Below are 457809 nucleotides of genomic sequence, written 5' to 3' on the forward strand. Positions count from 1 at the left end.
GCCGGCAAGCAGGGCGATGTACTGACCGTGGAGTTCACGGTCATGGGCATCCCGTGCCTGGGCCTCAATGGCGGCTCGGCCTTCCATCACAGCGAGGCGTTCTCGTTCCAGGTGGCCACCGACGACCAGGCCGAGACCGACCGCCTGTGGCAGGCGATCATCGGCAACGGCGGCCAGGCCAGCGTGTGCGGCTGGTGCAAGGACAAGTGGGGGCTGTCGTGGCAGATCACCCCGCGCGCGCTGACCGCCGCGATCACTCACCCCGACCCGGCTGCGGCCAAGCGTGCCTTCGACGCGATGATGCAGATGGACAAGATAGACATCGCCGCCATCGAGGCCGCCTTGCGCCCCCAGGCACCGACGCGAGAGTAAATTCTCGGACAACTGCACAACAGGCTTTGTGACGCGCGTGTGTACGGGCATAGTAGCGCCCGCACGCCAGCGCGCGCGTGCGTCACTATAAAACGAGCGGTTCGGCATGCGCCCCTTCGGGCCGGTGCATGACAAGATCGCCACACGAAGGAGGCTGTGCCTTGTCAACCGTAGAGAAGCATCTATCCAGGCTTGCGTGGAGCGACGTCTGGGCTGGCTTCAAGCAACTCTTGCCGATTTCCCTGTTCGTCGTGGTGTTCGGTGTGGCCTTCGGCCTCGCTGCAGCCCAGACCGGGCTGGGGGACGCGGCGACCCTGCTGATGAGCGCACTGGTGTTCGCCGGCGCCTCGCAGTTCGCCGCGCTGGAACTGTGGGGCGAGCAGGTACCGCTGGTGCCGCTGATTATCACCGTGTTCGCCATCAATGCCCGTCACCTGCTGATGGGCGCCACGCTGTACCCCTGGCTGCGCGAGCTGCCCACCGCTCGGCGCTACGGCGTGATGCTGGTGGTGTCCGACGCCAACTGGGCGATGGCCATGCAGGCATTGAACGCCGGCAAGCCGGGCCTGGGCCTGGTGCTGGGCGGCGGTATCGCGCTGTGGTCGGCGTGGTGCCTGGGCAGTTGGCTGGGGCTGCATTTCGGCAATGCGATCCACGACCCGGTCAGCCTGGGCCTGGACATGGTGATGGGCTGCTTTCTGCTGGCGATGGTGCTGGGCGGGCACAAGAGCCTGCGCATGCTGATGATCTGGATCGTGGCGGCCGGTTCGTCGCTGCTGGCCTACTGGTACCTGCCGGAGAACAGCCACGTGGTGGTGGGCGCGCTGGCGGGCGGCATTCTGGGTGTGGTGTGGATGGAGAACAAGCATGAACGTTGAAACTGCAGGCGCCGGCACGCTGCTGCTGGTGGTGATCATGGGCCTGGTGACCCTGGCCACCCGTTGGGGGGGTGTGTTCGTGATGTCGTTCGTGCCCATCAACTACCGCGTGCAGCAGTTCATCAGCGCGATGTCCGGCTCGGTGCTGGTGGCGGTGCTGACGCCGTTGGCGGTGAACGGCGACAACGGCGCACGCCTGGCGCTGCTGAGCACGGCGGTGGTGATGCTGCTGGTGAAAAAGCCGCTGCCGGCGATTGCGGCAGGCATTGTGGCAGCGGCGCTGGTGCGGGCGCTGTAGGGGGCGAAGGGCACCTGGCATTGCTGCATCAGGTGCACATATGTTCGGCAATGGCGCTGTATTGTCGTTTGCGGGTGCGCTAATTAGCCTTTGCAGACCTTCAACCACTGCAAGAGGCAACATCATGGTGACTTCAATCACGCTCCAGGCGGTAGGCGCCCCCGAGGTGATGCAGCTTCAGGCCGGCGCCGTGCAAGCGCCAGGCCCGGGCCAGGTGTGGCTTGAACAGGCCGCGATCGGCGTCAACCCGCTGGACATCAACCAGCGCAAGGGCACCGTGCCGATTGCCTTGCCGTCCGCGCTGGGCCTGGAAGGTGCCGGCACCGTGCGGGCGCTGGGGGCGGGCGTGACCGAGGTGGCCGTGGGCGACCGTGTGGCCTATGCCACCGGGCCGCTGGGTAGCTATGCCAGTGCACGCCTGTACCCGGCCGAGCGCCTGGTCAGGCTGCCCGCTGCCGTGTCGTTCGAAGACGCGGCTGCCGTGCTGTTCAAGGGCATCACCGCCCAGTATCTGCTCAAGGCGAGCTACCCGGTAGGCCCCGGCACGCGTGTGCTGATCTACGGTGCGGCGGGGGCGGTAGGGCAGATCATGGTGCCGTGGGCCAGGCACCTGGGCGCCCATGTGATTGGTGTGGTGTCCAGGGCGCAAAGCGTCGAGCGCGCCAAGGCGGCCGGCTGCAATGCGGTGCTGGTGTTTGACGCGGCCACGTTGGCGGCCCAGGTGAGCGAGCTGACCCAGGGCCACAAGGTCGATGTGGTTTACGACTCGGTCGGCCGGGTGAGCTGGGAGGCGTCGCTGGACAGCCTGCGCCCGCGCGGCACGCTGGTGTCGTTCGGCGCCACCAGCGGCGCGCCCCCTGCGGTCGAGGTGGGCACGCTGAACGCCAAGGGCTCGCTGTTCCTCACCCGGCCGTCACTGGCGGCACATACCGCCAGCCCCCAGGAGTACCAGCAGCGCGCGCAGGATGTGCTGGATGCACTGGCGGCGGGTATCATCCAGCCGCACATATGGCAACGCTACCCCCTGGCCGACGTGGCCAGCGCCCATGCTGCCATCGAGCAAGGCCGGTCCCAGGGGGCGGTCGTGCTGATCCCCTGACCGACCCGCACGAGGCCGACCTCACCGATGGACCCTTTCGACAGCCGTCAGGCCGATGAATTTGCCACCTTGCTGGCGCTGCACGAGCACGGCTCGTTCGCTGCCGCCGGCCGGGTGCTGCAACGCCATGCCTCGGTGCTGTCCAAGCGCCTGGCGGCTCTGGAGCAGCGCCTGGGTATCCGCCTGGTGGAGCGAACCACCCGGCAACTGCGCTTCACCGACGAGGGCACGCGGCTGGTGGAGCGCCTGCAGCATGCCGCCAGCCTGATCAGCACGGCCGAACTCGAGGCCTGCAACGGTGCGGCGCAGGTGCGCGGGCGGCTACGCGTGGCGCTGCCGGGGGCGATGGGCCGGCGCTGGCTGAGCCCGCTGGTGGCCGGGTTTTCCCTGGCCTACCCCGAGGTGACCGTCGACGTCGACTATGCCGACCGCTTCGTCGATATCGTGGGCGAAGGCTTCGACGTGGCCGTGCGCGTCGGCGAGCTGGCCGACAACCGGCTGGTGGCGCGCAAGCTGTGCGAGCACACGCGCATCCTGTGTGCTGCGCCGGCCTACCTGCATCGTCACGGCGCACCGCAACGGCCATCCGACCTGGCCGGGCACAATTGCCTGGGCTTCAGCGGCTTGCGTTCGTTCCCCGACTGGCGCCTGAACGGGCAGGGCGGGCAGCAGACGGTGCGGGTGCAGGGCAGCCTGATCAGCAATGACAATGAAGCACTGCTGGTGGCAGCGCGCAGCGGCGTGGGGATTCTGGCCGGTGGCGACTGGATGATGCACCAGGACCTGGCCGAGGGGCGCCTGGTGCGCGTGCTGCCCCAGTGGCAGCTGGACACGGCGTCGGGCATCTACCTGATGCGGCCTTCGGCGCGCTTCACCACGGCCACTACCCTGGCGTTCAAGCACTGGATGGAGGCGGCCTTCGCCAAGGGGGCGCCATGGCAGCGCGCTGGGGCGTCTGCCGCATAGCACTCAGGCCAGCCCCGCCATGCGCGCCGCGCGCAAGGCGAACCACAGCGTGGCCACGTCCTCGGTACTGTCCAGCGAGCGGCCGGTGATCTCTTCGATGCGGCGCATGCGGTACACCAGCGTCTGCTTGTGCACGTGCAGCTGCGCGGCCGCCGCCAGCCACGAGCGGTTGTGTTGCAGAAACACCTGCAGGGTGTGCAGCAGCTGGGTGTTCTGCTGGCTGTCGTAGTCGGCCAGCGGGCCCAGTACGTTGCGGAAAGTACGTTCGGCTTCATCCAGGCTCTGCGCCAGCCACGGTACGCTGGCGCCGGCCTGGGCGTAGGTCACCAGCGGTTGCGCGGCGCTGGTGTGGGCCAGTGCCAGGCGCGCCTCGCGCAGCGCCTCGACACTGCGCCCGGCGTGGCCCAGCGGGTTGCTCACCCCCAGCGGCGCCTGCAGTTGCGCCTGCAGCTGCGGGATGCTTTCGGCGGCGCCGAGCACGATCAGGTCATCGCCCTGAACCCGAATCAGCACGCGACGACCCTGGCGTTGCAGGGCTTCGTCGCAGGCCGCCGGTGACACCCCGGCGGCGCGGCCGAGCAGCAGGCAGGCCTGTTCGGCGCCGATGTCGAAGGCGGCCAGGCGCTGTTGTGCCTGATGCGCCGGCAGACGCTGCTGCAACAGGTCGTCCAGCAGCTCGGAGCCCAGGCGCAGGTTGCGCTCGTTGTCGACCCGCAGGCGCTCCAGCTCGATGCCCAGCACCGCCACCACGTGGTGCAACAGGCCGTAGTCGAGCAGCCCGTCACCTTCGGCCACCAGCAGGCAGTCGGCCTGGGACGGCAGCGCCATCACCAGCAGCTCGCCCGCCTCCAGCGCATGGCGCTGCACCACCGGTCGGTTGCCCGAGGTGTCGCGCTGGCGGGCTGCCAGCCATTGGCGCTGGCTTGCCGGCAGGCCGCCCAGTGCGTCGCGCCAGGGCGCGAGCGACGCGGCGTCGAGCAGGGTCAGGCGCGCCTGCACGTCCTTTTCCAGGCGCTTGAGCAGTGCGCCCAGGCCCAGCCCCTGGATGCTCATGCGGGCACTTTCGTAGACCCGGGTGATGGCATTGCGGCGCGCCTGCTCCTCCTGCTGGCCGGCATCGACGATGGCCCGCGTGACGGCGGCGAAGGGCACGCCGTAGTGGGTGAACATCACCGCAAAATCCAGGGCGTCGGCCCGCTCCATCAAGGCCTCGAGGTTGGCCGGGGCCTGCATGTTCTCGCCGATCATCATGCCCGCCAGGCCAGCGGCCGCGAGGTTTTCCACGTACGCGCGCTGGGCATCGGCATCGGCGGGTATGCCGATGCCGGTGGTCATCAGCAGGTCGGCGTCGCCCAGCCATTCGCTGGGGTCGGCCAGTTCGCACACGTGGGCCCAGCGTACCGGCTTGCCCAGCCCTCCGGCACCGCTGATGACGCGGGTGCGCAGTTCGGGCAGGGCGATGATGTCGCTGACAGACAGGGCCATGGGGCAGCTTCCGGGGCAGGGTGACGGCCAGTGTAACCGGGCATGGCACGCCTTTGAACGGCTTTGTACGAACGTATGAAGGTGCGCGGCTGAATCTTGTTTGCGTCTGATTGTGGCGACCCGGCTGCGGCTCGACACTTGGCCTACTGAGCCATCCCGACCCGGAGAACATAACAATGCACAAGAATCTGGCCTTTTCGCTCACCCTGATCGCTGCCGCTGCGTGCAGCACATCGGCGCTGGCCGACCTCACCGTGGTGTCCCACGGCGGGGCCAACAAGGCCGCACAGGTGGCGGCCTTCTATGACACCTACCAGGCACAGACCGGCACCCGTATCGTGGCCGGCGAGTTCAATGGCGAGATGGCCAAGGTCAAGGTGATGGTCGATACCGGCAGCGTCTCGTGGGACGTGGTCGAGATGGAGATGCCCGAGCTGGCACGCGCCTGTGAAGAAGGCCTGCTCGAAGAGTTCGCCCCCGACCCGGCCGTGGCCGCGCAACTGCTGCCCGGTGCGGTACAGCCGTGCGGCGTGGGCTTTTTCGTGTGGTCGACGGTGATCGCCTACAACGCCGACAAGCTCAAGGTGGCCCCCACCAGCTGGGACGACTTCTGGAACCTGGAGAAATTCCCCGGCAAACGCGGGCTGCGCAAGGGCGCCATGTATACCCTGGAATTCGCCCTGCTGGCCGATGGCGTGCCAGCGGCCGATGTCTACACCCTGCTGGCCACCCGTGAAGGCCAGGACCGCGCCTTCGCCAAGCTCGACCAGATCAAGTCGAGCATCCAGTGGTGGGAGGCCGGCGCCCAGCCGCCGCAATACCTGGCCTCGGGCGACGTGGTGATGAGCTCGGCCTACAGCGGCCGGATCAGCGCGGTGCAGAGCCAGACTCCGCTGCGCATCGTGTGGAATGGCGGCATCTATGACATGGACGCCTGGGCCATCCCGCGTGGGGCCAAGAAGCGCGACGAAGCACTGAAGTTCATCAACCACACCCTCAAGGCCGAGCAGCAGAAGGGCTACGCCGAACAGATCGCCTACGGGCCGGTCAACCGCGAGGCCCTGGGGCTGCTGAGCGAGCAGCGGGTCAGCGAGCTGCCCACCGGCAGCCCCAACCTGCAAGGCCAGTTGCCGATGAACGCAAGCTTCTGGGCCGACCACGGCGAACTGCTCGAACAGCGCTTCAACGCCTGGGCGGCACGCTCATGAAACTGACCCCCAGCGCACCGCTCAAACGCAGCTACTGGCTGGAAAGCGCCGAGCCCAGCCTCAAACCCGGCCCGGCGCTGCAGGGTGAGCACGACGCCGATGTGGTGATCGTCGGTGGCGGCTTCGTCGGCCTGTGGACCGCCCTGACCCTCAAGGAACATGAGCCGGATATCCGTGTGATGGTGCTGGAACAGGACGTGTGCGGCGGGGGCGCCTCGGGGCGCAACGGCGGCTTCGTGATGTCGTGGTGGCCCAAGGTCGGCACCCTGGCGAGCTTCTGCACCCCGGAGCAGGCGCTGTTTCTGGGGCACAGCGCCGAGCGCGCGATCAGCGAGCTGGGCGAGTTCTGCCAGCAGCACCAGATCGACGCGCACTTTCGCCAGAAGGGCTGGCTGTGGACGGCCACCAGCCCCGCGCACATCGACACCTGGAACGCCACGCTGGCCGCCTGTGCCCGCCTTGGGGTGACGCCGTTCGAGCGGGTGCCGGCTGCCGAGGTGGCGCGCCGTTGTGGCTCGAAGGTGCACCTGGCCGGCGTGTTCGAACGCAGCAACGCCACCGTGCAACCCGGCGCCCTGGTGCGCGGCATGCGCCGGGTGGCGCTGGAGGCGGGGGTGGTGATTGCCGAGGGTACCGCGGTCAGCGATATCCAGCCCGGCACACCGGTGCAGGTGGTGACCCCGCAGGCGCGCATCCGTGCCGGCTCGGTGGTGCTGGCCACCAATGCCTGGGCGGCTGCCTTGCCGCAACTGGCGCGCCTGATCACCCCGGTCAACAGTTCCATCGTGCTCACCGAGCCGGTGGCGACCCGCCTGGAACAGATGGGCTGGACCGGCGCCGAGTCGATCACCGATTCGCAACTGATGGTCGACTACTACCGCACCACCGTGGATGGCCGTATCGCCTTCGGCAAGGGCACCGGGGCGATAGCCTACGGCGGCAGGATCGGGCCGGTGTTCAGCCACGACCCGGGCAGCATCGCGCTGACCGAGGCCGACCTGCGCCGTACCTACCCGATGCTCGATGACGTGCGCATCACCCATACCTGGTCGGGGCCCATCGACCGCACCTACGACAGCCTGCCGACCTTCGGCGGCCTGGGCGAGCAGGGCAACATCCACTACGGCATCGGCTGGAGCGGCAACGGCGTGGGCCCCAGCCGCCTGGGCGGGCGCATTCTGGCCAGCCTGGCCCTGGGGCGCAAGGATGCCTGGAGCACCTGTGCGCTGGTGGGGCGCAACTGCAAGGCCTTCCCGCCGGAGCCGCTGCGTTATGTGGGCGGTTCGCTGGTGCGCAACGCCGTGATACGCAAGGAGCGCGCCGAAATGGCCGGCCACACCGCCGGCCGTCTCGATTGCATGCTGGCCCGCCTGGCCCCGGCCGGGCTTGAAGACAAATCCTGAGGACTGCACATGAACCCTGTACTGATTCACCTTGAAGACGACACCGCCTTCGGCCCCAGCGCGGCAGTCGGCGCCCCCCTGGGCGAGCCGGTAGCCATGGCGCGTACCGCGTTGCACCAGGAGCTGGCCGGGCAGGGCGCCAGCACCGGCTTGTGGGAATGTACGCCGGGGCGCTTCCGGCGCCAGGTGGTGCAGGCCGAGTACAGCTATATCATCAGCGGCGAGGGCAGCTTCACCCCCGAGGGTGGCGAACCTATCCCGTTCGGTGCCGGCGATGCGCTGTACTTTGCCGCCAACAGCCAGGGCACCTGGGACGTGCGCCAGACGGTACGCAAGACCTACCTGATCCTGGGTTAATGCTCCGATAGTCATGCCTGATCCTCCGGGATCGGGCGTGCGGTAGTGGCGGTGGGCAGCGAATCTGCGATGATGCGCGTGTCTGATCCTCTGATGCGGTACCCCATGCAGCTCACCTGCCACGCCGATGCCAATGCCACGCTTTGCGCCCTGATCCAACCCCTTGCCACCCGCCCGGGCCCGGTCGACACCCACCTGCCGCAGGTGCAGGTGTTGTCCTGGAGCCACTACGTGGCGAGCAGCCCGCAGATCTACGAACCGAGCCTGATGATCCTGGCCCAGGGCAGCAAACTGGCCCGGCTGGGGCCGCGCACCCTGGAATATGGGGCTGGCCACTACCTGGTGCAGGCACTGTCGGTGCCGTTCATGTGCGAAACCTTCGCCACCGAAGATGAACCCCTGCTGGGCGTGTCGGTGGCGATCGACCGCACGGTGCTGAGCGAACTGGTGCAGAGCATGGGGCTGGGGGCTGGCCAGGTGGTGGCGGCGCAGACGCCCGAGTCCATGACATCAGCGGCGCTGGATGCGCCGATGCGCGAGAGCGTGGAGCGGCTGCTGCGATGCCTGCACGACCCGCTGGAAAGCCGGGTGATGGGGGCGGCGCGAGTGCGCGAGGTGTTGTACGTGGCCTTGCGCGGGCCGCAGGCCGGGGTGCTGCGGGCGCTGGTGGAGCAGCAGGGGCATTTTGCGCGCATCGCTGCAGCCCTCAGCCATTTGCGCGAGCATTACGCCGAGCCGTTGAGCGTGGAGGCGTTGGCGGGGCGGGCGAACATGAGTACCTCGACGTTTCATGAGCACTTCAAGCGCTGCACGTTGCTGTCGCCGATCCAGTACCTCAAGCGGTTGCGTTTGCTCAAGGCGCAGCAGATGTTGATAGGCGAGGGGTTGGGTGTGGCGCAGGTGGCGCATCGGGTGGGGTATCAGAGCACGTCGCAGTTCAGCCGCGAGTACAAGCGGCATTTCGAGCGCAGCCCGGGGCGGGAGCAGGCTTATCTCTAGGGAGGCGAGCGCGTGGCGCTCGTTCGCCGGCAAGGCCGGCTCCTACAATAGAGGTGGGCCACTCCTCATTCGGTGTAGTAGTAGCTCTTCAAGAACCGGAACTCATGCGCCTGCGCCTCGCAACACTGGGCAAACCCCACCGCCCGATCACCCGCCTGATACTGCGCCCAGGCCTCGAGCATTTCACGCAGGCTGCACACTTCACCATCAATGTAACTGCGGGTCGTCTCGGCCTCGATCAACCGCGCCAGCGCACTGGCACGCGCAAGCTTCGTCGCCGCAACGGTAACGTCACCCAGAAACACCGACTCATGCAGGTGATGAACCATGAAATCAACCTCGCCCAGCTCATCCAGCGCCAACTGCCGCAACGCCACCTGATCCTGCGGGTCGTGCGCCAGTGCCGCCTGGAGCCACGCCGACTCGCCCGTCAGCTTGCCCATCCAGCGATAAGGCTCGGCCAACGCCGGGCCCTCGTCGCACCAGGCTCGCAGCACCTGCCTGAGGTAGCGGGTCAAGGCATGCGACAACAACTGATGCGCGCCACTGTTGCTGAAGGCAAGGTCGGCAATCTCGCAGACAATCGCCCGCTGCTGGCCCACCTCCCGCTGACGCGCACCGTCGAGAAACTCGTCCAGCGCCTTGAGCGCCGGCTTTTTCAGGCCCTGTTCGCGCAGCAGGCAATACCGCGAGAAACCGGCAAAGCCTTCACGGGAGGCATAGACCTCGCCAATGCGCCTGAGGCCTTCGAAATTGTCCTTGTTCCAGTAATACATGCTCTTCCTTGCCAGTCAGCGCCGACACCACGGTCGGCAGGGGTTCACGCCAGCGGCCACTGCGCTATCGGCTTGTAGCGGCCGCCACTGGACTCGAACAACACGAAATCGTCGATGTTCAATCTGAACGCCGGTGGCTCCGGCGTCTCCGGTACATCACCCGGGTAGTCGCGCACCAGCGTCAGGTGCGCACGAAACTCACGCACGCTGTCTTCCACGCCCAGCGGCAGCAACGCCTGCTGCAGGGCATACACCCATTGACGCAAGGCCACCGGCGTCTGCGTGGGCTCCAGCACCAGTGCATCGGCGCGGTGCCATGCGACCAGCCGGTCCAGCTCCAGGCGCAGCGGGCCTTCGGGGCGCTGCACCGCCGCCATGGCGTCGCACAGCGCAGGCAGGCGCGAGACGCCGACTTCCCCAAGGAACATCAGCGTCAGGTGAAAATTGGCCGCAGGCACCGGACGACCACGGGTGATCCCCAGTGTGCTGCGCCATTTGCCGATGGCCCGGCATTGCTGCTCGGTACAGGGCAGGGCGATGAACAGGCGCTTGAACGGCTCGCCCGGGGTTCGCAGTTCACCTCGCATGGAAGCTCCCTTGAATGTGTGCAGGTGCCGACAGGGTACCGAGCAGCGCCGACCAAGGCCAGCCGTGGTTCCCGCGCCGCTCGCTATACTCCAGGCAAGCGCTTCACTGCACCGGGGGGCCGACCTTGAACCAGCGCATCCTGCTCGCCCTCTGCACCCTTGCACTGTTGCTGGCCATCGGCGGTTGCGCCCGGTCCCGGCCGACACCAGCGCCGCAACCCCCGGTGGTGCTGTCCCAGGCCGCCTGGCAACGTGTCGACTGGGACATCATCGATGCCTCCGAGGGCGCCAGCCGTTCCGCCCAGGACTATGCGCGACGCTCCATGAAGGTATGGAAAGACGCGGTGCACGCGCGCACCGAGGCGGACTTCATTCCGTGGTTCACCGGTTACTGGACCCAGCAGTGGCTGACCCTCAAGGTGGCCTGGTACAAGGTCAGCAAGAACCAGCAGACCGCGCCCGGCGAGGACCGCCTGGCGCTCTACCTGCAGGAGCAGTACCGCGAACGGGTGCTGGAGCCGGTGGCCAGGGAAATCAACCCGCAGCTGATCCGCGAGCGCGCCACCCAACTGTACGTGCAACTGCTCGGCCAGCAGCTGCAAGGTATCGGCCAGCGCTACCGCGCCGCCCCCGACCAGTTCGCCCTGCACCTGAACCGCATTCCCGCCATCGCCCTCGGCCCGCCGGCCGCACGCGACGCCTCGGTGCATCAGCTGATCACGGCCCAGCCACTGCTGACCCTGCCGGCCTACCTGGCGTTGAACGAGCAGATCCAGAAGGCTGCGGTGGCGGCAGGCCAGGCGCCGTCCGACACGGGCCTGTCGTCGGTGGCCAAGCGCGCCAGCGCCCAGCTCGAAGCAACGCTGGTGCCGCGCGGCGCGGCCAGCGCGGTGGCGGCTGCGGTGGGCAAGGCGGTGGGGGCGCTGATCTCGGTGGCCTCGGCGGGCATCGGCGCGATGATGCACGAAAGCGAGCGCCCGGCCATGGTCGAGCAGCTGCGGGTAATCCTCAATGTGGCGCTCAACGAGGAATGGCAGGGCCTGATGCAGAACCCCGCCACCGGGGTGATGGCGGGGGTCAATGCGCTGTCGGGGCAGATCCGCGACAGCCTGGTGCTCAGCAGCGGCTTGCCGGCGATGCAGCCCTGATGGCGGTGCTCATGGAGTGATCGCGACTTTCATCACGCCGTCGCGCTGGTGCGCGAACAGTTCGTAGGCCGCCTCGATGTCGTCGAGCTTGTAGCGGTGGGTCACCAGCGGCTTGAGGTCGACGCTGCCGCTGGCCACCACCTCCATCAGGCGGCGCATGCGCTCCTTGCCGCCGGGGCACAGGGTGCTGACGATGCTGTAGTCGCCAAGCCCGGCGCCAAAGGCCGACAGCGGGATGGTCAGGTCCGAGGAATACACCCCCAGGCTCGACAGCGTGCCGCCCGGGCGCAGGATGCGCAGCGCCGACTCGAAGGTCGACTGGGTGCCCAGCGCCTCGATGCTCACGTCTACGCCACGGCCGTGGGTGAGGGCCATGATCTGGTCCACCACGTTGCCCTGCTTGAAGTCCACCACATGGGTGGCGCCCAGCTGGCGGGCTACCGAAAGACGCGCGGGCACGGTGTCGACGCCGATGATGGTGGTGGCGCCCATCAGCTTGGCCCCGGCCACCGCGCACAGGCCGATCGGCCCCAGGGCGAACACTGCCACCGTGTCGCCGATACGCACGCCGCCGCGCTCGGCCCCGGAGAACCCGGTAGACATGATGTCGGGGCACATCAGTACCTGTTCGTCACTCAGCCCGTCCGGGATCGGCGAGAGGTTGGCCATGGCGTCCGGCACCAGCACGTATTCGGCCTGGCAGCCGTCGATGGTGTTGCCGAACTTCCAGCCGCCGGCCGGCTTGAAACCGTGCGGCGTGCCGGGGCCGTCCTGAGACGAACAGCCACACAGGCAGGCATAGCTGTGGCCGCTGGGGGTGATGGCGCCGGCGATGACGCGCTGGCCCTCGGTGAAGCCCTTAACCTGGGCGCCGAGCTTTTCGATGATGCCGACCGGTTCATGGCCGATGGTCAGGCCCTTTTCCACCGGGTACTCGCCGCGCAGGATATGCACGTCGGTGCCGCACAGGGTGGTGGTGGTGATGCGGATCAGGGCGTCCGAGGGGCCGACCTCGGGGATCGGTTTTTCATCGAGCACGATGCGGTTCTTCTCGACAAAGATTGCAGCTTTCATGCGGGCCATGGTCGTTTCTCCTCAAGGGGGTACACGCGCAACTTCATGGGGCAGGGTGCGCCTGCACGGGCGGCGGGCTGTTGATCCGGGTCAAGCTGATGAGCATAGGCCATGGCGGGGCTCATCTGCGTAGAAAACAAATCACCGGGTTCCCAGGCTATTTTCATCATCATTTGTTTTAAAACAGATAGTTATTCAAATAATCTAAAGTTGTTTGTGAGGTGAACTTAAATTGTAGGACAGGGTCATAGGTTGCTCATGCTGGCAGGTTGATATGAAAGTGCCAGCGTGCAACCCACAAGACAGATACGTGCTAAGGACTCGGTTAATGAAAATCATCAAGACGCTGGTGCTCACCTCGCTGTTCGCCGCCCTGGCCGGCTGCGGCAGCGATGCCATCGAAGGCAAGTTCAACGTGCAGGCCAGCGTGATGGGCTTCAAGAGCAACGTGGGTACCGCAGAGCTGGACGAGGACTACATCACCCTGCTGGGCGACAAGTACGAGATCGACGAGTGGAAGCGTGACGGTGACACCGTCGTCGCCCGCGACAAGAACGGCACCGCGGTGATGAACGCGCGCGTCGAAGACAACGGCAACCGCCTGGTGGTGCTGGACGGCGGTGAGCTGGTCAGCATGACCCTGACCCGCATCAAGTAACTCCCCACGCCACATTCAACTCCAAGGACGTTCTGTGAAAAAAGTACTGGCTGTATCAGGCATTGCCGCGTTGCTGGCTGGCTGCGGGTCGAGTTACCAGTGGGACGAGGTCACCACCTCCAAGGGCAGCAAGGGCAAGCCCACTGCCATCTATGTGGACAAGAAGACCAAGGAGCCGGTGTCCGGCACCATCATCTGGAAGGAAGGCGACACGCTGATCTCCGAGTTCAAGGTCAAGAACGGCAAGGTCCAGGGCGACTGGGTTACCCACAATGCCGACGGCTCGGTGGCCATCGAGGCGCAACTCGATGACGGCCAGCTGACCGGCACCACGACCGTGTATTGCAGCGGCGGCGAGAAAAAGCCGCAGCAGCGCATCGTCATCGCCGGCAAGAAGCAGACCGATAGCCAGTTCGACTGCGCCAGCGGCCTGCAGACCCGCGAACAGGTCACGGTGCACGAAGAGGGCAGCAAGCAGAACGGTCGCACCCTGGCCCAATCGGCCTGGCGCGTGGTCAATGGCGAGCAGGTGCCGGCCGTGGTCGCCAACTATGACAAGGACGGCAGCGGCCAGCTCGATGGCGTGCAGGAAACCTTCTACCCGACCGGCCAGGTGCAGGAGCGCAAGCACTACAACCAGGGCAAGCTGGAGGGCCTGCAGGAGGAGTTCGTGCTGCTCGACGACGGCACCTACCGTCTGCGTAAGGTCACTGCCTACAAGGATGGCCAGCGCGATGGCGATTCGATCCAGTACTTCGCCTCGCCCGACTGGCCGGAAAAGACCGTCGAAAAACGCGAAACCTACGCGGCGGGGCAGGACACCGGCAAGACCGTGATCTACCGCGAGCTGGATGTACAGGTGCTGGTGCCGTACCAGGACGTGCCGCCCAACCACTACAAGCTCAAGGAAGCGCTGGCCGGCAAGTCTACCCGTGACGGCTACGTGGCCGATGTGGAGTCGCTCAAGTACCTGCTGCAGGCCTCTGACATCGACCTGAACAAGCCGCTGGTCGCCGAAGCCGAGCTGCCGGTCCACTATGTGGCCGAGAATGCCTACGACATGCTGGTGAGCCTGGGCGCCGACCCGCTCAAGACCACCGCAGAGGGCAATACCCGGCTGATGATGTGCCTGAAGAACGCGTGGCGCGATTGCTCGGACGCGCACTTCGACCAACTGCTGGCCTTGTCCAATGCCAAGACGGCCAACCTGTTCGGCAACACGCCGCTGCACGAGCTGTGCAAGAGCAACAGCCTGACCAAGGAGCGCCCGGAACTGGGCCAGCGCCTGATCGCCAGCCAGGACATCAACGCGGTGAACTACGCGGGCCAGACTGCCTTGCACTACTGCATCACGCAGCGTGACAAGACCGTGGCCAATGCGCTGATCGCGGCCGGTGCCGATCTGGACAAGGCGGACTATTCGGGCGTTACCCCGGTGCAACTGGTGTTCCTGCGCGACCCGCGCCTGGGCCGTCAGAAGCAGGTGAGCTGGGACGCGGCGCGTATCCAGTACGTGGGCGGGCTGCTGGGCAAGTCCACGTTCAACTTCGAAGCGCCGTTCCCGGGCTTCGACAAGAGCCTGAAGCAGCTGATGATCGAAGCCAGCGATGCGCAGAGCGCAATGCTGGTTGACAGCCTGGCTGCCAACAAGGGTTGACCCCAGTCGCCGGGAAGGCTGGCCCCTGCAGGTGCAGGAGCCGGCCTTGCCGGCGAAGGCGCCCGCATCAGGCGCCGACAGCCTCGCGGCTCATGACGCCATCGACCAGCCGCTGGATTCCCAGCGGATTGGCATTCTGCAACGCTTCGGGCAGCAGTGCATCGGGGTAGTTCTGCAAGCACACCGGGCGCAGGAACCGATCGATCGCCAGTGAACCCACCGAGGTGCCCCGGGCATCGGACGTGGCCGGGTACGGTCCGCCATGCACCATCGCATCGCACACCTCGACCCCCGTCGGATAGCCATTGAGCAGAACCCGCCCGACCTTTTCCACCAGCAACTCACCCAGCCAGCGGTATTCGAGCAACTCGGCCTGCTCGCCGATCAGGGTGGCGGTCAGTTGTCCGCGCAGCCCTTGCAATGCCAGCGCCAGCTGCGCATCGTCCTCTACCTCGATAACGACGGTGGCTGGGCCGAACACTTCTTCCTGAAGCAAATCATCACCTTGCAGCAACAAGTTAACATCGGCCTTGAACAGCTGGGGTTGCGCCTGGCGCCCGTTCTGCGCGGCCCCTGCCAGGTGCGTGAGGCCAGGATGGCGGTGCAGGTGCTCCAGCCCCTTGGCATAACTGGCCAGTGCCCCGGCATTGAGCATGGTCTGTGCAGGCTGTTCGGCCATCTGTGCGACGAAGGCGTGCACAAAGTCACTGAACGCCGGCGAGCGCACGCCGATGATCAGGCCGGGGTTGGTGCAGAACTGCCCGCAGCCCAGGGTCACCGAACCGGTCAGCTCGCGGGCGATGGCCGCCCCACGCACCTGTAGCGCCTGTGGCAGCAGGATGACGGGGTTGATGCTCGACATCTCGGCGAACACCGGGATCGGCTGCGGGCGCTCGGCGGCCATTTTGCACAGGGCGTTGCCGCCCTTGAGCGAGCCGGTGAAGCCCACCGCCTGGATCGCCGGGTGGCGCACCAGCCATTCCCCCACGCCTGCGCCATAGATCATGTTGAATACCCCCGCCGGCATGCCGGTGCGCTGTGCAGCGCGCAGGATCGCATCGGCCACCCATTCGGCGGTGGCCATGTGCCCGCTGTGAGCCTTGAACACTACCGGGCAGCCGGCGGCCAGCGCCGAGGCGGTATCGCCGCCGGCCGTGGAGAAGGCCAGCGGAAAGTTGCTGGCGCCGAACACCGCCACCGGCCCCAGGCCGATACGGTACTGGCGCAGGTCCGGGCGCGGCAGTGGCTGGCGCTCGGGCAGCGCGCGGTCGATGCGTGCCCCGTGGAAGTCGCCACGGCGCAGCACGTTGGCGAACAGGCGCAGCTGCCCGCTGGTGCGCCCGCGTTCGCCCTGGATGCGTGCAGCGGGCAGGGCGGTTTCGCGGCATACCGTGGCGATGAAGTCATCGCCCAGTCCGTCCAGCTCGTCGGCGATGGCATCAAGAAATTCGGCGCGCCGCGTCGCAGGCAGCGTACGGAACTGCGGGTAGGCGCTGGCGGCAGCCTTGGCGGCGGCGTCCACTTCTTCGGCAGTGGCCTGGATGAAGGTGCACGCCAGCGCTTCGCCGGTGCTCGCATCCAGGCTCTGCAATACGGTGGTGCCGGCAGCGCTGCGCTGGCCGGCGATGTAGTTGTGGCCGAGAACAGAGGTCATTGCGGGGTCCTTGTCGGTTGAGGGCAGGGGCTCAGGTGATGGCGCCGATCTGCCAGGGCACGAATTCGTTCTGGCCGTAGCCATGTTGTTCGCTCTTGCTGCGCTCGCCCGAGGCAATGCGCAGCATCAGGCGGTAGATGTGTTCGCCGCGTTCCTCGATGGTGGTGCTGGCGTCGGCGATGCCGCCGCAGTTCACGTCCATGTCGTCTTCCTGGGTTTCCCACAGGCGGGTGTTGGTGGCCAGCTTGATCGAGGGCGACGGTGCGCAGCCGTAGGCCGACCCGCGCCCGGTGGTAAAGGCGATCAGGTTGGCGCCGCCGGCGACCTGGCCGGTGGCCGAGATCGGGTCGTAGCCGGGGGTGTCCATGAACACCAGGCCGTGGGCACGCACCGGTTCGGCGTATTCGTAGACGTCCATCAGGTCGCTGGAGCCGGCCTTGGCCACGGCGCCCAGGGATTTTTCGAGAATGGTGGTGAGCCCGCCGGCCTTGTTGCCGGCCGAGGGGTTGTTGTTCAGTTCGGCGCCCATGCGCTCGCAGTAGGCTTCCCACCAGTGGATGCGCGCGATCAGCTTTTCGCCCACTTCGCGGCTGACCGCACGGCGCGTGAGCAGGTGCTCGGCGCCGTAGATTTCCGGGGTTTCGGACAGTATCGCGGTGCCACCGGCCGCCACCAGGCGATCCACCGCATTGCCCAGTGCCGGGTTGGCGGTGATGCCCGAATAGCCGTCGGAGCCGCCACATTGCAGGCCGACGGTCAGGTGCCTGACGCTGACCGGCTCGCGACGCACCTGATCGGCTTCGGCCAGTAGCGACTTGACCTGGGCGATGCCGCTGGCAATGGTGCGCGTGGTGCCGCCGGTGCCCTGGATGGTGAAGGTGCGCAGGGTGTGGCTGCTGCTCAGGCCCTGGGCGGCCAGCAGGTCGGGGATCTGGTTGGTCTCGCAGCCCAGGCCGATCATCAGCACCGAGGCGAAGTTGGCATGCACCGCGTACCCGCCCAGGGTGCGCTGCAGCATCGCCAGCGCCTCGCCGCCGGGGTCGACCGCGCAGCCCACGCCGTGGGTCAGGGCCACCACGCCATCCACGTTGGGGTAGGGCGCGAGCGCCTCGGGGTGGATGTCGCGGCGAAAATGGTCGGCGATGGCGCGTGCCACGGTGGCCGAGCAGTTCACCGAGGTGAGGATGCCGATGTAGTTGCGCGTGGCCACCCGGCCGTCGGCGCGCACGATGCCCATGAAGGTATCGTCGGTGGTGGCCGGTGTGCCCCTGGCGTCCACGCCGAAGGCGTAGTCGCGGGCAAAGTCGCCCATGGCCAGGTTGTGCACGTGCACATGCTCGCCGGCGGCGATGGGCTGGCTGGCAAAGCCGATGATCTGCCCGTAGCGGCGCAGCGGCTGGCCGGGGGCGATGGCGCGCACCGCCACCTTGTGCCCGGCCGGGATGGCCTGCAGCACCTCGATGTGCTCGGCCTGCAGGTGCAGGCCCTTGGGCAGGGGCTGGCGGGCGATCAGCACGTCGTCCAGCGGGTTGAGGCGGATCACGGCATTGGCGGCGCTGTCGCTGCCTGTTGTTGTAATGAGTTGCATCTCAGTCATCTCCAGAGGCGTGGGCCGGGCTTACGCCAGGCCGCGCTCGCGATAGTCGATCAGGCCGGAGAACAGCATCAGGCCGAAGGCCATGACCACGAAGAAGATCAGGGCCAGGAAGTAGGAGCCGGTGAACTGCACGATCAGGCCGATCAGGATCGGCACCAGTACGCCGACCATGTTGCCGCAGAAGTTCATGCTGCCGCCCAGGATGCCGGCCTTGGACTTGCCGCCCAGGATCGCCGGCAGGCACCAGTACATGCCGCACCAGCGGATGAAGAACAGCGCGACGCAGAGCAGGGCGATGACCCGCGCGGCATCCGGGGTGTAGGCCACCAGCAGGATGCACAGGGCAGCCACGGCGGCGGAGCCTGCGAACATGCTGCGCATCACGGTGTTGGGCTGGCCGCCGCTGGCTTTCCACTTGTCGGCGATCCAGCCGCCGATCAGCTCGCCGACGAATCCGCACATGAAGATCAGGAAGGTGGCGCCGCCCATGGCCTTGATGTCCAGGTTGTGGGCCTGGTGCAGGTAGCTCGGCATCCAGGTCAGCAGGCCGTAGAACACGCTGTTGTAGCAGGCGTAGCCGGCGAACATGGCCAGTACCGAGCGGCTCTTGAGCAGCTCCTTGAGGATCGCCTTGCGCCCGTTGCCGTCGCTGGCCACCGCGTTGGCCTGGTTGATGTAGTCCAGCTCGGCGGCGTTGACCTTGGGGTGCTCGGAAGGGTGGTTGCGGATGTACCACCAGGCCCAGATGCCGACCACGATGGTGCCCACCCCGGCGATCACGAAGGCGATGCGCCAGGAGTCGAACCAGGTGATCAGGCCGGCGATGATGATCGCGCCGAATGCGGTGCCCAGCGGTGCGCCGCCGTCCACCAGGGTGGCGCCACGCCCACGCTCGTTGGGGGTCAGCCAGGCGCCGTTGAGCTTGGCTCCGGCCGGCATGATCGGCGATTCGGCCACACCCAGGCCGACGCGGGTGATCAGCAGGGTGATCCAGTTGTGCGCGCCGCCGGCCAGTGCCTGGAAGGCGCCCCAGCCGATGGTGGCGGCACCGATGATGTTGCGCACCTGGAAACGGTCCAGCAGCATGCCGCTGGGGATCTGCATCAGTGCGTACGACCAGAAGAACGCGCTGAGAATCAGGCCTTCCATGGCCGGGGTCAGTTCGAATTCCGCCGAGATCAGCGGCAGCGCCACCGACAGCGAGGCGCGGTCGATGTAGTTGATCGCGGCCAGCAACAGCAGGATCAGGAAGATGCGCCAGCGCACGGTGGTGGGCCGCTGGGCATCGGTGGCAGCCAGGGCAGGTGCCGGGGCGGCCTGCAAGGAGGTGTCTTTCATGCTCATCTCACTCTTATGGTTGTTATGAAATGCCGCGGCGGCGCGCGGGGCGCCGCCTGCGGTTCAGAGCGCTTTCACCTCGCCGGGTGAGATGGCCGAAGGCGTCACGCTGATGCCATTGCGCAGCGGGGCGCCGAACTCGGGCAGGCTGATTTCGAACACGTCGCCGGGCGCGGCCTTGACCTGGTCGGCGAACGACAGGGTCGCGGTGCCGAAGAAGTGCACGTGCACATCGCCCGGACGCAGGAATTGGGTGTACTTGAAGTGGTGGTACTCCAGGTTCTCCAGCGAATGGCACATGTTGTCCTCGCCGCTGAGGAATTCCTTTTCCCACAGCAGGTTATCACCGCGGTGGATACGGCTGACGCCGCCCAGGTGAGCGGGCAGCTCGCCGACCCGCAACTCGGGGCCGTAGGAGCAGTTGCGCAGCTTGGAGTGGGCCAGGTACAGGTAGTTGCGCCGCTCCATCACATGGTCGGAGAACTCGTTGCCGATGGCGAAGCCTACCCGGTAGGGCTGACCGTCATCGCCGATCACGTACAGGCCGGCCAGCTCGGGCTCTTCGCCGCTGTCTTCGGCAAAGGCGGGGCTCTGGAACGGCTGGCCGGGGCGTACCACGATCGAGCCGTCGCCCTTGTAGAACCATTCCGGCTGCACACCGGCGGTGCCGGAGGGCGGGCGGCCGCCTTCGATGCCCCACTGGAAGATGCGGGCGGTGTCGGTCAGGGCGGTGCTGTCGTCGATTTTCTGCTGGTGCATCTTGTCGCGGGTCGAGGCGCTGCCCAGGTGGGTCAGGCCGGTGCCGCTGATCAGGCAGTGGGCGGGGTCATCGTGGTCCAGCGGCGGCAGCACCCGGCAGTCGGCCAGGGCCTGGGCGTAACTGTGGGCGGTGGCGTCCAGGCCGCGGGCGAGCACTTCGTCGCACAGGCTGCGGGCGTTGCGAATCGCGGCCAGGGCCAGTTCACGCATGGTGCGGGTATTGCGTACCACCTGGATCAGGTCGCCTTCGATGACGCCGACGTGACGCGCGGCTGCAGGGGTTTCGAATTGGATCAGACGCATGCTGACTCCTGATTGTTCTTGTGGGGAGGGCTGTTGTCCGACACTTTAAATTTGCGTGGCTTTGCTGCCTAATGACAGCTGTTGACCGAGGGATAACCAAAAGTAATCACCTATGCTGCCACCCCTGACTACCATGGCTTCGCGCCTGCGCATGCGCCAGTTGCGCCTGTTGATCAGCCTCGACGAGCTGGGCTCGATCCACAAGGCCGCCCAGGCCCTGTCGATTACCCAGCCGGGCGCGACCAAGGCCCTCAATGAAATCGAATCGACCCTGGGCGCGGTGCTGTTCGAGCGCACCAGCAAGGGGCTGGAGGCCAATGACCTGGGGCGCTGCGTGGTGCGTTATGCGCGCCTTATCAATACCGACCTGGCGCACCTGCGCGAAGAGATGATCGGTATTCTGCAGGGCCACGGCGGGCGGCTGTCGGTGGGGTCGATCATGGGGGCGGTACCGATGCTGGTGGAGGGCCTGGCGCGTCTGCGCGAGAGCCAGCCGGACCTGTCGGTATCGATCGTCGAGGACACCAGCGACCGCCTGCTCAGCTTGCTCGATCAGGGCCGTCTGGATGTGGTGATCTGCCGAACCAGCGTGAGCCCGCGACCGGGCGCCTATGTGAGCCGGGCCAGGCATCAGGAGCAGTTGGTGGTGGTGGCCAATCTGCAGCACCCGCTGGTGGGGTGTGCCGAGTTGAGGCTCGAGGCGTTGGCCGATTCACGCTGGGTGGTGTTCCCGGTGAACATGCCGATGCGCTTGACGCTGGAGCGTGAATTTCGTGAGGCGGGTTTGAGCTTTCCGCTGTATCCCATTGAAACTTCATCAACTTTTACCACGCTCACGTTGCTGTTGCAGGACCGTGGGCTGGTGGCGGTGATGCCGTGGGACTCGGCCAGGATCGCGCTCGAGCATGGGATGCTGGCGCAACTGCCGCTGGAATTGAACTCGCGCAGCGAGCCCTATGAGGTGGTCACGCGCAAGGGGGTGGAACTGCCGGTGCCGGCGCAGTTGCTGATCGAGGCGCTGGGGGTGTGAGGTGACAGGCCGGGCCCGTCGCCGGCAAGGCCGGCTCCTGCGGCAGGAGCCGGCCTTGCCGGCGAAACGGTTGGCGCGAATCAGGCCGTAGAGCCGACCTTCTTTGCCGCCTGACCTTTGGCTGCCTGCTGGCGGCAGGCCAGGCCGAAGGCTTCGAACATCTTCACCGAGTCCGGGTTCTGCGCCGCCTGCCATTCCGGGTGCCATTGCACCGCGAACAGGAACGGCGACAGGCTTGGTGCATGGATCGCTTCCACCAGCCCGTCTTCGGCACGTGCCAGTGGCTCGAGGCCTTCACCCAGGGTCTTCAGGCCCTGGCCATGCAGCGAGTTGACGCGGATTTCATCGCTCTGCAGCAGTTCGCGCAGCCAACTGCCGGCTTCCAGGCGCACGCTGTGAACCTGGCTGTACTGCAAATCAACCGGATCGTCGGGGTTCTCCCGGTGATCGTTAAAGCCTGGCTCGGCATAGACCTTCTGGTAGATGTCGCCGCCCAGTGCCACGTTGATTTCCTGCATGCCGCGGCAGATACCGAAGATCGGCAGGCCACGGGCGATGGCCAGTTGCACCAGCGGCAGGTCGAACAGGTCGCGGTCGCGGTCCTGGGCCTTGCCCGGGGTTTCGTTCTCCTGGCCATACAGCGCCGGGTCGATGTTGCTGCCGGCACCGGTCAGGTACACGCCGTCGGCCATGTCCAGGTACTGCTCGAGGTCTTCGGTACCGCAGCAGGTCGGAACCAGAACCGGCACGCATCCGGCATGGTCGACCAGGGGTTGGATGTATTTGTGGGTCATTACCTGGTAGGCATGGCCCTTGCGTTCCTGGGCACCCATGGTCATGAGTACGACAGGCTTGCGCAGGGTCTGATTCTTATTGCCAATGTTGCTGTTGGGCATATGTCACCTTGGGACAGGCTCGGCCTGTCATTGTTGTGCAGGCGCATCGGGAACCGCTGACGCTACCTGAGGTTTCGAGCACTGCCGAGAGCGCCTGGAAGGACGACTCCCGGTCGAAACCTGTGACATAGCTTGCCAGAGCCGTTAAATATGTCAAACGGCTTTACCCTGTGGCAGGCTAATTTCCTTATGTTGTTTCTAGAAATACAACCCAATACCTTGTTTTATAAGGATTAATGTCAATTGTTAGCGTGCTTGGTAGTTCATTATATTTAACGTACGACTTTCGGCGTAGGCAACCAGGCCTCAGCTGGCCGGCTGGCCCTTGCGCCAGCGCCGCATGCCGGTGGTGATTGCGTACAGCAGCCAGACAGCCCAGCCGACCAGCACGAACCAGCCGAACACGAAGGGTATGCCGATGACGCCCACCCCCAGCAGCAACAGGCCGATCCAGAACATGCGGATCTGGAAGGTGTAGTGGCTGCGGTCCAGGTCATTGGCGCCAGCGCGGCTCTGGTAGGCGTAGACCAGCCCGGCAGGCGCGGTGACCACCACCAGCAGGCTGATGAGGTACAGCACGTAGACCAGCATCGGGCCGTTGTCGCTGCTGCGGGTGTAGTTGCTCTGGTTCTGCTGCGCCTGGCGGTGGCGGGGCTTGTAGTAGGCCGTGTGGTCGGTGCTGTCGGGCTGCTGCGGTTGGCTTTGCGGCTTGCTCTGCGGCTTTGCGCGGCCATCCGGGTCGGGGCGTTGAATCTTGAAATCCTGCATGCTTGCTGTTCTCCACTGGAGTTGGAAGGCTTAAGCCTGGGCGTCGTGCATGACCTGAATCGCCGACTGGGTGCCGCGGGTCTGCTCGCGGTACTGGTAGGTGACCTTGTCGGTGGCGACCTTGCCGTTGTAGCCGCTCTTGATGGTTCTGACGATGTAGTTGAAGTCGCCCTTGCTGCGGGTGGTGACCACCACATTGGCCTTGCTGCGGGCACCGGACACGTAGCTGCCGACACGGCCCAGGGGCTCCTTGAGGCGCTTGTCGCGCTTGTTGACCAGGGCCTGGGGCACGTTCACCTGCATGGAGTCGACGGCATCGATGCTGGCGGCGCCCACCGCATTGCGCTCGTCGGCCGGCACCGCGACCTGGCGGGTACTGACCTGCACGGCGGCTACGTCGGCAGACTGGCGCTCGATGTCGGCCTGCACCTGCCGGGCCTGCTGCAGGTCTTTCTGGCGGCCGATGTAGTAGCCACTGGGGGCGCCCAGCGCGGCACCAATGGCGCAGCCCACACCGGGCTTGCCGCCGGTGCCGACCGCAATGATTGCGCCGCCCAGGCAGCCGGCAGCACCGCCCAGTGCGGTGCTGCCCATCTGCGAGTTCTGGCAGCCGCCGAGCAGCACGCTGCCAGCCAGTAGTACAAGGGTAAGGGTGGTCGAGCGGGTCAAGGTGGGGCTCCTTTCAGGCCGTGGCGGGGCGCTGTCATCAGTCGTTGTCGTGGTAGCCGTAGCTCAGGCCTTGCAGCAGGTGCAGGCGAATCGCTTCGTTGAGCGGGTAGAACAGCGGCTGCACCTGGGCGGTCCACTGCGCACCGTGGGCGATCACCCAGCCCATGGCGCCCAGGGTGCTGGCGCCTCGCTGCTTGAGGGTGAGAAACAGCGGCTGTTCGGTGACCTTGTTGCTGAACGGCATCGGCAGCGCCAGCACCACCACCGCGTACACCGCCAGCGCACCCCAGTAGGCGCGGCGCGGCACCGGGCGCACGGCGCGCAGGGCGAACAGGGTGCACTTGAACAGGTGGGTGAAGGCCCCCAGCAACGAGAACAGCAGGGCGATCATCGGCACGATCAGGGCGCGGTAGCTGTCTCGGCCGATGTCGGCCTTGTCGTTGCGCTCGCCATAGCGGGCCGGCTCGACCAGGCGTTCTTCGAGCAGTTGCTGGGCATCCAGGCGCAGGGTCGGGCGGTAGATCGCCTGTTCATAGGCGTCGAGCGACCAGTCGGGCTTGAGTGACAGGCTGTCGGGCAGGTACAGCGCGCTACGCCAGCGCTGCTGGATCGCCGGGTCGGCGAAGAACCCCTGGCGCGACAGGCCGGGTTTGATCCAGTCGCCCTGGATATGCTTGAACAGCTCGGTGCCGTAGGCGCCGCTGGCATGGCCCTGCACGCGCTTGGCCACGGCCAGGTTGAAGCCGGCGCGGTCGCCGGGTTGCCAGTTGTCACTCACCTGAATGCCCTTGTCATCCAGCATGCGGCGCACCTGCGGCCAGTGCCGGCGCGGCACGTTGCCTGGGGTCAGGCGGCGATTGCGCTGCTTGAGGGTCTGCACGTAATCGTCCCAGGCCTGCTGCTGATGCCGGGCGATGGCGGCCGGGCTGGTGGCGTCCAGGTAGCGCTGGCTGCCCTGGCGGTAGTTGCCGTACAGCTCGTCCAGCTCGGCCAGGGCCTCGCGGTAACGCTGGTAGTTGTCGGCCAGCGGGCCGCGGCGGGTTTCGGCGAACAGTTCGAAGAAGGCCAGGCCCTGCTGGCGCACCCGCTCTTCGAGGCGATCGACCGACTGCAGCAGGATCGGCAGGGTGGCCAGCAGGGTCTTGCCCTCGGGGCGCTTGTAGTCGTCGGTGCCCAGCTCCAGCCCCTTCAGGCCGAACTCGCGATGCACCAACAGGTAGCTGATGGGCACGCCCAGCACGGCGCGGGCACGCTCCTGCGGGGTGGAGGTGGCGACCAGGTGGTTGATCAGGGCCAGTTGCGCATAAAACACCACCAGCAGGCAGCTGCCCACCGTCAGCGCAGACCAGGCCAGCGTGCGGCCCAGGCTCCAGTACTGGCTGCAGGCCTTTTTCAGTACCCAGCCCAGGCCCAGCAGGGCCACGGCGGTGCCGGCGATCAGGCGTCCGTAGACTTCGATCGACTCGACCTGCGCGGGGCTGGCCAGCCCGCCCACCACATCCAGCAGGCGTGCGTTGAAGCCCATCTCGACGAGCAGGTAACACAGCGTCAGCCCCAGCATCAGGCGGGCCACGAAGCGTTGCTGCTGGCGGGGCGTTGACGCACGTGCCACGACAGGCCGGCGCAGCCACCCGCGCCATGGCCGGCCCGTCAGGTCGGGCGACAGGCGGCTGTTCACGGCTAGTGTTCCAGCTCGGAGGTCAGGTCGAGCGTCACCCGGCGCTGGGCCGGCGCTGCGGTTTTGGCGCGGTCGACCACTTCAGTGGCGACCTGGGGCGTGACCTGCGGCGCGGCCGATGGCGCTGCTGCCGGGGCAGGCTTTGGCTGCTTGGCTTCGACCCTGGCCACCGCGGGCGCGGGCCTGGGTTGCGGCGGGGGCGTCGGGGCCACGGCGTGCTGGACGGGTGCAGGGCGTGGCGCTGCGGCCTTGGCAGGGGCTGGCGTCGCCTTGGCCAGGCCCTTGAGCAGGTTCGGCAGGTCGACCCGCAGCGGGCCGCGGAACTGCCGGTCGAGCGACGAGTAGGTCCAGGCCGCCGACTGCGTGCCGTTGAGCTGCATCGCCACCAGGCTTTTGCCGTCTTCGGCGCGCTGCAAGGCCAGCATGTCGGAACAGCCGCCCAGGCGGTAAGGCCCCCACGCCGAGGTGCCGGACAACACCACCAGCGCGCTTTGCGAGTCGCATTGCGGCGTGCGGTAGCTGAGCACCACGGCGGTTTCGCCCTGCAGGTCGTAGGTGCCCTCCACATTGGTTTCGCGCCACTGCGCTGGCAGCTGCAATTGCAGCTTGCGCTGGGGCAGCGTGAGGTAGGCGTGCCCCTGCGGGGTTTCCATGTGGTTGATCGGGCCGGCAGCCGAGGGGTGGGTGCCGATCAACTGGTCGGCCAGCGCGCCGGATGCCTGGAAGGCGAGCCCGGCCATTAGCCAGCAGGCCAGGGCGAGTGCGCTGAAACGTGAGGGGGTGTGGTGTTTCAAAGAGTGCTTCCCTGTACTGATGGCGCGCGTGACCCGCTGCGCGGGATGGTAGCACAGGGCTACATATTGGGCAGTTTCATACAAGAATTGCTGATAACCGAAACGTGACGCGTAGCGCACGCCAGGGGCGGCGTGGCATTCTGTGGCGTTACGCCAGCAGGCGAAAACAGGACGCGCGCATTGAGACGGAGTAGACGATGACCCAGGCATTCACCCGCACCGTGGAGCAAGCACTGCGCAGCCGCCTGCAGGGATGCGGCTATGACACCTCCGATCTCGAGCTGACCGTGCAGCAGGGCGAGGACAAGGGGCGCGCGGTGAGCGTGAGCCGGCGCTGGAGCCTGGTGACCGAAGTGCGCCGCGAGTCGGCTTCGGTGGGGCTGCGGATCAATTCGGTGAGCGAACACCAGCTCGAGCAGTCGATGGCCGAGCAGCGTCAAGTGCTGCTGGGCAGGGGCGCGGCGCATTACAAGAACCGTGTGCTCAAGGGGCTGGGCAGCAATCCCGCGCATTTTCTGCGCAGCCAGCAGGTGAAGCTGTTTGCCCTGGACCCGCTCTACACCAGCCATACCTGCGGCACCTGCAGCGGTTACGGCAAGCAGCGCTGCACCGTGTGCAACGGCAGTTGCAAGCTAAGATGCAGCAGTTGCAGCGGCAAGGGCCGCACGCAGTGCTGGGGCTGTGGCGGCTCCGGCCGCACCGGCAGTGGCAGTTGTGCCTACTGCATGGGCGCAGGCGGCGACAACTGCCCCAGTTGTGTGGGCGGCTCTGTGGCGTGCGGCTGCATGGGGGGGCAGGTGACCTGCGGCGGCTGTTTGGGCGACAAGTTCATCTGCACCCGCTACACCCTGGAGGTGTCGGCCAAGGCAGTCGGCAATTCGGTACACCTGAAGTCCAACGATACCTGGCTCAAGCCTTACGTCGACGAGTGGGGGGATGAGCCCGAAACCATCGAGCGGGCTGCCGAAGGGTTCGCCGCGCCCTATTACCCGGACAACACACCCGAGAAGGGCGACCTGGTACTGAGCGTGGACGGCACCTGCTATTACAGCCAGGCCCAGGTGCGTGCCGGACGGCGCAGCATCCGTTGCAACATGCTTGGCCGCTACCGGCATGTGGTGTTCGATGACGGGCTGGCCGCCAGCTACTTCGACAGGGTGATCGAGCAGTTGGAAAACCCGGCAGACATCGAACAGGTGGCCCTGGCCAGTGAGCGTTCGGTGGCCCGGCGCATGATCGAGGAGTCTGGACACGTGAATTACGTCAGCCAGCTGTCGGACGTGAAAAACGGCACGGTCAGCCCCGAGCAGGCCAATCGCTTCTTCGCGTTGCGCAAGAACGCCTCGGACCAGCAGACGGCCCTGCGCAGCAAATTGGAGCCCAGGCTGGTGCTGCGCCGCGCGCTGGGTTACTTCTGGCGGCTGAGCCTGCTGATGCTGGTGCTGTTCTTTTTCAGCGCGGGCAAGCTTCTGGAGGTGAAGTTCGGCGGGCCGCAGGTGCTGTTCAGGGCCGATGGCCCGGCCACGGTGTGGGCCATGTTCAAGCATTACCTGGTGCTGCCGTTCACCAGCCCGATCAACGGGGTGATGCTGGTGGGCGTGGGGCTGCTGTGCACCTGGCTGTTCAAGGACATGCTGTGGCACCGCATGAACCGCTTCATGGGCAAGGGTCCGGGCAATCGGCTGCTGGCCGCCGTGCTGCTGGCCTTCTGCCTGATGCCGCTGCTGGCGTTGTTCCCGGACACGCCGATCGCCCTGCTGCGGGACGGGCCACGCCTGCAGCACATGCTGCCCAATGCGCTGGTCGGCATGCTGGGGGCCTTGCCCACGCTGGTGCCGCTGTCGCTGCTGCTGGCCCTGCTGTTCAACCGCGCGCTCAACGCGCCGGCCATCGATGCGCGGCTGCGGCGCATGAACTTCGACGTGTGAGGGGGCAAGGGCAGGGCGTGTACCTGTCCTATACTTCGCGTATCCGCAACAGCTGGCTGTCGTTGATCGGATCGAGACGTCTCGATGCCGCCGGTAGTGCCTGTAGTCGTAGTCGCAGCTGAGCCGTCACTCAATCAGCGCTGCGCAGGGGTATAGCCATGGACATCGTGAGTCTGGTCATTCAGGTCATCAGTGGTGTGGTAGGCGGCAATGCCGCCGGCATGAGCAAGCAGAGCATGGGGCCGTTGCTCAATTCGATCTTCGGCGGGGTGGGCGGGGTGATCGTGGGCCAGATACTGGCCGCGATCACCGGTGAGCCCGGGGCCGCCATGGGGGCTGGCGGGTCGCTGGACATGGCGGCGATCATCAGCAGCATCGTCGGCGGTGGTGCCGGCGGCGCGGTGCTGACGTTCGTGGCCGGGTTCATCAAGTCGAAGATGCAGGCGCGCTAGGCGTAGTACGTGGTGGGCCTTTCGCGGGGTAAACCCGCTCCCTCAAGGCCGGCGTGAGCCTCTGTGGGAGCGGGCGTGACCCGCGAAAGGGCAGCGGCTTCAGTGCAGAATCTGCGCCAGGAAGCCCTTGGCCCGATCACTCTGCGGGTTGTTGAAGAACGCCTCGGGCGGGGCATCCTCGATGATCTGCCCGCCGTCCAGAAACAGCACGCGCTCGGCCACCTGTCGCGCAAAGCCCATTTCGTGGGTCACACACAGCATGGTCATGCCGGTGTCGGCAAGCTTGACCAGCACATCCAGCACTTCGGCGACCATCTCCGGGTCCAGTGCCGAGGTCGGCTCGTCGAACAGCATGATCTTTGGCTTCATGCACAGCGCCCGGGCGATTGCCACCCGCTGCTGCTGCCCGCCCGACAGCTGGCTGGGGTACTTGCCCGCCTGGCTCTCGATGCCCACCTTGTTCAGGTAGAACCGTGCCCGCTCCTCGGCCTCCTTGCGCGACAGGCCGCGCACGCTCATCGGCGCCAGGGTGCAATTGTCGAGCACGCTCATGTGCGGGAACAGGTTGAAGTGCTGGAACACCATGCCGATCTCGCTGCGCACCTCGGCGGCCTGGCGCGTGGTCAGCGCCAGGTCGGTGTCGTTGACCAGCAGGGTGCCTTTTTCGGCGATCTCCAGGCGGTTGATGCAGCGGATCAGCGTCGACTTGCCCGAGCCGGACGGCCCGCACAGCACGATGCGCTCACCTTCACGCACCTTGAGGTCGACGTCGCGCAGTACGTGAAAGTCGCCATAGAACTTGTTCAGCCCGTCGATGCTCACCACGACCTTGCGCGGGTCGGGGTGCGTGTCGGGGCGTGCAGCGGCAAGGCTCAGTGGTGCGGTCATGTTGTTGTTCTCCGCGATCTCAGTGTTCGAAGCGGTCGGCGCCATAGGGCGTCGGGTCGGTAAAGGTGTTTTCGCCGGTGATCATTTCTGCCAGCAGGCGCCCGCATACCGGGCCCAGGGTGAGGCCGTGGTGGGCGTGGCCGAAGTTGAACCACAGGCCCTTGTGCCGCGGCGCCGGGCCGATCACCGGGCGCATGTCCGGCAGGCAGGGGCGTCGGCCCAGCCACGGCGCGTCCTGGGTGCGCTCGCCCAGCGGGAACAGCTGGCGGGCGATGGCTTCGCAGCGCTGCAACTGGACCTCGTTGGCCGCATCGTCGCTGGCGGCGAACTCGATGCCGGTGGTCAGGCGAATGCCCTGGGCCATCGGTGCCAGCACGAAGCCGCCCTGCACGTCGCACAGTGAATGCTTGAGCGCAGCACCGGCCTTGGCATGGAAATGTACGTGATAGCCGCGCTTGACCTCCAGCGGGATGTCGTAGCCCAGCGGGCGGAACAGCTCGCCGGCCTGCGGGCCCAGCGCGATCACTGCCTCCGGTGCAGTGACCGGGCCCTGGCGGGTGTCGACCTGCCATTCGCTGGCCACCTGGCGCAGGGTGCGCGCATCGCCCTGGATGAACTGCCCGCCGCGCTTGACGAACAGCGCCGCGTAACCGCGGGTGAGGCCGCCGGGGTTGCTCACGGTCTTGGGGTCGAGCCAGTGGATGCCGCCCACGGCGTTGGCGCTCAGGTCCGGTTCGCGATCGTGCAGTTGCTGCTTGTCGAGAATCTCGAACTGCAGGCCGTAGGGCTTGAGCGCCTGGGCATCGGCCACGGCCTGGGCCAGGGCAGGCTGGGTGCGGTACACCTCGATCCAGCCCTTGGCCTGCACCATGGCGCCCAGTTCGGCGGCCTCGATCAGTGCGTCGTGTTCCTCGACGCAGCGCTGCACCAGCGGCAGCATGGCGCGGGTGGCCTCGGCCAGGGGCGCCGGGGCGGAGTTCTTCCAGTACTGCAGCAACCAGGGCGCGGCCTTGGGCAGGTAGCTGAAGCTGTAGCGCACGTCGGGCTGGCGGTTGAGGCCGTAGCGCAGCAGCTTGGACAGCTCGCGCGGGAAGGCATAGGGGATCACGCTGGAGCGCTCGATCAGGCCGGCATTGCCGTGGCTGGTGCCGCTGCCCGGTTCGTCACGGTCGATCAGGATCACCTTGCGCCCGCGTGCTTGCAGGTGCAGGGCCGTGGAAACACCGACGATACCGGCGCCCAGAACGATGGTTTGGCAATGCATGAAAAAATCCTCTACGGCTACGGTTCAGCGCAGGTGGCGGCCCAGTCGGGCTTCTATGTGTTTGAGGCTGCGGCGCACGATCTCCACGATCAGCAGGTAGAGCACCGCGGCCCACAGGTAGATCTGGAAGTCGAAACTGCGCGAGAAGGCCAGCTTGGTCACGCCCATCAGGTCGTAGATGGTCACCAGCGAGGCGATTGCACTGGCCTTGATCATCAGAATCAGCTCGTTGCCCAGCGGGCCGATGGCCACGATCAGCGACTGCGGCAGGATCACCTTGAAGAAGGTGGTCGAGCGCTTCAGGCTCAGTGCCCTGGCCGCCTCGTATTGCCCGGGGGCCACGGCCATCAGGCTGCCGCGAAAGATCTCGGCCTGGTAGGCGGCGGTGTTCAGGGTGAAGGCCAGCAGGGTGCAGTACCAGGCTTCGCGGAAGAACCACCACATGCCGACGTCCTGCCAGAAGCTCTTGAGCGAGCCCAGCCCGTAGTACAGCAGAAACAGCTGCGCCAGCAGCGGCGAGCCCCGGAAGAAGTAGATGTAGCCGGCGCTCAGGCGTTGCAGCAGCACGTTGTTCGACAGCCGCGCCAGCGCCAGCAGCAGGCCCAGCAGGGCGCCCAGGGTGAAGGAGATGGCCACCAGTTTGCCGGTGACCAGCAGCCCGTCGATAAAGCGCGGGCCGTAGCGTTCGAGCAGGTCGGGGTCGACGAAGAACGCCAGCAGGGCATCGAGATTCATGTGCGTGCACTCCGCAGGTGACGGCTGGTGTGGCGTTCGATATAGGCGAAGACCCGGCCCGACAGCGCCGAGAACAGCAGGTAGCCCAGGCAGGCGACGGTGTAGAAGAACATCGGCTCCTTGGTCACGCTGACGGCCAGGTTGGTCTGGCGCATCAGGTCGACCAGCGAGATGGTCGACACCAGCGAGGTGTCCTTGAGCAGCGACAGCCAGTTGTTCGACAGGCCCGGCAGGGCGATGCGCACCAGCTGCGGGAACACCACCTTGCGGAAGGTGGTGGTTTTGCTCAGGCCCAGCGCGGCCGAGGCCTCGTACTGGCCCTTGGGAATGGTCTTGAACGCGCCCAGCCAGATTTCACTGGAGAACGCGGCGAACACCAGGCTGAAGGCGATCATGGCGGCGAGGAAGGTATTGATCATCACCTCGCCCTCGTAGCCCATGGCGGTGAGGATCTTCTGCGCGGCGATCTGGCAGCCGTAATAGATGATCAACAGCGTGAGCAGTTCGGGCAGGCCGCGAAATACCGTGGAGAACACGGTGGCCCAGGCGCGCGGAAAGCGTTTTTTCGAGCGGGCGGCCAGCGCCACGCCCAGGCCCAGCGGCAGGCCGATGGGCAGGCAGGCCAGGGCCAGGGAAATGGTCACCAGGGCGCCGGCCAGCAGGGCCTGGCCCCAGCCGCCGCTGGCGAAGGATAACAGGGACAGTTGTTCGATCATGCGCGAACCCTCGGCAAGACAACAGGGCCTCTTCGCCGGCAAGCCGGCTCCCACAGGGTCGCGGTTGACGCAAAACCCTGTGGGAGCTGGCTTGCCAGCGAATGCGGTCTTACTGGTAGATATCGAAGTCGAAGTATTTGCTGGAGATCTTCTGGTAAGTCCCGTTGGCGACGATCTCGTCCAGGGCCTTGTTCAGGCGCTCGCGCAGCGCCTCGTCTTCCTTGCGCACGGCGATAGAGGCATCGGCGGTGGTGCCCTTGACGTCACCCAGGATCTTGCAGCAGTCCTTGCCTGCCTTGCCCAGCCATTCGAGCAGCGGAAACTTGTCGGCAATCACCCCGTCCAGGCGCCCGGCGGCGAGGTCCGCGTTGGCTTCGTCCAGGGTCGGGTACAGCTTGACGTCGGCACCGGCCTTGCCATACACGTCTTCGGCGTAGATCGCCTGGGTGGAGGAGGACTGCGCGCCCACCGTGTAGCCCTTGAAGTCGGTCTGCGCGTCGGTGATCTCGCTGTCCTTGGGCACTGCGACCGACAGCGGCGTCTTGTAGTAGTGGTTGGTGAAGGCGATTTTCTTGCGGCGTTCTTCGGTGTTGATCATCGAGGCCACCACGGCGTCGTACTTCTTGGCCATCAGCGCCGGGATGATGCCTTCCCAGTCCTGGGCCACCACGGTGCACTCGACCTTCATCTGTTCGCACAGGGCCTTGGCGATGTCCACGTCAAAGCCGTGCAGCTGGTTCTTGGAGTCGACGTAGTTGAACGGCGGGTAGGCGCCTTCGGTGGCGATCTTCAGGGTTTCGGCCTGGGCCGAGGTGATGCCGGCGAACAGCAGCGCGCATGCGCCTGCAAAGCGGAGGACGGGTTTCATGAAACACCTCGTGGTTGATTGCACTCTTGCTATTGTTTGCTCGTTGACGTGTAGCCAACGAATTCGTTGTGTAGAGCGGCAGTTGCTTCCAAGCGTTTTTCAACATCCGGCCCGAGCTTCTTGCAGACCTCGTTGACCATCAGGTGTACCCACGACAGCATCGTCGCGGTGGACTCCCAGAACAGATTGAATTCGGTGGGGATGCGAAACACCTCGTCGGCGTTGGCATCGGCCCAGTCACAGAAGGTGTCGGTAACCAGTGTTACCGGGATGCCCGCTTCGCGTGCCTTGCGACACAGCACCAGGGCGTGGCGCGAGTAGCGGCGCGCCTCGAACACCACCAGCGCGCAGTCGTGCGAGGCGCTGAGCAGCACTTCGCCGAAGTGCCCGGCGCTGCCGTCCACCACCTGCACGCCATCGCGCAGGTATTGCAGCAGGTGGCTCATGCACTGGGCGATACCGCGCTCGGTCTGGAACCCGGCAATGAATACCCGGCGCCGTTCGGCCAGGCGCCGGGCCACGGTGTGCCAGGCCTCGGTGCGGCTGTACTCGTAGACCCGCACCAGGGCGGCGACCTCCAGCTCGAGGCTGCGCGCGCGGTCGATGTCGTCCTTGCCCTGTTGTTGGCGAAATTCTTGCAACCGATCACCGACCAGCCATGGGCCATCGCCCAGGTCGTCCTTGAGATCGTGCTTGAGGGCCTTGAGGTGTTCGTAGCCGAGCGAGCGGCAGAAACGCCCGACACTCGATTCGCTGACGCCGATTTTTGCCGCCAGGCTGGCCGAGGTCTCGAAGGGCAGGTCGGTGAAATGGGCGAGCATGTACGTGGCGATCTTGCGACCCGAGGCCGCCGCATGTTGCAGGCTGTTTTCCAGGCGTTGCTTGATCGGTTGGCTCACGGACGATTCTCGACGGCGGTTGCGCTGGGAATAGAAAATGAATGTTTTCTGTCATCAAGTCAACATTTGACAGTTTGCTGTCAATCGGAGGAAAGTCCGCTATCGCTCACTGCTGTCGCCCATACCAATTCCAACAAGGGAGCTTCAGATGTCCGCAGCTGTTCACCACTTGCCCCAGGCCGATCTCGAGCGCCTGTTGCAGCAGATTTTCGTGCGCCACGGCACCAGCGAATCGGTTGCCCGCACGCTGGCCGCCAACTGCGCCAGCGCCCAGCGCGACGGCGCCCATAGCCACGGGGTATTCCGGATCCCCGCCTATGTGTCGACCCTGGCCAGTGGCTGGGTCAACGGCACGGCGGTGCCCCAGGTGCAGGACGTGGCCAGCGGCTACGTACGGGTCGATGCCGGGGGCGGTTTTGCCCAGCCGGCGCTCGAGGCGGCGCGGGCGCTGCTGGTGGAAAAGGCCCGCAGTGCCGGCATTGCGGTGCTGGCGATACACAACTCGCATCACTTCGCGGCCCTGTGGCCGGATGTCGAGCCCTTTGCCGAAGAAGGCCTGGTGGCCCTGAGCGTGGTCAACAGCATGACCTGCGTGGTGCCGCACGGCGCGCGCAAGCCACTGTTCGGTACCAACCCCATCGCGTTCGCCGCACCCTGTGCCGGGCATGCGCCGATCGTGTTCGACATGGCCACCAGCGCCATGGCCCATGGTGACGTGCAGATTGCCGCGCGCAAGGGCGAGCAGTTGCCCGAAGGCATGGGCGTGGACCGCGACGGGCAGCCGACCTGCGACCCGCAGGCGATTCTCGACGGCGGTGCCTTGCTGCCCTTTGGCGGGCACAAGGGCTCGGCGCTGTCGATGATGGTCGAGTTGCTGGCCGCGGCGCTGACCGGCGGCAACTTCTCGTTCGAGTTCGACTGGTCGCAGCACCCGGGCGCCAAGACCCCGTGGACCGGGCAACTGGTGATCGTGATCGACCCGACCAAGGCCGAAGGCAGCCGTTTTGCCGAGCGCAGCCGTGAACTGGTGGAACAGATGCAGGCGGTAGGCCTGACCCGCATGCCCGGCGAGCGGCGCTTGCGTGAGCGCGAGGCGTCGGCGCGGGACGGGGTGAGCGTGACGGCGCAGGAGTTCGAGCAGTTGCAGGTGTTGGCCAAGGGGTGACCCGCGGCCTTTTCGCCGGCGGATGCATGCGCAGCTGCACTGATCAGTTGCATCCAGGGTCATGTCACAAATCGGCGGCTACAGGTATCCTCGGCAGCGTCTTTCACGATTTGCCCAGACCCAAGGAGCTGCACGCTGTGTTCAAACATGTCGATGCCTATGCCGGCGATCCGATTCTCTCCCTGATGGAGACCTTCAAGGCCGATCCGCGTGCCAACAAGGTCAACCTGAGCATCGGCCTGTATTACGACGCCGCCGGTGTGGTGCCACAGCTGGCGGCAGTGGGCGAGGCGGAAAAACGCCTGGCCGACCAGCCCCACGAAGCCTCGCTGTACCTGCCGATGGAAGGCCTGGGCAGCTACCGCCAGGCGATCCAGGCGCTGCTGTTCGGCGCCGATCACCCGGCCGTGGGTGGCGCACGTGTGGCCACCGTGCAGACCGTGGGCGGCTCGGGTGCGCTGAAGGTCGGTGCCGACTTCCTCAAGCGCTATTTCGCCGACTCGCAGGTATGGGTCAGCGACCCGACCTGGGACAACCACCGCGCGATCTTCGAAGGCGCCGGGTTCAAGGTCAACACCTACCCGTACTTCGACCCGGCCACCCGTGGCCTGGACTTCGACGGCATGCTCGCCACCCTGCAGACCCTGCCGGCCAACAGCATCGTGCTGCTGCACCCGTGCTGCCACAACCCGACCGGGGTCGACCTGAACCAGGCGCAATGGCAGCAGGTGATCGAGGTGGTCAAGGCGCGCGAGCTGATTCCGTTCCTCGATATCGCCTACCAGGGCTTCGGTGAAGGCCTGGACGCCGACGCCTACGCCATTCGCGAGTTTGCCCGCGCTGGCGTGCCGTGCCTGGTCAGCAACTCGTTCTCCAAGATCTTCTCGCTGTATGGCGAGCGGGTTGGCGGCCTGTCGGTGGTCTGTGACGACAGCGCCACCGCGCAGAGCGTGCTGGGCCAGCTCAAGGCGACCGTGCGCCGCAACTACTCCAGCCCGCCCAACTTCGGTGCGCAACTGGTTGCGACGGTGCTTGGCGATGCCGGCCTGAATGCCCAGTGGCAGGCTGAAGTGGAGGGGATGCGCCTGCGTATCCTGGACATGCGCCAGGCGCTGGTGGATGCACTGGCGGTGCTGCTGCCGGGTCAGAACTTCGACTTCTTCCTGAGCCAGCGCGGCATGTTCAGCTACACCGGCTTCAGCGTGGAGCAGGTACGCCGGCTGCGTGACGAGTTCGGCGTGTACCTGATCGACAGCGGCCGGGTGTGCATGTCGGGCGTGCGCCCGGACAACCTGCAGCAGGTGGCCGAAGCGTTCGCGGCGGTGCACAAGACCGCATAACGGCCAGTTGCGGCTCAAGCCCGCTCCCACACGTACAGTGATGGCCTTGTGGGGGCGGGCTTGACCGGCGCTGCGCTGCCGGCAGGTGCAACCACTCCTCGGCAAGGGCTTTGCAAGTGCAACCAAAGCGCGCACAATCGCGCCCCTCTTTTACAGCTGGGGTGCGCCGATGCGTCTGTTTGGCCACTCCCAGCGATGTTGCAGTCTTGCGAGCGGAGTTGCACCCGGATGAATGAGCAGGCCCCGAGCGTTGATCAACGCTTCGAATCGACCCCCGCCGCCCTAGGTAGCTGGGCCCGGCAGGACACCACCTGGATGCTGGGCCTGTTCGGTACCGCCATCGGTGCCGGCACGCTGTTCCTGCCAATCAACGCCGGCCTCGGCGGCTTCTGGGCGCTGCTGATCCTCGCGCTGCTGGCCTTCCCGATGACCTACTACGCACACCGTGGCCTGACCCGCTTCGTGCTCTCGGGGCGTGACGGTGCCGACATCACCGAAGTGGTGGAGGAGCATTTCGGCCTCAGCGCCGGCGCCTGCATCACCTTGCTGTACTTCCTGGCCATCTTCCCCATCCTGCTGATCTACAGCGTGGCCCTGACCAACACGGTCAGCAGCTTCATGGAGCATCAACTGCACATGGCGCCGCCGCCGCGGGTGCTGCTGTCGTTCGTGCTGATCCTGGGCCTGCTGGTCATCGTGCGCTGCGGCGAGCAGGCCACCGTCAAGGTCATGAGCCTGCTGGTGTACCCCTTCATCGTGGCCCTGGCATTGCTGGCGGTGTTCCTGATACCGCACTGGAACGGCGGCATCCTCACGACCGCCACCGAGCTGCCATCGGGGTCGGCATTCGTGCACACCCTGTGGCTGGCGATTCCGGTGATGGTGTTCTCGTTCAACCACTCGCCGATCATTTCGGCCTTTGCCGTGGACCAGAAACGCCGCTACGGCGAGCACGCCGACGAGCGCAGCGGGCAGATCCTGCGGCGCGCGCACCTGTTGATGGTGGCGATGGTGATGTTCTTCGTGTTCAGCTGCGTGCTCACCCTGAACCCGGCGCAACTGGCCGAGGCCAAGGCGCAGAACCTGTCGATCCTGTCGTACCTGGCCAACCACTTCAGCAACCCGACCATCGAGTTCGCCGCACCGCTGATTGCCTTCATCGCCATCGCCAAGTCGTTCCTGGGCCACTACATCGGTGCCAGCGAAGGCCTCAAGGGCCTGGTGCTCAAGACGGGCAAGCGGCCGGGTGCCAAGGCCCTGGACCGGTTCACCGCAGCCTTCATGCTGGTGATCTGCTGGGTGGTGGCCACGCTCAACCCCAGCATCCTGAGCATGATCGAGTCGTTCGGCGGCCCGGTGATCGCGGCGATCCTGTTCCTGATGCCGATGTACGCCATCCGCCGCGTGCCGGCGATGCGCAAGTACAGTGGCGCGCTGTCCAACGTGTTCGTGGTCGTGGTGGGCCTGGTGGCCATCAGCGCCATCGTCTACTCGCTGGTCGGCTGAGGCCGGGGGCGGGGGCGGGCAGGGGTGCACACCCTTGCTCGCTCTTTGTCCACAAAAACTCTCTGGATATTCAACAATTTATCGCTGCCCCCATAGGTGTCGGGGCACTTTCATGCTTAACTCTGGTCCTTTACTCACCCCCGCATAAGGACTTCTTTCATGGCTCAAGTGACTCTCAAAGGCAACCCGGTTCAGGTCAACGGCGAACTGCCGAAAGTCGGTGCCCAGGCACCTGCGTTTTCCCTGGTGGCGGGCGACCTGTCCGACGTGACCCTGGCTTCCTTCGCCGGCAAGCGTAAAGTGCTGAACATCTTCCCCAGCGTCGACACCCCGACCTGCGCCACCTCGGTGCGCCAGTTCAACGCCAAGGCCAACGAACTGGCCAACACCGTGGTACTGTGCATCTCGGCCGACCTGCCGTTCGCCCAGGCACGCTTCTGCGGCGCCGAAGGCCTGGAGAACGTCAAGAACCTGTCCACCCTGCGTGGTGCCGAATTCATCCAGAACTACGGCGTGGCCATCGCCGACGGCCCGCTCAAGGGCCTGACTGCCCGTGCAGTCGTGGTACTGGACGAAAACGACAAGGTGCTGCACGCCGAACTGGTCAAGGAAATCGCCGAAGAGCCGAACTACGACGCGGCGCTGGCGGTACTGAAGTAACGTATTCAGGCACCGCGAGTTTTCATGCACCGCATGGATGCCTTCGCTGGCAAGCCAGCTCCCACAGGGGGGCGGTGTTGAAATAGAAAGGTTATTTGAAAAAAGTTGTAACGGCCTGGCCTTAGCCCAGGCCGTTTTTATTTATAGTTCAGCACTTTGCCAACGTCAGCTCTAGGTAAATAGCCGGTAAAGGCGCTTTGCTAAAACCGCTCTACTGCTTATCGTTCAGCCTCCTCAAGAGAAGTCTTTCCGCACAATGGCCGATCAACCGATGCAAACCGCCCGTCCTCGTCACTCCCGTCGCTGGCTGCTGAGCCTGCTGGTCCTGCTGCTGATTGCCGGCCTGTGCTGGGTATTCTGGCCTTCATCGCCGGCGACCAAGGCCCCGGGCGCAGGCAAGCCGGGGGGCGGGCGGCCAGGTTTCGGCGCGTTCGGCGGGCCGGTACCGGTGCGTGTGGCGCCGGCCACCGTGGGCGACTTCCCGCTGTACTACAAGGCCCTGGGCACCGTGACCGCGACCAACACGGTCAACGTGCGCAGCCGCGTGGGCGGCGAACTGGTCAAGATCAACTTCAAGGAAGGCCAGCGGGTCAAGGCCGGCGACCTGCTGGCAGAGATCGACCCGCGCAGCTACCAGATCGCCCTGCAGCAGGCCGAAGGCACCCTGGCACAGAACCAGGCGCAGCTGAAAAACGCCCAGATCGACCTTGAGCGCTACAAGGGCCTGTTCGCCGAAGACAGCATCGCCAAGCAGACCCTCGATACCCAGGCCGCGCTGGTGGCCCAGTACCAGGGCACCATCAAGACCAACCAGGCGGCGGTGGGCGATGCCAGGCTCAACCTCGACTTCACCAGGATTCGCGCCCCCATCAGCGGGCGCCTGGGCCTGCGCCAGCTGGACGTCGGCAACCTGGTGGCGGCCAACGACACCACGGCACTGGTGGTGATCACCCAGACCCAGCCGATCACCGTGGTCTTCACCCTGCCGGAAACCGAGCTGAGCACCGTGCTGTCGCGCTACCGCAGCGGGGCCCAGCTGCCGGTGCAGGCGTGGGACCGCGGCGACACCCAGCAGCTCTCGGTGGGCGTGCTGAGCAGCCTGGACAACCAGATCGACACCACCACCGGCACCCTGAAGTTCAAGGCCGGGTTCGAAAACCAGGATGAAATGCTGTTCCCCAACCAGTTCGTCAACGTGCGCCTGCTGGCCGATACCTTGAAGGACGTGGTGCTGGCGCCATCGGCCGCGATGCAGTTCGGCACCAACGGCACCTTCGCCTACGTGATGGACGGCGACAACAAGGTGACCATCCGCAGCCTCAAGCTCGGCGCCAGCGACGGCGACCTCACGGTGGTCAAGGAAGGCCTGGCCAAAGGCGAGCGCGTGGTGCTCGAAGGCACCGACCGCCTGCGTGACGGCAGCGAGGTGGAAGTGGTCAACGACAGCAGCGACGTGCCCGCCACCCCAGGCCAGCACCTGCAGGGCCAGGACAAGAAAGACCTCTCGGCCACGCCGGGCGAGCAGGGCAAGGCTGGCGCATGAACCTTTCGCGGCTGTTCATCCTGCGCCCGGTCGCCACCACGCTGAGCATGCTTGCCATCGTGCTGGCCGGCCTGATCGCCTACACGTTGCTGCCCGTGGCGGCCTTGCCCCAGGTCGATTACCCGACCATCCGGGTCATCACTCTGTACCCCGGTGCCAGCCCGCAGGTGATGACCAGCGCGGTCACCGCGCCGCTGGAGCGCCAGTTCGGGCAGATGCCCGGGCTTACCCAGATGGCCTCGACCAGTTCGGGCGGTGCCTCGGTACTGACCCTGCGCTTCAGCCTCGAAATGAACATGGACGTCGCCGAGCAGCAGGTGCAGGCGGCGATCAACGCGGCCAGCAACCTGTTGCCCAGCGACCTGCCGGCGCCGCCGGTGTACAACAAGGTCAACCCGGCCGATACCCCGGTACTGACCCTGGCCATCACCAGCAAGACCATGCTGCTGCCCAAGCTCAACGACCTGGTCGACACGCGCATGGCGCAGAAGATCGCACAGATCAGCGGTGTGGGCATGGTCAGCATCGCCGGTGGCCAGCGCCAGGCGGTACGCATCAAGGTCAACCCTGACGCGCTGGCCTCGGCCGGGCTGAACCTGGCCGACGTGCGCACCCTGATCGGCGCCTCCAACGTCAACCAGCCCAAGGGCAACTTCGACGGCCCCACGCGGGTCTCGATGCTCGACGCCAACGACCAGCTGCGCTCCCCCGAGGAATACGCCAACCTGATCCTGGCCTACAAGAACGGTGCGCCGCTGCGCCTGAAGGACGTTGCCGAGATCGTCGACGGCGCCGAGAACGAGCGCCTGGCGGCCTGGGCCAACCAGAGTCAGGCAGTGCTGCTGAACATCCAGCGCCAGCCTGGGGCCAACGTCATCGAGGTGGTCGACCGGATCAAGGCGCTGCTGCCGTCGATCACCGACAACCTGCCGGCGGGGCTGGACGTGGTGGTGCTCACCGACCGCACCCAGACCATCCGTGCTTCGGTCAAGGATGTGCAGCACGAGCTGCTGATCGCCATCGTGCTGGTGGTGCTGGTGACCTTCCTGTTCCTGCGCCGGGCCAGCGCCACCCTCATCCCGTCGATCGCCGTGCCACTGTCGCTGATCGGCACCTTCGGCGTGATGTACCTGGCCGGGTTCTCGATCAACAATCTCACGCTGATGGCCCTGACCATTGCCACCGGCTTCGTGGTGGACGATGCCATCGTGATGCTGGAGAACATCTCGCGGCATATCGAGGAGGGCGAGACGCCGATGCAGGCCGCGCTCAAGGGCGCCCGGCAGATCGGCTTCACCCTGATCTCGCTGACCTTCTCGCTGATCGCGGTACTGATCCCGCTGCTGTTCATGGCCGACGTGGTGGGGCGGTTGTTCCGCGAGTTCGCCATCACCCTGGCGGTGGCGATCCTGATCTCGCTGGTGGTGTCGCTGACCCTCACGCCGATGATGTGCGCGCGCCTGCTCAAGCGCGAACCCAGGGAAGAGGAACAGGGGCGCTTCTACCGCGCCAGCGGTGCCTGGATCGACTGGATGATCGCCCACTATGGTCGCGGCCTGCAGTGGGTGCTGCGCCACCAGCCGCTGACCCTGCTGGTGGCGGTGGCGACCCTGGGCCTGACCGTGCTGCTGTACCTGGCGGTGCCCAAGGGCTTTTTCCCGGTGCAGGACACCGGGGTGATCCAGGGTATTTCCGAAGCCCCGCAGTCGATCTCGTTCGCCGCCATGAGCCAGCGCCAGCAGGAACTGAGCGCGGTGATCCTGCAGGACCCGGCCGTGCAGAGCCTGTCGTCGTACATCGGCGTCGACGGCGACAACGCCACGCTCAACAGCGGCCGGTTGCTGATCAACCTCAAGCCCCACGGCGAGCGCGACATCACTGCCTCGCAGGTCATCACCCGTTTGCAACCGCAACTGGACAAGCTGGTGGGCATTCGCCTGTTCATGCAGCCGGTGCAGGACCTGAGCATCGAAGACCGCGTCAGCCGCACCCAGTACCAGTTCAGCCTGTCGTCGCCGGATGCCGACCTGCTCGCGCAGTGGAGCGGCAAGCTGGTGGATGCGTTGCATGATCGCCCCGAGCTGACCGATGTGGCCAGCGACCTGCAGGACAAGGGCCTGCAGGTGTTTCTGGTGATCGACCGCGACGCCGCCAGCCGTCTGGGCATCAACGTGTCGGAAATCACCAACGCGCTGTACGACGCCTTCGGCCAGCGCCAGATCTCCACCATCTATACCCAGGCCAGCCAGTACCGCGTGGTGCTGCAGGCCGCTGCGGCGGCCGACCTTGGGCCCAGGGTGCTCGACCAGATCTACGTCAAGACCACCGATGGCGCGCAGGTGCGCCTGTCGAGCCTGGCCCATGTGGAGCAGCGCCAGGCGCAACTGGCCATTGCCCACATCGGCCAGTTCCCGGCGGTGATGATGTCGTTCAACCTGGCCGAAGGCGTGTCGCTGGGCGAGGGCGTCAAGGTCATCGAACAGGTGCAGCAGCAGATCGGCATGCCGCTGGGCGTGCAGACCCGCTTCCAGGGCGCGGCCGAAGCCTTCCAGGCGTCGCTGTCGAGCACCCTGCTGCTGATTCTGGCGGCGGTGGTGACCATGTACATCGTGCTCGGCGTGCTCTACGAGAGCTACATCCACCCGGTGACCATCCTTTCGACCCTGCCCTCGGCTGCAGTGGGCGCGCTGCTGGCCTTGATGATCAGTGGCAACGACCTGGGCATGATCGCGATCATCGGCATCATCCTGCTGATCGGTATCGTCAAGAAGAACGCGATCATGATGATCGACTTTGCCCTGGAGGCCGAACGCAACCAGGGCATGGACCCGCAGACGGCGATCTACCAGGCGGCGCTGCTGCGCTTCCGGCCGATCCTGATGACCACCCTGGCGGCGCTGTTCGGGGCCATCCCGCTGATGCTCGCCACCGGCTCGGGCGCCGAGCTGCGCCAGCCGCTGGGGCTGGTGATGGTGGGCGGGCTGCTGGTGAGCCAGGTGCTGACGCTGTTCACCACGCCGGTGATCTACCTGTACTTCGACCGCCTGGCGCGTCGCTGGCGCCGTCAGCCTGACCCGCAACAGGCCGACGCATGAACCTCTCCGGCCCGTTTATCCGTCGCCCGGTGGCGACCATGCTGCTGAGCCTGGCCATCATGCTGCTGGGCGGGGTCAGCTTCGGCCTGCTGCCGGTGGCGCCGCTGCCGCAGATGGACTTCCCGGTGATCGTGGTGTCGGCCAGCCTGCCCGGGGCCAGCCCCGAGGTGATGGCCTCCACCGTGGCAACCCCGCTGGAACGCTCGCTGGGCAGCATCGCCGGGGTCAACACCCTGACCAGCCGCTCCAGCCAGGGCTCCACGCGGGTGATCCTGGGCTTCGACATGGGGCGCGACATCGATGGCGCCGCACGCGAGGTGCAGGCGGCCATCAATGCCACGCGCAACCTGCTGCCCAGCGGCATGAAGAGCATGCCCACCTACAACAAGTTCAACCCGGCCCAGGCACCGATCATGGTGCTGTCGCTGACCTCCGATGTGCTGCAGAAGGGCCAGCTCTACGACCTGGCCTCCACCATCCTGTCCCAGAGCCTGTCCCAGGTGCCGGGTGTGGGCGAGGTGCAGATCGGCGGCAGTTCGCTGCCGGCGGTGCGCATCGAGCTGGAGCCGCAACTGCTCAACCAGTACGGCGTGAGCCTGGACGATGTGCGCCAGACCATCGCCAACGCCAACGTGCGCCGGCCCAAGGGCTTCATCGAGGACACCCAGCGCAGCTGGCAGGTACAGGCCAACGATCAACTGGAGAAAGCCAAGGACTACGGCCCGCTGGTGATTCGCTACCAGGACGGCTCGGTGCTGCGCCTGAGCCACGTGGCCAAGGTCACCGATGGCGTGGAGAACCGCTACAACAGCGGTTTCTTCAACGACAAGGACGCGGTGCTGCTGGTGATCAACCGCCAGACCGGCGCCAACATCATCAAGACCATCGAGAGCATCAAGGAGCAGTTGCCGGCGTTGCAGGACCTGATGCCGGCCAGCGTGCAACTGAACGTGGCCATGGACCGCTCGCCGGTGATCAAGGCCACCCTCAAGGAGGCCGAACACACGCTGCTGATCGCCGTGGCGCTGGTGATCCTGGTGGTGTTCCTGTTCCTGGGCAACCTGCGCGCCTCGCTGATCCCGACCCTGGCGGTGCCGGTTTCGCTGGTGGGCACCTTCGCGGTGATGTACCTGTGCGGGTTCTCGCTCAACAACCTGTCGCTGATGGCGCTGATTCTCGCCACCGGGCTGGTGGTGGACGACGCCATCGTGGTGCTGGAGAACATCTCGCGGCATATCGACGAAGGCGTCGCGCCGCTGGCCGCGGCCTTCCTCGGCGCCAAGGAGGTGGGCTTCACGCTGCTGGCGATGAACGCCTCGCTGGTGGCGGTGTTCGTCTCGATCCTGTTCATGGGCGGCATCGTCGAGTCGTTGTTCCGCGAGTTCTCCATCACCCTGGCGGCGGCCATCCTGGTGTCGCTGGTGGTGTCGCTGACGCTCACGCCGATGCTCTGCGCGCGCTGGCTCAAACCTCACGCCCCCGGCGAGCAGACCCGCCTGCAGCGCTGGAGCGAGCGTCTCAACCAGCGCATGATGGCCGGCTACGACCGCAGCCTGGGCTGGGCGCTGCGCCATCGCCGCCTGACCCTGCTGAGCCTGCTGGTGACCATCGTGGTCAACGTGGCGCTGTACGTTGTGGTGCCCAAGACCCTGATGCCGCAGCAGGACACCGGCCAGCTGATGGGCTTTGTGCGGGGTGACGACGGGCTGTCGTTCGCGGTGATGCAGCCGAAGATGGAAATCTACCGGCGCGCCTTGCTCAAGGACCCGGCCGTGCAGAGCGTGGCCGGTTTCATCGGCGGCAACAGCGGCATCAACAACGCCATGGTGCTGGTGCGCCTCAAGCCGATCAAGGAGCGCAAGGAGTCGGCGCAGAAGATCATCGAGCGCCTGCGCAAGGAGATGCCCAAGGTACCCGGCGGGCGGCTGTTCCTGATGGCCGACCAGGACCTGCAGTTTGGCGGTGGCCGCGAGCAGAGCAGCTCGCAGTTTCTCTACACCCTGCAAAGTGGCGAGCTGACGGCGTTGCGCGAGTGGTACCCGAAGGTGGTGGCGGCGTTCAAGGCGCTGCCGGAGCTGACGGCCATCGACGCCCGCGAAGGCAGCGGCACCCAGCAGGTGACCCTGGTGGTCGATCGCGAGCAGGCCAAACGCCTGGGCATCGACATGAACATGGTCACCGCCGTGCTCAACAACGCCTACAGCCAGCGCCAGATCTCGACCATCTACGACAGCCTCAACCAGTACCAGGTGGTGATGGAGGTCAACCCCAAGTATGCGCAGGACCCGCGCACCCTGGAGCAGGTCCAGGTGATCACCGCCGACGGCGCGCGCGTGCCGCTGTCGACCTTTGCCCATTACGAGAACAGCCTGGCCGAGGACCGTGTCAGCCACGAGGGGCAGTTCGCCTCCGAGGACATCTCGTTCGACCTCGCAGAAGGCGTCAGCCAGGACGTGGCGCTGGCCGCGGTGGAGCGCGCGGTGGCCAAGGTCGGCCTGCCCGAGGACGTGATCGCCAAGCTTGGCGGTACCGGCGATGCCTTCACCAAGAGCCAGGAGGGCCAGCCCTGGATGATCCTCGGCGCCTTGCTGGCGGTGTACCTGGTGCTGGGGATTCTGTATGAAAGCTACATTCACCCGCTGACCATCCTCTCGACCCTGCCGTCGGCCGGGGTAGGGGCGCTGCTGACGCTGTACGTGGTCGGCAGCGAATTCAGCCTGATCTCGCTGCTGGGGCTGTTCCTGCTGATCGGGGTGGTGAAGAAGAACGCGATTCTGATGATCGACCTGGCCCTGCAGCTGGAGCGCCATGAAGGGCTGAGCCCGCAGGAGTCGATTCGTCGGGCCTGCCTGCTGCGTCTGCGGCCGATCCTGATGACCACCCTGGCGGCGATCCTGGGCGCCTTGCCGTTGCTGCTGAGCACCGCCGAGGGCGCCGAGATGCGCCAGCCGCTGGGCCTGACCATCATTGGCGGGCTGGTGTTCAGCCAGATCCTCACGCTTTACACCACCCCGGTGGTCTACCTCTATCTGGACCGCCTGCGCCATCGCTTCAATCACTGGCGTGGCGTGCGTACCGACGCTGCTTTGGAAACCCCGCTATGACCCGACCTGCCGATGTTTGTCCACCTTCCCTGCAGCGCGTGCTGGCGGCCCGTGGTTCGCGCCTGCTGACCTCGGCCCTGTGCCTGGCGATGCTCAGCGCCTGTACCCTGAGCCCCGACTACCACCGGCCGCAGGCGCCGGAGCCGGTGGCGTTCAAGTACGCCGAGGGCTGGACCCAGGCCAACCCGTCCGACGCCCTGGCGCGCGGCGCCTGGTGGGAGCTGTACGGCGATGCGCAGCTCAACGGTCTGGTCGAGCAGCTCAATGCCAACAACCAGACGGTGGCCCAGTACGAGGCGCAATACCGCCAGGCCCAGACCCTGGTGCGCAGCGCCCGGGCTTCGCTGTTTCCCAGCCTCGACCTGAGCGCCGGCAAGACCCGCTCCAGCCAGGGCACCGGCAGCAGCAGTTCGAGCCTGAGCAACAACAGCAGCGGTATTCGCGACACGTACAGCGCCCAGCTGGGCGTGAGCTGGGAAGCCGACCTGTGGGGCAAGCTGCGTGAGGGCCTGAACGCCAACGAGGCGAGTGCCGAGGCGAGCCTGGCGGACCTGGCGGCGATACGCCTGAGCCTGCAGTCGGAGCTGGTGCAGAACTACCTGCAGCTGCGTGTGATCGACGAGCAGAAACGCCTGCTCGAGGCCACGCTGGCGGCCTATCAGCGTTCGCTGACCATGACCCAGAACCAGTACCGCGCCGGGGTTTCGGGCAAGGACGCGGTGGCCCAGGCACAGACCCAGCTCAAGAGCACCCAGGCCGACCTGATCGACCTGATCTGGCAGCGGGCGCAGTTCGAGAATGCGATTGCCGTGCTGATGGGCAAGGCGCCGGCCGAATTTGCCCTGGCGCCGAGCACCACCATACCGGCCTTGCCGCAGATCCCGCTGGCGCTGCCGTCGCAGCTGCTGGAGCGCCGCCCCGACATTGCCTCGGCCGAGCGCAAGGTGATGGCGGCCAACGCCAATATCGGCGTGGCGCGAGCGGCGTACTTCCCGGACCTGACCCTGAGCATGAGCGGTGGCTACAGCAGTAGCAGCTTCAGCGACTGGATCAGCTTGCCGAACCGATTCTGGTCGGTGGGGCCGCAGTTGGCCGTGACCCTGTTCGATGCCGGCAAGCGCTCGGCCGAGGTCGACCGTACCAAGGCCGTGTATGACCAGACTGTGGCGCAGTACCGTCAGAGCGTGCTGGATGGCTTCCAGGAGGTGGAAAACTACCTGGTGCAGCTGAAGGTGTATGCCGATGAGGCGCAGGTGCGCGATGAGGCGCTGGCGTCGGCGCGCGAGTCGCTGCGCCTGACCGAGAACCAGTACAAGGCGGGCCTGATCGGGTACCTGGACGTGGTGAACGTGCAGACCACCGCGTTGAGCAATGAACGCAGCGTGCTGAACCTGCTGCAGGGCCGGCTGGTGGCCAGCGTGCAGTTGATTGCGGCGTTGGGGGGCGGCTGGGAGGCAGCCAGCCTTGCGGCTGAAGACCGTACCGCGACCGACAGGTAGTGTGCGTCGAGGCGTTCGCCGGCAACGCCGGCGCCTACAGGCCGCGGTGTGATTGTAGGAGCCAGCCTTGCTGGCGAAGGCCGCGACGCGGTTCCAAAGCCTGATGGCCATTCGCCAAAAACATCCCGCCATCCCTCGGAAACTCCGTGCGTTTCGCTAAAGGTTGAGTACAATCATCGGTTTTTCACCGGGCCGGGACAGCGCCCGTCAACCGGGCCTTGGAACCTTCATGCTCAACGGTAGTTATTCCTCCTCGCTGGTCCTGATTTCGCTGTGCGTGGCGATTCTGGCGTCCTACACGGCGCTGGACCTGACCGGGCGCATCGCCACCGCCAAGGGCCGTGCCGCGTACCTGTGGATGGTCGGCGGTGCTCTGGCCCTGGGCACCGGGATCTGGTCGATGCACTTCATCGGCATGCTTGCCTTCAGCCTGCCCATCGAGCTGGGCTACGACCTGAGCCTCACCGCGCTGTCGCTGGTGATCTCGGTGCTTTCGTCGGGCTTCGCACTGTGGCTGGTGAGCCAGCCGAGCCTGCCGGGCCGCGTGCTGGCGCTGGGGGCGCTGATCATGGGCGCGGGCATCAGCAGCATGCATTACACCGGCATGGCTGCCATGCAGATGCAACCGGGCATCGACTACGACCCGCTGCTGTTCGCCGCCTCGCTGTTGATTGCAGTAGGCGCGTCGGTGGCCGCACTGTGGATCGCCTTCCGCCTGCGCCGCAATACCCCGTATGTACGCCAGATTCGCGGCGGCGCCGCCGTGGTGATGGGCATTGCCATCGTCGGTATGCACTACACCGGCATGGCAGCGGCCAATTTTGCCGACGGCAGCTTCTGTGGCGCGCTGGACGGTGGGCTCAGCGGCAGTGGCCTGGACTACCTGGTGCTGATCACCACCCTGGCGGTGCTGGCGGTGGCGCTGCTGACCTCGGTGCTGGATGCACGCCTGGAGGCGCGCACTGCGGAGCTGGCGCAATCGCTGACCCTGGCCAACCAGGAGCTGACCCAGCTGGCGCTGCACGACACCCTCACCGGGCTGCCCAACCGCAGTCTGCTGACCGACCGCATCGAGCAGGCCATCGCCAAGGTGGCCGAGCAGGGCGGCTGCTTTGCGCTGATGTTCATCGACCTGGACGGGTTCAAGCCGGTCAACGACGCGTTCGGCCATCACACCGGCGACCAGTTGCTCAAGGAGGTGGCGATGCGCCTGCGTGGCCACCTGCACAGCCAGGACACCCTGGCGCGCATCGGCGGTGACGAATTCGTGCTGCTGGTGGAGCTGGACGAGCCTGAAGACGCGGTGGGGGTGGCCGCCAAGCAGGTCAACCTGGTGTCGCGCCCGTTCCGGGTGGCCGAGCAGAGCCTGCAGATCTCCGCCAGCGTCGGCATCGTGTTGTACCCCGGCAACGGCGCCGACCAGATGGAGCTGCTGCGCAATGCCGACGCGGCCATGTACCACGCCAAGAGCGCCGGCAAGAACGCCTACAGCTTTTTCGATGTGTCGATGAACAGCAACGCGCGCCTGCAGCTGCAGTTGCTGCAGGACCTGCGCATGGCGCTGGAGCAGCGCCAGTTGCGCCTGTTCTACCAGCCCAAGTTCGATGCGGTGGGGCGCCAGCCTATCGGTGCCGAGGCCCTGCTGCGCTGGGAGCACCCGCAGCACGGCATGTTGCTGCCCGATCGCTTCATCCAGCTGGCGGAAAAAACCGGCTTGATCATCCCGATCGGCGAGTGGGTGCTGGACGAGGCCTGCCGCCAGATGCGCAGCTGGATGGACCAGGGCTATGAAAACTGGCGGGTTGCAGTGAACCTGTCGGCCATCCAGTTCTGCCATGCCGGGCTGGTTGACAGCGTGGCGTCGGCCTTGCAGCGTCATCGCCTGCCGGCCAACAGCCTGACCCTGGAGATCACCGAAACCACCGCCATGCATGACGCCGACGCGAGCCTGATGGTGTTGCAGCGCCTGTCGGACATGGGCGTGGACCTGTCCATCGACGATTTCGGTACCGGCTACTCAAGCCTGATGTACTTGAAGCGCCTGCCGGCCAACGAGCTGAAGATAGACCGTGGCTTCGTGCGCGACCTGGAGCAGGACAGCGACGATGCCGCGATCGTGTCGGCCATCGTGGCGCTGGGGCAGGCACTGGGGTTGAGGATTGTTGCCGAAGGGGTGGAAACCGACCGCCAGCAGGACTTCCTGACCCGTCTGGGGTGTGATTCGCTGCAAGGGTACCTGCTCGGTCAGCCGCTGCCGGCCGAGCGTTTCATGGCTGATATCGAGAGACTGGCGGTGGGGCAGGCCTGAGCGCCAGCGTCAGGCCGAGCGCAGCGCACACGAGGGCTGGAACGCTTCAAGCTCGTCTTCCACCGCTTCGATGATGCGCTCCACATCCGACGCCGCCATCAGTGTGGCGCACGGAATGCCGGCAATCGCCAGCAGGGTTTCGCCGGTGGCGCGGTCGAACACGCGCGCCACCATGCTGCGCGGTGCATCCATGCTGGCTTCAAAGCCCAGGGGATGGAAGTGCCAGCGCATCATCTGGCAGGCGTTGGGAAACGTGAGCTTGTTCATGCCGGCCTCCTTTTACAGCTGACCCCGATTCGCTGAGCATGCCTGTACCCGGGACACGCTGCCCAGGGAAGGCCAAGACCTTAACCATAGCACCGATGCGGCCGCTGTCCGCCGCTTGTTTGCGCCCCGTTGCAGGATGTTTGACCTGCGTCACAATGGCTTTTTGCTATGTGTGGGTTGCGCAAGCGTTTGCGTGGTCCGCATTGCGGCGGGTGAGGCTGTCCTGGCCGCTGAAGCGGGCAGGGTGGGGCCGCGGGTATTTCAGACCAGCGGCGGGCTCAGCTGAGCAGGCCGGCGGCGATGTTGATGGTGAAACCCAGAATCGCGGTGTTGAACACGAAACCGATCACCGAGTGGGCCAGCACCACGCGGCGCAGTTCACGCCCGGCGACGCCCACATCGGAGGTTTGCACCGCGACGCTGAGGGTGAACGAGAAGTAGTGGAAGTCCCAGTAATCGGGGTTGCGCTCCTCGTCTGGAAAGCGCAGCAGCGGCTGCTTAGCGGTGCTGGTGTAGAACAGGCGTGCATAGTGCAGGCTGAAGATGGTGCCGATCAGCAGCCACGAGCCGGCCACGGTGAGGCCGGTGTACAGGTAGTGCAGGGCCTGGGTGCTGCCGGTCAGGCCCTTGCTGCTGGCCAGTTGCAGGGTGACTGCGGCAAGGCTGGCGATGGCAGCGATACTCACGGTAAACAGCACCAGCCCGGCATTTTCGTCCTCGATGCAGGCCACCTTGCGCACCTGGCCCGGTTTTGCCCGCAAGGTCAGCCAGAACACCAGCAGCAGGTACAGCCAGACCCCGAGGTTCCAGCCCGCCAGGATGTGTTGCACCAGGTTGTCTGCCGGGATGAACACGCCGCCCAGGCAGCCGACCAGTGCGGCGGCGCTGAGGCGCGGGTGGGTATGGGCCAGTTTGTGGAATGCCATGTTGCCTCACGTCGATGGATGCACCGCCAACTGTAGCCTATACCTAGGAAGCCTTTCTTCAGGCGCCACTGGAGCGACCGCATGAAACACGCATTGATCATCGGCACCTTGTGCCTGGCCGGGCTGGGCCTGGCCGGTTGTTCGAGCAGCACCGTGCAGCCCGACGAGTACTCCGGGTTCCTCAAGGACTACAGCCGTCTCAAGCAGACCACCTCGCCCTCCGGTGCCACGGTGATGCGCTGGATCGACCCGAACCTCAAGCTCGACCGCTACACCAGCGTATACATCGAGCCCAGCCAGCTGTATCCCAAGCCGCAACCTACCGCGCGGATTCCGCAGAGCACCCTGCAAGGCATCACCCACTACTACGACCAGGCGCTCAAGCGCGAGCTGGGCAAGTCGTTGCCGCTGGCCACCGGCCCTGGCCCGGGGGTGATCGTGGTACGCCCGGCGATCACGGCCGTCAGCAGCAAGACCGAGGGCCTGAAGGCATACGAAGTGATTCCGGTGGCGCTGGTAGCCGCGGCGGTAAGCACTGCATCGGGCATCCGCGACCAGGAGACCGATATCGCCACCGAGGCGCAGTTTCTGGATGGCGGCAACAACAAGGTGCTCGCCCAGGTGGTGCGCAAGGGCAGTGGCAAGCCGCTGGAAAACGACAGCCAGGTGATGAAGGCCGACGATGTGAAGGCAGTGCTCGATGGCTGGGCGTCCGACCTGCACCAGTCCTACCTCAAGCTCAAGGGCCATTGAGCCCTGTGCCAGGCCATTCGGGGAGCCCCGCAATGGCCTGGCAGCGTGTTGGCCGGTCTGCCGGCCCCTGCGGCCGACGACAGTTGACCGCTTCAGCATTGAAACCCGGCTTCAATCAGCCTAGCCTGCGCGGCATACCGTTGAAAGGAGCCCGTCATGCAAGGCGTTACCCGCAAGATCACCCAGGCCATTCTGTACGAAGTCATCGCGGTGGCCTGTGTCGCACCGGCCCTGGCGTTGGCCTTCGATGAGGGCATGGCCCATTCCACCGTGCTGTCGGTGATCATGTCGGGCATGGCCCTGGGCTGGAACATGCTCTACAACTACCTGTTCGAGTTCTGGGAGGCACGTCAGGCCCGACGCAGCCGCACCTTCGTACGGCGCCTGCTGCATGCCATCGGCTTCGAGGGCGGGCTGGTGCTGATCCTGCTGCCGGTGGTGGCCTGGTGGCTGGACATCAGCCTGTGGGCGGCACTGGGCACCAACCTTGCGCTGTTTGTGTTCTTCTTCGTGTACGCCTTCGTGTTCCAGTGGGGCTTCGACCGGGTGTTCGGCGTGCCCGAATCGGCGCACGAACGCGGCGTGCAAGCCTGCACGAGCGCAAAATGAATGATTGACTTGAAAAAGGCCCTGGGCTAGTTTCGCTGCCATGACCTTATTCGCAGCGTTGCCTTCGCACAGCATTATTACCGCCATTATCAGATTGGCGGGCTAGCGAGCACCTTGCACCTAACCCGCCCTGGAGGCGGGTTTTTCCTTTCTGACTCCTGGGCACTTCAAAAAAAACCAGGAGTCACCGATGACCAGCCTTACCGTCTGCCCCAGCACCTCGACCAGCGCCACCAGCCTGCTGTCGGACTACGTGCGAAGGATTCTTGCCGCACCGGTATATGACCTGGCCATCGAGACGCCCCTGCAGCCCGCCCGGGCGCTGTCCGAGGCCCTGGGCAACAACGTGCTGCTCAAGCGCGAAGACCTGCAGCCGACCTTTTCCTTCAAGATCCGCGGGGCCTACACCCGCCTCAGTCGCCTGAGCACCGAGCAGCGCGAGCGCGGGGTGATCACCGCGTCCGCCGGCAACCATGCCCAGGGCGTGGCGCTGGCCGCCCGTGAACTGGGCATGCGCGCCACCATCGTGATGCCCACCACCACTCCGGCGCTGAAGATCGAAGGGGTGCGCTCGCGTGGCGGCAATGTGGTGCTGCACGGTGACAGCTTCCCGCGGGCGCTGGCCCATGCGCTGCAACTGGCCCAGAGCGAAGGCGCCACGTTCGTGCCACCGTTCGACGACCCGGACGTGATTGCAGGGCAGGGCACCGTGGCCATGGAGATCCTGCGTCAGCAACCGGGCGAGCTGGACGCGATCTTCGTGCCGGTGGGCGGCGGCGGCCTGATCGCCGGCATCGCCGCCTACGTCAAGTACCTGCGCCCGCAGGTAAAGGTGATCGGCGTCGAGCCGCATGACTCTAACTGCCTGCAGGCCGCGCTGGCCGCTGGCGAGAGGGTGGTGCTGCCCCAGGTCGGCACCTTCGCCGACGGCGTGGCGGTTGCGCAGATCGGCGCGCATTGCTTCGAGGTGTGCCGGCATTACGTGGACGAAGTGGTCACGGTCAGCAGCGACGAGCTGTGCGCGGCCATCAAGGACATCTACGACGACACCCGCTCGATCACCGAGCCTTCCGGTGCGCTGGCGGTGGCCGGGATCAAGAAGTACGTGGCCAGCCGCGGTGTGACAGGCCAGACCCTGGTGGCAATCGACTCCGGTGCCAACGTCAACTTCGACCGCCTGCGCCATGTGGCCGAACGCGCCGAACTGGGCGAGCAGCGCGAGGCGGTCATCGCGGTGACCATCCCCGAGCAGCCGGGCAGCTTCCGCGCCTTTTGCCAGGCCCTGGGCCAGCGCCAGATCACCGAGTTCAACTACCGCTACCAGCCCGGCAAGGAGGCCCGCCTGTTCGTCGGCGTGCAGACCCACCCGCACACCGACCCGCGCGCGCAGTTGCTGGCCAGCCTGGCCGGGCAGGGCTATGAGGTGCTGGACCTGACCGAGAACGAGCTGGCCAAGTTGCATATCCGCCACACCGTGGGCGGCCACTCGGCCCCCTCGCTCGACGAGCGGGTGCTGCGCTTCGAGTTCCCGGAGCGTCCTGGCGCCTTGCTGGGCTTTCTGGAGCGCCTGGGCAAGCGCTGGAACATCAGCCTGTTCCACTACCGCAACCACGGGGCTGCCGAGGCGCGGGTGTTCGTGGCGCTGCAGGTGCCGGACGATGAGCTGGCGCAGTTGCCAGGCACCCTAGACGGCATGGGCTATCGCTACTGGGACGAGACCGACAACCCGGCCTATCGGCTGTTTCTTGGCTGACTTTGCGCTGGATCAACATGCCCTGCGGCCCACGGGCGGATCCTTGAGGCAGAGATATAAAGCCTGAGGAATACCGCCATGAGCAGCACGTTTTTCATCCCAGCCGTCAACATCATGGGCATCGACTGCCTGGACGAAGCCATGACCGCCATTGTCGGCTATGGCTTTGCCAAGGCGTTGATCGTCACCGATACCGGGCTGGCCAAGGCCGGCGTGGCACAGCGAATCGCCGAGCAGCTGGCGATGCGTGACATCGACTCGGTGGTGTTCGACGGCGCCAAGCCCAACCCGAGCATCGCCAACGTGGAGCAGGGCCTGGCGATGCTCAAGCGCGAGCACTGCGACTGCGTGATTTCGCTGGGCGGGGGTTCACCCCACGACTGCGCCAAGGGCATTGCCCTGTGTGCCACCAATGGCGGGCACATCGGCGACTACGAAGGGGTCGACCGCTCCGCCAAGCCGCAATTGCCGCTGATCGCGATCAATACCACGGCCGGTACGGCCAGCGAGATGACGCGCTTCTGCATCATCACCGACGAGGCACGCCACGTGAAAATGGCCATCGTCGACCGCAACGTCACCCCGTTACTGTCGGTGAACGACCCGGCGCTGATGGTCGGCATGCCCAGGTCGCTGACGGCGGCCACCGGTATGGATGCACTGACCCACGCCATCGAGGCCTATGTATCCACGGCGGCCACGCCGATCACCGACGCCTGCGCACTCAAGGCCATCGAGCTGATCAGCCGCAACCTGCGCCAGGCGGTGATCGACGGGCAGGACCTGACCGCGCGGGAGAACATGGCCTATGCGCAGTTCCTCGCCGGCATGGCGTTCAACAATGCTTCGCTGGGGTTCGTGCATGCGATGGCGCATCAGCTCGGTGGCTTCTACGACCTGCCGCACGGGGTGTGCAACGCGGTGCTGCTGCCCCATGTGCAGCGGTTCAATGCGGCGGTGAGCGCGGCGCGCCTGCGTGATGTGGCACAGGCGATGGGCGTGGCGGTGGAGGGGCTGAACGCGGCGCAGGGTGCCGATGCGGCGATCCAGGCCATCGTGCAACTGAGCGACGATATCGAGATCCCGCCAGGGCTGGAGGTGCTGGGTGCGCGGGTGGCGGATGTGCCGACCCTGGCGGCCAACGCGCTCAAGGATGCCTGCGGCCTGACCAACCCGCGGCGGGCCAGCCAGGCCGAGATCGCGGCGATCTTCAAGGCAGCCTTCTAGCGCATCTTCGCTGGCAAGCCAGCTTCCACAGGGTTCTGCGGTACAGCCAGAACCTGTGGGCTGGCTTTGCGGCGAAGCCGTCAGACCACCAGCGACAACAGCATGATGAAGATGATGCCCACCACCGACAGGATGGTTTCCATCATGCTCCAGGTCTTGAAGGTTTCGGCCACGGTCATGTTGAAGTACTGCTTGACCAGCCAGAAGCCCGCATCGTTGACATGCGACAGGATCAGCGAGCCGGCCCCCGTGGCCAGCACCAGCAGCTCGCGGTTCACGCCCGGTATCATGCCGATCACCGGGGCCACGATACCCGCACCGGTAATGGTCGCCACCGTCGCCGAGCCCGTGGCGATGCGAATCACCGCCGCCACCAGCCAGGCCAGCATGATCGGCGAGATCTGCGCCTGCACCGCCATCTGACCGATCACGTTGCCCACACCGGTATCCACCAGCATCTGCTTGAAGCCGCCCCCAGCCCCCACGATCAGCACGATTGCCGCCGTAGGCGCCAGGCTCTGGTCGAGCATCTTCATGATCTGCTGGCGGCTGAAGCCCTGGGCCGAGCCGAAGGTGTAGAAGGCCAGCAGCAGGGCGGCCAGCAGCGCCGTGATCGGGTGCCCGATCAGGTCCATCCACTGGCGAAAGATGTGCTCGGCCGGCAGTACCACGTCGGCGAAGGTCTTGAGCAGCATAAGGAACACCGGCAGCAGGATGGTTACCAGCGTGATGGCGAAGCTGGGCAGTTGCGTGCGCTCGGCTTCGCGGGCGATCTGGTCCATCAGCTCCTGGGACGGCGAGCCGGGGATGTACCGCGAAATGAACGTGCCGTACAGCGGCCCGGCGATGATCGCCGTGGGCAGCGCCACGATCAGCCCGTAGAAGATGGTCTTGCCGATGTCGGCGCCGAACACGCCGATGGCCAGCAGCGGGCCCGGGTGCGGCGGCACCAGTCCGTGCACCACCGACAGCCCGGCCAGCAGCGGAATGCCGATCTTGATCAGCGATACCCCGGTGCGCCGGGCCACGATGAACACCAGGGGTATCAGCAGCACGAAGCCGATTTCGAAGAACAGCGGGATGCCCACCAGGAAGGCGGCGAACATCATGGCCCAGTGCACCTTCTGCTTGCCGAAGGCGCGAATCAGGGTTTGCGCGATCTGGTCGGCGCCGCCGGAATCGGCCATCAGCTTGCCGAGCATGGTGCCCAGTGCCAGCACGATCCCGACAAAGCCGAGTACGCCCCCGAAGCCGTCCTGGAACGACTTCATCACTTTGGCTACCGGCATGCCGGAGGTCAGGCCCAGAAAGCCCGCGGCCAGGGTCAGCGCCACGAAAGGGTGCACCTTGAAGTGGGTGATCAGCAGCACCAGGCCGATGATGGTCACCAGTGCATCGAGCAAGAGGTAGGTATCAGTTGCCAGACCGAACATGGTTCAGTGCCTCGTATTGTCATTGTTGTGGGCGGAACTTTTACAGCGTGCAGCAGTCGAGACAGCGCTATCTTTGGTGAGCCGGAAAACTGCCGGAAAATCAGGCAGTTCGCGCCAGCGCCGACTCACCGCAGGGCTTTATCCAGGTGTCTACCTGACGGGCCAGCTGGGCGATGGGTTGGGTGGCGTCCAGGGTCAGGGTCAGGGTTTCGCCGCGCGGCGACTCCAGGGCGGCGAACTGGCTGTCGATCAGGCTTGCCGGCATGAAGTGGCCGGGGCGTGCCAGCACGCGGCGTTCGGCTTCCTGGGGCGTCAGTTCGAGGAACACGAAGCCCAGGTCGGGTACGGCGTGGCGCAGGGCGTCGCGGTAGCGCTTTTTCAGCGCCGAGCAGGTGAGGATCGGCCGTTCGCCGGCCTTGAGGGTGGCCTGCAGCTCTTCGCCCAGGCGGATCAGCCAGCCAGCGCGGTCGTCATCGTCAAGGGGAATGCCGGCGCTCATCTTCTGGATGTTGGCGGCAGGGTGAAAGGCATCGCCTTCGATCAGGCGGCCGCCGCTGCAATCGGCGATGGCAGAACCGACGCAGCTCTTGCCGCAGCCAGCCACGCCCATCACCACAATAGCGGACAGGGGAGAGTTCATCGGTACCTCCTGCGGGGCGAGATAGCGCTATCTTTGGCCGAGGCTGACAACGCCTCGGCGGCTTCCCACCCGGTTGTTATTGGTTTTGTAAAAGCAGTCTGGGCGCTCATCGCCGTGCACCTGCAGTTATGCATTGCCTGACGTCTGAGACAGCGCTACCTTAGTGCCCGTTCCCTTCTCTTTGCAAGCCGAAAAATAAAAGCCCCCATGACCCGCATTGGCTCCCGTACTACCGGTCGTCCCACCCTGGCTGAAGTGGCCAGGCTTTCCGGGGTTTCCCCGATCACCGCCTCGCGCGCCCTGCGCGGCATCAGCACGGTTGCCCCGGAACTGGTGCAGAAGGTCAAGGATGCTGCCGCAGCGCTGGGCTATGTCGCCAACCCGGCAGCCCGCGCGCTGGCGTCGGCACAGAGCCAGTCGGTGGTGGTGCTGATTCCGTCGCTGTCCAACCAGCTGTTCATCGAAACCCTCGAAGCCATCCACGACGTGATGCGCCCGCGCGGCCTTGAAGTGCTGATCGGCAACTTCCACTACGACGTGGCCGAAGAGGAGAACCTGATTCGCAACTACCTGGCCTACCAGCCGTGCGGCATGCTGCTCACCGGTTTTGACCGCACCGAGGCGTCGCAGCAGATGCTGGCCGCCAGTGGTGTGCCCTGCGTGCACATGATGGAGCTGGGTGGGCCGGACACGGCCACTTCGGTCGGGTTTTCCCAGCAGCAGGCCGGGCGCGCGGCTGCCCGGCACCTGATCGAACGCGGGCGGCGGCGTCTGGGCTTCATTGCCGCGCAGCTCGATCCGCGGGTGATGCAACGCGCCGACGGGTTCCGCCAGGCGCTCGACGATGCAGGGCTGTATGACCCGGCGCTGGAAATGCTCGCACCGCAGCCGTCATCCATCGGCCTGGGCGGCGAGCTGTTCAGCCAGTTGCTCGAGCGTCACCCGGAGGTGGACGGGCTGTTCTTCTGCAACGACGACCTGGCCCAGGGCGCGATTCTGCAGGCCTTGCGCCAGGGCATCGAGGTGCCGGGGCAGGTGGCGATGGTGGGCTTCAACGACCTGCCGGCATCGGCTCACCTGGTACCGCGCCTGACCTCCATTCGCACCCCGCGCGCTGCCGTGGGGCGGCAGGCTGCGCAGGCGCTGCTGGCGTTGCTCGACGGCAAGGGCGGGCAGCCGCGCACCCAGGACCTGGGCTTCGAACTGATGGTGCGCGAAAGCAGTTGACGTGGGGTGATAAACGGTGATGGCAGTTGGCTTGCAGGGTACAGAAGTGCATCTATGCTGAGCAAAAACCGCCAATGGAGTGGTAACCAATGTTTAACGCCCATCGCAAGTCTGACCTGGCTGAAATCGAGCGTTGCACCCAAGCGTTACACCACTCCAATGCCAAGCTTGCGGCCATAGGTCGCTCGATGGCCATGATCGAGTTCAGCCCCGACGGGGTGATTCTCGAAGCCAACGAGCGTTTCTGCTCCACCCTGGGCTATGCCGCCGAGGAGATCATCGGCAAGCACCACCGCATTTTCTGCGAGCCCGACTACGTCAAGAGCGATGCGTACCGCACCCTGTGGCGCGACCTGGCGCGGGGCGAGGCCCACAGCGGTACCTTTCTGCGGCGCGACAAGGCCGGGCACGATGTGTGGCTGGAGGCCAGCTACATGCCGGTGTTCGGCGCCAACCAGCAGGTCACCAGCGTGATCAAGGTCGCCTCCGACATCACCCGGCGGGTGGTCGAGGAGCATGAGAGCGACAGCCTGATCAATGCCATCAGCCGTTCCATGGCGATGGTCGAGTTCACCCCCGAAGGCAATGTGATCCGTGCCAACGAGAACTTCCTCAAGACCATGCATTACCGGGCCGAGGAGGTCATTGGCCAGCACCACAGCCTGTTCTGCCACCGCAGCGAAAGCGAGTCGAGCGCCTACAAGGCATTCTGGGCCTCGCTCAATCGCGGCGAGTACCATTCCCATCGTTTCGAGCGCAAGAACAAACTCGGGCAGATGGTGTACCTGGAAGCTTCCTACAACCCGATCTTCGATACCCGTGGCCGCCTGTACAAGGTGGTCAAGTTTGCCAGCGACATCACCCACCAGGTGTGTACCCAGCAGACGGCAGCCGAAGCGGCCCACGCCACCTCGGTGCAGAACGATGCCTGTGCGCGCAAGGGCTCGGAGGTGGTGCAGCATACGGTGCAGGTGATCGAGGAGATCTCCCGCGAGCTCAATGCCGCAGCCCGCAGCATCGATGCGGTGAGCAAGCAGTCGGAACTGATCGGGCAGATCGTGCAGACCATCCGCAGCATTGCCGACCAGACCAACCTGCTGGCCCTGAACGCCGCCATCGAGGCGGCGCGGGCAGGTGAGCACGGCCGCGGCTTTGCCGTGGTGGCCGACGAGGTGCGCAGCCTGGCGGCACGCACCAGCAAGGCGACCCTGGAGATCGTCGATGTGGTGCGCCAGAACCACGACCTTTCACTCAATGCGGTGGCCAGCATGCAGTCGAGCCTCAGCCGCACCGGGCTGGGGGTGGAACTGGCCAATGAGGCGGGGGAAGTGATCCTGGAAATCCAGCAGGGTTCGCAGCACGTGGTGGACGCCATCAGCCAGATCAACTCGACCCTGCAGCTGCACTGAGCCTCATCTCAACCGGCGGCGATGGATCGCTGCAGGTGTTCATGCAGATCCTTCAGGCTCTGTTCCAGCGCCGCCAGCAACGCCTCGATGGCCTTGTCCGGGGCCTTGCCGGTACAGGCCTGCTCCAGCGCATCGCAGTGCCCCACCAGGCCATGGGCCTTGAGCATCTTGGCGCCGCCCTTGATGCGGTGCGACAGGCTGCGCAGTTGCTGTCGACTCGCGCCTGAGCCCAGGGCACGCAACGCCTCGAGGTCTTCGGCGCTGCTGCGCTCCAGCTCCGTCAGCAGACGCTTGATCAGCCGTGGGTCACCCAGGGTCAGGTGCTTGAGGTTGTCGATGTTGAAACCGCTGTTGTCCTCGGCGCGGGGCTCGGGTGGCGCCTGCGGCTCGGGGGTATCCACCCCCGACAGGTGACGGCTCAAGGCGCCCAGGCCGATCGGCTTGAACAGGCAGTCATCCATGCCCGACGCCAGGCAGCGCTCGCGTTCGTCGGCCTGGGCGTTGGCGGTCAGGCCCAGGATCAGGCAGGGCGGGCGATTCGCCTGGGCTTCCTGGGCGCGAATCTCGCGCGCCAGCTGGTGGCCGTCCATGCCGGGCATGTTGCAGTCGGTGATCACGGCGTCGAAGCGCCCGGCCTGCCAGGCCTGCAGGCCGCCCGCGCCGTCGCTGGCCTGGGTCACCCGATGGCCCAGCACGCTCAGCTGCTTTTCCAGCAGCATGAGGTTGGCGGGGTAGTCGTCGACCACCAGGATGTTCAGCCGCTGGCTGGCCTGGGCCGTTGGCTCCTGGGCCGGTTCCTCGGGTTGACTGGCGGTGCTGGCCAGCATCAGCGGCAGGCTGACCGTGACCTGGGTGCCATGGCCCGGGGTGCTGTGCAGCTCCAGGCTGCCCTGCATCAGTTCGCACAGGGTCCGGCTGATCACCAGGCCCAGGCCGGTGCCCTGGCGAGCCGGCTGGCTGCCGGCCTGGATGAAGGGGTGGAACAGGCGCTGCTGGTCCGGCTGGCTGATGCCGATGCCGCTGTCCTCGACGGCCAGGTGCATGTGCACCTGCTTGCCGCACGGCGTGGGCTGGCACTGCAGGCGCACGCTGACGCCACCGCGCTCGGTGAACTTGATGGCATTGCCCAGCAGGTTGGACAGGATCTGGCGAAAACGCAGCGGGTCGATCTCCACCAGGGCGGCGGGGGGCTGCAGGTCCTGGGTCAGGCTGATGTCCTTGAGACGGGCGCTGCTTTCGAACACCTGCACGGTGCTGCGTACCAGCGCACCCAGGTCGGTGGGTTGTGGCGCCAGGCTCATGTGTCCGGATTCGATGCGGGCGATGTCCAGCACGTCGCCGATCAGCTCCAGCAGGCTGCTGGCCGAATCGAATGCCACCTGCAGGGAGTGCTCGTCGGTGCGGCCCTGTGCGGCATCCTTCAGGGCAAGCTCGAGCAGGCCGATCACCGCGTTCATGGGGGTGCGGATCTCGTGGCTCATGGTGGTCAGGAAGGTGCTCTTGGCGTGGTTGGCGCTGTCGGCCTGTTCCTTGGCCACATGCAGCTCTTCGAGCAGGTGTTCGCTGATGCGCAGCTGCAGTTGCAGGGCCTGCTCGGCCTCGGCGCGTTGCTGCATCAGCTTGCGCAGGTAACGGTTCCACAACGCTATGGCAAGCACCAGCGCCACCGCGATGCCCAGAATCTGCAGCACCAGCGAGCGGTAGTTGCGCCAGGGCGTGTCGCTGATCAGGGCGTTGATGCGCCAGCGATTGACCAGCTGGGTCATCTGCTCGGGCGGGATGCTGAGCAGGGATTTTTCCAATATCGCATGCAGTGGCGAAGAACGTTCGGTGGCGAAGGCGGCGAGGGCCGGGGTGTCGTCCAGCAGGGTGGCGATGCGCAGGCGGTCCTTGAACATGCGGCTGATGAAGTAGGCGGCGTTGATCTGCGAACTGAGCGCCGCGTCCGCGCGGCCCTGGGCCACGTACTCCATCAGTGCCAGCGGGTCGTCGACTTCGATCAGGCTGATGGCGGGATAGCGCTGGCGCAGTTCGGCGCTCACCGGTGTACCGCGAATGATCGCCAGGCGCTTGCCGTCGAGCTGGTCGGGGTGGCGGATCGATGTATCGCGCACGCTGGTCACCAGCACCCGCGGGTTGGCCAGGTAGGGCCGGGTGAAGGCCAGGGTTCTGGCGCGCTGCTCACCATAGTTGAGCGCGCCGACGACCTCGGCTTCGCCCTGTTCGACCATGCTGATCATGGTGGGCACCGAGTCGGTCTCGATGATCTGGAACTTCAGCCCGCTGCGCAGGCTGATCTGCGCCAGCACGTCGGCGGTGATGCCGCGAAAGTGCTGGTTTTCGTCGAAGAAGCTCAGGGGCGCGAAGTACTTGTTGATGACCACGCGCACGCTGGGGTGCTGCGCGATCCAGTGTCGCTCTTCGTCGGTCAGCGCGATGTCCGCCCGGTTGAGCAGGATGCTGCTCACGCCGCTGGTCCAGCGGCGCATCACGTTCAGCCGGTCGCTGTCGGTGATGCTGCCCAATGCCTTGTTCACCAGGTCCAGCAACGCGGTGTTCTCGCGCACCAGGGCAAAGCCGAAGGAAGAGCGCTGGGGTTTGACGTAGTGGGAGATCTGCAGGCTTTCGCGGTAGTTCTTGCCGATCAGGTAGTCGGAACTGATCGCGTCGCCGATGAATGCATCGGCCTGGCCCAGTGCCACCGCCGACAGGGCCGACATGGTCGAGGCGTACAGTTGCAGGTTCGCCCGGGGGTAGAGCTGGCGTACCAGCGACGGTGACAGGTAGTGTTCGACCATCGACAGCGTCAGCCCGTCGAGCGGGTCGTCTGGGTCATGGGTCACGCCGACGGGGGTCGCGATGATCGGCTGGTCGTCGGCGTAGGGCTGGCTCATCACCAGTGCGCTGTCGGCGGCTTCGTAGCCGTTGGCGCTGCCCAGCAGGTCGATCTGGCCACTGTGCAGGGCGGCGATGGCCTGGATACGGTTCGAGAACTGCAGCACCTGCACCGGGATCTTCAACTGCTCGCCGATCAGGCCGGCGAAGTCGGCGCTGACCCCTTCATAGTCGTGCTGGCTCACATTGATGTCGAAGGGCGGGTAGTCCGGCGCCGAGGTGCCCAGGCGCAGCACCTGCTTGTGCTTGAGCCACCGACGTTCGGCGAGGGTCAGCGGGGGTGGCGCACTGCTGCTGACCGAGCGCCCGAGCAGTTGCCGGGCAACCCCCGGCTCCTGTGCCATGGCGCTTATCGCCAGCCACTGCACCAGGCAGGCGAGCAGCAGGGCAGGCAGGCAACGCTTGGTCATGGGCGGCTCAGGTCAGTGCGTTGCGGTTGGCCACATCGATCAACTCAACCAGCGATACCACCCCGAGCTTTTCCATGATGCGGGTCTTGTAGGTGCTGATGGTCTTGGCGCTGAGGATCATCGCCGTAGCGATTTCGCCGTTGCTGGCGCCCTTGGCCAACTGGCGCAGCACCTCGAACTCACGGTTGGACAGCTTGTCCAGGCGCTGGAGTTCCGAGCTTGACCGGTCATTGAAGCGTGACGCATCGGGCAGGTAGGAGTAGCCGTTGAGCACGGCCTTGAGGGCGGCGCTCAGGATATCGAGGTCTTCGTCCTTGCGCACGAATGCCGAAGCACCGGACTCGATGCAACGGCGGGCGAACAGCCGGGGTGGGCGGCCGGTCAGTACCAGGATACGTGGCGGGTTGGTCAACTGGCTGAGCCGCTCCAGCACGCTCAGGCCATCCAGGCGTGGCAGCCCCAGATCGAGGATCACCACGTCAGGCTGCAGCTTGCGCGCCAGTTCGACGGCACTGGCGCCGTCTCGGGCTTCACCGACGATGTTGTAGCCATCGCGCTCCAGCAGGGTGCGGATGGCGAAGAGGATGGTGGTGTGGTCATCAACGATCAAGACTTTGGGCATCGCGCAACTCCTTGTCAGAGAGGTGATCCAGGCCCCGAACCGTTCGGGGCGACGCCTGCCCAGGCTCTGGCAAGGCGGCCAAGATACGTGGAAACGCTCAGCAGGAGTACGTCCAGTATAGAAGTGAGGAAGAAATCAGTTCGATTAGAGGATTTTTCTTACAAGGCGCTCGAAAGTTCTGTAGCCGATTTCCTATCGTCTGGGCCGGTTATCGCTAGCAGAGGCGGTTGAATTGGCAGGCGCGCCCATGGGAACGCGCCGGGCATCGGGCCGGGAGGGCCGCCGTCAATGGCCGTCAAGGTCGGTACAGGTGCGCATGCCCGGCGCGGTAGAGCGCCGACTCGCTGAAGGTATCGCTGCCCAATACCCGGCCCACCAGGATCAGTGCGGTGCGTCGAAAGCCCTTGGCCTGCACCCGTTGCACGATGTCGTCCAGGCTGCCCAGCACCCAGTCCTGATCTGGCCAGGTGGCGCGGTGCACCACGGCGATCGGGCAATCGCTGCCGTAATGCGGGCGCAGTTCCTCGACGATTCTGGCCAGGTGCTTGACCCCCAGGTGAATGGCCAGGGTTGCCTGGTGGCTGGCCAGGCTCCCCAGCGATTCGCCCGGCGGCATCGGTGAGGTGTCGCCGTAGCGCGTCAGGATCACGCTCTGGGCGATGTCCGGCAGGGTCAGCTCGCATTCGAGCAGGGCGGCACTGGCAGCCACGGCGGTCACGCCGGGGATGATCTGGAACGGGATACCCAGTTCACGCAGGTGGCGGATCTGTTCGCCGATCGCACCGTACAGCCCCGGGTCGCCGCTGTGTACGCGGGCCACATCCTGGCCGTTGGCGTGGGCCGTGCGCATCAGCTCGATGATCTGCCCCAGGTGCAGTTCGGCGCTGTTGATCACGGTTTCGGCGCGGTGGCCTTCGAGCACGGCGGCGGGCACCAGCGAGCCGGCATAGATGATCACCGGGCAGCTGTGGATCAGGCGCTGGCCCTTGACGGTGATCAGCTCGGGGTCGCCCGGGCCGGCACCGATGAAATAGACGGTCATGATGAATCCTTGGAAAGATTGCGCGGCATTATCCGTCAAACGGCGGGGCCCAGGCCAATGCCAGGGTGGCGGCGCCTTGCACGGTGCGTGGCAGGCGCAGTGCGGCATTGGCGCCGCCGCGTTGCTCGGCCAGGGCCAGCGCGGCGCTTTCGGCCACCCCATGGCAGCCGCTGAGGGCGAACGCCGTGGGCGAACGGTGGCTCAGGCGGCTTTCGAAGGGGGCCAGTTGCGCGGCCGAAAAGAACACCAGCGGCAACCCCAGTTGCCTTGCCAGTTCATGCAGGCCGGGTTCGTCGGCCTTGAGGTCGATGCTGGCCAGCCCGGCGAGGGCAGAGGCGGGCAGGTGATGGGCGAACAGGGTCTGCTGGAGCAGGGCGGCCAGTTCGCGGGCCGGGCAGCCGCGACGACAGCCCAGCCCGGCATACAACTGCATCAGGCTGGCTGGCGACGGTACAGCCAGGCACTGAGCAGGCCCAGGGCCAGCCAGAACGCGGCATTGGTCAACAGCGACGCCACCTTGAACTGCGCCTCCAGTGCTTGCGGCGCCAGGCTCTCGTGCACCTCCGGCTGCGGCGCACCGATCACGTGCGGAACAACCAGCAATGCCACACCCAGCGCCTTGAGCAGCCAGTTGTGCGCAAACACGATCAGGGCCAGGCCGGCAGCGGTGGCAGCCGCGGCGCCCACCCACCACAGTTGACGCTGCGCCAGGTCGGCGGCGGCAGTGCCCGGCAGCTCTGGCGGCAGCCCGAGGGTGGGCGCCAGGCAGAATACCGCGAACCCGGCAAGCCCCCAGGCTGCGCCGGTGGCGGTACGGCCCGGCGCACGCAGGGTGTACAGCGCAGCCAGGATCAGGGCAAAGCCGACCGCCACCACCAGGTTGCCACCGGTGGTCGACAGCACGCGCTGCCAGCCGTCTTCAGGCGACCAGGCCTCGGCATCGTGGTGGTGGCCTTCACCCGCGGCGTCGGCATGCTCATGGGTTTGGGCGGCCGGTGCCGGGTTCTCGTAGGTTTCGGCCTGCAGAATCAGCGGTGCGACCCAGAAGCTTTGCAGCAGGGTCAGCAGCAGGGCGGCGAGCAGGCCGGTAAAGCCTGCGGTGCGGGCAATGCGCTTGATCATCGGGGCAGGTCTCAGTGGCAAGGGAACGCGGCGCTGTGGCGGGTATCGTGGGCAGCGTTGTGCACCGCCTCGATGTGCGAGAAGCCGGCGAAGTAGACCAGGCAAAGGCCCAGCAGCGAGGCACCGATGGCGACGGCCAGGCGCTGGCTGAGGGTAGTGGGGGTGACGAGGGGCTGGCTGGCGGTACTGATGGGCATGGCGCGTTCCTTTTGCTGTTGTCGTGTCGTCGGGGCTATCGGCAACAGGCAAGCGCGGCCAACCCCTGCGCGAGGCTCGCCCAGGGGTTCAACAGCGCCCGCCCACCGCGGGTTTGTCATGACTGTATCGGGCCGGTCTCCGGGCTTGCGAGGGCTGGCAGCATGCTCAGCCTGAGGGCGTCACCTTCCCATGCCGCACAGCTGGCACAGTGGTAAAGACGCTTTCCTCGCTTACCGTTGCGGGGGCAGCACCGGATTTGTCGCTGCTTCTTTGCAGAAGCGGCTGACGCACCGGTTTCCCGTTTCACCTTGTAAAAAGGCACCCGAACGAATGCGGCTAGCAAATCATGCGCGCCGGCATCCGTCAATACAGCGGTTGACCTGCCCCGGACCACTGCGTAGCCTAGCCGCTTCGAGGTTCTGCGGCCCTGGCTGCAGCTAAGACGGGAATACGGTTCAAGCCGTGGCTGCCCCCGCAACTGTAAGCGTTGAACGGCATCGGCCGTGCCACTGCCCCGGGCGGGAAGGCGTCGATGCAGCCGGCAGGCGTGCCGGCACAGCGCGAGCCAGGAGACCTGCCTCGAACAGTTTCCGACTTTCAACCGGGCGGGGTGATCCGGTGGCGAATGCGCTCAGGCAGCAAGGCTCCTGCGGCTCTCGTCCTGCATGCCCGCCATCCTGCCAAGGGCACCCCCATGAAAACACTGGCCAAACTCCCCGTCACCATCGTTACCGGCTTCCTCGGCTCGGGCAAGACCACCTTGCTGCGGCACATGCTCGACAACGCCCAGAGCCGCCGCATCGCGGTGATCGTCAACGAGTTCGGCGAGCTGGGCATCGATGGCGAGATCCTCAAGCAGTGCAGCATCGGCTGCACCGAGGAAGAAGCCAGCGGGCGCGTCTACGAACTGGCCAACGGCTGCCTGTGCTGCACCGTGCAGGAAGAGTTCTTCCCGGTGATGCGCGAGCTGGTGGCGCGCCGTGGCGACCTGGACCATATCCTCATCGAAACCAGCGGCCTGGCGCTGCCCAAGCCGCTGGTGCAAGCCTTCCAGTGGCCGGAAATCCGCAACGCCTGCACGGTCGATGCGGTGATCACCGTGGTCGACAGCCCGGCCGTGGCTGCCGGCACCTTCGCTGCCTACCCCGACCAGGTGGACGCCCAGCGCAAGCTCGACCCGAACCTGGACCACGAGTCCCCACTGCACGAACTGTTTGCCGACCAACTGGCCAGCGCCGACCTGGTGGTGCTGAACAAGGCTGACCTGATCGCTGCCGACGACCTGGCCAGGGTGCGCGCCGAGGTGGCCGAGGAACTGCCGCCTGCGGTCAAGGTGGTGGAGGCCAGCAGCGGCCGCCTGCCGTTGGACGTATTGCTGGGGCTGGGCGCCGAATCCGAGCAGCACATCGACGCGCGCCGTACCCACCACGATTCGCACCATGACGGCGATGACGACCACGACGATCACGACCATGATGCTTTCGACTCCATCTCCATCGAGTTGCCCCAGGCCGACGAAAGCCTGCTGCTCGATGCCCTGACCCAACTGGTGGTGCAGCACGGCATCCTGCGCGTGAAGGGCTTCGCGGCCATTCCGGGCAAGCCGATGCGTCTGCTGGTGCAGGGCGTGGGTACGCGCTTCGACAAGCACTTCGACCGCGCCTGGCGCAGCGACGAGCCACGTACCACGCGCCTGGTGCTGATCGGCCAGGACCTAGACGCCGTGCAACTCGAAGCCAGCCTGCGCGCCGCACTGGGCGCCTGACCCATGCACCTGCTGCGGACCCAGCCCGGCGGCTTTGTGCCGGACGACAGCATCGCCGACCTCGGCCAGACCCCCGCCGACCTGGTGATTCTCTGCAGCGGTGATTCGCACCTGGCACTGCTGGCCGAAACCGCCCAGCAGTTGCCGGACGACTACCCCAGCCTGCGCCTGGCCAACCCGATGCAGGTGCAGAACCATGCTTCGGTCGACCTGTATGTGGACGAAGTGCTGCGCCATGCCAAGGTCATCCTGGTGTCGCTGCACGGCGGCATCGGTTACTGGCGCTATGGCGTGGAGCAACTGGTGGCGCTGGCGGGGCGGGGCGTGCAACTGATCCTGGTGCCGGGCGACGACCGCCCGGACCCTGAGCTGACCAGCCTGAGCACGGTGCCCCCTGCCCAGGCCGAACGGTTGTGGCACTACCTGCGCCAGGGCGGCAAGGCCAATGCGCTGAACCTGTTCCAGTGCCTGGCCAGCCAATGGCTGGGCCGCGACTACCGTTGGGACGAGCCGCAGCAGTTGCCGCGCACCAGTGTCTATCACCCGCAACACCCCCAGGCGAGCGTGGACAGCTGGCGTGCCCTGTGGCAGCCCGGCCAGCCCGTGACGCCGATCATCTTCTACCGCTCGCACCTGCAGGCCGCCAACACGGGGTTCATCGATGCGTTCTGCGAGCGTCTGCAAGGCGCGGGGCTCAACCCGCTGCCGATTGCCGTGGCCAGCCTCAAGGAGGCAGCCTGCCTGGACCAGGTCGAGCAATGGCTGGACCAGGTCGACGCGGCCCTGATCATCAACACCACAGGCTTCGCCCAGTCCAGCCCGCAGCAGCCGCATTTGCGCCCGTTCCGGCGCGACATCCCGGTGCTGCAGGCCATCTGCGCACAGGACAACCAGCCGGCCTGGGAGGCCAGCGAACAGGGCCTGGGGGCCCGCGACCTGGCCATGCACATTGCCCTGCCGGAACTGGACGGGCGCATCATCAGCCGGCCGATCAGCTTCAAGGACCTGGCCTGGCGCAGCGAACGCAGCCAGTCGGACGTGGTGTGCTACAAGCCGCACCTGGAGCGCATGGATTTTGTTGCGGAACTGGCCCGGCGCTGGTGCGAGCTGGCGCGCCTGGACAACCCGCAAAAACGCGTGGCGCTGATTCTGGCCAACTACCCGACCCGCGACGGGCGCATCGGCAACGGTGTGGGGCTGGACACCCCGGCGGCGGCGCTCAACATACTGCGCGCCATGCAGGCCCAAGGCTACCCGGTAGGGCCGTTGCCAGACAGTGGCACGGCGCTGATCCAGGCCCTGCTCGGCGGGGTCAGCAACGACCTCGACACGCTCGACCAGCGCCCCTGTGCGCAGAGCATGGCGCTGGACGATTACCGCGCCGCCTTCGCCCTGTTGCCCCAGGCCAACCAGCAGGCGGTGCGCGAGCGCTGGGGCGAGCCGGAGCAGGACCCGATGTTCCGCAGCGGGCGCATGATGGTCGCCGGCCTGCGCCTTGGCCTGACCTTCGTCGGTATCCAGCCGGCGCGCGGTTATCAGGTCGACCCCAGTGCGGTGTACCACGATCCCGACCTGGTGCCGCCGCATGGCTACCTGGCGTTCTACTTCTGGCTGCGCCACGCCTATGCCGCCGATGCGCTGATCCACGTGGGCAAGCACGGCAACCTGGAGTGGCTGCCGGGCAAGGGCGTCGGCCTGTCAGCCGGGTGCTGGCCGGACGCGTTGCTGGGGCCGCTGCCGAACATCTACCCGTTCATCGTCAACGACCCGGGCGAGGGCGCCCAGGCCAAGCGCCGCACCCAGGCGGTGATCATCGACCACCTGATGCCGCCGTTGACCCGCGCCGAAACCTACGGGCCGTTGCGCGACCTGGAACTGCTGGCCGACGAGTACTACGAGGCGCAACTGCTGGACCCGCGCCGGGCCCGTGAACTGCAGCGCGACATCCTCAACCTGGTGCGCGACAACCACATCGACCGCGAGCTGCAGCTGGAAGGCGCGCTGGACGATGCGGCGGTGTGGCTGCCGCGCCTGGACACCTACCTGTGCGACCTCAAGGAGTCGCAGATTCGCGACGGCCTGCATGTGTTCGGCCAATCGCCGGACGGTCGCCTGCGGATCGACACGCTGCTGGCCCTGCTGCGGGTGGAACGTGGTGATGGGCGCGGCCCCAATGCCAGCCTGCTGCGCGCCCTGGCCCGCGGCCTGGGGCTGGGCTTCGACCCGCTGGACTGCGACCTGGGCCTTGCCTGGGAAGGGCCACGGCCGCCGAGCCTGGCACAGGTGAGCAGCGAGGCCTGGCGGACCAACGGCGACACCCGCGAGCGGCTTGAACTGTATGCCGCCCGCCTGATCGAGCAGACCCTCGACGGGGCGCCGGCCAGCCACCAGCACAGCGCCGACGTCGAGGCCGTGCTGCAGGCGCTGCGGGCCCAGGTGGCGCCGCAGCTGGATGCCTGCGGCCCGGCCGAAATGCAGGGCCTGCTGGCGGCGCTGGACGGGCGTTTCGTGCCGGCGGGGCCGAGCGGGGCGCCCAGCCGCGGGCGCCTGGACGTGCTGCCCACCGGCCGCAACTTCTACACCGTGGATGTGCGCAACCTGCCCACCGCCACGGCATGGCGCATCGGTTTCGCCTCGGCCAACCTGATTCTGGAACGCCACCTGCAGGACCACGGCGACCACCTGCGCCAGCTCGGCCTGTCGGTATGGGGCACGGCCACCATGCGCACCGGCGGCGACGACATCGCCCAGGCCATGGCCCTGCTCGGCGTACGCCCGGTATGGGCCAGCGGCAGCCAGCGGGTGGACGACTTCGAGATCCTGCCGGTGAGCCTGCTGGATCGCCCACGGGTAGACGTGACCCTGCGCGTTTCGGGGTTCTTCCGCGATGCGTTCGGCAACCTGATCAAGCTGTTCGACGCGGCGGTGCAGGCCGTGGCGGCACTGGATGAGCCGGATGACCTCAACCCCCTGGCGGCCAAGGTGCGCAGCGAGCGTGCCGAACTGCTGGCCGCTGGCCTGAGCCCCGAGCAGGCCGAGCGCCAGGCGGGCTGGCGGGTGTTCGGCTCCAAGCCCGGTGCCTACGGCGCCGGGGTGCAGAACGCCATTGACGGCCGTCTGTGGCACAGCCGTGAAGACCTTGCCGAGGTCTACCTCAACCATGGCGCGTATGCCTATGGCGCCTCGGACGACGGCACCGCCGCGCGCGAACCCTTTGCCCGGCGCCTGAGCCAGGTGCAGGCGGTGCTGCAGAACCAGGACAACCATGAGCACGACCTGCTCGATTCCAACGACTACTACCAGTTCCAGGGCGGCATGCTCGCGGCGGCAGAAAGTCTGGCCGGTGCCGGCGTTGCCAGTTACCACGGCGATCACAGCCAGCCGGATCGCCCGCGCATTCGCACCCTCAAGGAAGAACTGAACCGGGTGATCCGTGCGCGTGCGCTCAACCCCAAGTGGATCGACGGGGTCAAGCGCCATGGCTACAAGGGCGCGTTCGAGATGGCCGCGACGGTCGACAACCTGTTCGCCTTCGATGCCACCACGCACCTGATCGATGATCATCATTACCAGTCGCTGGCCGAGGCCTATGTGCTCGATGCCGCGACCCGTGAGTTTATCCGCCAGCACAACCCCGAGGCCCTGCGCGACATCACCGAACGTTTGCTGGAGGCCCAGCAGCGCGGGCTGTGGCAGGCACCGGGCGAGTACCGCCAGGCCCTGGAAGAGCAACTGCTGGACGCAGAGGAATAAGCCAGACATGAGCGAACCCATACATTTTCCGCTGGCCGCCGTGGTCGGCGCCCACGACCTGAAGCTGGCGCTGTGCCTGACGGCCATCGACCCCAGGATCGGCGGCGTGCTGATCGAAGGCCCGCGCGGCATGGCCAAGAGCACCCTGGCCCGGGGCCTGGCCGACCTGCTGGGCGAGGGGCCCTTCGTGACCTTGCCGCTGGGCGCGACCGAGGAGCGCCTGGTCGGCACCCTGGACCTGGATGCTGCGCTTGGGCAGGGCCGCGCCCAGTTCTCGCCGGGTGTGCTGGCCAAGGCTGATGGCGGCGTGCTGTACGTCGACGAGGTCAACCTGCTGCCCGATCACCTGGTCGACCTGCTGCTGGATGTGGCTGCCAGCGGCACCAACCGGGTAGAGCGCGATGGCATTTCCCATCGGCACAGTGCGCGCTTCGTGCTGATCGGCACCATGAACCCGGAGGAGGGCGAGCTGCGTCCGCAGTTGCTCGACCGTTTCGGCCTGAATGTAGCCCTGCAGGGCCAGCCGCTGCCCGAGGCGCGAGGCCAGATCATCCGCCGCCGGTTGGACTTCGACAGCGACCCGCAGGCGTTCTGCGCGCAGTGGGCCGATGCCCAGGCCGAGCTGCGCCAGCGCTGCCAGCAGGCACGCGAGCGCCTGGAACAGATTGCCCTGGATGACCAGGCCCTGGCGCAGATCACCCAGCGCTGCTTCGAGGCCGGGGTCGACGGCCTGCGCGCCGACCTGGTCTGGTTGCGTGCCGCCCGTGCCCATGCGGCCTGGCGCAGTGCACCGGGCATCGAGGCCGAGGATATCGAGGCGGTGGCAGAGTTTGCCTTGCGCCATCGGCGCCATGACCGGCCCGCCGAGCAACCGCCTCGCCCCGACGCTCAGCCCCAGGGGCAATCGAGCCCGTCGAGCGAGCCCCAGGGCAGTGGCCAGTGGGGTGAGCTGCCAGGCCAGCCGGTGGCTGTGGGCGCTCGGCGCGAGGTACCGCGCTGGCCAAAAAAGCCTTGAGCATCCGCCCGCGCTCGCACCCAGCGGCGGATGCCAGGCCCCGTGCAGGCAAGCTCGACCGGGGCCCGCGCGGGCGTGCCCGGGCAGCCGGGCAGGGCAGCGTGGCCTGGCCTGCCACCCTGCTCAAGGGCCGCCCGCGCCAGCGCGACGAGCTGTGCTGGGCGCAGCGCACCGCAGCGCCGGCGCAGCTCTGGCTGGTGATTGTGGATGCGTCGGCGTCTACCCGGCGTTACCAGGCACTGAGCAAGGCCAAGGGTTTGCTGGCCGAGCTGTTCGACCAGGCGTACCGGGCCCGCGCCAGGCTCGCCCTGCTCACGGCCAGCGGCCGCGAACCGCGCTGGCAGCGCCACGGCCTGAAGGCCTCTGCTGCGCTGCAGCCCTGGCTGGCGGAGCTTGGCGCCGGCGGAGGCACGCCACTGCTTGAGGCACTGCAGCAGGCCCGGCAATGGCTGACCCAACGCCAGCGGCGCTACCCCATTGAGGTGCAGCACTGCCTGATCCTCACCGATGGCCGGCTCAAGGCCTGGCCGGCGCTGGAGGCACTGCCGTGCAGCAGCCTGCTGGTGGACATGGAAAGCGCACCGGTTCGCCTGGGCCGCGCCAGGCAAATGGCGCTGGAACTGGGTGCGCAATACCAACACCTGGAACAGTTCAACTTGCGTTGAAACAAGTACTTGGGCCGTAAACTGCGGCCAACTGCCGCAGCCGCCGGCGCACACTTCACAAACAAAAAAAGTGCACCCAGTGGGTGCACTTTTGCATGAACGGGGCAGGCCGGAAAGTTACTTCGGCATGCTCCACGGCTGCAAGTCATAACCTTTCTGGCTCAACTCGGCGCGCACTTCCTCGATCAGGTGTGCCAATTGCTGCGGGTCGGAATAGGTGCTGCTTGGAACTTGCTTGCTGCCGATACGGGTGCTGGTCCGGTCGATTACCGCCAGGCTGAGTTCGCCAGTGCCGTTAGGCACATCCCAGGCGACGCACTGGAAAGGTTCGAAGGCGTGGTCGGCAATCAGCAGTGCTTCGTTGACACGGAGCGGGGCGTTCATGGGTTCGGTCTCTCTGTGGTCCCAAACATTGAAAAAGTTGCGGCAAGGTGTGTTCCCTGCGGCAGGTTACTTGTACTGATGCACGCAGTAGTGGGTCAGGTCACACTGCAAGTAATGTTTTTTTAATCGGTGCTGACAATCTGCATTCATTGGCAACATCTGGGACGTTGAATTAACAGGAAAATTCTACCGAGCCGAAAGCAAGGCCGTATTTGCAGACGGACGGTAGTGGGCATTCTGACGTTGGTTGCTACTGTTACAGACGGGCCATACAACATGCTGTTTCTACTAACATTTCCAATAATTGGCGCCAAGGAAAGGTCATGCTGGAACCGGTACCGAACCGCCGCTTGCTGATCGTTGACCCTTGTGACGATTGCCACCGCTTGTTGCCAGGCCTGCGCAGCGTAGGTTGGGACGTGCGCACCTGCACCCTTGCCACTGCCCTGGAGCACCCTTGCGATGTGGGGTTGCTGCGCCTGCACGCCAGCCACCTGCAGCACCCCGATGCGGTCAAGGACCTGATCAGCCGCAGCGGCACCGAGTGGATCGCGGTGCTCAGCGCCGAGGAGCTGCGCGCGCAGAACGTGGGTGATTTTGTGTGCGAGTGGTTTTTTGACTTCCATACGTTGCCATTCGATGTCTCCCGCGTGCAGGTGACCCTGGGTCGCGCATTCGGCATGGCACGCCTGCGCGGCAAGGGCAACCTGCATGTGGATGAGCCCGAGCACGAACTGCTGGGTGACAGCCGCCCGATCCGCGAACTGCGCAAGTTGCTGAGCAAGCTGGCGCCCACCGAGTCACCGGTGCTGATTCGAGGCGAGAGCGGTACCGGCAAGGAGCTGGTGGCGCGCACCCTGCACCGGCAGTCGCAACGCCACGACAAACCGTTCGTGGCGATCAACTGCGGGGCGATTCCCGAACACCTGATCCAGTCCGAGTTGTTCGGCCACGAAAAGGGCGCCTTCACCGGCGCGCACCAGCGCAAGGTCGGGCGCATCGAGGCTGCCAACGGCGGCACGCTGTTTCTCGACGAGATCGGCGACCTGCCGCTGGAACTGCAGGCCAACCTGCTGCGCTTTCTGCAGGAAAAGCATATCGAACGGGTGGGCGGCAGCCAGCCGATTGCGGTGGACGTGCGCGTGCTGGCTGCGACCCATGTCGACCTGGAGAGCGCGATCACCAGCGGGCGTTTTCGCGAAGACCTGTATTACCGGCTCAACGTGCTGCAGGTGGTGACGGCACCGCTGCGTGACCGGCATGGCGACCTGTCGATGCTGGCCAGCCACTTTTCGCGTTTCTACAGCCAGGAAACCGGCCGGCGCCCGCGCACCTTCAGCGAAGACGCGCTGATGGCGATGGGCAAGCATGATTGGCCGGGTAATGTGCGCGAACTGGCCAACCGCGTGCGTCGCGGCCTGGTGCTGGCCGAAGGGCGGCAGATCGAGGCCCAGGACCTCGGGTTGCAGGGCGCGCAGGTCGAGATGACGCCGATGGGTACCCTGGAAGACTACAAGCACCGCGCCGAGCGCCAGGCGCTGTGTGACGTGCTCAATCGTCACAGTGACAACCTCAGCATTGCGGCCAAGGTGCTTGGGGTGTCGCGGCCTACGTTCTACCGGTTGCTGCACAAGCATCAGATTCGCTGAAGATCCCACGCTACGTCCATTCGCCAGCAAGGCTGGCTCCTACCCGAAGGTAGGAGCCAGCCTTGCTGGCGAATGGCGTCGGCGCAGATCAGAAGTAGTAAGGGAATTTGAGGCTGAAGGTGAAGTCCGGCGCATCGTCGGTCAGGCCGATCGACAGGTTGGGCACTATGGTCAGGTTGTCGGTGGCGGCCAGGGTCATGCCCACGTTGAAATAGGCGGCGTTGGCATCACTGCTGGGCACCGAGGTCCAGCTGTCGCCGGTTTCGGCCGACTTGATCTTGGATTTGCGCGCGATCAGGTCGGACACCGAGAACGACATGCTCATCTTCTCGTTCAGCGCAAAGGCGATACCGGCGCCGATCTGGAAGCTGTCGCCCAGCTTGACCTTGCCCGGCACCTTGACCCCGGACGTGGAGCTGACGTCACTGAACGACTCTTCCAGGGTATGGGTATAGGACAGGCTGCCGAACAGTACTGCCGGGTCGAACGTCTTGACCAGCGAGATGCCCGGGCTGATGGACCATACGCCGTTGCCGGTGGGCAGGTCTTCGGGGTAGGCGAGGCTGTCGTTGTTCGGGTCCTGGATCAGCTTGATGCCGAACGGGTCCTTGCCGGTGGGCGCCTTGACCCGCAGGGTGAGCACCGCATCGGGGCTGTTTTCCGATTCGTCGAGGAACTTGTAGGCCACCCCGAAGTTGACATCCCCCAGGGTCGGGTCGCGGGTGACGGTCTGTTCGGTCACGCCCTGGGCGTTGTTGCCGGCGCCCCCGGACTGGTAGGTGGACTCGCGGTAGACGATGGGGGCGTTGATATCGAACTGCCAACGCTGGTCGAGGTTGTAGCGGGCAGTCAGGTCCAGGGTCCAGTTGTCGGCCTTGATGCGGTCCAGGTTGATGTTGCCCAGGAAAATCGAGTCCAGTGCGAGGAAACCGTTGAGGATCAGTTGGCGGGTGTCGTAGCGGGCGTAGGTGATGCCGGTCTCGACGCTGAACTTGCCGCCACCGAAGAAGCCGCTGGCCTCGTCGTACAGGTTGGACACGCTCTGCGCAGGTTCCGAATCGCCCTTGAGCGCTTCGCCGTAGGAACTGCCGGTGCCGGGGGCCGCCCCGGATGCGGTAGCCACCTGGCCTGACCGGGTGGGGGCCGCTGGCGAGCGGGTCAGGCGCTGAGGGGGTGCCGGGGGTTGATCTTCAACCTGACGGACCCGCTGCTCGAGCACCATCAGTGCCTGCTGCTGGGATTCATAACGTTGCTTGAGTGCCTGCAACTCCTGTTTCAGGGCCTCAACTTGCGGATCTGGCGCCGCTTGCAGCAGCGCTGAAGACGCCAGAGTGCTCACACAGACCACTGCCTTCAACGAAAACGATCGATGCATGGGTTAGCCGTCCCTTCCAACTGCGGTGAATTGAGACAGAGCGTAGATCAATATCCGGAAATACGAAGGCCCTTTAGTTGATCCAGGTTGCAGTTCAAGGCCCCGGCAGTAGGCAGGTTGTTGCGCAGTACCACATTGAGCTGGGTGATGTTGTTGACGGCGTTGTTGCCGCCCAGGAGCGTGGTGGCCTGCAGCAGCCCGCCCTGGGCCAGGCGCTGCACCGTATTGCCCTGGTTGTTGTTGGCCTGGATACCCAGCTGGATGCCCTTGCCGGTGGAGGAAACGCTCAGCGTGCCGGCGCCATTGCTGCCGGTGATGGTCTGCCCGCTACCCAGCAACTGACCCTGTGGCTTGCCCGCCGCCGGGGCACTGTTGGCTTCCTTCACGTTGATCGAGACATTGTTGTAGGCCGTGTTGTAGTCGCCCGCCGCGCGTACCGACTGGGTAACGCCCTGGGTCGTGCCAAGGCCGGCCCCGCCGGTGACGGTACCGTTGCCCTGGGTTACCGGGGCGCCGTTGCCATCGCGCGTGTCGAGCGAGACATAGAACTGCGGCTTGAACGAGGACTGCTGCACTTGCATGCTGGCGGTGGCGCCGATGCTGTCGCCGCGGGCGTTCTGCCAGGTGCTGCTCATCACCACGCCAAAGCTGATGATGCGCCCTGGCATCACATAGCGTCCGCGCAGCTCGGACAGTTCCTGGTCCTTGATCTCGATGGGCTTGAACTGCGCATGGGCAGGCAAGCTGGCGGCCAGGCAGGCGGCAACCAGCCAGGTTGAAGTCTTCATCGGGTGCTCCCCGGAGCTTCATGCCCCTTCTGATTAGAAGAAATCACTTTGTATGAAACCAAAATCCATCAACTGCGCATCGTCTACCGGGCTGAACCCGTTGATCTTGTTTTTTGCAGTCAAGGGTTGTGGCGGGTCGAGCAATGCGTTGGCCTTGTCATAGCCAGGGCCGATGACGGCAAAGATGATGCCGTTCCAGCCTTTGACGAAATCATCGAACTTGTAGCGTTTGTGGCCCAGAACCGGGTCACCGATGTACACCCAGTCCTTTTCGGTGCGTTGCAGCACCACGAAGTGCTTGTAGCCGCGAATGTCCATCAGCACCACCACCGGAATGGTGACGCTTTGCAGGCTCTCGGGCGGGATCCGATAGCCCCGGGCACGCATGCCGATGCTTTCCACGTACTTCTTCATGTCCAGCATGGAGAAGCCCTGGGTCTTGACCACTTGCTGGTCGGCGTGGGCGAGCATGCCGTCGATGATGTGTTCTTCGTCGACGTCCAGCCAGTAGGCTTGCTTGAGGACGGTGGCCAGGGCGGCGGCGCCGCAACTGAAGTCGGTTTTCTGTTGTACAAGGTCGGCGAAGCGTCGTTCGCGAATGCTCTGGATGGGCTTGTAAATGACATTGCCGCCCGGCAGGGCAGCGATGGGCATCTGTGCGGCCTCGGCCAGGCTGGCCAGAAACAGCAATGCGGCAAGCAGGGCAATGCGCATGGTCTTCGCACCGTGTAGATGGCAGGAAAGGGGCCCCTGGGGGCCCCGTCCTTTTTCAGCTTACAGGCAGGCGCGGCAGCCTGCTGCGATGGACAGCGAGTTGCTCTGCTGGTTGCCCGAGCCGGCCGACACGTTGGCGCCCACGTTGCCCGACACGCCATTGAGCGAGTTGCTCATGTTGGCGTTGTTGACCACAGGGTTGGCCCAGCCGGTAGGTTTGAGCACCTGGTAGGTGTAGACGCCACCGAGTACGAAGCTGCCTTCTTCGGTGAAGGTAAGCTTGTCTTTCTGTGGTTTGTTGCCGCCACGATCATCCCAGCCACCGTTGTGCCCGGGTTTGTCGTCTTTGCGTTCCACGTAGCCGTGGCCTTCGCCTTCGTACTGGCCATAGGCGGCAAAGGCGCCACCGAGGGTTTCCTTGGTGTAGGTACGGTCGGCCTTGTTGTTGACGCTCAGGCCGGAGGTGGACTGGTTGGCGGCTGCGCTGGCCACGGCCACACGGCCGCCGGACACGGCGATTGCCAGGTTGTTTTTCTGTTGGTTGAAGTCGCCGGCGGTCACGTTGACACCGATGTTGCCGGAGCTGTTGTTCGCCGAATTGGTGAGATTGGCGTTGTTCTGGGTAGAGAAGTTGTTGACGATGTTGCTGGTGTTGGTCTGGGTGGCGCTGGAAACAGCAACCGCACTGCCGAAGATGAAGCGTTCGTCGGCGGTGGCGATGGCGGCAACGTTGTCTTGCTGGTTGCCGTCACCGGCTGCCACGTTGGCGCCCAGGTTGCCTTGAGAGCCGTTTGCCGAGTTGTCCATGGTGCCGTTGTTGCGGGTGTTCTCGTTGAGCACACCGTTACCACCATTGCCCTGGGTGTCGATCACGGTGGCGCCAGCGCCGGCGTTTACCAGCAGGGCGAGCAGCGCGCTGGAATTGTTGTTGCCGCCGTTATTGCCGCCATTGTGTCCGCCGTTGTGACCACCGTTGTTTCCGCCCGCTTGTGCAGCAACTGCCATGACCGCTGCGAGTGCGAATACCAGAGGCTTGAGTGCCATTGTGGGTTTCATGGTGTTTCTCCGCATTGTTTTTAGTTGTTAAGTGTTGTGTTGTGCTGCGTTGTGAACTGCTCGGGTCAATCTGCAACCCGTACGCTCAGGGTGTTGGCCATTCGGTTCCCGACCCCGGCGCTCTGGTTCAACTGGATCACCCCACGGCTGCCGGTGAAGGCCTGATCGCTGGTAGCGACCTGGCGACTGCCGGGGGTTTGACCTGTCGAGCCTGAGCCGTTTGACAGCGCCACGTTCTGCTGGTCGAGGACGCTGTCGTCGATGCTCTGCGCGGTGGCACTGATGCTTACCCGCACGGCATTGACTTGTTGTGTGTTGGCACCGGCCGACTGGTTGATCCCAATCATCCCGTTACCGTTGGTGAAGGCGTTGCCACCGATGCTGGCGCGGGCATTGATCGCGCTGCTGGCAGGGGTGTCGATGCGCTGGCGCACCTGGGTGGTGGCGGTGGCATCGGGGTTGATGGCGATGGCGCGGCTGTTGTTCTGTTGCTGCTGGTCGCCAGCCGCCTGGTTGATGGTCACGTTGCCCTTGTAGCCCTGGCCGCTGGCGTTGATGGTGGCGTTGTCATTGACCGGTTGGGCGGCCAGGGCCGACGCGCTGCAGGCCAGCGCGAGAAACAGCAGTGAGTGGTTCATCTCAACGGCCCCCGGTCAGGATCTGCAGCGGCGCAAGACCACGCTGCACGTTCTGGTTGACCGAATTGGAGATGCTGTTGGCGCCCCCTGCGCCAGGGCCGGCGCCGCCACGCAGGCCCGGCAGGCTGGTGGGCACGGCCCCCATGCCGCGGATGTTGCCGGACGCGTCGGGCATCAACACCCGGTTTACACTGGCACCGCTGGCCACACCGGCAAAGTCGCCATCGCTGAGCTCGTTGGTCTGGCTCAGGATGCGTGGCGACTGATTGGCATTGACGGTCATGGGGCGGGGGTCGGGGGTGCCGGTCGGGCGAACGGCCGAACGGGGCTGAACCTGGCGCTGGATGATGATGGTGCCGTCGCCGGCGGCCAGTATCGGCAGGCTCAGGGTGCTGGCGCCCAGCGCACAGCCCATGACGAAAAGACTCAGCAGCTTGTTGGTGTGATTCCCCACGGCAGCGATTCCTTCTTCGGTGCGCTGGCCCTATCAGCGTTGCGAGAAGGAGAGCAGAAGCTGTGCCGCTTTTGCTTTGTGCCAGCGAATCAAGGGCATAGCGCACGGGGCAGGGGCTGGTCGGAAAACCTGTATCACCGGTGATACAACCGCTGGTCCTTTTTACAGGCCTTGCAGCAGCGCAGATGCCCGGCGTGCCCAAGGGTGGGTGTATCACTGGCTTAACACGTCACCGCGTGTTGGTCGCAAGTGCTCTGGATCGGCGGTTGAGGTGGCCGGGTGTGTAACGCCGGGTTAACACTCGGTGGCGCAGGCCGGGGGCTTGCCTTCCAGCAGTGCCTGTACGGCCGCCAGTACCGTCGATTGGCGGTATGCCCAGTCGCCCTCGATGACCTGCATGGGTTGGCCATGCCGTTGCAGCCATTGGCGGCTGGCCTCGAAGAACGCCTGGCGCTCCTCCAGCCGTGGCTGACAGCGCTGGCCGTCGCCGACCCAGGGCACGCCTGCGGGGCTGAGCAACAGGTGCAGGTCGTAGCGCCGTGCGAGCAGCGCCTGTTCCAGCCACGCCGGGCAGTCGTTGAACAGTACGCGGCTCCACAGCATGTTGCTCAGCAGGTGCGTATCGAGTATCAGCAGCTCGGGCTGGCGCGCGCGGGCCGTATCCTCCCACACCAGCTGCCCGCGGGCGATGGGGTCGATGTCGGCGTAGCAGGTGTCGCGTCGCTGCTCGTCGATGAAGTGGCGCACGTACTCGCCCACCAGTTCGCCACCGAAATGCGCCTGGATTTCGCCGCCCAGCCAGCTCTTGCCACTGGATTCCGGGCCCGCCAGTACCAGGACCTTCATGGGCTGGCCAATGCCGGGTCACGTCGCCAGCTACGCCAGCCCTGCACGGCGATCAGGGTGAACAGCGCATACAGCGCGGCGGTGATGTACATGCCTTTGTAGAGGAACAGGCCGACGAAGATCACGTCCAGCACCATCCACAACGGCCAGCATTGCACGCGCTTTTGCGCCATCCAGAACTGCGCCACCAGGCTGAAGGCGGTGAGGGTGGCGTCCAGCCAGGGCTCTGCAGCATCGGTCCAGGTGGCCATGGCCGCACCGAGGGCCAGGCTGGCCAGCAGGCCCACGCCCAGGCCCGACAGCAGCGGCGCGGTACCCAGGTAGGTCACCTGCCGGATCGGGCGATCCTCGCCGGGGCGTGTCCACTGCCACCACCCATAGAGCTGGAACACGGCAAACGCCAGTTGCAGCAGCATGTTCGAATACAGCTTGAAGTCGAAGAAGATCCAGCTGTAGAGCAGCACCACCAGCAGGCCGATGGGCCAGCACCAGGGGTTCTGGCGGGTCGTGAGCCATACAGCGATGACGCCCAGCACGGCAGCGTACAGTTCCAGGCCGGACATCGGCGTTCCTTGAAGGGGGGCAGGGCGGCGATTGTACCTTGTGGCACGTCAGGTGCCAGCCTTGGGTGAGCACTTCGCCGCCAAGGCCGGCTCCTGCTGAGGCAATGTCGAGCCTTGCAGAAGCCGGCCGCCGGCGAGGTGCAGGCTGCGGTCAGACCCGGAACTGCCTCAGCAACTGCCCCAGCTGTTCGCTCAACTGGTTCAATGCGGCCCCGGCACTGCTCGACTGGTGCGCCGCCACGGCCGTCTGACGCGATAGCTCGGCCGTCTGGGTGACGTTGTGGTTGATCTCTTCGACCACATGCGACTGCTGCAGCGTGGCACTGGCAATCGAGGCATTCAGCGCGCTGAGGTTGTGCAGTGCCTGGCTGATGGCATCCAGGCTGGCACCGGCCTCGCTGGCCTGTTCGACCGTCTCGCGCGAGGCCAGGCTGCTGGCATCGATCGCCTTGACCGCAGCCTCGGACTGGCCCTGAAGGTGCTCGATCATCTGCTGGATCTCGGCCGTCGACTGCTGGGTGCGTTGCGCCAGCAGGCGCACTTCGTCGGCCACCACGGCGAACCCGCGACCCTGTTCACCCGCCCGCGCGGCCTCGATGGCGGCGTTGAGTGCCAGCAGGTTGGTCTGCTCGGCAATCGAACGGATCACCTCCAGCACGCTGCCGATACGCGTGCTCTGGCCCGCCAGGGCCTGGATCACCTGCACCGCCTGGTCGATGGTGCCCGACAGCTCGTCGATTTTCAGCAGGCTGCCATGAATGCTTTGCCGGCCCTGTTCGGCCCGCTGCTGGGCGTCCTGCATCTCGCTGGAGGCGTGCTCGGCGTTCCTGGCCACGTCCTGCACCGCATAACTGACCTCGTTGATTGCGGTGGCCACCTGTTCCATCTGCTGCGACTGCTGTTCGCTGCGCTGGTGCGCCTGGCCGGCGTTGCTGCCTACGTCCCCGGCCGAATGGCCCAGGGCCTGGGCGGCGCCCTGCAACTGGGTCACCACCTGCTGCAGCTTGGCGGTGAAGGTGTTGAAGTGCAGGCCCAGCTGGGTGACTTCATCCTGCCCATGGGTGTCGAGGCGACGGGTCAGGTCGCTTTCGCCGCTGGCGATGTTGCCCATGGCATCCACGGCTTCCTGCAAGGGGCGGGTGATGCTGCGGGCGATCAGCATGACCACCAGTGCCATTATCAGCGCGATGACCACCCCCAGCAGCGATGCGTCGCGAAGCTGGCGCACGAACTCGGCGTGCATGTCGTCGATGTACACGCCAGAGCCGATCACCCAGCCCCAGGGTTTGAACAGCTGGATGTACGAGGTTTTTTCCACCGGCTCGCTGGCACCGGGCTTGGGCCAGCGGTAGTCGATGCTGCCGGCGCCCTGGGCCTTGGCCAACGCGACCATTTCGTTGAACAGCGCATAGCCGTCCGGGTCGCGAATGCCGGAGAGGTCCTGGCCTTCGAGCTTGAGGTTCATGGGGTGCATGATCATCTTCGGGCCCAGGTCGTTGATCCAGAAGTAGTCGTCCTGGTCATAACGCAACCCGCGCACCGCACTCAGCGCCTGTTGCTGGGCGGCCTCGCGGGTAAGGGTACCGCTGGCTTCCAGCCCCTGGTAATAGGCCAGTACGCCGGCTGCGGTTTCGACCACGTGCCGGGTCTTTTCGGCCTTTGCCTGGTACAGGTCACCGTGGATCTGACGCAGCATCAGCAGCCCCAGGGTCACCAGCATCAGTACCGCCACCACCAGGATGAGCCACAGCCGACGGCTGATCGACATACTGCGTAAAGTCTTCATGAAGGTCACCCTATGTTCTTGTTATTGTCCGCATCCAACCACGCTTTACCGAAACAACCTACTCGACCAAGGGCTAAGTGATTGATTAGTAGAGCGCTGTCGCGTCGAGCGGCAGCGTTTGCACGAGCGCTCTGTTAGGATTTCGGCCTTCACGGGGCAGTTCTGAAGGCCGGGGTAGCATTTCCTTCGGTTTTGCGACGGAGTGTCGCCGTAATATGCCCGGTTTCGGGCAATCAAATAACGAATGATGAGACCTGCCAGCGGCAATGTCTTACGGGGGAATGATGGATTTTTGGACCGCCATGCAGGCTGTGATTCTCGGCATCGTCGAGGGTCTGACGGAATTTTTGCCCATTTCGAGTACCGGTCACCAGATCGTGGTCGCCGACCTGATCGACTTTGGCGGCGAACGCGCGATGGCGTTCAACATCATCATCCAGCTGGGCGCGATCCTGGCGGTGGTGTGGGAATTTCGCCGCAAGATCCTGGACGTGGTGGTGGGCCTGCCCCGCCAGGCCCGGGCCCAGCGCTTTACCCTCAACCTGCTGATCGCCTTCATGCCCGCCGTGGTGCTGGGCGTGCTGTTCGCCGACCTGATCCATGAGTACCTGTTCAACCCGATCACGGTGGCGGTGGCCCTGGTGGTGGGCGGGGTGATCATGCTGTGGGCCGAGCGCCGCCAGCACGTGGTGCGTGCCGAGGAGGTCGATGACATGCGCTGGACCGATGCGCTGAAGATCGGCTGCGCGCAGTGCCTGGCAATGATTCCGGGGACTTCGCGGTCGGGCTCGACGATCATCGGCGGGCTGTTGTTCGGCCTGTCGCGCAAGGCCGCCACCGAGTTCTCGTTCTTTCTGGCGATGCCGACCATGGTCGGGGCGGCGGTGTTCTCGGGCTACAAGTACCGCGACCTGTTCCAGCCGGATGACTTCCCGGTGTTCGCCATCGGCTTTGTGGTGTCGTTCATCTTCGCGATGATTGCGGTGCGCGGCTTGCTCAAGTTCATCGCCAGCCACAGCTACGCGGTGTTTGCCTGGTACCGTATCGCATTTGGCCTGGTGATCCTGGCGACCTGGCAGTTCGGCTGGGTCGACTGGGCCGTGGCGCACGGCTGAGATGGCCCGCATCGAAACGCGCCCGCCCATGCGCCACCTGCGCCTCAAGTTGCTGGCATTCGTGGCCCTGTGCCTGCTGCCGGTGCTGGGCGCACTGAAGCTGGGTGTGGGCACAGGCAACTGGTTGTGGCTGGCGGCCTATGGGCTGGCGAGCCTTGGCTGTTTCGGGCTGTATGGCTACGACAAGCGTCAGGCGCGCGGCCAGGGGCAGCGTACCCCCGAGAAGGTGCTGCATGCCTGCGAACTGGCCGGTGGCTGGCCAGGGGCGCTGCTGGCGCAGCAGGTGTTCCGGCACAAGACACGCAAGTTGTCCTATCAGCTGGTGTTCTGGGTGATCGTGCTGGGGCATCAGGTGTTCTGGGCCGACTACCTGTTTCTTGCCGGGCGATTGTTCGGGTTCTAGAGCGCTTTCGCCGGCAAGGTCGGCGCCTTCAGGGGCCGGCCTTGCCGGCGAAAGCCATCGGCCTCAGAGCAGCAACCCGACCTGTACGCGCTTGGGCAATCGCCGCACCACCAGTTGATGCGAGCGGCGCAGCAACTCTTCCAGTTCCCCACGCCCCATCGCATAAGGCTGCGCCACACTGATCCAGTGTGCCCGCGCCAGGTACGGCGCCGGTCGCACCCCGGGGCGGTCCACGTAGCCCAGGAACAGCTCGGTGTCGACCTTGAACGACAAGCCTGCACCCGCCAGGTCCATCACCGCGAACATCTTGTTGCCGGCCACCGAGAACACGCGCACGCCACCCCATTTGTAGTCTTCCTGCACACCGGGCAGGCCCAGGCAGAATGCCGCCACCTGTGCCTCGGTCATTTTTCGCTCAGACATAACGCTCTCCACATTCCTCGAACGAGGCTACCAGGTGATCGATCCACGCCCTGACCGCCGGCAGCACGCCGCGCCGGTGCGGGTACACCGCCTGCAGGTAACCGCCCGGCAGTGACCAGCCCGGCAGCAGGCGTACCAGTTCGCCGCGCTGCAGTTCGGCCTCGCAGTGCATGATCGGCAGCGTGGTGAAGCCCAGGCCCGCCAGGGTGGCGGCCTTGCGCACCACGAAGTCGTCGATGGCCAGGCGCGCTTCCAGGGTCAGGTCCTGCTTGTGGCCCTGCTCGTCGAGCAGGCGCAGGTGCACCAGGCGGTCGGCCTCGACCGCGCCCAGTACCGGCACCCTGGCCAGGTCGGCAGGGGAGCTGACAGGGTGCCGGGCGGCAAACTCAGGTGCGGCCACCAGCAGCATCTGCGCCTGGCGCAGGCGGCGGGTGACCAGTGCCGGGTCTTCGTCGCCCAGGTCGCGCACACGCAGGGCCACGTCGATGCCCTCGGTGATCAGGTCGACCCGGCGGTTGAGCAGCACCATGTCCAGCTGTACCTGCGGGTACTGCTGCAAAAATGCGCTGATCACGCCGGGCAGGAACTCATGGGCCAGGCCCACCGGGCACGACACCCGCAAGCGCCCGCGCGGTTCGCTGGTCATGCTGGCCACCGCTTCGTCGGCCATCTCGGCCTCCAGCAGCATGGCCTGGCAATGGCGCAGGTAGCGCTCGCCCACGGCGGTGAGCTTGAGTTGCCGAGTGGTGCGCTGCAGCAGACGCGTGCCCAGGCGCTCCTCCAGTTCGGCAATGCGCCGCGACAGCCTGGATTTGGGCACACCGAGCAGACGCCCGGCCGCCGCGAAACCACCGGCCTCCACCACGCGTGCGAAATAGAACAGATCGTTGAGGTCTTGCATGCCGGTCATGGGCATTGTCCTGCCAGTGGGACGAAGAAGTGCGAATTTGCGATCTTATCAGCTATTGGCTATCCCGGTAGCATCCTCCCCATCGTGATCGCCAGCCGATCCTCATTCAGGAGAGCCCCATGAAACTGTTGCACATCGATTCCAGCATCCTCGGCGACAACTCCGCTTCTCGTCAGCTCAGCCAGCGCGTGGTCGCCGCCTGGCAAGCGGCAGAACCTTCGGCGCAGGTGGTCTACCGGGACCTGGCCGCCGATGCCATCAGCCATTTCTCGGCCGCGACCCTGGTTGCCGCCGGCACGCCTGACGAACTGCGCGATGCGGCGCAGCAACATGAAGCCAGGCTCAGCAGTGAAACCCTGCAGGAGTTTCTGGCGGCCGATGCGGTGGTGATCGCCGCGCCCATGTACAACTTCACCGTGCCGACCCAGCTCAAGGCCTGGATCGACCGCATTGCCGTCGCCGGCCAGACCTTCCGCTACACCGAAGCCGGGCCTGAAGGCCTGTGCGGCAACAAGAAGGTGATCGTGGTGTCGACCTCCGGCGGCCTGCACGTCGGCCAGCCGACCGGTGTGGCCCACGAGGAATTCCTCAAGGTGTTCCTGGGCTTTATCGGCATCACCGACGTCGAGTTCGTGCGCGCCCATGGCCTGGCCTACGGCGACGAGCACCGCAGCAATGCCATGCAGGCCGCCCAGGCGCAGATCGACAGCGAGCTGTTCGCGGCTGCCTGAGCCCCTGTCGAAAAGCCGACTTGCGGTCACCCCGCAAGTCGGCTTTTTCATGCACCTTTCATCCAGCCCGGCCTGGCCCGCTCTATGCTTGCCAGTACCGGTCACAGGTGCGGGCCGGGCAGGGTGAGCAACGATGCGGTGGGTTCGAACATTTTTGATGCTGGTGCTGTGGAGCTGCTGCCTGCTGGTGCAGGCCGAGCCCGCGCAGCACTGGAGTGTCGGCCTGCATCGCATGGCTGTGACCGACCCGGTGGACGGCCAGCCGATGCAGGCCCTGGCGTTCTACCCATCCAGCGACATCGCCCGGTGGCATCAGGTCGACGGCTATCGGGTCCACGTGGCCGAAGAAGGCGCGGTGGTAATGGGCCGCTTCCCGTTGCTGATGCTGTCCCATGGCAATACCGGCACGCCACTGGCGCTGCATGACCTGGCCAGCGCCCTGGCACGCCGGGGCTTCGTGGTGGTGGCGGTGGTGCACCCGGGAGACAACGCCCGCGATCACAGCCGGCTTGGCACCCTGAGCAACCTCTATGGCCGGCCCCTGCAGATCAGTGCCGCCTTGACCGCGACCCTTGCCGATCCGTTGCTTGCACCTTACGTCAGCGACAGGCAGGTGGGCATGATCGGTTACTCGGCCGGTGGCGAGACGGCGTTGATCCTGTCCGGTGCCCGACCAGACCTGCAACGCCTGCGCCGCTACTGCCAGCAGAACCCGCTGGACGCCGATGCCTGCAAGGCCCATGGGGTGCTGGTGGCAGACCGTGACGACCTGCTGCCCCACGCCGACCCCAGGGTGCGTTCATTGCTGCTGATGGCGCCGTTGAGCCTGATGTTCGGACGCCACGCGCTGGCCGATGTGAAGGTGCCCGCGCTGATCTACAGCGGCGACCGCGACCAGTTGCTGGCCATCGACAAGAATGCCCAGGCACTGGCGCACAAACTGCCGATCACCCCCAACTACCGCCTGCTGGCGGGTGCCGGGCACTTCGTGTTCATGGCCCCGTGCGACGCATCCCAACTGCAGCATATGGCCACGCTGTGCACCGATGCCGAAGGGGTGGACCGCGCCGGCATACACCTGTCGTTACAGGCCGAAGCCACGCGCTTCTTCACCCGCACCCTGGGGGGCGCCGAGCGTGTCGGCCTGAGTGCGGTCGATCACTGAGCCGTGGCGCGGCGCAACAGCACCAGGGTCAGGCCCACGCCGGCCAGTGACAGCAGCGCGGCCACACAGAAGATCGAGGCGTAGCCCAGGTGCGCAGCGATGGCGCCCATCACCGGGCCGGCAATCGCCAGGGCCAGGTCGAAGAACACCGCGTAGGCCCCCAGCCCGGCGCCGCGGCTGGAACTGGGCACCTGCTTGATCGCCTCGACCCCCAGTGCCGGGTACACCAGTGACAGGCCGAAGCCGCTCAGCCCCGCGCCGACCAACGCCAGCAGCGGTGACGGCGCCAGCCACAACAATGCCAGCCCCAGGGCCTCGACGCCCATGCAGGCAATTGCCACGCGGTAGCCGCCCCACTGGTTGACCGCGTTCACGAACAGCAGCCGCGACAGGATGAAGCACACGCCAAAGGCGCTCAGGCACAGGGCGGCGCCGCTCCAGCCGCGTTCTATATAGAAGAGCGTGACGAAGGTGGTCAGCGTGCCATAGCCGATGGAGGCCAGGGTAAGGCCCACACCGCACGGTGCCACCCGCGCGAAGGCGGCCCAGAACGGCAGGCGCACGCCACGCACCACCGGCACCGAGGGCTTGTTGCGTATCACCAGTAGCGCCGCTGCTGCCAGCGCGGTCAGGCTCAGGCCCAGGGTGGCGAAGTTCAGTTCGCTGGCCACGATCACCCCCAGCGGTGCTCCGATGGCGATGGCGCCATAGGAGGCGATACCGTTCCAGGAAATCACCCGCGCGGTGTGTTCGGCGCCCACCTGGCCGATGCCCCAGCTCAGGGTGCCCACGCCAATCAGGCCCTGCGCGATGCCCAGGGCCACCCGTGCAGCCAGCAGCACCGCCAGGCTCATCACTGGCAGGTGCACGGCCAATGCCGATGCCCAGGTCAGCACGCCGCTCAGCGCGATGCCCAGCAGCCCGTAGATGATCGCGCGCTTGGTCCCCAGGCTGTCGGCCAGGCGTCCGGCCATGGGGCGGCTGAGCAGGGTGGACAGGTATTGCAGGCCGATGGTGATGCCGGCGATGACCGCGCTGAACCCCAGGGTGTCATGCACGTGGCTGGGCAGCACCGCGATCGGCAGGCCGATGCAGAGGAAGGCGATGAAGGTGTAGAAGACGATCGACAGTATCTGTCGGGTAACCGACTCGTTACTGAGTGCAGCAGAAGGGGGCGGGGCAGACATGGGGCTCGTTCGCAGGCAAGCGGTTGGAGGCGACCATGATGGCGGGAGCGGGCAGGAAAAGAAAGCAGGCTAACGAACAAGCTGTGGCCAGCAAGGCCGGCCCCCACCCGGGTCGCGAAAACCACGCACCCTGCAGGAGCCGGCCTTGCCGGCGAAGCTTGTGTACGACGTTTAGATCAACACACCCTGGCTGCGCAGGTAGTCGTCATAGGTACCGCTGAAGTCGATCACGCCGCTGGGGCTCAGCTCGATGATGCGGGTGGCCAGCGAGGACACGAACTCGCGGTCGTGGCTGACGAACAGCAGCGTGCCCGGGTAGTTTTCCAGCGCCAGGTTGAGCGCCTCGATCGATTCCATGTCCAGGTGGTTGGTCGGTTCGTCCATCACCAGTACGTTGGGCTTTTGCAGAATCAGCTTGCCGAACAGCATGCGGCCTTGCTCGCCACCGGAGATCACCTTCACCGACTTGAGGATCTCGTCGTTGGAGAACAGCATGCGCCCCAGGGTGCCGCGGATGATCTGCTCGCCCTGCGTCCACTGGCCCATCCAGTCGAACAGGCTCAGGTCCTCTTCGAAATCGTGGGCGTGGTCCTGGGCGTAGTAGCCCACTTCGGCGCTTTCGGTCCATTTCACCTCGCCGGCATCCGGGGTCAGCTCGCCGACCAGGGTGCGCAGCAGGGTGGTCTTGCCGATACCGTTGGGGCCGATGATCGCCACACGCTCGCCGGCTTCGACGGTGAAGCTGAAGTTCTTGAACAGGGTCTTGCCGTCGAAGCCCTTGGACATCTTCTCGATGGTCACGGCCTGGCGGTGTAGCTTCTTGGTCTGTTCGAAGCGGATGAACGGGCTGACGCGGCTCGATGGCTTGACCTCGGCCAGCTGGATCTTGTCGATCTGCTTGGCGCGCGAGGTGGCCTGCTTGGCCTTGGAGGCGTTGGCCGAGAAGCGGCTGACGAAGGTCTGCAGCTCGGCGATCTGGGCCTTCTTCTTGGCGTTGTCCGACAGCAGTTGCTCGCGCGACTGGGTGGCGGCGGTCATGTACTCGTCGTAGTTGCCCGGGAACAGACGCAGCTCGCCGTAGTCCAGGTCAGCCATGTGGGTGCACACGCTGTTGAGGAAGTGACGGTCGTGGGAAATGATGATCATGGTGCTGTTACGCGCCGTGAGGATGCTTTCCAGCCAGCGGATGGTGTTGATGTCCAGGTGGTTGGTAGGCTCGTCGAGCAGCAGCACTTCAGGGTCGGAGAACAGTGCCTGGGCCAGCAGCACACGCAGTTTCCAGCCTGGGGCGACTTCGGTCATGGGGCCGAAATGCTGTTCGAGGGGAATACCCAGGCCCAGCAGCAGTTCACCGGCGCGGGATTCGGCGGTGTAGCCGTCCATCTCGGCGAATTCGGTTTCCAGCTCGGCGACGGCCATGCCGTCGTCTTCGGTCATTTCCGGCAGCGAGTAGATACGATCGCGCTCGGCCTTGACCCGCCACAGTTCCTCGTGGCCCATGATCACGGTATCGATCACGGTGAATTCTTCGTAGGCGAACTGGTCCTGGCGCAGCTTGCCCAGGCGCACGTTCGGCTCGAGCATCACCTGGCCGGCCGACGGCTCCAGGTCGCCGCCGAGGATTTTCATGAAGGTCGACTTGCCACAGCCGTTGGCGCCGATCAGGCCGTAGCGGTTGCCATTATTGAACTTGACCGAGACGTTCTCGAACAAGGGCTTGGCGCCAAACTGCATGGTGATGTTAGCGGTGGAGATCAAAGGGCTTACCTATCAATAACTTATGAGGCGTCTTCGCAGCTGCGGACCAATTTCGGACCAATCTTGAGCTTTTCGAGCTCCTGCCAATCATTGGCCGAATTGATCCAACGTGCATACGTCGATAAGAGCATCTGCACGCTGTGCCCGAGCTGTTGGGCGATAAATGCGGGGTTGAGACCAGACATTAAGCATATTGTCGCATACGTGTGACGGCAGTTATATGGCCTCCTGTAGCGGATACCCAGCTCTTTAAGTACTGGTCGCCACTGATGATGCAGGTCAGACGTCTGTTTTACGTACTCGCCGTTCTTCGACGGCGGGAATATATAGGGCGTTTCCGTGACACGGCCCTTGCCTGTTTTGCGCCGCTCGGCGTACTGCCGAGCAAACTCCAAGGCATGCAGCGCCCGTTCATTCAACAACACGAAGCGGTCACCGCCGACTTTCAGGCGCTCGACCACTTCGCCCAGGGCGACGGTGCGCTTGATGTGCGCAACCTTCTTGTTCAGGTCCACGGCATCCCAGCGCAGGGCCAGGGCCTCGGAAAGGCGCACTCCAGTGAAAAAAACGAACTCGAAGAACGCCGCATAGATAGAGCTGGGCCAAAAGGTACCGGCGTACATCCGATCGAGGATGGTGTTTGCCTCGTCCAGCGTGAAGGGGTCGACCTCCTTTTTGCTCCGCTTCGGCAGCTGGATGGGGTCGGCCGGGTTCTTCTGGGTCAGGCCATCCTCGACGGCCGACCGCATGATGGTCGACAGCTTCACCAGTGCGTTGCGCTTCACTGCTGGGCTGGTCCACTGGGTACCGGCGACGATCTGCCGCAGGCGGGTGGTGGTGATCAGGTCGATCCTGATCAAGGCAAGGTGCGGCACCCAGTACAGGTTCAACGCGCTTTTGTACCCGTTGCGAGTCCCTTTCACGATCTCCCGGCTATCCAGCCAAAGCTGGGCATACTCGCCAAAGCTTGGAATCCCGCCGACGGCATTGGCAGAGCTGGGAAACAGCTCTGCATATTTGTCCTGGTCCAGCAGGCCGAGCTTGATCAGGCCAGCTACCTGATCGCGAAGCTTGGATGCAGCTTTGATGCCTTGCGATGTCGGGGGATAGGGAAGCGTCTCGCTGCGTCGGGTTCCTTCGAACATGAACCGGAGACGAAGCGATCCGTAGTGGACGTCGATTCCTGGGGGTAAATCCATTGGCTTTCGAGCCATGCGTCGTACCTTCTCTTGCTGTAGATAATTCGGCCGTGGTGTTTCATCCAGACGCTTTCGGGGAATATCCCGCGTCGGCGTCGACCTTCCAGGGCGCGTTGCGTACAGCCCAGCAGCTCGGCCATGCGTTTTTCGGTGACCTTGTCGACGTCACCTTCAGATTGCGTAGACAACAGGGGCTCCTTGCCGCCACCTGGGCGGCAGTAGGCGAGGGCTGAAGTGCTTACTCCATCCCCTTGCAAAGGCGGCAGTCGATAGTTGGGGGCTCGTCCATGCCACTGGTCTCTAAGCCAGTGCCATCGCAGACGCCACATAGATCGGGACGTTCGAGAAACTCCACGGATGGCTCCCATGGCTCGCCCTGCCATGTGTTGGTTCGGGGTGAGCTCGGATAGGCATACGTTTGTTTGCCAGTCATGCAGTTTTTGACGCGCAGTTGGTGGCCATCGCTGCTGTAACTGAGCACGCGTGCGTTGAACGCCCCACGGGAGTGATGGATCTTTACCAGGCAACCTTTGGGATAGACTTCCTGGGTGAACTTGAGTTGGGCGTCTGTTGCCAGCTTTGCGGCAAGATCCAGCTCCAGCATTTTTGTTCTCTGGTGAGGGTTCATACTGTCGACTCCAATTGAGAGACGCTCAGCCCAACAGCCACCGGCCGCACCCATATCGGCATGCTGCTGAGTATGAAGGTCTCGCCTTGCGCTGCCAGGAGCAGGGTGGTCCCCATCACATCGGCTATCGCCTCGGCCGCGTCTGGTGGTACTGCATTGCCAATCCGTTCACGCCACGCCTGGTCACTGAGGCCGTCCAGCTCGAACTGCTCTTCTGGCTCAACGAGGCTTTGAATGGCAGCCAGCTCAAGCGTGGTGAACGGCCGGTGCCAGGTGCCGTCGAGGCTGGTGATGATGCAGGTCAGGCGATCATTGGCGGCAGGAATCCGTGGGTCGGCCACGCTCCAGCGGCCGTTGTCCTGCCGGGCACTCGCCGACACAGCGCCGGCCTGGCCGTTCCAGTCGACCACCCCGTAATGCCCGCCATGCAGGTAGGCGTCACCTTTGACTCGACGCATACCTGGTCGTGGGTCTTGTACCGCGAACGCGCCTTGTCCCGTGGTGCTGCCGGCAATCACCGTGCCTGCAGCGTTGTCATAGGGTGTCACCAGGTACTTGCCGAATCCGCCGCCAGCGCGCCGAGGGTCGGCCACGCTGAACGTGCCTTGCCCGGGCGACTTCACCCCGATCACCGCACCACTGGTGTCGCCCCAGCGGCGCACGCCGTATTGGTGGTACTGCAGGGCGTCGGCTTTCGAGCGCGGGTCTGCGATCGAGAACGCGCCGTTGGTGGGACTGGATCGGCCTGCGACTGTCCCGATCGATTTACTCCACTGGTTCACCCCCAGGTAGCCTGAATAGGCTTCCGGCACGATGATGAGGTCACGCAGGTATCCGTCCTCGATCGCCAGGTCATTGAGGCTGCGCCAGTCCTTGCCGGCTTCGACCAGGGCGAGGCGCACCCACGTCTTCCACTGCAGTGCCGGCACTCGATGCATCGGCCCAGCGGCTTCGACATCACCGGCCAGCGGCATGCGGCCGAGAATGTCGCCCACTGCGCGCAGGCTCTTGTGCTCAGGCTCGTACAGGAAGGGCGGCACCTTCTCGACGTGGCGGGCGACCAGCAGGAAGCGCTTGCGGCTCTGTGCCAGCCCGCCGATCACGCCGCAATCGTGGGTGGTCTCGGCCACGGCATAACCGAAGCCGGAGAGCAGGCTGTTGATCTGGTCGAGCAGGTGCCTGCCGCGTGAAGCAAGGCGCGGCACGTTCTCGAACACCAGCAGCGGCACGGGATCGTCGGCCCACGCCTCACCGAAGAGCCAAATGCAGCGCAGCGTCAACTCGTTGAGCGCCTGGTACTTGGGGGTAAGGCTCATTTTCTCCGACAGCAGGCCGCTGGCACCTTTGCACGGCGAGCTGATGAACACGGCGTCGGGTCGCTGGCCACCTGCAGCACGGCGGATGTCTTCCGGCGTTGCTTCTCGCCAGCCTGGTGGCGGCTCTTTTCCATGAAAGCGGGTGTACTGGTCGCGGGTGAAGAGGTCCAGCAAAGTGCCCGTCACGCCGCTCAATTGTTTGAAGTCCGCCAGTCCGGCGGGGTCAACGTCTACGCCGCCAATGCACTGCCACTCGGCCTGCAGGTTGCCCACGATGGGCTTGGACTTGTTGAAGCCCTTGGCGCCGCCGCCCAGGCCGCAGCACATATGGAAGTGCTTCAGTACGTGTTTACGCATGGGCACCTCCCGGCTGCTTATACCCCTTGGCAGGCTGCGCGTGCGGGCGATATGAAGCGATCAGCGTTGTTTCAGCAGGCGCTGCCCGGCGCAGCCTCTCGTGGGGTACAAGCGCCTCTTCGGTGCGGCTGAGAGGGTCAATAATGCCTGCTGCTTTGCAGCAGAAACTCTTTGTTTTCTGTGCGTCGATGCTGGGATTGCCACGGAGCAAAGCGGGCTGAGCATTGTGGTCAGCCACGACCAGCGCGGTGCCGCTTTGCACCGAGGTTTTGATCTGCATCGATCCCTTGGCGGCGGTGTGACCGTGTTCTGTGCATGGCGTGGGTTTGAACAGCAAGCCGGGGTGTTGGTGGGTTCGAGTCATGCGGCTTGCTCCTGGTCCAGAGGCTTGATCAGTGCTGCCATGGACAGGGCCTGCTCGCGAAGGGCGCGAGCATCCCGCTCGAGCTTTTTGCCGGTCTTGAATGCACTGAAAGTCTCTGCAGCAATGCGCAGCTTCTCTGCGATCTGCAACAGCGTCTGGTGATGCTGATCTTTCAATGCGCACGCTTCAGTCAGCTTCTTGCACCGTTTCGCGAACTGCTCATTCTGTTCCCGAAGTGAAGACAGCTGTATCTGGAGAGCTCTTACGGTTTGTTGGTAGGACGCGCGCCTTTCTGTGTTGATATCCAGGCGCCCTTTGCGCATGCCCATATAGAAGGTAAGTGCAGACAGGCCTGCGATGAAAATGACGATGATGAACAGCGCAATGACTTGATCTTGAGACATGAGGGTATTGCTCCTTGTGGTGTGCGGGCCGGTGGTGGCGGCCCGTGCTGGGGTTACTGCTGTTGCTCTTGCTCAGCCCGCATACGCGCTTGCTCTTCGTCGGCCTTGTGGGCTCGGATGTCGATCAGGGCGGCCACGTGGCGGATGTGAGCGAACTTTTGCGCTTTCCGGCTGGTGTCCAGTGTGGTGACTGGTAGCTGGATTCGTCCGCTGTTCAGCTGTTCCGTGAATGACTGCTCATTGAGGTTGCGAAAGTACTGCACGCGCACCTTGTCCAGCGGTATCAGCACATCACCGAAGGTTCGATAGAGCAGTTCAACGGTGATGGGCTCAGGTGCGGGCAGCAAATGCAGATTTGCTTGGGTGCTATTGCTCATCAGGCTTGGGGCTCTCCATGAGCTTGTGGCGTGACGGATGGTTCCAGGTGATCTCGCAATGTTTACGCACCAGGTCCTGAAAGTGAGCAGGCACCTCTAGGAGCGCAGCGTTGCGCTCCTCGCGGGTCCTGAGCGCCAGTATCTGGCGTGCATATTGTCTAGGCCGCATTTTGGGTACCCTTCGTTAACGGGGGGTATTGCAGGGCAAGCTGGTCTGCAAGCCACTCGATGCCTTCAGGTTTCACCCGAGTTGACTTGCTGTACTGCATCCCCGCGACGGGGTGGTACCAGCTCCCTTCTTTCACGCGCAGGTACTGGCGATCCCTGTTTGGGTACCGAGGCAGGTTGTGGTCATCGAGGAGCTGCTTTGTGCCCATCAGCTCAATGAGTTTTGGGCGGGTGATGCCGAGCACTTTGGCCGTTTGGGCGAGGGTGCGATCCATGACAGCCTCCTACGCAGCTTGCTCGTTTGGGGTTGCAGATCGAATGAATGCGTCCAGCTTCTTGCCCATCACTTCCATGGCGTGGGCCTCGCTACCTCGTGTAGTGAAAGTGCTTGTATGAGGCCGGCGGGTGCCGATCGACAGGATTGAAGTCACCAGATTGTCGGGAGATCGGCTGCGATGGACAGCCAACTGCACCGGTGCCTGCAGCCCTACGTCGAGGGTCAGGACGCCGCCTTTACGCAGCAGTTCGCGCACCTGCTCGATGCGTCCAGCCGCAACGCTCTCCTCAACTGACAGAGAGGGCGATTCAACCCACGAGGGCAGTCCATCAGCGGTTTCGGTCTTGCCGTTGGCGATTCCTTCAACGAGCTCGGCAATACGGTGATGGATCTTCGGGTGGTTCTGCGAAAGGGTCACCGAGTGGCGCGCATCGAGCATGTCGACGGTAAAAGTCGTGCTGCTTGCGCCGCGTTCCACATGCAGGCGAAAGGAAAGACGCTGCCGGTGCAGGGGAGAGCTGCAGGTGTGATTGAATGAGCCGTTCAGGTTGGCCTGGGCGGCGAACAGTTGCAGGGTGCGGTAGTCGATCTTGAAGTCGCTCATGCTGCACGGCCCCCGTCGTTCGGATCGAAAGGGCGGACAGGGGAGAGAATCGGGCGACGTTTGGTGGTGACAAATGCACAGCCGCTTAGCGCGGCAAGGCGACGAACCTCAAAGATCAGGACAGTGGTAGCGGCGGCGGGGTGGACGTGCAGGGTTGCTGTGGTGTGCATGGTGATGCCTCACTCTGTGGTGGAAGAGTGAGGCGAATATCACGCAGCGTGCTTTTTAAGTCAATACGCTGTGTGATTATTTTTCCGGTGCGCTGTGTAGAAAACGTGATGACTTCAAGATGCCGCCTACAAGATGTATTTCCGTGACGTCCTTTTCAGCGATGTGAATGGGAGGATGCCCCGCATTCACGCTGTCGAGGCGATACATGCCGTCGCGAAGGTAAATGAACTCTCTGATCATAGTCTTGCCGGCCAGGGTGCGGACTACTACCTCATCCCCACTGTAGAAATCCTTGTTCGGCTCGATCAGAACGAACTCTCCATTTTTGATGCGGGGCAGCAGGCTATCGCCCGTTACTCGAAGTCCGTAGGCATCTGGATCATCGCTATGGATATTAAGGTATCCGTCACCTTGGTCCGAGGGTAGGTGAAGGGCTTCAAAGTAACCCTCATCGGCCAACTGCGCGTTGCCTATGACACGGACGCTGCCATCTTTGGCCCACCCGACATTGCTACTGACTGGCTGTCCTTGGTCTTTGGTCCGCCCGTACTCGCGAGCAAGGTGATCCTCCGAGCGCACTCGCCCTTGGATTGCGTCCGGCAGTGAGTTGATCTCTGAACGATCTTTTCCCGCGACCAAGTCTGGTAGCGAAATACCCAATGCCCCGGCCAATTTCTCCAGGTCCTGAAGGTTTGGCTGTCGAGTCCCTTTTTCGTAATTGCCAATCCGCGATTGGGATTCCCAGCCGCAGGCCAAGGCCAAAGCCTGCTGGCTCATGCCTTTGGCTTTACGTAGATGCTTGATGCGATTGCCTAGTGTGTTCATGTGTTTTTTTTACCACGCAACGGTATCTGTTTATCGCACTTTACGTGTTGAAATGTTCACGTTACGTGCTTAATATGGCGGCGACTGAACGGAGGACCTTGGAATGAACTGTATCGCTGTGCATCGAGAAAGGGCCGGCATCAAGCAGCGGGATCTAGTGGCTGCACTGGGCTGGACGCAAACGCGTCTAAGCAATTACGAAGCGGGGCGCCGATTACCAGGACTCACTGAGTGCCGAGCCATCATTTCGGCGCTGAACAAGCTTGGGGCTCTTTGTTCGCTTGATGACGTGTTTCCGCCTGAGCCAGACGTACCTCAGGCTGCTTAGAAAAAAGGCGACCCGAAGGTCGCCCAGTTTCCCCCGGCAGTACCACCACAGTGCTACCGGGCCGCGTGAGAGGCAAGCGAGCACACCACATGCATCCGCTTACCTTGATCGCGTTACCCAGGCACGGATGCTTGGGTTTTGCCGCCTTTCTCCACCACAGATTGGGCGGCTGTTGCGCCAGAGGTGGTCGACGGATCGACGCCTCGGCACGGTGCCGGTTTGGTCTGTAGGACCGTTCCGGCGTTTGGGCCCTTACAAGCCACGCGGCAAATGTATCACCACTACATGCCGCTGGCACTGGCAACCTATAAGGATTAATGCCATGAGCCGAACTGCTCTGAGTTGTGTCGAGCGCGCCAAGAGGGAAGTCTTGCCGCTTGATTTGGCGCTGTACCACGCTGTTCGGGACTATCCGGGCGGTGCTGCGGCAATTGCCGGTGCGACCGGCCGAAACGCCACCACCATGCAGCACAAGCTGTCTCCAACCCATCCCACCCATGTGGTCAACATTCAGGAGTTCTGCGAGATCCTGGAGATGACCAAGGATCGCCGCATTCTTGATGCTGTACACGCGATGGTTGGCGACACGATATGGCAAGAGCTTTCAGACGCCTACACAGAAGACATGCCTGAGACCCTGACCATGGGTATTGCAATGTTTTTCAGGCAGGTGGCCGACCTGTCAGAAAGTTGGGCACGCAACATCGGCGACGGGATGGTTGACGATCGGGAGTTGGCTGAAATACAGCAGCTGGTGTTTCGAGGGATTCAAGGGCTTCTGGGGATGTACAACCGTGCCCGCTATGTGAATCAGACTACTCGGGGGACTAGCCGTGGCTGATATCGCGGATTTTGCCAATGATCTGGTTCAGGAGCGTATCGACCTTGCGCTCGCAGCGCGTAACGCTTTCAAGCAAACCGCCTTAGCGCCTTCCTCTATGTTCTGCGACGCCTGCGAAGAGCCCATACCAGAGGCCCGCCGCTTGGCCAGCCCAGGCTGCACGCAGTGCACAGGATGCCAAACATTAGCGGAGCAGCTGGAGGCGCGCCATGCTCGATGAAGTATTGAATCAGTTTGCCGATTACGGTCTTGAACCCTTGCAACCGCTGACCTACGGAAAGCTCACACGCTGCAAGACCTCGCAAGACAAGGGCAAGGAAAAGAACGGTTGGTATGTGGTGCATGAGCATCGCACCGAGAAGGGTGAAACGCTGATATTCGGCAGCTTCGGCGACTGGCGCTCAGGCGAGTCTCTAAAGATCAAGGTCAAGGCCGGTCGCATGACTCAAGAAGAACGCGAAGTCATGCGCGCGCGGCAAGAGGATGCTAAGCGCAGGGCGGTGGAGATTGCCGCCAATGCGGCACGGCGAGCAGCCAGTCGGGCGTCAGCTATGTTTGGACGCATGCCAGCTAAGGGACGCAGTGCCTATCTCGATCGAAAACAGATCGTGGGCTTCGGCTTGCGATACGCTCCCCGATCGGGGGCTGTGCTGATTCCGATGCACAACGTACGTGACCAGATCGTGGGCCTGCAGGTGATCTATCCCGAAAAGCAGGCCGACACGGGCCGAGACAAGACGTACTGGCCCTATGGCATGTCGAAAGAGGGAGCTTTCCACCTGGTCGGTCCGCACCCTGAACCAGGAGAGCCGATCCTGATCTGTGAGGGATATGCGACGGGGGCAAGCCTTCACATGGCGACTTCTTTGACTGTCTCCATCGCATTTGATGCCGGCAATCTCATGGCGGTCGCAAAAACGATGCGTGAGCGTTTCCCTGGTCGCCCCGTAATCATCTGCAGGGACGATGACTGGAAAACCACGCGGCCGGGTGGTGAGCCTTGGAATCCTGGTAAGGAGCGAGCAGATAACGCGGCCACTGTCGTAGGTGGCCAGGTGGTGTGGCCTATCTTCTCGGTCGAGCGCGAGGTCAAGTGGACAGACTTCAACGATTTACACTGTGCCGAGGGATTGGATGCTGTCCGCCGCCAGGTGCTCGCGGTTGTAAAGCCTCCTGCAGCTGGAGGGTGGCGGGACCAGCTTGCGCGAACTGAAAACGGCATGCTGATCGCTCACATGCAAAATGTTGAACTGATCTTGGCCAACGATGAGCGATGGCTCGGTGTGATTGGTTTCAGCTCATTCAGCTCGAAAATCATCAAGCTGAGGGTGCCGCCGTATGGCGGTGGCGTTGGCGACTGGGCAGACATCGACGACATGCTGGTGATGAAGTGGCTGGCCCAGCAGTACAACCTGAGGGTCAAGGTAAGTCATGTGATCGAGGCGGTCAGTGTCGTAGCGCACGATCACGCCTTTCATCCTGTCCGCGACTACTTGAACAGCCTCGAATGGGATCGCGTTCTGCGCCTTGATAGTTGGCTCACCGAGATTATGGGGGTCGAGCCGACTGAGTACAGTTCAAAGGTCGGCAAGCGTTGGATGGTTTCTGCAGTGGGGCGTGTCATGCATCCAGGGTGTAAAGCTGACTCTGTCATGATCCTTGAGGGCGCCCAGGGCGCTGGTAAGTCAACCGCTATGAGTGTGCTCGGTGGTGACTGGTTCATGGATACGCCATTTGCCTTGGGCGACAAGGATGGCTTCCAGGCTATTCGGGGTAAGTGGATTGTTGAGTTGGGTGAGTTGGACAGTTTCAACAAAGCCGAGTCGACGAAGGCCAAGCAATTCTTTTCGGCCTCCACGGATACCTATCGGGAGAGCTACGGCCGCAGAACGATGGACGTGCCACGCCAGTGTGTTTTCGTGGGTACGACCAACCAGGATGAGTATCTGAAGGACGCTACCGGTAACCGCCGCTACTGGCCTGTGGCATGTACCAAGGTTGACCTGGAGCAACTGCGGGAGATCCGCGACCAGCTATGGGCTGAGGCGATGTTCTGCTACCAGTCGGGGGATATCTGGTGGGTCAATCGTGATGAGGCGCCGTTGTTCGCTGAGGCGCAGGAGGAGCGGTTTGTAGTCGATGAATGGGAAGGCCCAATCCTGACGTGGTTGGAAGAGTCTCAGATCGGCGAAACGGCCACCGGTAGTGAGATTCTGTCCGGCGCGTTGAAGTTGGATTTTGGGCATTGGGGTAAGCCTGAACAGATGCGCGTCGGCGCCATCATGCATCGCCTTGGATGGCGCAAGGTGCGGCAACCAGCACTGGCCAAAAGCGGCGTTCGGCCTTGGGCATACAAAAAACCAGCTGGCTGGGGCAGTTCTTCAGCCCTACTTGTGGCGCCAGTCGAGGAGCCTTGCTTTGATTAAGGCTATCGATTCCCTACTACAAGTTTGGGCCCAGGAGCTGCATAGCGATCTCTCCAGCGGTGGCATGGCTGGGGGCAACATGGTTGCAATGATGATGGAGAGCAACGGCCAATTAATCCGTGGCAAACGCGCAAGCAAAGCTCCCCTGGAGAGTTCCCTCGACATAGAGTTGATAGTGACCAAGCACCTTGATGCCCACTTGGCGATGGTCGTGCGTGAGCATTACTGCAGCTTCGATTCCAACATGATGCTGCGGTACGCGCATTGCGGTTGTGGGCGAGACACGTATTATCAGCGCCTGCACGAGGCGCACCTGGTCATCTTCAGTGCCTTGGCTGGGGTCGCGGCGTGAGCCATGCTTTGGCGTGCCCGCGTCGGTCCAACCGTCCGGCCTTGTCCGACTATTAATTGTTGTGGTCGGACGCGCGAAGGCATTGCAGTTATTGGGCTGTCCAACTGTCCGACCTCTCGCCAGACCATGCGTGCATGTGAGCGATGCGCGAATATATGCGCGCAGGGGCGCGCAGGCGTGCCTTTAGGTTTTCTCTCTTTATGCGAGAAAGAATCAAAGAAGGTAGGACAGCAGGACAGCCCTCGTTTCTAGGCGCCTAGAGTTGTCCTGCCTGACTCAAGAAAGGCGAGACAGGCAGGACAGCGCAGAGGAGCTTAAGCCGAGTGTGGGATATTCATCGACATTCGCCAGATCAAACGCAGACATTCACCGGGTGGCAGTAAAGTGGTATTGCTGCCACCGGAATCGACCTGTAAAAAGTACCCATCTTCGATAGGTGCGGACGTAGCAAGCGTTACGCACACCACACCAAACCCGGCCATCGCGCCGGGTTTTTGCATTTTGGGGGAAGTGATGACGAGCGAGCAGCAAACGTTGATTGATATGCCGATCTGGATGGTCATCGTACTGTCCCTGGTCGGTGGCGTATCGGGCGAGATGTGGCGAGCTGACAAGGCCGGTGTGCGGGGATGGGGACTGGTACGGCGGATTGCACTGAGGTCGGGCGCCTGCATCGTCTGCGGCCTTTCGACCATGATGCTCTTGTACTCGATGGGAGTGTCGATCTGGGCGGCTGGAGCATTCGGTTGTTTGACCGCAATGGCCGGTGCTGACGTAGCCATTGGGTTGTACGAACGCTGGGCAGCCAAGCGGCTGGGCGTCTGCGACATCCCGCCCTCGAGCGGCAATGCAGGCCAGTGAAATCTGGCCGGCAACCCAGACCCGCCGGGGACCCTGGCGGTTTTCGCTCAGTACGGGGTCGGAAACCCGCGGGACTTTGTTAGTGGGAGGTTCACCAGCTTAGTGAACTGCGGTGAACTGGTGAACATCCCGTATTCATTGGGTGAACTGGACATTTCGACATGACGATAATCAGCAAGTCGGAGTTCGCCACACGGCGCGGCTGGGCCAAGTCGTACGTTTCCAAGCTGGCCAAACAGGACCGGCTGGTGTTGACCGAGGATGGCAAGGTCGACCTGGAAGCAACCGAAGCCCTGCTGGCCGATTCGGCAGACCCCAGCAAAGCGGCCGTCACGGCTCGGCATGAAGAGGCGCGGATTGATCGCGACGTTCGCAGCCAACTGGTACCGGCCGCCGAAATACCTGCGGTGCAGGCCACAGGTAAAGGCCCGGATTTTCAGAGGGCCCGCGCACACCGTGAGTACTACCTCGCCCAGTTGGCCGAGGCCGAATTCCACAAGGTCCAGGGCAACCTGGTTGAGCGCAAGGCGGTGGCCGATGCAGCATACGGTGCCGGGCGGATGGTTCGTGACCTTGTGCTAGGCCTGCCGTCTCAACTGGCACCAGAGTTGGTTGCAATGACCGATCCCTGGCAAATCGAAAAGCACCTGGCGGGCGCCTTCCGCCGAGTCTTTGAGGACGCTGCGCGCATGAGCACGTCGGACCTTGAACAAGCTATAACCCAGAGCTGAGCCTATGCCCACCGGATACGCAGACGGTGCCGAGGTGTACCGCGAAGCGTATTGCCGTGGGCTGAAGCCCGACCCCGAGCTGTGGGTGGATGAATGGGCGGACGAGTACATGCGGATTCCGCGTGATACCGGCGCCGCCGAGCCTGGCAAATACCGCACAGAGCGCACACCGTACGCACGTGAACCCATGCGCTGCCTGTCACCGAGCCACCCCTGCAAGCGGGTGGTTACCATGGTGGCCTCGCAGCTGATGAAAACCCAGATCGCATTGAACTGGATCGGCGCACTGATCCACATGTCGCCGTCGAATATTCTGACCTTGCTGCCCAGTTTGAGCCTTGCCAAGCGGGTGTCAGCGCGAATCGGCAAGACGATCAAGGCCACCCCGGTGCTCAGCGAGCGTGTTGCATCGCCGCGCTCACGGGACTCACGCAACACCATGGATACCAAGGAATTCGAGGGCGGCTCGCTGTACGCGACTACGGCTGGCTCGGCCGCCAACTTGGCCGAGCTGTCGGCGCGGTTCGTCTACGGCGACGAGATCGATCGTTGGGATGTGGACGTAGACGAGGAGGGCGACCCGATCGAACTGGCCGAGACCAGGGGTAGCACCTTTGGCCGCAATGCCAAGTTCTATTTCTCCAGCTCCCCGACAATCAAGGGTGCCTCCCGCATCGCCGACCTGTACGAGTCCAGCGACCAGCGTCACTACTACGTGCCGTGCCCGACCTGCGGACACATGCAGATCCTTGAATGGGAGCGCCTGCTGTACTCGCAGGACTTGAGCACGGTGCATTACCAGTGCGCTGGGCCGACCTGCGACGTGCTGATCGAGGAGCATCACAAGGGCGAGATGCTTGCCCGAGGTGAGTGGCGATCGCATGCCGAGGGCGATGGCGAGACGGTGGGGTTTCACCTCAATGCGCTGTATGCCCCGCTGGGTTGGCAGGACTGGGCATCGCTGGCCAAGCAGTATGAAAAGGCCAAGAAAGCCCAGGAACGTGGCGACCTTGAACCCATGCAGGTGTTCTACAACACCCGTCTTGCCAAGGTGTGGGACAGTGCGCAAGAGCAGACCAAAGCCGAAGCGCTGCAAGCCCGTGCTCTGCAGGAAGACTTCGTGCTCGGCACCCTGGCGGTGGGCGTGCTTTCGTTGACCGCTGCCGTAGACGTTCAGGCCAACCGGCTTGAAATGATCACCATTGGCTGGGGCGTCGGCATGGAGCGCTGGGTGGTCGATCACCAGGTGATCATGGGCGACCCCTCGGACGACCGCACCTGGGCGGCCCTCGACGAGAAACTCAAGGAGCGCTACAGGCATCCCTGTGGCGTCAGCTTGGCGATCCTCGCCACCGCGATCGACTCTGGTGGTCACCACACCCATGAGGTGTACCAGTTTTGCCGCATCCGGCGCTGGCGAAATGTCTTTGCGGTGAAGGGCGCGAGCAAGTCCGGCAAGCCGGTAATCGCTCAGCGCCCCTCCCTGGTCGACGTTACCTGGAAAGGTCAGACCGAACGCAACGGCGCTGAGCTGTGGATCGTCGGTACCGACACCGCCAAGGACTGGATCTACAACCGCTACCCCGTCGAGACCGGCCCTGGCGCCTTGCACTTCGCCAAGGACTTGCCTGCGGACTTCTTCGAGCAGTGCGTGGCTGAGCGCAAGGTTGCGCGGTACGTGAAGGGCTACAAGCGGATCGAGTGGGTCAAGGGCAAGGCGGATCGCAACGAAGCACTCGATCTGATGGTGTACAGCTTGGCGATGGCCCATTACCTGGGGTTGCACCGTTACGGCGAGCACGACTGGGCCCGGATGCGCCAAGCCCTGGCCCAGGCGAACCTGTTCGACGATTCCGCCCAGGCTGCCCCCGCAGCCGCGACGCGAGATCGGCAGGCAGAACCCGATGTTGTCCAGCCCGCTCCGCAACTTCAGCCAGCGGCCGTTGCGCCAAGCCCGCCACCGCGACAAACCGCCCAACCTATGCAACGCCGCAGCTCCCCTAGCGGCTACCTGAAGAGACGCTGATATGGCCTACACCCAAAAGCACCTCGACGCTGTTGAGGCGGCTATCGCTCGCGGTGAGAAAACCGTGCGCTACACCGACCGCACCGTGGAGTACCGCTCGGTCGACGAGCTTCTCAAGGCCCGCGATGTGATCCGTACAAGCTTGGCAAATACCGCCGGGCCTCGTTCACGTGTCGTGCGATTGAGTCACGGAGGGAAGGGCTTGTGAGTACTCGTTATCCGACGCTGACACGGTCAGGGTTCCTGCTGCCGGAAAGGCTCAAGGCCAGCTACGAGGGCGCGGCCGAGGGGCGGCGATCGTCGAGCTGGGACGCACCCGATACCGGGGTCAACAGCCTGATCATGCCGGCCCTGCGCAACTTGCGCTCGCGGTCGCGGGCAGCTGTTCGCAATGATCCGTACGCGGCAAACGCGATCGATCGCCGGGTCAGCAACCTGATCGGGACCGGCATCACCCCACAGCCGCGCCTCAAGGACAAGGACCTGCGCTCGCAACTGCAAGAGCTGTGGGAAGACTGGGTTGACGAGTCGGACGCGGATCAGCTGACCGACTTCTACGGGCAGCAGTCGCTGGTGGCGCGCACAGTCGAGCAGTCTGGCGAGTGCTTCGTGCGCATCCGACCGCGCCGGCTGGAGGGGGGGCTGGCAGTGCCTTTGCAGTTGCAGTGCCTGGCGCCAGAGTTCGTGCCGCACGACAAATTCGAGCTCACAAAGGACGGCAACATCATCCGCGCCGGTATTGAATTCAACAGCCAGGGGCAGCGTGTTGCGTACTGGTGCTACCGGTCGCACCCCAGCGACATGGCGGCCCTGAACGCGGGCTACAACATTCTGGTGCGAGTCCCTGCCAGCCAGATGCTGCACATCTTCGAGCCCGTTGAGCCCGGCCAGCTTCGTGGCGTCCCACGTCTCGCGCCGGTGCTCAAGCGACTGCGCAGCCTGGACAACTACGACGACGCGGTGTTGTTCCGGCAGGAGGTGGCCAACCTGTTCGCCGGCTTTATTCGCAAGCCTGCCAGCGACGGGCCGCCAATGCTTGACCCGGTGACCGGGGCGCCAATCAAGACCGGTTCAGATGGATTCACGCCGATGGTGGCGCTGGAGCCCGGAACGATGCAGGAGCTGCTACCGGGCGAAGAGGTTGAGTTCTCGAAACCGCCCGATGGCGGCAACAACTACCCCGACTTCATGCGGCAGCAACTGATGGCTGCAGCGGCCGGTGCAAGCCTGCCGTACGAGCTGATGACGGGCGATATGCGCGGCGTCAACGACCGGACGATTCGCGTCGTGCTCAACGAGTTTCGTCGGCGGCTGGAGCAGCTGCAGTTCGCCGTCTACGTCCACCAGTTGTGCCGGCCTGTACGTGCGGCGTGGTTGGACATGGCAGTGCTGTCCGGTGCGCTGGATCTGACGGACTACGGCCAACGCCGTCGTGAGTATCTGCGCACCCGCTGGGTACCCCAGGGCTGGGCCTACATTCAGCCGGTGCAGGACGTGCAGTCCCGGGCAATGGAGATCAACGCGGGCCTGACCTCTCGCAGTGAGATGTGCTTACGCTCCGGTACCGACGCCGAGATCGTCGACCAGGAGAATGCCGCCGATGCTGCCCGCGCTAGAGCGTTGGGCCTGAACTACAGCACCTTGTCGCCCAGCGATGAGGAACCCGACGAGAAGGAGAAACCATGAAACCGCTGTTGCCGTTTCGCATTTTCAACAAGGCCAAAACCGTTTTGCCGGTCGAGGATGAGCACTGGTACAGCATCAAGGCTGAGGCCCGGCCCGAACAGACTGTCATCGAAATCTACATCTATGGTGAGATTGGTGGGTGGGGCATCACGGCCAGCCAGTTCATTCGCGACCTCAGGGCGCTCGACGATGGTGTATCGCCTGTGGTCGTCGCCTTCAACACCATCGGCGGCGACCTGTTCGATGGCTTGGCGATTCACAATGCTTTGAGCCGCCTGGGTGAGCGCTGCACGGCGCGCATCGATGCGTTGGCAGCCAGTGCCGGCGGCATTGCGGCTTGCGGCGCGCACCGTGTAGTGATGGCATCCAATTCCATTCTCATGGTGCACAACCCCTGGACCTATACGGAGGGGGATGCTGAGGACCTGCGAAAGGTCGCCGATGTGCTCGACCAGACGCTGGAAGCCATCATCGCGGCATACAAGGCCAAGGCGCCGGACATTGATGACGCCGAGCTGCGCCGCCTGGTGAATGATGAAACCTGGCTGACGGCACAGGAAGCCTTGGCTCTGGGCCTAGCCGATGAGGTGAGTAGCGGGGTCGAGGTCAAGGCGTGCCTCGGCCAGGGCGCTGCCATGCAGCGGTATCGACAGACGCCCAAGGCCCTGATCGAGCAGCTTAACGAGTCGGCTGCTGATCCAGAGACGCCTCCGGCTAAGCCGGACGATCCTGCCCCCGGTGATCCTCCTGAGCCTGTAGCGGGCGATTCAGCCGCGCTAGCCCTGATGATCACCCAGGCCTGCACCAAGGCTGGGATCAGCAACCTGGTCGAGCCCTTGATTGCTTCCACCAACCTGGCCGACACCGCCACGGTGCAGGCCGCACTGACGCGTGCAAAAGCGGTGCGCGATCTGTGCGTGGCCGCACGACTGCCCGAGCTGACGGGAGAGTTCGTGAAGGCTGGTCTGGATGCCCAGGCAGTGCGTGCCCGGCTGTTCGACAGGCTGGTTGGGTCCGGCAAGGGCTTCGAGATCGACAACAGCCTCCCACCTGCCGACGACCTGCCGGAAAAGGTCAAGGCGCAACTCCCCAACCCTAACGCTATCTGGGCTGCCCGCCGGCAGGCCACCAACAAAGGAGCACGACCATGAGCAACATCCATCGCGAAACGGTGCACGCCGGTGAGTTCCTGCTGAGCGAAGGCGCGGGCAAGATTTCCCGCGAGGCGATCAGCGTCGTGGCCGGACCGGCCCTCATTGCCGGTCAGGTGCTCGGCCTGGTTACCGCGACAGGTGAGTTTGCACCATACGATCCGGAGGCCGAAGACGGTCGCGAGAACGCGGCCTGCATCCTGTTCGCCTCCATTGGTGAGTCAGAGGTGGCACGGCGTGCGCGAGCGGTGGTTCGGCTGGCAGAGGTGACCGAAAGCCTGCTCACTGGCCTGGACCTCGACGCCGAAAAGGCCCTGGCAACGCATTACATCATCGTTCGCTGAAGCGATCGCAACTTTCCCCAAACCCCGCCCTGAGCGGGGCTTATGCTTTCTGGAGTATTCCCATGGCTGATATCGCCATTTTTGAAGACGACGCATTCGGCGTCGCTGCGTTGACCGCTGCGATCAACGAGCAGGAGCTGGTGCCGGGCCGACTGGCCGCGCTTGGCCTGTTCGAGGAGGAGGGTGTCACGACCCTGACCGTGCAGATCGAGAAAGACGGCGACAAGCTGGCCCTGGTGCCGGCAGGTGAGCGCGGCACCTCGGGGTTGGTGGTCAATGCCAGCAAGCGCATCCTGCTGCCGTTCAACACCGTGCACCTGCCCCAGCGCTTCGCCATCAAGGCCGACGAGATTCAGGGTATCCGCGCTTTCGGTACTCAAACCGAGCTGCAGGCGGTTCAAGACGTAGTGAACAAACGGCTGGACAAGGCGCGCCGCCAGTTGGATGCGACCCACGAATTTCATCGTATGGGGGCGCTGAACGGTAAAGTGCTCGACGCTGATGGTAGCTCGGTGTTGCTGGATATTTATGACCGCTTCGGTGTTAAGCGCCAGAGCATGTCGATGGGGCTCAACGATCCTGAGGCGAACGTCCAGGTGCAGTGTGTTGAAGCGCTGGACATGCAGGAAGATGCGCTCGGCAGCGTGACTACGACGTCCTCGCGAGCTTTCTGCGGCAAGACCTTCTGGAAAAAGCTCATCTCTCACCCGTCGGTGGTCGACACATACAAAGGCAGCGAGCAGGCCGCTTCGTTGCGCGGTGATGGCCGTATGTCCTTCGAGTTCGGCGGCATCAGTTGGGAGCGCTACCGGGGCAAGGTTGCGGGTGTCGCTTTCATCGCGGACGATGAGGCGCGCCTGGTGCCCGAGGGTGTGCCAGAAATGTTCCTCTCGGTATACGCCCCAGCCGATTACATGGAAACGGTCAACACCCAGGGCCTGCCTTACTACAGCAAGCTCGAGCCAATGCCGTTCGGTAAAGGCGTCGCGGGCGAGGCCCAGTCCAACCCGCTGCACATCTGCACCCGGCCGCGTGCAGTCATCAATCTGAAGCTCTGATCATGAGTTTCCGCGACCTGATTGATTCAGTGGATGACGCGGTATTCGAGCTGCTCGGTGATACAGCCTTCATCGAGGAGCGCGAAGTGCTTGGCATGTTCTCGGTGCCCTGGCTGCAGCCCAAGTTGGGCAAGATCATCACCGCGCTGCGTGAGCCGCACCTGGTTGTGCGGGTTAGTGATTCTGACGGTGTGGTGCCCGGGCAGGTCGTGCGAATCGAGTTGCCCGAGTACGACGGCGGTGGGTCGTACACACTGGTTCGGGTCGAGCCGGGTGGTGATGGCCTGGTCGCTCTGGTGCTGAGGCTCAAACCATGAGCGTCGGCAGCTACACCCAGCAGTCGCGAGATGCCGGGATGATCACGCTGCAGCCCTCGCTTACTGACTTTCAGGCGTTCAAGGAGTTTGCCGCGATCATGCCGAAGGCCGCCGCTGCGGCGAAGCGGCGTGCGATCAACAAGACCCTGCGCTGGTTGGTTACTCATATCGGACGTGCCGTCAGCCGCAAGGAGCGTATTGCCGTTGCTGCTGTGCGGCAGCGCTTGCGTGCGTTCCCCGTGACCAACAACGGCTCGGGCAAGCTCTGGTTCGGTATCAACCCGATCGAGGCGAGTCGGATCGGTCGGGCTCGACAGGGCCGTTCGGGTGTCTCGGTCGCTGGGCGACAATACCAGGGAGCGTTCTTCAAGAAGGTCTACGGTGGCAAAGCCGATATCTGGATCCGCACAGGCAGCAAGCACTTTCGAGCTTCCGACTATCCGAACAGCGATGTGTCGGGGGGAGGTGGCTACCGTACCGGATGGGTCTCTGAAAACGATAACCGCTTTCCACTGGCCAAGGCCAAGGTCTCACTTGATGAGGTGAGGCCGTTGTTCGAACAGTGGGTGCGCAAGGCTGATGCGCGGCTGATGGAGGTGCTGCAACAGGAGCTCAACTTTGAAATTCAGAAGGTTCTGAAAGGAGGTGCACGTGGACGATGAGCCGCTGACGCTTGATCGGCTGTATGCCGCGATCGAGAGCGGCATACATGCAGCGGTACCCGGTCTTGCGATGGTTGTGACGATGCCTCATATGCTCCAGCAGTTGCCTGTACCGGCTGTTGTGATCGAGGTGGCAGAGTTTGAGCCGGGCGTAGACCGAGGCACTGGTGAGGTGGCTCTGGTCGTTCGGTTCGAGGCGCGAGTCATTGTTGCCCCAGAGCAGCCGGACTGTCAGCAGCAGGCAGCCTTCGTCGCTGCACAGCTGACCGGCCTCCTGCGCATGCAGTCGTGGGGGCTGGGCGTCGAGCTTGCAGAGTTCGTGCGAGCGGCACAGGACTGGACTCGTCCTGAGCTGGATGGGTATGCGGTGTGGGTTGTTGAGTGGACTCAGCAGATTTATCTCGGCGACCAGGAATGGCCATGGCCCAACCAGCCGCCGGGCACGCTGGTGTTCCGGGTTGGGCCAGATGCCGAAAGCATCGAGCCGGAGGAACTGCAATGAGCTACGCAAGCGCACAGCATGACCGCATGCTGGCCGGCCTGGTCATGCCCTGCAGCGTTGTCGGGGTCGACCTGGCGTCTGCGATGGTGCGTGTGTCAGACGGTGCCGGCTGGACCAGCGCCTGGGTACGCTGGCACAGCCAGGCGGCGGGCAAGGCGCGGCACTGGCGGGCGCCGAGCCTGGGCGAGCAGGGCGCGCTGATCAGCCCCAGTGGCGAGCCGGCGCAGGGCACGTTCGTGCCGGGGCTGTACGGTAACGCCGGTGCACAGCCGGACAACCGCGATCACGTCGAGGTGTGGCGCTTCGACGACGGCGGTTCGCTGGTCTACGACTGGCAGGCCAAGACCTACACCATCGACCTGCCCAGCGGCAGCGTGACCACCAAGGTCGGCGGCAGTGTGGTCGTCGTCACGGATGATGCGATAACAGCACTGACCGGCAGCGTCACGGTCACCGGGACTATCACCCTGGTCGGTGACGTGCAGATCAACGGCGCGTTACGCGTAACGGGCGATATCAACGGCGGCGGCAAGATCATCGACACCGGCGGCAACACCGCCAATCACAAGCACTGACACCAGCCCGCCCCGCGCGGGCTTTTTTGAACCTGGAGAAGACTATGGCCGTAGCAAAGAAAACCGCCCCGGAGGCGCTGCCCGGCGCGTCTGTGGCGTTTCGCGATACTCGCTTTACCTCGCGCACGTTGATCCTGCCGGACGGGCGGGAGCTGCCTGTGGCGCAGGCCCGTGTGGTGATCGGCACCGATGACACGGTTGCCCTGGAGTACCTGATGGGCCACCCGGACCTGCAGCAGGAGTAATCCCGTGATCGGACTGGATCGCCGCACCGGGCTGGCACTGTCGGGCATCGAGCACCTTCGCCAGTCCATAGAAGACATTCTGACCACACCGCTTGGCAGCCGGCGCATGCGGCCTGACTACGGCAGCAAGCTGCGCCGCTTTGTCGATCTGCCGGTCAACGACGGGTGGAAAAGTGCGGTACAGGCCGAGGTGGCCCGTTCGCTGAGCCGCTGGGAGCCGCGCTTGAAGCTTGAGCGCGTGCGTGTGGTGGCTGTGCTGGGCGGCCAGATCACGCTGCAACTGACCGGGCAGTACCTGGGCGACAGCCAATTGCTGGAGGTGACGGCATGAGTATCGTGGATTTGTCGGTGCTGCCCGCGCCGCAGGTGCTGGAAGACCTCGACTTTGAGCAAGTTTTCCAAGACGACCTTGCGGCGTTCAGGCTGCACATGGGGGACAACTGGGACGCGCTGCTGGAGAGTGACCCGGTGACCAAGCTGCTGGAGGTCGGCGCGTATCGCAAGCTGGGCAACCGGGCGCGGGTGAACGACGCGGCCAAGGCGCTGCTGCTGGCCTTCGCCAGGGGGGCCGACCTTGACCACCTTGCGGCCAACGTACGGCTCAAGCGGCTGGTGGTGCAGGCCGAGGATCTGGTGGCGGTACCGCCAGTGGCCGAAGTGCTCGAGGAGGACGACGCCCTGCGCGAGCGGGTCCAGTTGGTGTACGAGGGGCTGACCACGGCCGGCCCGCGCAACAGCTACATCCTGCACGCGCGCAACGCCTCGGGGCTGGTGGCTGACGCCACGGCCGAAAGCCCGGCCCCGGCGGTGGTGGATGTGACGGTGCTGAGCCTGGAGGGCACTGGGGTGGCCAGCCCCGAGCTGCTGGCCGAGGTGGCCGCGCACTTGAATGACGACGACGTGCGACCGGTGGCGGATCGGCTGAACGTGCGCAGCGCCGAGGTGATCCCGTATCGGATCGATGCGGTGTTGTACCTGGCCGGTACCGGGCCGGAAAACGAGGCGACCCTGGCCGAGTGTCAGCGGCGCCTGCAGGCATGGGTCAACCCACGGCGCCGCCTCGGCGTGGAGGTTTCTCGCTCGGCCGTCGATGCGCAGTTGCACATCAGTGGGGTGGGGCGGGTGGAGTTGCTGGACTGGACGGATATTCGCCCGACGAAGGCCCAGGCGGCCTGGTGCACGGGTTTCGAACTGACGCGGGGAGGCTGACATGCAAAGCCTCCTGCCGCTCAACAGCACGCCGCTGGAGCGGGCTGTTGAGGCTGCATCCGTCGAAGACCTGCAGATTGCCCTGCGCACGCTCTACAACCCCGACACCTGCCCGGCCCACCTGCTGTACCAGCTGGCCTGGGCCTGGTCGGTCGACCGCTGGGATGAAACATGGTCCGAGGCGGTCAAGCGCTCGGTGATCCGCTCTGCGTTCTACATCCATGCCCACAAGGGCACCATCGGCGCGCTGCGCCGGGTGGTCGAGCCGTTCGGCTACCTGATTGATGTGGTCGAGTGGTTCCAGACGGTGCCCGAGGGCGTGCCCGGCACGTTCGCGCTCAAGGTCGGCGTGTCCGACGAGGGAATCAGCGAAGAGACCTACCGCGAGCTGAGTGCGCTGATCGACGACGCCCGGCCAGTCAGCCGGCACATGACCGGCCTGGCCATCAGCCTGGAAACGGCCGGGGCCGTGTGCATCGGCGCTGCGCTCTATGACGGTGACGAGCTTGATATCTACCCGCCTGCGCCGCGTGACATTGAGGTCACGGGCTCGATAGGCCGTGGCGGACGCGAGCACACCATTGACTACCTGGACATTTACTAATGGTTGACCAGACTTCCCAGTTTTACGCGATCCTGACCAAGGTCGGCGCCGCGAAGCAGGCCAATGCGGATGCCCTGGGCATTCCGTGGAAAATCACGCAAATGGCGGTCGGTGACGCCAACCCGGGCGGGCTCGACAATCCGCCGCTGCCGATGCCCGATGCAAGCTGGACCAGCTTGCTTGGCGAATGGCGCCGGGCACCGCTGAACCAGCTCAAGGTCGACGAGCGCGACAGTGCGGTCATCGTCGCCGAGCAGGTGATTCCGGCCGAGATCGGTGGGCGCTGGATTCGTGAGGTTGGGCTGTACGACGCCGACGGAGACCTGGTGGCGGTGGCCAACTGCGCGCCTACCTACAAGCCGCTGCTCAGCCAGGGCTCGGGCCGTACCCAGGTGGTGCGCATGAACCTGGTAGTCAGCAGCTCCAGCAACGTGGTGCTCAAGATTGATCCGAGCGTGGTGCTGGCCACGCGGGAATGGGTCGCCGAGGAGCTGGCCCGGCAGGACTTCAAGCACTCGGTGCTGGCCGCGACGACCGCCGCCATCACCTTGAGCGGCCTGCAGACGGTGGACGGCGTTGCGCTGGCGGCCGGGGCGCGGGTGCTGGTGAAGAATCAGGCCGCTGCCAAGGACAATGGGCTGTACCTGGTTGTCGCCGGGGGCGCCTGGACGCGCTGCCCGGATGCCGACACCAGCGCCAAGGTCACGCCCGGCCTGCTGGTCCTGGTGGAGCGGGGCACGGCCAACGGTGACAGCTGCTGGCAGTTGATCACGGATGCAACCATTACCCTGGGCGTCACGGCGCTGGCCTTCGAAATGGCCTTCGGGCGCAGTGGGGTCGCCGCCGGTACCTATCGCAGCGTCAAGGTGGATACCTACGGCCGCGTCGTCGCTGCGACGAATCCGACCACATTGACCGGCTATGGCATCACGGACGCCTACACCAAGACCCAGGTCGAGGCGATGATCGCTGAGGCTTCGGCGATGCCGGTGGGGTTCATGGCGGCGTTACCGGTAAACAAGATCCCACCGGGCTGGCTGGAGGTCGACGGCAGCGCCAAGAGCATTGCGGCCTACCCTGACCTGGCCGCGTTCCTCGGTGGGGCCTTCAACAACGGCACCGAGCCGGCGGGCTACTTCCGTTTGCCGGAGTCGCGCGGCGAGTTCCTGCGCGGCTGGGATCATGGACGTGGGATTGATGCCGGTCGCGAGTTGGGCAGCTGGCAAAAAGGTTCTGTGCACAGCTTCGACATTGGTCCTGCCGTTGGCTCGGTTGCTGACCGTTCGGGTGCTACGACAGCAACTGATGCGCGCAGCGGCCTTGGGTATGACGCTGGCGAGCGCGCCGACTACACGTTGGCTCAGACGGTTTCAGTAGCTGGCAGCAACGTAACCGGAATTACCGATACCAGTGAAATTGCATGGGGGGCTACACGGCCGCGCAACGTCGCAGTCATGTTGTGCATCAAGGCCTGGAACGCGCCGATCAATCAGGGAAACATCGACATAGCGGCGCTTGCCGTATTGGCGGGGCAGGCGACTGAGGCCAACCTGGGGACGGCGAGAATCGCAACCCAGGTGCAGGTCAATACCGGTACCGATGATGCAACGATCGTCACGCCCAAAAAAATGCGCAACGGGTTCTCGGTCTTGCTGGAGGCGACAGGGTATATCGCGTTACCGTCTTGGCTGGGCGGATGGATTTTGCAGTGGGTCAATGGCGGTTCCATGTCTAGCATCGCCTCGGGCGGAAGCTCGGCCAAGACCTTGACCTGGCCCTTGGCATGGCCAGCCGGCCCGCTCGTGCCATGGGTGACATGTACGGGGGCGACTTCGAACGAAGTCGGCATGGTCGCAACCACCAGCGGTATGACCGCATCAAGCATCGTAGCCAGCGTCTACAACTCGACAGCTAGCGCAAAAAGCGTGCAGAGCGTTATTGCATTCTGCATAGGGAGGTAGCTGGTAATGCTCTATTTTGCCCCGAAAGCAGCGACCTTCTATGACACCGACGTGCATGGCGAGAACATCCCCGCTGGCAGTATCGAGGTGACCTCGGATCAGCGGCGCGAACTGATCGCGGCTATCGCGAATGGCCACCCGATAGCCTGCATCGACGGTTGTATACAGATCGGGGAAGCCCCTGCGCAGAGCCCTGCTGAACTGGCCGTGCTTGAGCGCATCTGGCGGGATGCTGAGATGCAGTCCAACGAATGGCTAGTAGCACGTCACCGCGACGAACAGGACATGCAGCTGCCCACCACGCTGCAGGCTGAGCAGTTCGCCGAGCTGCTGCAGTACCGCCAGGCCCTGCGCGACTGGCCACAGTCGGAGATGTTCCCCGCCATCGAGCATCGCCCTGAGCCCCCAGCCTGGCTGGCCGACCTGACCCCATAAAGCCCCGCACTGTCGGGGTTTTTTCATTCTGGTTTCACCCTTCAAGGCCCTGCACTGCGGGGCCTTCTCGTTTCTGGAGCATTCCCATGAGTGGTTTCTTTCACGGCGTTACCGTAACGAACGTCGACACCGGTGCGCGCACCATCGCGCTGCCGTCGTCCTCGATCATCGGCCTGGTCGACACCTTCACCGAAGGCCCGACCGCCACGGCCAAGGCCAACGACCTGGTGATGATCACCAGCGAGCGTGAGGCGGTGGCGGCGTTCGGTGCTGACTCAGCGATCACCAAAGCGTGCCAGGCCATCTACATGCGCGCCAAGGCCGTCATCGTGGCGTGTGGCGTGGCCAAGGTGGCCGACGCGGCCGAACAGACCTCGGCGATCATCGGCGGCGTACTGGCCGACGGCAAGCGGACCGGCCTGCAGGCGCTGCTCGACGGCAAAAGCCGCTTCAACGCGCAGCCGCGGCTGCTGGTCACGCCCAAGCACAGCGCGACCCAGGCGGTCGGTACCGCGCTGGTGGCCCTGGCCGACAAGCTGCGCGGCATCGCGATCATCGACGGCCCGAACACCACCGACGAGGCCGCGCTGGCCTATGCCGAGAACTACGGCGCCAAGCGCGCGTTCCTGGTCGACCCCGGCGTGCAGCAGTGGGACACGATCACCAGCGCGACGGTCGACAGCCCGGCCTCGGCCTGGGTCGCCGGCCTGTTCGCCTGGACCGACAACGAGTATGGCTTTTGGGCCTCGCCGTCGAACAAGGAGTTCGTCGGCATCACCGGTACATCGCGGCCGGTGGAGTTTCTGGACGGCGACGAAACCTGCCGGGCCAACCTGCTCAACAACGCCAACGTCACCACCATCATTCGTGACGACGGCTACCGCCTGTGGGGCAACCGCACCCTGAGCAGTGACCCGAAGTGGGCGTTCGTCACCCGCGTGCGCACGATGGATATCGTGATGGACGCCATCCTGTACGGGCACAAATGGGCGGTCGACCGCTCAATCACCGCGACCTACGTCAAGGACGTGACCGAGGGCCTGCAGGCGTTCATGCGCGACCTCAAGAATCAGGGCGCGATCATCAATTTCGAGGTGTTCGCCGACACCGAACTGAACACGGCCAGCCAGCTGGAGCAGGGCAAGGTGTACTGGAACATCCGTTTCACCGACGTGCCCCCGGCCGAAAACCCCAACTTCCGCGTGGAAGTCACCAACCAGTGGCTGACCGAAGTCCTCGACGGCGCTGCTTAAGGAGCTGCAAGCATGGCAATGATTCCCGAAACCCTGGCCAACCTGAACCTGTTCGTCGATGGCGTCAGCTTCCAGGGCGATGTGCCCAGCCTGACCCTGCCCAAGCTCACCCTGAAGATGGAAGAGCACCGCGCCGGGGGGATGGATGCGCCCATCGAGCTGGATATGGGCATGGAAAAGCAGGAGGCCGGTTTTACCACGACCGGGGTGCGCCGCGAGTCGCTGAAGTTCTTCGGCCTGGCCGACGGCACCGCGTTCAACGGCACGTTCCGGGGCGCGTTCAAGGGCCTCAAGGGCAAGATCGTCCCGGTCGTCGTGACCCTGCGCGGTGCGCTCAAAGAGGTCGACATGGGCGACTGGAAGCCCGGCGACAAGGCCGAGATCAAGCACAACGTGGCCGTCACTTACTACAAGCTGGAAGTCGAAGGCCGGTTGATCTACGAGATCGATCCGCTCGGCATGAAACGCGTCATCAACGGTGTCGACCAGCTCGCCGCCCAACGTTCGGCCCTGGGCCTTTAAGGAGTACACCGCATGACCAAGAAAACCCCGAGCTGGATGGCCCTTCAAGCTGACCGCGTTACCGTAACGCTGACCGCTCCAGCCCAGGCAAACAATATCCAAGTGGACCGCCTGACCCTGCGTGCGCCGACTGTGCGTGACATTCGCGCCGCCCAGGCCGGTGCCGGCGACGAGGAGCAGCGCGAGCTGAACCTGTTCGCCAGCCTCGCCGAGGTCGGCGTACAGGACCTGGAGGGCCTGGCACTCAAGGACTACACCCGCCTGCAGGCCGGCTATTTTCGCCTGGTGCGCGACGACGAGCTTTGACCCTGCAGTCCAGAAGATGGCGGCAAAGCGGCTCGCAAGTGAGCTGAATTTTTCCGCCGCCGAAATCATGGCCATGTCGTTTGCCGACATGGTCTGGTGGCTCACGGATTGAGCCCATTGCTGCGGCACGGGGGGGTAGATGGCCAGCAAATTTGCTTTGGGCCTGGTGATCGGCGGCGCCGTCAGCTCCACGGTGGGTTCGTCGTTCAAGTCGGTTGAAAACCGCATCAAGCAACTGGAGGAAAAGGGCAACAAGGCCAAGGTACTCAAGAACAGCATCGGCGAAACCATCCGCCTGCGCGAAGAATGGAACAAGGCGCATCAAAGCGGTGCGGCCGGTGCTGACAAACTGCTGCAAAAGCTGGAGGGCAACTACAAGAGCCTGAAAGAGCAGGGCGTTCAGTTGCACAAGCTGCGTGCTGAGTATCAGGCCCTGGAGCGTGTCGCCCAGGGCGTCGATTTGCGCATGAAGGGGCGTCAGCAGATCGGCGAGGGCGCCGAGGGCCTGAAAAGCAGCGTGGGCTCGGCCCTCAAGCTGTCGGCCTCGCTCGCAATTCCCACCAAAATCTCGGGCGACTACCAGGCTCAGATCCGGCAGATGGCCCTGTGGGCCCACGTTGCTGGCGAGAACGGCGAGCAGCAGATGGCGGACAAAATCGCCGACGTGGCGGCCAAGGTCGGCATGAGCCAGCAAGCGCTGGCCAGCGCGGTTGGCGGGCTGATCGAAAAGGGGATCGACTGGGAAGAGTCGGTGGACTATGCGCCGCTGATCGCCGACCTGGTCGACGGGCAGGGCATGGAAGCCGACACGATTGCCACGCTGTTCAGTGCCTTCAAGGAAGCCGGGGTCAAGAAGGAAGACATGGGCGCGATGCTGGGTCAGGTCGCGGCCGCCGGTGACATTGGTGCGTTCGGGCCCAAAGACATGGCGCGGTACATGCCCAGCCTGCTGGGCACGATCAAGAAGCTGGGCATGGAAGGCCCCGAGGCGGTTCGCTTTCTTGGGGCCAGCCTGCAATCGCAATATAAGCAGACGCAGGACTCTGCAGCAGCGGCGACGAACATGAACAACCTGCTCAATGCAGTGATCAGCGGCACGAGCCAGGAGCGCTTTGCCAAGCAGGGGATCGACCTGGCCGGGTCTATCGCCGCAGCGGTCAAGAGCGGCAAAGCAGAAAACCCGGTCGATGCGTTCATCAAGCTGAGTGACGTGCTGCTCAAGCGGCAGGACCCATCGAAAGCAAAGGAAGTCGAAGCACTCAAGAAGCGCATTCAGGAGAGCGCGGACGGCAGCGCCGAGGAAGCCCAGGCGATGGCCTCGCTGCTTGAGTCGGCGGGCCTCGCCGGCATCGTCAGCGATCAGAGCGCAAGTGCCGGCTTGCTTGCGCAGATCAAATACGGCAACTCGATCAAGGATGACATGGCGTCGATCAAGGAGACCGACGGCCGGGTCAAGATCGAGGAGGACGCGGCCAAGGCGCGAGAAACGTCCAACGCGAAGTGGGGGACCGCCACGGCAGCAATGGAAACGGCGATGGTTCGGCTCGGCGATGCTATTCGGCCGATCACCGACCGGGTTGCTGACGGGCTGGCGACGGTGACTTATTCAGTCGCCGACCTGACGCAAAAAGTGCCAGGTGTGGTCGCTGGAATCGTCGGGATTGGCGCCGCGCTGATCGCCGCTCGGGCAGCGTTCAGTGCGTTCAAGATTGCGAAGGGTGTAACCAACATCGCGAAGGGCTCGATGATGGGCGACCCGAAGCTGGTGCAGCGGGTGTTCGTCACCAACGCGCCGGCCGCCGGCGGCGATGCGGCAGGGGGCGGCGACGCTGGCCGCAAGAGCACCAAAGGCGGGAAGGGTAAGCGGGGTGGGGTGCGCGGCAATGGTGGCGGCATCGGCCTGGGCGGTGTGATGAAGGGGGCGGCAGCGTTCGCGGTGATCGATGCCGGCATGAAAGTGGCTGACACGTATCAGAACGCGGAAACGCGCAATGAGAAAGCCGAGGGCTACGGTGAGGCCGCCGGCGGCATGGCGGGCACCCTGGCCGGTGCTGCAGCAGGTGCGGCCCTGGGGTCGATCGTACCGGGCATCGGCACGGCGGTCGGCGGCATCATCGGCGGCATCCTCGGTTCGATGGGTGGCACCGCCGCCGGCGGCGCCTTGGGGCTCTCGCTGTTCGGTGAGAGTGAAAAGCCTGCTGCCGCAGGCAAGCCATCACCGTTGCTGCCGACAGCGATGCCTGGGCCGTCTGTGCCGTCGCTGGCCACGCAGGCGCAGGCGTTCCAGCCGGGCGCCGGGGTAAAGCCCGCTGGCATCCTCGCGGGACCGGAGGGCGCTGGAGGTCCGCCGATGGGGCAGGTGGTGCGCTCGATGGCGGTTGCAGCGCCGGCCGCTGCAGCAGCGATCAAGCCGCCTGAGCCGCCCAAGGCCGCGCCGCCGAAGGTCGAACAGTCATTCACCTATGCGCCTCACATGCCCATCGCCGTACAGGGCGATGTAAAAGACCCGGCTCAACTGGCCCGCGAACTGGAGCCGCACATGCGCCGCCAGTTCGAGGAAATGAGACGGCAGGCCGCCGCTCGTCAACTCTACGACACACCAGACGTTTAGGAGGGCCTATGGCCTACATGGATCAACTGCAATCGGGTATGCGGTCGCTGGTGGCCGCTGGGGAGGCCGGACGGCGCAGCGCCGACGATATGCTGGGGCCGCTCAACGGCGCGATCAGCGATATCAGCGGGGCCGCGTCGGAGCTGGAAGGCATCCCCTTTGTGGGGCCCGCCCTGGGCGCAAAGCTGCAGCGCACGATGCGCGGCATCACAGCGGCGCAGGCCAAGGTTGGCCAGGTGGCGGCGGTGTACAGCCAGGCGGTCAGTGCCGCCGCCCAGGTGCAGGAACGCCTCGGTACGCTCAAGGAGCAGGCGAGCAAGGCCAGCGCGGCGATCAACCGCGTGGCCGGCAAGGTGAGTCCGTCAATGGGCAACATCCTGCCAACAGGGGCACTGGCCCCGGACGCAACGCCGGAGCCAGAAGCAGTGAAGCCGTTCCCGCATCTGCTGATCATCCAACCCCTGCGGCCCGAAGCACAGCCGTACTACTTCAACCTCGACACGGCTGCCTTCGACGAGCTGCGACGACAGACCGGCTTCCGCTGGGCTGGCCAGGAACGCCTCACACGCAGCATTGCGCAGCAGGCGGTGGGCCTGGGCGACGACAAGATCACGCTCAAGGGCGCGATCTTTCCGACGTTTCGGGGCGGCCTCGGTCAACTGCAGGCGCTGCGCAGCATCGGCAGGCAGTTGCAGCCATTGAACCTGACCACGGGCTATGGCGAAGTGCTGGGCACCTGGTGCTTGACCAGCATCGAGGAAGACCAGAGCAACTTGCTGGCCGGCGGCATCCCGCGCAAACAAGGCTTTTCACTGGAGTTTGTGAGCTATGGCAACGACCTGCAGAACGTCTGACGGGGATCTGCTCGATACGCTGTGCCAGCACTACTACGGGCATCTGAACGGCAGCGTCGAGGCCGTGCTGGACGTCAATCAGGGCCTGGCCGACGAGCCTCAACCGTTCCGCGCGGGCGTGCTGATCCGTTTGCCCGACCTGCCGGCGCCGGCCGAGGCGGTGGTGCAGCTTTGGGATTGACCAAGCCGCGTTACGCGTAACGAACCACACCCCGCCGAGCGCGGGGTTTTTCTTTTCTGGAGGTTCAGCCATGCAACCGATGTTTCGCATCGTCGCGGACGGCAAGGACATTACCGCGCTGATCAATGATCGTCTGACCACGCTGCGCACGACCGACAAGCCGGGCATGGAGTCGGACGAATTCGAACTGCGTATCGATGACCGCGCCGGCGCTGTGGCGCTGCCCAGTCGCGGCGCGCATATCGAGGTGTACATGGGGTATGCCGGCCAGGCGCTGGCCCGCCTGGGACGTTACACGGTCGATGAAGTGGTGTTCACCGGGCCACCCGACTCTATCGAGATTCGCGGCAAGGCCAGCGACATGCGCGGTACCGGCAAGACCACGCGCAGCGGCAGCTGGGAGAACGTCCCGCTGCAGCAGATCGTGCGCGACATTGCCGCGCGCAACGGCTGGCAGCCGGTGTGCCCGGTGACGACGAAAGTGCCGCGCGTCGATCAGCTCAACGAATCCGACTTCAACTTCATCACGCGCCTGGCCAAGCAGTACGACTGCACAGCCAAGGTGGGGGACGGCAAGCTGCTGGTGCTGCCGCGTCAAGCGGGCAAGAGCGCGAGCGGCAAGGCCCTGGGCGTGGTCACGATCAGTCGCGCTGAGGTGAGCCGCTTCCAGTTCCGCCTGGGTGACAAGAGCACGCAGAAGGCAGTGCAGACCAAGCATCAGGACAAGAAGACCGGAAAACTGCAGGTGGTCGAGCTGGGCAACGACGACGCCCCAGCCGGGCTGCCGCCCGTGCATACCGACCGGCATATCTATCCCAACAAGACGGCCGCCCAGCAGGCCGCCAAGGCACGCCTGACGGCGTTCAACCGCAGCACCGCCGGCGTTCGCCTTGACATGGCCGGGCGCACTGATCTGATCGCCGAAATCACGATCAACGCCCAGGGCTTCAAGACGGGGCTCGATGGTGAGTACCTGGTGGAGTCGGTCGAGCAGACATTCACCCAGGCCGGCTGGACAACATCCGTCGAATGCAACGGCGGCAAGAAGGGCAAGGCCAAGGCCAAGGGCAAAACAACGAAGAAAGCCAAGCAACCCGTGAAGGTCGTAGAGCTGTGACCTTCCACCAGCCCCGGCACTGGCCGGGCCTTTCAACATGGAGCAAAGCATGTCACCACTGACCGAGCAGCAGTTGCTGCAGATCCTCCCCAAGGCCCGCCCAGTCGCGGGCATTTTTGTGCCTGCGCTGAACCGCGCAATGGCTCGTTTCGGCATCGACAACCGCCTGCGCGCGGCCGCGTTCATCGCCCAGGTAGGGCATGAATCGGGGCATTTGCGTGTCTTGGCTGAAAATCTGAACTACAAGCCCGATGCGCTTCTTGCGCTGTTCAGTCGGAGCCGCATCAGCGAAGCGTCGGCCCGTGCCTTCGGCCGTATCGATGGCCGCCCGGCCAATCAGCCGGCGATTGCAAACAGCATCTACGGCGGTGCCTGGGGCGCGACGAACCTGGGCAACAAGGTCGAGGGGGACGGATGGCGGTACCGGGGGCGCGGGCTGATCCAACTCACGGGCCTTTCGAACTACCGCGCCGCTGCAGTCGCCCTGGGCCAGCCGCTGGTCGACAAGCCCGAACTGCTTGAACAGCCGGAGGTGGCCGCGCAGACGGCGGCCTGGTGGTGGTCACAGCGCGGCCTGAACAAGCTGGCTGACGCCGGCAGCATTCAGGATATCGGCAGCATCATCAACACCGGGCAGCCCGGCCGGGTGCTGCACGGCGCAGATGAGCGCAGGGCGCTCTATAAGCGCGCTCTTGAGGTTTTACAGTGACGGCCATGAACTGGCGCCTTGCGGCGCTTGCGCTGCTGCTGGGGCTCGCTGTGGGCGGCCGTGTCGCCTGGCTTTGGCAAGACAATGCCTACGGCGAGCGGCTGGCCAAGCAGGCCGAGGCTTATGGTACCGAGCGCGAGGCGGCGGTGGTCGCTGTGCTCGATCAGTTACAGCAGGATCAGGAACGCCGCCGGGCCCTGGAGAACCGCCTGCAGGCAGATGAACAAAACAAACACAAGGAATTACGGGATGCACAACAAGCTCAGGCGCGCCTGCGTGATCGGCTGGCTACTGCTGATTTGCGGTTGTCAGTCCTACTTGCCGGCACCGCCCAGGGTAGTGGCGGTGGGATGCGAGCCACCACCAGCGCCTGCAGCATGGTTCATGGAGGCGCGCGAGCCGAACTTGACCCAGCGCATGCTCAACGAATTGTCGACATCACCGGTGACGGTGACGAAGGAATCAGGGCGCTACAGGCATGTCAAGGATACGTGCGGGAGTTGACACGCCATAGCTCCGTTGAAAAACCCTGAATACGCATAGGTAAATTAAACAGCCATGCAAAATTTTAAAGAATAAATGGTGAGCTGTTACTGATTTATGTTTTGTCTCTCTGAAAATACAAAATGCAGAACAGTAAGCCGACAAAAGCCCCCCAAGGGTACAGGTAATTTACTATCCAAGGGCTGTCAGTACTAGGGAGGTTGTACCCGACAATAATAAATGGAGCGGCGATTAGTGAGATGCCTCCAAGTGCTGAGCTTTTCCCTTCGGTTACAAATAAAGCTGCGAGGATAAACATAAATCCCCAGGGTAGGGCCTGATAAAATATACGTTCAAATTTGTGCGATGGGAAGTTGTGCTGGATATTTAAATTGAAAGGTTTTTTTTCTGCTTCGAGAGTTAGACGCTCAAAATATTTTTTGCTAACGGATTCAGCAGGAAGGAGGGCCACTTTCTGCTCAAGTTCAACCATGACTTGAATTACCTTCAATTCACTGTTCATGCGGCTAAGCTTAAAGTGGCTAGTGTATATTTCGTATGCGATAAGTCCTCCAACGGATATTGCAATAACAACAATTAGGAAGGTGAGCTTGCTCCATGTAAAATCCCTGAGAAAGCTTTGGAAAAAATTAAATATCGTTTCCATGATGTAAGAGTCTTGTTGTAAGGTTGATAGAGAGTTATTTTATGGATAGATCGTGAATTTCTTGGCAGCGCGTTGCTAAGTTTACCTGATCAGAGTTGCCTTTTTTGTTTTACTCGTCGCCTCTGTGGTGTCCAATCTAAAAAAATCAGAATATATTTGACGTCTCGTCAATGCTCATTCGTTTGTTCGCCATGCTTCTTTTGGTGTCACTGGGTCGAGACATAACTGAAAAAGTTTACACAAAGAATAGAGGTCACCGACAACGGCCACAGTCCGTCAGCAGTGACAACGACGAATCCTTCATGCTCGGTGGGTTCGACGCTATGTGACCGACTTGGGCGCGAAAGACGGGTGGCCATCATAGTATCTGATTAACTACGCCTGTATCTTCGATCCGCTTTCATCCAGCAATTCTAACCAGTTGTCGATCCTTGGCCCAGTGCTGCCGCCACCCCAGCGTACGAGGTCCGCGCGCAGTTTCTCCTCTTCCAGCCGCAGCACTGCAACGCGCGTCGTTGGCGCGACGTTGTAGCGCTCCAGTGGCTGGTCGCCAATGCTATTCAGCAGCGGATAGGGCATGCTCAGTGCATCCACGAAGTCGTGGATACCGTGTTACTGGCTCAATCTTCCGCACATTTTGACTCCCGCCTATCAGAAATCCCCTACAGAGAAATTGACCGCAAGGCTCGCAGAACGTTAACTGTACATTCGTACAGTATTTTCGGAAGTCGTGCGTCATGAGCTATTCAATCCTAGGCCCAATCGCCGAGGGCGGCCTGCAGTTGCCCCTGTGCCTGTTCCATGTACCGGCCGGGTTTCCTTCGCCGGCGGCCGATCACATCGAGGCGCACATCTCCCTGGACGAGGTGCTCAATATCCGGGCGCCCCACGTCTACCTGGTCTCCATCACTGGTGAAAGCATGCAGGGCGCCGGCATCTTCGACGGTGACCTCGCTGTGGTCGATCGCTCGCTCGAGCCGGTGCACGGGCACATCGTTGTGGCCCTGCTGAACAATGACCCGGTGTGCAAGCGCCTGTGCATTCGCGGCAAGGACGTGATCCTGCTGTCCGAGAACCCCAAATACCCACCGCGTTACGTGCTGGAAGGGGACGAGCTGTCGATCTGGGGCGTGATCATCGGTAGCGTGCGCAGCCATGTCTAGAGCACCTGTCTTCGCCCTGGTCGATTGCAACTCGTTCTACGCATCGTGTGAGCGCGTGTTCCGCCCGGACCTGGCCAAGGTGCCCATCGTCGTGCTGAGCAACAATGATGGCTGCGTAATTGCGCGCAGCTACGATGCCAAGCCGTTCGTGAAGATGGGCGAGCCGTACTTCCAGATCAAGCACAAGCTCAAGCAGCATGGCATCGTGGCGTTCTCGTCCAACTATGCGCTGTATGGAGACATGAGCGAGCGGGTCATGACGCTGATCGAGTCGATGGTGCCGGCAGTCGAGGTGTACAGCATCGACGAGGCCTTCGCCGATCTGACGGGGATGGCTGACCTGGACCAGCTCGGCCGGCGCATCCGCGCCCAAGTGCTGCGCTGCACCGGTATACCGGTCGGCGTTGGTATCGCCGGCACCAAGACCCTGGCCAAGCTGGCCAACCACACGGCCAAGCGCTTGCAGGTGCAGACCGGTGGCGTGGTCAACATCTGCGACCCGTTCAAGCGCGACTGGGTACTCAGGAATACGGCGGTAAGCGAGGTGTGGGGCGTCGGCCGGCGGATGAATGCTCATTTCGAAGGGATGGGTATCAAGACCGCGATGGATCTGGCCAAGGCCGACTCATGGATGCTACGCAAGAAGTTCAGTGTGGTGGTCGAGAAGACTGCCCGCGAGCTGACCGGGACCCCTTGCCTGGAGCTCGATGAGCCAGATCCCCCGAAGCAGGAGATCTGCTGCAGCCGGATGTTCGGCAAGCGCCTGCAGGAGCTGCCGCCGATCAAGGAAGCGGTGGCCACCTATATGATGCGTGCCTCGGAGAAGCTGCGCGCCCAGGGTTCAGTGTGCAAGAAGGTGCGCGTCAGCATCCGCACCGGCATGTTCAATCCCGACGAAGCCAAGTACGCCAACGGTGTGATCATTGATCTGCCGTACCCAACGGATGATGTGCGCGTGCTGACGAAGGCGGCAGTTGCTGCGCTCGATCGCGTGTTTCGACCAGGGTTCAAGTACAGCAAGGCCGAGGTGCTGCTGATGGGGCTCTGTCAGCGGGGCGAGTTCACGGATGATCTCTTCGCCGATGCCCAGCCGGCTGAAGCTACCCGGGTAATGACGGTACTGGATGAGATCAATAGTCGATGGGGGAAGGGCACATTGCGATCGGCAAGTGTACCCTCAACCCCGGACTGGGGGATGCGGCACGCGATGATAAGTCAGAGCTACACCACTCGGCTCGACCAGCTATGGATAGTGAGTTGCGCTTAAAGTTAAAACAATAGGGAATCTAGGCTGAGAAGGAAGACTCCTTGAACTTAATAAATTATTTTGTGAAGGGCGTTTTGTATTGTTTCGGGAAAATAGGTGATGACCTAAACGGCGATCTGTTAACGTTCTATCGGGTGGGGCAGAATCACTTGGAAGAGATCATCAGTCAGTTAAAATGGCCCATCAACTCGAGAGACAGATTTCCGAATGGCAGAAGATGACCCGACCCGAAACCCACACTGATATTCAGCGTGCTGTCCGGTTTTTCTACTTACAACTGCATCCCTTTGGCGGCAGAGCTACGGGCTGGAAATTCGGTACTGTGACAACCCGTCCGGCCTGTTGCAAATCGAGGAGAAACTCTTCTGGCTGGAATGCGCCGAATGCTACGATCGAGAGTACATCTTTCACAACATGGACTCGCCGTATGGCAGACCTTGTACGAGGTCGACTTTCAGTTCGATAACTACGAGAAAATGGCTAAGTTAATGCTGTGCTGCAAGAGCAGGGTGATGGTCACCATGAACTCGACGCCATGGAGGTGAGGGCCAGCTTTAACCTCGCTATTCTCTGGATCATTTCCAATTTCCGAGCAAAAGAGTGAGGGTAATTATGTTTATTACGCCAAGCCCAAATTCCGGGCTTGGCGCGCTAAAATTGCTATGCTGGAGTCATCGTTCTAAACTGCTCGACTTATTGCGCGTTTTGCTTGCTTCAATTGCTGGATCATCCTGGTCATAGTGCGATCTCCGATGCGTAATGCTAGTTCGGCTTCAAGCCACTCTCGTGCTTGATCTAAATACTGGATGCTTTCTGGCTGATTAGGTAGGCGGTTCGAGAATTTAACCGCTTGGTCTGCAAAGACCTTCGCATGATAAGCTTTGCGAATGTCGCTGTTATAGCAGGTTACTAGGATCTCCATGCTTTCAATAAGTGTGGCAATGACGTCGGCGTCGAGTGGTTTGTCGCTATTTGCTGAGAATAGAATAACGGCATATGTGTTTTTGACAGGCGCGTTCCTTCTGCCGATCATTGTCAGCGCTTCATCAATCCAGCTGAAAGCTAAGTGATACTGTTTTCGATGTGCTAAATAAATTGCCCCTTGCTGTTTCAGAGAGTGGGAATGATCTCTTGTTGAAGCCAGTTCATAAAAATCTAAGCCTTCTTGCCAGCTAGGAAATGCTTTGCCCACTAGCCCGGCCTCATATGCTCCTCTGCGAAAAATATCGTATCTGCTGATTTTCGTTGGAGAAACTTCACGGTGGAATGTAAGCAATAAATGCTTAAGGTCCTCGGAGGGGATTTTACGCATTACAGCGTCAGCAACCGAGCGGGAACGAGGTACGAAATATGCCTGCGTAGAGTCTGAGAGGGAACCTTCGTATGCTGAAAGGAAACTACCCATTGAAACAAGAGTGTCGAGTATTTCTTGAGGGTCGGTGGTATGGTTGCGAGAATAAGCTATAGCCACATCCATCGATGTCGGTACGCGGCAAGAGTACAGGTAGCAGCACAATATCAGAAGGTCGTGCTTAAAAGGGGACTCTATTTTTAGGCTTTTGAGTGCATCTATAAATCGCTCTGTTAGAGAGTGGTCAGCAATGGCACTGTCAATGACTTCAAAGAAAGTAGGGGGGGTGTCAACGTCTAGTTCTCTAGGAAGAGGTTTAATTACCTCTCGACGTTTAAGTCCGGCGGGAATCTTGTCTCGAACTGCTTGTACATCTAATGCAGTCAGGCCTGTAACGTCGATAGGATCAAATTTGCGGCGTGGAAATCTATGTGCCACACTGTCGTATATGTAATCACGTTCTGCAGCGACAACTGTAATGTTTGGGCTGTCGGCAAGCAGGTTAATCGCTTCCCAAGCATCTGCGGCGTTGTCTACAAATAGAAGCACTCTTCTGCCTTCTGAGTCGATCTCTCGCTTTAACAGGCTAGCTTTTTCAGGAGTGATTTCTTCAATATAGAACGGCCATCCAAAATCGGCTGAGGTAATTGTCAATAACTTTAGGAGCGTCGTCTTGCCGGTTAGCGCACCTCCAGTCAGGATGATGTTTTTCTCGGCGGCAATACTGTTGCTAATTTGGTGGAAGTGCTCGTTCTTATGAAGGTTTCCATAAAAAACGTCATACCAAATTGGTTCTGCACCTAGGTAAAATTCACCTAGTGTCCGAACTGGCATTTGTGCTTTTTCTGGCACTCTATATTCTTTGAATGAAGACGCTGCTCGAATTTGCTTCTTATCGGGCTTTTGGGTTGCTTTTAGTTGCTTGAAGTAATTTAGTAATTGTTGGGTTTCGCCGATAATTATCTGAAATCCAAGAGCGCTGTAATATTCTCTAGCTTCGCTGTCGTCCGTTCTTAATACTATCCAAGAAGGGGCTCGATCTTTTCCGTTCGTTGTGTCTTTTGCTAGTGATTGCAGTACTCCTGCGTCTGACACACTATAGCCCCAGTATAGTGTTGGGGTGTTTTTTATTCTATTTATGTATCCAAACCATTTGTCCTTGTCTCGCTCGAAGCTTGATGAGAGTTCTACTGGAGAGAAGTCAAAGCTCTCATCTTCGTAACGAACGCATCCATGCAGCGCAATGTAATCGATTGCGTTTCTTTCGTTAATTGATGGGCCGCGTATAGCTATGTCGTTCAAATAGTAGTTTTGACTATTTTCGTAGATTCGGTAGGTTAGGTCGTCAATGTTAGTTGTGAATATTGACTTAATATTTACTCGCTCTAGGCCTTCATACTCATTATTGTAGTTTATTGTTGTGAATCTGGTTTTGAGGAATTCAATTAGTTCTTGCTTTCTTGTTGCGCTAAGTATTTGGCAAAGCTGTGATAATGAAAGATTTGATTTGGAATCTCTTTCGAATACATCGAGAAGCTCTTTACGCAGACCGTCGCCAACAGGCATGGTCTTGGGAGTATCTCTCATTAGGCCGCTAGCTAGTACTGAGAAGCCCGACCCTGTAAAGAGATTGATTCCATTCAGTAGGTGATGCTTGAAAAGGGCTTCATTCTGAATTTGCATTTTCACGTCCTTACTGTAATGCATGAAAGTGGCTGGTTTTTGTGGTTCGAAAGGCTAGCGTTTACGATGGGTTCCTAGACCCTGGTTCGGATGACCGAGGCTACGGCTTCAGTCGGAGTGATTCGAACAGGGAGGGACCGTAAAGGGATTTTCAGCATGTCAGATCATGTACCGGTTTGCGACGATTTTGAAGTGCTGGTAGGCCGTTTCAGATCCTTAGAGTGGCCGAATCGCGCAAAAATGGTAAGACGTGGTTTCCTTTTTGCGCTGCCTCTCAAAAAGGCTATAAGACCAAAGGATGCCCATTCCATAATCGCCACGGCCCAGAATGGTCTAGTCTGGCTCTAGGTGTGAGAGAGGTTGGCCGGTGAAAAGGACTCTAGCGGGGATGATTGAGGCGGGTGAGCCACTCATGAAGCAGGCTATCGAGGCTATGCGTCAGTATCATGCCGCTGAAGCCGCTGGAGCTTCGGGCGAAGAGGTTGAGCGACTTCGGCTGCTTGCTGAGTCTCTATTTCAAGCCATTTCGGACTATCAACTTCGGGACTTAGGTGGTCCACCAGCGACGCGCCATTAGCCCTGAGCGTAGGTAAAACTGGGGAAATCCCCATGCTAATTATGTGATTTTTGCAAAAAGGCGCTCGCCCACACTGGTGCGTTGGGGGCAGCGCCCTTTCTTACTGTTACTCCAGCTTAAACTAAGGAATTACTCAATCACTAGCGTTAATTTCCTGAAAAATCTCTTAGCAAACGCAAACGTTGAGTGCAGGTGCCGCTGAAGAATTTATGCTTACATTTACACTCTCTTCAAATGAGCTTGTTAAATTAGTGCAATCAACTCTAATTTCCAGAACTCCGCGAATCTGCTCTGGTTATGGAGATATATATAATGTGGCTGTAACATTCTTCGTCGGTCTGATGTCGCCATTGCGTGCACTTTAAAACCACTGACTTCGAAGTGTTTGTGGTCTCGAAGGTTTCCAATAGAAATCATATCGCCCGTGCCTCGGAGTTCAGTTGAAGTACGCATTACTCAGAGGCTGAGTAAGGACGGGCGAGAAGACTAGATTGCGGGTACAGGACTGGTACATGTTTTCAGTCGGCTGCCATTCAGACCCTGTTGAGAAATGGGCTCGTAAGCAGAACGGATCCGATCCTTCATTGGCCAGGGAATGCGGTGCGTTGCGGTCATTGGGGAGCGTTGCTCGTATGCCGAACCGGTATTAAGAACTCGAAACACTCTCGAACCAATTTCCGGCCCAAGAGGTGCGTTTCTGAGAGAGCCAGTGGGGGATTCGGTCCAGCAAACACTACGCTCCAACCCCCGCTAACTCCCATGCCTTAGCGCATGGTGATGTTAGCGGTAGAAATCAAGTGCTTATCCTGCGGGGTGTCCAGAGGTGTGTTTAGGTGCCGCCGACCTTTTGGGGCCGATTTTGGGCCCGTCAGATACGGGACGGCAGCTTCTCCAGCTCCTTCCAATCCGAGGAGGAGCTGATCCATTTTGCGTAGGTAGAGAGCAACATCTCGACGCTGTGGCCGAGTTGGTTCGCGATGAACGCGGGTTCATCCCAGCCATTAGGCACATAGTTGCGTAGGTGTGGCGCGTGTCGTACTGCCGACGTTCACGGATGCCCAGCGCCTTGAGCGCGAGCTTGAAGTGCCTGATTGTAACACCTGCCTGCCTGATCTACATCCCGCCTTTACCCGGCTGGAACACAAAAGGACTGGTGGGAGTGGCTGATTTCGATGCCATTTTGCGCAAACCCGGTACCACGGCCTGTTGCTCCCCAGCGTGCTCATCCCCGGGTTTCTTCCTTTTTGCCCGCATGCTTGTCTGCGGGCCGCTACTGCGGTCGTGCTTGCGCGCCGCCGCAGCGGCCCGGCCAGTTCTTCGTTTGCCACGGCAACAGCTCTCCAGGCCCGCGCCTTTCGGCGGACTGATGTGTTATAAAAAAGTATGTCAAACAGGAGGTTAGATATGGCCAATAAAGCCAAACCGTTCTACTACGCTGCGGCGCCACTGATTGCAATCGGCGCTGCGTTCGCCGCAGTCGGCGCCTCTGGGCAAGCTGCTTTTGGCTACACCGCGGTCGGCTTTCTGGTGCCTGGTGTAGTGTTGCTCATTACCGGATATCGCCAGCGGGCTTGACGTGTGCGGTGGGGTCAAGCTGCAGGCACAGGCATACACATAGGTGCCTGAGTGAAAATACTCAACGCGGACTATCGAGCGAGCCTTGAATAGGGAGGCCCTGCCTGAAGCGAAAACTCTTGTTCCAGGCATCTACCCCAGACAATAGGGGGGCGTGATTCCAAGAGAGCCCTTACGGAACTGCCTCGCAATGCCTGTCTCGGCCAAATTGTTAATTTTTTTCGCGTAATACTGGCTTAATTTTTAAAAGGCTTGATTGCCTGCTTTGGAGGTTGACGACATTTTTTTGATGATCAGTGCCCAATTGTAAGAGCCATTTTCAGCGAATACACTCCAGACCATGAAACGCTACCTGCGGTTTTGTCTCATCTTCTTGATCAGCCTGGCGCTTCCCCTCAGTGGGATGGCGGGGGTTCAGGCACCGACAGAACCTTGCCCGATGAAGACCATGGGTATGGCTATGATGGACGACATGGGCATGGATTGTTGCAACGACATGAAAAGCCCTGTCGAACACGGCAAACCTTGCAAGCCGGGCCAGGAGTGCAAGTCGGGCGGTATGTTGCAAGTCTCAATCTTCAAGCCTCCTGTGACCGTGTTCAGCCCCGTAGTGCTTTCCCTCATCAGCGATTCTCTGCCTGTACAGACCCCGTCCGGGGTATGGCGACCGCCACGCGTTTGATTCCTTTCCAACATTGAGCCTCATTCCGCATTAGCGGGATGGACTAGCTGCGCGCGTTCCATTTTTTCGCCTGCAGTGGATGATCACAGGAATCGTAAACATGAACTCCAAGTGCAATTGCACAGGCTGGTCTCTTATGGCCGGCTTGGCGGCAAGCGTGCTGGCATTGCCGAGCTTCGCTGCGCCATTGACGCTCGATGAAGCTCTGCGTCTGGCCGAAAACAATGCGCCGTCGCTGACCGCACAAGATGCCAAAATTCAAGCTGCCAGCAGTGCAGCTATTCCAGCCGGTGAATTACCTGATCCCAAGCTGCTGATGGGCGTGCAGAACTACCCCATTGGGGGCCCGGATCGCTGGAGCATCGACCAAGACTTCATGACCATGCAAATGGTCGGGGTCAGACAGGAGATGCCCAACAGCGACAAGCGCAAAGCGCGGATTGAGGTCGCCGATGCAGCTATTGATCGCGCCTCTGCGGAGCGTCGAGTCGAACGTCTGAAGGTACGCCAGTCCACGGCATTGGCCTGGATCAGTAGTTACTCGGTTGAGCGCAAAGATGCACTGTTTCAGGACTTCTACAAAGAAAATCTCCTGCTAGCCGATACTGTACGGGCTCAGATTGCCGGTGGCCGCGCTCAACCTGCTGACGCGGTGACACCCAAACAAGAAGCAGCCAAACTGGCAGAACAACAGGACGATCTGACTCTCCAAAGAGCGCAAGCACAAGCGGCTCTCAAACGCTGGATTGGTTCTGCCGCTAACGACAAGCCTGTGGGTAGTTTTCCTGAATGGCCGGTCGACACCTCAGGCTACTCCCATAGGCTGCAACACCATCCCGAGTTGGCTGCGTTTGCACCGATGACCCGCGAAGCGCAGGCCAAGGTTCGGGAAGCCGTATCAGAGAAGCGGTCGGACTGGAGCTGGGAAGTGGATTACCAGCATCGTGGCCGTGAGTTCGGCGATATGGTCAGCGTGCAATTTTCTTGGGATTTACCTCTGTTTCCTGACTCGCGCCAAACCCCCAAAATCGCTGCCAAGCAGGCTGAACTCAGCCAGCTCGAGGCCGAGCGCGAAGCCCTGTCACGCGAGCACACTCAGCAATTGGAGAGCGAACTGGCCGACTATGAGCGCCTGAATCGTGCGGTGCGTCGAAATCAGGAAAGCCTGTTGCCTCTGGCCAAGGAAAAGGTCGAACTCAGTATGGCGAGTTATCGGTCGGGCAAAGGCGATTTGAGCGCCGTGGTTGCCGCCCGACGTGAACTCGTCGAAGCGCGCCTCAAACAGATCGACGTGGAGGAGCAACGAGCGCTGACCAGTGCGCGCCTGTATTTCGCTTATGGGGAGACCAGCCAATGAGCCTAAAAAAATGGAGTGGGTCATTGGTGATAGGCATCTCGTTGGCATTGGGTGTAGCCGGTGGGTACTGGTTCGCTCATCTGCGCATGAGCGAAGTGCCAAGTACCGTTCCAGAGCAGAGCCTCAATTCTCCAAACGAGCGGAAAGCCCTGTATTGGTACGATCCCATGTACCCGCAACAAAAATTCGACAAGCCGGGTAAATCCCCCTTCATGGACATGCAGTTGGTTCCCCAGTACGCCAGCGGTGCAGGGGATCGGGCAACTGTGAGTATTGATCCGAGCTTGACTCAAAATCTCGGGCTGCGTTTTGCGACCGTCACCCGTGGTGTCCTGGATTCCAGCCTCAATGTGACAGGCATCCTGGCGTTCAACGAGCGTGATGTCGCGGTGATTCAGGCTCGCACCAGTGGTTTTGTGGAGCGGGTCTACGCCCATGCTCCCGGTGACGTGCTCAAGGCCAACGCGGCATTGGCGGATATCCTAGTGCCAGAGTGGGCAGCCGCCCAGACGGAGTTCCTTGCCCTGAAACGCAGCGGGGATGCTGAGCTACTGGCTGCGGCCCGCCAACGATTACTGCTCACGGGAATGCCAGCGGCACTGATCACTCAGGTCGGGCGTAGTGGCAAGGTTCAGCCTTACTTGACGCTCACCAGCCCTATAGGTGGTGTGCTGCAAGAATTGAATGTTCGTGCAGGCATGACCGTGGCGATTGGCGATACTCTGGCACGTGTGAACGGCTTGAGCAGTATCTGGCTGGCCGTGGCCATTCCAGAATCGGAAGCCGGAACTCTCACCTTAGGACAGACCGTCGAAGCGCGCTTGCCTGCCTTTCCGGGAACAACACTCAATGGCAAGGTCAGCGCGATTTTGCCCGAGACCAACTCGGACAGTCGCACAATTCGTGTGCGGGTGGAGCTGCCCAATCCTGACGGTCACCTGAGACCAGGTCTGTCGGCGGAGGTACGTCTGAACCGCTCGACCGAGCAGAGTGTCCTGTGGGTGCCAAGCGAGGCCGTCATTCGCACTGGTCGACGTGCTCTGGTGATGCTCGCCGCAGGCGCGGGTCGCTACCGTCCTGTGGAGATCCAACTTGGGCAGGAAAGCGATGGTAGAACGGCGATCCTGAAGGGCTTGGAAGAAGGTCAGAAGGTGGTTACGTCTGGCCAATTCCTGCTCGACTCGGAGGCCAGCCTTAAGGGCGTTGTCATAGGGGCGGAGGACGAGTCACCACCAGGTGCAGCAGGCTCCAGCTTACATGAAGCGGATGGGCAGATTGTTGAGATCAACGACAAAGAGGTCACTCTTGCCCATGGCCCTTTCAAGACGTTGGGCATGCCTGGTATGACGATGACTTTCCCGCTTGCCAAACCGACACTGATGCAGGGACTTGAAACGGGTGACAAGGTTCGTATCGGAGTTACTCAAACCGATGATGGTTTGCGTGTGGATCGCTTGGATAAATCGGGGAGCCAGCCATGATCGCGGCCCTGATTCGTTGGTCAGTGGCCAACCGTATCCTAGTGCTACTGGCGACATTGTTCGTTACGGCTTGGGGCATTTGGTCGGTGCAGAGCACCCCTATAGACGCGCTGCCCGATCTCTCTGATGTACAGGTAATCATCCGTACACCTTACGCAGGCCAGGCGCCGCAGATTGTCGAGAACCAGGTCACCTATCCGTTAGCCACCACCATGCTCTCGGTGCCGGGTGCCAAGACGGTACGTGGTTACTCCTTCTTTGGTGATAGCTTCGTTTACGTGTTGTTCGAAGACGGCACTGACTTGTATTGGGCCCGTTCGCGGGTGCTGGAATACCTGAGCCAAATACAAAGTCGATTGCCTGCCAGTGCCAAGCCGGCGTTGGGGCCGGATGCGACAGGGGTGGGGTGGATCTATCAATATGCACTGGTAGATCGAAGTGGCGGACACGACCTGGCACAGCTTCGCGCTCTTCAGGACTGGTTCCTCAAGTTCGAACTCAAGACTTTGCCCAACGTTGCGGAAGTGGCTACCGTGGGAGGCATGGTAAAGCAGTACCAGGTGCAGCTCGATCCGCTCAAACTGGCCAGCCTCGGCATCACGCAAGTCGAGGTGAGCGAGGCTATCGGCAAAGCTAACCAGGAAACCGGTGGTGCCGTGTTGGAGATGGCAGAGACCGAGTTCATCGTGCGGGCGTCGGGCTATTTAAAGACACTTAATGACTTTCGAGCGATCCCGCTTAAGTTGGGTTCAGGCGGTGTGCCGGTGACCCTGGGTGATGTCGCCACGATTCAGTTAGGGCCGGAAATGCGCAGGGGCATCTCCGAACTCGACGGCGAAGGTGAGACCGTCGGTGGTGTGGTGATTTTGCGTAGCGGCAAGAATGCTCGCGAAACCATTGCAGCGGTCAAGACCAAGCTCGATGAACTGAAAAGCAGTCTGCCGGCTGGTGTGGAAATCGTCACCACCTACGACCGCAGCAAGCTGATCGACCGCGCTGTCGATAATCTCAGTCACAAGCTGATCGAGGAGTTCATCGTCGTCGCCTTGGTGTGTGGGATCTTCCTCTGGCACCTGCGCTCATCCCTGGTGGCGATTATCTCGTTACCGGTTGGTGTATTGATTGCCTTCATCGTCATGCGTTACCAGGGTATCAACGCCAACATCATGTCCTTGGGCGGAATAGCCATCGCCATTGGTGCCATGGTCGATGCTGCCGTAGTGATGATCGAAAACGCCCACAAGAAAATCGAGGCCTGGCACGCAGCCAATCCGGATGAGGAGCTAACGGGGGAGCGTCATTGGCATGTGATGACTGAAGCAGCGGCAGAGGTAGGCCCGGCACTTTTCTTCTGCCTATTGATCATCACCTTGTCGTTCATTCCGGTATTCACCCTGGAGGCTCAGGAAGGACGGCTGTTTGGCCCATTGGCGTTCACCAAGACCTACGCCATGGCCGCAGCGGCGGGATTGTCTGTGACTCTGGTGCCCGTGCTGATGGGCTACTGGATTCGAGGGCGAATACCCAATGAGCAGCAGAACCCGTTAAACCGTTGGCTGATCCGAATCTATCAGCCGGCTTTGGATATGGTCTTGCGTCGACCTAAGATCACATTGCTGTTGGCGCTACTGATTTTTGTCAGTGCGCTATGGCCAATGTCGCGCTTGGGTGGTGAGTTTCTTCCGCCGCTGGACGAGGGTGATCTGCTCTATATGCCTTCGGCTTTGCCGGGCTTGTCGGCACAGAAAGCAGCGCAATTGCTGCAACAGACCGACCGCCTGATCAAAACCGTGCCCGAAGTCGAACATGTCTTCGGTAAAGCGGGACGCGCGGAAACTGCCACCGACCCCGCGCCGCTAGAGATGTTCGAAACCACCATTCAATTCAAACCGCACGAGCTATGGCGTGCAGGCATGACCCAGGAAAAACTGGTGGAAGAACTGGATCGAGTGGTGCGAGTCCCTGGACTGACGAATATCTGGATACCACCGATTCGCAACCGTATCGACATGCTGGCCACTGGGATCAAGAGTCCCATCGGGGTGAAAGTTGCCGGCACCAACCTGACGGAGATCGACGCCGCTACTCAGGCGGTAGAGCGCGTTGCCAAGGGTGTGCCTGGTGTCAGTTCAGCTCTGGCTGAGCGCCTGACCGGTGGCCGTTACATCGACGTGGATATCGACCGCAAAGCCGCCGCGCGCTACGGGCTGAATATTGCCGATGTGCAGTCCATCGTGGCCGGTGCTATCGGTGGTGAAAACGTCGGGGAGACCATTGAAGGGCTCGCCCGTTTTCCGATCAGCGTGCGCTACCCACGGGAGTGGCGTGATTCGGTCGGCGCCTTGGAGCAATTGCCGATCTATACCCCGCTAGGGAGCCAGATCACCCTCGGCATAGTGGCGAAGGTCAAGGTCACGGATGGCCCACCGATGCTCAAGAGCGAAAACGCACGACCTTCGGGTTGGGTATACATCGATGTGCGTGGTCGAGACATTGCCTCGGTGGTCGCCGATCTGCGCCGAATCGTCAGTGAGCAGGTCAAGTTGCAGCCCGGAATGAGCCTGAGCTATTCAGGACAGTTTGAATTTCTCGAAAGGGCCAACGCACGACTCAAGCTGGTGGTGCCTGCCACGCTGCTGATCATCTTCGTGCTGCTCTATCTGACGTTCGCCCGCTTCGATGAGGCTTTGCTGATCATGGCCACGCTGCCATTCGCACTTACGGGCGGAGCATGGTTCCTCTATCTGCTGGGATTCAACCTATCGGTCGCCACCGGGGTCGGCTTTATCGCCTTGGCCGGTGTGTCCGCCGAGTTTGGTGTGATCATGCTGCTCTACCTGAAGAATGCCTGGGCCGAACGGGAAGACCTCGGCGACAGCACTGAGCGCGGGCTGGTGGCAGCGATTCGTGAAGGCGCTGTGCAGCGCGTTCGACCCAAGGCCATGACCGTGGCGGTCATTATTGCCGGTTTGCTGCCGATCCTGTTGGGCAGTGGCACTGGTAGCGAAGTGATGAGCCGCATTGCCGCGCCCATGGTCGGCGGCATGGTCACGGCCCCCTTGCTTTCCCTGTTTGTCATTCCGGCAGCCTATCGCCTGATGCGTCGCCGGCACCTCATCGTTGAACCGATCAAACCACAAGGAAAATTCGTATGAAACTGACCCTGATCGCAGCTGCCAGTACCGCGTTTATGTTTTCACTTTCTGCCTACTCGCAGGACATGCCGGGTATGAAAATGGATGGTATGGAGGGCATGAAGATGGAGCAGGAAACAAAACAGGCTCCAGTTGCTGACGCTGAGGGAACCATCAAGGCTATGGATACTTCGAAGCATACGGTGACCATCTCCCACGGAGCTGTGCCAGCGGTGCAATGGCCCCCAATGACTATGGCCTTTTCAGTGACGGAGGATCAGCTGGCAGGTCTGAAGGTCGGAGACCATGTATCGTTTTCCTTTAGGGTAAAGGATGGCAAAGCCGCAATCGTTTCCATTAAAAAATAAGACTGTAGCGATGAGAACTACCGGCACGCTCTGTCGTGCCGGTTTGGAAAGGCTACCCTTGCTAAAATCCGCCATCTGATCGTCGCCACAATTCGCGTATTTACCATGGACACCACGTGATCCATTTCTGTGAAAATGCGTGTGGTCTATGGACGCCGGAAACTTGCTCTAAACCCCGCCAACTGTTCATTCAAACTGATCTCCATGGGTTGACATCTTTCCTTTATATCGACGAAGCCTTCGCCGATCTGACGGGTATGACCGACCTGGACCAGCTCGGCCGGCGCATCCGCGCCCCGTGCAACCACAAAATGGAAAAACACCGAATCGCCCCAAGTGGGGTAAGCCAAGGCTGCGGTACTTGTAAGCGAACGCTGTTTGTCCCCTCAAATCTTGATTTCTGATATGTGCGTGCTTTATTGGCTGATGTTTGTCGTCATTGACGATCAAACACTATTTGTCATTACCGAGCCAGGTGCTTGCACGTTCGCTTGAAGGCCTGGGCTCGCGCGTGTTGATAATCAGTTTGGTCAAGGAAATCAAAGGAATGAAACTTTCACCCGCAGCAAAAGGAATTGCACTGGCCCTGGTCGGTTTCTGTTCATCGATACCCGTGGTGCACGCCTGCACGCGGCTGGTTTTTCTTGGAGATAACCAACAGATCATAACGGCACGCTCAATGGACTGGGCGAAGGATGTGGAAACCAACCTGTGGGTGTTCCCCCAGGGCATGAAGCGCCACGGTGAGGCAGGCCCCAATTCGGTTACCTGGACGTCGAAGTACGGCAGTGTCATTGCGTCCGGCTACGATATTTCCACCACCGACGGCATCAACGAAGCCGGGTTGTCTGCAAACCTGCTGTGGCTGGTGGAATCAGAATATCCAGCACTCGAACAGGGCAAGCCAGGGCTCAGTATCTCGGCATGGGCTCAGTACGTATTGGATAACTTCAAGACCGTGGCTGAAGCGGTCGAGGCGCTCAAGGCCGAACCGTTTCATGTGGTGACATCCAAGGTTCCGAAGGAAACCCGCCTGGCAACGCTCCACCTTTCAATGTCCGATGCGTCGGGTGATAGCGCAATCGTTGAATATATCGATGGCAAGCAAGTCATTCACCACGACAGAAAATATCAAGTGATGACGAACTCGCCGAAGTTCGACGAGCAGTTGGAAATGTATGCTTATTGGCAAGGCATTGACGGAACACAGATGTTGCCTGGCACCAACCGCTCGCCTGATCGCTTTGCGCGTGCGTCCTTCTACGTAAATGCCGTGCCCAAGCATGAGGATGCGCGGCTGTCACTGGCCAGTGTGTTCAGTGTGATTCGCAACGTCTCGGTGCCGTACGGCATTACAACGCCAGATCAGCCCAATATCTCATCCACGCGCTGGCGGACCGTGGCGGACCATAAACACAAGCAGTATTTTTTCGAGTCCGCAGTCACGCCCAATACGTTCTGGGTTGACCTGAAAAAGCTGGACCTCAGCCAGAAAACCGGCAAGGTGAAGAAGCTGGACCTGGGCCCGAACCAGGCAAACGTGTATGCCGGCGAAGTGTCCGCGCGCTTCGAAGAGTCCGCACCGTTCAAATTCGAGGGGATTTGAATTGCACCAGCGACTTGATCCCTGACATTTACACTCAGGACGCAACAGCGCTCGCCTCGGCAATCATGAGGTCGAGCGCTTTTGTGTGCGTTGAACAAAAGGCGGCTCGGTCATCAGCCTGCCTGCGACAACCCAAATCCCAGACAAAGAAAAGCCCGCGATGGGGGGGAGCGGGCTTAAAGGTTTCTACTAGGAGCTGGGTCAACCATAAGCCTTCGAATGTGAAAGGCTTGTGAAAATTACGGGATTGGTCTGAATGATTGCTATTTCACCGTGCAGGTCCAGCGGTGATTGTGCCGGTAGGGCGCGCGCATGAAGGTGATGTCCGAGACGCGGGTCAGGCCGCGTTTGCGCAGGGCGTCGGTCAGTTGTACGAGTGTCTCTGCTTCGATAGTCATTGCTGTTACCTCGTCAGATTTACTGCGTTCATAGGTCTGGACCGGGCGGGTGTCGGGCTAATTCAGTTTTTTTGCCCGTGTATCGACGACCGCAAACAGGCCAGGCAAAAAAGATGAACCACCCACGCCGCCACGCGCTCACATGAACAGCGGTACCTCAAACGCAGTTCCCGAAAAACAGAACGAGGATTTCATGATGAATACCCTGTTGCGAAGCAGCGCTTTTGCGCTGGCGTTTACCCTGGCAGGCGCGGTACACGCGGCCCAGGACGCCGACGATTTCGTGGAAGACGCCTCGGCCAAAGGCATCGCCGAAGTGGAAGCCGGCAAGCTGGCCCAGGAGAAGGGCAGCGCCAGCGACGTGAAGGCCTTTGCCGACATGATGGTCAAGGACCATACCGCAGCCAACGAGAAGCTCAAGGCCATCGCTGCCAGCAAAAAGCTGGAAGTCTCGGATGATGCCATGCTGATGGACAAGGCCAAGGCGATGATTCTGGAGCTGCGTAGCGCCAAGTCGTTCGACCAGGCCTATGCCAACAACCAGGTCAAGGCGCACGAGGCCACCATCGAGCTGTTCGAGAACTATGTGAAGGACGGCACCGATGCCGAGCTCAAGGCGTTCGCCGAGAAAACCCTGCCCACGCTGAAAGAGCATCTGACCAAGGCCAGGGCACTTGCCAGCGCACACGGCGGTGATGCAGCCCAACCCTGAGTCAATGCCCGCTGGCCAGTGCGCAGGCGCTGGCCATTGGCAATGCAGTACGCACCGTTCCAGTCGTAGAGGAGAGGTGACGATGAACGACACGGACAAAAGGCAGGCGTTGCAGAACTGGCGACAGGCGTTGGTCCACGAGCATGCGTCACTGGACGCCGAGCAGCGTTACGACAAGGCGTTGATGGCCGCCGATGCACTCGAGGTGGCGGGCATCATCAGCAGTCGCGAGTGGCGCGAGCTGGTGAAGGAAGCCAATGCCTTTATCTTCCACTGAGGGGCCTTGCCTGTGCCGGCATTGCCTGGAGGTTAACGTCATGAAACTGACCGCGTTGGCGTTGCTGGTCGCCAGCCTGTCGATGCTGCAAGGGTGCTTCAACGAGCCCGAGCATGTCGACAAGGATACCGATCGCAGCAAGTCTTCCCTGCAGATGCAAAAGCCCGACACGCCCCCTGCGGAGCCGGCGCCTCGGCAACCCCCCAACAACTAACTTGAGCGAACGTGCGCCCCAGTCAGCCGAGGCTTGGGGCGCAGGGCTCAGAAGGTGGGCGGGGTGATCACCCAGATCACCACCGCATCCACTTCACCCGGGTTGCCGTACTTGTGCGGCTCCTGGCTGGAGAAGCTGAAGCTGTCGCCTTCGCCGAGTTCGAAATGGCGATCCCCCACCCACAGCTCGAAGCGGCCGGACAGCACGTACCCGGCTTCTTCGCCCTCGTGGCTGTAGCTCTGCTGGCTGTAGGTGCCTGGCGGAAAGCGCGAATGGAGCATCTCCAGTTCGCGGTTGGGTTGCGGGGTGAGCAACTGGTCGACGATGCCGTCTTCGTAATGCACGCTCAGTCGGCTCTGCCGGCGCACCACGTAGCCGCTGTCCTCGGGGGCGGTGACCGCCTCGCTGGCGAAGAACCACTGGATGGTCACGCCCAGGCTGCGGGCGATATTGAACAGTGCCGGTATCGAGGGGTACGACAGGTTGCGTTCCAGCTGGCTGATATAGCCGGCGGTCAGCTCGCTCTGTTGCGCAAGCTCGGTCAGGGTCATGCCGCGACGCTTGCGAAGCCCGCGAATGCGCGTGCCCAGAAAGTGCGGCGCGGCGCTGCCGTCCTCGGCGGTGGGCGGCAGCTTGCTGTTGTTGCTCATGGCGTTATCCGATCAGCCCTGCAAAGGCCCGGAGTATAAACAGCCTCACAGGCTCGCGGCGACTTTAAGGCCCTCATAGATGGCTTCCTCGGCGGTACGCGCCGCCAGGCAATCGCCAATGCGGTGTACTGCGGCCAGGTCCTGGATCTCGCCGGCCAGGGTGTCGACCGGGTGATGGCCGTGGCACAGCACCAGGGTGTCGATGCCCTCGAAGATCATCGCCTCGCCGCTGGCGGTGTGCTGCAGGTAGACGCTGCTGTCGTCGCAGCCATACAGCCGCGCATAGGGCGTGATCGGGATGCCCAGCTTGTGCAGCTCGCCGGCCATCTGGTCACGCACATACAACGGCAGGCTCTCGCCGCAGTGGGTACCGTTGACCGCCAGTTGCACCTGATGCCCGGCGCGGGTCAGGCGTTCGGCGATGCCCGGCCCGATCCAGTCGCAGCGCCAGTCCATCACCATCACCGAGCGACCGACCTGTACCTGCTCGCGCAGCACCTGCCAGGCGTCGACCACCTGCAACTCGCCGCCGCGCTCGAACGCCGGCCAGTAGGGCGCGGCACCGGTGGCGACGATCACGGCATCCGGCCGCTCGCGCGCGACCAGCGCGCGGTCGACCCGGGTATTGCGCACCACCTCCACGCCGGCCAACTGCATCTCGCGTTGCAGGTTGGTGCTGGCACCGCCGAATTCGCTGCGCCGTGGCAGCAGTTGCGCCAGCAGCACCTGGCCACCCAGTTGGGCGGCCGCCTCATACAGGGTGACCTGATGACCACGGGCCGCCGCTACTGCGGCAGCCTTCATGCCGGCCGGGCCGCCGCCCACCACCATCACCTTCTTGCGCAGCGTGGCAGGCTGCAGTTGGCCGAACTGCCGCTCGCGCCCGGTCTCCGGATGCTGGATGCACGAAATCGGCAGGCCCTTGTGGAAGTGCCCGATACAGGCCTGGTTGCAGGCGATGCAGGCACGCACGTCTTCGGCCCGGCCGCTGTCGGTCTTGTTCGGCATCTGCGGGTCGCAGATCAGCGCGCGGGTCATGCCACACACGTCGGCCTGGCCGCGGGCAAGTATCAGCTCGGCCTCCTGGGGCTGGTTGATGCGCCCGGTAACGAACAGCGGAATGTCCAGGCTGGCCTTGAAGGTGCCCGCCTCGCGGGCCAGATAGGCGGCCTCGATGGCCATCGGCGGCACGATATGCACCGCGCCGCCCAGGGACGCCGAGGTGCCGGCCACGATATGCACATAGTCCAGTTGCCCTTGCAGGGCCTTCACCGCGCCGAGCGATTCATCTTCGCTCAGGCCCTCGGCGTCGCGTTCATCGGCGCTGATGCGCAGGCCAATGATGAAGTGTTCGTCGGTGCTGGCACGCACCGCGGCGATGACCTCGCGCACAAAGCGCAAACGTTGTTCAAGGTCGCCGTTGTAGCCGTCGCTACGCCGGTTGACCCGAGGGTTGATGAACTGGGCGGGCAGGTACCCGTGGCTGGCCACCACCTCCACGCCGTCCACGCCCGCCTGATGCAGGCGCCGCGCCGCCGCAGCATAGCCGGCCACGATCTCGTCGATCATGCCTTGGTCAAGCTCGCGCGGCATCACCCGGAACCGTTCGTTGGGCACCGCCGAGGCCGAGTAGGCCACCGCCAGCAAGCCGTCGCTGGACTCCATGATCTCGCGGCCCGGGTGAAAGATCTGCGACAGCACCACGGTGCCGTGGGCATGGCAGGTCTCGGCCAGCCGGCGATACCCCTCGATGCAGGCGTCATCGGTGGCCATCAGCACGTGGGAGGTGTAGCGGGCGCTGTCGTGTACGCCGGCCACCTGCAGCACGATCAGCCCCACACCACCTTCGGCCCGGGCCTGGTGATAGGCAATCAGCTGTTCGTTGACCAGGTTGTCGGTGGGCATCGAGGTGTCGTGGCCGCTGGACATGATGCGGTTCTTGAGGCGCTTGCCACGGATCTGCAACGGGGTGAACAGGTGCGCGAAGGCGGTCGACATGGTGGTCAGGCTCCAGCGGGGGTGTTGTTATTATTTTTCTATGAAAGTGTACCGACAGTAAAAAATCAACTTGTTTTTTTACTTGGGTTTGATTAGCGTCGAGTCACCCCAGTGCAGGGGCTTACCTCACAAAAACAAGAAAGTGGACCACGCCGGCGCCAGGCCGAGTGGTACCCGCAGGAGGATCCATCGATGAAAGCGTTCCCGCGTAAACCAGGCCTGTATGCAGTGCTGCTTGCCCTGGGCCTGGGCAGTGCCCAGGCAGCTCCGCAGATGGTCGTGGTGGGTTATGGCGGTGCCGGGCAGAAGGCCCAGGACGTGGCGTTCTTCCAGCCGTTCAGTGCCCAGGACAAGAGCAAGCTGATCCAGAGCGAGTACAACGGTGAAATGGCCCGCATCAAGGTGATGGTCGACACTGGCAATGTGGACTGGGATGTGGTGCAGATCGAAGGGCCCGACTTGATGCGCGGGTGCGACGAAGGCATGTACGAACCCCTCGACTGGAAGCAGCTGGGGCATGCCGACGAGCTGATCCCGGACGCTGCCCAGGCGTGCGGCTCGGCGGCGCTGGTGTGGAGCGTGGCGATCGCCTATGACCGCGACAAACTGGCCCAGGCGCCCACCTCCTGGGCCGACTTCTGGGACGTGAACAAATACCCGGGCAAGCGCGGCCTGAGGAAGCGTGCGGTGTACAACCTGGAGTTCGCACTGCTGGCCGACGGCGTCAAGGTCGAGGACGTCTACAAGGTGCTGGCCACCCCCGAGGGCGTGGACCGCGCCTTTGCCAAGCTGAGCGAGCTCAAGCCCAACATCCAGTGGTGGGAGGCAGGCGCGCAGCCGGCGCAGTGGCTGACCGCGGGTGACGTGGTGATGACCTCCACCTACAGCGGGCGCATCGCCACCGCCGCGCAGGCCGGTGCGCCGTTGGCGGTGGTATGGCCCGGCAGCCTGTACGGCATGGACTACTGGGCCATCATCAAGGGCTCCAAACATGTCGACCAGGCCAAGCGGCTGATCGCCTACACCAACGACCCGGCAGCGCAGGTGCGCTATGTACAGCAGATTCCCTACGGCCCGACCAACACCCAGGCCGCGGCAAAGCTGGACCCGTCGCTGACCAGCTGGGTGCCGACCTCGCCGCAGAACCTTCAAGGGGCGCTGTCGATGAATGTCGAGTTCTGGGTCGATCATGGCGACGAACTGGAGGAGCGGTTCAACGCCTGGGCTACCAAGTAGCCGTTGCAGCCCGTCTCCTGCACCGTTCTGCAGGAGCGGGCTCAGCTGTGAAGGCGTGCGCGGCGCCCCTTCAAATTCTGGTTAAATACGCGCTTACCAGAACCGCCGGCGAGCCCGTTCCATGCACGATGACGACGATATCCACGAACCCGAGCACGACCACCTGCTCGACCACGAATTTCACGATCAATACATTGCCCCCGAGCCAGAGGCGGGCGGTATGGATGAGGATGACGAGGACGATGATGCCTGGGGTCTGCTCGACGATGACGATGACCAGCCCGAAGACCCGTAGCCCTGCCGGCTTCACCATTCGTCGCGTGTGCTGCACCCTGGCCCCGGCCTGACCTCCAACTGACAGGGCCCGGATGTTCCGGGCCTTTGCTGGCGAGGTGTTCCATGACTGACCAAGTGACTGCCCAAGCCCAAGACCCCACCCAACCGACGACGGCTCCCGAAGACGTCGATCCGCTGGCACGCCCACCGGTGTTCACGCCAGATCGTCCCGAGGACTGGAAAGACCCGGCCAGCGGTGATGGCGTGCCCGATGACGAAGACATGCCGCTGCCCAATGATTGAGCGCAGGGGCGTCTGCCAGGGGGCTGGGGGGATCGCTGGCAGACACCCGGATGCCTGGCCCCATTCGACGACGTGGAGGTATTGATGACCGGTAATCAGCACAAACCAGAAGGACCGCATTCATCCGAGCACGCCTCTGAACGGGACACGCTGGACTTTGATCCCGATTCGCCAGACCTGGATGACCCGCAGGTGGATCCGGTAGGCCCGGCCAAGGCGCCCAAGGGCGGGCCAGAACCACGCAAGCCACCGCTTCTTGGCGAGTAGCCGCAAACAAGGGCCCGGCGCAATGCCGGGCCTTTTTGCAATCAGCCGTGCAATCAGCCGCCGGCTGCCTTGGCCGCGGTCACACCCGCCGCACTGAGCTTGATCGGGTAACGCACTGACGGTTCATCGTCGGCCCTAACGGTGACCGCACCGTCCTGGATCAACCCCTTGTCCTGCAGTTGCTTGAGCGTCTCGGCCACCGCCTTTTCGCCTTCGAAGTTGTCCAGCACTTCCTTGCCCAACCCGTTCGGGTGGGCGTGGTACAGCCGGGTGAGTACTTCGTTTTGCAGTGTTTGATTGGTCATTGCCTGCCTCGCAGTGTTCATGGGTATGAAGGGCGTTGCACAGCTTCCGACAGGCCAGGGCGGCAGGGATTCCACCGGATGTCGCGAGGGGGCGACCGGTTGCGTTACAGCAGGTTGCGGGGTGGGGGCGGGCAGCAGGGCCCTGAAACAGAACTGCCCCGGGCAACGCCGCGGGGCAGTGGGGCAGTGGGTCAAGCGCTACGCCGGGGCGTCAGGGCTTGTTGTTGAGCTTGCGCAGTTCTTCGTAGGTGGCCGACTGGACGAACCAGAAGCCGGAAACGATGCACCAGGTCAGCGTACCGACAATCAATGTGCCCAGGCCAGCCAGGAAGCTCTGGCTGAACATGAACAGGCCGGAAATCCAGATGACGGCCAGTGCCACGTACAGCACCACGTTGTTGACGCTGATAACAAAATCTTTCACGAGTAATCCTTCCCGAGTCATTGTCCACTGTCGCACGAACGGCGTGCGACAGGCCGCTATCATATTGATATTGCGACAACAATTCCATCGGAACGGGCGATGCGCCTGCCTGTCAGCGGCTAGCGAAAACGCGGCAGCGGTCGGTCCAGGGTGAGGGAGGTCAGGGTCTTCTTCACCAGCACCTCGTCGGCTTCGACGGCCTTGAGGGTGTCGCGGATCTTGCCCGCCACCGGTACATCGCCCTGGCGGTCGATCCAGTCGGCGATCTCCTTGCAGGCCACGGCCAGGCGGTCCTGACGGTGGTTGATCAGGGTCAGCAGGGTGGTGATCTCTTTGTCGGACATGGCGCATTCCTCCCTTCGGCGAATTAAGTGTAGCAGTGCGCCGGCAGTTGGCCCCCCCAGCCTCAATCGGGTTTGCCGCGCACGATGCGCCCGTCCTTGACCTCGTCGGCATAGGCCTTGAGCTTGTCCGAGTCCCGGTACAGGCGGTTCATCAGGTGCAGCACCGCCACCACGTCGACGTCCTTGATGCGCTCGGCCAGCTTGCTGATTTCACCGGCGGTACGCTCAAGGTCGGTGGCGACCAGCTTCAGGTCACGTTTGAGTTCTGCGGAGGACTTCTTGATACCCATGGATACCTCGGATGGGCTGATTGCGTTCAAATGGGTGCATTCTAGCAGGCGACACCATCGGCAACAGAAGAGGGGAGGCACAGCATGAGCGCCAGGGTGCAGGTACGGGCCAACCGTCGTGGCCGCGATATCGCGGTGGGCGATATCCATGGGCACTTCCAACGCCTGCAGCAGGCACTGGATGCCGTCGGGTTCGATCCGGCCATCGATCGGCTTTTCAGCGTGGGCGACCTGGTCGACCGTGGGCCCGACAGCGAACAGGCGCTGGCATGGCTCGATCAACCCTGGTTTCACGCGGTGCAAGGCAATCATGAAGCGTTGGCCATTGCCCACGTGCGGGGCCACTGGCTGGACCAGGCGATGTACCGCGCCAGTGGTGGCGGCTGGTTTCTCGACCTGGAAGCGCAGGCCCAGGCCCGCTTTGTGGCCGCCTTCGAACAGATGCCCCTGGCGCTGGAGCTGCAAACCCCTGAAGGCCTGGTCGGCCTGCTGCACGCCGACTGCCCGTTCGCGCATTGGCAGACACTGTGCGAGCAGCTGGCAGGCGAACCTTCAGCCGATGTTCAGGAGGTGTGCCAATGGTCGCGGCGACGCTTGCAGCAGGGCGACACTGGCGAGGTTCAGGGCTTGCGTGCGCTGATCGTCGGGCACACCACGCTGCGCGAGGTGAAGGTGCTGGGCAATGTCTGGCACCTCGATACCGGCGGCTGGGCAAGCGGACACTTCAGCCTGCTTGATCTTGCCAGCCTTGAGTTACTGCAGACGCCTAGATGAACCACCACGGGTCACCGTTGGGCTTGGTGGGGGTTCGCCTGAGCTGGCGTATCGATACCCATGCCAACGCGATGCCAACCAGCAGCATCAGGCCACTGAACACCATCTTGAACAGGATCGCGGCATGAAACGCGTCGGGGTTGTCACGCAGCGTATGGGTCACGTGGTGGACTGGCCGGATACGGTTGCTGACCATACTGATCACGCTGCCCGCCTGCAGGTCTTGCAGGTTCAGCAGGACCATCGTCAGGGCACCCACAATCAACAGGAAGCCAGCCATCAGCAAGACCATCATATGGCCGCTGCCCACGCTGTTCTGGCGCATGGTCGCCTCCTGGCAGATTTCGAGAAGCGCGCGATCATACATGACTTGACGCTGGCCGGCAGGGCATTTGAAACTCGTTGCCCCAGCCACCGGAGCCCCTCATGGACCTGACCACCCTCGCGTTATTCATCCCGGCCTGTTTCGCCCTGAACATGGCCCCTGGCCCCAACAACCTGCTGTCGCTGAACAACGCCAGCCGCTACGGCCTGCGCACGGCCTGCCTGGCTGGCGCCGGCCGCCTGCTGGCGTTTGCCGGCATGATCGTACTGGCCGCCATGGGCCTGGCGGTGGTGCTGCATACCAGTGAATACCTGTTCCTGCTGGTCAAGGTGCTGGGCGCCGGCTACCTGTTCTACATCGCCTGGCAGTTGTGGCGCGCACCGGTCGGCGAGGCCGCGCAGGTCGGTGCACGCGGCGTGGGCACCCTGCGCCTGGCGCGTCAGGAGTTCCTGGTGGCGGCGGGCAACCCCAAGGCCATCCTGATCTTCACCGCGTTCCTGCCCCAGTTCGTCAGTGTGACAAGCGCCACGCCGGTGGCCGAGCAGTTCGCCGTGCTGGGGGCGATGTTCCTGGTACTTGAGTGGCTGGCCATCGCCATCTACGGCTGGCTGGGGGCGTACATGCAGCGCTGGTTCAACCAGCCTGCACCGCGTCGGCTGTTCAACCGGGTCAGCGCATCGTTGCTGGGCCTGGCGGGGTTCGGCCTGCTCGCCGCACGCCGGGCCTGAGCCCTACCAGCGGATGCGCAGCCCCAGGGTGCCGCCAATCGATTCCTGCTGGCGGCTGTCAAGGTTGGCGCTGTAGGTCACTGCGCCGTACATCGCCACGGCGGGGCTCAGCCGGGCGCTCAGGCCGGCGCCCACGTCCATCCAGGTGGCGGCCTGATCAGTCCTGATCGGCTCGCCCCCGTCGAACCGCAGGGTGTCGCGCCCGCCACTGCTGCGCCATACATTGCTGCGCAGGTAGGGCTCCAGCGGCACGCTGCCGGCCAGGTAGCTGCCCTTGATTCGTGCGCCAACGCGCCCGGTCCAGTTGGTCTGGCTGTCCTGGGTGACCGTTGAAATGCCATCGCTGCGTGTATCGAAGTCGACCTTGCGGGCGATCACCTGCACCTGGGGCTCGACCACCCAGCGCGCGCTCAATGCCAGCGGATAGCCGGCCTCCACCGAGGCCGCCAGGGCATGCCCATCCAGATCGAGCTTCACGCCGCGATCGGAACGGGCGCGGCCGTCCAGATCGGTGTACTGCAGCACTGTGTCCACGTACCACTGCCCGGGACCGATCAGCGTCCAGTAGGCGCCGACACTGTCGCCATCGAGGCGAACATCGCCCACCGCATTGTCTTCGAAACCCAGCGCGAAACCTTTGACATCGCCATCGAGCCGGCTATGGCTGACATACACCCCGGCGTGCTGGCGATAACCGCCGTCGGTGTGCATCGCATACAGGTCATGGCCCACCTCGAAACCGCTCAGGTTGCCGTCCAGGCTTGGCGACACCGTGCCGGACCACTGCTGGCGCAGGTGCTCGCCAAAGGTGCGGGCCCACCCGGCGGCCACCGGGCCTTGTTCGTCGAGCAGGCGTTGCTCGCCCTGGCGCTGGTGGAAGGTGCCCAGGGTCGACAGGCTGATGATGGCCGCGGCGCGGCTGGCCACCGCGTACACCGGCACTTCGGCGCGGTACAGCACGATGGCCTGCCCGGCGACCGGGGTGGGCAGTGGCGGGGTACCCGGGGCGGCCACGGGCGCCGGCACCACCGGTGGCGGTGGCTGGCCGGGCAGGGGCGGCGCCGATACCGGGGGCGCGACCACACTCGAGCGCAGGTACCAGCTGTTCTCGCTGCCAGCGCTGACCCCGCCCTTGAACAGGTAGTACTGGTAAGCCCCGGCCGACAAGGGCTGGCCAAGGCTGAACGCCGTGCTGGTGCTGGTGGTGCCAGGGCCGGCCTCGACCACCTGGATGCCATCGGCCGCTGTCAGCGCGCCGCTGCCGCCCAGGTTGTTGACCTGCAGGGCAGTGCTGCCGGCCAGCGAGCCCTGGTTGACCACCAGCCGGTCGGAGGCGGCGCCGTCGCCTTCGAGCACGCTGTCGACCTTGAGCACGCCGTTGCTGCCTGCGTAGTTGCCGTCGAGGGTCAGTCGGCCCAGCGCATTGGCGCCGCTGCTGAGGTCGATGAGCCCGGCGTTGTTCACGCTCACCGGTGTGCCGCCGGCAAACGCCGTCACCTGGCCGGTGCGCGCCACCAGCTGGCTGGTGGCATCGATCAGCAAGGTGCCGGTACCCGTGCCCTGGTCTCCAAGAACCAGGTGGCCATCCAGGTTGAAGACCGAGGTGTTGGTCAGGGCCATGCGCTCCCAACTGGTATAGCGCGCGCCCAGGCTGCTGCGGGTATGGTCCAGTACCAGGCTGTCGCTGCCCAGGCCGCCGTCCACCTGGCGCACCAGCCCCAGGCGGCTTTCGTCGAGGTTGGCCAGCAGCGCCTGGTCGCTGCCGTCGCCCATCAGCACCGCACCGCGCACGATGCCGTCGTCGCGCCAGGTGAAGCTGTCGTCGCCGAAGCTGAGCAGTACATTGCCCACCACCTCGCCACCGCTGATGGTCACGCTGTCGTCGCCGCCGCTGACGCTGATGTTGCCGCCGATGCGTCCGCCACTGACGATGACCGTGTCGCGGTCAAAGCCTGTGACCAGGTTGGCGTCGATGATGCCGCCGGACATGTCGAACAGGTTGCGGTCCAGCTTCATGTCGACGCGCCCGATGCGCCCGCCGCTCATGTAGGCCACATCGCCATCTTCGAAAGCGCCGATGATGCGTCCGCCGCTCATCTGGAACAGGTCGCGGCCGTTGCCCTGCTGCAAGGCCTGCAACTGCCCGCCGGTCATGATGAAGGTGTCGATGCCCGCGCCCTGATCGAGCACGCCAGTGATGATGCCCGACGCCATCTCGACGCGGTCGGCGCCGGGGCCGAAGGTCACGCTGCCGGCGAGGGTGCCGCTGCCCCCGGCCGGCAGTATCAGCGTGTTGTCACCGCCAGGGTCGACAAGGGAGGTGCCAATGCCGCTGTCGCAGACATAACGATCGTTGCCGCCGGTAGGGGCGAAGGTGCAGTCCGCCTGACTTGTCAGGGCCCACGGGCCCAGCAACGGCAGGCACGCCAGGGCAACGCGGCTGGGCGGGCTCATTTCGTCCTCCTTGGGCTAGCGATCGGCCCAAGCGATACAGGGCTGCGACGGCGGTCGCAACTGGCAGAAATGATAGGTGGTCATCGGAAATGTGCACATTGGCGCAAAAACGCCTGACCGATGGCACGCCTGTCGATCAGGGCAGAGGGCTCAATCGCGGTAGAACACCTGCACCAGGTGGTAACCGAATTTGCTCTTGATCGGGCCGTGTACCACCCGCAACGGCTTCTTGAAAATCACCTGGTCGATGGCGCCCACCATCTGTCCCGGGCGTACTTCGCCCAGGTCGCCGCCGCGTTTGCCCGACGGGCAGGTGGAGTACTTTTTCGCCAGCACATCGAAGGCTTCGCCCTTGGCGATGCGCTGCTTGAGCTGTTCGGCCTCTTCGGCGGTCTTGACCAGGATGTGACGGGCCTGTGCTTTCATGTTGCCTCTGTTACGGGTAAAACCGGCGATTATGCCTGATTCGGGGCAGGGCGGCTTTGCGCGCCGTGCCCCGAACCCACGCCTTGGCGGGTTACTCCACCGTGGCGCGTTTCACTTCGCTGGAAGCCGACCAGATGCGATAGCGCACTTCCACGTCCTTGGGGGTGTAGACCACCACCGGCAACTTGCTGTTGTAGCGCAGCAGGAAACCATCGCCGACCACCGGCACGAAGGCGTCGATCTTCTTGTTGTCGGGGCAGCCCATCAGGGTAGAGACAGGGCCCATCACCTTGTCCAGCCGGTAGTAGCTATAGCCCCAGCCTTCGAGGGTCTTCTCTTCGAGGTTGCCACCCAGGCGCTGCAGGTTGCAGTCCACCTTGAGGGTCTTGCCGGCCAGTACCTCGACCTTGAATGCCGACTCGTCCTTCTGCTCGGGCAGGTGGATCACCTGGCGCACAAAACCGTTTTCGGCTTCGGGATAAGGGGCCACATCCTTGAGGCTGGCTGCGAGAACAGGGGCGCTGAAAGCCAGGGGCAGCATGACCAGGGCGGTCAGGGAAAGCGGTCGCATAAAAGCTCCTTGCGGTTTGAAAATGACAGTCGTAGCCGGCCAGCGGTACCTGCGCCCCAGGCCGATGGCTACTGGGCCAGCCAGCCGCCATCGATGTTCCAGGCGGCGCCGCGTACCTGGCTGCCGGCTTCGCTACACAGAAACAATACCAGCTCGCCCAGGTGTTGCGGTGTGACGAAGGCGTGCGAGGGCTGCTTTTCGGCCAGCAGGTCCTGCTGGGCCTGCTGCGGGTCGACCCCGCTGGCGATGCGATCGTCGATCTGCTTCTGTACCAGCGGGGTGAGCACCCAGCCGGGGCAGATGGCGTTGCAGGTCACGTTGCTGGTGGCGGTCTCCAGGCCCACCACCTTGGTCAGCCCGACCACCCCGTGCTTGGCCGCCACATAGGCGGCCTTGCCTACCGAGCCGACCTGCCCGTGCACCGAGGCGATGTTGATCACCCGCCCCCAGTTGCGCTGGCGCATGCCGGGCAGTGCCAGGCGGGTGCTGTGAAACACCGCCGAAAGGTTGAGCGCGATGATCGCGTCCCAGCGTTCCACCGGGAACGCCTCCACCGGGGCGACATGCTGGATGCCGGCGTTGTTGACCAGGATATCGACCCCGCCGAACTCGCGTTCGGCATAGGCAAACAGGTCGCTCAGCTGTTCCACGCTGCCAAGGTCTGCCGCGTGGTGCCCCACCCGGGTGCCATGCCGGCCCACCTCGGCAAGCGCTGCACTGGCGTCGCCGAAGCCGTTGAGAATCACATCGGCGCCAGCGCCGGCCAATGCCTGGGCGATACCCAGGCCGATGCCACTGGTGGAACCGGTAACCAGTGCGACTTTTCCTGCAAGGCTCATGGAAGTCTCCTTAGACAATGCCTGTAGCGTAGAAGGTAGCGATCACCACGAAGACTGCCAGGGTCTTGATCAGGGTGATGCCGAAGATGTCCTTGTAGGCTTCGCGGTGGGTCAGGCCGGTCACCGCCAGCAGGGTGATCACTGCGCCGTTGTGCGGCAGGGTGTCCATGCCGCCGCTGGCCATCGCGGCCACTCGGTGCAGCACCTCCAGCGGAATGTTCGCCGCGTGCGCCGCACTGATGAAGCTGTCGGCCATGGCCGCCAGCGCAATGCTCATGCCGCCGGATGCAGAACCGGTGATGCCGGCCAGCAGGGTCACGGTGATGGCTTCGTTGACCAGCGGGTTGGGAATGTTGCGCAGCGCATCGGCCAATACCAGAAAGCCTGGCAGCGACGCGATCACGGCGCCGAAACCGTATTCCGACGCCGTGTTCATCGCCGCCAGCAGGGCACCATTGACCGCGCTCTTGCTGCCCTCTGCCAGGCGTGTGCGGATGGCGCCGAAGGCGCTGACCAGCACCAGCAGGATGCCCAGCAGCAGGGCGGCCTCGACCGCCCAGATGGCCGTCAGCTTGGCGATCTCGGTCTGTACCGGGGCGCTCATGCCGGGCAGGCTCAGGCTGTGGGTCTTGCCGTACCACGCCGGGATCCAGTGGGTGAACAGCAGGTTCATCACCCCCACCAGCAGCAGTGGCGACAACGCCAGCAGCGGGTGCGGCAGGGTCAGGTCGGCGGCGGTTTCGGGCTCGTTGCGCAAGTCGCTGCCGTAGCCTTCACCGGCGCGCTGCGCCTTGTTGCGCTGGCGCTGCAGGTACAGCATGCCGGTGCAGAACACGAACAGCGTACCGATCACGCCAAGCCAAGGCGCGGCCCAGGCGGTGGTGTTGAAGAAGGTGCTGGGGATGATGTTCTGGATCTGCGGGGTGCCCGGCAGGGCGTCCATGGTGAACGAGAACGCACCCAGGGCAATGGTGGCTGGTATCAGACGTTTGGGGATATCGCTCTGGCGAAACATCTCGGCGGCGAACGGGTACACCGCGAACACCACCACGAACAGCGACACGCCGCCATAGGTGAGCAGCGCGCACACCAGCACGATCACCAGCATGGCCTGGCGTGTGCCTAGCAGGCGAATGGCGGCAGCCACGATCGAGCGCGAGAAACCCGAGAGCTCGATCAGCTTGCCGAACACGGCGCCGAGCAGGAACACCGGGAAATAGAGCTTGATGAACCCGACCATCTTTTCCATGAACACCCCGGTGAAGGCGGGCGCGACGGCGGAAGGGTCGGTAAGCAGCACCGCGCCGAGGGCGGCGATGGGGGCAAAAAGAATCACGCTGTAGCCACGGTAGGCCGCCAGCATCAGCAGCGCCAGGGCTGCCAGGGCAATGATCACACTCATTGAGTGTCTCCTTGGGTGCATCTTGTTTTTGTTGGGATGCAGCCCTTAGCGAAGACCGTGCCATGTTAATAAGCTATTGATTTATAAAAATAAATATTAATTCCAGTAGAATTTATCGAATGATTGTCTCTGGTTTGAGACTGGCTGTGCCGTGCGTGCGCTTGCAGCGCAGGAGGATCTGCACACGGGTCTGCCTGACACACCGTTCACTCTGGTTATACGACCGCTTCGCGCCCGTTCGCCGGCAAGGCCGGCTCCTACGCCTCTGGCCGGCAGGCCGTAGGAGAGGGCCTTGCCCCGCGATCTGGTGCGCAGCGCCAGTAAAACCAGCATATGGGGTCTGCCTGACACCCCGTGCACTCTGGTTTTACGACCGCTTCGCGCTCGTTCGCCGGCAAGGCCGGCTCCTACGCCTCTGGCCGGCAGGCCGTAGGAGCGGGCCTTGCCCCGCGATCTGGTGCGCAGCGCCAGTAAAACCTGCACATGCGGTCTGCCTGACACACCGTGCACTCTGGTTCTACGACCGCTTCGCGCTCGTTCGCCGGCAAGGCCGGCTCCTACGTCTCTGGCCGGCAGGCCGTAGGAGCGGGCCTTGCCCGCGATCTGGTGCGCAGCGCCAGTAAAACCTGCACATGCGATCTGCCTGATACACCGCGCAAACAGGTCTATGACCGCGTTGTGCCCATTCATCAGCAAGGCCGTCTCCAGGTTGAGATGCCAGTCTCTCTATTGAGACTTGATCCCCAGAGCCGCCAGCTTCTTGTACAGCGTCGAACGCCCCAACCCCAGCTCACGCGCGGCCTGCGGCACATTCCCGGCGCAGCGGGCGAGGGCGTTTTCCAGCAACTGGCGCTCGAATGCTTCGCACGCCTGCCTGTAGTCGGTTACGGGGTCGGTGTCGACTGTAAGGGGCGTCAACGGGCCCAATGCCGATTGCACCTGGGCGGCAGTCAGTTGCTGCTGGTCGGCCATCAGCGTGGCCCGCTCCAACACGTTGCGCAGCTCGCGAATGTTGCCCGGCCAGGCATGTCGGGCCAGCAGCGCCTGGGCCGGTGCCTGCAGCTCATGGCGGCTGCCCAGCTCCTCCAGAATCGCCTCGCTCAACGCCGGCAGGTCATCGAGCCGGGCACGCAATGGCGGCACCTCGATCGGCAGCACGTTCAGGCGGTAATACAGGTCGGCGCGAAACTCCCCGCGGGCCATCGCTGCCGAAAGGTCGCGCGAAGTGGCAGCAATCACCCGCACATCGCTCTGCAGCATCTGGTTGGAACCCACCGGCTCGTATTCCTTTTCCTGCAGCACGCGCAGCAGTTTGCTTTGCAGCGCCAGCGGCATGTCGCCGATCTCATCGAGAAACAGCGTGCCGCCTTCGGCCACCTGCAGCTTGCCCGGCCGGCCCTTGCGGTCGGCGCCGGTGAACGCACCCGGCGCGGTGCCGAAGAATTCGGCCTCCAGCAGATCGTGCGGGATAGCGGCGCTGTTGATGCTGACAAACGGCTTGTGGGCGCGGGGCGAGGCGGCGTGGATGGCATGGGCGAGCAACTCCTTGCCCGTGCCGGTCTCACCCAGTAGCAGCACCGGCGAATCGCTGCTGGCCCCACGCCGCGCGCGGCGTTTGACCTCAAGGCTTGCGGCGCTGGTACCGATGAACTGCGCAAAGCTGTACTTGGCCTGGCGCGCACGCAGCAGCGAGCGGGTCGAGGCCAGTTCCTGCTGCATGCTGGCATAGCGCTTGAGCAGCGGCGAAAGGCTGTGCAGCTCATCGAACAGCGCAAAGCCGATGGCGCCCATCACCGCGCCCTCGGCATCGTGGATCGGCAGGCGCATCACCACCAGCGGCTCCTTGGGCGTGTCGAGCATGTCCAGCAGAATCGGCCGGCCCTGGGTGATCACGTCGCGCATCTGGCTGCCGGGGATCACGCTTTCGCACGGCTGACCAATGGCGGCACTGGCGTCCTCCAGGCCAAAGCGCCGTGCGTAGCGCTGGTTCATCCACACGATTCGTGCATCGCGATCGACGATGATCGTGCCCTCGCTGGATTGCTCGATGATCTCGAACAGCGAGCGGATCGCCAGTTGGCGCACGCGCTGGTAGTCCTTGAGGCTGTCACTGTCTTGCATGGGCCGCTCCGCCGTAATGAGGCTGCGATTATGCCCGTGGATCGAACGCCTCGCGCAATGCGTCGCCGATGAACACCAGCAGCGAAAGGATCAACGCCAGGGCGAAGAACGCGGTAAACCCCAGCCATGGCGCCTGCAGGTTCTGTTTGCCCTGGTTCACCAGCTCGCCCAGGGAGGCGCTGCCGGCGGGCATGCCGAAACCGAGAAAATCCAGTGCAGTGAGGGTCGAGATGGCCCCGGTGAGAATGAACGGAAGGTAGGTGAGGGTGGCGTTCATCGCATTGGGCAGAATGTGCCGCACGATCACCAGCCGGTCGGGCAGGCCCAGCGCCCTGGCGGCCTGCACGTATTCCAGGTTGCGCCCGCGCAGGAACTCCGCGCGCACCACGTCCACCAGTGCCAGCCATGAAAACAGCGCCATGATTCCCAGCAGCCACCAGAAGCCGGGTTCCACAAAACCACTGAGAATGATCAGCAGGTACAGCACCGGCAGCCCCGACCACACTTCCAGCAGGCGCTGGCCGATCAGGTCCACCCAGCCGCCGTGGTAGCCCTGCAGGGCGCCGGCGGCCACGCCGATCACGGTGCTGATGGCGGTCAGCAGCAGGGCGAACAGTATCGACACACGGGTGCCGTACAGCACCCGCGCCAGCACGTCGCGCGCCTGGTCGTCGGTGCCCAGCCAGTTGGTGGTGGTGGGTGGGCTGGGGGTGGGTACCTGCAGGTCGTAGTTGGGGGTGTCGGCGCTGAAGGGGATCGGGGCAAACAGCATCCAGCCACCCTGGCCCTCGATCAGCTGGCGCACGTACTGGCTGCGGTAGTCGGGCTGGAACGGCAACTGGCCGCCGAACTGCTGTTCGGTGTAGCGCTTGAAGGCGGGGAAGTACAGGCTGCCCTGGTAGCCCAGCAGCAGCGGCTTGTCGTTGGCCACCAGCTCCGCCCCCAGGCTGAGCAGCAACAGCAGCCCGAACGCCCACAGCGAGAACCAGCCGCGGCGATTGCGCCGAAAATTCGCCAGCCGGCGCCTGGACAACGGCGACAGGCGCCGCATCAGTGCTGCCTCGTGGCAAAGTCGATACGCGGGTCGACCAGGGTGTAACACAGGTCGCCCAGCAGGCGGATCAACAGGCCGAACAGGGTGAAGATGAACAGCGAACCGAACACCACCGGGTAATCCCGCGACACGGCCGCCTCGTAGCTCATGCGGCCCAGGCCGTCGAGCGAGAAGATCACTTCGATCAGCAGCGAGCCTGCGAAGAACACCGTGATCAGCGCCTGGGGAATGCCCGCCACCACCAGCAGCATCGCGTTGCGAAACACATGCCCGTACAGCACCCGACGCTCGCTCAGGCCCTTGGCCCGCGCGGTGACCACGTACTGGCGGGTGATCTCGTTGAGGAAGGCGTTCTTGGTCAGCAGGGTGAGGGTGGCGAAACCGCCGATCACCAGCGAGCCCACCGGCAGCACCAGGTGCCAGAAATAGTCGGCCAGCTTGCCGGCCAGGCTCAGCTCGGCAAAGTTCTCCGACACCAGCCCGCGCACCGGAAACCAGTTGAGCGAGGTCCCACCGGCAAACAGCACGATCAGCAACAGTGCGAACAGAAACGCTGGCAGCGCATAGCCGATCACGATCAGCGCACTGCTCCAGGCATCGAAAGCGCTGCCGTGGCGGATGGCCTTGCGGATGCCCAGCGGGATCGACACCAGGTAGGTGATCAGGGTGGCCCACAGGCCCAGTGAGAGGGTGACCGGCAACTTGTCCAGGATCAGGTCGGTGACCTTGGCACCGCGAAAGAAGCTGCTGCCGAAATCCAGCTGGGCGTAGCGAGTGAGCATCAGCCACAGCCGCTCGTGGGCCGGCTTGTCGAAGCCGTACTGGCGTCTGATGGTCTCCAGCAGTTTGGGGTCCAACCCGCGGCTGGCCCGCGAGTCGCTGTGCAGCGTGTCGCTGCCGGCCCCCGGCGCACCGCCGCCGATACCCTGCAGGCGCGCCACGGCCTGTTCTACCGGGCCGCCCGGTGCCGCCTGGATGATCACGAAGTTCACCAGCACAATGATCAGCAGGGTGGGCAGTATCAGCAGCAGCCGGCGCAGGATGTACGCAGTCATGGCGCAGCCTCCAGCCGCTCGGCCATCTGCGCCGTGGTCAGCGGGGTGGGGCTGACCTCCCACCAGGTGTCCAGCGCCGGGTCATTGCTGGCTTGCACCCTGGGGATGCCGAAGCGGTTCCACCACACCGTGGAGGCGCCGGGCGGGTAGTAATTGGGGATCCAGTAGTAGTTCCATTGCAGCACCCGGTCCAGCGCATGGGCATGGCGCAGCATGTCGGCCGGGCTGGCGGCCTTGACCAGGTCGTCGATCAGGCTGTCCACCGCCGGGTCCTGCAGGGCCATGTAGTTGTTCGAGCCAGGGTCGGTAGCCGCCGCCGAGCCGAAGTAGCTGTAAAGCTCCAGCCCCGGCGAGGGCGACACCGGGTAGCCGGTGACGATCATGTCGTAGTCACGGGCCATCAGCCGGTTGACGTACTGGGCCGCGTCGATGCGGCGTATGTCCAGGGTGATGCCGATCTGCGCCAGGTTGCGTTTCCACGGCAGCAGCAGGCGCTCCAGGCCCGACTGGCCATTGAGGAAGGTAAAGCTCAGCGGCTCGCCCCGGGCATTGACCAGTTGATCGCCCTGCGGGCGCCAGCCGGCCTGCTGCAGCAGAGCGAGGGCTTGCAGCTGCTTGTCACGGATCAGCCCCGAGCCGTCGGTGCGCGGCGCCTCGAACACCCGGTCGAATACCTCGGCCGGCACCTGGGCACGCAGGGGTTCGAGCAGGGCGAGTTCTGCGCGGTCGGGCAGGGCGCGGGCGGCCAGCGCACTGTTGGCGAAAAAGCTCTGCTGGCGGATGTACAGGTTGCGCATCATCTGCCGGTTGCTCCATTCGAAATCCCACAGCAGGCCCAGTGCCTGGCGCACGCGCCGGTCCTGGAACACCGGGCGCTGCAGGTTGAACACATAGCCCTGGGCGTTCTGCGGTGCCCCTCGGGCCAGGTGCGCACGTTGCAGGCGCCCGTCGTCCAGGGCCGGACCGTTGTAGCCGATCGAATAGCCGGTGGCAGAGAACTCGCGGTTGTAATCGTAACCGCCACCGCGCAGCACCTGGCGTGCCACGTCGGTGTCGCCGAAATACTCGATCTTCAGCTGGTCGAAGTTGTAGCGCCCACGATTGACCGGCAGGTCCCGTGCCCACCAGTCGCGGTTGCGCTCGAAGGTGATGCTGCGCCCGTTGTCGACCCGTGCGATGCGGTACGGGCCGCTACCCACCAGCGCCTGGAAGCCGCCGCCGTTGGTGAATGCATCCTGGTCGAGCGCGTGCTCGGGCAATACCGGCAGCGACGCCAGGTCCAGGGCCAGGGTACGGTTCTGATTGTTCTTGAAGTCGAAGCGTACCTGCAGGGGCGTCTCGACCACCACAGCAGCCACGTCGGCAAACTGCGTGCGGTACTTGAGATTGCCTTCACGCAGCAGCAGTTGGTAGGTGAAGCGCACATCCTCGGCACGCACTGGCCGGCCATCGGCAAAACGCGCACGCGGGTCGATGTAGAAGCGCAGCCACAGCCCATCGGCGCTGCGCTCGAGCTTTTGCGCGATCAGGCCGTACACGGTATAGGGCTCGTCCAGTGACCGAATGGCCAGCGGTGAATACAGCCAGCCGTCCACCTCGCTGACCCCGGTGCCCTTGTCGATGTAGGGCAGCACATGGTCGAAGCCGCCGATTTCCAGCGCCGAGCGACGCAGGCTTCCACCTTTCGGGGCTTGCGGGTTGACGTAGTCGAAATGGCTGAACGAGGCGCGGTAGCGGGGGGCTTCACCATAGACGGTGAGGGCGTGGCTGGGGGCGGCGATCAGGGTTTGCCAGGGAGGCAGCAGAAACAGCAGCGGGGCAAGGGCGAACAGCACAATGCGGGTCAAGCCCGCTCTCACAGGAGCGGGCCGACCCTCGACACGGCCGGCAGATGCGGCCAAGGCCGATCAGTCCTGGCGGCTGGTCACTTCCAGCAGGTGATAGCCGAACTGGGTCTTCACCGGGCCTTGAACAGTGTTCACCGGTGCGCTGAACACCACGGTGTCGAACTCCTTGACCATCTGGCCGGGGCCGAACGAGCCCAGGTCACCGCCCTGGCGGCTGGAGGGGCAGGTGGAGTTGGCCTTGGCGATTTCGGCGAAGTCGGCGCCGGCTTCGATCTGTGCCTTGAGTTCGTTGCACTTGTCTTCGCTGGCGACAAGGATGTGACGGGCGGTGGCTTTTGCCATGGAGAATGCTCCTGGTGAGTAAAGGTGCAGCCTAGCGCAATCGGCGCGCGATTTCCTCCCCCTGTGCGCACGTGCCTTGGCCGGGCACCTGGTATTTGTGTCAGTTGTGCGCCTCGTACATTTTGCCTTTGAATCATTTCCAGCCCATTCCCCCGTTCATACCTTTCGGGCTTCCTGGATTGGAGAAAACTTCATGACGAACAACTTGATTGTCCCCGGGACCCAATCGGGCTTGCAAACGATGATCGACCTGTTCAATGCCATAGTGGGAGGGCCGCCGGCATTCGGAGGATTTGCAGCCGGCACCCTGGCCCTGCGACGCATCTACATTCCAGGTTACATCACCCCGGTATACACCGAAGGCGCCCAGGTTGGCGTGAACAAGGGGATGGTCAATTCGGTGCGCGGAATGCAGGTATTCGTGCAGCCGTATCCGAACATGCTGGCGGGGGATCTGATCGAGGTGTTCTATGGCACCAGCAACATCGCGGCGGTGAAGGTCAGTGTCCGCGAGGAGCAGCTCGGCCAGAACATCGAAACCTACATCCCGGCCAAAAAGGTGCTGGAGGGCGTGCACGACCTCTACTACGTGATCACGCGTGCAGGCTCCACCAACAAGGAGTCTTCGCTGGTGCTCAAGGTACTGGCACGCCTCAAGTACCCCGGCGGAAACGACCCTGAACCCGATCGCGCCGGGCACTACAAGTTGCTGCCACCGTTTCTGACCAGCCCTCCAATCGGTGGCGTGGTGGGTGAAGAAGACATCAAGGACTTCCTTGATGGCGAGCTGTATGGCGTGGAAGTCACCGTACCGGCGTACCCGAACATGCGCGAGTACGACACCATTCGCCTGAGTTGGGGCGGCTCGATCGTCGAGTACATCGTGCAACCTGACGAGGTGGGCAACGACCTCGTCATCGAGGTGGATGCCGAGCTCATCTACGAGGCCGGCGACAGCGAAAAGCTGGTGCTTGTGTACTGGATCTGGGACGAAGTGTTCAATCCCGCAAGCGACTGGTCATTGCGCGGTTACATCGAGGTATCGATCGACCCCAACAAACTGTTGCCGCCCATCATCGTCAACCCAGACTCGCAAGCCGTGGAGGGCGACCCGATCGATGTGGCGCTGGTGGCGCAAGATGGCCTGGAAGTACAAGTGGCGGCGCTGTCGGTGTTCGGCTTCAAGGCAAGGGATGAGATTACCCTGTACTGGGTAGGCACCACGGCGCAAGGCCAGATCATTGCCCTGAAGTACTCGCAAACGTTGAGCAGCCCCCGGATATTGGTATTCAAGATTCCCTATGCCCACGTGCAGATGCTGGCGCGGGGTTTTGGCAGAACCTGGTTCACCCGAAAGCCTGTCAATGGCAAGGAACAGACCTCCCGGCGTGTGGGTGCAAACTTTATCGGCGCCGCCGTCAAGCTGCCAAGCCCGCAAGTGACCGAAGCGGTCGACGGCGTGCTGGAGGCCACACTGGCAACGGCGACCGTGGTGGTACCGGCAGCGGCCCAGCTGGAGAAGGACGACTTCATCGAGATCACCTGGCGAGGCACCGGTTCCGATGGCAGCATGTTGCTCTACAAGGACACCAAAACGGTCACCAGCGCCAGCGCAGGAAAAGACATCTCGTTTGCCGTGAACGGGCCGCAGAACATTCAGCCGCTCAGCGGCGGTTCGCTCGAAGTCAGCTACACCGTAAGCCGGCAGGGCCTGGGGCGCCCTCTGGAATCACAGGCTCTCACGCTGCAAGTGGGCGTGGCGCAGTTGGAACTGCCGGCACCCCGTTGCCCGCAGGCACAAGACGGTGAACTGGATCCTGATGTCCTCGCCAGCGTCGATGTGATCATCGAGCCGTACACCGGAATGAAACTCGACCAGACCATCAGGGTGGTGTGGTCCGACGCGGGCGGTACCTTCTTCGAAGATCTGATGAAGGTGACCAAGAACAATCTCGACAAGCAAGTGACGTTCACCTTCGAGCACGCCAAATGGAGCAACTACCTGACAGTGGCAGCCGATGTGTACTACCAGGTCATCGAAGACCGCCAGCCGACTCGCGTGTCTGCCATGCTTTCGTTGCGTCGCAAAGAGCGCCAGTTACTGCTGCCCGACCCGGTGGTGGAGGGCGCGGTCAATGGCACGCTGCGCCCTGTGGGCGATGCAGTGGTCACGATCCCAGCCGAGGCCCAGCTCAAACTTGGCGATGAAGTGGAACTGCTCTGGGATGGCGATGCCCCCCAAGGCTCGACGAGCGTCACCCTGTACATACTGGAAGATCAGACACGTGAGCTTAAGCAGTCTATCGATGCACGGTTCGTACTGGCCAACATCGATGCCAATGTACGGGTCAAGTACGTGGTGTACCGCTTCGATGGCCGCGAGCAGACGTCCGGCACCGTCACGCTGCGGGTACAGCGTGCGGCGCTGCCGCTGCCGATATTCGTGCAGGCGACCGCCAACAACCAGCTGAACCCGGACGATGTACGCAATGGTGCAACGTATCGGATCGACACCGTGGCCAGATTGCTGCGCGGTGACAGGGTGACCGTACGGGTGTACAGCGAGCTGCCGGCAGGCAACTTCAACCGCACGATCGTGGTAACGGCGGGCGACGAGGGCAAGGCCCTCGACGTGTCGGTACCCTATGCCACGATCAACGCCAGCAATCGCACCACGATCAAGCTCGAATACACGCTGCAGCGTAGCAGCGGCGGCCCGGAGGAACGCTCGCCGTCCAACAGCTATTTCGTAAACCGTGTGATAGGCAGCGGCAACCTGCGTATTTTCGGCGCCCGCTACGGCGCGAGCACCTACCGCGCCTCCAGTACCTCGCGAATTCTGAGCGCATTCAATGCGCAAAGCCTGCAGCCGATCCTCGCCGAATGGCGTTACCTGGACGAGCCCACCTGGACCGCAGGCACTACCTGGATGGACAAGCAGCCCTGGAAGGCGCTGCGCGTGCGCACGCAAACCGATGAGGTGCAGCTCAACCCGGCCAACATCATCGGCAACGGAATCGACGCCGCGGTCAATGGCAGTGCAGCGTTTGTCGCCCTGCGCAACGAACGCTCAGGGGGGGAGCGCGATATCGTCGGCTGGGGCAGTATTGCCTACGGGGCAGCTATTCCGCCGACATTGCAGACCCGCGACGACATCGCTGAAGTCAGTTGCACGCGCAGCGCGTATGCCGCACGCATGACCAATGGCACTGTGCAGTGCTGGGGCCAGGCGGGCGAGGGCGGTTCCATGCCTAAAGGTGAAACCGGAAATTTCGTCGAAGTGCGCAGCAATGCCAGGGCGTTTGTCGGACGCAAAGCCGACGGCCGCCTCATTGCCTGGGGTGTGGGGCCCGAGGGCGCGACCATTCCGCCGGGGATCCTCAACCTGACGGATTTCACCGCTGTCTACGGTGCCGGCAGCGCTTTTGCAGCGCAGCGTGCCGACGGTTCGCTGGTAGCCTGGGGCAGTGCCGCCAACGGCGGCAGCTTGCCCAACGATATCGCCGACCTCAAGGACATCTACTACGTCAAGGGCAACTTTGCCGCCTTTGCCGCACGGCGCACCAACAATCGTGTCGTTGCCTGGGGCAATGCCGGATATGGCGGCACGGTACCGGATGCAATCGCCCAGTTGACCGATATCGTCACCCTTGAGGGGGCTACGGCTCAGGCATTCAGCGCCTTGCGTGCCACCGGCCAGGTAGTGGCCTGGGGGGCTGGCAGCCATGGCGGCTCGGTGCCGCAAGAAATTGCAGGTCTGACTGACATCGTGGAGGTCACCAGCACCTGGCATGCCTTCTGTGCCCGGCGCAGGAACGGTTCGGTGGTGGCCTGGGGCAACGCGAACAACGGCGGCAACGTGCCACAGCCTGTGGCCAACCTGCGCAATGTCATTCAAGTCACCGGCAGCGCATGGGCGTTCGCCGCCCTGTGCAGCGACGGCACCGTGGCGGTCTGGGGGCGTTCTGAAGCCGGCGGCGATATCAGCCGGGTGTCCGACCAACTGAAACATGTGCGTGCGGTGTACGCCAACTCCAACGGCTTCGCCGCATTGACGTCAGACGGGCGCGTGGTGACGTGGGGCCAACCGCAGGGCGGTGGCGACAGTGCGGCGGTGCAGGCGGCGCTGCGCAACAAGGTGACCACCGGCCACCGGGTAGATGTCAATGCCGAGGCCGACGGCGAATGGGCTGGCGCGCCAGGCGCCTGAGGCCTTTGAGCGATATGACCCTGCAATCGGCGCTGCCTGGCGCCGGTTGCCTACCTGCGGGAGTTTGACGACATGACCGACTACACCGTGCCAAAGATGAACGACGTCAGCGAAGGGGCACTCGACCTCGGTACAGTGGGTGAATTCACCCGTGCAGAGGTACAAAGAAGTGCCAGCTGGCACAACAAAGTGCTGAAGCTGTTTGTGCTCGACGAGCAGAACAAGGTGCTCTACGACGAGGTAAGGCCCACCCCGAACAACGACCGACTGGCGGTGTGGGAAAATATTGCGAAAAGCATATTGCTTGGCCGTGAGGGCCAACAACTGCGCGTGTATTACGAGGTCGACGGGGTGAAGTCGCAGGTACTGACACTCACCATCAAGGCGAACTTCGCTGCGCCCCTGACAGTCGACCTCAGCGGCCGCAACTACATCGTGTTCCGCACCGCCGCCGAGGTGCCCAGCCCGCCGCCAGAAGTGCCTGACTACGCACAGTTCACCCGCACCAACGCACAGGCCGTCAACTACGAAAGCAGCGACATCAACGTTGCCCGTGTCGACAGCAGCGGCAAGGTCAGCCTGCTGGGCAATGCAGAGGATCCGCCGGTCACCATTACCGCACTGGACGCTGCCGGTGCCTCGATCGGCAGCTACACACTGACGGTCCGAGGGGTCAGGGGGTTGTACCTGTTGAGCTACGACCACGAGCTGCAGGCCCCAGGCGCCGCACTAGCCGCCACCAGCTATGGCCTGGACGTGCCGACAGCCGACGACTTCAGTCGCTTCAGCGCTGTGTACGCGGCGGCAAAAGACGACCTCGCGGGCTATCTGAAGGCGCAGAACCTGGGCCTGCCGAACATGACGGAAAAAGGCTTTCTGGGTGCTACTGATACGAACGGCTCGCCCACCTACCTGGACCTGGCAACGCTGCAGGTAAGCAGTGCCAGCCCAAGCCAGAAAGGCTACGCGATGGGCATCAGCCAGCCCCACTGACTCCACGGCAGGAGCAACCGTTGATGGACGCAATCAGACGTACCTATGCGGCACTGGTGTTATGCGTTTGCGCGAGCATGTTCAATGCGCATGCAGACACTACCCAACCTCCGGACCCCACCCTTCGCCTGCCCGAAGTGGCAGCCTTGCAGGGCGCCGAGCTGGACCCTGAAAAGGTACCGGCCACGGGGCTGAACATCACCGTCCAGGGGGTTGATAACAATAACGCGGTAGTACTGGCGTTCCAGACCACCTTGACGATCTACCTTGCCGATGCGCAAGGCCAGGCGATCACCACGATCAGTTGGCCGATCTCGGCGCGCAATGCCGGCAAACCCGTCACCTTGCCGATCGAAAAGCGCTATGTCGACGCCAATGTCGGCAAGACCCTGCAGGTCTACTACACCGCGCAGGCGCCGCGCTCGGCGCCGCGCAGATCGGGCGTGGTCACCCTGCTGATCAAGGAAGGCTTCACTGCTGCACAGGCACTCAACCTGGCCAGCCGACGCTATGTCGTGTTCTTCGACGAGCACAACCTGGCCAGGACGCCACCGACCATTCCCGACTATGCCCGCTACACCCGTGCACAGCCAGGGGCCACCGGCTATAGCGTGGACAACACGGGCATTGCCAGGGTCGATCCCGATGGACAGGTCTCGGTATGGGGCAATGGCGACATCACCGTCACTGCGCAGAACGCGGCAGGGGCCAGTTCCAGCTACGTGCTCAGTGTGCGCGGCGTGCGTGAGCTGCGCCTGCTCAGCTCGGCGTATCGATCCACCTGGGCACAGGCGCAGGCCAAGGCCCGCGACGAGGGCTACACCCTGCCGAGCAACGAGGATTTCGAGGCGCTGGCACGGCTCTACCCATCGCCGGCCAACAGCCTCGCCGAGGCACTGAACCTGGCTCCGTACCGGGTGTGGGGCATAGGGTTGGGCGCACAGACGGCCGTGTACCTGGACCTCTACGACAACCTGGTCAGTTCCGAAGTCACGACAGAGTATGAGCTGGGCTACCCGGCCGGCATTCGTTGAACAGCGGCGCGCCATGGGAGGCGACCTGTATGAACGTTGCGAGCAAACTGATTTGTGGCATCGCATTGTGCATTTTGCTGGGCAGCGCTCATGCCGTCGGGAGCCCGCAGGTAGCGATGCAGTTGAATGCGCGCTATAGCAGCACACCGGCACAGTGCGTAGGACGCGCACCGGCCTTTGCCTGCAGCGGCGTGTTGCTGCGCGCAGTGCCAGCCAGCGACGTCGAAACGTTCTGGAAGAAAGACGATGCCGCGCAACTGGTTTTTCTGCGCAAGGACCGCGCCCTTGACGGGCTGGCAGCACCTTCGGGGTTCGTGCTGTTCGACCGGCTGACGGCCGTGGGCCTGGGCAAGCCGTATCAGGCCGACAGCAGTGCCGGTGGCGTGGTGGTCAGTACCTGGAATGCCCAGGTGCCCGCGCAATTGCCCATCCAGGCCATCTTCTACGACGTCACCCGGGCCGGTGCCCTGGCGGCAGCCCAACGCAGCCAGCGCGCCTACTTCGACGCCACGGCCCAGTGGTTGCCGGTGGTGCGCCTGCACCTGGGCGATGGCAATGGTCTGGTGTTCGGTTTCAGCCAGCAGGACCAACTGGACAATGGCTACAGGGTCACCCGGCGCCTCAACCAGCGTTACGCCGACACCCGGCCTGGCTGTATCAGCGGCCGCTCCGGGTTCGATTGCAACGGGGTGCTGTTGCGCTCGACAGGCACGGGCAACTTCAAGGCCTGGAATCCGGCCCCCCGTGCGCTGAAGAACGGCGGTGTGTCCTTCAGCTACCTGCGCAGTGACATGGCCATCAAGGTGGTGGTGTGGCCGCAAGGCTATCTGATTCGCGAAACCGCCGCCCCTGTAGTACACACCCTGCCTGCCGCATGCCTGTACGTCGCCGACGGCGCCACGCACGATGCGGTATCAACCAACACCTGCACCTTTCGTGGCTGGTGCGACGAAAAACAACCGCCCGTGAACAGCGTCGCCACCTGGTCCGCCTCCACTGCTGGGAATCGGTTCAGAAGCTGTGCGTTCCGCGCCGACGCCACGGCCTTGCAACTGATGGTCGAGATTCGCCAGAAAGTCCCGGGGCTAACCGGTTGGAATGAAATCATGGTCCCTACCTGGCCGCAGGACATTGCAGCGCAATTGCCGATCGAAGCGTTCTTCTTCAGCGCCACTGCGCATTACCTGGGGCAGGTGGGGGGTACCAACGGCCTGGCCGGGGGGCAGTCCTTCCAGCAGGACTACTTCAAGGAGACCAGCCGCTGGCTACCGCTGGTCAAACTGGACGTGCAGGCCGCCAATCGGCAGCCCTTCACCTATGACCCCGCTGTGCAGCAGCTCAAGTGAGGCGCACGCACATGGGCATCTTGAGACTGTGCGGTGTGCTGGCGCTGTGCGCCTGCCTTGCGCCGGTGCACGCGCAGGAAGGCACCCGCACGGCGCAGTGGCTCAATGCACGCTTCACCAACACGCCGGAACAGTGCGTGGGCAGAAGTCCTGCCTTCGCCTGCAGCGGCGTACTGGTGCGCAGCGTACCGCAGAGTGCGAACGCAGATTTCTGGACGCTCAAGGACGTTGCCGGCAGCGACCTGCGCTTTGTCTTCCTGCGCAACGACCGTAGCATGGCGGGCCTGGCGCTCGGGTGCGGCTACCTGTTGTTCGATGGTCTGAGCGCAGCAGCGCTTGGCAAGGCTTTTCAGGCTGTGCAAGACCCGGTATCGCCCGGGGCGGTCCTGGTGTCTGGCTGGCAGGCACAGGCGCCGGCGCAGCTTGCCATCCAGGCACTGTTCCATGACAGCGCGCAGGCCGGAGGCCTGCGCTGTGCTCAGCGCAATCAGTTGGCCTATTACCAGGCCACCGGCCTCTGGCTGCCGATCTTGCGGATTGCGCCTGGCGATCCGCAGGCACAGGTGTTCGGCTTCGCGCAGCAAGAGCAGCTCTACAATGGCAGGCGCGTGGCCGAGCGCCTTGAGCACCGCTATCGGGATGCCTTGGGCGGATGCCGCGACGGGCAGGCAGCCGCCTACTGTCGCGGGGTGCTGATCCGTGCAGTGAATGGCGCCTCCGGTTTTCACGCATGGAACCCCAGCAGCAACTCCGTGACACGCAACGGCGTGTCGTTCTCCTACATACGTAGCGATGTCGGTACGCAGCGCCTGGCCGGTACCGAAGGGCTCATCTACCGCGAGCTTGCAGCACCCGCACGCCATACACTGGTAATGCGCTGTGCCTACCCGGCCAATGCCAGTAGCAGTGTCATCCCCAACAGCTGCCGGGCCAGCTGCGCCTCGCAGAACATCAACAGTGTCAGCGCCTGGCGCAGCCGCTATGGCGCCAACCCCTTCAGCAGTTGCGCCTTCGACCCCAGTGCTGCGGCCTTCGAGTTGAGCATCGAAGTGCGTGCCCATAGCGGCGCCTGGAACGAAATCATCATCGCGTCCTGGCCGCAGAACATCGGCCCGCAGCTGACACTCGAGGCTGCATTCCTTATCCGTGGCAGTGGCGGGCTGAACGGTGCCCGGTACATCCAGCGCGATTACTACCAACAGGCCGGCAAGGTCATTCCTGTGCTACGGGTCGATCTGACGGCGGCCAACGGCCAGGTGTTCACCTTCGACCCCCTGGACCAGAACCTGTGACAACGCAAGGCATAGGGCATGGAGGTAACCAGGGGGCTTCACTGCGACCGACAAGCGCGGCAGCACGGTGAGCTACGAAGTGAAGGTGAGCAATCGTACCTGAAACCCTCTGCTGGCACTGCCTTCTCGGGGCGGGCGGGCGAGTACGAACCAGGCTATCCAAGCTGATATCCACTGATCGCAGCCACGCTGCCAAGGAGTCGACGATGAGGAACCTGATGCGTTCACTGTGCCTGGGCTGCACCTTTTGCCTTGTACAGGGTGCAGCGTACGCCCTTGGGGGGGCACAAACCGCCGCGCTGCTGAATGCGCGCTACGCCAGTACCGCGTCCCAGTGCGTGGGGCGCGCACCTGCCTTTGCCTGCAGCGGCATCGTGCTGCGCACGCTGATGCCCAACCAGGCCGAGAAGTTCTGGGTGCCTGACGCCGCCGAAGGCACCGACATGCGCTTCATCTTTGTGCGCAAAGACCATGTGCCGACGACATTGGGCTCGGGCGCGGGGTTTTTGCTGTTTGATCGCTTTACGGCGCTGGCCCACGGCAAGCCGTACCAGGCCACCCAGCCAGCGGCCAACCTGGGCGAGGTGGTGGTGAACGGCTGGAATGCGCAGGCGCCGGGGCAACTCGCGATCCAGGGCGTGTTCTATGACCCCGGGCAAGCCGGCAGTCTGTTGCGCGCCCAGAGCAGCCAACGCGATTACTTCCAGGCCACCGGTACATGGCTGCCGCTACTGCGCTTGCAGCTTGGCGAACCGCAGGGGCAGGTCTTCGGTTTCAGTCAGCAAGACCAACTGGACAATGGCTACCGGGTGGCGGCACGGCTCAACACACGCTACCTCGACACCGGCAATGGCGACGACACCTGCCGGGGCAATCGGGGCGCCTTCTACTGCCGTGGTGTACTGCTGCGCACGACCGATGTCGGCAACTTCCGTGCGTGGAACCCGAGCTCCAATTCGGTACGCGGCAATGGCGTGTCCTTCAGTTATTTTCGCGCCGACAGCAAGGTGCTGCGTACCTACAAGGCGCAGGGGCTGGTGATACGTGAAGAAGCGGCACCGGCGACCAGACCCTTGTCTCTACGGTGCGTGTACCCCTTCGATGGTAGCACTGGCGGGCGGGCCGATATGTGCGACTTCCGGCTTTCTTGCGCCTCAGCGGGGATCGATTCGGCAGCGGCATGGTTGGCGCGCTTCCGTGGCAGCCCATACTCAGGTTGTTGGTTCTCCCCGGCGGCGCAACAATTTCGGGTGGCCAACGAGATCCGCCAACAGCTCAACGATGGCCTTGGCTGGAATGAAATGGTTGTAGCGACCTGGCCCGCCGGTGCGCCGCTTGGATTGCCGCTTGAGGCGCTGCTCTACAGCAGGGCCAGTTACTTTGCGGGCGATGGCCTGGCAGGTGGCAAGCGGTTCCAGACCGATTACTTCGCCGATACGGGCCGTACCTTGCCGTTGCTTCAGTTGCACCCGATGCCCACAGATGGACGCCTGTTCACCTACGACCCGAACGATCAGGCCGTTCGGTAATCGACGCGACAGCGGCCAACCCACTGCCCCTGGTCAAGCTGGGCCGGCAGGACCAGAACGTCTGACCTGCCTGCCCCGTAACATTCATGTGAGGGGCGCCGAAGCGCCCTCGTCGGGGCGGCAGGTGTCTACCCGCGTTGGCTAGTGGCCGCTTCGCTCAACAAGGCTTCTGTGGCCCCCCAGCCCAGGCAGCCATCGGTGATCGATACACCGTAGCGCAGGGGGGCCTTGCCCAGTGCCTGGCAACCCTCGAACAAATGGCTTTCGAGCATCATGCCGATGATCGAGCGGTCACCCTGCAAGCGTTGCTGCAGCACCTGATTGAACACTTGAGGTTGACGCAGTGGGTCCTTGCCGCTGTTGGCATGGCTGCAGTCCACCATCAGACGTGGGCGGATGCCGGCCTTGTGCAGGCCCTGGCGTGCCTGCTCCAGGCTGGCGGCATCGTAGTTGGGGCCCTGGTGGCCGCCGCGCAGCACCAGGTGGGTATCAGGATTGCCGAGGGTCTCGACGATCGCCGGATGCCCCTGGGCATCCAGCCCGAAGTGGCGGTGGGCATGCGCGGCACTGCGGATGGCGTCGCAGGCGATGCCCACGCCGCCGTCGGTGCCATTCTTGAATCCGACCGGCAGCCCCAGGCCGCTGACCATCTCGCGGTGAATCTGCGATTCGGTGGTGCGTGCCCCGATGGCCGCCCAGCTCAGCAGGTCATCGAAGTAGCCTGCTGCCATCGGCTGCAGCAGTTCGGTAGCCACCGGCAGCCCCCGTTCGAGCATGCCCAGCATCAGCTGGCGGGACAGTGCAAGGCCACCCTGCATGTCATCGCTGCCATCCAGGTGCGGGTCGTATGCCAGGCCTTTCCAGCCCACCGTGGTGCGGGGCTTTTCGACATAGGCACGCATCACCAGCAACAACTGGTCATCAACCTGGCGGGAGAGGGCAGCCAGGCGTTCGGCGTATTCGAGGGCGGCGTGGGGGTCGTGTAGCGAGCAGGGGCCGACAATCACCAGCAGGCGATCATCCTCGCCGTCGAGAATCGCCTTCACCGCCTGGCGATGGCGCTCGACCTGGCCGCCAAGGGCGCTGGACAAGGGCAGTTGCTGCTTGAGCTGAAACGGGCTGGGCAGGCGCAGGTTGAGGCTACTGTTGGCTGCGACAGCTTGGGGTTGGGACAGGTTCAGGGCTTGGGTGGACGCTTGCATGGTCGGGTTTCCTTGGGCGGAAGGCGGGTTCGGTCCCGCGCCTTCGGCCCTAGCGAGATGTTCGATTTCGTGTCGGTGTTTGCGTGCCACCTGTACTGGACCGGTCGGAGGCGGCTGGCTGGCCCGAACGGCAGTGGCTAAATCGCCAGGCAAGGCTTTGGTAACGGTAATAGGTGCTGTGGTTCATGCTGCAATCCTCATCGATGTCGGTGGTGTACGGCGCCCAAAATAAAACCCCCGGTGGGCAGGGCCGACCGGGGGTTGAGTATTCTCGTGTTCGGCGGCCCTGGGAGTGGGCGCCGGTGTGGGTATCAGCGGCGCCTGTGGCTAAACCAATACCCAAAATAAAAGCCGCTGGCAGGCAGTGCCGCGCACGCAGGCACAGCCGCCAGGTGCGATACGCGACCTGTGTGCAGTGCTTGAGTGAGGGAAATAGACGACATGCTGTGCTCCAGTTGATTGCCCGAGCTTACTTCAGGCGCGCAACTGGATGCAACCGGCAAATGGCGTTAGGCTTGCGCCCGATTGCTGGCACCGGAGCGTTGTCAGCGCACGCCGCACAGACGTGCATACCACCACATGGAGTCTCCCGATGCATGTGAACGACTACACATCGGCCATTACCACCCGCACCACCGGTGCAAGCCCCCTCCCTACCAGCCTTGGCATCAACCATGGCAACAGCAGCAGCGCCAGGGCCCTGAATGCCTACGCCGGGCAGGACACCAGCAGTGTCTCCAACCTGGCCCGTCAACTGGCCGCAAGTGCCACCCGTGCCAGCGAGCGCGATACCGGCCTGAGCCATTCAGCACTCGGTGCGTTGGCCAGGACGCTGCTCGACAAGATTACCGGCGCTGCGTATTCGGCCAACAAGGCCGCCCACGACAAGGAAGTACCGGCCACCGATGACCCCGAGCTGCTGGCCCGGGCCGAACAGGCCACTGCGTTCGTGAACGCGACGCTGACCGTGGGCAGCAAGACCGTTGAAAACCCGTTCGCCGGCCTGTCGCGCGAGCAGCTGGCGCTGATCACCTACGATGACAGCGGCACCTTCACGGTCAACGAACGGCGCGCCGCGTTCGAGGAGACCACCCGCCAGGAGCAGGCGTGGCGTCGCGAGGTCAGCGACAAGGCGCAGCAGGAATACAACACCACCGGCCGCATGACGGACTTCTTCAAGCAAGTGCAGGCTCACTACAACAGCCTGCCGGCAATCGAGAAGGCTCAGTATCCGGCCGACTATGCGGCGCAGGTGCAACAGCACATCGATGCCGACATCAACTACAAGGCGCAGAACGCCAAGGACATGATCGTTCCCATGACCCTGGCCGAAACCCTGTTGACGATGGGGCCGGTGGGCAGCGGCAAGACCCTCGCGCTGCCCGGCGCCGGCTGATCAGCGCCGCAGATAGGCGGTAAAGTCGATATCGCCGGCACTGAGAATCGCCTGCACCCGATTGTGCACGTTGAGCTTGCGCAGAATCGCCGAGACATGGGCCTTGACCGTGGTCTCGGCGATATCCAGGTTGTAGGCGATCTGCTTGTTCGACTCCCCCTTGGTCATGCGCTCGAGCACCAGCAACTGCTTGCGGGTGAGCGCCTGCAGCAGCTCCGGGGCAAAGCCTGCATGCTCGCTCTGGTTGCGCCGGCCGGTGCTTTTTTGCGTGCGGATGATGTCGGGCGGCAGGTACACGTTGCCGTTGAGGATCTGCTCGATGGCATCGGTCATCTGCGAGCGCGGCGACGACTTGGTGATGAACCCCACCGCGCCATAGGTGATTGCCTGCAGCACCACCTGTTTGTCCTGCTCGGCCGAGACGATCACCACCGGGATCGTCGGCGCCTCGTTGCGCAGGTTGATCAGCCCGCCAAGGCCATGCATGCCGGGCATGTTCAGGTCCAGCAGGATCAGGTCCAGGTCGTCATGCTGGCCGGTCAGGCTCAGGGCGCTGTCCAGGTCGGCGGTTTCCATGACCTCGCTGCCAGGGAAGCCGTCAGTGATGACGTTGTGGATCGCTTCGCGAAACAGCGGGTGGTCGTCGGCGATCAGAATCTTGTACATGGCTTTGCACCTTATTGTTGTGGTTGACCGCTAGGCAGACAGTAGTCAGGGGAACGCTTCGGGTGTCGCGGGGTGTACCGGCAGCCCGGCATTCTCCCAGGCATCCAGGCCATCACGGTACCAGTACAGCCGCGTGTAGCCCAGTGCATCGGCGCGCTTGACCGCATTCCAGCTCAGCCAGCAATCGGAGCGACAGTAGAAGACGATGGCGCGCTGCTTGTCGCCATGGCTCAGGCGTTGCAGGTGGCGGCTGAAATAGCGGGCCCAGGCGGCGTCCAGCTGGCCATCGCCGGTGTTGGCCAGCCAGTGGCTGTGGGGGAGGTTGGCATGCGGCTCGCTGTCGATGAACCGTCCATGCAGCCAGGGGCGCTTGTACACGTCGATCAGCAACGGCGGGGGCTGCTGTTGCAGCAGAGCCTGCAGCTGCGCGGTATCGAGGGTCTGCGCCGGCGGCGCCTTATCGGGGGTAGGGCTGCGGTACAGGGTGGCGCGGTAGCCGTCGGCAGTGAACAGCGCCGTGTCGGCGCTGGCGGGCACCGCCAGGGTCAGGCAGGCAGAAGCGAACAAGGCACGCAGCAGCATGGTCGGCAGTCTCGTTTTTGTTATGCCTGGTATTACAGGCCAGTACTGGCGCTTTGTGAATGCGACCATCGACAGCGCGGGCAGTACCAAAGTAGTAGCGGCCGTGCTCGCCAGCGGCTCTAGCATGGGGTATAGCCACTACAGGAGTACTGCGCGATGGGCATCTTGCTGGTCGACGACCACCCGATGATCCGCCTGGGCCTGGCCCACTTTCTGGGCGAAGGGCTCAATGGCCTGCCAGTTCGCGAGGCCGGCAGCGGCGAGGAGGCCCTGCAGCAGGTGCAGGAGGAACTGCCCGGCCTGGTGATCATGGACTTCGACCTGCCCGGCATCAGCGGCCTGGAAACCACCCGGCGCCTGCGTCAGCGCCTGCCGCAACTGCGCGTGCTGTTTTTCAGCGAACACACCGAGCTGGGCCTGGTTCGCCAGGCACTGGACGCGGGGGCCTGCGGGTTTCTGTCCAAGGCGGCAGCGCCGGCGGTGGTGCTTGAAGCCGTGCGCCGGGTACTGGCGGGGCATGCCTACATCGAGCAACCGCTGGCCACCCAGCTGGCCTGTCAGCCGCACCCGGGGCAGGGTGGCGGCAATGCTCGCCTGCAGGGGCTGACCCAGCGCGAGATCGAAATCTTCCTGATGCTGGCCAAGGGCACGCCGACCCGGTTGATAGCCCAGCAGCTGTGCATCAGCGCCAAGACCGTCTCCAACTACCTGACCTTGCTCAAGAGCAAGCTGCAGGTCAGCTCCCATGCCGAACTGGTGCACCTGGCAATCGAAGCCGGCCTGCTGCGTATAGCGGCGTAGGCTGTGTACGCAGGCACCTAGTCCCAGGTGCTCGGGCAACCCTGGCAGCCTTCCATGTTGCTGTCCTGGAAGTTGGCGTAGTGCTGACGAGTGCCGCGCAGGTCGGCTTTCTCCAGGTTGCTTTCACCGAACTTGGCTTCCTGCAGGTTGGCATCGGCCAGGTTCGCCCCCACAAGGTCGGCCCTGCTCAGCCAGGTCATTTCCAGGTCGGCGGCTTGCAGGTTGGTATTGTGCAGCTTGGCGCCGGACAGGCGGGCAAACTCCAGGTAGGCGGCGCTGAGGTTGGCACCATTGAAGTTGGCGCCCTGGGCGTACATGCCCCAGGCCTGGACCGCGATCAGCGTGGCATCGGTGAAGTTGGCCACGCGCAGGTTGGTTTGCTGCAGGCTGGCACGGGTGAGGTTGGCGCCTTGCAGGTTGGCTTTCTCCAGGTTGGCCAGGTCGAGCTTGGCGTGACGCAGGTTGGCGCCACGCAGGTCGGCACCGGCCAGGTTCATCTTGCGCATGTCCTGGTTGTTCAGGTCGGCGTTCTGCAGGTTGGCGCCGGGGCACTGGCTTTCAGGCTGGATGATGCAGCCGTTGATCTTCAGCGGCTGTGGTTCCAGTTCGTCGTCGGCAGCAAAAGCCGGGGACAGGGCGACGGCGAGCACTAGGGGCAGATACTTCATGGGAATCTCCTTGGCAGTTTGGAAGCAGACGCGGGTCAAGCCCGCTCCCACAGGTTTGGTGATCCCTTGTGGTGGCGAACTTGACCCGCGAAAACGCTCAGATCAACGCTTGGCGGTCTTGGTATCCCAGGCCGGGATCTTGAACACCCAGAACGATCCACCCTGTGCCACCGGCTTGGTCAGCTCGGCCATGTCGCCACCCCACAGCGGTACTGCACCGCCGTAGCCGACGGTCACGCCGATGTACTGCTCGCCATCCTGTTCCCAGGTGATCGGTGGCGAAACGATGCCGCTGCCGGTCTGGAATTTCCACAGCTCTTCGCCGGTCTTGGCGTTGAAGGCCTTGAAGTATCCGTCGCCGGTACCGGTGAACACCAGGTTGCCCTTGGTGGCCAGCACGCCGGCCCACAGCGGCAGGCGCTCGTTGTGCTCCCACACCACCTTGCCGGTGGTCGGGTCCATCGCACGCAGCGAACCTACGTGGTCCTCGTACATGCGCTTGATGCGGAAGCCCATGCCCAGGTAGGCCGACCCTTTCTTGTAGTTGACCTCTTCGGTCCAGTATTCCTCTTTCCAGTGGTTGGCCGGTACGTAGAACAGGCCGGTGTCCTGGCTGTAGGCCATCGGGTTCCAGTTCTTGCCGCCCAGGAACGGTGGCGAGACTTCCACCGGCTTGCCCTTGGTTTCGCCTGGCAATGGCTTGGCAGGGCGCTGGCCTTCGTTTTCGACCGGGCGACCGGTCTTGAGATCGATGTGGCTGGCCCAGGTGATGTTGTCCACGAACGGGAAGGCGTTTTTCAGCTTGCCGTTGGTGCGGTCCACCACATAGAAGAAGCCGTTGCGGTCAGCGTGCGCGGTGGCCTTGTACTGCTTGCCGTCCTTGTCCTTGTAGTCGAACAGCACCAGTTCGTTGTTGCCCGAGAAGTCCCAGGCATCGTTCGGGGTGTGCTGGTAGAACCACTTGACCTCACCGGTGGTCGGGTCGACGCCGACCTGGCCCGAGGTGTACAGGCTGTCGAAGTCGTGCGGGTTGCCGTCCTTGGAGGTACGTGCCCAGGTGTTCCACGGGCCAGGGTTGCCGGCGCCGACGATGATGGTGTTGGTTTCGGGGTCGAAGCTTGCGCTTTGCCATGGGGCGCCGCCACCGTGGCTCCAGGATTCGACCTTGCCGGTCTCGGTGGTCGGATCGTCCGGCCAGGACGGCGCCTTGACGTCGCCGGTAGGGGTGCTGTCCTTGCCGTTCAGGCGGCCCATGTGGCCTTCGACGAACGGACGCATCCACACTTCTTCACCGGTTTCCGGGTCGCGGGCATACAGCTGGCCGACCACGCCGAATTCGTCACCGGAGCTGCCGTGAATCAGCAGCACCTTGCCGCTCTTCTGATCCTTGATCAGGGTCGGGGCGCCGGTCATGGTGTAGCCGGCGCTGTGATCGCCGAATTTCTTGTTCCATACCACCTTGCCGGTGTCTTTGTTCAGCGCGATCACGCGGGCATCGAGGGTGCCGAAGTAGATCTTGTCGCCGAAGATGGCAGCGCCACGGTTGACCACGTCACAGCACGGACGAATGTTGTCCGGCAGGCGATGGTTGTAGGTCCACAGACGCTTGCCGGTCTTGGCATCCAGGGCGAACACCCGCGAGTAGGAGCCGGTGACGTAGATCACGCCGTCGTTGATGATCGCCTGGGATTCCTGGCCGCGTTGCTTTTCGTCACCGAAGGAGTACGACCAGGCCGGGGTCAGCTTGAACACGTTCTTGTCGTTGACCATGGCCAGCGGGCTCCAGCGCTGGGCATTGGTGCCCATGCCGTACTGCAGCACGTTCTGGGTGTTGAGGTGGTCGTTGGCGATGTCTTCCCAGGTCACCGGCTTGGCGTTGGCCGCCGGTGCCAGGGCCAGGCTCGAGACCAGCAGGACGGCCTGCACAGCCATGGACAGTGGGGAAAGCGCGGCGGGTAACGATCTTATTGTCATAGTGGGTGTTCCCAATGGAGGTTTTGTGCCTGCCTAGACTGGATCGTCGCCGCCTGCGCAGATACGGAAAAACTCCCGCCCTGAGCGGGAAAATGTCCCAGTCGGCGCATGATTTGGCACTGCCCCACAAGCCCTACTACCAAGGGAGTAGCACGCGACCACCAAAGCAGCATGGGGGCGCTGGAGTGCGCTTTCTAAGATGCCCGGCAGCACCCCGGTATCGCGAGGTGCCTGCGTGCAAACCGTACAGACAAAGCAGTCGAGGGCAGAACAATGACAACAGTGAAAAACGCCTGGATGAGCGCCGTGCTGATGGCCGGCCTGATGAGTACCGGGGCGGTGTTCGCCCATGGCAACGTGACCCCGTCGGCGGTCAACACCGGCACCCTGGAAAAACTCGGTGACGAGTGGCGTGAAACCAACCCCTACCGCAACGGCCCCAACCATGACGAGGCAGTGTCCATCGGCGCCTCGGCCTACAACCAGAACTGCGCGGCCTGCCACGGCCTGGAAGCCAAGTCCGGTGGCATCGCCCCCGACCTGCGCCTGCTGGACGAGGGCGAGGCGGGCGATGAATGGTTCGTGGAGCGGGTACGCAACGGCGCGGTGCGTGACGGGCGCGTGTACATGCCCAAGATGGCCGACTACCTGAGCCAGGAAGCGTTGTGGGCGGTGCGTACCTACCTTGACAGCGTGCACATCGAGGAATAGGCCATGCGCCGGGTACCGTTGCTGTTGGCCGCGTTGCTGCTGGCCGGCCCGGCCTGTGCAATACAGCCGGGTGCCGATCCGGTGCCGTCGGTGATGTGGGAGTTCTATCGCAAACAGTGGCTCCAGGATGAGCCCTACGTCTTTGATGAGCGCGTGCGGGTGATTGCCCCGCCATTCGCCGAGGACGCTCGACAGGTGCCGTTGCAGGTCGATGCCCGGGCGTTGCCGGGCAAGGTGCAGCGCATACTCGTATGGGCCGAACTCAACCCGATACCGCGGGTCGTCGATTTCCATCCCGGCCCGCAGGTTCTGCCGTGGCTGGCTGTGCGCATACGCATCGAGCAGGCCACCCCGCTGCGGGCGGCCGTGCTGACCGATGACGGTACCTGGCACATCGGTTCGAGCCTGATCGATGCCGCCGGCGGTGGCTGCACGGCGCCCAGCGTGGTACGCAGCCAGCCCGGCTGGGAAGAGCGTCTGGGCCAGGTACTGGGTGCACGCTACCCGCGCGAAGCCTTCAGCCGCGTGCGCCTGGACGTGTCGCACCCGATGGATAACGGCCTGACTGGCGGCATCCCCGAATTCTTCATCGAACACGCCGAGCTGTTCGATGCCAAGGGCCAGTCGCTGGCCACCCTCGAACTGTTTCCTGCCGTGAGCGAGAACCCCAGCCTGGGCTTCGACCTGCTCAACCAGGGGGCTACCCGCCTGGTGCTGCGTGACAACAACGGCAACCAGTTCGACGCTGCCATCGAGTGAGGACCGTGATGCGAGTACTGTTGCTGTTGCTGGCGTGTGTCAGCCTGCCGAGCCTGGCCGACCTGGACTATCGCCTGGCGCCGCGCCAGATCGCGGCCGGCACCTATGTGCTGGAGGGCAGCACCGAGCACTTCTCCCGTACCAACGGCGGCAACATCGTCAACACCGGTTTCATCGTCACCGAGGCTGGCGTGGTGGTGATCGACAGCGGTCCGTCGCTGCGCTATGGGCAGGCCTTGCGCAAAGCCATCGAAAGCGTCACCGACCAGCCGGTGGTGCAGGTGCTGCTGACCCATCACCACCCCGATCATGCGCTGGGCAGCCAGGCCTTTGCCGGTGTGTCTGTCGGTGCACTGCCTGGCACCACGCAGTTGCTGGAGGAGCAGGGTGATGGCCTGGCCGAGAACATGTACCGCATGGTGGGTGACTGGATGCGTGGCACCCAGGTACGCCTGCCCGACCAGCCGGTGGCGGCGGGTGAGCGTGCGTTCGGTTCGCACCGGCTGCGGCTGCTGGCCTTGACCGGTCACAGCGGTGCCGACCTGGCGGTGTTCGACGAGAAGACCGGAGTGTTGTTTGCCGGCGATCTGTTGTTCTACCAGCGTGCGCTGACCACGCCCAACACCCCTGGCCTGGCGGTGTGGCTACAGGATCTGCAGCGGCTCGAGGCGCTGCCGTGGAAGGTGCTGGTGCCGGGGCACGGCCCGCTGGCCACGGACCGTGCGCCGTTTGCGCAGATGGTTGATTACCTGGGGTGGCTGGACAAGGTGATGCGTGAGAGTGCGGCGCAGGGGCTGGACATGACCGAGGTGATTGCCACGCCGATACCCCAGCGGTTTGCGGGCATAGCGTTGAGTCAGTACGAGCTGATTCGCAGCGTGAGCCATCTGTACCCGCAGTATGAGCGGCAGGTGCTCAAACGGGTGGATCGCTAGAAGGTCTGGGGCCGGGCCAACAAGGCTGACAGGCCATGGTGGCCCGGCATCACATCAAACCGCGCCTTTACAACGGATAGTGCTTCAACTCCCGCGCAATCAGCATGCGCTGAATCTCGCTCGAGCCCTCATAGATCTGCGTGATCCGCGCATCGCGGTAGTATCGCTCCACGGGGTAGTCTTCCAGGTAACCATACCCACCATGCACCTGGATGGCCTTGGAACACACCCGTTCGGCCATCTCCGAAGCAAACAGCTTGGCCTGCGAAGCCTCGCTCAAACACGGCTTGCCCGCACTGCGCAAACGCGCCGCATGCAGTATCAACAACCGCGCCGCATTGAGTTGCACCTGCATGTCGGCCAGCAGGTTGGCCACACTCTGGTGCTCGTTGATCGGCTTGCCGAACTGGATGCGGTCACGCGAATACACCAGCGCCGCCTCGAACGCCGCGCGCGCAATGCCCAGCGCCTGAGCCGCAATGCCGATACGCCCGCCCTCAAGGTTGGACAGCGCGATCGCCAGGCCCTTGCCACGCTCGCCCAGCAGGTTGGCTGCCGGCACACGGCAGTTGTTCAAGGTCACCGCACAGGTGTCCGAGGCGCGAATGCCCATCTTGTGTTCGCTGCGATCGACCACGAAACCTTCGTTGTCGGTCGGCACCAGAAACGCCGACAACCCTTTCTTGCCCAGCTCCGGGTCGGTCACCGCAAACACGATCGCCAGGCCCGCGCGCCGCGCATTGCTGACGAACTGCTTGGACCCGTTGATCACCCACTCATCACCCACGCGCTCGGCACGGGTGCGCAGGTTGTGCGCCTCGGAGCCGGCCTGGGGTTCGGTAAGGCAGAAGCAGCCGATCACCTGGCCGGTGGCCAGACGCTCCAGCCAGGTCTGCTGCTGCAGGTCGCTGCCATAGGCGAGCAGGGGGCCGCAGCCAACCGAGTTGTGGATGCTCATCAACGCCCCGGTGGCGCCATCGCCGGCGGCAATCTCTTCCACCGCCAGTGCATAGGCCACGTAGTCGGTGTAGCTGCCGCCCCATTGCTCGGGCACCACCATGCCCAGCAAGCCCAGCTCACCCATCCTGGCCACCACGCCATCGTCGATCCAGCCGGCCTTTTCCCAGGCCTGAGCATGCGGGGCGATCTCGTTACGGGCGAAGTCGCGCGCCATGTCGCGGATCATGATCTGTTCTTCAGTCAGTTCCAGGTCTTGCATGTGCGTACTCCGGCCCTCACAGGCCTTCGAAGAATTGATCCACCCGCGAGCGTGAAAGCTCGGCGACGGTGGCGGGGTTCCAGCGAGGCTGCTTGTCCTTGTCGATGATCAGCGCGCGTACACCTTCGATCAGGTCGCCGTGCTCGAACCATTGCCGGTCCAGGTGCAGCTCCATCGCAAAGCAGTCCTCCAGGCTCAGGTGGCGCCCGCGGCGCAGCATCTCCAAGGTCACCGCCATCGCCAGGGGCGAGCGCGTGGCCAGCAGGTCGGCGGTCTTGAGTGCCCATTCGTGGCTGTCGCCGACGGTCACGGCACGCAGCTGCTCGATGATGCTGGCCACATCGGGCAACGCGAAGAAGTGGTCGATGGCCGGGCGCAGTGCAGCCAGGGGAGGGTTGTCCAGGGCCTGGGTGCCCAGCCTGGCCAGCACGCCCTGCAGGTCCTTGAGCGGGTGCTCGCTCCACTTGAGCGTGTTCAGGCGTTCATCCAGGGTGCTCAGCCTGGCGCTGTCGACGTGCCAGTCGGCCAGCCCGCAGTACAGCGCGTCGGCCGCCTGGATCTGCACGCCGCTCACCCCCAGGTAGGTGCCCAGTTCGCCGGGGATGCGCGACAGGAAATAGCTGCCGCCCACGTCCGGAAAGTAGCCGATGCCGGTTTCGGGCATGGCCAGGCGGCTGCGCTCGGTGACCACACGCAGCTCCGCGCCCTGGGCCAGGCCCATGCCGCCGCCCAGGGTAAAGCCGTCCATCAGGGCAACGATGGGCTTGCGGTAGTGATGAATGCACAGGTCCAGCGCGTACTCTTCCACGAAGAAGTCGCGGTGCAGGCTGTCGCCTGCCTTGAAGCTGTCATGCAGCGAACGGATGTCGCCGCCGGCGCAGAAACCCTTGGGGCCTTCGCCACGCAGTACCACTGCGTGAACCTGCGGGTCGACGGCCCAGGCGTCGAGCTGCTGCTGCAGCTGACGCACCATCGGCAAGGTCAGGGCGTTGAGGCCGGCGGGGCGGTTGAGGGTCAGATGGCCTACATGGTTGCGTACGGTAGCCAGTACGTTGGTATCGACCGGGGAATGCGCTTGCGCGGTCATCGCTGTCTCCCTGCTTTGTTATTGATTTTCCACATGATTTGTCGCGCCGTGGAGATGAATTCAAGGATCGTCGGATCGTAACAGTGCAATTTTGCCCATTACAATCGACAAAACTGCAGTGCCTGTCTGCATTTTTGCATGGTGGTCTCGGCCATCCGGAGCGGGTGCTGGCACTTTAGCCTTGTGACACTGGCGGACACAGGATTAGTTCCCCGGTGCCTGGCACCTCGCGCCTCGCCAAAGCAGCAGCGCCTTGCCCCCAAGGCAGCGTAGGGCGCGCGGCGCCGCTTTTCGATAATCGCCTCCGACAACCGTCCACCCGTTTGCGGAGAGCGTCATGCACAACAATAAGAATGCCCATACACGTTTCCTGCCCTTGGTGGCGAGCCTTGCCGCGCTGGGCCTGACCCCGCTGGCCCAGGCCGAGATCATGCTGTACGACAAGGACGACACGACCTTTTCCACCGACGGCTACATCAACGCCTTCTACGTCAACAGCAAGGTCGACCGTGACGGCGAGCAGTTCGACCGTCGCCAGTCCCGGGTCAAGATGGGCTTTCTGCCCAACTACCTGGGTTTCAACATGACCCGTCAGATCGACGACCTCAAGCTGGGCGGGCGCGCTTCGTTCTGGGTCACCATCAACGACAGTGAAACCAACGGCACCGACACGGCCATCGACGTGCGTCAGTTCTACGGCACCGTGACCAATTCGGAGTGGGGCGAGGTACTGATCGGCAAGGACTTCGGCCTGTTCGCCCGTTCCAACATCCTGCTCGACGAGTTGCTGGCCGGCTATGGCCAGGTCAGTGACACCCTCGGCCTGGTGGACGGTGGCGGCGTATCGTTCGGCAACATCGGCACCGGCTACCCGTACCCGTTCCCCACTGCGCAGATCACCTACCGCACCCCGGTGATGGATGGCCTGCGCATCGCCGTGGGCATCATGGACCCGGTCGATACCAACGATGACAGCGCGGTGGGCAAGGCCTACCAGAAGAATCCGCGCACCGAGAGCGAGATCACCTACCAGTTCGACCTGGGGGGAGCCAAGATCTACAGCTGGATCAACGGTGGCTACCAGACCTCGGACAACACCGACCACAACGTCGACTCGGTGACCTCCAAGGGCCTGGGCTATGGCGTACAGGCCAAGATGGGCGCCTTCTCGCTGACCGGTTCCGGCTTCACCGCCAAGGGCATCAACCCGTTCTTCACCAACAACGCCGGGGAAGCCACCTTGCGCGAGGTCGACAGCAAGGGCTACCTGATGCAGGGCTCGTACAAGTTCGGCAAGAACCGCCTGGCGTTGTCGTACGGCAAGACCAAGGACGACGGCAACGGCGCGGTCAACACCGGCGCCGACTACGAGACCCGCGGCATCGCGCTGTTCCGCGACATCAATGCCAACCTCACCCTGGTAGCCGAATACAACCAGTTCGAAATCCGCGGGCATGAGGGCAGCAGCCAGAACGAAGACACCGATACGCTGGCCCTGGGTGCCGTGCTGACCTGGTAAACCGCGTCGCCCCCTTCGCTGGCAAGCCGGCGCCCACAGCGATGCCACTGTTCTTCATGTCAGTGGCAAACCTGTGGGCGCCGGCGTTCCAGCGAAAGGGCACCCCCCTTGCAAACCTACAACCAATGCCACCCCCACCCACTACCCAAGTAGCATTCGACCCTCTCCAGCCCCTTCGTACACTGGGCCCATCCGTTAAAGCCCCCGCCGGAGGCCGTCATGCACCACCCCCCCGCCGAGGGCATTGTCAGTGCCGTCTCGCGCGCCAGTGTCGCCGAAGAGGCCGCACAGGACCTGGCCCGTCAGCTGCTGCACCCGCACCTGGGCTTCGTGCTGTTCTTCTGCTCCGCCGAATACGACCTGCCAGCCCTGGCCCACTCGCTGCAACAGAGCCTGGGCGGCATCCGCCTTGCAGGCTGCACCAGCGCCGGCGAAATCACCCCCGAAGGCTACGGCCGCGGCTGCATCACCGCGCTGGGCTTCGATTACCGGATGTTCTCGATTGCCGCCGAACTCATCGCCCCCATGCAGTACTTCAGCCTGATCGACGCGCAGCAGATGGTCGAGCGCCTGGTCGGCGACTGTCGCAGCAACACCCTGGCCCCGATCAAGGGCCACAGCTTCGCCCTGACCCTGCTCGACGGGCTGTCCAGCCGTGAGGAAACCGTGCTTGCCGCCCTCAGTGCCGCCCTGGGCGACATCCCGCATTTCGGCGGCTCGGCCGGCGACGACAACTACCTGCACCACACCCATGTGTACTTCGACGGCGCCTTCCACAGCAGCGCTGCCGTGGTGCTGCTGGTCAATACCTGCCTGGATTTCGAGGTATTCACCACCCACCACATCCAGCCGCGCCAGGAAAAGCTCGTGGTCACCCGCGCCGACAGTACCCTGCGCCGGGTCTACGAGCTCAATGCCGAACCCGCCGCGCAGGAATACGCCGCGCTGATCGGCGTGCCCCCCGAACAGCTCGACCACCGCACCTTCGCCGCCCACCCGCTGGCGGTGCGCATCAACGAGCGCTACTACGTGCGGGCCATCCAGCAGGTGCACGACGACGGCAGCCTGAGTTTCTACTGCGCGGTGGAGAACGGCATCGTGCTCACCGCCATGCGCCCCGGGCCCCTGCTGCCCAACCTGAGCGCGTTGTTCGACGGCTTGCGCGAACGCCTCGGGCCGTTGCTGCTGACCATCGGCTGCGACTGCTTCCTGCGCCGCCTGGAGCTGGAAGGCAGCGCAGAGTTCGAAGCCGTCGGCGCCTTTTTGCAGCAGCAGCCTGTGGTGGGGTTCAACTCCTATGGAGAACAGTTCAATGGCATGCACATCAACCAGACGTTCACCGGCGTCGCCATTGGCCAGCCCCGTGCACGCCGTGGACATTGACCAGGCCGCGCTGATCGCCCGCTTGCAGCATGAAAACCGCAAGCTCAGCCGTATCAACGCCGCCCTGATCGAACGCCAGGAATCGGGCGCCGCGCGCCCGGACGACTCCTATGCGGCGTTCCAGCACTCGGTGGTGCTGGCCGAGCAGGTGCGCGAGCGCACCGATGCGCTGAACCAGGCCATGGCCGAACTCAAGGCCAGCAACCACCTGCTCAGCGATGCGCGGCTGCGCGCCGAAACCGCGCACCAGTACCTGGTGGACGCCATCGAAAGCATTTCCGACGCCTTCGTGCTGTTCGACCCGCAGCAGCGCATCGTGCTGTTCAACCAGCGCTTCAAGGCGTTCTGGGCCAACAGCCGCATCCGCATCATCGGCGGCATGCGCCTGGCCGAGATCAAGCGGCTGATGCAGAGCACCGGGCTGTTCTGCGAAGAACAACGCGGCCCCAGCGCCGAGCACATGGTGTACCGCCTGCAGGGCGGGCGCTGGCTGCAGGTCAGCGAGCGGCCGACCCAGGGCGGCGGCTGCGTGATGCTGTTCACCGACATCACCCAGATCAAGCTCAGCGAAACCCAGCGCCGCGAACAGGCCGTGGCGCAGAAGTCGCACCTGCTGCAGCGTGCGGTCGACAACCTGTCCCAGGGGGTGGCCATGGTCAATGCCGACGGCGTGCTGGAGTTGTGGAACCGGCGCTTCCTGGAACTCAGCGGGCTGGCCCCGATTGCCGCCCATCGCGACTTTGCCGAGGTGATCGCCGACAGCGAGCTGGCCTTGCTCACCCCGGCCAGCACCGATGCCAACGGGCGCAGCATCCATGAACTGGAGCAGCGCCTGTTCGACGGGCGCATGCTCGAAATCCGTACCCATCCGCTGCCGGCCGGCGGTTTCGTCAACACCTTCACCGACATCACCGAGCGCTATCAGCATGCCGAGGCGCTGAGCGAGAGCGAGCGCTGGATCCGCCTGATCACCGACCACGTGCCGGCGCTGATCGCCTACCTCAACGCCGACCTGGTCTACGAGTTCACCAACAAGGTGTACGAGCAGTGGTACTGCTGGCCGCGCGGGGTAATGCTCGGCCAGAGCCTGCGCGAGGTGCACAGCGCCGAGCATTACCAGCGCCTGGAGAGCTATGTGGAACGGGCACTGTCGGGCGAGAGCGTGACGTTCGAGTTCGCCGAAACCAACGCCCACGGCCAGGAGCGCTACATGCTGCGTTCCTATGTGCCCAACCAGCTGGCCAGCGGCGAGGTGGTGGGGATCTTCGTGCTGATCCGCGACATCACCGAACGCCGGCGTACCGCCGAAGCCCTGCACCAGGCCTACCAGAACCTGGAGTTGCGGGTGCGCGAGCGCACCGCCGAACTCACTCAGCTCAACCAGCAGCTGCTGCGCGAAATCGAAGAGCGGCGCCGCGCCGAAGCGCGCCTGCGCGAGGCCAAGCAGGAGGCCGACCAGGCCAACCTGTCCAAGACCAAGTTCCTTGCCGCGGTCAGCCACGACCTGCTGCAACCGCTCAACGCCGCGCGCCTGTTCACCAGCGCGCTGCAGGAGCAGAACTGTGCAAGCCCGGCGCTGGTGCGCAACGTCAGCAATTCGCTGGATGACGTCGAAAGCCTGCTGGGCACCCTGGTCGACATCTCCAAGCTCGATGCCGGGGTGATCAAGGCCGATGTCGCGACCTTCGCCGTCAGCGACCTGCTCGACAACCTGGCCGCCGAGTACGCCCATGCCGCCGCCAGCGAAGGCTTGCGCATGAGCTACGTGCGCAGCAGCCTGCGGGTGCGCAGCGACATCCAGCTGCTGGCACGCATCCTGCGCAACCTGCTCAGCAATGCCATCCGCTACACCCCGCAGGGGCGCCTGATGCTCGGGTGCCGGCGGCGTGGGCAGCGGGTGTTCATCGAGGTATGGGACACCGGCATCGGCATCGCCCCCGACAAGTGCGCCGAGGTGTTCCAGGAGTTCAAGCGCGGCGACCTGCAGCGTCCCGACCAGGATCGCGGCCTGGGCCTGGGCCTGGCCATCGTCGACAAGATCGCCGGCATTCTCGGCCACCGCGTGCACCTGCGCTCCACGCCGGGCAAGGGCTCGGTGTTCTCCATCGAGGTGCCGCGCAGCAAGCGTGCGCCCCGGCGCGAGCCGCAACCGTCACAGGTCGAGCCGCTGACCGAACGCCTGGACGGCGCACGTATCTGGGTGGTGGACAACGATGCGGCGATCTGCGCGGGCATGCGCAGCCTGCTGGAGCAGTGGGGCTGCTCGGTGGTCACCGCCCTGAGCGAGCAGGACCTGGCCCGCCAGGTGGCGCTGGACAGCGAGTGGGCCGACCTGCTGATCGTCGACTATCACCTGGACAACGACCGCAACGGCCTGGAGGCGGTCGGGTCGATCAATACGCAGCGGCACACGCCGTTGCCGGCCCTGATGATCACTGCCAACTACAGCGTGGAGCTCAAGCAGCAGGTGCGCGACCTGGGCCACAGCCTGCTGCACAAACCGGTGCGGCCGATGAAGCTCAAGGCCGCCATCAGCCACCTGATCGGTTGCGAACTCAGCGTGGCTGGCGCCCGCTGACGAAGTGTGCCGCGTCGTTGTAGCCGTGGGTGGAGGCATGCCCGGGGGTAACCAGCGAATCGATGAAGGCTTCGTCTTCGGCGGTGATCTTCACCTGCAGCGCACCGCCATAGGTGTCCCACTGCGCTTCGGTGCGCGGGCCGACGATGGCGGAGCTGACGTGCTGGTTGTTGAGCACCCAGGCAATGGCGAACTCGACCATGCCCACGCCCTTGGCCTGGGTATAGGCGTGGATCTTCTGCGCGATGGCCAGTGACTCGCTGCGCCATTCGGTCTCGAGGATGCGCTTGTCCTGGCGCCCGGCGCGGCTGTTGGCGTCCGGGGTGGCGTCGGGGGCGTACTTGCCGCTGAGCACCCCACGCGCCAGCGGGCTGTAGGGCACCACGCCCAGGCCGTGAAAGGCTGCAGCGGTGAACTGCTCGGTTTCGGCCTGGCGGTTGACGATGTTGTACAGCGGCTGGCTGATCACAGGCTTGGGGATACCCAGGCGTTCGGCCAGGTTGCACACCTCGGCGATGCGCCAGCCGCGAAAGTTCGACACGCCCCAGTGACGGATCTTGCCCTGGCGCAGCAGGTCGCCGATGGCTGCCACGCTGACCTCCAGCGGGGTGGCGTGGTCTTCGCGGTGCAGGTAGTAGATGTCCAGGTAATCGGTGCCCAGGCGCGTGAGGCTGGTGTCGATGGCATTGAAGATATGCTTGCGGCTCAGGCCGCTGCGGTTGGGCAGGCCGTCGACCGGGCCGAAGCCGACCTTGGAGGCCAGCACCCAGTCGTGACGGTGGCGGGCGATGGCTTCGCCGACGATTTCTTCGGAGCGGCCGGCGTTGTACACGTCGGCGGTATCGATGAAATTGATGCCCTGGTCCCAGGCCTTGTCGATGATACGCAGCGAGTCTTCGGTGCTGGTCTGCTCGCCGAACATCATGCTGCCCAGGGTGAGGGCGGAAACCTGCAGGCCACTGCGGCCCAGGGGACGGTAGATCATGCTCGAGCATCCTTTTGCGGGAGGGGGTCGAGCTGTTTTACAGGGTTGAAAGCTTCGTCGGCAAGGCCGGCTCCCGCACAATCGTGTGAACGGCCCTCAGGCCCGTAGGAGCCGGCCTTGCCGGCGAAGCGGTCGTCAGCTGGAGCGCGACACCCGCAGCGCCACCAGGCTGCCCACCACGATCAACCCCGCCAGCGAATACAATGCCACGTCGGTCGAGCCGGTCTGGTCCTTGATCCAGCCCACCAGGTACGGGCTGAGGAACCCGGCCATCTGGCCCACCGAGTTGATGATCGCCAGGCCCGCCACCGCAGTGCCCGCGGTGAGCAGGGCAGTGGGCATCGGCCAGAACATCGGCAGGCCGGTGAGCGCGCCCATGGTCGCGATGCTCAGGCCCAGTATCGCGATCACCGGGCTGTGGGCGAAGTTGACCGCCATCAGCAGCCCCACCGCGCCCATCAGCATCGGCACCACAAGGTGCCAGCGCCGCTCGTTGCGCAGGTCTGCCGAACGCCCCACCAGCAGCATGAACAGCCCGGCCAGCAGGTACGGGATGGCGCTCAGCCAGCCGATCAGCAGGGCATCGTCGAAACCCATGTTCTTGATGATCGATGGCAGCCAGAAGTTGATCGCATACACGCCGCTCTGGATGCAGAAGTAGATGAAGCCGAAGGTCCAGATCAACGGGTTGGCCAGCACCGACAGCAGGCTGTCGCTGGCGGTTTTCGGCTTGGCCGCCGCGTCAGCGTTCAGGTCGGCCTCAACCGCCTGGCGCTGCGCCGGGGTCAGCCAGCCGGCCTTGGCGTAGCCATCGCTGAGCAGCACGATCGCCAGACAGCCGAGCACCACGGTAGGCACGCCCTGGATCAGGAACATCCATTGCCAGCCGGCCAGGCCGCCCTGGCCGGCGGCGAAGTGGTTGAGAATCCACCCCGAGAACGGCCCGCCCAGCAGCCCCGACACCGGGATCGCCGACATGAACAGCGCCATGATGCGCCCGCGCCGCTGCGCCGGGAACCAACGCGAGAGGTACAGCACGATACCCGGGAAGAACCCCGCTTCGGCGGCGCCGGTGAACAGGCGCAGCACGTAGAACTCCATGGGGGTGGTGACGAACAGCAGGCAGGTCGACAGCGTGCCCCAGGCGATCATCATCAGCGCGATCCAGCGCCGTGGCCCGAAGCGGTTGAGCGCCAGGTTGCTGGGCAGGCCGCACAGCACGTAGCCGATGAAGAAGATGCCGGCACCCAGGCCGTAGATGGTTTCGCTGAACTTCAGCGCGTCGAGCATCTGCAACTTGGCGAAGCCGACGTTGACGCGGTCCAGGTAGTTGAACAGGTAGCAGATGAAGATGAACGGGATCAGCCGCAGGGTGATGCGCCGGTACAGCGCGTTGCGGTCGATGTCGTGGCCTTGGTCAGGGGCAGGGCGGTATGACATGATTCTCTCTCTGTTTTTATGTTTATCGCCGCAACTGCGTCGAGGCAGTTGTCATGACGAGTCTGTTTGAGCCAGAGGACGCTGTCTTTGTGCTTTTGCACAGCCTTTGCGCTGCACCGCTGTGCCCTCGACCAACCATTGCGACCACAAGGATCCGCCCATGTTCGAGCTCGACCACGACCTGGCACAGGATATCGTCGACCGTGCGATGGCCATTCTGCCCTACAACGTCAATGTCATGGACAGCCAGGGGTTGATCCTGGGCAGTGGCGAGGCGCAGCGTATCAACACCCGCCACGAAGGCGCGCAACTGGTGCTGGCCAACGCGCGCATCGTCGAGCTCGACGAAGAGGCCGCCAGATGCCTCAAGGGCGTGCAGCCGGGTGTGAACCTGCCGCTGCTGCTGGACGGGCGCCTGATCGGCGTGCTCGGCATCACCGGCGACCCGCAGCAGGTGCGCACCTACGCCGAACTGGTGCGCATGACCGCCGAGATGCTGCTGGCCCAACGGCACCTGCAAGTGCAGCAGCAGTGGCGCAAGCAGCGCTGCGATGACCTGCTGGCCTTGCTGCTGGGCGGCAACGGCGACGCCACCCGGCTGGTGGACGAGGCTCGGCAACTGGGTCTCAAACCCCAGCTCACGCGTATCCCGTGCCTGTTCGAGCTGGAGGAGGGCCCGGCCGCCGAGCCGCTGGCGGCCTGGCTGATGCTGCGCTACCCCGACAGCTGGTGCGTGAGCCCGGCACGTCAGTCGTTGCTGTGGTGCCGCCCGGCGACGGTGGCGCTGGACGAACAGCGCCTGCTGGACAAGATGCAGGCCCAGGGCTGGACCGTGCAGCGCCTGGCAGTGGCTGGCCCGGCCGAAGGGCTGGACAACCTGCGCCGCGGTTATCGTCGGGTGCGCGACCTGCTTGCCTACGGGCGCGAGGTACTGCCCCGCCAGCGCCTGCTGACCCTGGCGCGCTATCGGCTGCCGGCGCTGTTGTGGCGTCATCGCAACGACGATGCGCTGGACGAACTGCTGCAACCGCTGCAACGGCTGCGTGCCAAGGACAGCAACGGGCAACTGTTGGCCACCCTGCGGGCCTGGTGCGCCCACGACGGGCAGAGCCAGGCGTGCGCCGAGGCGCTGGGCATTCACCGCAACAGCTTGCGTTACCGACTGGAACGGGTGGCCGAGTTGAGCGGGGTGGACCCGATGCGGCTGGAAGGGATGCTGAGCCTGTACCTGGGGTTGCAGTTGTTGCCCGTGAACAGTTGATTGCCTGTGCGGGCCGCTTGGTCGGTTCATTGTCCAACTGAACAAATAACCTTGCGCCCGCCTGTGCATCCGACCGACGCCCGCCGCCGGCGCAACTGTCAGCATGCAGCTCATCTGGATAAGGAGCACACCGCATGAAAATCGTCATCGCCCCCGACTCGTTCAAGGACAGCCTGAGCGCCGAAGACGTGGCCGCTGCCATCGCCCGGGGGCTGGCCGATGCCTTGCCACAGGCCGAGCTGGTCAGTTGCCCGATGGCCGATGGCGGCGAGGGCACCCTGCAGGCCCTGGTGGCGACCTGCAGCGGCGAACAGCGCAGCCTGCAGGTGCAGGGCCCGCTCGGCACACCGGTACTGGCCCACTGGGGCTGGCTGGCCGACAGCCACACCGCCATCATCGAAATGGCCCAGGCCAGCGGCCTGCAACTGCTCGGCCTCGCCCAGCGCGATGCTTGCCGCAGCAGCACCTATGGCACCGGGCAACTGATCGGCGCGGCGCTGGATGCCGGGGCACAGCGCATCATCCTGGCCATCGGCGGCAGTGCCACCAACGATGCCGGCAGTGGGATGCTGCGAGCGCTGGGGCTGCGGCTGTTCGATGCCCAGGGCGCTGAACTGGCACCGGGCGGCCTGGCCCTGGCGCACCTGGCCCGGCTGGACAGCAGCGGGCTGGACCCGCGCCTGCTCGACGTGCAGGTGGAAGTGGCCGCAGACGTCGACAACCCACTGTGCGGGGCCAATGGTGCCTCGGCGATCTTCGGCCCGCAAAAGGGGGCGAGCCCCGCCCAGGTCGCCTTGCTCGACCATGCACTGGGGCACTTTGCCGACCATTGCGCCGGCCTGCTGGAGGAAGACGTTCGGGCGTTTCCGGGCTGTGGCGCAGCGGGCGGCATGGGCTTTGCGGCCAAGGCCTTCATGGGCGCGCAGTTTCGTGCTGGGGTCGAAGTGGTGGCCGAGCTGGCCGGGCTGGAGGCGGCGGTACGCGGTGCCGACCTGGTGATCACCGGGGAGGGGCGCTTCGATGCGCAGACCCTGCGCGGCAAGACTCCGTTCGGTGTGGCGCGCATAGCCAGGCGTCACGGCGTGCCGGTGGTGGTGATTGCCGGCACCCTGGGCGAGGGCTACCAGGCGCTGTATGAGCATGGCATCGATGCGGCATTTGCGTTGACCAGCGGGCCGATGAGCCTGCAGCAGGCGTGCGAGCAGGCAGCGCCACTGCTGCGCGACAGGGCGCGGGACATCGCGCGGCTGTGGGCCTTGCACCAGGGTCTGTAACAAGCCCACTACTGCTTCGCCGGCAAGGCCGGCGCCTACAGACAGCGGCCAACCTGTAGGCGCCGGCCTTACCGGTTATATACATAGATCAGCAACTGGCAACTGTTCGCCTGGCAACACCCTCCCGACACTAGCCCTCGAATACAACACTCGATTACTTGCCGCTTTATAACTAAACCCCTTTAAACAAGGCACTTCGCCAGTTGGCACGCTCGCTGCAATAGTCCCTGTGAGATTGACTATACCAATAGAAACTCGCCTAATTTTAATCAGGTGGGGAGCAAGACCTTGAAACGCGTGCATTGGGCAACTTCGGCAGTATTGCGACATTCATCCCTGTTCGCTGTAAGCAGCGCACTATTAACCTTCATCCCGTTGGCCTCGGCCGCCGACACCGACACCAGCGGCGACAAGCGCCTGGGTACGGTTACCGTGCAGGCCGCCAAACAGAGCCCTGTGCAGGCGGCGCAGAGCAAACTCGACGAGGTCGCCGGCGGTACCAGCCTGGTCACCCAGGCTGAAGTCGAAAAGGGCCGTTCGGCCACCTTGGAGGACACCCTGGCGTACCAGCCCGGCGTCTACGCCCAAGCTGCCGGTGGCAACGATGCCATCAAGATTTCCATTCGCGGCTCCGGCGCCAATACCTCGCCCGGCTATTTCCGCGAAGGCACCAAGTTTCTCTTCGACGGCCTTGCACTGACCGGCGCCGGTGGCACGCCCTATGAACTTCTGGATACCCAGGGCCTGAACTACACCGAAGTACTGCGCGGTGCCAACGCCTTCGAATACGGCGCACTTTCACTGGGAGGCGCGATCAACTTCGTGACCAACTCCGGGCTGACCGCACCGGGCAACCGCATCAAGCTCGAAGGCGGCAGTTTCGGCTGGCAGAAGCAGACCCTGAGCACCGGCGGCGTGGCCGGCAATGCCGACTACTACGTCAGCGTCGACAACGCTCGCCGCGACGGCTACCAGGACTTCACCTTCACCAAGGCCAAGGGGGTGGTCAGCAACTTCGGCTACCGCTTCAACCCCAAGCTCGAAACCCGTCTGTACATCCGCTACCGCGAGGAATACCACGAGAACTCGGGCACCCTGACCCTGGCGCAGCTCAAAAAGAACTCCAAACAGACCAACGCCGCCACCTACGCCACCCGTGGCGACTCCACCAAGCGCGGCTCGACCTGGGTCGGCAGCAAGACCACCTACACCTTCGATGACGATGCCACCCTCGAAGCCGGGCTGGTGTACCACAACTACCCGCAGATTCTCAGCCGCAAAAGCACCGTCAACCCCAACTACTGGGACTGGCGCGACATCAACTACTCGCTCAAGTACAGCCGCACCGACCAGCTGTTCGGCCTGCCCAGCACCACCACCGCGGGCTGGAGCAGTACCCAGCACATCCGTTCCGGCGCACGCACCTACAAGGGCGACAAGGACCTGGGCATTCTGCAGAAGCAGGTCGAGTACGACGGCTCGTTCGACCATGTGTTCACCCTGGGCAACGACCTGGGCCTGACCGACAACCTGTACCTGGCCACCGGCGTGTCGGCGATCGAGATCAAGCGTGACATCAACGTCACCTACAGCGACCGCCCCAACACCAGCGGCCTGCCCAGCCACTACAAGTACGACGAGTGGAAGCTGGCCCCGCGTATCGGCCTGCGCTACTACATCGCCCCGGACGTGCAGCTGTTCGCCAACGCCAGCCGCACCATCGACCCGCCAAGCTCCTGGTCCAGCTCCGGCTCCGGGGTCACCAGCAACTACGCCAAGCCACTGGTGCCGCAAGCGGCCAACACCGTGGAGTTCGGCATCAAGGGCAAGTCGGGGATCTTCGACGGCAGCCTGGCGTTCTACAAATCCTGGGTCAAGAACGAGCTGCTCAACGTCGAAGTGCTGCCGGCCACCGCCACCTCTGCTGCGGTGGTGTCCACCTCCAATGCCACGCCCACCATCCACCAGGGCATCGAGGCCGGCCTGAGCACCCGCCTGTGGGAAGGCGCCAACGGTGACAGCCTGACCTGGCGCCAGGCCTACACCCTCAACGACTTCCACTACGAGAACGACCCGCTGTTCAAGAAGAACGAACTGCCGGGCCTGCCCAAGCACGTGTATCAGGGCGAGCTGCAGTACCAGTGGGCCAGCGGTTTCTACGCCGGGGTCAACGTGCGCACCGCCTCCAAGACTTCGGTGGACTACGCCAACAGCTTCTACGCGCCGTCCTACACGCTGTGGGGTGCGCGCCTGGGTTACGACGACCCGGGCAAGACCTGGCAGGTGTACCTGGACCTGAAGAACATCACCGACCAGGACTACGTGACCGCCGTGCTGCCGACCTACAACTCCCAGGGCAGGGACGTCGCGTCGCTGTACCCGGGCGACGGCTTCGGCGCCTTCACCGGCGTGACCTACAACTTCTAAGCCAGCGCGGCCAGCACCGACGTGCACCTGCACACGGTGCTGGCGGAGGAAGCACATGACCCTGATCACAAGGCTCGCACGCCTGGCCGTACTCGCCAGCGTGGTGGCGCTGGGCGCCTGCAAGCCGGCCAGCGAAGCGCCGCGCAACAGCGTATCGAGCGCCGACGGCGTGCTGCGCGACGGCAGCCTGAGCTACGCCGCCGAGGACTACCGCGAAGCCGCGCCAGGCAAGCCGGGCGGCACGCTGCGCATTTCCACGGCGTCCGACACCACCACCCTGGACGTGCATTCGATTTCCCACGGCAACGTGCAGTGGCTGGGGCGCATCCTGTTCGACTGCCTGCTGTACCAGGACGAGCAGGGCAACATCTCGCCGTGGCTGGCCAAGTCGTGGGACATCTCGCCGGACGGCAAGACCTACACCTTCCACCTGCGCGATGACGTGACCTTCAGCGACGGCGAGAAATTCAACGCCCGCGCCGTGCAGATCAACCTGGAGCACATGCGCGACCCGGCCACCAAGTCGCCGCTGGCCGCCGCGTACATCGCGCCCTACGTGAACGGGCGCATCGTCGACGAATACACCTTCGAGGCGCACCTGCGCGAACCCTATTCGCCGTTCCTGGACGTGCTGGCGCAGTCCTGGCTGAGCATGATCTCGCCGCGCCAGATCCTCGAGGCGCCCAAGTCCATCGCCGAGCATGCCATCGGTTCGGGGCCCTTCGTGCTGGAAAGCTACACCCGCGACCAGGGCGCCACCTTTGTCAGGCGCAAGGGCTACAACTGGGCGCCCCCGGTGACCCGGCACAACGGCGAGGCCTACCTGGACCGCCTGGAACTGAGCATCGTGCCCGAGCCGATGATCCGCTTCAGCGCGCTCGAGTCCGGCCAGTCGGACTTTACCGTGGACGCGCCGGCGCAGAACGCCAGGGCCATTCGCAGCAACCCCGACCTGCAGATGAGCAGCCGCATCCGCAAGGCCAACCCGTTTCGCAGCCTGACCTTCAACGTCGAGCAGTTCCCGTTCCAGGACGTGCAGGTGCGCCGCGCCGTGGCCAAGGCCATCGATCGCGACGGCCTGGCCTGGATCACCGGCTTTGGCGAGTACCAGCCCAAGGGCGATTTCCTGGCCGCCAACACCCGCTACTACGACCCCGCGTTCAAGGATGTGCTGGCTTATGACGTGGCCGAGGCCAACCGCATTCTCGACCAGGCCGGCTGGAGCGAACGTGACGCCAGGGGCTACCGGGTCAAGGACGGCCAGCGCCTGTCGGCGCGCCTGCTGATGTACGAGACCGGCGCCTTCCCCGGTAGCGTGGCAGTGGCCATTCAGGCCGACCTCAAGAAGGTCGGTTTCGAGCTGGCCATCGATCTGCTGCCCCTGGCCCAGGTCACCGAGCGTCGCTATGCCAGCAACTTTCAGGCAATCGCCGGCGGCTACTGGCACACCAACACCCCCGACGGGCTGTACATCCTCTACCACAGCAATGCGATCAGCACGCCCAAGCTCATCGGCCAGAACGCCGGGCGCTTTCGCGATGACGCCCTCGATGCGGCGCTGTCGGCGGCGCGCCGTTCCACCGACCCGGTGGAGCTCGCCGCGCTGTACCGCACCGCGCAGCAACGCCTGGTGGAAACCGTGCCGGCCGTACCGGTGTACGAGAGCCATGTGCTGGTGGCCTACCGCAAGGCGGTCAAGGGCGTGATCTTCGATACCTCGCACAACACCCCGTTCTTCACCAGCATATGGCTCGACCAGGAGGCCCGATGAACACCCTGCGCCTGATACTCCGTCGGCTGCTGGCCGGCATCGGCGTGCTCTGGGGCGCGGCGACCCTGACCTTCCTGGCCTTGAACCTGAGCGCCGGCGACCCGGCACTGGCCATCCTCGGCGGGCCGGAGGCGATGCCCAGTGCCGAGCTGATCGCCCAGGTGCGCGCCGAATACGGCCTGGACCAGCCGTTGATCGTGCAGTACGGCCATTACCTGGGGCGCCTGGCCCAGGGCGACCTGGGCGAGTCGTACCGCCTGCGCATCCCGGTGGGGCAGATCATCGCCGGGCAACTGGGCGCCACCGTGCAACTGTCGCTGGCCGCGGCGGTACTGGCGGTGCTGCTGGCCGTGCTGGTCGCGGTGCTCACCGCCAATCGCGCGCCATGGCTGCGCTCGCTGGTGTCGGGCACGGAGCTGGTGCTGTCGTCGGCGCCCTCGTTCGTGATCGGCCTGGGCCTGCTGCTGGTGTTCGCGTTCGGCTGGCACCTGCTGCCGCCGTCCGGCTCCAGCGGCTGGCAGGCGCTGATACTGCCAAGCGTGGCGCTGGCCTTGCCGGTGGCGGCGGTGCTCAGCCAGGTACTGCGCCAGGAACTGGAAGACATTCTCGAACAACCCTTCATCGCCATGGCGCGCGCCCGCGGCATGTCCGAAACCGGCGTGCGCCTCAAACACGCGCTGCGCCATGCGCTGGTGTCGCTGGTGACCCTTTCCGGCTTCGTGTTCGCCAGCCTGCTCGGCGGTGCGGTGGTGATCGAGCTGCTGTTCTCGCGCCAGGGCATCGGCCGGCTGATGCTCGACGCCGCAACATCCAAGGACGTGCCGCTGCTGCTGGGCATCACCCTGCTGGCGGCGGCGATCTACGTGGTCGTGAACTTTCTCGTCGACCTGATCAATCACTGGGTGGACCCGCGTGCCAAGGCCGTGTGATGCCACCCCCAAGCAAGGACCTGTCATGACCCAATCCAATTCCTACACTGCGCTGCAGGCGCGCTTCAAGCCGCTGTTCGCACAGATCGGCGAGGGCGCGGTGGCGCGTGAACAGCAGCGCGAACTGGCCTTCGAGGCCGTGGCGTTGCTGCGCGATGCCGGCTTCACGGCGCTGCGCGTGCCCCAGGCGCATGGGGGGGGCGGCATCAGCCTGCCGGTGCTGTTTGGCCTGCTGATCGACCTGGCCGAGGCCGACTCCAACCTGCCGCAGATCGTGCGCGCGCACTTCGGTTTCGTCGAAGGGCGGCTGTCGGCCCGCGAACCGGCGTCCCAGGACTACTGGTTCGCCAAGGTGGTGGCCGGGCAGCTGTGGGGCGCGGCAATGGCCGAGCGCAGCGACAGCAGCACCAACTCGGTCAGCCTGGAGGCCGCCGAGGAGGGCTGGCGCCTGAACGGCGAGAAGTACTACTGCACCGGCACTATCTACGCCGACTGGGTGGCGGCCGTGGCCATGCACGACAAGGATTTCGTCAGCGTGGTGGTGGCAGTGGACGCCCCCGGCGTGACCCGTGAAGACGACTGGGACGGTTTCGGCCAGCGCCTGAGCGGCAGCGGCACCACACGCTTCGAGCAGGTGGCGGTGCCCGAGCAGCATGTGCTGCGCCGCTTCAAGCCCGGTGAGCTGCGCGCCGAGTCGTACATCTCGGCGTTCTACCAGCTGTTCCACCTCGCCACCCTGGCCGGCATCGCCCGCGCCGCGCTGCGCGATGCCACCGCCTTCGTCCAGGGCCGCACCCGCGCCTTCGGCGTGCCGGGCCAGTCCAGCCCCAAGGACGACCCGCTGGTGCAGCGGGTGATCGGACGCCTGTCGAGCCTGGCCTATGCCAGCGAAACCCTGGTGCTGGCTGCCGCCGAGGTACTCGAGCGGGTACACCAGGCCGAGCTGAACGACAGCGCCCAGGAAGCCGACTACGTCGAGGCCGATATCCGCACCTTCCAGGCCCAGCAGATCGTGCTGGAGCAGGTGCTGGAAGTCACCACCCTGCTGTTCGAGGTGGGCGGCGCGTCGGCCACCAGCCAGGCCCGGCGCCTGGACCGGCACTGGCGCAATGCGCGCACCCTGGCCTCACACAACCCGGCGATCTACCGCGAGCGCGCGCTGGGCAACTACTACCTCAACGGCGTCAGCCCCGGTGCTGCCTGGCGTGCGCTGCATGCCCAGGACGGCACCACCGTGCGCGACGAAGCCAGCGCGGTGTAACCGCCTTCATTCAGGAGCAGCAGCCATGAGCCAGACCGCAAGACAGATGAGCATCGGCATGAACATCCTCGGCTTCGGCGCGCATGCCAGCGCCTGGCGCAAGGCCGAAGTACCGGCCAACGCCTACCTCGACGTCGAGTACTACCGCAACATCGCGCGCATTTCCGAGCGGGGGTGCCTGGACGCGATCTTCCTCGCCGACGGCCCGGCGCTGGCGGGCGACATCGCCCAGCACCCGGCCGGGCGCCTGGAACCGACCGTGCTGCTGACGGCCGTGGCCCTGGCCACCCGGCACATCGGGGTGATCGCCACCGCGTCCAGCAGCTACAACGACCCGTTCAACCTGGCGCGGCGCTTCAGCTCGCTGGACCACATCAGTGGCGGCCGGGCGGCCTGGAACGTGGTGACCAACGCCGGCGACGCCGCCGCGCAGAACTTCGGCCTGGCCGGCGCGCCGCGCCATGTGGACCGCTATGCGCGGGCCGACGAGTTCATCGACGTGACCCTCAAGCTGTGGGACAGCTGGGAGGACGACGCGATCATCGGCAACGCCGCCAGCGGCCAGTTCGCCGACCCGCACAAGGTGCACAGCATCGATTTCGTGGGCGAGCATTTTTCGGTCAAGGGGCCGCTCAACCTGCCGCGCTCGCCGCAAGGCCGGCCGGTGCTGGTACAGGCCGGCTCGTCCGAGGGCGGCAAGGCCCTGGGCTCGCGCTATGCCGACGCGATCTTCACCACCCAGACCACCTTGCCCGACGGCCAGGCGTTCTATCAGGAGATGAAACAGCGCGCACGCCTGTGGGGCCGCAACCCCGATCACCTGAAGATCATGCCGGGGCTGTCCACCGTGATCGCCAGCACCGAGGCCGAAGCCCGTGCGCGCTTCGATGAACTGAACGCCTACAGCGGCGAGGCGGGGCTGGTGCAGCAACTGGCGTTTCGCATCGGCCTGCCCCCCGACGAACTGGACCTGGACGCGCCGCTGCCGTGGGAGCGTATTGGCCCGGTCAGCGAATTCGAGCGCGGCTCGCACGGTTTTCTCGAAGCCCAGTTGAACCTGGCACGGCGCGAGAACCTGACCATCCGCGAACTGTCGCGGCGCATCCTGGTGGGCCACCGCCTGCTGGTGGGCACCCCGGAACAGGTCGCCGACACCCTGGAGCACTGGTTCCGCGCCGGCGCCGCCGATGGCTTCAACATCATGCCCGACATGTTCCCCTCGGGGGTCGAGGTGTTCGTCGACCAGGTGGTGCCGCTGCTGCAGCAGCGCGGGGTGTTCCGCCGTGAATACACCGGCAGCACCCTGCGCGACCACCTCGGCCTGCCGTACCCGGCCAGCCAGTACCAACGTGCGGCAGAGGCCGTCTGAACCGATTAGCGAGGCACACCCCATGAACTACCGCACACTGGGCAACAGCGACATCAAGGTCAGCGTCATCGGCCTGGGCACCATGACCTGGGGCCACCAGAACAGCGAGCAGGACGCCCACCAGCAGCTGGACCTGGCGCTGGACCACGGTGTCAACCTGGTCGACACCGCCGAGATGTACCCGACCCCGACCCATGCCGACACCTGGGGCAGCACCGAGCGCTTCATCGGCACCTGGCTGGCCCGGACCGGCCGGCGCAGCGATATCGTGCTGGCCAGCAAGATCGTCGGCCCCTCGCGCAACCCCGGCAGCGGCACGCATATCCGCGATGGCCTCAGCCGCCACGACCGCGCCAACATCGTCGCCGCGCTGGACGGCAGCCTCAAGCGCCTGCAGACCGACCACCTGGACCTGTACCAGCTGCACTGGCCCGACCGCAGCACCAACTTCTTCGGCCAGCGCGAGTACCCGTATGTCGACGACCCGCAGGCCATTGCCATCGGCGAAACCCTGCAGGTGCTGGCCGAGCAGGTGCAGGCGGGCAAGGTCCGCCATATCGGCGTGTCCAACGAAACCCCGTGGGGGGTAGGGCAGTTCCTGCGCCAGGCCGAGGTGCTGGGGCTGCCGCGCATCGTCAGCATCCAGAACCCCTACAGCCTGCTCAACCGCCTGTACGAAGGCGGCCTGTCGGAATTCAGCCACCGCGAAGGGGTGGGCCTGCTGGCCTATTCGCCGCTGGCCTTCGGCGCGCTCACCGGCAAGTACCTGGGCGGCGCACGGCCTGAAGGTTCGCGCCTGTCGTCGGTGTACCGCACCTTCAACCGCTACGACAGTGCGTCGGCGCAGCAGGCCATTGCCGCCTACGTGGCACTGGCCCGCGAGCTGGACGTGAGCCCCGCGCAACTGGCCCTGGCTGCGGTGATCGGCAAGCCGTTCGTCAGCAGCGCCCTGACCGGGCAGACGAGCCTGGCGCAACTGCGCGAGAACATCGGCGCGCTTGAGCTGCAACTGAGCAGCGAGACCCTGGCGCGCATCGAGCAGATCCACGCGCACACCCCGAACCCGGCGCCCTGAGCCGCAACCCCTAGCCTGTGGAGGTGCCCATGGCGCCCATCAATCAAAGCGCGAGCGTCGGCCTGATTGCCGCCGAGCCGCTGTTCGTGGCCCGGCGGCGCAAGGTGCGGCGCTGGGCCATCCGCCCGGGCCTGGTGCTGGCCGGGCTGTTCGTGCTGCTGCTGGTGATTGCGGCCATCCAGCCGCACTGGCTGGTGGCGGGCGACCCGCTGGAGGCCAGTGCGCGCCAGGCGTTTCGTGCCCCCGACAGCCTGTACTGGCTGGGTACCGACGAAAACGGCCGCGACATCCTCACCCGGCTGGTGTACGCGGTGCGCCCGTCGCTGGTGCTGGGCCTGTCGGCCACCGCCATCGGCCTGCTGCTGGGCACCCTGTTCGGCCTGGCGGCGGGGCTCGGCCCGCGCTGGCTGGACGGTGCGGTGATGCGCGGGGTCGATGTGCTGCTGGCATTCCCCGACCTGCTGCTGGCCCTGGTGATCATCACCTTCTTCGGCCAGGGCCAGTTGAACACCATCATTGCCGTGGGCATCGCCAGCGTGCCGCGCTATGCACGCCTGGTGCGCGCACAGGCCCTGGTGGTGCGCGGTGCCGGCTACGTCGAGGCCGCCACCACCCTGGGCCTGGGCCGGCACGCGGTGATCCTGCGCCATGTACTGCCCAATGCGATCAAGCCGATCCTGATCCTGGCCACCATAGGCATCGGCGGCAACATCGTCTCGGGCGCGGCCCTGAGCTTTCTGGGCTTTGGCGCGCCGCCGCCGGAGCCGGAGTGGGGCGGCATGCTCGCCGTGGGCCGCAACTACCTGGCCAACGCCTGGTGGCTGGTGGCCTGGCCCGCCCTGGCAATCACATTGACCGTGGTCTCGATCAGTACGATCGGCCGCGAACTGCTGCGCCGCAGCGAAGGTAAACGCCCATGAGTCGCGCACCGCTTATCGATGTACAGGACCTGCACGTGCGCTTTGGCGCCCAGGCCGTGCCCACCCTCAAAGGCATCAGCTTCCAGCTGCACCAGGGCGAGTGCCTGGCGCTGGTGGGCGAGTCGGGCTCGGGCAAGAGTGTCACCTCACGCACGCTGGCCGGGCTGACCGGCGCCCATGCCCAGGTGCAGGCCAGCCGCCTGGACTTTGCCGGGCACGACCTGCGCGAGTTCGACGAGCGCACCTGGCGCCAGGTGCGCGGCGCGCAGATCGGCTTCGTGATGCAGGATGCCCTGGGCGCGCTGGACCCCTTGCGCCCGGTGGGCAAGGAGATCGCCGAGCCGCTGCAGCTGCATACCGGGCTTGACCGCGCGCAGCGCCAGGCCAGGGTGATCGAGCTGCTGCGCGCCGTCGGCGTGCCGCAGCCGGAACTGCGCGCCCGCCAGTACCCGTATCAACTGTCGGGCGGGCTGCGCCAGCGGGCGCTGATCGCCTCGGCCATCGCCTGCAACCCGCGCCTGTTGATTGCCGACGAGCCGACCACCGCGCTGGACGCCACGGTACAGGCGCAGGTGCTGAGCCTGCTCGAATCGCTGCGCGGCGAGAACACCGCGATGCTGATCGTGAGCCACGACCTGGCGGTGGTGTCGCGCCTGGCCAACCGCGTGGCGGTGATGCACAACGGCGTGATCGTCGAGCAGGGCAGCGTCGAGGCGGTGCTGCACGACCCGCAGCACCCCTACACGCAGTTTCTGCTGCGTGCCGGCCGGGCGGTGCACTTTCGGCGCACGCCGGGGGCAGCACGAACGCCGTTGGCCATCGTGGCGCCGACCCAGGAGCCACCGCTGTTGCAGGTGCGCCAGCTGAGCAAGGCGTTCAAGGGCCCGGACGGGCAGATGCGCACCGTGGTCAACCAGGTGTCGCTGCAACTGCGCCGCGGCAAGACCCTGGGCATCGTCGGCGAGTCGGGCTCGGGCAAGACCACCCTGACGCGCATGATCCTGGGCCTGGAAACCCCCGACAGCGGCGATATCCAGATCAAGGGCCAGCCCTGGCTGAAGCTTTCCGAGGCGCACAAGCGTCAGTTGCGGCGCAGCATCCAGGTGGTGTTCCAGGACCCGCTGAGCTCCTTCGACCCACGCTACAACGTGCAGCGCGTGCTGTTCGAGGCGCTGGAGGTGGCCGGGCACAAGCGCGCCGACTGGCGCAGGCGGGCCGAAGAACTGCTGGGCCTGGTACGCCTGGACGCGGCGCTGCTCGACCGGCGCCCCATCGAGCTGTCGGGCGGGCAGCGCCAGCGCATCGCGATTGCCCGCGCGCTGGCCGCCGGGCCGCAGATTCTGGTGTGCGACGAGCCGGTGTCGGCGCTGGACGTGTCGGTACAGGCGCAGATCCTCGAACTGCTCGACGACCTCAAGCAGCGCCTGGGCCTGGCGTGCCTGTTCATCTCCCACGACCTGGGGGTGATCAACCAGGTAAGCGACGAGGTGCTGGTGATGAAGGACGGCGTGGCGGTGGAGAGCGGGGCGGTACGCGACGTGTTCGACCACCCGCAGCATCCCTACACCCTGGCCTTGCTGGAGGCCATTCCGCACCTGGAAAGCGGCCGTCGTACCTCGTTCGAATTCCTCAAGTTGGCGATCTGAACCATGAGCCTGCATTTCTCGACCCGCCACACGCCGCGACGACGGCTGCACCACTGGAAGATCGACCACCTGCCGGACACGCCGCTGGCCTTCGTGCGCCTGTGCATCGGCAATTACAAGGTCTGGTACTCAAGCATCCTGCTGTTGCAGTGCATCGCAGTGGTCAGCGCGGTGCTGATCCCCTGGGCGCTGGGCCTGATCACCCGGCAGGTGACCGAGGCAGCCTCGGTGCACGCCGCGCTGCCGGGGCTGGTGGCGCCCCTGAGCCTGTTCGGCACGCTGCTGGTGCTGGAACTGCTGAGCGCCCGCAGCGCCGCCGCCTGCCACATCAAGGTGCTGCCGCTGCAGCGGCGCACCGTGACCCATGCCTTGTTCGCCTACCTGCAACGCCATTCCCAGCGCTTTGTCAGCAGCGAGTTCGCCGGGGCGCTGGCGCACCGCATCGCCGAGGTGGCGCTGGGGGTCAACCAGACCCTGGGCATCCTGCTGTTCGACATGCTCGGCCTGGCGCTGACCCTGAGCCTGGCCACCGCCTTGCTGTGGAGCGCCTCGGGCCTGCTGGCCGCGTTCATGCTCGGCTGGTCACTGCTGTTCATTGGCGTTTGCTATGTTCTGGCGCGGCGCAGCCACCCGCTGGCGCAGCAGTATTCGGCGGCGCGCAGCACCAGCAACGGCAAGGTGGTGGACGCGGTGAGCAACCTCACCAATATCCGCCTGTTCGCCCGCCAGCCGTTCGAGCACGGCTACCTGGGGCACTACCTTGACCGCGAGGTGGACGCGGCCTACCGCTCGTTCTGGTACATGGAGAAGATCCGCTGGTTCCAGTCGGCCGGCGGCGTGGCCCTCAAGCTGGGCATGCTGGGGCTTGCGCTGCAGCAGTGGTACGTGGGGCGCATCGACATCGCCACCTTCGTCATGGCCACCAGCCTGTCGCTGCTGATCATCAATGACGTGAGCAACCTGTCGCGGCGCTTTCTGGAGTTCTTCGAGGCCACCGGCAACATCGCCAACGGCGTGCGCACCCTGGTGCGGCCCCACGAGGTGGTGGACCACCCCGGCGCACGGGCGCTGCCGCCGGTGCGCGGCGACATCGAGTTTCGCGACGTGAGCTTCGGCTATGCGCCCGACAAGCCGATCTTCCAGCACCTGAACCTGGTGATCCCGGCGGGGCAGACCGTGGGCCTGGTGGGCACCTCGGGCTCGGGCAAGTCGAGCCTGCTCAACCTGCTGCTGCGCCTGTACGACGTCAACAGCGGCCAGGTGCTGGTGGATGGACGCGATGTGCGCGAAGTGACCCAGCATTCGCTGCACCAGCAGATCGGCCTGATCCCCCAGGAACCTGGCCTGTTCCACCGCAGCATCGGCGAGAACATCCACTACGGGCGCCTGGAGGCCAGCTTCGAGGACGTGGTGCATGCCAGCCGCCGCGCCGGCGCCGACGACTTCATCGACAGCATGGAACACGGCTACGACTCGCTGGTGGGCGAGCGCGGGGTCAAGTTGTCGGGTGGCCAGCGCCAGCGCATCGCGATTGCCCGGGTGTTGCTCAAGAACGCCCCGATCCTGGTGATGGACGAAGCCACCTCCAGCCTGGACTCGCTCACCGAGCGTTTCATCCAGGAAAAACTCGACGAAATCATGCACGGCAAGACCGTGCTGGTGGTCGCGCACCGCTTGTCCACGGTGGCGCACCTGGACCGCATCCTGGTGTTCGACAAGGGCCGCCTGATCGAGGACGGCAGCCATGCACAACTGCTGCGCCAGCGCGGCCAGTACCACCGGTTGTGGAGTCGCCAGGCCGCTGGCCAGTTCGACGAAACACCCGCTACCGAATCTGCCTGAGAGTTTTCAAACGCCCAAGGAGGCGCCCATGCCGCATTTGTCCGAAGTCCCCAAACACGCCCCCCAACACGCACTGACCAGCGTTGCGCACCTGCATCAACGCCTGGATGCCTTGCTTCCCGAGATTGCGGCCGGTGCAGCCGAGCGTGAACGTGAGCGCCAGCTGCCGTATGACGCCATACGCCAGCTGGCCGCCGCAGGGCTCTATACCGTGCGCATCCCGCTCGCCTACGGTGGCCCCGGCGGCTCGGTGAGCGACGTTATCGGCCTGCTGCTGCGGGTGGCCTCGGTGGACTCCAATGTGGCCCAGGCCCTGCGCCCGGGCTTTGCCTTCGTCGAAGGGCTGCTGGCCGCCGACCATAGCGGTGCAGAGCAGGAACGCCAGCGCTGGTTCGCGCGCTACCTGGACGGTGCCGTGCTGGGCAACGCAGGCTGGGAGGTGGGCGGCGCCAATGGCGCGATCAGCGCGCGCATCGTGCCCGATGGCGAGCACTTTCGCGTCAGCGGCAGCAAGTACTACAGCACGGGCGCGCTGTACGCCGACTGGGTCAGCGCCGTGGCGCTGGACGAACAGGACAGACCGGTGTCGTTCGTGCTGCCGCGCGATCGCCTGGGCCTAGAGCTGGTGGACGACTTCGACGCGATGGGCCAGCGCCTGACCGCCAGTGGCACCACGCGCCTGAACGATGTGCAGGTGCTGGCCAGCGAGATCCGTCCGCGCACCGTGGAAGAGGGCAAGCGCACCATCGTCACCCCGTTTCTGCAGTTGTTCCTCGCCACCGTGGAGGCCGGCATCGCGCGCAATGCCCAGGAGGATGCAGTGCGCTTTGCCCGCGAGCATGCGCGACCGATCAAGCACAGCAGCGCCAGCCAGTCGGTGGACGACCCCTATGTGCAACTGAGCGTGGGCGAAGTGGCCGCGCGCGCCTTCACCGCCGAAGCGGTGGTGCTCAAGGCCGCAGCGGTGATCGACCGCGCCTGGGCCCTGCAACTGGACCCGCAGGCGGTGGATCAGGCCGCCATCGACGTGGCCCAGGCCCAGTACATCGCCGCCGAATCGGCGCTGCGGGCCGCCGAGCTGCTGTTCGATGTGGGCGGTGCGTCCACCACCGGGCGCAGCCACAACCTCGACCGGCACTGGCGCAACGCGCGTACGGTGGCCAACCACAACCCGCGCCACTGGAAGGCCTCGGCGGTCGGCACCTGGTACCTCAAGGGCACGCCGCCGCCGACCTCGGGGCTGTTCTGAGTGACCATGGCCGAACCCCTGCCGGCCTTGCGGCCGGTTTCGCGCAAGGTGCCGATGATCATCGGCTGCGCGCTGTGCATGGAACTGATCGACTCCACCGTGGTGATGACGGCCTTGCCGCAGATGGCCAGCGACTTCGGCGCGCCGAGCGTGCGCATGAACCTGGTGGTGTCGCTGTACATGCTGGCCGCCGCGCTGTGCGTGCCGGTCAGTGGCTGGGCCGCCGACCGCTTCGGCCCACGACGGCTGTTCGTGGTGGCGATCGTGCTGTTCATCGTGTCGTCGCTGGCCTGCGCGGCCTCCACCTCGCTGCTGCAGCTGTGCCTGGCGCGCATGCTGCAGGGCGCGGCGGGGGCGATGATGGTGCCGGTGGGGCAGGTGATCCTGCTGCGCTGGTCGCCGCGCGAAGACCTGATGCGCAACCTGTCGTACCTGACCATTCCGGCGCTGATCGGGCCCATGATCGGGCCGCCGCTGGGCGGGCTGATGGTGACGTTCGTGTCGTGGCACTGGATCTTCCTGATCAACCTGCCCATCGGCCTGGTGGGCATCGTGCTGGTGCTGCGCCATGTACCGCATTATCCCGGGGTTCGTGCGCGGGCGCTGGATGTGCGCGGGCTGCTGCTCAGCGGCACCGCGCTGGGGGCGCTGGTGTTCGGTTTCGAGGCGCTGGGCCACGGCCTGCTGCCACGAGCGTGGGTGGCGGTGATGATCGGGGCGGGGCTGCTGTGCGGCGCGTGGTACATCCGCCATGCACGGCGCTGCGCCGAACCGCTGCTGGACTTGTCGCTGCTGCGCATTCCCAGCTACCGCATCAGCTTCTGGGGCGGCAACCTGCTGCGCCTGGGTACCTCGTCGGGCCCGTTCCTGCTGGTGCTGATGTTTCAGCTGTGCTTTGGCCTGAGCCCGCTGCATGCGGGGCTGCTGACCCTGGCGGGCGGCGCGGGGGCGTTTCTGATGAAGCTGCTGGCAGTGCGCGTGGTGCGCCGCTTCGGCATCCGTCGCACGCTCACCGGCAATGCGCTGCTCACCGGGCTGACCCTGGGGGCCTGTGCCAGCTTTACCAGCGATACTCCGTACTGGGTGATCGTGCTGATGCTGTTCGCCAGCGCAGTGATTCGTTCGCTGCAGTTCAGCACCCTGGGCGCGCTGACCTATGCGGATGTACCGGCGGCGCTGAGCAGCCGGGCCAGCAGCCTGTCGGCGATGACGGTGCAGTTGAGCATGAGCCTGTCGGTGGGGCTGGCCGCCTCGCTGCTGGGGGTGCTGATGAACCTGCGCGGGCACACCACCCCCGTCACCAGCGACGTGGCCTGGGTGATGCTGCTGTGCGGGCTGGCGTGCATGGCCTCGGCACTGGTGTTCCGGCGCCTGGCAGCGGACGCCGGCAATGCGGTGTATGCCGCGCGTGGCTGATCAGATCGACAGGTTGAGCACCCGCTCGCCCTGGGTGGCGCCAGTGGGCCGGCGGCGATTGACCGCCAGTTCGCCGATCTTGATCAGGCGGGTACGCGTGACATTGCGGGTCAGGCCCAGCAGGTTGGCGGTGTGCACCTGGTTGTAGTGGCTGAAGCGGTAGGCCGCGCGCAACAGCGCGTCCTCGACCTGTTCGTGCAACGCGCCGGCCTGTTCCTCGAAGAGTTTCTGGAAGGCCCGCTCGAGCAGCGCCTGGGCCGAGTCGTCCTGGCTGGGGCTGTCGTCCTGGCGTTCGATGCGCATGTTCGACAGGCGCAGGTCGTCGTGCTCGATCAGGCCGTCGCGGCAGATCAGCAGGGTGTGGTGGATGACGTTTTCCAGCTCGCGGATGTTGCCCGGCCAGCCGTAGGTGCGCAGCTTGTGCTCGGCCTGGGCGCTCAGGCGCACCTGGCCGTAGCCCAGGCGCTGGCTGTAGGCATCGATGAAGTGGCGGGTCAGCGGCAGGATGTCGCCGGGGCGTTCGCGCAGCGGCACCAGCTCCAGGCTGACCACGTCCAGACGGTAATAGAGGTCTTCGCGAAAGTGCCCGGCATTGATCGCCTTTTCCAGCTGCACGTTGGTGGCGGCCAGTACCCGCACATCGATGGGAATGCTCTTGCGCGAGCCCAGGCGCACCACTTCGCGCTCCTGCAGCACGCGCAGCAGCTTGACCTGGATCGGCATCGGCAGGTCGCCGATCTCGTCGAGGAACAGGGTGCCGCCGTTGGCCTCTTCGAACCAGCCGGCCTTGGCCGCCAGGGCGCCGGTGAAGGCGCCTTTCTCGTGGCCGAACAGCTCGGCCTCGACCAGCGATTCGGAAAACGCGCCGCAGTTGACGGCCACGAACGGCTTGTCACGTCGCCCGCTCAGGTTGTGAATGTGGCGCGCCACCAGCTCTTTGCCGGTACCGGTCTCGCCGATGATCAGCACGCTGGCTTCGCTGGGCGCCACCTGTTGCAGGTGCGCCAGCAGCGCACGTGACTTGGGGTCTTCGAACACCTGCGCGGTGGCGCGGATCGAGGTGGCCAACGCGGGCGAGGGCGGTAGGGTCAACAATTGCATGGCAGTCACACTATGAATAGAACGTCGGAATCGGCAGGCGCTGGTTCAAGGCCCAGTCGCCCAGTTCGTGGAGTTTGTAATCCAGCGGGTCGTGCAGGCTCTGGGTGCGCAGGTTGCGCCAGTGCCGGTCGAGCCCCACCGAGGCCTGCGTGGCGCGGGCGCCGGTGACCTCGAAGACCTTGCTGCACAGCTCCAGGCCGTCGCGGCTGGCCGCCACCTTGGCGGTGGCGATGGCCACCGCCACGCGGCCGCGCTGGTCTGCGCCGAGCGCGGCGCCCTTGGCCCAGGCCCGGTCGAGTTCGCCGGCGGCGTTGTCGAGCAGCAGCCGGGCGCCTTGCAGGCGTACCCAGAAGTCGCCGAAGTGGCCCAGTACATAAGGATCGTCGCGGCTATCAAGGGCTGTGGACTTGAACCAGGGCCGGGTCTCGTTGAGGGTGTACTGGCGCGCTTCTTCGAACGCGCCTTCGGCGATGCCCAGGCAGATGTTGGCGAAATGCAGCTGGGCGATCAGCGGCCGCAGGCAGGCGAACGGCGTGCTCAGCGGGCCGGGGTCGAGCAGCAGGTCGCCTTCCTCCACGCGTACCCGTTCGAAGGTGGCGCTGCCGCTGTCGGTCTGGCGCTGGCCCATGTTGTGCCAGTCGTCGTGCAGGGTGATGCCGGTGCGACCGCTGGGTATCGCGGCAATCAGCAGCTTGCCCCCGGCCGCCTCGTCCACGGCCGAGGCAATCAGCATTTGTGAATCGCTGGCGCCCGAGCAGAAGCTCTTCTTGCCGGAGAATTCACGCCAGCTGCCGTGGTGCTTGACGATGGTGCGGGTGTCGAGGGGGTTGAGGGCATTGCCCCAGAACCAGTTCTTGCGCGCCGTCAGCTCGTACCAGGGCTGCCATTGCGAAGGTGCGCCGAACAGACGCACGGTGGCCAGCATCAGGTGGTGAAAGCCGAACACATGGGCAATCGAGCTGTCGACCCGGGCGAATTCGCGCACCACATCGAAGGTCTGGCTCCAGGTGGCGTTCAGCCCGCCGAACTCGCGGGGGATGCTCAGGGCCAGCAGGCCGCTGGCACGCAGGGCATCGCGTTCGGCCTTGGGCGTGCCGCCCTTGCGGTCGCGCTCTACCACGCTGCGGCTGAACGTCTGGGCCAGGTCGCGGGCAATCTGCAGCGGGGTCGATCGAGGGGTATGCAACGTGGCGCTCACGCGGGTTACCTGTGCAAAAAGGTTCGGGCCTCAAGGCCGGGCCCTGTCGATGCTAAATGATCTAAAAAACCTTAAATAAATAACGTTTAGGAATTTTGATATACAGCTTTTCATATTCCAAACGGATCTATATTTGTCGTTATTTATTCTTTTTGATTTTTATCTTTGCGGTGCACTCTGCATTCACGCACTGCAACGACGGTGCTCCCAACTGCTAAGGAGCCACACCATGACCATCAAGGCGATAAACGTACGTAACCAGTTCAAGGGCACCATCAAGGAGATCATCGAGGGGCCGGTGGTCTCGGAAATCGACGTGCAGACCCAGGCCGGCATCGTCACCTCGGTGATCACCACGCGGTCGGTGCATGAGCTGGAACTGAGGATTGGCAGCGAGGTGATCGCGTTCGTGAAGTCGACCGAGGTGTCGATCGCGAAGCTGTGAGAGGGGTGTGACGGTGAGCGCCGGGTGGCCTCACCGCAATGCTCAGTCGGCTGTCAGCACGTCCCTTCTGGCCGGCAACACTTCCAGCTCCCCGAACGACACCGACGCATCCACGTAGCGCAGCGCCGATTTCACGTCGCGCCAGCCCACGTGGGCCATCAGCGCTTTCATGTCCCAGCCATTGCCACTGGCCCAGGTGGCAAAGCCACGACGCAGCGAGTGGCTGCTGTAGAGGCTGGCGGGTAGCCCGGCATCTGCAAAAATCCGCCTCAGCAGCACGATCAGGCTGCCACTGTTGAGCGCCTGCTCGCCCAGGTTGCCCCAGCGATCGAGCTTGCGAAACACCGGCCCGCGGGCGATGCCCGCCACGCTGATCCAGTCGATGTAGGCCTGTACCGGACACAGGCTCTTCAGGGCAGGGGTGCGATGACTGACCCCGCGGCCCTGCCGGTCCCCTTTGCTTTGCGCCAGGTACAGCTGCATGCCCACGCCCGCCTGGGCCTGAATGTGCTCCACGCGCAGGCGCGCCAGCTCATCGCCCCTGAACCCTCGCCAGAACCCGATCAGCAGCAGGGCGACATCGCGCCGTGCGCGCAGCAGCTCGGGCAGGCAGTGCGCCTGTTGCGCCTGTGCGGCCTTGGCGTGCAGTGCGTCGACCGTGCGCTGCAGGTGTTCCAGGGTCAGGGCTGCTGCCTGGCGCTCCTGCGCCGGATGCACCGCGCGTATGCCCTTGAGCATCTGGCGCACCAGCGGCGCCTTGGTGGGGTCGGGAAAGCCCTGGCTGGTGTGCCACTGGCCCAGCGCGGCCAGGCGCTGGCGCAAGGTGTTGATCGAGTGCTGCTCGGCGTAATCGGCCAGGTAGCGCGCGATGCTGTCGGCCGTGGCCGGTAGAAAGCCACCCCAGCTCACCTCGAAATGCTCCACGGCCGCGCGATAGCTGCGCCGCGTGTTGTCCCTTACGGCTGCGTCCAGGTAGCGATCGAGCTTGTTCATCGGCAGGTTCTCCATCGGTGTACGGCTGAGCGACTGCAACCGGGCGTTTTTTGCCTATCACATGTGATAAGCCGTGATTATTTCATCTTTTATTCTGATTTCTATAGGCATTTTTTCAATTTCATTTAGTATGTATCTACATAGTACGTACCACATTACGAAATAGTAGGAGCACCCATGGCCCGTGGCGGTATCAACAAGGCAATCGTGCAGAAGGCGCGTCAGGCGCTATTGGCCCGTGGCGAACACCCCAGTATCGATGCCGTACGTATCGAGCTGGGCAACACCGGGTCCAAGACCACGATTCACCGCTACCTCAAGGAGCTGGACGCGCAGCAACCGACACTGGCAGCGGACAAGCCGGGCATGAGCGAAGCCCTGGCCAACCTGGTCAGTCAGCTGGCCCAGCAACTGGTGGAGGAGGGCGACGCACGTATCGAAGCGGCGCAGAACGTGTTCGACCATGAAAAGGCGGCGTTGCAGGGCGAACTGCAGGCGATCCAGCAGGCGCTGGCGACCCTGCAGCAGCAACACCAGATTCAGGCCGAGGCGCTGGCGGGTGAGTCGGTGCAGTTGGCCACGACCCGCAGTACCCTGCAGACCGAGCAGACGCGCAATGCCACCTTGAATCAGGCGGTAGGTGAGTTGAACCTGCGCCTGAACGACAAGGACGAGCAGATCCAGTCGCTGGAAGACAAGCACCAGCATGCCCGCGATGCACTGGAGCATTACCGCACCGCCACCCGTGAGCAGCGCGAGCAGGATCAGCGCCGCCATGAGGCGCAGGTGCAGCAGTTGCAGGTCGAGGTGCGTCAGTTGCAGCAGAGCCTGATCGTCAAGCAGGACGAACTGACGCGGCTCAACCGCGACAACGAGCGCTTGCTGGTGGAGGCGCGGCAGGTGCAGCGTGAGCGGCAGGCGCTGCAGGACCAGCAGGCGCAACAGGCACAGGAGATCAAGACCTTGATGGCCAGCCTGGCGCAGTCGTTGGGTGCGCGGGAGGAGCTGCTGCGGCAGAACCAGGTGCTGGGGCAGCAGGTGGAGCAGGGGGCGGGTGAACAACGCCAGCAACAGCAGGTGATCGAGCAATTGCAGGCGCAGGTCGAGCAGCGCGATGCAGAGCTGGAGGCCTTGAAGGCAAAGGAGCAAGCCTCAGACCAAGCTGAAGCCGAGCAGACAGGGCTGCCGACTCACCTCTGACAGGGCAGGGTGCGTTGCAGCGAATCTAGGAGCCGGCCTTGCCGGCGTCTTGGGGCGCCAGCTAGTCGCGCAATGACAAGCGCATCGCACACCGCCCCTGCAACCCTCGCGAAGCCTCGTACGCCATCTGCCGGCGCAACATACCGCTTAACGACGCCTCTTCCAGCCTCTCGAAACCCAACCGTGCATAAAACGGTGCATTCCACGGCACCGCCACAAAGGTGGTGAGGGTCAGGGCCGCGAAGCCCTGGGCCTCGGCATGCGCGCGCACGGCCGCAATCAATCGCCGACCCAGGCCCTGGCCTTGCTGCGCATGATCCACCGCCAGCTCTTCGATGTGCAGCGACTCATCGAACGCGCTGGCACACACGAACCCAATTGGGCGGTCCCGCCGATCCACCACCACCCACTCGAGCCCGGCAGCCACGAACTCCAGGTGCTCGACGCTGCTGAGCACCGTGTGCTCGGCAATCCACGCCAGTGCCGGCACTTGCACAAAGGCCTGGGCCGCAGAGCGCTCTATGGCAGGCAGCAGGGGAGCATCGGTAGGGGTCGCCAGGCGAATGGAAAAGGACATCGGGCACGCTCTGCAATGGGAACCCACGCAGTCTGTGCAAAGCACCAGGGTTGTGCAAGCGCCCCCGGCATGGGCAATACGGGGGCACGCTTTTTCCTTGCCAGTGGCGACATAAATCATAATTTCGCTAATACCCGGCGGCGCACAGAATGCGGGCAACCCCCTCATGCAGAAGCGCACAGCCATGACCGTTGAAAAAACCCGAATTGATACGCTTGTAGTAGGCGCCGGTCAGGCCGGCGTGGCCATGAGTGAGCACCTGGGCCGCCTCGGGGTGCAGCACCTGGTGCTGGAACGCAACCGCATCGCCGAAGCCTGGCGCACCGGTCGCTGGGACTCGCTGGTGGCCAACGGCCCGGCCTGGCACGACCGCTTCCCGGGCCTGGAATTCGAAGGCCTGGATGCCGACGCCTTCGCCGGCAAGGATCAGGTGGCGGCCTACTTCGAGACCTATGCCAAGAAGATCGACGCGCCCATTCGTACCGGTGTCGAAGTGCTCAAGGTCGAACGCAACGAAGGTCGCCCGGGCTTTACGGTGCAGACCTCCACGGGCCTGATCGAGGCCAACCAGGTGGTGGTGGCCACCGGGCCGTTCCAGCGCCCGGTGATCCCGCCTATCGCTCCGCAGCTTCCCGGCATTACCCAGCTGCATTCGGCCGACTACCACAACCCCCGGCAATTGCCCGAAGGCGCGGTGCTGGTGGTGGGCGCGGGCTCCTCGGGTGTGCAGATCGCCGATGAACTGCAGCGCGCCGGCAAGCAGGTGTACCTGTCGGTGGGCGCGCACGATCGCCCGCCACGTGCCTACCGCAATCGCGACTTCTGCTGGTGGCTGGGGGTGCTCGGCCTGTGGGACGCCGAAGGCGTGCAGCCCGGCAAGGAGCACGTGACCATCGCGGTCAGCGGTGCCCGTGGCGGACATACCGTGGACTTTCGCAAGCTGGCCCACCAGGGCATCACGCTGGTGGGCCTGACCCGCGCATTCGATCAAGGTGTGGTCAGCTTCGAGGCCAACCTGGCCGAGAACATCGCCCGCGGCGACGAGAACTACCTGGCGCTGCTCGATGCCGCCGACGACTACATTGCACGCAACGGCCTGGACCTGCCCGAAGAACCCGAAGCACGCCACATGCTGCCCGACCCGCAGTGCCTGACCCAACCGATTCTTGAGCTGGACCTGGCCAAGGCCGGTGTCAGCTCGATCATCTGGGCCACCGGCTACTCGACCGACTACAGCTGGCTGAAGGTCGATGCCTTCAAGCCCGACGGCAAGCCACAGCATCAGCGCGGTGTGTCCCGCGAACCGGGGATCTATTTCGTCGGCCTGCCGTGGCTGTCGCGCCGTGGCTCCGCCTTTATCTGGGGCGTGTGGCACGACGCCCGGCACATCGCCGAGCACATCGTGAAACAGCGCACCTATTTCGACTACCGCGACGCCGCGCAACGCGAGGCTGCCGCCCACTGTGATTCCAACGTCCAGAAACTGGGAGTACGTTGATGCCTACCCATACCCGCATCCGCATGTTCAACACCAAGGATACCTACCCCAACCAGACCCTGGACAACGATCTGTGCCAGGCCGTGCGTGCCGGCAACACGGTCTACGTGCGTGGCCAGGTGGGCACCGATTTCGACGGTCAACTGGTCGGCCTTGGCGACCCGCGGGCCCAGGCCGAGCAGGCCATGCGCAACGTCAAGCAACTGCTCGAAGAAGCCGGCAGCGACCTGAGCCACATCGTCAAGACCACCACCTACCTGATCGACCCGCGCTACCGCGAGCCGGTGTACCAGGAGGTCGGCAAATGGCTCAAGGGCGTGTTTCCGATTTCCACCGGGCTGGTGGTCAGCGCCCTGGGCCAACCGCAGTGGCTGATGGAAATCGACGTGATCGCGGTGATCCCCGAATAAGGAGCGGCACATGACTTTTTCTATCGTCGGACGCTGCGCCGAAACCGGTCAGCTGGGTATCGCCATCAGCTCGTCGAGCATCGCCGTGGGCGCGCGTTGCCCCTGGCTGCGCGCCGGCGTGGGCGCGGTGTCGAGCCAGAACATCACGTTGCCGGCGCTGGGCCCGCAGATACTCGATGGCCTGGCCGACGGGCTGGCACCTGCCACGGCCCTGGACCAGGCGCTGTCGAGCAATGGCTATGGCCAGTACCGTCAGGTAGCGGTGGTGGATGCCCAGGGGCGCACCGCACTCTTCAGTGGCAGCCACGCACTGGGCACCCACAATGCAGTGGCAGGCGATCAATGCGTGGCCGCCGGCAACCTGCTGGCCAGCAGCGCGGTGATCGAACGCATGGTCGAGGCCTTCGAGCGCAGCGAGGGCTGCCTGGCCGCCCGGTTGCTCACGGCATTGCAGGCGGGGCAGGCCGCAGGCGGCGAGGCCGGGGCGGTGCACTCGGCGGCACTGTCGGTGGTCGGCGACCTGACCTGGCCGATCGTCGACCTGCGGGTGGACTGGGCCGACGAGAATCCCATCGGCGAACTGCACAAACTGTGGACCGCCTATGAACCCCAGTTGCAGGACTACCTGACCCGCGCCCTGGACCCGACGCAGGCGCCCAGCTACGGAGTGCCCGGCGATGAGTGAATGGCGCAGCCGCACCCTGCTGGCGCAGCTGGTCGGCTTCGCCACGGTGAGCCGGGATTCGAACCTGGCGCTGATCGAGTTCGTGCGCGATTACCTGGACGATCTGGGGGTGGACTGCGAGCTGATCTACAACGCCGAACGCACCAAGGCCAACTTGCTGGCCAGCATCGGCCCGGGTGTGGAGGGTGGCGTGGTGCTGTCCGGACACACTGATGTGGTGCCGGTGGACGGCCAGGCCTGGACGGTGCCGCCGTTCGACCTGAGCGAGCAGGACGGCAAGCTGTACGGCCGGGGCACTGCCGACATGAAAGGCTACCTGGCCTCGGTGCTGGCGGCGGTGCCGCTGTTTCTGGCAAGCCCGTTGCGCCGCCCGGTACACCTGGCGTTTTCGTATGACGAAGAGGTGGGTTGCCTGGGGGTACGCAGCCTGCTCGAGGTGTTGCCACGGCGTATCCCGATGCCGGCGCTGTGCCTGATCGGCGAACCCACCGAACTCAAGCCGGTGCTCGGGCACAAGGGCAAGCTGGCCATGCGCTGCCATGTGCACGGCGCGGCCTGTCATTCGGCCTACGCGCCCTATGGCGTCAACGCCATCGAGCAGGCGGCGCGGCTGATCGGCCAGCTGGGCGCAATCGGTACGCGCCTGGCGGCGCCGGAGCTTCACGACGAACGATTTGACCCGGCATTTTCGACCGTGCAGGTGGGCACGATCCAGGGCGGCACGGCGCTGAACATCGTGCCGGCCGATTGCCGTTTCGATTTCGAGGTGCGGGCGCTGCCGGCGTTCGCCCCGCAAGCGGTGGCCGATGAATTGCAGGCGTTTGCCGCGCGCGAAGTAGTGCCGGCGATGCAGGCGGTCAATGCCGACAGCGGCATTCGTTTCGAAGCACTGTCGAGCTACCCGGGGCTTGCCACGCCACCGGACAGCGCGGCGGCGCAGCTGATTGCCCGGCTGTGCGGCAGCGATGCCTTCAGCACGGTGGCCTTTGGCACCGAAGGCGGGCTGTTCGACCAGGCCGGGATACCGGCGGTGGTCTGCGGGCCGGGCAGCATGGACCAGGGACACAAGCCGGACGAATACGTCAGCGTCGAACAGCTGGCTGGTTGTGACCGATTGATGGAGCGTCTGGCGGCGTTTTTGAGCGAGACATAACACACAGATCGGCATACGAGCCGGCCAACGTTGCACCTTTTACTGCCGTAGAGCAGGACGACCGTACCCGCGGTCGCCTAACAAAACCCCGCCGGCGCGCACGAGCGTGCCGGCCTAGTCGAGGAAGTGAGCCATGACCCGATCCTTGCGTTGCAGCGTTCCGTTTGCCCTGGCCCTGTTGAGCAGTGCCGTGTTTGCCGCCCCGCAGAACCTGACCGTCATCTCGTTTGGCGGCGCCACCAAGCAGGCACAGGAAAAGGCCTACTTCCAGCCATTCAATGCCAGCGGTGCGGGCACCGTGGTGGCAGGCGAGTACAACGGCGAGCTGTCGAAAATCAAGGCCATGGTCGACGTCGGCCACACCAGCTGGGATGTGGTCGAGGTCGAAAGCCCCGAACTGTTGCGCGGCTGTGATGAAGGCCTGTTCGAGAAACTCGACCCGCAACGTTTCGGTGACCAGGCCAATTTTGTGCCCGGCACCTTCACCGAGTGCGGCGTGGCCACCTATGTATGGTCGATGGTGATGGCCTACGACCATGCCAAGCTGGCCAAGGGTCCGACCTCATGGGCGGACTTCTGGAACGTGAAGGACTTCCCCGGCAAGCGCGGCCTGCGCAAGGGAGCCAAGTACACCCTGGAGATCGCCTTGCTCGCCGACGGCGTCAAGCCCGATGAGTTGTACAAGGTGCTCGGCACCCCTGAAGGGGTGAGCCGCGCGTTCGCCAAGCTGGACCAGATCAAGTCCAACATCCAGTGGTGGGAAGCCGGGGCGCAACCTGCGCAGTGGTTGATTGCCGGCGATGTGGTGATGAGCGCGGCGTACAACGGGCGCATCGCGGCTGCGCAGAAGGAGGGCATGAAGCTGAGCATCGTATGGCCGCAGAGCCTGTTCGACCCTGAATACTGGGCGGTGGTGAAGGGTACGCCGAACAAGAAACTGGCCGAGGATTTCATTGCGTTCGCCAGCCAGCCACAGGCGCAGAAGGTGTTCTCGGAAAACATTCCGTATGGCCCGGTAAACAAGCAGACCCTGGGTTTGCTGCCAGCCGAAGTACAGAAGCAGTTGCCCACTGCCGAAGCCAACCTGGCCCAGGCGCGAGCAGTGGATGCGGCGTTCTGGGTTGACCATGGCGAGGAGCTGGAACAACGCTTCAATGCCTGGGCGGCGCGCTGATTCGAGCCAATATCCCACCCTGGCCTTAGCCCCCGCTACTGATACTTCTGTCAGTAGCGGGCTGGTGTTGCTCACCGTTACTGTTTGCCTTGCCGTTGGGCAGACAGTGGGAGAGCGACATGAACACCTTGCGACATACGCTGGCCCGGCCTGTCCGTACCGAACAAGGCCCCCTGGAACATCGAGACGCGCCGCCCGTATGCGCGTCACCAGCACGCAATGGCAGCCAACGGCAACCCCTGAAGTGTGATCGACATGGGCAATCCTGCCAAAGGAGCCGGTGATGCCCATCCATCTTGCCACCAGAGCTTGTTGTTTGCTGGCAGCAGTACTGCTGACTGGCTGCATCCATCCGAGCCAGCAGTCGACGCCTCATGCGCCAGGCACCCAGGCGTCGAGCAGCGAGCTTTCCTCCGTCGACGCTTCGCCTGGCGAAGCCGCTGCGCGCGCACGTTGCACGCGCTACTTCGAGTCGGGGCAGTGGAGCTACCGCTACGACCCAGGCATCCGCAAGAACGCCTGGACCCTGGAGCTCACGCCTACCTATTGCGGGCGACGCATCCACCAGGACGAAACCAACGCCGCCTACGCGGAACTGTACAAGCGCTACGGCAGTGACTGGCGCTGGCGCCTCGACAACGGGGGCGGCATGCGTCGTCAGTTGGTGTGCCACCTGGCCACCGCCCGCTACAAGAAAACCTGGAACCTGGAGCCTTTTCGACCCGATGTGTCTCATCGCGTATCGGTGGCTGCCGGTTGCAATCCGACGCCACGTTGACAGGCAGTTTCAGCACTGCAGCACAAGGAGTGGACCATGAACAGGTTAAAGGTGTTGATGTTTCTGGGGTGCGTCGCAGCCAGTGCGCCGGGGTTGGCACAGTGGGCGCCTGGCTCACCACGCAGCTCGCTGGAGGACGGCAACGCCACCGTAGCCGACCTCAGGTACAACTACAGCGCAGGCAACACCCATTGCGGTGATTCAGGCAAACCGCCGTTTCTATGCAGCGGTGTCCTGATGCGCGTCACCCAGCGGCCGCAGAACCCCGGGGCATTTCGCATCTGGGACCCTAGCCCGACCTCGGCGAGAAGTGGCGGAACCTCGTTCTCCTACATACGTTACGACGCAAGGTTCAGGTCAGTGGCGTGGGGCTTCAACGACGGTCTGATCATGTATCCCCAGGACCGCAGGCCAGCGGGCAAGGACCTGCTGATGGTGCAGTGCGCCTACAGCATGGATGGCTGGAACTGGTTCAGGAACACACCCTGCGGCACCATGGTCTACGAGGGAGTTGTTTACCCACATAGTCGGCCATGCCAGAGCCAGGGCGTTACCACGCCACAACAATGGCTCGGGATCTGGTACCAGCCCGCCAAGTACCGCCCGCTGAATCAATGCGGCTTCGACATGCGCAGGGGCGTTGCCAACAGTGCCGGTTACTTCATGCTCATGCTGCAGATGAAAAACATACTGGCCGCAGAAGGGTTCAGCGAGCAGAACGAACTTGTTGTTACGACATGGCCGGCGGGTCGTGCCAGAACCCTGCCCATCCAGGCTTTCTTCTATATGCCAGTGGGTGTGCCTGCCCACTGGCCGGCAGGGGTACCGAACGGGCTGGCCGCTGCCAGGCTCAACCAGAAGGAGTTTCGGGCCGACACCGGCATCATCGTGCCCATTGTGCGGCTGACGCCACCTGCCAACATCAATGATCACTTTCGCTTCGACTTTATCGTTGCCGATCAAGCCGAAACAGGGTCGACCGGGGTCGTGCCTCCGAAACCGGTGCCAGGCCGCTGCCCGCGTTACATAGACTCGGTGAAATGGGGCGCGATCAATGGCAACCAGTGGAGCCTGGAAATCAAGCCTTCCGCCTGTACCCGCACTATCGCCGCAGACCAGACCGACCTGGCGTTCCAGGAGCTGCTGAACAAGGCCGGCAGTGACCGGCAGTGGAGCAACACCAACAGCATGCGTCGCCAGTTCGTCTGCCTGCTGACCACGTACCGAACCAAAGCATCCTGGTTCATCGAGCCGCATCGCCCTTATGTGTCCCACGAGGCGGCGGTCAAGGCCAACTGCAACCCCTAGGTTGTTGCAGGCCCGCACTTTATTGCGGCCGAGCACAGGTCGTGAGTTGTCGCTTTATTGATACCTGCTGAAACTAAGCACTTGGCAGGCAGACGCAATTACAGCGTGCAGTGATCGGCCCGCTTTCACGCCAGCCACAGCCTGAACTGCTCCTTGCAGTAATCCACGAACAACTGCGCAGGCTTGGTCAGCTGCGCACGTTTGAGCCAGGCGGCCACCAGTGCCGAACCGGTCACGTCTTCGGCGATATCCACGCACACCAGTGGCTGGCCGTCATAGCTGATGGTGGAACGTGGCCGCGTCACCAGCAGTGCGAAACCGAAACCCTGGCCGACCATGCCGCGCACCATCTCGATAGAGGGCGAGCCGAACACGATGTTCGGGTTCAGGCCCAGTTCCTCGAAAATGCTCACGAAATAGGTACGGCTGGGTTGCACGTCCAGCAGGATCATCGGCTCAAGTACCAGGTCGCGCAGCGAGACCTGGGCTTGACCGGCGAAGCGATGGCCAGCAGGCAGCAGGGCGTAGGGCCTTTGCGGCGCGGTCAGCGGCTCGGTTTCGATGGTGCTGTCCAGGTCATGCTGGTAGAAGATCGCCAGGTCGAAGCGGCCGGCCGTCAGCCCCTGTACCAGCTCTTGCTGCTCGCCATCGCGCAGGCGAATTTCCACGCCCGGAAAGCGTTGGCGAAACCCGGCGATCAGCCGCGGCAGATAGAGTGGGGCGACGGTTTCGAAACAGCCGATGTCGATCTGCCCACTCACCACGTCGTTGTCCGCCAGGGCGTTCTGCTCGAACTCATGGGCCATGCGCAGCAGTTCCTGAGCCTTGCGGTAGAACCGCGCACCGCCCGGGGTCAGTGAAACCCCCTGGGCATGATGCCGAATCAGCAACTGTACGCCGAACCCGTCTTCGAGCCCCTTGATGGCCGTGGATATCGATGGCTGTGCGATGTACAGCTTGCGCGAGGCCTCGGCCACGCTGCCGCATTCGACCGTGGTGACGAAATATCTAAGCTGACGCAGGGTATAGGACGCCACGCAAACACCTCAGGTTGTAGTTTTTGCCTACCTTACCGCGTGCTGGCCTTGCGTGCCCCGCAGGTTGCAGCGGATTTTGCGGGGCACAGAGCATATTTTTCCTTCGCTGGCGGGTACGCGGCCCCTGACCATTGATCGGCTGGCTGGCACCTACCACCTCCAGGGGCCTCGAAAAACTGCAGGGCCCGCATTTGTCGGACCACGACCTGAGGTGACCGCCATGGCTATCGATCCACGCCCGCAGGATGACCCCCTGTGGAAGGACCCGCTCAACGACCCCCGACGCGAACACGACCCGGTGACTGACCCGAACGTGCGTGGCGACGACGATCGCCGCGAACACCCTAACGACGTCGAGGGCATTCCCGACACCAACCCGGCAGTGCCCGAACCTGACGAGCCGACGCCACTGTCGGATGAACGACGCTGAACCTGTACCGGAGGACGCCAAGCATGATTCATGACCCGCGCAACCGCGAGCCCGTTGCTGAAGACCAGCCACAACCGCTGCCGCAAACCTGGAAACGCCCGGACGATGGCAAGAGCCTGCCTGAACGCGATGTGGAGGTGCCGTTGCAGGATGCCGGACGCCCGGACGAAGGAGGGCAGGAGCAGAGCAATACACCCGAACCTCACAAGGAAAACCCCTACAGCCCTGACTTCAAGCCACAACGTGAGGGCAAGCCGCGCACTGATGCCGATATCGATACCGATGGTGGCTAGCACGCGATTTTGTGCTGCGATGATTTTAACGAACCGTTGAAAATTAAACTTTATGTTGATATTTTCTCGGTTCGTTTTTTCTTGTGGTGCGCTCGATGGCCCTCGATACAACCCCTGAACGCCAGCTGGTGCTGGGCGTACTGCACGCAACGGTGCAGATGCTTGGCACTGTGCTGGGACGCACCACCGAGGTGGTCCTGCACGACCTGACCCGGCCGGAACATTCGGTGATTGCCATTGCCAACGGGCATGTCAGTGGGCGTCAGATCGGCAGCCCGGTACTGGCCGGGCCTCGTGAAGACCAGGGGTTCAATGCGGTGCTACAGGCCCTGCGCGACAAGGGCAGCCATACCCCGGTGGTGGTGGGCAACTACCCGAGCCTGGGCCGCGACGGCAAGACCCTGCGCAGTGCCACTGCGGTGTTCCGCGACGCCTTGGGCGAGCCCTATGCCAGCCTGTGCGTGAACACCGACTTCAGTGGCATCGCCGCCGCCCAGGCGTGCCTGGAACAGCTGCTGCCCGGCACCGGGGCAGCCCCCGGCGAGCCCACCGAGAACCAACCCGACCTCGAGCAGTTGATGGCGCAGATCATTGATGCGGCCCTGCACGACGCACGCAGCCAGGGCCGGCGTATCGCCAAGGCGCAGAAGCTCGAGGCGGTGCGCCAGATGCACGATGGCGGACTGTTCATCGTCAAGGGCGCCGTCGAGAAAGCTGCCGCCGCACTCGGGGTGACACGCTACACCATCTACAACTACCTCGATGAAATCCGCAACCGCTGAGCAAGCGTTGAAATTCAATCGATCGTCGAACTGGCCTGACCTGGAGCCTGGTATGTCCCTGCATCTCGAAACCCCTTTGGTACCTTCGCGCCCGCTCAGCCTGGCCAGCGGCCAGGACGTGTGGCTCAAGCTCGACGCCCTGCAGCCCTGTGGCTCGTTCAAGCTGCGTGGCGTGGGCCTGGCTTGCCAGGCCTATGCAAGGCAAGGCAAGCGCCGCTTCGTGTCCTCGTCGGGGGGCAACGCCGGTATTGCGGTGGCCTATGCGGGCCGCTGCCTGGGCTTGCCGGTGACCGTGGTGGTGCCGCAAACCACCACCGAGCGCGCCAGGCAGCTGATTCGCCAGGAGGACGCCGAGGTCATCGTGCACGGCAGCGCCTGGCACGAGGCCAATGCCTATGCGCAATCGCTGCTCACCGACGACGCGGCCTTCATCCACCCCTTCGACGATCCGCTGCTATGGCAAGGCCATGCCAGCCTGATCGACGAGGTGGTCATCAGTGGGTTCAAGCCCGATGCGATCGTGCTCTCGGTGGGCGGGGGCGGCCTGTTGGCCGGGGTGTGCGAGGGGTTGGCACGTAACGACTGGGCTGACGTGCCGGTATTTGCCGTGGAGACCGACGGCGCCGCCTCGCTGGCTGCCGCGATGGCCAGCAAGGCCCCGACGGCCCTGCCCGCAGTGACCAGCGTGGCGACCTCGCTGGGGGCCAAGCAGGTATGCCAGCAGGCCTTCGAACTCAGCCAGCAACGGCCGATTCACAGCCATGTGGTGACTGACGCTCAGGCGCTGGATGCCTGCGAACGTTTTCTGCTCGACCACCGTATCCTGGTGGAGCCGGCCTGTGGTGCAGCGCTGGCGCTGGCCTATGCACCGAGTGAGGCACTCAAGGCATATCAGTCGGTGCTGGTGGTGGTGTGCGGCGGGGTGACGGCCACCCACGAACAGATCCGCGAGTGGCGCGCCAGTTGCTGAAGCGGGTCAGTCCGACGCCAGCTCGAATACCTGCCAGCGTACCGAACTGACGCCTTTCTCAAGGCTCACCCGGCTGGCCAGGTGCTCGAGCTGCGAGGGCGCCTGCGGGTCGCCCATCAACTCGGCCCGCACCTCCAGCTTGGCCGGGTTGGGCAGGTCTTCACTGTGCAGCGATTGCAGGCGCAGGCCGCTGCTGCCAAAGCTATGCAGCATCAGGCTGCGTACCTGGATCTCGTCTTCGGCGCGGCATACGATGCGCACCTCGTAACGCTGCTCGGCCTCGCTGGCCGGTAACACATCCTGCTGGTTCAGCCGCTGGGCGATGTCACGCAGCAGGATGTTGGCGCATAGCACCATCAGGCTGCCCAGGCTCGCCTCAAGCAGTAACCCCAGGCTGCACAGCACACCGACGGCGGCGGTACACCACAGCGTGGCAGCGGTGTTCAGGCCGCGCACGTTCATGCCGTCGCGCATGATCACGCCGCCGCCCAGAAAACCGATGCCCGACACCACATAGGCCGCCACCCGCGAAGCGTCGGCCGGGAGCATGCCCGGTACGGCCTGGGTCACCAGCACGAACAGGCAGGCGCCGGTGCTCACCAGCGCATTGGTGCGCAGCCCGGTGAGGCGCTGACGCAGTTGACGTTCAGCGCCGATCAGCGCCCCCAGTACCAGCGCGACAGCCACGCGCAGCAAGAATACTTTCCAATCCATGAACCACCTCAAGGCACCGGCAGACAGCCGGCGTCAGCGCACTTGTGCGCGTAAAGATTTCGGGGATGGCAACGGGTACGAGCAGCCGACACACCTCGTCACGATGAGGGGCGTCAAGCGGGGAGGGGAAATGAAGATGCGTCATCCCGCCAGGGATGCGGATCGCCACTGACCACCGTGTTCGGCGAGCAGTGGCAGAAGGGTCTGCTGGACTAGCTCGCCGGCTGTACCTGTCGCAATCGACTAGGGCAACTGTCCAATGCAGGACTCCTGTGCAGGCTTGCAAAAATGCGGGCGAGAACGTAACGCCATGGTGCGAGCCGGTCAAGGCTTTTGTTGCAAGTGAATGAGTGTGCCAGCCTGGGCAGAGGGTTCAGCACGCGTAACTTTCACTCGATGTGCCCAGTGTTGCCATACACGTTTCATGCCTTGCAACTGGCAATATTACCAGTCTGAAAACACAGGTGCTCAGCATGAACTTGTTTAACTAGCAACTTGACCGGGAGGGCAGTGATCTTACACTCTGAATGCCACGCTGCCAGATAAAGGGCATCCTCATGAACCTCCATTTTTCGCGCACCCTTATTGCTTTCACGCTTTTCGTGATAATGATTGTGCTCTCGCTGGTCATCATCCTTTTCATGAATAAGTCCACAACGCCTCCTCCTGCACCACAGGGTATTTCAGTGTTGCATTTGTACAAGAAAAACAGCGGGGGATGCACTATCCAGATGACCGTCGGCATGCATCGCTTTGCCAACAATGATTGCGACAATGACGAGATGTATAACTTCGCCGTTGAAAACCCTCGGGATGGCGTAAGGTTCGGCATTTACAATGCCGGGCACTGCAATTCGGATGAGTCCTATTCGCACTATAAAATCGTCAATCCGATCTATGGTCAGATGACTGCAAAAATAAGTGTTTCAAAGGCCCATTATGTCGCTATTGGCCAGGAGGTAACCCGGGGCATCATCTCCGAGGGCTTCAAGGATGGGAAGCTGGAGGGCAAGGTGTCCTGCGTCTATGTATCAGCCGATGGATAAAGCACACTCCCGGCAACCCGTTCCACTCAACCGCAGGAAGCGACATCATGGCCCACGTTACAGACACTGCAGTTGCAACCTTGAGTTATTTTCTGATCGAGGCAGATGCGTTCAGAGGACAACAGAATGCCAAAGCACATCTGTTCGCGAATGGTCGTCAAAAATCAAAAGTGATCATAACCTTACAAGCCCGTAACTCGTATGGCGAAGTGGTACTGTTACCAGTTGGCGGCCTCGAGATAATTCCGTATACCACCGCGCCCGGGGGGTGGGTTTCTGGGACGCAGCCGCCCGAAACCGGGATACTGCCTTATGATGAAGGCACCGTCAGAAGTGGCAAGACTTCAAAAAAAAAACATACTGACAGCAATGACTATCAGACCTTTGTACGCTACCTGCATTTGGACCCCAGTGTTGATGCGCGCACGGTGTTCAAGTTTGCAGCCAGGATCAGAGTGCAAAGCAGAGTCTGGACGACCAACAATCTTGATGTCCCGTATGGTGGCCAAGGCGAAGGAGGGCGTTTCAATAGCAGCGTTCAGATAGAGGCTGTAGAACCAACGCAATACAGGGTAGGGCACGGGTTGGTCGTATCCAGGCCTGTGGTGGTGTTCCAGGGCGCCTCCTCAGAGGCCGGAGGGCGTGCGGCACGTGTCGAAAATACCTACGTTACATTGCAGAACCCACGAACCGCCAATGTCGTGAAGATCCACAGCATGCAACAACCCGCCTATGGATCGTCGCTCCACTTGAACAAGGCAACCTGCATCGGAGCCCCCAACAGCACGGCATCGACCCCCACGATCGTGGGCTCAACCGAAATGATGATGGCCTACTACGACCTTCTCAGCCCCCTGAGATCACCGCGTGACGCAATCTGTATTGCGGTGGGCATGATCGCCTACTTCAACGTCGTTCTGAAGAGACTCCAGCAAAGCTACACCTACGGCATGGATGTCTATGGCAACCGCTTCGATCTGTCGGTGCACCTGCATTCCGAAGACCCGAATGCAAGCAACCAGGCACCCTGGGGGTATACCTTGACCGTTGAAGGGGTGCCTCCCCGATCATTCGAGGCGCTTGCATCTTCGCGAGCTGCGCCACCATTGGGGAGTTGGCTGTCGCAGATACGCATGAGACTAGGCTCGCCAACGGGACACCTTTACCCGAATCTGCGCCAGCAGGTGGAAGTTGTAGTGGAAATACAGCCACGCACCAATCAGGACGTCTCCCAGCAAGAGCTCGACAGCGTGTGCCTGCTGCTACGCAACGATGACGGTACCTACACTGCGCTGCAGTGCGAGGATAACGGGCAAGCCCAATGGTTCTACAGGACGGTACGCAACGCCTACGACTACTACCCAGCCACGTCAGCACAGGCCAGCGCGCATGCAGTTTCAGAGGGCGAAGCACTTGCCGTCTACACCCGCCGGTTCTACGTGCATTCCCGTGCCCTTGCGGGCACCAATGTCACCCTTTGGGCGGGCATCACCCGCATACAGGGCGCTGAAGAGTACTTCTACGTCACGGACGGCAGCGAAACCAGTTTCGACGAGCACGTCGATATCAGCACAAAGCCCATCCCTGTGTTCGGCCTTGACGACTACAGCTTTGAGCGGGAACTGATAGGCGGTGAGGGAAATTCCGATCTTTTCATCTGGGAATATGTGCTGAGCACCTGGGTGGCCTTGCGTGCCGTGGAACCTACGGGTTTCGGGATGATCCAGTGGGCCGTGCGTTCGCCCAGTGACACCCGGGCCTCCCACGTCGGCTACGCCGCCCCGGGCCACAGCGAGGTGTCCTACAACCCTCTGATCGAGCTGGGCGACGACTTCAGGCCAGTGCCCAGCGTGTCAAGGATACGCCCGCAGAGCGTCGTTGTGGTACTTCAGGGGGGCAACAACATACCGTTTCATAGCCAGTCCTCCCGAGAGCAAGGTGGCCCGCGCCCGCTGTTGTTCGTTGACGCGTATGGCAACGACCACACCTTGATGATCCATTACGCCGATACCTCTGCGTCCGGCTCACGCAGCCTGCGGCTGTCGCTGGCAACGGGTGCCGAAAGCCGGAGCGCCACGGATGACGAGGCCTGACGACGTTACCCGGCGCCTGCGCGCCGGCGCGCTCTACACCCAGGCGAGTAATTTTCTGAGCCATGTAAGCACCGGCGTGGACCCCAGAACCAGCCAGTTCACGCTGGCTTGCGAGCTGCCGGCACTGCACGCCAACCACCTTGCCGGGCCGGTCATTCAACCTGCGCTGCATTTCAGCCCACTGGGCTCGCACACCGACAGCGGGTATGGCCTCGGCTGGACGCTCGGGTTGTCCATGCTTGATTTCAATACCGGTCAGCTACGGATCAATTCGGGCGACACGTTCAAGTTCGATAGCGACCGTTCGGATTTGAGCAAGGGCGGGCAACTGGTGTTCGAAGACCAGAAGCTGTGTTCGTTCAAGGTGTTCACCGTTGACGACAGGGCTCGCTGCTTTCGCATCGACTACAAGGATGGCGTCTGCGAGTACCTCGAGGTCCAGGACAACAGCGGCATGGCCATGCTCAAGCAGATCGTTTCTGCCCAGGGGCGCCGCGCGTACCTTGAATGGCTTGCAGGCAGTGGCCCCTACCTGCTGTGGACCATCCGCGACGAGCAGCGTCTGTTGCTGGACGTCCAGCATGATAGGGATGAAACCCGCTTCGTGATGTTTCCGGGTTCTGACAGCACCACAGTCGTCACGCTGCTGCGAAGTGACCGGCTCAATGAGCTGATCCTGCCTGATGGCGGCAACCGCTGGGCCTTCACCTATTGGCAGGATCCGCAAAGCCGATTGCTGTTCCCGAGCAAGGTGCTGGGGCCGCTGGGCAGCACGGACGAAGTCGATTACGCCACGGGGAACAATGGGCTTCGGCTGCCACAGGGCGCGCCGCTGACCGCTTTGCCCAGGGTGTCCACGCATCGGCACGACCCCGGTGCGGCCCAGCCGGTGGCCTACACCACCTACGCCCTGATCGGCTCGAACAACTGCTTTGGCTACGGGGGTGTCTCGGCAGGTGAATGGGCTGACGGCAAGGACAACCTCTATCTTCTGCCACATTATGACTATGGATGCCTGCAAACCCTGCACGACGAACAGGGGCGCAAGGTGCAAAGTGTCGAATACACCTGGAATCACTATCACCTGCAGACGCAGAAGTTGACCGTGCGCGGCGAGTGCAGGGTTTGCCAGCAGAGCGTGTACGCAGACGACCCTGCAGTGGGTTGGGACGACCAGCCGGCCTGGTGTCAGCTGCCGATTGCCCGCATTACCCGCTATGAAACCGGCAACCGGTTCAGGGAGGAACGCGACACGTGCGAATACGATGCCTATGGCAATGTACTGAACCAGCGATTCGCCGATGGGCGCAGCGAAAGCCGCGAATACTATCCGCTGGGTGGCGCGCAGGGCTGCCCGGATGACGGGGGAAGGTTCGTGCGCTGGCTCAAGCGCTTCACCACTACTGCCCCGGCACCCGATGCACGGTCAGCGGGTCATGTGGCGCACACCGACTATGCCTACGTCAGGCTGCACAAGCGCCAGGCAGAGGATCGACAGCACCTGGTGCTGGACAGCGAAGTGGCTCGGGAAGCGATTGATAGCGGGGAAGTTGAAACGGCCAGAATCCTGCAGCGTGTCGAGCAGGCAGCAGACAGCCCGTTCCATGGCCTACCGATATCCAGTGTAACGCTCTACAACGGCTACGCCGCCACCACGAATTTCCTGCGCACCTTCGAAGGCCCGTTGCTGTGCGAAACCCAGCAACGGATCAGCCATGACCACCTGGTAATCAGCTCATCGACCCTGCGCCACGTGCTGACGGGCCTGACCATCGAAGAACGCAACGAACACGGTACCGTGACCCGTTTTGACCACGACGCACTGGGCCGCACCATACGCCGCATAGAAAGCGCGAACACGCCGTATGCGACCAGCACCCGCTGTACCTACCAATTGGTTGGCCTGCAGCGTGATCGAACGGTGTACGTCGAGCAGACCGACAGCAACGGCCAGCGCCTGCGTGTGGAGCTGGATGGTCAGGGACGCCCGGTGCGCGAACTGCTCGAGTTTCTGGACAGCCCCGGTGCCCCCCTGCGTGAAGTGCGCCGAGTGACCTACGACGTACAGGGCAATGTCACCAGTGAGACCTCGCAGGACTGGGCGGCCGCCCAGAACACCCCGTTTTGTAGCAGTACGGTGCTCACCGCCTACGATGACTGGGGCTCCGTATGCCGGGTGCAGCATGCAGACGGCACGGTGGACCATACAAAGCATGACCCCATCCAGCGTACCCAAGTGTCCTGGCAACAGAGCGCCACCGGGGAGCAAGGGCCTCGCACCACGCTGTACCTGAATGCAAGCGGCAGTGTCGAACGTGTGGAGCTGCATGAGCCTGGGGGTGGCCCGTTGTTGCGCCGGGAGCGCTGGACACTCGATGCGCTTCAGCGTCCGGTAGCCCATACGATAGAAACGCCCGATGGCGAGCAGCGCACCACGTCCACCGTCTACGACCGTGACGGCCGGGTCGCGCAGCGTACCCTGCAAGACCACAGCCGCGTGAAATGGCGCTTCGCACCCCACAGCGATGGCGATGCCATAGCAACCCTTTCACTATGCACCGCAACCCGCGAGACGTTGCTGCTCAAGCAGACATTCGATGGCCTGGATCGCCCCCTGACGCGCGATTGCGGCGGGCAGCAGGAAACCCTGGCGTATGTGCCGGGGCAGATTCCTCCCGAAGCACTCACACGCTCCAACGGCAGTGTCACGCACTTCGGCTATGAACCCGAGCTGGATTATCAGCTCAAGCGCATCGCGCGGCCGAGCGAAAACAGTGAAAGTACCTTCACCTACAGCCCGCCCCACGGTCGCCTTACCCGGGCCACCGACGGGCTGGGGCAGATAGATTGGGATTTCACCGCCTCGGGTGTGACCAGTGCCGAGCACTGGCACCATGCAGGACAGCCCCATACCTGCGGCTGGCAGTATTCGTTGAACGGTCGCGTGCTGTCGTTTGCCGATGTACACGGCCAGATGACTTACTGCACCTACGATGCCGTGGGGCGTATCAGTGGCCAGCACTGCGGCCCGCTGGCCTTGCAACTGGGCTACGACGCATTCGGTCGGTTGGCGCAGACCCTCACCACCGACGGCCAGCACGGCCAGTCCCAGCAGCAGACCCTGACCTACGACCTCCTGGGCCGTGGGTGCACCCGAACATGGGTGTGCCATGGTATCTCGGGTATGCAGCGCTTTCGCCAGCGCTTGAGCTGGACCCAGCAGGATCAGGTGGCGACACGCACGTGGGAATCGCTGGAGGCGGAGCAGGCTAACTTGTTGAGCGAAGAGCACTACCGCTACGACGTGCGCAATCGCCTGGTCGAAGCCACCACGCAAGGGCCTCATCTGGTCACCGACCCCCGCACCGGGCAGCGCATTCGTCGCCAGACGTTCTGTTTCAATGCGCTCGACGGTTATGAACAGATCGACACCGAGTACGAGAATGGTCAATGCAACCACATGAGGTTCGCCTACGACAGCGATGTGGCTGCAGATCGTCCGGTTCAGATCACCCACAGCTGGCCGCAGGCTCTGATCATCGACCTTGAATACGACGCCGCTGGTCAACTGACAAGGGAGCGGCATGACGGACAACTGTGGCGGGCATTGTCCTGGGACAGCCAGGGGCACCTGACGCGCCGGGAGGACGGCACCAGTACCTGCGACTATGCGTATGACCCGCTGGGCCGTCTGATCGAGACCCGCGTCAATGGCACCACGAGCCACCGTTTTTATGACGGCCAGCGTATGGTCAACGAGCAGAGCGACCAGGGCTGGTTGACCTTGATGCGTGCCGGCAGCACCGTGTTCGCCCAGACCCTGCTGAGCCAGGCGGTACGCACGGTTATGATCAGCGCCAGCGATGGGCAAGGCAGCGTGCAGATTGAAACCGGCGACAGCAATTGCTTTGTGGGTTACAGCGCACATGGCCTGGACAACGGCACCGCGCAAAGCCGGGTGGGCTACGCCGGTGAAGTGCGCGAAACCGACAGTCTGTTGTACATGCCCGGCAGCAACCGCCCTTACGACCCGTGCCTGTTCATGTTCCTCAGCCCCGACAGTGCAAGCCCCGATGGTGCGGGCGGCTTGAACCGCTATGCGTATTGCAGCGGCGACCCGGTCAACCGCGTTGACCCGGATGGGCATGCGTGGTGGAACTGGGTAGTGGCTGGTATCGGGCTGGTGATGGGGGCGATTGCAGTGGTCGTGACTGCCGGCACCGCAGCGCCTGCGGTAGGTGCGGCGTACACAGCTTTGCTCGGTGCCGGTGCGAGTACTGCAGGTGCTGCGGCAGGCGCTGTCGCGGCAGTGGCCACCACATCCATTGCAGGAGCCGTATCGGTGGCAGCGGTAGCGGTGGAAGCCATTGCCCTGGGTAGCGGAGCTGCGTCGATGGCGCTTGAGGCCAGTGGCAACGAAAAGGCTGCGGGCATTCTGGGCTGGATATCGTTCGGAACAGGCCTGGCTTCGTTAGGTATGTCGATTGGGTCGTCTGCGCCAAAAGTTGCCGCGAAGGCCAATCGCCTAGTGGGTGGCCTGCGCAATGGTCAACTGCTGAAAAGAAGCGCTTCGAAGTTTTCCAGCCTGCCGACTGTGACCACGCAACCCCTGAGTTCGGCACCGAAGGCGGCCTGGAAAAGCTTTTCGACGGGGCAGGATAAAATCATCTTCGGTAGCAACCGCCCCGTTGCAGGAAAAAACTTCAATACGCCCCTGAATTATTTCCGCCGTAGAACGAGTGTGAATGCCGTTCCACGGGAGATCTTGATTTTTTCGGGCTCTCACGGCGCACCCGATGGAGCCAACTGGGCCAGTAATGGCATCCGCAGATCAACCTTGATCAATTCAGATTTTTTCCTATCGGATACGGCGACCCATGGTGGCGCAGTGGGAGGAAGAGTGAGGGTAGTCGACCTCAAGGGAATGACGGAGGTGGAGTTTGGCCGCTACCTGAACAATAACGACAGCCATGTGATTCTCGGCTTTTGCTTTGGAATAAATGATCAGGCATTGAGGTTCTACAAGAACCTGGCACCGGTGACGAGTTACGTACCGTAGGGTATTGGGTATGGAAAACTAGGTACGTAACGGCAAGTAGGGCAACAGGCGTTGGGTTTCACTGCGCACCACCGCATAGCATTCACAACTCAGTCGTTCCAGCTGCGGCCGATCGAGCACCTTGATGTGCCCGCGGCTGTACTCGATCACCCCCAGGCGCTGCAACTTGCCGGCCGCATCGGTGACGCCTTCGCGGCGCACGCCCAGCATGTTGGCGATCAGCTCCTGGGTCATGTTCAGCTCGTTACCGGTCAGGCGGTCCAGCGACAGCAGCAGCCAGCGGCACAACTGCTGATCGATCGAGTGGTGGCGATTGCACACGGCGGTCTGTGCCATCTGGGTGATCAGCGACTGGGTGTAGCGCAACATCAGCAGCAACAGCTCGCCATGGCGGTCGAACTCGTCCTTGAGCCGCTGGCCCGGCAAGCGCCAGGCAAGCCCGGCACTTTGCACCACGGCACGGTTGGAGGTGCTTTCGCCGCCCATGAACACCGCAATGCCCACCAGCCCCTCATTGCCCACCACGCAGATCTCCGCCGAGGCGCCGTTTTCCATGACATACAGCAGCGAAACGATGGCATCGGTGGGAAAGTACACATGCGTTAGCCTGTCGCCCGGCTCGTAGATCACCTTGCCCAGCGGCAAGGCAACCTGCTCAAGGTGCGGCAGCAGCCGCTCGCGTACCGGGTCGGGCAGGGCGGCGAGCAGATGGTTCTGCCCGCTGGCTGGATCATGGGACATGTGGCCGGCATCCATAGGGTAAGGCCCTAGGGTACTCCCTTTAGCAAAGGTAACGTCGCGGTTGCCGATGCAGCGCACAGCAAGGTGACCTGATGCTCGGCGCCATCATCGACCAGCGACAGGCTTGTGCCGTCGATCACCCCGCCATCCAGGCTCAGCACCTGTACGGCCTGTGTGCCCCGGTGCACATCGATGTGATAAACGCTGGCGCCATACCGGTACTGCAGGCTGAAGCCCGACCATTCTGGCGGCAGAAGCGGTTGCAGCAGCAGGGTGTTGCCCTGGCGCTCCACCCCCAGCAGCGATTCGACGATCAGCCGGTACATCCATCCGGCCGCACCGGTGTACCAGCTCCAGCCGCCGCGCCCGGCATGGGGCGCCACACCGTAGACATCCGCCGCCATCACGTAGGGCTCCACCTTGTAGGTGTCGATGCGGGTGGCATGGCCCTGGCTCTGGGGGCTGATCATGCGCATCAGTTCCCAGGCGCGGGCGCCGTCGCCCAGGCGGGCGAACGCCATGCTCGCCCACACGGCGGCGTGGGTGTACTGGCCCCCGTTTTCACGAACCCCCGGTACATAGCCCTTGATGTAGCCGGGGTCGAGCGTGCCCTTGTCGAACGGCGGGTCCAGCAGCAGCACGATGCCGATATCACGCCGCACCAGGTGGCGGTCCAGCGACGCCATGGCACTGCGGCAGTGATCCAGGGGCGCGGCGCCCGACAGCACCGACCAGCTCTGGGCGATGGAGTCGATGCGGCACTCCTGGTTGCTGGTCGACCCCAGGGGCTGGCCATTGTCGAAGTACGCACGCCGGTACCAGGCGCCGTCCCAGGCATGGGCCTGCAGGTTGCTGCGCAGCCGCCGCGCCTGCTCGCCGCAGCGCTGGGCAAAGCGGGCATCGCCATGCAACTGCGCCATTTCGGCGAACCGACGCAGCACCTCGTGGGCGAAAAAGCCCAGCCATACGCTTTCGCCTATGCCGTGCTCGCCCACCTTGTTCATGCCGTCGTTCCAGTCGCCGCTGCCCATCAACGGCAAGCCGTGGGCCCCGACGCAAAGGCCGTGCTCCAGCGCGCGCTGGCAATGCTGGTAGAGGGGCTCTTGCAGGGGCGAATGACCGGGCAGGTCGTAGTAGGACTCCTCGCCGTTGTTGAGTGCGCGACCGTCCAGATAGCCGACGGGCTCGTTCAGCACCGCAGTGTCACCAGTGATCTGCACATAGCGGCTGGTGGCCAGGGCCAGCCAGAGCATGTCGTCGCTGCAACGTGTTCGCACGCCGCGATCCATCGGCGGGTGCCACCAGTGCTGCACGTCGCCCTGCACGTACTGGTGGCGGGCACACAGCAGCAGGTGGGCGCGGCTGCTGGCAGGGTCGGCGTGCACCATGGCCATGCTGTCCTGCAACTGGTCCCTGAAGCCAAATGCACCGCCGGACTGGTAATAGCCGCTGCGGGCATGGAAGCGACAGGCAATCACCTGGTACATCAGCCAGCCGTTGACCAGCACGTCCAGCGCAGGCTCAGGGGTGTGGATGCGCAGGCTGCCCAGGGTGGTGCGCCAGTGCTGCGTGACCCGCGCCAGTTCGACGTTGGCGGCGCGTACGCCGCGGTACTGCTGCACCCGCCGGGTGGCGGCCTTGGCATCCTGCTCGGCGCCCAGGCGGAACACCACTTCGCGGCTTTCACCAGGCGCCAGCTCGACGCTCACCTGCAGCGCACCACAGGGGTCCATGCCGCCGCCGAGGCGCCCCGAAAGGCGCGCCCGGCGCAGGGCTGCCGGGTCGGCCAGGGTACCGTTGCGCCCCAGAAACTCGACCCGGTCGCCACTGAGGCCGGCCTGGGGCCAGTCGCAGTCCAGAAACCCCACGCGCCCCGAGAATTCGATGGAGTAGGCGTTGCGCGCAAACAGTGCGCCACTGAACGGGTCGGCTTCGGTGACGACGTGCATGGCCGACTTGCTGCGCAAGTCCCCCAGCACCCATTCCACGTAGCAGGTCGCTGACAGGCGTCGCGCACGATCGCCGGTGTTGCGCAGCACCAGGCGCGAGAATTTGACCGGCGCATCCAGCGCCACGAACACCCACAGCTCACTGTGTATGGCGTCCTGCACATGCTCGAACACGCTGTAGCCAAAGCCGTGGCGGGTTCGGTAGGCGCCGCTGCCCGGGCAGGGCGCCGGGGTCGGCGACCAGACCTGCCCGGAATCTTCGTCGCGCAGGTACAGCACTTCGCCGCCGGGGTCGCTGACCGGGTCATTGTGCCAGGGGCTCAAACGGTACTCGTGGGCGTTTTCGTACCAGCTGTAGGCACCGCCGGTTTCCGAGACGATGCTGCCGAACCCGGGGTTGGCCAGCACGTTGACCCAGGGCGCCGGGGTCGGCTGGCCCGGGCGATGATTGATGATGTATTCGCTGCCGTCGGCGCTGAAGCCGCCGTAGGCGTTGCCCAGCGTGGGCGCCATGGCCAGCGGCTGCAGCGTGTAGCCGGCACTCTGCGGCCCTTGCAGCAAACTCGGCGTGAACGGCGCCAGGGCCGGCTCGATGCGCCGCCGGTGGACCTGCTCGGCCAGGCTGCCATGGCTGTCGTTGAGTATCAGGCGTGCCACCGAGCGCATCAGCGTGCGATCTTCGCTGGACAGCTGCTGCGCAGGACGCACGAAGATGCCGCCCGGGCGGTCCAGCAGGGCCGCTTCGACCCCGGAGGTCACCAGGCCCATGATCAGGTCCTGCAGTTGCTGGCGGTAGCCGGCCTGGTCTTCGTTCCAGATCACCAGGTCCACCACCAGGCCTTTCTGGCGCCAGTAGGCATGGGCCTGGACCATCTGCTGCACCAGCTCGATGTTGGCCGGGTCGGCGATCTGCACCAGCACGATGGGCAGGTCGCCGGAGATCGCCTGGCCCCACAGCCCCGACTGGCTGCGCCGGTTGCTGGCCAGCACGGCGCTTTCGGCGCGCAATGCAGGGTTGGCATACAGCACCGAGGCCGCCATCTGCTCGAACAGCCTGGCATCGGCCATCGAGGTGTTGAGCTGGCGCAACAGCACCTGGCTGTGGGTCCAGGCCAGGTCGAACACCCGGTCGGCCAGGTGCCGGTCGCGGTATTTGTCGATCAGGTGCAGGCAGGCCTCGCGGCTGTCGGCCACCCCGGTGACCAGGTCGATGGTGGCGCTCTGGCCAGGCTCCAGGCTGATACGGCAGCGGATGGCCACGACCGGGTCGAGCACCGCACCGGCAGTGCCGGACAGCTGCTCGCAGGTGTCCGTCAGCGCGGCCGGCGCCTGCAGGGTGCGGCCGCGGCCGATGAAGCGGGCACGGTCGGTTTCGTAGGAGATCTGCTCGATGTCCGCCCCGTGGGCTGCCAGCAGGTGGCACATCCACGGCACGGCTTCGTCACTGGCACGCGGACGCCGGCTGCACAGGATCGCCTGCAGCGGTCGCACCAGCTCGGTTTGCACGAACAGCTTGCTGAACGCCGGGTGCAGCGCATCGCTGATGGCCGAGGCCAGCACCACTTCGGCGTAGCTGGTCAGCTCCAGGGTGCGCCGGGTACGGGCGCGGTTGGTCAGGTGCAGGCGACGCAGCTCGATATCGTCCTCGGGGGACACCACGATCTCGGTGTGGCAGTCGAAGTTGAACTCGCGCACGCGAAACTCGGCGCGGGCATCGGTGAACACGGTTTCCTGGCTGTGCGCGCGATGCTGGGTGGGCTGGTAGGTCGTGGACCAGAAATGCCCGCTGGCCACGTCGCGCAGGTAACAGAAGGTGCCAAGGCTGTCGCTGGCGATGTCTTCGCGCCAGCGCGTCACCGCCATGTCGTTGCAGCGGCTGTAGCCGCCACCGGCATTGCTGACCATGACGTGGTAGCGCCCGTTGGACAGCAGTTGCACGGCCGGCCGACGACGGTCCGGGTCGGTGAACACGCGCAGCTTGGTTTCATTGCCCTGGCTGGCATCGTCGACGGTAGGCGCCTGGGCTGCATGCAGGTATTGCGTGGCGCGTTTGGGCACGCGCTCCTGCAGCAGCAGGGCACAGGCCTGGAAGGCCGGCTCGGCGGCAAAGCGCCGCTGCATGGGCTGGCCCAGCAGCAGCGAGGTCAGGGCCAGCAGGCTCATGCCCTGGTGGTGTGCCATGAACGAGCGCACCACGGCGGCATCGGTGCCAGGGGGCAGGCGTGCCGGGGTGTAGTCGACCGCCTCGTACAGCCCGAACCGCCCGGCCACCCCCTGCCTGGCCAGGCGCCGCAGGTTGTGGCAGGCGGCCGCGGGCGCGACCATCAGTGCCAGGGCACTGGCGTAGGGCGCGACCACGTTGTCCTCGCCCAGGCCACGCTTGAGGCCCAGCCCCGGCACGCCGAAGGCGCGGTACTGGTAGTTCAAGTGCGCATCGACGGTGTTGTAGCCGGACTCCGAAACGCCCCAGGGCGTGCCCAGCTGGCTGGCATGCTCGATCTGGCGGGTGACGGCCGCGTGGCAGGTCTGGTCGAGCAGTGTGCCTTCGTAGCTGGGCATCACCAGCATCGGCATCAGGTACTCGAACATCGAGCCGGACCACGACAGCAGCACCGGCACCCCGGCATTGCTGGTCAGCAGGCGCCCCAGGGCAAACCAGCTTTCCTGCGGCACCTGGCCCTGGGCGACGACCACGAAACTGGTCAGGCGAACTTCGGACGCCAGCAGGTCGTAGAAGGCGCTGTCCAGGCGTCGCTCATCGACGTTGTAGCCGATTACGAACAACTCGCGGCGGGCATCGTAGAGAAAGCCGAAGTCCATGTCGGCCATGGCCTCGACGCGCTGGGCAAGCTGCGCCGCCTGCTGCATGCGCTGGCGGGCCAGGGCCTGTACCTGCAGCACCTGCGGGCGATCGGCAGCGCACCACTGCTCGGCGTCCAGCCGCGCCAGGTCGCGCCAGCAACCGGTCGGCGGCCGCGTGCCCGGTTCGTTGGTGGCAGGCAGGGCAAAACGCAGCAGTTCGTCGCGCTGCTCGGTGCACTGACGTTGCAGGCTGTCGAACCAGAAGCGCGCGTCCGGATCGTCGGCGGGCGCCGGCAGGTCGAGTGCGTCCTGCAGCAGCTGCGCCAGATCGTGTGGCTGAGGTGCCAGCAGACGCCGGCATAACGCCTGTACCTCGGTGGCGGGCAGGCCGGCATTGGTCAGGGCCTGGCCGAAGACTTCCAGGGTATCGAGCAACCCCTGGGCCTGGCGCGGGTCATCCAGCGGTGTGTCGGCCAGGCCCAGCAGGCCGGGCTTCAAGGTCAGCAGCAGACCGGCGAGATTGCCGCTGTCCACCGTGGAGACGTACAGCGGTGGCAGGGGTTTCAGGGTGAGGGTGTCGTACCAGTTGTAGAAGTGGCGCTGGTGACGCTCCAGCCCGTCCATGCTGTCGAGCATGGACTGCAGGCGCTCGAGCAGCCGCCCGCCGCCCAGGTAGCCAAAATCGTGGGCGGCCAGGTGGGCCAGCAAGGCCATGCCCATGTTGGTGGGCGAGGTGCGGTGGGCAATGCGGGCAACCGGCAGTTCCTGCACGTTGTCGGGGGGCAGCCAGTGGTCGTCGGGGCCGACGTATTGCTCGAAAAACGCCCATGTCTGGCGCGCAAGGTTGCGCAGAAAGCGCAGGTCTTCGGCAGTGGGGTCGAAGTGCGCGCGCGGGGAGGGGCGGCTGATCCACCAGGCCAGTGCCGGGCTGGCCAGCCATGCCAGCAGCAAGGGCGCCGCCAGGGCCAGGGTCATGGGGCTGGGCAGCAGGCACAGGCCCACGACCAGGGCCAGTAGCGGGGCGCTGCACATGCTGCGGTACAGAGCCCCCAGGCGATTGACACTGGTGCGTTCGACTTCCCGTGACGGGCTCCATTGCAACAGGCGCTGCTTGCTGACCAGCATGCGCCACAGCGTGCGCACGATGGCGTCAAGGCTGTAGTAGACCTCGTACGGCAGCCAGGCCAGGTGCAGGCCGGCGCGCGCGAAATGCAGGGCGCAGCCGCGCAGCGCTGCCCACAGGTGCTGCGCAAGGGGTACGTCGACAGGCTTGCGCAGCATCTCCAGCAGGGTGCCGAGCACCGCGTGGGTCAATACCAGCAACAGCGCGGCAAGGGTCCACAGCCCGGGCCGGCCCGAGGCCAGCCAGCCCCACAGCAACAGGCACAGCAATGCACCGGGCTCCAGGCTGCGGCGCAGGTTGTCGAACAGCTTCCAGCGGGCCAGGGCATCCAGCCGGTTGCGCGCATAGGTGCCGCCAGCGGTGGGCGCCCAGGGCAGCACCCACGGCAGCAGTTGCCAGTCCCCGCGAATCCAGCGGTGGCGGCGCTTGACGTCGGCGCTGTAGCGGGCCGGGTACTCTTCGAACACCTGAACATCGCTGAGCAACCCGCTGCGGGCGTAGCAGCCCTCGATCAGGTCGTGGCTGAGGATGCGGTTGTCCGGCAGGCAGCCTTGCAGCGCCTGCTCGAACGCATCCACGTCGTAGATACCCTTGCCGATGAACGAGCCTTGTTCGAACAGGTCCTGGTACACGTCCGACACTGCGCGGGTGTACGGGTCGACGCCGGCGTCGCTGCCGAACAGTCGCGCATACAGCGAGCGCGCCGCGCTGGGCAGGCTGATGCCGACCCGCGGTTGCAGGATGGCGTAGCCGCTGCCGGCCTGGGCGCGGTTGAGCGGGTGCTGCATGGCCCCGACGAACTGGCGGGCCGCATTGCGCGGCAGCTGGGTGTCGGTGTCCAGGGTGATGACGTAACGTACCGCCTCCAGCACCTGGACATCCCCCACCTGCAACATGAAGCGCCCCTCACCGTGCCCGCGCAGCAGTGCATTGAGATCGGCCAGCTTGCCGCGCTTGCGTTCCACGCCCATCCACACCTGCTCGGCGGGGTTCCAGCGCCGCGGACGGTGCAGCAGCACGAAGCGCGCATCGTTCGGGTACTTGTGGTTCAGGCCCTCGATCAGGCTGGCGGCCAGGGCCATCAGCGCGGCGTCTTCAGGCAGGGTTTCGCTGGGCGCATCGAGAAAATCGGTCAGCAGGGCAAAGTGCAGGTACTCGTCACGATTGGCCAGAAAGCGCACTTCCAGCCCCTCTGCCAACTCCTCGATATCGGCGGCATTGGCCATCAGCGTGGGCACCACCACCAAAGTACGCGCCTCAGCGGGCAGGCCCTCGCTGAAATCCAGGCGCGGCAGCAGGCGGGGCGTCACGCTCAGGGTCACCAGCCAGTTGACCAGGTCGATGGCCAGGCGGCTGGTCATCACCAGCGTGGGCAGGGCCAGCGCAAGCAGCACTGCCAGTGGCCAGCCATCGCGCAGCGTGGTGTACAGCAGCGGTGCGCTCAGGCCCAGCGTGAGCAGCGCCACCGGGCCGAGGAAGAACGTGAGTGGCGCGCGATGCAGCAGGCGCCGCCAACGCTCGCCCAGCGCCACGCCGGCGTGCACGCGGCGCTCGAGCTGCGCTCGCCCGGCGCCGACCAGGTAGAACCCCACATGGGTGGTGGCGCTGGCGTGTGGCAGCGGGCTGGGCGCACCGGCGGCCAGTTCGACGGCGGCGCGGGCGATTGCCGCCTGCGACTGTGCGCTGTGCCGGGACAGGCGCTCGATGACATGCCGGTAATGATCGCGGCTGGCGAAGTCCATGGCTGGGTAGATGCCGGCAGGATCGCTGCGCAGCATCCGTTCGACGTGGCTCATGTGCTCGACGAATTCGCGCCAGTCGCTGGTGGCGAGCAGGCGCAGGCTGGCAATGCTGTTGCTGACCGAGACCTGGTCGGCTGCCTGCTGCTGGGCATCGAGCTGCACCTGACGCTCGATGCTCAGGCCGGATTCGGCGAGCATCTGCTCCACCCAGGTCAGCGGCTGGATCAGCGCGGCGCTCTGGCCTTGCAGGCGGCGTGCGAGCTCGGCGACGAAGGCGGCGGTCATCGGCGGCTGCGAGCGCGCCATGTCGGCCAGCACCAGCACCACGCTCTTGGCGTCGCGCCCGGCGGTCTCGCGCAGGCGGTCGGCCCAGTCGTTGGCCAGGTTGCGGTCGGCCCAGCTGGCCATGACCCGCGAGGCGACCCGGCGCAGGTTTTCGATCAGCGCCAGGCGCAGCATGATCGGAATGGCCCACAGCTCGCCCAGCGCCAGGGAGGTGACGCTCTGGTAGGCCTCGACGAAGTGGCTCAGGCTGTCCACGTCGACGCGTCCATCGCCATGGGCGATGGTTTCCAGGGCGATGTCATACACCCGCGGCAGCCCGCTGGACACGCCGTTGGCCAGGCGTGGCAGCTCGCGGCTGTAGCCTTTGGGCAGGTGGGTCTTGGCGATGCGGATGTGTTCTTCGACCAGGTAGTAGTTGTCCAGCAGCCATTCGGCCGCCGGCGTGACCCGTCGCGCGGTGGGCTGTTCGGCGATCAGCACCGCGCAGCTGCTGGCCAGGGTCCGTTCGTTGTCGGCCAGCCGTGCCAGCAGGGTGTCCTTGCCGCTGCGGGGGCTGAGGGCGTGGTGCTGGGCCAGAAAGGTGCCGTGGGCGGCCATCTGCTCGGCGCTGAACAGTTCGGAGCGCAGGATGGCTTCGTATTCGAACTTGCGGGGTGTGGTGCGCCAAAGGCCTGCGTTGCGCAGGCTGGCGCGTGCACGGCTCCAGTAATTATCCATAAAGGCCTGTAGGTGCTCGCGTCGCGGGGTCTGGCCCCCAGTGTGGCGACGCATGGCGCAGGCGTCTGTTCGCTAGCGAACACAGTGGGCTTTGTGCCCTGCAACCGGTAGGTGCTGGCCATGCCAGCGAAGGGGGCAGCGCGCACCTTGCGGCAACGGCGTTGGTGCCTTCGCCGGCAAGGCCGGCTCCTACATGGCGCCGGTAACGTCGCTCAGCTGTCGGGAAACTCGACCGACAGCAGCCACTGGGTGAACGCCTGCAGCGCTGGCAACTGCTGATAGCGCGTGGCGTAGGTGAGGTAGTAGCCACGCCCGCTGTCCACCGGCTCGAACAACGCCACCAACTCGCCGCTGGCGATCTCGTCCTGCACCAGAATGCGTGGCACCAGCCCGATGCCGATACCGGCCACCGCCGCCTGGATCAGGTGGGCAGTCAGCTCGAAGCCCGGCCCCATGCGCATGGCCCGGTGCTGCAGGCCGTTCTGTTCGAACCAGTCGGCCCAGGCATGGGGGCGTGACACCACGCTGAGCAGGGCCTGCTGCGAGATGTCCGCCGGCGTCAGGCTGGCGTAGCCGGGCAGGGCGCCAGGGCTGGCCACCACCACCAGCGTCTCGGACAGCAGCCGATGAGCCACATGACCGGGCCAATGCCCGGTGCCGACACTGATGAAGGCGTGCATCTGATCCTTGTCCTGCTCGGCCGGGGCAATGCGCGAATGCATGTGCACCAGCACGCCGGGATGGCGGCGGTAGAAGTCATTCATGCGCGGCAGCAGCCACTTGGAGCCGAACGTGGGCAGCACCGCCAGGTGCAGCGGCCCGTCGCCGGCCTTGTGGGCGATGGTCTGCAGCGTCGCGTTGCGAATGCGGGCCAGGGCCGCGGCCAGCTCGTGGTGATACAGGGCGCCGGCGGCGGTGAGCTCGATATGCCGGCCCACGCGGCTGAACAACGCCACCTCCAGTTGCGCCTCCAGCGCCTGCACCTGGCGACTGACCGCACTCTGGGTCAGCGCCAGTTCTTCGGCCGCCTTGGTGAAGCTGCCATGGCGCGCCGAGGCCTCAAACGCGATAAGCACCGACATGGAAGGGGTGAGTCGTCTTGGATTCATTCATAAAGCTCATGCAAAAGTCACACGAAATTCAGTTGTAGGCCCGCTCCGCACACGGGAACATAGCCCCATAAAGCATGCGGCAGACCTTGCCTGGCTGCCAAGCATACGTGTTTTGAATGTGACGCTGCGTCATATATCGCCTCAGGATCCCTTGTCATGATTGCTCTGCTTGCCCCCGACCGTGTCCCCGCCAGCCATTACCAGCGTTTTCTCGATGCACTGCAGAGCGAGGGCTTCAGGGGCGAGGTCGCGCGCGACATGGGCCTGCGTACCGTGCTGGCCACCGACAACTCCATCTACCAGCGCCTGCCCCAGGCGGCCGTGTTCCCCCGTGACGCGCAGGATGTCGAGTTGCTGGCACGCCTGGTCGCCCAGCCGCAGCATCGCTCGGTGGTGCTCACGCCGCGTGGCGGCGGTACCGGTACCAATGGCCAGTCGTTGACCGACGGGATCATCGTCGACCTGTCGCGGCACATGAACAACATCCTCGAGATCAACGTCGAGCAGCGCTGGGTGCGGGTGCAGAGCGGGGTGGTCAAGGACCAGCTGAACGCCGCGCTCAAGCCCCACGGCCTGTTCTTCGCGCCGGAACTGTCCACCTCCAACCGTGCCACCGTGGGCGGCATGATCAACACCGATGCCAGCGGGCAGGGCAGTTGCACCTATGGCAAGACCCGCGACCACGTGCTCGAACTGAGCACCGTGCTGCTGGGCGGCGCACGCCTGGACACCGCACCGATCGACAACCCGCAGTTGCAGGCCTGTACCGCCCGTACCGACAAGGTCGGCGAAGTTTATCGCTGCGCCCAGGCCATTGCCGACGACAAGGCGGCGCTGATCGAGGCGATCTTTCCCAAGCTCAACCGCTGCCTGACCGGCTACGACCTGGCACACCTGCGCGAAACCCCCGACAGCTTCAACCTCAACAGCGTGCTGTGCGGTTCGGAAGGCTCGCTGGGCTTCATCGTCGAAGCCAGGCTCAATGTGCTGCCGATTCCCAAACACTCGATCCTGGTCAACGTGCAGTACGCCGCGTTCATGGATGCACTGCGCGACGCCAAGGCGCTGATGGCGCACAGCCCGCTGTCGATCGAGACGGTGGACTCCAAGGTTTTGATGCTGGCGATGAAGGACATCGTGTGGCACGGCGTGGCCCAGTACTTCCCGCCGCACCCCGACACCCAGACCCTGGGCATCAACCTGATCGAGTTCAGCGGCGACGACCTGGATGCCCTTGAACAGACCGTCGACGCCTTCATCCAGCACCTGCAGCGCGACACCTCGGTGGTGCGCCTGGGCCATACCCTGGCGGTGGGTGCCCAGGCGGTGAACCAGGTGTACACCATGCGCAAGCGCTCGGTCGGTCTGCTGGGCAACGTGCAGGGCGAGGCACGCCCGCAGCCCTTTGTGGAAGACACCGCCGTGCCGCCGGAGAACCTTGCCGACTACATCTTCGAGTTTCGCGCCTTGCTCGACAGCCACGGCCTGCAGTACGGCATGTTCGGCCATGTGGATGCCGGCGTGCTGCACGTGCGGCCGATCCTGGACATGAAGGACCCGGCCCAGGCCCAGCTGATCCGGCCGATTTCCGACGCGGTCGCGGCGCTTACGCACAAGTACGGGGGCCTGCTGTGGGGCGAGCACGGCAAGGGCCTGCGCTCGCAGTACGTGCCGGACTTCTTCGGTGAGCTGTACCCGGCGCTGCAGGACCTCAAGGCCGCGTTCGACCCGTTCAACCAGCTCAACCCTGGCAAGATCGCCACCCCGTCGAGCGTGCCGGCGGCGCGCCTGACCGAGGTGGACGCGGTAACCCTGCGCGGCGACCTGGACCGCACCATCGACGAGCGCGTGTGGCAACACTATGAAAGCGCCGTGCACTGCAACGGCAACGGCGCGTGCTACAACTTCGACCCCAACGACGCCATGTGCCCGTCGTGGAAGGCCACGCGCAACCGCATCCACTCGCCCAAGGGCCGTGCCTCGCTGATTCGCGAATGGCTGCGCCGCCAGGGCGAGGCGGGGGTGGACGTGCTGAACCTGGCGGGAGCGGGCAGGGTAACCGGTGTAGCGCAGCGCACCTGGAACTCCCTGGCGCGCCTGGTTGGGCGCAAGGACTTCTCACATGAGGTGTACGAGGCGATGTCCGGTTGCCTGGCGTGCAAGTCGTGCGCAGGGCAATGCCCGATCAAGGTCAACGTACCGGAGTTTCGCTCGCGCTTTCTGGAGCTGTACCACAGTCGTTACCTGCGCCCGATGAAGGACTACCTGATCGGCTCGCTGGAGTTCAGCATCCCGCACCTGGCGCGCTTGCCGCGACTGTACAACGCGATCATGGCCGCCACACCGGTGCGCTACGCGCTGCAGCACATGGCCGGCATGGTCGACAGCCCGCTGCTGAGCACCCATGACTTCGAAGCCGAGTGCAAGCGCTGGAACGTCAAGCAGGCAAGTGTGGGCGCCCTGGCCGCGTTGTCCGACGAACAGCGCAAGCGCAGCGTGATCCTGGTGCAGGACGCGTTCACCCGTTTCTTCGAAACGCCTCTGGCAGCCCAGTGGCTGGAGCTGATCAGCCGCCTCGGCTACCAGGTGTACCTGGCACCGTTTGCACCCAATGGCAAGCCGTTGCAGGTGCAGGGCTTTCTGGGGGCGTTCGCCAAGGCTGCGCAGTTCAACGCCAAGTCGCTGCTGCTGTTGCAGGCCTCGGGCGTACCCCTGGTGGGCCTGGACCCGGCGATGACCCTGGTGTATCGCCAGGAATACCGCAAGACCCTGGGCAACGACGGTGCCCCGACCGTGGCCTTGCCGCAGGAGTGGCTGGCGTCGGTGCTGCCAGAATCGGCAGCGGTGGTCGACGAAGAGGTCTACCAGTTCCTGCCGCACTGCACCGAAAAGACCAACGAGCCGGCGGCGATCGCGCTGTGGCAGAAGGTGTTCGAACGCATGGGGCTCAAGCTTCAGGTGCTTGCGAGCGGTTGCTGCGGGATGTCCGGTACCTATGGTCACGAGACCCGCAACGTGGCCACCTCCGCGATCATCTACCAGCAGTCCTGGCAACCGATCGTGGCCCGGCATGGGCAGGGTGGCCGGCTGCTGGCCGATGGTTATTCGTGCCGCAGCCAGGTCAAGCGCCAGGAGGGGCAGGGGTTGCAGCACCCGCTTGAGGTGTTGCTGGCGCGGGTAGCCCGGCAAGTGTGATGATGGCCTGGCCTTCCATTGACCCAAACGAGGAGCCATGACTGTAGCGACACGGCGCGATATCCCGCTGGACCTGATCAAGTGGCTGGCCATGCTGACCATGCTGTTGGATCATCTGCGCCTGTTGTGGCCCGACGCCCACGCCCTGTTCATACCCGGACGGCTGGCGTTCCCGCTGTTCTGCCTGGCGATCGCCGCCAACGTCGCGCGTTCGCGCCCTGGCCAGTTGCTCAGCCAAAGCAACACGCGCTACCTGGGCTGGATGCTGGTGTTCAGCGTGATATCCGAAGGGGTGTACCGCCCCATCAGTGCGCTGGGCACCCTCAATGTGATGTTCACCCTGACCCTAGGGCTGCTGATTGCCTGGGGCTTTCAGCATCGCAACACGCTCAGTGCTGCCTTGGCCGTGGGCGCCGCTGTCGCGGCCGCCTGGCTGGACGAGAGGCTGATGTACGGATTTCTCGGCTGCCTGCTGCCGGCGGCCCTGCTGTTGGCCATCAAGCGGCCGGGGCCGATATGGCTGGTGCCGGCCTTGCTCAGCGTGGCGGTCAATACCCGCAGCAGTTTGTGGGCGAGGGCGATGGAAGTGGACGCCTACTCACTGGCCGTACTCGGCACAGCGTTCCTTGCACCGCTGTTCGGCCTGTGGCTGTTACGCATGCCTCTCACCACCGGCATCTGGCCGGTACGCCATTGGGCGTACTGGTTCTACCCGGTGCATCTTGGCGCGCTGCAGGTCATACGCAAACTTATGTGAGCGCCGGGCCTTGCGAGCACTACGCAAGGCTAGGCATCATTCGCGCCTTCTTTTTATTCGGTGACAAGGACCGTTCGCATGCCCATCTACCTCGCAGCAGAGCAGGAACTCATCGTAGGCCAAGCCACTGTAATCGAGGCGCCCGCACAGGAGGGGGCCTTTGTTGTGGTGTTCGAGGACGACGAGGAGACCGGCTACTTCTATGCACTTGACACCACCGCTACCGATAACCCGATTCAGGATGCGTTGCACATCTACAACGTGGACGAGGTAACTGATCGGCAAAAGCCTTCGACAGTGAAGGTCGGCTGGTCCATGGACCATAGCAAGGCGGTATTGCTGATCAACGATCGCCCTCATGCCGTGTTTGATTTCACGGGCAAGCAGGGCTATTGCCATACGGCATTTCCACCACCTGTGGGTAACGGCTGGTCGGAGCAGGGCCATGAGTGGAATGACGATGCGCTGAAATTGTTTGCCTGATGAGGCAGCAATTTGACCAGGAGGGGGCAGGGTACAGGTAGGCGTGACCAGCTGCTTTCCACATTTCAATATAACTCAACTAAATAGTCCTTTAGTTGAGTTATAAGAAAAGGCTAGTTTAGCGGGGAGCAGGGGCACCCTTGAACCGCTGCGAATGCAACCTCACGAACGCTACTAGAAGAGACGCATTTTTGCAGCAACTTCGACGGTTTTACTGAGGTTGTAGCCGACAACGCGCCACTGTTCGTTTTCTTCAGCCAGCAGCACAGCCTCGGTGACGGTGAGGTTCGAAAAGGCCGATTGGGTCTGAACTGCAGCGTAATGCCCAGGCGGCGCATCAGGCAGCTGTTTGGTGAAGGTGATCTGTGCTCGATCACGTTGCTTCAGCTCGCCCAGGCCCATGCGCAACGTCCCGATGCCTTTTACCCAGTTCGACTCGGTCGTGGTTGCCTTGAGCGCGGAGCCCGCTGTGGCCCAGGTCATGTCGGTTCTTCCGGCATCGAGCAACATCAGGAACTGCACAGCGGTATCGACCACCAGGCGTTGCTGTTGCGCAGAGCCTGGATCGGATACTACGACTGCGGACGCCTGTGTACCGCTGGCGTTTGTGTTGAATGAAACATCGCAACCGGCAATCAGTAACAGGCTGCTTAGAACGGCGAAACATTGCTTCATGCAAAAACCTCGAAGGTTGAGGGGTCCAACGGACGAATGTGGTGTCCAGACGTTTAAAGGTGGCTCTTGTAGCTCATCAGGTACTCGGCATGGCCTGTCTGCGGATCGATCTGCTCCTTGATCACTGTAAAACCCTGAAACTGGTAAAAAGAGATGCTGCGTGAATTCTCCTTGTAAACCCCCAGGCTCAATTCGGTGCGCAACGATTTGACGTGTTCGAGCAATTGACGACCCAGCCCACGGCCTTGCTGGTCAGGGTCCACGAACAGTGCCGCCAGTTGGTTGTCCAGCAACGAGCAAAATCCCTGAACGGCGGATTGGTCTTCGATGACAATTGTCTGTGATGCAGGGATGTAGAGTTCGCGCATTGCCACGACATTGGATTGCCAATACGACGCGTCGATAAAGTCATGGGCCTTGATCGAAGCGCGCAACCAGATGTCGAGGACGCGTTCCATGTCTTGCGGTTCAAATGTTCTTACCATGTCGTCCCTTGAAGTGCGTGCAAGCGGTACAAAGCTTCTGAGTATGCCGCAAAGCGATTCGTGGTTGGAAAGCACGGGGTGCTCAGGGTTGAAATCTGGCCTGGCGTAGTCTTGAGCGGATGATACGATAGTACGCATAATGTATATTATGTTAAATCATGTGTAGCGTTGGTAAGTTCACGTTGTCCAATCCCACATACCTCCGGTCAAATCCCCACAAACCCCCGTTTCCCAGAAATTCAAAAGCTTGGGCTCCATTCATAATCCTATCTGCGCATGGCCCTTCACTAACCTCCGATTGATCCCATCCGATCCTCAACCCACTCGACCATGACACCCACCATGGCGATGCTGCAGCTTTCTGCTACAGGTTAAAGGAGCCATTACTCATTCTAGCCCCCTGGTTCTGTCATGACTCGGCCGGATTTTCCCTCCCTACGTTTACTGGAGGCCAAATCAGCTTCAATCTTTTCCTACGAATCTAGCTGTGGCTGATCGGCTAGCCCAGATAGACCCGGCAGCCCATCCCTTCATCAACATCTGGTACGTCGACAGGTATGTGAATTGGATTGCTCACAATTGGGCACAGAAAATCCTCACCGCCAGTACCACAGCTGCATTATGGGTCTGGAGAAAATGCTCAATTGGAGCTTTGCTCATGACCTGTCACTCGTTGACTGGCGCCGCAACGATTTTGAGAACTACGCAGAGTTTGTGCTCAACCCGCCAAAAGCTTGGACTGTGTACGGCAAACAGGCTCGCTTCGTGCAGGAACCCGGCGTCGCATTTGAGGGCTGGTCTATAAACCCAATCTGGCGCCCGTTCCTTGATTCCAGATCAATTGGTGATGACGGCGAAATCGAGAAAAATGTCTGGAAGCGAGAGATTCGCTGCGCGACGCAGTTTCTGGATTTTTACCTCAAGGATACTTCAGCCTCACGTGAAAACGTTGCCGCACAGCCCCTTGCTGATCTTGCTTTCAAGCAACCCGAAGTCACTCCCAAATTTCTTGGGCGTGCATGAATTCCGAATAATTGAGATGTACCTGATCATGGGTAGGTACTCGGGCCGCCGGCTCTGGAGCGTCATGGGAAACGCCAGGTCGCCCAGCCATCTCGATCAGTTCAATCGTAGGTCGGACGGACGCTCGGTTGAGCTTCGCTCAGCCAAGGATGGCTGGCTGCCGCTGTCACCTCATTTCGATGAAGTCTTTGGTCGTTACCTGCGTTACCTGAATATTGATCCGCTCCACCCTCTCCCATCGATTCCAACTTTCCCCAAAATTGGTTTGTATCCACGCTACAGCTCCAGCATCGCCCGCCTGCTGGCACAAGAACAGCCCCATGCTTCACGTCTGCACTCCCCTCGCCCATGCTGCTCTTACGAGCAGCTAGAGAAGCCATGTGCGAGGGTCAGGTTACCGCCATGCGGTCAGCATCAAGCCCTATCTGGCGCTCTACGGTGGTCGCTAAGCTGCTACCTTCGGCGCTCAGGCTAGAGCCATCCGTTCTCAGATGCCATTGACGAGGGCCTGGTGGTTGCGATGATGACGTCGTCCTCAGTGGTCACCGTTGCCAAGTACCCTTCATACTTCATCGCGTTGACCAACCTCCGATTTGACTCGGTGTTTCTCACCTTGATCTTCTTGACCTTCGCGCTCACGGTTTTGAAGTCCTCATCGTCGAGCAACCCTAGAGCTGCAGCAATGTCCGGCCACTTCATCCCGAGAAGACATTGTGTCAGCATTTCAGAGCGCTGCTCCGGGGTGAGGCTCGCGTTGCGAACCAGATGTCGCAGCACAGGCATCAGCGAATCAGCAAACCTTTCGCCAGCTTGATTGGCCAGCATCGATACACGGCCGAGCTCTGGAACCGCTTCCGGTTTGCTTTCAATCGTCTCCAGGCTAAGCCCTGACCACATCTGAATTTTCTGTGTGAGTGACAGCGCTTTGCTTCTGCTGAGCGTGAGCATCGTGTCAAGCTGGAGCGAGCTCATATCAATCTCTGCTTTTGCTAGATCCCACCGTTCAACCAGGTACTTGCCTTCGAAGTGTGGGCAAGTATTCAGTACGATCTCCCTGACTTCCGAGCTGTATGGCAAAAATGATGAGGCTACCAGCATGCCCCAGCGACCCTCAGGTAGCGTTGTTTTTATCATTGCTAGGTCTTGAAGCACGACGCCATCGAGCAATACCTGGAGCACGTCATTACTGATACCGGTGGAGCCCAGAAGATACTGTTGCAGCGACCAGTCTGCGCTCGTTGACTGCCACAGCGTGCCTTTGAGAGGCGAAGCATTCCGAGCGATGAAGCCGGTGAATACGGCTGTGGGTTCCGATCCGATTTCTTCGTCCGAGACGTTGCCGTCTGGCCCAACGACTTTCTCAAAAAAAATCCACACTGCGTCAGCTTTGGCCACCAAGCGATCACTCTCAAGTGCCTTTGCCCAAAGATATCTCGGGGCGTCAGTGAGTGTGTGTAGGTCACAGGTCGTGTGATCGAAGAGTCTATTTGTCAGATCGTGATCTGCGTCCACTTCTGCTAGTAAGCTGGTCAAGGAGTCGCTTGATTCATCCAGGACAGCGGACTGATCTAGCAATGCGCTACCGAGCTCATCGGCGTGAGAGAGCAGATAATTACCGAGCCCATTGATGCCCAAAGCCTGCAGCCTACGCAAGGACACGATGCCCACATCTGCAGGTTCGGATTTGGCGTCTTTAGAATCCTGCCCAGCTTCTGACTTCGCGCATATCAGCGATAGCATAGGCAGGTTGATCTTGATGCAGCCCCAGTCGATCAGCCTTTCGAGGTCTGCGAGACTCATCGTATGGCCCAGTGAGGCAAACTGGACTGGGTACGCCCTGAGCCACGCCCATGCTCCCACATTGCTCTCTAGTCCTGGCATCAGCCGTGAAGCATCTTCCAGCCCATCGATTGTAGGCACCAGATCCGTCGAGGAATCACCGGCCAGGGTCTTGAAGTCGGATTCCGGCAGGTTGTCGACGATTGCTTTGACGAAGGACTGACGGGCCTCGCTTCCTTCAAAAACGCCACCAGCGTCCCCCGTTTCCCTAGCGTTGAAAAGGCTATTAAACAGTTTGGGTTCGAGGCGGTACACGGCGCGAATAAATCCAGCCGCGTCTGTTCGACTCAAAAGCTCGCGCACTGCGATGGCCATTCGTTCGGTGTGCTCGTTCAGACCGCTCCTCAGTATATGGCCTAGCTGTGTGTCTGCTGAGCCAGCCGCGAGCGAGGTTGGTCGGGCGCTGAGACAGGCGATCAAATCGACGATGATCCCCCTACCCTCGTCGAGCTCGTCGCTCTTGAGCTTCTCCAGCACGGTACTCGGGCTGTCGACAGGCGTGGATACTTTAGGCAGCACGCCACGTCTCAATGAAAGGATCAGATCTTTGTCACCAGGCGTCAGCGATCCCTGATAGAAATAACCTAGGTAGTCGGTGTAGTCGGCATCGAGAAAGCCATGCTGCATTAGATAGCTCACGACATCCAAGCCTGGAAGATTGCTCCTTACGACCTCTCCATACCCTTTCTTGACGGCGGTCGTGAACGACATCCTGATGACCTGATCCGATTGTCTCTGCACCGCTGCGATTTCGTCCGCGATGGTGCTAAGTCGCCGCCCAAGCAAAGCATGGCGCCGCTCATAGGATGTGGCGGTGAGCAGCTCAGTCATTGAGATGTTCCGAGAGGCGTAACTAGTCGCCCGCCCATATTGCTCCACGGCATCCGTTGTGAGGGTCGTGGCATTAGTCTTCAGTAAGTCGAATACTTCGTCGGTTACGAATTCCTGCGGCGTGTACCGGGTACCACCGCCTCGCACATGAGTCGCGAGGCTGGAATCGGTCAATCGAAGAAGCGTGAACCAAACGTAGGCCCTCAGCTCAGTGACATTGTTGGCCAGCTCGGCGACTCGCTCATCCCGCTCAAGCCGCAGGTCATCAAGTCGCTTGGCATTGGCGCTGTTCTGCTGGATTTTCCAGGTATCGAGGCCCTTGATAACGCCATAGATCGCCCCCCTCCGTTTGACCAGGTCGGCATACGCGCCGGGATGGAGATTTCGGATGGCGACAATCGCAAACAGCTTGTCTGGCTCCAGGCATAGGCCGCTGGCAAGGATATTTGAAAACATATCGAATTCATTGACGATATTTTTCACCAGCCGGAGGTCATCGATGTAGTAGCAGACCGTCTCCACCAGTCGACGGTCGAGGTGTTCGCCCAAGGGTTTCGATTTGAAGGTTCGAAGGTTCAGAAGCTCCATCATCTTTTCCTGGGAGTTTTCCGAGTTGATGACGGGGATCACAGGGACGATGAGGTCAAAAAATTTGGTTTTCTCGCCGACGACGAACATCTCATCGCGCAGCGCGTAGACGAAATAGACAGGTCGTTTCACCTGAGGTGATTGCTTGATGATGAAATTGATTTCCCGCAATCGGGTGAACACGTCATGAATGCCGAATCGGTCGAGATCCTCAATGATCACCACGTCAATGCTGCTTCGCTCAAAGCAGTAAATGATCTCATCGATATTTTTGTGCAGGACGGAACCATGGTGAGTGGTCTCCAGTTTGCCGCCTTTGAGCGTCAACCCATCGATACTAAACAGCGAACCCAGCCTCAGACACGTGTGTAGCAGGTGTATGCATCCTAACGCGGCGATCCCGACGGCTAGAGGGCTCGGGATCAACAGCAGCCATTCCATGAGCCAAGTCGGCTCGATCCTTGGCAGCTTTTCCGCCACAGGAACGTAAAGTCTCAGCGCTGCCAAAATGAGGGCGCCATAGCAGAGCGTTTTCCACCAGATCTTCAGGCCGGAAGCCTGATCGATTCTCTTAAGGCGGGTCTTGGGAAGCGTCTTTGCTGGGACGGCGTACAGGAGCTGCTGGACGATCGTCTCCTCGATCCTAGCAACGAGATCGGATTCAGCCTTGTTTGCCTCGGATTTAGATTCCTGCCCTGCTTTGGTGGAGGGTTCGGAGGGCCGCGAAGAATCCGAGGCCACGTCGGTATCGCTAACAAGATCAGACGCCCCGGAGATTTCGTTATCCTTGCCGAAGGTAGCCAACGAAACAAACGCGTAGACAAACTCCGGGTGGCGGTGGACGAAGGTGCGAAGCACGCTGCTCTTCCCTGCCCCGTACTCCCCCGTAATAGCGATGTTCCTGACTTGATCGTTCCTCAGACCGTTTAATAACTCACGCTCATACCGCTGTATCTTCTCAGGCTCAATGAGCACAGGGGTTAGCGGCTGGAACAGATTTTCATGAGTAGGCGTGGCCAAGAACGCATAAGCGGCCTTGTAAGCAGCGACGACCGCGCAAGGGTATCGTTGTAGGGCGGCCAGCTTGCGGCGAGTCTCGTTGTTCCAGACGAGATAGGCATGTACTGCCCGGTGATAGATGGCGCGCAAGCGAATGAACATCCGTGTCTCCAAGCAGGCTGGTGGCTACCAGGCATTCATCTGCCGAAGACTGAATGATCGATCTTGGGTCTAGCGGGAAGGTGAACTTCCGGTGAGCCTGATATGAGGATTGGGATGATAGCTCACGGCCATCTTCGCCTGCGAACCCTTTGTTCACCAGGCAAGAGCTAGGCGCTAGCTTACCTCTGCACGATCCGCTGCATGAACAGGCCGGGAGAGGATTAATCAGGCTGAGAAGAACGCTATTTGGGCCGGCCTAGCCGGTGCTGCCGGATCGAGAATCTTGGGAGCTTGGACTTTATGTGCATACGGAGTATCGGTCAGCCGCTAGCCGCCAACAAAAATTACCATCACCATGCGCGGGGCCGCGCATACCCTCGCCTGCAAAATATGTGAGTTCATCTTGGAGGCTTACGACTGATGTCTGAATCGCCCCGGACTTTATAGACACATTCTTTGCTTCGTGGCCGCCCCCGGTAGCCCACGAGCGAAGCAATGCCGCGCCCGCAACGCACCTGCAGCGAGGCAAAAAAAGATCGTGGCCATTTGCTATATCGCCGAGTGCCTACTACTTTTCCAAGCGCCACCGTCGCGTCACCAGGAAGGTGGCCACCTCCCCCCCCCAGTCCATGCAGCAAGGAGCTCTCAGAATGGGTATCAGTGCCAAAGTAAATGCTGAGTTTATGATCGACAACAAGACCTACAAAGCTTCGCTCAACATCCCCAACTCAGCACCGACTGCCGATAAGCCGTTCATCTTCACTGTCACCTCCAAAGGCGAAGCCGCAGACGCGGTACTGCAGACACTTCTCGAAGTCGCTGTCGGCGCTACCGACCAGGTATACGTTGCAGTTGCCCCCCCCATGGACCTGATCTCCGACGCCATTGGTGGTGACGCCAAGGTCGTCCAGGCGCTCAACGTTGAAGTCTCCGAAGGCAAATACAAAGACGGGAAATTCGAAGTCAAGGCCTGACTCCTCCACGGTGGGGCATGTCACTATGCCCCACCGCATTGATGTACCTGCCTGCGGGAGGGCCCCTCGCCCATGGATATCCGCGTTACGGCGCACTTTGCCTGGTCGGAGATTTTTGGTCGCAAGATCGCCGCCCGAAGCAAGTGCCAGCTGGACCTGTCACGCCAGTACAGCCTGATCTATGCAGACTTGGGAGCAGAGGATGCACAGGGGTGGAATGTTCTCGCTGAACTCAACAAAGCCTTCGATATCGAGCTTCCGGCCGAATATCTGAGGGTGATGGATGCCGGGTTCTTCACATTCAGCCATTTCGGCAACGGGGCGGTCCCCCCGAACACCTCTTTGGACAAGATTTTCCCGCAATCGCCGGTTCCACTCAGTGTCTCCAGGGCCACCGAGCCGATGACCAATACAGCGGGGTTTTGGCTGACGGTAAGCCTCGACGATATCAAGCTGTTCGGCAGCCTGATCGAAATAGGGTACGCCTCGCCCTCTGGCGACGGTGACAAACTTTCACTCTGCGCGGTGCTGGCTAGAGGGACTGTCGCCGGCAAGGCGGTGAGTGACGCGATCTACTTGGCCAGCTTGCCGAACATCCGCTTGTTCAAGCTGTTCGGCTTTGAAGAGGTCGAGGTTCGATATCGCTTCAAGGAAGCCAGACAGCTCAATGTCAAAGGCAAGCTGCGTGTGTCCCTTTTTGATGAGAAGCAGTATCTGTTCGAAGGGGTACTGAACTCGGACGAGGTCAACAGAACCTTCTCAGCCTGCTTGAAAAGTGCCGAACCCGATCAAAGCGTTACCAGGCTCTTCGGCGACCAGATGCGTGGCATTTCCTTCCAGCGCCTGGTGTTCGGGATATTCGCTCGCTATGGCGACAACGAAGATCAACGAACATTCCAGGTCCAGGGTACGGTCAGAGTCGGCTCAGCCCAGCTGACCGGGTACATCTACCTGCAAAACGGCAAACCCCAGGTGGCCAGCATAAAAGTCGACAAGGCACTGTCGATCGGTGATGTGTTCAACCAATGCATCCCGGGGGCCCCGTGGCCGACCTCGCTCATCGACATCACCTTCAAGGCAGGCAGCGAGCTGTATTACCGCTCGGCCGCTGGAAGCCAACTCGCAAGACTGGAGACATTCTCATGCCCTTCCGAGGGGGACCTGCCCGATCGTCAACTTAGCGCCAGCATCGACTACCAGAATGGGTTCAACATCAGGGCGCTGTTCGACCTGACACTCGTCAAGACCCTGGAAGTGGTCGGCACGATCCAGATTGCCGAGGATGGCGTCACTGCCGATATCAGCCTGGGCAAGCCCATCGACCTCTTCATCGTGACCATCGCGGCATCACGCGCCTCACAGCCCATCGGCGGGCCTGCGTTCGAGCTGTCTACCGTCGAGAAGAAATCCTCTATGGGTTTCGTTGGCAGCCTATGGTTCATGCAGGAACAATTTGGCGTCGACGTCCGCGTGAAAGCCACCAGAAACGCGAAGGGAAACACCCAGGTCGACGGTACGCTCACGGCGCTATCGAACTACCCACCGTTCCTGCCCGCTGGCACATCCCTGGGGCTTCGGTACAGCAAGGACGGTGGCTTCCAGGTGACGAACTGGCCAAGTTTCGAGTATCTGACCAACGCCATCGATTTCATCAAGACACTGCAGAAACTCTCCGATCAGGGCAGCGCCGGGTGCGGCAAACTCGTCGGGTTCGCCTTCGAGAAGCTTCTACAGTCAAAATTCCGCGTGAGTGTCTCGTTTGGTACCCAGGAAAATGATGAGGGGGTAACGCTGGTCCTCGATGGGTCCTATACGCTCTGCGTCGCGCAGACCTCCCTCACCGCGGTAGCGATTCCATTTCCAGGGTTGGTGTCGATCCCCCTACCCAACTCGATCAGCTTTTCCGAGTTGGGCAACTACATCGAACGTGCTCTGGCTGCAGCAGCTGAATCATTTGTCAAAGCCCTGGTGAAAAACCGAGAGGCCATTGCTGCCGTCATTGGTCTCACCGCGGGAAAAGCCGCGGCCTCCTATGCCGCTACTCTTGCCTGCCAGGCCTTGATCGACGGTGTAGCAGCAGATGCTGTTGTTGCGACAGCTGCAGAGACCCTTGCCGCAGCCACGGCCGCAGAGGCGGGGGCCGGCGCTGCTGGGGCCCTGGTCGCCGGGGCCGTAGTCGCGGTTGCAGATTTCTTTTCTGGCACAGGCACAGGGACTGGCACTGGCACTGGCACTGGCACTGGCACTGGCGGCACAGGAACAGGAACAGGAACCGCGACACAGAGCCCGCCTGTTGATCCGCGAGTCACCATCACCAACCGTGTGGTCACTCTGACCTGGGGGGGTGGCCAGGGCAATGCGCGCTATCACGCGCAATTGCTCGACAGTGCCGCGACCATCCTGCTGAACAACCCGGACCTGGCGGGTGCGGCCCGGCAGACCCAGTTCGAGTTTGGCCCAGAGTGGCCTTCAGGCCCTTACACGGCCCAGGTCCAGGGTGTTCATGAACAATCGGCCACCCGCTGGGCGGCGGCTCCCTTCAACCGGCTGACAGCGCCGGCCCAACCCAGCGCTCAAGCAGACACCACGGTCCCGGCGCCAGCATATGGAGTGCAGCTGAGTTGGCCACCGATTGCCGGGGCCTCCTCGTACGAGCTCTCTACCCGCCTGCCCGGGAGTGCGACCGATAGGGTCCAGATCGAGCCCGGCGCAGATCAGTCGCTCCCACCTGCGACATACGCATTCATTTTCGAAGAGGCTTCCCCAGCGGGGGATTATCGCTTCAGCGTAACGGCCAAGGGTGGGCATGCATCCGTAGCGAGTCCAGACAGCGAGCCGCTGACGCTTGTACGTCCAGGCCAGCCCCAGGACTTCCAGGCCAGCAGTATCGGCAGCAATGTTGCGTTGCGCTGGCGTTCGGTTGCTGGTGCATTGCGCTACCAGGCATTGGCGCAGAAGAAAGGGGCTGCCCCTCTGGTTATTGAGCTGCACGCCCGGGAGGAAAGCGGCGTCGAGCATGCAGACTTCGCTCTACCCTGCCCTTCGCATTCGCCTTCCGTTTACCAGGTGCAGGTCTGGGCGCTGCCTGGCGCTGACCAGGTGAACTACGTAGCGGGCGTGCCGTCGGCCGTCGTCGAGGTGACGATTACGCCCTATGCAACCGCATCAGAAATGGCCACCGCGCTGCATGCCCTCACTATCGAGGGGAGCGCGTGCGGTACACAGTTGATAGCGGCATTCCCGAACCTGACACCGGACACTTTGGCCATCGCCATGGCGCAAGGCGGCTACCCGGCCATTGAGACCAGCAATGGCCTGCTTGCTGTGTGGCCTGATACCCCACCCCTTGAGCTGGCGACCGTACTCGCCCTGGCGTATCCCGATCCGTTGCAGTTTGCCGCCTCCCAGCGTGGCCAGGGCGTGCCTGGTGAGCTGTGCGCAGTCAATCTGTTGAAGGCATTCCCACAGCTTGGCGTATCAGAGATGGCGCGCGCCATGGCAAAGGCAGGTTACCCCGCAACGGACACCGCGACAGGCCTCAAGGTGGCGTACCCCGCCATCTCGCCTGTGGCGCTATCAACTGCGCTGGTGCTCGCTTATCAGTGACGCCGCCATGCCGAGCAAGAAGATCCACCGTTCAACTGCGTCATTCACCCCATTACAAACAGCGACTACGAGAGGTAAACAGCATGAGCACCGAAACCCTGATCAGCATCCTGCAGTCTCTTAAGCAACAAGGGCTGAGCCCCCTTGAGGCGGTCAAAGAGGCACTGGCCCAGCTCCAGTCACGTGCCCGAGGGGCTACCACCGACAACACCGCAGTGGCCGAAGCCGTGATCGAGGTTTTCTCGCCCCTGACCGCGACCCAACTCGCAATCATCCTGCACACCACCTATCCGGACCTGACTGCGCTTGACGTCGGGAAAACCATTCTCAACCCGAAAGTACTGCCAGCCACACCGGCCACCGAGATGAATGAAGCCCTTGGCAAGGCTGGTTTCGACGCCTCCAGCGTCAGTGATGCAGTGAACATCCTGTATCCGGTCACCGTGACCATTCAGGCCAATCAAGCCTGGCAGCAAAGCGGCCTGACAGTGACTGGCCGCCAGGTCACCCTGATTGCAGCGCAAGGCTCCTGGACTTCCAACCCGGCAACAGGGAAAACAGGCCCGGCCGGCAACACGAACTATCGCGCCAAGCAAGGCTATACCCTGCCAGGCCAGTTCGAGGGGGCCCTGATCGGCCGCATTGGCGACAACGCACCGTTTCTGGTTGGGCCTCAGGTCAAGGTGCCGGCAGGACAGTCGGGGGTCTTGCAACTGTGCATCAACGATGACCTCAACGGGATTTATGGTGCGGGCCTGACGGACAACGTCGGTAGCATGCAGGTAGACATCCGCACGCAAGGCGAATAGCCGATGCTGGCAGCCCGGTGGCTACCTCACCGGGCTGGCAGCCTCATTGCCCCGGCGCGCTGCCACGTTCCCCGAAGAGCAGCGTCACATTGACCCGTTGATTGAGGTAGCCCGGCCGGAAAGCCAGTGGCGCGGTGGCATGGAACAGATCTGAGTTGAAAATCACAGCGCGATTGCACCTGTAAGGGATGACTGTGCGCCGGGCTCCAGCCTCCTTCAGAAAGGCGGCAATTCGATCACCTTGGCGATTGTAGGTTTCGAAATCCCAGTCAGAGGGCGCCTCGACGTCGTAGACCACAAGCCCTCCCGAGTCGCGGTCAAGGTTTGCCTCGTCCGGCGTGATCCAGAAGTTCACGTTCACAGCGGCAAAGTCTGCATGGGGGTGTGTCGCAGGCTGGTCATGCTGGTACTTGAACCCCCACATCTGAAGCAATGGGTGATGCTTGCCGATAAGCTGGGGGAAGCAACGCCGAATCTCATCGGCAACCTGCAGCAGAAGCGGGCAATTGAAACCCTCCCTGAAGAACGCGCCGAGCCGACCATGAGCATATCGGTCGGTATGCCAGATGGTGGACTGCAAACAGAACGCCTGCACAAGCGCCAGTGCATCAGCAGACAGGAAGTCGTCGATCACGACCAGGCCCAGGGGGCTCTCCAGGTAATCGCGTTCAGCTCGCAGCAGCGCCTGGCTCATCTTCAAGGCCCCTTCTTGCAGTCGCGGAGCCTGCAACTGGTGCACATTACGCCCGTAGCTCGGGGGCAGCGCAGCGACGTTGGCCGGGGGTGTTGCCAAACTGTTGGGCTGTTCGAATGGTTGGAGAGCTGCCTCATAGCTAGCAATCTCCGCCTCAAGACGCGGACCAATCAGCTGGTGGTCTCGCAAATAGCGTAACTGCTCCAGGTCGTGGGCCAGCTTCGCCCGCGAAGCCCTCGGTACAGCACCACGCCCTTCGCAGGCACCGGGTTGAGACAGGCTGCGCTCGTCACCACGAACTACAGAGGCATAGTGCGCAGCCCACAGGCCCGCAGCGTCAAGGTCGTGAGTACGCAATGAAGTGCTGACGAGTTGCTCCAGGATCTCTGGATCGCGCGGGTACAGTTCGCCGAGGACCTCCCACATGCCACGGGCCGAGTCGTGCTGGCCCATGTGGCCATACAGCGTGGCCAGCAAAAAGGCCAGGTTGGCCCTGGCCAGGTCGAAGGCAGGCTGCAGGCTGATCGCAGCCTTGTAGCTCGAAATTGCGTCCTCATTGCGCCCCGATTGCTGCAAGGCCCAACCCAGGTTGTTATGGCCAACAGCCCAGTCAGGACACTGCTGCACAACGGCACGAAAGCATGCCAGTGCGGCATCGAACTCGCCCTGATCGCACAGGGTACAGCCCTCCTCCAGCAGCACCGATACGGTCTGCTGCGCGCAACCATTGCCTGCAGCCTCTGGCGTGGTGCGCAGGGCACCATATTTCGCCATCCAGACTTGCGCACTCACGCAAAGCCTCTGAACGGGTCAAGGGCAGCCTTCATCTTCATGGCGCGGCCGAAAGCGTCCTTGTCGGTACTTTCAGCAGCCTCATTCCCGTCATCGCCAATCGCGGCGCTCGCACCGCCAGTGTCATTCAATGCAGCCCAGGCAGGCTCGGTCTCAAGAGACCTTGCGCCGTAGGCTCGAATCACACCGGTTATGTTTGTACTATCCCTTTCAGCGTGCATGGTCCGTCCTTGGAATCGAGCATCAGGTGGCTCGTGGAGCCGGGTTGCGAAACGCCAAGCATAGCCACTGTATCGCCACCATCCACTAAAAGTGCAGCTACAGGTGGAAATGCCCCGCAGCCTCGGGCTGATAGAGCACCTTCCGGATCTCGATCCGGCGGGTTCGATCAGCGATTCGCCAGTCGATGGCGTCCCCCTCCTGATAGCCCAGGATCGCGGCGCCGATGTCGGAACACACCGAATGCTTGCCGGTGCTGCTGTCCGCGTCTTCGGGGTAGACCAACGCCACTTCGATCTCCTCGTCGTCCAGCTGCAACAAGGCCCTGGAGTTCATCGTGACGACATTGCGCGCCACCTGCTGCGGCTTGACGACGATGGCCCGCTCGAGCTCATGCTCGAGTTCCACCACGGTCGGGCCTTCCTCTAGCGCGATCAGGCCCTCGAGCCTGGCCTTGTCGATTTCTGTGATGTAGATCCCGGTGGAGTCGCCCACGGCACCTTCGCGCAAGAACGTGAGGTAGCGCCCCATCGTCATGGCAAATGACTTCAATGTCGGGGTTTCGCTCTCCAGCACAAAGCCGCTGCGTACAAAGGCTTTCAGCGAGCGCGTGTTGTCCGGGTGAATCTTGGCGATGAGCTTCTTGGCCCGCATGTCGAGGAAGGCCAGTTTCATGCCTTCGCGAATCGTACGGGCGCCAAGGTTTCGGCCCCACTTGTCGCTGTCTCCGATGACCAGGACGATCTCGCAGTTGGAGCCAGTCTTGACGAGGCGGACAAAGCCGACCGGGGCGTCATGCCGGTCATAGGCCATGAAGAATCGGCCGCCCCGATTGAATAGATGGGTCAGGATCGGCAATTGAGTCCGATCGATGGCTTGTTCGATGGAGCGAGAAACATCACGCGAATCACTCAGATAGCAGGTAACACGTTCGTCTTCCAACCAGTCCATCAACGTCAGCGCATGTGCCCGGGTAATTTCAGGGCACAGCGAAATGAAAGGCCTGTTCATCTTCACCACACTTGATATGCAAAGGATGAAAGCCCTTCATGGCGATTGCCATGACGGTTCTTTCGGCAACCGGCCATCTTAAGACATAACGCCAGAATGGCGAACAGTTTGCGCACTTTCCTCCCCCCTCACCGCCTGCGTCCGAACGTCGCAGCAAAGTGACTTGGCAAATGCCGCGCAATGCTTAAAATCTCGCCTCCTTTTCTACAGTCTGCAGGGGGCATCGCCCTGCCCTGGCTGGCCCTTTCCTGCCGTTCGATACATCGCGCGTACTGCCCGAAGGCGCCGTGCAGCAGGTCACTCGAGGTTTTTATGTCTCCGCGTTTGCTGGCCATGGCGCTGGCGCCCCTGCTGGGCCTGTTCATCATCGCCCTGGGCAATGGTGCCTTGTCGTCCTTGACCACATTGCGCCTGGGCGAAGCCGGGGAATCGGCCACGATGATCGGTATCGTCGCCTCGGCCTACTTCATCGGCCTTACGCTAGGCGCCCTGTTCAACGACCGGCTGATCCTGCGGATCGGCCATATCCGTGCCTACAGCAGCTTCGCCTCGCTGATTGGCGTCACCATCCTGCTGCAGGGCATGTTCTATGACACCTGGGGCTGGTTCGTGCTGCGCCTGATCAACGGCTGGGCCACCGTCGGCGTGTTTCTGGTCATTGAAAGCTGGCTGCTGCTGGCCGGTGACGCAAAGATCCGCGGGCGCCTGCTAGCGCTCTACATGATCGCCCTGTACGGCGCTGGCGTGCTGGGCCAGGCAACCCTGGGCGAGATCACCGGTTGGGGCGACACGGCGCCATTCATGGTCGCCGGCATGCTCGCGTCCTTGTCGGTGCTGCCGATCGTGATCCTGCCGCGGGTGTCGCCGCTGCTCGACCAGGTCGAGCCGCTCAAACCACGACAGCTGCTGGGGGTGACGCCTACCGGTTTGGTGGGTTGCTTTGGCTCAGGGGTGGCCATTGCCGCCGTGTATTCGTTGCTTCCGCTGTACCTGCAGCGTATCGGCCACGATATCGGCGAAGTCGGCAGCCTGATGGCCTGGACGATTCTCGGGGCAATGCTGCTGCAGTATCCCGTAGGGCGCTGGTCCGACCGCAGGGACCGCCTGGAAGTGCTGACCGTGCTGGCGGGGGTATGCAGCGTGCTGTCGCTGGCCGTGGTACTGCTGCCGCTGTCCGCGACGCTGCTGGCCGCACTGCTGTTCCTGCTGGGCGGCGGCGTGTTCGCGCTCTACCCGGTAGCGGTCAGCCATGCAGCAGACCGCGCGTCGCCCGAGGCGCTGGTACCCATGATTCAGGGCCTGCTGCTGATCAACTCGCTGGGCTCTGCCATGAGCCCGCTGATGATCTCGCCGGTCATGACATCGCTGGGCGAAAACGGGCTGTTCTGGGCCTTCGCGGTGGTCAACCTGAGCATGGTGACGTTTTTCGTCTGGCGTCGCGGCAAGCGCCCGGTACCGGTCAATCCTGCGCCGTTCACGGCCTCGGCAACCTTTTCACCTACCGGTGCCGAGTTGCGCCTGACAGAAGACCTGATGCAGGCCGTGCAGGATCACCCGCCGATGCCCGATGCGGTCAACGGCCAGGCCGCCCCCAAGCCCGCGCCACACTGCGAGCCTGGTTGAAAGAGGCTACAGTGGAGCGTCCCGAGACCCCGAACGCGTTGATCGAGCGTTCACCTTGGGTCGAGAGGCACTGCTTCAGCAGTCGACAGCCTCTTGGGCAACTCGCAATCTGCTCGAAACTGCCGGAGGACGCATGAACCGTTTCAATCCACGAAAGCTTGGGCTGTCAAAGTGGACCGCCTGCCAGCCGGTCAACCGTGAAAAGCACTTCCTGGTCACCGAGTTGATTTGCGATGAGCACGGCACACCCCTGCAGATCGAACTGCAGGCCGTGCACAGCGGGCGAAAACAACTGCTCGACTGGCAGGAACTCAGGGATAGCCAGCGCTGGAAAATCGGATGGTGCTGAACGGCACATTCTGGGTATGGGACGATCAACCGATCGCCTTGTGAATCCTTTGACTGGCAGCATGGATCTCGCAAACCAGTTGCCTCACCGCCTCCTCAACCGTGCCTTCATTACGGCACAGCACCCACCCGTTATCCGCAACCGCCTGCTCGAATGCCTGCGTGGCAGCAACCTGCTCCTCCAGGCTGAACATCACGGTACTGCCCAGCCCTCGGGTTCTGGCCGCCGCCCTCGCCCACGAAATCTGCGGGCTGGTAACCACCCCGACGTGCAGGTCCGGCACACTCACCTCGCGCTCGAGGTTCAACCGCAGAATCTCGGCAAACGGCACTATCCGGCGAAACGCCGCATCCGATGGATACCAGCGGTCGATCAGGATGATGCTGTTGGGCGGCTGCCTGGTCAGCACCTGCCGGGAAATCCAGGCCCGGCTCTCGGCAAGGCGTTCGCAAACCGCCCACTCCAGCGACCGGCTGGGGTTTCTGACCAGTGCGTTGACGAGCGCCATCGTCTCGCCCCGGCCGGGGTCGCTGTTTTTCTCGGACAGCCGGACCACCTTTCTGCCGTCCGCCCGCAGTGCCTGGGTCACGGCTTCCAGCAGCGTGGTCTTGCCGGTTCCCTTGGGGCCATCCAGCGAAACGAAAAGCGGACGGTTCATTGTTGTTGCGCCTCTGGTTGTGTCCATCAGTCATGAGCCGGCATTCTTGCACACCCGCTCCCCAGCAGACACCGAGGCACCTCCGTCAATGGACCCGACACTCACCCAGGCCCTTGCGCAACTGCGCCGCGCCCTGCCCATCGGCCTGCGCCACGCCCGGGCCCTGCTGCAACGCTGCGCCGGCAACCCGCAGCAGGCCGCCGAGCTGTACAAGGCCGAACTGCTGCAGGTGCTGATGGAAAAATCCGGTCTGCCACACCACCAGGCCCGCCAGTACCTGCACAGTGCGGGCTACGACCTGAGCCGCGCCTTGACCGCCCTGGACGAAGCGCGTTTCACCCTGACCCAGCGCATTCTGCGCCACCATCACCAGGACAAGCCACGCGCCCTGGACCTGATCGCCCAGGCCATCGAAACCGCCGAACAGCTGCCCCGCCAGTACTGGCTGGATTTCGAGCGCCTGGATCAACTGCCCGCGGCGCTGCGCTGCTTCATGGTGATCCACGAATGGCTGGCCTTCGAGCAATGGGAAGGCTTTGACAGTGCCCTGCACTTTCACCTGCCCCAGGCCATCGCCCAACTCAGGCACCTGCAGCTCGATGCCCTGGCGCACACACTGGAGCAGGCCGATCAGCGCCAGCAGCACCTGCGCCAGGCCCATGCCGATGAAAGCCACGTCGAGCTGGCCATACGGGTCCAGCAGGACCCGTTCTTCGACGCCTGCCAAACCCGCTTCAACCAGCAGCGCACGCAGCTCGACGAGCAGCTGTACGCGTGGGTGGAGCGGCACATGGCGCAGTTTCCCGCCTGAGCTGCGCCCCTGCAGCGCGCAAGCCGGTAGACTGCCGCCCTCCCCGACGGACCTCGGATTCCCCCTCATGGAACTGCACTACCGCATCACCCCCGACCACCTCCAGTCCTTGATCGCCGAAGCGCTGAAGCAGGAACTGCTCAAGCAGGACGAGCAACAGGCCCGCGCCCTGGCCACCTTCGCCAGGTGGCAGAGCCGCCTGATCGGCCCGCTGATGTTCGCCCTGTGCCTGATCGGCGCCCTGCTGGCGGTGTATCTCCCGGAGCGACGCATCACCCCGGAGAAAGCCATCGCCCTGCTGCTGTTCACACTGGTGTTCATCCCGCTGTGGTGGCGCTTTTCCGGGCGCTGGCTCGGCCACCTGCAAGCGCGGATCGCCGCCAACCACGCCAAGCCCCGGGCACCGGTACGCGGGCTCAACCAGCGCCTGATCGAGGCCAGGCTTCGGGTACCCCTGAAATCGGCCCAGGACACGTACAAGCTGAGCTTCGATGATCAGGGCTTCACGCTGGACAAGGCCCGGGGCGGCAAGACGGTCCTGGCCTGGGAGCAAGTCGTACACCTGCTGGAAACGCCGGACTTCTACCACGTGGCGAGCGCAGCCATGCGCGCCAAGGGCATGGCCTGCCTGATTGCCAGGCACAGCGAGCTGATGCCGGCGCAGGACTATCAGCAAGGTCTGCAGGCGTTTCTGAGCCACTGCCCGGTCACGGCTAGCGCCCCGGCCACGTCTTGCCCCTCAACCCCGAAGTAGCCCTCGCCCGGCCTGGGCGCAGGTGGTAATTCGGCCAAAGCACAGGGAAGCAATGCCATGGCAACGCGCCGGTGCTGCATGCAGCCACGGCGAACGTATAAGGTAGGCCGCACAACAATCCAACTACCAAGGAGACAGCCATGACCCTGTTCTGCCGGCTTAGCCTGCTGTTGCTGATCGTGGGAATGCTGCTGGGCGAGATCGTGATCGCCAGCGTGGGGCTGGTGGGCGTGTGCGGTGCGGCGCTGTACATCAGCATCCGCGAGGACACCCCGCAGGCGCCCCCCGCCGAGCCGGAGTTTCTCGCCTAGCCGTTCAAGGCTGCAGCGGTTCGGCGCCCTTGACGAACATCTGCGCCGTGACAATGCAGCACTTCTCGGCCTTCTTCGAACTGAAGGCCTTGTGGTCGAGCGCCCATTCCAGCCAGAAGCCGTCGATCAGCGCGGTGATGGTCAACGCCGCGCTTTTGGCGTCTATCTGCGTGCCCTGTGCCTTGCCGATGGCCTTGAACACCGACTCCAGTTCCTTGCGATAGTCGGCATAGAGCTTCTTGTTCAAGGCGCGCAGCTGCTCCGACGATACCGCCGCCCCCCAGAACCCCAGCCAGGTGGTGAGGATGAACTCGTTGAAGATCTGCCCGCGAAACGAGGAGCGGATGATCGCCAGCAGACGGTCCTCGGGCGTGCCGCCCTGCACCGCCAGGTACTTGCGGGTTTCTTCGCGCAGCTGGTCGGTGAGTTCCTGGTAGGTCGACAGCATCAGCTCTTCCTTGCTGGAAAAGTGATGGCCGATCAGCCCGATGGACACCCCGGCCTGCGCGCAGATGCGCTCCAGGGTACTGCCACTGTGGCCATAGCGGGTGATGCACTGCATCGTCGCCTCGATGATGGCCTTGCGGCGCGTCTCGGGGTCGATGCGGGTTCGACGCTTCCTGGGTTGGGTTACTTCGGGCTCACTGCTCATACGTCAACAACCTGTGCACTGCGGGGCATGGCCCCGGTCTCCGGACAGCGGCTACATCTCAGTCGCCAAGCGAGGCGACAATTTAGCAACTTTTGCCCGGGCAAGTGACAGGAAATGGCGATTGCCCCGGCGTGCGTCGCGCACGCCGGGGCAATCGTCGACAGGCTCAGTTGGCGCTCAGGCCGCGCTCCAGGTCCTTGTCCAGTTCATCGATGCGCGACAGCTCCGCCGCGATGTCCTGGGTGCGGCACAGCCACCCATAGACCAGCGCCGACACCACCAGACCCACCAGCATGCTGATGTCGGCGCCATCGAGCAGCGTGGTCACGTAGCCGGTATACAGCCCGGTGCTGGAGAACGGCAGCATGGCCACGAAGCCTGCCACGTAGGCGCCGATGCCGCGCCAGTTCCAGCGCCCGTAGATCCCGTTGGGCTTGAAGATCTCGGTAATCGAGAACTTGCCGTGGCGTACCTTGTAGAAGTCCACCAGGTTGATCGCCGTCCACGGGGTGAACAGGTACAGCAGGATGGCCAGGAAGTCGCCGAAGTCCTTCACGAAGTTGTCCGATGCGGTCATCGCGATGGCGATCGCGGTCCCGCCCACCAGCAACATCGAAACGATGCGCTTGAACAAGGTGGAGGTCTGGGTCTTCACCGTGTCGGCGATACTCAGCAAGGTGATCGAGGCGCCGTAGAAGTTCTGCGCCGCGCTGGTCACCAGGCTCAGCACCGCCAGGATCAGCAGGCATTCGCCGAAGCCGCCGAACAGTGTGTTGCCCAGCATCACCAGGCCCTTGGCCAGGTTCTGCCCCGGGCTCAGTGCCGCGGCCAGGGCGCCGATCAGCATCATCCACACCCCGCCGATCATCGCGCCCATGTAGGTCCACCAGAACGACGAGCGCACGCTGACATTGGCCGGCAGGTAGCGCGAGTAGTCCGACACGTAGATCGCCCAGCTCAGCTGATACGCGGCGGCCACGAAGAACTGCGCCAGGAACGGCGTTGCCTTGAAGTCCGAGACGCTCAGCTGATCGGCTGGCAGCTTGACGAAGAAGAACAGCCCCACGGTGAACACCAGCATCACCGCGATCAGCACGAACGCCAGCAGCCGCTGCACCTTGTGGAAGGTGTTGTAGCCGGCAATCGCCATGACGATCGCCAGCAGCGAGAAGGCGATGGCCGAGCCGTTTTCGGGAACGTCGAACAGTTCGTGCAGCGTCTGGCCCACCAGCAACTGGTTGAAGGCGTTGTAGCCCACGTAGGTGGCGATGGCCACCACATACACCAGCAACGCGCCCAGGTAGCCGAACTGCGGGCGCGACTGGATCAGTTGCGGCAGGCCCATCTGCGGGCCCTGGGTGGAATGGCCGGCCATGAACAGCGTGCCGAAGGCGCAGCCCAGGAAGATCGCCACCGCCGACCAGAACAGGTTGGCGCCCATGCCGACCCCGATGATGCCCACCGCCAGGGTGGTCAGGTGCGCTTCCCCGCAGAACCAGATGGGCCACAGGTGCCACGCCTTGCCGTGGCGCTCTGCGAGCGGGACGTAATCGATGGAGCGTGTTTCAAGGTTCAGGCGTCCCTTGGACGCCGAGTGGGAGGCAGACATGGCAGTTGCACCTTTTTTATTGGTCTGGTTGCACGGCTAAGCGGAAAACAGCGGGTTCATCAGTCCCGGGCGTGGTTGATCGCCTGGGTCAACAGCGCCTCCAGTTGCGCCTGGGTGCTGTCGCGCGGGTTGGTCAGCCGCGCCGGGTCGCCCATGGCCTTGCGTGCCACGGCGCCGACATCGGCCTGGCGGACCCCGAGCTCGGCCAGCGACCTGGGAATTTCCAGGCGGTCGAGCAAGGCGCACACGGCGTTGTAGAAGGTCTCGAACTCGGCGTCCGGCAAGCCCAGGGCCTGCGCCACCGGCATCAGGCGCGGGGTGATCTGCGCCTGGTTGTAGCGCAGCACCACCGGCAGGATGACCGCGTTGGTCAACCCATGGTGGGTGTTGTAGGTGGCGCCCACCATATGGCTCAGTGCGTGCACCAGCCCCAGGCCCTTGAGAAACGCCACGCCGGCCAGGCACGAGCCGATCAGCATGTTGCCCCGCGCCTCCAGGTCGTGACCGCGTTCGACGGCGGTGTCGATCGAGCCCCACAGCAGCGTCAATGCCTGCAACGCGGCGCCATCGCTGAGCGGGTTGAAGCTGGGCACGAAGTAGGCTTCCAGGGCATGGATGATCGCATCGCACCCGGTCCATGCGGTCAGGTTGGCCGGCAGGCTCTGGGTCAGCTCCGGGTCCAGGATCACCGCCGCCGGGCGCGCCCGTGGGTGCCACACGCAGCCCTTGATGCCGCGCCCGGTGTCGGTGAGCATCGCGGTGCTCTCGGTTTCGGCGCCGGTGCCGGCGGTGGTGGGAATCGCGATCACTGGCGCAAAGTCCGCCGCACTGAAACCTGCCGGCACCGGCTTGTCGAAGTCGAAGGCCCACAGCTCGCTGCGCTGCTGACGGGCGACCAGGGCCACCGCCTTGCCGCCGTCCAGGCCACTGCCGCCCCCCAGCGCGATGATGCCGTCGGCGCCCCAGGCCCGATAGGCTGCGGCACCGGCCAGTACCGACTGGTCGGTGGGGTTGGGCTCGATGCCGCCGTACAGGCCGCAGGCAAGCCCCGCCTCGGTCAGGCTGCGCTGCAGTTCATCCACGAAGGGCAGGCGCAGCGAGCCCTGATCGGTGATGATGATCGGTCGGCTGATGTTGAAGTCCCGGCACAGCCTGGCCAGGTGATGACGCGCACCCGGGCCGTACTCGATGGGCAGTGGCACGGTCCATTGTTGCGGGTTCAAGGCTGAAAGCGTGTTTTGCATGGGGTTGACCTCAACGGCAGCGCAGGATGGTGGATTTCAATTCGGTGTACTTGCCCAGCGCATGGGCCGAATTGTCCCGGCCATTGCCGGACTCCTTGAACCCGCCAAACGGGAAGTTCATGTCCACCAGTTCGTCATAGCAGTTGACCCACACCGTGCCGGCCCTGAGCTGGCGGGTGGCGCGGTGAATGGTCCCAAGGTCGGATGACCACACCGCCGCCGCCAGGCCGAACTCGGTCTGGTTGGCGATGGCGATGGCCTCATCGAGGGTGTCGAAGGGAATCACCACCAGCACCGGGCCGAAGATTTCCTCGTTGGCGATACGCGCGGTTGCGTCCGGGGCAAGGAAGATCGTCGGCTCCAGGTAGGCGCCTGCCCCCACCGGCGAGAGCGCCTGGCCGCCCTTGAGCAACTGCGCCTCGTGCCGGCCTGTTTCGATGTAGCGCTGGACGCGCTCGAACTGCACCGCGTCGATGATCGCGCCCGTGACGCTGGCCGGGTCCAGGGGGTGCCCCGGGTAATAGCTGTCGGTGGCCACGAGCAGTTCGCGCAGCAGCGGCTCGATCACCGAGCGCTGCACCAGCAGACGCGACCCGGCGCTGCACACCTGGCCCATGTTGGCGAAGATCGCCGCCGCTGCCGATTGCGCGGCCTGGGTGATATCCGCGCAATCGGCCATGACGATGTTGGCCGACTTGCCGCCCAGCTCCAGCCATACACGCTTGAGATTGGAGGCGGCGGCGTTCTGCGCGATCTGCCGCCCCACCGCGCCGGAGCCGGTGAAGGCGATACAGTCGACGTCGCCATGCAGGCTCAGCTCGCGCCCCACCGCGCCATCACCGGGGAGCACATTGAATACCCCCGCCGGCACACCCGCTTCCATCGCCAGGGCGGCGATGCGCAAGGCGCTCAACGGGGTTTTCTCCGACGGCTTGAGCAGTACGCTGTTGCCGGCTGCCAGGGCCGGGGCGAACTTCCAGGCGGCCATCAGCAGCGGGTAGTTCCAGGGCACCACCGCCGCCACCACGCCCAGCGGCTGCTGGGTAACGGTGCCGAAGAACTGCGGGTCGGTGGCCGGCACCTCACCGTGCACCTTGTCGATCAGTTCGGCAAACCAGCGCAGGCAGTAGATCGTGCCCGGCAGGTCGGCACCAATGGTATCGGCAATCGGCTTGCCGCTGTCCAGGGTCTCCAGCAGCGCCAGCTCGTCGGTATGCGCCTCGAGCAGTGCGGCCCACCTCAGCAGCACCGCCTTGCGCTCGCGGGCCGCCAGCTCGCTCCACACGCCGGCCTCGAAGCTGCGCCGCGCAGCAGCCACGGCCAGGTCCACATCGGCCTTCGCGCACTGGGCCACCGCCGCGAGCACGGCGTCGTCAACCGGGCTGCGGGTGCAGAAGGTCGCCCCGTCTTGCGCGTCCACATAGCGCCCGTCGATGAATGCCCTGCCCTCCAGCGGCAACGTTGCTGCCTTGTCGAGCCAATAGGCCCTGTCTTTGAGTCGTGTCACTGCAATACCCCGTCTTGTTCTTGTCAGGCTGGGGCAATCCTAGGCGATACTGAAAATATCTTCAATAACGATCAAGACCGTTACTGAATTTATTTTCAATAAAAAATGCCCGCATGAGCGGGCATTGTTCCAGGCGATGCATGGGCAGCAGCGTGCAGTCAGTCCGTCCAGGTCAGCGAGGGCGCCCCCCGCCGGCGCATCACCCAGGCAATCAGCAGGCCGCCGAGCATCCAGGCGGCGCCCAGCACCTTGGCGTGCACGTTGGTGCTCCACAGCGCATAGCTCAACAGCAGCACGCCCAGCACCGGGGACACCCCATGGCTGAACAGCTGCGCCTGGCCGATCTTCCTGAAGTAGATCATCACCGACACGTGCAACAGGATGTAGGCGGTCAGCGCGCCGAACGTGACCAGGGTCACCATCACATCCAGGTAGCCGGCCCCGGCGAACGCCACCACGAACGAAACCAGCGCAACCGTGACGATGGCGTTGGCAGGCACGTTGGTGCGGGCACTGATGCGGCTCAGGTACGCGGGCAGGCGCTTGTCCCGCGACATGCTGAACAGCACCCGCGCCGTGGTCGCCTGGGACACCAGGGTGTTGGCCATCAGCGCGATGATGCCGCTGGTCAGGGTGATCACCGGCAGAAACCAGGCCCCGACGATCTCGGCACTGAGGGTATAGAACGCGGTGTCGGCAGCGGCGCCCTGGTACACCGTGCCCAGCGGCACGAACACTGCCGCCAGGTACACCTGCCCCACGAACAGCACCGTGACCAGCATCAGCAGCATCATCGTGGCCCTGGAGACCGTCTCCCCGCCCCCCTTGGCCTCTTCGTTCAGGGTCGACACCGCGTCGAATCCGATGTAGCTGAGGGCTGCAATCGGTACGGCGGCGAACACCATGGCCATGGAGAAGTCGGAGCGGTTGTAGAATGGCGCGATGAAGTGCTCCAGGGTCGGCTTGAGTTCGATGATGCGAGAGGTGGCGAAGGCGGCGAACAGAAACAGCACCACCAGCTGGATCAGCAGCAGCACCTTGCTCAACCTGGCATTCATCTCGATGCCCATCAGGTTGACCGCCGTGGGCACCGCTACGAAGGTGACCAGCCACACCGTGGTCGGCACCTGCGGGAACTGCGCCGACAGCGCCGCCGCCCCCAGCACCGCCAGCAGTGCCGGCAGCAGCAGGTAATCGAGCAGAATCGCCCAGCCGGCCACGAAGCCCAGGCTGCTGTTGGTGCCGTGGGTGACATAGGAATAGACCGAGCCGGCCAGGGGGATCTTCCTGGCCATCTGGCTGTAGCTGATGGCGCTGAAGATCATCGCGACGGCGGCCACCAGGTACACCAGCGCCACCATGCCGGCGGAGGTGTTGTAGATAAGCCCGAACACGCTGACCGGGGCGATGGGCACGAAATACAGCAGGCCGTAGGCGAGCACATCGGAAAAGCTCAGTACCCGTTTGAGCCCTGCCTGCTCCGGGTCTTGTGTACTGGGGGTGTCTGACGCATTGGCAATCGACATGGGCAATCTCCGAAGCAATAGATCGTCGAGGCGCAACCCCCTGCTTCGCCAGGGGCCTGGGTCGACTTGTTTTTTATAGTTTTATCCATGACTTCAAGGGTCGGTACAGCGCGCGCGGGGCTGCGTGCGCTGTACCGGGGCTGCTTCCTGCAAGGGGCAAGTATCAAAGTGGGCCACCAGGCGAACAAGCGACCATTGCGCATGCAATCAGTCGTCGGCGGAATGATCCCCAGCGGTGCCGCCATGGCTGTGCATCGACCCGACGGCATTCAGGTGCGCGGGGTCGCCTTGGCAATGAAGGCGCGCAGGTGCCTGAAGAAGGGTTCGGGGTTTTCGATATGCGGCATGTGGGAGGCCTCGGGTATGCAGCAGAACTCGGCGCCCCTGACCATCGCCGCGAAGTCCCGGCCCGATTCGGGGGTGCCTTCGTCGTGGGCCCCGCACATGAACAGCGTGGGCACCTCGATCGACGCCAGCTTCGGGGTCAGGTCCAGGTCCGCCAGTGTGCCGGTGCCGAAGAACTCGGTGGGGCCCCACATGTAGCCGTACAGTTCGGTCGCGCAATTGTCCATCGTGTCGACCACGATCTGCGGCCAGGGCTGCACGCGGCACAGGTGACGCACATAGAACGCGTTGACCGCCTCCAGGTACTCGGGGCTGGTGAAGTCGCGCTGCGCCTCGCACCGGCGCATCACCGCCTGCAGGTGGTCGGGCAACTGCGCCTTCAATCGCTCGCAGTCCGCCATCCAGCGCTTGGCATCGACCAACGGCCCCGACAGCGCCAGCGAGCACAGCCCGGCCGGCTGCCGGGCCGCATAGTTGATGGCGATGCTGCAGCCCCACGAGCTGGAAAACAGATGCACCTGGCCCAGGCCCAGGTGCTCGCGAACGGCATCTATCTCGTCGGTAAAACGCTCCAGCGTCCAGTTGCGTGTGTCGCCCACCCGCTGCGAGCGTCCGCAATCGAGCTGGTCGTACAGCACCACGCTGCGGTCAGGCACCAGTTCGAGCAGCGGCAGCAGGTAGTCATGGGAGTTGCCGGGGCCGCCATGCAGCACGATCAGCGGCACGGCACCGCTGTTGGCCGAGCGGTTGAGCCGGTACCAGACCTTCCCACCCGGTACATCGATATGGCCGCTTTCATCTGGCACAGCAGCGTAGTCACTCACGAGCACCTCCAACCTTGTGATTGTTATTCTGTTGGCGCACGCCCCCGAACCCGCAAGCCCGGTACTGACGCGGGAACAGGCGGTCGTCGCCCTGCTCGAGTCTTAGGGCACGAAGGGGCTGGCACAAGCGAAAAAAAATGGGCTGGTCCTGAATTATTTTCCTGACCTGCCGTGGCGCTGCGGCACGCTCAGGGCGGCGGCGCGAACAGCACGGGCCGCGCTGCATCGGCGCCCAGTACACAGGCCACGTCATGCGCGCAACCTGGCACGATGACCATGCGCCTGGGCGTGCGCGGCTTGAGCACGGCCTGTTCATAGGCGGCATACGCCAGCCCTCGCTGCAATCGGAAAGGCCCCTGCAACATGGCCGCGCAGGATTTGTCGAGAATCGGGTAGAACGTACCCTTGTCGGCACTGCTGTCGAGGGCACCTTCCAGGTAATCGACCTGGGCCGCCGCATAGTGTGCGCGGGCCTGCGCGCCGGTACGCGGCAGATAGCCAGGCAGCGACTGGGTGCCGTACTTCCAGTGGTCATAGGCACAGGCCGGGGACGTCGCCGGCACGTCGAAGCGCCAGGTGCAGCCCCCCGTACCACAGGCCTCCCACGGCACCGTTCGCTCGCCCCGCAGGGGCACGGGGCGAACCGGGTCGAAGTACAGCCAGCTGCCCGGGTCGGCGATCACATAGCGCAGCGCCACACCCGCCGGCGGGTCGGCGGCAAAACCGATGCTGTGCTGGAGCATCTGCGCACCGGCCGAAAATCCCACCAGGGTCACACTGCGCAGGCTCGGCCACTGCCGGGCCAGTTCGCCCAGCAAGGCGTCCAGTGCCGCAAAGGCGCCAAGCGGATGGGCGCCCAGCGAGGGAGCCCCCGCCAGCCAGCCGGCACAGCTCCACAGCGCGTCGCCCGGTTGAGCGCCGGGCGTGTCCGGCATGCTGCAACGCCCGGCCTGCGCCGGCGCCACCTGATACAGCGGCGCCACCACCAGGGTACGCGGCAACCGGCCCGCAGCACGTGCCGCCTGCAAGCCGGCCTCGAAGCTGCGCCCGACATCGCGCGGATGCCCGTGCAGTATCAGCAGTGCCGTCTGCGGGCCGTGGGGGTCGCCGGGCCTTGGCACGCGCGATGCGTAGTAATGCATCTGGCCTGCACCTGCCGGCAACGCGAAGCTGTGCAGGCACTGCGGGCCGGCCTGGCGCCCGCAGTGGCCGTCCTCGGCGGCGAGCGCGCCACTGGCCGTCAGCCACAGCACTGTCAACCACATAACGCTGCGCCAGAGGCGCCTTGGCGTGTGCATCGTCGCCTCCATCAGGCTTGGTCTGTCACTCCGGCGAGGTCAGTTCCCCGTACGCCACCACCCGGTTCCGGCCGCCCTGCTTGGCCTGGTACATGGCCTGGTCGGCCTGTCGCAGCAGGTGCTGGTAGTCGGGGTGGCCGTTGTAGGTGGCCATGCCGATGCTCACGGTGACCTGGTGCCTGCGGCCTTCGGTCAGTTGCAGCTTTTCCGCTTCGACCTTGCGCCGCAACTTCTGCGCCACCTTCATGGCGTTGGCGCTGTCGATGTCCACCAGGATCATCAGGAACTCCTCGCCCCCCATGCGGAACACGTAGTCCCCCGCGCGGCTGTGGCTGCTGAGGATCTCGGCGATCTGCTGCAGAATCGCGTCGCCGGCTTCGTGACCGAAGTTGTCGTTGATCGACTTGAAGTTGTCGATATCCACCGAGAACACCGAAAACGTCTGCCCGGTCTTCTGCGCGATGGCGATCTCGTTGCCGATCACCACCGGCAGGAACTTGCGGTTGAGCATGCGTGTGAGCACGTCGCGGCCGCTTTCCAGCTCGTTGGCAGTGTTGAACAGGTTGTCGAGGTTGAACATCAGGCTCTTGGTCTGGTCGCGAATGTCGCGCAGCAGGCGCATGCGCGTCTCCTGCTCGTGCATCGAGGCAAGAAACATGGGCAGCAACACGTCATCCATGTGACGGATGATCTTCAGGATCTGATCGCTTTCGCTTGTGTTCTGGAAGGCGTAGGCGCCCTTGTGACGGAACCACAGGCCGAAATCAGAGGCCGCGAGCCTGGGCAGGTTCACGCCGTTGGAGCCCATGGCCAGGTCGAACATCAGGCTGTTTTCCCAGTCCAGCAAGGCGCCGCGCTGACGCTCGCGCTCGGTGCTGATGTTCTGCAGCACCGAGAACAGCCGGTAGCCTTCCTCGTTGCGCGAGTTGCGGTCATGGGACCGCGAATAGGCGTGGCTCATGATTTCCATGGCCAGGTCCATGGTTTCGCTGGCCAGGCGCAATGCCTGCGCCTCGCTGGCCCACTGCTGTTCGAGAATCAGCTGGAACAGCAACTTCTTCAGGTGCCGCGCACCACTGAGCACCAGGTGCAGCGGCACGTCGATGCGCGCATGCACTTCCCCCACCTGCTTCTGCAGGGCAACCAGCGGCATGCAGTCATCGGTGGGCGACACCGAATAGACCCGCACCAGCCAGGCCTGCATCGAACTGCCCAGGCGGCTCTTGACCTCGTCGTGGGACAGGATCAGCGAAGCATTGGGGTCGGCCAGCATGTGTTCATAGAACCGCGCGGCCAGCATGACCTTGTTGCGCTCGACAAGGCCCTGCAACGATTGGGTCAGCGTGCATGGGTACTGGGAAACCATGCTGTGCCATTCTTTGGCTTGTACTTCCGGGGAAACGCTTGGCATGTGTGGCCTATTTTCAATTCAGCAAGAAGCCTGATGCCTACACGAATCACAAGAGGCTTCGGCACTGGACGAACCAACCGGGTTCGCCCGCCGGGTATTCTATTGCACGCTGCGCGGGAAGTCTTTGAACGCGAGCGCTGCGTACCCGGCTCAATACTTGCGCGGCCCTGCCGATAGCCTGCGCAAGGCATTTTTTCAGAGGAAGCAAGCGTCGATGAACCATAAAGGCATGGCCTTGGCCAGCAAATACTGTCAGGGCCGCGGCCTGGAGATCGGTGCCGCCGCGCATAATGCGTTCTACCTGCCGGACTGCATCAACCTGGCCCCCTGCGATGGCGAGGCATTCCTGTACCCGCAGGACCTGGAAGACTACACGCACTACAAGCAGGAACAGGCCAACTACCACGTCGAGCCCGCCAGGGTCGACGCGCTGGGCGACTTCCTGGATATCCCCTTTGCCGACCAGACCTTCGACTACCTGATCACTTCCCACGTCATCGAGCATGTGCCCAACCTGCTGGCGGCCTACGTGGAGTCATCCCGGGTGGTGAAGGACGGTGGCGTGTTCTTCTGCATCTTCCCCAACCGCAACGCCGAGCCCACCGACCGCATCCGCGCGCTGACCACCCTGGAACAGATGATCGACGCCTACGAAAAGCGCGTCGACATGAGCACGATCGACGCGCACCTGTGGCGTGGCCATCACCTGGTGTTCTCCCTGCAGAGCATGCTGCGGGCCGTCAACCTGATCAACAACGTCGGGCTGGGGCACTGGCTGGTCGAAAGCGTCGAGCAGACCGACTCCAAGGTCGGCAACGGCCATACGGTTGTACTGCGCAAGCAGGTCGGCCTGGCGAACCTGATGATCAAGGATGGCGCCCAGTTGAATCACGAGATCGGCACGCGCCTGCGGGCCCAGGACCTGACCGGCGCCCTGCACCTGGTGAAGGTGGCGCTGTCGTTCGACTTCTTCAACGCCTATCACCTGTACCTGGCCTTTGCCCTCAGCTGCCAGCTGGACAACGCTCGCGAGGGGCTGGAGTTCCTGCGTCAGGCACTGATCATCGACCCGGAAAACGAAGAGTACCGCCAGCTGTTCGTGCAGTTCACCGGCGGCCCGTTCATCAACCCTGTGCCCTGACCCCGCCGAGCCGGCCGCACGCAGGCCGGTTCAGGCGTGCCAGCAGCGGTACCAGCCATCCTGTTCGCTGATGCGCAGCTGCGTCTGGTACAGCTGCGACAGTGCCGCGCTGGTCAGCACCTCGGCCTTGGGCCCGTCGGCCACGATGCGCCCCTGGCTAAGCAGCACCACACGCTCGATCTCCGGGATGATCTCGTCGATATGGTGGGTGGTGATGATCATGGCGTGCTCCTCGGCGCAGAAGCTGCGCAGCAACCTCAGCATGCCCAGGCTCGCCCCCATGTCCAGGCCGTTGGCCGGCTCGTCGAGAATCAGCGCACTGGGCCGGTGAACCAGCGCGCGGGCCAGCAGCAGGCGGCGCTTCTGCCCGGTGGACAGGCGCTGGAACATGGTGCTTTCGTACCCGGCCATTTCCACCTCGGCCAGCAGCGCACGCGCCTGCGCCAGTTGCTCGTCATCGGGCTGCAGATGGCCATGGGCACCGATGGCGCCGAAAAAGCCCGACGCCACCACATCCAGCGCCTGGGTGTGCGGGGTGTAGTCTTCCTGCAGGTCCTGGGACACGAACCCCAGGCGACTGCGCAGTGCCCACAGGTTGACGGTGTCGCTGCCGAACAGCTTCAGGTGGCTGCCTTCGCGCTCCACCGGGTACAGCTCGCGGGTGATCAGCTTGAGCAGGGTGCTTTTGCCGGCCCCGTTGGGGCCCAGGATGGCGACCTTCTCGCCGGCACCGATGTGCAGGGAGAAACCGTCCAGCACACGGTTGTGCTGCTGGTAGGCGGTGACATTGTGGAAATCGATCATGGCTTGCTCGTCAGTGCGGCACGGAAAAGAACCCGGATCTTTCCACAGCACGCAGCCAATGGCTACAGGGCACGGCCAGGTGCCCATGAATGCCGGGCGCGACGTGTGTCTGGCGCCAGATTACCGACAGCCGCCCCGCGTCAAACAATCGTTTGAAAAAAATCGTCGAAATACCCATTTTCAGTGATGGCAATGCGTCACTACCTCGCCTAGCATCAACCCACCTCCCGAGGGCCGCTTCGCCGGACCCTCTGCCTGTTATCGCAACCATGGAAGGAACGCTCATGAAGAAGCGCAGATGGAAGCTGGAACGGCCACAAGCCGTGATCGATAACCGCCTTACCTAGCTAGTCAGCTCTGCCGTGATTGTCACTCACTTGCCTGCAAGTGGGTTTTTTTTGGTGCCTGAGAAACATGATGGAGGTTTGTTCATATGGAACCTTTCGTGGGTGAAATCCGCCTGTTCCCGTACAACTTCGTGCCCAAGGGTTGGCTGCCGTGCGACGGACGCCTGTTATCCACCCAAACCAACGCTGCACTGTTTTCCTTGCTCGGCACCCAGTTCGGCAGCTCCGGCAACAACCTGTTTGCCCTGCCTGACCTGCGCGGGCGCACCGCGCTGGCCCGGAACAGCACCGGCACCCCTGACCCCGGCCTGAGCAATCATACCCAGGGCCAGTCAGCCGGCACCGAGAAAGAAACACTGCCCGCCGCCGCACTCGCCCAGCATACCCATGAGGTCTATGTATCCGATGCCCTGGGCAACAGCGGGCCGGCCGGTGCGTTCCCGGCCACCAGTGCCAACCTGGCAACCCCACCGGTCGCTTCGCGCAGCACCTACGTCAAGTTCGACAGTAGCAAGCAGCAAGCGCTCAACCCGGCAACGATTCAGCCCACGCCACCCCAACAGCCCCTGGACAACATGCAGCCTTCGCTGGTGCTGCAGTACTGCATCGCCAGTGTTGGCGTTTACCCACCGCGCCCGTGAACACGCTCCTTCACATCAAGGAATGAACCATGTCTGAAGCCTTTATCGGGGAAATCCGTCTGTTCGCAGGCAACTACGAGCCACAGGACTGGGCACTGTGCAATGGCCAGCTGTTGTCGATCCAGCAGAACCAGGTGTTGTTCACGCTGTTGGGCACCACCTATGGCGGTGATGGGGTCAACACCTTCGCCCTGCCCGACATGCGCGGCCGGGTACCGGTAGGCGCCGGCGCAGGCCCCGGCCTCACGCAGCGCAACCTGGGCCAGGCAATGGGCAGTGCACAGACCACCATTGGCGTGCAACACATGCCCGCTCACTCGCATACCTTTTACGCCAGCACGCAGTTGGCCGATGCCGCCTCGCCGGTCGACACCCAGGCACCGGCCTCGCGCACACTCGGGGTGTTCACCGCGCAAAGCTCGACCAAGGGGCTGTACAGCAACGGCGGCACCAACCCCAACGTCACACTGAACTCCGCAGCAGTGTCGGTGGCGCCAGGCGGCGGGCAACCACATGCCAACCTGATGGGCAGCATGGCGCTCAACTACATCATCGCGCTGGCCGGGATCTACCCGTCGCAGCAGTAAGCCCACCCCTCTCTGAATCAAGGAAAGAGCATTCCATGGACGCTTTCTATGGTGAAATCAGGCTTCTGCCCTACAGTTTCGTGCCGCAGAATTTTCTTCCCTGCGACGGGCGTTCGTTGTTGATCCAGCAGTACAGCGTGCTGTTTTCGGTGATCGGCAACCGATTCGGCGGCGATGGCAAGACCACGTTCATGCTGCCCAATCTCAATGGTCGTGTGGTGATGGGAGCCGGCCAGGGTACCGGGTTGCCAAACGCAGCCTTCGCCAGTACCGCTGGCGCCGACAAGGTAGCGCTCAATTCCTTGAACTACCCGCCACACAACCATGGGTTCACCGCGCGCGATGGTACCGAGCCGGACCAGAGGGTCGACATCCCGAGCACCACCACTTACCTCGCCCAGCCACGCAACATCAACCTGTACAACACTGTGGGCACCACGCAGACGCTGGCCGAAGGCAGCATGACTGACGCCGGCACTGGCAACGGCAACATCGAGCGCAACCTGATGCAACCCTACCTGGCGCTGGCGTACTGCATCTGCGTCGAAGGGGAGTACCCGATCCGCAATGACTAGCCTCGAGCGCCTGGCCCGCCTGTTGCCATCGTCGTTCGTTCCCGGCCTGCGCCTGCAGGCCGAGGCGGATGACGGGTTTCTGCGCGCGCTGTTCGTGACGCGCCGCTGGGAAGAGGTGCGTGCCGCACCAGGGTGGACCGACGCGCAGCGGGTCGCGTTTCTGCACGCCCAAGCCGAGCTGCAGCAACGCCACTACGCCCTGCACTATCGCTCGGCCGAATTCCTGTTGCTGGAGCACCAGGGGCAACCGATCGGCAGGTTGTGCCTGCAGGTGGACGCCAGCGAAGTGCGGGTGGTCGATATCGCCTTGCTGCCTGCCTGGCAGGGCAAGGGGCTGGGCAGCACCCTGCTGGCTGCGGTGCTCGCGCTGGCCGACGGCCAGCACACGCGCTGTGCCCTGAGTGTGGAGCCGTTCAACCCGGCGCGCCGGCTGTATGCGCGCCTGGGCTTCGAGGTAGTTAGCGAGCAGGGCTTGTACCTGCAGATGCAACGGCCACTGACGCAGACCTGTGCCGAGGGTGCCCCCATGGAACCCTGACCACGCCGCCGTTACCTCCACGCTGCAAAACCCGCACTGCCAGTCACGGCATACGGGTTGTTCCGATGACTCTTGACCCGCGCCGCAAGCGAGTAATACCGCTACCTGGCAGGAAGCCCCATGAACAGATCCCTGATTGACCTTCGTCACCGCATGGCCCGCAGCATTGCATTGCTGGGCCTGATGCTCGTCTCGCTGCTGCTGTGCGGCCAGGCCAGTGCCGCCCCGACCCTTTCCCCCGCCAGTGGCACCGCCCTGCCGGATGTGGCGGTCAACACACCGATAGACACTTTCACTATCACCGCCACCGGCGGCGCCATGCCGATCTTCGAGTGGTACGAATGTGACCAGGATGACACCAGCATGCCGACCAACTGCCTGCCGCCCGGTCTGGTTCTGGAAACGTCGCCTGGAAGTGCGACCACCACCCTGCATGGCACCCCCACAGCCATCGGCAACTACGATTTCTGGATTTCGGCCCTTGACAGCAACGACGTCGTGGGCAAGGCCCGTTACACCCTCAAGGTCACAGGCGCAACACCGCCCCTGACCCTGACCGCCGTATCGCCCGGCAGCGGCCCCGCCATCGGCGGCACCTCTGTGACCCTGACCGGCACCAATTTTGTCGGTGTCACCGACGTGACATTCGCTGGTGTGCCCGCTACCAACATCATCGTCGTTTCCCCGACCTCGATAACCGCCACCGTCCCCGCCTACACGGCAGGCCCGGTCAACGTGACGGTCACAACGGCAAGCGGTACGAGCACGCTGACCAATGGTTTCACCTACCTCGCCGTACCGACCCTGACCATCGCTACGCCCAATTCCGGCGCCACCACCGGCGGCAATCAAGTGTTTATCTCAGGCACAGGCCTGACCGGCACCACCAGCCTCACCTTTGGCGGCACACCGGCAAGCAGCTTCACCGTCAACAGTTCGACATCGATCACCGCCATTGCGCCCGCGCATGCCGCCGGGCCCGTCAATGTCGTGGCCACCACGCCGGGGGGCAGTGCCACTTCGGTCAATGCCTATACCTACCTCGCCGTGCCGACCCTGAACACCGTCACCCCCAACTCAGGCCCCATCGGCGGTGGCACCAGCGTGACCCTCACGGGCACCGGCCTGACCGGCGCCAGCAGCGTCACCTTTGGTGGGGTATCGGCAACCGGCTGGACCATCAACAGCCCCACCCAGATCACCGCCACAATCCCGGCCGGCAACGCCGGCGTGGTCAACGTGAGTGTCACCACTGCCGCCGGCTCGGCGTCGTTGACCAATGCCTTCACCTACATTGCACCGCCGGTTGCCGGCCCGGTCAGCGCCTCTGTCGGCCACAACAGCAGCGCGAACCCTGTCACACTCAGCCTCTCGGGGGGCGTCGCCAGCAGCGTGGCCATCAGTACCTCAGCAAGCCACGGCACAGTAACGGCCAGCGGCACCAGCGTCACCTACACACCCACGGTCGGTTATGCAGGCACGGACAGCTTCACCTATACCGCCACCAACAGTGCAGGCACCTCTGCCCCGGCGACCGTGACCGTTACCGTCGGTTCCCCGACCATCAGCATCGCCCCTGCATCACTGCCTGCGGGTACTGCCGGTATCGCCTACAGCACCACCTCGCTGGCTGCCAGCGGGGGTAACGCGCCCTACGCCTTTTCGCTTGCATCTGGAGCCTTGCCCAGCGGCCTGACCCTGGCATCCAACGGCACGCTCAGCGGCACGCCGACCAGCAGCGGCAACTTCAGCTTCACGGCCAGGGCCACCGACGCGTTCAGCTACACCGGCACGCGCAGCTATACACTGACCATCGTTGCCGGCAGCATGGCCATCACCCCGGCGACATTGCCAGCCCCCATTTACAGCAGCAGCTACAGCCAACAGCTCACCGTCAGTGGGGGTGTCGCGCCCTACACCTTCAGCATCAACGGTGGCAGCCTACCGACCGGAATCGCCCTTTCCAGTACCGGTACCCTGACCGGAAGCCCCTCCAGCCCCGGTACTTACACCTTCAGCGTCACTGCGGTCGACAGCTCCAGCAACCTCACCAGCGTCAGTCAGTCCTATACCCTCACCATTGCCACGCCCTTCATAGACATCACGCCGATTACCTTGCCCGCAGCTACGGTGGGCACGGGGTACAGCACGTCGATCAGCGCCAGCGGTGGGGTTGCACCCTTCGACTACGGTATCGCCTTCGGCGCGCTGCCTGCAGGAATGAGCCTTACCAGCACAGGCACCCTGAGTGGCACACCAACCACCGCCGGTACGTTCACTTTCGGGGTGCGGGCCAGTGATACCAACAGATTCACCGGAGTGCGTCCCTATTCCTTCGTGGTTGGCCAGCAAGCGCCGGTAGCCGCCAATATCAACCAAACCCTCGCAGCCAACAGCGGCGCCAGCACGATCAGCGCAAGCCTCAGCGGGGGGCCGACCACCAGCCTGGCCGTGGTGACACCCCCTGCACATGGCACCGTCAGCATCACCGGGGCCACGGGTTTCACCTATACCCCGACCCCAGGCTATGCCGGCATCGACAGCTTTACCTATACCGCCACCGGCCCGGGGGGGACTTCGGCGCCTGCAACCGTCAACCTCGCCATCACGCCACCCACCGTGGTTATCGGCACGACCACACTGGCCAACGCCACCCAGAACGTGCCCTACACGGCCAGCATCAGTGCCAGTGGCGGCACCGCGCCGTACAGCTACACCATCGTTTCGGGCGCCCTGCCGTCCGGCATGGCCCTGGCCCCGACCGGCAGCCTGACCGGTACGCCAACCGCACCCGGCACCACCAGCTTCACCGTCAGGGTGACTGACAGCCAGAGTTTCCAGGCAAGCCAGGCGCTGAGCCTGACAGTCGTGGCGCAGGCGCCCGTGGTCGGCAACGTGTCGGCCAGTGTGGCCGCCAACACCAGCAACAACCCGCTGACCCTGAACCTGGGCAGTGCCCCGGTCACCAGCGTGGCCGTGGCCAGCAACCCACAGCACGGTACTGCGCAGGTCAGTGGCACCAGCATCACCTACACCCCGACTGCCGGTTACTCGGGCATTGACAGCTTCACCTACACCGCCACCGGCCCGGGCGGCACCTCGGCACCTGCCACGGTGAACGTTACCGTTACCCCGCCAACCCTGGTGCTAAGCCCAGCGTCAGGCTCGCTGCCGCCAGGCACCGTGGGCACCGCCTACAGCTTCGGCCTGGGTGCCAGCGGCGGGATGGCGCCGTACAGCTATGCCATCGGCGGCAGTCTGCCCAATGGGTTGACACTCAACACCTCGACCGGGGTGATCAGCGGCACGCCGACCGAGGCCGCCAACGCCACGCTGACCGTTACCGCCACCGATGCCAACGGTGCCACCGGCAGCCGTACGCTGAGCCTGACAGTCGTGGCACAGGCGCCCGTGGTCGGCAACGTGTCGGCCGGTGTGGCCGCCAACAGCCGCAACAACCCGCTGACCCTGAGCCTGGGCAGTGCCCCGGTCACAAGCGTGGCCGTGGCCAGCAACCCACAGCACGGTACTGCGCAGGTCAGTGGCACCCGCATCAGCTACACCCCGACTGCCGGTTACTCGGGCATTGACAGCTTCACCTACACCGCCACCGGCCCGGGCGGCACCTCGGCAGCCGCCACGGTGAGCCTCACCATCACCCCACCGACGCTGGTAATGAGCCCGGCCTCCGGCCCACTGCCGCCAGGCACCGTGGGCAGCGCCTACAGCTTCGGCCTGGGTGCCAGCGGCGGGATGGCGCCGTACAGCTACGCCATCGGCGCCGGCAGCCTGCCCAATGGCCTGCAGCTCGACCCGGCGACCGGGGTGATCAGCGGCACGCCGACCGAGGCCGCCAACGCCACGCTGACCGTTACCGCCACCGATGCCAACGGCGCCACCGGCAGCCGCAGCATTACCCTGGCGATCGCCGCCCAGGTGGTCACCGTGGTGTCATCCAGCGAGGCGCTCAGCCCCGGTGCTGTCGCCAGCGTCGACCTTACCCGTGGGGCCACCGGAGGGCCGTTCCTGCGCGCCCGCGTGCTGTCGTTGAGCCCAGCGTCAGCCGGGCATGCCAGCCTGACATCGATGGCCCCTGCGCGAGCAGCGCGTGCCGCCCTGTCCGGTTTCAACCTGCGCTTCGTGCCTGCCGCTGCCTTTGCCGGCACAGCAGTGGTCACCTTCAGCCTGGAGAGCACCAGCGGTGCCAGCGCGACCGGCACCGTGACCTTCAGCGTGCAGGCACGTCCCGACCCCAGCAAGGACGCCGAAGTGATCGGCCTGCTCAACGCGCAATCGCGCGCAGCGGATCGTTTTGCCAGCACCCAGATGGACAACTTCAACCGGCGCCTGGAGCAACTGCACCGCCCTACCTGTGACCGCAACTCGTTCAACGCCAACGTTCAACATGGCCGCGACAACCTCGGCCTGGGCAGCCTGGGCAAGGCGCTGCGCGACGAGCTCGAAGGCAACGGCAAGGGCAATGACGACGAGGACGCGGACGACACCCGTCGCAAGCAGCGCGACACCGCCCGCGCCACCTCAGGCGAGTGCGTCGAAGAGGCCGTGGCCTACTGGACCGATGGCTTCATCAACACCGGTTCCAACCACGCACGCGGCGCCAAGGACAACAGCTTCGTCACCTACGGACTGAGCGCCGGCGTCGACTATCGCCTGTCGCCAAGGGCCGTGGTGGGCATCGGTTTTGGCTACGGCAACGACCGCGCCGACATCGGCGAGCGGGACACCCGCAGCGAGGCCGACGCCCTGGGCCTGGCGGCGTACCTGAGCGTCAACCCGCTGTCGGAGATCTACATCGATGCACTGCTGGGCTACAACCGCATCCGCTTCGACTCGCGCCGCTACGTCACTGCCGACCCGTCCAACGGCTATGCCCATGGCTCGCGCGACGCCGACCAGCTGTTCGCCTCGCTGACCGCCAGCTACGAGTACCGCGAAGGCGCCCTGTCGCTGGCGCCGTACACACGGCTGAATGCCAGCTTCACCAAGCTGGACGACTTCAGCGAACGGGGCGGCGGTATCTACGGGCTGTCGTACGAACAACAGCGCCAGCGGTCCTTCACCTCGTTCCTGGGCGTGCGCAGCGGCTACGACATCCAGACCGGCGCCGGCGTGCTCACGCCGCGGGTCGGGCTGGCGTGGGGTCACAACTTCAGCCACAGCGACGACTACCGCATGCGCTACACCGACCAGACCAACGACGGCGTGCTGTATCGCCTGTCACCCGACCCGATGGACAGCAACTTCGTCGACCTGGACCTGGGCCTGGACTTCAGCCTCAGCCAGAGCTGGCGCCTGGGCTTCTCGTACAAGACCGCGCTGGCCACCGACGAGCGCAACGAGATGTTCCGCATCGGCCTGGACGGGCGCTTCTGACCCCTGCCCTGGCGCCCCTTTGCCGGCCTCACCGGCGAAGGGGGCTGGTCAATCTGCATGACGCCTGTCGGCAAAGGTGCCGACAGCGCGTTGCGCGGCTACAATGCGCGGCTACCGTGACCAGCCAGACTAAAAAGACATGTCCCTACCCAAGCATCACCTGGAATTGCTCAGCCCCGCCCGCGACGTGGCGATTGCCCGCGAGGCGATCCTGCATGGCGCCGATGCGGTGTACCTGGGTGGCCCGAGCTTCGGTGCCCGCCACAACGCCTGCAACGAGGTGAGCGATATCGCCGGGCTGGTGGAGTTTGCCCACCGCTACCACGCGCGGGTGTTCACCACCATCAACACCATCCTGCACGACAACGAGCTGGAGCCGGCGCGCAAGCTGATCCACCAGCTGTACGACGCCGGCGTCGACGCGCTGATCGTGCAAGACCTGGGGGTGATGGAGCTGGACATTCCGCCCATCGAGCTGCACGCCAGCACCCAGACCGACATCCGCACCCTGGCACGGGCCAAATTCCTCGACCAGGCCGGCTTCTCGCAGCTGGTGCTGGCCCGCGAGCTGAACCTGCAGGAAATCCGCGCCATCGCCGACGAAACCGACGCGGCCATCGAGTTCTTCATTCATGGCGCGCTGTGCGTGGCGTTCTCCGGGCAGTGCAACATCTCCCACGCCCAGACCGGACGCAGCGCCAACCGTGGCGACTGTTCCCAGGCCTGTCGCCTGCCCTACACCCTCAAGGACGAAAAAGGCGGCGTGATCGCCTACGAGAAGCACCTGCTGTCGATGAAGGACAACAACCAGAGCGCCAACATCCGCGCCCTGGTAGAGGCTGGCGTGCGTTCGTTCAAGATCGAGGGCCGCTACAAGGACATGGGCTACGTGAAGAACATCACCGCCTACTACCGCCAGCGCCTGGACGAAGTGCTCGAAGACCGCACCGACCTGGCCCGCGCCTCCAGCGGCCATACCGCGCACTTCTTCGTGCCCGACCCGGACAAGACCTTCCATCGCGGCAGCACCGACTACTTCGTGAGCGAGCGCAAGATCGACATCGGCGCGTTCGATTCGCCCACCTTCACCGGCCTGCCGGTGGGTGTGGTGGAAAAGGTCGGCAAGCGCGACCTGCAGGTGGTCACCCATGCACCGCTGTCCAACGGCGACGGCCTCAACGTGCTGGTCAAGCGTGAGGTGGTCGGCTTTCGTGCCAACATCGCCGAGGCCAGGGGCGAGTTCGACGAAGACGGCGAAAAGCGCTACCGCTACCGCGTAGAGCCCAACGAGATGCCCAAGGGCCTGCACCAGCTGCGCCCCAACCATCCGCTGAGCCGCAACCTGGACCACAACTGGCAGCAGGCGCTGCAGAAGACGTCGGCCGAACGCCGTATCGGCCTGGGCTGGGTCGCGCAGTTGCGTGAACACGGCCTTGAGCTGACCGCCACCAGCGAGGAAGGCATCAGCGCCAGTGCCACCCTGCCCGGCCCGTTCGGCCCGGCCAACAAGCCGGAGCAGGCGCTGGAGCAACTGCACGACCTGCTCGGCCAACTGGGCACCACCCAGTACCACGCCACCGGCATTCGCCTGGATGCGCCGCAGGCGTACTTCATTCCCAACTCCCAGCTCAAGGCGCTGCGCCGCGACGTGATCGAGAGCCTCACCGCCGCCCGCGTTGCCGCGCACCCGCGCGGCAGCCGCAAGGCCGAGACGGTGCCGGCGCCGGTATACCCCGAGTCGCACCTGTCGTTCCTGGCCAACGTGTACAACCAGAAGGCCCGCGACTTCTACCACCGCCACGGGGTCAAGCTGATCGATGCGGCCTACGAGGCCCACGAAGAGCCCGGCGAAGTGCCGGTGATGATCACCAAGCACTGCCTGCGCTTCTCGTTCAACCTGTGCCCCAAACAGGCCAAGGGCGTCACCGGCGTGCGCACCAAGGTTGCGCCCATGCAGCTGATTCACGGTGACGAGGTACTGACCCTGAAGTTCGACTGCAAGCCGTGCGAGATGCACGTGATCGGCAAGATGAAGGGGCACATCCTCGACCTGCCGCAACCGGGCAGCGTGAAGCACATCGTGGGCCATATCAGCCCCGAAGACCTGCTCAAGACCGTGCCGCGCGGCACGCACTGAGTGCCGCCCGGGCGGTCATGCGCCCTGCATGACCGCCCGCACCCGGCGGCGCAGGCCTACCCCCTGGCCGCCAGCTGGCCTTGCCTGGCCAGGGTCAGTTCCTCGATGCTGATCTCGCGCATGCGAAACTTCTGCACCTTGCCGGTGACCGTCATGGGGAACTCGTCCACCAGGCGAAAGTGCCGCGGCACCTTGAAGTGGGCGATCTGCGCCCTGGCCCATTCGCGCAGTTCGTCTTCGCTGGCACTGTGTCCGGGGTGGAACTTGACCCAGGCCACGATCTCCTCGCCATAACGGCTGCACGGAATGCCGATCACCTGTACGTCGGCGATGGCCGGGTGGGTGAAGAAGAACTCCTCCAGCTCCCGCGGGTAGATGTTCTCGCCCCCGCGAATGATCATGTCCTTGCTGCGCCCGACGATGCGCACATAGCCCTGCTCGTCCATCACCGCCAGGTCGCCGGTGTGCATCCAGCCCTCGTGGTCGATGCTCGCGGTGGTGGCCTCGGGGTTTTCCCAGTAGCCGAGCATGACACTGTAGCCACGGGTGCACAGCTCGCCGATCTGCCCGCGGGGTACCGTGAGCCCGTCGCTGTCCACCAGCTTGCTCTCCAGGCACGGCTGAGTACGCCCCACGGAGGTGACGCGCAACTCCAGCTCGTCCTCGGCAGCGGTCTGCAGCGACACCGGGCTGGTCTCGGTCATGCCATAGGCGATCTGCACCTCGCTCATGTGCATCTCGTCGATCACCCGGCGCATCACCTCGATCGGGCAGGTAGCGCCGGCCATGATCCCGGTGCGCAGGCTCGACAGGTCGAATTCATGCCGCTGCGGGTGGTCCAGTTCGGCGATGAACATGGTCGGCACACCGTAGAGCGCGGTGGCGCGCTCCTCGGCAACGGCGCGCAGGGTGCTCAGCGGGTCGAAGGCATCCCCGGGGTAGATCATGGTCGAGCCATGGGTCAGGCAGCCCAGGTTGCCCATGACCATGCCGAAGCAGTGGTACAGCGGCACCGGGATCACCAGCCGGTCGTGCTCGGTCAGGCCCAGGCTCTCGCCGACCATGTAGCCGTTGTTGAGGATGTTGTGGTGGCTGAGGGTTGCCCCCTTGGGGAAACCCGTGGTGCCGGAGGTGTACTGGATATTGATCGGGTCGTGCCAGTGCAGGCCGGCCTGGCGCTCGGCCAGGGCCTGCACGGTCACCGCCTCGGCCATGCCTTGCAGGCCCGCCCAGGGCAGAAAGCCTGTGGGCGGTTGCTCGGCCAGGCTCACCACGCCGCGCAGGGCCGGCAGGCGCTGGCAGTTCAGGCTGCCGGGGGCGACGCTGGCCAGCTCCGGCACCAGGCCGAGGAGCATCGCGTGGTAGTCGCTGGTCTTGAACGCGTCGGCGCAGATCACCCAGTTGCAGCCGGACTGCTTGAGCGCGTATTCCAGCTCGCTGCTGCGATAGGCCGGGTTGATGTTGACCAGGATCACGCCGACCTTGGCGCTGGCGAACTGGGTGATGCACCACTGCGCGCAGTTGGGCGCCCAGATGCCCAGGCGATCGCCGCGCTGCAGCCCCAGGGCCAGCAGGGCCCGGGCGTGGCGCTCGACCTCCTCGGCCAGTTGCTGCCAGCTGTAGCGCAGGCCCTGGTGGCGCACCACCAGCGCTTCACGCGCGGCGAACCTGGCCGCGGTGGCGTCGAACGCCGCGCCGATGGTCATGGCGAGCAGGTCCTTGTCCTGACGCCCCTGGGTATAGCTCGGTTGATTCATGGTTGCCCCTTGTGATTGTTATGGGCCGGCGCAGGTGGTTGCCCGCCTGCGTTGAGTCAGCGGGTGAATACCTGTGCGGTACCGGTGGCCATGTCGCCGCCTGGCAGCTTGATGTTCGCCACCAGCTCCAGGCTGTCCGGGTCGTACACCGCCACGTCGTTGAAGGTGCCGGTCAGGTACAGCTTGCTGCCGGCCTTGTCGAAGCTGATGCAGTAGTACGAATGCGCCAGGTTCGCGGCCTTGATCAGCTTCTGCTGCTTGATGTCGTACTTGGCCAGGCGGTTGAGCACGCCGAACATCTGGTTGGGGTCCTTGGGCGAGCGCATGCCGGTGAAGTACACCTCGGTGACCGGGGCAAAGTCCTGAACCTGGGTCTTGCCGGTGGTCAGGTCGACGCTGACGTAGCCGTAGACGAAGTCGGCGGTGTCAGCGTCCTGTTTCTCGTCCTTGTACTTGGCGGCGGTGTAGAGCAACGAGAAATCACGCCGGGCGGTCTGGTGAGACCAGATGTAGAGCAGGTCCGGCGGGCTGTACAGCGGGCGCTTCCAGCTGCCGGTGGGCAAGGCCACGCTGTACTGGCCGGTCTTCACGTCCAGCTTGTAGATGTCGCGCCCGGCCATGTACAGGCTACCGTCGTCCGCGGCCTGCATGATCGAGATCTGCCTCGGCACCTCGAAGGTGCGCAGCGGCTGGGCGTTCAACCCGGCGTCGGTGGCGTACACCTGCAGGCGCGGCGCCTGCACCGCATAGTGGTCGTTGAGAATCTGCGTGGGGTTGGCCACGCTGTACAGTTCCTTGCCGTCCGGGCTGACGGCGAGCGACAGCATCGACTTGGCCTGCTCGCCCGGCTTGAACGCCAGGCGCGCATGGAACACCGTCTTGCAGGTGTCCAGCTCGATGCCGTAGATATCGCCGTAGTGGTTGTTGAGCACGTAGGCGACCTTCTTGTCCGGCGCCACCTGCGCCGCGCCCGGGCCGAAGGCATCGGGCATCTGGCAGGTCTTGTACAGCGTGTCGCTGGCCACGTCGATCAGGTGCAGGTTGTTGGGGTAGTTGGTGGCCAGCAGGTATTCCTTGCCCGGCTTGAGCGCAGGCCCCGACGCGTTGGCGGGTACGTCGCTGGCCGCGAAGGCCAGGCCGACACCGGCAGCGGTGCAGATGGCAAACAGACCCAAGCTCGTCGCGGCCATGCGGCCGATGAACTGAAGCTTCATAGCGGTATCCTTTTTTATTCTTGTCGTCAGGTCACTTGTCGTTCGGGAACACGGTGGTGAGGTTGCGCCAGCCCTCGTCGGAGCTTTGCGCGTCCTTGTTCCAGTCGGGGAAGGTGCTCATCATGTCCGGCACCTGGGCCGGCCACCAGCACGGGTCGGAGCAGCCATAGAGGTCTGCCTCCATCGGCTGGCACAGCGACGCCACCCCCCCGAACACGTCCACTTCCCAGCCCGGGTCGGTGGTGGCGGTGCACCCGGCCACGCTGCTCATTGCCACCACTTCCTCGAGACGGTCTTCGGCAGCGGCCTGTTCCAGAATCAGTGCCTTGTTGTTCAGCGGCTTCAGATGTTTCATGTCAGTGCGCCTTCCGCGGGGTGATGTAACTGCTGATGAAGGCCGGGTTGGCGGCCATGATGCGGCTGTAGACCTCGATGCCGAAGTCCACCCAGTCGCGCATCAGTTCGCAGTAGTGGTAGGTGGGATGGGTCGGGTCGCCATAGCGGGCGTAGCTTTCGTGGTAGCAGCCGCCGGAACACAGGTTGCGAATGTGGCAGGTGTCGCAGCCGGTACCGCTGCGGTCCAGGCGCTGGGACAGGAAGTCGTTGAGCTCGGCCTGCTTGACCTCGCCGTGCACGTTGCCGAAGGTCGGCAGGCTGGAGCCGGTGAAACGGTGGCACAGGTTGAGCTCGCCCTTGTGGTCGACCGCCAGCATTTTCAGCCCGGCCCCACAGGGCAGCGCCTTCTTGTGGCCTTCGTGGATGTCGGTGATCAGCTGGTGCAGGTTGGAAAAACCGATGTTGCGGTGCTCCAGCGCCGCCTCCAGGTAGCGCCGGCCCAGGGCCTTCATGTTGGCGAACACCTCCACCAGTTCGTCGCCGGTGAGGTTGAAGTCGGACATGTCGCCCGAGGTGACCGGCGCAAAGCCGACCTCGGCAAAGCCCAGCTCGTTGAACAGGTGGTTCCAGATGGTCTCCACGTCGGTGATGCCACGGGTCAGCGTCACCCGCGCGCCCACCGGGCGGCTGCGGTAGCGCGACAGCAGCAGGTCGACCTTGCGCCGCACCACGTCGTAGGTGCCCTGCCCGCCCACCGTGATGCGGTTGCGGTCGTGCACGGTCTTGGGCCCGTCGATGCTCACCGACAGCCCGAAGCGATGGGCATTGAGGTAGTCGACGATCTCTTCGGTGAGCAGCGTGGCGTTGGTGGTCATGATGAATTCCACCTGCTTGCCGGCCTCGGCAAAGCGGCGCTCGCAGTAGTTGACCATGTGCTCGATCAGCGGGCGGTTGGACAACGGCTCGCCGCCGAAGAACACCACGCTGTAGCGCTCCTCGTCGGGCGACTCGCGCAGCAGCATCTCCACCGAGGCCTCGGCGGTGTCGGCGCCCATCTTCTTGCCGGCCGAGGGTTTGTCCAGGTCTTCCTTGTAGCAGTAGGTGCAACTGAGGTTGCAGCCGGTGTTGACGTTCAGCACCACGGTGTTGAGCGCTGTGCGCTCGACCCGGCTGATGCCCAGCTCCGGGGTCAGCGGCGAGCCGTCGTTGACCACTTCCAGCGCAATCAGCTCGCGCAGGGTCTCGTTGACGTCCTGCCCGGCGAAGCGTCCGGCCAGACGCAGCACCAGGTCTTCGCTGGTGCAGCTCTGCACGCGCAGGGCGTCGATGATGCCGCCGGTAACGTCATCGGTGGCGAACAGCGAGCTGCTGGGGATGTGGAACAGCATGCGGTCGTCGTCCACCCGCACTTCGTGCAGGTTACGTTCGACCAGATTCAATAATGCACCCATGGTGACCTCCGCAAATGTGACGATTCGTCGTGGCAAAGCCGGGCGAGACGCGCTCGCCCACCGCCTTCGCGGTCAGGGCAGCGGCGGGCTGTTCCAGCGCTGCACCGTGACGATCAGTTGCCCTTCGCCTTGCAGGCCACCCTCCTCCAGCTGGGCGATCACCTTCAGGTTGCCGACGTTGTTGGCCATCATCCTGCGCTGCGGGTTCGGCCCGGCGCCGGCAGGCAGGAACACCCCGTCGCGCTGCATGGTGCCGGCGAACTTCACGTCCTCGTCGTCCCTGGCCTGCTCGTTGAACGGCTCCACCGTCCATTTGGCCGGCAGGTAGCCGATGCGGTAAGGCTGGCCATCGGCGCCCTTGCCCCACGCCTCGGCCTCGAAGCGGCCCTGCACCTTGGGCGTGGTGCCGCCGTTCTCGCCGATGCGCGCCACCGAATACGCCGGCACCACCTTGACCTCGGCGACCTCGGTGTACACCGCAAGGTCCACGCCCTTGAGCGCACCCAGGGCCACGTTGCGCAGCCCCGGCGCGGCATCGGCTGCCGCCTTGACCTTGACCCGCAACAGCTGCGGGGTGCTTTCCAGCACCTTGACCACCTCAACGCCTGCGCCCAGGTCCGGGGTGCCGGACAGGCCGCTGCCCACCAGGGTCAGCTCGGCCTCGTTGCCGGCGCGGATGAACGCCGGCTGTACCGCCAGCAGGCGGGGGCTGTCCTGCCTGGCCGCGCTGAAGTCCAGGCCGCGCTCGTCGTGCTCGGTCTCGAACATGCGCCCTTTCATCTCGCCGTTCAGGGCCGCGAATACCTGATGCATGCGCACATCGCCGATCTTCAGGTTGCCGCGCCATTCGTAGCCGTTGTATACGATGGCCGAGCCGCTGCCATTGAACGGCGTGCCGTCGGCATACTGACCCTTGACCTCGATGTTGAAGGTGTCGCCGCTGTCGTGGGTCACGCTCATCACGCCGCGTACATCGCCCCTGGTCATCATGTGGCCGCTGAAGCTCCACTGCCCCGGCAGTGCGTCGGCGCCCGGCTTGCTCTTCTGCCAGTCGCTCCAGGCCTGACTCTCAAGCGGGTAGTCCTTGGCCAGCTGGGGCGCCACTTCGTTGCGCGCCAGCCCCAGCCAGTCGCGGTCGCGGGACATCATCTGGTATTCCAGCGACGGCCAGCGCCCCAGGTGGAACTCCACCAGGCGTTCCCATTCCTGCAGCGGCCGACGCTGCAGCGCCACCCGCGCGCCGGAGTGACAGCGGGCACACATCTGGTTGAGGGGTTCGTCGAACTTCTCCACGGTGTTCAGGCGCCGCTCCATCGCGTAGCGCATGCCATCGGTCTCGCTGGGTGCCAGCCCCTGCCTGTCGGCCAGGTACTTGACCACCGAGCGACGGTCTTCATCGCTGATCTTCACGCCGTACATCAACTGCATGCGCGCAATGCTCATCAGCCAGCCTTCGGGGGTCTTGCGCTGGTGGCTGATGCGGCTCAGGGCGTCGTTGCCCTCGGGGGTATGGCAGGCCATGCACTTGGCATTGAGAATCGCCTTGCCATCTTCGGCCACGGCGGGGGGCAGAACAGCACAGGCCAGCATGGCCAGGGTGCCGGCACTCAGGTAATGCCGGAGTCGTGTTGTCTTCAAGGTCAGGCCTCCACGGTATTGTTTTTATAAATCGTCCGCGCCCGGCGAGGGGCTGTACTGCACATCTGACTCACACCAAGCAGAGTGCATGCCAACAAAATCAATTCCTTGTTTAACAAATAGTTACTGGATACTCCTGATAAACAACATTGATTAAAGCGCTGCCCGGGCGTGCAATTTCGCGATGACTGTCTAACTCTGAGACAGCTGAGACCACTGCCTGGCCGGGTGAGCCTGGCCCGGCAGCACCAGCATACCCAGCACCATCGCCAGCAACCCCAGCCACACCAGCGACACGAACGGATAGCGCCGTACCACGATCACCCCCTGGATCGCGTCGCCACCGTCCAGCGTGCCGGCGGCCGTCATCAGGCGTGGCGAGGCCGGTACCCATACCTGCAGGTCCTGGGCCCAGCCGCGCACGATGAAGGGGTGCAGCACATAGCCCGGGTCGCCCACATGGCGTGCATAACGGTAGTCGAGGATTTCGCACAGCTGTCGCACCGGGCCCTGATAGGCCGGCGGCAATGCGCGCCGGTCCTGGAACAGCGCGTGCCCGGCGATGACCTGGTCGTCGCTGCGCAACTGCACCTGCGCCACCGCCTGGTAGCCCGAGAAGTTCTGCTGGCTGCTTACCGGCAGCACGCGCACCTGCAACTGATCGGCCACCCGGTGCCACGCCTGCGGTGATGAAGCCGGGGCAATATTGATGGGCATGTAGGTATTGAGTGCCGTGGCCAGCAGGCCACCGGCCAGCGCCACCATCGCCCCACCGTGAATCAGCGCCAACGGCGCCGTATGGCGCAGGGTGCCGAGCCGGCGGCTGCGCCACAGCACCCGCATGCCCCAGGCCAGGCACGCCAGCAGCAGGAACATTCCGGCCAGCAGGGCCGCGTCCAGCCACGGCAGCACCTGCACGATGCGCTGGGACAGCACCCCTTCGCCGGTGTAGCGCGAGGTCAGCCAGGCACCGCGCCAGGCCGTCAGCGCCACCCACAGCGCCATGCCCAGGGTAATCAGGCCGGCGTAGCGCGCCGGCAGGCTGCGCCGCAGGAACACCCACCCGCCGAGCAGCCCGAGCAAGCCGATGACGGGCATCAGCCACTTGCCCAGGGCATGGCCGTCCACGTCCCAGTGATCGAAGGCCCGGCGCAAACCGGCCAGCTCCTCGGCACTGGCCCACACGGCCAGGGTTTCGAAGAACGGCTTGAGCTCCGAGGCCTTCTCCAGGGCCAGCCACTGACCGACATGAGCGCCGAGCAGTTGGCCCACCGCCAGCAACGCGGCCACGGCGAACAGCCACATCGACAGGTCCAGCCCCCAGTCCGAAGCCGACCGGCGCACTGGGCGGGCCTTCGCCGCCGGCCGCCTGAACGCTCGCCAGGCAAACCACAGCATCAGGCCGAGGATGCCCCCCGCCAGCGCCAGGTGCCCCAGCCATGAAGTGGTACCGATATAGCGGTGTGAACTGGCCAGCACCTCGCTGCGCGTCACCGACATGGCGATGCAGGCCAGCGCGGCAGTCAGCAGGCTGAACAGCGGCAGCGCGCGCCAGTGGCGGCCCTGCGGCCGCCAGCGCCGTGCCCCGTGCAGTACCGCGCCGAGCATCGCCCACACCGCGAAGGCGGCTGTCTGCACCGGGTCCCAGTGCCATAGCTGGCCGAAGGTGAAGTCTTCGAGCGCCCACACCATGCCCATGCCGATGCCGGCGGTCAGTACCAGCCAGGCGCGCCTGCCGTAGGTACATGCCAGCGCACCGTAGGCGTTGCCGGTACGTGCCAGTGCATCCAGCGCAGCACCGGCCGGGGCGATGGCCCAGGCATAGGCGGCGATAATCAGCGGCGCGTGAAACGCCATCCAGATCGTCTGCAGGTGTGCGTTCATGCCCTGGCTCGCCTGGGCCGCCAGCCAGTCGGCCGGCGTTGCCGTGAACGGCCCCAACCCGGCGGCAGTGAGGGTGTACCAGGCCGCCACCAGCGCATTGGCGCGCCCGGCCCAGCCCGGCAGCGCGGCATTGCGCACGCCGATGCCCATGCACAGGGTAGCCAGCAGCAGCACGGTGCCTTCATCGCCGCCCCACAGGTTGGCGACCTTGAGGTAGGCCGGCAGCGTGGCGCTGCTGTACAGCCAGATGTAGCGCAGCTGGAAATGGTCGGCCAGCAGGTGCATCACCAGGCTCAGGCACGCCGCACACAGCCCCACCAGCGCCAGCCGCCAGAGTATCTGGCGCAGCCGGGCGCGCACGGCGCCCAGTACCACCAGCCCGGCAATCAGCACCAGCAGCAGGTTGCCCACCTGGGGCAGCCACCACAGCAGCGCGCAGCACAGCAGCAGCCCCAGGGCCGGTGGCCAGCACGTATCCCATCGCAGATCGCTCACGACGCCCACTCCTTCTTGTTGTTGTGCAAGCGGCCATACAAGTACTGCGCCAGGCCAGGTTTCACCTGCCAGAACAGCAGCTTGGCCGGTTTCAAGGCATCCTGGGAGTGCGTGCGTGTGTGCCGTTCTGAGACAGTCGATGGGCGGCTGAGACAGTACGGCCCGCCTCGATCTCGCCGGGCTGGGAGACAAATCGCCGACATTTCATCGGGTTGAACGCGTCGTGCAGGCATGGCGCAGTAGTTGCTTGGGCCGGTGCAGCTCGCTGCACACCTTCGATAACAACAAGAAAGGAGCACACCGATGATTCGAGCCGCCCGCACGCCCTTGGCGCTGACGCTTGCCCTCATGGCCTGCAGCGCCCAGGCCCACGAGCTGTACAACAACGAGGGCCGCGTGCTGAACGCCGACCTCGAGGCCCTGTTCGGCGTATTTCACAGTGACGAAAGCTACGCGGTGGGCGGCAACCGTCAGCCCGGCAGCAGTGCCTGGCGCGAGGGCTACGTCAAGTATGGGCTGAGCGCGAGCCAGGCACTGGTCGCTGCGGGCACGGCCTACGGCGCGTTCAACCTGGTCAGCTCCCGTACCTGGGGCGACGGCGACGCCGCCGGCCTGACCCTGGGCAGCGAACGGCGCACCGGCGTCGAGGATGCCTACCTGGGCTGGCGCTCCGGCGACCTGTTCCCGGCGCTGGGCAAGGACGGCGTGGACGTTTCCGCCGGCCGCCAGACGCTGACCCTGGGCGACGGCTTTCTGATCCAGGGTGATCCGGTCAACCTTGGCAAGGTCGACCTGGGCGCGAACTTCAACCGCGGCGGCGCCTATTACCTGGCCGCGCGCAAGGCCTTCGACCGCACGGCCGTACTGCGCCTGGGCGGCAGCGAGGGCCTGCGCGGCGACCTGATGTGGCTGAAGTCGGACAACCATTACCAGGCCGATACCGAGCTTGCCATCGCTAACCTCGAACAGGTGGGCGAAGCCGGCACCCTGGGCATTTCATGGATTCGCGGCCTGGATGTCGACCGGCGCTATGCGTCGATCCTGGGCCTGCAGGAGCGCGATGGCATGGATACTGTCAGCCTGCGTGGGCGCGGCAGCCTGGGGGTCAAGGACCTGGAGGTGGCCGCCGAATACGTGACCCAGGACAAGCGCAGCGGGCGCGAGAACGCCTGGTACCTGGAAGGCGCCTGGACCTTCTCCGAGGTGCCCTGGAGCCCGACCGCCACCTACCGCTACAGCCGCTTCTCGAATGCCTTCGACCCGCTGTTTTACGGGGCCAGCCGCGGCTACGGCACCTGGTTCCAGGGCGAGGTCGCGGCCAACTATGCCGGCCCGTTCAACAGCAACAGCCAGGTGCATCACGTGGGCCTCAAGGCCACGCCACGGGAGAACCTGACCCTTGGCGCGCTGTACTTCGACTTCGATACCCTGGACAAGGCGCGTGGCAACCTGGGTGGCCGCGAGCTGGACCTGTACGTGGAGTGGATGGTCAACGAGCACCTGCTGATCAGCCCGCTGCTGGGTTTCTACAAGCCTGATCGCAGTGCCGACAACGGCGGCCTGCAGCTGGGCAGCAGCGACACCAGCACCTACCTGCAACTGCTGGTGGGCACCTTTTTCTGAGGTGTCACACTGGATACCCCTGCGCGGCCAGCCAGCCGCGCAGCCTGGCCTGTTCCGGCGCCGGCCTGCCGTGCAGCAGCCACTGCAATGGCTGACCGGCCTGAACCCCACGTACCAACGGGGCCAGCGGCACGCCGTCGAGGTGCCAGATACCCAGCGGCTGGTCGGGCCCCACCACCACCTCGGCCTGTTCGATGAAGCCGTGGCTCACCACCGGGCGCTGCTGCACCTGCCATTGGCGGAAGTCCCCGGCCAGGTGCAGTGGTTGCGCATCCGGCCACACCTGGCGCGGGCCCCAGAACGCTTGCCCGGCCTTGTCTGCCTCCTGGGCATAGAAATCCCGGCCGATGCGGGCGAAGCGCAGGAACAGCTGCTCGATACGTTCCTGATGAAAGCGCAGGGCCAGCGCCTGCTGCCCGGGGCGGCGCAGCAGGGTGTTGATCACTGCGGGCGCCTGCAGGGCCGAGGACAGCGACTGGAAGATGCCGTTGCCCGACAGCGGGTCCACCGCCATGGCGGCGTCGCCGATGCGCAGCCAGTTGTGCCCCGCGCATGCGCCTGCCAGGATCGCCGTGCTGCTGCGCGCATGCACCGGCACCGCCTGCCCGGCCGCCGCGCCGAATACCTCGGCCACCAGTGCCGATTCGCCCCGACGCCGGGCACAGTACTCAGGCAGGTGCGCCTTGCCCGGCAGACCGCCGGCGCTGCTGTCCAGGCTGATCTGCCAATAGCAGCGGCCATCGGCCAGGCGCGCCATCCAGGCCCAGCCGTCGGCCAGGCTCTGCACCGCCGACACCGGCTCGGCCGGCGCGCCCTGCCACACACTGAGCAGGCTGACGCTTTCGGGGCCGCGCAGGCGGCTCGCCGTCAACGGGGCCTGGCGCCCGCGTGCCTCCACCAGAAAATCGGCATTCAGCACCCGGCCATCGTTAAGCTGCACCTGGTGCGCGTGCGCCGTGCTGTGCAGCTTGCTCACCCGTGCTTCGATCAAGCCCACGCCGGCCCGGCGCAGGTCTTCGCGCAGGGCGGCATCGAAACGGCGGCGGTCCAGCAGACATTCCTGGTTCAGCCATTGCTGCTGGCCGTTCCAGTGCACTTGGCGGCGCGCGGGCATGGCTGCCTGTTCCAGTGCGCTGCCAAGGCCGGCATGGCGCAGGCCGTCGAGCACCCGTTGGGACACACCCTCCACCGCCTCGAAACGGCGCCAGTCACACACCATCTCGACCGGGTAGCCCAGGCGCTGCAACCCCATGGCGCACGCCGCGCCTGCGGGCCCGGCGCCCAGTATCAGGATGCGCGGCTCAGCCATGCACGCCGCCACGGCGTTCTGCACCAATGAAGGCGGCCTGTTGGCGCAGATGCTCCAGTACCTGTTCGCGACCCGCGTTCGGCTGCGCCGTCAACAGTGCGCGCACCTGGCCGCACAGCGCCGCACTGGCCAGGCTCGCCCCCGCCACGCCGCTGGCCGGATCGACCGCAGCGCCGAAATCGGCCTGGGGCGTGTCGAGCCACGACCATTGGCCCGGCGCGCAGCGGGCATCGCCGGTTACCCGAATCACCCCCGGATAACGCGCCGGGTACACCGGCGCACCGCGCGCCGGGCTCGATGCGCACAGCAGCACCCCGGCCTCGACGGCCACGGCGCAGGCCGCACGCAGTACATTGCGGTCCTGCTGCAGGCCCAGGCTCAGGTTGACCAGCATCGCGCCCTGCTCCACCAGCCACAGCAGCGCCGCCGCCACCTGCAATGCCGAGGTCTGCCAGTGGCGGTCGAACACCTGCGCCACCAGCACCTCGCCGGCACCGCCCTGGGCCAGCAGGCAGTCGAGTACCCGGCTGCCATGCCCCAGGACATCGGCCTGCACCTGCCCCTCGCGCAACTCGCCGTGCTCCAGCCAGAAACGCCGGCCACCGGCGATAGGCCCGGCCTGATGCGCCGAGCACCCGCTGTCGATCACCCCGACACGCAGGCTAGTGCCCATGCAGCACGGGCTGCGGCTGTACACAGCGCAGTTGCCCGTCCTCGAGGTGCAGGTGAAGGTCCGCGCCGTCCAGGGTGGACGGCCGGTGGCTGATCAGGATGCGCGTGCGCCCGGCGAACAGCTGGTCGATGGCCGCGATCACCTCGCGCTCGGTGGCCTCGTCGACCGCCGAGGTGGCTTCGTCGAGCACCAGGATCGATGGCTGCTGCAACAGGGCGCGGGCAATCGCGATGCGTTGTTTCTGCCCACCGGACAACTGCTGCCCACGTTCACCCAGCGGCCCGTCCAGGCCCAGGGGCAGGCTGTGCACCAGGCTGTCCAGGCGCGCCAGGCCCACCACCTGTTCCAGTTCTGCACGGCTCGCGTCGGGCCGGCAGTAGGCCAGGTTCTGCGCCAGGGTGCCGCGAAACAGCACGATGTCCTGGCTGACCACCGCAATGCGCCGGCGCAGTGCCAGCAGATCGAGGTCGCGCAGGTCCTGGCCGTCGAGCAGGATGCGCCCCTGGTCCGGGTCGTAGAAGCGTTGCAGCAGGTCGATCAGGGTCGACTTGCCAACCCCCGAAGCGCCGCTGATGGCAACCTTGAGCCCGGCGCCGATGCACACCCGGGCATCCTGCAGCACCGCGCCACGACGCTGCTCATGGGCAAAGCACACTCCTTCAAGGCGCAGCTCGCCGCCGCCGTCACGCATCGGCTGCGGCGCGGCCGGCTGGGTCACGCTGACCGGCTCCTGCTGCAACTCCATCACCCGGCCCAGGCTCACGGCCATGCGCTGGACCGCCACGTACAGGCCCAACAGGCTCTGCACCGGCCCCACCGCCATGCCCAGATAAGTGGAAAAGGCGATCAGCGCGCCCAGTTGCCAGGTGCCCTGGATCACCCAATAGCCGCCCACCAGAAACGCCGCGGCGCGGCACAGCGAGGTCAGGGTGCCCGGCACCGCCTGGGTCAGGAACTCGGTCACCTGCACCTTGAGCAGTTGCCCCATGTAGCCCTGGCCCAGTCGCCCCAGGCGCCCGGCTTCGCGCTGCTGCTGGCCCGCGGCCTGGATGAACTTCATCGCCGGCAGGGTCTCGACCAGAAACGACGAGACATCGGCCGAGCGTTCGCGCAACTGGCGCACCTCGCGCTCGACCTTGCGCCGCATCCAGCGCAGCCACAGCACCTCGATGGGAATCAGCACCGCCAGCAGCAGGGTCAGCTGCCACGACAGCATCAGCATCAGGCTCACTGCGCCCACCAGGCCGATCAGGCTGGAAACCGCCGAAAACAGCGAATCCACCGCAAAACGCTGGATTTCCGCGACGTCGCCATCGAGCCGCGAAAGGATGTCGCCCAGCCGCTTGCGCCCGTAGAAGCTGGGCGACAGCTGCTGCAGGTGGCCATACAGGTCGTCGCGCAGGGCGAACAGGATGCGCCCCGACAGGCGCGTGTGCAGGTAGCGGTTGACCCCCGACAGCACGGTGCTCGCCAGCCCCACGCCAACCATGATCGCCGCCATGTGCCACAGCACCTCGAAGTCCTTGGCCAGCAGGCCCTCGTCGATCAGGGTCTTGACCAGCCAGGGCTGGGCCAGCACCAGCAGCGAGGCGCCCAGCGACAACCCAAGCAGCACGCCGATCGCCCGCCCGTGGGGCCGCACGAAGCCGTACAGCCAGGCCAGCGCCCGGCGCATCAGCTGCGGGTCGTCGGTATTGACCAGGCGCAGCAGCACTCGGCCCAGGCGGTTCAACTGCGCAGCTGCTTGATCTTGCGGTACAGCGTGGCGCGGCTGATGCCCAGGGCATCGGCTGCCGCGGTGATGTTGCCGTGATGACGCGCCAGGGCGCCACGGATCAGCTCCTCCTCGTTTTCGCGGATGCTGCCCGGCTGCTGGGTGCTGCCCCTGAGGTCTTCGAGCAGGCAGTCGGTCAGGTGTTCCAGGCCCAGCATTGGCTCGCCCGGCTCGCGCATGGCCACCGCCGAGCGCAGCACCATCTCCAGCTGGCGGATGTTGCCGGGCCAGTCGTAGTTGTTCAGCAACGCGGCCAGCTCCTTGCTCAGGCGCACGCCGTGGGCGCCGAACTTGTGCAGCAGGCTGTCGATCAGGGTGCCCAGGTCGTCGCGCTCGCGCAGTGCCGGCAGGCGCAGACTCACGCCGTTGATTCGGTAGTAGAGGTCTTCGCGAAACTGCTGCTCAAGCACGTGGCGCTTGAGGTCGCGGTGGGTGGCGCAGATCACCGCCACGTCGATGTCCTGCTCTTCGCCGGCGCCCAGCGGCGCCACCCGGCGCTCCTGCAATACCCGCAGCAGGCGTGCCTGCAGGGCCAGCGGCATGTCGCCCACCTCGTCGAGAAACAGGGTGCCGCCGTGGGCCTGCATCAGGCGCCCGACCATGCCGCCACGGCGCGAGCCGGTGAACGCCCCTTCGCGGTAGCCGAACAGTTCGGACTCGATCAGCCCCTCGGGTATGGCCGCACAGTTGACCGCCACGAACGGCTTGCCGGCACGCGGGCTGGCCTGGTGCAGGGCGCGCGCCACCACTTCCTTGCCGGTGCCGGTTTCGCCCAGCAGCAGCACCGGCAGTTCGTTCTTCAGGCCCTGCAGGGCCATGCGCAAGGTGCGCGCAAGACTGCTGTCGCGCCCGGCCAGGGCCTCGAGGTCGACGCTCTTCTGCGCGGCCACCGGGGCAGCGGGTGCAGGTGTCGCGGCAATCACGGGCTGGCGCGGCAGGTGCTGGGAGCGGAAGTAGAACTCGCCCTTGGCGGTCTGCACGCTGCTGATGCCGCCCTGCCATACCCGGCTGATGAAGGCGCTGGAGCGTTCGCCGATCAGGTCGCTGCAACTGCGCCCCACCAGGGCGGCGCGCGATACCTGCAGCAAGGCGCAGGCCTGGTCGTTGGCCGCCAGCACCTCGCCGTCCAGGCTCAGGGCAAGCAGGCCGTGCCAGGCGCTGCCCAGGTACTGCGGGCGGTTGTGGAAGGCCACCACCAGTTGCTCGGGGTAGCACAGGCCGAACATGCGGCTTTCGATGTTGCCGGCAGCCAGCAGCAGGGTCGAGAGGTTGTCCTGGGGCTGGGCCATGACGCCTTCGCGGGTCAGGTCGAGCACCCCGATGATCTCGCCGCGCGGGTCGCGCAGCGGTACCGAGGTGCAGGAGAACGGGCTCAGGCGGTCCAGGTAGTGTTCGCCGCAGTTGATCAGCGTGGGGCGCCCTTCCACCACGGCGGTGCCGATGGCATTGGTGCCACGCACCGACTCGCTCCAGCAACTGCCCGGGTGCAGGTCGCGCAACCCGGTCTGGCGCAATGGCTCGGTGTTGCCCTCGATGGCCAGCACGTTGGCCTGGGCGTCGCCGAGGATGATGATGCCGCCCTTGCCCTGGCGCGACACCAGGTACTCCAGCTCTGGCGTGGCGGCATCGATCAGCAGCCGGTTGCTTTCCAGCAGGCGCTTGAGTTCACCGCGCTGCGGGGCGGCCAGCTCGTGCCGCTCGCCTTCGAGGCAACTCAGGCCATGGCCGAGGCTGCGCCGCCACGAGGCATCGATCTCGTCGCGCAACATGCCCAGCGGCAACTCCCCGTCATGGACCAGTTTCATGCGTGCCTGGCGTGACTCCTGCAAAGGGTCAGCGGCGTTTTTTATTAGAATGGTGCGTGCCATCGCTTACTCCAGCGCCCGTCGAACGTTGTGCACTTAAGGCAATGTAACTCAAGGGAGTGTGCTTGAGATTTGCAGGGCCGTCACCCGCAGGCGCCGACAACCTGATCGGCAGAGTGGCACAAGGTTACGTTTACGTAAAGGTGATGAATCGCGACGTGACGTCCTCCTTTCAGGCGCGCCGATTGCGCGCCAGCAGCCACAGCAGGTACACCCCGCCCAGCAGGCCGGTGGTCAGGCCGATGGGCAGGTTGAGGTTGGCCACAAAACGCTGGCTGAGCAGGTCGGCGGCCAACAGCAGTACCGCCCCCATCAGCGCTGCGCTCACCAGCGGCACCTGCGCCGAGGTGGTCAGGCGCCGTGCCAGCTGCGGCGCGGCCAGGGCGATGAAACTGATCGGGCCGGCCGCCGCGGTGGCGATCGCGGTCAGGCCCACCGCCGCCATCACCATCAGCAAGCGGGTACGCTCCACCGCCACACCCAGCTGAGCGGCGCTGTCGTCACCCAGTTCGAGGATGTTCAGGCGCCGTGCGTGGTACACCGCCACCGGCACCACCAGCAGCAGGCCCAGCGCCGCCGGCAGCACATGCGACCAGGTGCGGGTGTTGAGCGAGCCGGCCAGCCAGATCTGCGCCGACATGGCCTGGTCGAGGTTGCCCATCACCAGCAGCACCGTGTTGAGCCCCGAGAGCATCGCGCCCACCCCGATGCCCACCAGCACCAGGCGATAGCCGCCGGTGGTGCGGCCCTTCATCGACAGCACGAACACCAGCGCAGCGGTGCCCACGCCGGCGATCACCGCCGCCAGCGACGCCCCCAGCGGGCCGGCATCGAACAGGATGATCTGCACGATCGCCCCGCTCGCCGCCCCGGTGGTGAAGCCGATGATGTCGGGCGAGCCCAGTGCGTTGCGCGAGATGGACTGGAAGATCGAGCCGGCCATGCCCAATGCAGCGCCCACGCACAACGCGGTGAGCACCCGCGGCAGGCGCACGCGCAGCACGATGCGCTCGGTGGTCGGGCTCGGCCCTGCCCCCAGCAGGCTGGCCAGTACCTGGCCCGGTGTCAACGGCAAGGTGCCGATGCCCAGCAGCAGCACCCCCAGCCCCAGGGCCAGCAGCACCAGCACGGCACACACCAGCACCCCCCGTGGCTGCCAGCGAAACGACAGGGCGGCCAGGCGGACGACCCGTGTAGCGGTAGTGTTCATAGCTTGCTCAACCGGAATGTGCGCACCAGCGCGATAAAGAACGGCCCGCCGATCAGCAGCGCGACGATACCCGCCGCCACTTCCGCCGGCGCCGCCACGACCCGGCCCAGCACATCGGCCCCCAACAGCAGCACGCCGGCAAACAGTGCCGAGTACGGCAGGATCCAGCGGTAGTCCGGGCCCACCAGCAGGCGCGCCAGGTGCGGCGCCACCAGCCCCACAAAGCCGATCGGCCCGGCAGCGGCGGTGGCAGCGCCGGCCAGCAGCATCACTGCCAGGCAGGCCAGCAGCCAGGTGAGGCGCACGTTCACCCCCAGCGCCAGGCCCAGGTCCTTGCCCAGGGCCATGGCATTGAGGCTGCCGGCCAGCGCCAGCACCGTGACAGCGCCCGGCACCACGGCCATCGCCAGCACCCCCACTGCCTCGAAGCCGCTCTTTTCCAGCGAGCCCGATGCCCAGTGGCGAAACTGGTCGAACACCTGCGCCGGCGCATTGAGGATGATGATGCCGGTGACCGAGGCCAGCATCACCGACAGACCGGCGCCGGCCAGCACCAGGCGCACCGGGTTGGTGCCGGTCTCCTGGGCACGGCCCAGCATGAACACGGCCACCCCGGCCAGCCCGGCGCCGACGAAGGCGCACCACACGTAGCCGCTCATGCTGCTCAGGCCCAGCACGGCCACACCGACGATCACCCCTACCCCGGCCCCGGCGTTGATGCCCAGCAGGCCCGGTTCGGCCAGCGGATTGCGGGTCACCGCCTGCATGATCGCACCGGCCAGGCCCAGCGCCAGCCCGGCCAGTATCGCCACCAGCGTGCGTGGCACCCGCAGTTCGCGCACGATCAGGTGCTGGTCGTCGAGCCGGTCGTAGGCCGACAGCGCCTCGAACACCTGGGCCACGCCGATGCTGCGCGACCCCACCACCAGGCTCGCCAGCACCGCCACAACCAGCAACAGCAGCCCCAGCAGCAGGCCCTGACAACGTCTTGATCGCACCATGGCTCAGCGGTACGCCCGCGCCACGGCGTCGATCATCTCGCGCCCGGAGTAGTAGTCGATGCGAAACGAACTGGGGCCCAGTGCATACACCCGCTTGTGCACCACCGCCGGCAGGTTGGCCAGCACCGGGTCGGCGAGAAACGCCTGCACGTCGGCGTCGCTGCCGCCCAGCAGGAACACCGTGTCGCCGGTGATGGCCGCCGAGAGGTTTTCACGGGAGATGAAGTCCACGTCGGAGCTGCGCTTGACCTGCCCTTGCAACCCTTGCGGCAAGCCGGCCACCGCGAACCCGAGAGCTGCCAGCAGCTGCGCATGGGGGCTGTCCAGGCGCGCTACCGAATAGCTGCCACCCAGGTTGTAACCCACCACGCTGACCGCGCCGGCAGGTGGCGTGATGCGCGCTGCAGCCTGCGCGGCGTAGGCGTCGAAGCGCTCGATGGCCGCCTCGGCCTGCGCCTGCAGGCCGCTGGCCTGCCCCAGTTGGCGCGCCAGCTCCTGCCAGCTGTGGTTGGCGTAGTTGACCACCACCGTGTCGATGCCCTGGGCCTGCAGCTCGGCCTGGTGGGGCAGCACACTGTCGGCGCCGGTGGCCGACACCACCAGCAGGTCGGGCGCCTGCCCGACCACCGCTTCGAGGTCGAACACCAGGTTCTTGTACAGCACCTGCACGCCGCGCTGGTCGGCCACCTCGGCCCACTGGGTGAAGAAGCCCTTGGCATCGGAGATGCGGCTGGGCGTGGTCGCGGCACTGGCCACCAACGGCGCGTCCATGGCCAGCAGGATGCCGGTCACGCTCGGCGAGGTGGACACGATGCGCTTGGGCGAGGCCTGCGCCGACGCCGTCGGCGCCTCGTCCGCAAGCTCGGCGGGCTGCCGGGCCAGCCACAGGGCGACGCTGGCCACAGCGACGATGGCCAGCACGGCCACCACAATCTTTTTCATCGTCTAGCCCTGCTCGTCAAGGTGGTGGGCGAAGGTCGAGCCGCTGTAGCCCTTGCGGAACAGGCCGGCCTGCACCAGGCGTGGCATCAACTGGTCGAGAAACAGGTTCAGCGACTCGACCGAGCCACCGGGCGCGGCAATGAAGCCGTCGATGGCGCCACTGGCAGCCCAGTCCGCGATCTGCTCGAAGGCATCGTCGACGGTGCCGACCACCTGCCAGTGCGCCGCCGAGATCACCTCGGGGCGCAGCAGCAGCTGGTCGATGCTCAGCGACTCGCGCTCGATCAGGCGGCGCAGCAGGCTGCTGTGGGTACGGCTGGAGGCGTCCGGCGCAACCACCGGCAGGTCGGCGCGGGTCACCGGGCGGTCGAGGGGCCAGTCGGCCAGGTCCAGCCCGGTCATTTCCTTGATCGAGGCCAGCTTGCGCGCGCGGTTCATGCGCCCGTGGGTTTGCATGAACACCGCCCGGGCCTGCTCGCGGGTGTCGGCCAGGTACAGGCTCAGGCCCGGCAGCAGGCGGATCGCCTGCGCCGAGCGGCCGTGGCGTTCGGCGCGCCGGCCCAGGTCACGGCGCAGTTCAAGCGCCGCTTCCTTGTCGGGCGTGGGTGCGAACACCAGGTCGGCCACCGAGGCGGCGAAATCCCGCCCCGACTCCGAGGCACCGGCCTGGATCAGCGGAATGCGCGTGCCGGGGAAGGCTGGCAGGTTCAGCGGGCCCTTGACCTTGAGGTAGGTGCCCTCATGGTTGACCGGGCGCACCTGGGTGGTGTCGGCATAGCAGCCATTGGCACGGTCGATGGTCAGCGCCTCGAACGGGAAGCTGCCCCACAGCTGGTGCACCAGCTCGGTGAACTCGGCCGCCCGCGCATAGCGCTCGTCGGCGTCGGGCATCTGCTCAAGGCCGAAGTTCTCGTGCCCCTGCAAGGCGGTGACGATGTTCCAGCCCACGCGCCCGTTGCTGATCCAGTTCAGCGATTGCAGCTGGCGCGCCACCACATACGGCGGATAGAAGGTGGTCGACACCGTCGACACCAGGCCGATGTGCGAGGTCTGCTGGGCCACGGCGGCCAGCAGGATGGTGGGGTCGAGGCTGGTGAAGCCAGGGCCGCTTTCGAGCATTTCCACCGGCAGGCAACTGACGTCGGGGCGGAACACGAAGTCCAGGTGCGCGGCTTCGGCGCGCTGCGCCAGATCGATGGCGAAGGCGCTGGTGAACAGGCCCTCGACGTTGCTGTCGGCGCGCCGCCAGGCGTCGCCGCTGAGCCAGGTGGGGGCCAGTGAAAGGCCGATATGGAGTCGCTTGGGCGAGGTCATCAAAGCTCCGGGTGCAAGTGATCGAGTACGGCGGCCCCAGGGCCGCCGTTGACAGTGGGTTGATTCAGAACGAGCCCTTGACGCCCACGCCGAACATGCGTGGCGTGGTCATGCTCGCCTCGGTGCCGCCGATGCCGCGGTTCTGCTGCAGGTAGGTGGCCGAGCGGTCGTCGAACACGTTCTTGACGTAGCCGTACAGTTCCACCGCCGGGGTGAACTGGTAGCTGGCGCGGGCATCGGTCAGGGTGTAGGAGTCGACCGAATAGGACGAGTTGTTGGCCGTGTCGGAGTAGTAGCCGTCGATATGCCGCACCTGGGCCGACAGGTTGAGCTTGTCGGTCACGTCCCAGCTGGGCCCGAAGCTCAGGGTGTAGCCGGGCGACTTGGCAAACTCGTTGGCCTGGTAGCTGTCGTTGCTGGTGATGCGGTCGATGCGCGTGCGCAGGGTGCCGGCGCTGGCCTTGAGGGTCAGGCTGTCGAGCAGCTGGTAGTCGGCGCTCAGTTCCATGCCGTAGGCGTGGGCCTTCTCGGCATTGATGGTGTAGGACTGGCTGATCCCGGTGGAGATCACCACCGGAATGTTGTACTGCGAATCCTTCATGTCCATGTAGAACAGGTTGCCGCTCAGGCGCAGGCGGTCATCGAGCAGGCTGGCGCGGGTGAACAGCTCGTAGTTCCACACCGACTCTTCCTTGAAGTACTGCCATTGGCGCGTCGACAGGTTGAGCGAGACACCGCCCGGGTTGTAGCCGCGGCTGACCATCGCGCCCACGGTCCAGTCCGGGGTCGCGGCGTAGGCCAGCGATACCTTGGGCAGCACGGCGGTGAAGGTCTTCTGGTAGTCCAGCGCAGTGGGCGCCAGCACCGAGTTGCCGTCGCGCTCGATACGGTCCTGCTGGAAGCGCAGGCCCGTGCTCAGGGTCCACAGGTCGCTCAGGCGGTAGTTCAGCTCGCCGAAGAGGCCGAGGTTTTCCTTGGTGTCGTCGAACGCCGACAGCCCGGCCAGGTTGAGGGTTTCGTCGGTCCTGGTGCGCGCCACGTAGAGGCCGGTGGCGCCGCTGAGCACGCTGTGCTGGTCACCGAACACCAGGCGGGTTTCGTTGGACAGGTTCTTCTGCTTGATGTCGGCGTCGCCCTGCCCCGGGATGCCGGTGTAGCGCTGCACGCTGGACAACGAATACTGCGCCTGGTTGATCAGCTTGAGGCCGTTGTCGAAGTCGTAGCTCACGTCCAGCACGCTGGTGTTGGTGCTCTGCTCCCAGCTGGGCATGGTCGTGGTGGTGTGATCGAGCTTGTGGTACGGCGCCGAGGCGGCTTCCTGGGTGGGGCGGTTGCTCTCGTTGTGCGAGAAGGTGAACTTGGCCTCCAGCCCCTGGATGTCGGTGGGCAGCCATAGCAGCTTGGCGCGGGTGGTGAGCGCGCTGAAGTCGTGGTCGGTCTTGCCCTTCTGGAAGTTGGGGTTGGTGTAGTCGATGAAGGTATCGCGCGCCGAGTAGTCCACCGCCAGGCGCCCGGCCAGGTCGGTACCCATCAGCGGCCCGGACAGCGCGATGGAGGTGCGCTTGGCGTTGTAGTTGCCGATCTCGGCCTGGTAGGCGGCCTCGGGGGTGAAGGTCGGGTCCTTGGTGTTGACGATGATCGCGCCGGCGATGGCGTTGGCGCCTTGCGAGGTGGTCTGCGGGCCGCGGAACACCTCGATGCTGTCCACGTCCCACACCGAGGTGGCGCCGAAGAACATCTCGTTGTAGTTCAGGTAGTGGCCGTCCAGGTTGATGGTGGCCCGTGGCACGGTGCCGCCCCAGAACTGGTTCTGCCCGTTGTTCGGGCCCTGGGTGTCCTGGCCGCGGATGATCGGCGCGCCTACCGAGTCGGTGTAGATCACGTTGGGCACGTCATTGAGCACTTCATGCACGCTGGCGTTGCCGGTGTTCTGGCGCTCGATGTCGCGGGCAGTCTTGACCGACACCGAGGAGGCGGTGTTCTTCAGGTCACGTTCGAGCTTTTCCCCGGTGATCATGATCGGTTCGAAAGTGACTGCACCTTTGCCCGGGGCAGCCACGGCATCATCGGCCATCGCAGGCGCCATGCCGAGCACGGTCGCCAGGGTCAGCACGCTGAAACCGCAGGTGAGTTCAAGGGGTGAATAGGCCTTCAAGATACGCTCCAAATGATAATCATAATCGTTTGTGCGAAAGGTATCATGTGGCCACTTCATTCCTCAATAGAGAATTCATTCTGCAATGTGGTAAACCCAGGGGCCCGGCCAGCGCTCGGAAAAGTCGGTATCATGCGCACCGACGCCGCGCACAAGCGGCGCGCACTTGATGCCTGATGAGGACCAGCCGCCAGCCGGCGATGAGGAGAGGCCCGTTGAAAAAAACCATTCCAGCTGCGGATGACGCCCCGCACGCGCCGGGCGAAAAACGTTCGGGCACCATTCAGTCCGTCGCCATCGCCGCCCGCTTTCTCAACGTACTGGCCAGTGCCGAGCACGAACTGGCCCTGGGGGAAGTGGCGCGGCGCACCCAGACCGGCGCGTCCACCGCGCACCGCTATCTGCAGAGTCTGGTCAAGGAGGGCCTGGCCAGGCAGGACCCGGCCAGCAGCCTGTACGACCTGGGCCCGGCGGCGCTGAGCATCGGTATCGGTGCGCTCAAGCGGGTGGATGCAGTGGAGATCGCCGCGCAGCACATGAAGGCGCTGGCCCACCAGCATGCGGCCAGCGGCGGCGTGGCGATCTGGACCGACCGTGGCCCGACGCTGGTGCGCTGGTACCGCAGCGCGTTCTTCTCGATCAACCCGCTGGCCCTGGGCGACGTGCTGCCCATCGACAACACCGCCTGCGGGCTGGTGTTCCAGGCCTTCCTGCCCAAGGCCACCATCGATGCGGCGCGCAAGCTGCAACCGGCGCACTTTCGCGGCACGGCGCCGGCCAAGGCTGTGCTGGACGAGGTGCGCAGCAGCCGCTGGGCCGAGAAGACCAGCCACCTGCTGTCGAATGTCACCGGGCAGGCCGCGCCGGTGTTCGACGCCCAGGGCGAGATCGTGTGTGTGGTGACCACGGTGACCGACCTGGGTCAGCTCAAGACGCCCGAAGACCGCGATGCGCTGTTCCGGGCGGCCAGCCGGGTCAACCAGTCAACCGGCGGCCTGCCGTGGCAAGGCGCCTGACACCACCGCCCGCTCGCGCGACAAGGGCACCAGCAGCGGCGTGCCGCTGACCGGGTCGGCGATGATCATCGAGGCCACGCCGAACACCTCCTGCACCAGGGCCTCGGTGAAGATGCGCGCCGGGTCGCCCTGGGCGACGATGGCGCCGGCCTTCATGGCGATCAGGTGCGAGGCATAGCGGCACGCCTGGTTGAGGTCATGCAGCACCGCAACGATGGTGCGGCCCTGGCGATTGAGCTCGGCCAGCAGCTCCAGCAGTTCGATCTGGTGCGCGATATCGAGGTAGGTGGTGGGCTCGTCGAGCAGCAGTACCGGCGTCTGCTGCGCCAGCACCATGGCGATCCATACCCGCTGGCGCTGGCCGCCGGACAACTCCTGCAGCAGGCGCTCGGACAGCTCGCTGACCTGCGCCGCCTGCATGGCTGCGGTCACGGCCTGTTCGTCGGCCTGCGACCATTGGCGCAGGAACGACTGGTGCGGGTAGCGCCCGCGGGCCACCAGGTCGGCCACGGTGATGCCGTCGGGCGCAACCGCGCTCTGGGGCAGCAGGCCGAGCCGCCGGGCCACGTCCTTGGCCGCGAGCGTGTGAATATCGACCTGATCGAGCAGCACCGTGCCGCTCGAAGGCACCAGCAGGCGCGACAAGGCCCGCAGCAAGGTGGATTTGCCACAGGCATTGGGGCCGACGATGACGGTAAAGGACCCTTCGGTGATAGCCACCGAAAGGTCCGTGGAGATCGTGCGCTGGTCGTAGCGAAGCGTCACGGCGTCAGCCTGCAGGCGATACGTCATGGAGAGGGTGTTCCAGTGAAGGGATTCGGCGCCAGTATTGCAGATGAGGAATTTATTCCGCAATCCGGAGCGCCGGCGCCCTGCCCTCAGCCCGCCGCCATCAACGGCTGGCACTGCGCGTAGTGCCGCGCCAGGCCCTTGAGCGAATGCCCCAGGGTGATACGGGTGTGCCGGTCGTACTGGTGCAGCAGGTCCAGACGGCCCTGCTGCAACCTGGCCAGGATGGCGCGGGCAGCCAGGTCGGTGGCACCCAGGGCGTGGGTCAGCCCCTGGGACGACACCGGGTCGAAGGCGATGGCCGCCTCGCCCACCGCCAGCCAGTGCGCCGATGCACAGCGCTGCAGTGCACTGCAGCCGGCATCCAGCACCTGAACCTGCGCTGCGGCCAGTTCGTCGGCACCTGCATAGCGCTGCATCAGGCGCGTGCGCTGCAGTTGCTCGGCCAACTGCGGCGCGGTGCGCTGACCGTCACCGCCGGGAAAGAAGCGCACCAGGTGGCGCTGGCCGCTGGCGGTGGTGGCCCCGGACCACCAGCCCTGGGCATCCGCCTCGATCAGCAGCCACTCGGTGTCGGCCAGTTCCGAGCCACCTCGGGGCAGGCGCGCCGCGACGGCCACCTGACGACTCAGGCGCTGGCGTCGTGCCCCGCCGAGCCGGGCGATGCAACTGGCCTTGCCGGTGGCATCCACCACGAAACGTGCCTGCCCGCGCCAGGGGTGTTCACCTCGCCGACCGCCCAGGGTAATGCTGTCGTCGGCAAAATCGGCATGGGTCACCCGCACGTCGTCTTCACGGGTGATCCCAAGCGCCGCCGCTCTTTCCCGCAGCCGGGCGTCGAACACCCGTCGTTCCAGGAACGCGCCATGGGCGGCGCGCTCGCAGAAGTAGTCGCGAAATACCGGCTCGCTGGTCAGCCAGATCGACTGCACGCCGCAGCAGCGTCGCGCCACGGTGCTGTCGTCGAGCAGGTCGGCGTGCCCCAGTGCGGCAAGTGCAGGCAACGCCTCGGGGGACAGGCACTCGCCGGGGCGCAGCGCCGCCTCGTGTTCACGCTCCACCAGCCCCACCTGCAACCCGGCCTGCGCCAGGCGGATGGCCAGCGCGGTGCCGGCCGGCCCGGCGCCCACCACCAGCACGTCGTGCACGGGGTTCAAATCTCGTCCCTGCGCAGCCGACGACGTGGCGGTACCTTCTGCCTGGGCGGCTCCAGTTCGGTCTCGCCCAGCAACGGTGGCGGCGAATCCAGGGCCTCGATCACCGCCAGCAGGTCGAGCTTGGCATTGGAGCCGGTGACCCGCTCGGGCCGCCCGCTTTCGATCCAGGCCCGCGCCGGCAACCCCAGTGCGGTCGCCTCGGGGGTGGCGTCGTGGGCCAGCAGAATGCCCAACTCCCACCAGTGGCTCACCATCAGGTTGATGCGCGTGAAGTAGCTGCCCTTCAGGTCGCGCAGCCAGTCCTCGCGGTAGGAAAAATGCTTGAGCTGCTGCGCTGGCGTGGTACGTCTTGCGCCCACACGCTCCCACGCCTCGCTGCTCAGTACCTGGTTGGGCACGCGGGCCCCCCAGTAGCTGGGGAACGACAGGTAGGTACTGGGCTCGTACTCGGCATCCGACAGGCACGAGGCCTCGTCGGTCTGCCACGGCACGCCCAGCGCGCGGGTCAGCGAACCCGGGCCAACGCCGTCCAGCGGGCCCTGGGGTGCCAGGCACACCTGTGGCGTGAGTTCGTCACCGAAATCCTGGCGCACCGCCTGCCCCTGGGGCAGTACCGCCAGGCGATAAGGGCTGCGCCACACGCTGGGCACGCGCATGAACCAGGTCAGTTCGATGCCCGGGTGGAACGGGCCGCCCAGGCATTCATGCAGGCCGGCGCGGTCCAGCGCCTGGGCCTGGGCGCGCGGTTCGAGCGTGTCGAAGTCTGCCGGCACCGGCGCGCCCTGCCAGTCGGCGACGAATTCGCCTTGCACCCACTGGCTCAAGGCCTGGTACATCAGCGGGGTGACCGCGAGCCCGACCGCGGATGGCGGCTGGGGGTCGAGGTCATAGTCGCCGTAATAGTCGCCGTACAGGGGTAACAGCGCCGGGGCGAACTCGGCGGTGCTGGCGGGGTCGCGAAACAGCGCGAAGACCTTGCGCCGAAAGTCCGCACTGGCCTCACCGGGGTCGGCCAGCCGGGCCACCACGTCGGGGTTCTGGGTATCGAGTGGCGAACCGTGGCCGCTGAGCATGAACAGGCCCTGGTTGGTCCACTGCATGTGGGTCATGCGCTCGAAGATCGGCCAGATATCGCGGGTGAACGAACAGCTCGGCTCGGCCGGCAGCTGACCCTGGCGCACGAACAGGTCGCGAACCACCTCTTCCATGGTGACCACGCCGAACAGCCCTGGCGCGTAGTTGGGGGGCGTCACCACCAGGTAGCCGGGCTCGGCATCCAGGCGCTGGCCGTTGTTGAACGTCACCCGTGCGTACACCGGGCCGTCCGACACGTCGTCGTGCCAGTCGTCGTTGTTGGCGAAGGTTGTCGGTGGGGTCTTGTCCACCCGCGGTGCGCTGTGGCCGTGCCCGCCGAGGGCGATCAGGCGCCCGGCCTCGTCGGTGCGCAGTTCGCCCAGGTACACGGGTTTGCCGTGGAAGGTGCCGGTGTCGAAATGAAAGGGCTTGCCTTGCTGGCGGCGGCCGCTGATGGTCCTGGGGCCGGGGCGGATGTCCAGGGCCTGGCGCTGCGCACCGGTCACGAGCGGGTTGCGTCGTTTTTCGGCGATGGCGTACTGGCCAGGCAGGTCCATGGCGTTTTCGAAGGCGTACCAGCCGGCCTTGAGGTTGGCGACTTCCACGGTCCATTCGATCTGCACGCCGTCGTCCAGGCTCAGCTCCTGTACGGTGCCGTCGTGCAGTTCGGCATAGAGGCGAAAGCGCACGGCCTGGCGCCGCACCTGGCCCCTGGCATCGCGAAATTGCCCGTCGGCGCTGCTGGCCAGTGCCCCTGGCACTTGCGCGGCGAGTACGTACTCCTCATCGCCATCGGCGTTGCCGACACGGGCAACGCCGAGCCCTGGGTGCACACGAATGGATTTGATCGATGCCGGGCTGATCATGGCCGTCTAGCCTCCTTGCCAGTGGGGTCTGCGCGAATGCGCAATTTCGCGCTCAACGCTAGATGGCGAATGGAGGGGTGTCAAATGGCCATGTCAGCCAGCAATCCGAAGCTCAATTTGCGCCGTTGAGTCAGCCGTTGCGAGAGGCCGCGTTGTTGTCGATCGCCTTGGGCCCCGCCACGCCCCACACGATCAGGCCGACCAGCGGCACGAACACCACCAGCACGATCCACAACATCTTGCGGTCGGCCTTGCTCTTGCTGCCGATGATGCTCTTGATGGCCCACAGTTCCACCAGGGCCAGGATTACCGCCAATGTGATCCAGATATAACCGTTGTTTTGCATGCGTCATCTCCCGAATGGTATTGCCTTAGGTCAGGCGACGCCGCGATGGTTCAGTGAATCTGCGCCCAAAGGCGCCAGGCAGACACCTCACTGCACCGGCAGAAAGTTCATCAGCAACAGGCTCTGCGCATAGTTCAGGCCGATGCGCCGGTAGCGCTCGTCGAGCATCTGGGTCAGCAGGTCCAGGCGCGCGACGATCTTGCCGAACTCCACGGCAAAGCTCAGGTTGCTGCCCGCCTCGGAGATTTCGTTGGAGAACAGCAACAGCACGCCATTGGCATCCTGGCGCTGGCTCAGCAGCCAGGTGGCCTTCTCGATGTTGCGCGCTGCGTTGCTGACGAACTGCGGGTCGATGGTGTCGGTGATGAAGAATTCGGTACGCCCGCCATGGGCGGTCACCAGCATGCTGCCGATGGCGTAGATGAACGCGCCAACGCGATCGCCCCTGAACTCCGGGCTCAGGGCATAGCTCAGTGCCGCCAGGTCGCGGCGCTCGCCCAGCTGCGGCAAGGCCTGGCGCTGCTCGATGGCCTGGCGGATCTGCCGCTCGGCACTGGCAGCATCGAGAAAGCCCGATTCGCGCCACTGGTTGGGGTTGCGCAGGTACAGCTTGCTCATCAACAGGTACAGGCTCTGCAGGTTGTCCTGCATCGACAGTGTGGCCATGCGATCGACGCTGGTCTGGAACAGTTCCTGGGGCCGGCCGTTGCCCAGCTGGGTGGCGATATCGCGCCCCTGCTGCTGGGTACAGCCAGCGGCGCAGGTCATCAGCGTACCCGCCAGCAACAGCCGGCGCAGCACGCGCTGGGGTGGAACGCAAAGCGGATAAACCATCGGCACCGGGGTCTGGATTCACGGGCCGCGTTGGGGATCGACGCGGCCTGGCGATGAATAGAGCCGAAAAAACGCAAAAAGTGCGATAACCGCCAGACCGCAGTGGCGCCACGCCGCACTATTGGAGCACCGCGCCCCGCTCCTCCAGCAGTTTCACGAACATCGCCAGGCTGCGCGATACCGTGCCGCTGCGCCATACCAGCCAGGTGCGCAGGTAGCGAAAACGTTGCGACATCGGCCACACGCTGACCGTGGCGCACCCCGGCATGCTCTCGAGCATGCTGCGTGGCATCAGCGCCAGCCCCGCCCCTGCGCTCACGCAGGCGAGCATGCCGTGGTAGCTCTCCAGTTCGAAGATCTTGCCCGGCACGGCGGCATCCTGGGTGAACCAGCGCTCGAAATGATGGCGGTACGAACAGTTGGCCCGGAACGCATAGATGCTCTGCCCGTTGACGTCCTGGCCACGGTGGATCGGCGCATGGTTGAGCGGCGCGATGATGACCATCTCCTCCTCGAACACCGGCACGCCCTCCAGCGAGGGGTGCAGCACCGGGCCGTCGACGAAGGCCGCCGCCAGGCGTCCCGACAGCACGCCCTCGATCATGGTGCCCGACGGCCCGGTGGAGAGGTCCAGCTCGACCTTGGCGTACTGCTGGTTGTAGGCCGCCAGCAACGCGGGGATGCGCACCGCTGCGGTACTTTCCAGCGAGCCCAGCGAGAACGCCCCCTGGGGTTCCTCCCCCGCCACGGTCAGGCGGGCCTCCTGCACCAAGGCCAGGATGCGCTTGGCGTACTCCAGGAAGGTCCAACCGGCCGGCGAGAGGCGCAGGCGCAGCTTTTCACGAATGAACAGCTCCACCCCCAGGTCGGCTTCCAGCTGCTTGATCCGCGTGGTCAGGTTCGACGGCACGCGGTGGATGTGCTGGGCGGCTGCGCTGATGCTGCCGTGCTCGGCCACGGCGGTGAAAATCTCAAGCTGTACCAGGTCCAAAAACATTCTCCAAACGTGAAAGAAACCGTTTTCATTATTCAGTTTTCGAAAGATTAGCACGGCATTACGCTGGGCCCCTGTTTCCCTTCTGACAGGAACGCCCGCCATGACCGACATAACCAGCCATACCCATGCCCTCTCGATCAACCCGGCCACCGGTGAACGCATCGGCCACTACGCCTATGAAACCGACGCACTGATGGACGCCGCCCTGGGCCGCGCCGCTGCCGGGTTTGCCGGCTGGCGGCGTACCCCGCTGGCCACCCGCTCGGCCCTGCTGGTGAAACTCGCCGGCGTGCTGCGCGACAACGCCCAGGCCATGGCGCGGATGATTACCCTGGAAATGGGCAAGCCTGCGGCCCAGGCCCGCGGCGAAGTGGAAAAGTGCGCCCAGCTGTGCGAGTGGTACGCCGAGAACGGGCCGGCCATGCTGGCCCCCGAGCCGACCCAGGTACCCGACGCCAAGGCCCACATCGAATACCGCCCACTGGGCCCGATCCTCGCGGTGATGCCGTGGAACTTCCCGCTGTGGCAAGTGCTGCGCGGTGCGGTACCCGCGCTGATCGCCGGCAACACCTACGTGCTCAAGCACGCGCCCAATGTGATGGGCTCGGCCTACCTGCTGCGCGATGCGTTCCAGCAGGCCGAATTCCCCGAAGGTGTGTTCGAGGTGCTCAACGTGACGCCTGAGGGCGTATCCAGGGCCATCGTCGACCCGCGCATCGTCGCCGTGACCCTTACCGGCAGCGTGCGTGCCGGTGCCGCCATCGGTGCCCAGGCCGGTGCCGCGCTGAAAAAATGCGTACTGGAACTGGGCGGCTCCGACCCGTTCATCGTGTTGAACGATGCCGACCTGGATGCCGCCGTACAGGCTGCCGTGATCGGCCGCTACCAGAACACCGGCCAGGTGTGCGCGGCAGCCAAGCGGCTGATCGTCGAAGCCGGCGTGGTCGAGGCATTCACCCGCAAGTTCGTCGAGAAAACCCGCGCGCTGGTGATGGGCGACCCGTTGCTGGCCGACACCTACCTGGGGCCGATGGCGCGTCATGACCTGCGCGACGAGCTCGACCAGCAGGTCCAGGCCACCCTGGCCGAAGGCGCCACGCTGCTGCTGGGCGGGCACAAGGTCGACGGCCCGGGCAACTACTACGCGCCCACGGTACTGGCCGACGTCACCGACCAGATGACCTCGTTCCGCCAGGAGCTGTTCGGCCCGGTGGCCTCGATCATCACTGCCCGGGATGCGCGCCACGCCCTGCAGCTGGCCAACGACAGCGAATTCGGCCTGACCTCGACCGTGTACACCCGCGATGCGGCACTGGCCCGACAACTGGCCGACGAACTGGAGTGCGGCGGCGTGTTCATCAACGGCTACAGCGCCAGTGATCCGCGCGTGACCTTCGGTGGCGTGAAGAAGAGCGGCTTTGGCCGCGAACTCTCGCACTTCGGCGTTCGCGAGTTCTGCAACGCGCAGACCGTATGGTTCGATCGCCACTAAAGTACGAAGCACCTTCCTATAAAGCGCAGGATAAAAAAATAGGCTTATCCTGCGTTTAATAGATACCCATGGCAGCGCTTATCCATTAGCCTCAACTCACTCTCAAACACAGCAGGCACCTTGCCACTATAAAAATCAGCACCTTTCATCTATTTTGCGCCCGCTTGCAACTGCCAAACATAACTCGAAATAACAGTCTTGATTGGAGCGTTCGAATGTCGAAAAAACTCTTCACCCTCACCGTGCTCGGTGGCCTGATGCTGGCCAACAGTGCCTTTGCCGACAAGCTCACGGTGATCTCCTATGGTGGCGCGAGCAAGGCCGCGCAGGTCACCGCGTTCTACAAGCCCTACGAAGAAAAGACCAAGACCCAGGTGATCGCTGGCGAGTGGAACGGTGAAATCTCCAAGCTCATCGCCATGAACGACACCAAGACCGTGACCTGGGACGTGCTCGATACCGAAGACACCGACCGTGCCCGTGGCTGTGAAGAAGGTCTGTTCGAAAAACTCGACTACGAACGCCTCGGCACGCCGGGCGACTGGATCGAAGGCACCAAGAGTGACGACGGCTGTGGCGTCGGTATCTTCGTGTGGTCCAACGTGCTGGCCTACAACGCCGACAAACTGAAGGTCGCCCCTACCGGCTGGGCCGACTTCTGGGACGTGAAGAAATTCCCGGGCAAGCGCAGCCTGCGCAAGTCTGCCCGTGGCTCGCTGGAATTCGCCCTGATGGCCGACGGCGTGCCGCCTGCCGAAGTCTACAAGCTGCTCAGCACCAAAGAAGGTGTGGACCGCGCCTTCAAGAAACTGGACGAGATCAAGCCGTACATTCAGTGGTGGGAAGCCGGTGCACAGCCGCCGCAGTACCTGGTGGCTGGCGATGTGGTGATGGCGTCCTCGTACAACGGCCGCATCCACGCTGCACAGCAGAGCGGCAGCAACCTGAAGATCGTCTGGAACCAGAACCTGTACCAGTTCGACGAGTGGGCCATCCCGCGCGGCACCAAGAACCTGGACAAGGCGTACGACTTCATCAAGTTCGCCATGCAGCCTGAGCAGCAGAAGCTCTACACCGAGCAGATGGCCTACGGCCCGTCCAACACCAAGGCCGCCGAAATGCTCGACAAGTCGCTGGCTGACGACCTGCCCACCGCGGCAGAGAACCAGAAGAATGCACTGCGGGTAAACGTCGAGTTCTGGCTCGAGAACGCAGAAACGCTTGAACAGAAGTTCAACGCCTGGGCTAGCAAGTCCTGATTTCCCCTCCCTGTGCGCCTCATGGATGATCAGCGCACAGGTTCTATTCTCCTGTCCAGGGCCCTCCCCGCAGCCATGTCCAGTCCGCTAGACTGCGATCCTCTATCGTGTCTGGATCGTGGATTGCACATGAAACTCGCCACAGCCCTGGAACAGACCTCCCTCAGCCAGGCCACCGTGGTCGCGGGCAGGCAATGCCTGGACCGCGACCTGGCGTGGGTGCATATCGTCGATCACCCCGACATCTTCAACTGGCTGAAAAAGGGCGACCTGCTGCTGACCACCGGCTACAACTGGCCGCAAGACCCGCAAAAATGCCGCGACATGGTTCGCCGCCTGGCCGAGCTGGGCCTGGCCGGGGTCGTGATGGCAGTCCCGCACTTTCACGAACACTTCCCCCAGGCGGCCATCGAAGAGGCCGACCGCTGCTGTTTCCCTTTGCTGGAACTGCCTTGGGAAGTCGCCTTCAGCGACATCACCCAGCAGGTTCTCGAACAGATCATCAACTTCCAGACCCGCATCATCCGTCGCTCCGACCTTATCCACCGCATGCTCACCCGCGCTGCCATCGAGGCCGACAACCTGCAGAGCCTGGCCAGCGCCCTCACCAGCGCCCTGGAACTGCCGGCGCTGATCGTGGCCAGCTCCGGCAGTGTGCTGGGGGCCAGCGAGCCGGCCAATGACGCCGTGGAGCTTGCCGTGATGCGCCACCTGAACGAGCAGGCCAACCTGCTGCAGGGGGTCGAGCCGCAGGTGCTGGAGCTGGACGCCGATGCCGGCGCGTTTCGCCTGGGCTGCCCCATCCGCCTGCAGGGCGAGCGGGTCGGGGTGGTGTGGCTCAAGGGCCAGCGGGACAGCTTCGAGGAGCTGCACTGCCGCGCAGTGGAACATGCTGCGCTGATCGCCGCCCTGCAGCTGTCCCATCAACGCGAATTGCTGGACCAGGAAAACCGCCTGGGCCATGCGCTGGTGGCAGGGCTGCTGGAAGGCAAGTTCCCCGAAACGCCGCGCGCCATCGAACGTGCGCTGGTGTCCGGCTGGTGTCATACCCGCGACTACCGCGTGTGCCTGGTGTTGCTGGACGAGCCGATTCCCCTCAGCCGCGAGGGCTTCCAGCGGCGCAAGGAGCAGGCCGAGCGCATCACCGAGATCATGCAGGGGTTGGGAATCGCGCCCCTGCTGTCGGTGTCGTTGAACCAGATCAGCCTGATCGTGCCGGCCGATGTGATGCCCGAGTCGATCTGGAAGCATATTCGACTGGACGGCGGCGCCATGGCCGCCAGCCGCGTGCACCGGGGCGTGGCAGGCATGGCCCAGGGCGCCGGGGATGTGGCCACCCTGCTGCCGCTGCTGCGCCCGGGCAAGCTGCATGGGTTTGACGAAGTGCTGTTTCCGCGGGCGCTGATGGGCGACGACGATGCACGGCGCATGCTGCTGGAGCGCCTGGTGACCCCGCTGACCCGGCACAAGAACGGTGCCATGCTCATGGAAACCCTGTGCACCCTGGCCAGCGAAGGCTTTCAGCTGGCCAGCAGCGCCCGCTGCCTGGACATCCACATCAGCACATTACGCTACCGCGTGGAGCGCATCGAAGAGCTGCTGCAGCTGTCGATGGAGAACCCGCAGGCGCGCTTTCAGCTGCAGGTGGCAACCGAGATGTACCGCCTGCAGAACGACGCCTGACAAACAATCTGCTGCCTGTACCGCCAGGTGGCGGGCCAGGCCCGCTCCAGCAGGCCGTCAGTGGCCTTGCGGGAGCGGGCTTGACCGGCGCTGGAGACACCTCGACCACCCCCGCAGCATAGTGTGCTGCCAACCCCCTCAATACGGCATTTATGCCTGGCCCAAGCGGCCATCTCGGCATCGGTCACTGCGTGCCTGTTCTTACAATCGTGCCATTCACCGGACCCGTAGAAGGCACCCTCTCCATGTTGAAAAGCACACTGCGTGACCCCTCGCTGCTTGTCGAACGCGCTTACGTCAATGGCAGCTGGATCGATGCCGACAACGGCGAAACGATTGCCGTGATCAACCCCGCCGACGGTAGCGAAATCGCCCGGGTCCCGGCCCTCGGCGCCGCCGAGACGCGACGCGCCATCGAGGCCGCCCAGGCCCGTTTCGAAAGCTGGCGCGAAGTCCCCGCCGCCACCCGCGCACGTCACCTGGAAGCCTGGTACAGCCTGATCCTGGAAAACCAGGAAGACCTGGCGCTGATCATGACCGCCGAACAAGGCAAGCCCCTGAGCGAGTCGCGCGGCGAAATCGGCTACGGCGCCAGCTTCGTCAAATGGTTTGCCGAAGAGGCCCGTCGCATCTACGGCGACACCATCCCCGCGCCCACCAACGACCGCCGCATCCTGGTGCTCAAGCAGCCGATCGGCGTGGTGGCGGCCATCACCCCGTGGAACTTCCCCAACGCGATGATCACGCGCAAATGCGCGCCGGCCCTGGCCGCCGGCTGCACCGTGCTGGTCAAGCCGTCCGAGATGACCCCGCTGTCGGCCCTGGCCCTGGCGGTACTGGCAGATCGTGCTGGCATCCCGGCCGGGGTGTTCAACGTGCTCACCGGCCTGCCTGCCGGCATCGGCAGCGAAGTGACCGCCAACCAGGCCGTGCGCAAGTTGTCGTTCACCGGCTCCACGCGCATCGGCAAGCTGCTGATGAGCCAGTGCGCCGACACCCTCAAGCGCCTGAGCCTGGAGCTGGGTGGCAACGCGCCGTTCATCGTGTTCGACGACGCCGACCTCGACCTGGCGATTGCCGGGGTGATGCTGAGCAAGTTCCGCAACGCCGGGCAGACCTGCGTGTGCGCCAACCGAATTCTGGTGCAGGACGGCATCTACGACCGCTTCGCCGAGCGCCTGCGGGCTGCCGTGGCCGAGCTGAAGGTGGGTGATGGCCTGGGCGAGAACGTGACCATCGGCCCGCTGATCAACGCCGCCGCCGTCGCAAAAGTCGCCAGCCACATCGGCGATGCGGTGGAAAAAGGCGCCAGCATCTCGATTGGCGGCATGCCCGACGACACCGGCCTGTTCGTGCAGCCGACCGTGCTGCTGGACGCCACCACCGACATGCTGCTGGCCACCGAAGAGACCTTCGGCCCGGTTGCCCCGCTGTTCCGTTTCAAGGACGAAGCCGAGGCCCTGGCCATCGCCAACGCTACCCCGTTCGGCCTGGGCGCCTACTACTTCACCCAGGACATGCGCCGCGCCTGGCGTGTGGGCGAGCGCCTGGAGTTCGGCATGGTCGGCCTGAACACCGGGATCATCTCCATGGAAGTGGCCCCGTTCGGCGGCATGAAACAGTCCGGTACCGGCCGTGAAGGCTCCAAGTACGGCCTGGACGAGTTCCTCGAAATCAAGGCCTGGCACATGGGCGGCCTCGACTGAATACCTGCGTTCCCGAACCCCTGACACCATCGTTAGTTAATGGAGCTGCACCATGAATTCTGCACTGACTGAAAATCAACGCCTGCTGGCCCTGCGCGAGCAGCACGTACCCCGCGGCATCGCCACCGCCCACCCGATCGTGGTCAGCCACGCCCAGGGTTCGGAGCTGTGGGACGTGGACGGCAAGCGCTACCTGGACTTCGTCGGCGGCATCGGCGTGCTCAACGTCGGCCACAACCACCCGCGTGTGGTCGAGGCCGTGCGCCGCCAGGTGGGCGAGATCTCCCATGCCAGCTTCCAGGTGGTGGCCTATGCGTCGTACATCGACGTGGCAGCGCGCCTGAACGCCATGGTCGGTGGCGGCGAAGCCTACAAGAGCGTGCTGTTCACCTCCGGCGCCGAAGCGGTGGAGAACGCCATCAAGATCGCCCGTGGCTACACCAACCGCCCGGCGGTGATCTCGTTCCGCGGCGGCTTCCACGGGCGCACCCTGCTGGGCGTCACCCTGACCGGCATGAGCCAGCCGTACAAGCAGAACTTCGGCCCGTTCCCGGCCGAGATCTACCACGCCACCTACCCCAACGAATACCGCGGCGTGAGCAGTGACGACGCCCTGGCCGAACTCGACCACCTGTTCGCCACCGACGTGGCCCCCGACCGCGTGGCGGCCATCCTGATCGAGCCGGTGCAAGGCGATGGCGGCTTCCTGCGCGCCCCCGATGCCTTCCTGCGTGCCCTGCGCGAACGCTGCACGCGCCACGGCATCGTGCTGATCCTGGACGAGATCCAGGCCGGCTTCGGGCGTACCGGCAAGCCGTTCGGCTTCCAGCACTCGGGCATCCAGCCTGACCTGGTGACCGTGGCCAAGAGCCTGGCCGGCGGCATGCCGCTGTCGGGTGTGGTGGGGCGTGCCGAGATCATGGATGCGCCGACCCCGGGCGGCCTGGGCGGCACCTACGGCGGCAACGCCGTGGCCTGCGCGGCTGCACTGGCGGTGATGGACCTGTTCGAGGAAGAAGACCTGCTGGCCCAGGGCGAGCAGCGTGCGGTGCAACTGCGTGAAGGCCTGCTGGCCCTTCAGAACCGCTACCCGTGCATCGGCGACGTGCGTGGCCTGGGCTTCATGCAGGCCATCGAGATCGTGGCCGACGACGCCGCGCAGACCCCGGACGCGAACCTGGCCCAGGCCATCATCGACCAGGCCCGTGAAGCCGGCCTGCTGGTGATCAAGTGCGGCGTGTACCGCAACGTGGTGCGCTTCCTGGCACCGCTGGTGACCACCGAGGCGCAGATTTCCGAAGCGCTGCGCATGCTCGACCAGGCGTTGACCCGCGCTACGGCGTAATCCGCCCCTCTGCGGCGCCACCTTCGCTGGCAATGCCGGCTCCCGCCGGGAGCGGTCTTGCCAGCGAAGGCCCCGTGGGTGAAAGTGTGTTTTTTTGTCATCCCGCATTTCAGGAGTCAGGAATGGAAGCGGCAACCAAGCTCGATCGGATCGATATCAACATCCTGGTCCAGTTGCAGAAAGACGGCCGCATGACCAACGTCAGCCTGGCCGAAGCCGTGGGGCTGTCGCCCAGCCCGTGCCTGCAACGGGTCAAGCGACTCGAGGCGGCAGGCTATATCAGCGGCTACGAAGCCCACCTGAACCTGGCCAAGTTCGCCAACTCGGTAACCATCTTCACCGAAGTCACACTGAGCGACCACAAACGCTCCGACTTTCAGAAATTCGAATCGAGCATTCGCAACATCGACGAAGTGCTCGAATGCCACCTGATCAGCGGTGGCTATGACTACCTGGTGCGCTTTCTGACCAGCAGCATCCAGCATTACCAGGAGCTGATGGAAACCATCCTCGACCAGAACATCGGCATCGAGAAGTACTTCAGCTACATCGTGATCAAGTCGCCGGTGATGAAGAACAAGGTGCCCCTGCGCAGCTTGCTCGCCGCCGTCTAGCGCCTGGCCTCGGCCTGCTGTTCATGCAGGCTGTCGAACAACGCCTGGGCCGCAGCCGACAGTTCGTGGCCCGGCTTGCTCAGCACCCCGATGGCACGTTCCACCGGGTCGCGCAGGGTGATGCAGCGCGCGCCCAGCTCGTGCATCTGGCCGGCGCACAGGGCCGGCACCGCGCTGACCCCAAGCCCGCTGGCCACCATGCGACCCACTGTCACCAGTTGATGGCTCTCGAACTCCACCGCCAGCTTCATGCCGCGCGCCTTGAGGTGCTCTTCGAGCATCACGCGCACGTTCGAGGGCCGTTGCAAGGTGATGAACGGCTGCTGCAGCAAGGTCTGCCAGTCGATTTCATCCAGCGCGGCCAGGGGCGAATCCAGCGGCACCACGGCAGTGAACCGGTCGACGTACAGGGGCGAGAACACCAGCGACGAGCCTTCGAACGGCTCGAACGCCACCCCCAGCTCCACCTGGCGGTCACGCACCATCTCCAGTACCTGTTCGTTGATCACGTCGTTCACCGTGACCCCGATGTTCGGGTAGCGGGTGCGAAAGTTCTTCAGGATGGGCGGCAGCAGGTTGCCGGCGAACGACGGCATCGCCGCGATGGTCACGCGCCCGCGCTGCAGGGTGAAGCGCTGGCGGATCTCGTCCTCGGCGTTGTCCCAGTCGGCAAGCAGGCGGCGCGCCAGGGGCAGCAGCGATTCGCCTTCCGGGGTCAGCGTGACGTTGCGCGTGGTGCGCGTGAACAGCCGCCCGCCCAGGCCCTCCTCCAGCGACTTGATGGTCAGGCTCAGTGCCGACTGCGACAGGTGCAGACGCTCGCAAGCCACCGCAAAACTCAGGCTCTGGGCCACTGCCCAGAAGGCACGCAGTTGCTTGACGGTCATGCTGACTCCGGCAAAAGGGGGAATTGTTGAGGTTTATCGATCAATCCATCTCAAAAATCAACTTAACAAATATATGTAATGGCGCAACACTCACGCCACTGGACCACTAACAAGGAGAATATTCCATGCAAGACGTCGTCATTGTCGCGGCCACTCGTACCGCCATCGGCAGTTTCCAGGGTTCGCTGGCCGCCATCCCGGCCCCGGAGCTGGGCGCAGCGGTGATCCGCCGCCTGCTGGAGCAGACCGGGCTGGCCGGCAGCGAAGTGGATGAGGTGATTCTGGGCCAGGTGCTCACCGCCGGCAGCGGCCAGAACCCGGCGCGCCAGGCCGCGATCAAGGCCGGCCTGCCCCATGCGGTACCGGCCCTGACCCTGAACAAGGTCTGCGGCTCGGGCCTCAAGGCCCTGCACCTGGGCGCCCAGGCGATCCGCTGTGGCGACGCCGAGGTGATCATCGCCGGCGGCATGGAGAACATGAGCCTGGCCCCCTACGTGCTGCCTGCCGCGCGTACAGGCCTGCGCATGGGCCATGCCAGCATGATCGACAGCATGATCAGCGACGGCCTGTGGGATGCCTTCAACGACTACCACATGGGCATCACCGCCGAGAACCTGGTGGACAAGTACGCCATCACCCGTGAGGCCCAGGACGCCTTTGCCGCCGCCTCGCAGCAAAAGGCCTGCGCGGCCATCGAGGCCGGCCGCTTTGCCGACGAGATCACCCCGATCCAGATCCCGCAGCGCAAGGGTGAGCCGCTGGTGTTCGCCACCGACGAACAGCCCCGCGCCGGCACCACCGCCGAGTCGCTGGCCAAGCTCAAGCCGGCGTTCAAGAAGGACGGCAGCGTGACGGCGGGCAACGCCTCGAGCCTCAACGACGGCGCAGCGGCGGTGCTGCTGATGAGCGCGGCCAAGGCCAAGGCCCTGGGCCTGCCGGTACTGGCGCGCATTGCGGCCTATGCCAATGCGGGCGTGGACCCGGCGATCATGGGTATCGGCCCGGTCAGCGCGACCCGTCGCTGCCTGCAGAAGGCCGACTGGTCGCTGGATCAGCTGGACCTGATCGAAGCCAACGAAGCCTTCGCGGCCCAGGCGTTGTCGGTGGGCCAGGAGCTGGGCTGGGACGCGAGCAAGGTCAACGTCAACGGCGGCGCGATTGCCCTGGGCCACCCGATCGGTGCCTCGGGTTGCCGTGTGCTGGTGTCGTTGCTGCACGAGATGATCAAGCGTGATGCGAAGAAGGGCCTGGCAACCCTGTGCATCGGTGGTGGGCAGGGTGTGGCGTTGGCCATCGAGCGCGCCTGACCCTCGATCTGCAGCGCCTCGTCGCGGGTCAAGCCCGCTCCCACAGGATTGCCGTGGCACCTGTGGGAGCGGGCTTGACCCGCGATGGCGTCGACACCTTGCATCGCCTGGCTACTGCACCTGCACCATCAGTTCCACCTGCACCTTGGCCAGCATGTGCTCCATCCCCCCGCCCCGGCGTATTCCGCGCACCGGGCACGCATCCAGGTAATCCAGCCCCACCGCCAGCTTCAGGTGGCGCTCGGGCCTGGCCAGCCGATTGGTGATATCGAAACTGTACCAGCCCTCCCCCAGCCAGGCTTCGGCCCAGGCATGGCTGGCCAGGTGCGTGGCGTCCTCGGTGCACAGGTAGCCCGACACATAGCGCGCCGGGATACCCAGGCTGCGCACACAGGCCAGAAACGCATGGGTATGGTCCTGGCAAACCCCCGCCTGCCTGGCGAACGACTCGGCCGCGGTAGTGCCCACCTCGGTCGCGCCGGGGCTGTAGGGCATGTGCTCGGCCAGCGCATTCATCAGCTCGATCAGCGCCGCCCTGTCGCGCCGCTCGCCGCAATGCTGCGCGGCAAACGTCAGCAGCGCCTCGTCGGCGGCGGTCAGCGGGCTGCTGCGCAGAAACGGCAGCGGCGACTGCAGGTCCGGCTCCACCTCGCGGGTGGGGTCGATCTCCACCTGGCCGTGGGCGCACAGCACGATCTCGCCGTGGGGCTCGTCCAGGGTCAGTACATGCAGCACGTTGCCATAGGGGTCGAGCTGGCTGCGCACCTTGCGCGGCATGTCCACCTGCCAGTCGATGACCCGCTGGCGCTCGCTGTCCTGGGGCGTGAGGCGCAGGAACTGGATGCTGGTGCACACCTCGTTGGCATAGCTGTAGGTGGTGTCGTGGCGAATGGACAGTTTCATACCACCTCCAGGTAGGCGTCGTGAATGGCCTGGCCCAGGTCGCGTACCTGATCGATGAACTCGATCAGCCAGGCGTGCAGGCCTGCATCGAGGATCTCGTCGATGCCGGTGTAGCGCAGGCGAGCGTTGAGGCCGGCGGCCAGGCGCTGCGCAGGGCGACCATTGATGCCGGGCAGGTTGGACAGTTCAAGGTCCAGCTCCTGGATGCAGGCATGCAGCGAGCGCGGCACCTCGGCGCGCAACAGCAGCATTTCCGAAACCTGCTCGGCGTTCGGTGCGTTGCGGTAGATCTCGTTGAACGCCTCGAACGACGACAGGGCGCGCAGCAAGGCGCTCCACTGGTAGTAGCCACGGGCCGACTTGTCGCTGACCTCCTCCGACTCCTCGCCAAACATCTCGTAGCGCGCATCCAGCAGGCGCAAGGTGTTGTCGGCACGCTCTATGAAGGTGCCCAGGCGAATGAAGCCATAGGCCTCGTTGCGCATGATGGTGCCCGAGGTGGCCCCGCGAAACAGGTGCGAACGCTCCCGCACCCATTCGCAGAACTGGCTGATGCCGTAGCGGCCCAGGCCGTTGCCGGCAATGGCGCGCATCTCCAGCCAGGTGGCATTGATGTTCTCCCACATGTCGGCGGTGATGCGCCCGCGCACGGCGTGGGCATTGCTGCGCGCCGCACGCAGGCAGCAGTAGATGCTGCCGGGGTTGGCCTCGTCCAGGGCAAAGAAGTGCAGCATGTGCTCGGTGTCGAGCGCGCCGTGGCGGGCCTTGTAGTCTTCCAGCGTGCCGGCCGCCAGCAGCGACATGGCCAGCTCCGCGTGGCCGTCGCTGCGCCCGGCCTGGGGCATCAGCGACAGCGAATAGCTCACTTCGAGCATGCGCGCGAGGTTTTCCGCGCGCTCCAGGTAACGCGACATCCAGTAGAGGTCTGCAGCGGTTCTTGAAAGCATGGTTCAGTCCTCCACCACCCAGGTGTCCTTGGTACCGCCGCCCTGCGACGAGTTGACCACCAGCGAGCCTTCGCGCAGCGCCACCCGCGTGAGGCCGCCGGGCACCAGGCGGGTCTGGCTGCCCGACAGCACGAACGGGCGCAGGTCGATATGGCGCGGGGCGATGCCGCTTTCGACAAAGGTCGGGCAGGTGGACAGGCACAAGGTGGGCTGGGCGATGTAGTCCTGCGGGCGAGCCTTGAGGCGCAGGCGGAACGCTTCGATCTGCGCTGCCGTCGACGCCGGCCCCACCAGCATGCCGTAGCCGCCCGAACCCTGGGTTTCCTTGACCACCAGGTGCTCCAGGTTGGCCAGCACATGGGACAGCTCGGCCGGCTTGCGGCACTGCCAGGTGGGCACGTTCTTCAGGATCGGCGCTTCGTCCAGGTAGAAGCGGATCATCTCGCCCACGTAGGGGTAGATCGACTTGTCGTCCGCCACCCCGGTGCCGACCGCATTGGCCAGCACCACGTTGCCCAGGCGGTAGGCGGCAATCAGGCCGGGCACCCCGAGCATCGACTCAGGGTTGAAGGTCAACGGGTCGAGGAAGGCGTCATCCAGCCGGCGGTAGATCACGTCCACCGGCTGGGGGCCGCAGGTGGTGCGCATGAACACGCGGTCGTCACGCACGAACAGGTCGGCGCCTTCCACCAGTTCCACCCCCATTTCGCGGGCCAGGAACGCATGCTCGAAGTACGCGCTGTTGAAGCGCCCCGGGGTCAGCACCACCACCGTGGGGTTGTCCAGCGGGCTGGCGCTCCTGAGCGTGTCGAGCAGCAGGTTGGGGTAATGGTCGATGGGCGCGATGCGCTGGGCGGCGAACAGCTCGGGGAACAGGCGCATCATCATCTTGCGGTCTTCGAGCATGTAGCTCACGCCGCTGGGGGTGCGCAGGTTGTCCTCGAGCACGTAGTAGCTGCCGTCGCCATCGCGCACCAGATCCACCCCCGCGATATGCGCATAGAGGCCCCGGTGCAGCCCCAGGCCACGCATGGCCACCTGGTAGCCCTCGTTGGCCAGCACCTGCTCGGCCGGGATGATGCCGGCCTTGAGGATGCGCTGCTCATGGTAGATATCGGCCAGGAACATGTTCAGTGCCTGCACCCGCTGGATGCAGCCACGCTCGATGACCTGCCATTCGCTGGCCTTGATGCTGCGCGGAATGATGTCGAACGGGATCAGGCGTTCGGTGCCCTGCTCGTCACCGTAGAGCGTGAAGGTGATGCCTGCGCGGTGGAACAGCAGGTCGGCTTCGCGGCGGCGTTGCGCCAGCAGTTCCAGCGGCGTGTCCGCCAGCCAGCGGGCAAACTCGCGGTAATGCGGGCGACACTGGCCCCCTCCGGCATACATTTCGTCAAAAAAAGCTCCGGACATACCCCACTCCTCGCCGTGTTCGTAACGGCTTCTTCTAATTGGCTGCTGTCTTCCAGTACCCGGGCCTTTCAACAGACTTTAGCAAGGGCTGTGCCCAACGCCCGGGAATCGCTCTGCCACGCCCCTCGAGCGCGACGGGCGACCCGAGCGGTGCATGCATTCGCCCCATAACGGTGCGCGCAACCTGCCCGGTGCACGCTGCGCACCTTTTCGTAAAGACTTGTATCTACGGGGCCTCCCCAGCAGCACATGGCGATCTGGTGGCCTAGAATGCCGACACCTCTTTTCTGCGAGTTGCTGCCATGACCGCTTCGCCATTGCTGACCGCCTTCCTGCCCGTTGCGCTGGGCATCATCATGTTCGGCCTGGGGCTTTCGCTGACCCTGGCCGACTTCGCCCGGGTGGTGAAATACCCCAAGCCGGTGGTCATCGGCCTGGTGTGCCAGATCCTGCTGCTGCCCTTCATCTGCTTTCTGATTGCCAACGGTTTTGGCCTGGCACCGGCCCTGGCGGTCGGCCTGATGTTGCTGGCGGCCTCGCCCGGTGGCACCACCGCCAACCTGTTCAGCCACCTGGCGCACGGTGACGTGGCGCTCAACATCACGCTGACGGCGGTGAACTCGCTGATCGCGATCCTGACCATGCCGCTGCTGGTCAACCTGTCGCTGAGCTACTTCATGAGCGCCGACCAGGCCATCCCGCTGCAGTTCGCCAAGGTGCTGCAGGTGTTTGCCATCGTGCTGGTGCCGGTGGCACTGGGCATGCTGGTGCGGCGCCTGACCCCGGCCTTCGCGGCGCGCATGGAGAAACCGATGAAGCTGGTGGCGGCGCTGTTCCTGGCCGGCACGGTGATGCTGGCGCTGATGAAAGACTGGGCCACCGTGGTCGAGTACGCGCCCCTGGTAGGCGCAGCCGCGCTGTTGTTCAACCTGGTGAGTCTGGGGCTGGGCTACTATGTGCCGCGGATACTGAAGATTCCGAAGCGCCAGGCCATCGCCATCGGCATGGAGATCGGCATCCACAACGGTACGCTGGCGATTGCACTGGCGCTGAGCCCGACCCTGCTCAACAACTCGACCATGGCCATTCCAGCGGCGCTGTACAGCCTGATCATGTTCTTTACCGCCGCCGGGTTTGGATGGTGGGTGAGCCGCAACCCGGAACCGGTGGCAGTGCTCGACTGACTGCACGGCAAGGCCGGCTGCTACGGGGTTCTGTGAACGGCGCAACCCCCTGTAGGAGCCGGCCTTGCCGGCGAAGCAAGCCAACACCGTTCAATTGCGTTGCTCCAATCGCCGCTGCCGTCTACCCAGCCAGCCCCCGGTAGCCGCCCACCCCAGCGCAATCCCCGCCCCGATCAGCATCGCCAGTTGCGGGTGCTCACCCAGCACATCCAGCCCGCGCTTGACCCAGCCACTTAGCGCATCGCCACCGCGATAGACCACCGTGTCGATGAAGTTCTTGGCGCGGTACTTCTGCTCGGCCGGCAGCACGGTGTACAGCATCTCGCGCCCCGGCCGTACCAGCGCATACTCCCCCGCACGGCGCACCACCATCACTACCACGAACACCGCAAACACCGGGGCCAGGGCCAGCCACAGGAAGCCGGCCACCATCACCAGCGGCACCGCCACCAGCAACACGCCCACCCCCATGCGCCGCGCGATGCGCCCTGTGAAAAACAACTGGGTGAGGATCGCCAGCGCCTGCACCACGGTGTCGATCAGGCCGAACACCTGGGTCTGGCGGGTGCGGTCGGTAAAGGTCTGTGCCACCAACCGCGCCTGCTCGAAGTACAAGAAGGTGCTGATGCTGGCCAGCAGCACCACGAACAGCGCCAGCATCAAGAGGTAGGGCGAACGCAGCACCTCGCCGGCCCCGGCGAACGGGTTGCCGCCCAGCGGCCGGGAGCGCGGGTGTTCGGCCTCCGCCGGCAAGGGCGCACGGTCGCGCCAACGCTGCAGGTAGGTTGCCGCGCCGATACTGCCCAGCAGAAACAGCGTGGCCAGCAGCACCAGCCCGGCATGCCCGACCACGCCCACCAGCAGGGTACCCAGTATCGGCCCCACCAGCCCGCCCAGGCTCGCACCGGCTGCCAGCAACCCGAACAGGCGCTTGGCCTGCTCGTTGCTGAACAGGTCGGCCAGTACGCTCCAGGCCAGCGAGATGCTCAGCAGGTTGAACACCGACAGCCAGATGTAGAACGCCCGGGCCACCCACAGGTTGTCGGGCTGCACCGCGAACACCAGGGCGAAGGCCAGCAGGTTGCTTGCCAGAAAGCCGTAGGTCCAGGGCAGGATTCTGCGCCGCCGGGCCCGCGCCACCACCCAGCCGAACAGCGGCAATGCCAGCAAGGTGACGATGAAGGTGCCGGTGAACAGCCATTGCAGGTTGTCGACGCCGCCGGCCACCCCCATGGTCTCGCGTACCGGTCGCAGCATGAAATAGCCGGCGAACAGCAGGAAGAACAGCGCAAGGCCGCCCACCACCGCCGGGGTTTCGTCGTCGTGAAAGGTGAACAGCCGGCCCAGCAGGCGCATCAGCCGAACATCTTGATCAGCGCCTGCTGCCGGGCCGTGTCGAGCAACGCGCCACTGCCGGCCTTGAGCTGGTCGCGTTGACGGTCCGGGCGGCTGGTGGCCGGGATCACGGTCGTCACTGCCGGGTGACTGAGGGCAAATTTGAGAAACAGCTGCGCCCAGCTGCCGATGCCGGCTTCGCTGGCCCAGCCCGGCAACGGCTGGCCCTTGACCCTGGCAAACAGCCTGCCATCGTCGAAGGCGCGGTTGATCAGTACCGCCACGCCCTTGTCCTGCGCCAGCGGCAGCACCGTGCGCGCGGCGCCAGGCGCATTCACCGAATAGTGGATCTGGATGAAGTCCAGCGGCTCGCGGCGCAGGATGCGCTCCAGTTCGTCCAGCCCGCCATCGGTGTAATGGGTAACGCCCACGTAACGGGTCTTGCCCTGAGCCTTGAGTTCACGGGCGTAGGGCAGTTGGCGCTGCCAGTCGCGCAGGTTGTGCACCTGCAGCAGATCGACCTTGTCGGTGCGCAGGCTGCGCAGCGTCTGGGCCCATTGCGCCTGCGCCGCAGCCTGGCTGTCGGCGGCGATCTTGGTGGCCAGGAAGGTGCGCTCGCGCCAGCCGCCCTCCTCCAGCAACTGGCCGAGTATCGCGTCGGCGCCGCCATAGTTGGGCGAGGTATCGATGACCCGGCCGCCACCGTCGAAGAACACCTGCAGCACCGCTTTGAGCTGCTGGTACTCGGGGGAACCCGCCGTCACCTCGAAACTGCCCGAGGTGCCGGCGCCGATCACCGGCAAGGCCTCGCCGGTGGACGGCACCTTGCGCTCGAGCAGCGCCGTGTGGGGCTGCGCCAGGGCGTGCGGGCGGCTCAGCAGCAGCCCCAGGCCAGCGGCCAGGGCAGCACTGGTGGCGAGAAAACGACGACGCGTAGGCATGCGCAGGCCTCCTGCAAAGCGGCGTTGGAAGGGGTCAAAGGGTCAAGCATAGACCATGGCCCAACGGCGCCGATTTGCTCAATTGCCATGCGCTTCTATATTGAGCTAGTCCCTGTTGCGAGTGCCAAGCGTGGCCAGCACCGATCGGTTGATCATCTGCGAACACTGCGACTGCGTGTATGAACGGGTCGAGCTCGCCAAACACCAGAAAGCGCTATGCCTGCGTTGCGGCGCCGTGCTGCAGCGCCATAACGGCCTGGATGTACAGCAGCGCCTGGCGCTGAGCCTCACTGCAGCGATCCTGTGGATGTTCGCCAACTTCTACCCGGTGATGAGCATCAGCCTGCAAGGCCTGCACAACAGCGCCACGTTATGGGACTCGGTGCGCGCCCTGGCCACCGGGCCGATCACCTTCATCGCCCTGGTGGCCGCCATCGCGATCATCATCGCGCCGATGTTCCTGCTGTTGCTGCTGCTGTGGGTGCTGGTGCATGCCCTGGGCCGACGCCGCTCACCGGCCTTCAGCCTGTGCATGCGCTGGCTGGAAACCCTGCGCCCGTGGAGCATGCTGGAGGTGTGCCTGCTGGGGTCGATGGTGGCGGTGTTCAAGCTGGCCGGGCTGCTCGATGTGCTGCCAGGCCTGGGGTTGATCGCCCTGGCCGCCCTGAGCCTGCTGATGATCCGCCTGGCCGGGCGCGATATCCGCGACCTGTGGGTGTACCTGTCTTGAACGCGCCGCCGCTGGCCAGCGAGCTGGGCCTGGTGCTGTGCCATGCCTGCGGGCTGGCCTGCGACAACCGCGACCACCCCACCCAGTGCCCTCGCTGCGCAGCGCCGCTGCATGAACGCAAGCCCGAGTCGCTGACCCGAACCTGGGCGTACCTGATCGCCGCCCTGGTGTTCTACATCCCGGCCAACCTGCTGCCGGTGATGAACACCAAGCTGTTCGGTGCCGGCGACGACAGCACCATCATGAGTGGCGTGCTCGAGTTCTGGTCCCATGGCTCATGGGACATCGCACTGATCATCTTCATCGCCAGCATCGCGGTGCCGGCCACCAAGTTCGTGGCCCTGGGCCTGCTGCTGGTGACGGTGCAGCGCGGCAGTACCTGGGCCCAGCGCCAGCGTTCGAAGCTGTTCCGCTTCGTCGAGCTGATCGGCTACTGGTCGATGCTCGATGTGATCGTGGTGGCGCTGGTTGCCGCGCTGGTCAAGTTCCAGGCCCTGGGCGACATCGAGCCGCGCCTGGGCATTCTGTTTTTCGGCATGGTGGTGGTGTTCACCATGCTCGCGGCCATGAGCTTCGACCCCCGCCTGATCTGGCAACCGCCCAACGGCAAGGAACCCGCGCATGAGTGAAGACAGCAACCACAGCGCGGCACAACCGGCTCGCCCGGCGGTGCAGACCCGGCGCTTCAGCGTGTCGCTGGTGTGGATCGTGCCGATCGTGGCAGTGCTGGTGGGCATCTCGCTGGTGGTGCACAACTGGCTGCAGGAAGGCCCCAGTATCCAGGTCACCTTCAAGACCGGCCAGGGGCTGGAGGCCAACAAGACAGCAGTGAAGTACCGCAACGTGGTGATCGGCCAGGTCAGCGAAGTGGAGCTCAGCCAGGACCAGAAGAGCGTCACCGCCACCATCAAGCTGGTCAAGCAGGCCGAGAACTTCACCCGCCAGGACTCGCTGTTCTGGGTGGTGCGCCCGCGCATCGGTGCGGGCGGCGTAACGGGTATCGACACGCTGTTCTCCGGTGACTTCATCGGCGCCGATGCCGGGCAGTCGGACACCCGCGCCAAGACCTTCACCGGCCTGGAGACACCACCGCCAATCACCTACGGCGAACCCGGCAAGCGCTTCAACCTGCATGCCTCCGACCTCGGCTCGCTGGGCGTCGGCTCGCCGGTGTACTACCGCAAGATCCAGGTCGGCCAGGTGGTGTCGTACGCGCTGGACGCCAACGGCAAAGGGGTCAATGTCGAAGTGTTCGTGCACGCCCCCAACGATGCCTTCGTCACCGACAACACGCGGTTCTGGAACGCCAGCGGCGTGGATGTCGAGGTGGGTGCCAACGGCTTTGCCCTGCGCACCGAGTCGCTGTCGTCGCTGATGGTCGGCGGCGTGGCCTTCAGGGCCCCGGACTACAGCCCCGACGACCAGCCGGCAGCCGAGGACAAGACCTTCGAGCTGTTCGACGACCGCCCCGCCGCCCTCGCCCCGCCGGCGGGCAAGGCGCAGTACCTGGCGCTGCGCTTCGACCAGTCGCTGCGCGGGCTCAAGGTGGGCGCACCGGTGGAGTTCCTGGGCATGGAATTCGGCCGGGTAGTCGCCATCAACCTCGACTTCGACGCCAAGACCCGCACTTTTCCGGTGAATGTGGGCATCGTGATCTACCCGCAACGCCTGGGCCAGGCGCATACCAAGATGCTCAAGGTGCTCAATCACAACCCTGACGATGAACAGGCCGGCGTCCGCCTGATGGGCACCTTCATCGACAACGGCCTGCGCGCCCAGGCCCGCAGCGGCAACCTGTTGACCGGGCAGTTGTACATCGCCCTGGATTTCTACCCCAAGGCGCCCAAGGTGACCTTCGACCCGACCGCGCGCCCCATCACCATCCCGACCATCCCCAGCAGCCTGGAGCAACTGCAGGAGCAGTTCCAGGCCATGGTCGAGAAGATCAACAAGCTGCCCATCGAACGCATCGCCGGCAACCTGGACGCCAACCTGGTGGAGCTGCGCAAGGCGCTCAAGCAGTTCAACGGCAAGACCTTGCCCGGCATCGAGGGCACGCTGCAGGACATGAGCACCACGCTCAAGAGTGCCAATGCGACCCTGGCCGACGACTCGCCACAGCGCGAGCAGCTGTCGCAGACCCTGGACGACCTGGGCCGCATGACCCGCTCGATGCGCGAGCTGGCCGACTACCTCAAGCGCAACCCCGAGTCGCTGCTGCGCGGGCGGCCCGACAATGCCCCTGCCGATGCCTTGCAACCTTCCTCGCGCCAATGAGCACTGGAGCCCGCCCCATGACCTATCTGCTCAAACCTTCGCTGCTTGGCATCGCGCTGTTGCTGGTGGCCTGTCGCAGCGAGCCGGTGCACTACCACACCCTGGTGCCTGCGCAGCTGCAGGCCGGGGCGACCCGTGCGGTAGACGTACGCATAGAGTCCATCAGCGTGCCGCCCCAGGTCGACCGCGAGCAGATCGTCGTGCGTCAGGGCGACAGCGGCCTGGCGGTGCTCGACAGTGAATGGTGGGGCGCCAGCCTGGTGGATGAACTGCGCAGCGCCTTGAGCGGCCAGCTCAACAGCAATGCACCGCGCACCCTGGGCCTGCGCCTGGAGGTGCAGCGCTTCGACTCGGTACCCGGGCAATACGCCCTGCTGGAGGCGCGCTGGCGCCTGCGTACGCTGGGCGGCGATGCCAACCGCCCCGCCCTGCGCTGCCACAGCCTGGTACGCAGTGCGGCGGGCACCGGGATTGCCGAGCTGGTAGCAGCCCAGCAACGCAACGTGGCGCGCCTTGCAGGGCTCATAGCCCAGGCGGCCGATGACACCCGGGCCGGGTGCCCGGCCTCCGGTTCCTGAGGCATCGGGCCGGTCAGCTCACTGGGCCGAGCCCACCGGCATGCCCTGCGGCCCCGGTGTGACCACCACGTCCAGGTCGATATGCTTGAACTCGGGCTTGGCACCAAGGCGTGCATTGAAGCGGTAGTTGAAACTGAACGGATCGTTGGTCGGCACGTTGAGCGCGTGTCCGTAGATCGGCTCGACCGCCGCGGCGTCATACCCCAGCAACTGCAGCAGCGTGGGGAAGATGTTGTAGTGGCTGGAGCGGTCCTTGTTGGTCGCCAGTTGCGCCTGCCAGTCCAGGGTCTTCAGGCCCTGGCCCTGGATCACCACCAGCGGCACCAGGCCCTCTTCCTCAACCGGGTTCTCGCCACAGTGGGTGTTGAGCCCCGGGTTGCCGCGTTCATGCAGGTCCTGGCCATGGTCGGAGGTGTAGATGATCACCGCCTGGCTCAGGTCGGCCTGGGCAAACAGGCGCTTGAAGAATTCGCCCACGCTCCACAGCACGCTGTTCTTGTACGAGTTGCGGTACAGCACCCAGTCCTGCGGGGTACCACTGAACCCGTCGCGCTGACCGGTATCGGCGATGTCGGCATAGTGGCCCCGCGGCAACGCCGGCGTGTAGGTCATGAACGCATCCGGGTACTTGTCGTGCACCGGAAAATGCACCCCCACCTTGTTGATCACGATCAGTTGCGGCTTGCCGTCGCCCAGCAGCTCCACGAGCTTTTGCAGTGCGGCCATGTCGCGGTCACGCACCGGGGTGGTATCGAACTGGATGAACTGGTCGATGTCGCGCTTTTCGGTGGCATCCATCAGGTTCTGCAGGTTGCCGCCGGTGCGCTGGCTGTCGATGTAGACGGTGCCAAGCCCGGCCTGTTTGGCGTACTGCCAGATCGACGGCAGGGTCGAGTTGATGCGCAGGTAATCGCTGCGGGTGCCGCCGTAGCGCAGCGTGACGTTGGTGTCGGCGCTGCAATTGGCGATGGAGGCGGCATAGCCGTAGTTGAAGATGCTAGCCCCCGGCTGGGGGTGGGTGAGGTTGCTGGTGACCCCGTTGGGGGTATTGAGGTCCAGGTAGTTGCCCGAAACGCTCTCGTCGATGATCAGCACGATATCGCGCGCCAATGGCGGGCCGCTGCGCGCCAGCGTCACTGGCTGGCGCGGGCCCACGCTGTCGTGCAGCGATTCGTAGAGGAACAGGTTCAGGTAGGCCAGCGGCGTGTACATCACCGGCAGGCCGCGTGCGCCCTCGCCGGCACGCACGAACAGGATGCCGGTCAACAGCGCCAGGCCCAGCAGCGGTGCGGCCCACGCCAGGGTGCCGGGCAGCCGCTGCACCGGGTCCGGGCGCAGGCCCAGCCCCAGCAGCAACAGCAGCCCCTTGGCCGCGACCCCCAGGATCACGCTGTGGTACTGCTCAAGCGCCTCGCCGATGAACCCACCCGAATACACCATCGAAACGAAGGCGCTGTAGGTGAGGTATTCGGCGGTTATGCGCGTATAGGCGTCGAAAAACACCGCGCTGGCACAGAACCCCACTGCAAACAGCCAGCGCACCAGGCCCTGGCGTATGTTCGCGCACAGCCACAGGGCAGCCACCAGCAGCACGAACACACCGGCATACAACACCAGTGCCACCCCCAGCCCGATCGCCTCGAGACGCTCGAGGTAGTACGCATGGAAACTCAGAAGGTAGACCAGCAGCAACAGTCCCTTGATGTAAACGCGCATGACTTCCCCGCCAGAAATGTTTCCCCCCAGCCCACTGAGGTTTCCCACACGGTAGCAGGATGCCGACAAAGCGCAAACCACAGTTTGTCAAAAAAATGACGAAATGCAGGGCGCCGATTATGACGTTTTTCAAGCGGGAATCTGATGCATTCGCGAAACAACCCACATTCCACGAGCCACGTTTTACGCGGGCTACGACCGTTCATCGCATTGACAACCGGCCAAGTGCCAGCCCATTTCGACGCTAAGGTACGGATTGGAAAAGGGTTGATGGCAAAACAGTGGAACTCCTACCACCTGTAACTCTACAGATACATGCCATAGGTTTGACACAAACCGGCTCAGCTGGTCTATACCGAATTCACACCCGCTGTTTCACTTTCATTACTCCATACGAGGCACGCCAGCATGGATGTGAGCGTATTTGGCACCGGTTATGTCGGACTTGTGCAAGCTGCCGCCTTGGCTGACGTAGGTCACCGGGTACTCTGTGTCGATGTAGACGCCCATAAAATCAGTCAGTTGCGACAAGGTGTTCCACCTATACATGAGCCTGGCCTGTCGAGCATGCTCGAGGAAAACATCAAGGAAGGTCGGCTGTCGTTCAGTACCCAGGCCAGCGATGCCGTCGCCCACGCCGAGCTGATCTTCATTGCAGTCGGCACCCCACCGGACGAAGACGGCTCGGCCGACCTTTCCCACGTGCTGGGCGTCACCCGGCAGATCGCCGGCCTGATGGCGGCGCACCGCACCCTGATCATCAAGTCCACCGTGCCGGTGGGCACCGCCGACAAGGTGGCCGCGCTCGCCCGCGAGGAGCTCGACCGGCTGGGCAAGCATCAACTGCAGGTGCGGGTGGTCTCCAACCCCGAGTTTCTCAAGGAAGGCAGCGCCCTGGCCGACTGCATGCGCCCGGATCGGATCATCGTCGGTACCGCCGATGACCAGGCCCAGCAGCAGTTGTCCGAGCTGTACGCGCCGTTCTGCCGCAATCATGAAAAGCTCATGTTCATGGACAACCGCAGCGCCGAGCTGACCAAGTACGCAGCCAACGCCATGCTCGCCACGCGCATCAGCTTCATGAACGAACTGGCCAACCTCAGCGAGTTCCTCGGTGCCGACATCGAATCGGTGCGCAAGGGCATCGGCTCGGACCCACGCATCGGCTATCACTTCATCTACCCGGGCTGTGGCTTTGGCGGGTCGTGCTTCCCCAAGGACCTGCGTGCGCTGCTGCATACTGCCGAACACAGCGGCATGCCGCTGCGCCTGCTGCAGAGCGTGAGCGAAATCAACGACAGCCAGCGCCAGATCCTGTTCAGCAAGCTCAAGCGCAGCTTCCCCGGCAGCCTGAAGGGCAAATCCATCGCCCTGTGGGGCCTGGCCTTCAAACCCAATACCGACGACATGCGCGAAGCCCCCAGCCGCTACCTGATGGAGGCGCTGTGGGCCGAGGGCGCCACGGTGCGCGCCTTCGACCCCGAAGCCATGGCCGAATGCCGGCGCCTGTATGGCTACCGCGACGACCTGCAACTGTGCGCCACCCGTGACGACACCCTGGAGGATGCCGATGCGCTGGTGATCTGCACCGAGTGGAAGACCTTCCGCGTGGTGGATTTCAACCTGCTGGCGCAAAAGCTGCGCCAACGCCTGATCATCGACGGACGCAACCTCTACAGCCCCGAACAGGTGGCAACCTTCGGCCTGACCTACAGCGGCATCGGCCTGCGCCAGGTACAACCGCAGGTATCGGCGCCATGAGAATACTGGTCACCGGTGCGGCCGGCTTCGTCGGCGCACACTGCACACTGCGCCTGTTGCGCGACGGCCATCAGGTCGTGGGCCTGGACAATTTCAACGACTACTACGACCCCGCGCTCAAGCAAGACCGCGTGCGCTGGGTCCAGGCCCAGGCCGGCGATTTCGACCTGCGCCGCCTGGACCTGGCCGACGGCCCAGGCATCGAGGCGCTGTTCGCCGAGTTCGCCCCCGAGGTGGTGATCCACCTGGCCGCCCAGGCCGGGGTGCGCTATTCGCTGGACAACCCGCGTGCCTACGTGGACAGCAACCTGGTGGGTTTCCTCAACATGCTCGAGGCCTGCCGCCGCCATCCGGTGCAGCACCTGCTGTATGCCTCCTCAAGCTCGGTGTACGGCAGCAACCAGCGCACACCCTATGCCGTGCAGGACGCAGTGGACCATCCGCTGTCGCTGTACGCCGCGAGCAAGAAGGCCAACGAACTGATGGCCCACAGCTACAGCCACCTGTTCGCCATCCCCACCACCGGGCTGCGCTTTTTCACGGTGTACGGCCCGTGGGGGCGCCCGGACATGTCGCCCATCCAGTTCGCCCAGGCCATCAGCCAGGGCCACCCGCTCAAGCTGTTCAACTACGGCCAGCACCAGCGCGACTTCACCTACATCGACGACATCGTCGAAAGCCTGGTGCGCCTGGTCCCGCTGGCCCCGGTCAGCGACCCGGCCTGGGACCGCCTGGCCAGCGACCCGGCCAGCAGCCACGCGCCCTGGCGCATCTACAACATCGGTGGGCAACGGCCGGTGGCCCTGACCGACTACGTGGCGCTGCTGGAAAAACACCTGCAGCGCACCGCCCAGGTCGAGTTGCTGCCCCTGCAGCCAGGTGACGTGCTGGACACCTGCGCCGATGCCAGTGCCCTGGCTCAGGCCACCGGCTTCACCCCGTGCATCTCGCTGGACGAAGGGCTGCGCCGCTTCGTCGCCTGGTTCGTCGATTATTACGCGCACACGCCCGACGACGCTGTGCGGTCCATCGGGCAAACGCCGGTTGCCGCGCCCGAGCATCAACGGAGGGTGGTATGACAGGCCAACAGAAAAGTGCTGAAACCCAGGCCCTGCGCCAGGACAAACGCATGGACCCCAATCACCGCATGCGCATCGATGCGGCGATTCACATGCAGGGCCGTGGCTGGATGACCGGGCGCGCCGGCGGGCGGCCGTGGACGCTGTCGCGCACCAACCGCGTGCTGTCGTTCATCGGCGCGCTGATGATCGTGCTGTTGATTTCACCGCTGCTGCTGGTGCTGGCCGTGCTGGTCAAGCTGAGCAGCCCCGGCCCGGTGTTCTTCGTGCAGCAGCGCACCGGCTACCGCGGGCGCAGCTTCGGCATGTACAAGTTCCGCACCATGGTCGCCAACGCCGAGGACCTCAAGGAGTCGGTGCGCCACCTGAACAAGCACGGTGCCGACGCCATCGACTTCAAGATCGACAAGGACCCGCGCGTAACCCGCATCGGCAGCTTCCTGCGGCGCAGCAGCCTGGACGAGCTGCCCAACCTGTTCAACGTGATCCGCGGCGAAATGCGCCTGGTGGGCCCTCGCCCGACCTCCTTCAACGCCTATCGCTACAAGGACAGCCACCTGGCGCGCCTGAGCATCTACCCCGGCATGACCGGCCTGTGGCAGATCTCGGGGCGCAGCAACATCGACTTCGACCAGCGGGTCGAGCTTGACCTGAGTTACATCGCCGAACAGAGCTTGAGCCTGGACCTGAAGATCCTGCTCAAGACCCCCTTCAAAGTCTTCAGCGGCCACGGAGCAAGTTGAATGGACGGTTCTACTTCGAGAAGTCTGACCATCGCCACCCCCAGCGAAACCAACCTGACGTCCACCGTGCTGGACCAGGAGCAGCGCGTGCTGCTGCTGACTGCGGCCAATACCGGCAGCGGTACCAGCACCAGTGCGCTGGCCTTCGCCAAGCAGCTGACGCTGATGAGCGGCGGACCGGTACTGCTGGTGGACAGCAGCCCTACCAGCAACAGCCTGACCCAGCAGATGGGCCTGCAGAAGCTGCCCGGCTTTCGCGACCTGCTGTTCGAGCAGGACACCCCGCCCGTGCTGCAGGACTGCCTGGTGCGGGTGTCCGACCAGCCTTTCGACATGCTGCCGTGCGGCCAGTACCGGCGTGGCAACGAACGCCTCAACCCGGACCGCCTGCGTGCCCTGCTGAGCCAGCTCAGCGCGCACTACCGCTTCGTGGTCATCGACGGCGAGGCGGTGTACTCCAGCGTCGACAGCCTGGTGATCGGCACCCTGGTCGATGGCGTGATCCTGGTGGTCACCGCCGAGGACACCCGCTGGGAGGTCGCCCAGGCCGCCGCCCAGCGCCTGACCCAGGCCGGCGCCAAGCTGATCGGCAGCGTGTTCAACCGACGCCGCTACTACATGCCCAAATGGCTTTACAACAATCTCTGAGCAGCCAGGCTAAGGATGACGCTATGAATGTGAAACTGTTCGCCCTGCTGGCGCTGCTGCCTCTGGCAGCCTGCACCAGCCAGGAGCCACGCCAGATGCCGGTGCAGATCATGACTGCCAACGCGGCCAACGCCCAGGACACCGAGCTGCCACGCGGCGAGCAGGCGCTGCGCCCGGGGGACGTGCTCGATGTGATCTTCCATATCAGCACCAGCGGCTCGCAGGCCTATCGCATCCAGCCCGGTGACACCGTCGGCCTGGGCTTCCTTGCGGCCAGCTCGCTCAACGGCAACCAGCTGGTGCTGCCCGATGGCACCATCGAACTGCCACGGGCCAACACCTCGGTGAACGTCGCCGGGATGACCCCGGACGAAGCGCGCCAGGCCATCCAGCAGGCCTACCGCAACAAGCGCCTGTTCCAGCCCAACCGCGACCAGATGACCGTGCAGGTGATCAGCCCGCTGACCAACGAACAGAACCTCAAGAGCGCACTCAACCACCCCGCCACCGGCATGAGCCGCGAGATCACCGTGGGCACCGACGGCCAGGCCAGCTTTCCGGAGGTGGGCGCGGTGCCGCTGCAGGGCATGACAGTCACCCAGCTGCAAACCTTCCTCAACAAGCGCTACGCCGACCTGCCCGGGCGCATGACGGTGGACGTGATGCTCAAGTCCACTGCGGTCAACGAGATCTATGTGCTCGGTGAGGTGGCCCAGCCCGGCGCCTATCCGATCCGGCGCCCGGTATCGGTGCTCGAAGCCCTGACCCTGGCCCGGGGGCCCAGCCTCAAGGCCCGGCTCGACTCGGTGGTGATCATGCGGCGCAACGGCAACCAGGTGCAGGCCGTGCCCTACAACGTCGACAAGGCCCTGGACGCCAGCGCCGCGCAGGTGGCCTACCTGCAGCCCGACGACATGCTCTACGTGCCCAAGACCAAGCTGGCCAGCGCCGGCGAACTGGCCCGGCAACTGGCCGACGTGGTGCTGTTCCAGGGGGTGGGCTTCAGCTTCTCCTACCGCGTCGACAACAAAGACAGCGATAACTAAACCCAGGCAGGTGCACGCGCATGACTACCAAAGAAAACTACCTGCATGAATTCTTCAGGATCCTCTTCGCCAACCGTCAGTTGGTGAAGCGGGTATTCCTGGTGTTCGCAGTGATTGCCCTGTTGCTGCCGCTGGTGCTCAAGCAGAGCTTCGACATCACGGCCGAAGTGATCGTGCAGTCGAAAAAGCTCTCCCAGAGCGATACCAACACCGCCCTGGCCCAGGAGACCGACAAGTTCATTCCGCCTTCGCTGGCCGACATGGAGACCGAGAGCAACATCCTGCGTTCACCCACGCTGATCCGCCAGACCATCACCCAGCTGCGCGACGAGGGCCTGTATGACGTGCCCCCCGGCCTGCTGCAGCGCCTGGTGTTCGGGCCGATCCGCAGCCTGATCGTCAACCCGCTGCGCGAGTATGTGGTCAACCCGGTGCGCAGCCTGTTCGGGCTGGAGGTCGACCCGGTACGCGATACCCAGCTCGACACCCTGACCGACGACGCGATCAAGGACCTGAAGATCGAGACCCTTCCCGGCTCCAACGTGGTATCGATCACCTACAGCTTCCCCGACCCCAAGGTCGGTACGCTGTTCGTCAGCCGTCTGCTCGACAACTACCTGCGCAACCGCCAGAACCTGCAGTCCAACGAACTGCCGCAGGAGTTCTACGAGCAGAAGAAGATGCAGTACCAGGTGCGCATGGATGACCTGGAAAGCAAGCGCCTGGGCATGCTCGAAGGCATCGGCTCGTCCGACCCCAAGGAAGAGATCACCTTCCGCCTCAATGCCATCAACACCGAGGAACAGGCACTCAACCAGTACCGCGATCGCCTGCTGCAGAGCCAGCAGTGGCTGGAATACCTCAAGACCAGCCTGGCTGCGGCCAGCAACGCCAACATGCGCGACTTCGCCTTCCCCTTCACCTTCACCCAGACCGTCGACAACGTGGCCTTCGAGGACCGCGAGATCAAGCAACTGGGCGAGCAGCTGACCACCCAGGTACTGACCTACGTCAGCGACCTGGCAGTGTTCCAGCCCGGCAGCGAGCAGATGCTGCTGCAGCGCGAGCAGATCGCCAAGACCCGCCAGCAGTTTCTCAAGATCGTCGCCAACCGTATCCAGGAGCGCGAGAAGGACCTGGCCGTGGTGCAGAACGTGATCGCGCAGAAAACCCAGCGCATCGCCGACTACAAGAGCCGCGTGCACCAGTTGCAGGAAACCCAGAGCAAGGCGCGTCAGCTGGATACCGAGATCGATGCCCTGCACAAGGCGTTCTTCACCTACACCCAGCGCTACGAGGAAGCCCGTGGCGAGCGCCTGCTGTCGGGTGACGTGTCCAACGCACGGATTCTCAGTGCGCCCTATGAGCCCGCCGAGCCGGCCTTTCCCAAGCCGATGCTGATCATTCCGTTCGGCATGCTCACCGGCCTGCTGCTGGGCATCGCCCTGGTGTACGTGCGCGAGTTCTTCGACCATCGCTTCAAGCACCCCGCGCAGATCACCCAGCAGCTGGGCTTGCCGGTACTGCTGGTGATCAACGACCAGACCCCGGAAACGCACAACCCGCACAAGGGCTGGTCGCTGCCACGGCTGGTGCACTGGGTGCGCAATTGAACGCAGCCATGAGCCCGCAGCGGCCGATCATCCACCTGCTGGGCAGTGGCGGCTTCTATGGCGCCGAACGGATGTTGCTGGACCACTGCCAGGCCACCCCGGGACAGCACGTGGTGCTGTTTCTGGGCGCGCCGCAGACGCTGGTGGCGCGCTTTGCCGCCGCCGGCGTGGACTGTCGCACCTGCAACGGGCTGAGCGAGGTGCTGCGGGCGCTGGACCAGTACCGCAGCCAGCAGCCGCTGATCAACAGCCACAACTTCAAGGGCCTGCTGTTCGGCTGGGTGGGCGCCACCCTGTGGCGCCTGCCGATGGTCGCCACCCAGCACGGCTTCACCCCCAGCAGCCGCAAGCAGCGGCTGTACACCTGGCTGAGCCTGCAACTGTGCCGCACCGCCACCATCGGCAAGGTGGTGTGCGTGGCCGAGAGCATCCGCCGGATCCACCTGCGTGCCGGCGTGGCGCAGCGCAAGCTCGATGTCATCCCCAACGGCCTGCCGGATGCTGGCGCCCTGCCCGCCCATGCCCACGGCCACGAACGCTGGCTGGCCGGCTACGTGGGGCGCCTGAGCAGCGAAAAGGGCCCTGACCTGTTCCTCGATACGCTGATCCCGCTGTGCCAGCGCCACCCGCACCTGGACGCGGTGATGCTCGGCGACGGCCCGGAACGCGAAGTTCTGCAGGCCCGCGTCGATGCCGCCGGGCTGCACGAGCGCATCCGCCTGCCAGGCTTTCAGGAAGACATGCGCCAATGGATGGCGCGCCTGGATGCGCTGGTGATCAGCTCGCGCACCGAAGGCACCCCGATGATCCTGCTCGAAGCCATGCAGGATGGCGTGCCGGTGGTGGCCTTTGGTGTCGGCGGCATCCCCGACGTGATCGAGCACGGGCGCAGCGGGCTGCTGGCACCGCCCCTGGCGGTGGACGAACTGGCCGCCCAGCTCGAAGCGCTGATGCTCGACCCGGCCCAGGCCGGCGAGCTGATCGCCCAGGCACGACGCACCCAACGTGAACGTTATCACCTGCCGACGCTGGCGCAACGCTGGGCCCAGGTCTATCGCGGCACGGCAGGTGCGGCCAAGGAGACCTGCGCATGATCATTCCCCTGTCCCTGATCGGCCTGCTGGCGATCGTCAGCGTGGTACTGCTGGCCAGCCCCTACCCGTTCCTGGCCCCCGGCGCGGTGATCGGCCTGGCCGGCGTGCTGGTGCTGTACCGCCGCCCGGCGTGGGGCCTGCTGGCCATCATCACCCTGGTGCCGCTGGAGGGCCTGTTCAAGGACAGCGAGCTGACCGCCTCGAAATTCATCGGCGCCGCGCTGGCCATGGTGCTGCTGCTGCAACTGGCCGTGGGGCAGCTGCCGGGCGAACGCCTGCGCAGCTCCATGTGGCGCCTGCTGCTGGCCTTTATGGCGCTGTACCTGCTGAGCTTTCTGGCCAGTGAAAGCAGCGAGATGTCCATGGGGCACTTTCGCGAACTGGCGGTGGGCCTGGTGCTGTTCGTGCTCACCCTGCTGATCGGGCGCGAACTCAACTTGCCGATGATGTACCGCCTGGTGACCCTGAGCGTGGGCGTCACCTGTGCCATGGCGATGTTCTCGGCCAAGTACCAGGACGAAGGCCGCGCCTCGGGCCTGCTCGAAGACCCCAACGTGTTCGCCATGCTCATCGCCATCGCTGTGCCCATGGCCCTGTGGCTGGTGTTCAGCAGCCCCAACCGCCTGCAGCGGCTGTTCTGGCTGGCGTGCGTGGTGCTGTTGCTGGCCGGCATGACCAAGACCAACTCACGTTCCGGGCTGGTGGTGCTGGCCATTAGCCTGGTGATCGGCCTGGTGCACTACCGCGAAAAACTCACGCACCTGCGCCCGCGCCACCTGGGCTTCGCCATGCTCGGCCTGGCCATCGTGCTGCCTGTGGCGGTCGCGGTGATGCCGGCCAGCTACATCGAGCGTATCCAGTCGCTGGCCTTGCTCAAGTCCGGGGTCAATGCCTACAAGGACGACTCCCTGGGCCGGCGTTCGTCCTACATCGTGGTGGGCAGCAAGATGATCCGCGAACATCCGCTGCTGGGCACCGGCCCCGGCACCTTCCCGCTGGAATACGCCACCACCGGCTACGCCAAGGCGTTCTCGGCCAACCGCAAGGTCGGCGACCTGTACCGCCGTGCCCACAACACCTACCTGGAAATCTTCAGCGAAGTCGGCGTACTGGCGGGCCTGGCATTCGTCGGCATGGTCATGCTGGCCCTGTACAACCTCTGGCATGCACGGCGCCTGTGGCTGCAAAAGGGTGATCAGGGGCAGGCCGACATGCTCACGCACCTGTCCACCAGCATGCTTGCCATCGGCCTGTTCCTGATGTTCCTCAGTGCGCCGAACCACAAGTACCTGTGGATTCTGCTGGCGCTTTCCAGCGTGCTGCGCCTCAAGGCCGAACAGGCGCGCCCCGTGCAGGTGGCCGGATGAAGATCAGTATCGTGATGCCGATGTTCAACGAGGCACGCCATATTGCCCGCACCCTCCACTCGGCGCGTCGGGCCGCCGACCTTGCCGGCCTGGACTGCGAGCTGATCGTGGTGGACAACGGCTCCAGCGACGATGGCCCGCAGATTGCCCGTAACCTCAGCGCCAAGGTGCTCGACCTGCCGGGGCTGACCATCGGCGCCTTGCGCAACCGGGGCGTGCAGGCCAGCTCCGGGGAATGGGTGGCGTTTCTGGATGCCGATATCGAGGTGCCGGAGCAGTGGCTGAGCCTGCTGCTGGACCTGCACGCCCAGGGCCGTGGCGATGTATTCGCGCTGGACTGCGACACCCCGCGCCAGGCGCCCTGGTTCGCCCGCGCCTGGCAGCGACGCACACTGCGCGCCGGCCGGCCGGCGCTGCACAGCATGCAATGGCTGCCCACTCCCAACCTGCTGATGCGCCGCGACTGGTTCGACCGGGTGGGCGGTTTCAACGAAACCCTGCGCACCGGCGAAGACAAGGACTTCACCTGGCGCCTGGGCCAGGCCGGTGCCCGCCTGCTGGCCCTGCGCGCACCGGTGGTGCTGCACTGGGGCTACGAGGGCAGCTGGAGCGAATGGCTGGGCAAGGAGCTGTGGCGCCAGGGCAGCAACCTGCAACTGCTGCGCAGCAATGGCGCGAGCCTGCGCCTGCTGCGCTTCCCGTTGCTGTCCCTCGGGGCCTGGGTGCTCGATGCGCTGGCATTGTCCGCGCTGCTCGACGGCTTTCCGCATCTGGCAATGCTGCTGCTGTTCTTCACCAGCCTGCCGGCGCTGGCGCTGAGCCTGCGCCAGAGTCTCAAACACCGCGACCCGGTGTTCACCCTGCAACTGTGGGGCCTGCACTGGGTTCGCCTGCACCTGGCTGGAGCGGCCTTCGTGCTCAGCCTGTTCAACTGGAACGCAAGGAGGCCCGCACGTGGCTGAGTTCATTTTCTGGCTTTGCCTGCTGTTGCCTTTCTATGCCTGGCTGGGCTACCCGCTGCTGCTCACACTGGTGGGGCCGTTGTTCCCGCGGCACACCCCGCCGCCGCTGCCGCCGCAACGGGTCAGCGTGGTGGTTGCGGCGCACAACGAGGCGCGCAACATCGAGAACAAGCTGCGCAACCTGCTGGAGCAGGACTGTCCGCTCGCCAGCCTGCAGATCGTGGTGGCCAGCGACGGCTCCAGTGACCAGACCGTGGCCCTGGCGCGCACCTTCGACGACCCGCGCATCCTGGTGCTGGACCTGCCACGGATGGGCAAGAACCGCGTGCTCAATGCCGCCGTCGAGCACTGCAGCGGCGACATTCTGGTGTTCACCGATGCCGACGTGCACTGGGTGGAGGGCACCTTTGCCGCACTGCTCGCGCCCTTTGCCGACCCCGAGGTGGGCGGCACCGTGGGCAACATGACCATCCCGGTGGCGGGCAAGGGTCTGAGCCTGGGCGAGAGCCTGTACCGCCACTACGAAGCCTGGCTGCGCCGGGTAGAAAGCCGCACCGGCTGCACGGTGTCGGCCGACGGTGCGTTGCAGGCCCTGCGCCGCGAGCTGTACCAGCCGATCCCGGACCGGGTCAACGACGACTTCTTCATCAATACCTGCGCCCCGGTGGCACACAAGCGCGTGGTCTACGTCGACCAGGCCAGGGTGCTGGACTACGGCGTGGACGAGGCCGAGCGCCAGTTCAGTCGCCGCCAGCGCGTCACCGTCGGCGGGCTGATCAGCCTGGCGGCCCGGCGCGAACTGCTCAACCCGCTGCGCCACGGGCTCTACGCCATCGCCCTGATCAGCCACAAGCTGGTACGCCGCCTGGCCCCCGTGCTGCTGGTGCCCCTGCTGCTGGCCAACCTGTGGCTGCTCGACGGCCACGGTTTCTATCGCCTGACCCTGGCCGCCCAGCTGCTGGGTTATGCCATCGCCGTGGTCGGCCTGCTGGACAAGGGCCACCGCCTGCCCAAGCCGTTTCGCCTGGCCGCCTTCGTGCTGGTGACCCTGGCCGGCATGAGCGTGGGCCTGTGGCAGTTCCTGCGCGGGCACAGCTACAACCAATGGAACCCCGACCAGACCCGATGAGTGCCTTCATGCCGATCAAGACCAGTCTCAAGCGCGCCAGCGGTTGGTTGTACCTGCACTCCCCGAAGGGCCGCAGCCAGCTGCGCGGCGCCGGGGTCATCCTGATGCTGCACCGGGTGCTGGCCGACGACGCCAGCGCGGCCCTGCCCCATCGCAACGAACTGTGCGTGGGCCCGCAGGCCTTCGAGCGCCTGCTGCGCTGGCTGCGCCAGCACTTCGATTGCGTGCACCTGATGGACCTGCTCAAGGACCATCAGCAGCCCAGGGGCGACAGCCGCCCCAAGGTTGCCCTGACCTTCGACGACGGCTGGCGCGACAACGCGCTCAATGCGTTCCCGTTGCTGCAGCAGTACCAGGTACCGGCCAGCATCTTCCTGTCCACCGACTACATCGGCAGCCGCCAGCGCTTCTGGTGGGAGAGCCTGGGCGAAACCCTGTGGGGCAGCCATGGCGAAGGCCCGCGCCACACCCTGATCGAAGCGTTGCGCAAGATCGGCCGGCCGCTGCCGGCTGCCTACTTCATGAACCAGCGGCCCAACGCCCGCAGCCAGACGCTGGCCGGCTACCTGCAAAGCCTCAAGACCCTGAGCCCGGCCGCCCTGCATCAACTGACAGACGCCTGCCCGGCCGAATCCCTGCCCCAGGCCCTGGACTGGCAGCAGGTACGCGAACTGGAAGGCTCCGGGCTGATCAGCTTCGGCCCGCACGGGGCCAGTCACGCGCTGCTGCCGGGGCTGGACAACCAGCGCCTGGATGAAGAACTCAGCCGCAGCCACCACGCCTTGCAGCAAGGCTGCCAGCAGCCGCTGCCGGTGTACTGCTACCCCAACGGCGACCATGACGCCCGGGTACGCGCGCGCCTGGCCGCCCATCGCTACCCCTTCGCCCTGAGCACCCGCGCCGGGATCTGCCAGGGTCATGACGACCCACTGGCGTTGCCGCGCATCGGCGTGAGCCAGCGCAACGCCAGCCGCCCCTCGCTGCTGGCCTGGCGCATCAGCCGCGGAGGCCGCTCATGAGTCGAGGCAACTACCTGCGCCACCTGCTGCTGAGCATGGGCACACGCCTGGCGATGATCGCCCTGCGCCTGGCGCGCAACGTGCTGCTGGCGCGCATCCTGGGGCCCAGCGAGCGCGGCCTGTTCGCCCTGCTCAGCACCCTGCCCGACCTGATCAGTGCCGCCACCAGCGGCGGGCTGAACACCGCGGTGGGCTATCAGGCGGCGCAGCAACGCTCGATGGGCCTGCTGCTGAGCCAGGTGCTGATCTACGGGTGCCTGCTGGCCGGGGTGCTGACCCTGATCTGCGTGGCGCTGATGCGCGAATTCGGCACTGAACTGGAAGTGACCCTGCAACTGGGCCTGCTGGCCTGGCTGTTGCTGCTGGCGGTGCCGCTGACGGTGCTCAAGAGCGGCCTGCTCACCCTGCACAACGCCACCGGCGGGGTGGGCGCATTCAACGCACTGCGCCTGACCGAATCGCTGGTGCCGCTGCTGCTGTTCGTGGGCATGTTCTGGATGTGGCAGCACGCCGCGCTGGAGGCCGCGCTGATCAGCTGGCTGCTGGGCTTGGGGCTGGTCGCGCTGCTGGGCCTGGTGTGGCTGGGCCGCCAGCACGACATCACGCTGTGCTGGAACCGCGGCGGGCAGCGCGAGCTGCTGGCCTACAGTGCGCGCAGCCACCCGGACGTGCTGTTCCAGCAGGTCATCCTGCGCTCGGACTACCTGTTCATCAGTGCCTTCCTGGGCAGCGCCGCCCTGGGGCACTACGCCATGGCCAGCGCCGCCGCCGAACTGCTGCTGATCATCCCCGAGGCCGTCACCACCCCGCTGATGAAGCGCCTGCTGCAGCAGGATGCCGGCATGGACAAGCTCACCCCGCTGGCCCTGCGCCTGACTGCCACCGTGATGCTGGGGGCCTGCCTGAGCATGGCCCTGGTGGGCGAATGGCTGATCGTCACCCTGTTCGGCGCGGCCTACCAGCCGGCCTACCCGGCCCTGCTGGCACTGCTTCCCGGCTTGTTCGGCCTGTGCTACGCAAGCATCCTGCGCCTGGACCTGCTGGGCAAGAATCGCCCCGGCGCGGTCTCGCTGATGATGGGGGTGGGCGCGGCGGCAAACCTGATTCTCAACGTGGTCCTGATTCCCCGTTTTGGCATCGCGGGTGCGGCCCTGGCCTCCTCCATCGCCTACCTTGGGGTGACGGTGGCCATGCTCGTGCTGTACTGCAGGCTGAGCGGCGTACCGTTGCTGCGGACCTTGTTTGTGTTGCCTAGCGATCTGTTGCCTTTGCGCCAGATGCTGCAACGGAGAACGGTATGAAACGTACATGGATGTTGTTACCCGGCCTGCTGCTGGCCGCCACTGCCCACGCCGCCACCCTGCGCTGGCCGGACATTCGCGACGGCAGCCTGTACCTGGCGCCGCAGCGCAGCGCCCCGCTGCAACTGAGCTGGGTGCCGGCCTGGCAGGCCGATGCCAACCAGGAACAGGTGTACCTGCTCGACGCCACCGGCAAGCTCGATGCGCAACGCATCATTGCCCCCCATGAAGGCCGCGGCCAGCTGAGCTGGCCACTCACCGCCGGCACCGGCACCTACCAGGTGGCCATCCCCGGCTACAGTTTCAGGCGCTACCGCCTCGAATACGACGACACCACCAGCGCCCAGTTCGCCCCCGCCAAGGTGCACTTCAGCCTCGAACTAGACCGCGCCACCACCCTGTACTTTCGCGTCAAAGCCGGTGAAACGGCAGTGCTTGCCGGCAAGTATCACGACGGCGTGCGCAACCTGACCCTGGAGCGTGTGGACGATGGCAAGCGCCTCAGGCTGGCGCTGCTCGAACACCGGGCCTACTGGCAGTTCGATCAGGTGAACCTGCCCGCAAGCGCCCAGGACCAGACATGGCGCCTGAACTTCGAAGGCACCGGCAAGGTGGCCTTCTGGCTGGACGGCAGCGCCAACCTGTTCGCCCTGCGCCCCCAGGACCTCGCCCCACTGGTGCACCGCGACGGCCAGGTAAGCCTGCGCAGCAGTGCCAAGGTACTGGGCCCCACGCCCAGGCTGGGCAACAACCTGCCCTACGTGATGCCGCCACCGTCCAGCCATGCGGTGATCGATGCGCTGCAACTGCAGGCCGCCGGCTACTACACCTTTGCCGACGTGCTGGCACGCAAGCCGCGCTACGAACTGCCGTTTCGCCAGCTGTACCAGGAACGCTTCGGCATTCACCACGACATCACCCTGATGGCCGCCACCGGGCGCAAGTCCGACCTGATGCGCAGCCGCGCCAACGATGGCGCGCTGGACGACTGGCTGGCCACCAGCGTCGCCCTGGGCGGCAAGGGCCTGCATTACATCGCCTTTGCCGACGAACCCAACCTCAACTACGCCGACTACGCCACCTACCGCACCTTCTTCGCGGCCATGGCCCAGCGTGTGCGCGCCTACCCCGGCGCCCATGAAGCCGGCGTGCGCATCGCCATGCCGGCCAGCTCGCGGCTGGTCAACGGCCCGTTGCGCGGCGATGCGGCGCAGCGCGTCGGCCTGGACTGGGCACGGCGCCTGCTCAAGGAATTCGAACCGCAGATCGACGCCATGGCCTGGCACGAGTGGATGGTCCGCGACCTGCTCGCCACCCGCACCTACCGCGACTCGGTACGCCGCGCCGCCGAACTGGTGGGGCTGGACGCCAACGGTCGCCCGCGCAAGGCGCTGCTGCTCGACCAGACCAACCTGTCCAGTGGCTCGACCCTGAGCCTGTACGAGCAGAACACCCACTATGCCGGCGTATGGTGGGCCTCGGTGGTCATCAATGCGTCCCAGGACGGCCTGCTGGACATGCTCAACTGGTTCCACATCGCCGACGAGCCCGAGTGGCCCAAAGGCATGGTCAAGGTGCTGGGCAACAACCGCTTCGAGCTCAAGCCGGTGGGCCTGGCCCAGCAGTTCATCGCCCAGCACTGGCTCGACCAGGTGCTGCACCTGGACAACGACGCCTTCGAGGTCGATGCACTGGCCATGGCACGCGGCGCACAGCGCAGCCTGCTGGGCGTCAACAAGGGCGAACGCCTGCAACACGTCAGCTTCGCCACCCCGGCCAGCCGATGCCCGCAGGCCGCTGCCACGCTCACCCTGTTCGGGCCGGACAACCAGCCGCGCGCCGCGGCACTGGATTGCCAGCACGGCCAGGTACGTTTCGAACTGCCCGGGCAGACCCTGTTTGCCCTGCGATGGAGCGCCTCATGAACACAGTGCCGAAGATCTCTTCCCCTGCCGGATACGGGAGCCACCATGAATATCGTCAGCAAGTTCAGCCAGCGCGTACACCAGAAAGGCCTGCGCGCCACCCTTCGCAGCGCGTACAAGCGCTACGTGTTCTTTCACTGGGAGCTGCTGTGGATGGAGCGCGACCTGGTCAGCCCGGTGCCGCCGCATACCCTCAAGCCCTATGCGCCACTACGCGTGGAGCGCATCACGGTGCACAACGTGCAAGGCTTTGCCAAGCACTTCGGCGACCGAGTCGAAACCATGCGTGAACTGGCCGCCGAAGGGCATACCGGGCTGATGTTCCTGGACGAAGACAGCCACGTGGTGGCGTTCATCTGGGGCAGCCCGCGTCACTACCACGACCGTCATTACTATGGCTGCTGGTTCCCGGTCGAGCCGGGCGAGTTCTTCGAGTTCGGCGGTGAACTGGCGCGCCAGTACTGGGGTACGTCGCTGTCGGTCGACCTGCAACTGGCCCTGTGGCGCGCCATGGCCGAACAGGGCTGCGACAAGGTGGTCGACGTGTGCGAGACCCACAACATTCCGGCGCTCAAGCTGCACCTGCGCATGGGCTACGTCGAGCAGGGCCGTGTGATGCACGTGTACTGCCTGTTCGGTCGCTGGAAATTCTTCCGCGAAACGCGCTACAGCGGCTCGCGCCTGGATGCCTTGCGCAAACCGGCGCCGCGCAGCACTACTGCCACGGTGTCCTGAACCGATGACCCTGACCTTTACCTGGCACGCCTCGCTGCGTGCCGACGACTTCCCCGCCGACGCCTACGAGCAGTTGCGCGAGCGGCTGCCCGATGCCACCCCCTTCAACAGCCTGGCCTGGCTGCGCGCCGCCGAGGCTGCCTTGCCGGCCAGCCAGCACCTGCAGGTACTGCTGGGGCACGCACAAGGACGCCTGGTGCTGTGCCTGCCGTTGGTCCGCACCCTTGAGCGCCACGGGCCGCTGGACTTTGCCGTGGTGCACCACCTGGGCTACCCCATGAGCGACCGCATCGGCCTGCTCATCGACCTGCCGACCAGTGCCGCCGGCCAGGTACTGGCAGCCATTCGCACGCGCCTGCCCCATGCCCTGCTGCAACTCAACGAGGTAACGGGCGATTCGCCCTGGCTGCAGCAGTGGGCACGCCGCAGTTCCACCCACGAACAGCGCACCGCCTGCCGTGCGCCGGTGCACCAGATAAGCGAGGCCGACCGCCAGGAAGTCAGTGGCGACCCGCGCTACAAGTTGCGCCGCGCGCGCAAGCGCATCGCCGCCTGCGGGGCACAGGTGCGCCGAGTAACCCCCGATACCGCCAACGCAGCTTCCTGGCTGGAAGCCGTCAGCGCGGTCGAGGCCGTGAGCTGGAAAGGCGACGACGGGGTCGGCATCTTCTCGGTGCCCGCACAGCGCCAATGGATGTTCCAGGCCTTCACCGCGCTGGCGGCCGATGGCCGTCTGCGCCTGGTGGTGCTGGAACTGGACGGGCGCTGCATCAGCTACCGCCTGGGCCTGCTCGAACGGGGCCGCCTGTACGACTACAACCTCGCCTTCGTGCCGCAGTATGCCGACCTTGGCAGCGGCCGGGTGCTGCTGCAGGAATGGATCGACTGGGGGCTGGACGAAGGCTGGACGTGGATCGACGCTTCAAGGGTGAGCCTGGAGAACTCCAGCCACCAGCTGCATGAGCGCATGACCGGCCAGGTCGAGCACCTGCGCCACAGTTTCTACAGCTGGCGCCCGTCGGGCCTGTGCCTGGGCATGGCGCTGCGCCTGTGGCAACGCATCAAGCCCTGGATCAAACGCCGCCAACAGCAGCCCGTGCCGGCACCTGCCACTTCCCCCACTGCCACACCGACAGCACAGGAGCGCCCGGATGCCGTCCCAAGTCATAGTCAACGCTGACGATTTTGGCCTCAACGAACACACCAACGCGGTGATCCTGCGCGCGTTCCAGTGCGGCCTGATCAGCTCGGCCACCGCCATGGCCAGCATGCCGGCATTCAAGGCCGCCTGCGCGCTGGCCCAGCAACCGGCCCTGCGCGGGCGCGTGGGCCTGCATTTCAACCTGACCTACGGGCGCCCGCTTAGCGAGCCGATCCGCGCGCTGGCGCACTTCTGCAATGCCGAGGGCGAGTTCGACCTGGGCCTGTCGCGCAAGCGCCTGTGGCTGGGGCGCGCGGCCCGCCAGGCGGTGCACGAGGAACTGGCCGCGCAATGGCAGCGCTGCCTGGACCATGGGCTGACCCCCAGCCACCTGGACTCCCACCAGCACGTGCACAACCTGTGGCCCATCGGCGAAATCGTCGCCCGCTTCGCCGCCCGCGAAGGGGTGCCGATACGCCTGGCACGCAACGTGGGGCGCAACATCGGCCCGGCAAAACGCCTGTTCAAGACGTTGCTCAACCAGCGCCTGCGCCAGTTGGCCAGGCTGACCGCCGACCATGTGTGTACCCCGGTCGACCTGCGTGACGGCCTGGCCCCACGCCATGGCGTGCTCGAAGTGGTGGCGCACCCCAGTGCCCTGGGCAGCCACGACTTCGGCGATGCCTACCTGGGCAGTGGCGAGTCCTTGCAGGCCTTGCTCGACCAGCGCCTGGCGGGCGTGCCCAGGGTCGGCTACGCGTCGCTGCGCGAGGCGCGCCAGAGCACCCTGGGCACTGCCTCCAACAGATAACTACCACCGCTTCGCCCGGCTGATCGGTTGTGCTGTCGGTCCACGGACCGGAGCACGACCATGCCTACCTCCCCTTCACGCATTCCCCACTCACCGTTCATCGTCCAGCGCCTGCCCACCTGGCTGAAACACACCAGCGCCCAGGACGCCGAAGACCTTCGGCGCCATCTGGCCCTGACCCATGTCATCCCCGATGCCGAACCGGACTGGCTGGCCAACGGCCTGCCCGATCAGCGTGACGCCGTGCGTGCAGCCAGGCGTCGCTATCGGCGGGCCAGCCAGACACTGGCAGGCACCCTCAAGGCCTTCCAGGGGTTGCTGGCATTTGCCGAGCCGCTGCTGCAGGCGCGCCTTGACGCCGAACTTGGCGAAACCCTGAACCTGCACACCACCGACCTGGTGCAGTTTCACGAAGAGGCCGACCTCTGGCAGCTCGCCACACGTACCACCTACCAGAAGCAGAGCCTGCTGCAGGCAGCGCTGCAGAACTTCGGTGACGACGTGACCTTCCTCGGCAAGAGTGCGATCACCCTGCAAGGCCATTTCCACCTCGACCTGACCGACGCCGGCCTTGCCTACCGCTATACCCGCCATCGCCTGTCACCGGCCGTGTTCGCCCGCCTGTGCCGCGAACTGGACCTGGGCGCCCGCTACCAGCAGCACCTGCAGGCAGTGTTCGAAACACCTGCCACGCAAGACAGGGTGCGTCGCGACTCGATCGATGCCAATCGCCAGTTGCTGCGCCTGGAGGTCACCGTGGCGAAAGCGCGCCAGCGCATCGGGCCAACCGCCTGCCGCCGGTTGCTGGCGCTGCTGGACGCGCCCGCCGCAGCAGGCGCCGAGGCCCCGCCAGTGCAGGCGAGCCTGCTGAGCATGAGCGGCGTACCGTTGCACGACATCCTGCTGTTTGCCCTGGCATCTGAGCAGCAGGCAGAGAGCCTGCTGCTGTACCTGCCCGGCGACCCGGACGATGCCCTCACCGAGCATGCGTCGATGCCGGCGCTGGAGCGCTACCTCAAAGGGCGCCTCAACCACCCCGGGTTTCGCAGGCTGTTTCAGCGCTACGTACCGCTGCAACAGCAGCAACACCTGTTCGATGTGCTCGGACACAACCTGGCCCGGCAGGTGGTCGACAAGGACGGACCGTGGCACTCGCAGGAGCAGGACAGCCTGTACCTGAGCCTTGCCCCGGTTGCCGGCGAGCTGTTCGGCGTGCTGCAGGACCGCCACCTGCAACGCCTGAAGGATGAAGCACGGGTACTGATGGTGCCCACCGCTGAAGCCGACGAGAAAGCGCGCAAGGCCCGCCTGGAACAATGGGAGACACGCGCGCTGAACGTGCTCAATGCCGCGGCGATGTTCGTTCCCGCGTTGGGCCCGGTCATGCTGGCGGTCACTGCGGTACAGCTGATCAAGGAGGTGTATGAAGGCGTGGAGGACTGGCAGGACGGCGACGTCGAGGGCGCCATGGCGCACCTGCAGTCGGTGGCGATCACTGCCGGCATGCTGGCCGGTTCGGTGCTGGCGATCAAGACAGCACCAGCGCTGGTCGATGCGCTGGTCGAAGTGCCGCTGCCCGATGGCAGTACGCGCCTGTACCTGCCCGACCTGGCACCCTACCGGCTGGACACGCCGCTGCCCGCCGAGGTGACAGCCAACGACCAGGGCCAGTACCGGCACGCGGACCGGCACTACATCAGGCTCGGCGCCGACCTGTACGAGCAGCAGTTCGATGCGCGCCAGCAACAATGGCAACTGCGCCACCCCGCGCGTGAGGACGCCTATCGCCCCGCGCTGGAGCACAACGGCCAGGGTGCCTGGCGCAGCGTGCATGAACAGCCGCTGAGCTGGTCGCGGGCCACCCTGCTGCGCCGTCTGGGCCCGCTTGCGCAAGGCCTGAGCGATGCAGAACTCGAACAGGCCTGCCAGGTCAGCGGCACCCGCGAAGACGCGCTGCGTCGGTTGCACGCCGCCAATCTGGGCCTGCCACCCTTGCTGGCCGATACGCTGCAACGGCTCAGGATCGCCCGGCAACTGCGCGCCGAAAACGTCACGGGCAACGTCGGCAAGGCCCTGTTCGAGCAGCGTTACCTGGCCCTGGTGCCCCCGCAGCCGCACATCACGGCCCTGTGCGCACGCTTGCCCGGGTTGAGCCCGGTGCTGGCCCGCAGCCTGCTGGACACTGTCGGCCCGGCCCGGCTGGCACGCTGGGTGCCACCGGCAGCCATCCCCACCAAATTGCTGGAAGAGGCCGCCACGCTGGCCGCCCGTGTTCCCCTGGTACGCGCGACCGAAGGCCTGTATTGGCCAGCCCTGGCGACGCCGCAAAGCACGCGCCTGGCGCTGTTGTGCCTGGAGCACGCCCCTGGCTGGGACGCCTCGGTGGTGCTGGAAGCACGCAGTGGTGGCCCGCGCGGCCCTCTGCTGCAGCGCGTGGGTCGTGCCACCCAGGCGCAGCGCAGGGTTCTGGTGCACGGTGCAGAAGGCTACCAGACCTTCAAGGACGACCTCCCGCTGCACGCGCCCGGCGACGACCTGTTCGCGGCCCTGCATGACAGCATCGCTCCCCGCTATCGCCAGGTGCTGGGCCTGGACACCAGGGCGGCGCTGCAGCAACGCGTGCTGTCGATGCTCGAACGCCCCCGCGGCGAACTTGCCACCTGGCTGTGGTCCGGCGAGGTCCGCGGCTGGGCCAGCGAAGCACGCCTGCTGGGCGGCAGTGACCGCCCCGGCTACCCGCCGGTGTCGCCTGCCAGCTCCTCACAGGAGGCCCGCTACCGCACGCTCTACCCGCATGCCAGCGGCGAAGAGGCGCGTGCCACACTGGCGGCCTGGGAGGCCAGCGAGATTCCGGCCCAGGCGCGGTTGCGCACGCTCGAACAAACCCTGCAACGCCTGAAAAGCGCGTTGACCCTGTGGGCCCTGCCCAGTACAGCCCGGCAATCGGCGCGGGAGGAAATCATCGCCGCCTGGCAGCGCCTGTCGGTGCGCGAGGTCGCCGACGGCGAAGCCATCGTTCAGCTGAACCTGGACTACCTGGACCTGACCGACGGCGACCTGGAAAGCTTCCCTGCGCTGGAGGCCAACTTCGATCACGTGAATGAGCTGTCGCTGGAGCAGAACTCCCTGACCCGGCTGCCTGACGCCTTCCTGCGCCACTTCACCCAGCTGCAGCGCGTCAGCCTGAACGGCTGCGAACTCACCAGCCTGCCCACCGGGCTGGGTGATCGGCTCAGCGTGCTGGACCTGGCCAACAACCGCCTGGTCTGGGACGAGCACCTGCAGCACGCCCTCGAAGGTTACCCGCAGTTGCGCGACCTGAGCCTGTCGAACAACCCGCTGGCAACCCCGCCCGACTTCGCCCGCCTGAACCGGCTGCAGGGCGTGGACCTGTACAACTGCAGCCTGGCGACCTATCCGACAGGGCTTGATCAGCTGGACGCGCCGAACCTGGTGGACCTGTCCGGCAACCAGCTGCAGGAGCTGCCACCGACCGCCATCCTCTCACCTCCGCTGGCCCGGGCGCTGCGCCTGGAACACAATCCGCTGAGCGATGCTGCCCTGCAGGCGGCCGATGCCTACTACACCACCCACCGTATCGACCTGCTGGTGGCCGAGATCGATTACAACGAACTGCTCGACGACGCCACGCCACAACAGCGGGCCAGCTGGCAACGACTGCAGCAGAGCCTGCCGTCGGGGTTCTTCCGGGACCTGCGTGCCATGTTCGACAGCCCGCCCTACATCGTCGCCCCACTGACCTACCGGCGCCGCCTGTGGCGCCTGCTGACCTGGATGGACGCCAATGCGCCCCTGCGTGAGCAGATTCTCGCCCGCACAGGCGGCACCCTGCTCGACCTCGAACAGTTGGGCGAGGTGTCACAGGCCCTGGCCATCCCGGACCTGGCAACCCGCTCGCGCACCTTGCTGGCGACCATCGTCAACCACGTGCGTCTCAGAAAGCTCGGCTTCGGCGTGCTGAGCCTTTCGTTCAACATGTCCGAAGACAGCTACGCGACGCTCTACCAGTGGGCGCTCAAACGTATCACCCGCCTGCCGGGCCTGGACCTGGCCCAGGCGGCGCGTGCCGACGAGCCGGTGATCATCGACGCACTGGTCGATGTGATGCCGCTGCCGGGCGAAGCCTGGATAGAACAGCAGCGCAACCTGCTGCTGGCGGTTGACCCGACCACCTCCCACGGCCTGGACGAAGTACTGGCCATGAACCATGAAGAGGAACCGGTCTACCCTGCATGGGAGCACCACTTGCGCGAACGCTTCGCCGCACAGTTCGCCGCCTCGCGGGCAGCGCTGGACGACAGCCTGGAGCAGGCAGCCGAAACGCTGAGCGAAGGTGAACTGCTGGTGGAGGCGCAGCGCTTGCGGCAGGTGTACGAACAACGCCTCGTCGACCTGCGCAGAACCCTGACCGAGGGAGTGGCGCGAGGCACCATCGACTGACAGGCGGGCGCCGGCCCGGAGCGCACCCGGGCCAGGCTGGCTTTTGTGCCGGGGCCGGCGTTATGCTCGGCTGAACCGTTTCATTCACCATGGAAAAGAGGTATTGCGTCATGGATCGTCTGGACTCGCTGTTTCCCGCTGCCACGGATATTCCCGAGGCCTATCGCCTGGGCGACCCGCTCGAGCAGCGCGACTACCTGGTGGATGGGCAGCTGCACCGCTGGGAAGGCCCGCTGGCCACGGTGCGCAGCCCGGTGTGGCTCAAGACCGACGACGGTGAGCAGCAGGTGATACTCGGCAGCGCCCCGCTGCTGGACGCCGATACCGCCCTCACCGCCCTGGACGCCGCCGTGCGTGCCTACGACAAGGGCCGCGGCGTGTGGCCGAACATGCGCGTGGCCGAGCGCATCCAGCATGTGGAGGCGTTCCTGGCCCGCATGCGCGAGCAGCGCGCGGTGGTGGTCAAGTGGCTGATGTGGGAAATCGGCAAGAACCTCAAGGACTCCGAGAAGGAGTTCGACCGCACCTGCGACTACATCGTCGAGACCATCGGCGCCCTCAAGGAACTCGACCGGCGCTCCAGTCGCTTCGAACTGGAGCAGGACACCCTCGGCCAGATCCGTCGCGCGCCCCTGGGCGTGGCGCTGTGCATGGGCCCCTACAACTACCCGCTCAACGAGACCTTCACCACCTTGATCCCGGCGCTGATCATGGGCAACACCGTGGTGTTCAAGCCGGCCAAGTTCGGCGTGCTGCTGATTCGCCCGTTGCTGGAGGCGTTTCGCGACAGCTTCCCGGCCGGGGTGATCAATGTCATCTACGGGCGTGGCCGCGAGACCGTCAGCGCGCTGATGGCCAGCGGCAAGGTCGACGTGTTCGCCTTCATCGGCACCAACAAGGCCGCCAGCGACCTGAAGAAGCTTCACCCGCGCCCGCACCGCCTGCGCGCCGCGCTGGGGCTGGACGCCAAGAACCCGGGCATCGTGCTGCCCGAGGTCGACCTGGACAACGCGGTCAACGAGGCGGTCACCGGCGCCCTCTCGTTCAACGGCCAGCGCTGCACGGCGCTGAAGATCCTGTTCGTGCACGAGCAGGTGGTGGACGCCTTTCTCGACAAGTTCCAGCGCAAGCTGGCCGACCTCAAGCCCGGCATGCCATGGGACCCAGGCGTCAGCCTGACCCCGTTGCCCGAAGCAGGCAAGGTCGACTACCTGGGCGGCCTGGTAACCGATGCAGTAGCCCACGGTGCCAAGGTGATCAACCAGGGCGGCGGCCAGAGCCGCGGTTCGTTCTTCTACCCGGCGCTGCTGTACCCGGTGAACCCACAGATGCGCGTGTACCACGAAGAGCAGTTCGGGCCGGTGATCCCGGTGGTGCCCTACCGCGACCTGCAGACAGTGATCGACTACGTGCTGGATTCGGATTTCGGTCAGCAGTTGAGCATTTTCGGCACCGATTCGGCCACCGTGGGCCGGCTGGTCGACACCTTCGCCAACCAGGTCGGGCGCATCAACCTCAACGCCCAGTGCCAGCGCGGGCCGGACACCTACCCCTTCAACGGGCGCAAGAACTCGGCCGAAGGCACCCTGTCGGTGCATGACGCATTGCGCGTGTTCTCGATCCGCACCCTGGTGGCCACCAAGTTCCAGGAGGCCAACAAGCAGCTGATCAGCCAGATCATCCGCAACCGCGAGTCGAGTTTCCTGACGACTGACTACATCTTCTGATTGCGTGGTGGGCAAAACGGTACAAGCATAGGCTTGGATCGCGGCGCACCTATCGCGGGTCAAGCCCGCTCCCACAAAGGCAGTGATGAACACGCGGGAGCGGGCTTGACCCGCGATAGGGCCCGTGTAGGCAACACACTTTTTGCGTACCAATGGAGGAAAAAATGGCCACCCAACCCATCCCCGACGGTCAGCACAGCATCACCCCCTACCTGGGCATCAAGGACGCTGCCAGGGCCATCGACTTCTACAAGGCCGCCTTTGGCGCCACCGAAATGTTCCGCCTCGACGCCCCCGATGGCCGTATCGGCCATGCCGAGCTGAAAATCGGCGATTCCTCGCTGATGCTGGCCGACCCCTGCGACCAGGCCGGCGGGCTCACCAGCAGCCAATCCCTGCAGGGCAGCGCCATCGGCCTGCACCTGTACGTCGAAGATGTCGACGCTACCTTCGCCCAGGCGCTGAAGGCCGGCGCCACCCAGGTCAACGCCGTGCAGAACCAGTTCTACGGCGACCGCAGCGGCACCCTCAAGGACCCGTTCGGCAACCTCTGGTTCGTCGCCACCCACGTCGAAGACGTGTCGGTCGAGGAAATCCGCGCCCGCGCGGCAAAAATGTTCAGCCCGCAATGAACGCCACCTGCACGCGGCGATGGTCGCGTGCAGGGCTTTGAATTAAGGTGGCAGGCACAGGAAAGCTGGCCAGGATCGTCCATGCGAATCATCGAGAAAAACGCCGCGCTGGTGCGCACCCTTACCCCCGCCGAAGAGGAACTGCTGCGCGGGTTCGTGCTGGGCGCCCTGGAGGGCCCGCGGCTGCTGCAGGCCAACCAGCTGCTGATGAAGGTACGCGCCGCCGGGCAGTGGCTGGCCTGCGACTGCCAGCCCAAAAGCATGCCGGTACTCAACGTCAACCTCAACGGCAGCACCGGCACGCTGTTTCTCAAGAACAACCCCGGCACCGCCGAACACGCGCCGGGCTGCGCCTTCACCAAGGACGAACGCGACACCGACGCCAGCCACAACGAGGCCGACACCCCGCCGGCGGCCTGGCTGGCACCGGACGCGCCGTTGCGCCTGATCGGCGATTTCCAGCGTGCCGCTGCCGGCAGCGGCGAAGGCAACGGCAGCGGCGACAGGCGCGAACAGCATCGCCTGCTCTCGCTGCTGCTGACCCTGATCGAAGCCAGCGGCCTGAACGTCTACGCCACCCACCTCAAAAAGGACCTGACTGCCCAGTTCGCCGAACTGCGCAGCGTCGCCACCCGCTACCCGCTGATCGACCGCGTGCCCGCCAGCAACTACCTGGAAACCCGCCTGGACATGAAGCACATGATGATGCTCAAGGCACGTCTGCGCGACGCCACGGTGTTCGGCACACATCGGCGCCATGGCCTGCTGCTGGACTGCGTCAGCCAGATCAAGGCGCGCAAGGTGCTCACCGAGCGCAGCGAAGACGGGTTCGACTTCCAGGGCCACCACCTGCTGTGGGGCGGTAGCCGCACCCCCGGCCCGCTGCTGGCGCTGGCCATCTATTCCCCCGCCACCGCCGGCAGCCACTTCTACGAGCTGATCCATGTGGCCAGCGTGCCGGTGCTGTCACGCGCTCACCTGTTCCCGGTGTACCGCGACGAAGAGCGCGAACCGCTGAAGATGCTCGTCTCGCTGATCGACTGGATGGCCGGCAAGGGTGTGAAGGTGGTGATGCGCCGGCCGGTGATCGGCGGTCGAGTGATGGACGAACTGGTGCTCAGTTCCGACCAGGACAGGGTGCTGTCCGTGTCGCTGACCGAACAGCCGCTGGGCCCGGAGCCCGAAACGGAAAACTTCAGGCGCTTTGCCGATTTCAAAGGCCTGGACACCTTCCGCAAGTACGTGGCGGGCTTCTTCATGCGGGGTCGCGACTAGACCGTCCGTCGCTCACGCCGCACCCTCGGCGCATGACGACGGACCAATGTCAGGTAGCCCACATGAAAGGAGTTCGACCATGACCCGCACCCCGATCACCGCTCTGCTGTTCGCCGCGCTGCTGGGCGCCCAGGCCACCGTGGCCCTGGCCGCAGGTACCGGCCCGACCAACCCTGCCCCCGGCAACGGCGTGCCCAACTCCACCCTTCCTGGGGCCGGGGTGGATGTGCCGGCCCCGTCCAACGAGCCGTCGATGCCCAACGGCACCGACCCACGTACCCAGGGCAACGACGACGGCCGCCAGGGCGGCATGAACACCGATGACACCCGTGGGCAGATGCCCGAGGGCACCGGCTCCGAGAGAAATGGCCACGAAGGCTCCGAAAGCAACAACAGCGGCGGTGTCAGCGGCCCGGCCGGCAGTTGACCGCTGCGCCCGCAAGCTGGCTCCTACCGGCGATACACACCCTGTAGGAGCCGGCCTTGCCGGCGAAGGCCCAAGCACTGCAACCGCTTGAGTGCCGCCCCTGCTGCCCCTATCATCCCCAGCCTCTTCCACCTGGGGCTCCCCGTGTCTGACCCTCGCCTGAAACGCCTTGGCGCTTGCCTGCTGGCAATCCTTGGCAGCGCCTACCTGGCGCAGAACATCGTGCCGTGGCGCCAATTGATGGCCGATGAACGCACCGGGCCGGCCCAGACACGCCTGCTGCAATTGAGCGATGGCAGCCAGCTTGCGCTCAACCACGCCACCCATGTGGACATCCGCTTCACCGCGCAGCAACGACGCCTGGTGCTGCACGACGGCGAAGTGCTGGTGCAGGCCAGCAGCGACCCGCGCCCGCTGATCGTCGAAACCCCGAGCGGTGAAGTCCGCGCACAGTCCGGGACGTTCAGTGTCGATCATCTGCACAGGGGCTCCCAGGTCAACGCCTACGCGGCTGACGTACAGGTTCTGCCACGGCTGGGCACCCCCAGCCTGCTGCCCAGCGGCAGCGGGCTATGGCTGCGCCGTGCCGGCAGCAGCTGGCAATGGCCAGCCCGGCCCAGCCGAATCAACACCCGGGCCTGGCCCGCCGGCAGCTAGCAGTCGAAGCGGTCCACCGCGCGGCGCCGCTCGTTGTCGTCGCGCATGTCGTAGTTGGCCGTGGTCTGGATGTTGCTGTGATGCGCCAGCTTCTGCGCGATCGACAGGTCGTGCTCCTCGATCACCCGGGTGATGAACGAACGGCGAAAATCGTGGGGCATGATCTTTACGCCCACCTGGGTACCGCGTTGGCGGGCGATGTAGTAGATCGCGTGCTTGGTGATGCGCTCGCGGGTGATATGGCTGCCGCGGCGGATGCGGTTGAACAGGAAGGTATCGTCGGCCTGGCCCTCGGGCAGCTGCGAGCGGCGAAACTCCAGCCAGGCATTGAGCTTGTCGAAGGCCCACACCGGGGCGTACTTGATCAGCTGCTTGTTGCCCTTGCCCAGCACCTGCAGGCTGCGCTCGGCAAAGTCGATCTGCTTGAGGTCGAGGTTGACCGACTCGCTCTTGCGCATGCCGGTGCCGTACAGCAAGGCGATCACCGCCGCGTCGCGCAGCCCCTGCGGGCGCGGGTCGGCAGCGCAGGCCTCCATCAGTTCGCGGATCAGCGTGCGCTTGAGGTTGCGCCCCACCGGCAGGCGCGTGCCCTGGGCGGCCTTGACCGTGCGCATGCGCAGCAGCTGGTCCTGGCTGATCAGGCCCAGGCGCCAGGCTTCGTTCATCACCCCGCGAATCGCGTTGACGTACAGCGACGTGGTGTTCGGCGCATAGCCGTCGGCGCGCAACGCCGCCACCAGCGCAGTGACATGCCCCGGTTCGAGCAAGTGCCAGGGCACCTCCTTGATGTCGATGTCCTCGAAGTCCAGACGGTCGGCGGCGTCCTGCAGGATGTACTTCATGGTCAACTGGCTCGACGGGGCCAGTCGGGCGAGGTATTGCAGCAGGGGGTTGTGGAGCGATGCGTGCAGTGAATCAGGCAAACCGTGGGGTTCCTCTAGCGCAGTAGGGCAAATTCAGCCGGGGATGATACCCCTAGTCCACCAGGTAAAGCTTGATGGTTTCCCGGGTCAGCGAGATCACCTCGTGGGTGTAGCCCTCGGCATCGCTGGTGCCGTATTCCAGATACCCGTCCTTGCGCTGGATCACGTAGGCCACGCGTGGCAGTGGCCTGCCGGTTTCGCTGTCGGTGATGGGCAGGCGTGCACTGTAGAGCGGCGCCTCGACCTGCCTGGCGAAGGGTGCCAGCGGCGTGGCGTCGTCCAGCGTCGGCGCGGCCCACACAAAGGGTGGTATGTACGGGCTGTAGTCGTGCTTGTTCACTTCGGCCAGCAGCACCGAAACCGGGATGCGCATCACCAGTGAAAAGTACGCGTGATACGGGAACGCGGTGATGTACAGCTTGCACGGGATTGTGGTTCTGTTCTCGAGCAGGCGCTGGATGGTTTCGCGGGTCAGTTCAGTGCTGCTGGAGCGGCTCGGCAGGGTCTTGTCGAAGCTCATCTGCACCAGGTAGTTGAAGCTGCCATCGGGCGCGCGGCTTTCGAACTCGGGCGAGCCGGACAGGTTGTAGGTGATCACGTGCTCGAGGTCGAAGTTCTCGTCGCCGTCCAGCGCGCACACCAGCCGCTCGCTGATCTGGCCATTGCCGGTGTGGCGTTCGAACAGGCTGAGCAGGTCTTCGTCGGCCTGAAAACGCAGGTCGTAGCGATACGGGTTGTCGCTGAACGACACAAAGCGCAGGGGCAACGGGTCGATGCCGTGGTCCTTGACGCAGCCACTGCTCAACAGTGCACCGGCGGCCAGCGTGAAGCCGAGGGCGAAGCGGTGAAACACAGGCATGCGCCCTTCTTCCATGAGTGTGGCGGGCGCGCAGGATGCCCTAGCAGGCACTCTGCGGCAAGTGTCACGGCGCTTTGTGCGATGCCTCGTGAACCGCTGGCGCAGCGTGACCAACTGGTGTATCAAGGCGCCCTCCCGCCCCCATGGATGACACATGCGCCTGCTTCCACTGATCGTACTTGGCCTGCTGGCTGCCCAGCTCAGTGCCTGTTCACTGTTCATCCCGCGCGCCAAGGCCACGGTCGAACCGATTTCCCTGCAAAAGCAGCTCGACAGCAACCACAGTGTGTACACCCTGACCTTCGCGGCAGATGTGGATGTGCTCGACGCCTTCCGGGGCAAGACCAGCCAGTTGGGCACGCGCATCGAATGCTCGATCACCGAGGATGAGAACCTCGCCTATGACCACCGCATGACGTATTCGCTGATCGGTGAGATCGAACGCGATGACCGACCGCCCCGTGATGGCCTGTTCACCTCGAAACTGAGCTTTCAGAAAAAAGACCAGTACCGCGACCTGAGCGACGCAGCGGCCCTCGACATGCTGGCAAGAAAGCCGGTACTGCCATGCACCATGAAGGCGTCCGGCTTCTTTGTGGGCTACTACTATTCGAAGCCGTTCACCTTGCAGGCCAGCGACCTGATCCGACTGATCAAGGGGCCGGTGCCTTCGCAGCGCCTATTTCTCAAACACTACTGAAGAACGTGCGGCGCCCTTGAAAACAGGTGCTTGACCTCAACCTAACTTGAGGTTTTACCCTTGCGCCTCCCTTGAGTGGAGTCGCCCCATGAGCACCAGCCAACCCGCTGTATTTGTGTTGTCCAACCCCGAAGGCCTGTACGACCCCAGCGCCAATGCCTATTCACACGTGGCCGAGGTCAGCACCGCCGCCAAGCTGCTGTACATCGCCGGCCAGGGGGGTGAAGACCCTGCCGGTACGCTGTCGCCCGACTTTGCCGAACAGGCGCGCCAGGCACTGCTCAACCTGCGCACCGCGCTGGAATCCAGAGGTGCGAGCCTGGCCGATGTATTCAAGCTGACCCTGCTGATCGTGGACCATAGCGAAGCCAGGCTGGCGCTGTGGGTGGCGGCTGCGAACGCCGCCTGGGGCCAGCTCAGCAAACCGACCTGCACCCTGATACCCGTGCCGCGCCTGGCACTGGACGGCATGCAGATCGAAGTCGATGCGGTGGCGGCCCTGCCCGCTTCGAGCTGATGGCCCCTAGCGCAGCGTGCACTGCGTCTGCACGATCGAGCGGTTGATGCGGTCCAGCTCGCTCTCGGCAACGACCCTGTTGTGGACGTTGAAGGCCATTTCATAGGCCTGGTTGGCAAACGCGGTGCAGTTGGGCCGTTCGAGAATCACCGCATCCATGCGCAACGCGTAGATGACCAGGGCGTCCGCCGACTGACCGGCGCGTTCGCGGTAGGCATAGCGTTGCTGGCGGGCCTGCTCGAAGTTGGCCTGCACTGCCTTTTCATAGTTGGCCTTTTGCGTGCGCTGCACAGTGGCCACCGGCACAGTGAGCAATTGATACACCGCCTGCTCGTAGGTCTTGGGGAAGCGGACTTCGTTGGTTTCGTGCAGCAACGTCTGGTTCATCACGTACAAGGTGGTGGTCGGACAGTAGTCGAAGCGCCCGCAGGCCTTGCTTGCCTTGGCTTGCAGGGCATCTGGCTGAAACCGCTGCGCCGACCAGCCCAGGGCCAGGTTGTACTGCTTGAGCGCCGTGTAATCGGCCTTCAACGCCTTGTTGAACGCCGCGAAGCACGCCGTGGTCTGCGCCGTCTGCGCATCGCCACAGCCTTTCACGCCAGAGATGTCGTCCAGCGAGTCGCCGCTGTAGTCGAGGGTCAGCGCTGGCCGTGCAGGCGTTGTCGACACCGCCACACCCTGGGTCTTGAGTGCACTGTAGCGGGCCGTCATTGCTTGCAACCTGGCACCGTCGGCTTTCTGCACGGCGGCGATCTCCAGCAGTTGCTTGACCGCGTCGAGGTCCTGGGGCTTGAGGTCCTTGTTGCCGGTCAGTGCCTCCAGCAGGTCCAGCGTGGCATTGGCATCACCGGCCTCGGAGTCCATGCGCAGCGCGCTCAAGGTCGACGCATAGCGGCTCTGTGGCACGAACTCGCCAAGGTTCATTTCTTCAAGGCTTGCGTACTTGAGCGGCTGTGCAATCTGCTGGCTCATGTCCTGGGCACACGCCAGCGAGGCGTACAGCAGGGTGATGGCAAGGGTAAGGCTGGTCTTCATGGACGTCCTGACAAGGCAACGCCACCGCAATGGTCGCGGTGGCCCACACCTGCATCGGCACGGCTGGCACTTCCTTTAACTCAGTACACGGCCCCCACCGGGTACACGAATGCATTCACGTCATAGAAGGGCGTGCGCTGGTAAAACCAGTGCAGGCGCGCACTCGGGCTGTCGGCGAACGCCTTGTCGTCCTTGAGGCGGGCCTCGAACTCGGCCTTGAGTACCGGGCTCGCGGCCAGCATCTTGCGCGCCATCGGCTCCATCACGTATTCCTCTGGCTCCTCCGCCGCCACCAGGGTCGCGTTGAAGAAACCCCAGGCCCAGAACGAGTCGGGGCTTTGCGGGTGCAACAGGTTGATCGCCAGCACGCCCAGCGGCTGGTCGACGTCGATCAGCACCGAACCCGCCGCAAAGGTCTGCATACGCTCCAGCGGGTTGGCCACGCCACTGACCAGCAGATGCCCTTCATAGCCCGGAATCTCGTTGGCTGCCGCACGGTCCGGCTCGAAGCCACCGGCCACCTTCACCTCATCCATGCGGTACAGCGTCACCGCCATCGCCGTGGGCTGCTCGAGGGTGCGCATGCGGATGCCATGCGCCTTGAGCCGCGCGATCACCTCGGCCCACTGCGCCGGCACCACGTACTGGCGTGGGCGCTTGACCACCAGGTCGGGCTCGGTGTTGCCAGTGACCGGCACCGTCAGCGGCTTGGGCACGTTGCCCCACACGATCGTCCTGGCACCGGTGATCGGCGACTGTTCGTAGCGGTAGTCGCCCACCTTGAAGTCCACCTGCTCCTCCTTGCCCGGCTTCCATGTCAGCACCACCTCGCGCTGGGCCGCGAGCCGGGCACGGTCACTGGCAATGGCCTGCTGCAGCGAAGCGGCCTGTTCGCCGATCACCTGGAACATCGTCTTGAGCATCACGTAGTTGCCCAGCACCTGGGTCTGGTACGGGTGCAGTGCATGCTGCTCGATCAGAATCGACGGCACGTTGCGGATATCGCCGTACTGGTTGGAGAAGCGCGCCAGGTCGGTGCGGTACGGGTAGTAGCCCTGGGTCGGGTCCTGGTTGTCGTTCATGCTGATGCACTCGTGCACCACATGCCCCTCGCCCTCCAGCGCCTGGTACACCGGCGCACGCATCACCGTGTCCATCCACGCGCTGCTGGCCGGCGACCAGCCATTGCCGTTATGGCAATACGAGCTGTCGTAGGGGTACATCGCGCCATCGGTGGAGTGGGTGTCGGCGAAGAAGCTCAGCTCGTAGGTGTTGAACACCCAGGCCACGTTGCGGATCTCGGCGCTGTCGAGCTTGGTGAAATCGCGGTTCAGGTTGAGGTTGCGCCCGTTCACGCGCCAGCCACTCTGGCGGGGGCCGTTCTGGTTGATTCGGCCATAGGCGCTGCGGCGGATATCGCCGTCCACGTTGACACTGGGGATGAACAGGATGTTGACCTTCTGCAGCAGGCCGGCCAGCGGCTTGCTGCCGGTGGTCATGTCGCGCAGCAGCATGAACATCGCGTCCTTGCCGTTGGACTCGCCGGGGTGGATACCGGCCTCGATAAAGAGCGTCGGCTTGCCCGAACGCTTGAGCGCGGCGGGTGACTTGTCGGCCTCCAGCGAGGCCACCACCAGCAGCATCGGGTGGCCCTCGGCGCTTTTCTCCGGCAGCTCGCTGAGCACGATGGCGCCATTGGCGGCGGATGCCAGTTGCTGAAGGTAATCGCGGGTTTGCGCGTAGGTGCTGGTGTCGGCAAAGCCGGTGGCTTCGGCGACGGTGATCAGGGGGTTGCCGGCGGGCGCGATATAGCGGGTGCTGGTGAGGGTCTGCTCGAACATTGCCGGCAGAATGCGTTGCTTGGCGGCCTCGGGGTAGTCGCTGTCATCGATATAGGCCGGGGCGCCGGGCAAGGCCGCAAGGGCGGGCAGGCTGCCGAGCAGCAGCAAGGTGGCCAGCAGGGGCTGCGGGTGCAGGTAGTTCATGATGGGTCCTTATCATGCGTAAGCAGGCAACCTTAGCTGATAAGGGGCAATGTCACCGCGATGGGATGCCGGCGAAGCGCCGCGCGAGCGGCGCTCGGTGCCAGGAGCGCCGTTGCGCCACGCCGTTCTACCGCGCCGCCAACCCCATCTGCCAGAAATCCGCCTCCAGCCGCGACGCCTGGGCAAAGATCGCCACCAGCTCGGTGAAGCGCTGCTCGGTCATGCTGCGCGCCGCCAGCTCGTCCAGGTGCAGGCGCGCTGCAGCAGCCACGCCCTGATACCCCTCCCCGGCATACTCGCCAATCCACTCGCGGTACGGATGATCACCCAGCGCCGCCACCCCGTCGGGGCTCAGCGCCCGGCCGATCTCGGCGTAGCCGATCACACAGGGCGACAGCGCCACATGCAGGTCCAGCAAGTCGCCCGCCGCGCCGCAATCGAGCACGAAGCGCGTATAGGCCACGGTGGCCTGGTGCTCCGGCGCGGCCTCGATGTCAGCCTTGGACAAGCCCCAGCGCGCGCACAGGCGTACATGCAGGTCGGTCTCGTCCAGAATCGCCGCAAGCCCCGCCTGGGCGGCACGGATGTCCGAAGGCCGGCGGCTCTTGTACGCGGCCAGCGCCCAGGCCCGCGCGAACTGGATCAGGAACAGGTAATCCTGCACCAGGTAGGTACGAAACGCCGTTTCGGGCAAGCTGCCCTGGCCCATCTGGCGCACGAAGCTGTGGTCCACGTAACTGGCCCACTCGGTCGGTGCAGCAGCTTTCAAACGGTCGAAAATATCCATCGTTCACTCCCCCTGTGGGTACACGGCATCGAAAAACTCAAGCTCCAGCGCCACGGCACGCAAGAAGAAATCGGTGCTCAGCGCCTCTTCCTGGGGGCCCACACGGTCGAGTTCGGCGCCCAGGAACGCAACGAAGTCGGCGAAGGCCGGGTTGTCGTGCAAGGTGATCCACTCGGCGTGCACGAAGTTTTCCGGCAGCGGCCTGGGCGCCTTGAGCGCCCAGTCCAGGTACAGGCCCTCGGCCACGTTGAGCACCGCCAGCACCGCCGCATAGGATCGGGTGGCCGCCGCCTGGCGCATGATCGCCTTGAAGCCGGCCGTGGGCTGTGCGTCGGCCGGCGCGGTGCGTTGCGCCTCGCTCACGCCCAGTGCCTCAAAGGCGCGCAGGAAATAGGTGTTTTCATCGCTGGCGATCATGCCCGCGAAACGCGCCAGGCGCAGGCGCGCATCGAAGGTGTCGGCGGTGGCAATGGCCGCGCCGAGCAGGGTCAGGAAGCTGTCGATGAAGCGATGGTCCTGCACCAGGTAACGCACCATCACCGGGTCCGGCAGGCTGCCGTCGCACAGCTGGGTGACGAAACGGTGGCCGACGGCGGCCGACCAGGTGGGTTCGCTTTGTTTGCGCAGGTGTTCGGTGAAACGTGGGGCAGTCATGGAGCGGCCTCGCAGTGAGACCGGCAAAGAAGGCAGGCGCTAGATCCCATCCCTTCGCCGGCATGATCCGGATCAGGTTCGAAGGGTCACCGCGCTGCAGATGCCAGCGGTTTCTCAGCCCGTTGCCGGGGCTCCCCTTGGTGCGCACACTGTATACAACCGTGGGCTTGAAGTGTCCAGCCTGGCCGCTTCGCCGGCAAGGCCGGCTCCTACAGTCAGCGCAGGGCCCGTAGGAGCCGGCGTTGCCGGCGAAGCCTTCAACCCAGACGCGGCCTGAGCATGCCCCGCTCGACAATGAACCCGATCACCGCCTGCAAACCCTGCCCCGTCTTCAGGTTGCTGAACGTCCACGGCCGCTCGGGCCGCATGCGCCGGGTGTCCTTTTCCATCACCTCCAGCGACGCACCCACATAGGGCGCCAGGTCGATCTTGTTGATCACCAGAAAATCCGACTTGGTGATCCCCGGCCCGCCCTTGCGCGGGATCTTCTCGCCTTCGGCCACGTCGATCACGTAGATCGTCAGGTCGGCCAGCTCCGGGCTGAAGGTGGCACTCAGGTTGTCACCGCCACTCTCGACGAAGATCACTTCCAGGTTGCCGAACTTGCGCGCCAGATCCTCCACCGCCGCCAGGTTCATCGAGGCATCTTCACGGATCGCGGTATGCGGGCAGCCGCCGGTCTCCACGCCGACGATGCGCTCGGGTTCGAGCGCGCCGGCTTCGGTAAGGATGCGCTGGTCTTCCTTGGTGTAGATGTCGTTGGTGACCACGGCGATCTGGTAGTCATCGCGCATGGCCTTGCACAGCGCTTCGAGCAGCGCGGTCTTGCCGGAGCCGACCGGGCCGCCGACACCGACGCGCAGGGGTTGCTGGTAGCTTTGCATGGCAGTTTCCTCAGGATCGGAACAATCGGGTGTATTGGGTTTCATGGCGGGCAGAGGCAATCGCCAGCAACGGCAGGCCGCCGCCCAGGTGTTCATCAGGTACGTCCAGCGCCCACTCCAGTACCGCAGGCAGCTCCTCGCACAACTCGCGCAGCAGGGTCTGGGCTGCCTGCTGACCGAACGGCACCAGCTTGACCCCAGCCATCACCGCCCCTTCCAGCCAGGCAAAGCCATGCCCCAGGGCCAGCTCACGCAGCGGGATCTGCCAGTGCACGGCCAGCCAGGCCATGCCGCCCAGCTGGCTCAGCTCGACGCTGCTGCGCCAGGCCGGCGCCTGACACAGCTGCCAGCCATCGAGCAGGCGCGCCAGGGCCTTGCCGCGCTGGCGTTCCTCCAGGCGCAGCTCGGCGGTTTCGCGGTTGGCCAGCAGAAAGCTGCTCCAGTGGGCGAACGCATCGGCATCTTGCGCGCGGCACGCGCTGTACAGCCGTTGCAGCAGCGGCCAGTCGAGGTGGCCGAGGGTGTCGTGCAACTGCTCGCGCTGCCAGGCGCCAAAGCCGTCGGCCCCGGTCACCCAGCCCGCCTCCACCGCCCACTCCAACCCCTGGGAATAGGTGAAGCCCCCCACCGGCAGGTTGGCGCTGACCAGTTGCAGCAGGCGCAGCAACTGCAGGTTGGCGCTCATCAGCCGGCCAGCACCAGGGCGGCACCGGCCAGCAGGCCGCCGCCACAGGCCTTCTGCAGCCCAGGGTGACGGCGCAACAGGCGTCCGGCGCCATAGCCTGCCAGCAGCAACAGGCCGCTGACCGCGACAAAGCCTGCGCTGAACACCCAGAACGCGCCCGGGCTGGCTTCGACGCCGTGGGCCCAGCCGTGAAACAGCGCGAACACCGGCATGACCAGCGCCAGCAGCACCTGGCGGCTGGGCAGCAGCAGCGCCGCGGCGGCCACCAGCAGCGAGCCGATGATCATGCTCTCCATGCCGATCACGCCCCCGAACAGATGGCCCATCAGCGCGCCGCCGAACATCGCCGCCAGCGTGGCCAGCGGCAGCGCCAGGGTGCGCCCGGTCAGGGCGGCCAGCACCCCGGTGCCCAGCAGCATCAGCAGGTGGTCAAGCCCGGTGAGCGGGTGCAGCAACCCGTCCTGCAGGGGGTTGCTGTCGTGGCCGGGGTGGGCGAACGCAGGGACGGCGATCAGCAGCAAGGCAAACGCGAGGGTCTTTTTCATCGTGCAACTCCATGTCGAAATCAGTGGGCGTGGCCAGGCACGCGAACAAAGGGGTGATCGTTGTGGCTATGGCTGTGCGGCGCGCTCTGGTAGGCGCCGGCCTCGGGCTCGAACGGCGCCTGCTCCACCGTCACCTCAAGGCCGAAGCCACGCACCATGTCGTCCAGCACATGGTCGTGCTGGTACCGCACGAAATCGCGCTCGATCTGCAACGGCACATGCCGATTGCCCAGGTGATAGGCGGCGCGGGCCAGCGCCAGCGGGTCGGCGCAGCGCACCGTCGAAACCTGCTCCGGCGCCGCCAGCACGCGAATCACCTCACGCCCCTGGGCGTCGGCCAGCAGCTCGCCGCCGCGAATCAGCTGGCCGCGTTCGAGCATCAGCCCGGCCTCGCGCCCATCATCCAGGGTGATGCGCACGCGGCTCTTGATGCGCGTATCCAGGCTCAGGGTGGCAGTGGCGCCGATTTGTGCGGCCTGGTTCAGGCGTTGCGTCAACAGGATCATGCTCGCTCCTCAAAACAGAAAATAACGCTGCGCCATCGGCAGCACGCTGGCCGGTTCGCACACCAGCAGCTCGCCGTCGGCGCGTACCTCATAGGTTTGTGAATCCACTTCGATGGTGGGCATCAGCCCGTTGTGCAGCATGTCGGCCTTGCGCACCGTGCGACAGCCCCGGGCCACGCCGATCAGGCTGCGCAGGCGCAGTTCATGGTGAACGCCACGCTCCACCGCGGCCTGGGACAGGAACGTCATGCGCGTGGCGTTGCGCGCCTGGCCCAGGGCGCCGAACATCGGCCGGTAGTGCACCGGCTGCGGCGTGGGGATCGAGCCGTTGATGTCGCCCATCGGCGCCATCACGATCATCCCGCCCTTGAGCACCAGTGCAGGCTTGACCCCGAAGAACGCCGGCGACCACAGCACCAGGTCGGCCAGCTTGCCGGCCTCCAGCGAACCGACTTCATGGGCGATGCCATGGGTCAGCGCCGGGTTGATGGTGTACTTGGCGATGTAGCGCTTGACCCGGAAGTTGTCGCTGCGCGCGGTGTCAGGCGCCAACGGGCCGCGGCGCAGTTTCATCTGGTGCGCCACCTGCCAGGTGCGCAGCACCACCTCGCCCACCCGGCCCATGGCCTGGGAGTCGGACGAGGTCATCGAGAACGCGCCGATGTCGTGCAGGATGTCTTCGGCGGCAATCGTCTCGCGGCGGATGCGCGACTCGGCGAAGGCCACGTCCTCGGGGATGCTGGTGTCCAGGTGGTGGCACACCATCAGCATGTCCAGGTGCTCGTCCACGGTGTTGACGGTGTACGGCAGGGTCGGGTTGGTGGAGGACGGCAGCACGTTGGCGTAGCCCGCCGCACGGATGATGTCCGGCGCATGCCCGCCGCCCGCACCCTCGGTATGGAAGGTGTGGATGGTGCGGTCGCCGATGGCGGCCAGGGTGTCTTCGATGCAGCCGCTTTCGTTGAGGGTGTCACTGTGCAGCGCCACCTGCACGTCCATCGCCTCGGCCACGCCCAGGCAACAGTCGATGGCCGCCGGGGTCGAGCCCCAGTCTTCGTGCAGCTTGAGCCCCACCGCCCCGGCCTCGATCTGCTCGCGCAGGGCCTGGGGTTGCGAGGCATTGCCCTTGCCCAGCAGGCCGATGTTGATCGGCAGTTCGTCGGCGGCCTGGAGCATGCGCGCCAGGTACCAGGTGCCCGAAGTACAGGTGGTGGCATTGGTGCCGGTGGCCGGCCCGGTGCCGCCGCCGATGAAGGTGGTGATGCCCGACACCAGCGCCTCGTCGACCTGCTGCGGGCAGATGAAATGAATGTGCGAGTCGATGCCACCGGCGGTGACGATCTTGCCCTCGGCGGCGATCACCTCGGTGCCCGGCCCCACCGCCAGGGTCACGCCGGGCTGCACGTCGGGGTTGCCGGCCTTGCCGATGCCGAAGATGCGCCCGTTCTTCACGCCGATATCGGCCTTGACGATGCCCCAGTGGTCGATGATCAGGGCGTTGGTCAGCACCAGGTCCATGGCCTCGGCGGCCAGCATCTGGCCCTGGCCCATGCCGTCGCGGATCACCTTGCCGCCGCCGAACTTGACCTCTTCACCGTAGACCGTGAAGTCCTGCTCGACCTCCACCCACAGCTCGGTGTCGGCCAGGCGCACGCGGTCGCCCACGGTGGGGCCGAACATGTCGGCATAGGCACGCCGGGAAATACGGCTCATGCCACGGCCTCCAGCTTGCCCATCACCCGGCCCTGGAAACCGTACACCTCGCGCTTGCCGGCATAGGCCACCAGGTTGACGGTGCGCGCCTGGCCCGGTTCGAAGCGCACGGCAGTGCCGGCGGCGATGTCCAGGCGAAAGCCGCGGGTGGCCTCGCGCTCGAACACCAGAAAGGCGTTGACCTCGTAGAAGTGATAGTGCGAGCCGACCTGGATCGGCCGGTCGCCATGGTTGGCCACGCTGACACTGATCGTGGCGCGACCGGCGTTGAGTTCGATGTCGCCGTCGGCGACCTGGATTTCTCCGGGAATCATGGGCTGCTCCTGGGCAGGTCAGACGATAGGGTCGTGGACGGTGACCAGCTTGGTCCCGTCGGGAAAGGTCGCTTCCACCTGCACGTCGTGGATCATCTCGCTGACACCTTCCATCACCTGGTCACGCCCGAGCACTTCGCGGCCCAGGCTCATCAGCTCGGCCACCGTGCGCCCGTCGCGGGCACCTTCCATCACGCTGGCACTGATCAGCGCCACCGCCTCGGGGTAGTTGAGCTTCAGCCCACGGGCCAGGCGGCGCTCGGCGAGCAACGCGGCGGTGAACAGCAGCAGTTTGTCTTTCTCTCTCGGGGTCAGCTCCATGGTGCGGTCTCTCAAGTGGCCCAGATGCGCGGCGGGCATGGCGGCAAGCCGACGACGGTCGGTCGCAGGGCGCGCCACAGCCGCTGCAGGGTGGATTGCAGGCGTTGGTTGTCGTGGTCGAGCAGGCGCACCACCAGCAGCTGGCCAAGCAGCGTGGCGCCGGCGGGCACCGGCAGCGGGTGGATCAGTTCGCGCACCTGTTCAAGCAGTTGCTCGTTGGCCGGGGCGGCGCAGAAGGTGGCCAGCAGCGGGTGGCCGCCCAGCTTGTGCAGGTGCCCACCCTGCAGGCGCAGGCGCTCGTGCAGGCCGGGGTCGTCGGGCATGTCCACCTGCAGCCGGCTGTCCAAGGCGCCATGGCTGAAGGCCTCGCCCATTACCGGGCGGCCCAGGCACAGGGTTTCCCAGGCCAGCAGGCGCGCGCCGGGGGCCAGGCTGAAATGGCTGTGCAGCGATACCCGCGCGCCGGGGAAGCAGATGCTGTCCTGGGGCAGCCACTCCAGGGTGCTGCCCTCGGCCAGGTGAAAGCGCTGGCGCAGCACCGAGGTGGGCCCGGCGCTGCGGTAGAACTTGGTGGCACCGGGCATGGTCAGCAGCGCATGGCTGCCCGGCTCCAGGTGCAGGTTCAGGGCCAGGCGATCCCCCCCCACCACCCCGCCCGGGGGGTGCAGCACATACACATGGCAGGGGTCGCCTTCGGGGTAGAACGGGCGCTGCACCAGAAGTGGGCCGAAATGCTGGCGTGCACCAATTCGGGTCCGCCCCTGACCTGCGACGAAGCGCAGGTTCAGTTCGGCGTTCCAGCCGGCCGGATCAACCGGCGCGGGGATAAATCGTTGAGCTAGCGTCATGCACGGCGGCCCTGGGCAATGGAGTGGCGACACGGCAAGGCCGGTGTCTGACCAATCGATCAGCTATCGATGCCTGGGGCAATGCAGGTTGCGAGCCAATGTTGTGCATTGGCGTGGTCACGGCGTAGGAAACGCCCTGCGATGGTTACTGCTGGCCAAACAGGTCATGGGCGTCGAGCAGCCGGTAGGCGATCTCGGGACGTCTTTCGAGGGCGCGGCGGATGGCCGCCGGTATGCTCTGGCGGGTCTTGCGGCACAACCCTGGCGGGCCTTCGACCTCGATACGGATACCGCGCATGGTGCGCACTTCATTGGGGCCGGGGGCGATGTGCACCTGGATGCCGAGCTGATCGAACAGGCGGCGCTGCAGGTGTTCGAGGTCGGGCAGGCTCTGCAGGTTTTCCAGGCGTTGGAGCAGGCGGTTTTCTTCCTGGCGGGTCAGGCGCAGAATGCGCAGGTCGGCGCCCGGCGTTTCGAGCAGGCGTTCGCGCTCGCAGATGCAGGCACCGGGTGGGCAGGGTTGGCGCAGCGGTATGATGGGCTCCATGAGGCCCAAGCATAGTCACCGGCCCCTGCGCCGGCAACGCCGGCTCCTGCCCGGTTTGCGTCGCCTGCAGGCGCCGGCGTTGCCGGCGAAGGCGTCACTGGAGATCCTTGCATGAAACAACCCGAACTCGACCTGTTCGGCCCACCCGCCCTCGGCGCCCCCGAATGGATCGGCAAGCAGACGCTGCTGCTGCCAGGCTTTGCCCTGGACCTCGTCGAGCCCCTGCTGCCGGCCCTGCGCACGGTGCTGCGCGCCGCACCGTTTCGCAACCAGCTCACCCCCGGCGGGCGCACCATCGAAGTGGCGGTCACCAATTGCGGGCCGCTGGGCTGGGTCAGCGACCGCCTGGGCTACCGCTACAGCCCCTTCGACCCGCTCACCGGCAAGCCCTGGCCTGCCCTGCCCACGCTGCTCGCCGAGCTGGCCGCTGCCGCCGCAGAGGCAGCCGGCTTCGCCCATTTCAGGCCCGACGCCTGCCTGATCAACCACTACCAGCCCGGCAACCGCCTGACCCTGCACCAGGACCGCAACGAACGCGACTTCAGCCAGCCCATCGTGTCGATCTCGCTGGGCCTGCCGGCGGTGTTCCTGTTCGGCGGGCACACCCGCAGCGAGCCCACCCGCAAGGTCGGCCTGCAGCACGGCGACGTGATGGTCTGGGGCGGCGAGGATCGCCTGCGCTTTCACGGGGTCAACCCGCTCAAGGACGGCGAGCACCCACTGCTGGGCGCCCGCCGCATCAACCTGACCCTGCGCAAGGCCGGTCAACCCGATTGAACTCCCGCCGGTCTGCGCCTCTCCCACTTCATAGGGTTTGTATGAACGATGGAGCACGGCAATGGCCAAGCCACTGCAGGAATACCAGCGCAAGCGCAACTTCGACGCCACCCCGGAGCCGGCCGGCAAGGCCCGCCGCGGTGCGCGCGCGCAGGCATTGCAGTTCTGCATCCAGAAGCACGACGCCAGCCACCTGCATTACGACTTTCGCCTGGAGCTGAACGGCACCCTCAAGAGCTGGGCCATCCCCAAGGGCCCGTCACTGGACCCGAAGGTCAAGCGCCTGGCCGTCCACGTCGAAGACCACCCGCTGGACTACGCCAGCTTCGAGGGCAGCATCCCCGCAGGCCATTACGGTGCGGGCGAAGTGATCGTGTGGGACCGCGGCGTGTGGCTGCCCGAGGGCGACCCGGCCCAGGGCTATGCCAGCGGCAAGCTGCGCTTTCGCCTGCAGGGCGAAAAGCTGAACGGCACCTGGCATCTGTTTCGCACCCGCCTTGGCGGCAAGAAGGAACAGTGGATGCTGGTCAAGTCCGACGACGAGGCTGCCCGCGCCGAGGCCGACTACGACGTGCTGCAGGCCCAACCCGACAGCGTGCTCAGCGAGCGCAGCCTGATCCCGCGCACCAAGGGCAAGGGCAAAGACAAGGACAAGCCCAAGGCCGCACCCCCGCCTCGCCGCCCAGCCAGGGCCGGCACACTGAGTGCGGCCAGGAAGGCCACCCTGCCCGCCGCCCTCACGCCGCAACTGGCCACCCTGGTGGAAACCCCGCCACAAGGCGACTGGCGCTACGAGGTCAAGTTCGACGGGTACCGCATCCTGGCGCGCATCGACGGCGACGACGTGCGCCTGTTCACCCGCAACGGCCACGACTGGACCGCGCGCATGCCGCTGCAGGCCAAGGCCCTGGCCAGCCTGGGGCTGAGCTCGGCCTGGCTCGATGGCGAAGTGGTGGTGGCCAACGCCGAGGGTATCGCCGACTTCCAGGCCCTGCAGAACGCCTTCGACAGCGACACCGATGCCAACATCGTCTACTACCTGTTCGACCTGCCCTACCTCAATGGCATGGACCTGCGCCAATGCCCGTTGCAGGAGCGGCGCGCCGCCCTGGCGGCCGTGCTTGAACCGGCCGACGAACAACGCCTGCGTTTGAGTGCCGATTTCGACGAAGCCCCCGAGTCCCTGCTGGCCAGCGCCTGCCAGATGCAGATGGAGGGCCTGATCGGCAAACGTGCCGACAGCCTCTATGTATCGCGGCGCAGTCACGACTGGATCAAGCTCAAGTGCAAGCAGCGCCAGGAATTCGTGATCGTCGGCTTCACCGAACCCAAGGGCAGCCGCGCCGCGTTCGGCGCCCTGCTGCTGGGGGTGCACGACGCCGACAACGGCCAGCTGCGCTACGCCGGCAAGGTCGGCACCGGCTTCAGTACCGCCACCCTGCAGAGCCTGCTCCAGCGCCTCACCCCGCTCGAGGTGAAAAAGCCCGCGGTCGCCAACCCACCCACCGGCGCCGAAGCCCGCGGCGTGCACTGGCTCAGGCCACAGCTGCTGGCCGAGGTGGCCTACGCCCAGATGACCCGCGAAGGGGTGGTACGCCATTCGGTGTTCCATGGCCTGCGCGAAGACAAGCCGGCCCGCGCCATCGGCCTGGAGAAACCCGTGAAAGCGCCTACCCGCAAAGCCTCCGACAACACCCTGCGCATCACCCACCCCGACCGGGTGATCGATGCCAGCAGCGGCACCGACAAACGCCAGGTGGCCGAGTACTACGCCCAGGTCGCCGAATGGATCCTGCCGCACCTCAAGCGTCGCCCCGTGGCGCTGGTGCGCGCACCGGAGGGCCTGAGCGGCGAGCTGTTCTTCCAGAAGAACGCCGCCCAGTTGAACATCCCGGGCCTGGAGAGTCACGACAAGGCCGAGGCCGGCCAGGCAGTGATGATCATCGACCGCGCCGACACCCTGCTGGGCGCGGTACAGATGAACACCCTGGAACTGCACACCTGGAACGCCACCGCCAGGGACTTCGACAAACCCGACCGTTTCGTGCTCGACCTCGACCCCGACCCGGCATTGCCCTGGAAGGCCATGGTCGAAGCGACCCAGCTGACCCTGGCACTGCTCGACGAACTGGGCCTGCAGGCGTTTCTGAAAACCAGTGGCGGCAAGGGCATGCACGTGGTGGTGCCGCTGACCCGGCGTGCCGGCTGGGACGAAGTCAAGGCGTTCAGCCATGCCATCGTCACCCACATGGCCGGGTTGTTCCCCGACCGGCTGTCCGCCGTTTCGGGGCCTAAGAACCGCGTGGGGCGCATCTTCATCGACTACCTGCGCAACGCCCGTGGCGCCACTACCGTGTGTGCCTATTCGCTGCGCGCCCGCGAAGGGCTGCCGGTGTCGGTACCGATCCGCCGCGAAGAGCTCACCGAACTCAAGGGCGCCAACCAGTGGAACCTGCACAACCTGGGCGAGCGCCTGGCCAATGGCGACGACCCCTGGGCCGACTACGACAAGACCCGCCAGTCGCTCACCGTGGCGCTGCGCAAGCGCATGGGCGTGGCATGAAGGGCCTGGACTGGATCGACCTGCTGCAGTGGCCGGCCATGCTGCTCACCCTGGTGGCAGCCTGGTGGATCGGCTCGCGTCAGCCGCGTCGGCGGCGCATCGGCTTCTGCTGCTTCATGGCCAGCAACCTGCTGTGGGTGGTGTGGGGCTGGCAGACCGAGGCCTGGGCATTGATCGTGCTGCAGTTCTGCCTGTGCGCCATGAACCTGCGCGGCCTTAAAAAGAATACCTCGACCCACGCTGCGTGCCCCAAGGAGTCCGCCTCATGAGCATTGTTCAAACCTTCGACCTGGGCCGCCTGGACACCCTGCTGCGCCAGTTCGCCGAGCGCCCGCAACCGCTGAACCTGGACAGCCAGCTGCTCGAACTGATGCAGGCCCTGCAGGCGGCCGGCCTGGAACGCCTGCCGTTGCCCGGCCAGGGCCAGACGCTGCAGCGCTGGCAGACCCTGGCGCGGGTGGCCGGCGCCGACCTGGCCCTGGCCAAGCTGTATGAAGGGCATACCGATGCCCTGGCGATACTCGCCGAATGCGCCGGGGCGCACCTGGCCGGCAACGGGATCTGGGGCGTATGGGCGGCCGAGCCGCCCAGCGCACGGGTGCGCATCGTGGCTCGCGACAACCAGCGGGTGTACCTGCAGGGGCGCAAGGCCTGGTGCTCCGGCGCGCTGCAGATCGACCACGGCCTGCTCACCGCCTGGGACGAAGACGAACAGCCGCAACTGGTGGCGCTGGACCTTGCCGAGACGGGTCTGCACCGGGTGGCAGACGGCTGGCAGGCGGTGGGCATGGGCATTACCGCCAGCGTCGAGCTGGAACTGGAACACACCCCGGCGCACCTGGTGGGTGGCCCTGGCCAGTACCTCAGTCGCCCCGGCTTCTGGCACGGCGGCGCCGGCATCGCCGCCTGCTGGTACGGCGCCGCCGAGGCCCTGGCCGACTACCTGCGCGAACACTGTCGCCAGCCACGCCCCGACCCCCACGCCGACGCCCACCTGGGCGCGGTGGACGCTGCCCTGTGCGGCGCCGCTGCAGCCCTGCGCGAGTGCGCCGCACAGATCGACGCACAGCCCCAGGCCGATACCCAGTTCGCCGTACGCCGGGTGCGCGCCCAGGTCGAATACGCCGCCACCCTGGTGCTGACCCACGTGGGCCGCGCCCTGGGTGCCACCCCGTTCTGCCGCAACAGCCACTTCGCCCGGCTCAGCGCCGACCTGCCGGTGTTCCTGCGCCAGAGCCACGCCGAGCGCGACCTGGCCGAACTGGGCCGGCAACTGGCCGGGCGTGAAGCCGGCGGGTGGCAGCTATGAGCGTCGACAACCCGATCAAGGCAGCCGGCAGCGGCACGCCATTGTCGCTGTGGCAGGCGTCCAGCGCCCTGGCCCAGGTCGCCACGGTGCAGGCCGATGAGCTGCTGCCCCCCGGTGCGCGCCTGGTGGTGGTGGCGCCCCACCCGGATGACGAGGTGCTCGGTTGCGGTGGCCTGCTGTCGACCTTCTGCGGCCGTGAGCAGGCGCTGCTGCTGGTGTCGGTGACCGATGGCGAAGGCAGCCACCCCGGCTCGCTCGCCTGGCCAGGCGAGCGCCTGCGCGTGCAGCGCCCCCTGGAAAGCCGCGCAGCCCTGGCCGCGCTGGGGCTGGACGTCGACCGGGTGGCCTGGCAGCGCCTGCACCTGGCCGACAGTGGCGTGGCCGCGCACGAAGCGCAGCTGGCCCATGCGCTGGTGCGTTGCCTGCGCCCCGACGACCGGGTGCTGAGCACCTGGCGCCTGGACGGCCACTGCGACCACGAGGCCGTGGGCCGTGCCAGCGCACAGGCGGCGCAGACCGTGGGCGCGCAACTGATCGAGGTGCCGATCTGGGCCTGGCACTGGGCCCGGCCGGACGACCCGCGCCTGCCGTGGCGCCGTGCGCGCAAGCTGGCGCTCAGCCCGCAGCAACTTGCGCGCAAACGCGCCGCCATCGCCGCGCATGCCAGCCAGCTCCATGCCGATGGCGAGCAGCCACCGGTGTTGAGCCAGACCACCCTGCAACGCCTTCTGCAACCTTTCGAACTGCTGTTTCTATGACGGGTGTTTCCATGAGCGTATCGCCGCAGTATTTCGAACAGCTGTTCGAGCACGATGAAGACCCCTGGGCCTTTCGGACCCGCTGGTACGAGAAGCGCAAGCGCGACCTGACCCTGGCCTGCCTGCCGCGCCAGTACTACACGCGCATCTTCGAGCCCGCCTGCGCCAACGGCGAGCTCAGTGCAGCGCTGGCCGAGCGCACCGAGGCCCTGCTGTGCCAGGACCTCAATGCCACTGCCGTGGAGCTTGCGCGCCGGCGCCTGGCAGCCTGCCCCCAGGCCAGTGTGAGCCAGGGCCACCTGCCCGGCGACTGGCCAGGGGGCGAGTTCGACCTGATCGTGCTCAGCGAGATCGGCTACTACCTCGACCCCGCGCAGTGGCTGCAGGTGATCGAACAGGCCGTGGCCAGCCTGAGCCCTGGCGGTGCGCTGCTGGCCTGCCACTGGCTGCACCCCATCGACGGCTGCCCGCAGGATGGCCGCCAGGTACACGCCCTGCTCGATCAGCGCCTGCCGCTGTACCGCGCCGTGCGCCACGAAGAAGCCGACTTCCTGCTCGAATACTGGTGTTGCCAGCCATGTGCCATTGACCTGCAGGAGCCTTGCCTATGATCGGCGTGATCGTCCCCGCGCATAACGAAGAACAGTACCTTCCGGCCTGCCTGCGCGCCCTCGGGCAGGCGGCGGCGCAGGCCGAGGCCCTAGGCGAGCGCGTAGAGATCGTGGTGGTGCTCGACCAGTGCAGCGATGCCAGCCAAGCCATTGCCCTGGCGCACGGCGTGCACACCCTGCAGGTCACTGCGCGCAACGTGGGCTACGCCCGGCGTGCCGGCGCCAGCTGGATGCTCGAGCGCGGCGCGCGCTGGCTGGCCTGCACCGACGCCGACAGCTGCGTGCCGGCCGACTGGCTGGTGTGCCAGCTGGACTGCGCCGCCGACGCCGTGTGCGGCACGGTGCACGTGGAGCAATGGCAGGCGCACCAGGATGCGGCGTTGCAGGCGCGTTACCTGGCCCACTACCAGGCCCGCGAGGACCACCGGCACATCCATGGCGCCAACCTGGGCATCTGCGCCAGGGCCTACCAGCGGGTCGGCGGGTTCCGGCCCGTGCCGCTGGACGAAGACGTGCAACTGATCAGCGACCTTGAACTGAGCGGCGCGCGCATCGTGTGGACGGCACGCAACAGCGTGTCCACCAGCAGCCGTGGCGACTGCCGGGCGCGGGGCGGCTTCGGCGACTTCCTCACCACGCTGGCGGCTACCCCGTGAGCCGTGGCGCGGCGCAGGTGCATATCGGCATCTCGGGCTGGCGCTATGTGCCGTGGCGGGGCGACTTCTACCCCGAGGGCCTGCGCCAGAAGGACGAGCTGCACTTCGCCTCGCGGGCGGTCAACAGCATCGAGATCAACGGCACCTTCTATGCGCTGCAACGTCCCGAGCGTTTCGCCGGCTGGGCGGCCGAAACGCCGCCAGGCTTCGTGTTCAGCGTCAAGGCGCCGCGCTTCATCACCCACGTGAAGCGCCTGCGCGAGATCGACGAACCGCTGGCCAACTTCTATGCCTCCGGCCCCCTGTCGCTGGGCAGCAAGCTGGGGCCGACCTTGTGGCAGTTCCCGCCGAACATGCGTTTTGACGAGGGGTTGTTCGATGCGTTTCTGGCGCGCCTGCCGCACACCGGCAAGCAGGCCAAGGCCCTGGCCGCGCAGTGTGCCGAGCGGATGCAGCGTGCGGGTTACCTGGAGGGCGCCGACCGGCAGGTGGTGCGCCATGCAGTGGAGGTGCGTCACGAGAGCTTTCTGGACCCGGCGTTCGTGGCGTTGCTGCGCAAGTACCGGGTAGCGCTGGTGGTGGCCGACACGGCGAAGAAGTGGCCGCATGTGGAGGACTTGACCAGCGACTTCGTGTACATGCGCCTGCATGGGGATGTGGCGCTGTACAGCAGCGGTTATTCGCAGGCGGCCCTGCGCGGCTGGCAAAAGCGTATCCAGGCGTGGAAACGCGGGGCGCAGCCTGGGGATGCGCGGTTGATCGATGCGGCGAGTGCGGCGCCGAAGGCGGCGCATCGCGATGTGTACTGCTACTTCGACAACGACATCAAGGTGCGCGCGCCCTATGACGCCAGACGGTTGCTGGAGCTGCTGAAGCTGGACAAGGGCCTGGAAGCGACACCGGGTGCTGCGCTGTAGGAGCCCGCCTGGCTGGCGAACCGGACACCGCGAAACACCGGCCAACGCAGCGCGCCCCTTCGCCGGCAACGCCGGCGCCTACATGCCGTTCACATACCCCTTGAGAAAATCGATCCAGGCCCGCACCTTGCGCGGCACGTGGTTGCTGGCCGGGTACAGCGCGTACACGCTCTGCTCGGCAAAGCGATACCCCGGCAATGCATCCAGCAGACGCCCGGTACGCAGGTCGTCCTCGATCAACCAGGCCGGCAGCAGCGCCACGCCCAGCCCCTGCAAGGCGAACGAACGCAGGATCGAGGCATTGTCTGCCACCATCACCGCCCGGCCCGAAGGCTCGTACACCGCCGCCTCCCCCCTCTGATCGAGCAACGCCCAACCGGCCTGGCGCTCGAAACGCCCATGCACCAGCCTGGGCAAGGCGTTGACCTGGGCAAGCGTCGCCCCCGGCACGCCCACGCCCGGCGCCATCACCAGGTGCACTGCATAGGTCTCCAGGCACACCCCGCGGTAGCCTGAATCCTGCGCCTGCCCTAACCGGATGGCCACGTCGAAGCGCTCCTGCACCAGGTCCGCGTGGCTGGTGTGGGTTTCCAGCCGCACGTTGAGCAACGGGTGCTCGCGCATGAACAGCTGCAAGGCCGGCGCCACCACGCGCAAACCGTACTCCACCGTGGAGGTGACCCGCAGGCTGCCCTGCAACCCGCCATGCTCGGCACGCGCCTGCTCGATGGCCAACCGCGCCTGCTCCAGCACCAGCAGGCACTGACGGTAGAAGCCCTCGCCGGCATCGGTCAACGCCACCCGGCGCGTGGTGCGGATCAGCAGGGTCACGCCCAGCTGCGCCTCCAGCTGCTTGATACCGAAGCTGACCGCGGCGCGGGTCTGGCACAGGCGTGTGGCCGCCGCCGTGAACGACCCCGCCTCCACCACGGCGCAAAACAGCTCGAAACGGTCCAGGCTGACCATGCAAAGGCCCCTTGATTGTCAAAATAATTCGACCAATCTGGCAGTATTGCGGGGCTTATTCAATCATCAGCACCGCCCTACACTGCGCCCATCGTTCTCCAGCGGCGCCCCGTCATGCCTTTTCGCAGCAAAGTCAGCCTGATCTTCCTGATGGGTTTTGCCCTCGACCTGCTCAACCTGTTCGTGCTCAACAGTGCCTACCCCGCCCTGCAGCGCCAGCTCGGCGCCTCGGTCACGCAGCTGGGCTGGGTCGGCAACGCCTACATGCTCGGCCTGACCCTGATCATCCCGCTGGGTAACGGGCTGGCGCAGCGCATCGGCGAGCGCGCCACCCTGCTGCTGTCACTGGCCCTGTTCGGCCTGGGCTGTGCCCTGGCAGGCTCGGCCCGGAGCATCGAGGCACTGATCGGCTGGCGCCTGCTGCAGGGCCTGGGTGGCGGCCTGCTGATCCCGGTGGGCCAGGCGCTGGCCTACCGCGCCTGCCCCGCCAGCGAGCGCGCCGGCCTCACCTCGCGGGTGATGATGGTGGCCCTGCTGGTGCCGGCGCTGTCGCCGGCGCTGGGCGGGCTGATGGCCGACCAGGGCGACTGGCGCTGGGTGTTCTTCGCCCTGCTTGCGCCCACCCTGGCGTGCGCCGCGCTGGTGCTGGCCTGGCTGCCCGGCGGTCGGCCCCAGCCCAGCGTACGGCCGGCCCTGGACCTGCGCCTGTTGCGCCAGCCACTGCTGCACACCGCCATGCTCATCTACCTGTGCGTACCGGGCGTGTTCATGGGGATCAACCTGGTGGCGGCACTGTACCTGCAAGGCACGCTTGGCCTGAGCGCCACTGCCACCGGCGGGCTGATGCTGCCGTGGGCCGCCGGTGCGCTGGCGGCGATCGCCCTGAGCCGGTGGCGCTTCAACGCACTGGGCCCACGCCCGCTGCTGCTGGCCGGCATGGGCATTCAAAGCCTGGCGGTGCTGGCGTTGGCCAGCCCCTGGCTGGTCGCCCACCCCGGTTGGCTGGTGCTGCTGTATGCGTTGCTGGGCCTGGGCAGCAGCCTGTGCAGCAGCACCGCGCAGACGGCGGCGTTCGTGGCGATCCCCGAGGCGGCCATGGGCGCGGCCAGTGCGTTGTGGAGCCTGAACCGGCAGTTGAGTTTCTTTTTCGGGGTGGCGTTGCTCGGCGCAGTGCTCGACTGGCGATTGCCGGGGCCTACAGCCTATGCGCAAGTGCTGGCGCTGGGCGCCGCGCTGACCTTGCTGCCCTTGCCCTGGGTGCTGCGCCTGCCGGGCGCCCGGGCCCTGTTTGTTCAACCTGTGGAGTGAGTGCAATGCCAGAGCGTAATGCGGGGTTTGAAGAGGTGCTGGAGGCGCATGTGCAGATCCGCCAGTGGCTGGCCGGCGAGGCACGGCCGCCGTTGCTGGAGCGCTTTGCCGAGGGGTTCTCGATGTTCACGCTCAAGGGCACGGTGCTCGACAAGGCGCAGCTGGAGGGTTTTTTTGCCCAGGCCTATGGCTCGCGGCCTGGCCTGCGCATCGAGATCGATGAGATGCACGACGTGGCGCCGGGGGTGGTGACCTATCGCGAGCATCAGCAGGATGACAGCGGCCAGACCACGCTACGCTGGTCGACGGTGGTGTTCGACGCGCAGGGCAAGTGGCTGCATTTGCAGGAGACCGCGGCACTTGCGTAACCCCATCGCGGGTCAAGCCCGCTCCCACAGGGGCCTCGCAGGGGGTGTGGGAGCGGGCTCGACCCGCGATGAAGCCGCCGCGGTCAGGCTTTCTTGCGCGAAGGCGCTGCCTTTCTGGCCGGCGCCTTCTTGCCCCCACCCAGGCTGCGCTTGAGCAACTCGGTGAGGTCGATGATGTCCGCACCCTTGCCCGCTGCCTGGTCTTCGGGTGCCTCCACGGTGGCGATCTTGCCCTGGCTGGCCTTCTCTTCCACCAGCGCCATGATGGTGTCCTTGAAGTCGTTGTGGTACTCCTGCGGCGTCCAGTGCCCGGCCATGTCCTCCACCAGACGCTTGGCCATCTGCAGCTCCTTCTTGTCCACCGTGGCCGCGCTCACGCTCTTGTCCAGCTCCAGCCCTTCGAGCCCGCGGACCTCATCGGGCCAGCGCAGGGTGATCATCACCAGGGCGTCCTCCAGCGGGCGCAGCAGCGCCAGGTGCTGCTGGGTATGCAGCACCACCTTGGCCAGCGCCACCTTGCCGGTGCTCTCCAGGGTCTGGCGCAGCAGCGCATAGACCTTGCCACCGCGCTTGTCCGGCGCCAGGTAGTACGGCGTGTCGAAGTGCTGCAGCGGGATCTCGTCACTGCCCACGAACGAGAAGATATCGATGGTCTGGGTGGCCTCGGGCCGCGCCTTGCGGATCTCGTCCTCGCTGATCACCACATAGCGGCCCTTCTCGAACGCCACGCCCTTGACGATATGCTCCTTGTCGATCTCCTTGCCGGTGACCTTGTTCACCCGCTTGTAGCCCACCGGGTCCATGCTGCGCTTGTCGAGCCAGTCGAAATCGACCCGGTCGCTGCTGACCGCCGTGGTCAGCGACACCGGGATATGCACCAGCCCGAAACTGATCGCGCCCTTCCAGATCGCCCTGCTGGCCATGCTCGTCTCCTCGCCTAAGGCAATGGGTTGCCACCGGTCACGCCAAACACTTCACCGGTGATGTAACTGGATTCCTGCGACGCCAGCAGCACGTACAACGGCGCACACTCGGCCGGCTGGCCGGGGCGCTTCATCGGCGTGTGCCCGCCGAAGTCGGGGATCTTCTCCGGCGGCTGCCCGCCGCTGGGCTGCAGCACCGTCCAGATCGGCCCCGGTGCCACCGCGTTGACGCGGATGCCGCGCTCGATCACCTGCTTGGCCAGGGCCTTGGTAAAGGCCACGATCGCCGCCTTGGTGGTGGCGTAGTCGAGCAGGGTCGCCGACGGCTGGTACGACTGGATCGATGCGGTATTGATGATGGTGGCCCCGGCCGGCATCAGCGGCACGGCCGCCTGGCACAGCCAGAACAGCGCGTACACGTTGGTCTTCATGGTGGCGTCGAACTGCTCGCTGCTGACCTGGCCCACCTGCTTGCGCGCCACCTGCTTGCCTGCCACGTTGACCAGGATGTCCAGCCCACCCAACTGGTCGTGGGCCTGGCTGACCAGTTCGCGGCAAAAGGCCTCGTCCTTGAGGTCGCCCGGCAAGGCGATGGCACGCCGGCCCTCGGCCTCGATCAACTGGATGACCTCCTTGGCATCGCTGTGCTCGATGGGCAGGTAGTTGAGCACGATGTCCGCACCCTCGCGGGCAAAGGCGATGGCCACCGCACGGCCGATACCGGAGTCGGCGCCCGTGATCAGCGCCTTGCGCCCCTGGAGCCGGCCAAAGCCCTGGTAGCTGTGCTCACCGTGGTCCGGCTTGGGTTGCATGCCGCTATCCAGCCCAGGCGCCGATTGGCCCTGGGCCGGAAACGGCGGTTGCGGGTACTGGGTCAGCGGGTTGCGCATGCTGTACTGGTTGCTGGGTTTTGGCGTCGACATCGGGATCCTCCGGTACGGTTCAGTGCCTCAGTGCGTGGGGGCCTGCCTGGCGCAGCCGCAGCCACTGGCAGAACAGGGTTTGCCGGCCGGGTGATGATCGGCGCAGGCCTGACAGCAATAAGACTTGCCTTCGCGTTGCACGGGGTTGTCGCCAACCTTGCAGTTGCAGTCCGGGCAGGCACAGGTCTGTTGGTCCATGGTCTTGACTCCTGAAGGTGATGGTCGTCATCGGTGGCGCCGTTTGGCGCCCCTGCAAGAAGTGACCGGCCCGCGCGCGCAATGGTTCAAGGCAGTTGGTCCGCTTGCGGCAAAGCCGATGAAACCCTGGCCGCTTTGTGACCTCCACAGAACACGAGGGGCCCTTTCGCCCCGGTACCGGAGACCGCCATGACAAGCCACCTGGTCAAGCTGTTCACCCAACCCAACTCGGCGTGGGCCGATATTCGCCACGACGAGGAGGCCCACCCGCGTCACTACCTGTCACACCTGCTGTTGCTGGCACTGATCCCCACCGTATGCCTGTTCATCGGGATCACCTCGGTGGGCTGGAGCCTGGCCGAAAACGAGAACGTGCGCCTGAGTGCCAGCAGCGCGTTGCAGCTGTGCATCCTGCTGTTTCTGGCGATCATGGCGGGCACGGTGCTGATGGGGGCATTCATCCGCTGGATGTCGCGTACCTTCGATGCACGCCCCACCCTCAACCAGTGCATCGGCTTTGCTGCCTACACTGCCACACCGTATTTCATAGCCGGGCTGGCCGGGCTGTACCCGAGCCGTTGGCTGGCGGTCACGATACTGGGCGCGGCCACGGTGTACGCGACCTTTCTGCTGTTCACCGGTCTGCCGACCTTCATGCGCATCCGCAAGGAAGACGGCCTGCTGTACTCGGCCAGCGTGTGGGGGGTGGGGTTGCTGGTGCAGGTGACCATCCTGGTGTCGATGATCCTGTTCTGGTTCAACACCCTGCAACCGGAATACCTGCGCCCGGCCGGCCTGGGCTAGCCGGGCGCATGGGGGTCAGGCGCGGTACAGCCTGCGCGGCTGCAGGCCCATGGTGCGGCGCTCTTCGCGGATCTGACCCACCAGGTCCGCGATGGCCCGCACGTCGGGCAAGGCGCTCAGCTGGATACCCGTGACCGTAAGCTCGGCATACTCGGCATCGGCCGGCAGGTGGATGGTCAGCGCCAATCCGTCGCTGCACGCCACTTCACAGCGCCATGGCAGAAAGGCGCCTTCTATCAGGCGACGCAGTTCCAGATCACACACTCCGTTCATTGGCATGATGCAACCCTCGATGTCTCAGGTGTAACCACTAGTAAGGGCCCCCCGGGCCCGACATTCAAATCGAAAACTCCAATACAGCCCCCGGCATCTGATTGACCGGGGCAATGAAACCGCACCGGCATGTTCAGCCGTTGCGCGTCACCGTCAGCCCCACCGCTGCAATGCGCTCGACCTGCTCGTAGCCAGGTTCGAGCAGTTGCTCGCCAAACACGTCAGGGTCCAGCTCCTGGTAGTGCCACGACCATTGCGGGGCGGTGAGCTGGGCACGGATGGCGGCCAGGAACGGGTCGTGCCCGTCGACCATCGCCACCCCGGTGTACAGCAGCAGCGTGCCGCCCTGGCTCAGGCGCCCGATTGCCTCGTTGACGATGCGCAGCGACAGGTCGGCGCCCAGGCTGCCGCCACCGTGCCGATAGGCGCGGCGGCCGGCATCGAGCATGTACGGCGGGTTGGCGACGATCAGGTCGAAGTTGCCGGTAATGCCCTGCAGTACATCGCTGTGCGCCACCGACACATTGGCCAGCCCGGCCAGGGCCACGTTGATCGCGCTCAGGCGCAGGGCGTCGGGGTTGATGTCCAGCGCGGTGACCTGGGCGTGCCGGCGTGCACGGCCGATCAGTATCGCCCCTACCCCGGCCCCGCAGCCGATATCCACCGCGTGGTTGATTTCGCTGAAGCGGCCCTGCAAGTGGCTGGCGATGAAGTGTGCGAAACGGTAGCTGTCGGGCCCGAAGAACACCGCATCGGCCTGCGTGGTGGGAAAGCCCGAATGCACGAACAGCAGGTCCTCCAGGCTCGACCAGCGCACCCGGCTGCGCCAGCAGTCGCCGTCTTCGTCGAGAATCTGTGCCACGCGCATCTGCGCCAGTTCGTCGGCCGACAGCAGCGAAGCGGTGAACGGACGGTTCCAGCCAAAAATGTCGCGCAGGGTGCGCGCCCGCGCCGCGCTCTGGCGCTCGTTGTTGCGCTGCTGGGTCAGCGGGGTGACGCAGGTGAAGCGGTAGCCGTCGGCCTGCAGGCGCCGGCCCAGTTGCAGCAGGGCCTTGTCCGCTTCAGGCTGGCAGGTGTTCAGCAGCATGGTGCACTCCTTCAGTTTAGGCCCGTGAGCTGGCGGTACATCCGCGTGGCCTGCAGGCCGCGCGGCAGTGCATGGCGGTTGCCGGCCATGGCGTCGATCAGGCGTTCGATACGGCACTGTGCGGGCAGCGCCTGCAGCTCGATGTCGAGCGCGGTGTCGTCCGAAGGCATCGAGGGTTGCAGGGCGCTGCCCTGGGTACGCTCGGGGTTGCCGGCCGGCTGCCAGTCGCCGGCAATCCAGTCATGCAGCAGCTGCTTTTCATACACGCTGAACACCCCGAACATCGCCGCGCCCGGCCCCTCGATCACCTGCCAGAAGCGGCTGAGCTGTGGGTCCTGCCCGCGCTTGATCCAGCCCTTCTGTTCCAGTACGCCAAGAAAGCCCGGCATGCTGCCCGGCTCGGCCAGCCATTGATTGACGGTGCGCCCCTGGAAGCGGCAGTAATCCGAATGCATGTGCTGGCCGAAGGCGCGCTTGCGTTCGAGCAGCGCCACCACCTCGGCCTCCAGGTCAAAGCCTGCGATGATCGCCGCCGAGCCCTGGCCCAGGTCGTTGAGCCGGTAGCCGGCGGCCACGCGCTGGTAGAAACGCCCGTCGTCCTGCTCCGGGCGCAACTGCTGCAGGGCCTGCACGGCCTTGCGTGCATGGCCGCTGCTGGCGTTGTCGATGGTGACGTGCAGGCGAAAGTACTGGGCATCCAGGCCCAGTTCGTCGAGCTCGTAGGCGCTGATCAGCAGGTGCAACGGCAGCTGCTCATAGCCCAGGTTGTAGCCGATCACCTCGGGCAGGAACATGTCGCTGTTGGCCCCCAGCGCCAGCTGCAGGCAGCCCTGCAGGTAACGCTCGTCGGGCAGCGGCACCGGCTCGTGGCAACCGGCCTCGGCCAGCAGGCGGCGATAGATCAGCACATGGTTGCAGGCCGGGTCGCCATCGCCCAGCTCTTCGAGGTAGATACGGATCAGCCCGTGATAGCGCGGGTCGGCCCAGTGTCGCAGCAGCCCGTGCAGCCAGGCGCCGTCCACCGCCTTGGTGGGGGCCACATGGTGCAGAAAGTACAGCGCGTGAGCGCGAGTGCTGAAATAGCGCCGGGGCGCGCCAGCCTTGCGCCCGGCCAGGTATTCGGAGTACTCGCCGGCAACTGCGGCGGTGCGCCGGTCGGTCCACGCGTCCAGTTCGCCCGGGGTTGCCGGCAGGTCGTCCTGCAGACCCTGGGTGCGCAGCAGTTGCTCGGCCAGCCAGGCGGCACTGCCCACCAGGTCACCGCGCAGCAGCGCCTGGTAGCGGTTGAGCAGGTCGCCGGCCTGAACCTGCGCCAGGTCGGCAGTCGGGCGGGTTGCGTTCATCACGGTCATGGCCGTTGTCCTCTTGGCTGCCCCTTGCAGTCGATATGCAAGGGAATGGGCGCTGCGCTGCAAAGTTCCACAGCCCCGCCAAGCGGATGAAAAAGTCGTGCGGGCTTACCGTTCGTCTCATGCACGCAAAGATTTTAAAACTTTGCCCCGTGGCCTATCTCCACACCTATGTGAGGTCCACAAGGCTTCGCATCCCAATGACATGAGGATCAGCATCATGGACAAGAAAGAAAACTCGGGAAACTTTGCCAACGACAAGAACAAGGCGTCGGAAGCCGGCAAAAAAGGTGGGCAGGCCTCCGGAGGCGGCGCTGGCAGCCAGGGCAACAGGAAGCCTGACGCCACCAAGTCTGACACCCGCAAACCAAGTGGTGGTGGTCGTAGCTGACGCTCGAGCGACCGGCGCACCGAGGGTGCGTCGGTCTTGAGGACTCTTGATGAAGCAGTACGTCATCCACTTTCATTGCCCGATCGATCAGGGCACCACCGAGCGCTTTCGCGACCGTTGCCTGCAGGCGATCGACGAAGGGGCCAGCGCCCTGCTGCTCAACCTGTCGACCATCGGCGGCAGCACCCACCTGGGGTTCTCGATCTACAGCTTCCTCAAGTCGCTGCCGGTGCCGGTCAGCGCGGTGAATGCGGGCAACATCGAATCCATGGGCATCGTGATGTACCTGGCCGCCAGCGAACGCCTGGCCGTGCCCCACTCGCGGTTTCTGATCCACCCCATGACCTGGCACTTCAGCCAGAGCGCGGTGGACCACTCGCGCCTGCGTGAATACCTGTCGAGCCTGAACAACGACCTGGAGCGCTATGCGCGGATCTTCGAACTGGAGACCGCCCATGCCGAGCGCAAACTGGACATCATCCACTGCCTGTCGGCCGAGGAACGGGTGATCCCTGCCTACGATTCGCTGGCCTGCGGCATGGCCCACCGGCTGGAACAGGTAGTGTTCGACACCGATGCCCGCCACCTCACCGTCAGCGCCGAACACTGATGTCGAACAATCAGACTGAATTATTTGGTGGCTGGAAGGTACTTAGTTAGGCGGTATGAGTGAACACGCATCGGTCACCACGTTGAAAGGATTTTCAGGGAACCATGAACAACGCAAAACTCTTCGTCATCGACTATCAATTGCACGGCAAACAGAAGTCCTTCGTGATTCGTGCCGAGGCGATGGACAACGCCGAAGCCTGGCACTGGGCCAGCTGTGACGCCGGGGTGGGGCATATTCCGCGCTATGGGCGCGAGAAGGTAAAGAAGGTCAGCAAGCCACTGGCCGAGCGGTACGGAATCACCGAGGTGACGTGGCGCCAGAGCCACTGAGACGGCGCTGCGGTCAGCGCGGGCCAGGCCCGCGCTGACCGCAGCACAACCCGGTCAACCCGGAATCAGCAAGCCGCGCTGCACCGCCGGCCGCGCCAGAAACGCGTCCAGCACGCGGCGAACCTCGACGAACTCTTCGATCCGCACCAGATCCCCCGCTTCGTAGAAACCGATCAGGTTGCGCACCCACGGCAGCGTGGCGATATCCGCGATGCCGTACTCGTCCATGATCCAGTCGCGCCCGTGCAGGCGCCGGTCCAGCACGCCCAGCAGGCGCCGCGCCTCGTCCACGTAGCGCTGCAGCGGGCGCTTGTCTTCATAGGCCTTGCCGGCGAACTTGTTGAAGAAGCCCACCTGGCCGAACATCGGGCCGATACCGCCCATCTGGAACATCAGCCACTGGATCGTCTCGTAGCGCGCAGCCGGGTCTTCAGGCAGCAGCTGGCCGGTCTTCTCGGCCAGGTACAGCAGGATCGCCCCCGACTCGAACAGCCCCAGCGGTTTGCCCCCCGGCCCGTGCGGGTCGAGGATCGCGGGGATCTTGTTGTTGGCACTGAGCGAGATGAACTCGGCGCTCAGTTGATCCTCGGTGGCAAAGTCCACCTTGTGCGCCTCGTAGGCCAGGCCCGTCTCTTCGAGCATGATCGACACCTTCACCCCGTTGGGCGTGGGCAGCGAATACAGTTGCAGGCGCTCGGGGTGGCGGGCAGGCCATTTGCGGGTGATGGGGTAGGCAGAAAGATCAGTCATCGGCAGCCTCTGGTTCGGCAGTGGCGCAGGCGCGCACCATCACCCAGTCACGGTGACGTTCCGGCCCGCAGACAAAAATGGCCTCGCCTACCTGGCGGAAGCCATTGCGTTGGTAAAAGCGGATCGCCCGGCTGTTGTGTTCGTTGACCGTCAGGCGGATCGCCCCGCCCACCTGGGCCAGGGTGTCCTCAAGCAGGCGCTGGGCCGCGCCCTGGCCATGGTGCTCGGGCAGTACGTAGCAGCGGCTCAGTTCCGGCAGGCCGTCGGCCGCCTCGATACCCAGCGCCTGCGCCGCCTTGTCGATCAGGGTGTAGCCCACCACCACGCCGTCATGCTCCAGCACGCGCAATTGCTTGGCACGGCTGATCAGGTGCAGGCAGAAGTGTTCGGGCTGAAGATGGCCTCGGATATAGGCGGCAAGCGCCTTGGCCGATGAATCGGCGGGGCTTGCCAGGGCGAAGGTCTGGCTGGCGATGTCGCTGAGGGCTTCAGCATCGGCCGGCCGGGCAGTACGGGTACTGAAAAGCATGCTGCAACATCCTGTCCAACGGGCGAACCTGCATGGTAGCCCGTTCCATCACCGACGCGACAGCACCCTACGCACTCAACGTCGCCGAAACAGCGGCCTGGGCTCGATCACCGAACGCCCGTAGAGCACGCTCATGCCCTGCAGGCCCTTGAGCGCGTCGGCTGCCGACTTGTCCTCGCGCACGGCAAAACTGTCGAAACCGCACTGGCGCATATGGCTCAGCTGGTCGCGCAGCACATCGCCGACAGCACGCAATTCGCCCTGCCAGCCCAGCCGCGTGCGCAGCAGGTAGGCCTGGCTGTAGCCACGGCCATCGCGAAACGAGGGGAAGTCGATGGCGATCAGCGGCAGCACGCCCAGCCACAACTGCAGCGACTCGACATCGTCATCCGGCCCCAGCCACAGCCCGTGATAACCACTGGGCTGCGCCAGCCAGCGGTGCAGCGGCAAAATCAGCGCGCCCGTCGGCAGCGGCGCCTCCTGCTCGCGCAGCAACTGCCAGCTGTCGCCCTCCACAAGCTGCGCCTGCCCTTGGCGTATCGCGATCACATTGCGCATGTGGACACCTCCGGCTGCCTGGCATAGACGCGCTCCTTGAACGGCTCCAGCCCCACCCGCGCCACGGTGTCGACGAAGGGCTCGTCGAGTTCGCGGTAGGCGCAGTAGGTGGCCACGATCTGCTCGATCACGCGGGGGATCTCGGCGGCGCTGAACGACGGGCCGATCACCTTGCCCAGTGCGCTGGCCTTGCCCTGCGCCCCGCCCAGGGTCACCTGGTACCACTCGCTGCCGTTCTTGTCGACGCCCAGGATGCCGATGTTGCCGATGTGGTGGTGGCCACAGGCGTTGATGCAGCCCGAGATGTTCAGGCTCAGCTCGCCCAGGTCGTGCAGGTAGTCGAGGTCGTCGAAGCGGCTCTGGATGGCCTGGGCGATGGGGATCGACTTGGCGTTGGCCAGCGCGCAGAAGTCGCCGCCCGGGCAGGCGATGATATCGGTCAACAGGCCGATGTTGGCGGTGCCCAGGCCCTGCTCGCAGGCCAGACGCCACAGCGGGTACAGGTCGGCCTTGCGGACATCGGGCAGGATCAGGTTCTGCTCGTGGGCGATGCGGATTTCACCGAAACCGAAGTGCTCCGACCAGTCGGCCACGTTGTCCATCTGCTCGGCGGTGAGGTCGCCGGGGGGCGCCGCCGGGCCGGGCTTGGTCGACAGCACCACGCTGGCATAGCCGGCCACCTTGTGCGGCTGCACGTTGCGCGAGACCCAGCGGGCGAAGGAGCGGTCCATGGCCAGGTGGGTGCCGTAGTCCAGGTCGCCGTCGGGCTGCGCGGCGTAGCATGGCGGCGCGAAGCCTTCGGCCACCCGCTGGAACTCGGCTTCGGTGAGCTGCGCCGGGCCGTCCTTGATGTGTTGCCATTCCTGTTCGACTTCACGGGCAAAAGCCTCGATGCCCAGTGCCTTGACCAGGATCTTGATGCGCGCCTTGTACTTGTTGTCGCGCCGGCCATGGCGGTTGTACACCCGCAGGATGGCCTCGACGTACGACAGCAGGTGCTCCCACGGCAGGCCCTCGCGGATCTGCAGGCCCAGGATCGGCGTGCGCCCCAGGCCGCCGCCGACCATCACCCGCAGGCGCATCTGCTGGCGTCCGTCGCGGTAAAGGTACAGGCCGATGTCGTGCATCATGATCGCTGCGCGGTCCTGGCGGGCCGAGCAGATGGCGATCTTGAACTTGCGCGGCAGGAACAGGAACTCGGGGTTGATGGTCGACCACTGGCGCAGGATCTCGGCCAGCGGGCGCGGGTCGATGATCTCGTCGGCGGCGACGCCGGCGAAGGCCTCGGTGGTGATGTTGCGCACGCAGTTGCCGGAGGTCTGGATCGCATGCATGTCGACCTCGGCCAGGCGCTGCAGGATATCCGGCACCTGGGCCAGTTCGACCCAGTTGAACTGGATGTTCTGGCGCGTGGTGAAGTGGCCGTAGCCGCGGTCGTAGTCGCGCGCGATGCTGGCCAAGGTGCGCATCTGGCGGGCGCCGAGGGTGCCGTAGGGGATGGCCACGCGTAGCATGTAGGCATGCTTTTGCAGGTACAGGCCATTTTGCAGGCGCAGTGGCAGGAATTCTTCTTCGCTCAGTTCACCGGCAGTGAAGCGCTGCACCTGGTCGCGGAACTGGGCTACGCGCTCGAACACCAGTGCACGATCGTATTCGTCGTAGTGATACATGGTCGGACCTCATCAGGGAGGCCGCTACTATGGCTTCGAGGTGTACTGGGTTACAGATTCAGGTTGGGGGGATTAATGCGGATCAGTTGACCCGGTGGCGCCTGTATCGCGGGTCAAGCCCGCTCCCACAGAACGTTCACAGCCCCTCAAGTCGGTGCACAACCTGTGGACCCGCGAAGGGCCCTTACAGGCCGACAGTATCGCTACGCTTGAGCTCGCCGATCTTCTCCAGCCGCGCCCGCACGATGTTGCGGCTGATGTTGAGCAGGCGCCCGGTCTGCAGCTGGTTGCCGTGGCAATAGCGGTACGCGGTGCGAAACACCGTCTCTTCGATATGCTCGTACAAATCCTCGACGTTCTGCTCGAACAGCGCCGTCAGCGCCGCCTCCAGGCTCGGCGCCTCGGGCGTCTGCAGGCGCAGCGGCTGGGCGCTCTCCTCCTGGCGGATACCCACCGAACGCATGTCCACCAGGTGCAGGTCGGCCGGCTGCACCACCTGCTGGCGGCACACCAGCAAGGCATGGTGAATGGCATTCTCCAGCTCGCGGATGTTGCCTGGCCAGCTGTGCCCCAGCAGTTTGCGCTCGCTCTCCAGGCTCAAGCTGGCGCGGCTGTAGCCCAGGCGCTGGCAATGCTCCTCGAGAAAGAACTCGGCCAGCGGCAGGATGTCGCCGGGGCGCTCGCGCAGCGGCGGCAGGCGGATGGTCGCCACGTGCAGGCGGTAGAACAGGTCTTCGCGAAAGTGCCCCGCCACCACCGCATCGGCCAGGTTGACGTTGGTGGCCGCCACCAGGCGCACGTTGATCGGGATCGGCGTGCGCGACCCCAGCCGCACCACTTCGCGTTCCTGGAGCACACGCAGCAGCTTGACCTGCATGTTCAACGGCAGGTCGCCGATCTCGTCGAGAAACAGCGTGCCGCCATTGGCCGCCTCGAACCAGCCCGCCTTGCTGTTGGTGGCCCCGGTGAATGCGCCCTTTTCATGGCCGAACAACTCGCTCTCCACCAGGGTTTCGGCAAAGGCGCCGCAGTTCACCGCCACGAACGGTTCGCGACCGCGCCGGCTCAACTGGTGGATATGCCGCGCCACCAGTTCCTTGCCGGTGCCGGTCTCGCCGATGATCAGGGTGTTGGCCTCGCTCGGCGCCAGGCGCTCGATACGGGCCAGCAGTTCCTGGGAGCGAGGGTCCTTGAACACCAGCACGGTGGCACGAACGGATTTGGTCAGTTCCCGGGCATGGGGATGGGTAATCAGCGACATGGTGCATTCCTGGCATTGATAGCGCCGGCCCATAGTGCACGAAACAAATTAGAACAAATAATTATTAATTCATCTTTGTATATTCCAATTTCACCTATCAGAAGCCACCTGCTGAGGCACTGCTGCCACAGCAGCACTCCGGCCCCGGCGGTTGCTTGCGAATCAGCAGCGCGGTGCTGGGCAGCGACTGGATAAAACCAGTAAAACCCTTTTTATTCAGCAGGTTGCGTGAACATTTCAGCATCTGGCACGGCTTTCGCTCTGCACCCGGCATCGTTGTTTTGCCCAAGGAAGCCCCTGATGAAATTCCCGCACTCCGTGGCCTTCGGCCTGAGCCTGCTCGCCCTCTCCTGCGCCGCCATGGCCGCCGACACCTACGCCCCCACGCCCGACCCGCTGCAGGGCGACGGGCGCGTTTCGGCGTTCTACCACTGGGAACAGGCGATCCCGGCCACCCCCGGCAGGTTGCTGCGCAGCGAGCCGCTGGAGCAGACCCTCAGCCTGCCCGGTGCGGCCAGCCAGCTGCGCATTCTCTACAGCTCCACCGACGGCATCGACGGCAAGACCCCGATCGCGGTCTCCGGCGCGCTGTTCATTCCCCAGGGCAAGGCCCCGGCAGGCGGCTGGCCGGTGGTCACCTGGGGGCATGGCACCGTCGGCGTGGCCGACATCTGCGCGCCGTCCTGGTCGGGCCGCTCGTACCGCGACGTGCAGTACCTGGCGCGCTGGCTGAACGAGGGCTATGCCATCGTGGCCACCGACTACCAGGGCCTGGGCGTGCCCGGCGGCCACCCGCTGCTGAACAACCGCATGGCCGCCTACGGCATCCTCGACGCGGCCCGCGCCGTGGTCAACGGGGTGCCGGGCCTGGCCAACAAGGTGCTGGTGGTCGGCCAGTCCCAGGGCGGCGCCGGGGCCTTCGCCTCTGCCGCCTATGCCCCCACCTACGCTCCGGACCTGGGCCTGAAGGGCAGCGTCGGTACCGGGGTGATCTACACCGTGGGCGCCAGCAACGTGGGTGAGCAGGACCCGAACAAGGTCGACGCGTCACTGGCCTACGGTTTCTACACCCTGCTGGCCGCGCAGCAATACGACCCGAGCATCGACCCGCGCGACTTCTACACCGACAAGGCCCTGCCACTGTTCGAACAGGCTCGCACCACCTGCCTGGCGTCGCTCACCGCCGATGTGATCGGCACCGGGCTGACCCCGGCCAACACGCGCAAGGCCAACGACGGCGCACAACTCAAGCCGTGGCTGGCGCAGGTCTCCTACCCGACGCTCAAGCTTGCGCAGCCGATCTTCATCGGCACCGGCGCCGAGGACAAGACCCCCGCTGCCGTCACCCAGGTCAGCCTGATGAAGGACGCCTGCGCTGCCGGCTCGGTGGTCGAGGGCCACCTATACAAGGGCCTGGGCCACAGCGAGACGGTCAATGCCTCGCTCAAGGACTCGCTGCCCTTCGCGCGCAAGGTGTTCAGCGACCAGCCCGTCACCCCTATCTGCAACCCCAGCGTGCAATAAGCCAGGAGCCTGCCCATGAGCATCGAATTCTTTACCCGCCTGCCGCTGCACGGTGAAACCCAGTTCCTGCCCGGCGACCCGCGCAACCGCGGCGACTGGCATGCCGGCGGCGCCAGCACCGGCGCGGTGTCGGGGTTTGCGGTCGGTGACCACTTCACCTACATCGACTACCTGGGGCAGATTGCCCGGGCCGCCGAAATCAACGGCTTCGGCGGTGCGCTGATGGTCAATGCGCCGTCCGGCGAAGAGCCCTGGACGGTATGCTCGCTGCTGGCCCGCGAAACCCGCACGCTGAAGTTCGTCACCGCGTTCCAGCCCTACCACTACACCCCGTGGGTGGCGGTGCAGCAGGCCGCCACCTACCAGCGCGCCAGCGGCAACCGGCTGGTGTGGAACATCATCAACGGCGGCTCGGACGCCCTCCAGCGCCAGGTCGGCGACCTGGCCGAGCACGACGAGCGCTACGCCCGCGCCACCGAGTTCATGGATGTGGTCAAGGGCTACTGGCACTCGGAGCACTTCCACTACGACGGGCGCTTCTACAAGGCCGAAGGCGGCGGCCTGCGCGGGCCGCAGAAAAAGGCCGAGCTGCCGCTGATCTGCACGGCCGGCTCGTCGATTGCCGCCCGCGAGTTCGCTGCAAAGCATGCCGACTTCTACCTGATGCGCGCCGAGCACCCCGACGAGATCGCCGCGCTGATCGCCGACATCCGCCAGCGTGCGCTCACGTTCGGCCGCAGCGACATCCGCTTCGGCCTGTCGATCGACGTGATCGCCCGCGAGACCGAGGCACTGGCGCTGGCCGAAGCCAAGCGCTTTTTCGACGAGGGCGTGGCCAGGGGGGCCGCCAAGGCCAAGGCGGCCCACGAAGGGCTGCGTACCGCGCGCAAGCTCAGCTACGAGGAGGACTACCGGCCCGAGCACGACGAGCGTGCCTTCGACGATTTCTTCATCTACCCCAACGTGTGGTCGGGCTTCAGCCACATCGGCATCCCGCCGGGCCTGGCGCTGGTGGGCAGCTACGCCAACGTGGTGGCGCGCATTCGCGAGTACAACGCGCTGGGCATCGACCTGTTCTTCCTGGCCGGCTACCCGCACCTGGAAGAAGCCTACCGCCTGGGCGAGCACGTCCTGCCGCACTTTCGCGGTGAACGGCAGGCGCTGAGCCGGCCCGTGCAGGCCACCGCGCAGTTGCGCGCGGCAGGAGCCTGAGCCATGAACCCCAACCACTACAGCCGGCGCCAGTTCATCGGCCAGGGCCTGGCCATGGGCGGCGGCCTGCTGCTGGGCACCAGCCTGCTCAGCGGCTGCGGCCCGGATGACGCCCCCGCCCCCGCCGCCGGGGTTGCCCAGCCGCGGCACGGCGGGCGCCTGCGCCTGGGCATCCTGGACGGCGGCCAGACCGGCAACCTCGACGCCCACAAGCCCATCGGCAGCGGCATCGTGCGCGGCTTTGCGCTGTACAGCAAACTGTGGGAATGGGACGAGCAGATGCAGCCGCGCCTGGCCCTGGCCGAGTTCGCCGAGGCCAGCAGCGACGCGCGCAGCTGGACCCTGCGCCTGCGCCAGGGCCTGGAATTCCACAACGCCAAGACCATCGATGCCGACGACCTGATCTTCTCGATCCGCCGCCTCACCGACCCGCAGCTGGCTTCGCCCTACGCCGCCTTGCTGCACTGGGTGGACCGCGACAACCTGGTCAAGCTCGACAACCGCACGGTGCGCCTGAGTTTCAAGGACGGCCGCAGCTTCCTGCCACTGCCGGAAACCTGGGTGAATTTCGGCGGCATCGTGCCGGTGGACTATCACCCGGTCACCAACCCGGTCGGCGCAGGGCCCTACCGGTTCAAGAGTTTCACCCCCGGCCAGCGTTCGGTGTTCAGCCGCTTCGAGAACTACTACAAGGCCGGCAGGCCGTATGCCGATGAACTGGAGATCATCGACTTCAAGGACCAGGTCTCGCGCCTGGCCGCGGTGCGTGCCGGGCAGATCGACATGGCCAACGGCATGCCCAGCGAGCAGTTGCAGGTGCTCGAGCGCGACCCGCGGCTGAACCTGGTGACGTCGATCAGCGGCAACTGGCTGTCGTTCGAAATGAACACCAGCAAGCCGCCATTCAACGACCCGCGGGTGCGCGAGGCACTGCGCCTGCTGGCCGACCGCGACGAGCTGGTGCGCCGCGCCCTCAACGGCCAGGGCCGCGTGGCCAACGACCTGTACGCCCCGTTCGACCCCACCTTCAACCACGCCCTGCCCCCGCGTGCCCATGACCCGCAGCGCGCCGCGCAACTGCTGCGCGAGGCTGGCCAGGAACACCTGCGGGTGGAACTGGTGACCACCGCCGGGCCGGCGCTGGCCTCGGCGCTGGTGCTGGCCGAGCAGGCCAGGCGCATCGGCGTGACCCTCGATGTGCGCCAGGTGGACAGCGCCACCTTCAACGGCCCGCAGCAGGACCAGTGGCTGCTGAGCACCGGCGGCACCATCGGCGCGCCGTTCCTGGCCAGCGCCATGCACACCGACGCGCCGTTCGCGGTGGCCAACAAGACCCACTTCGACGACCCGCAGTTCACCCAGCTGTTTCTGCAGGCCATGGCCCAGCCGGACCTGGCCAGGCGCACCGCACTGGTTCACCAGGCGCAGCAGATCCAGTACGACAAGGGCGGCCTGCTGATCTGGGGCTACGCCAACCTGCTCGATGCGTTTTCACGCAAGGTCGGCGGCGCGGCGCCGGAGCAGACGTTGTTCAGCACCTGGCGTTTTGAAAACCTGTGGTTGAACAACGCCGCCTGAGCGCTCTGAAAAGTACAAGCGCACCCCTGTAAAAGGCATTTTTCCGTTACACCGCTACCGCCATCATGGCGGCAGCGGCGCTTGCCGCGCCTAACAACAAAAACGGAAAAATGCCATGTCAGCGCACGCCCGCCTGCCGTTGGCGGTACTCGCCCGGCGTCACCTGCGCATAGCGCAGGAAAAACCGGCTGAAGTACGCCGGGTCCTTGAAGCCCAGGCTGTAACAGATCTCGTTGGCCGAACTGCCGGTGAACAGCAGCAGGCGCTTGGCTTCCTGCATCAGCCGCTCCAGGATCAGGCGCTTGGACGGCAGGTCGGCGATACGCCGGCACACGTCATTGAGCCGCGCCTCGGTCACCCCTACCCCCAGCGCATAGCGCGACAGCGGCCAGTGCTCCAGGTAATGCGCCTCGATCAGCTCGTTGAAGCGGTGGAACACCTGCAGGTCCTCATGCCGGGTCTGGCGCGCCGGCAGCGAGCGCGCGCACAGGCGCAGCAGGCTGAGCATGATCAGCCGGGTCAGGCTGTCCAGCGCCGGGCCACGGCCCACCTGCGCGGCATTGATCTCGCGGTGCAGCTCGTCGAACAGCAGCACCAGGCGCCGCGCCTCGTCGGCAAACCGTCCCTCCAGCCCGCTCAGCGCCACGCACGCCGGCGCCACCTGCGGCCCAGGCGCCAGCGCAGGGTCGGCTTCGAGCAGTTGCCATACCAGTTGCTGGCGCACGGTCAGCACGTGGCCATCGGCGTCGGGCTCGGTGACGAACGAGTGCGGGATGGTCGGCGGGGTAAGGAAGAACATCGGCCCCGACTCCACGTACTGCTGGTCGTCCAGGTACACCCGCACCGTGCCGCTCTTGACGTAATGCACCTGAAAGTAGCGGTCGTGGCGGTGCACCGGCATGTTGCGGCCGAAAAAGCCGGCCAGGTTGCCGAGCTTGTCGTAGTGCACCTCGGCATCGCTGTACCGCTGGTCGTAGACCTGCCCGATGTTGATGTTGGGAATCGGCGTGCGTTCGTTCATGACGGGGTTTCCTGCTGTGTTCCTGTTCTGCCGGCAGCTTAACGCCTGACACGCGCCGCTTGCCTTTCGTTAACATCTTAATTATAACGTTAACACATTAACGATTTGTCCCGCAGGGTGCTTGCCGCCCTGCCCTTGCCAGGAGAAGAGCATGAGCCGTGCCCTGCACGACGTTGCCACCGGCACCCTGTTCGGCGTTGCGCTGAACTACCAGGGGTTGCTGAACCAGCGTCTCGCCGAATTCGAACAGGCGCCGTACCAGAAGCCCCCGGTCAAGCCGGTGCTGTTCATCAAGACCCCCAACACGCGCAACCGCCATGGCGCCCCGGTGGTGTACCCACAAGGTGTCGAACGCCTGCAGCCAGGCCCGGCGCTGGGCGTGGTGATCGGCAAGCGCGCCAGCCGCGTGAGCGTCGAACAGGCCCTGGAGCACGTGGCCGGCTACACCATCGTCAACGAGTTCAGCCTGCCTGAAGACAGCTACTACCGCCCGGCGGTCAAGGCCAAGTGCCGCGATGGTTTCTGCGTACTCGGCCCTGAGCTGGTGCCGACCGCGCAGGTGGCCGACCCGCATCAGCTGGCCATCGAGCTGTTCGTCAATGGCGAACTGCGCCAGCACAACAGCACCGCCAACCTGGTGCGCAAAATCCCGCAGCTGATCGCCGAGATCAGCGAGTTCATGACCCTGCACGCAGGCGACGTGCTGATTACCGGCACCCCCGAAGGCCGCGTGGACGTGCTGCCAGGCGATCAGGTCGAGGTCCGGATCAGCGGCCTGGGCCGCCTGGCCAACCCGATCGTGGCCGAACAGGAGCAACGCTGATGAAACACGCCCGTATCCGTTACCAGGGCCAGGACCACGCCGTGACCGTGGAAGATGGCAACAACGTGCGCCTGGCCGATGGCCGCCTGCTCGCCGAGCACGAGGTGCAGTGGTTGCCGCCGGCCACCGGCAGCATGTTCGCGCTGGGCCTGAACTACGCCGACCACGCCGCCGAACTGGCCTTTGCCGCACCCACCGAGCCGCTGGCCTTCGTCAAGTCGCCCGGTACCTACACCGGCCACAACCAGGTCACCTGGCGCCCGGACAACGTCAAGTACATGCACTACGAGTGCGAGCTGGTGGCGGTGATCGGCAAGCCGGCGCGCAACGTCAGGCGCGAGGACGCGCTGCAGTACCTGGCCGGCTACACGGTGTGCAACGACTACGCGATCCGCGACTACCTGGAGAACTACTACCGCCCCAACCTGCGGGTGAAGAACCGCGACGCCACCACTCCGGTGGGCCCGTGGATGGTCGATGTGGCCGATGTGCCGGATGCGTCCAACCTCACCCTGCGCACCTGGATCAACGGTGAGCTCAAGCAGCAGGGCAGCACCCGCGACATGATCTTCGACATCCCCTACCTGATCGAATACCTGTCCAGCTTCATGACCCTGCAACCGGGCGACATGATCGCCACCGGCACCCCTGAAGGCCTGGCCGACGTGGTGCCGGGTGATGAAGTGGTGGTGGAAGTGGAAGGTGTCGGCCGCCTGGTCAACCGCATTGTCAGCGAAGCCGAGTTCTTCGCCCTGAACCCGCAAGAGGCATGAACCCGATGATCAAGCACTGGATCAATGGCCGTGAGGTCGAAAGCAAGGACGTCTTCGTCAACTACAACCCGGCCACCGGCGAGGCCATCGGCGAAGTCGCCAGCGGCGGTGCCGAAGAAGTTGCCCAGGCAGTTGCAGCGGCCCGGGAGGCGTTCCCCAAATGGGCCGGCACCCCGGCCAGGGAGCGGGCGCGGCTGATGCGCAGGCTGGGCGAGCTGATCGAGCAGAACGTGCCCCGGCTGGCCGAGCTGGAAACCCTGGATACCGGCCTGCCGATTCACCAGACCAAAAACGTGCTGATCCCGCGGGCCTCGCACAACTTCGACTTCTTCGCCGAAGTGTGCACGCGCATGGATGGCCACACCTACCCGGTCGACGACCAGATGCTCAACTACACCCTGTACCAGCCGGTCGGCGTGTGTGCGCTGGTGTCGCCGTGGAACGTGCCGTTCATGACCGCCACCTGGAAGACCGCGCCCTGCCTGGCCCTGGGCAACACGGCGGTGCTGAAGATGAGCGAACTGTCGCCGCTGACCGCCAACGAACTGGGCCGCCTGGCGGTCGAGGCCGGCATCCCCAACGGCGTGCTCAACGTGATCCAGGGCTACGGCGCCACCGCAGGCGATGCCCTGGTGCGTCACCCGGACGTACGCGCCATCTCGTTCACCGGCGGCACCGCCACCGGCAAGAAGATCATGCAGACCGCGGGCCTGAAGAAGTACTCGATGGAACTGGGCGGCAAGTCGCCGGTGCTGATCTTCGAGGACGCCGACCTCGAGCGCGCGCTGGACGCGGCGCTGTTCACCATCTTCTCGCTCAACGGCGAGCGCTGCACCGCCGGCAGCCGCATCTTCATTCAAGAGAGCGTGTACCCGCAGTTCGTGGCCGAGTTCGCGGCGCGGGCCAGGCGCCTGATCGTGGGCGACCCGCAAGACCCCAGGACCCAGGTCGGCTCGATGATCACCCAGGCCCACTACGACAAGGTGACCGGCTACATCCGTATCGGCATCGAGGAAGGCGCCACCCTGCTGGCCGGTGGCCTGGAGCGCCCGGCCAACCTGCCGGCGCACCTGGCGCGCGGGCAGTTCATCCAGCCCACGGTGTTTGCCGACGTGAGCAACAGCATGCGCATTGCCCAGGAGGAGATCTTCGGCCCGGTGGTGTGCCTGATCCCGTTCAAGGACGAGGCCGAGGCACTGAAGCTGGCCAACGACACCGAGTACGGGCTGGCCTCGTACATCTGGACCCAGGACATCGGCAAGGCGCATCGCCTGGCCCATGGCATCGAGGCCGGCATGGTGTTCATCAACAGCCAGAACGTGCGTGACCTGCGCCAGCCGTTCGGCGGGGTGAAGGGTTCCGGTACCGGCCGCGAAGGTGGCCAGTACAGCTTCGAGGTGTTTGCCGAGATCAAGAACGTGTGCGTGTCGATGGGCAGCCACGCCATTCCGCGCTGGGGCCTCTGAGGGCTTCGCCGGCAAGGCCGGCTCCTACAGACGGCACAACCCCTGTAGGAGCCGGCCTTGCCGGCGAAAGCACCCGCCCTGACCCACCACAAGAACAACAGATCCAGGAGTACCCCACCATGGGCGAAGTCGTCCTCGCAGCCAAAGTCTGCCACGTCCCCTCGATGTACCTGTCCGAACTGCCCGGCAAGCACCACGGTTGCCGCGAGGCCGCCATCGCCGGCCACAAGGAGATCGGCCGCCGCGCCCGCGAACTGGGCGCCGATACCGCCGTGGTGTTCGATGTGCACTGGCTGGTCAACAGCGGCTACCACATCAACTGCGGCGAGCACTTCAAGGGCACCTACACCAGCAACGAACTGCCGCACTTCATCAAGAACATGGACTTCGAGTACCCCGGCCTGCCGGCACTGGGCGAGTTGATCGCACAGGAGGCCAATGCCGCCGACGTGCGCACCCTGGCCCACAACATCCCGAGCCTGGAGCTGGAATACGGCACCCTGGTACCGATGCGCTACATGCACATGGACGTGCCCGCCGCCGACAGACTCAAGGTGGTGTCCATCGCCGCCTGGTGCGCCTGGCACCGCCTGGAAGACAGCTTCACGTTCGGCGCCGCCGTGCGCCGGGCCATCGAAAAGAGCGACCGCAAGGTGCTGGTGCTGGCCTCCGGCTCGCTCTCGCACCGCTTCTCGGACGACCGCAACGCCGAGGCCAACATCCACAACTGGACCCGCGAATTCGACAAGCAGATGGACCTGCGCGTGGTGGAACTGTGGAAGCAGGGCCGCTTCAGGGAGTTCTGCGCGATGCTGCCCGACTACGCCAGCCACTGCTACGGCGAAGGTGGCATGCACGACACCGCGATGCTGCTGGGCCTGCTTGGCGGCGCCGACTACGACAGGCCGGTGGAGGTGCTGACCGAGCCGTTCGGCAGCTCCGGCACCGGTCAGATCAACGCCATCTTCCCCGTCTGACCCCGCCAAGGAGCCCAGGATGCCCCACTTCATCGCCGAGTACACCGACAACCTCCAAGCCCAGGCCGACCTGCCCGGCCTGTTCGAAAAGGTTCACCACTGCCTGGGCGCCACGGGCGTGTTCCCGCTGGGCGGCATCCGCAGCCGTGCGGTGCGCCTGGACACCTGGCGCATGGCCGACGGGCAGCACGACTACGCCTTCGTGCACATGACCCTCAAGGTCGGCCACGGGCGCGACCTGGCCACCCGCGAACAGGTGGCCAAGGCCCTGTTCGCGGTGATCACCGAGCACTTTGCCGACCTGCAGAGCCAGCGCCTGCTGGCCCTGTCGTTCGAAATGATCGAGCTGCACCCGCAACTGAACTTCAAGCAGAACAACGTGCACGCGTTTCTGAACCAGCAGCAGCCGGGCTGAACCCGGCCCTGCGCTCCCCCATCGGCCCTCTGACCAAAAAGAACAAGATCATGAGCACAGCCAATACCGCCGCATCGGCCAGCCTTGCCCAGCACGACTCCACCCACGGCACCGTCACCTGGCGGCTGATGCCGCTGCTGCTGGTCTGCTACCTGTTTGCCCACCTGGACCGCATCAACATCGGCTTCGCCAAGATGCAGATGAGCAGCGACCTGCACTTCAGCGACACGGTGTACGGCTTCGGTGCCGGCCTGTTCTTCATCGCCTACGCGCTGTTCGGCGTACCCAGCAACATGGCCCTGGACCGGGTCGGCCCGCGGCGCTGGATCGCCACCCTGATGATCGTGTGGGGCGCGCTGTCCACCGGCATGCTGTGGGTCGAGTCGGCCTCCGGCTTCTACGTGCTGCGCTTTCTGCTGGGCGTGGCCGAGGCCGGGTTCTTCCCCGGCATCCTGGTGTACCTCAACCGCTGGTACCCGGCCCGGCGCCGTGGCCAGATCACCGCGCTGTTCGCGATTGCCGTGCCGATGGCCGGGGTGATCGGCGGGCCGCTGTCGGGCGGCATCCTGGAACTGTTTCACGACGCCGCCGGCCTGCGCGGCTGGCAGTGGATGTTCCTGATCGAAGGGGCCCCGGTGATGCTGCTGGGCCTGGTGGTGCTCAAACGCCTGCCCGACAGCTTCGAGCACGTCAGCTGGCTGGACGCCGGCCAGAAGCAGCACCTGCGCGAGCAGTTGGCCAGCGAAGAGCAACGAAAGTCGATCACCTCGTTCGGCGGCATCCTGCGCAACCGTCAGGTATGGCTGCTGGTGGCGGTGTACTTCGCGGTGATGCTGGCGGTCAACACCCTGGCCTTCTGGATGCCGACCCTGATCCACGGCGCCGGTATCGGCAGCGACGGCCGCGTGGGCCTGCTCAGCGCCATCCCTTACCTGGCCGGCTGCCTGTTCATGATCGCCTGCGGGCGCTCGTCCGACCGCCAGCGCGAGCGGCGCTGGCACCTGTGCGTGCCGCTGCTGATGTCGGCACTCGGCATCGCCGTGGCCGGGCTGGCCCCGGGCAACCCGCTGATGGTACTGGGCGGCCTGATCGTCGCCGGCATGGGCGCCAGCGCCGCCCTGCCGATGTTCTGGCAGCTGCCGCCGGCGTTTCTGTCCAACACCACGCAGGCGGCCGGTATCGCGCTGATCAGCTCGTTCGGCAGCATCGCCTCGTTCCTTGCGCCCTACCTGATCGGCTGGATGCGCGACACCACCCACAGCGCCAGCCTTGCGCTGTACGTGCTGGCCCTGTTCATCGCCCTGGGTGGCCTGCTGGTGCTGCGCACCCGGGCTGCCATCGTCAACCCCCAGTAAGAGATGCCGAACATGCTCGACCCTAGCCAGATCCTTCAAGCCGCCGCCCAGCTCGACCGCGCCGAGCGCAACCGCGAGCAGGTGCGCCAGTTTTCCCTCGACCACCCGGCCATCGGCATCGAGGACGCCTACGCCATCCAGCGCGCCTGGGTGGCGCAGAAGATCAAGGACGGGCGCAAGCTGGTCGGGCACAAGATCGGCCTGACCTCGCGCGCCATGCAGGTGTCGTCCAACATCACCGAGCCGGACTTCGGCGCGCTGCTCGACGACATGTTTTTCGACGAAGGCAGCGACATCCCCTTCGAACGCTTCATCGTGCCGCGGGTGGAGGTGGAGCTGGCGTTCATCCTCGGCAAGCCGCTCAAGGGGCCCAATGTGACCCTGTTCGATGTACTGGATGCCACCGAATGGGTGATCCCGGCGCTGGAGATCATCGATGCGCGCATCCAGCAGGTGGACCCGCACAGTGGCGCCACGCGCAAGGTGTTCGACACCATCTCCGACAACGCCGCCAATGCCGGGGTGGTGATGGGTGGGCGCGCGGTGCGCCCGGGCGACATCGACCTGCGCAAGGTGCCGGCGGTGCTGTACCGCAACGGCGTGATCGAGGAATCCGGGGTGTCGGCGGCGGTGCTCAACCACCCGGCCAAGGGCGTGGCGTGGCTGGCCAACAAGCTGGCGCCGTATGACGTGGCGCTGGAGGCCGGCCAGGTGATCCTGGGCGGTTCGTTCACCCGGCCGGTGGCCGCCAACCCCGGCGATACCTTCCATGTCGACTACGACATGCTCGGTTCCATCGCCTGCCGTTTTGTCTGACCTTCGGAGACTGCCATGCACCTGCCTGTGAACCGTTTCAAACAACGCCTGGCCAGCGGCGAGCCGCAGATCGGCCTGTGGCTGGGGCTGGCCAGCGCGTATTGCGCGGAGCTGGCAGCCAATGCCGGCTTCGACTGGCTGCTGATCGATGGCGAGCATGCGCCCAACGACCTGCGCGGCATGCTCGCGCAGCTGCAGGCGGTGGCGCCCTACCCTGGCGAGGCGATCATCCGCCCGGTGATCGGCGACACCGCGCTGATCAAGCAGGTGCTGGACATCGGTGTGCAGACGCTGCTGGTGCCGATGGTGGAAAGCGCGGCCCAGGCAGGCGAGCTGGTGCGCGCCATGCGCTACCCGCCGCTGGGCGTGCGCGGGGTGGGCAGTGCACTGGCGCGGGCGTCGCGCTGGAACAGCATCCCCGGCTACCTGGACCAGGCCGATGCGCAGATGTGCCTGCTGGTGCAGATCGAGAGCGCCGAGGGGCTGGCGCAGCTGGACCGGATTGCGGCCGTGGAGGGGGTGGACGGGGTATTCATCGGCCCGGCCGACCTGAGTGCGTCGATGGGGCACCGGGGCAATCCGGGGCACCCTGACGTGCAGGCGGCTATCGAAGACGCGATCGTGCGGATTCAGCGTGCGGGCAAGGCGGCCGGGATTCTCAGCGCCGATGAAGCGCTGGCGCGCCGCTACATCGAACTGGGCGCGGCGTTCGTGGCGGTGGGGGTGGATACCACGGTGCTGATGCGCGGGTTGCAGGGGTTGGTGGGCAAGTTCAAGGGTGAGGCGGCACCTGTCGACCAGGCTGGCGGGGTGTATTGATCTGACGGGCCTCTTCGCCGGCAAGGCCGGCTCCTACACAGGCTGCGGTGTCTGCAGGAGCCGGCCTTGCCGGCGAATGAGTTAGCGCCGTACTTGCTTCAGTTCTTCCAGCAACCCCAGCAACTGCTGCAGCTTCTGTTCACCGAACTGGTCCTGCAGCTGCTGGTAGTTGGCCTCCATGCTCTGGCTCATGGAGTCGAAACACGCCACGCCCTTGTCCGCCAGCTTGACCAGCACCCGCCGCTGGTCCTGCTCGGCCTTGCGCCGGCACACCAGCCCCGCCGCCTCCATGCGCACCAGCACACCGGTCATGCTCGGCTTGAGGATGCACGCCTGTTCGGCCAGCCGGTAGATCTCCAGCTCGCCCTGCTGGCTGAGGATACGAATGACCCGCCACTGCTGCTCGGTCAGGCCATGCTGGTTGAGCGAGGGGCGGAAGAAGCTCATTGCCGCCTCGCGGGCTTGCAACAAGGTAAGAGTCAGCGAAACACGAGGTTTGGACATGGAAGGCTACGGTCATCAGGTTATTTGTTAACACTTTAACAAAGAAGCCGGCGGCCACCTACCCGCCTGCGCAGCGCTGGCACCCGCGGTCAAGGCATGCGGCACGCAGGGTCAAGACACGCCACCCCGCCAAGCCCCCTAATAGGCCTCGAAAGCTCCTCCACTTTTCAGGCTGCGCCATGATCACGATCGAAACGCCGACCTACTACACGGCAACCAAGAAATACAACCTGAGCTTCCCGACCCTGGAACACGATGAAGACGCGGACGTGGTCATCATCGGCGGCGGTTTTTCCGGCATCAACACGGCGCTGGAGCTGGCCGAAAAGGGCATCACCAACATCGTCGTGCTCGAGGCCCGCTACCTGGGCTTTGGCGGCACCGGGCGCAACGGCGGGCAGATCATGGCCGGCATCGGCCACGATCTTGAAAAGATCAAATCAGCCGTGGGCGAAGATGGCCTGCGCCAGATCTTCGAGATCAGCGACCTGGGCGCCGACATCATCAAGCAGCGCATCGCCCGGTACGCCATCGATGCCGACTTCTGCCACGGCTATGGCTACATGGGCTTCAATGCCCGCCAGGAGAAAACCCTGCGCGCCTGGGAGAAAGACTTCAAGTCGGTGAATTCCCAGCACGAGATCCGCTTTCTGGGCGGCAGCGAGGTCAGCCAGATCATCGGCTCCAACGCCTACGGCAGCGCCCTGCTGCACATGGGCGGCGGGCATGTGCACTCGCTCAACCTGCTGCTGGGCGAGGCCAAGGCCGTGGCCGGGCATGGCGTGCGCATCTTCGAGAACAGCCCGGCGCTGCAGGTGCAGTACGGCGAGCGCATCACCGTGCGCACCGGCCGCGGCTCGGTACGCGCCAGCAAGCTGCTGTGGGCCTGCGACAGCTTTCTGAACAGGCTTGAACCCGAACTGCACCGCTCCACCATCAACACCTACGCCTTCCAGATGATGACCGAGCCGCTGCCCGAGGAGCTGATCCGGCGCATCAGCCCGATTCGCGGCGCCTACAGCGACATTCGCCCGGTGATCGACTACTACCGCGTGACCAACGAGAACCGTCTGCTGTTCGGCGCCGCGACGCCGCTGGTGGAGCATATCCCCCGCGACCTCAAGGCCTGGAACCGGGCATTGATGCTGAAGATCTTCCCGTACCTGAAGGACGTGAAGATCGACCTGGCCTGGGGTGGCCCGATGGCCTGCAGCCCCAACCTGTTCCCGCAGGTCGGCACCCTGCCCGGGCGCAGCAATGCGTTCTACGTGCAGGGCTACTCCGGGTTCGGCGTGACGCCCAGCCACATCATCTGCAAGGTGCTGGCCGAAGGCATGAGCGAAGGCTCGGCCCGCTATGACCTGGTCAGTTCGATCCCGCGCCCGACAATTGTCGGCAAGGACCATATCCGCCCGCTGCTGCTCACGGCCGGCAAATCCTGGCACCAGCTGTCGGGGTACTGGAATGGCCGGCGCTGACCCCCCCTTTTTTTCCACTGTTCAAGGAACACTGCCATGACCCTGACTGCACTCAAGCACAACATCCAGCTCGGCGAACTCGACGCCTGGGGCACCGTTGCCGACCTGGGCTCGGAGATTCTCGAAGGCGAGGTGCGTGCCTTCGGCAAGATGACCTTCGGCGCGCCGACCGACGCGCTCAGCAGCGCCTACTTCGGTACCACCCAGGGCAGGTTCCGCATGGTCTACCCGTTCAACGAGCAGGCCACGGTGATGACCGGCCAAGTGCGCCTGACCGATGAAAGCACCGGGCAGAGCACGCTGTACAAGGTGGGCGACAGCTGGTTCGTGACCAAGGGCACGCCGGTGCTGTGGGAGGTGCTGAGCGAGAGCTTCGTGAAGCATTACCTGGCGGTGGCCTGACGGGCCTCATCGCGGGTCAAGCCCGCTCCCACAGGTTGTTGTGATCCTGTGGGAGCGGGCTTGACCCGCGATGAGGGCACCACGATTTATCCGGCTGCGTTCAAAGCATCCCCGAACACCACCCACATCGCCCGCAACCGCCGCGCGTACGCCTGCGGCCCGGCATAGATCAGCTCTACATTCAGGCTGTCCACCACCCCCAGGTACGCGTCCACATACACCCCCCGCCGCGCCACCGGCACCTGCGGCAGGCACGTGCCCAGCGCCTGCTCGAACACCTCGCCCAGCCGCGCCAGGTACCCCTCGAAGCCTGCCGAGATGATCGGCCGCAGCGCCGCCGGCGGAAAGAACGCGGTACGCAGCAGAAACCGCAGGTGCGCCGACTGCTGATAGCGCTCACCCAGGCAGTGGGCATAGCCGGCCCCCGGCAACGCGTCGTCGCACTGCGCAAAGCACTGCTCCACATACAGCCGCTCGGCCTCCACCGCACGCTCGAACACCGCCTCGAACAGGTCGTCCTTGCTGCTGAAGTGCGCATACAGCGACGGCTTGCGCATGCCGGCCGCCGCCGCGATGTCGTTGAGCGAGGCGGCATCGTAGCCATGCTCGGCAAACTGCTCGACCGCGATCGCGCAGACCTTCTGCGCCGAAGGCGTGAGGGTTCTCATGCAGGGTTCTCCCGTATCAATGCCCGGCCAGGCTGCTCGCCTCGACCGGCGCGTGCCGGGTGCAGGCGCGCACCAGCAGCGCCACGACAACACCCGAAATCACCAGCAGCGACGCCCAGTGCGCCGCGCCCAAAGGCGCCATGATGCCCGACAACGGCGTGGCGAACGACGAAATGATCAACTGGAAGGCGCCCAGCAACGCCGCCGTGGAGCCCAGCGCGCGGCTTTGCGAAGACATCACCAGCGACATCAGCGTGGCCTCGAGAATGCCCAGGCCGAACATCGCCAGCGCCATGCCGGCAACGATGCCGGCCAGCCCCGCCGCGCTCAGGGCCCCTGCCAGCACCACCAGAGAACCGATCAGCAGGCACCCCGCACCGGCCTTGGCCAGGCGCAGCAGGCCCTTGCGCGCCACCAGCCGACCCGCCGCGATGGCGCCGAGCAGAATTGCCACCCCGGTGGCGCCGAACAGCGTGCCGAAGGCTTGCACCGACAGGCCGAAGTGGGTCTGGTAGACGAACGCCGCACCGCCGATGTAGGCAAACAGAAAGAAGAACACCGCCGCCAGCGCCAGCGCCGGGCGCAGGAACTGGCCATCGCTGCCGATGCGCAGGTAGGTGCGCAGGATGTCCCGCGGCTGCCAGGGCTGGCGCTTGTCGGCGGCCAGGGTTTCCTTGAGCACCCAGGCCGAGTTCAACAGCACCAGCACGCCGAGCCCGGCCAGGGTGAACATGATCGCGCGCCAGCCAAGGTGCGCCCCCACAAAACCGCCCACCGCCGGTGCGAGCACCGGCGCCAGGCCCTCGACGGTCATCAGCAGGGCGAAGATCTGCGCGGCGCGCGCCCCTTCGGCCACATCGCGGACCATGCTCATGATCACCACCAGGGTCAGCGCACTGCCCAGGCCCTGGACAAAGCGCGCCGCCAGCAGGGTTTCGAGGCTGGGCGCCTGGGCCGCGGCCAGCGAACTGAGCACGAACACCAGCAGCCCGGCCAGCAGCGGCCGGCGCCGGCCCAGGGTGTCGACCAGCGGGCCGAACAGCAATTGACCGGCGCCCATGGCCAGCAGAAACACCGTCAGCGTCAGTTGCACCCCGGCATAGGTCGCGCCGTACTCGGCGGCGATGCTCGGCATGCTGGCCAGGTACATGTCGATGGCCGACGGCCCCAGGGCGCCGATCAGCGCCAGGGACACGGCAAATTTCACGTGGGGGGACTGCGGGGTGTGCATAGCTCGAATCCACAAAAAGGTCACAGGTCTGGCTGCCGAATGTCTAACCTACCGACCGGTAGGTAGCCAGAGCGTGCGAGCCTATACACTGTGCCCCGCAGGGTCAAGCCAGTGGTTTATCAGGCCGGGCCGGCCAGGCTATGGGAGCGGTAGTCCTTGGGCGAGCGTTCGAACTGTTTCTTGAACGAGCGGCTGAAGTGCGCCGAATCGGTGAAGCCCCATTTGTAGGCGATGGTGGTGATCGACTCTGTCTTGAGGATCGGGTTGGCCAGGTCGTCGGCGCTGCGTTGCAGGCGCGTGCGCTGGATGTAGCGACACACGCTGTCGCCCTGCTCTTCGAACAGGCGGTAGAGGTGGCGCACCGAAATGTTCAGGCGGTTGGCCAGGTTCACCGGCGACAGGCCGGGCTGGCCCAGGGACTCGTCGATGACCTTCTGCACATAGCTGCGCAGGTTGGCGCCGTGCAGCGCCGCGCCCGGCTGCACCTGGTCATCGCCGCCCTCCAGGGCCGACCCCAGCAACGACAGAAATGCACTGTGCAGGGCCTGGCCCTCGGCCAGCTCGCCCTCCCCCGGAGCGCTTTCCTTGCACAGCTGATCCATCAGCACATGCAGCATGCGCCCGCAGGCCTTGGTCTGGGAGATCTTGCCGAAGGTACGCGCATCGCCCCCCAGCTGCCGGCACACCGCCTCGCGCGAGAGCGACAGCGAGGCGTGTTCGATCAGGCCGAACGGCATGATTTCACAGGCCCCGACCGCGTCCATCAGCAGCATCTCGCCCGGTGCCAGCTGCACGCTGACGCCGTTCTGGGTGACCTGGGAGAAACCGGTGCGCTGGCTGACCAGAAAGCAGTGCTGGTCGTTGTCGCGGTCGGGCTTGATGCCGTCGCGGCGGATCAGCCCGGCGTTGGTGCGCAGGTTGGCCAGGGCCAGGCCGCCGCGTGACCAGGTGGAAATCTCGCCGATGAACAGCGAGCGGTTGAATGCAAGTTCGGTCTCGAAATGCCCGCAAATGTGCTGCATGTCGGCATTCCAGCGGTCCAGCGCAGTGCCGGCGAGCTGATGAGTACTCATGGGTACCTCCACGATGGCATCTTGTTTTTGTTGGGCAATAGTTAACATGTTAGCTATATGCACGCAACACGTTCGTCGTCGCCAGGGTGGAAGCAGTTTTGGTGCCAGTCTGCGGGTTCAGAGGCCTTCGACAAGCCGCGCCAGACCTTTCAATGCGGCCAGCAGCAGGTCACGCTGTGCGGGGTTCAGGCTGATGTAGCGACGAAACGCCGGCATGCGGTTGACCACCTCGCTGCCGCCCATGTGCTCCAGGGTCAGGGTCCAGCAGCCGCCTGCCAGGTCCAGGTGCAGGCGCTTGAAATCCAGCGGCATCAGCGCCTGTTGCAGGGCCGGCTCGTGGGCCAGGGCCTGCTCCAGCCGCGCCTGCCAGGACCGCTCGCCACGCAGCTGGCGCCAGCGCAGGCCGCTGCGCCGCAGTGCACCGGTATGCTGCAACGCCAGCCGCGCCGTGCCCTGTTGCGGGCCGGGCACCTGCAGGCGGAACTCGCACAGCACCAGGTGCATCAGCAACTGCGACTCGGTGCGCTCGCGCACCTCGAACGCCAGGCTGCCATCGGCCAGGGCGTAGCGTGCACTGCCCGGCCCCAGCACCTCGCAACCGGCCAGGCCGAGGTTGCGCTGCAGGTGCGCCAGCGTCACCCCGGGGCGGTAGCCCGAGGGCGCGCGGTCAAACAGCCTTTGCCACAGTGTGGGCAGGGTATGCGCCATGCTCGACTCCCGGTTGGTGGGCAAATTCGCGCGCCAGCACCTCTTCGACCGAGGCCGGCTTGAACGGGTTGACCTTCTGCACCACCAGGGTCCAGAACAGCGCGTACACCGCCGTGGCGCCGAGCATCCAGGCGAATGGCACGTACACCTGGACCGGGTTCATGCCCGGCGGGGTGATGAACCACATGCCCAGGCCGATGCCGACGCTCGACAGCAATTGCGGCAGCGGGAACAGCGGCGAGCGGTAGGCCCGTGGCAGGTCGGGCCGGCGAATGCGCAGGATCACCACCGACAGCGTCACCAGCAGGTAGGCGGTGCTCCAGGCACACACCGCCGCCAGTACCAGGTGCAGGATGGTGTCGGTGTTGCCGCCCAGCCACCAGGCGTGCAGGCACGGGATCAGCATCGCCACCAGAATGCACACGATGGGCGTCTTGAAGCGTGGGTGCAGGTAGGTGAACACCCGGGGCAACGCGCCATCCACCGCCATGCCATAGAGGATGCGCGGCACCCCGGCCATCAGGGTGTTGATGGTGGCGGCGCCGGCGAACAGAAAACCGATGCCCAGCCACAACGGGCCGATATCGCCCATCACCTGTTGGGCAAAATGCGGAATGGCCATGGGCGTGTCCAGCAGGTGCGTGCCGCTGGCGGCGTCGAGCAGCACGTTGTCGACCTGGCGCTTCATCGCCGCGCCATAGATGAACATACACGAGGCCACGCCGAACAGCCCCAGCGCCATGGCCCTGGGCAGGGTGCGCGCCGACTGGCGCAGGTCGGGTGCCAGCGGGGTGACGAACTCGCAGCCGACGAACATGAACATCGCCATGCCCACCAGCGACAGCACGGTGATCAGGTCGGTGCCCACCAGCGACGCGCCGAACCAGCCGTCCAGTTGCACCGCCGGGGCGGCGATCAGGCCGAGCACGCCGAACACCATCAGCGTGGTCTACATGCCGAAGGTGAGGATGATCTCGGCCTTGCTGAACACACTGATGCCGAACGCATTGAGGATGCCGAACACCACCACGAAGCCCACCCCCAGCAGCCACGAGCCACCGGCGGATTCGGCCAGGGTGTTGAGGTGTTCGAAGTTCACCAGCGCCATCACCCCGGCCAGGATGGTTTCGGCGGTGCCGGCGAACACGTGCACGATCAGGTAGGCCGACAGCGTGCCGGTGATGGCGAAGAAGCGCCCCATGCCGCAGTTGATGTAGTCGTACACCGAGCCGGTGGTGGGCAGGATGGCGGCGGCTTCGGCGAAGGTGGTCGACTGGGCGAGCATCATCAGCATCGCGATCAGCATGGCCACGGCGAACGCACCGCCGCCGATGCCGAAACCGGTGGTGGCGGTGAGGATCACCGGGCTGGCCATGATCAGGCCGATGGTGCTGGCCAGCGCGGTGGGGAACCCGACCGTGCCACGGTTCAGGTGCACGCTGAGGGTGTGGTTGAGCGACATGATGAGCGACCTCGAATGCCGTTGTTGTGGTTATGCGCCACTGTGCGCTGGCGGTTGACTGGCGTCTTGCCCGTGGCTGCCTGGGGTTTTGTTGCAGCCTGCCAGGGCACTTCTGGCCGTAGCCGGTTTGCCTGACACACCCTGCACTCAGGTTTTACGACCGCTTCGCGCTCGATCGTCGGCCAAGCCAACTCCCACACCCTGCGGGCAGAAGCCAACCTCACAGCCCCAAGCAACCTGCTTCTGGCAAGCACCCCGGCACCTACCCGCTTGGCGCCCACAATCAATCCATGTGGCAGCCAGATCAAAGACAGCCCCCACCGTCCCCGCCCTAAATGGCCACCACTCACGCCAACCCGGGGACCCCACCACCATGAACCTGCACCCTCACCTGCTTGCCGCCCTCAGCCTGGCTGGGCTGCTGGCCCAGCCATCAGCCCAGGCCATCGAGCTCTACGCCGATGACGAGTCCCACCTGAATGCCGACATCCTGGCGGTGTACGGCCTGTTCAACAGCCGCAAGAACTACGACGCCACGCCCGGCGGCTCGACCTGGCGCGAGGGCTTCATCAAGTATGGAATCAGCGGCGACCAGCGCCTGGCCGGCAACGGCAGTGCCTACGGCGCACTCAGCTGGGTCAGTTCCGCCACCTGGGGCGATGGCGACGCAGCTGGCAACACCGACGGCACCGAGCGCACCACCAAGCTGGAGGACGCCTACCTCGGCTGGCGCTCCGGCGAGCTGTTCCCGTTGCTGGGCAAGGATGGCGTGGATGCCTCGTTCGGCCGTCAGGTGGTCAAGCTGGGCCGCGGCTTTCTGATCAACGACGACGGCCCCAACCTCGGCAAGGGCCCCGCCGACGGCGCGCTGAACCGTGGCGGCGCCTATTACCTGGCGGCGCGCCACGCGTTCGACCGCACCGCCGTGCTGCGCCTGGGCGGCGAGCGTGGCGTGCACGCCAGCGCGCTGTGGCTCAAGTCCGACAACCGCGCCCAGGCCGAGACCGAACTGGCCGCCGGCACCCTGGATTACACCACCGCGGCCGGCACCCTGGGGCTGACCTGGATTCACGGCCTGGGCGTCACCGAGCAATGGGCCAGCGAATTCCAGCGCCAACGCGACGGCATGGACACCTACAGCCTGCGCGGCGAAGGCAACGCCGGTATCGACAACGCCAGCTTCGCCTTCGAATACGCCTGGCAGGACAAGCAGGCCGGCCCGGAAAAGGCCTGGTACGCCGAGGCCGGCTACACCTTCGCCGAGCTGCCCTGGGCACCCAGCCTGACCTACCGCTACACCCGCTATTCCAAAGGCTGGGATGCCTTGTTCACCGGGCTGAGCACCGGCTACGGCACCTGGTTCCAGGGTGAGGTGGCGGCCAACTACGCGGGGCCGTTCAACAGCAATACCGGGGTGCATCACCTGGGCCTGGTGGCCAAGCCACTGGAAAACCTGACCCTGGGCGCGCTGTATTTCGACTTCGATACCCTGCACACACGCAACGCGCTGAACCTAGGTGCCCGCGAGCTGGACCTGTACGTGGAATGGACAGTCAGCCCGCACCTGATCGTCAGCCCGCTGGTGGGGCTGTACCAGCCGAAAAAGGACGAGAACACGGGGGGCAATCAGGTGGGCGGCAATGGCACCAACCTGTACAGCCAGGTGACGCTGGCGATGCCGTTCTGAGTTGGCTGGGGCGACGGCCAGGGACATGTCCAAGGCCATCGCCCCCGGGGTTACACGGTCGCGTGGGCCTGTTGCTTGAGGCGTTCGGTGTCGACGCGCACGAACACCGAGTCGGCCGTCACGGTGAGCACGTCGCCGGCCCAGACTTCGCAGATGACCCGGCTCTTGCGCCCCACCTCACCCTCGACCCACGCCTTGAGCACCAGCTCCACGCCCATCGGGGTGGGCTTGAGGTAGGTCAGCGAAAGCTTGCCGGTGACGCAGTCGATGCGCGGCAGGCTGCCCGGCTCGCGGCCTTCGGCGCGGTAGTGCCAGGCCATGGCGGTCCAGTTCGAATGGCAGTCCACCAGCATCGCCAGCAACCCGCCGTACACCAGCCCCGGCCAGCCGGTGAAGGTGGCATCGGGTTCGTGCCGGCACAGCACGTGGCTGCCGTCCTCGGCCCAGTGGCTTTTCAGGTGCAGGCCGCTGGGGTGGGAGGTACCGCAGCCGTAGCACACGCCCTCTGGCGCGGCGAGGTCTTGCAGGGGTAAGGCTTGGGCGTTCATAGGCTTCCTGATTGTTTTTATGGAAAGTCAGACCGTCGATGGTAACGCTGCCAGGCCCGCGCGCGAAAGCGCCAGGGGCCGCCGCAGAGGCTCAGGCCTCCACCGGCAGCCCTGCCGCCTGCCAGTCCGGCAGGCCGCTGTCGAGCCGGCGCACCTTGAAGCCGTGCTCGCGCAAGGCCGCGGTGGCGGTACTCGACAGCACGCACCAGGGGCCCCGGCAGTAGGCAACGATCTCCTGGTCCTGCGGCAGTTCGGCCAGGCGCTGCTGCAGCTCGTCCAGTGGCATGCTGATCGCCCCCGGCAAGTGCCCCAGGGCGTATTCCTCGTGGGAGCGCACATCCAGCAGGGTGATGCTCTGCTCGTGCAGGCGCTGCACCAGTTCGTCGCGCGACATCGCCTCCAGGCGCTCCTGCGCACTCATGCTGTCGGCCAGCAGCTCGCGCACCGCCAGGCGGTTGTGCTCGGCGAACTGCCCCAGTGCCGCCAGCACCTCCAGGATCGGCCCACCACCCAGGCGGTACAGCACGCGCTTGCCGTCGCGACGGGTCTGTACCACGCCGGCGCGACGCAGGTGCTGCAGGTGCTGGGAGGTGTTGGCCACGGACAATCCGCACAGTTCGGCCAGGCGCTCGACCGCACGCTCGCCCTGGGCGATGTGTTCGAGCAGGTGCAGCCGATGCGCATGGCCCAGGGTGCGGGCCAGCTCGGCGATATCGATGAAGTGTTGCTGAGGAAGGTCGGTCATTGACAGGAAGCTATCATTCGCCAATCATTCAATCAATTCATTGAATGTTTTATTCAGGAGCAACGCCATGTCCCCTCTGCTTCACTTCATCGCCAGTGCCAGCCTGATCGGGCTGCTGGGCACGGCGCTGGCCGACCTGTGGGCCGAAACACAGAAGCGGCTGCTGAATGTGCCCACGCCCAGCTGGCCGATGGTCGGGCGCTGGGTGGCGCACCTGCGCCATGGTCAGTTCATTCATGACAGCATCGCCAAGGCGCCGCCCGTACCGGGCGAAGCCCTGCTGGGCTGGGCGACGCACTATGTGATCGGGGTGCTGTACGCCGGGCTGCTGCTGGCGATCTTCGGCATCGGCTGGGCCCACAGCCCTACCCTGCTGCCGGCGCTGGCGATCGGTATCGGCACGCTGGTGGCGCCGTTCTTCATTCTGCAGCCGGGCATGGGCGCAGGCGTACTGGCCCGTCGCACCCCCAACCCCAAGGTGGCACGCCTGCGCAGCCTGGCGGCGCACACGGCGTTCGGGGTCAGCCTGTTCGTCGCGGCGCTGCTGCTCAATGGCCTGGGCCTGATGCCCCGGGGCTGAGCTCAGGCCTCACGCTGGCACCAGGCGTCTATCAATACGTCCAGCAATGCCTGCGCATCCGTGGTGTTGGCGTCGACCAGGGCAATGGCCCAGCCACAGCCGGCCAGCTCGAAGTGTTCGCGCCAGTTGGGCCACGCCACAAGCCCGGCCAGGTCGAAGGAAAACATGCCGCCCCGCTCGCCATGGCCGCCGTGAATCGACTCGCCCAGGCCGAATGGCTGCGGGTCGAAGGGCTTGAGGCTCACGTAGTACACGTGGTGGGTGTCGTGCTCCGGGGTGGGCGCGCGGTTGCACTGGGAGAAGTCCACCGACTGCCAGCCCAGCTCGCGCTCGTTCATCGGCTGTGCCTGCGCGAGCAGGTAGTCGAGCCCCAGCGTACGCCCACCCGGCCAACCGAGCTGGGTGGCACTGAAGGTTCGCTGGCGCGCCTTGCGTGGGTTGGCAAGCTCGCTCCAGCCCAGCTCGCGGGTCAGCACCAGGCCCTTGAGCAAGCGGTGCTCGCCATTGTTCAGCTCCAGCACGAACTGGCCGTAATCGGTGGGTATCACCCGCACCAGGTGCGTCGGTGCCCCGTGGTCCTGCCCCATGTCGTCTTCCCCTGATGTTACAAAGAATTTCGGCAACCCCGCAGGGTCTACCCAGTAGATCCCCACACAAGAGTCTGCCATGAAATTCGAACGCTTCGCCCAGGGCCTGGCCAAACAGGCCGGTCGCTCGCGCACCTTCCTCATCGCACTGGTACTGATCGTGGTCTGGGCCGTCACCGGGCCGTGGTTCGACTACAACGACACCTGGCAGCTGATCATCAACACCTCGACCACCATCGTCACCTTCCTGATGGTGTTCGTCATCCAGAACACCCAGAACCGCGACAACGACGTGCTGCACATCAAGCTCGACGAACTGCTGCGCTCGACCAAGGCGGCGCACAACGCGCTGATGAACCTCGACCAGCTGGACAACAGCCAGCTCAAGCAGTTGCTCAAGGAGTACCGGGAGATCGGCGAAGACCGCGCCACCGACCTGCCCGCCGATGAAACCGGGGGCAGGCGCGGCGACGCGCAGTGAGGCGGGCTACTGGTTGGCGCCGGTGAGGGTGTTGTAGCTGGTGATCAGGTTGCGGTAGTCGGGGATGTGGTTGGAGAACAGCGCGCCCAGCCCCTCGACATCGTTGCGCCAGTCGCGGTGCAGTTCGCAGGCTGCGCCGAACCAGGTCATCAGTTGCGCACCGGCCGACGACATGCGGTCCCAGGCCGCGTCGCGGGTGATCGGGTTGAAGGTGCCGGAGGCGTCGGTGATCACGAACACCTCGAAGCCTTCGGCAATCGCCGACAGTGCCGGGAACGCCACGCACACCTCGGTAACCACACCGGCGATGATCAGCTGCTTCTTGCCGGTGGCCTTGACCGCCTTGACGAAGTCTTCGTTGTCCCAGGCGTTGATCTGGCCGGGGCGCGCGATGTATGGCGCGTCAGGGAACTGCGCCTTGAGCTCGGGCACCAGCGGGCCGTTGGGGCCGCTTTCAAAGCTGGTGGTGAGGATGGTGGGCAGCTTGAAGTACTCGGCCAGGTCGGCCAGCGCCAGCACGTTGTTCTTGAACTTGTCCGGCTCGATGTCACGCACCAGCGAGAGCAGCCCGGCCTGATGGTCGACCAGCAGCACGGCGGCGTTGTTCTTGTCCAGACGGGTGTAGGGAACACTCATGGTCATACTCCTTGCAGGGGTGGTCCGGCGCCGTGGCGCCGGAGTTGGGACAAACGTGAGTTGCATACAGACCCTAGTCGGCGCGTGTGACAGTGCCGCCGCCATTGGTCATCTGGCCGAAGCGCCCGGCGCGAAAATCGGCGAACGCCGCCTCGATCTCGGCATCGCTGTTCATCACGAACGGGCCGTAGCCGACGATGGGTTCATCCAGCGGCTCGCCGCTGAGCCACAGCACCGCCGCCTCGCTGTCGGCCTGCAGCAGCACTTCGTCGCCGGCACGCTCCAGCAGCACCAGTTGTGCCGGGCCCACCGAACGCTCGCCATTGACCGTGACCTGGCCGCGCAGCACCACCAGGGCGCTGCTGTGACCGGCCTGGGCAGGCAACCGCACGGGCTTGCCGGGCTTGAGCTGCATGTCCCACACCTGCATCGGCGTGAAGGTGCGCGCCGGGCCGCGATGGCCGTGGTAGTCACCGGCAATCACCCGCAGGCTGCCGGCACCGCCGGGCAGCGCCACGCTGGGGATGTCGGCGGCCAGCAGGGTCTGGTAGCCGGCAGGGGCAGACTTGTGCCGTGCCGGCAGGTTGACCCACAACTGCACCATCTCCAGGGTGCCGCCACTGCGGGCGAACGACGGCGCATGGAACTCTTCATGCAGGATGCCGCCCGCGGCCGTCATCCACTGCACATCGCCCGGGCCGATCAGGCCGCCGGCACCGGTAGAGTCGCGGTGCTCCAGTTCGCCCTGGTAGACGATGGTCACCGTTTCGAAACCGCGGTGCGGGTGCTGGCCGACGCCGCGACGGGCGCTGGTGGGGGTGAAGGCATGGGGCCCGGCGTAGTCGAGCAGCAGGAACGGGCTGATGTGCTGGGCCAGGTTGTCGTAGGTGAACAGGCTGCGTACCGGGAAGCCGTCACCCACCCAATGCGGGTGCGGGCTGCTGTAGACGCCTTGGATCTTTTTCATGAGCTACCTCCTCTCGTGCATGAAGCCAACGATAAGGGCGCAACGCTGAAGGCGGTAGATAGCGTAAAGTGCCCTCAGCGTTCCATTCGGAGAACAGTGGTGGAAGACCTCAACGACCTGTACTACTTCGCCCAGGTGGTCGAGCACGGTGGCTTTGCCGCCGCCGGCCGTGCCCTGGACATGCCCAAGTCCAAACTCAGCCGGCGGGTGGCCGGGCTCGAGGAGCGCCTCGGGGTGCGCCTGATCCAGCGTTCCACCCGGCATTTTTCGGTAACCGACATCGGGCAGGCCTACCACCGCCATTGCGTGGCCATGCTGGTGGAGGCCGAAGGTGCGGCCGAGCTGATCGAGCGCCACCGTGCCGAGCCCCAGGGCATCGTGCGCCTGAGCTGCCCCACGGCGCTGCTGGATTTCTGGGTGGGGCCGATGCTGTCGCGCTTCATGGTGCAGTGCCCGCTGGTGCAGCTGCATATCGAGAGCACCAACCGCCATGTGGACCTGATCCAGGAAGGCATCGACATTGCGCTGCGGGTGCGGGTGCCGCCGCTGGAGAGCAGTGACCTGGTGATGAAGGTGCTGGCCAACAGCACGCAGTTGCTGGTGGCCGCGCCCGGCTTGCTGGCTTCGTTGCCCAGGCCCATCGTGCCCGCCGACCTGGCCGCCTTGCCGAGCCTGCACTGGGGCAACCCGCAGCGCGATTATCAATGGCAGCTCAATGGCCCGGACGGCGCCACGGCCAGCTTGCGGCACACGCCGCGGCTGGTGACCGACGACCTGGTGGTATTGCGCCAGGCGGCGCTGGCGGGCGTGGGGGTGGTGCACCTGCCACTGGTGGTGATCCGCGACGAGCTTGCCCGTGGCGAGCTGGTGCAGCCCACCCCGCACTGGGCACCGCAATGCGGGCTGGTGCACGCGGTGTTTGCCTCACGGCGCGGGCTGCTGCCTTCGGTGCGGCACCTGCTGGATTTTCTGGCCCAGGAGTTTGCCCAGAGCGGGATCGATTGATGTGCCAGGGTTTGCTGGCGCTATGCGCCAGATCGCGGGTCAAGCCCGCTCCCACGGGGATTGCGGCACTCTTTGAATAGGCGCTGTACCTGTGGGAGCGGGCTTGCCCCGCGATCGAATGCACAGCATTCGCTGATCCTGCACCCACCGATCATCAGGCATACTGCCCCCCCACCCTCAATCCCAACGCACCGCCATGCAGCCGATTGTCCCCCTGGCAGAAAACTACCCCCACGGCGAGCGCATCGCCCCGCACTGCCACAACCGCGCCCAGCTGATCCATGCCCTGAGCGGGGTGATCACGGTCAACTCCAGCCAGGGCTGCTGGGTGGTTCCGCCAGGGCGCGGCGTATGGGTGCCCGCCGCCGTCGAACACGACCTGAAGATGGCCGGCCAGGTCCGCATGCGCACCCTGTTCGTCGCCTCCGACGCGCGCCCCGACCTGCCGCTGACCTGCCGCGTGGTGGACATCCCGCCGTTGCTGCGTCAACTGATCATCAGCGCCATGCTCATCCCCGCCGACTACCCGCCCGGCGGGCGTGACGAGCGGGTGATGCAGTTGATTCTGGACGAGATCCGCGTGCTGCCGATTCTGGCCCTGCACGTGCCGCTGCCGGTCGACCCGCAACTGGCCGCGCTGTGCCAGGCCCTGCGCGACGACCCGGCCAGCCCCTGGAGCCTGCAGCGCGCCGCCGCCCACAGCGGCCTCAACGCACGCACCCTGACCCGCGCCTTCCAGCGCGAAACCGGCCTGAGCTTCATCCAGTGGCTGCGCCGCCTGCGCCTGCTGGCCAGCCTCGACGCGCTGGCCGCCGGGCACTCGATCCTGAACGTGGCGCTGGACCTGGGCTACGACAGCCCCAGCGCCTTCAGCGCCATGTTCCGCCGCACCCTGGGGGTCTCGCCCAGTGCCTACTTCGGCAAGACCCCGGCCTACGGCCAGCCCGACGCCGACTAGTCAGCGTGCATGCTGGCGCAGCAGCAGCGACGCCAGCGCACACACCGCCAACGCCACGCACGACACATAGAACGCATCCGAATACGCCATCAGGTAGGCCTGCTGATGCACCGTCTGGTCCAGCTGCGCCAGCACCTGCAGGTGCGCCGGGGCCTGTGCATCGAGCACCCCGCCGGGCAGACGCTGCTGCACGGGTGCATCGAACAGCGTCAGGCTCTCATTGATACGCTGCCCGTGAAACCGTTCGCGCAACGACACCAGCTGCGTCAGCAGCGCCGTGCCCACCGCACCGCCCAGGTTGCGCAGCATCGATATCAGCGCCGAGGCGGAGCCGGCCTGGGCCTTGTCCAGCCCTTTCACCGCCAGCACCGACAGCGCCACCATGATCAGCGGCTGGCCCAGCCCGCGCACCACCGTGGAGGGGATGATCACGTTCTTCGCCGCGTCCGCCGACAGGTGCGCCCCCAGCCAGCAGCCCAGCGCCATGATCGCGAAGCCGCTGGCCACCAGCACCTTGGCGTTGAGCCAGCGCATCAGGCGCGGCAGCAGCGGCGCCAGCAGCAACTGCACCATGCCGTAGGCGATCAGGCTGATGCCGATTTCGCGGGCGTTGTAGCCCTGCACCTGGGACAGGTAGTTGGGCACCAGAAACACCAGCCCGAAGGTCGCCGCCCCGAACACCGCCATGGCCAGGCTGGCCACGCCGAAGTTGTAGCTGGCCAGCAGGCGCAGGTTGATGAAGGGCCGCGCGCCCCACAGCTGGCGCTGCACGAACAGCGCCAGCGCCACCACGGCAATCACGCTGAAGGTGACGATGAACGCCGAATCGAACCAGTCCTCGCGCCCGCCCTCCTCCAGCACGATCTGCAGCGCGCCCAGCCCCAGCGCCATGGCCGCGATGCCCAGCCAGTCGGCGCCGCGCAACTGGGCGCGGTCGCCGGCCTGCGCCGGGATCGACCACGCCACCGCCGCCAGCAGCGCCACCCCGGGCAGCAGTTGCAGCAGGAAGATCCAGCGCCATGAATAGGCGTCGGTCAGCCAGCCGCCGATCGACGGCCCGGCGGCCTGGGCCACGCTGTTGGAGAGGCTGAACAAGGCCATGCCCAGGGCGATCTTGCTCGGCGGCAGCTCGGTGATGATCAATTGCATCGACAGCGGGATCAGCACCGCCCCCGAAGCGCCCTGGATCACGCGGATGGCGATCATCGCCTGCAGGTTCGGCGCCAGCGCGCAACTGACCGAGCTGATCAGGAACACCAGCGAGCCCACCAGCATCACCCGGCGCAGCGAGAACACCTGCACCAGCCAGGCGGTGAGCGGAATCATGGTGATTTCCGCCACCAGGTAGGCGGTGGAGATCCACGAGCCTTCCTCGAACGTCGCCCCCAGCGCGCCTTCGATTTCCGGCAGCGCGGCACTGGTGACGTGCACGTTCATGCCCGCCATGAAGCAGCCGAACAAGCCACCGATCACCGCCACCCACGCGCGCAGCGATACCTTGTCTTCAGTGCTCATCGCGCACCTGCGCCGTGCGCGTATCGATGGTGGCGATCACCGACATGCCCGGCAGCAGCCGCGGCGTGCCGGGTTCCACGGGGTCGAGGTGAATACGCACGGCAAAGCGCTGCACGATCTTGGTGAAGTTGCCGGTGGCGTTGTCGGGCGGCAACAGCGCGAACACCGCCCCCGAGCCGGGCGAGACGCTGTCGACCGTGCCCTGCCAGTGCCGGCCGAAGGTGTCCACCTCCAGGGTCGCGCGCTGCCCCGGGCGCATGTGTTCGAGCTGGGTTTCCTTGAAGTTGGCCACCACGTAGGCCTGCTCCACCGGCACCACTGCCAGCAGTGGCAGGCCGGGGCTGACGTACTGCTGCACACGCACCTTGCGCTGCCCCACCACGCCGTCGAAGGGCGCCCGTACCTGGGTGTCGGCCAGGGCGTTCTCGGCCAGGGCCAGGGCCGCCTCGGCCTGTTCCAGCTCGGCCTCGCGGCGCACCAGTTCGGCCCGGGCCTCGCGCTGCTGGCTGGCCAGCACCTGGTGCCGGGCCCGCTGCATGGCCCAGCCGGCGTCTGCGCCCTTGAGCGTGGCCTGCGCCTGGGTGCGTGTGGTGCTGGCGCGTTCGGCACGCTGGGCACTCACCGCGTTCATGCCGATCAACTGGCGGTAACGCTGCCAGTCGAGTTCGGCGCGCCGCGCCTCGGCACCGCCCGCCTCGCGCTCGGCGGCGGCACGGGCAATCGCCTGCCCTTGCCCCTCCAGCTGCGCCGCCAGGGTCACCAGCACGGCCTGCTGCGCCTGCACCGAAGCGGTACTGGCGGCCAGCGCCGCACGGGCCTGGCGCACCTGCTGGCGATAGTCGCGGTCGTCCAGCTGCACCAGCAGGTCGCCGGCCTTGACCACGGCATTGTCGGCCACGCTGACCTGGGCCACATAGCCGCCCACCCGCGCACTGATCGGCGCCCAGTCGGCGCGCACGTAGGCATCGTCGGTCTGTTCGTTGAAGCGCCCGCTGTGCCACACATACAAGGCAACCCCTAGTACCGCCAGCGTGCCGGCTGCGCCCAGGGCGCGGCGCAGCGTCATCACGCGCACGCGCTCGGTGGCTTGGGTAACCGGTGGTTCGGGGCTGACCGCCTGGTTCATGTTCGTGCTCCCTGTTGTTGTTCAAGGATGCACTCTAAGGGGGTCAGCGGTTGGCGTTCGCTAGCGTACAGACCAGTATTCGTCGCGAAATGGACAACCTGCCATCAGCCCAGCAGGTAGGTTTGCACCTCGTTCGCACAGGCCTGCGGATCTTCCTGCATGAAGCAGTGCCCGCCGGGCACCTCGCGCAGCTCGACCCTTGGGTTCAGACGCGCCCAGCGCGCCAGCGACACGGGTACGAAGGGATAGGTGGTGATCCCATGCAGCACCCGTGCGGGTGTCTGCACCTGGGCCAGGGCAGCCCACAGCCCGCGAGGGAACGAACTGAACACGTCCACTTCGCGCGCAGGCCGGCACTTGAGCACTACCCCTTCGCCGCAGTCGCCGATGGCGTGGTCCACATAGGCCTGCAGCGCCTCGTCGTGCCAGCCCTTGAAAATGCCGCGCCCGTGCAGCGCGGCGTAGGCCGCCTCGCGGTCGGGCCAGTGGCTGCGCCGGGTGGCGGCCTTGCGTGCCAGGCCGTGGCGACGGTGCATGCCGAACAGCGTGGCCACGCTCATCACCCCCAGCATCGAGCGGCTGAACACCACAGGGTCAAGCAATACCGCCCGCTGAAACAGGCCCGGTTGCAGCGCCAGCATCAAGCCGGTCAGCACCCCGCCGAAACTGTGGCCCATGGCAAAGCACGCCACCTGCCCGTATTCGCCACGGCCTGCCTGGAAGGCCTCGATCGCCAGCGCGGCGCTGCGGTTCCAGCCCACGAAGGCGCCGCCATGATCGCTGTCGCCATGGCCCTGCACATCGCACAGCCACAGGTCGAAATGCTCGGCCAGGCGCTCCAGCAACGGCTGGTAGGCCAGGCAGCAGAACCCGGTGCCGTGGATGAAATGCAGCAGCGGCTTGCCGCTGGCAGGTGAGCGCCAGCCGCGCAGGGTGAAGTGTTCGGCGCAGTCATGCGACCAGGGGATCAGTTCCATCGGGACTCGCTGTGGGGGTTACACAAAACCGGATTCTACAAACAGCAGTGGATACAGCGATAGCACCAGCAGTGCGGCCATCAGCCAATTGAACAGCTTGAGCCAGCGTGGGTCCTGCAGCACGGTGCGCAGCGCGCTGCCGAACATCACCCACACGCACACGCTGGGCAGGTTGACCACGGCGAACACCGCGGCGATCACGATCACGTTGGTCAGGTAGCCCTGGCTGGGTGCATAGGTGGTGATGGCGCCCACGGCCATGACCCAGGCCTTGGGGTTGACCCACTGGAAGGCTGCCGCGCCCCAGAAACCCAGGGGCTTGCGCGTGCCGGGTTCGGCGCTGGTCAGCGGGCCTGAATTGGCGATCTTCCAGGCCAGGTACAGCAGGTAGCTGGCGCCCACGTAGCGCAGCACGCCGTAGGCCAGCGGATAGGCCTTGAACACCTCGCCCAGGCCAAGGCCCACCGCCAGTACCAGCACCATGAAGCCGATACTGATGCCCAGCGCGTGGGGAATGGTGCGACGCACACCGAAGTTCACGCCGGAGGCCAGCAACATGGTGTTGTTGGGGCCGGGGGTGATCGAGGAGACGAAGGCGAACAGCACGAAGGCCATCAGCAGGTTGAGCGAGGTGAGCATGGCGGGTGTCCGGCGGTGTGTTGTTGTGAAGTGACACTAACCAAGTCGGTGCGCAGCGCTGCGATACAGTTGGGGGCAATTGTGGCACTACACTTGGCGAGCCCTCACCCCCCTCCAGGCTTCCCGTGCCCTCGACGGGCAATTGCCTTAGGATAACCCTCCTCGATTTCCGGAACAGAAGCCCCGCCATGCCCGTACATATCCGCTCCGCGCGCGTCGAAGACGCCAGCCAGATCCTCACCTTCATCACCGAGCTTGCCGAGTACGAGCGTGCCCGCCACGAGGTGATCGCCACGGTCGCCGATATCGAGCGCACGCTGTTCGGCGAAGGCAGCAGCACCCAGGCGCTGATCTGCGAGCGTGACGGCCAGGCCATCGGCTTTGCGGTGTACTTCTTCAGTTATTCGACCTGGCTCGGCACCCAGGGCATCTACCTCGAAGACCTGTACGTCACGCCCCAGGCCCGCGGCACGGGTGCGGGCAAGGCGTTGCTGCGCCACCTGGCGCAAGAGGCCTGTGCCAAGGGCTGCGGGCGCCTGGAGTGGAGCGTGCTGGACTGGAACGAACCGGCCATCCAGTTCTACAAGTCCATCGGCGCGCAGCCGCAGGACGAGTGGGTGCGTTATCGCATGGAAGGTGAAACGCTGCGCAGCTTCGCCCAGGGTTGAGACCACGCCATGTTCTTTCGATTGGCCGCCGACGGGCTGGTACTGTTTCATCTGACGTTCATCGTGTTCGTGATGCTGGGCGGGTTGCTGGTGCTCAGGTGGCCGCGGCTGTGCTGGCTGCACCTGCCGGCCGTGACCTGGGGCGTGCTGGTGGAGGTGCTGCACCTGCCCTGCCCGCTGACCGAGTGGGAAAACCGCCTGCGTGCAGCGGCGGGTGACACCGGCTACCCCGACAGTTTTGTGGAGCATTACCTGATACCGCTGATCTACCCGGCCAAGCTGACGGCAGGCATCCAGCTGTGGCTGGGGGCATTGGTGTTCGTGGTGAATGCGGGGGTCTATGCGTGGTTGTGCTACTCGCGCAGGCGCCGTGCCTTGCGGTGAGTGTTCAGGCCGCTTCGCCGGCAAGGCCGGCTCCTACGGGAGCCGGCCTTGCCGGCGAAGTGGTCACCACAGCACCTGAATCAGGCGCTCACCTCCTCCCGCGCCGCATAGCGCTGCGCCAGCACCGCACACACCATCAGCTGGATCTGGTGGAACAGCATCAGCGGCAGAATCATCGCGCCAATAGCCCCCCCGGCAAACAGCACCTGGGCCATCGGCACACCGGTGGCCATGCTCTTCTTGGAGCCGGCAAACAGGATGGTGATGCGGTCTTCCACGTTGAACCCCAGCCGCTTGCCCAGCAACTGCGTGCACCACAGCACCACCGCCAGCAACACGCAGCACACCAGCGCCAGCCCCAGCAGCCGCACCAGCGGCACCGACTGCCACAACCCGCTGATCACCGCGTCGCTGAACGCGGTATACACCACCAGCAGGATCGAGCCCTGGTCGACGGTCTTCAGCCAGCGTGCATTGCGCGCCACCCAGGCGCCGATCCAGCGCCGCGCCAGTTGCCCGGCCACGAACGGCACCAGCAGTTGCAGCACGATCTTCAACACAGCATCGAGGTTGGACCCGGTATCGCCCTGCACGCCCATCAGCACCATCACCAGCAACGGCGTCAGCACGATGCCCAGCAGGCTGGAGGCCGCCGCGCTGCAGATCGCCGCCGGGATGTTGCCCCGCGCCAGCGAGGTGAAGGCAATCGCCGACTGCACGGTGGCCGGCAATGCGCACAGGTACAGCACGCCCAGGTACAGCTCGTCGCCCACCAGCGGCAGGAACAGCGGCTTGAACAGCATGCCCAGCAGCGGAAACATCACGAAGGTGCAGCCAAAAACCAGCAGGTGCAGGCGCCAGTGCCCTGCCCCGGCCGCCACCGCCTCGCGCGACAGCTTGGCGCCGTGCAGAAAGAACAGCAGCCCGATGGCCAGGTTGGTCAGCCAGCCAAACACCACCGCGCCCTGGCCCTCGCAGGGCAGCAAGGTGGCCAGTGCAATCACGCCGAGCAGGGCCAGGGTGAAATTGTCGAACAGCAACCGCAGGTGTTTCATGTCACGTCCTGTCTTGTTATTGGGATGGCGCAGACGGTAAGGTTTCTTTTCTTTTCCGACTAACGACAGAACCCCAAGAGTGTCGCCCAAAGGACAACCCCACGCCCCGCGCATCCCGCCCCTGAGCGAGCTCAAGGTACTGCCGCGCCCGCTGTACGGGCAGGCGCAGTCGCTGGCCAACATCGCCCTGGGCTTTCGCCACAAGCATGCCTGGGGGCAACTGTCGTATGCGGCCCAGGGCGTGCTGCATGTGCACACCGGCGCCGGACGCTACGTGGTGCCGCCGCAGCGCGCGGTGTGGATCCCGGCGCATACCCCCCATCAGGTCAGCTGCGCCGACGACACCTGCATCCGCAGCCTGTACATCGAGCACAGCGTGTGGCCGGGCACCCAGTGCCGGGTGATCGGCGTGAATGCCTTGCTGCGCGAGCTGATCCGCACCTTCAGCGGCCTGCCGGTGGCCTACGACACCGAGGGCGCAGACGGGCGCCTGGTCGCCGTGCTGCTCGACCAGCTGGCCAGCGCCCCGCAGGAAGACCTGATTCTGCCGCTGCCCCAGGACACCCGCCTGCGTGCACTGTGCCGGCGCCTGCAGGCACACCCCGAGGACAGCACCGGGCTGGCAGCCTGGAGCCTGAAGTACAGTGTTTCGGAAAAGACCCTGAGCCGGTTGTTTCTGCGTGACACCGGCATGACCTTTCGCACCTGGCGCCAGCGCATGCGCCTGCTCAGTGCGCTGCCAGCACTCAGCCGCGGCGAGCGCGTCACCGACGTGGCCCTGGCCTGCGGCTACGAATCGCTGTCGGCCTTTATCGCCGCCTTTGGCAAACAGTTCGGCCTGTCACCGGGCGAATTCCTCCAGACCCACCGGAAACCCATTACGTGAACCTGTTCAAACCGCATCACCTGCTGAGCGCCCTGCTGCTGGCCAGCCCTGCCGCCTGGGCCGCCACCGTGCCTGACAACCTCGACAACCTGGTAGAGGCCGCCAGTCAGGCCGTGATGCAGGAGCACGCGATACCCGGCATGGCCGTGGCCCTGACAGTCAATGGCCAGCACCACTACTACGACTTCGGTGTGGCCTCGCGCGACAGCGGCCAGGCCGTCGACCGCGACACCCTGTTCGAACTGGGCTCGATCAGCAAGACCTTCAACGTCACCCTGGCAGCCTATGCACAGGCCACCGGCAAGCTGAAGCTGACCGACAGCCCGGCCAGCTACCTGCCCGAACTGCGCGGCCGGGCCCTTGAAAACACCAGCCTGCTGAACCTGGCGACCCACACCGCCGGCGGCTTCCCGCTGCAGTTGCCAGACAGCGTGCACGACAACGGGCAACTGATGCGCTACTTCAAGCACTGGACCCCGAGCTACCCGGCAGGCACCCGGCGTACCTATGCCAACCCGAGCATCGGCCTGCTCGGGGTGATCAGCGCCCGCCAACTGGACATGAGCTACCGGTCCGCCCTGCAGGACCTGCTGTTTCCGGCGCTGGGCCTGAACAACACCCATCTGCAGGTACCTGCCAACTGGCAGCGTATGTACGCCCAGGGCTATACCCGCGACAACGTCCCCGCCCGGCTGAGCCCTGCGGTGCTGGCCGACGAAGCCTACGGGGTGAAGTCCAGCAGTGACGACATGCTGCGCTTTGTCGAGGCGAACATGGGCCTGGAGAAACTCGATACGCCCCTCAAGCAGGCCATTGCCGCCACCCATACCGGCTACTACCAGGTGGGCCCCATGACCCAGGACCTGATCTGGGAACAGTACCCCTACCCGGTCGCACTGCAGACCCTGCTCGACGGCAATGCCAGCCGCATGGCCCTTGAAACCCTCGACGTCACGCCGCTGCAACCCCCGCTGGCCCCGCAGCAGGCGGTGTGGATCAACAAGACCGGCTCCACCAACGGCTTTGGCAGCTACGTGGCGTTCGTGCCCTCGCAGCGGATCGGCATCGTGATCCTGGCCAACAAGAACTACCCCAATGAAGCGCGGGTGAAGCTGGCCTACCAGATCCTCGGCGCCTTGAACGAAGGTAGCCACTGACCGTGAGCAAACCGGTACGCGACACCCTCAAGCTGCTGTTGCTGCTGGCCGGGCTGTGGGGCTTCGCGCGCCTGCCGCCGAGCCTCGGCGCTAACCTGATACTGGTCGGCGGGCTGGCGGCCGGCGGCATCTATGTGCTGCTGAACCTGTCGCGCCTCTTCGCCTTTCTCAGCTACTGGCCAGGGTCGTTGCTGTACAGCGTGGTCGTGGTGTACCTGTGCAAGCTGTCTGCGCAACGGATGCTCAATGCGCGCTTTGGCATCGAGGTGGACTACCTGGACAACGCGGCGGTGGTATATGGGGCGCTCTATTCCATCCCGTTCTCGCTGATGCTGCTGGGGGTCTACCTGCTGTTGCCCCAGTGGCTGCGCAGGGCGGCTGGCAGACTACGCCCCGGCGCCGCCCCGGCCCCGGCGCAGAAAGTGCCGACGTTCGAACCCTTCTTTGCCGCGGCCCTGGTCTGTTGTGCGGGGTTTGCCCTGCAGCAGCTTGACGAGGGCCTGGAGTACGCCCTGATCGTAGATGCCATGCCCGCCTCCAACTGCGGCCCGGTCGATGCGGGCACTGCATGGCTGCGCAAGAACCACAGCCAGTGCTACAGGCTGCAGGGCAACCCGTTCACCGGCACCTTCAGCCTGCAGCAGGTCGACAGCCCGGCGCCCTGATGCTGCGTGCAGTGAACCTCTGCCGCACCCCGCCCCTCGAATGCTCAGGGGCCAGCGTTGGCCCGACCCCATGCGACGGTGCCTTCGATGAGTTTTACCCTGTGGATCGCCGTGTTCGGCGCCGTGTTGCTGATCCTGGCCCTGACCTCGTCGTACCTGCGCTGGATGCCGGTGACCACCTCGGCGGTGTGCCTGCTGCTGGGCATCGGCATCGGCCCGCTGGGGCTGGGCCTGTTGCACCTGGACCTGGACCACGCCGCCGGCTGGCTCAAGCACCTGACCGAAGTCGCGTTGCTGTTCTCGCTGTTCATCAGTGGCCTGAAGCTGCGCCTGCCGCTGCGCAGCCGTGTCTGGCGGGTGGCATTCGGCCTGGCCGGCCCGGTGATGCTGCTGAGCATCGGTGGCTTCAGCGTGGTGCTGCACTACCTGGGTGACATGGCGTGGGCGCCGGCCCTGCTGATCGGCGCCATCCTTGCGCCCACCGACCCGGTGCTGGCAGCGCTGGTGCAGGTCAACGATGCGCAGGACCACGACCCGCTGCGCTTCGGCTTGTCGGGCGAGGCCGGGCTCAACGACGGCGTGGCCTTTCCCTTCGTGCTGCTGGGCTTGCTGCTGGTGCAGGGCCAGGCCGTCGACGGCTCGGCGCTGTTCACCTGGTTGTGGCGCGACCTGCTGTGGGCGATGCCGGTGGGGTTGCTGGTGGGCTACTGGATGGGCAAGTTGCTGGGGCGCCTGACCCTGACCCTGCGCATCAGCCATGCCGACAGCACGCTCACCCCCAACGACTACCTGGCATTGGCGCTGATTGCACTGGCGTATGTGGTGGCCGACACCCTGCACGCCTATGGGTTTCTGGCGGTGTTTGCCGCCGGGCTGGGGCTGCGCCAGGCCGAGGTGAGCTTCACCGGCGGTTCGCAGACCCCGTCCGAGCACCTGGCGCAACCGGTGGCCGGGCACCTGGAAGCCGCGCCGGAGAATGCGGTGCATGGCGACCTGGACAACCTCGAAGACACCCAGGTGGCGGCCGGGGTGATGATGGGCGACATGCTTGCCTTCGGCAGCCTGGTGGAGCGGGTGATGGAAGTGTTCCTGGTAACCGTGCTCGGCGTGGCGCTGGCCAGCCACTGGGACTGGCGCGCACTGGGCTTTGGCCTGGCGTTGTTCTGCGTGGTGCGCCCGTTGAGCGTGTTGCTGATGCCTTGGGGCAGCCTGCTCGACCTGCGCCAGCGGCTGATGGTCGGCTGGTTCGGCATTCGTGGCATCGGCAGCCTGTTCTACCTGTTCTACGCCCTGAGCCACGGCCTGGGCGGCACGCTTTCGGCGCAGTGCCTGAACATCACGCTGTCGGTGGTGGCGTTGAGCATCGTGGTGCATGGCCTGAGCACGCAACCGATGCTGAACTACTACGGGCGGCGCGGCTGACCGCCCCTGCTGGCGAAATTCCCTTGGCACTTGACCTGCTGCCCCCCTGAACTAGAGTCAAAGGCTGCCCATCAAGGACAGATGGCTGCAGATAGGCGACGTTATCTACGCGTTCAAGGAAGCCAACTAACGGAGTAGTGGCAATGAGCAAACCTGCATCGACCCCTTTCATCCATACCCTTATCAACGACCTCGGCGCTGCCGCGATGTTGCCCAACATCATGCTCGGCGAAGAACTGGGCCTGTACCGGGCCATGGCCGACGGCCAGCCGGTGACCGCCCAGACCCTGGCCACACGCACTGGCTGCAATGCCCGCCTGCTTCGCGAATGGCTCAACGCCCATGCCGCCTCTGGCTACATGCAGCACAACGACGAACATTTCAGCCTTGACGAGCAGCAGGCCCAGGCCCTGGCCCATGAGGACTCCGCCACCTACATTGCTGGCGGCACCCAGGCCATCGCCTCGATGGTGCTCGACAAGGACAAGCTGGTGGCGGCGATGCGCGGCGACGGTGGCCTGGCATGGGGCGACCATCATGCGTGCATGTTCGGTGGCGTCGAGCGCCTGTTCCGGCCTGGCTACCGCAACCATCTGGTCGGCAGCTGGCTGCCGGCACTGGAGGGTGTGGTGGACAAGTTGCACGCCGGGGCCCTGGTGGCAGACATCGGGTGTGGTCTTGGCACCTCGACGCTGCTGATGGCCGAGGCCTTTGCGGCTTCGCATTTCGACGGCATCGACTACCACGCGCCCTCGGTGGCCACTGCCGGTCAACGGGCCAGGGACAGCGGCCTGACCGAACGGGTGCGCTTCACCCAGGCCAGCGCCAAGGACTACCCTGGCCGCGATTATGACCTGGTGTGCTTCTTCGACTGCCTGCATGACCTGGGCGACCCGGTGGGTGCGGCCCGGCATGCCTGGCAGGCACTCAAGCCGGGGGGCACGCTGTTGCTGGTGGAGCCGTTTTCGAATGATCGGCTGGACGACAACCTCAACCCGGTGGGGCGTTTGTTCTATGCGGTATCGACGTTTCTGTGCACGCCCAATTCACTGTCGCAGGAGGTGGGTTTGGGTCTAGGCGCGCAGGCGGGTGAGGCGCGCATTCGGGGTGTGCTTGAAGAGGCGGGGTTCAGCCACATGCGCCGGGCGTGCGAGACGCCGTTCAACCTGATACTGGAGGCGCGCAAGTAGAGGCGACGCGGCAATCGGGTGTCGAGCCACCAGGGCTGACAACTGCGATCCTGCAGGCCAGGGTGCGTTGCAACCAATGTGGGAGCCGGCAAGGCCGGCTCCCACATTTTTAAAACCACCCTGGCCCGCAGGATCGCCAGGGCACAACCCGATGTACCCACCTGCCCCAACCTGGCCTACCCTTCACCCATGCTCATCGTCGAAAACCTGCACAAGACCTTCACCACCGCCCAAGGCACCCTGCCGGTGCTGCGCGGTGTCGATCTGCACCTGCCCGCCGCCACCAGCCTGGCACTGATGGGCGAGTCCGGCAGCGGCAAGAGCACGCTGCTGCACCTGATAGCCGGCCTCGAACGCCCCGACAGCGGGCGCATTCTGTTCGACGGCCAACCGCTACACACCCGCACCGAAGCCGGGCTCGCCCACTGGCGCCGACAAGGCATCGGCCTGGTGTTCCAGCAATACAACCTGATCAGCAGCCTGGACGTGGCCGCCAACCTGGCCTTCCAGGCGCGCCTGGCCGGCCGCCATGACCCGGCCTGGGTCACCCACCTGGCCGAGCGCCTGGGCCTGGCGCCGCTGCTGCAACGCTACCCCGAGCAACTCTCCGGCGGGCAGCAGCAACGCCTGGCAATCGGCCGCGCACTGGCCTCGCGCCCCGCGCTGGTGCTGGCCGACGAACCCACCGGCAGCCTCGACGAAGCCAGCAGCGAAAACGTGCTCGACCTGCTGCTGGAGCTGGTCGGGGCAAGCAACAGCAGCCTGCTGATGGTCACCCACAGCGCCCACCTGGCCACCCGCCTGCACCAGCGCCTGACCCTGCACCTGGGCCGGGTACGCGCATGATCGGCCTGTGCCTGCAGGCGCTGCTCAGCCACTGGCGGCGCCACCCCCTGCAATGCGCCAGCATCCTCACCGGGCTGTGGCTGGCCACCACCCTGTGGGCCGGGGTCCAGGCGCTCAACCAGCAGGCCCGCGCCGACTACGCGCGGGCCAACGCGCTGCTGACCGGCGCAGCGCAGGCGCAGGTGAGCCCGCGCCACGGCGAACGCTTCGACCAGCACGCCTACATTCAATTGCGCCGGGCCGGCTGGCCGGTGTCGCCGGTGCTCGAAGGCCGCCTGCGCTTTGCCGGCGCCGAACCGGTCAGCGTGAAACTGCTGGGCATCGAGCCGCTGAGCCTGCCACCCGGCAGCGCCATCGCCGGCCAGGCCGCCCAACGCATCGACCCCGCCGCCTTCATCGGCCCCCCGGGCCAGGCATGGATCGCACCCGACACCCTGCAGCGCCTTGGCCTGGCGCCCGGTGCCGAACCGCTGAGCGGCGACGGCCAGCGTCTGCCGCCGTTGCAGGTACAGGCGCAGCTGGCCCCGGGGGTAATGGTGGTCGACATCGGCCAGGCCCAACGCCTGCTGCAGGCACCGCAACAGCTCTCGCGACTGCTGATACCCGCCGGCTACACCCCGCCCGCGCTGCCCGAGGGCCTGAACGACCGGTGCAGGCCGCCAGCGACACCGACGACCTGCAACGGCTGACCGAAAGCTTTCACCTCAACCTCACTGCGCTGGGCCTGCTGGCCTTCCTGGTGGGGCTGTTCATCGTGCATGCGGCCATCGGCCTGGCCCTGGAGCAGCGCCGCAGCCTGTTGCGCACCCTGCGTGCCTGCGGCGTGAGTGTGCGTGCGCTGGTGACTGCCCTGGCCATCGAACTGGGGCTGTTCGCGCTGCTGGCCGGGCTGGCCGGGGTGGCCTGCGGTTACCTGCTGGCCAGCCTGCTGCTGGGTGACGTGGCCGCCAGCCTGCGCGGCCTGTATGGCGCCCAGGTGGCCGGGCACCTGAGCCTGCCGCTGCACTGGTGGCTGAGCGGGCTGGCCATCAGCCTGCTCGGGGCAGCACTGGCCGGTGCCGGCAGCCTGCTGCGCGCCGCGCGCCTGCCGCTGCTGGCGCTGGCACAGCCCCAGGCCTGGCGCCAGGCGCAGGTGCGCTGGCTGCGGCGCCAGGCACTGTTGGCGCTACTGCTGCTGGCCGTGGCCCTGGGGTGCTGGCGCTGGGGCGCGAGCCTGCCGGCGGCCTTCACCCTGCTGGCCGCCTTGCTGCTGGGCGCCGCGCTGATGCTGCCGCTGCTGCTCGATGGCGCCCTGGCGCTGTTGCAGCGGCTGTGCCACCGGCCGCTGGCGCAGTGGTTCGTGGCCGACAGCCGCCAGCAACTGCCGGCCCTGGCACTGGCGCTGATGGCGTTGCTGCTGGCGCTGGCCGCCAGCGTCGGGGTGGGCAGCATGACGGCCGGGTTCCGCCAGACCTTTCTGGGCTGGCTCGATCAACGGCTGTCGGCCGAGCTGTACGTGACCCCGCATGACACCGCCCAGGGCCTGGCCATCGCGGCCTGGCTACCCACCCAGCCAGGGGTGCGCGCCGTGCTCGCGCAGTGGCGCACCGAAGTGCGCGTAGGCGGCGCCCCGGTGCAGGTGCAGGGGGTGATCGACCACCCGGCCTACGCGCAGCACTGGCCGTTGCTCGAACAGCGCAGCGAGGCGTGGCGCCAGTTGGCCAGCGGCGCCGGGGCGATGCTCAGCGAACAGTTGGCGCGGCGCCTGGCGCTGGGCCTGGGCGATCGCCTGAGCTTGCCCGGCGCTGCACCCCTTGACGTGGTAGCCGTATACGCCGACTACGGCAACCCGCGCGGGCAGGTGCTGGTGAACGCCGACTGGCTGCGGCGCACCTGGCCCGAGGCCACGCTCAACACCCTCAACCTGCGCGTGGCGGGCGAGCAGGTGGCGACGCTCAAGGCCGCGCTGCAGCAACGCTATGCGCTGGACGCCACCCGGCTGGTGGACCAGCGCACCCTAAGACGCTGGTCGGTGGAGGTGTTCGAGCGCACCTTCGCCGCCACCGCCGCACTCAACAGCCTGACCCTGGGCGTGGCCGGCGTGGCCCTGTTGATCAGCCTTTTGACCCTGGGCCAGAGCCGGCTCGGCCAGTTGGCGCCGCTATGGGCACTGGGCGTCAGGCGCCAGCACCTGGCCTGGCTGTCGCTGGGGCAGACGCTGCTGCTGGCCAGCCTGACCGTGCTGCTGGCAATTCCCCTGGGCCTGCTGCTGGCCTGGTGCCTGGTGGCGGTGGTCAACGTGCAGGCGTTCGGCTGGCGCCTGCCGTTGCAGGTGTTCCCTGGCCAGCTACTGCAACTGGCGCTGCTGGGCCTGTTCACCGCCCTGCTCGCCGCCGCCGGCCCCCTGTGGCAACTGGCCCGCCGCCAGCCCGCCGAACTGCTGAGGCACTATGCCGATGGAACCTAGACACTGGGGCGTCCTGCTGCTGTGCCTGCTGCTGGGCGCCTGCGACCCCTCGCCACCGCCACCCGCCGGTTTTGCCGGCCTGGGCCAGGACGCCGCAGCCTTTGCCCCGGTGGTGCGCGGCCAACCGTTGCAGTTCCCGCGTGACCACGGCGCCCATGCGGGGTATCGCATCGAATGGTGGTACGTGACCGCCAACCTGCGCGATGCACAGGGCCGCGACTGGGGTGCGCAATGGACCCTGTTCCGTTCGGCGCTGCGCCCCGGCGCCGAACAGCCGGGCTGGGCCAGCCCCGCCGTATGGCTGGGGCACGCGGCGTTGAGCGGGCCGTTTGGCCATCAGTTCAGTGAAACGCTGGCGCGTGGCGGTGTCGGCCAGGCGGACGTGCAGGCGCAACCGTTCAAGGCCTGGATCGACGACTGGTCGCTGCAGGCGGTGGGCGGCCAAGGCATCGAGCAGTTGCAGATGCGCGCAGGCGGCAAGGGCTTCAGCTACGACCTGCAACTGAGCAGCCAGCAGCCCCTGGTGCTGCAGGGCGATCAGGGCTACAGCGAGAAGTCCGGCCAGGGCCAGGCGTCGTATTACTACAGCCAGCCGTTCTATACAGTGCGCGGTGAAGTACAGCACGAGGGCCGGCGCGTCGAGGTGACCGGCAACGCCTGGCTCGACCGCGAATGGAGCAGCCAGCCGCTGGCCCCCGACCAGCATGGTTGGGACTGGTTTTCGCTGCACCTGGACAACGGCACGCGGCTGATGCTGTTCCAGGTCCGTCAGGCCGATGCACAACCGTACCGGGCAGGCACCTGGATTGCCACCGACGGCAGCAGCACCGCGCTCAACGGTGCGCAGATCGTGCTTGAGCCGCTGGCCCGCACCCAACTGGTCGACGGCCCGCAGGTGCCCACGCGCTGGCGGGTGCAGGTGCCCGACCGGCAGCTGGACATCGAGGTCGACGCCCTGGTGCCGCAGGCCTGGATGGGCACCCGCTTTCCCTACTGGGAAGGCCCGGTGAAGGTACAGGGCAGCACGGCCGGGCGTGGCTACCTGGAAATGACCGGCTATTCGCGCTGAGCGCCACCGACGCAGCGGCTATTCTTGCCTGAACGCCCCCTTGCCTGGAGTTGCACCATGCCTGGCCTGTCTACTTCCGCCCCCCGTGGCTGGACGCAGTGGTGCAAACCGCTGGCGTTCCTGCTGGTGGCCGCCATCGGCCTGTACTACGTGAAATGGTCGCCCTACTACGCCAAGTCGTTTGTTGCCGCCGACAGCCACAGCATCGGCGCCTCGATCCTGGACGATCACCAGTACGCACCGCTGACGGCAGCGCTGGCGTATGCCCAGGTGTATTTCCTGGCCATCTGGAAGGCGGCGCTGCTGGCGGTGATCCTCGGCTCGCTGGTTCAGGTGCTGATACCGCGGGACTGGCTGCTGCGCCTGTTCGGCAAGGCCGGGCTGGGCTCGACCCTGCGTGGCGGCCTGTTCGCCCTGCCGGGCATGATGTGCAGTTGCTGCGCGGCACCGGTGGCTGCCGGGCTGCGTCGGCAGAATGTGTCGGTAGGCGCGGCGCTGGCGTTCTGGATCGCCAACCCGGTGCTCAACCCGGCCACGCTGGTGTTCATGGGCTTCGTGCTGGGCTGGGAGTTCAGTGCCCTGCGCCTGGTGGCGGGTGTGGTGCTGGTGGTGGGGGTGTCGCTGTTCGCCCAGCGCATCTCGCGCCCGGACGTACTGCCCGAACCCGCGGTGGACGCGGCCAATGTGGCCAGTACCCCGGTGCCCGGCAGCCTGCTGGCACGCTGGATGAAAACCCTGTGGCAGCTGTTCTGGACCACCATCCCGATCTATGTGCTGGCCGTGCTGGTACTGGGCGCGGCGCGGGTATGGCTGTTTCCGCATGTCGAGGGCGGCATGGGTTCAGGGCTGGTGTGGCTGGTACCGCTGGCGGTGGTCGGCACGCTGTTCGTGATCCCGACGGCGGCGGAAATCCCGATCGTGCAGACGCTGATGGCCCTGGGGCTGGGCACCGCGCCGGCGGTGGCATTGCTGATGACCTTGCCCAGCGTGAGCCTGCCGTCACTGCTGATGCTGCGCACCTCCTTCGATACGCGGGTGCTGGTGTGGGTTGCGCTGCTGACGATGCTGGTGGGGGTGCTCAGCGGGCTGGTTGCGCTGCTGGTGCTCTAGGGCCGGCGTGCACCGCCCCCACAGCACCGGCACAGGTGCCTACAGCCGCCTTTCGCGCAGGTAGGCCAGCACCGCGGCCCGATCGCCGGCGAACTCGATGCGCGCCGCCTTGGCATCGCGCTGGTAGGCGTACATCGGGTCGTAGTACTCGCTCAGCAGGCCCTCGATCCACGCACGGTGCAGCTCCACGGCGCCGCTCGCACGCTGCACCTGCAACGCCGCGTCCATCGCCGCCGCCAGGCGCTGGTAACGCTCGCCACCCAGGCGCCGGACAATGCCCGACAGGCTCTCGCGCAGCCGCCCGGCAAAGTGTTCGAAGCCCTGCTCCGGCCCGTGGGCCAGCACGAACTCGGCGCACAGGTCGATCACATAGTCCTGCAGGATTCGTTGCACGCGGCATTCCAGGCTGTCTTCGAGCCACACCAGCGGCGCCTGCTGCATGCGCCGGTACAGGCCCAGCGGCACCGCGCGGCTGCCGATCATGCGCCCCTCGTCCTCGAGCACGAACTGCTCGATGCCGGCGTTGCGCTTTTTCAGCAGGTCCACCGCCAGGGTGTTTTCAAAACCGATCTGCGCCGGCTGCGCAGTGGCATGCCGGCCGAAGCTGGAGCCACGGTGGTTGGCGTGCCGCTCCAGGTCCAGCGCATTGTCCAGCTGCGCCAGCGCCTCGGTCTTGCCGGTGCCGGTCATGCCGCCCAGCAGCACGAAATCGCACTGCGCCACGGCCTGGTCGCCAACCTCCAGCAGAAACGTGCGCAAGGCCTTGTAGCCCCCGCCTACGCGCCGGTAGCAGATACCGGCCTCATCGCGCAGCCACTGCTGGGTGATCTGCGAACGCAGGCCACCGCGAAAGCAGTACAGCAGGCCATCGGGGTTGGCCCGGGCGAACTGCGCCCAGGCCTGGATACGGGCCTGGCGCAGCGCCCCGGACACCAGCTGGTGCCCGAGCACCATTGCCGCCTGCTGGCCATGCTGCTTGTAGCAGGTGCCCACCTGCTGGCGCTCGTCGTCGTTCATCAACGGCAGATTGCTGGCGTGGGTGAACGCGCCCTTGTCGAACTCGACCGGTGCGCGCACATCCATCAGGGGCACATCGTCGAGAAAGATCGAACGGTAGTCGGTGCAGTCGTCGTGCATCAACACACCTCGACCGCATGGGTGCCGCGCGCCACCAGCGTGCCGATCGGCGTCAGCGCCAGGCCCTGTGCCTGCGTCAGCTCGAGAAACGCCGCCTGCCCTTCGGTTGCCACCGCCACCAGCAGCCCGCCACTGGTCTGCGGGTCGCACAACAGCAGCTTGTGCGCCTCGCTCAACGGGCCGATGCGCTCGCCATAGCTGTCGAAGTTGCGCAGCGTGCCACCGGGTACGCAACCCTGCTCGATGTAGTGCTCGACACTGGCCAGGCGCGGTACCTGCGCCGCTTCCAGGCGCGCGGTCACGCCGCTGCCATCGGCCATTTCCACCAGGTGCCCGAGCAGGCCGAAGCCGGTGACGTCGGTCATGGCCTTGACCCCCTCCAGGCGCGCGATCTGGCTGCCGATACGGTTGAGGGTGCACATCTGGTCACGCGCCAGGCCCACGTCTTCGGCGCGCAGCAGGCCCTTCTTCTCCGCCGTGGTGAGCACGCCGATGCCCAGCGGCTTGGTCAGGTACAGCTGGCAGCCGACGGTGGCGGTGTCGTTGCGCTTGATGTGGCGCTTGTCGACGATGCCGGTGACCGCCAGGCCGAAGATCGGCTCGGGGGCGTCGATCGAATGCCCGCCGGCCAGGGGAATGCCGGCCGCATCGCACACCGCGCGCCCGCCGCGGATCACCTCGCGGGCGATCTCCGGGGCCAGCACGTTGACCGGCCAGCCCAGGATGGCGATGGCCATCAGCGGGTCGCCGCCCATGGCGTAGATGTCGCTGATGGCGTTGGTGGCCGCAATGCGGCCGAAATCGAAGGGGTCGTCGACGATGGGCATGAAGAAGTCGGTGGTCGAGACCACGCCGCGCTCGTCATCGATGGCATACACCGCCGCGTCGTCGCGCGAGGCGTTGCCCACCCACAGGCGCGGGTCGAGGTTCTGCGCGCCGCTGCCGGCGAGGATCACCTCGAGCACCTTGGGTGAAATCTTGCAGCCACAGCCGGCGCCGTGGCTGTACTGGGTAAGGCGTACTGGTTCGTTCATCGGTTGTCCCCCGGGTTCAAGCCCCTGAGTCTAAGGCAGGGGACCCGGGGGCGCTACGTGATGGTGGCTACTGCTAGACCTTGAACTGGGTCACCAGCAGGTTGAGGTCGACCGCAAGGCCTGCCAGCGCCTGGCTGGCGGCATTGCTCTGGCGTGCACCGGCCGCGGTCTGGATCGACAGGTCACGGATGTTGACCAGGTTGCGGTCCACCTCGCGGGCCACCTGGGCCTGCTCCTCACTGGCGCTGGCGATCACCAGGTTGCGCTCGTTGATGCCGGTGATGGCCTGGGTGATCTCGTCCAGGGCGTGACCGCACAGCTGCGCCACTTCCAGAGTGGCGTGGGCGCGCTGGTTGCTGTTGCGCATTGCCGTGACCGCCGTGCCGGTGCCCTGCTCGATGGTCCCGATCATGGTCTCGATCTCCTGGGTGGACTGCTGGGTGCGGTGCGCCAGCGCCCGAACCTCGTCGGCCACCACGGCGAAGCCGCGCCCGGCATCCCCGGCCCGGGCCGCCTCGATGGCGGCGTTGAGGGCCAGCAGGTTGGTCTGTTCGGCAATCGCGCGGATCACTTCCAGCACCTGGCCGATGTTGCGTACATCGCCCGCC

General features: G+C 64.9%; 410 protein-coding genes, 7 pseudogenes and 3 riboswitches (2 of these 420 running past the window's edge). Of the genes and pseudogenes, 235 read left to right on the forward strand and 182 right to left on the reverse strand.

The window, feature by feature from the left end; translation table 11 throughout:
- The 5 genes from CR917_RS12315 to CR917_RS12335 all read left to right on the forward strand — a co-directional run.
- Positions 1-372, forward strand: partial view of a VOC family protein gene (locus tag CR917_RS12315; RefSeq protein WP_104572358.1) — the 3' portion only. It extends 126 nt beyond the left edge of the window; only the last 372 of its 498 coding nucleotides appear in the window; its start codon lies beyond the left edge, outside the window; it ends in the stop codon at positions 370-372.
- A gap of 161 nt (positions 373-533) precedes the next feature.
- Entirely contained in the window at positions 534-1250 is a 717-nt protein-coding gene (locus tag CR917_RS12320; protein ID WP_043861363.1) for an AzlC family ABC transporter permease, read from the forward strand.
- Positions 1240-1548, forward strand: a complete 309-nt coding sequence (locus CR917_RS12325) for an AzlD domain-containing protein (protein ID WP_043861362.1) — start codon at positions 1240-1242, stop codon at positions 1546-1548. The genes CR917_RS12320 and CR917_RS12325 overlap by 11 nt, the downstream gene beginning before the upstream one ends.
- A gap of 124 nt (positions 1549-1672) precedes the next feature.
- Positions 1673-2647: a quinone oxidoreductase gene (locus tag CR917_RS12330; protein ID WP_104572359.1), complete on the forward strand. Its 975-nt coding sequence runs from the start codon at positions 1673-1675 to the stop codon at positions 2645-2647.
- Positions 2648-2674: 27 nt separating this feature from the next.
- On the forward strand, positions 2675-3613 hold the full coding sequence (locus tag CR917_RS12335; protein ID WP_104572360.1) for a LysR family transcriptional regulator: 939 nt from the start codon (positions 2675-2677) through the stop codon (positions 3611-3613).
- A gap of 3 nt (positions 3614-3616) precedes the next feature.
- Here CR917_RS12335 and CR917_RS12340 read toward each other — a convergent pair whose 3' ends face one another.
- The gene (locus CR917_RS12340; RefSeq protein WP_104572361.1) at positions 3617-5098 is read right to left on the reverse strand and encodes a PucR family transcriptional regulator ligand-binding domain-containing protein; all 1482 of its coding nucleotides are present in this window, start codon (positions 5096-5098) and stop codon (positions 3617-3619) included.
- A gap of 176 nt (positions 5099-5274) precedes the next feature.
- Here CR917_RS12340 and CR917_RS12345 point away from each other — a divergent pair, with 176 nt between their 5' ends.
- The 4 genes from CR917_RS12345 to CR917_RS12360 all read left to right on the forward strand — a co-directional run bounded on the left by CR917_RS12345 (position 5275) and on the right by CR917_RS12360 (position 9065).
- On the forward strand, positions 5275-6306 hold the full coding sequence (locus CR917_RS12345; protein ID WP_043861358.1) for an ABC transporter substrate-binding protein: 1032 nt from the start codon (positions 5275-5277) through the stop codon (positions 6304-6306).
- Positions 6303-7709: an FAD-binding oxidoreductase gene (locus tag CR917_RS12350; protein WP_104572362.1), complete on the forward strand. Its 1407-nt coding sequence runs from the start codon at positions 6303-6305 to the stop codon at positions 7707-7709. The genes CR917_RS12345 and CR917_RS12350 overlap by 4 nt, the downstream gene beginning before the upstream one ends.
- Before the next feature lie 9 nt (positions 7710-7718).
- Positions 7719-8066 (forward strand): cupin domain-containing protein, encoded by a 348-nt coding sequence (locus tag CR917_RS12355; protein WP_043861356.1) that lies wholly within the window; start codon positions 7719-7721, stop codon positions 8064-8066.
- Positions 8067-8171: 105 nt separating this feature from the next.
- Positions 8172-9065 (forward strand): AraC family transcriptional regulator, encoded by an 894-nt coding sequence (locus tag CR917_RS12360; RefSeq protein ID WP_054914598.1) that lies wholly within the window; start codon positions 8172-8174, stop codon positions 9063-9065.
- Between the two features lie 65 nt (positions 9066-9130).
- On the opposite strand, the gene CR917_RS12365 is transcribed toward CR917_RS12360, so the two are convergent.
- Positions 9131-9841 (reverse strand): hypothetical protein, encoded by a 711-nt coding sequence (locus tag CR917_RS12365; protein ID WP_104572363.1) that lies wholly within the window; start codon positions 9839-9841, stop codon positions 9131-9133.
- Positions 9842-9885: 44 nt separating this feature from the next.
- Positions 9886-10428: an RNA 2',3'-cyclic phosphodiesterase gene (thpR, locus tag CR917_RS12370; protein WP_104572364.1), complete on the reverse strand. Its 543-nt coding sequence runs from the start codon at positions 10426-10428 to the stop codon at positions 9886-9888.
- A 125-nt stretch (positions 10429-10553) separates the two neighbouring features.
- Between thpR and CR917_RS12375 the strand changes: the two genes are divergently transcribed.
- Positions 10554-11576: a hypothetical protein gene (locus tag CR917_RS12375; RefSeq protein WP_043861353.1), complete on the forward strand. Its 1023-nt coding sequence runs from the start codon at positions 10554-10556 to the stop codon at positions 11574-11576.
- A 9-nt stretch (positions 11577-11585) separates the two neighbouring features.
- Here the strand turns inward: CR917_RS12375 and CR917_RS12380 are convergent, their stop codons facing one another.
- Positions 11586-12659 (reverse strand): NAD(P)-dependent alcohol dehydrogenase, encoded by a 1074-nt coding sequence (locus CR917_RS12380; protein ID WP_043861352.1) that lies wholly within the window; start codon positions 12657-12659, stop codon positions 11586-11588.
- Between the two features lie 319 nt (positions 12660-12978).
- Here CR917_RS12380 and CR917_RS12385 point away from each other — a divergent pair, with 319 nt between their 5' ends.
- Entirely contained in the window at positions 12979-13308 is a 330-nt protein-coding gene (locus CR917_RS12385; protein ID WP_043861351.1) for a hypothetical protein, read from the forward strand.
- A gap of 34 nt (positions 13309-13342) precedes the next feature.
- Complete coding sequence (locus CR917_RS12390) at positions 13343-14965, forward strand: ankyrin repeat domain-containing protein (RefSeq protein ID WP_146095009.1); 1623 nt, start codon at positions 13343-13345, stop codon at positions 14963-14965.
- A gap of 67 nt (positions 14966-15032) precedes the next feature.
- On the opposite strand, the gene CR917_RS12395 is transcribed toward CR917_RS12390, so the two are convergent.
- The 4 genes from CR917_RS12395 to araD1 all read right to left on the reverse strand — a co-directional run bounded on the left by CR917_RS12395 (position 15033) and on the right by araD1 (position 20616).
- Positions 15033-16619 carry an aldehyde dehydrogenase (NADP(+)) gene (locus CR917_RS12395; protein ID WP_104572366.1) on the reverse strand — a complete coding sequence of 529 codons (1587 nt, stop codon included), beginning with the start codon at positions 16617-16619 and terminating at the stop codon, positions 15033-15035.
- 31 nt (positions 16620-16650) lie between these two features.
- Positions 16651-18207, reverse strand: coding sequence for a UxaA family hydrolase (locus tag CR917_RS12400; RefSeq protein ID WP_104572367.1), 1557 nt, complete (start codon positions 18205-18207; stop codon positions 16651-16653).
- A 30-nt stretch (positions 18208-18237) separates the two neighbouring features.
- Positions 18238-19554: an MFS transporter gene (locus tag CR917_RS12405; protein ID WP_371920431.1), complete on the reverse strand. Its 1317-nt coding sequence runs from the start codon at positions 19552-19554 to the stop codon at positions 18238-18240.
- Positions 19555-19617: 63 nt separating this feature from the next.
- On the reverse strand, positions 19618-20616 hold the full coding sequence (gene araD1 / locus CR917_RS12410) for an AraD1 family protein (protein ID WP_054914591.1): 999 nt from the start codon (positions 20614-20616) through the stop codon (positions 19618-19620).
- A gap of 112 nt (positions 20617-20728) precedes the next feature.
- On the opposite strand from araD1, the gene CR917_RS12415 reads away from it, so the two are divergent.
- Entirely contained in the window at positions 20729-21646 is a 918-nt protein-coding gene (locus CR917_RS12415) for a LysR family transcriptional regulator (protein WP_043861345.1), read from the forward strand.
- A gap of 80 nt (positions 21647-21726) precedes the next feature.
- Here the strand turns inward: CR917_RS12415 and CR917_RS12420 are convergent, their stop codons facing one another.
- From CR917_RS12420 to CR917_RS27930, 5 genes are all read right to left on the reverse strand, one after another.
- A complete protein-coding gene (locus tag CR917_RS12420) occupies positions 21727-22542 on the reverse strand; it encodes a gamma-glutamyl-gamma-aminobutyrate hydrolase family protein (RefSeq protein WP_104572368.1) in 816 nt (271 codons plus the stop codon).
- 306 nt (positions 22543-22848) lie between these two features.
- Entirely contained in the window at positions 22849-23310 is a 462-nt protein-coding gene (locus CR917_RS12425; RefSeq protein WP_052504253.1) for a hypothetical protein, read from the reverse strand.
- Positions 23311-23340: 30 nt separating this feature from the next.
- On the reverse strand, positions 23341-23979 hold the full coding sequence (locus CR917_RS12430) for a glycine zipper domain-containing protein (RefSeq protein WP_058540130.1): 639 nt from the start codon (positions 23977-23979) through the stop codon (positions 23341-23343).
- A gap of 37 nt (positions 23980-24016) precedes the next feature.
- A complete protein-coding gene (locus CR917_RS12435) occupies positions 24017-25657 on the reverse strand; it encodes a hypothetical protein (RefSeq protein ID WP_054914588.1) in 1641 nt (546 codons plus the stop codon).
- Between the two features lie 2 nt (positions 25658-25659).
- Complete coding sequence (locus CR917_RS27930) at positions 25660-26451, reverse strand: hypothetical protein (RefSeq protein ID WP_146095010.1); 792 nt, start codon at positions 26449-26451, stop codon at positions 25660-25662.
- A gap of 197 nt (positions 26452-26648) precedes the next feature.
- Between CR917_RS27930 and CR917_RS12450 the strand changes: the two genes are divergently transcribed.
- A complete protein-coding gene (locus CR917_RS12450; protein ID WP_104572371.1) occupies positions 26649-28379 on the forward strand; it encodes a hypothetical protein in 1731 nt (576 codons plus the stop codon).
- 158 nt (positions 28380-28537) lie between these two features.
- The gene (locus tag CR917_RS12455) at positions 28538-28831 is read left to right on the forward strand and encodes a hypothetical protein (protein ID WP_054914585.1); all 294 of its coding nucleotides are present in this window, start codon (positions 28538-28540) and stop codon (positions 28829-28831) included.
- 99 nt (positions 28832-28930) lie between these two features.
- Here CR917_RS12455 and CR917_RS12460 read toward each other — a convergent pair whose 3' ends face one another.
- The 6 genes from CR917_RS12460 to CR917_RS12485 all read right to left on the reverse strand — a co-directional run bounded on the left by CR917_RS12460 (position 28931) and on the right by CR917_RS12485 (position 34201).
- Positions 28931-29719, reverse strand: coding sequence for an amino acid ABC transporter ATP-binding protein (locus tag CR917_RS12460; RefSeq protein ID WP_043861496.1), 789 nt, complete (start codon positions 29717-29719; stop codon positions 28931-28933).
- Positions 29720-29738: 19 nt separating this feature from the next.
- Positions 29739-30983: an FAD-binding oxidoreductase gene (locus tag CR917_RS12465; RefSeq protein WP_054914584.1), complete on the reverse strand. Its 1245-nt coding sequence runs from the start codon at positions 30981-30983 to the stop codon at positions 29739-29741.
- 24 nt (positions 30984-31007) lie between these two features.
- The gene (locus tag CR917_RS12470) at positions 31008-31718 is read right to left on the reverse strand and encodes an ABC transporter permease (protein ID WP_043861426.1); all 711 of its coding nucleotides are present in this window, start codon (positions 31716-31718) and stop codon (positions 31008-31010) included.
- Positions 31715-32434: an ABC transporter permease gene (locus tag CR917_RS12475; protein ID WP_043861427.1), complete on the reverse strand. Its 720-nt coding sequence runs from the start codon at positions 32432-32434 to the stop codon at positions 31715-31717. Before CR917_RS12475 ends, CR917_RS12470 begins: the two co-directional genes overlap by 4 nt.
- A gap of 109 nt (positions 32435-32543) precedes the next feature.
- Entirely contained in the window at positions 32544-33302 is a 759-nt protein-coding gene (locus tag CR917_RS12480) for an ABC transporter substrate-binding protein (protein ID WP_054914583.1), read from the reverse strand.
- A gap of 29 nt (positions 33303-33331) precedes the next feature.
- Positions 33332-34201 carry a MurR/RpiR family transcriptional regulator gene (locus CR917_RS12485; RefSeq protein WP_043861429.1) on the reverse strand — a complete coding sequence of 290 codons (870 nt, stop codon included), beginning with the start codon at positions 34199-34201 and terminating at the stop codon, positions 33332-33334.
- 148 nt (positions 34202-34349) lie between these two features.
- Between CR917_RS12485 and CR917_RS12490 the strand changes: the two genes are divergently transcribed.
- The 9 genes from CR917_RS12490 (at position 34350) to CR917_RS12530 (ending at position 50421) form a co-directional block, all read left to right on the forward strand.
- Positions 34350-35366 carry an Ldh family oxidoreductase gene (locus tag CR917_RS12490; protein WP_058540136.1) on the forward strand — a complete coding sequence of 339 codons (1017 nt, stop codon included), beginning with the start codon at positions 34350-34352 and terminating at the stop codon, positions 35364-35366.
- Positions 35367-35503: 137 nt separating this feature from the next.
- Positions 35504-36706 carry an amino acid aminotransferase gene (locus CR917_RS12495; RefSeq protein ID WP_043861431.1) on the forward strand — a complete coding sequence of 401 codons (1203 nt, stop codon included), beginning with the start codon at positions 35504-35506 and terminating at the stop codon, positions 36704-36706.
- A 228-nt stretch (positions 36707-36934) separates the two neighbouring features.
- Positions 36935-38212 carry a serine/threonine transporter gene (locus CR917_RS12500; protein ID WP_104572372.1) on the forward strand — a complete coding sequence of 426 codons (1278 nt, stop codon included), beginning with the start codon at positions 36935-36937 and terminating at the stop codon, positions 38210-38212.
- 159 nt (positions 38213-38371) lie between these two features.
- The gene (gene tpx / locus CR917_RS12505; protein ID WP_043861433.1) at positions 38372-38872 is read left to right on the forward strand and encodes a thiol peroxidase; all 501 of its coding nucleotides are present in this window, start codon (positions 38372-38374) and stop codon (positions 38870-38872) included.
- A 256-nt stretch (positions 38873-39128) separates the two neighbouring features.
- Positions 39129-40415, forward strand: a complete 1287-nt coding sequence (locus CR917_RS12510) for an MdtA/MuxA family multidrug efflux RND transporter periplasmic adaptor subunit (protein WP_078480367.1) — start codon at positions 39129-39131, stop codon at positions 40413-40415.
- On the forward strand, positions 40412-43510 hold the full coding sequence (locus CR917_RS12515; protein WP_058540138.1) for an MdtB/MuxB family multidrug efflux RND transporter permease subunit: 3099 nt from the start codon (positions 40412-40414) through the stop codon (positions 43508-43510). Before CR917_RS12510 ends, CR917_RS12515 begins: the two co-directional genes overlap by 4 nt.
- Entirely contained in the window at positions 43507-46614 is a 3108-nt protein-coding gene (locus CR917_RS12520) for an efflux RND transporter permease subunit (protein WP_043861436.1), read from the forward strand. The genes CR917_RS12515 and CR917_RS12520 overlap by 4 nt, the downstream gene beginning before the upstream one ends.
- Positions 46611-48113, forward strand: coding sequence for an efflux transporter outer membrane subunit (locus CR917_RS12525; RefSeq protein WP_054914580.1), 1503 nt, complete (start codon positions 46611-46613; stop codon positions 48111-48113). Before CR917_RS12520 ends, CR917_RS12525 begins: the two co-directional genes overlap by 4 nt.
- A 229-nt stretch (positions 48114-48342) precedes the next feature.
- Positions 48343-50421, forward strand: coding sequence for a bifunctional diguanylate cyclase/phosphodiesterase (locus CR917_RS12530; protein ID WP_058540139.1), 2079 nt, complete (start codon positions 48343-48345; stop codon positions 50419-50421).
- Between the two features lie 9 nt (positions 50422-50430).
- On the opposite strand, the gene CR917_RS12535 is transcribed toward CR917_RS12530, so the two are convergent.
- Together CR917_RS12535 and CR917_RS12540 are read right to left on the reverse strand one after the other, a co-directional pair.
- Positions 50431-50688: a DUF1652 domain-containing protein gene (locus CR917_RS12535; protein ID WP_043861439.1), complete on the reverse strand. Its 258-nt coding sequence runs from the start codon at positions 50686-50688 to the stop codon at positions 50431-50433.
- Between the two features lie 278 nt (positions 50689-50966).
- A complete protein-coding gene (locus CR917_RS12540; RefSeq protein WP_054914577.1) occupies positions 50967-51614 on the reverse strand; it encodes a DUF1345 domain-containing protein in 648 nt (215 codons plus the stop codon).
- A gap of 81 nt (positions 51615-51695) precedes the next feature.
- Between CR917_RS12540 and CR917_RS12545 the strand changes: the two genes are divergently transcribed.
- The 4 genes from CR917_RS12545 to yiaY all read left to right on the forward strand — a co-directional run bounded on the left by CR917_RS12545 (position 51696) and on the right by yiaY (position 55956).
- Positions 51696-52367, forward strand: a complete 672-nt coding sequence (locus CR917_RS12545) for a DUF3313 domain-containing protein (protein WP_043861440.1) — start codon at positions 51696-51698, stop codon at positions 52365-52367.
- A gap of 156 nt (positions 52368-52523) precedes the next feature.
- Positions 52524-52976: a PACE efflux transporter gene (locus tag CR917_RS12550; RefSeq protein WP_043861441.1), complete on the forward strand. Its 453-nt coding sequence runs from the start codon at positions 52524-52526 to the stop codon at positions 52974-52976.
- 190 nt (positions 52977-53166) lie between these two features.
- Positions 53167-54729, forward strand: coding sequence for a threonine ammonia-lyase, biosynthetic (gene ilvA / locus CR917_RS12555; RefSeq protein WP_043861442.1), 1563 nt, complete (start codon positions 53167-53169; stop codon positions 54727-54729).
- Between the two features lie 78 nt (positions 54730-54807).
- Positions 54808-55956 carry an L-threonine dehydrogenase gene (gene yiaY, locus CR917_RS12560; protein WP_104572373.1) on the forward strand — a complete coding sequence of 383 codons (1149 nt, stop codon included), beginning with the start codon at positions 54808-54810 and terminating at the stop codon, positions 55954-55956.
- Positions 55957-56036: 80 nt separating this feature from the next.
- Here the strand turns inward: yiaY and CR917_RS12565 are convergent, their stop codons facing one another.
- The gene (locus tag CR917_RS12565) at positions 56037-57389 is read right to left on the reverse strand and encodes a GntP family permease (protein WP_043861444.1); all 1353 of its coding nucleotides are present in this window, start codon (positions 57387-57389) and stop codon (positions 56037-56039) included.
- Positions 57390-57489: 100 nt separating this feature from the next.
- Positions 57490-58029, reverse strand: a complete 540-nt coding sequence (locus CR917_RS12570; protein WP_104572374.1) for a gluconokinase — start codon at positions 58027-58029, stop codon at positions 57490-57492.
- Between the two features lie 207 nt (positions 58030-58236).
- Here CR917_RS12570 and CR917_RS12575 point away from each other — a divergent pair, with 207 nt between their 5' ends.
- The 3 genes and pseudogenes from CR917_RS12575 to CR917_RS28080 form a co-directional block, all read left to right on the forward strand.
- A complete protein-coding gene (locus tag CR917_RS12575) occupies positions 58237-59256 on the forward strand; it encodes a LacI family DNA-binding transcriptional regulator (protein WP_054914573.1) in 1020 nt (339 codons plus the stop codon).
- A gap of 89 nt (positions 59257-59345) precedes the next feature.
- A pseudogene (locus CR917_RS28075) lies at positions 59346-60128 on the forward strand (PAS domain-containing protein); the annotation flags it as partial.
- Positions 60129-60248: 120 nt separating this feature from the next.
- A pseudogene (locus CR917_RS28080) lies at positions 60249-60665 on the forward strand (methyl-accepting chemotaxis protein); the annotation flags it as partial.
- A gap of 8 nt (positions 60666-60673) precedes the next feature.
- Here CR917_RS28080 and CR917_RS12585 read toward each other — a convergent pair.
- The 6 genes from CR917_RS12585 to CR917_RS12610 all read right to left on the reverse strand — a co-directional run bounded on the left by CR917_RS12585 (position 60674) and on the right by CR917_RS12610 (position 66953).
- Positions 60674-63970 carry a transporter substrate-binding domain-containing protein gene (locus tag CR917_RS12585; protein WP_104572375.1) on the reverse strand — a complete coding sequence of 1099 codons (3297 nt, stop codon included), beginning with the start codon at positions 63968-63970 and terminating at the stop codon, positions 60674-60676.
- Between the two features lie 7 nt (positions 63971-63977).
- Positions 63978-64592: a response regulator transcription factor gene (locus CR917_RS12590; RefSeq protein WP_043861449.1), complete on the reverse strand. Its 615-nt coding sequence runs from the start codon at positions 64590-64592 to the stop codon at positions 63978-63980.
- Positions 64593-64887: 295 nt separating this feature from the next.
- On the reverse strand, positions 64888-65634 hold the full coding sequence (gene cobM, locus CR917_RS12595) for a precorrin-4 C(11)-methyltransferase (protein ID WP_043861450.1): 747 nt from the start codon (positions 65632-65634) through the stop codon (positions 64888-64890).
- 28 nt (positions 65635-65662) lie between these two features.
- Positions 65663-66067: a cobalamin biosynthesis protein gene (locus CR917_RS12600; protein ID WP_054914569.1), complete on the reverse strand. Its 405-nt coding sequence runs from the start codon at positions 66065-66067 to the stop codon at positions 65663-65665.
- A complete protein-coding gene (locus CR917_RS12605) occupies positions 66067-66756 on the reverse strand; it encodes a CbtA family protein (RefSeq protein WP_054914568.1) in 690 nt (229 codons plus the stop codon). The genes CR917_RS12600 and CR917_RS12605 overlap by 1 nt, the downstream gene beginning before the upstream one ends.
- A gap of 11 nt (positions 66757-66767) precedes the next feature.
- Positions 66768-66953, reverse strand: coding sequence for a CbtB domain-containing protein (locus CR917_RS12610; protein WP_043861453.1), 186 nt, complete (start codon positions 66951-66953; stop codon positions 66768-66770).
- A gap of 112 nt (positions 66954-67065) precedes the next feature.
- Positions 67066-67295, reverse strand: a riboswitch (cobalamin riboswitch).
- A 56-nt stretch (positions 67296-67351) separates the two neighbouring features.
- Positions 67352-67551, forward strand: a riboswitch (cobalamin riboswitch).
- A 97-nt stretch (positions 67552-67648) separates the two neighbouring features.
- On the opposite strand from CR917_RS12610, the gene cobW reads away from it, so the two are divergent.
- Genes cobW through CR917_RS12630 form a run of 4 tightly spaced genes read left to right on the forward strand, consistent with a single transcriptional unit; the run spans position 67649 to position 74152 of the window.
- Positions 67649-68719, forward strand: coding sequence for a cobalamin biosynthesis protein CobW (gene cobW / locus CR917_RS12615; protein WP_104572376.1), 1071 nt, complete (start codon positions 67649-67651; stop codon positions 68717-68719).
- A gap of 3 nt (positions 68720-68722) precedes the next feature.
- Entirely contained in the window at positions 68723-72472 is a 3750-nt protein-coding gene (gene cobN / locus CR917_RS12620) for a cobaltochelatase subunit CobN (RefSeq protein ID WP_104572377.1), read from the forward strand.
- 7 nt (positions 72473-72479) lie between these two features.
- Positions 72480-73487, forward strand: coding sequence for an ATP-binding protein (locus CR917_RS12625; protein WP_104572378.1), 1008 nt, complete (start codon positions 72480-72482; stop codon positions 73485-73487).
- Positions 73484-74152 (forward strand): VWA domain-containing protein, encoded by a 669-nt coding sequence (locus CR917_RS12630; protein WP_256589664.1) that lies wholly within the window; start codon positions 73484-73486, stop codon positions 74150-74152. The genes CR917_RS12625 and CR917_RS12630 overlap by 4 nt, the downstream gene beginning before the upstream one ends.
- A 117-nt stretch (positions 74153-74269) precedes the next feature.
- Here CR917_RS12630 and CR917_RS12635 read toward each other — a convergent pair whose 3' ends face one another.
- The gene (locus CR917_RS12635) at positions 74270-74536 is read right to left on the reverse strand and encodes a hypothetical protein (protein WP_054914565.1); all 267 of its coding nucleotides are present in this window, start codon (positions 74534-74536) and stop codon (positions 74270-74272) included.
- Positions 74537-74859: 323 nt separating this feature from the next.
- Between CR917_RS12635 and CR917_RS12640 the strand changes: the two genes are divergently transcribed.
- Positions 74860-76185, forward strand: a complete 1326-nt coding sequence (locus tag CR917_RS12640; RefSeq protein ID WP_043861458.1) for a sigma-54 dependent transcriptional regulator — start codon at positions 74860-74862, stop codon at positions 76183-76185.
- A gap of 88 nt (positions 76186-76273) precedes the next feature.
- Here the strand turns inward: CR917_RS12640 and CR917_RS12645 are convergent, their stop codons facing one another.
- From CR917_RS12645 to CR917_RS12685, 9 genes are all read right to left on the reverse strand, one after another.
- Positions 76274-77560, reverse strand: coding sequence for a transporter (locus tag CR917_RS12645; RefSeq protein WP_054914564.1), 1287 nt, complete (start codon positions 77558-77560; stop codon positions 76274-76276).
- A gap of 47 nt (positions 77561-77607) precedes the next feature.
- Positions 77608-78348: a hypothetical protein gene (locus CR917_RS12650; protein WP_054914563.1), complete on the reverse strand. Its 741-nt coding sequence runs from the start codon at positions 78346-78348 to the stop codon at positions 77608-77610.
- Positions 78349-78381: 33 nt separating this feature from the next.
- Positions 78382-79062, reverse strand: a complete 681-nt coding sequence (locus CR917_RS12655) for a C39 family peptidase (protein WP_043861461.1) — start codon at positions 79060-79062, stop codon at positions 78382-78384.
- Between the two features lie 60 nt (positions 79063-79122).
- Entirely contained in the window at positions 79123-80118 is a 996-nt protein-coding gene (locus tag CR917_RS12660; RefSeq protein ID WP_043861462.1) for a hypothetical protein, read from the reverse strand.
- Positions 80119-80183: 65 nt separating this feature from the next.
- Positions 80184-80756, reverse strand: a complete 573-nt coding sequence (locus CR917_RS12665) for a hypothetical protein (RefSeq protein WP_058540149.1) — start codon at positions 80754-80756, stop codon at positions 80184-80186.
- A 1-nt stretch (position 80757) separates the two neighbouring features.
- Complete coding sequence (locus CR917_RS12670) at positions 80758-81210, reverse strand: hypothetical protein (protein WP_370409168.1); 453 nt, start codon at positions 81208-81210, stop codon at positions 80758-80760.
- Positions 81211-81504: 294 nt separating this feature from the next.
- Positions 81505-82056 (reverse strand): AAA family ATPase, encoded by a 552-nt coding sequence (locus CR917_RS12675; RefSeq protein WP_104572379.1) that lies wholly within the window; start codon positions 82054-82056, stop codon positions 81505-81507.
- Positions 82053-82619, reverse strand: a complete 567-nt coding sequence (gene pnuC / locus CR917_RS12680; RefSeq protein WP_104572380.1) for a nicotinamide riboside transporter PnuC — start codon at positions 82617-82619, stop codon at positions 82053-82055. The genes CR917_RS12675 and pnuC overlap by 4 nt, the downstream gene beginning before the upstream one ends.
- 151 nt (positions 82620-82770) lie before the next feature.
- A complete protein-coding gene (locus CR917_RS12685; protein ID WP_043861500.1) occupies positions 82771-84405 on the reverse strand; it encodes a methyl-accepting chemotaxis protein in 1635 nt (544 codons plus the stop codon).
- Between the two features lie 284 nt (positions 84406-84689).
- Between CR917_RS12685 and CR917_RS12690 the strand changes: the two genes are divergently transcribed.
- Together CR917_RS12690 and CR917_RS12695 are read left to right on the forward strand one after the other, a co-directional pair.
- A complete protein-coding gene (locus CR917_RS12690; protein WP_054914658.1) occupies positions 84690-85520 on the forward strand; it encodes an undecaprenyl-diphosphate phosphatase in 831 nt (276 codons plus the stop codon).
- A 1-nt stretch (position 85521) separates the two neighbouring features.
- Positions 85522-85923 (forward strand): DUF1294 domain-containing protein, encoded by a 402-nt coding sequence (locus tag CR917_RS12695; protein ID WP_054914559.1) that lies wholly within the window; start codon positions 85522-85524, stop codon positions 85921-85923.
- A gap of 63 nt (positions 85924-85986) precedes the next feature.
- On the opposite strand, the gene CR917_RS12700 is transcribed toward CR917_RS12695, so the two are convergent.
- Positions 85987-86346: an MmcQ/YjbR family DNA-binding protein gene (locus tag CR917_RS12700; protein WP_043861467.1), complete on the reverse strand. Its 360-nt coding sequence runs from the start codon at positions 86344-86346 to the stop codon at positions 85987-85989.
- Positions 86339-87247 carry a LysR substrate-binding domain-containing protein gene (locus tag CR917_RS12705; RefSeq protein WP_043861502.1) on the reverse strand — a complete coding sequence of 303 codons (909 nt, stop codon included), beginning with the start codon at positions 87245-87247 and terminating at the stop codon, positions 86339-86341. The genes CR917_RS12700 and CR917_RS12705 overlap by 8 nt, the downstream gene beginning before the upstream one ends.
- A 128-nt stretch (positions 87248-87375) precedes the next feature.
- Between CR917_RS12705 and CR917_RS12710 the strand changes: the two genes are divergently transcribed.
- Both CR917_RS12710 and CR917_RS12715 read left to right on the forward strand, forming a co-directional pair.
- Positions 87376-87987, forward strand: a complete 612-nt coding sequence (locus CR917_RS12710) for an FMN-dependent NADH-azoreductase (RefSeq protein ID WP_054914558.1) — start codon at positions 87376-87378, stop codon at positions 87985-87987.
- A gap of 133 nt (positions 87988-88120) precedes the next feature.
- The gene (locus CR917_RS12715; protein ID WP_371920432.1) at positions 88121-89152 is read left to right on the forward strand and encodes an alpha/beta hydrolase family protein; all 1032 of its coding nucleotides are present in this window, start codon (positions 88121-88123) and stop codon (positions 89150-89152) included.
- Here the strand turns inward: CR917_RS12715 and CR917_RS12720 are convergent.
- From CR917_RS12720 to CR917_RS12780, 11 genes are all read right to left on the reverse strand, one after another.
- Positions 89146-90339 (reverse strand): MFS transporter, encoded by a 1194-nt coding sequence (locus CR917_RS12720; protein WP_054914556.1) that lies wholly within the window; start codon positions 90337-90339, stop codon positions 89146-89148. The two genes, CR917_RS12715 and CR917_RS12720, sit on opposite strands and share 7 nt — an antisense overlap.
- Before the next feature lie 171 nt (positions 90340-90510).
- Positions 90511-92097: an ABC-F family ATPase gene (locus CR917_RS12725; protein ID WP_043861471.1), complete on the reverse strand. Its 1587-nt coding sequence runs from the start codon at positions 92095-92097 to the stop codon at positions 90511-90513.
- Between the two features lie 20 nt (positions 92098-92117).
- Positions 92118-93311, reverse strand: coding sequence for a site-specific integrase (locus CR917_RS12730; protein ID WP_104572382.1), 1194 nt, complete (start codon positions 93309-93311; stop codon positions 92118-92120).
- A gap of 223 nt (positions 93312-93534) precedes the next feature.
- Entirely contained in the window at positions 93535-93924 is a 390-nt protein-coding gene (locus tag CR917_RS12740; protein WP_146095011.1) for a hypothetical protein, read from the reverse strand.
- Entirely contained in the window at positions 93921-95597 is a 1677-nt protein-coding gene (locus CR917_RS12745) for a DNA cytosine methyltransferase (protein ID WP_104572385.1), read from the reverse strand. The genes CR917_RS12740 and CR917_RS12745 overlap by 4 nt, the downstream gene beginning before the upstream one ends.
- Positions 95590-95961, reverse strand: a complete 372-nt coding sequence (locus CR917_RS12750) for a hypothetical protein (protein ID WP_256589665.1) — start codon at positions 95959-95961, stop codon at positions 95590-95592. Before CR917_RS12750 ends, CR917_RS12745 begins: the two co-directional genes overlap by 8 nt.
- On the reverse strand, positions 95958-96365 hold the full coding sequence (locus tag CR917_RS12755) for a hypothetical protein (protein WP_104572386.1): 408 nt from the start codon (positions 96363-96365) through the stop codon (positions 95958-95960). The genes CR917_RS12750 and CR917_RS12755 overlap by 4 nt, the downstream gene beginning before the upstream one ends.
- Before the next feature lie 53 nt (positions 96366-96418).
- A complete protein-coding gene (locus tag CR917_RS12760; protein ID WP_104572387.1) occupies positions 96419-96742 on the reverse strand; it encodes a pyocin activator PrtN family protein in 324 nt (107 codons plus the stop codon).
- Between the two features lie 158 nt (positions 96743-96900).
- The gene (locus CR917_RS12770) at positions 96901-97185 is read right to left on the reverse strand and encodes a phage antirepressor KilAC domain-containing protein (RefSeq protein ID WP_104572389.1); all 285 of its coding nucleotides are present in this window, start codon (positions 97183-97185) and stop codon (positions 96901-96903) included.
- A 9-nt stretch (positions 97186-97194) separates the two neighbouring features.
- On the reverse strand, positions 97195-97791 hold the full coding sequence (locus tag CR917_RS12775; RefSeq protein ID WP_104572390.1) for a hypothetical protein: 597 nt from the start codon (positions 97789-97791) through the stop codon (positions 97195-97197).
- Between the two features lie 246 nt (positions 97792-98037).
- Entirely contained in the window at positions 98038-98787 is a 750-nt protein-coding gene (locus tag CR917_RS12780) for an XRE family transcriptional regulator (protein WP_104572391.1), read from the reverse strand.
- Positions 98788-98890: 103 nt separating this feature from the next.
- On the opposite strand from CR917_RS12780, the gene CR917_RS12785 reads away from it, so the two are divergent.
- The 32 genes from CR917_RS12785 to CR917_RS12940 all read left to right on the forward strand — a co-directional run bounded on the left by CR917_RS12785 (position 98891) and on the right by CR917_RS12940 (position 125187).
- Entirely contained in the window at positions 98891-99115 is a 225-nt protein-coding gene (locus tag CR917_RS12785; protein ID WP_104572392.1) for a helix-turn-helix transcriptional regulator, read from the forward strand.
- A 322-nt stretch (positions 99116-99437) separates the two neighbouring features.
- On the forward strand, positions 99438-99956 hold the full coding sequence (locus tag CR917_RS12790; protein WP_104572393.1) for a phage regulatory CII family protein: 519 nt from the start codon (positions 99438-99440) through the stop codon (positions 99954-99956).
- Positions 99949-100176 (forward strand): TraR/DksA family transcriptional regulator, encoded by a 228-nt coding sequence (locus CR917_RS12795; RefSeq protein WP_104572394.1) that lies wholly within the window; start codon positions 99949-99951, stop codon positions 100174-100176. Before CR917_RS12790 ends, CR917_RS12795 begins: the two co-directional genes overlap by 8 nt.
- On the forward strand, positions 100166-102382 hold the full coding sequence (locus tag CR917_RS12800) for a VapE domain-containing protein (RefSeq protein WP_104572395.1): 2217 nt from the start codon (positions 100166-100168) through the stop codon (positions 102380-102382). The genes CR917_RS12795 and CR917_RS12800 overlap by 11 nt, the downstream gene beginning before the upstream one ends.
- Positions 102375-102734: a hypothetical protein gene (locus CR917_RS12805; RefSeq protein WP_104572396.1), complete on the forward strand. Its 360-nt coding sequence runs from the start codon at positions 102375-102377 to the stop codon at positions 102732-102734. Before CR917_RS12800 ends, CR917_RS12805 begins: the two co-directional genes overlap by 8 nt.
- A gap of 513 nt (positions 102735-103247) precedes the next feature.
- Positions 103248-103595 (forward strand): phage holin family protein, encoded by a 348-nt coding sequence (locus CR917_RS12810; RefSeq protein WP_104572397.1) that lies wholly within the window; start codon positions 103248-103250, stop codon positions 103593-103595.
- A gap of 161 nt (positions 103596-103756) precedes the next feature.
- Positions 103757-104326, forward strand: a complete 570-nt coding sequence (locus CR917_RS12815) for a terminase small subunit (RefSeq protein ID WP_104572398.1) — start codon at positions 103757-103759, stop codon at positions 104324-104326.
- A gap of 4 nt (positions 104327-104330) precedes the next feature.
- Positions 104331-106352: a phage terminase large subunit family protein gene (locus tag CR917_RS12820; RefSeq protein WP_104572399.1), complete on the forward strand. Its 2022-nt coding sequence runs from the start codon at positions 104331-104333 to the stop codon at positions 106350-106352.
- Between the two features lies 1 nt (position 106353).
- Positions 106354-106560, forward strand: coding sequence for a phage head-tail joining protein (locus CR917_RS12825; protein WP_104572400.1), 207 nt, complete (start codon positions 106354-106356; stop codon positions 106558-106560).
- Positions 106557-108038, forward strand: coding sequence for a phage portal protein (locus tag CR917_RS12830; protein ID WP_104572401.1), 1482 nt, complete (start codon positions 106557-106559; stop codon positions 108036-108038). Before CR917_RS12825 ends, CR917_RS12830 begins: the two co-directional genes overlap by 4 nt.
- Complete coding sequence (locus CR917_RS12835) at positions 108035-109189, forward strand: head maturation protease, ClpP-related (protein WP_104572402.1); 1155 nt, start codon at positions 108035-108037, stop codon at positions 109187-109189. The genes CR917_RS12830 and CR917_RS12835 overlap by 4 nt, the downstream gene beginning before the upstream one ends.
- A complete protein-coding gene (locus CR917_RS12840; protein ID WP_104572403.1) occupies positions 109186-109533 on the forward strand; it encodes a head decoration protein in 348 nt (115 codons plus the stop codon). Before CR917_RS12835 ends, CR917_RS12840 begins: the two co-directional genes overlap by 4 nt.
- A 62-nt stretch (positions 109534-109595) precedes the next feature.
- Positions 109596-110591, forward strand: a complete 996-nt coding sequence (locus CR917_RS12845) for a major capsid protein (RefSeq protein ID WP_104572404.1) — start codon at positions 109596-109598, stop codon at positions 110589-110591.
- Positions 110592-110593: 2 nt separating this feature from the next.
- Entirely contained in the window at positions 110594-110908 is a 315-nt protein-coding gene (locus CR917_RS12850) for a hypothetical protein (protein WP_104572405.1), read from the forward strand.
- Positions 110905-111570 (forward strand): hypothetical protein, encoded by a 666-nt coding sequence (locus CR917_RS12855; RefSeq protein ID WP_104572406.1) that lies wholly within the window; start codon positions 110905-110907, stop codon positions 111568-111570. Before CR917_RS12850 ends, CR917_RS12855 begins: the two co-directional genes overlap by 4 nt.
- Positions 111560-112072 (forward strand): hypothetical protein, encoded by a 513-nt coding sequence (locus tag CR917_RS12860; protein WP_104572407.1) that lies wholly within the window; start codon positions 111560-111562, stop codon positions 112070-112072. Before CR917_RS12855 ends, CR917_RS12860 begins: the two co-directional genes overlap by 11 nt.
- On the forward strand, positions 112069-112647 hold the full coding sequence (locus CR917_RS12865) for a phage baseplate assembly protein V (RefSeq protein WP_104572408.1): 579 nt from the start codon (positions 112069-112071) through the stop codon (positions 112645-112647). Before CR917_RS12860 ends, CR917_RS12865 begins: the two co-directional genes overlap by 4 nt.
- Before the next feature lie 44 nt (positions 112648-112691).
- Entirely contained in the window at positions 112692-112892 is a 201-nt protein-coding gene (locus CR917_RS12870) for a hypothetical protein (protein ID WP_104572409.1), read from the forward strand.
- Between the two features lie 4 nt (positions 112893-112896).
- Positions 112897-113223, forward strand: coding sequence for a GPW/gp25 family protein (locus tag CR917_RS12875; RefSeq protein WP_104572410.1), 327 nt, complete (start codon positions 112897-112899; stop codon positions 113221-113223).
- Complete coding sequence (locus CR917_RS12880) at positions 113220-114101, forward strand: baseplate J/gp47 family protein (RefSeq protein WP_104572411.1); 882 nt, start codon at positions 113220-113222, stop codon at positions 114099-114101. Before CR917_RS12875 ends, CR917_RS12880 begins: the two co-directional genes overlap by 4 nt.
- Position 114102: 1 nt before the next feature.
- Complete coding sequence (locus tag CR917_RS12885; protein WP_104572412.1) at positions 114103-114705, forward strand: phage tail protein I; 603 nt, start codon at positions 114103-114105, stop codon at positions 114703-114705.
- Positions 114705-116666 (forward strand): phage tail protein, encoded by a 1962-nt coding sequence (locus tag CR917_RS12890; protein ID WP_104572413.1) that lies wholly within the window; start codon positions 114705-114707, stop codon positions 116664-116666. The genes CR917_RS12885 and CR917_RS12890 overlap by 1 nt, the downstream gene beginning before the upstream one ends.
- Positions 116667-116672: 6 nt before the next feature.
- Positions 116673-117101: a phage tail assembly chaperone gene (locus CR917_RS12895; RefSeq protein WP_104572414.1), complete on the forward strand. Its 429-nt coding sequence runs from the start codon at positions 116673-116675 to the stop codon at positions 117099-117101.
- Positions 117102-117187: 86 nt separating this feature from the next.
- Positions 117188-118354, forward strand: a complete 1167-nt coding sequence (locus tag CR917_RS12900; protein ID WP_104572415.1) for a phage tail sheath family protein — start codon at positions 117188-117190, stop codon at positions 118352-118354.
- Positions 118355-118366: 12 nt separating this feature from the next.
- Positions 118367-118876, forward strand: a complete 510-nt coding sequence (locus CR917_RS12905; protein WP_104572416.1) for a phage major tail tube protein — start codon at positions 118367-118369, stop codon at positions 118874-118876.
- A gap of 12 nt (positions 118877-118888) precedes the next feature.
- Positions 118889-119182 (forward strand): phage tail assembly protein, encoded by a 294-nt coding sequence (locus CR917_RS12910; protein WP_256589666.1) that lies wholly within the window; start codon positions 118889-118891, stop codon positions 119180-119182.
- 139 nt (positions 119183-119321) lie between these two features.
- Positions 119322-121793, forward strand: a complete 2472-nt coding sequence (locus CR917_RS27935; protein ID WP_104572417.1) for a phage tail tape measure protein — start codon at positions 119322-119324, stop codon at positions 121791-121793.
- Positions 121794-121801: 8 nt separating this feature from the next.
- Entirely contained in the window at positions 121802-122647 is an 846-nt protein-coding gene (locus CR917_RS12920) for a phage tail protein (RefSeq protein WP_173925047.1), read from the forward strand.
- On the forward strand, positions 122622-122828 hold the full coding sequence (locus CR917_RS12925; RefSeq protein ID WP_104572418.1) for a tail protein X: 207 nt from the start codon (positions 122622-122624) through the stop codon (positions 122826-122828). The genes CR917_RS12920 and CR917_RS12925 overlap by 26 nt, the downstream gene beginning before the upstream one ends.
- A 70-nt stretch (positions 122829-122898) precedes the next feature.
- The gene (locus tag CR917_RS12930) at positions 122899-123945 is read left to right on the forward strand and encodes a phage late control D family protein (RefSeq protein WP_104572419.1); all 1047 of its coding nucleotides are present in this window, start codon (positions 122899-122901) and stop codon (positions 123943-123945) included.
- A 49-nt stretch (positions 123946-123994) separates the two neighbouring features.
- Complete coding sequence (locus CR917_RS12935; protein WP_104572420.1) at positions 123995-124654, forward strand: glycoside hydrolase family 19 protein; 660 nt, start codon at positions 123995-123997, stop codon at positions 124652-124654.
- Positions 124651-125187 carry a lysis protein gene (locus tag CR917_RS12940; RefSeq protein ID WP_371920433.1) on the forward strand — a complete coding sequence of 179 codons (537 nt, stop codon included), beginning with the start codon at positions 124651-124653 and terminating at the stop codon, positions 125185-125187. Before CR917_RS12935 ends, CR917_RS12940 begins: the two co-directional genes overlap by 4 nt.
- 65 nt (positions 125188-125252) lie before the next feature.
- On the opposite strand, the gene CR917_RS12945 is transcribed toward CR917_RS12940, so the two are convergent.
- A complete protein-coding gene (locus tag CR917_RS12945) occupies positions 125253-125804 on the reverse strand; it encodes a hypothetical protein (protein WP_104572421.1) in 552 nt (183 codons plus the stop codon).
- Positions 125805-126179: 375 nt separating this feature from the next.
- Positions 126180-126383 (reverse strand): hypothetical protein, encoded by a 204-nt coding sequence (locus tag CR917_RS12950; protein WP_104572422.1) that lies wholly within the window; start codon positions 126381-126383, stop codon positions 126180-126182.
- Between the two features lie 158 nt (positions 126384-126541).
- On the opposite strand from CR917_RS12950, the gene CR917_RS12955 reads away from it, so the two are divergent.
- From CR917_RS12955 to CR917_RS27705, 3 genes and pseudogenes are all read left to right on the forward strand, one after another.
- Complete coding sequence (locus tag CR917_RS12955; protein WP_104572423.1) at positions 126542-126967, forward strand: LexA family transcriptional regulator; 426 nt, start codon at positions 126542-126544, stop codon at positions 126965-126967.
- Complete coding sequence (gene umuC / locus CR917_RS12960; protein ID WP_104572424.1) at positions 126960-128234, forward strand: translesion error-prone DNA polymerase V subunit UmuC; 1275 nt, start codon at positions 126960-126962, stop codon at positions 128232-128234. The genes CR917_RS12955 and umuC overlap by 8 nt, the downstream gene beginning before the upstream one ends.
- Before the next feature lie 98 nt (positions 128235-128332).
- Positions 128333-128770: pseudogene (locus tag CR917_RS27705) on the forward strand (DNA adenine methylase); the annotation flags it as partial.
- 143 nt (positions 128771-128913) lie between these two features.
- On the opposite strand, the gene CR917_RS12965 reads toward CR917_RS27705, so the two are convergent.
- Positions 128914-131268 (reverse strand): SIR2 family protein, encoded by a 2355-nt coding sequence (locus CR917_RS12965; protein WP_158255588.1) that lies wholly within the window; start codon positions 131266-131268, stop codon positions 128914-128916.
- Positions 131269-131656: 388 nt separating this feature from the next.
- Between CR917_RS12965 and CR917_RS27710 the strand changes: the two genes are divergently transcribed.
- A complete protein-coding gene (locus tag CR917_RS27710; protein ID WP_104572426.1) occupies positions 131657-131845 on the forward strand; it encodes a hypothetical protein in 189 nt (62 codons plus the stop codon).
- A gap of 868 nt (positions 131846-132713) precedes the next feature.
- Here the strand turns inward: CR917_RS27710 and CR917_RS28085 are convergent.
- Positions 132714-133024 (reverse strand): annotated as a pseudogene (locus tag CR917_RS28085) (integrase).
- 225 nt (positions 133025-133249) lie between these two features.
- Between CR917_RS28085 and CR917_RS27405 the strand changes: the two are divergent.
- From CR917_RS27405 to CR917_RS13010, 7 genes are all read left to right on the forward strand, one after another.
- Entirely contained in the window at positions 133250-133420 is a 171-nt protein-coding gene (locus CR917_RS27405) for a hypothetical protein (protein ID WP_167400192.1), read from the forward strand.
- A 340-nt stretch (positions 133421-133760) separates the two neighbouring features.
- On the forward strand, positions 133761-134102 hold the full coding sequence (locus CR917_RS27715) for a hypothetical protein (RefSeq protein WP_054914555.1): 342 nt from the start codon (positions 133761-133763) through the stop codon (positions 134100-134102).
- Between the two features lie 100 nt (positions 134103-134202).
- Positions 134203-135459 (forward strand): TolC family protein, encoded by a 1257-nt coding sequence (locus CR917_RS12985; RefSeq protein ID WP_104572427.1) that lies wholly within the window; start codon positions 134203-134205, stop codon positions 135457-135459.
- On the forward strand, positions 135456-136940 hold the full coding sequence (locus CR917_RS12990) for an efflux RND transporter periplasmic adaptor subunit (RefSeq protein ID WP_104572428.1): 1485 nt from the start codon (positions 135456-135458) through the stop codon (positions 136938-136940). The genes CR917_RS12985 and CR917_RS12990 overlap by 4 nt, the downstream gene beginning before the upstream one ends.
- On the forward strand, positions 136937-140095 hold the full coding sequence (locus CR917_RS12995) for an efflux RND transporter permease subunit (RefSeq protein WP_058540155.1): 3159 nt from the start codon (positions 136937-136939) through the stop codon (positions 140093-140095). The genes CR917_RS12990 and CR917_RS12995 overlap by 4 nt, the downstream gene beginning before the upstream one ends.
- Complete coding sequence (locus CR917_RS13000) at positions 140092-140442, forward strand: copper-binding protein (RefSeq protein ID WP_078480399.1); 351 nt, start codon at positions 140092-140094, stop codon at positions 140440-140442. Before CR917_RS12995 ends, CR917_RS13000 begins: the two co-directional genes overlap by 4 nt.
- A gap of 547 nt (positions 140443-140989) precedes the next feature.
- Complete coding sequence (locus CR917_RS13010) at positions 140990-142048, forward strand: linear amide C-N hydrolase (protein ID WP_043861477.1); 1059 nt, start codon at positions 140990-140992, stop codon at positions 142046-142048.
- Between the two features lie 263 nt (positions 142049-142311).
- Here CR917_RS13010 and CR917_RS27720 read toward each other — a convergent pair whose 3' ends face one another.
- Positions 142312-142446 carry a hypothetical protein gene (locus CR917_RS27720; RefSeq protein WP_255001044.1) on the reverse strand — a complete coding sequence of 45 codons (135 nt, stop codon included), beginning with the start codon at positions 142444-142446 and terminating at the stop codon, positions 142312-142314.
- Between the two features lie 196 nt (positions 142447-142642).
- Here CR917_RS27720 and CR917_RS13015 point away from each other — a divergent pair, with 196 nt between their 5' ends.
- From CR917_RS13015 to CR917_RS27410, 3 genes are all read left to right on the forward strand, one after another.
- A complete protein-coding gene (locus tag CR917_RS13015; RefSeq protein ID WP_043861503.1) occupies positions 142643-143158 on the forward strand; it encodes a DUF4142 domain-containing protein in 516 nt (171 codons plus the stop codon).
- Between the two features lie 82 nt (positions 143159-143240).
- Positions 143241-143435, forward strand: coding sequence for a hypothetical protein (locus CR917_RS13020; RefSeq protein ID WP_054914550.1), 195 nt, complete (start codon positions 143241-143243; stop codon positions 143433-143435).
- Between the two features lie 40 nt (positions 143436-143475).
- Positions 143476-143649: a hypothetical protein gene (locus CR917_RS27410; RefSeq protein ID WP_167400191.1), complete on the forward strand. Its 174-nt coding sequence runs from the start codon at positions 143476-143478 to the stop codon at positions 143647-143649.
- 47 nt (positions 143650-143696) lie between these two features.
- Here CR917_RS27410 and CR917_RS13025 read toward each other — a convergent pair whose 3' ends face one another.
- Both CR917_RS13025 and CR917_RS13030 read right to left on the reverse strand, forming a co-directional pair.
- Complete coding sequence (locus tag CR917_RS13025; protein ID WP_043861479.1) at positions 143697-144299, reverse strand: helix-turn-helix domain-containing protein; 603 nt, start codon at positions 144297-144299, stop codon at positions 143697-143699.
- Positions 144300-144344: 45 nt separating this feature from the next.
- Positions 144345-146297 (reverse strand): FAD-dependent oxidoreductase, encoded by a 1953-nt coding sequence (locus tag CR917_RS13030; RefSeq protein WP_104572430.1) that lies wholly within the window; start codon positions 146295-146297, stop codon positions 144345-144347.
- Positions 146298-146489: 192 nt separating this feature from the next.
- Here CR917_RS13030 and CR917_RS13035 point away from each other — a divergent pair, with 192 nt between their 5' ends.
- From CR917_RS13035 to CR917_RS27725, 4 genes are all read left to right on the forward strand, one after another.
- Positions 146490-147533, forward strand: coding sequence for an ABC transporter substrate-binding protein (locus CR917_RS13035; protein WP_104572431.1), 1044 nt, complete (start codon positions 146490-146492; stop codon positions 147531-147533).
- A 121-nt stretch (positions 147534-147654) separates the two neighbouring features.
- Positions 147655-147828 carry a hypothetical protein gene (locus tag CR917_RS27415; protein WP_167400190.1) on the forward strand — a complete coding sequence of 58 codons (174 nt, stop codon included), beginning with the start codon at positions 147655-147657 and terminating at the stop codon, positions 147826-147828.
- A gap of 104 nt (positions 147829-147932) precedes the next feature.
- On the forward strand, positions 147933-148112 hold the full coding sequence (locus tag CR917_RS13040) for a hypothetical protein (RefSeq protein WP_080922870.1): 180 nt from the start codon (positions 147933-147935) through the stop codon (positions 148110-148112).
- An 84-nt stretch (positions 148113-148196) separates the two neighbouring features.
- Complete coding sequence (locus tag CR917_RS27725; RefSeq protein ID WP_078480403.1) at positions 148197-148379, forward strand: DUF6021 family protein; 183 nt, start codon at positions 148197-148199, stop codon at positions 148377-148379.
- 53 nt (positions 148380-148432) lie between these two features.
- On the opposite strand, the gene CR917_RS13050 is transcribed toward CR917_RS27725, so the two are convergent.
- The 4 genes from CR917_RS13050 to CR917_RS13065 all read right to left on the reverse strand — a co-directional run bounded on the left by CR917_RS13050 (position 148433) and on the right by CR917_RS13065 (position 149742).
- On the reverse strand, positions 148433-148684 hold the full coding sequence (locus tag CR917_RS13050) for a hypothetical protein (protein WP_104572432.1): 252 nt from the start codon (positions 148682-148684) through the stop codon (positions 148433-148435).
- A 211-nt stretch (positions 148685-148895) separates the two neighbouring features.
- Positions 148896-149108 carry a hypothetical protein gene (locus CR917_RS13055; RefSeq protein ID WP_043861484.1) on the reverse strand — a complete coding sequence of 71 codons (213 nt, stop codon included), beginning with the start codon at positions 149106-149108 and terminating at the stop codon, positions 148896-148898.
- Positions 149109-149227: 119 nt separating this feature from the next.
- A complete protein-coding gene (locus tag CR917_RS13060) occupies positions 149228-149452 on the reverse strand; it encodes a hypothetical protein (RefSeq protein ID WP_043861485.1) in 225 nt (74 codons plus the stop codon).
- 62 nt (positions 149453-149514) lie between these two features.
- Positions 149515-149742: a hypothetical protein gene (locus CR917_RS13065; RefSeq protein WP_043861486.1), complete on the reverse strand. Its 228-nt coding sequence runs from the start codon at positions 149740-149742 to the stop codon at positions 149515-149517.
- 84 nt (positions 149743-149826) lie between these two features.
- On the opposite strand from CR917_RS13065, the gene CR917_RS13070 reads away from it, so the two are divergent.
- On the forward strand, positions 149827-150516 hold the full coding sequence (locus tag CR917_RS13070; RefSeq protein ID WP_104572433.1) for a metallophosphoesterase: 690 nt from the start codon (positions 149827-149829) through the stop codon (positions 150514-150516).
- Here CR917_RS13070 and CR917_RS13075 read toward each other — a convergent pair.
- Positions 150509-150841: a hypothetical protein gene (locus tag CR917_RS13075; RefSeq protein ID WP_104572434.1), complete on the reverse strand. Its 333-nt coding sequence runs from the start codon at positions 150839-150841 to the stop codon at positions 150509-150511. The genes CR917_RS13070 and CR917_RS13075 overlap by 8 nt on opposite strands.
- Positions 150842-150942: 101 nt before the next feature.
- Here CR917_RS13075 and CR917_RS13080 point away from each other — a divergent pair, with 101 nt between their 5' ends.
- Positions 150943-151569 carry a LysE family translocator gene (locus CR917_RS13080; RefSeq protein ID WP_043861489.1) on the forward strand — a complete coding sequence of 209 codons (627 nt, stop codon included), beginning with the start codon at positions 150943-150945 and terminating at the stop codon, positions 151567-151569.
- Between the two features lie 3 nt (positions 151570-151572).
- On the opposite strand, the gene CR917_RS13085 is transcribed toward CR917_RS13080, so the two are convergent.
- The 10 genes from CR917_RS13085 to CR917_RS13130 all read right to left on the reverse strand — a co-directional run bounded on the left by CR917_RS13085 (position 151573) and on the right by CR917_RS13130 (position 163680).
- On the reverse strand, positions 151573-154023 hold the full coding sequence (locus tag CR917_RS13085) for an autotransporter outer membrane beta-barrel domain-containing protein (RefSeq protein WP_104572435.1): 2451 nt from the start codon (positions 154021-154023) through the stop codon (positions 151573-151575).
- Between the two features lie 150 nt (positions 154024-154173).
- Positions 154174-154449, reverse strand: coding sequence for a peptidylprolyl isomerase (locus tag CR917_RS13090; protein ID WP_038611202.1), 276 nt, complete (start codon positions 154447-154449; stop codon positions 154174-154176).
- Positions 154450-154540: 91 nt separating this feature from the next.
- A complete protein-coding gene (gene eco / locus CR917_RS13095; RefSeq protein ID WP_104572436.1) occupies positions 154541-155020 on the reverse strand; it encodes a serine protease inhibitor ecotin in 480 nt (159 codons plus the stop codon).
- A gap of 68 nt (positions 155021-155088) precedes the next feature.
- Entirely contained in the window at positions 155089-155859 is a 771-nt protein-coding gene (gene hbdH / locus CR917_RS13100) for a 3-hydroxybutyrate dehydrogenase (RefSeq protein WP_104572437.1), read from the reverse strand.
- A 10-nt stretch (positions 155860-155869) separates the two neighbouring features.
- Entirely contained in the window at positions 155870-157261 is a 1392-nt protein-coding gene (locus CR917_RS13105) for a GntP family permease (RefSeq protein WP_058540163.1), read from the reverse strand.
- 726 nt (positions 157262-157987) lie between these two features.
- Positions 157988-159382: a sigma-54-dependent Fis family transcriptional regulator gene (locus CR917_RS13110; RefSeq protein ID WP_088514940.1), complete on the reverse strand. Its 1395-nt coding sequence runs from the start codon at positions 159380-159382 to the stop codon at positions 157988-157990.
- A gap of 28 nt (positions 159383-159410) precedes the next feature.
- The gene (locus CR917_RS13115; protein WP_104572438.1) at positions 159411-160433 is read right to left on the reverse strand and encodes an ABC transporter permease; all 1023 of its coding nucleotides are present in this window, start codon (positions 160431-160433) and stop codon (positions 159411-159413) included.
- Positions 160433-161491 carry a microcin C ABC transporter permease YejB gene (gene yejB / locus CR917_RS13120; protein ID WP_058540166.1) on the reverse strand — a complete coding sequence of 353 codons (1059 nt, stop codon included), beginning with the start codon at positions 161489-161491 and terminating at the stop codon, positions 160433-160435. The genes CR917_RS13115 and yejB overlap by 1 nt, the downstream gene beginning before the upstream one ends.
- A complete protein-coding gene (locus CR917_RS13125) occupies positions 161488-163329 on the reverse strand; it encodes an extracellular solute-binding protein (RefSeq protein ID WP_173925088.1) in 1842 nt (613 codons plus the stop codon). Before CR917_RS13125 ends, yejB begins: the two co-directional genes overlap by 4 nt.
- A 69-nt stretch (positions 163330-163398) precedes the next feature.
- The gene (locus CR917_RS13130; protein WP_043860171.1) at positions 163399-163680 is read right to left on the reverse strand and encodes a peptidylprolyl isomerase; all 282 of its coding nucleotides are present in this window, start codon (positions 163678-163680) and stop codon (positions 163399-163401) included.
- Positions 163681-163786: 106 nt separating this feature from the next.
- Between CR917_RS13130 and CR917_RS13135 the strand changes: the two genes are divergently transcribed.
- The 6 genes from CR917_RS13135 (at position 163787) to CR917_RS13160 (ending at position 174084) form a co-directional block, all read left to right on the forward strand.
- Positions 163787-167890 carry a hypothetical protein gene (locus CR917_RS13135; protein WP_146095013.1) on the forward strand — a complete coding sequence of 1368 codons (4104 nt, stop codon included), beginning with the start codon at positions 163787-163789 and terminating at the stop codon, positions 167888-167890.
- A gap of 72 nt (positions 167891-167962) precedes the next feature.
- Positions 167963-168883, forward strand: a complete 921-nt coding sequence (locus CR917_RS13140) for a hypothetical protein (RefSeq protein WP_104572440.1) — start codon at positions 167963-167965, stop codon at positions 168881-168883.
- Between the two features lie 23 nt (positions 168884-168906).
- Positions 168907-169917 (forward strand): hypothetical protein, encoded by a 1011-nt coding sequence (locus CR917_RS13145; protein WP_104572441.1) that lies wholly within the window; start codon positions 168907-168909, stop codon positions 169915-169917.
- Positions 169918-170033: 116 nt separating this feature from the next.
- On the forward strand, positions 170034-171263 hold the full coding sequence (locus CR917_RS13150) for a hypothetical protein (protein WP_104572442.1): 1230 nt from the start codon (positions 170034-170036) through the stop codon (positions 171261-171263).
- Positions 171264-171274: 11 nt separating this feature from the next.
- Entirely contained in the window at positions 171275-172555 is a 1281-nt protein-coding gene (locus CR917_RS13155; protein WP_104572443.1) for a hypothetical protein, read from the forward strand.
- Between the two features lie 206 nt (positions 172556-172761).
- The gene (locus tag CR917_RS13160; protein ID WP_104572444.1) at positions 172762-174084 is read left to right on the forward strand and encodes a hypothetical protein; all 1323 of its coding nucleotides are present in this window, start codon (positions 172762-172764) and stop codon (positions 174082-174084) included.
- Between the two features lie 128 nt (positions 174085-174212).
- On the opposite strand, the gene CR917_RS13165 is transcribed toward CR917_RS13160, so the two are convergent.
- Positions 174213-175286, reverse strand: coding sequence for a 3-deoxy-7-phosphoheptulonate synthase (locus CR917_RS13165; protein ID WP_043860165.1), 1074 nt, complete (start codon positions 175284-175286; stop codon positions 174213-174215).
- Between the two features lie 592 nt (positions 175287-175878).
- Between CR917_RS13165 and CR917_RS13170 the strand changes: the two genes are divergently transcribed.
- Entirely contained in the window at positions 175879-176682 is an 804-nt protein-coding gene (locus tag CR917_RS13170; protein ID WP_100632773.1) for a hypothetical protein, read from the forward strand.
- Here CR917_RS13170 and CR917_RS13175 read toward each other — a convergent pair whose 3' ends face one another.
- Together CR917_RS13175 and CR917_RS13180 are read right to left on the reverse strand one after the other, a co-directional pair.
- Positions 176683-177348: a response regulator transcription factor gene (locus CR917_RS13175; protein WP_043860164.1), complete on the reverse strand. Its 666-nt coding sequence runs from the start codon at positions 177346-177348 to the stop codon at positions 176683-176685.
- 45 nt (positions 177349-177393) lie between these two features.
- Complete coding sequence (locus CR917_RS13180) at positions 177394-177930, reverse strand: PQQ-dependent catabolism-associated CXXCW motif protein (protein ID WP_104572445.1); 537 nt, start codon at positions 177928-177930, stop codon at positions 177394-177396.
- A gap of 156 nt (positions 177931-178086) precedes the next feature.
- On the opposite strand from CR917_RS13180, the gene CR917_RS13185 reads away from it, so the two are divergent.
- Positions 178087-178731 (forward strand): response regulator transcription factor, encoded by a 645-nt coding sequence (locus CR917_RS13185; protein ID WP_043860162.1) that lies wholly within the window; start codon positions 178087-178089, stop codon positions 178729-178731.
- Between the two features lie 17 nt (positions 178732-178748).
- On the opposite strand, the gene CR917_RS13190 is transcribed toward CR917_RS13185, so the two are convergent.
- Positions 178749-179399, reverse strand: coding sequence for a pentapeptide repeat-containing protein (locus CR917_RS13190; RefSeq protein WP_043860161.1), 651 nt, complete (start codon positions 179397-179399; stop codon positions 178749-178751).
- A gap of 102 nt (positions 179400-179501) precedes the next feature.
- Entirely contained in the window at positions 179502-181373 is a 1872-nt protein-coding gene (exaA, locus tag CR917_RS13195) for a quinoprotein ethanol dehydrogenase (RefSeq protein ID WP_043860160.1), read from the reverse strand.
- A 273-nt stretch (positions 181374-181646) separates the two neighbouring features.
- Here exaA and pedF point away from each other — a divergent pair, with 273 nt between their 5' ends.
- The 3 genes from pedF to CR917_RS13210 are packed head-to-tail and all read left to right on the forward strand — an operon-like array spanning position 181647 to position 183778.
- Positions 181647-182084 carry a cytochrome c-550 PedF gene (pedF, locus tag CR917_RS13200; RefSeq protein ID WP_043860159.1) on the forward strand — a complete coding sequence of 146 codons (438 nt, stop codon included), beginning with the start codon at positions 181647-181649 and terminating at the stop codon, positions 182082-182084.
- Positions 182085-182087: 3 nt separating this feature from the next.
- Positions 182088-182843: a quinoprotein dehydrogenase-associated SoxYZ-like carrier gene (locus CR917_RS13205; RefSeq protein ID WP_104572446.1), complete on the forward strand. Its 756-nt coding sequence runs from the start codon at positions 182088-182090 to the stop codon at positions 182841-182843.
- Between the two features lie 8 nt (positions 182844-182851).
- A complete protein-coding gene (locus CR917_RS13210; RefSeq protein ID WP_104572447.1) occupies positions 182852-183778 on the forward strand; it encodes a quinoprotein relay system zinc metallohydrolase 1 in 927 nt (308 codons plus the stop codon).
- 67 nt (positions 183779-183845) lie between these two features.
- Here the strand turns inward: CR917_RS13210 and CR917_RS13215 are convergent, their stop codons facing one another.
- Positions 183846-184997 carry an acyl-CoA dehydrogenase family protein gene (locus tag CR917_RS13215; protein WP_043860156.1) on the reverse strand — a complete coding sequence of 384 codons (1152 nt, stop codon included), beginning with the start codon at positions 184995-184997 and terminating at the stop codon, positions 183846-183848.
- A 16-nt stretch (positions 184998-185013) separates the two neighbouring features.
- Complete coding sequence (locus CR917_RS13220; protein WP_043860155.1) at positions 185014-186084, reverse strand: enoyl-CoA hydratase/isomerase family protein; 1071 nt, start codon at positions 186082-186084, stop codon at positions 185014-185016.
- 337 nt (positions 186085-186421) lie between these two features.
- Between CR917_RS13220 and CR917_RS13225 the strand changes: the two genes are divergently transcribed.
- From CR917_RS13225 to nahK, 3 genes are all read left to right on the forward strand, one after another.
- Entirely contained in the window at positions 186422-187603 is a 1182-nt protein-coding gene (locus tag CR917_RS13225) for a porin (RefSeq protein WP_043860154.1), read from the forward strand.
- A 219-nt stretch (positions 187604-187822) separates the two neighbouring features.
- Positions 187823-188986, forward strand: coding sequence for a nitric oxide-sensing protein NosP (gene nosP / locus CR917_RS13230; RefSeq protein WP_054914528.1), 1164 nt, complete (start codon positions 187823-187825; stop codon positions 188984-188986).
- Positions 188916-191564, forward strand: a complete 2649-nt coding sequence (gene nahK / locus CR917_RS13235; protein WP_078481000.1) for a hybrid sensor histidine kinase/response regulator NahK/ErcS' — start codon at positions 188916-188918, stop codon at positions 191562-191564. Before nosP ends, nahK begins: the two co-directional genes overlap by 71 nt.
- On the opposite strand, the gene CR917_RS13240 is transcribed toward nahK, so the two are convergent.
- Together CR917_RS13240 and CR917_RS13245 are read right to left on the reverse strand one after the other, a co-directional pair.
- On the reverse strand, positions 191542-192549 hold the full coding sequence (locus tag CR917_RS13240; protein WP_043862758.1) for an aldo/keto reductase: 1008 nt from the start codon (positions 192547-192549) through the stop codon (positions 191542-191544). The genes nahK and CR917_RS13240 overlap by 23 nt on opposite strands.
- A 135-nt stretch (positions 192550-192684) precedes the next feature.
- Positions 192685-193989 (reverse strand): MFS transporter, encoded by a 1305-nt coding sequence (locus CR917_RS13245; protein ID WP_078480999.1) that lies wholly within the window; start codon positions 193987-193989, stop codon positions 192685-192687.
- A 160-nt stretch (positions 193990-194149) separates the two neighbouring features.
- On the opposite strand from CR917_RS13245, the gene CR917_RS13250 reads away from it, so the two are divergent.
- From CR917_RS13250 to CR917_RS13310, 13 genes are all read left to right on the forward strand, one after another.
- Complete coding sequence (locus CR917_RS13250) at positions 194150-195250, forward strand: sugar diacid recognition domain-containing protein (protein ID WP_043862760.1); 1101 nt, start codon at positions 194150-194152, stop codon at positions 195248-195250.
- A gap of 134 nt (positions 195251-195384) precedes the next feature.
- On the forward strand, positions 195385-196524 hold the full coding sequence (locus CR917_RS13255) for a glycerate kinase (RefSeq protein WP_054914526.1): 1140 nt from the start codon (positions 195385-195387) through the stop codon (positions 196522-196524).
- 297 nt (positions 196525-196821) lie between these two features.
- Complete coding sequence (locus CR917_RS13260; protein ID WP_229590261.1) at positions 196822-198951, forward strand: TonB-dependent receptor domain-containing protein; 2130 nt, start codon at positions 196822-196824, stop codon at positions 198949-198951.
- A 55-nt stretch (positions 198952-199006) separates the two neighbouring features.
- Positions 199007-200722, forward strand: coding sequence for an ABC transporter substrate-binding protein (locus CR917_RS13265; RefSeq protein WP_104572448.1), 1716 nt, complete (start codon positions 199007-199009; stop codon positions 200720-200722).
- Positions 200719-201651 carry an ABC transporter permease gene (locus CR917_RS13270; RefSeq protein WP_054914524.1) on the forward strand — a complete coding sequence of 311 codons (933 nt, stop codon included), beginning with the start codon at positions 200719-200721 and terminating at the stop codon, positions 201649-201651. The genes CR917_RS13265 and CR917_RS13270 overlap by 4 nt, the downstream gene beginning before the upstream one ends.
- A gap of 25 nt (positions 201652-201676) precedes the next feature.
- The gene (locus CR917_RS13275; protein ID WP_104572449.1) at positions 201677-202912 is read left to right on the forward strand and encodes an acyl-CoA dehydrogenase family protein; all 1236 of its coding nucleotides are present in this window, start codon (positions 201677-201679) and stop codon (positions 202910-202912) included.
- Between the two features lie 25 nt (positions 202913-202937).
- Positions 202938-204281: an LLM class flavin-dependent oxidoreductase gene (locus CR917_RS13280; RefSeq protein ID WP_104572450.1), complete on the forward strand. Its 1344-nt coding sequence runs from the start codon at positions 202938-202940 to the stop codon at positions 204279-204281.
- A 22-nt stretch (positions 204282-204303) separates the two neighbouring features.
- Positions 204304-205356 (forward strand): NADP(H)-dependent aldo-keto reductase, encoded by a 1053-nt coding sequence (locus CR917_RS13285; protein ID WP_104572451.1) that lies wholly within the window; start codon positions 204304-204306, stop codon positions 205354-205356.
- A gap of 29 nt (positions 205357-205385) precedes the next feature.
- Positions 205386-206276 (forward strand): ABC transporter permease, encoded by an 891-nt coding sequence (locus CR917_RS13290; protein WP_063611979.1) that lies wholly within the window; start codon positions 205386-205388, stop codon positions 206274-206276.
- A complete protein-coding gene (locus CR917_RS13295) occupies positions 206273-207922 on the forward strand; it encodes an ABC transporter ATP-binding protein (protein WP_058540182.1) in 1650 nt (549 codons plus the stop codon). Before CR917_RS13290 ends, CR917_RS13295 begins: the two co-directional genes overlap by 4 nt.
- 3 nt (positions 207923-207925) lie before the next feature.
- Positions 207926-209764: an ABC transporter ATP-binding protein gene (locus CR917_RS13300; protein ID WP_104572452.1), complete on the forward strand. Its 1839-nt coding sequence runs from the start codon at positions 207926-207928 to the stop codon at positions 209762-209764.
- 28 nt (positions 209765-209792) lie between these two features.
- Positions 209793-211013 carry an acyl-CoA dehydrogenase family protein gene (locus tag CR917_RS13305; protein ID WP_043862769.1) on the forward strand — a complete coding sequence of 407 codons (1221 nt, stop codon included), beginning with the start codon at positions 209793-209795 and terminating at the stop codon, positions 211011-211013.
- Between the two features lie 6 nt (positions 211014-211019).
- Positions 211020-212429: an MFS transporter gene (locus CR917_RS13310; RefSeq protein WP_236176280.1), complete on the forward strand. Its 1410-nt coding sequence runs from the start codon at positions 211020-211022 to the stop codon at positions 212427-212429.
- On the opposite strand, the gene CR917_RS13315 is transcribed toward CR917_RS13310, so the two are convergent.
- Both CR917_RS13315 and CR917_RS13320 read right to left on the reverse strand, forming a co-directional pair.
- Positions 212430-213530, reverse strand: coding sequence for a sigma-54-dependent Fis family transcriptional regulator (locus CR917_RS13315; RefSeq protein WP_043862771.1), 1101 nt, complete (start codon positions 213528-213530; stop codon positions 212430-212432). It abuts the gene before it with no gap.
- A gap of 10 nt (positions 213531-213540) precedes the next feature.
- Positions 213541-214716, reverse strand: coding sequence for an acyl-CoA dehydrogenase family protein (locus CR917_RS13320; RefSeq protein WP_213086009.1), 1176 nt, complete (start codon positions 214714-214716; stop codon positions 213541-213543).
- Between the two features lie 241 nt (positions 214717-214957).
- Here CR917_RS13320 and CR917_RS13325 point away from each other — a divergent pair, with 241 nt between their 5' ends.
- Complete coding sequence (locus tag CR917_RS13325) at positions 214958-215173, forward strand: molybdopterin-binding protein (RefSeq protein WP_043862773.1); 216 nt, start codon at positions 214958-214960, stop codon at positions 215171-215173.
- Positions 215174-215215: 42 nt separating this feature from the next.
- On the opposite strand, the gene CR917_RS13330 is transcribed toward CR917_RS13325, so the two are convergent.
- A complete protein-coding gene (locus CR917_RS13330) occupies positions 215216-216166 on the reverse strand; it encodes a site-specific integrase (protein WP_058540184.1) in 951 nt (316 codons plus the stop codon).
- 177 nt (positions 216167-216343) lie between these two features.
- Between CR917_RS13330 and CR917_RS13335 the strand changes: the two genes are divergently transcribed.
- Positions 216344-217366 carry a DNA-binding protein gene (locus tag CR917_RS13335; RefSeq protein WP_104572453.1) on the forward strand — a complete coding sequence of 341 codons (1023 nt, stop codon included), beginning with the start codon at positions 216344-216346 and terminating at the stop codon, positions 217364-217366.
- A gap of 61 nt (positions 217367-217427) precedes the next feature.
- Here CR917_RS13335 and CR917_RS13340 read toward each other — a convergent pair whose 3' ends face one another.
- Positions 217428-217943, reverse strand: a complete 516-nt coding sequence (locus tag CR917_RS13340; protein WP_104572454.1) for a GNAT family N-acetyltransferase — start codon at positions 217941-217943, stop codon at positions 217428-217430.
- A 166-nt stretch (positions 217944-218109) separates the two neighbouring features.
- Here CR917_RS13340 and CR917_RS13345 point away from each other — a divergent pair, with 166 nt between their 5' ends.
- From CR917_RS13345 to CR917_RS13375, 7 genes are all read left to right on the forward strand, one after another.
- Positions 218110-219441 (forward strand): flavin-containing monooxygenase, encoded by a 1332-nt coding sequence (locus CR917_RS13345; protein WP_371920436.1) that lies wholly within the window; start codon positions 218110-218112, stop codon positions 219439-219441.
- Entirely contained in the window at positions 219441-219851 is a 411-nt protein-coding gene (locus tag CR917_RS13350; protein WP_003182257.1) for a RidA family protein, read from the forward strand. Before CR917_RS13345 ends, CR917_RS13350 begins: the two co-directional genes overlap by 1 nt.
- 10 nt (positions 219852-219861) lie before the next feature.
- The gene (locus tag CR917_RS13355) at positions 219862-220536 is read left to right on the forward strand and encodes a DUF1028 domain-containing protein (protein ID WP_043862778.1); all 675 of its coding nucleotides are present in this window, start codon (positions 219862-219864) and stop codon (positions 220534-220536) included.
- Entirely contained in the window at positions 220529-221689 is a 1161-nt protein-coding gene (gene argE, locus CR917_RS13360) for an acetylornithine deacetylase (RefSeq protein WP_043862779.1), read from the forward strand. Before CR917_RS13355 ends, argE begins: the two co-directional genes overlap by 8 nt.
- A 133-nt stretch (positions 221690-221822) precedes the next feature.
- The gene (locus CR917_RS13365) at positions 221823-222863 is read left to right on the forward strand and encodes an ABC transporter substrate-binding protein (RefSeq protein WP_043862780.1); all 1041 of its coding nucleotides are present in this window, start codon (positions 221823-221825) and stop codon (positions 222861-222863) included.
- Between the two features lie 283 nt (positions 222864-223146).
- The gene (locus CR917_RS13370) at positions 223147-223641 is read left to right on the forward strand and encodes a DUF2599 domain-containing protein (RefSeq protein WP_104572455.1); all 495 of its coding nucleotides are present in this window, start codon (positions 223147-223149) and stop codon (positions 223639-223641) included.
- Positions 223642-223677: 36 nt separating this feature from the next.
- Entirely contained in the window at positions 223678-224949 is a 1272-nt protein-coding gene (locus CR917_RS13375; protein WP_104572456.1) for a DUF2599 domain-containing protein, read from the forward strand.
- A gap of 125 nt (positions 224950-225074) precedes the next feature.
- Here the strand turns inward: CR917_RS13375 and CR917_RS13380 are convergent, their stop codons facing one another.
- Positions 225075-225986, reverse strand: coding sequence for a LysR substrate-binding domain-containing protein (locus CR917_RS13380; protein ID WP_043862783.1), 912 nt, complete (start codon positions 225984-225986; stop codon positions 225075-225077).
- 220 nt (positions 225987-226206) lie between these two features.
- Here CR917_RS13380 and CR917_RS13385 point away from each other — a divergent pair, with 220 nt between their 5' ends.
- The 4 genes from CR917_RS13385 (at position 226207) to CR917_RS13400 (ending at position 228461) form a co-directional block, all read left to right on the forward strand.
- Positions 226207-226416 (forward strand): hypothetical protein, encoded by a 210-nt coding sequence (locus tag CR917_RS13385; protein ID WP_104572457.1) that lies wholly within the window; start codon positions 226207-226209, stop codon positions 226414-226416.
- Between the two features lie 23 nt (positions 226417-226439).
- On the forward strand, positions 226440-226709 hold the full coding sequence (locus CR917_RS13390) for a hypothetical protein (protein WP_104572458.1): 270 nt from the start codon (positions 226440-226442) through the stop codon (positions 226707-226709).
- Positions 226710-226804: 95 nt separating this feature from the next.
- The gene (locus CR917_RS13395; RefSeq protein ID WP_054914513.1) at positions 226805-227491 is read left to right on the forward strand and encodes a transcriptional regulator; all 687 of its coding nucleotides are present in this window, start codon (positions 226805-226807) and stop codon (positions 227489-227491) included.
- 52 nt (positions 227492-227543) lie between these two features.
- Positions 227544-228461, forward strand: a complete 918-nt coding sequence (locus CR917_RS13400; protein ID WP_054914512.1) for a pyridoxal-phosphate dependent enzyme — start codon at positions 227544-227546, stop codon at positions 228459-228461.
- Between the two features lie 6 nt (positions 228462-228467).
- On the opposite strand, the gene CR917_RS13405 is transcribed toward CR917_RS13400, so the two are convergent.
- The gene (locus tag CR917_RS13405; RefSeq protein ID WP_043862787.1) at positions 228468-229175 is read right to left on the reverse strand and encodes an MgtC/SapB family protein; all 708 of its coding nucleotides are present in this window, start codon (positions 229173-229175) and stop codon (positions 228468-228470) included.
- A gap of 557 nt (positions 229176-229732) precedes the next feature.
- On the opposite strand from CR917_RS13405, the gene CR917_RS13410 reads away from it, so the two are divergent.
- From CR917_RS13410 to CR917_RS13420, 3 genes are read left to right on the forward strand one after another with little or no spacing between them, the layout of a single operon-like run.
- The gene (locus CR917_RS13410) at positions 229733-230221 is read left to right on the forward strand and encodes a hypothetical protein (protein ID WP_146095014.1); all 489 of its coding nucleotides are present in this window, start codon (positions 229733-229735) and stop codon (positions 230219-230221) included.
- 47 nt (positions 230222-230268) lie between these two features.
- Positions 230269-232314, forward strand: a complete 2046-nt coding sequence (locus tag CR917_RS13415; protein WP_104572459.1) for a hypothetical protein — start codon at positions 230269-230271, stop codon at positions 232312-232314.
- Positions 232301-237373: an RHS repeat-associated core domain-containing protein gene (locus CR917_RS13420; RefSeq protein ID WP_104572460.1), complete on the forward strand. Its 5073-nt coding sequence runs from the start codon at positions 232301-232303 to the stop codon at positions 237371-237373. The genes CR917_RS13415 and CR917_RS13420 overlap by 14 nt, the downstream gene beginning before the upstream one ends.
- 18 nt (positions 237374-237391) lie before the next feature.
- Here the strand turns inward: CR917_RS13420 and CR917_RS13425 are convergent, their stop codons facing one another.
- From CR917_RS13425 to CR917_RS13435, 3 genes are all read right to left on the reverse strand, one after another.
- Positions 237392-238114 (reverse strand): Crp/Fnr family transcriptional regulator, encoded by a 723-nt coding sequence (locus tag CR917_RS13425; RefSeq protein WP_043862791.1) that lies wholly within the window; start codon positions 238112-238114, stop codon positions 237392-237394.
- 26 nt (positions 238115-238140) lie between these two features.
- Entirely contained in the window at positions 238141-246732 is an 8592-nt protein-coding gene (locus tag CR917_RS13430) for a glycoside hydrolase family 94 protein (RefSeq protein ID WP_104572461.1), read from the reverse strand.
- A gap of 212 nt (positions 246733-246944) precedes the next feature.
- Positions 246945-247841 (reverse strand): LysR substrate-binding domain-containing protein, encoded by an 897-nt coding sequence (locus tag CR917_RS13435; protein ID WP_078480977.1) that lies wholly within the window; start codon positions 247839-247841, stop codon positions 246945-246947.
- Positions 247842-248000: 159 nt separating this feature from the next.
- On the opposite strand from CR917_RS13435, the gene CR917_RS13440 reads away from it, so the two are divergent.
- The 3 genes from CR917_RS13440 (at position 248001) to CR917_RS13450 (ending at position 252279) form a co-directional block, all read left to right on the forward strand.
- Positions 248001-251039, forward strand: coding sequence for an FAD-binding and (Fe-S)-binding domain-containing protein (locus CR917_RS13440; RefSeq protein WP_043862794.1), 3039 nt, complete (start codon positions 248001-248003; stop codon positions 251037-251039).
- Between the two features lie 37 nt (positions 251040-251076).
- Positions 251077-251796 (forward strand): TraX family protein, encoded by a 720-nt coding sequence (locus tag CR917_RS13445; RefSeq protein WP_043862795.1) that lies wholly within the window; start codon positions 251077-251079, stop codon positions 251794-251796.
- Positions 251797-251874: 78 nt separating this feature from the next.
- Positions 251875-252279 (forward strand): DUF2251 domain-containing protein, encoded by a 405-nt coding sequence (locus CR917_RS13450; RefSeq protein ID WP_043862796.1) that lies wholly within the window; start codon positions 251875-251877, stop codon positions 252277-252279.
- Between the two features lie 174 nt (positions 252280-252453).
- Here CR917_RS13450 and CR917_RS13455 read toward each other — a convergent pair whose 3' ends face one another.
- Positions 252454-252954 carry a DUF4019 domain-containing protein gene (locus tag CR917_RS13455; RefSeq protein ID WP_058540192.1) on the reverse strand — a complete coding sequence of 167 codons (501 nt, stop codon included), beginning with the start codon at positions 252952-252954 and terminating at the stop codon, positions 252454-252456.
- A 53-nt stretch (positions 252955-253007) separates the two neighbouring features.
- Positions 253008-253439, reverse strand: a complete 432-nt coding sequence (locus CR917_RS13460; RefSeq protein WP_104572462.1) for an N-acetyltransferase — start codon at positions 253437-253439, stop codon at positions 253008-253010.
- A gap of 564 nt (positions 253440-254003) precedes the next feature.
- On the opposite strand from CR917_RS13460, the gene CR917_RS27730 reads away from it, so the two are divergent.
- Positions 254004-254462: a hypothetical protein gene (locus tag CR917_RS27730; RefSeq protein WP_231390589.1), complete on the forward strand. Its 459-nt coding sequence runs from the start codon at positions 254004-254006 to the stop codon at positions 254460-254462.
- A gap of 471 nt (positions 254463-254933) precedes the next feature.
- On the opposite strand, the gene CR917_RS13470 is transcribed toward CR917_RS27730, so the two are convergent.
- A complete protein-coding gene (locus CR917_RS13470; protein ID WP_104572463.1) occupies positions 254934-258881 on the reverse strand; it encodes a hypothetical protein in 3948 nt (1315 codons plus the stop codon).
- 650 nt (positions 258882-259531) lie between these two features.
- Between CR917_RS13470 and CR917_RS13475 the strand changes: the two genes are divergently transcribed.
- From CR917_RS13475 to CR917_RS13485, 3 genes are all read left to right on the forward strand, one after another.
- On the forward strand, positions 259532-259855 hold the full coding sequence (locus CR917_RS13475; protein WP_104572464.1) for a hypothetical protein: 324 nt from the start codon (positions 259532-259534) through the stop codon (positions 259853-259855).
- A 72-nt stretch (positions 259856-259927) separates the two neighbouring features.
- On the forward strand, positions 259928-263461 hold the full coding sequence (locus tag CR917_RS13480) for a hypothetical protein (protein ID WP_104572465.1): 3534 nt from the start codon (positions 259928-259930) through the stop codon (positions 263459-263461).
- 83 nt (positions 263462-263544) lie between these two features.
- On the forward strand, positions 263545-264270 hold the full coding sequence (locus tag CR917_RS13485) for a hypothetical protein (RefSeq protein ID WP_100632749.1): 726 nt from the start codon (positions 263545-263547) through the stop codon (positions 264268-264270).
- A gap of 43 nt (positions 264271-264313) precedes the next feature.
- Here the strand turns inward: CR917_RS13485 and CR917_RS13490 are convergent, their stop codons facing one another.
- Both CR917_RS13490 and CR917_RS13500 read right to left on the reverse strand, forming a co-directional pair.
- A complete protein-coding gene (locus CR917_RS13490; protein WP_100632748.1) occupies positions 264314-265756 on the reverse strand; it encodes a tetratricopeptide repeat protein in 1443 nt (480 codons plus the stop codon).
- Between the two features lie 318 nt (positions 265757-266074).
- Positions 266075-267038, reverse strand: a pseudogene (locus CR917_RS13500) (GNAT family N-acetyltransferase).
- A 260-nt stretch (positions 267039-267298) separates the two neighbouring features.
- On the opposite strand from CR917_RS13500, the gene CR917_RS13505 reads away from it, so the two are divergent.
- Together CR917_RS13505 and CR917_RS13510 are read left to right on the forward strand one after the other, a co-directional pair.
- Positions 267299-268609 (forward strand): MFS transporter, encoded by a 1311-nt coding sequence (locus CR917_RS13505; RefSeq protein WP_104572466.1) that lies wholly within the window; start codon positions 267299-267301, stop codon positions 268607-268609.
- 133 nt (positions 268610-268742) lie between these two features.
- Positions 268743-268958, forward strand: a complete 216-nt coding sequence (locus CR917_RS13510; protein ID WP_054914496.1) for a TIGR02450 family Trp-rich protein — start codon at positions 268743-268745, stop codon at positions 268956-268958.
- A 25-nt stretch (positions 268959-268983) separates the two neighbouring features.
- On the opposite strand, the gene CR917_RS13515 is transcribed toward CR917_RS13510, so the two are convergent.
- Positions 268984-269616 carry a dTMP kinase gene (locus CR917_RS13515; protein WP_104572467.1) on the reverse strand — a complete coding sequence of 211 codons (633 nt, stop codon included), beginning with the start codon at positions 269614-269616 and terminating at the stop codon, positions 268984-268986.
- Between the two features lie 88 nt (positions 269617-269704).
- Between CR917_RS13515 and CR917_RS13520 the strand changes: the two genes are divergently transcribed.
- The 3 genes from CR917_RS13520 (at position 269705) to CR917_RS27420 (ending at position 271492) form a co-directional block, all read left to right on the forward strand.
- On the forward strand, positions 269705-270427 hold the full coding sequence (locus tag CR917_RS13520) for a hypothetical protein (protein ID WP_104572468.1): 723 nt from the start codon (positions 269705-269707) through the stop codon (positions 270425-270427).
- Positions 270428-270494: 67 nt separating this feature from the next.
- Positions 270495-271181 (forward strand): hypothetical protein, encoded by a 687-nt coding sequence (locus tag CR917_RS13525; protein WP_104572469.1) that lies wholly within the window; start codon positions 270495-270497, stop codon positions 271179-271181.
- Positions 271182-271321: 140 nt separating this feature from the next.
- Positions 271322-271492: a hypothetical protein gene (locus CR917_RS27420; RefSeq protein WP_173925048.1), complete on the forward strand. Its 171-nt coding sequence runs from the start codon at positions 271322-271324 to the stop codon at positions 271490-271492.
- A 4-nt stretch (positions 271493-271496) separates the two neighbouring features.
- Here CR917_RS27420 and betI read toward each other — a convergent pair whose 3' ends face one another.
- The 8 genes from betI to CR917_RS13565 all read right to left on the reverse strand — a co-directional run bounded on the left by betI (position 271497) and on the right by CR917_RS13565 (position 281863).
- Positions 271497-272144 (reverse strand): transcriptional regulator BetI, encoded by a 648-nt coding sequence (gene betI, locus CR917_RS13530; RefSeq protein ID WP_052504246.1) that lies wholly within the window; start codon positions 272142-272144, stop codon positions 271497-271499.
- 166 nt (positions 272145-272310) lie between these two features.
- On the reverse strand, positions 272311-273753 hold the full coding sequence (locus CR917_RS13535; RefSeq protein ID WP_043861246.1) for a cytosine permease: 1443 nt from the start codon (positions 273751-273753) through the stop codon (positions 272311-272313).
- Between the two features lie 59 nt (positions 273754-273812).
- Positions 273813-274997 carry an iron-containing alcohol dehydrogenase gene (locus CR917_RS13540; protein WP_054914492.1) on the reverse strand — a complete coding sequence of 395 codons (1185 nt, stop codon included), beginning with the start codon at positions 274995-274997 and terminating at the stop codon, positions 273813-273815.
- Between the two features lie 10 nt (positions 274998-275007).
- Positions 275008-276504, reverse strand: a complete 1497-nt coding sequence (locus CR917_RS13545; RefSeq protein WP_058540202.1) for an aldehyde dehydrogenase family protein — start codon at positions 276502-276504, stop codon at positions 275008-275010.
- A gap of 158 nt (positions 276505-276662) precedes the next feature.
- Positions 276663-278030, reverse strand: coding sequence for an APC family permease (locus tag CR917_RS13550; protein WP_058540203.1), 1368 nt, complete (start codon positions 278028-278030; stop codon positions 276663-276665).
- A gap of 269 nt (positions 278031-278299) precedes the next feature.
- A complete protein-coding gene (locus tag CR917_RS13555; protein WP_158255589.1) occupies positions 278300-279199 on the reverse strand; it encodes a proline iminopeptidase-family hydrolase in 900 nt (299 codons plus the stop codon).
- 188 nt (positions 279200-279387) lie between these two features.
- Positions 279388-280464 (reverse strand): hypothetical protein, encoded by a 1077-nt coding sequence (locus CR917_RS13560; RefSeq protein WP_218278976.1) that lies wholly within the window; start codon positions 280462-280464, stop codon positions 279388-279390.
- Between the two features lie 58 nt (positions 280465-280522).
- On the reverse strand, positions 280523-281863 hold the full coding sequence (locus CR917_RS13565; protein ID WP_173925049.1) for a diguanylate cyclase: 1341 nt from the start codon (positions 281861-281863) through the stop codon (positions 280523-280525).
- Between the two features lie 259 nt (positions 281864-282122).
- Between CR917_RS13565 and CR917_RS13570 the strand changes: the two genes are divergently transcribed.
- Positions 282123-283049 carry a bifunctional 2-polyprenyl-6-hydroxyphenol methylase/3-demethylubiquinol 3-O-methyltransferase UbiG gene (locus tag CR917_RS13570; RefSeq protein WP_229590118.1) on the forward strand — a complete coding sequence of 309 codons (927 nt, stop codon included), beginning with the start codon at positions 282123-282125 and terminating at the stop codon, positions 283047-283049.
- Positions 283050-283079: 30 nt separating this feature from the next.
- Here CR917_RS13570 and CR917_RS13575 read toward each other — a convergent pair whose 3' ends face one another.
- Positions 283080-283853: an ABC transporter ATP-binding protein gene (locus tag CR917_RS13575; protein WP_043861240.1), complete on the reverse strand. Its 774-nt coding sequence runs from the start codon at positions 283851-283853 to the stop codon at positions 283080-283082.
- A 433-nt stretch (positions 283854-284286) separates the two neighbouring features.
- On the opposite strand from CR917_RS13575, the gene CR917_RS13580 reads away from it, so the two are divergent.
- The 6 genes from CR917_RS13580 (at position 284287) to CR917_RS13605 (ending at position 294072) form a co-directional block, all read left to right on the forward strand.
- On the forward strand, positions 284287-284841 hold the full coding sequence (locus CR917_RS13580; RefSeq protein ID WP_054914486.1) for a phage tail protein: 555 nt from the start codon (positions 284287-284289) through the stop codon (positions 284839-284841).
- 29 nt (positions 284842-284870) lie between these two features.
- The gene (locus CR917_RS13585; RefSeq protein ID WP_043861238.1) at positions 284871-285428 is read left to right on the forward strand and encodes a phage tail protein; all 558 of its coding nucleotides are present in this window, start codon (positions 284871-284873) and stop codon (positions 285426-285428) included.
- A gap of 35 nt (positions 285429-285463) precedes the next feature.
- Positions 285464-286003, forward strand: coding sequence for a phage tail protein (locus tag CR917_RS13590; protein WP_043861237.1), 540 nt, complete (start codon positions 285464-285466; stop codon positions 286001-286003).
- Positions 285996-286541, forward strand: a complete 546-nt coding sequence (locus tag CR917_RS13595) for a GNAT family N-acetyltransferase (RefSeq protein WP_058540207.1) — start codon at positions 285996-285998, stop codon at positions 286539-286541. Before CR917_RS13590 ends, CR917_RS13595 begins: the two co-directional genes overlap by 8 nt.
- Positions 286542-286661: 120 nt before the next feature.
- Positions 286662-291935, forward strand: a complete 5274-nt coding sequence (locus CR917_RS13600; RefSeq protein WP_104572472.1) for a putative Ig domain-containing protein — start codon at positions 286662-286664, stop codon at positions 291933-291935.
- Between the two features lie 139 nt (positions 291936-292074).
- Positions 292075-294072 carry a U32 family peptidase gene (locus CR917_RS13605; protein ID WP_043861235.1) on the forward strand — a complete coding sequence of 666 codons (1998 nt, stop codon included), beginning with the start codon at positions 292075-292077 and terminating at the stop codon, positions 294070-294072.
- 56 nt (positions 294073-294128) lie between these two features.
- Here the strand turns inward: CR917_RS13605 and CR917_RS13610 are convergent, their stop codons facing one another.
- The 6 genes from CR917_RS13610 to ccsA all read right to left on the reverse strand — a co-directional run bounded on the left by CR917_RS13610 (position 294129) and on the right by ccsA (position 302847).
- The gene (locus tag CR917_RS13610; protein WP_104572473.1) at positions 294129-295829 is read right to left on the reverse strand and encodes an AMP-binding protein; all 1701 of its coding nucleotides are present in this window, start codon (positions 295827-295829) and stop codon (positions 294129-294131) included.
- Positions 295830-295885: 56 nt separating this feature from the next.
- A complete protein-coding gene (gene peaD / locus CR917_RS13615) occupies positions 295886-297043 on the reverse strand; it encodes a quinohemoprotein amine dehydrogenase subunit beta (protein WP_082405698.1) in 1158 nt (385 codons plus the stop codon).
- Between the two features lie 31 nt (positions 297044-297074).
- Positions 297075-297398: a quinohemoprotein amine dehydrogenase subunit gamma gene (qhpC, locus tag CR917_RS13620; RefSeq protein ID WP_054914481.1), complete on the reverse strand. Its 324-nt coding sequence runs from the start codon at positions 297396-297398 to the stop codon at positions 297075-297077.
- Position 297399: 1 nt separating this feature from the next.
- Positions 297400-298830 (reverse strand): quinohemoprotein amine dehydrogenase maturation protein, encoded by a 1431-nt coding sequence (gene peaB / locus CR917_RS13625; RefSeq protein WP_104572474.1) that lies wholly within the window; start codon positions 298828-298830, stop codon positions 297400-297402.
- Positions 298831-298902: 72 nt separating this feature from the next.
- On the reverse strand, positions 298903-300420 hold the full coding sequence (gene peaA / locus CR917_RS13630) for a quinohemoprotein amine dehydrogenase subunit alpha (RefSeq protein WP_104572475.1): 1518 nt from the start codon (positions 300418-300420) through the stop codon (positions 298903-298905).
- A gap of 240 nt (positions 300421-300660) precedes the next feature.
- Positions 300661-302847, reverse strand: a complete 2187-nt coding sequence (gene ccsA, locus CR917_RS13635) for a cytochrome c biogenesis protein CcsA (protein ID WP_256589671.1) — start codon at positions 302845-302847, stop codon at positions 300661-300663.
- 303 nt (positions 302848-303150) lie between these two features.
- Between ccsA and CR917_RS13640 the strand changes: the two genes are divergently transcribed.
- The gene (locus CR917_RS13640) at positions 303151-304470 is read left to right on the forward strand and encodes a hypothetical protein (RefSeq protein WP_104572476.1); all 1320 of its coding nucleotides are present in this window, start codon (positions 303151-303153) and stop codon (positions 304468-304470) included.
- Positions 304471-304474: 4 nt separating this feature from the next.
- Here the strand turns inward: CR917_RS13640 and CR917_RS13645 are convergent, their stop codons facing one another.
- The 9 genes from CR917_RS13645 to CR917_RS13685 all read right to left on the reverse strand — a co-directional run bounded on the left by CR917_RS13645 (position 304475) and on the right by CR917_RS13685 (position 316713).
- On the reverse strand, positions 304475-305779 hold the full coding sequence (locus CR917_RS13645; RefSeq protein ID WP_104573172.1) for an NAD(P)/FAD-dependent oxidoreductase: 1305 nt from the start codon (positions 305777-305779) through the stop codon (positions 304475-304477).
- Complete coding sequence (locus CR917_RS13650) at positions 305772-306452, reverse strand: peptidase S8 and S53 subtilisin kexin sedolisin (protein WP_104572477.1); 681 nt, start codon at positions 306450-306452, stop codon at positions 305772-305774. Before CR917_RS13650 ends, CR917_RS13645 begins: the two co-directional genes overlap by 8 nt.
- Positions 306442-308175 carry an ABC transporter ATP-binding protein gene (locus CR917_RS13655; RefSeq protein WP_104573171.1) on the reverse strand — a complete coding sequence of 578 codons (1734 nt, stop codon included), beginning with the start codon at positions 308173-308175 and terminating at the stop codon, positions 306442-306444. The genes CR917_RS13650 and CR917_RS13655 overlap by 11 nt, the downstream gene beginning before the upstream one ends.
- A 5-nt stretch (positions 308176-308180) precedes the next feature.
- Positions 308181-310094, reverse strand: coding sequence for a sigma-54-dependent Fis family transcriptional regulator (locus CR917_RS13660; protein WP_058540210.1), 1914 nt, complete (start codon positions 310092-310094; stop codon positions 308181-308183).
- A 169-nt stretch (positions 310095-310263) separates the two neighbouring features.
- The gene (locus CR917_RS13665; RefSeq protein ID WP_054914476.1) at positions 310264-311301 is read right to left on the reverse strand and encodes an iron chelate uptake ABC transporter family permease subunit; all 1038 of its coding nucleotides are present in this window, start codon (positions 311299-311301) and stop codon (positions 310264-310266) included.
- Positions 311298-312302, reverse strand: a complete 1005-nt coding sequence (locus tag CR917_RS13670) for an iron ABC transporter permease (RefSeq protein ID WP_054914475.1) — start codon at positions 312300-312302, stop codon at positions 311298-311300. Before CR917_RS13670 ends, CR917_RS13665 begins: the two co-directional genes overlap by 4 nt.
- A gap of 3 nt (positions 312303-312305) precedes the next feature.
- Positions 312306-313244 (reverse strand): Fe2+-enterobactin ABC transporter substrate-binding protein, encoded by a 939-nt coding sequence (gene fepB / locus CR917_RS13675; protein ID WP_058540211.1) that lies wholly within the window; start codon positions 313242-313244, stop codon positions 312306-312308.
- A gap of 3 nt (positions 313245-313247) precedes the next feature.
- A complete protein-coding gene (locus tag CR917_RS13680; RefSeq protein WP_054914474.1) occupies positions 313248-314558 on the reverse strand; it encodes an NtaA/DmoA family FMN-dependent monooxygenase in 1311 nt (436 codons plus the stop codon).
- A gap of 64 nt (positions 314559-314622) precedes the next feature.
- Positions 314623-316713 (reverse strand): TonB-dependent receptor, encoded by a 2091-nt coding sequence (locus CR917_RS13685; RefSeq protein ID WP_058540521.1) that lies wholly within the window; start codon positions 316711-316713, stop codon positions 314623-314625.
- Positions 316714-316913: 200 nt separating this feature from the next.
- On the opposite strand from CR917_RS13685, the gene CR917_RS13690 reads away from it, so the two are divergent.
- Positions 316914-317729: an IclR family transcriptional regulator gene (locus CR917_RS13690; protein WP_058540522.1), complete on the forward strand. Its 816-nt coding sequence runs from the start codon at positions 316914-316916 to the stop codon at positions 317727-317729.
- On the opposite strand, the gene CR917_RS13695 is transcribed toward CR917_RS13690, so the two are convergent.
- From CR917_RS13695 to CR917_RS13720, 6 genes are all read right to left on the reverse strand, one after another.
- Positions 317697-318521 carry an ABC transporter ATP-binding protein gene (locus CR917_RS13695; RefSeq protein WP_043861228.1) on the reverse strand — a complete coding sequence of 275 codons (825 nt, stop codon included), beginning with the start codon at positions 318519-318521 and terminating at the stop codon, positions 317697-317699. The genes CR917_RS13690 and CR917_RS13695 overlap by 33 nt on opposite strands.
- An 86-nt stretch (positions 318522-318607) precedes the next feature.
- Entirely contained in the window at positions 318608-319666 is a 1059-nt protein-coding gene (locus CR917_RS13700; RefSeq protein ID WP_235593660.1) for an NAD(P)/FAD-dependent oxidoreductase, read from the reverse strand.
- A gap of 5 nt (positions 319667-319671) precedes the next feature.
- Entirely contained in the window at positions 319672-321615 is a 1944-nt protein-coding gene (locus CR917_RS13705) for a LodA/GoxA family CTQ-dependent oxidase (protein WP_058540213.1), read from the reverse strand.
- A 130-nt stretch (positions 321616-321745) separates the two neighbouring features.
- Entirely contained in the window at positions 321746-321961 is a 216-nt protein-coding gene (locus CR917_RS13710; RefSeq protein WP_058540214.1) for a PLD nuclease N-terminal domain-containing protein, read from the reverse strand.
- Between the two features lie 87 nt (positions 321962-322048).
- Positions 322049-322795, reverse strand: coding sequence for a hypothetical protein (locus CR917_RS13715; protein ID WP_058540215.1), 747 nt, complete (start codon positions 322793-322795; stop codon positions 322049-322051).
- A gap of 118 nt (positions 322796-322913) precedes the next feature.
- Complete coding sequence (locus CR917_RS13720) at positions 322914-323786, reverse strand: LysR family transcriptional regulator (RefSeq protein WP_043861265.1); 873 nt, start codon at positions 323784-323786, stop codon at positions 322914-322916.
- A 106-nt stretch (positions 323787-323892) separates the two neighbouring features.
- Here CR917_RS13720 and CR917_RS13725 point away from each other — a divergent pair, with 106 nt between their 5' ends.
- The 6 genes from CR917_RS13725 (at position 323893) to CR917_RS13750 (ending at position 331891) form a co-directional block, all read left to right on the forward strand.
- Complete coding sequence (locus tag CR917_RS13725) at positions 323893-325284, forward strand: aldehyde dehydrogenase family protein (protein WP_058540216.1); 1392 nt, start codon at positions 323893-323895, stop codon at positions 325282-325284.
- 215 nt (positions 325285-325499) lie between these two features.
- The gene (locus CR917_RS13730; RefSeq protein WP_043861222.1) at positions 325500-326543 is read left to right on the forward strand and encodes a polyamine ABC transporter substrate-binding protein; all 1044 of its coding nucleotides are present in this window, start codon (positions 325500-325502) and stop codon (positions 326541-326543) included.
- A gap of 129 nt (positions 326544-326672) precedes the next feature.
- Positions 326673-328226 (forward strand): PucR family transcriptional regulator, encoded by a 1554-nt coding sequence (locus tag CR917_RS13735; protein ID WP_058540217.1) that lies wholly within the window; start codon positions 326673-326675, stop codon positions 328224-328226.
- A gap of 245 nt (positions 328227-328471) precedes the next feature.
- A complete protein-coding gene (locus tag CR917_RS13740; protein ID WP_054914469.1) occupies positions 328472-329932 on the forward strand; it encodes an NAD-dependent succinate-semialdehyde dehydrogenase in 1461 nt (486 codons plus the stop codon).
- A gap of 52 nt (positions 329933-329984) precedes the next feature.
- Entirely contained in the window at positions 329985-331277 is a 1293-nt protein-coding gene (gene gabT, locus CR917_RS13745; protein WP_043861219.1) for a 4-aminobutyrate--2-oxoglutarate transaminase, read from the forward strand.
- A gap of 122 nt (positions 331278-331399) precedes the next feature.
- Positions 331400-331891, forward strand: a complete 492-nt coding sequence (locus CR917_RS13750) for an Lrp/AsnC family transcriptional regulator (RefSeq protein WP_043861218.1) — start codon at positions 331400-331402, stop codon at positions 331889-331891.
- Here the strand turns inward: CR917_RS13750 and CR917_RS13755 are convergent.
- Positions 331888-332778: a LysR family transcriptional regulator gene (locus CR917_RS13755; protein WP_043861217.1), complete on the reverse strand. Its 891-nt coding sequence runs from the start codon at positions 332776-332778 to the stop codon at positions 331888-331890. The two genes, CR917_RS13750 and CR917_RS13755, sit on opposite strands and share 4 nt — an antisense overlap.
- A 125-nt stretch (positions 332779-332903) precedes the next feature.
- Between CR917_RS13755 and CR917_RS13760 the strand changes: the two genes are divergently transcribed.
- Positions 332904-334085, forward strand: coding sequence for an acetyl-CoA C-acetyltransferase (locus tag CR917_RS13760; protein WP_043861216.1), 1182 nt, complete (start codon positions 332904-332906; stop codon positions 334083-334085).
- A gap of 111 nt (positions 334086-334196) precedes the next feature.
- On the opposite strand, the gene CR917_RS13765 is transcribed toward CR917_RS13760, so the two are convergent.
- The 3 genes from CR917_RS13765 to CR917_RS13775 are packed head-to-tail and all read right to left on the reverse strand — an operon-like array spanning position 334197 to position 337348.
- A complete protein-coding gene (locus CR917_RS13765) occupies positions 334197-334988 on the reverse strand; it encodes a transglutaminase family protein (protein ID WP_104572478.1) in 792 nt (263 codons plus the stop codon).
- Positions 334985-335935: an alpha-E domain-containing protein gene (locus tag CR917_RS13770; RefSeq protein WP_043861214.1), complete on the reverse strand. Its 951-nt coding sequence runs from the start codon at positions 335933-335935 to the stop codon at positions 334985-334987. Before CR917_RS13770 ends, CR917_RS13765 begins: the two co-directional genes overlap by 4 nt.
- Before the next feature lie 3 nt (positions 335936-335938).
- Complete coding sequence (locus CR917_RS13775) at positions 335939-337348, reverse strand: circularly permuted type 2 ATP-grasp protein (protein ID WP_104572479.1); 1410 nt, start codon at positions 337346-337348, stop codon at positions 335939-335941.
- Between the two features lie 302 nt (positions 337349-337650).
- Here CR917_RS13775 and CR917_RS13780 point away from each other — a divergent pair, with 302 nt between their 5' ends.
- Positions 337651-338532: a bile acid:sodium symporter family protein gene (locus CR917_RS13780; protein WP_054914467.1), complete on the forward strand. Its 882-nt coding sequence runs from the start codon at positions 337651-337653 to the stop codon at positions 338530-338532.
- Between the two features lie 90 nt (positions 338533-338622).
- On the opposite strand, the gene CR917_RS13785 is transcribed toward CR917_RS13780, so the two are convergent.
- Together CR917_RS13785 and CR917_RS13790 are read right to left on the reverse strand one after the other, a co-directional pair.
- Positions 338623-339888: an NTP/NDP exchange transporter gene (locus tag CR917_RS13785; protein ID WP_054914466.1), complete on the reverse strand. Its 1266-nt coding sequence runs from the start codon at positions 339886-339888 to the stop codon at positions 338623-338625.
- Complete coding sequence (locus CR917_RS13790) at positions 339888-340808, reverse strand: aldo/keto reductase (RefSeq protein WP_043860616.1); 921 nt, start codon at positions 340806-340808, stop codon at positions 339888-339890. The genes CR917_RS13785 and CR917_RS13790 overlap by 1 nt, the downstream gene beginning before the upstream one ends.
- A gap of 130 nt (positions 340809-340938) precedes the next feature.
- On the opposite strand from CR917_RS13790, the gene CR917_RS13795 reads away from it, so the two are divergent.
- The 4 genes from CR917_RS13795 to CR917_RS13810 are packed head-to-tail and all read left to right on the forward strand — an operon-like array spanning position 340939 to position 344393.
- A complete protein-coding gene (locus CR917_RS13795) occupies positions 340939-341538 on the forward strand; it encodes a paraquat-inducible protein A (RefSeq protein WP_104572480.1) in 600 nt (199 codons plus the stop codon).
- Entirely contained in the window at positions 341535-342167 is a 633-nt protein-coding gene (locus tag CR917_RS13800) for a paraquat-inducible protein A (protein WP_058540221.1), read from the forward strand. Before CR917_RS13795 ends, CR917_RS13800 begins: the two co-directional genes overlap by 4 nt.
- A complete protein-coding gene (locus tag CR917_RS13805) occupies positions 342160-343815 on the forward strand; it encodes an intermembrane transport protein PqiB (RefSeq protein WP_078481192.1) in 1656 nt (551 codons plus the stop codon). The genes CR917_RS13800 and CR917_RS13805 overlap by 8 nt, the downstream gene beginning before the upstream one ends.
- Positions 343816-343832: 17 nt before the next feature.
- Positions 343833-344393, forward strand: coding sequence for a membrane integrity-associated transporter subunit PqiC (locus CR917_RS13810; RefSeq protein ID WP_104572481.1), 561 nt, complete (start codon positions 343833-343835; stop codon positions 344391-344393).
- 18 nt (positions 344394-344411) lie between these two features.
- Here CR917_RS13810 and CR917_RS13815 read toward each other — a convergent pair whose 3' ends face one another.
- On the reverse strand, positions 344412-346109 hold the full coding sequence (locus CR917_RS13815; protein WP_104572482.1) for a sulfatase-like hydrolase/transferase: 1698 nt from the start codon (positions 346107-346109) through the stop codon (positions 344412-344414).
- Between the two features lie 408 nt (positions 346110-346517).
- Here CR917_RS13815 and CR917_RS13820 point away from each other — a divergent pair, with 408 nt between their 5' ends.
- The 22 genes from CR917_RS13820 (at position 346518) to CR917_RS13925 (ending at position 373662) form a co-directional block, all read left to right on the forward strand.
- On the forward strand, positions 346518-347870 hold the full coding sequence (locus tag CR917_RS13820; RefSeq protein WP_088515058.1) for a UDP-glucose/GDP-mannose dehydrogenase family protein: 1353 nt from the start codon (positions 346518-346520) through the stop codon (positions 347868-347870).
- On the forward strand, positions 347867-348949 hold the full coding sequence (locus CR917_RS13825) for an NAD-dependent epimerase (RefSeq protein WP_088515059.1): 1083 nt from the start codon (positions 347867-347869) through the stop codon (positions 348947-348949). The genes CR917_RS13820 and CR917_RS13825 overlap by 4 nt, the downstream gene beginning before the upstream one ends.
- The gene (locus CR917_RS13830; protein ID WP_043860608.1) at positions 348946-349692 is read left to right on the forward strand and encodes a sugar transferase; all 747 of its coding nucleotides are present in this window, start codon (positions 348946-348948) and stop codon (positions 349690-349692) included. Before CR917_RS13825 ends, CR917_RS13830 begins: the two co-directional genes overlap by 4 nt.
- Positions 349693-350340: a CpsD/CapB family tyrosine-protein kinase gene (locus CR917_RS13835; RefSeq protein ID WP_043860607.1), complete on the forward strand. Its 648-nt coding sequence runs from the start codon at positions 349693-349695 to the stop codon at positions 350338-350340.
- A 23-nt stretch (positions 350341-350363) separates the two neighbouring features.
- A complete protein-coding gene (locus CR917_RS13840) occupies positions 350364-351386 on the forward strand; it encodes a polysaccharide biosynthesis/export family protein (RefSeq protein ID WP_043860606.1) in 1023 nt (340 codons plus the stop codon).
- A gap of 20 nt (positions 351387-351406) precedes the next feature.
- Positions 351407-352999 (forward strand): GNVR domain-containing protein, encoded by a 1593-nt coding sequence (locus tag CR917_RS13845; protein WP_043860605.1) that lies wholly within the window; start codon positions 351407-351409, stop codon positions 352997-352999.
- Positions 353000-353007: 8 nt separating this feature from the next.
- Positions 353008-354093: a glycosyltransferase family 4 protein gene (locus CR917_RS13850; RefSeq protein WP_104572483.1), complete on the forward strand. Its 1086-nt coding sequence runs from the start codon at positions 353008-353010 to the stop codon at positions 354091-354093.
- Positions 354090-355460 carry an O-antigen ligase gene (locus CR917_RS13855; protein WP_104572484.1) on the forward strand — a complete coding sequence of 457 codons (1371 nt, stop codon included), beginning with the start codon at positions 354090-354092 and terminating at the stop codon, positions 355458-355460. The genes CR917_RS13850 and CR917_RS13855 overlap by 4 nt, the downstream gene beginning before the upstream one ends.
- Entirely contained in the window at positions 355457-356422 is a 966-nt protein-coding gene (locus CR917_RS13860; RefSeq protein WP_043860602.1) for a glycosyltransferase, read from the forward strand. The genes CR917_RS13855 and CR917_RS13860 overlap by 4 nt, the downstream gene beginning before the upstream one ends.
- The gene (locus tag CR917_RS13865) at positions 356415-357551 is read left to right on the forward strand and encodes a glycosyltransferase (RefSeq protein WP_043860601.1); all 1137 of its coding nucleotides are present in this window, start codon (positions 356415-356417) and stop codon (positions 357549-357551) included. The genes CR917_RS13860 and CR917_RS13865 overlap by 8 nt, the downstream gene beginning before the upstream one ends.
- 8 nt (positions 357552-357559) lie before the next feature.
- Positions 357560-358570, forward strand: a complete 1011-nt coding sequence (locus CR917_RS13870; protein WP_100632867.1) for a polysaccharide deacetylase family protein — start codon at positions 357560-357562, stop codon at positions 358568-358570.
- On the forward strand, positions 358567-359871 hold the full coding sequence (locus CR917_RS13875) for an oligosaccharide flippase family protein (protein WP_054914457.1): 1305 nt from the start codon (positions 358567-358569) through the stop codon (positions 359869-359871). Before CR917_RS13870 ends, CR917_RS13875 begins: the two co-directional genes overlap by 4 nt.
- A complete protein-coding gene (locus CR917_RS13880) occupies positions 359868-361796 on the forward strand; it encodes a hypothetical protein (protein ID WP_104572485.1) in 1929 nt (642 codons plus the stop codon). Before CR917_RS13875 ends, CR917_RS13880 begins: the two co-directional genes overlap by 4 nt.
- 45 nt (positions 361797-361841) lie before the next feature.
- Positions 361842-362531 carry a GNAT family N-acetyltransferase gene (locus tag CR917_RS13885; RefSeq protein ID WP_043860598.1) on the forward strand — a complete coding sequence of 230 codons (690 nt, stop codon included), beginning with the start codon at positions 361842-361844 and terminating at the stop codon, positions 362529-362531.
- Between the two features lie 4 nt (positions 362532-362535).
- On the forward strand, positions 362536-363711 hold the full coding sequence (locus tag CR917_RS13890; protein WP_104572486.1) for a GNAT family N-acetyltransferase: 1176 nt from the start codon (positions 362536-362538) through the stop codon (positions 363709-363711).
- Entirely contained in the window at positions 363683-364483 is an 801-nt protein-coding gene (locus CR917_RS13895; RefSeq protein WP_104573173.1) for a carbohydrate deacetylase, read from the forward strand. The genes CR917_RS13890 and CR917_RS13895 overlap by 29 nt, the downstream gene beginning before the upstream one ends.
- A gap of 60 nt (positions 364484-364543) precedes the next feature.
- Complete coding sequence (locus CR917_RS13900; protein WP_104572487.1) at positions 364544-368944, forward strand: leucine-rich repeat domain-containing protein; 4401 nt, start codon at positions 364544-364546, stop codon at positions 368942-368944.
- A 110-nt stretch (positions 368945-369054) separates the two neighbouring features.
- Positions 369055-370671 carry an NADP-dependent glyceraldehyde-3-phosphate dehydrogenase gene (locus CR917_RS13905; RefSeq protein ID WP_054914453.1) on the forward strand — a complete coding sequence of 539 codons (1617 nt, stop codon included), beginning with the start codon at positions 369055-369057 and terminating at the stop codon, positions 370669-370671.
- A gap of 164 nt (positions 370672-370835) precedes the next feature.
- A complete protein-coding gene (locus CR917_RS13910) occupies positions 370836-371303 on the forward strand; it encodes a VOC family protein (RefSeq protein ID WP_043860593.1) in 468 nt (155 codons plus the stop codon).
- Positions 371304-371384: 81 nt separating this feature from the next.
- The gene (locus CR917_RS13915; RefSeq protein WP_104572488.1) at positions 371385-372578 is read left to right on the forward strand and encodes a hypothetical protein; all 1194 of its coding nucleotides are present in this window, start codon (positions 371385-371387) and stop codon (positions 372576-372578) included.
- 79 nt (positions 372579-372657) lie between these two features.
- On the forward strand, positions 372658-373005 hold the full coding sequence (locus tag CR917_RS13920; RefSeq protein WP_043860591.1) for a hypothetical protein: 348 nt from the start codon (positions 372658-372660) through the stop codon (positions 373003-373005).
- A gap of 144 nt (positions 373006-373149) precedes the next feature.
- Entirely contained in the window at positions 373150-373662 is a 513-nt protein-coding gene (locus tag CR917_RS13925; RefSeq protein WP_104572489.1) for a FecR family protein, read from the forward strand.
- Here the strand turns inward: CR917_RS13925 and xerC are convergent.
- Both xerC and CR917_RS13935 read right to left on the reverse strand, forming a co-directional pair.
- Positions 373659-374504: a tyrosine recombinase XerC gene (gene xerC, locus CR917_RS13930; RefSeq protein WP_229590266.1), complete on the reverse strand. Its 846-nt coding sequence runs from the start codon at positions 374502-374504 to the stop codon at positions 373659-373661. The two genes, CR917_RS13925 and xerC, sit on opposite strands and share 4 nt — an antisense overlap.
- 133 nt (positions 374505-374637) lie before the next feature.
- Positions 374638-375444 (reverse strand): hypothetical protein, encoded by an 807-nt coding sequence (locus CR917_RS13935; protein ID WP_104572490.1) that lies wholly within the window; start codon positions 375442-375444, stop codon positions 374638-374640.
- A 154-nt stretch (positions 375445-375598) separates the two neighbouring features.
- Here CR917_RS13935 and CR917_RS13940 point away from each other — a divergent pair, with 154 nt between their 5' ends.
- Both CR917_RS13940 and CR917_RS13945 read left to right on the forward strand, forming a co-directional pair.
- The gene (locus CR917_RS13940; protein WP_043860588.1) at positions 375599-376144 is read left to right on the forward strand and encodes a hypothetical protein; all 546 of its coding nucleotides are present in this window, start codon (positions 375599-375601) and stop codon (positions 376142-376144) included.
- An 88-nt stretch (positions 376145-376232) separates the two neighbouring features.
- Complete coding sequence (locus CR917_RS13945; protein WP_054914449.1) at positions 376233-376661, forward strand: RidA family protein; 429 nt, start codon at positions 376233-376235, stop codon at positions 376659-376661.
- Positions 376662-376667: 6 nt separating this feature from the next.
- On the opposite strand, the gene CR917_RS13950 is transcribed toward CR917_RS13945, so the two are convergent.
- The 13 genes from CR917_RS13950 to CR917_RS14010 form a co-directional block, all read right to left on the reverse strand.
- Positions 376668-377696, reverse strand: coding sequence for a hypothetical protein (locus CR917_RS13950; protein ID WP_043860586.1), 1029 nt, complete (start codon positions 377694-377696; stop codon positions 376668-376670).
- 80 nt (positions 377697-377776) lie between these two features.
- On the reverse strand, positions 377777-379681 hold the full coding sequence (locus tag CR917_RS13955) for a M14 family metallopeptidase (RefSeq protein ID WP_104572491.1): 1905 nt from the start codon (positions 379679-379681) through the stop codon (positions 377777-377779).
- Positions 379682-379808: 127 nt separating this feature from the next.
- On the reverse strand, positions 379809-380468 hold the full coding sequence (locus CR917_RS13960; RefSeq protein ID WP_043860584.1) for a TenA family protein: 660 nt from the start codon (positions 380466-380468) through the stop codon (positions 379809-379811).
- Between the two features lie 3 nt (positions 380469-380471).
- Complete coding sequence (locus CR917_RS13965) at positions 380472-381122, reverse strand: TenA family protein (protein WP_104572492.1); 651 nt, start codon at positions 381120-381122, stop codon at positions 380472-380474.
- A gap of 32 nt (positions 381123-381154) precedes the next feature.
- A riboswitch (TPP riboswitch) is annotated at positions 381155-381270 on the reverse strand.
- A gap of 109 nt (positions 381271-381379) precedes the next feature.
- The gene (gene ureG, locus CR917_RS13970; RefSeq protein WP_058540236.1) at positions 381380-382006 is read right to left on the reverse strand and encodes an urease accessory protein UreG; all 627 of its coding nucleotides are present in this window, start codon (positions 382004-382006) and stop codon (positions 381380-381382) included.
- 10 nt (positions 382007-382016) lie between these two features.
- On the reverse strand, positions 382017-382691 hold the full coding sequence (locus CR917_RS13975; protein WP_054914445.1) for an urease accessory protein UreF: 675 nt from the start codon (positions 382689-382691) through the stop codon (positions 382017-382019).
- Positions 382691-383236: a HupE/UreJ family protein gene (locus CR917_RS13980; protein WP_058540237.1), complete on the reverse strand. Its 546-nt coding sequence runs from the start codon at positions 383234-383236 to the stop codon at positions 382691-382693. The genes CR917_RS13975 and CR917_RS13980 overlap by 1 nt, the downstream gene beginning before the upstream one ends.
- A 20-nt stretch (positions 383237-383256) precedes the next feature.
- Entirely contained in the window at positions 383257-383742 is a 486-nt protein-coding gene (gene ureE, locus CR917_RS13985; RefSeq protein ID WP_104572493.1) for an urease accessory protein UreE, read from the reverse strand.
- 9 nt (positions 383743-383751) lie between these two features.
- Positions 383752-385455, reverse strand: a complete 1704-nt coding sequence (ureC, locus tag CR917_RS13990; RefSeq protein WP_043859639.1) for an urease subunit alpha — start codon at positions 385453-385455, stop codon at positions 383752-383754.
- Entirely contained in the window at positions 385452-385769 is a 318-nt protein-coding gene (locus CR917_RS13995; protein ID WP_054914443.1) for an urease subunit beta, read from the reverse strand. The genes ureC and CR917_RS13995 overlap by 4 nt, the downstream gene beginning before the upstream one ends.
- Positions 385770-385787: 18 nt before the next feature.
- On the reverse strand, positions 385788-386090 hold the full coding sequence (locus CR917_RS14000) for an urease subunit gamma (RefSeq protein WP_043859641.1): 303 nt from the start codon (positions 386088-386090) through the stop codon (positions 385788-385790).
- An 11-nt stretch (positions 386091-386101) separates the two neighbouring features.
- Positions 386102-386938 (reverse strand): urease accessory protein UreD, encoded by an 837-nt coding sequence (locus CR917_RS14005; RefSeq protein ID WP_104572494.1) that lies wholly within the window; start codon positions 386936-386938, stop codon positions 386102-386104.
- 145 nt (positions 386939-387083) lie between these two features.
- Complete coding sequence (locus CR917_RS14010) at positions 387084-387485, reverse strand: hypothetical protein (protein WP_043859643.1); 402 nt, start codon at positions 387483-387485, stop codon at positions 387084-387086.
- Between the two features lie 111 nt (positions 387486-387596).
- On the opposite strand from CR917_RS14010, the gene alkB reads away from it, so the two are divergent.
- The 8 genes from alkB to CR917_RS14050 all read left to right on the forward strand — a co-directional run bounded on the left by alkB (position 387597) and on the right by CR917_RS14050 (position 395076).
- Positions 387597-388262 carry a DNA oxidative demethylase AlkB gene (gene alkB, locus CR917_RS14015; protein ID WP_054914441.1) on the forward strand — a complete coding sequence of 222 codons (666 nt, stop codon included), beginning with the start codon at positions 387597-387599 and terminating at the stop codon, positions 388260-388262.
- 61 nt (positions 388263-388323) lie between these two features.
- Positions 388324-390825 carry a DNA ligase D gene (gene ligD, locus CR917_RS14020; protein ID WP_104572495.1) on the forward strand — a complete coding sequence of 834 codons (2502 nt, stop codon included), beginning with the start codon at positions 388324-388326 and terminating at the stop codon, positions 390823-390825.
- Positions 390822-391094, forward strand: a complete 273-nt coding sequence (locus tag CR917_RS14025) for a hypothetical protein (protein WP_078481216.1) — start codon at positions 390822-390824, stop codon at positions 391092-391094. The genes ligD and CR917_RS14025 overlap by 4 nt, the downstream gene beginning before the upstream one ends.
- The gene (locus CR917_RS14030) at positions 391091-392134 is read left to right on the forward strand and encodes an acyl-CoA dehydrogenase (RefSeq protein WP_104572496.1); all 1044 of its coding nucleotides are present in this window, start codon (positions 391091-391093) and stop codon (positions 392132-392134) included. Before CR917_RS14025 ends, CR917_RS14030 begins: the two co-directional genes overlap by 4 nt.
- Positions 392131-392892 carry a PIG-L deacetylase family protein gene (locus CR917_RS14035; RefSeq protein ID WP_088515078.1) on the forward strand — a complete coding sequence of 254 codons (762 nt, stop codon included), beginning with the start codon at positions 392131-392133 and terminating at the stop codon, positions 392890-392892. Before CR917_RS14030 ends, CR917_RS14035 begins: the two co-directional genes overlap by 4 nt.
- 11 nt (positions 392893-392903) lie before the next feature.
- On the forward strand, positions 392904-393503 hold the full coding sequence (locus CR917_RS14040; RefSeq protein WP_054914437.1) for a trans-aconitate 2-methyltransferase: 600 nt from the start codon (positions 392904-392906) through the stop codon (positions 393501-393503).
- The gene (locus CR917_RS14045) at positions 393500-394159 is read left to right on the forward strand and encodes a glycosyltransferase family 2 protein (RefSeq protein ID WP_043860031.1); all 660 of its coding nucleotides are present in this window, start codon (positions 393500-393502) and stop codon (positions 394157-394159) included. Before CR917_RS14040 ends, CR917_RS14045 begins: the two co-directional genes overlap by 4 nt.
- Entirely contained in the window at positions 394156-395076 is a 921-nt protein-coding gene (locus CR917_RS14050; protein WP_078481219.1) for a DUF72 domain-containing protein, read from the forward strand. The genes CR917_RS14045 and CR917_RS14050 overlap by 4 nt, the downstream gene beginning before the upstream one ends.
- Before the next feature lie 78 nt (positions 395077-395154).
- On the opposite strand, the gene CR917_RS14055 is transcribed toward CR917_RS14050, so the two are convergent.
- Positions 395155-396042, reverse strand: coding sequence for a LysR family transcriptional regulator (locus CR917_RS14055; RefSeq protein ID WP_088515079.1), 888 nt, complete (start codon positions 396040-396042; stop codon positions 395155-395157).
- A 114-nt stretch (positions 396043-396156) separates the two neighbouring features.
- Here CR917_RS14055 and CR917_RS14060 point away from each other — a divergent pair, with 114 nt between their 5' ends.
- Positions 396157-397350, forward strand: a complete 1194-nt coding sequence (locus tag CR917_RS14060; RefSeq protein WP_104572497.1) for an MFS transporter — start codon at positions 396157-396159, stop codon at positions 397348-397350.
- 5 nt (positions 397351-397355) lie between these two features.
- A complete protein-coding gene (locus CR917_RS14065; protein ID WP_104572498.1) occupies positions 397356-397718 on the forward strand; it encodes a DUF4440 domain-containing protein in 363 nt (120 codons plus the stop codon).
- An 83-nt stretch (positions 397719-397801) separates the two neighbouring features.
- On the opposite strand, the gene CR917_RS14070 is transcribed toward CR917_RS14065, so the two are convergent.
- Genes CR917_RS14070 through CR917_RS14080 form a run of 3 tightly spaced genes read right to left on the reverse strand, consistent with a single transcriptional unit; the run spans position 397802 to position 399762 of the window.
- Positions 397802-398641: a Ku protein gene (locus CR917_RS14070; RefSeq protein WP_043860036.1), complete on the reverse strand. Its 840-nt coding sequence runs from the start codon at positions 398639-398641 to the stop codon at positions 397802-397804.
- A gap of 14 nt (positions 398642-398655) precedes the next feature.
- Complete coding sequence (locus CR917_RS14075; RefSeq protein WP_043860037.1) at positions 398656-399564, reverse strand: SDR family oxidoreductase; 909 nt, start codon at positions 399562-399564, stop codon at positions 398656-398658.
- Between the two features lie 27 nt (positions 399565-399591).
- Positions 399592-399762 carry a metallothionein gene (locus tag CR917_RS14080; RefSeq protein ID WP_043860038.1) on the reverse strand — a complete coding sequence of 57 codons (171 nt, stop codon included), beginning with the start codon at positions 399760-399762 and terminating at the stop codon, positions 399592-399594.
- A 189-nt stretch (positions 399763-399951) separates the two neighbouring features.
- Here CR917_RS14080 and CR917_RS14085 point away from each other — a divergent pair, with 189 nt between their 5' ends.
- Positions 399952-400566 carry a Yip1 family protein gene (locus tag CR917_RS14085; protein WP_043860039.1) on the forward strand — a complete coding sequence of 205 codons (615 nt, stop codon included), beginning with the start codon at positions 399952-399954 and terminating at the stop codon, positions 400564-400566.
- Between the two features lie 15 nt (positions 400567-400581).
- Here CR917_RS14085 and CR917_RS14090 read toward each other — a convergent pair whose 3' ends face one another.
- The 3 genes from CR917_RS14090 to CR917_RS14100 form a co-directional block, all read right to left on the reverse strand.
- Positions 400582-400845 carry a DUF1652 domain-containing protein gene (locus CR917_RS14090; protein WP_043860040.1) on the reverse strand — a complete coding sequence of 88 codons (264 nt, stop codon included), beginning with the start codon at positions 400843-400845 and terminating at the stop codon, positions 400582-400584.
- A gap of 127 nt (positions 400846-400972) precedes the next feature.
- Positions 400973-401926: a class I SAM-dependent methyltransferase gene (locus CR917_RS14095; protein WP_043860041.1), complete on the reverse strand. Its 954-nt coding sequence runs from the start codon at positions 401924-401926 to the stop codon at positions 400973-400975.
- An 11-nt stretch (positions 401927-401937) separates the two neighbouring features.
- Positions 401938-403278: an iron-containing redox enzyme family protein gene (locus tag CR917_RS14100; RefSeq protein WP_104572499.1), complete on the reverse strand. Its 1341-nt coding sequence runs from the start codon at positions 403276-403278 to the stop codon at positions 401938-401940.
- Between the two features lie 214 nt (positions 403279-403492).
- Here CR917_RS14100 and CR917_RS14105 point away from each other — a divergent pair, with 214 nt between their 5' ends.
- The 3 genes from CR917_RS14105 (at position 403493) to CR917_RS14115 (ending at position 404608) form a co-directional block, all read left to right on the forward strand.
- Entirely contained in the window at positions 403493-403666 is a 174-nt protein-coding gene (locus tag CR917_RS14105; RefSeq protein ID WP_371920451.1) for a KGG domain-containing protein, read from the forward strand.
- A 49-nt stretch (positions 403667-403715) separates the two neighbouring features.
- Complete coding sequence (locus tag CR917_RS14110; RefSeq protein ID WP_043860043.1) at positions 403716-404276, forward strand: ATP-dependent Clp protease proteolytic subunit; 561 nt, start codon at positions 403716-403718, stop codon at positions 404274-404276.
- Between the two features lie 104 nt (positions 404277-404380).
- Positions 404381-404608 carry a DUF6555 family protein gene (locus tag CR917_RS14115; RefSeq protein WP_043860044.1) on the forward strand — a complete coding sequence of 76 codons (228 nt, stop codon included), beginning with the start codon at positions 404381-404383 and terminating at the stop codon, positions 404606-404608.
- A 54-nt stretch (positions 404609-404662) separates the two neighbouring features.
- Here CR917_RS14115 and CR917_RS14120 read toward each other — a convergent pair whose 3' ends face one another.
- The 5 genes from CR917_RS14120 to CR917_RS14140 form a co-directional block, all read right to left on the reverse strand.
- The gene (locus CR917_RS14120; protein ID WP_104572500.1) at positions 404663-405358 is read right to left on the reverse strand and encodes a glutathione S-transferase N-terminal domain-containing protein; all 696 of its coding nucleotides are present in this window, start codon (positions 405356-405358) and stop codon (positions 404663-404665) included.
- Positions 405351-405887, reverse strand: a complete 537-nt coding sequence (locus tag CR917_RS14125) for a GNAT family N-acetyltransferase (protein WP_043860046.1) — start codon at positions 405885-405887, stop codon at positions 405351-405353. The genes CR917_RS14120 and CR917_RS14125 overlap by 8 nt, the downstream gene beginning before the upstream one ends.
- Positions 405888-405962: 75 nt before the next feature.
- Complete coding sequence (locus CR917_RS14130) at positions 405963-406445, reverse strand: DUF934 domain-containing protein (RefSeq protein WP_043860047.1); 483 nt, start codon at positions 406443-406445, stop codon at positions 405963-405965.
- Positions 406433-408115 (reverse strand): nitrite/sulfite reductase, encoded by a 1683-nt coding sequence (locus CR917_RS14135; protein WP_043860048.1) that lies wholly within the window; start codon positions 408113-408115, stop codon positions 406433-406435. The genes CR917_RS14130 and CR917_RS14135 overlap by 13 nt, the downstream gene beginning before the upstream one ends.
- A 184-nt stretch (positions 408116-408299) precedes the next feature.
- Positions 408300-409376 (reverse strand): sigma-54-dependent Fis family transcriptional regulator, encoded by a 1077-nt coding sequence (locus CR917_RS14140; protein WP_043860049.1) that lies wholly within the window; start codon positions 409374-409376, stop codon positions 408300-408302.
- A 300-nt stretch (positions 409377-409676) separates the two neighbouring features.
- Here CR917_RS14140 and CR917_RS14145 point away from each other — a divergent pair, with 300 nt between their 5' ends.
- The 3 genes from CR917_RS14145 to CR917_RS14155 are packed head-to-tail and all read left to right on the forward strand — an operon-like array spanning position 409677 to position 413690.
- Positions 409677-410900, forward strand: a complete 1224-nt coding sequence (locus CR917_RS14145) for a lipase family protein (RefSeq protein ID WP_104572501.1) — start codon at positions 409677-409679, stop codon at positions 410898-410900.
- A gap of 15 nt (positions 410901-410915) precedes the next feature.
- On the forward strand, positions 410916-412112 hold the full coding sequence (locus CR917_RS14150) for an LLM class flavin-dependent oxidoreductase (protein ID WP_043860051.1): 1197 nt from the start codon (positions 410916-410918) through the stop codon (positions 412110-412112).
- Positions 412113-412115: 3 nt separating this feature from the next.
- Positions 412116-413690: an ABC transporter substrate-binding protein gene (locus tag CR917_RS14155; protein ID WP_104572502.1), complete on the forward strand. Its 1575-nt coding sequence runs from the start codon at positions 412116-412118 to the stop codon at positions 413688-413690.
- Positions 413691-413808: 118 nt separating this feature from the next.
- Here CR917_RS14155 and hpaA read toward each other — a convergent pair whose 3' ends face one another.
- Positions 413809-414711: a 4-hydroxyphenylacetate catabolism regulatory protein HpaA gene (gene hpaA / locus CR917_RS14160; protein WP_043860076.1), complete on the reverse strand. Its 903-nt coding sequence runs from the start codon at positions 414709-414711 to the stop codon at positions 413809-413811.
- Between the two features lie 151 nt (positions 414712-414862).
- Between hpaA and CR917_RS14165 the strand changes: the two genes are divergently transcribed.
- The 8 genes from CR917_RS14165 to hpaI all read left to right on the forward strand — a co-directional run bounded on the left by CR917_RS14165 (position 414863) and on the right by hpaI (position 422155).
- Positions 414863-415534, forward strand: a complete 672-nt coding sequence (locus CR917_RS14165; protein WP_104572503.1) for a fumarylacetoacetate hydrolase family protein — start codon at positions 414863-414865, stop codon at positions 415532-415534.
- Entirely contained in the window at positions 415534-416307 is a 774-nt protein-coding gene (locus tag CR917_RS14170; protein WP_054914429.1) for a fumarylacetoacetate hydrolase family protein, read from the forward strand. Before CR917_RS14165 ends, CR917_RS14170 begins: the two co-directional genes overlap by 1 nt.
- 5 nt (positions 416308-416312) lie before the next feature.
- On the forward strand, positions 416313-417773 hold the full coding sequence (gene hpaE / locus CR917_RS14175) for a 5-carboxymethyl-2-hydroxymuconate semialdehyde dehydrogenase (RefSeq protein ID WP_043860079.1): 1461 nt from the start codon (positions 416313-416315) through the stop codon (positions 417771-417773).
- 119 nt (positions 417774-417892) lie between these two features.
- Positions 417893-418750 carry a 3,4-dihydroxyphenylacetate 2,3-dioxygenase gene (hpaD, locus tag CR917_RS14180; RefSeq protein ID WP_043860073.1) on the forward strand — a complete coding sequence of 286 codons (858 nt, stop codon included), beginning with the start codon at positions 417893-417895 and terminating at the stop codon, positions 418748-418750.
- Between the two features lie 19 nt (positions 418751-418769).
- Positions 418770-419165 carry a 5-carboxymethyl-2-hydroxymuconate Delta-isomerase gene (locus tag CR917_RS14185; protein WP_043860072.1) on the forward strand — a complete coding sequence of 132 codons (396 nt, stop codon included), beginning with the start codon at positions 418770-418772 and terminating at the stop codon, positions 419163-419165.
- A 50-nt stretch (positions 419166-419215) separates the two neighbouring features.
- Complete coding sequence (locus CR917_RS14190; protein ID WP_043860071.1) at positions 419216-420520, forward strand: MFS transporter; 1305 nt, start codon at positions 419216-419218, stop codon at positions 420518-420520.
- 12 nt (positions 420521-420532) lie between these two features.
- Complete coding sequence (hpaH, locus tag CR917_RS14195) at positions 420533-421336, forward strand: 2-oxo-hept-4-ene-1,7-dioate hydratase (RefSeq protein ID WP_104572504.1); 804 nt, start codon at positions 420533-420535, stop codon at positions 421334-421336.
- Positions 421337-421351: 15 nt separating this feature from the next.
- Positions 421352-422155 carry a 4-hydroxy-2-oxoheptanedioate aldolase gene (gene hpaI / locus CR917_RS14200; RefSeq protein ID WP_104572505.1) on the forward strand — a complete coding sequence of 268 codons (804 nt, stop codon included), beginning with the start codon at positions 421352-421354 and terminating at the stop codon, positions 422153-422155.
- 81 nt (positions 422156-422236) lie between these two features.
- Here hpaI and hpaR read toward each other — a convergent pair whose 3' ends face one another.
- On the reverse strand, positions 422237-422659 hold the full coding sequence (gene hpaR / locus CR917_RS14205) for a homoprotocatechuate degradation operon regulator HpaR (RefSeq protein WP_043860068.1): 423 nt from the start codon (positions 422657-422659) through the stop codon (positions 422237-422239).
- A 179-nt stretch (positions 422660-422838) separates the two neighbouring features.
- Between hpaR and CR917_RS14210 the strand changes: the two genes are divergently transcribed.
- Together CR917_RS14210 and CR917_RS14215 are read left to right on the forward strand one after the other, a co-directional pair.
- On the forward strand, positions 422839-424137 hold the full coding sequence (locus tag CR917_RS14210) for an FAD-binding oxidoreductase (protein ID WP_043860067.1): 1299 nt from the start codon (positions 422839-422841) through the stop codon (positions 424135-424137).
- Positions 424138-424173: 36 nt separating this feature from the next.
- Positions 424174-424539 carry a cupin domain-containing protein gene (locus CR917_RS14215; RefSeq protein ID WP_100632703.1) on the forward strand — a complete coding sequence of 122 codons (366 nt, stop codon included), beginning with the start codon at positions 424174-424176 and terminating at the stop codon, positions 424537-424539.
- Between the two features lie 86 nt (positions 424540-424625).
- Here the strand turns inward: CR917_RS14215 and CR917_RS14220 are convergent, their stop codons facing one another.
- From CR917_RS14220 to CR917_RS14240, 5 genes and pseudogenes are all read right to left on the reverse strand, one after another.
- Positions 424626-425207, reverse strand: coding sequence for a TetR/AcrR family transcriptional regulator (locus CR917_RS14220; protein WP_088515091.1), 582 nt, complete (start codon positions 425205-425207; stop codon positions 424626-424628).
- Between the two features lie 16 nt (positions 425208-425223).
- On the reverse strand, positions 425224-426438 hold the full coding sequence (locus CR917_RS14225) for a multidrug effflux MFS transporter (protein ID WP_054914425.1): 1215 nt from the start codon (positions 426436-426438) through the stop codon (positions 425224-425226).
- A 119-nt stretch (positions 426439-426557) separates the two neighbouring features.
- On the reverse strand, positions 426558-427511 hold the full coding sequence (gene feaR / locus CR917_RS14230) for a transcriptional regulator FeaR (protein WP_058540261.1): 954 nt from the start codon (positions 427509-427511) through the stop codon (positions 426558-426560).
- A 117-nt stretch (positions 427512-427628) separates the two neighbouring features.
- Positions 427629-428219: a DUF3156 family protein gene (locus CR917_RS14235; protein WP_104572506.1), complete on the reverse strand. Its 591-nt coding sequence runs from the start codon at positions 428217-428219 to the stop codon at positions 427629-427631.
- Positions 428179-429681: pseudogene (locus tag CR917_RS14240) on the reverse strand (APC family permease). The gene CR917_RS14235 and the pseudogene CR917_RS14240 overlap by 41 nt, the downstream one beginning before the upstream one ends.
- 373 nt (positions 429682-430054) lie before the next feature.
- Here CR917_RS14240 and CR917_RS14245 point away from each other — a divergent pair.
- Positions 430055-431368, forward strand: coding sequence for a hypothetical protein (locus tag CR917_RS14245; protein WP_104572507.1), 1314 nt, complete (start codon positions 430055-430057; stop codon positions 431366-431368).
- Between the two features lie 50 nt (positions 431369-431418).
- On the opposite strand, the gene CR917_RS14250 is transcribed toward CR917_RS14245, so the two are convergent.
- The gene (locus CR917_RS14250; protein WP_043860059.1) at positions 431419-431916 is read right to left on the reverse strand and encodes a PaaI family thioesterase; all 498 of its coding nucleotides are present in this window, start codon (positions 431914-431916) and stop codon (positions 431419-431421) included.
- Positions 431917-432007: 91 nt separating this feature from the next.
- A complete protein-coding gene (locus tag CR917_RS14255) occupies positions 432008-432661 on the reverse strand; it encodes a metalloregulator ArsR/SmtB family transcription factor (protein WP_043860058.1) in 654 nt (217 codons plus the stop codon).
- Between the two features lie 67 nt (positions 432662-432728).
- Between CR917_RS14255 and CR917_RS14260 the strand changes: the two genes are divergently transcribed.
- Positions 432729-433241, forward strand: a complete 513-nt coding sequence (locus CR917_RS14260) for a DUF2938 domain-containing protein (protein WP_104572508.1) — start codon at positions 432729-432731, stop codon at positions 433239-433241.
- A 2-nt stretch (positions 433242-433243) separates the two neighbouring features.
- Here CR917_RS14260 and CR917_RS14265 read toward each other — a convergent pair whose 3' ends face one another.
- On the reverse strand, positions 433244-433828 hold the full coding sequence (locus tag CR917_RS14265) for a hypothetical protein (RefSeq protein WP_102063821.1): 585 nt from the start codon (positions 433826-433828) through the stop codon (positions 433244-433246).
- Between the two features lie 79 nt (positions 433829-433907).
- Between CR917_RS14265 and CR917_RS14270 the strand changes: the two genes are divergently transcribed.
- The gene (locus CR917_RS14270; RefSeq protein WP_043860056.1) at positions 433908-434309 is read left to right on the forward strand and encodes a low affinity iron permease family protein; all 402 of its coding nucleotides are present in this window, start codon (positions 433908-433910) and stop codon (positions 434307-434309) included.
- A gap of 6 nt (positions 434310-434315) precedes the next feature.
- On the opposite strand, the gene ycaC is transcribed toward CR917_RS14270, so the two are convergent.
- The gene (ycaC, locus tag CR917_RS14275; RefSeq protein ID WP_043860055.1) at positions 434316-434945 is read right to left on the reverse strand and encodes an isochorismate family cysteine hydrolase YcaC; all 630 of its coding nucleotides are present in this window, start codon (positions 434943-434945) and stop codon (positions 434316-434318) included.
- Positions 434946-435018: 73 nt separating this feature from the next.
- Positions 435019-435912 (reverse strand): pirin family protein, encoded by an 894-nt coding sequence (locus tag CR917_RS14280; protein WP_088515100.1) that lies wholly within the window; start codon positions 435910-435912, stop codon positions 435019-435021.
- Between the two features lie 96 nt (positions 435913-436008).
- On the opposite strand from CR917_RS14280, the gene CR917_RS14285 reads away from it, so the two are divergent.
- Positions 436009-436917: a LysR family transcriptional regulator gene (locus tag CR917_RS14285; protein WP_173925050.1), complete on the forward strand. Its 909-nt coding sequence runs from the start codon at positions 436009-436011 to the stop codon at positions 436915-436917.
- Between the two features lie 196 nt (positions 436918-437113).
- Positions 437114-437875: a helix-turn-helix transcriptional regulator gene (locus tag CR917_RS14290; RefSeq protein ID WP_043860226.1), complete on the forward strand. Its 762-nt coding sequence runs from the start codon at positions 437114-437116 to the stop codon at positions 437873-437875.
- Here CR917_RS14290 and CR917_RS14295 read toward each other — a convergent pair whose 3' ends face one another.
- The 4 genes from CR917_RS14295 to CR917_RS14310 all read right to left on the reverse strand — a co-directional run bounded on the left by CR917_RS14295 (position 437876) and on the right by CR917_RS14310 (position 442132).
- A complete protein-coding gene (locus CR917_RS14295) occupies positions 437876-439390 on the reverse strand; it encodes an MDR family MFS transporter (protein WP_043860227.1) in 1515 nt (504 codons plus the stop codon). It abuts the gene before it with no gap.
- A complete protein-coding gene (locus CR917_RS14300) occupies positions 439380-440516 on the reverse strand; it encodes an HlyD family secretion protein (protein WP_058540268.1) in 1137 nt (378 codons plus the stop codon). The genes CR917_RS14295 and CR917_RS14300 overlap by 11 nt, the downstream gene beginning before the upstream one ends.
- Positions 440517-440620: 104 nt before the next feature.
- Positions 440621-441493: an alpha/beta fold hydrolase gene (locus tag CR917_RS14305; protein ID WP_058540269.1), complete on the reverse strand. Its 873-nt coding sequence runs from the start codon at positions 441491-441493 to the stop codon at positions 440621-440623.
- An 18-nt stretch (positions 441494-441511) separates the two neighbouring features.
- Positions 441512-442132 (reverse strand): LysE family translocator, encoded by a 621-nt coding sequence (locus CR917_RS14310; protein ID WP_088515103.1) that lies wholly within the window; start codon positions 442130-442132, stop codon positions 441512-441514.
- A gap of 188 nt (positions 442133-442320) precedes the next feature.
- Between CR917_RS14310 and CR917_RS14315 the strand changes: the two genes are divergently transcribed.
- Both CR917_RS14315 and CR917_RS14320 read left to right on the forward strand, forming a co-directional pair.
- Positions 442321-442800, forward strand: a complete 480-nt coding sequence (locus tag CR917_RS14315; RefSeq protein WP_104572509.1) for a GNAT family N-acetyltransferase — start codon at positions 442321-442323, stop codon at positions 442798-442800.
- Between the two features lie 9 nt (positions 442801-442809).
- Complete coding sequence (locus tag CR917_RS14320) at positions 442810-443184, forward strand: DUF2784 domain-containing protein (protein WP_043860232.1); 375 nt, start codon at positions 442810-442812, stop codon at positions 443182-443184.
- A gap of 80 nt (positions 443185-443264) precedes the next feature.
- Here CR917_RS14320 and CR917_RS14325 read toward each other — a convergent pair whose 3' ends face one another.
- Complete coding sequence (locus CR917_RS14325; protein WP_043860233.1) at positions 443265-444239, reverse strand: bile acid:sodium symporter family protein; 975 nt, start codon at positions 444237-444239, stop codon at positions 443265-443267.
- A gap of 79 nt (positions 444240-444318) precedes the next feature.
- Between CR917_RS14325 and CR917_RS14330 the strand changes: the two genes are divergently transcribed.
- From CR917_RS14330 to CR917_RS14370, 9 genes and pseudogenes are all read left to right on the forward strand, one after another.
- Entirely contained in the window at positions 444319-445125 is an 807-nt protein-coding gene (locus CR917_RS14330) for a helix-turn-helix domain-containing protein (RefSeq protein WP_104572510.1), read from the forward strand.
- A complete protein-coding gene (gene ampC / locus CR917_RS14335) occupies positions 445122-446282 on the forward strand; it encodes a class C beta-lactamase (protein WP_256589675.1) in 1161 nt (386 codons plus the stop codon). Before CR917_RS14330 ends, ampC begins: the two co-directional genes overlap by 4 nt.
- Positions 446283-446284: 2 nt before the next feature.
- Positions 446285-446947, forward strand: coding sequence for a hypothetical protein (locus tag CR917_RS14340; RefSeq protein WP_104572511.1), 663 nt, complete (start codon positions 446285-446287; stop codon positions 446945-446947).
- An 87-nt stretch (positions 446948-447034) separates the two neighbouring features.
- The gene (locus CR917_RS14345) at positions 447035-448369 is read left to right on the forward strand and encodes a sodium:proton antiporter (RefSeq protein WP_043860236.1); all 1335 of its coding nucleotides are present in this window, start codon (positions 447035-447037) and stop codon (positions 448367-448369) included.
- Between the two features lie 143 nt (positions 448370-448512).
- Positions 448513-449559 (forward strand): class I SAM-dependent methyltransferase, encoded by a 1047-nt coding sequence (locus tag CR917_RS14350; protein WP_104572512.1) that lies wholly within the window; start codon positions 448513-448515, stop codon positions 449557-449559.
- A gap of 189 nt (positions 449560-449748) precedes the next feature.
- Positions 449749-450405: an ABC transporter ATP-binding protein gene (locus CR917_RS14355; protein WP_043860253.1), complete on the forward strand. Its 657-nt coding sequence runs from the start codon at positions 449749-449751 to the stop codon at positions 450403-450405.
- Positions 450402-452851 (forward strand): annotated as a pseudogene (locus CR917_RS14360) (FtsX-like permease family protein). The gene CR917_RS14355 and the pseudogene CR917_RS14360 overlap by 4 nt, the downstream one beginning before the upstream one ends.
- Positions 452841-453920 carry a lipocalin-like domain-containing protein gene (locus tag CR917_RS14365; protein WP_104572513.1) on the forward strand — a complete coding sequence of 360 codons (1080 nt, stop codon included), beginning with the start codon at positions 452841-452843 and terminating at the stop codon, positions 453918-453920. Before CR917_RS14360 ends, CR917_RS14365 begins: the two are co-directional and overlap by 11 nt.
- Before the next feature lie 57 nt (positions 453921-453977).
- A complete protein-coding gene (locus CR917_RS14370) occupies positions 453978-455030 on the forward strand; it encodes a permease (RefSeq protein ID WP_054914409.1) in 1053 nt (350 codons plus the stop codon).
- A 39-nt stretch (positions 455031-455069) separates the two neighbouring features.
- Here the strand turns inward: CR917_RS14370 and mnmH are convergent, their stop codons facing one another.
- The 3 genes from mnmH to CR917_RS28090 all read right to left on the reverse strand — a co-directional run.
- The gene (gene mnmH, locus CR917_RS14375; protein WP_104572514.1) at positions 455070-456167 is read right to left on the reverse strand and encodes a tRNA 2-selenouridine(34) synthase MnmH; all 1098 of its coding nucleotides are present in this window, start codon (positions 456165-456167) and stop codon (positions 455070-455072) included.
- On the reverse strand, positions 456167-457201 hold the full coding sequence (gene selD, locus CR917_RS14380; protein ID WP_104572515.1) for a selenide, water dikinase SelD: 1035 nt from the start codon (positions 457199-457201) through the stop codon (positions 456167-456169). The genes mnmH and selD overlap by 1 nt, the downstream gene beginning before the upstream one ends.
- A 73-nt stretch (positions 457202-457274) precedes the next feature.
- Positions 457275-457809, reverse strand: the 3' portion of a protein-coding gene (locus CR917_RS28090) for a methyl-accepting chemotaxis protein (protein ID WP_370409268.1). Its footprint extends 329 nt past the window's final position; the window shows 535 of its 864 coding nt (coding positions 330-864); its start codon lies off the right edge, out of view; the stop codon is at positions 457275-457277.

This window comes from Pseudomonas sp. BRM28 (assembly GCF_002939405.1).
GTDB lineage: Bacteria > Pseudomonadota > Gammaproteobacteria > Pseudomonadales > Pseudomonadaceae > Aquipseudomonas > Aquipseudomonas palmensis.

Excerpts from the sequence above, each read along its gene's own strand:
- CR917_RS12325 (WP_043861362.1), top strand. The coding sequence starts at position 1,240 with ATGAACGTTGAAACTGCAGGCGCCGGCACGCTGCTGCTGGTGGTGATC.
- CR917_RS12330 (WP_104572359.1), top strand. The coding sequence starts at position 1,673 with ATGGTGACTTCAATCACGCTCCAGGCGGTAGGCGCCCCCGAGGTGATG.
- CR917_RS12335 (WP_104572360.1), top strand. The coding sequence starts at position 2,675 with ATGGACCCTTTCGACAGCCGTCAGGCCGATGAATTTGCCACCTTGCTG.
- CR917_RS12340 (WP_104572361.1), bottom strand. The coding sequence starts at position 5,098 with ATGGCCCTGTCTGTCAGCGACATCATCGCCCTGCCCGAACTGCGCACC.
- CR917_RS12345 (WP_043861358.1), top strand. The coding sequence starts at position 5,275 with ATGCACAAGAATCTGGCCTTTTCGCTCACCCTGATCGCTGCCGCTGCG.
- CR917_RS12350 (WP_104572362.1), top strand. The coding sequence starts at position 6,303 with ATGAAACTGACCCCCAGCGCACCGCTCAAACGCAGCTACTGGCTGGAA.
- CR917_RS12355 (WP_043861356.1), top strand. The coding sequence starts at position 7,719 with ATGAACCCTGTACTGATTCACCTTGAAGACGACACCGCCTTCGGCCCC.
- CR917_RS12360 (WP_054914598.1), top strand. The coding sequence starts at position 8,172 with ATGCAGCTCACCTGCCACGCCGATGCCAATGCCACGCTTTGCGCCCTG.
- CR917_RS12365 (WP_104572363.1), bottom strand. The coding sequence starts at position 9,841 with ATGTATTACTGGAACAAGGACAATTTCGAAGGCCTCAGGCGCATTGGC.
- thpR (WP_104572364.1), bottom strand. The coding sequence starts at position 10,428 with ATGCGAGGTGAACTGCGAACCCCGGGCGAGCCGTTCAAGCGCCTGTTC.
- CR917_RS12380 (WP_043861352.1), bottom strand. The coding sequence starts at position 12,659 with ATGGCCCGCATGAAAGCTGCAATCTTTGTCGAGAAGAACCGCATCGTG.
- CR917_RS12385 (WP_043861351.1), top strand. The coding sequence starts at position 12,979 with ATGAAAATCATCAAGACGCTGGTGCTCACCTCGCTGTTCGCCGCCCTG.
- CR917_RS12395 (WP_104572366.1), bottom strand. The coding sequence starts at position 16,619 with ATGACCTCTGTTCTCGGCCACAACTACATCGCCGGCCAGCGCAGCGCT.
- CR917_RS12400 (WP_104572367.1), bottom strand. The coding sequence starts at position 18,207 with ATGCAACTCATTACAACAACAGGCAGCGACAGCGCCGCCAATGCCGTG.
- CR917_RS12405 (WP_371920431.1), bottom strand. The coding sequence starts at position 19,554 with ATGAAAGACACCTCCTTGCAGGCCGCCCCGGCACCTGCCCTGGCTGCC.
- araD1 (WP_054914591.1), bottom strand. The coding sequence starts at position 20,616 with ATGCGTCTGATCCAATTCGAAACCCCTGCAGCCGCGCGTCACGTCGGC.
- CR917_RS12415 (WP_043861345.1), top strand. The coding sequence starts at position 20,729 with ATGCTGCCACCCCTGACTACCATGGCTTCGCGCCTGCGCATGCGCCAG.
- CR917_RS12420 (WP_104572368.1), bottom strand. The coding sequence starts at position 22,542 with ATGCCCAACAGCAACATTGGCAATAAGAATCAGACCCTGCGCAAGCCT.
- CR917_RS12425 (WP_052504253.1), bottom strand. The coding sequence starts at position 23,310 with ATGCAGGATTTCAAGATTCAACGCCCCGACCCGGATGGCCGCGCAAAG.
- CR917_RS12450 (WP_104572371.1), top strand. The coding sequence starts at position 26,649 with ATGACCCAGGCATTCACCCGCACCGTGGAGCAAGCACTGCGCAGCCGC.
- CR917_RS12455 (WP_054914585.1), top strand. The coding sequence starts at position 28,538 with ATGGACATCGTGAGTCTGGTCATTCAGGTCATCAGTGGTGTGGTAGGC.
- CR917_RS12460 (WP_043861496.1), bottom strand. The coding sequence starts at position 29,719 with ATGACCGCACCACTGAGCCTTGCCGCTGCACGCCCCGACACGCACCCC.
- CR917_RS12465 (WP_054914584.1), bottom strand. The coding sequence starts at position 30,983 with ATGCATTGCCAAACCATCGTTCTGGGCGCCGGTATCGTCGGTGTTTCC.
- CR917_RS12470 (WP_043861426.1), bottom strand. The coding sequence starts at position 31,718 with ATGAATCTCGATGCCCTGCTGGCGTTCTTCGTCGACCCCGACCTGCTC.
- CR917_RS12475 (WP_043861427.1), bottom strand. The coding sequence starts at position 32,434 with ATGATCGAACAACTGTCCCTGTTATCCTTCGCCAGCGGCGGCTGGGGC.
- CR917_RS12480 (WP_054914583.1), bottom strand. The coding sequence starts at position 33,302 with ATGAAACCCGTCCTCCGCTTTGCAGGCGCATGCGCGCTGCTGTTCGCC.
- CR917_RS12490 (WP_058540136.1), top strand. The coding sequence starts at position 34,350 with ATGTCCGCAGCTGTTCACCACTTGCCCCAGGCCGATCTCGAGCGCCTG.
- CR917_RS12500 (WP_104572372.1), top strand. The coding sequence starts at position 36,935 with ATGAATGAGCAGGCCCCGAGCGTTGATCAACGCTTCGAATCGACCCCC.
- tpx (WP_043861433.1), top strand. The coding sequence starts at position 38,372 with ATGGCTCAAGTGACTCTCAAAGGCAACCCGGTTCAGGTCAACGGCGAA.
- CR917_RS12510 (WP_078480367.1), top strand. The coding sequence starts at position 39,129 with ATGGCCGATCAACCGATGCAAACCGCCCGTCCTCGTCACTCCCGTCGC.
- CR917_RS12515 (WP_058540138.1), top strand. The coding sequence starts at position 40,412 with ATGAACCTTTCGCGGCTGTTCATCCTGCGCCCGGTCGCCACCACGCTG.
- CR917_RS12520 (WP_043861436.1), top strand. The coding sequence starts at position 43,507 with ATGAACCTCTCCGGCCCGTTTATCCGTCGCCCGGTGGCGACCATGCTG.
- CR917_RS12525 (WP_054914580.1), top strand. The coding sequence starts at position 46,611 with ATGACCCGACCTGCCGATGTTTGTCCACCTTCCCTGCAGCGCGTGCTG.
- CR917_RS12530 (WP_058540139.1), top strand. The coding sequence starts at position 48,343 with ATGCTCAACGGTAGTTATTCCTCCTCGCTGGTCCTGATTTCGCTGTGC.
- CR917_RS12535 (WP_043861439.1), bottom strand. The coding sequence starts at position 50,688 with ATGAACAAGCTCACGTTTCCCAACGCCTGCCAGATGATGCGCTGGCAC.
- CR917_RS12540 (WP_054914577.1), bottom strand. The coding sequence starts at position 51,614 with ATGGCATTCCACAAACTGGCCCATACCCACCCGCGCCTCAGCGCCGCC.
- CR917_RS12545 (WP_043861440.1), top strand. The coding sequence starts at position 51,696 with ATGAAACACGCATTGATCATCGGCACCTTGTGCCTGGCCGGGCTGGGC.
- CR917_RS12550 (WP_043861441.1), top strand. The coding sequence starts at position 52,524 with ATGCAAGGCGTTACCCGCAAGATCACCCAGGCCATTCTGTACGAAGTC.
- ilvA (WP_043861442.1), top strand. The coding sequence starts at position 53,167 with ATGACCAGCCTTACCGTCTGCCCCAGCACCTCGACCAGCGCCACCAGC.
- yiaY (WP_104572373.1), top strand. The coding sequence starts at position 54,808 with ATGAGCAGCACGTTTTTCATCCCAGCCGTCAACATCATGGGCATCGAC.
- CR917_RS12565 (WP_043861444.1), bottom strand. The coding sequence starts at position 57,389 with ATGTTCGGTCTGGCAACTGATACCTACCTCTTGCTCGATGCACTGGTG.
- CR917_RS12570 (WP_104572374.1), bottom strand. The coding sequence starts at position 58,029 with ATGAACTCTCCCCTGTCCGCTATTGTGGTGATGGGCGTGGCTGGCTGC.
- CR917_RS12575 (WP_054914573.1), top strand. The coding sequence starts at position 58,237 with ATGACCCGCATTGGCTCCCGTACTACCGGTCGTCCCACCCTGGCTGAA.
- CR917_RS12585 (WP_104572375.1), bottom strand. The coding sequence starts at position 63,970 with ATGACCAAGCGTTGCCTGCCTGCCCTGCTGCTCGCCTGCCTGGTGCAG.
- CR917_RS12590 (WP_043861449.1), bottom strand. The coding sequence starts at position 64,592 with ATGCCCAAAGTCTTGATCGTTGATGACCACACCACCATCCTCTTCGCC.
- cobM (WP_043861450.1), bottom strand. The coding sequence starts at position 65,634 with ATGACCGTCTATTTCATCGGTGCCGGCCCGGGCGACCCCGAGCTGATC.
- CR917_RS12600 (WP_054914569.1), bottom strand. The coding sequence starts at position 66,067 with ATGCAGTTGTATGCCGGGCTGGGCTGTCGTCGCGGCTGCCCGGCCCGC.
- CR917_RS12605 (WP_054914568.1), bottom strand. The coding sequence starts at position 66,756 with ATGATCAAGCGCATTGCCCGCACCGCAGGCTTTACCGGCCTGCTCGCC.
- CR917_RS12610 (WP_043861453.1), bottom strand. The coding sequence starts at position 66,953 with ATGCCCATCAGTACCGCCAGCCAGCCCCTCGTCACCCCCACTACCCTC.
- cobW (WP_104572376.1), top strand. The coding sequence starts at position 67,649 with ATGAAAACACTGGCCAAACTCCCCGTCACCATCGTTACCGGCTTCCTC.
- cobN (WP_104572377.1), top strand. The coding sequence starts at position 68,723 with ATGCACCTGCTGCGGACCCAGCCCGGCGGCTTTGTGCCGGACGACAGC.
- CR917_RS12625 (WP_104572378.1), top strand. The coding sequence starts at position 72,480 with ATGAGCGAACCCATACATTTTCCGCTGGCCGCCGTGGTCGGCGCCCAC.
- CR917_RS12635 (WP_054914565.1), bottom strand. The coding sequence starts at position 74,536 with ATGAACGCCCCGCTCCGTGTCAACGAAGCACTGCTGATTGCCGACCAC.
- CR917_RS12640 (WP_043861458.1), top strand. The coding sequence starts at position 74,860 with ATGCTGGAACCGGTACCGAACCGCCGCTTGCTGATCGTTGACCCTTGT.
- CR917_RS12645 (WP_054914564.1), bottom strand. The coding sequence starts at position 77,560 with ATGCATCGATCGTTTTCGTTGAAGGCAGTGGTCTGTGTGAGCACTCTG.
- CR917_RS12650 (WP_054914563.1), bottom strand. The coding sequence starts at position 78,348 with ATGAAGACTTCAACCTGGCTGGTTGCCGCCTGCCTGGCCGCCAGCTTG.
- CR917_RS12655 (WP_043861461.1), bottom strand. The coding sequence starts at position 79,062 with ATGCGCATTGCCCTGCTTGCCGCATTGCTGTTTCTGGCCAGCCTGGCC.
- CR917_RS12660 (WP_043861462.1), bottom strand. The coding sequence starts at position 80,118 with ATGAAACCCACAATGGCACTCAAGCCTCTGGTATTCGCACTCGCAGCG.
- CR917_RS12665 (WP_058540149.1), bottom strand. The coding sequence starts at position 80,756 with ATGAACCACTCACTGCTGTTTCTCGCGCTGGCCTGCAGCGCGTCGGCC.
- CR917_RS12675 (WP_104572379.1), bottom strand. The coding sequence starts at position 82,056 with ATGAAGGTCCTGGTACTGGCGGGCCCGGAATCCAGTGGCAAGAGCTGG.
- pnuC (WP_104572380.1), bottom strand. The coding sequence starts at position 82,619 with ATGTCCGGCCTGGAACTGTACGCTGCCGTGCTGGGCGTCATCGCTGTA.
- CR917_RS12685 (WP_043861500.1), bottom strand. The coding sequence starts at position 84,405 with ATGAAGACTTTACGCAGTATGTCGATCAGCCGTCGGCTGTGGCTCATC.
- CR917_RS12690 (WP_054914658.1), top strand. The coding sequence starts at position 84,690 with ATGGATTTTTGGACCGCCATGCAGGCTGTGATTCTCGGCATCGTCGAG.
- CR917_RS12695 (WP_054914559.1), top strand. The coding sequence starts at position 85,522 with ATGGCCCGCATCGAAACGCGCCCGCCCATGCGCCACCTGCGCCTCAAG.
- CR917_RS12700 (WP_043861467.1), bottom strand. The coding sequence starts at position 86,346 with ATGTCTGAGCGAAAAATGACCGAGGCACAGGTGGCGGCATTCTGCCTG.
- CR917_RS12705 (WP_043861502.1), bottom strand. The coding sequence starts at position 87,247 with ATGCAAGACCTCAACGATCTGTTCTATTTCGCACGCGTGGTGGAGGCC.
- CR917_RS12710 (WP_054914558.1), top strand. The coding sequence starts at position 87,376 with ATGAAACTGTTGCACATCGATTCCAGCATCCTCGGCGACAACTCCGCT.
- CR917_RS12715 (WP_371920432.1), top strand. The coding sequence starts at position 88,121 with ATGCGGTGGGTTCGAACATTTTTGATGCTGGTGCTGTGGAGCTGCTGC.
- CR917_RS12720 (WP_054914556.1), bottom strand. The coding sequence starts at position 90,339 with ATGTCTGCCCCGCCCCCTTCTGCTGCACTCAGTAACGAGTCGGTTACC.
- CR917_RS12730 (WP_104572382.1), bottom strand. The coding sequence starts at position 93,311 with ATGGCTCGAAAGCCAATGGATTTACCCCCAGGAATCGACGTCCACTAC.
- CR917_RS12740 (WP_146095011.1), bottom strand. The coding sequence starts at position 93,924 with ATGAACCCTCACCAGAGAACAAAAATGCTGGAGCTGGATCTTGCCGCA.
- CR917_RS12745 (WP_104572385.1), bottom strand. The coding sequence starts at position 95,597 with ATGCGTAAACACGTACTGAAGCACTTCCATATGTGCTGCGGCCTGGGC.
- CR917_RS12750 (WP_256589665.1), bottom strand. The coding sequence starts at position 95,961 with ATGACTCGAACCCACCAACACCCCGGCTTGCTGTTCAAACCCACGCCA.
- CR917_RS12755 (WP_104572386.1), bottom strand. The coding sequence starts at position 96,365 with ATGTCTCAAGATCAAGTCATTGCGCTGTTCATCATCGTCATTTTCATC.
- CR917_RS12760 (WP_104572387.1), bottom strand. The coding sequence starts at position 96,742 with ATGAGCAATAGCACCCAAGCAAATCTGCATTTGCTGCCCGCACCTGAG.
- CR917_RS12770 (WP_104572389.1), bottom strand. The coding sequence starts at position 97,185 with ATGGATCGCACCCTCGCCCAAACGGCCAAAGTGCTCGGCATCACCCGC.
- CR917_RS12775 (WP_104572390.1), bottom strand. The coding sequence starts at position 97,791 with ATGAGCGACTTCAAGATCGACTACCGCACCCTGCAACTGTTCGCCGCC.
- CR917_RS12780 (WP_104572391.1), bottom strand. The coding sequence starts at position 98,787 with ATGAACACACTAGGCAATCGCATCAAGCATCTACGTAAAGCCAAAGGC.
- CR917_RS12785 (WP_104572392.1), top strand. The coding sequence starts at position 98,891 with ATGAACTGTATCGCTGTGCATCGAGAAAGGGCCGGCATCAAGCAGCGG.
- CR917_RS12790 (WP_104572393.1), top strand. The coding sequence starts at position 99,438 with ATGAGCCGAACTGCTCTGAGTTGTGTCGAGCGCGCCAAGAGGGAAGTC.
- CR917_RS12800 (WP_104572395.1), top strand. The coding sequence starts at position 100,166 with ATGCTCGATGAAGTATTGAATCAGTTTGCCGATTACGGTCTTGAACCC.
- CR917_RS12810 (WP_104572397.1), top strand. The coding sequence starts at position 103,248 with ATGACGAGCGAGCAGCAAACGTTGATTGATATGCCGATCTGGATGGTC.
- CR917_RS12815 (WP_104572398.1), top strand. The coding sequence starts at position 103,757 with ATGACGATAATCAGCAAGTCGGAGTTCGCCACACGGCGCGGCTGGGCC.
- CR917_RS12820 (WP_104572399.1), top strand. The coding sequence starts at position 104,331 with ATGCCCACCGGATACGCAGACGGTGCCGAGGTGTACCGCGAAGCGTAT.
- CR917_RS12825 (WP_104572400.1), top strand. The coding sequence starts at position 106,354 with ATGGCCTACACCCAAAAGCACCTCGACGCTGTTGAGGCGGCTATCGCT.
- CR917_RS12835 (WP_104572402.1), top strand. The coding sequence starts at position 108,035 with ATGAAACCGCTGTTGCCGTTTCGCATTTTCAACAAGGCCAAAACCGTT.
- CR917_RS12840 (WP_104572403.1), top strand. The coding sequence starts at position 109,186 with ATGAGCAACATCCATCGCGAAACGGTGCACGCCGGTGAGTTCCTGCTG.
- CR917_RS12845 (WP_104572404.1), top strand. The coding sequence starts at position 109,596 with ATGGCTGATATCGCCATTTTTGAAGACGACGCATTCGGCGTCGCTGCG.
- CR917_RS12850 (WP_104572405.1), top strand. The coding sequence starts at position 110,594 with ATGAGTTTCCGCGACCTGATTGATTCAGTGGATGACGCGGTATTCGAG.
- CR917_RS12855 (WP_104572406.1), top strand. The coding sequence starts at position 110,905 with ATGAGCGTCGGCAGCTACACCCAGCAGTCGCGAGATGCCGGGATGATC.
- CR917_RS12865 (WP_104572408.1), top strand. The coding sequence starts at position 112,069 with ATGAGCTACGCAAGCGCACAGCATGACCGCATGCTGGCCGGCCTGGTC.
- CR917_RS12870 (WP_104572409.1), top strand. The coding sequence starts at position 112,692 with ATGGCCGTAGCAAAGAAAACCGCCCCGGAGGCGCTGCCCGGCGCGTCT.
- CR917_RS12880 (WP_104572411.1), top strand. The coding sequence starts at position 113,220 with ATGAGTATCGTGGATTTGTCGGTGCTGCCCGCGCCGCAGGTGCTGGAA.
- CR917_RS12885 (WP_104572412.1), top strand. The coding sequence starts at position 114,103 with ATGCAAAGCCTCCTGCCGCTCAACAGCACGCCGCTGGAGCGGGCTGTT.
- CR917_RS12890 (WP_104572413.1), top strand. The coding sequence starts at position 114,705 with ATGGTTGACCAGACTTCCCAGTTTTACGCGATCCTGACCAAGGTCGGC.
- CR917_RS12895 (WP_104572414.1), top strand. The coding sequence starts at position 116,673 with ATGCTCTATTTTGCCCCGAAAGCAGCGACCTTCTATGACACCGACGTG.
- CR917_RS12900 (WP_104572415.1), top strand. The coding sequence starts at position 117,188 with ATGAGTGGTTTCTTTCACGGCGTTACCGTAACGAACGTCGACACCGGT.
- CR917_RS12905 (WP_104572416.1), top strand. The coding sequence starts at position 118,367 with ATGGCAATGATTCCCGAAACCCTGGCCAACCTGAACCTGTTCGTCGAT.
- CR917_RS12910 (WP_256589666.1), top strand. The coding sequence starts at position 118,889 with ATGACCAAGAAAACCCCGAGCTGGATGGCCCTTCAAGCTGACCGCGTT.
- CR917_RS27935 (WP_104572417.1), top strand. The coding sequence starts at position 119,322 with ATGGCCAGCAAATTTGCTTTGGGCCTGGTGATCGGCGGCGCCGTCAGC.
- CR917_RS12920 (WP_173925047.1), top strand. The coding sequence starts at position 121,802 with ATGGCCTACATGGATCAACTGCAATCGGGTATGCGGTCGCTGGTGGCC.
- CR917_RS12925 (WP_104572418.1), top strand. The coding sequence starts at position 122,622 with ATGGCAACGACCTGCAGAACGTCTGACGGGGATCTGCTCGATACGCTG.
- CR917_RS12930 (WP_104572419.1), top strand. The coding sequence starts at position 122,899 with ATGCAACCGATGTTTCGCATCGTCGCGGACGGCAAGGACATTACCGCG.
- CR917_RS12935 (WP_104572420.1), top strand. The coding sequence starts at position 123,995 with ATGTCACCACTGACCGAGCAGCAGTTGCTGCAGATCCTCCCCAAGGCC.
- CR917_RS12945 (WP_104572421.1), bottom strand. The coding sequence starts at position 125,804 with ATGGAAACGATATTTAATTTTTTCCAAAGCTTTCTCAGGGATTTTACA.
- CR917_RS12950 (WP_104572422.1), bottom strand. The coding sequence starts at position 126,383 with ATGCCCTATCCGCTGCTGAATAGCATTGGCGACCAGCCACTGGAGCGC.
- CR917_RS12955 (WP_104572423.1), top strand. The coding sequence starts at position 126,542 with ATGAGCTATTCAATCCTAGGCCCAATCGCCGAGGGCGGCCTGCAGTTG.
- umuC (WP_104572424.1), top strand. The coding sequence starts at position 126,960 with ATGTCTAGAGCACCTGTCTTCGCCCTGGTCGATTGCAACTCGTTCTAC.
- CR917_RS12965 (WP_158255588.1), bottom strand. The coding sequence starts at position 131,268 with ATGCAAATTCAGAATGAAGCCCTTTTCAAGCATCACCTACTGAATGGA.
- CR917_RS27710 (WP_104572426.1), top strand. The coding sequence starts at position 131,657 with ATGATTGAGGCGGGTGAGCCACTCATGAAGCAGGCTATCGAGGCTATG.
- CR917_RS27405 (WP_167400192.1), top strand. The coding sequence starts at position 133,250 with ATGGCCAATAAAGCCAAACCGTTCTACTACGCTGCGGCGCCACTGATT.
- CR917_RS27715 (WP_054914555.1), top strand. The coding sequence starts at position 133,761 with ATGAAACGCTACCTGCGGTTTTGTCTCATCTTCTTGATCAGCCTGGCG.
- CR917_RS12985 (WP_104572427.1), top strand. The coding sequence starts at position 134,203 with ATGAACTCCAAGTGCAATTGCACAGGCTGGTCTCTTATGGCCGGCTTG.
- CR917_RS12990 (WP_104572428.1), top strand. The coding sequence starts at position 135,456 with ATGAGCCTAAAAAAATGGAGTGGGTCATTGGTGATAGGCATCTCGTTG.
- CR917_RS12995 (WP_058540155.1), top strand. The coding sequence starts at position 136,937 with ATGATCGCGGCCCTGATTCGTTGGTCAGTGGCCAACCGTATCCTAGTG.
- CR917_RS13000 (WP_078480399.1), top strand. The coding sequence starts at position 140,092 with ATGAAACTGACCCTGATCGCAGCTGCCAGTACCGCGTTTATGTTTTCA.
- CR917_RS13010 (WP_043861477.1), top strand. The coding sequence starts at position 140,990 with ATGAAACTTTCACCCGCAGCAAAAGGAATTGCACTGGCCCTGGTCGGT.
- CR917_RS27720 (WP_255001044.1), bottom strand. The coding sequence starts at position 142,446 with ATGACTATCGAAGCAGAGACACTCGTACAACTGACCGACGCCCTGCGC.
- CR917_RS13015 (WP_043861503.1), top strand. The coding sequence starts at position 142,643 with ATGAATACCCTGTTGCGAAGCAGCGCTTTTGCGCTGGCGTTTACCCTG.
- CR917_RS13020 (WP_054914550.1), top strand. The coding sequence starts at position 143,241 with ATGAACGACACGGACAAAAGGCAGGCGTTGCAGAACTGGCGACAGGCG.
- CR917_RS27410 (WP_167400191.1), top strand. The coding sequence starts at position 143,476 with ATGAAACTGACCGCGTTGGCGTTGCTGGTCGCCAGCCTGTCGATGCTG.
- CR917_RS13025 (WP_043861479.1), bottom strand. The coding sequence starts at position 144,299 with ATGAGCAACAACAGCAAGCTGCCGCCCACCGCCGAGGACGGCAGCGCC.
- CR917_RS13030 (WP_104572430.1), bottom strand. The coding sequence starts at position 146,297 with ATGTCGACCGCCTTCGCGCACCTGTTCACCCCGTTGCAGATCCGTGGC.
- CR917_RS13035 (WP_104572431.1), top strand. The coding sequence starts at position 146,490 with ATGAAAGCGTTCCCGCGTAAACCAGGCCTGTATGCAGTGCTGCTTGCC.
- CR917_RS27415 (WP_167400190.1), top strand. The coding sequence starts at position 147,655 with ATGCACGATGACGACGATATCCACGAACCCGAGCACGACCACCTGCTC.
- CR917_RS13040 (WP_080922870.1), top strand. The coding sequence starts at position 147,933 with ATGACTGACCAAGTGACTGCCCAAGCCCAAGACCCCACCCAACCGACG.
- CR917_RS27725 (WP_078480403.1), top strand. The coding sequence starts at position 148,197 with ATGACCGGTAATCAGCACAAACCAGAAGGACCGCATTCATCCGAGCAC.
- CR917_RS13050 (WP_104572432.1), bottom strand. The coding sequence starts at position 148,684 with ATGACCAATCAAACACTGCAAAACGAAGTACTCACCCGGCTGTACCAC.
- CR917_RS13060 (WP_043861485.1), bottom strand. The coding sequence starts at position 149,452 with ATGTCCGACAAAGAGATCACCACCCTGCTGACCCTGATCAACCACCGT.
- CR917_RS13065 (WP_043861486.1), bottom strand. The coding sequence starts at position 149,742 with ATGGGTATCAAGAAGTCCTCCGCAGAACTCAAACGTGACCTGAAGCTG.
- CR917_RS13070 (WP_104572433.1), top strand. The coding sequence starts at position 149,827 with ATGAGCGCCAGGGTGCAGGTACGGGCCAACCGTCGTGGCCGCGATATC.
- CR917_RS13075 (WP_104572434.1), bottom strand. The coding sequence starts at position 150,841 with ATGCGCCAGAACAGCGTGGGCAGCGGCCATATGATGGTCTTGCTGATG.
- CR917_RS13080 (WP_043861489.1), top strand. The coding sequence starts at position 150,943 with ATGGACCTGACCACCCTCGCGTTATTCATCCCGGCCTGTTTCGCCCTG.
- CR917_RS13085 (WP_104572435.1), bottom strand. The coding sequence starts at position 154,023 with ATGAGCCCGCCCAGCCGCGTTGCCCTGGCGTGCCTGCCGTTGCTGGGC.
- CR917_RS13090 (WP_038611202.1), bottom strand. The coding sequence starts at position 154,449 with ATGAAAGCACAGGCCCGTCACATCCTGGTCAAGACCGCCGAAGAGGCC.
- eco (WP_104572436.1), bottom strand. The coding sequence starts at position 155,020 with ATGCGACCGCTTTCCCTGACCGCCCTGGTCATGCTGCCCCTGGCTTTC.
- hbdH (WP_104572437.1), bottom strand. The coding sequence starts at position 155,859 with ATGAGCCTTGCAGGAAAAGTCGCACTGGTTACCGGTTCCACCAGTGGC.
- CR917_RS13105 (WP_058540163.1), bottom strand. The coding sequence starts at position 157,261 with ATGAGTGTGATCATTGCCCTGGCAGCCCTGGCGCTGCTGATGCTGGCG.
- CR917_RS13110 (WP_088514940.1), bottom strand. The coding sequence starts at position 159,382 with ATGCAAGACAGTGACAGCCTCAAGGACTACCAGCGCGTGCGCCAACTG.
- CR917_RS13115 (WP_104572438.1), bottom strand. The coding sequence starts at position 160,433 with ATGCGGCGCCTGTCGCCGTTGTCCAGGCGCCGGCTGGCGAATTTTCGG.
- yejB (WP_058540166.1), bottom strand. The coding sequence starts at position 161,491 with ATGACTGCGTACATCCTGCGCCGGCTGCTGCTGATACTGCCCACCCTG.
- CR917_RS13130 (WP_043860171.1), bottom strand. The coding sequence starts at position 163,680 with ATGGCAAAAGCCACCGCCCGTCACATCCTTGTCGCCAGCGAAGACAAG.
- CR917_RS13140 (WP_104572440.1), top strand. The coding sequence starts at position 167,963 with ATGACCGACTACACCGTGCCAAAGATGAACGACGTCAGCGAAGGGGCA.
- CR917_RS13145 (WP_104572441.1), top strand. The coding sequence starts at position 168,907 with ATGGACGCAATCAGACGTACCTATGCGGCACTGGTGTTATGCGTTTGC.
- CR917_RS13150 (WP_104572442.1), top strand. The coding sequence starts at position 170,034 with ATGCAGTTGAATGCGCGCTATAGCAGCACACCGGCACAGTGCGTAGGA.
- CR917_RS13155 (WP_104572443.1), top strand. The coding sequence starts at position 171,275 with ATGGGCATCTTGAGACTGTGCGGTGTGCTGGCGCTGTGCGCCTGCCTT.
- CR917_RS13160 (WP_104572444.1), top strand. The coding sequence starts at position 172,762 with ATGAGGAACCTGATGCGTTCACTGTGCCTGGGCTGCACCTTTTGCCTT.
- CR917_RS13165 (WP_043860165.1), bottom strand. The coding sequence starts at position 175,286 with ATGCAAGCGTCCACCCAAGCCCTGAACCTGTCCCAACCCCAAGCTGTC.
- CR917_RS13170 (WP_100632773.1), top strand. The coding sequence starts at position 175,879 with ATGCATGTGAACGACTACACATCGGCCATTACCACCCGCACCACCGGT.
- CR917_RS13175 (WP_043860164.1), bottom strand. The coding sequence starts at position 177,348 with ATGTACAAGATTCTGATCGCCGACGACCACCCGCTGTTTCGCGAAGCG.
- CR917_RS13180 (WP_104572445.1), bottom strand. The coding sequence starts at position 177,930 with ATGCTGCTGCGTGCCTTGTTCGCTTCTGCCTGCCTGACCCTGGCGGTG.
- CR917_RS13185 (WP_043860162.1), top strand. The coding sequence starts at position 178,087 with ATGGGCATCTTGCTGGTCGACGACCACCCGATGATCCGCCTGGGCCTG.
- CR917_RS13190 (WP_043860161.1), bottom strand. The coding sequence starts at position 179,399 with ATGAAGTATCTGCCCCTAGTGCTCGCCGTCGCCCTGTCCCCGGCTTTT.
- exaA (WP_043860160.1), bottom strand. The coding sequence starts at position 181,373 with ATGACAATAAGATCGTTACCCGCCGCGCTTTCCCCACTGTCCATGGCT.
- pedF (WP_043860159.1), top strand. The coding sequence starts at position 181,647 with ATGACAACAGTGAAAAACGCCTGGATGAGCGCCGTGCTGATGGCCGGC.
- CR917_RS13205 (WP_104572446.1), top strand. The coding sequence starts at position 182,088 with ATGCGCCGGGTACCGTTGCTGTTGGCCGCGTTGCTGCTGGCCGGCCCG.
- CR917_RS13210 (WP_104572447.1), top strand. The coding sequence starts at position 182,852 with ATGCGAGTACTGTTGCTGTTGCTGGCGTGTGTCAGCCTGCCGAGCCTG.
- CR917_RS13215 (WP_043860156.1), bottom strand. The coding sequence starts at position 184,997 with ATGCAAGACCTGGAACTGACTGAAGAACAGATCATGATCCGCGACATG.
- CR917_RS13220 (WP_043860155.1), bottom strand. The coding sequence starts at position 186,084 with ATGACCGCGCAAGCGCATTCCCCGGTCGATACCAACGTACTGGCTACC.
- CR917_RS13225 (WP_043860154.1), top strand. The coding sequence starts at position 186,422 with ATGCACAACAATAAGAATGCCCATACACGTTTCCTGCCCTTGGTGGCG.
- nosP (WP_054914528.1), top strand. The coding sequence starts at position 187,823 with ATGCACCACCCCCCCGCCGAGGGCATTGTCAGTGCCGTCTCGCGCGCC.
- nahK (WP_078481000.1), top strand. The coding sequence starts at position 188,916 with ATGGCATGCACATCAACCAGACGTTCACCGGCGTCGCCATTGGCCAGC.
- CR917_RS13240 (WP_043862758.1), bottom strand. The coding sequence starts at position 192,549 with ATGATCTACCGTCCCCTGGGCCGCAGTGGCCTGCAGGTTTCCGCCCTC.
- CR917_RS13245 (WP_078480999.1), bottom strand. The coding sequence starts at position 193,989 with ATGTCATACCGCCCTGCCCCTGACCAAGGCCACGACATCGACCGCAAC.
- CR917_RS13250 (WP_043862760.1), top strand. The coding sequence starts at position 194,150 with ATGTTCGAGCTCGACCACGACCTGGCACAGGATATCGTCGACCGTGCG.
- CR917_RS13255 (WP_054914526.1), top strand. The coding sequence starts at position 195,385 with ATGAAAATCGTCATCGCCCCCGACTCGTTCAAGGACAGCCTGAGCGCC.
- CR917_RS13265 (WP_104572448.1), top strand. The coding sequence starts at position 199,007 with ATGACCCTGATCACAAGGCTCGCACGCCTGGCCGTACTCGCCAGCGTG.
- CR917_RS13270 (WP_054914524.1), top strand. The coding sequence starts at position 200,719 with ATGAACACCCTGCGCCTGATACTCCGTCGGCTGCTGGCCGGCATCGGC.
- CR917_RS13275 (WP_104572449.1), top strand. The coding sequence starts at position 201,677 with ATGACCCAATCCAATTCCTACACTGCGCTGCAGGCGCGCTTCAAGCCG.
- CR917_RS13280 (WP_104572450.1), top strand. The coding sequence starts at position 202,938 with ATGAGCCAGACCGCAAGACAGATGAGCATCGGCATGAACATCCTCGGC.
- CR917_RS13285 (WP_104572451.1), top strand. The coding sequence starts at position 204,304 with ATGAACTACCGCACACTGGGCAACAGCGACATCAAGGTCAGCGTCATC.
- CR917_RS13290 (WP_063611979.1), top strand. The coding sequence starts at position 205,386 with ATGGCGCCCATCAATCAAAGCGCGAGCGTCGGCCTGATTGCCGCCGAG.
- CR917_RS13295 (WP_058540182.1), top strand. The coding sequence starts at position 206,273 with ATGAGTCGCGCACCGCTTATCGATGTACAGGACCTGCACGTGCGCTTT.
- CR917_RS13300 (WP_104572452.1), top strand. The coding sequence starts at position 207,926 with ATGAGCCTGCATTTCTCGACCCGCCACACGCCGCGACGACGGCTGCAC.
- CR917_RS13305 (WP_043862769.1), top strand. The coding sequence starts at position 209,793 with ATGCCGCATTTGTCCGAAGTCCCCAAACACGCCCCCCAACACGCACTG.
- CR917_RS13310 (WP_236176280.1), top strand. The coding sequence starts at position 211,020 with ATGGCCGAACCCCTGCCGGCCTTGCGGCCGGTTTCGCGCAAGGTGCCG.
- CR917_RS13315 (WP_043862771.1), bottom strand. The coding sequence starts at position 213,530 with ATGCAATTGTTGACCCTACCGCCCTCGCCCGCGTTGGCCACCTCGATC.
- CR917_RS13325 (WP_043862773.1), top strand. The coding sequence starts at position 214,958 with ATGACCATCAAGGCGATAAACGTACGTAACCAGTTCAAGGGCACCATC.
- CR917_RS13330 (WP_058540184.1), bottom strand. The coding sequence starts at position 216,166 with ATGAACAAGCTCGATCGCTACCTGGACGCAGCCGTAAGGGACAACACG.
- CR917_RS13335 (WP_104572453.1), top strand. The coding sequence starts at position 216,344 with ATGGCCCGTGGCGGTATCAACAAGGCAATCGTGCAGAAGGCGCGTCAG.
- CR917_RS13340 (WP_104572454.1), bottom strand. The coding sequence starts at position 217,943 with ATGTCCTTTTCCATTCGCCTGGCGACCCCTACCGATGCTCCCCTGCTG.
- CR917_RS13345 (WP_371920436.1), top strand. The coding sequence starts at position 218,110 with ATGCAGAAGCGCACAGCCATGACCGTTGAAAAAACCCGAATTGATACG.
- CR917_RS13350 (WP_003182257.1), top strand. The coding sequence starts at position 219,441 with ATGCCTACCCATACCCGCATCCGCATGTTCAACACCAAGGATACCTAC.
- CR917_RS13355 (WP_043862778.1), top strand. The coding sequence starts at position 219,862 with ATGACTTTTTCTATCGTCGGACGCTGCGCCGAAACCGGTCAGCTGGGT.
- argE (WP_043862779.1), top strand. The coding sequence starts at position 220,529 with ATGAGTGAATGGCGCAGCCGCACCCTGCTGGCGCAGCTGGTCGGCTTC.
- CR917_RS13365 (WP_043862780.1), top strand. The coding sequence starts at position 221,823 with ATGACCCGATCCTTGCGTTGCAGCGTTCCGTTTGCCCTGGCCCTGTTG.
- CR917_RS13370 (WP_104572455.1), top strand. The coding sequence starts at position 223,147 with ATGCCCATCCATCTTGCCACCAGAGCTTGTTGTTTGCTGGCAGCAGTA.
- CR917_RS13375 (WP_104572456.1), top strand. The coding sequence starts at position 223,678 with ATGAACAGGTTAAAGGTGTTGATGTTTCTGGGGTGCGTCGCAGCCAGT.
- CR917_RS13385 (WP_104572457.1), top strand. The coding sequence starts at position 226,207 with ATGGCTATCGATCCACGCCCGCAGGATGACCCCCTGTGGAAGGACCCG.
- CR917_RS13390 (WP_104572458.1), top strand. The coding sequence starts at position 226,440 with ATGATTCATGACCCGCGCAACCGCGAGCCCGTTGCTGAAGACCAGCCA.
- CR917_RS13395 (WP_054914513.1), top strand. The coding sequence starts at position 226,805 with ATGGCCCTCGATACAACCCCTGAACGCCAGCTGGTGCTGGGCGTACTG.
- CR917_RS13400 (WP_054914512.1), top strand. The coding sequence starts at position 227,544 with ATGTCCCTGCATCTCGAAACCCCTTTGGTACCTTCGCGCCCGCTCAGC.
- CR917_RS13405 (WP_043862787.1), bottom strand. The coding sequence starts at position 229,175 with ATGGATTGGAAAGTATTCTTGCTGCGCGTGGCTGTCGCGCTGGTACTG.
- CR917_RS13410 (WP_146095014.1), top strand. The coding sequence starts at position 229,733 with ATGAACCTCCATTTTTCGCGCACCCTTATTGCTTTCACGCTTTTCGTG.
- CR917_RS13415 (WP_104572459.1), top strand. The coding sequence starts at position 230,269 with ATGGCCCACGTTACAGACACTGCAGTTGCAACCTTGAGTTATTTTCTG.
- CR917_RS13420 (WP_104572460.1), top strand. The coding sequence starts at position 232,301 with ATGACGAGGCCTGACGACGTTACCCGGCGCCTGCGCGCCGGCGCGCTC.
- CR917_RS13425 (WP_043862791.1), bottom strand. The coding sequence starts at position 238,114 with ATGTCCCATGATCCAGCCAGCGGGCAGAACCATCTGCTCGCCGCCCTG.
- CR917_RS13430 (WP_104572461.1), bottom strand. The coding sequence starts at position 246,732 with ATGGATAATTACTGGAGCCGTGCACGCGCCAGCCTGCGCAACGCAGGC.
- CR917_RS13435 (WP_078480977.1), bottom strand. The coding sequence starts at position 247,841 with ATGAATCCAAGACGACTCACCCCTTCCATGTCGGTGCTTATCGCGTTT.
- CR917_RS13440 (WP_043862794.1), top strand. The coding sequence starts at position 248,001 with ATGATTGCTCTGCTTGCCCCCGACCGTGTCCCCGCCAGCCATTACCAG.
- CR917_RS13445 (WP_043862795.1), top strand. The coding sequence starts at position 251,077 with ATGACTGTAGCGACACGGCGCGATATCCCGCTGGACCTGATCAAGTGG.
- CR917_RS13450 (WP_043862796.1), top strand. The coding sequence starts at position 251,875 with ATGCCCATCTACCTCGCAGCAGAGCAGGAACTCATCGTAGGCCAAGCC.
- CR917_RS13455 (WP_058540192.1), bottom strand. The coding sequence starts at position 252,954 with ATGAAGCAATGTTTCGCCGTTCTAAGCAGCCTGTTACTGATTGCCGGT.
- CR917_RS13460 (WP_104572462.1), bottom strand. The coding sequence starts at position 253,439 with ATGGTAAGAACATTTGAACCGCAAGACATGGAACGCGTCCTCGACATC.
- CR917_RS13470 (WP_104572463.1), bottom strand. The coding sequence starts at position 258,881 with ATGTTCATTCGCTTGCGCGCCATCTATCACCGGGCAGTACATGCCTAT.
- CR917_RS13475 (WP_104572464.1), top strand. The coding sequence starts at position 259,532 with ATGGGTATCAGTGCCAAAGTAAATGCTGAGTTTATGATCGACAACAAG.
- CR917_RS13480 (WP_104572465.1), top strand. The coding sequence starts at position 259,928 with ATGGATATCCGCGTTACGGCGCACTTTGCCTGGTCGGAGATTTTTGGT.
- CR917_RS13485 (WP_100632749.1), top strand. The coding sequence starts at position 263,545 with ATGAGCACCGAAACCCTGATCAGCATCCTGCAGTCTCTTAAGCAACAA.
- CR917_RS13505 (WP_104572466.1), top strand. The coding sequence starts at position 267,299 with ATGTCTCCGCGTTTGCTGGCCATGGCGCTGGCGCCCCTGCTGGGCCTG.
- CR917_RS13510 (WP_054914496.1), top strand. The coding sequence starts at position 268,743 with ATGAACCGTTTCAATCCACGAAAGCTTGGGCTGTCAAAGTGGACCGCC.
- CR917_RS13515 (WP_104572467.1), bottom strand. The coding sequence starts at position 269,616 with ATGAACCGTCCGCTTTTCGTTTCGCTGGATGGCCCCAAGGGAACCGGC.
- CR917_RS13520 (WP_104572468.1), top strand. The coding sequence starts at position 269,705 with ATGGACCCGACACTCACCCAGGCCCTTGCGCAACTGCGCCGCGCCCTG.
- CR917_RS13525 (WP_104572469.1), top strand. The coding sequence starts at position 270,495 with ATGGAACTGCACTACCGCATCACCCCCGACCACCTCCAGTCCTTGATC.
- CR917_RS27420 (WP_173925048.1), top strand. The coding sequence starts at position 271,322 with ATGACCCTGTTCTGCCGGCTTAGCCTGCTGTTGCTGATCGTGGGAATG.
- betI (WP_052504246.1), bottom strand. The coding sequence starts at position 272,144 with ATGAGCAGTGAGCCCGAAGTAACCCAACCCAGGAAGCGTCGAACCCGC.
- CR917_RS13535 (WP_043861246.1), bottom strand. The coding sequence starts at position 273,753 with ATGTCTGCCTCCCACTCGGCGTCCAAGGGACGCCTGAACCTTGAAACA.
- CR917_RS13540 (WP_054914492.1), bottom strand. The coding sequence starts at position 274,997 with ATGCAAAACACGCTTTCAGCCTTGAACCCGCAACAATGGACCGTGCCA.
- CR917_RS13550 (WP_058540203.1), bottom strand. The coding sequence starts at position 278,030 with ATGTCGATTGCCAATGCGTCAGACACCCCCAGTACACAAGACCCGGAG.
- CR917_RS13560 (WP_218278976.1), bottom strand. The coding sequence starts at position 280,464 with ATGTGGTTGACAGTGCTGTGGCTGACGGCCAGTGGCGCGCTCGCCGCC.
- CR917_RS13565 (WP_173925049.1), bottom strand. The coding sequence starts at position 281,863 with ATGGTTTCCCAGTACCCATGCACGCTGACCCAATCGTTGCAGGGCCTT.
- CR917_RS13570 (WP_229590118.1), top strand. The coding sequence starts at position 282,123 with ATGAACCATAAAGGCATGGCCTTGGCCAGCAAATACTGTCAGGGCCGC.
- CR917_RS13575 (WP_043861240.1), bottom strand. The coding sequence starts at position 283,853 with ATGATCGATTTCCACAATGTCACCGCCTACCAGCAGCACAACCGTGTG.
- CR917_RS13580 (WP_054914486.1), top strand. The coding sequence starts at position 284,287 with ATGGAACCTTTCGTGGGTGAAATCCGCCTGTTCCCGTACAACTTCGTG.
- CR917_RS13585 (WP_043861238.1), top strand. The coding sequence starts at position 284,871 with ATGTCTGAAGCCTTTATCGGGGAAATCCGTCTGTTCGCAGGCAACTAC.
- CR917_RS13590 (WP_043861237.1), top strand. The coding sequence starts at position 285,464 with ATGGACGCTTTCTATGGTGAAATCAGGCTTCTGCCCTACAGTTTCGTG.
- CR917_RS13595 (WP_058540207.1), top strand. The coding sequence starts at position 285,996 with ATGACTAGCCTCGAGCGCCTGGCCCGCCTGTTGCCATCGTCGTTCGTT.
- CR917_RS13600 (WP_104572472.1), top strand. The coding sequence starts at position 286,662 with ATGAACAGATCCCTGATTGACCTTCGTCACCGCATGGCCCGCAGCATT.
- CR917_RS13605 (WP_043861235.1), top strand. The coding sequence starts at position 292,075 with ATGTCCCTACCCAAGCATCACCTGGAATTGCTCAGCCCCGCCCGCGAC.
- CR917_RS13610 (WP_104572473.1), bottom strand. The coding sequence starts at position 295,829 with ATGAATCAACCGAGCTATACCCAGGGGCGTCAGGACAAGGACCTGCTC.
- peaD (WP_082405698.1), bottom strand. The coding sequence starts at position 297,043 with ATGAAGCTTCAGTTCATCGGCCGCATGGCCGCGACGAGCTTGGGTCTG.
- qhpC (WP_054914481.1), bottom strand. The coding sequence starts at position 297,398 with ATGAAACATCTGAAGCCGCTGAACAACAAGGCACTGATTCTGGAACAG.
- peaB (WP_104572474.1), bottom strand. The coding sequence starts at position 298,830 with ATGGGTGCATTATTGAATCTGGTCGAACGTAACCTGCACGAAGTGCGG.
- peaA (WP_104572475.1), bottom strand. The coding sequence starts at position 300,420 with ATGCTGGCCTGTGCTGTTCTGCCCCCCGCCGTGGCCGAAGATGGCAAG.
- CR917_RS13640 (WP_104572476.1), top strand. The coding sequence starts at position 303,151 with ATGATTCGAGCCGCCCGCACGCCCTTGGCGCTGACGCTTGCCCTCATG.
- CR917_RS13645 (WP_104573172.1), bottom strand. The coding sequence starts at position 305,779 with ATGGCTGAGCCGCGCATCCTGATACTGGGCGCCGGGCCCGCAGGCGCG.
- CR917_RS13650 (WP_104572477.1), bottom strand. The coding sequence starts at position 306,452 with ATGGGCACTAGCCTGCGTGTCGGGGTGATCGACAGCGGGTGCTCGGCG.
- CR917_RS13660 (WP_058540210.1), bottom strand. The coding sequence starts at position 310,094 with ATGGCACGCACCATTCTAATAAAAAACGCCGCTGACCCTTTGCAGGAG.
- CR917_RS13665 (WP_054914476.1), bottom strand. The coding sequence starts at position 311,301 with ATGAACACTACCGCTACACGGGTCGTCCGCCTGGCCGCCCTGTCGTTT.
- CR917_RS13670 (WP_054914475.1), bottom strand. The coding sequence starts at position 312,302 with ATGGTGCGATCAAGACGTTGTCAGGGCCTGCTGCTGGGGCTGCTGTTG.
- fepB (WP_058540211.1), bottom strand. The coding sequence starts at position 313,244 with ATGAAAAAGATTGTGGTGGCCGTGCTGGCCATCGTCGCTGTGGCCAGC.
- CR917_RS13680 (WP_054914474.1), bottom strand. The coding sequence starts at position 314,558 with ATGACCTCGCCCAAGCGACTCCATATCGGCCTTTCACTGGCCCCCACC.
- CR917_RS13690 (WP_058540522.1), top strand. The coding sequence starts at position 316,914 with ATGAGGAGAGGCCCGTTGAAAAAAACCATTCCAGCTGCGGATGACGCC.
- CR917_RS13695 (WP_043861228.1), bottom strand. The coding sequence starts at position 318,521 with ATGACGTATCGCCTGCAGGCTGACGCCGTGACGCTTCGCTACGACCAG.
- CR917_RS13705 (WP_058540213.1), bottom strand. The coding sequence starts at position 321,615 with ATGATCAGCCCGGCATCGATCAAATCCATTCGTGTGCACCCAGGGCTC.
- CR917_RS13710 (WP_058540214.1), bottom strand. The coding sequence starts at position 321,961 with ATGCAAAACAACGGTTATATCTGGATCACATTGGCGGTAATCCTGGCC.
- CR917_RS13715 (WP_058540215.1), bottom strand. The coding sequence starts at position 322,795 with ATGGTTTATCCGCTTTGCGTTCCACCCCAGCGCGTGCTGCGCCGGCTG.
- CR917_RS13725 (WP_058540216.1), top strand. The coding sequence starts at position 323,893 with ATGACCGACATAACCAGCCATACCCATGCCCTCTCGATCAACCCGGCC.
- CR917_RS13730 (WP_043861222.1), top strand. The coding sequence starts at position 325,500 with ATGTCGAAAAAACTCTTCACCCTCACCGTGCTCGGTGGCCTGATGCTG.
- CR917_RS13735 (WP_058540217.1), top strand. The coding sequence starts at position 326,673 with ATGAAACTCGCCACAGCCCTGGAACAGACCTCCCTCAGCCAGGCCACC.
- CR917_RS13740 (WP_054914469.1), top strand. The coding sequence starts at position 328,472 with ATGTTGAAAAGCACACTGCGTGACCCCTCGCTGCTTGTCGAACGCGCT.
- gabT (WP_043861219.1), top strand. The coding sequence starts at position 329,985 with ATGAATTCTGCACTGACTGAAAATCAACGCCTGCTGGCCCTGCGCGAG.
- CR917_RS13750 (WP_043861218.1), top strand. The coding sequence starts at position 331,400 with ATGGAAGCGGCAACCAAGCTCGATCGGATCGATATCAACATCCTGGTC.
- CR917_RS13755 (WP_043861217.1), bottom strand. The coding sequence starts at position 332,778 with ATGACCGTCAAGCAACTGCGTGCCTTCTGGGCAGTGGCCCAGAGCCTG.
- CR917_RS13760 (WP_043861216.1), top strand. The coding sequence starts at position 332,904 with ATGCAAGACGTCGTCATTGTCGCGGCCACTCGTACCGCCATCGGCAGT.
- CR917_RS13765 (WP_104572478.1), bottom strand. The coding sequence starts at position 334,988 with ATGAAACTGTCCATTCGCCACGACACCACCTACAGCTATGCCAACGAG.
- CR917_RS13770 (WP_043861214.1), bottom strand. The coding sequence starts at position 335,935 with ATGCTTTCAAGAACCGCTGCAGACCTCTACTGGATGTCGCGTTACCTG.
- CR917_RS13775 (WP_104572479.1), bottom strand. The coding sequence starts at position 337,348 with ATGTCCGGAGCTTTTTTTGACGAAATGTATGCCGGAGGGGGCCAGTGT.
- CR917_RS13780 (WP_054914467.1), top strand. The coding sequence starts at position 337,651 with ATGACCGCTTCGCCATTGCTGACCGCCTTCCTGCCCGTTGCGCTGGGC.
- CR917_RS13785 (WP_054914466.1), bottom strand. The coding sequence starts at position 339,888 with ATGCGCCTGCTGGGCCGGCTGTTCACCTTTCACGACGACGAAACCCCG.
- CR917_RS13790 (WP_043860616.1), bottom strand. The coding sequence starts at position 340,808 with ATGCCTACGCGTCGTCGTTTTCTCGCCACCAGTGCTGCCCTGGCCGCT.
- CR917_RS13805 (WP_078481192.1), top strand. The coding sequence starts at position 342,160 with ATGAGTGAAGACAGCAACCACAGCGCGGCACAACCGGCTCGCCCGGCG.
- CR917_RS13810 (WP_104572481.1), top strand. The coding sequence starts at position 343,833 with ATGACCTATCTGCTCAAACCTTCGCTGCTTGGCATCGCGCTGTTGCTG.
- CR917_RS13815 (WP_104572482.1), bottom strand. The coding sequence starts at position 346,109 with ATGCGCGTTTACATCAAGGGACTGTTGCTGCTGGTCTACCTTCTGAGT.
- CR917_RS13820 (WP_088515058.1), top strand. The coding sequence starts at position 346,518 with ATGGATGTGAGCGTATTTGGCACCGGTTATGTCGGACTTGTGCAAGCT.
- CR917_RS13825 (WP_088515059.1), top strand. The coding sequence starts at position 347,867 with ATGAGAATACTGGTCACCGGTGCGGCCGGCTTCGTCGGCGCACACTGC.
- CR917_RS13830 (WP_043860608.1), top strand. The coding sequence starts at position 348,946 with ATGACAGGCCAACAGAAAAGTGCTGAAACCCAGGCCCTGCGCCAGGAC.
- CR917_RS13835 (WP_043860607.1), top strand. The coding sequence starts at position 349,693 with ATGGACGGTTCTACTTCGAGAAGTCTGACCATCGCCACCCCCAGCGAA.
- CR917_RS13840 (WP_043860606.1), top strand. The coding sequence starts at position 350,364 with ATGAATGTGAAACTGTTCGCCCTGCTGGCGCTGCTGCCTCTGGCAGCC.
- CR917_RS13845 (WP_043860605.1), top strand. The coding sequence starts at position 351,407 with ATGACTACCAAAGAAAACTACCTGCATGAATTCTTCAGGATCCTCTTC.
- CR917_RS13850 (WP_104572483.1), top strand. The coding sequence starts at position 353,008 with ATGAGCCCGCAGCGGCCGATCATCCACCTGCTGGGCAGTGGCGGCTTC.
- CR917_RS13855 (WP_104572484.1), top strand. The coding sequence starts at position 354,090 with ATGATCATTCCCCTGTCCCTGATCGGCCTGCTGGCGATCGTCAGCGTG.
- CR917_RS13860 (WP_043860602.1), top strand. The coding sequence starts at position 355,457 with ATGAAGATCAGTATCGTGATGCCGATGTTCAACGAGGCACGCCATATT.
- CR917_RS13870 (WP_100632867.1), top strand. The coding sequence starts at position 357,560 with ATGCCGATCAAGACCAGTCTCAAGCGCGCCAGCGGTTGGTTGTACCTG.
- CR917_RS13875 (WP_054914457.1), top strand. The coding sequence starts at position 358,567 with ATGAGTCGAGGCAACTACCTGCGCCACCTGCTGCTGAGCATGGGCACA.
- CR917_RS13880 (WP_104572485.1), top strand. The coding sequence starts at position 359,868 with ATGAAACGTACATGGATGTTGTTACCCGGCCTGCTGCTGGCCGCCACT.
- CR917_RS13885 (WP_043860598.1), top strand. The coding sequence starts at position 361,842 with ATGAATATCGTCAGCAAGTTCAGCCAGCGCGTACACCAGAAAGGCCTG.
- CR917_RS13890 (WP_104572486.1), top strand. The coding sequence starts at position 362,536 with ATGACCCTGACCTTTACCTGGCACGCCTCGCTGCGTGCCGACGACTTC.
- CR917_RS13895 (WP_104573173.1), top strand. The coding sequence starts at position 363,683 with ATGCCGTCCCAAGTCATAGTCAACGCTGACGATTTTGGCCTCAACGAA.
- CR917_RS13900 (WP_104572487.1), top strand. The coding sequence starts at position 364,544 with ATGCCTACCTCCCCTTCACGCATTCCCCACTCACCGTTCATCGTCCAG.
- CR917_RS13905 (WP_054914453.1), top strand. The coding sequence starts at position 369,055 with ATGGATCGTCTGGACTCGCTGTTTCCCGCTGCCACGGATATTCCCGAG.
- CR917_RS13910 (WP_043860593.1), top strand. The coding sequence starts at position 370,836 with ATGGCCACCCAACCCATCCCCGACGGTCAGCACAGCATCACCCCCTAC.
- CR917_RS13915 (WP_104572488.1), top strand. The coding sequence starts at position 371,385 with ATGCGAATCATCGAGAAAAACGCCGCGCTGGTGCGCACCCTTACCCCC.
- CR917_RS13920 (WP_043860591.1), top strand. The coding sequence starts at position 372,658 with ATGACCCGCACCCCGATCACCGCTCTGCTGTTCGCCGCGCTGCTGGGC.
- xerC (WP_229590266.1), bottom strand. The coding sequence starts at position 374,504 with ATGAAGTACATCCTGCAGGACGCCGCCGACCGTCTGGACTTCGAGGAC.
- CR917_RS13935 (WP_104572490.1), bottom strand. The coding sequence starts at position 375,444 with ATGCCTGTGTTTCACCGCTTCGCCCTCGGCTTCACGCTGGCCGCCGGT.
- CR917_RS13940 (WP_043860588.1), top strand. The coding sequence starts at position 375,599 with ATGCGCCTGCTTCCACTGATCGTACTTGGCCTGCTGGCTGCCCAGCTC.
- CR917_RS13945 (WP_054914449.1), top strand. The coding sequence starts at position 376,233 with ATGAGCACCAGCCAACCCGCTGTATTTGTGTTGTCCAACCCCGAAGGC.
- CR917_RS13950 (WP_043860586.1), bottom strand. The coding sequence starts at position 377,696 with ATGAAGACCAGCCTTACCCTTGCCATCACCCTGCTGTACGCCTCGCTG.
- CR917_RS13955 (WP_104572491.1), bottom strand. The coding sequence starts at position 379,681 with ATGAACTACCTGCACCCGCAGCCCCTGCTGGCCACCTTGCTGCTGCTC.
- CR917_RS13960 (WP_043860584.1), bottom strand. The coding sequence starts at position 380,468 with ATGGATATTTTCGACCGTTTGAAAGCTGCTGCACCGACCGAGTGGGCC.
- CR917_RS13965 (WP_104572492.1), bottom strand. The coding sequence starts at position 381,122 with ATGACTGCCCCACGTTTCACCGAACACCTGCGCAAACAAAGCGAACCC.
- ureG (WP_058540236.1), bottom strand. The coding sequence starts at position 382,006 with ATGCAAAGCTACCAGCAACCCCTGCGCGTCGGTGTCGGCGGCCCGGTC.
- CR917_RS13975 (WP_054914445.1), bottom strand. The coding sequence starts at position 382,691 with ATGAGCGCCAACCTGCAGTTGCTGCGCCTGCTGCAACTGGTCAGCGCC.
- CR917_RS13980 (WP_058540237.1), bottom strand. The coding sequence starts at position 383,236 with ATGAAAAAGACCCTCGCGTTTGCCTTGCTGCTGATCGCCGTCCCTGCG.
- ureE (WP_104572493.1), bottom strand. The coding sequence starts at position 383,742 with ATGATCCTGTTGACGCAACGCCTGAACCAGGCCGCACAAATCGGCGCC.
- ureC (WP_043859639.1), bottom strand. The coding sequence starts at position 385,455 with ATGAGCCGTATTTCCCGGCGTGCCTATGCCGACATGTTCGGCCCCACC.
- CR917_RS13995 (WP_054914443.1), bottom strand. The coding sequence starts at position 385,769 with ATGATTCCCGGAGAAATCCAGGTCGCCGACGGCGACATCGAACTCAAC.
- CR917_RS14000 (WP_043859641.1), bottom strand. The coding sequence starts at position 386,090 with ATGGAGCTGACCCCGAGAGAGAAAGACAAACTGCTGCTGTTCACCGCC.
- CR917_RS14005 (WP_104572494.1), bottom strand. The coding sequence starts at position 386,938 with ATGACGCTAGCTCAACGATTTATCCCCGCGCCGGTTGATCCGGCCGGC.
- CR917_RS14010 (WP_043859643.1), bottom strand. The coding sequence starts at position 387,485 with ATGGAGCCCATCATACCGCTGCGCCAACCCTGCCCACCCGGTGCCTGC.
- alkB (WP_054914441.1), top strand. The coding sequence starts at position 387,597 with ATGAAACAACCCGAACTCGACCTGTTCGGCCCACCCGCCCTCGGCGCC.
- ligD (WP_104572495.1), top strand. The coding sequence starts at position 388,324 with ATGGCCAAGCCACTGCAGGAATACCAGCGCAAGCGCAACTTCGACGCC.
- CR917_RS14025 (WP_078481216.1), top strand. The coding sequence starts at position 390,822 with ATGAAGGGCCTGGACTGGATCGACCTGCTGCAGTGGCCGGCCATGCTG.
- CR917_RS14030 (WP_104572496.1), top strand. The coding sequence starts at position 391,091 with ATGAGCATTGTTCAAACCTTCGACCTGGGCCGCCTGGACACCCTGCTG.
- CR917_RS14035 (WP_088515078.1), top strand. The coding sequence starts at position 392,131 with ATGAGCGTCGACAACCCGATCAAGGCAGCCGGCAGCGGCACGCCATTG.
- CR917_RS14040 (WP_054914437.1), top strand. The coding sequence starts at position 392,904 with ATGAGCGTATCGCCGCAGTATTTCGAACAGCTGTTCGAGCACGATGAA.
- CR917_RS14045 (WP_043860031.1), top strand. The coding sequence starts at position 393,500 with ATGATCGGCGTGATCGTCCCCGCGCATAACGAAGAACAGTACCTTCCG.
- CR917_RS14055 (WP_088515079.1), bottom strand. The coding sequence starts at position 396,042 with ATGGTCAGCCTGGACCGTTTCGAGCTGTTTTGCGCCGTGGTGGAGGCG.
- CR917_RS14060 (WP_104572497.1), top strand. The coding sequence starts at position 396,157 with ATGCCTTTTCGCAGCAAAGTCAGCCTGATCTTCCTGATGGGTTTTGCC.
- CR917_RS14065 (WP_104572498.1), top strand. The coding sequence starts at position 397,356 with ATGCCAGAGCGTAATGCGGGGTTTGAAGAGGTGCTGGAGGCGCATGTG.
- CR917_RS14070 (WP_043860036.1), bottom strand. The coding sequence starts at position 398,641 with ATGGCCAGCAGGGCGATCTGGAAGGGCGCGATCAGTTTCGGGCTGGTG.
- CR917_RS14075 (WP_043860037.1), bottom strand. The coding sequence starts at position 399,564 with ATGTCGACGCCAAAACCCAGCAACCAGTACAGCATGCGCAACCCGCTG.
- CR917_RS14080 (WP_043860038.1), bottom strand. The coding sequence starts at position 399,762 with ATGGACCAACAGACCTGTGCCTGCCCGGACTGCAACTGCAAGGTTGGC.
- CR917_RS14085 (WP_043860039.1), top strand. The coding sequence starts at position 399,952 with ATGACAAGCCACCTGGTCAAGCTGTTCACCCAACCCAACTCGGCGTGG.
- CR917_RS14090 (WP_043860040.1), bottom strand. The coding sequence starts at position 400,845 with ATGCCAATGAACGGAGTGTGTGATCTGGAACTGCGTCGCCTGATAGAA.
- CR917_RS14095 (WP_043860041.1), bottom strand. The coding sequence starts at position 401,926 with ATGCTGCTGAACACCTGCCAGCCTGAAGCGGACAAGGCCCTGCTGCAA.
- CR917_RS14100 (WP_104572499.1), bottom strand. The coding sequence starts at position 403,278 with ATGACCGTGATGAACGCAACCCGCCCGACTGCCGACCTGGCGCAGGTT.
- CR917_RS14110 (WP_043860043.1), top strand. The coding sequence starts at position 403,716 with ATGAAGCAGTACGTCATCCACTTTCATTGCCCGATCGATCAGGGCACC.
- CR917_RS14115 (WP_043860044.1), top strand. The coding sequence starts at position 404,381 with ATGAACAACGCAAAACTCTTCGTCATCGACTATCAATTGCACGGCAAA.
- CR917_RS14120 (WP_104572500.1), bottom strand. The coding sequence starts at position 405,358 with ATGACTGATCTTTCTGCCTACCCCATCACCCGCAAATGGCCTGCCCGC.
- CR917_RS14125 (WP_043860046.1), bottom strand. The coding sequence starts at position 405,887 with ATGCTTTTCAGTACCCGTACTGCCCGGCCGGCCGATGCTGAAGCCCTC.
- CR917_RS14130 (WP_043860047.1), bottom strand. The coding sequence starts at position 406,445 with ATGCGCAATGTGATCGCGATACGCCAAGGGCAGGCGCAGCTTGTGGAG.
- CR917_RS14135 (WP_043860048.1), bottom strand. The coding sequence starts at position 408,115 with ATGTATCACTACGACGAATACGATCGTGCACTGGTGTTCGAGCGCGTA.
- CR917_RS14140 (WP_043860049.1), bottom strand. The coding sequence starts at position 409,376 with ATGTCGCTGATTACCCATCCCCATGCCCGGGAACTGACCAAATCCGTT.
- CR917_RS14145 (WP_104572501.1), top strand. The coding sequence starts at position 409,677 with ATGAAATTCCCGCACTCCGTGGCCTTCGGCCTGAGCCTGCTCGCCCTC.
- CR917_RS14150 (WP_043860051.1), top strand. The coding sequence starts at position 410,916 with ATGAGCATCGAATTCTTTACCCGCCTGCCGCTGCACGGTGAAACCCAG.
- CR917_RS14155 (WP_104572502.1), top strand. The coding sequence starts at position 412,116 with ATGAACCCCAACCACTACAGCCGGCGCCAGTTCATCGGCCAGGGCCTG.
- hpaA (WP_043860076.1), bottom strand. The coding sequence starts at position 414,711 with ATGAACGAACGCACGCCGATTCCCAACATCAACATCGGGCAGGTCTAC.
- CR917_RS14165 (WP_104572503.1), top strand. The coding sequence starts at position 414,863 with ATGAGCCGTGCCCTGCACGACGTTGCCACCGGCACCCTGTTCGGCGTT.
- CR917_RS14170 (WP_054914429.1), top strand. The coding sequence starts at position 415,534 with ATGAAACACGCCCGTATCCGTTACCAGGGCCAGGACCACGCCGTGACC.
- hpaE (WP_043860079.1), top strand. The coding sequence starts at position 416,313 with ATGATCAAGCACTGGATCAATGGCCGTGAGGTCGAAAGCAAGGACGTC.
- hpaD (WP_043860073.1), top strand. The coding sequence starts at position 417,893 with ATGGGCGAAGTCGTCCTCGCAGCCAAAGTCTGCCACGTCCCCTCGATG.
- CR917_RS14185 (WP_043860072.1), top strand. The coding sequence starts at position 418,770 with ATGCCCCACTTCATCGCCGAGTACACCGACAACCTCCAAGCCCAGGCC.
- CR917_RS14190 (WP_043860071.1), top strand. The coding sequence starts at position 419,216 with ATGAGCACAGCCAATACCGCCGCATCGGCCAGCCTTGCCCAGCACGAC.
- hpaH (WP_104572504.1), top strand. The coding sequence starts at position 420,533 with ATGCTCGACCCTAGCCAGATCCTTCAAGCCGCCGCCCAGCTCGACCGC.
- hpaI (WP_104572505.1), top strand. The coding sequence starts at position 421,352 with ATGCACCTGCCTGTGAACCGTTTCAAACAACGCCTGGCCAGCGGCGAG.
- hpaR (WP_043860068.1), bottom strand. The coding sequence starts at position 422,659 with ATGTCCAAACCTCGTGTTTCGCTGACTCTTACCTTGTTGCAAGCCCGC.
- CR917_RS14210 (WP_043860067.1), top strand. The coding sequence starts at position 422,839 with ATGATCACGATCGAAACGCCGACCTACTACACGGCAACCAAGAAATAC.
- CR917_RS14215 (WP_100632703.1), top strand. The coding sequence starts at position 424,174 with ATGACCCTGACTGCACTCAAGCACAACATCCAGCTCGGCGAACTCGAC.
- CR917_RS14220 (WP_088515091.1), bottom strand. The coding sequence starts at position 425,207 with ATGAGAACCCTCACGCCTTCGGCGCAGAAGGTCTGCGCGATCGCGGTC.
- CR917_RS14225 (WP_054914425.1), bottom strand. The coding sequence starts at position 426,438 with ATGCACACCCCGCAGTCCCCCCACGTGAAATTTGCCGTGTCCCTGGCG.
- feaR (WP_058540261.1), bottom strand. The coding sequence starts at position 427,511 with ATGAGTACTCATCAGCTCGCCGGCACTGCGCTGGACCGCTGGAATGCC.
- CR917_RS14235 (WP_104572506.1), bottom strand. The coding sequence starts at position 428,219 with ATGGCGCATACCCTGCCCACACTGTGGCAAAGGCTGTTTGACCGCGCG.
- CR917_RS14245 (WP_104572507.1), top strand. The coding sequence starts at position 430,055 with ATGAACCTGCACCCTCACCTGCTTGCCGCCCTCAGCCTGGCTGGGCTG.
- CR917_RS14250 (WP_043860059.1), bottom strand. The coding sequence starts at position 431,916 with ATGAACGCCCAAGCCTTACCCCTGCAAGACCTCGCCGCGCCAGAGGGC.
- CR917_RS14255 (WP_043860058.1), bottom strand. The coding sequence starts at position 432,661 with ATGACCGACCTTCCTCAGCAACACTTCATCGATATCGCCGAGCTGGCC.
- CR917_RS14260 (WP_104572508.1), top strand. The coding sequence starts at position 432,729 with ATGTCCCCTCTGCTTCACTTCATCGCCAGTGCCAGCCTGATCGGGCTG.
- CR917_RS14265 (WP_102063821.1), bottom strand. The coding sequence starts at position 433,828 with ATGGGGCAGGACCACGGGGCACCGACGCACCTGGTGCGGGTGATACCC.
- CR917_RS14270 (WP_043860056.1), top strand. The coding sequence starts at position 433,908 with ATGAAATTCGAACGCTTCGCCCAGGGCCTGGCCAAACAGGCCGGTCGC.
- ycaC (WP_043860055.1), bottom strand. The coding sequence starts at position 434,945 with ATGAGTGTTCCCTACACCCGTCTGGACAAGAACAACGCCGCCGTGCTG.
- CR917_RS14280 (WP_088515100.1), bottom strand. The coding sequence starts at position 435,912 with ATGAAAAAGATCCAAGGCGTCTACAGCAGCCCGCACCCGCATTGGGTG.
- CR917_RS14290 (WP_043860226.1), top strand. The coding sequence starts at position 437,114 with ATGCAGCCGATTGTCCCCCTGGCAGAAAACTACCCCCACGGCGAGCGC.
- CR917_RS14295 (WP_043860227.1), bottom strand. The coding sequence starts at position 439,390 with ATGAGCACTGAAGACAAGGTATCGCTGCGCGCGTGGGTGGCGGTGATC.
- CR917_RS14300 (WP_058540268.1), bottom strand. The coding sequence starts at position 440,516 with ATGAACCAGGCGGTCAGCCCCGAACCACCGGTTACCCAAGCCACCGAG.
- CR917_RS14305 (WP_058540269.1), bottom strand. The coding sequence starts at position 441,493 with ATGGAACTGATCCCCTGGTCGCATGACTGCGCCGAACACTTCACCCTG.
- CR917_RS14310 (WP_088515103.1), bottom strand. The coding sequence starts at position 442,132 with ATGCTCACCTCGCTCAACCTGCTGATGGCCTTCGTGCTGTTCGCCTTC.
- CR917_RS14315 (WP_104572509.1), top strand. The coding sequence starts at position 442,321 with ATGCCCGTACATATCCGCTCCGCGCGCGTCGAAGACGCCAGCCAGATC.
- CR917_RS14320 (WP_043860232.1), top strand. The coding sequence starts at position 442,810 with ATGTTCTTTCGATTGGCCGCCGACGGGCTGGTACTGTTTCATCTGACG.
- CR917_RS14325 (WP_043860233.1), bottom strand. The coding sequence starts at position 444,239 with ATGAAACACCTGCGGTTGCTGTTCGACAATTTCACCCTGGCCCTGCTC.
- CR917_RS14345 (WP_043860236.1), top strand. The coding sequence starts at position 447,035 with ATGAGTTTTACCCTGTGGATCGCCGTGTTCGGCGCCGTGTTGCTGATC.
- CR917_RS14350 (WP_104572512.1), top strand. The coding sequence starts at position 448,513 with ATGAGCAAACCTGCATCGACCCCTTTCATCCATACCCTTATCAACGAC.
- CR917_RS14355 (WP_043860253.1), top strand. The coding sequence starts at position 449,749 with ATGCTCATCGTCGAAAACCTGCACAAGACCTTCACCACCGCCCAAGGC.
- CR917_RS14365 (WP_104572513.1), top strand. The coding sequence starts at position 452,841 with ATGGAACCTAGACACTGGGGCGTCCTGCTGCTGTGCCTGCTGCTGGGC.
- CR917_RS14370 (WP_054914409.1), top strand. The coding sequence starts at position 453,978 with ATGCCTGGCCTGTCTACTTCCGCCCCCCGTGGCTGGACGCAGTGGTGC.
- mnmH (WP_104572514.1), bottom strand. The coding sequence starts at position 456,167 with ATGCACGACGACTGCACCGACTACCGTTCGATCTTTCTCGACGATGTG.
- selD (WP_104572515.1), bottom strand. The coding sequence starts at position 457,201 with ATGAACGAACCAGTACGCCTTACCCAGTACAGCCACGGCGCCGGCTGT.